The organism is Leptospira jelokensis, assembly GCF_004769635.1.
In the GTDB taxonomy this organism is placed as follows: domain Bacteria; phylum Spirochaetota; class Leptospiria; order Leptospirales; family Leptospiraceae; genus Leptospira_A; species Leptospira_A jelokensis.
The window spans coordinates 288,357-749,729 of sequence record NZ_RQGH01000026.1 but is presented as its reverse complement, the minus strand read 5'-3'; the positions used below and the strand labels follow the sequence as shown (position 1 = coordinate 749,729).

At 39.0% G+C, this 461,373-nt stretch carries 439 protein-coding genes, 5 tRNA genes, 1 other RNA gene and 2 pseudogenes (2 of these 447 running past the window's edge); 216 read left to right on the top strand and 231 right to left on the bottom strand.

Going from position 1 to position 461,373, the window contains the following annotated elements; all coding sequences use genetic code 11:
* The 4 genes from EHQ62_RS13510 to EHQ62_RS13495 all read right to left on the bottom strand — a co-directional run.
* On the bottom strand, nucleotides 1-1,218 hold the 5' portion of the coding sequence (locus tag EHQ62_RS13510; protein ID WP_135643565.1) for a hypothetical protein. Its footprint begins 579 nt before the window's first position; only the first 1,218 of its 1,797 coding nucleotides appear in the window; it begins with the start codon at nucleotides 1,216-1,218; its stop codon lies beyond the left edge, outside the window.
* 160 nt (nucleotides 1,219-1,378) lie between these two features.
* On the bottom strand, nucleotides 1,379-1,636 hold the full coding sequence (locus tag EHQ62_RS13505) for a hypothetical protein (RefSeq protein ID WP_135643563.1): 258 nt from the start codon (nucleotides 1,634-1,636) through the stop codon (nucleotides 1,379-1,381).
* 54 nt (nucleotides 1,637-1,690) lie between these two features.
* Nucleotides 1,691-2,713 (bottom strand): endolytic transglycosylase MltG, encoded by a 1,023-nt coding sequence (gene mltG, locus EHQ62_RS13500; RefSeq protein WP_135643561.1) that lies wholly within the window; start codon nucleotides 2,711-2,713, stop codon nucleotides 1,691-1,693.
* A 45-nt stretch (nucleotides 2,714-2,758) separates the two neighbouring features.
* Nucleotides 2,759-3,853 carry a UDP-N-acetylmuramate dehydrogenase gene (locus EHQ62_RS13495; protein WP_135643559.1) on the bottom strand — a complete coding sequence of 365 codons (1,095 nt, stop codon included), beginning with the start codon at nucleotides 3,851-3,853 and terminating at the stop codon, nucleotides 2,759-2,761.
* A gap of 50 nt (nucleotides 3,854-3,903) precedes the next feature.
* Here EHQ62_RS13495 and EHQ62_RS13490 point away from each other — a divergent pair, with 50 nt between their 5' ends.
* Nucleotides 3,904-4,263, top strand: coding sequence for a Spx/MgsR family RNA polymerase-binding regulatory protein (locus EHQ62_RS13490; protein ID WP_135643557.1), 360 nt, complete (start codon nucleotides 3,904-3,906; stop codon nucleotides 4,261-4,263).
* Between the two features lie 139 nt (nucleotides 4,264-4,402).
* On the opposite strand, the gene EHQ62_RS13485 is transcribed toward EHQ62_RS13490, so the two are convergent.
* The 15 genes from EHQ62_RS13485 to EHQ62_RS13415 form a co-directional block, all read right to left on the bottom strand.
* Nucleotides 4,403-5,284, bottom strand: coding sequence for a transglutaminase family protein (locus EHQ62_RS13485; protein WP_135643555.1), 882 nt, complete (start codon nucleotides 5,282-5,284; stop codon nucleotides 4,403-4,405).
* Nucleotides 5,277-7,811 carry a circularly permuted type 2 ATP-grasp protein gene (locus tag EHQ62_RS13480; RefSeq protein WP_135643553.1) on the bottom strand — a complete coding sequence of 845 codons (2,535 nt, stop codon included), beginning with the start codon at nucleotides 7,809-7,811 and terminating at the stop codon, nucleotides 5,277-5,279. The genes EHQ62_RS13485 and EHQ62_RS13480 overlap by 8 nt, the downstream gene beginning before the upstream one ends.
* A complete protein-coding gene (locus EHQ62_RS13475; protein WP_135643551.1) occupies nucleotides 7,811-11,068 on the bottom strand; it encodes a transglutaminase family protein in 3,258 nt (1,085 codons plus the stop codon). The genes EHQ62_RS13480 and EHQ62_RS13475 overlap by 1 nt, the downstream gene beginning before the upstream one ends.
* Before the next feature lie 2 nt (nucleotides 11,069-11,070).
* A complete protein-coding gene (locus EHQ62_RS13470; protein WP_135643549.1) occupies nucleotides 11,071-12,039 on the bottom strand; it encodes an alpha-E domain-containing protein in 969 nt (322 codons plus the stop codon).
* 9 nt (nucleotides 12,040-12,048) lie between these two features.
* Entirely contained in the window at nucleotides 12,049-13,473 is a 1,425-nt protein-coding gene (locus tag EHQ62_RS13465; RefSeq protein ID WP_135643547.1) for a circularly permuted type 2 ATP-grasp protein, read from the bottom strand.
* A 177-nt stretch (nucleotides 13,474-13,650) separates the two neighbouring features.
* Nucleotides 13,651-14,400: an SDR family NAD(P)-dependent oxidoreductase gene (locus EHQ62_RS13460; protein WP_135643545.1), complete on the bottom strand. Its 750-nt coding sequence runs from the start codon at nucleotides 14,398-14,400 to the stop codon at nucleotides 13,651-13,653.
* Between the two features lie 20 nt (nucleotides 14,401-14,420).
* The gene (locus EHQ62_RS13455; RefSeq protein WP_208720696.1) at nucleotides 14,421-14,978 is read right to left on the bottom strand and encodes a YqgE/AlgH family protein; all 558 of its coding nucleotides are present in this window, start codon (nucleotides 14,976-14,978) and stop codon (nucleotides 14,421-14,423) included.
* Nucleotides 14,979-14,986: 8 nt separating this feature from the next.
* The gene (locus EHQ62_RS13450) at nucleotides 14,987-15,949 is read right to left on the bottom strand and encodes a Gfo/Idh/MocA family protein (protein ID WP_015677590.1); all 963 of its coding nucleotides are present in this window, start codon (nucleotides 15,947-15,949) and stop codon (nucleotides 14,987-14,989) included.
* Between the two features lie 24 nt (nucleotides 15,950-15,973).
* Nucleotides 15,974-17,101, bottom strand: a complete 1,128-nt coding sequence (gene dnaJ / locus EHQ62_RS13445; protein WP_135643541.1) for a molecular chaperone DnaJ — start codon at nucleotides 17,099-17,101, stop codon at nucleotides 15,974-15,976.
* A gap of 22 nt (nucleotides 17,102-17,123) precedes the next feature.
* The gene (gene dnaK / locus EHQ62_RS13440) at nucleotides 17,124-19,058 is read right to left on the bottom strand and encodes a molecular chaperone DnaK (protein ID WP_135643539.1); all 1,935 of its coding nucleotides are present in this window, start codon (nucleotides 19,056-19,058) and stop codon (nucleotides 17,124-17,126) included.
* 23 nt (nucleotides 19,059-19,081) lie between these two features.
* Nucleotides 19,082-19,654: a nucleotide exchange factor GrpE gene (gene grpE / locus EHQ62_RS13435; RefSeq protein WP_015677279.1), complete on the bottom strand. Its 573-nt coding sequence runs from the start codon at nucleotides 19,652-19,654 to the stop codon at nucleotides 19,082-19,084.
* Between the two features lie 11 nt (nucleotides 19,655-19,665).
* Nucleotides 19,666-20,697 (bottom strand): heat-inducible transcriptional repressor HrcA, encoded by a 1,032-nt coding sequence (gene hrcA / locus EHQ62_RS13430; RefSeq protein WP_135643537.1) that lies wholly within the window; start codon nucleotides 20,695-20,697, stop codon nucleotides 19,666-19,668.
* A gap of 145 nt (nucleotides 20,698-20,842) precedes the next feature.
* Nucleotides 20,843-21,760, bottom strand: coding sequence for a sensor domain-containing diguanylate cyclase (locus tag EHQ62_RS13425; protein ID WP_135643536.1), 918 nt, complete (start codon nucleotides 21,758-21,760; stop codon nucleotides 20,843-20,845).
* Entirely contained in the window at nucleotides 21,753-22,913 is a 1,161-nt protein-coding gene (locus EHQ62_RS13420) for a glycoside hydrolase family 172 protein (RefSeq protein WP_425269539.1), read from the bottom strand. Before EHQ62_RS13420 ends, EHQ62_RS13425 begins: the two co-directional genes overlap by 8 nt.
* Nucleotides 22,914-23,076: 163 nt before the next feature.
* Nucleotides 23,077-23,559 carry a hypothetical protein gene (locus EHQ62_RS13415; RefSeq protein ID WP_135643534.1) on the bottom strand — a complete coding sequence of 161 codons (483 nt, stop codon included), beginning with the start codon at nucleotides 23,557-23,559 and terminating at the stop codon, nucleotides 23,077-23,079.
* 30 nt (nucleotides 23,560-23,589) lie between these two features.
* On the opposite strand from EHQ62_RS13415, the gene EHQ62_RS13410 reads away from it, so the two are divergent.
* Together EHQ62_RS13410 and EHQ62_RS13405 are read left to right on the top strand one after the other, a co-directional pair.
* Nucleotides 23,590-26,142 (top strand): [protein-PII] uridylyltransferase family protein, encoded by a 2,553-nt coding sequence (locus EHQ62_RS13410; RefSeq protein WP_135643532.1) that lies wholly within the window; start codon nucleotides 23,590-23,592, stop codon nucleotides 26,140-26,142.
* A gap of 1 nt (nucleotide 26,143) precedes the next feature.
* Nucleotides 26,144-27,772: a glycoside hydrolase family 13 protein gene (locus tag EHQ62_RS13405; protein WP_135643530.1), complete on the top strand. Its 1,629-nt coding sequence runs from the start codon at nucleotides 26,144-26,146 to the stop codon at nucleotides 27,770-27,772.
* An 87-nt stretch (nucleotides 27,773-27,859) separates the two neighbouring features.
* Here the strand turns inward: EHQ62_RS13405 and EHQ62_RS13400 are convergent, their stop codons facing one another.
* Nucleotides 27,860-29,623 carry a hypothetical protein gene (locus EHQ62_RS13400; protein ID WP_135643528.1) on the bottom strand — a complete coding sequence of 588 codons (1,764 nt, stop codon included), beginning with the start codon at nucleotides 29,621-29,623 and terminating at the stop codon, nucleotides 27,860-27,862.
* A gap of 441 nt (nucleotides 29,624-30,064) precedes the next feature.
* Here EHQ62_RS13400 and EHQ62_RS13395 point away from each other — a divergent pair, with 441 nt between their 5' ends.
* The 4 genes from EHQ62_RS13395 (at nucleotide 30,065) to EHQ62_RS13380 (ending at nucleotide 36,278) form a co-directional block, all read left to right on the top strand.
* Nucleotides 30,065-30,427, top strand: coding sequence for a hypothetical protein (locus EHQ62_RS13395; protein ID WP_135643526.1), 363 nt, complete (start codon nucleotides 30,065-30,067; stop codon nucleotides 30,425-30,427).
* A gap of 216 nt (nucleotides 30,428-30,643) precedes the next feature.
* Entirely contained in the window at nucleotides 30,644-31,633 is a 990-nt protein-coding gene (locus EHQ62_RS13390) for an efflux RND transporter periplasmic adaptor subunit (protein ID WP_244241774.1), read from the top strand.
* Nucleotides 31,634-31,644: 11 nt separating this feature from the next.
* On the top strand, nucleotides 31,645-34,854 hold the full coding sequence (locus tag EHQ62_RS13385; protein ID WP_135643522.1) for an efflux RND transporter permease subunit: 3,210 nt from the start codon (nucleotides 31,645-31,647) through the stop codon (nucleotides 34,852-34,854).
* Complete coding sequence (locus EHQ62_RS13380) at nucleotides 34,851-36,278, top strand: TolC family protein (protein WP_135643520.1); 1,428 nt, start codon at nucleotides 34,851-34,853, stop codon at nucleotides 36,276-36,278. The genes EHQ62_RS13385 and EHQ62_RS13380 overlap by 4 nt, the downstream gene beginning before the upstream one ends.
* Nucleotides 36,279-36,334: 56 nt before the next feature.
* On the opposite strand, the gene EHQ62_RS13375 is transcribed toward EHQ62_RS13380, so the two are convergent.
* The 12 genes from EHQ62_RS13375 to aroC all read right to left on the bottom strand — a co-directional run bounded on the left by EHQ62_RS13375 (nucleotide 36,335) and on the right by aroC (nucleotide 46,839).
* Nucleotides 36,335-36,757 (bottom strand): acyl-CoA thioesterase, encoded by a 423-nt coding sequence (locus EHQ62_RS13375; protein ID WP_135643518.1) that lies wholly within the window; start codon nucleotides 36,755-36,757, stop codon nucleotides 36,335-36,337.
* 78 nt (nucleotides 36,758-36,835) lie between these two features.
* A complete protein-coding gene (locus EHQ62_RS13370; protein ID WP_135643516.1) occupies nucleotides 36,836-37,294 on the bottom strand; it encodes a hypothetical protein in 459 nt (152 codons plus the stop codon).
* Nucleotides 37,295-37,297: 3 nt separating this feature from the next.
* Complete coding sequence (locus EHQ62_RS13365) at nucleotides 37,298-37,633, bottom strand: Zn-ribbon domain-containing OB-fold protein (RefSeq protein WP_135643514.1); 336 nt, start codon at nucleotides 37,631-37,633, stop codon at nucleotides 37,298-37,300.
* 40 nt (nucleotides 37,634-37,673) lie between these two features.
* Nucleotides 37,674-38,057 (bottom strand): nuclear transport factor 2 family protein, encoded by a 384-nt coding sequence (locus tag EHQ62_RS13360; RefSeq protein ID WP_135643512.1) that lies wholly within the window; start codon nucleotides 38,055-38,057, stop codon nucleotides 37,674-37,676.
* Between the two features lie 59 nt (nucleotides 38,058-38,116).
* The gene (locus EHQ62_RS13355; RefSeq protein ID WP_135643510.1) at nucleotides 38,117-39,310 is read right to left on the bottom strand and encodes an SH3 domain-containing protein; all 1,194 of its coding nucleotides are present in this window, start codon (nucleotides 39,308-39,310) and stop codon (nucleotides 38,117-38,119) included.
* Nucleotides 39,311-39,559: 249 nt separating this feature from the next.
* The gene (locus tag EHQ62_RS13350; protein ID WP_135643508.1) at nucleotides 39,560-40,111 is read right to left on the bottom strand and encodes a TPM domain-containing protein; all 552 of its coding nucleotides are present in this window, start codon (nucleotides 40,109-40,111) and stop codon (nucleotides 39,560-39,562) included.
* A gap of 406 nt (nucleotides 40,112-40,517) precedes the next feature.
* Nucleotides 40,518-41,732, bottom strand: a complete 1,215-nt coding sequence (locus tag EHQ62_RS13345; RefSeq protein ID WP_135643506.1) for an acetyl-CoA C-acetyltransferase — start codon at nucleotides 41,730-41,732, stop codon at nucleotides 40,518-40,520.
* A gap of 71 nt (nucleotides 41,733-41,803) precedes the next feature.
* A complete protein-coding gene (locus EHQ62_RS13340) occupies nucleotides 41,804-42,790 on the bottom strand; it encodes a hypothetical protein (protein ID WP_244241773.1) in 987 nt (328 codons plus the stop codon).
* Between the two features lie 139 nt (nucleotides 42,791-42,929).
* Nucleotides 42,930-43,457 (bottom strand): NuoI/complex I 23 kDa subunit family protein, encoded by a 528-nt coding sequence (locus tag EHQ62_RS13335; protein ID WP_135643504.1) that lies wholly within the window; start codon nucleotides 43,455-43,457, stop codon nucleotides 42,930-42,932.
* Nucleotides 43,444-44,892, bottom strand: coding sequence for an NADH-quinone oxidoreductase subunit G (locus tag EHQ62_RS13330; RefSeq protein WP_135643502.1), 1,449 nt, complete (start codon nucleotides 44,890-44,892; stop codon nucleotides 43,444-43,446). The genes EHQ62_RS13335 and EHQ62_RS13330 overlap by 14 nt, the downstream gene beginning before the upstream one ends.
* 54 nt (nucleotides 44,893-44,946) lie before the next feature.
* The gene (locus EHQ62_RS13325; RefSeq protein ID WP_135643500.1) at nucleotides 44,947-45,687 is read right to left on the bottom strand and encodes a response regulator; all 741 of its coding nucleotides are present in this window, start codon (nucleotides 45,685-45,687) and stop codon (nucleotides 44,947-44,949) included.
* 15 nt (nucleotides 45,688-45,702) lie between these two features.
* Nucleotides 45,703-46,839 (bottom strand): chorismate synthase, encoded by a 1,137-nt coding sequence (gene aroC, locus EHQ62_RS13320; protein ID WP_135643499.1) that lies wholly within the window; start codon nucleotides 46,837-46,839, stop codon nucleotides 45,703-45,705.
* Here aroC and EHQ62_RS13315 point away from each other — a divergent pair.
* From EHQ62_RS13315 to EHQ62_RS13300, 4 genes are read left to right on the top strand one after another with little or no spacing between them, the layout of a single operon-like run.
* On the top strand, nucleotides 46,833-47,396 hold the full coding sequence (locus tag EHQ62_RS13315; RefSeq protein WP_135643497.1) for an LIC_10042 family TonB-like protein: 564 nt from the start codon (nucleotides 46,833-46,835) through the stop codon (nucleotides 47,394-47,396). The two genes, aroC and EHQ62_RS13315, sit on opposite strands and share 7 nt — an antisense overlap.
* Nucleotides 47,383-47,922 carry a UpxY family transcription antiterminator gene (locus tag EHQ62_RS13310; protein WP_135643496.1) on the top strand — a complete coding sequence of 180 codons (540 nt, stop codon included), beginning with the start codon at nucleotides 47,383-47,385 and terminating at the stop codon, nucleotides 47,920-47,922. Before EHQ62_RS13315 ends, EHQ62_RS13310 begins: the two co-directional genes overlap by 14 nt.
* A complete protein-coding gene (locus tag EHQ62_RS13305) occupies nucleotides 47,919-48,893 on the top strand; it encodes a KpsF/GutQ family sugar-phosphate isomerase (protein ID WP_135643494.1) in 975 nt (324 codons plus the stop codon). The genes EHQ62_RS13310 and EHQ62_RS13305 overlap by 4 nt, the downstream gene beginning before the upstream one ends.
* Before the next feature lie 5 nt (nucleotides 48,894-48,898).
* On the top strand, nucleotides 48,899-49,615 hold the full coding sequence (locus EHQ62_RS13300; protein WP_135643492.1) for a type I 3-dehydroquinate dehydratase: 717 nt from the start codon (nucleotides 48,899-48,901) through the stop codon (nucleotides 49,613-49,615).
* 136 nt (nucleotides 49,616-49,751) lie between these two features.
* Here the strand turns inward: EHQ62_RS13300 and EHQ62_RS13295 are convergent, their stop codons facing one another.
* From EHQ62_RS13295 to EHQ62_RS13285, 3 genes are read right to left on the bottom strand one after another with little or no spacing between them, the layout of a single operon-like run.
* On the bottom strand, nucleotides 49,752-51,335 hold the full coding sequence (locus tag EHQ62_RS13295; protein ID WP_135643490.1) for a tetratricopeptide repeat protein: 1,584 nt from the start codon (nucleotides 51,333-51,335) through the stop codon (nucleotides 49,752-49,754).
* 44 nt (nucleotides 51,336-51,379) lie between these two features.
* A complete protein-coding gene (locus EHQ62_RS13290) occupies nucleotides 51,380-52,987 on the bottom strand; it encodes a GMC family oxidoreductase (protein ID WP_135643488.1) in 1,608 nt (535 codons plus the stop codon).
* Between the two features lie 10 nt (nucleotides 52,988-52,997).
* Entirely contained in the window at nucleotides 52,998-53,504 is a 507-nt protein-coding gene (locus tag EHQ62_RS13285; protein ID WP_208720680.1) for a hypothetical protein, read from the bottom strand.
* On the opposite strand from EHQ62_RS13285, the gene EHQ62_RS13280 reads away from it, so the two are divergent.
* The 4 genes from EHQ62_RS13280 to EHQ62_RS13265 are packed head-to-tail and all read left to right on the top strand — an operon-like array spanning nucleotide 53,446 to nucleotide 58,203.
* The gene (locus EHQ62_RS13280) at nucleotides 53,446-54,870 is read left to right on the top strand and encodes a peptidoglycan recognition protein family protein (RefSeq protein WP_135643484.1); all 1,425 of its coding nucleotides are present in this window, start codon (nucleotides 53,446-53,448) and stop codon (nucleotides 54,868-54,870) included. The two genes, EHQ62_RS13285 and EHQ62_RS13280, sit on opposite strands and share 59 nt — an antisense overlap.
* 13 nt (nucleotides 54,871-54,883) lie before the next feature.
* Nucleotides 54,884-57,526 (top strand): aminopeptidase N, encoded by a 2,643-nt coding sequence (pepN, locus tag EHQ62_RS13275; RefSeq protein ID WP_135643482.1) that lies wholly within the window; start codon nucleotides 54,884-54,886, stop codon nucleotides 57,524-57,526.
* Nucleotides 57,527-57,532: 6 nt separating this feature from the next.
* The gene (locus EHQ62_RS18745) at nucleotides 57,533-57,862 is read left to right on the top strand and encodes a TRL-like family protein (RefSeq protein ID WP_341866977.1); all 330 of its coding nucleotides are present in this window, start codon (nucleotides 57,533-57,535) and stop codon (nucleotides 57,860-57,862) included.
* On the top strand, nucleotides 57,859-58,203 hold the full coding sequence (locus EHQ62_RS13265; RefSeq protein ID WP_135643477.1) for a TRL domain-containing protein: 345 nt from the start codon (nucleotides 57,859-57,861) through the stop codon (nucleotides 58,201-58,203). Before EHQ62_RS18745 ends, EHQ62_RS13265 begins: the two co-directional genes overlap by 4 nt.
* On the opposite strand, the gene EHQ62_RS13260 is transcribed toward EHQ62_RS13265, so the two are convergent.
* Nucleotides 58,200-59,156, bottom strand: a complete 957-nt coding sequence (locus EHQ62_RS13260) for a glycerophosphodiester phosphodiesterase (protein ID WP_208720679.1) — start codon at nucleotides 59,154-59,156, stop codon at nucleotides 58,200-58,202. The two genes, EHQ62_RS13265 and EHQ62_RS13260, sit on opposite strands and share 4 nt — an antisense overlap.
* A gap of 362 nt (nucleotides 59,157-59,518) precedes the next feature.
* Between EHQ62_RS13260 and EHQ62_RS13255 the strand changes: the two genes are divergently transcribed.
* On the top strand, nucleotides 59,519-60,007 hold the full coding sequence (locus EHQ62_RS13255) for a helix-turn-helix domain-containing protein (RefSeq protein ID WP_135643473.1): 489 nt from the start codon (nucleotides 59,519-59,521) through the stop codon (nucleotides 60,005-60,007).
* A 14-nt stretch (nucleotides 60,008-60,021) separates the two neighbouring features.
* On the opposite strand, the gene fliG is transcribed toward EHQ62_RS13255, so the two are convergent.
* Nucleotides 60,022-61,035 carry a flagellar motor switch protein FliG gene (gene fliG / locus EHQ62_RS13250; RefSeq protein ID WP_004785217.1) on the bottom strand — a complete coding sequence of 338 codons (1,014 nt, stop codon included), beginning with the start codon at nucleotides 61,033-61,035 and terminating at the stop codon, nucleotides 60,022-60,024.
* 258 nt (nucleotides 61,036-61,293) lie between these two features.
* Here fliG and EHQ62_RS13245 point away from each other — a divergent pair, with 258 nt between their 5' ends.
* Complete coding sequence (locus EHQ62_RS13245; RefSeq protein ID WP_135643471.1) at nucleotides 61,294-61,869, top strand: TetR/AcrR family transcriptional regulator; 576 nt, start codon at nucleotides 61,294-61,296, stop codon at nucleotides 61,867-61,869.
* Nucleotides 61,870-61,882: 13 nt separating this feature from the next.
* On the top strand, nucleotides 61,883-62,938 hold the full coding sequence (locus EHQ62_RS13240; protein WP_135643469.1) for an MBL fold metallo-hydrolase: 1,056 nt from the start codon (nucleotides 61,883-61,885) through the stop codon (nucleotides 62,936-62,938).
* 12 nt (nucleotides 62,939-62,950) lie between these two features.
* On the opposite strand, the gene EHQ62_RS13235 is transcribed toward EHQ62_RS13240, so the two are convergent.
* Nucleotides 62,951-63,583, bottom strand: a complete 633-nt coding sequence (locus EHQ62_RS13235; protein WP_135643467.1) for a hypothetical protein — start codon at nucleotides 63,581-63,583, stop codon at nucleotides 62,951-62,953.
* On the opposite strand from EHQ62_RS13235, the gene EHQ62_RS13230 reads away from it, so the two are divergent.
* Nucleotides 63,582-64,628, top strand: a complete 1,047-nt coding sequence (locus tag EHQ62_RS13230) for a YIP1 family protein (RefSeq protein WP_135643465.1) — start codon at nucleotides 63,582-63,584, stop codon at nucleotides 64,626-64,628. The two genes, EHQ62_RS13235 and EHQ62_RS13230, sit on opposite strands and share 2 nt — an antisense overlap.
* Here the strand turns inward: EHQ62_RS13230 and EHQ62_RS13225 are convergent.
* Together EHQ62_RS13225 and EHQ62_RS13220 are read right to left on the bottom strand one after the other, a co-directional pair.
* Complete coding sequence (locus EHQ62_RS13225) at nucleotides 64,602-65,576, bottom strand: M23 family metallopeptidase (RefSeq protein WP_135643463.1); 975 nt, start codon at nucleotides 65,574-65,576, stop codon at nucleotides 64,602-64,604. The two genes, EHQ62_RS13230 and EHQ62_RS13225, sit on opposite strands and share 27 nt — an antisense overlap.
* A gap of 12 nt (nucleotides 65,577-65,588) precedes the next feature.
* Nucleotides 65,589-68,045, bottom strand: coding sequence for a sensor domain-containing protein (locus EHQ62_RS13220; protein ID WP_135643461.1), 2,457 nt, complete (start codon nucleotides 68,043-68,045; stop codon nucleotides 65,589-65,591).
* Nucleotides 68,046-68,133: 88 nt separating this feature from the next.
* Here EHQ62_RS13220 and EHQ62_RS13215 point away from each other — a divergent pair, with 88 nt between their 5' ends.
* From EHQ62_RS13215 to EHQ62_RS13200, 4 genes are read left to right on the top strand one after another with little or no spacing between them, the layout of a single operon-like run.
* Complete coding sequence (locus EHQ62_RS13215; RefSeq protein ID WP_135643459.1) at nucleotides 68,134-68,829, top strand: LIC20153 family lipoprotein; 696 nt, start codon at nucleotides 68,134-68,136, stop codon at nucleotides 68,827-68,829.
* Nucleotides 68,830-68,835: 6 nt separating this feature from the next.
* Complete coding sequence (locus EHQ62_RS13210; RefSeq protein ID WP_244241771.1) at nucleotides 68,836-69,495, top strand: HmuY family protein; 660 nt, start codon at nucleotides 68,836-68,838, stop codon at nucleotides 69,493-69,495.
* Nucleotides 69,495-71,651 carry a TonB-dependent receptor plug domain-containing protein gene (locus tag EHQ62_RS13205; protein WP_135643457.1) on the top strand — a complete coding sequence of 719 codons (2,157 nt, stop codon included), beginning with the start codon at nucleotides 69,495-69,497 and terminating at the stop codon, nucleotides 71,649-71,651. The genes EHQ62_RS13210 and EHQ62_RS13205 overlap by 1 nt, the downstream gene beginning before the upstream one ends.
* On the top strand, nucleotides 71,626-72,270 hold the full coding sequence (locus EHQ62_RS13200; RefSeq protein ID WP_135643455.1) for a hypothetical protein: 645 nt from the start codon (nucleotides 71,626-71,628) through the stop codon (nucleotides 72,268-72,270). Before EHQ62_RS13205 ends, EHQ62_RS13200 begins: the two co-directional genes overlap by 26 nt.
* On the opposite strand, the gene EHQ62_RS13195 is transcribed toward EHQ62_RS13200, so the two are convergent.
* Nucleotides 72,267-72,791, bottom strand: a complete 525-nt coding sequence (locus EHQ62_RS13195) for a DUF3015 domain-containing protein (RefSeq protein ID WP_135643453.1) — start codon at nucleotides 72,789-72,791, stop codon at nucleotides 72,267-72,269. The genes EHQ62_RS13200 and EHQ62_RS13195 overlap by 4 nt on opposite strands.
* Before the next feature lie 13 nt (nucleotides 72,792-72,804).
* Nucleotides 72,805-73,026 (bottom strand): hypothetical protein, encoded by a 222-nt coding sequence (locus EHQ62_RS13190; RefSeq protein ID WP_135643451.1) that lies wholly within the window; start codon nucleotides 73,024-73,026, stop codon nucleotides 72,805-72,807.
* A gap of 188 nt (nucleotides 73,027-73,214) precedes the next feature.
* On the opposite strand from EHQ62_RS13190, the gene EHQ62_RS13185 reads away from it, so the two are divergent.
* Both EHQ62_RS13185 and EHQ62_RS13180 read left to right on the top strand, forming a co-directional pair.
* Nucleotides 73,215-74,138, top strand: a complete 924-nt coding sequence (locus EHQ62_RS13185; protein ID WP_135643449.1) for an FAD-binding oxidoreductase — start codon at nucleotides 73,215-73,217, stop codon at nucleotides 74,136-74,138.
* A gap of 1 nt (nucleotide 74,139) precedes the next feature.
* The gene (locus tag EHQ62_RS13180; RefSeq protein WP_015677575.1) at nucleotides 74,140-74,361 is read left to right on the top strand and encodes a transcriptional coactivator p15/PC4 family protein; all 222 of its coding nucleotides are present in this window, start codon (nucleotides 74,140-74,142) and stop codon (nucleotides 74,359-74,361) included.
* A gap of 16 nt (nucleotides 74,362-74,377) precedes the next feature.
* On the opposite strand, the gene EHQ62_RS13175 is transcribed toward EHQ62_RS13180, so the two are convergent.
* Nucleotides 74,378-76,024, bottom strand: a complete 1,647-nt coding sequence (locus EHQ62_RS13175) for a VWA domain-containing protein (protein WP_208720678.1) — start codon at nucleotides 76,022-76,024, stop codon at nucleotides 74,378-74,380.
* Between the two features lie 75 nt (nucleotides 76,025-76,099).
* Here EHQ62_RS13175 and EHQ62_RS13170 point away from each other — a divergent pair, with 75 nt between their 5' ends.
* The 9 genes from EHQ62_RS13170 (at nucleotide 76,100) to EHQ62_RS13130 (ending at nucleotide 84,075) form a co-directional block, all read left to right on the top strand.
* Complete coding sequence (locus EHQ62_RS13170; RefSeq protein ID WP_135643447.1) at nucleotides 76,100-76,810, top strand: 7-carboxy-7-deazaguanine synthase QueE; 711 nt, start codon at nucleotides 76,100-76,102, stop codon at nucleotides 76,808-76,810.
* Nucleotides 76,810-79,653, top strand: coding sequence for a DEAD/DEAH box helicase (locus EHQ62_RS13165; protein WP_135643805.1), 2,844 nt, complete (start codon nucleotides 76,810-76,812; stop codon nucleotides 79,651-79,653). Before EHQ62_RS13170 ends, EHQ62_RS13165 begins: the two co-directional genes overlap by 1 nt.
* Before the next feature lie 44 nt (nucleotides 79,654-79,697).
* Nucleotides 79,698-80,960 (top strand): dicarboxylate/amino acid:cation symporter, encoded by a 1,263-nt coding sequence (locus tag EHQ62_RS13160; protein ID WP_135643445.1) that lies wholly within the window; start codon nucleotides 79,698-79,700, stop codon nucleotides 80,958-80,960.
* Nucleotides 80,960-81,811, top strand: a complete 852-nt coding sequence (locus tag EHQ62_RS13155) for an SGNH/GDSL hydrolase family protein (protein WP_135643443.1) — start codon at nucleotides 80,960-80,962, stop codon at nucleotides 81,809-81,811. The genes EHQ62_RS13160 and EHQ62_RS13155 overlap by 1 nt, the downstream gene beginning before the upstream one ends.
* A 2-nt stretch (nucleotides 81,812-81,813) precedes the next feature.
* On the top strand, nucleotides 81,814-82,626 hold the full coding sequence (locus EHQ62_RS13150) for a hypothetical protein (protein WP_135643441.1): 813 nt from the start codon (nucleotides 81,814-81,816) through the stop codon (nucleotides 82,624-82,626).
* A gap of 18 nt (nucleotides 82,627-82,644) precedes the next feature.
* Nucleotides 82,645-82,959 carry a TRL-like family protein gene (locus EHQ62_RS13145; RefSeq protein WP_244241770.1) on the top strand — a complete coding sequence of 105 codons (315 nt, stop codon included), beginning with the start codon at nucleotides 82,645-82,647 and terminating at the stop codon, nucleotides 82,957-82,959.
* Nucleotides 82,956-83,201 carry a hypothetical protein gene (locus EHQ62_RS13140; RefSeq protein WP_135643437.1) on the top strand — a complete coding sequence of 82 codons (246 nt, stop codon included), beginning with the start codon at nucleotides 82,956-82,958 and terminating at the stop codon, nucleotides 83,199-83,201. Before EHQ62_RS13145 ends, EHQ62_RS13140 begins: the two co-directional genes overlap by 4 nt.
* Before the next feature lie 85 nt (nucleotides 83,202-83,286).
* Nucleotides 83,287-83,631: a TRL-like family protein gene (locus tag EHQ62_RS13135; RefSeq protein ID WP_135643435.1), complete on the top strand. Its 345-nt coding sequence runs from the start codon at nucleotides 83,287-83,289 to the stop codon at nucleotides 83,629-83,631.
* 21 nt (nucleotides 83,632-83,652) lie between these two features.
* Entirely contained in the window at nucleotides 83,653-84,075 is a 423-nt protein-coding gene (locus EHQ62_RS13130) for an Ig-like domain-containing domain (protein WP_208720677.1), read from the top strand.
* Nucleotides 84,076-84,207: 132 nt separating this feature from the next.
* On the opposite strand, the gene EHQ62_RS13125 is transcribed toward EHQ62_RS13130, so the two are convergent.
* On the bottom strand, nucleotides 84,208-86,355 hold the full coding sequence (locus EHQ62_RS13125) for a sodium-translocating pyrophosphatase (RefSeq protein WP_135643431.1): 2,148 nt from the start codon (nucleotides 86,353-86,355) through the stop codon (nucleotides 84,208-84,210).
* 209 nt (nucleotides 86,356-86,564) lie between these two features.
* Here EHQ62_RS13125 and EHQ62_RS13120 point away from each other — a divergent pair, with 209 nt between their 5' ends.
* Entirely contained in the window at nucleotides 86,565-87,596 is a 1,032-nt protein-coding gene (locus EHQ62_RS13120) for a tetratricopeptide repeat protein (protein ID WP_244241768.1), read from the top strand.
* Nucleotides 87,597-87,660: 64 nt separating this feature from the next.
* Here the strand turns inward: EHQ62_RS13120 and acs are convergent, their stop codons facing one another.
* Both acs and folE read right to left on the bottom strand, forming a co-directional pair.
* A complete protein-coding gene (gene acs, locus EHQ62_RS13115) occupies nucleotides 87,661-89,625 on the bottom strand; it encodes an acetate--CoA ligase (RefSeq protein WP_135643427.1) in 1,965 nt (654 codons plus the stop codon).
* A gap of 83 nt (nucleotides 89,626-89,708) precedes the next feature.
* Nucleotides 89,709-90,260 carry a GTP cyclohydrolase I FolE gene (gene folE, locus EHQ62_RS13110; protein ID WP_012390367.1) on the bottom strand — a complete coding sequence of 184 codons (552 nt, stop codon included), beginning with the start codon at nucleotides 90,258-90,260 and terminating at the stop codon, nucleotides 89,709-89,711.
* Between the two features lie 147 nt (nucleotides 90,261-90,407).
* Between folE and EHQ62_RS13105 the strand changes: the two genes are divergently transcribed.
* A complete protein-coding gene (locus EHQ62_RS13105) occupies nucleotides 90,408-91,511 on the top strand; it encodes a glycosyltransferase family 4 protein (RefSeq protein WP_135643425.1) in 1,104 nt (367 codons plus the stop codon).
* A gap of 22 nt (nucleotides 91,512-91,533) precedes the next feature.
* On the opposite strand, the gene EHQ62_RS13100 is transcribed toward EHQ62_RS13105, so the two are convergent.
* Entirely contained in the window at nucleotides 91,534-91,896 is a 363-nt protein-coding gene (locus EHQ62_RS13100; RefSeq protein ID WP_135643423.1) for a DoxX family protein, read from the bottom strand.
* 157 nt (nucleotides 91,897-92,053) lie between these two features.
* Here EHQ62_RS13100 and EHQ62_RS13095 point away from each other — a divergent pair, with 157 nt between their 5' ends.
* From EHQ62_RS13095 to EHQ62_RS13070, 6 genes are all read left to right on the top strand, one after another.
* The gene (locus EHQ62_RS13095; RefSeq protein ID WP_135643421.1) at nucleotides 92,054-92,434 is read left to right on the top strand and encodes a winged helix-turn-helix transcriptional regulator; all 381 of its coding nucleotides are present in this window, start codon (nucleotides 92,054-92,056) and stop codon (nucleotides 92,432-92,434) included.
* A 70-nt stretch (nucleotides 92,435-92,504) separates the two neighbouring features.
* The gene (locus EHQ62_RS13090) at nucleotides 92,505-92,696 is read left to right on the top strand and encodes a (2Fe-2S)-binding protein (protein WP_135620168.1); all 192 of its coding nucleotides are present in this window, start codon (nucleotides 92,505-92,507) and stop codon (nucleotides 92,694-92,696) included.
* A complete protein-coding gene (locus EHQ62_RS13085) occupies nucleotides 92,674-93,147 on the top strand; it encodes a WbuC family cupin fold metalloprotein (protein ID WP_135643419.1) in 474 nt (157 codons plus the stop codon). Before EHQ62_RS13090 ends, EHQ62_RS13085 begins: the two co-directional genes overlap by 23 nt.
* Nucleotides 93,148-93,188: 41 nt before the next feature.
* Nucleotides 93,189-94,163, top strand: coding sequence for a CE1 family esterase (locus EHQ62_RS13080; protein ID WP_135643798.1), 975 nt, complete (start codon nucleotides 93,189-93,191; stop codon nucleotides 94,161-94,163).
* Nucleotides 94,144-95,022 (top strand): alpha/beta fold hydrolase, encoded by an 879-nt coding sequence (locus EHQ62_RS13075; protein WP_135643417.1) that lies wholly within the window; start codon nucleotides 94,144-94,146, stop codon nucleotides 95,020-95,022. Before EHQ62_RS13080 ends, EHQ62_RS13075 begins: the two co-directional genes overlap by 20 nt.
* Before the next feature lie 43 nt (nucleotides 95,023-95,065).
* Nucleotides 95,066-95,266, top strand: a complete 201-nt coding sequence (locus tag EHQ62_RS13070; RefSeq protein ID WP_135643415.1) for a YgaP family membrane protein — start codon at nucleotides 95,066-95,068, stop codon at nucleotides 95,264-95,266.
* A gap of 59 nt (nucleotides 95,267-95,325) precedes the next feature.
* Here the strand turns inward: EHQ62_RS13070 and EHQ62_RS13065 are convergent, their stop codons facing one another.
* A complete protein-coding gene (locus EHQ62_RS13065; RefSeq protein ID WP_135643413.1) occupies nucleotides 95,326-96,456 on the bottom strand; it encodes a class I SAM-dependent RNA methyltransferase in 1,131 nt (376 codons plus the stop codon).
* A 70-nt stretch (nucleotides 96,457-96,526) separates the two neighbouring features.
* On the opposite strand from EHQ62_RS13065, the gene EHQ62_RS13060 reads away from it, so the two are divergent.
* From EHQ62_RS13060 to recR, 8 genes are all read left to right on the top strand, one after another.
* A tRNA-Ser gene (locus tag EHQ62_RS13060) sits at nucleotides 96,527-96,610 on the top strand.
* 7 nt (nucleotides 96,611-96,617) lie between these two features.
* Nucleotides 96,618-96,704, top strand: a tRNA-Ser gene (locus EHQ62_RS13055).
* A gap of 392 nt (nucleotides 96,705-97,096) precedes the next feature.
* Nucleotides 97,097-97,170 (top strand) — tRNA-Arg (locus EHQ62_RS13050).
* Between the two features lies 1 nt (nucleotide 97,171).
* Nucleotides 97,172-97,612, top strand: coding sequence for a nucleoside deaminase (locus EHQ62_RS13045; protein WP_135643411.1), 441 nt, complete (start codon nucleotides 97,172-97,174; stop codon nucleotides 97,610-97,612).
* 45 nt (nucleotides 97,613-97,657) lie between these two features.
* Nucleotides 97,658-97,744 (top strand) — tRNA-Ser (locus tag EHQ62_RS13040).
* A 130-nt stretch (nucleotides 97,745-97,874) separates the two neighbouring features.
* Entirely contained in the window at nucleotides 97,875-99,374 is a 1,500-nt protein-coding gene (gene dnaX, locus EHQ62_RS13035; RefSeq protein WP_135643409.1) for a DNA polymerase III subunit gamma/tau, read from the top strand.
* 20 nt (nucleotides 99,375-99,394) lie between these two features.
* Nucleotides 99,395-99,760, top strand: coding sequence for a YbaB/EbfC family nucleoid-associated protein (locus EHQ62_RS13030; protein WP_208720695.1), 366 nt, complete (start codon nucleotides 99,395-99,397; stop codon nucleotides 99,758-99,760).
* On the top strand, nucleotides 99,753-100,346 hold the full coding sequence (recR, locus tag EHQ62_RS13025; protein WP_167482881.1) for a recombination mediator RecR: 594 nt from the start codon (nucleotides 99,753-99,755) through the stop codon (nucleotides 100,344-100,346). The genes EHQ62_RS13030 and recR overlap by 8 nt, the downstream gene beginning before the upstream one ends.
* A gap of 22 nt (nucleotides 100,347-100,368) precedes the next feature.
* Here recR and EHQ62_RS13020 read toward each other — a convergent pair whose 3' ends face one another.
* The 6 genes from EHQ62_RS13020 to EHQ62_RS12995 all read right to left on the bottom strand — a co-directional run bounded on the left by EHQ62_RS13020 (nucleotide 100,369) and on the right by EHQ62_RS12995 (nucleotide 106,923).
* Nucleotides 100,369-100,779: an SRPBCC family protein gene (locus EHQ62_RS13020; protein ID WP_135643403.1), complete on the bottom strand. Its 411-nt coding sequence runs from the start codon at nucleotides 100,777-100,779 to the stop codon at nucleotides 100,369-100,371.
* A gap of 79 nt (nucleotides 100,780-100,858) precedes the next feature.
* Nucleotides 100,859-102,403: an alginate export family protein gene (locus EHQ62_RS13015; protein ID WP_135643402.1), complete on the bottom strand. Its 1,545-nt coding sequence runs from the start codon at nucleotides 102,401-102,403 to the stop codon at nucleotides 100,859-100,861.
* 7 nt (nucleotides 102,404-102,410) lie between these two features.
* The gene (locus EHQ62_RS13010) at nucleotides 102,411-103,265 is read right to left on the bottom strand and encodes a substrate-binding periplasmic protein (RefSeq protein ID WP_135643400.1); all 855 of its coding nucleotides are present in this window, start codon (nucleotides 103,263-103,265) and stop codon (nucleotides 102,411-102,413) included.
* Between the two features lie 42 nt (nucleotides 103,266-103,307).
* Nucleotides 103,308-104,639: an OmpA family protein gene (locus tag EHQ62_RS13005; RefSeq protein WP_244241767.1), complete on the bottom strand. Its 1,332-nt coding sequence runs from the start codon at nucleotides 104,637-104,639 to the stop codon at nucleotides 103,308-103,310.
* 225 nt (nucleotides 104,640-104,864) lie between these two features.
* A complete protein-coding gene (gene serS, locus EHQ62_RS13000; protein WP_135643398.1) occupies nucleotides 104,865-106,121 on the bottom strand; it encodes a serine--tRNA ligase in 1,257 nt (418 codons plus the stop codon).
* Nucleotides 106,114-106,923 carry a TatD family hydrolase gene (locus tag EHQ62_RS12995; RefSeq protein WP_208720676.1) on the bottom strand — a complete coding sequence of 270 codons (810 nt, stop codon included), beginning with the start codon at nucleotides 106,921-106,923 and terminating at the stop codon, nucleotides 106,114-106,116. The genes serS and EHQ62_RS12995 overlap by 8 nt, the downstream gene beginning before the upstream one ends.
* Before the next feature lie 105 nt (nucleotides 106,924-107,028).
* Here EHQ62_RS12995 and EHQ62_RS12990 point away from each other — a divergent pair, with 105 nt between their 5' ends.
* From EHQ62_RS12990 to EHQ62_RS12975, 4 genes are read left to right on the top strand one after another with little or no spacing between them, the layout of a single operon-like run.
* The gene (locus tag EHQ62_RS12990; protein WP_012390384.1) at nucleotides 107,029-108,018 is read left to right on the top strand and encodes a M23 family metallopeptidase; all 990 of its coding nucleotides are present in this window, start codon (nucleotides 107,029-107,031) and stop codon (nucleotides 108,016-108,018) included.
* Nucleotides 108,018-108,371, top strand: coding sequence for a bactofilin family protein (locus EHQ62_RS12985; RefSeq protein WP_012390385.1), 354 nt, complete (start codon nucleotides 108,018-108,020; stop codon nucleotides 108,369-108,371). The genes EHQ62_RS12990 and EHQ62_RS12985 overlap by 1 nt, the downstream gene beginning before the upstream one ends.
* A gap of 8 nt (nucleotides 108,372-108,379) precedes the next feature.
* Nucleotides 108,380-108,850: a YaaR family protein gene (locus EHQ62_RS12980; protein ID WP_135643394.1), complete on the top strand. Its 471-nt coding sequence runs from the start codon at nucleotides 108,380-108,382 to the stop codon at nucleotides 108,848-108,850.
* Nucleotides 108,851-108,854: 4 nt separating this feature from the next.
* Nucleotides 108,855-110,675, top strand: coding sequence for an ABC transporter transmembrane domain-containing protein (locus tag EHQ62_RS12975; RefSeq protein WP_135643392.1), 1,821 nt, complete (start codon nucleotides 108,855-108,857; stop codon nucleotides 110,673-110,675).
* Here EHQ62_RS12975 and EHQ62_RS12970 read toward each other — a convergent pair.
* The 3 genes from EHQ62_RS12970 to EHQ62_RS12960 are packed head-to-tail and all read right to left on the bottom strand — an operon-like array spanning nucleotide 110,649 to nucleotide 113,046.
* Nucleotides 110,649-111,545, bottom strand: a complete 897-nt coding sequence (locus EHQ62_RS12970) for a ParB/RepB/Spo0J family partition protein (RefSeq protein WP_135643391.1) — start codon at nucleotides 111,543-111,545, stop codon at nucleotides 110,649-110,651. The genes EHQ62_RS12975 and EHQ62_RS12970 overlap by 27 nt on opposite strands.
* Before the next feature lie 3 nt (nucleotides 111,546-111,548).
* On the bottom strand, nucleotides 111,549-112,310 hold the full coding sequence (locus tag EHQ62_RS12965; protein WP_135643388.1) for a ParA family protein: 762 nt from the start codon (nucleotides 112,308-112,310) through the stop codon (nucleotides 111,549-111,551).
* Nucleotides 112,303-113,046, bottom strand: a complete 744-nt coding sequence (locus tag EHQ62_RS12960) for an RsmG family class I SAM-dependent methyltransferase (RefSeq protein WP_135643387.1) — start codon at nucleotides 113,044-113,046, stop codon at nucleotides 112,303-112,305. The genes EHQ62_RS12965 and EHQ62_RS12960 overlap by 8 nt, the downstream gene beginning before the upstream one ends.
* 58 nt (nucleotides 113,047-113,104) lie before the next feature.
* Between EHQ62_RS12960 and EHQ62_RS12955 the strand changes: the two genes are divergently transcribed.
* Nucleotides 113,105-113,830, top strand: coding sequence for a hypothetical protein (locus EHQ62_RS12955; RefSeq protein WP_135643385.1), 726 nt, complete (start codon nucleotides 113,105-113,107; stop codon nucleotides 113,828-113,830).
* A gap of 351 nt (nucleotides 113,831-114,181) precedes the next feature.
* Here the strand turns inward: EHQ62_RS12955 and mnmG are convergent, their stop codons facing one another.
* The gene (gene mnmG, locus EHQ62_RS12950) at nucleotides 114,182-116,056 is read right to left on the bottom strand and encodes a tRNA uridine-5-carboxymethylaminomethyl(34) synthesis enzyme MnmG (RefSeq protein WP_135643383.1); all 1,875 of its coding nucleotides are present in this window, start codon (nucleotides 116,054-116,056) and stop codon (nucleotides 114,182-114,184) included.
* Nucleotides 116,057-116,224: 168 nt separating this feature from the next.
* On the opposite strand from mnmG, the gene EHQ62_RS12945 reads away from it, so the two are divergent.
* The 10 genes from EHQ62_RS12945 to EHQ62_RS12900 all read left to right on the top strand — a co-directional run bounded on the left by EHQ62_RS12945 (nucleotide 116,225) and on the right by EHQ62_RS12900 (nucleotide 128,456).
* A complete protein-coding gene (locus EHQ62_RS12945) occupies nucleotides 116,225-117,148 on the top strand; it encodes a branched-chain amino acid transaminase (RefSeq protein ID WP_135643381.1) in 924 nt (307 codons plus the stop codon).
* A gap of 6 nt (nucleotides 117,149-117,154) precedes the next feature.
* A complete protein-coding gene (locus EHQ62_RS12940) occupies nucleotides 117,155-118,087 on the top strand; it encodes a hypothetical protein (RefSeq protein ID WP_135643379.1) in 933 nt (310 codons plus the stop codon).
* Nucleotides 118,088-118,370: 283 nt separating this feature from the next.
* Entirely contained in the window at nucleotides 118,371-119,696 is a 1,326-nt protein-coding gene (dnaA, locus tag EHQ62_RS12935; RefSeq protein ID WP_135643377.1) for a chromosomal replication initiator protein DnaA, read from the top strand.
* A 246-nt stretch (nucleotides 119,697-119,942) separates the two neighbouring features.
* Nucleotides 119,943-121,061 (top strand): DNA polymerase III subunit beta, encoded by a 1,119-nt coding sequence (gene dnaN / locus EHQ62_RS12930; RefSeq protein WP_135643375.1) that lies wholly within the window; start codon nucleotides 119,943-119,945, stop codon nucleotides 121,059-121,061.
* Entirely contained in the window at nucleotides 121,061-122,164 is a 1,104-nt protein-coding gene (gene recF / locus EHQ62_RS12925) for a DNA replication/repair protein RecF (RefSeq protein ID WP_135643373.1), read from the top strand. Before dnaN ends, recF begins: the two co-directional genes overlap by 1 nt.
* On the top strand, nucleotides 122,161-122,484 hold the full coding sequence (locus EHQ62_RS12920) for a DciA family protein (RefSeq protein ID WP_135643371.1): 324 nt from the start codon (nucleotides 122,161-122,163) through the stop codon (nucleotides 122,482-122,484). The genes recF and EHQ62_RS12920 overlap by 4 nt, the downstream gene beginning before the upstream one ends.
* Nucleotides 122,485-122,562: 78 nt before the next feature.
* Nucleotides 122,563-124,482, top strand: a complete 1,920-nt coding sequence (gene gyrB / locus EHQ62_RS12915; protein WP_135643369.1) for a DNA topoisomerase (ATP-hydrolyzing) subunit B — start codon at nucleotides 122,563-122,565, stop codon at nucleotides 124,480-124,482.
* 19 nt (nucleotides 124,483-124,501) lie between these two features.
* Entirely contained in the window at nucleotides 124,502-127,033 is a 2,532-nt protein-coding gene (gene gyrA / locus EHQ62_RS12910; RefSeq protein ID WP_135643367.1) for a DNA gyrase subunit A, read from the top strand.
* A gap of 15 nt (nucleotides 127,034-127,048) precedes the next feature.
* Entirely contained in the window at nucleotides 127,049-128,062 is a 1,014-nt protein-coding gene (locus EHQ62_RS12905) for a tRNA dihydrouridine synthase (RefSeq protein ID WP_135643365.1), read from the top strand.
* A 10-nt stretch (nucleotides 128,063-128,072) separates the two neighbouring features.
* Complete coding sequence (locus EHQ62_RS12900) at nucleotides 128,073-128,456, top strand: PilZ domain-containing protein (protein WP_135643363.1); 384 nt, start codon at nucleotides 128,073-128,075, stop codon at nucleotides 128,454-128,456.
* A gap of 118 nt (nucleotides 128,457-128,574) precedes the next feature.
* Here EHQ62_RS12900 and EHQ62_RS12895 read toward each other — a convergent pair whose 3' ends face one another.
* On the bottom strand, nucleotides 128,575-129,156 hold the full coding sequence (locus EHQ62_RS12895) for a lipoprotein LipL21 (RefSeq protein ID WP_015677091.1): 582 nt from the start codon (nucleotides 129,154-129,156) through the stop codon (nucleotides 128,575-128,577).
* 129 nt (nucleotides 129,157-129,285) lie between these two features.
* On the opposite strand from EHQ62_RS12895, the gene EHQ62_RS12890 reads away from it, so the two are divergent.
* Together EHQ62_RS12890 and EHQ62_RS12885 are read left to right on the top strand one after the other, a co-directional pair.
* Complete coding sequence (locus EHQ62_RS12890) at nucleotides 129,286-130,863, top strand: LIC10012 family protein (RefSeq protein WP_135643361.1); 1,578 nt, start codon at nucleotides 129,286-129,288, stop codon at nucleotides 130,861-130,863.
* A complete protein-coding gene (locus EHQ62_RS12885; RefSeq protein ID WP_135643360.1) occupies nucleotides 130,844-131,731 on the top strand; it encodes a helix-turn-helix domain-containing protein in 888 nt (295 codons plus the stop codon). The genes EHQ62_RS12890 and EHQ62_RS12885 overlap by 20 nt, the downstream gene beginning before the upstream one ends.
* On the opposite strand, the gene EHQ62_RS12880 is transcribed toward EHQ62_RS12885, so the two are convergent.
* Complete coding sequence (locus tag EHQ62_RS12880) at nucleotides 131,710-132,819, bottom strand: DNA polymerase III subunit delta (protein WP_135643358.1); 1,110 nt, start codon at nucleotides 132,817-132,819, stop codon at nucleotides 131,710-131,712. The genes EHQ62_RS12885 and EHQ62_RS12880 overlap by 22 nt on opposite strands.
* 51 nt (nucleotides 132,820-132,870) lie before the next feature.
* On the opposite strand from EHQ62_RS12880, the gene EHQ62_RS12875 reads away from it, so the two are divergent.
* Nucleotides 132,871-133,101, top strand: coding sequence for a hypothetical protein (locus tag EHQ62_RS12875; protein WP_135643356.1), 231 nt, complete (start codon nucleotides 132,871-132,873; stop codon nucleotides 133,099-133,101).
* On the opposite strand, the gene EHQ62_RS12870 is transcribed toward EHQ62_RS12875, so the two are convergent.
* A complete protein-coding gene (locus EHQ62_RS12870) occupies nucleotides 133,085-133,660 on the bottom strand; it encodes a Maf family protein (RefSeq protein WP_135643354.1) in 576 nt (191 codons plus the stop codon). The two genes, EHQ62_RS12875 and EHQ62_RS12870, sit on opposite strands and share 17 nt — an antisense overlap.
* A 39-nt stretch (nucleotides 133,661-133,699) precedes the next feature.
* Here EHQ62_RS12870 and EHQ62_RS12865 point away from each other — a divergent pair, with 39 nt between their 5' ends.
* Genes EHQ62_RS12865 through EHQ62_RS12855 form a run of 3 tightly spaced genes read left to right on the top strand, consistent with a single transcriptional unit; the run spans nucleotide 133,700 to nucleotide 135,319 of the window.
* Nucleotides 133,700-133,942 (top strand): hypothetical protein, encoded by a 243-nt coding sequence (locus tag EHQ62_RS12865; protein WP_135643352.1) that lies wholly within the window; start codon nucleotides 133,700-133,702, stop codon nucleotides 133,940-133,942.
* Nucleotides 133,939-134,676 carry an SDR family NAD(P)-dependent oxidoreductase gene (locus EHQ62_RS12860; protein WP_135643350.1) on the top strand — a complete coding sequence of 246 codons (738 nt, stop codon included), beginning with the start codon at nucleotides 133,939-133,941 and terminating at the stop codon, nucleotides 134,674-134,676. The genes EHQ62_RS12865 and EHQ62_RS12860 overlap by 4 nt, the downstream gene beginning before the upstream one ends.
* 10 nt (nucleotides 134,677-134,686) lie before the next feature.
* Nucleotides 134,687-135,319 carry an L-threonylcarbamoyladenylate synthase gene (locus EHQ62_RS12855; protein WP_135643348.1) on the top strand — a complete coding sequence of 211 codons (633 nt, stop codon included), beginning with the start codon at nucleotides 134,687-134,689 and terminating at the stop codon, nucleotides 135,317-135,319.
* Here EHQ62_RS12855 and EHQ62_RS12850 read toward each other — a convergent pair.
* The gene (locus EHQ62_RS12850) at nucleotides 135,311-136,432 is read right to left on the bottom strand and encodes a CapA family protein (RefSeq protein WP_167482876.1); all 1,122 of its coding nucleotides are present in this window, start codon (nucleotides 136,430-136,432) and stop codon (nucleotides 135,311-135,313) included. The two genes, EHQ62_RS12855 and EHQ62_RS12850, sit on opposite strands and share 9 nt — an antisense overlap.
* Between EHQ62_RS12850 and EHQ62_RS12845 the strand changes: the two genes are divergently transcribed.
* Nucleotides 136,386-138,080, top strand: a complete 1,695-nt coding sequence (locus EHQ62_RS12845) for an alkaline phosphatase family protein (protein WP_208720675.1) — start codon at nucleotides 136,386-136,388, stop codon at nucleotides 138,078-138,080. The two genes, EHQ62_RS12850 and EHQ62_RS12845, sit on opposite strands and share 47 nt — an antisense overlap.
* A 20-nt stretch (nucleotides 138,081-138,100) precedes the next feature.
* On the opposite strand, the gene EHQ62_RS12840 is transcribed toward EHQ62_RS12845, so the two are convergent.
* From EHQ62_RS12840 to EHQ62_RS12825, 4 genes are read right to left on the bottom strand one after another with little or no spacing between them, the layout of a single operon-like run.
* Nucleotides 138,101-140,293, bottom strand: coding sequence for a ribonuclease R family protein (locus EHQ62_RS12840; RefSeq protein WP_135643345.1), 2,193 nt, complete (start codon nucleotides 140,291-140,293; stop codon nucleotides 138,101-138,103).
* 4 nt (nucleotides 140,294-140,297) lie between these two features.
* The gene (tsaB, locus tag EHQ62_RS12835; protein ID WP_135643344.1) at nucleotides 140,298-140,993 is read right to left on the bottom strand and encodes a tRNA (adenosine(37)-N6)-threonylcarbamoyltransferase complex dimerization subunit type 1 TsaB; all 696 of its coding nucleotides are present in this window, start codon (nucleotides 140,991-140,993) and stop codon (nucleotides 140,298-140,300) included.
* Nucleotides 140,990-141,448: a tRNA (adenosine(37)-N6)-threonylcarbamoyltransferase complex ATPase subunit type 1 TsaE gene (gene tsaE, locus EHQ62_RS12830; protein WP_135643342.1), complete on the bottom strand. Its 459-nt coding sequence runs from the start codon at nucleotides 141,446-141,448 to the stop codon at nucleotides 140,990-140,992. The genes tsaB and tsaE overlap by 4 nt, the downstream gene beginning before the upstream one ends.
* Entirely contained in the window at nucleotides 141,445-142,299 is an 855-nt protein-coding gene (locus EHQ62_RS12825; RefSeq protein ID WP_135643340.1) for an Hsp33 family molecular chaperone HslO, read from the bottom strand. The genes tsaE and EHQ62_RS12825 overlap by 4 nt, the downstream gene beginning before the upstream one ends.
* Nucleotides 142,300-142,374: 75 nt before the next feature.
* On the opposite strand from EHQ62_RS12825, the gene EHQ62_RS12820 reads away from it, so the two are divergent.
* The 6 genes from EHQ62_RS12820 to EHQ62_RS12795 all read left to right on the top strand — a co-directional run bounded on the left by EHQ62_RS12820 (nucleotide 142,375) and on the right by EHQ62_RS12795 (nucleotide 148,943).
* Nucleotides 142,375-144,357 (top strand): beta-galactosidase, encoded by a 1,983-nt coding sequence (locus EHQ62_RS12820; protein WP_135643338.1) that lies wholly within the window; start codon nucleotides 142,375-142,377, stop codon nucleotides 144,355-144,357.
* A 21-nt stretch (nucleotides 144,358-144,378) separates the two neighbouring features.
* On the top strand, nucleotides 144,379-145,272 hold the full coding sequence (locus EHQ62_RS12815) for an LIC_10030 family protein (protein ID WP_135643336.1): 894 nt from the start codon (nucleotides 144,379-144,381) through the stop codon (nucleotides 145,270-145,272).
* A 10-nt stretch (nucleotides 145,273-145,282) separates the two neighbouring features.
* Nucleotides 145,283-146,125 carry an inositol monophosphatase family protein gene (locus tag EHQ62_RS12810; RefSeq protein ID WP_135643334.1) on the top strand — a complete coding sequence of 281 codons (843 nt, stop codon included), beginning with the start codon at nucleotides 145,283-145,285 and terminating at the stop codon, nucleotides 146,123-146,125.
* Nucleotides 146,126-146,231: 106 nt separating this feature from the next.
* On the top strand, nucleotides 146,232-146,804 hold the full coding sequence (locus EHQ62_RS12805; RefSeq protein ID WP_135643333.1) for a superoxide dismutase: 573 nt from the start codon (nucleotides 146,232-146,234) through the stop codon (nucleotides 146,802-146,804).
* Nucleotides 146,805-146,917: 113 nt separating this feature from the next.
* Nucleotides 146,918-148,327, top strand: a complete 1,410-nt coding sequence (locus EHQ62_RS12800) for an anthranilate synthase component I family protein (protein WP_135643331.1) — start codon at nucleotides 146,918-146,920, stop codon at nucleotides 148,325-148,327.
* 10 nt (nucleotides 148,328-148,337) lie between these two features.
* Nucleotides 148,338-148,943 (top strand): anthranilate synthase component II, encoded by a 606-nt coding sequence (locus EHQ62_RS12795; protein WP_135643329.1) that lies wholly within the window; start codon nucleotides 148,338-148,340, stop codon nucleotides 148,941-148,943.
* A 95-nt stretch (nucleotides 148,944-149,038) separates the two neighbouring features.
* On the opposite strand, the gene EHQ62_RS12790 is transcribed toward EHQ62_RS12795, so the two are convergent.
* Complete coding sequence (locus EHQ62_RS12790; protein WP_135643327.1) at nucleotides 149,039-150,262, bottom strand: LIC10025 family lipoprotein; 1,224 nt, start codon at nucleotides 150,260-150,262, stop codon at nucleotides 149,039-149,041.
* Nucleotides 150,237-150,716, bottom strand: a complete 480-nt coding sequence (locus tag EHQ62_RS12785) for a TlpA family protein disulfide reductase (RefSeq protein WP_135643325.1) — start codon at nucleotides 150,714-150,716, stop codon at nucleotides 150,237-150,239. The genes EHQ62_RS12790 and EHQ62_RS12785 overlap by 26 nt, the downstream gene beginning before the upstream one ends.
* Between EHQ62_RS12785 and EHQ62_RS12780 the strand changes: the two genes are divergently transcribed.
* Complete coding sequence (locus tag EHQ62_RS12780) at nucleotides 150,715-151,581, top strand: DMAP1-binding domain-containing protein (protein ID WP_244241763.1); 867 nt, start codon at nucleotides 150,715-150,717, stop codon at nucleotides 151,579-151,581. The two genes, EHQ62_RS12785 and EHQ62_RS12780, sit on opposite strands and share 2 nt — an antisense overlap.
* Here EHQ62_RS12780 and cysE read toward each other — a convergent pair.
* Nucleotides 151,578-152,297: a serine O-acetyltransferase gene (gene cysE, locus EHQ62_RS12775; protein ID WP_135643323.1), complete on the bottom strand. Its 720-nt coding sequence runs from the start codon at nucleotides 152,295-152,297 to the stop codon at nucleotides 151,578-151,580. The genes EHQ62_RS12780 and cysE overlap by 4 nt on opposite strands.
* A 282-nt stretch (nucleotides 152,298-152,579) precedes the next feature.
* Here cysE and EHQ62_RS12770 point away from each other — a divergent pair, with 282 nt between their 5' ends.
* Genes EHQ62_RS12770 through EHQ62_RS12760 form a run of 3 tightly spaced genes read left to right on the top strand, consistent with a single transcriptional unit; the run spans nucleotide 152,580 to nucleotide 155,672 of the window.
* Nucleotides 152,580-153,509, top strand: coding sequence for a site-2 protease family protein (locus EHQ62_RS12770; RefSeq protein WP_135643321.1), 930 nt, complete (start codon nucleotides 152,580-152,582; stop codon nucleotides 153,507-153,509).
* On the top strand, nucleotides 153,506-154,903 hold the full coding sequence (locus EHQ62_RS12765; RefSeq protein ID WP_135643319.1) for an NHL repeat-containing protein: 1,398 nt from the start codon (nucleotides 153,506-153,508) through the stop codon (nucleotides 154,901-154,903). The genes EHQ62_RS12770 and EHQ62_RS12765 overlap by 4 nt, the downstream gene beginning before the upstream one ends.
* Nucleotides 154,904-154,937: 34 nt before the next feature.
* Nucleotides 154,938-155,672 carry a hypothetical protein gene (locus EHQ62_RS12760; RefSeq protein ID WP_244241762.1) on the top strand — a complete coding sequence of 245 codons (735 nt, stop codon included), beginning with the start codon at nucleotides 154,938-154,940 and terminating at the stop codon, nucleotides 155,670-155,672.
* A 30-nt stretch (nucleotides 155,673-155,702) separates the two neighbouring features.
* Here the strand turns inward: EHQ62_RS12760 and EHQ62_RS12755 are convergent, their stop codons facing one another.
* Nucleotides 155,703-156,896: a DegT/DnrJ/EryC1/StrS family aminotransferase gene (locus tag EHQ62_RS12755; RefSeq protein WP_135643317.1), complete on the bottom strand. Its 1,194-nt coding sequence runs from the start codon at nucleotides 156,894-156,896 to the stop codon at nucleotides 155,703-155,705.
* Between the two features lie 156 nt (nucleotides 156,897-157,052).
* Between EHQ62_RS12755 and add the strand changes: the two genes are divergently transcribed.
* Nucleotides 157,053-158,405 (top strand): adenosine deaminase, encoded by a 1,353-nt coding sequence (add, locus tag EHQ62_RS12750; protein ID WP_135643315.1) that lies wholly within the window; start codon nucleotides 157,053-157,055, stop codon nucleotides 158,403-158,405.
* Between the two features lie 9 nt (nucleotides 158,406-158,414).
* Here the strand turns inward: add and EHQ62_RS12745 are convergent, their stop codons facing one another.
* Genes EHQ62_RS12745 through EHQ62_RS12735 form a run of 3 tightly spaced genes read right to left on the bottom strand, consistent with a single transcriptional unit; the run spans nucleotide 158,415 to nucleotide 159,921 of the window.
* On the bottom strand, nucleotides 158,415-158,927 hold the full coding sequence (locus tag EHQ62_RS12745; RefSeq protein ID WP_135643313.1) for a VOC family protein: 513 nt from the start codon (nucleotides 158,925-158,927) through the stop codon (nucleotides 158,415-158,417).
* A gap of 19 nt (nucleotides 158,928-158,946) precedes the next feature.
* Nucleotides 158,947-159,453, bottom strand: coding sequence for a hypothetical protein (locus EHQ62_RS12740; protein WP_135643311.1), 507 nt, complete (start codon nucleotides 159,451-159,453; stop codon nucleotides 158,947-158,949).
* Nucleotides 159,454-159,492: 39 nt separating this feature from the next.
* Nucleotides 159,493-159,921 carry an ester cyclase gene (locus EHQ62_RS12735; RefSeq protein ID WP_135643309.1) on the bottom strand — a complete coding sequence of 143 codons (429 nt, stop codon included), beginning with the start codon at nucleotides 159,919-159,921 and terminating at the stop codon, nucleotides 159,493-159,495.
* A gap of 212 nt (nucleotides 159,922-160,133) precedes the next feature.
* Between EHQ62_RS12735 and ygiD the strand changes: the two genes are divergently transcribed.
* Complete coding sequence (gene ygiD, locus EHQ62_RS12730) at nucleotides 160,134-160,976, top strand: 4,5-DOPA-extradiol-dioxygenase (RefSeq protein ID WP_135643308.1); 843 nt, start codon at nucleotides 160,134-160,136, stop codon at nucleotides 160,974-160,976.
* A gap of 43 nt (nucleotides 160,977-161,019) precedes the next feature.
* On the top strand, nucleotides 161,020-161,670 hold the full coding sequence (locus EHQ62_RS12725) for an alpha/beta hydrolase (protein WP_135643306.1): 651 nt from the start codon (nucleotides 161,020-161,022) through the stop codon (nucleotides 161,668-161,670).
* Nucleotides 161,671-161,682: 12 nt separating this feature from the next.
* Here the strand turns inward: EHQ62_RS12725 and EHQ62_RS12720 are convergent, their stop codons facing one another.
* On the bottom strand, nucleotides 161,683-162,420 hold the full coding sequence (locus EHQ62_RS12720; protein ID WP_135643304.1) for a class I SAM-dependent methyltransferase: 738 nt from the start codon (nucleotides 162,418-162,420) through the stop codon (nucleotides 161,683-161,685).
* Nucleotides 162,421-163,012: 592 nt separating this feature from the next.
* Here EHQ62_RS12720 and EHQ62_RS12715 point away from each other — a divergent pair.
* Entirely contained in the window at nucleotides 163,013-163,327 is a 315-nt protein-coding gene (locus tag EHQ62_RS12715) for a nucleotidyltransferase family protein (protein WP_135643302.1), read from the top strand.
* Nucleotides 163,317-163,667 (top strand): annotated as a pseudogene (locus EHQ62_RS12710) (HepT-like ribonuclease domain-containing protein). Before EHQ62_RS12715 ends, EHQ62_RS12710 begins: the two are co-directional and overlap by 11 nt.
* Before the next feature lie 132 nt (nucleotides 163,668-163,799).
* Here the strand turns inward: EHQ62_RS12710 and purB are convergent.
* Nucleotides 163,800-165,104 carry an adenylosuccinate lyase gene (purB, locus tag EHQ62_RS12705; protein ID WP_135643299.1) on the bottom strand — a complete coding sequence of 435 codons (1,305 nt, stop codon included), beginning with the start codon at nucleotides 165,102-165,104 and terminating at the stop codon, nucleotides 163,800-163,802.
* 108 nt (nucleotides 165,105-165,212) lie between these two features.
* Between purB and EHQ62_RS12700 the strand changes: the two genes are divergently transcribed.
* Nucleotides 165,213-165,980, top strand: a complete 768-nt coding sequence (locus EHQ62_RS12700; protein ID WP_108960322.1) for a glucose 1-dehydrogenase — start codon at nucleotides 165,213-165,215, stop codon at nucleotides 165,978-165,980.
* On the opposite strand, the gene EHQ62_RS12695 is transcribed toward EHQ62_RS12700, so the two are convergent.
* The 4 genes from EHQ62_RS12695 to EHQ62_RS12680 form a co-directional block, all read right to left on the bottom strand.
* Nucleotides 165,967-167,931 carry a M23 family metallopeptidase gene (locus tag EHQ62_RS12695; protein WP_135643297.1) on the bottom strand — a complete coding sequence of 655 codons (1,965 nt, stop codon included), beginning with the start codon at nucleotides 167,929-167,931 and terminating at the stop codon, nucleotides 165,967-165,969. The genes EHQ62_RS12700 and EHQ62_RS12695 overlap by 14 nt on opposite strands.
* Before the next feature lie 94 nt (nucleotides 167,932-168,025).
* Complete coding sequence (locus EHQ62_RS12690) at nucleotides 168,026-168,808, bottom strand: enoyl-CoA hydratase/isomerase family protein (protein ID WP_135643295.1); 783 nt, start codon at nucleotides 168,806-168,808, stop codon at nucleotides 168,026-168,028.
* A gap of 92 nt (nucleotides 168,809-168,900) precedes the next feature.
* Entirely contained in the window at nucleotides 168,901-169,878 is a 978-nt protein-coding gene (locus tag EHQ62_RS12685) for a response regulator (protein ID WP_135643293.1), read from the bottom strand.
* Between the two features lie 18 nt (nucleotides 169,879-169,896).
* Nucleotides 169,897-171,246 (bottom strand): EAL domain-containing protein, encoded by a 1,350-nt coding sequence (locus EHQ62_RS12680; RefSeq protein ID WP_135643291.1) that lies wholly within the window; start codon nucleotides 171,244-171,246, stop codon nucleotides 169,897-169,899.
* Between the two features lie 88 nt (nucleotides 171,247-171,334).
* Here EHQ62_RS12680 and EHQ62_RS12675 point away from each other — a divergent pair, with 88 nt between their 5' ends.
* On the top strand, nucleotides 171,335-171,580 hold the full coding sequence (locus tag EHQ62_RS12675; protein ID WP_135643289.1) for a GlsB/YeaQ/YmgE family stress response membrane protein: 246 nt from the start codon (nucleotides 171,335-171,337) through the stop codon (nucleotides 171,578-171,580).
* Nucleotides 171,581-171,696: 116 nt separating this feature from the next.
* Here the strand turns inward: EHQ62_RS12675 and EHQ62_RS12670 are convergent, their stop codons facing one another.
* The gene (locus EHQ62_RS12670) at nucleotides 171,697-172,440 is read right to left on the bottom strand and encodes a YebC/PmpR family DNA-binding transcriptional regulator (RefSeq protein ID WP_135643287.1); all 744 of its coding nucleotides are present in this window, start codon (nucleotides 172,438-172,440) and stop codon (nucleotides 171,697-171,699) included.
* A 123-nt stretch (nucleotides 172,441-172,563) separates the two neighbouring features.
* On the opposite strand from EHQ62_RS12670, the gene EHQ62_RS12665 reads away from it, so the two are divergent.
* From EHQ62_RS12665 to EHQ62_RS12650, 4 genes are read left to right on the top strand one after another with little or no spacing between them, the layout of a single operon-like run.
* Nucleotides 172,564-173,730 carry an acyl-CoA dehydrogenase family protein gene (locus EHQ62_RS12665; protein WP_015677329.1) on the top strand — a complete coding sequence of 389 codons (1,167 nt, stop codon included), beginning with the start codon at nucleotides 172,564-172,566 and terminating at the stop codon, nucleotides 173,728-173,730.
* 56 nt (nucleotides 173,731-173,786) lie between these two features.
* Nucleotides 173,787-174,356, top strand: a complete 570-nt coding sequence (locus EHQ62_RS12660; protein ID WP_135643285.1) for an anthranilate synthase component II — start codon at nucleotides 173,787-173,789, stop codon at nucleotides 174,354-174,356.
* Nucleotides 174,353-176,248, top strand: coding sequence for an ABC transporter ATP-binding protein (locus EHQ62_RS12655; RefSeq protein WP_135643283.1), 1,896 nt, complete (start codon nucleotides 174,353-174,355; stop codon nucleotides 176,246-176,248). Before EHQ62_RS12660 ends, EHQ62_RS12655 begins: the two co-directional genes overlap by 4 nt.
* Complete coding sequence (locus tag EHQ62_RS12650) at nucleotides 176,245-176,646, top strand: response regulator (protein ID WP_135643281.1); 402 nt, start codon at nucleotides 176,245-176,247, stop codon at nucleotides 176,644-176,646. Before EHQ62_RS12655 ends, EHQ62_RS12650 begins: the two co-directional genes overlap by 4 nt.
* Here the strand turns inward: EHQ62_RS12650 and EHQ62_RS12645 are convergent.
* Nucleotides 176,633-178,507 carry a HEAT repeat domain-containing protein gene (locus EHQ62_RS12645; RefSeq protein ID WP_135643279.1) on the bottom strand — a complete coding sequence of 625 codons (1,875 nt, stop codon included), beginning with the start codon at nucleotides 178,505-178,507 and terminating at the stop codon, nucleotides 176,633-176,635. The two genes, EHQ62_RS12650 and EHQ62_RS12645, sit on opposite strands and share 14 nt — an antisense overlap.
* Nucleotides 178,508-178,650: 143 nt before the next feature.
* On the opposite strand from EHQ62_RS12645, the gene hflX reads away from it, so the two are divergent.
* A complete protein-coding gene (hflX, locus tag EHQ62_RS12640) occupies nucleotides 178,651-180,207 on the top strand; it encodes a GTPase HflX (protein WP_135643277.1) in 1,557 nt (518 codons plus the stop codon).
* On the opposite strand, the gene EHQ62_RS12635 is transcribed toward hflX, so the two are convergent.
* On the bottom strand, nucleotides 180,194-180,565 hold the full coding sequence (locus EHQ62_RS12635; protein ID WP_135643275.1) for an STAS domain-containing protein: 372 nt from the start codon (nucleotides 180,563-180,565) through the stop codon (nucleotides 180,194-180,196). The two genes, hflX and EHQ62_RS12635, sit on opposite strands and share 14 nt — an antisense overlap.
* A gap of 4 nt (nucleotides 180,566-180,569) precedes the next feature.
* Nucleotides 180,570-181,853, bottom strand: coding sequence for a homoserine dehydrogenase (locus tag EHQ62_RS12630; protein WP_135643273.1), 1,284 nt, complete (start codon nucleotides 181,851-181,853; stop codon nucleotides 180,570-180,572).
* Between the two features lie 144 nt (nucleotides 181,854-181,997).
* On the opposite strand from EHQ62_RS12630, the gene EHQ62_RS12625 reads away from it, so the two are divergent.
* Entirely contained in the window at nucleotides 181,998-182,657 is a 660-nt protein-coding gene (locus tag EHQ62_RS12625) for a hypothetical protein (protein WP_135643271.1), read from the top strand.
* A gap of 3 nt (nucleotides 182,658-182,660) precedes the next feature.
* Here EHQ62_RS12625 and EHQ62_RS12620 read toward each other — a convergent pair whose 3' ends face one another.
* Nucleotides 182,661-183,272, bottom strand: coding sequence for a hypothetical protein (locus EHQ62_RS12620; protein ID WP_135643269.1), 612 nt, complete (start codon nucleotides 183,270-183,272; stop codon nucleotides 182,661-182,663).
* 94 nt (nucleotides 183,273-183,366) lie between these two features.
* Here EHQ62_RS12620 and EHQ62_RS12615 point away from each other — a divergent pair, with 94 nt between their 5' ends.
* Nucleotides 183,367-184,635 (top strand): formylglycine-generating enzyme family protein, encoded by a 1,269-nt coding sequence (locus EHQ62_RS12615; protein WP_135643267.1) that lies wholly within the window; start codon nucleotides 183,367-183,369, stop codon nucleotides 184,633-184,635.
* Between the two features lie 8 nt (nucleotides 184,636-184,643).
* On the opposite strand, the gene EHQ62_RS12610 is transcribed toward EHQ62_RS12615, so the two are convergent.
* From EHQ62_RS12610 to EHQ62_RS12600, 3 genes are read right to left on the bottom strand one after another with little or no spacing between them, the layout of a single operon-like run.
* Nucleotides 184,644-185,105: a MarR family winged helix-turn-helix transcriptional regulator gene (locus EHQ62_RS12610; protein ID WP_135643265.1), complete on the bottom strand. Its 462-nt coding sequence runs from the start codon at nucleotides 185,103-185,105 to the stop codon at nucleotides 184,644-184,646.
* A 37-nt stretch (nucleotides 185,106-185,142) separates the two neighbouring features.
* Nucleotides 185,143-186,729, bottom strand: coding sequence for a phytoene desaturase family protein (locus tag EHQ62_RS12605; protein ID WP_135643263.1), 1,587 nt, complete (start codon nucleotides 186,727-186,729; stop codon nucleotides 185,143-185,145).
* 2 nt (nucleotides 186,730-186,731) lie between these two features.
* Nucleotides 186,732-188,162 (bottom strand): DUF4139 domain-containing protein, encoded by a 1,431-nt coding sequence (locus EHQ62_RS12600; RefSeq protein ID WP_135643261.1) that lies wholly within the window; start codon nucleotides 188,160-188,162, stop codon nucleotides 186,732-186,734.
* Between the two features lie 92 nt (nucleotides 188,163-188,254).
* On the opposite strand from EHQ62_RS12600, the gene mtnP reads away from it, so the two are divergent.
* Nucleotides 188,255-189,118 carry an S-methyl-5'-thioadenosine phosphorylase gene (mtnP, locus tag EHQ62_RS12595; RefSeq protein WP_135643259.1) on the top strand — a complete coding sequence of 288 codons (864 nt, stop codon included), beginning with the start codon at nucleotides 188,255-188,257 and terminating at the stop codon, nucleotides 189,116-189,118.
* On the opposite strand, the gene EHQ62_RS12590 is transcribed toward mtnP, so the two are convergent.
* A complete protein-coding gene (locus EHQ62_RS12590; protein ID WP_135643257.1) occupies nucleotides 189,115-189,507 on the bottom strand; it encodes an STAS domain-containing protein in 393 nt (130 codons plus the stop codon). The two genes, mtnP and EHQ62_RS12590, sit on opposite strands and share 4 nt — an antisense overlap.
* A complete protein-coding gene (gene galK / locus EHQ62_RS12585; RefSeq protein ID WP_135643255.1) occupies nucleotides 189,504-190,673 on the bottom strand; it encodes a galactokinase in 1,170 nt (389 codons plus the stop codon). The genes EHQ62_RS12590 and galK overlap by 4 nt, the downstream gene beginning before the upstream one ends.
* 44 nt (nucleotides 190,674-190,717) lie before the next feature.
* Between galK and EHQ62_RS12580 the strand changes: the two genes are divergently transcribed.
* Nucleotides 190,718-192,070 (top strand): glucose-6-phosphate isomerase, encoded by a 1,353-nt coding sequence (locus EHQ62_RS12580; RefSeq protein ID WP_135643253.1) that lies wholly within the window; start codon nucleotides 190,718-190,720, stop codon nucleotides 192,068-192,070.
* Here the strand turns inward: EHQ62_RS12580 and EHQ62_RS12575 are convergent.
* From EHQ62_RS12575 to EHQ62_RS12560, 4 genes are read right to left on the bottom strand one after another with little or no spacing between them, the layout of a single operon-like run.
* Nucleotides 192,047-192,766, bottom strand: a complete 720-nt coding sequence (locus EHQ62_RS12575; RefSeq protein ID WP_135643252.1) for a nucleotidyltransferase family protein — start codon at nucleotides 192,764-192,766, stop codon at nucleotides 192,047-192,049. The genes EHQ62_RS12580 and EHQ62_RS12575 overlap by 24 nt on opposite strands.
* Nucleotides 192,763-193,749: a phosphotransferase gene (locus tag EHQ62_RS12570; protein WP_135643251.1), complete on the bottom strand. Its 987-nt coding sequence runs from the start codon at nucleotides 193,747-193,749 to the stop codon at nucleotides 192,763-192,765. Before EHQ62_RS12570 ends, EHQ62_RS12575 begins: the two co-directional genes overlap by 4 nt.
* 8 nt (nucleotides 193,750-193,757) lie before the next feature.
* Complete coding sequence (locus EHQ62_RS12565) at nucleotides 193,758-195,269, bottom strand: hybrid sensor histidine kinase/response regulator (protein ID WP_135643250.1); 1,512 nt, start codon at nucleotides 195,267-195,269, stop codon at nucleotides 193,758-193,760.
* Nucleotides 195,262-197,055, bottom strand: a complete 1,794-nt coding sequence (locus tag EHQ62_RS12560) for an ATP-binding protein (protein ID WP_135643249.1) — start codon at nucleotides 197,053-197,055, stop codon at nucleotides 195,262-195,264. The genes EHQ62_RS12565 and EHQ62_RS12560 overlap by 8 nt, the downstream gene beginning before the upstream one ends.
* Nucleotides 197,056-197,125: 70 nt before the next feature.
* Here EHQ62_RS12560 and EHQ62_RS12555 point away from each other — a divergent pair, with 70 nt between their 5' ends.
* Complete coding sequence (locus tag EHQ62_RS12555; protein WP_244241761.1) at nucleotides 197,126-197,926, top strand: alpha/beta fold hydrolase; 801 nt, start codon at nucleotides 197,126-197,128, stop codon at nucleotides 197,924-197,926.
* Here EHQ62_RS12555 and EHQ62_RS12550 read toward each other — a convergent pair whose 3' ends face one another.
* A complete protein-coding gene (locus EHQ62_RS12550; RefSeq protein WP_135643247.1) occupies nucleotides 197,927-198,160 on the bottom strand; it encodes a ferredoxin in 234 nt (77 codons plus the stop codon). It abuts the gene before it with no gap.
* Between the two features lie 49 nt (nucleotides 198,161-198,209).
* Here EHQ62_RS12550 and EHQ62_RS12545 point away from each other — a divergent pair, with 49 nt between their 5' ends.
* Complete coding sequence (locus EHQ62_RS12545) at nucleotides 198,210-198,575, top strand: response regulator (protein WP_135643246.1); 366 nt, start codon at nucleotides 198,210-198,212, stop codon at nucleotides 198,573-198,575.
* Here EHQ62_RS12545 and EHQ62_RS12540 read toward each other — a convergent pair.
* Genes EHQ62_RS12540 through EHQ62_RS12515 form a run of 6 tightly spaced genes read right to left on the bottom strand, consistent with a single transcriptional unit; the run spans nucleotide 198,565 to nucleotide 204,577 of the window.
* Nucleotides 198,565-199,344 (bottom strand): TlyA family RNA methyltransferase, encoded by a 780-nt coding sequence (locus tag EHQ62_RS12540; protein WP_135643245.1) that lies wholly within the window; start codon nucleotides 199,342-199,344, stop codon nucleotides 198,565-198,567. The genes EHQ62_RS12545 and EHQ62_RS12540 overlap by 11 nt on opposite strands.
* On the bottom strand, nucleotides 199,325-200,251 hold the full coding sequence (locus tag EHQ62_RS12535) for a polyprenyl synthetase family protein (protein ID WP_208720693.1): 927 nt from the start codon (nucleotides 200,249-200,251) through the stop codon (nucleotides 199,325-199,327). Before EHQ62_RS12535 ends, EHQ62_RS12540 begins: the two co-directional genes overlap by 20 nt.
* A 50-nt stretch (nucleotides 200,252-200,301) precedes the next feature.
* Nucleotides 200,302-200,715 (bottom strand): nucleoside-diphosphate kinase, encoded by a 414-nt coding sequence (locus EHQ62_RS12530; protein WP_012387121.1) that lies wholly within the window; start codon nucleotides 200,713-200,715, stop codon nucleotides 200,302-200,304.
* 42 nt (nucleotides 200,716-200,757) lie between these two features.
* On the bottom strand, nucleotides 200,758-202,866 hold the full coding sequence (locus EHQ62_RS12525) for a cation:proton antiporter domain-containing protein (RefSeq protein WP_135643243.1): 2,109 nt from the start codon (nucleotides 202,864-202,866) through the stop codon (nucleotides 200,758-200,760).
* A gap of 18 nt (nucleotides 202,867-202,884) precedes the next feature.
* The gene (coaD, locus tag EHQ62_RS12520; RefSeq protein WP_015677103.1) at nucleotides 202,885-203,367 is read right to left on the bottom strand and encodes a pantetheine-phosphate adenylyltransferase; all 483 of its coding nucleotides are present in this window, start codon (nucleotides 203,365-203,367) and stop codon (nucleotides 202,885-202,887) included.
* 1 nt (nucleotide 203,368) lies between these two features.
* The gene (locus EHQ62_RS12515) at nucleotides 203,369-204,577 is read right to left on the bottom strand and encodes an argininosuccinate synthase (protein WP_135643242.1); all 1,209 of its coding nucleotides are present in this window, start codon (nucleotides 204,575-204,577) and stop codon (nucleotides 203,369-203,371) included.
* A gap of 81 nt (nucleotides 204,578-204,658) precedes the next feature.
* Here EHQ62_RS12515 and EHQ62_RS12510 point away from each other — a divergent pair, with 81 nt between their 5' ends.
* Genes EHQ62_RS12510 through EHQ62_RS12500 form a run of 3 tightly spaced genes read left to right on the top strand, consistent with a single transcriptional unit; the run spans nucleotide 204,659 to nucleotide 207,876 of the window.
* On the top strand, nucleotides 204,659-205,807 hold the full coding sequence (locus EHQ62_RS12510; protein ID WP_135643241.1) for a nitrilase-related carbon-nitrogen hydrolase: 1,149 nt from the start codon (nucleotides 204,659-204,661) through the stop codon (nucleotides 205,805-205,807).
* Nucleotides 205,791-206,318 carry a hypothetical protein gene (locus tag EHQ62_RS12505; protein ID WP_135643240.1) on the top strand — a complete coding sequence of 176 codons (528 nt, stop codon included), beginning with the start codon at nucleotides 205,791-205,793 and terminating at the stop codon, nucleotides 206,316-206,318. The genes EHQ62_RS12510 and EHQ62_RS12505 overlap by 17 nt, the downstream gene beginning before the upstream one ends.
* Nucleotide 206,319: 1 nt before the next feature.
* Nucleotides 206,320-207,876, top strand: coding sequence for an FAD-dependent oxidoreductase (locus EHQ62_RS12500; protein WP_135643239.1), 1,557 nt, complete (start codon nucleotides 206,320-206,322; stop codon nucleotides 207,874-207,876).
* On the opposite strand, the gene rlmD is transcribed toward EHQ62_RS12500, so the two are convergent.
* The gene (gene rlmD / locus EHQ62_RS12495; protein WP_135643238.1) at nucleotides 207,869-209,068 is read right to left on the bottom strand and encodes a 23S rRNA (uracil(1939)-C(5))-methyltransferase RlmD; all 1,200 of its coding nucleotides are present in this window, start codon (nucleotides 209,066-209,068) and stop codon (nucleotides 207,869-207,871) included. The two genes, EHQ62_RS12500 and rlmD, sit on opposite strands and share 8 nt — an antisense overlap.
* A complete protein-coding gene (locus EHQ62_RS12490; protein WP_135643237.1) occupies nucleotides 209,065-210,138 on the bottom strand; it encodes a quinone-dependent dihydroorotate dehydrogenase in 1,074 nt (357 codons plus the stop codon). Before EHQ62_RS12490 ends, rlmD begins: the two co-directional genes overlap by 4 nt.
* Before the next feature lie 100 nt (nucleotides 210,139-210,238).
* Here EHQ62_RS12490 and EHQ62_RS12485 point away from each other — a divergent pair, with 100 nt between their 5' ends.
* Both EHQ62_RS12485 and EHQ62_RS12480 read left to right on the top strand, forming a co-directional pair.
* Nucleotides 210,239-211,855 carry a sensor histidine kinase gene (locus EHQ62_RS12485; protein ID WP_135643236.1) on the top strand — a complete coding sequence of 539 codons (1,617 nt, stop codon included), beginning with the start codon at nucleotides 210,239-210,241 and terminating at the stop codon, nucleotides 211,853-211,855.
* Entirely contained in the window at nucleotides 211,852-212,781 is a 930-nt protein-coding gene (locus tag EHQ62_RS12480) for a response regulator (protein WP_135643235.1), read from the top strand. The genes EHQ62_RS12485 and EHQ62_RS12480 overlap by 4 nt, the downstream gene beginning before the upstream one ends.
* A gap of 2 nt (nucleotides 212,782-212,783) precedes the next feature.
* On the opposite strand, the gene EHQ62_RS12475 is transcribed toward EHQ62_RS12480, so the two are convergent.
* Genes EHQ62_RS12475 through EHQ62_RS12460 form a run of 4 tightly spaced genes read right to left on the bottom strand, consistent with a single transcriptional unit; the run spans nucleotide 212,784 to nucleotide 216,628 of the window.
* The gene (locus EHQ62_RS12475) at nucleotides 212,784-213,425 is read right to left on the bottom strand and encodes an HAD family hydrolase (RefSeq protein ID WP_135643234.1); all 642 of its coding nucleotides are present in this window, start codon (nucleotides 213,423-213,425) and stop codon (nucleotides 212,784-212,786) included.
* Nucleotides 213,415-214,134, bottom strand: a complete 720-nt coding sequence (locus EHQ62_RS12470) for an RluA family pseudouridine synthase (protein WP_135643233.1) — start codon at nucleotides 214,132-214,134, stop codon at nucleotides 213,415-213,417. The genes EHQ62_RS12475 and EHQ62_RS12470 overlap by 11 nt, the downstream gene beginning before the upstream one ends.
* On the bottom strand, nucleotides 214,131-215,306 hold the full coding sequence (locus tag EHQ62_RS12465; RefSeq protein ID WP_135643231.1) for an ankyrin repeat domain-containing protein: 1,176 nt from the start codon (nucleotides 215,304-215,306) through the stop codon (nucleotides 214,131-214,133). Before EHQ62_RS12465 ends, EHQ62_RS12470 begins: the two co-directional genes overlap by 4 nt.
* Entirely contained in the window at nucleotides 215,300-216,628 is a 1,329-nt protein-coding gene (locus EHQ62_RS12460) for a hypothetical protein (RefSeq protein ID WP_135643229.1), read from the bottom strand. The genes EHQ62_RS12465 and EHQ62_RS12460 overlap by 7 nt, the downstream gene beginning before the upstream one ends.
* Before the next feature lie 145 nt (nucleotides 216,629-216,773).
* On the opposite strand from EHQ62_RS12460, the gene EHQ62_RS12455 reads away from it, so the two are divergent.
* On the top strand, nucleotides 216,774-217,979 hold the full coding sequence (locus EHQ62_RS12455) for an EAL domain-containing protein (RefSeq protein WP_135643227.1): 1,206 nt from the start codon (nucleotides 216,774-216,776) through the stop codon (nucleotides 217,977-217,979).
* A gap of 44 nt (nucleotides 217,980-218,023) precedes the next feature.
* On the opposite strand, the gene EHQ62_RS12450 is transcribed toward EHQ62_RS12455, so the two are convergent.
* The 4 genes from EHQ62_RS12450 to EHQ62_RS12435 are packed head-to-tail and all read right to left on the bottom strand — an operon-like array spanning nucleotide 218,024 to nucleotide 222,881.
* A complete protein-coding gene (locus tag EHQ62_RS12450) occupies nucleotides 218,024-219,223 on the bottom strand; it encodes an MFS transporter (protein WP_135643226.1) in 1,200 nt (399 codons plus the stop codon).
* Entirely contained in the window at nucleotides 219,220-221,031 is a 1,812-nt protein-coding gene (locus tag EHQ62_RS12445) for a Vgb family protein (RefSeq protein ID WP_208720692.1), read from the bottom strand. The genes EHQ62_RS12450 and EHQ62_RS12445 overlap by 4 nt, the downstream gene beginning before the upstream one ends.
* Nucleotides 221,012-221,986, bottom strand: a complete 975-nt coding sequence (locus EHQ62_RS12440) for an NAD-dependent epimerase/dehydratase family protein (RefSeq protein WP_135643224.1) — start codon at nucleotides 221,984-221,986, stop codon at nucleotides 221,012-221,014. Before EHQ62_RS12440 ends, EHQ62_RS12445 begins: the two co-directional genes overlap by 20 nt.
* 1 nt (nucleotide 221,987) lies before the next feature.
* A complete protein-coding gene (locus tag EHQ62_RS12435) occupies nucleotides 221,988-222,881 on the bottom strand; it encodes a bile acid:sodium symporter family protein (protein ID WP_135643222.1) in 894 nt (297 codons plus the stop codon).
* A gap of 439 nt (nucleotides 222,882-223,320) precedes the next feature.
* On the opposite strand from EHQ62_RS12435, the gene EHQ62_RS12430 reads away from it, so the two are divergent.
* Nucleotides 223,321-224,895, top strand: a complete 1,575-nt coding sequence (locus EHQ62_RS12430; protein WP_135643220.1) for a methyl-accepting chemotaxis protein — start codon at nucleotides 223,321-223,323, stop codon at nucleotides 224,893-224,895.
* A 58-nt stretch (nucleotides 224,896-224,953) separates the two neighbouring features.
* On the opposite strand, the gene EHQ62_RS12425 is transcribed toward EHQ62_RS12430, so the two are convergent.
* From EHQ62_RS12425 to yiaA, 4 genes are all read right to left on the bottom strand, one after another.
* The gene (locus tag EHQ62_RS12425) at nucleotides 224,954-225,820 is read right to left on the bottom strand and encodes an alpha/beta hydrolase (protein ID WP_135643218.1); all 867 of its coding nucleotides are present in this window, start codon (nucleotides 225,818-225,820) and stop codon (nucleotides 224,954-224,956) included.
* 50 nt (nucleotides 225,821-225,870) lie between these two features.
* A complete protein-coding gene (locus EHQ62_RS12420; protein WP_135643216.1) occupies nucleotides 225,871-226,464 on the bottom strand; it encodes a TetR/AcrR family transcriptional regulator in 594 nt (197 codons plus the stop codon).
* Between the two features lie 76 nt (nucleotides 226,465-226,540).
* The gene (locus EHQ62_RS12415; protein ID WP_135643214.1) at nucleotides 226,541-227,092 is read right to left on the bottom strand and encodes a dihydrofolate reductase family protein; all 552 of its coding nucleotides are present in this window, start codon (nucleotides 227,090-227,092) and stop codon (nucleotides 226,541-226,543) included.
* A gap of 43 nt (nucleotides 227,093-227,135) precedes the next feature.
* Nucleotides 227,136-227,609: an inner membrane protein YiaA gene (gene yiaA, locus EHQ62_RS12410; RefSeq protein ID WP_244241760.1), complete on the bottom strand. Its 474-nt coding sequence runs from the start codon at nucleotides 227,607-227,609 to the stop codon at nucleotides 227,136-227,138.
* Between the two features lie 326 nt (nucleotides 227,610-227,935).
* On the opposite strand from yiaA, the gene EHQ62_RS12405 reads away from it, so the two are divergent.
* Nucleotides 227,936-230,977 (top strand): chitobiase/beta-hexosaminidase C-terminal domain-containing protein, encoded by a 3,042-nt coding sequence (locus EHQ62_RS12405; protein WP_135643212.1) that lies wholly within the window; start codon nucleotides 227,936-227,938, stop codon nucleotides 230,975-230,977.
* 104 nt (nucleotides 230,978-231,081) lie between these two features.
* Here the strand turns inward: EHQ62_RS12405 and EHQ62_RS12400 are convergent, their stop codons facing one another.
* Together EHQ62_RS12400 and EHQ62_RS12395 are read right to left on the bottom strand one after the other, a co-directional pair.
* Nucleotides 231,082-232,491 carry a lactonase family protein gene (locus EHQ62_RS12400; RefSeq protein ID WP_135643210.1) on the bottom strand — a complete coding sequence of 470 codons (1,410 nt, stop codon included), beginning with the start codon at nucleotides 232,489-232,491 and terminating at the stop codon, nucleotides 231,082-231,084.
* A 241-nt stretch (nucleotides 232,492-232,732) separates the two neighbouring features.
* The gene (locus tag EHQ62_RS12395; protein ID WP_135643208.1) at nucleotides 232,733-233,290 is read right to left on the bottom strand and encodes a hypothetical protein; all 558 of its coding nucleotides are present in this window, start codon (nucleotides 233,288-233,290) and stop codon (nucleotides 232,733-232,735) included.
* A gap of 335 nt (nucleotides 233,291-233,625) precedes the next feature.
* Between EHQ62_RS12395 and EHQ62_RS12390 the strand changes: the two genes are divergently transcribed.
* Nucleotides 233,626-234,297 (top strand): DUF1554 domain-containing protein, encoded by a 672-nt coding sequence (locus tag EHQ62_RS12390; RefSeq protein WP_135643206.1) that lies wholly within the window; start codon nucleotides 233,626-233,628, stop codon nucleotides 234,295-234,297.
* 29 nt (nucleotides 234,298-234,326) lie between these two features.
* Here EHQ62_RS12390 and EHQ62_RS12385 read toward each other — a convergent pair whose 3' ends face one another.
* The 5 genes from EHQ62_RS12385 to EHQ62_RS12365 form a co-directional block, all read right to left on the bottom strand.
* A complete protein-coding gene (locus EHQ62_RS12385) occupies nucleotides 234,327-235,163 on the bottom strand; it encodes a pirin family protein (RefSeq protein ID WP_135643204.1) in 837 nt (278 codons plus the stop codon).
* 519 nt (nucleotides 235,164-235,682) lie between these two features.
* Nucleotides 235,683-236,675, bottom strand: coding sequence for an SRPBCC family protein (locus EHQ62_RS12380; protein ID WP_135643202.1), 993 nt, complete (start codon nucleotides 236,673-236,675; stop codon nucleotides 235,683-235,685).
* Nucleotides 236,676-236,713: 38 nt separating this feature from the next.
* Nucleotides 236,714-237,421: a metallophosphoesterase gene (locus EHQ62_RS12375; protein WP_135643200.1), complete on the bottom strand. Its 708-nt coding sequence runs from the start codon at nucleotides 237,419-237,421 to the stop codon at nucleotides 236,714-236,716.
* Complete coding sequence (locus tag EHQ62_RS12370) at nucleotides 237,399-237,878, bottom strand: hypothetical protein (protein ID WP_135643198.1); 480 nt, start codon at nucleotides 237,876-237,878, stop codon at nucleotides 237,399-237,401. Before EHQ62_RS12370 ends, EHQ62_RS12375 begins: the two co-directional genes overlap by 23 nt.
* Before the next feature lie 47 nt (nucleotides 237,879-237,925).
* On the bottom strand, nucleotides 237,926-238,546 hold the full coding sequence (locus tag EHQ62_RS12365; RefSeq protein WP_208720673.1) for a hypothetical protein: 621 nt from the start codon (nucleotides 238,544-238,546) through the stop codon (nucleotides 237,926-237,928).
* Nucleotides 238,547-239,014: 468 nt separating this feature from the next.
* Between EHQ62_RS12365 and EHQ62_RS12355 the strand changes: the two genes are divergently transcribed.
* From EHQ62_RS12355 to EHQ62_RS12345, 3 genes are all read left to right on the top strand, one after another.
* Nucleotides 239,015-239,869 (top strand): SH3 domain-containing protein, encoded by an 855-nt coding sequence (locus tag EHQ62_RS12355; protein WP_135643197.1) that lies wholly within the window; start codon nucleotides 239,015-239,017, stop codon nucleotides 239,867-239,869.
* 283 nt (nucleotides 239,870-240,152) lie between these two features.
* Nucleotides 240,153-240,527, top strand: coding sequence for a hypothetical protein (locus tag EHQ62_RS12350; RefSeq protein ID WP_135643195.1), 375 nt, complete (start codon nucleotides 240,153-240,155; stop codon nucleotides 240,525-240,527).
* 42 nt (nucleotides 240,528-240,569) lie between these two features.
* A complete protein-coding gene (locus tag EHQ62_RS12345) occupies nucleotides 240,570-241,721 on the top strand; it encodes a serine hydrolase domain-containing protein (RefSeq protein WP_167482875.1) in 1,152 nt (383 codons plus the stop codon).
* A 776-nt stretch (nucleotides 241,722-242,497) separates the two neighbouring features.
* Here EHQ62_RS12345 and ssrA read toward each other — a convergent pair.
* Nucleotides 242,498-242,847: a transfer-messenger RNA gene (ssrA, locus tag EHQ62_RS12340) on the bottom strand.
* Nucleotides 242,848-242,943: 96 nt separating this feature from the next.
* Here ssrA and EHQ62_RS12335 point away from each other — a divergent pair.
* From EHQ62_RS12335 to EHQ62_RS12320, 4 genes are all read left to right on the top strand, one after another.
* Nucleotides 242,944-244,086, top strand: coding sequence for an LIC13341 family surface-exposed protein (locus tag EHQ62_RS12335; protein WP_135643191.1), 1,143 nt, complete (start codon nucleotides 242,944-242,946; stop codon nucleotides 244,084-244,086).
* Nucleotides 244,087-244,182: 96 nt separating this feature from the next.
* Nucleotides 244,183-244,836 carry an FFLEELY motif protein gene (locus EHQ62_RS12330; RefSeq protein ID WP_135643189.1) on the top strand — a complete coding sequence of 218 codons (654 nt, stop codon included), beginning with the start codon at nucleotides 244,183-244,185 and terminating at the stop codon, nucleotides 244,834-244,836.
* A complete protein-coding gene (locus EHQ62_RS12325; protein ID WP_135643187.1) occupies nucleotides 244,833-245,570 on the top strand; it encodes an OmpA/MotB family protein in 738 nt (245 codons plus the stop codon). The genes EHQ62_RS12330 and EHQ62_RS12325 overlap by 4 nt, the downstream gene beginning before the upstream one ends.
* Nucleotides 245,571-245,689: 119 nt before the next feature.
* Nucleotides 245,690-246,076 (top strand): LA_2478/LA_2722/LA_4182 family protein, encoded by a 387-nt coding sequence (locus tag EHQ62_RS12320; protein WP_244241759.1) that lies wholly within the window; start codon nucleotides 245,690-245,692, stop codon nucleotides 246,074-246,076.
* 86 nt (nucleotides 246,077-246,162) lie between these two features.
* On the opposite strand, the gene EHQ62_RS12315 is transcribed toward EHQ62_RS12320, so the two are convergent.
* The 4 genes from EHQ62_RS12315 to EHQ62_RS12300 form a co-directional block, all read right to left on the bottom strand.
* A complete protein-coding gene (locus tag EHQ62_RS12315; RefSeq protein ID WP_135643185.1) occupies nucleotides 246,163-246,885 on the bottom strand; it encodes a hypothetical protein in 723 nt (240 codons plus the stop codon).
* 304 nt (nucleotides 246,886-247,189) lie between these two features.
* A complete protein-coding gene (locus EHQ62_RS12310) occupies nucleotides 247,190-248,053 on the bottom strand; it encodes a DUF2167 domain-containing protein (protein WP_135643183.1) in 864 nt (287 codons plus the stop codon).
* Nucleotides 248,054-248,241: 188 nt separating this feature from the next.
* Nucleotides 248,242-249,015 (bottom strand): hypothetical protein, encoded by a 774-nt coding sequence (locus EHQ62_RS12305; RefSeq protein WP_135643181.1) that lies wholly within the window; start codon nucleotides 249,013-249,015, stop codon nucleotides 248,242-248,244.
* A gap of 87 nt (nucleotides 249,016-249,102) precedes the next feature.
* Nucleotides 249,103-249,816: an MIP/aquaporin family protein gene (locus EHQ62_RS12300; RefSeq protein WP_135643179.1), complete on the bottom strand. Its 714-nt coding sequence runs from the start codon at nucleotides 249,814-249,816 to the stop codon at nucleotides 249,103-249,105.
* Between the two features lie 134 nt (nucleotides 249,817-249,950).
* On the opposite strand from EHQ62_RS12300, the gene EHQ62_RS12295 reads away from it, so the two are divergent.
* The 3 genes from EHQ62_RS12295 to EHQ62_RS12285 all read left to right on the top strand — a co-directional run bounded on the left by EHQ62_RS12295 (nucleotide 249,951) and on the right by EHQ62_RS12285 (nucleotide 252,784).
* Nucleotides 249,951-251,252: a malic enzyme-like NAD(P)-binding protein gene (locus tag EHQ62_RS12295; protein ID WP_135643177.1), complete on the top strand. Its 1,302-nt coding sequence runs from the start codon at nucleotides 249,951-249,953 to the stop codon at nucleotides 251,250-251,252.
* A 143-nt stretch (nucleotides 251,253-251,395) separates the two neighbouring features.
* Nucleotides 251,396-251,767 (top strand): phasin-related domain-containing protein, encoded by a 372-nt coding sequence (locus tag EHQ62_RS12290; RefSeq protein ID WP_015677288.1) that lies wholly within the window; start codon nucleotides 251,396-251,398, stop codon nucleotides 251,765-251,767.
* Between the two features lie 171 nt (nucleotides 251,768-251,938).
* Nucleotides 251,939-252,784: an LBF_0142 family lipoprotein gene (locus tag EHQ62_RS12285; protein ID WP_135643753.1), complete on the top strand. Its 846-nt coding sequence runs from the start codon at nucleotides 251,939-251,941 to the stop codon at nucleotides 252,782-252,784.
* 113 nt (nucleotides 252,785-252,897) lie between these two features.
* On the opposite strand, the gene EHQ62_RS12280 is transcribed toward EHQ62_RS12285, so the two are convergent.
* The 9 genes from EHQ62_RS12280 to EHQ62_RS12240 form a co-directional block, all read right to left on the bottom strand.
* Nucleotides 252,898-253,494 (bottom strand): energy transducer TonB, encoded by a 597-nt coding sequence (locus EHQ62_RS12280; protein ID WP_135643175.1) that lies wholly within the window; start codon nucleotides 253,492-253,494, stop codon nucleotides 252,898-252,900.
* Between the two features lies 1 nt (nucleotide 253,495).
* A complete protein-coding gene (locus EHQ62_RS12275; protein ID WP_015677138.1) occupies nucleotides 253,496-253,918 on the bottom strand; it encodes an ExbD/TolR family protein in 423 nt (140 codons plus the stop codon).
* Between the two features lies 1 nt (nucleotide 253,919).
* Nucleotides 253,920-254,339 (bottom strand): ExbD/TolR family protein, encoded by a 420-nt coding sequence (locus tag EHQ62_RS12270; RefSeq protein ID WP_015676438.1) that lies wholly within the window; start codon nucleotides 254,337-254,339, stop codon nucleotides 253,920-253,922.
* Nucleotides 254,340-254,361: 22 nt separating this feature from the next.
* On the bottom strand, nucleotides 254,362-255,210 hold the full coding sequence (locus EHQ62_RS12265; protein WP_135643173.1) for a MotA/TolQ/ExbB proton channel family protein: 849 nt from the start codon (nucleotides 255,208-255,210) through the stop codon (nucleotides 254,362-254,364).
* An 85-nt stretch (nucleotides 255,211-255,295) separates the two neighbouring features.
* On the bottom strand, nucleotides 255,296-256,072 hold the full coding sequence (locus EHQ62_RS12260; RefSeq protein WP_135643172.1) for a cobalamin-binding protein: 777 nt from the start codon (nucleotides 256,070-256,072) through the stop codon (nucleotides 255,296-255,298).
* Between the two features lie 5 nt (nucleotides 256,073-256,077).
* The gene (locus EHQ62_RS12255; protein WP_135643170.1) at nucleotides 256,078-256,773 is read right to left on the bottom strand and encodes a potassium channel family protein; all 696 of its coding nucleotides are present in this window, start codon (nucleotides 256,771-256,773) and stop codon (nucleotides 256,078-256,080) included.
* Nucleotides 256,774-256,778: 5 nt separating this feature from the next.
* Nucleotides 256,779-258,542: a TrkH family potassium uptake protein gene (locus EHQ62_RS12250; protein ID WP_244241758.1), complete on the bottom strand. Its 1,764-nt coding sequence runs from the start codon at nucleotides 258,540-258,542 to the stop codon at nucleotides 256,779-256,781.
* 50 nt (nucleotides 258,543-258,592) lie between these two features.
* Nucleotides 258,593-259,282, bottom strand: a complete 690-nt coding sequence (locus tag EHQ62_RS12245) for a hypothetical protein (protein ID WP_135643166.1) — start codon at nucleotides 259,280-259,282, stop codon at nucleotides 258,593-258,595.
* A 30-nt stretch (nucleotides 259,283-259,312) separates the two neighbouring features.
* Complete coding sequence (locus tag EHQ62_RS12240) at nucleotides 259,313-260,623, bottom strand: amidohydrolase family protein (protein ID WP_135643164.1); 1,311 nt, start codon at nucleotides 260,621-260,623, stop codon at nucleotides 259,313-259,315.
* Nucleotides 260,624-260,664: 41 nt separating this feature from the next.
* Here EHQ62_RS12240 and EHQ62_RS12235 point away from each other — a divergent pair, with 41 nt between their 5' ends.
* From EHQ62_RS12235 to EHQ62_RS18735, 4 genes are all read left to right on the top strand, one after another.
* Complete coding sequence (locus EHQ62_RS12235) at nucleotides 260,665-261,996, top strand: MATE family efflux transporter (protein ID WP_244241757.1); 1,332 nt, start codon at nucleotides 260,665-260,667, stop codon at nucleotides 261,994-261,996.
* 15 nt (nucleotides 261,997-262,011) lie between these two features.
* Nucleotides 262,012-263,763, top strand: a complete 1,752-nt coding sequence (locus tag EHQ62_RS12230) for a patatin-like phospholipase family protein (RefSeq protein ID WP_135643160.1) — start codon at nucleotides 262,012-262,014, stop codon at nucleotides 263,761-263,763.
* 64 nt (nucleotides 263,764-263,827) lie between these two features.
* A complete protein-coding gene (locus EHQ62_RS18740; protein WP_135643158.1) occupies nucleotides 263,828-264,112 on the top strand; it encodes a type II toxin-antitoxin system RelE/ParE family toxin in 285 nt (94 codons plus the stop codon).
* A 9-nt stretch (nucleotides 264,113-264,121) separates the two neighbouring features.
* Nucleotides 264,122-264,427, top strand: a complete 306-nt coding sequence (locus EHQ62_RS18735) for a HigA family addiction module antitoxin (protein WP_135643156.1) — start codon at nucleotides 264,122-264,124, stop codon at nucleotides 264,425-264,427.
* A 109-nt stretch (nucleotides 264,428-264,536) separates the two neighbouring features.
* On the opposite strand, the gene EHQ62_RS12215 is transcribed toward EHQ62_RS18735, so the two are convergent.
* Genes EHQ62_RS12215 through EHQ62_RS12205 form a run of 3 tightly spaced genes read right to left on the bottom strand, consistent with a single transcriptional unit; the run spans nucleotide 264,537 to nucleotide 267,159 of the window.
* Nucleotides 264,537-265,541 (bottom strand): SPFH domain-containing protein, encoded by a 1,005-nt coding sequence (locus EHQ62_RS12215; protein ID WP_135643154.1) that lies wholly within the window; start codon nucleotides 265,539-265,541, stop codon nucleotides 264,537-264,539.
* A gap of 15 nt (nucleotides 265,542-265,556) precedes the next feature.
* On the bottom strand, nucleotides 265,557-266,087 hold the full coding sequence (locus EHQ62_RS12210) for an LIMLP_15305 family protein (RefSeq protein WP_135643152.1): 531 nt from the start codon (nucleotides 266,085-266,087) through the stop codon (nucleotides 265,557-265,559).
* A 1-nt stretch (nucleotide 266,088) separates the two neighbouring features.
* Nucleotides 266,089-267,159: a zinc ribbon domain-containing protein gene (locus EHQ62_RS12205; RefSeq protein WP_135643150.1), complete on the bottom strand. Its 1,071-nt coding sequence runs from the start codon at nucleotides 267,157-267,159 to the stop codon at nucleotides 266,089-266,091.
* A gap of 76 nt (nucleotides 267,160-267,235) precedes the next feature.
* Between EHQ62_RS12205 and EHQ62_RS12200 the strand changes: the two genes are divergently transcribed.
* Both EHQ62_RS12200 and EHQ62_RS12195 read left to right on the top strand, forming a co-directional pair.
* The gene (locus EHQ62_RS12200; protein WP_135643148.1) at nucleotides 267,236-269,071 is read left to right on the top strand and encodes a DUF1553 domain-containing protein; all 1,836 of its coding nucleotides are present in this window, start codon (nucleotides 267,236-267,238) and stop codon (nucleotides 269,069-269,071) included.
* A 9-nt stretch (nucleotides 269,072-269,080) separates the two neighbouring features.
* The gene (locus tag EHQ62_RS12195) at nucleotides 269,081-270,376 is read left to right on the top strand and encodes a DUF1501 domain-containing protein (RefSeq protein WP_135643146.1); all 1,296 of its coding nucleotides are present in this window, start codon (nucleotides 269,081-269,083) and stop codon (nucleotides 270,374-270,376) included.
* Nucleotides 270,377-270,520: 144 nt separating this feature from the next.
* Here EHQ62_RS12195 and EHQ62_RS12190 read toward each other — a convergent pair whose 3' ends face one another.
* Both EHQ62_RS12190 and EHQ62_RS12185 read right to left on the bottom strand, forming a co-directional pair.
* On the bottom strand, nucleotides 270,521-271,045 hold the full coding sequence (locus EHQ62_RS12190) for a hypothetical protein (RefSeq protein ID WP_135643144.1): 525 nt from the start codon (nucleotides 271,043-271,045) through the stop codon (nucleotides 270,521-270,523).
* 1 nt (nucleotide 271,046) lies between these two features.
* Nucleotides 271,047-272,405 carry a porin gene (locus tag EHQ62_RS12185; RefSeq protein WP_135643143.1) on the bottom strand — a complete coding sequence of 453 codons (1,359 nt, stop codon included), beginning with the start codon at nucleotides 272,403-272,405 and terminating at the stop codon, nucleotides 271,047-271,049.
* Between the two features lie 145 nt (nucleotides 272,406-272,550).
* On the opposite strand from EHQ62_RS12185, the gene gmd reads away from it, so the two are divergent.
* Nucleotides 272,551-273,567, top strand: coding sequence for a GDP-mannose 4,6-dehydratase (gmd, locus tag EHQ62_RS12180; protein ID WP_015676887.1), 1,017 nt, complete (start codon nucleotides 272,551-272,553; stop codon nucleotides 273,565-273,567).
* On the opposite strand, the gene EHQ62_RS12175 is transcribed toward gmd, so the two are convergent.
* The 7 genes from EHQ62_RS12175 to EHQ62_RS12145 all read right to left on the bottom strand — a co-directional run bounded on the left by EHQ62_RS12175 (nucleotide 273,564) and on the right by EHQ62_RS12145 (nucleotide 280,255).
* Nucleotides 273,564-274,904: an adenylate/guanylate cyclase domain-containing protein gene (locus EHQ62_RS12175; protein ID WP_135643141.1), complete on the bottom strand. Its 1,341-nt coding sequence runs from the start codon at nucleotides 274,902-274,904 to the stop codon at nucleotides 273,564-273,566. The genes gmd and EHQ62_RS12175 overlap by 4 nt on opposite strands.
* A 164-nt stretch (nucleotides 274,905-275,068) precedes the next feature.
* Nucleotides 275,069-275,374 carry an STAS domain-containing protein gene (locus EHQ62_RS12170; protein WP_135620745.1) on the bottom strand — a complete coding sequence of 102 codons (306 nt, stop codon included), beginning with the start codon at nucleotides 275,372-275,374 and terminating at the stop codon, nucleotides 275,069-275,071.
* A gap of 48 nt (nucleotides 275,375-275,422) precedes the next feature.
* Nucleotides 275,423-276,634: a Crp/Fnr family transcriptional regulator gene (locus tag EHQ62_RS12165; protein ID WP_135620743.1), complete on the bottom strand. Its 1,212-nt coding sequence runs from the start codon at nucleotides 276,632-276,634 to the stop codon at nucleotides 275,423-275,425.
* A 78-nt stretch (nucleotides 276,635-276,712) separates the two neighbouring features.
* The gene (locus tag EHQ62_RS12160) at nucleotides 276,713-277,240 is read right to left on the bottom strand and encodes a tetratricopeptide repeat protein (RefSeq protein ID WP_135643139.1); all 528 of its coding nucleotides are present in this window, start codon (nucleotides 277,238-277,240) and stop codon (nucleotides 276,713-276,715) included.
* Nucleotides 277,240-278,319 carry a vWA domain-containing protein gene (locus tag EHQ62_RS12155; protein ID WP_425269536.1) on the bottom strand — a complete coding sequence of 360 codons (1,080 nt, stop codon included), beginning with the start codon at nucleotides 278,317-278,319 and terminating at the stop codon, nucleotides 277,240-277,242. Before EHQ62_RS12155 ends, EHQ62_RS12160 begins: the two co-directional genes overlap by 1 nt.
* A gap of 89 nt (nucleotides 278,320-278,408) precedes the next feature.
* Nucleotides 278,409-279,035, bottom strand: a complete 627-nt coding sequence (locus tag EHQ62_RS12150; protein WP_135643135.1) for an NUDIX hydrolase — start codon at nucleotides 279,033-279,035, stop codon at nucleotides 278,409-278,411.
* Nucleotides 279,035-280,255, bottom strand: coding sequence for a ribonuclease D (locus EHQ62_RS12145; protein WP_135643134.1), 1,221 nt, complete (start codon nucleotides 280,253-280,255; stop codon nucleotides 279,035-279,037). Before EHQ62_RS12145 ends, EHQ62_RS12150 begins: the two co-directional genes overlap by 1 nt.
* 41 nt (nucleotides 280,256-280,296) lie before the next feature.
* Between EHQ62_RS12145 and purF the strand changes: the two genes are divergently transcribed.
* The 5 genes from purF to EHQ62_RS12120 all read left to right on the top strand — a co-directional run bounded on the left by purF (nucleotide 280,297) and on the right by EHQ62_RS12120 (nucleotide 285,274).
* Entirely contained in the window at nucleotides 280,297-281,724 is a 1,428-nt protein-coding gene (purF, locus tag EHQ62_RS12140) for an amidophosphoribosyltransferase (protein ID WP_135643132.1), read from the top strand.
* On the top strand, nucleotides 281,724-282,098 hold the full coding sequence (queD, locus tag EHQ62_RS12135) for a 6-carboxytetrahydropterin synthase QueD (RefSeq protein ID WP_012387208.1): 375 nt from the start codon (nucleotides 281,724-281,726) through the stop codon (nucleotides 282,096-282,098). Before purF ends, queD begins: the two co-directional genes overlap by 1 nt.
* Nucleotides 282,099-282,851, top strand: a complete 753-nt coding sequence (gene queC, locus EHQ62_RS12130; protein ID WP_135643130.1) for a 7-cyano-7-deazaguanine synthase QueC — start codon at nucleotides 282,099-282,101, stop codon at nucleotides 282,849-282,851.
* 48 nt (nucleotides 282,852-282,899) lie between these two features.
* Entirely contained in the window at nucleotides 282,900-284,345 is a 1,446-nt protein-coding gene (locus EHQ62_RS12125; RefSeq protein ID WP_425269535.1) for an SBBP repeat-containing protein, read from the top strand.
* Between the two features lie 146 nt (nucleotides 284,346-284,491).
* Complete coding sequence (locus EHQ62_RS12120) at nucleotides 284,492-285,274, top strand: PA domain-containing protein (RefSeq protein WP_135643129.1); 783 nt, start codon at nucleotides 284,492-284,494, stop codon at nucleotides 285,272-285,274.
* 39 nt (nucleotides 285,275-285,313) lie between these two features.
* On the opposite strand, the gene EHQ62_RS12115 is transcribed toward EHQ62_RS12120, so the two are convergent.
* Together EHQ62_RS12115 and EHQ62_RS18580 are read right to left on the bottom strand one after the other, a co-directional pair.
* Complete coding sequence (locus EHQ62_RS12115) at nucleotides 285,314-287,017, bottom strand: hypothetical protein (RefSeq protein WP_135643127.1); 1,704 nt, start codon at nucleotides 287,015-287,017, stop codon at nucleotides 285,314-285,316.
* Nucleotides 287,018-287,229: 212 nt separating this feature from the next.
* The gene (locus EHQ62_RS18580; RefSeq protein WP_167482874.1) at nucleotides 287,230-287,382 is read right to left on the bottom strand and encodes a hypothetical protein; all 153 of its coding nucleotides are present in this window, start codon (nucleotides 287,380-287,382) and stop codon (nucleotides 287,230-287,232) included.
* Nucleotides 287,383-287,406: 24 nt separating this feature from the next.
* Between EHQ62_RS18580 and EHQ62_RS12110 the strand changes: the two genes are divergently transcribed.
* Genes EHQ62_RS12110 through EHQ62_RS12100 form a run of 3 tightly spaced genes read left to right on the top strand, consistent with a single transcriptional unit; the run spans nucleotide 287,407 to nucleotide 289,777 of the window.
* Entirely contained in the window at nucleotides 287,407-287,697 is a 291-nt protein-coding gene (locus tag EHQ62_RS12110) for an NAD(P) transhydrogenase subunit alpha part 2 (protein ID WP_035983036.1), read from the top strand.
* Entirely contained in the window at nucleotides 287,697-289,094 is a 1,398-nt protein-coding gene (locus EHQ62_RS12105) for an NAD(P)(+) transhydrogenase (Re/Si-specific) subunit beta (protein ID WP_135643125.1), read from the top strand. The genes EHQ62_RS12110 and EHQ62_RS12105 overlap by 1 nt, the downstream gene beginning before the upstream one ends.
* A gap of 11 nt (nucleotides 289,095-289,105) precedes the next feature.
* Nucleotides 289,106-289,777 carry a response regulator transcription factor gene (locus EHQ62_RS12100; protein WP_015677348.1) on the top strand — a complete coding sequence of 224 codons (672 nt, stop codon included), beginning with the start codon at nucleotides 289,106-289,108 and terminating at the stop codon, nucleotides 289,775-289,777.
* A 180-nt stretch (nucleotides 289,778-289,957) separates the two neighbouring features.
* On the opposite strand, the gene EHQ62_RS12095 is transcribed toward EHQ62_RS12100, so the two are convergent.
* The 5 genes from EHQ62_RS12095 to EHQ62_RS12075 are packed head-to-tail and all read right to left on the bottom strand — an operon-like array spanning nucleotide 289,958 to nucleotide 296,423.
* Complete coding sequence (locus EHQ62_RS12095; protein ID WP_135643123.1) at nucleotides 289,958-290,971, bottom strand: tetratricopeptide repeat protein; 1,014 nt, start codon at nucleotides 290,969-290,971, stop codon at nucleotides 289,958-289,960.
* A 4-nt stretch (nucleotides 290,972-290,975) separates the two neighbouring features.
* Nucleotides 290,976-292,622: a cytidylyltransferase domain-containing protein gene (locus tag EHQ62_RS12090; protein ID WP_135643121.1), complete on the bottom strand. Its 1,647-nt coding sequence runs from the start codon at nucleotides 292,620-292,622 to the stop codon at nucleotides 290,976-290,978.
* Nucleotides 292,597-294,147: a spiro-SPASM protein gene (locus tag EHQ62_RS12085; RefSeq protein ID WP_135643119.1), complete on the bottom strand. Its 1,551-nt coding sequence runs from the start codon at nucleotides 294,145-294,147 to the stop codon at nucleotides 292,597-292,599. The genes EHQ62_RS12090 and EHQ62_RS12085 overlap by 26 nt, the downstream gene beginning before the upstream one ends.
* On the bottom strand, nucleotides 294,147-295,196 hold the full coding sequence (locus tag EHQ62_RS12080; RefSeq protein ID WP_135643117.1) for a putative peptidyl-prolyl cis-trans isomerase: 1,050 nt from the start codon (nucleotides 295,194-295,196) through the stop codon (nucleotides 294,147-294,149). The genes EHQ62_RS12085 and EHQ62_RS12080 overlap by 1 nt, the downstream gene beginning before the upstream one ends.
* 12 nt (nucleotides 295,197-295,208) lie before the next feature.
* Nucleotides 295,209-296,423: an aspartate kinase gene (locus EHQ62_RS12075; protein ID WP_135643115.1), complete on the bottom strand. Its 1,215-nt coding sequence runs from the start codon at nucleotides 296,421-296,423 to the stop codon at nucleotides 295,209-295,211.
* A gap of 102 nt (nucleotides 296,424-296,525) precedes the next feature.
* On the opposite strand from EHQ62_RS12075, the gene EHQ62_RS12070 reads away from it, so the two are divergent.
* Nucleotides 296,526-297,464: an acyl-CoA desaturase gene (locus EHQ62_RS12070; RefSeq protein WP_135643114.1), complete on the top strand. Its 939-nt coding sequence runs from the start codon at nucleotides 296,526-296,528 to the stop codon at nucleotides 297,462-297,464.
* Between the two features lie 9 nt (nucleotides 297,465-297,473).
* On the opposite strand, the gene EHQ62_RS12065 is transcribed toward EHQ62_RS12070, so the two are convergent.
* Genes EHQ62_RS12065 through EHQ62_RS12050 form a run of 4 tightly spaced genes read right to left on the bottom strand, consistent with a single transcriptional unit; the run spans nucleotide 297,474 to nucleotide 299,833 of the window.
* A complete protein-coding gene (locus EHQ62_RS12065) occupies nucleotides 297,474-297,983 on the bottom strand; it encodes a hypothetical protein (RefSeq protein ID WP_135643112.1) in 510 nt (169 codons plus the stop codon).
* 2 nt (nucleotides 297,984-297,985) lie between these two features.
* On the bottom strand, nucleotides 297,986-298,312 hold the full coding sequence (locus tag EHQ62_RS12060; RefSeq protein ID WP_244241754.1) for an LIC13255 family lipoprotein: 327 nt from the start codon (nucleotides 298,310-298,312) through the stop codon (nucleotides 297,986-297,988).
* Complete coding sequence (locus EHQ62_RS12055; protein WP_135643110.1) at nucleotides 298,309-298,845, bottom strand: LEA/WHy family protein; 537 nt, start codon at nucleotides 298,843-298,845, stop codon at nucleotides 298,309-298,311. The genes EHQ62_RS12060 and EHQ62_RS12055 overlap by 4 nt, the downstream gene beginning before the upstream one ends.
* Nucleotides 298,835-299,833: a zinc-binding dehydrogenase gene (locus EHQ62_RS12050; protein ID WP_135643108.1), complete on the bottom strand. Its 999-nt coding sequence runs from the start codon at nucleotides 299,831-299,833 to the stop codon at nucleotides 298,835-298,837. Before EHQ62_RS12050 ends, EHQ62_RS12055 begins: the two co-directional genes overlap by 11 nt.
* Nucleotides 299,834-299,886: 53 nt before the next feature.
* Between EHQ62_RS12050 and EHQ62_RS12045 the strand changes: the two genes are divergently transcribed.
* The 7 genes from EHQ62_RS12045 to kdsB are packed head-to-tail and all read left to right on the top strand — an operon-like array spanning nucleotide 299,887 to nucleotide 304,900.
* Nucleotides 299,887-300,681, top strand: a complete 795-nt coding sequence (locus tag EHQ62_RS12045; RefSeq protein ID WP_135643106.1) for an MlaD family protein — start codon at nucleotides 299,887-299,889, stop codon at nucleotides 300,679-300,681.
* Complete coding sequence (locus EHQ62_RS12040; protein WP_135643104.1) at nucleotides 300,681-301,760, top strand: glycosyltransferase; 1,080 nt, start codon at nucleotides 300,681-300,683, stop codon at nucleotides 301,758-301,760. Before EHQ62_RS12045 ends, EHQ62_RS12040 begins: the two co-directional genes overlap by 1 nt.
* Nucleotides 301,761-301,781: 21 nt before the next feature.
* Nucleotides 301,782-302,000 (top strand): flagellar FlbD family protein, encoded by a 219-nt coding sequence (locus EHQ62_RS12035; protein WP_135643102.1) that lies wholly within the window; start codon nucleotides 301,782-301,784, stop codon nucleotides 301,998-302,000.
* Between the two features lie 3 nt (nucleotides 302,001-302,003).
* Entirely contained in the window at nucleotides 302,004-302,786 is a 783-nt protein-coding gene (locus tag EHQ62_RS12030; protein ID WP_015676774.1) for a motility protein A, read from the top strand.
* A gap of 9 nt (nucleotides 302,787-302,795) precedes the next feature.
* Nucleotides 302,796-303,626: a flagellar motor protein MotB gene (motB, locus tag EHQ62_RS12025; protein ID WP_135643100.1), complete on the top strand. Its 831-nt coding sequence runs from the start codon at nucleotides 302,796-302,798 to the stop codon at nucleotides 303,624-303,626.
* 1 nt (nucleotide 303,627) lies between these two features.
* Nucleotides 303,628-304,155, top strand: a complete 528-nt coding sequence (locus EHQ62_RS12020) for a flagellar basal body-associated FliL family protein (protein WP_002972703.1) — start codon at nucleotides 303,628-303,630, stop codon at nucleotides 304,153-304,155.
* Nucleotides 304,156-304,159: 4 nt separating this feature from the next.
* Complete coding sequence (gene kdsB / locus EHQ62_RS12015) at nucleotides 304,160-304,900, top strand: 3-deoxy-manno-octulosonate cytidylyltransferase (protein ID WP_135643098.1); 741 nt, start codon at nucleotides 304,160-304,162, stop codon at nucleotides 304,898-304,900.
* A 99-nt stretch (nucleotides 304,901-304,999) separates the two neighbouring features.
* Here the strand turns inward: kdsB and EHQ62_RS12010 are convergent, their stop codons facing one another.
* The 4 genes from EHQ62_RS12010 to EHQ62_RS11995 form a co-directional block, all read right to left on the bottom strand.
* On the bottom strand, nucleotides 305,000-306,706 hold the full coding sequence (locus EHQ62_RS12010) for a cation:proton antiporter (RefSeq protein ID WP_135643096.1): 1,707 nt from the start codon (nucleotides 306,704-306,706) through the stop codon (nucleotides 305,000-305,002).
* 77 nt (nucleotides 306,707-306,783) lie between these two features.
* Nucleotides 306,784-308,280 carry a TolC family protein gene (locus EHQ62_RS12005; RefSeq protein ID WP_135643094.1) on the bottom strand — a complete coding sequence of 499 codons (1,497 nt, stop codon included), beginning with the start codon at nucleotides 308,278-308,280 and terminating at the stop codon, nucleotides 306,784-306,786.
* Entirely contained in the window at nucleotides 308,277-309,626 is a 1,350-nt protein-coding gene (locus tag EHQ62_RS12000) for an HlyD family secretion protein (protein ID WP_135643093.1), read from the bottom strand. The genes EHQ62_RS12005 and EHQ62_RS12000 overlap by 4 nt, the downstream gene beginning before the upstream one ends.
* Before the next feature lie 5 nt (nucleotides 309,627-309,631).
* Complete coding sequence (locus EHQ62_RS11995; protein WP_135643091.1) at nucleotides 309,632-311,860, bottom strand: ABC transporter transmembrane domain-containing protein; 2,229 nt, start codon at nucleotides 311,858-311,860, stop codon at nucleotides 309,632-309,634.
* A gap of 77 nt (nucleotides 311,861-311,937) precedes the next feature.
* Between EHQ62_RS11995 and EHQ62_RS11990 the strand changes: the two genes are divergently transcribed.
* The 8 genes from EHQ62_RS11990 to EHQ62_RS11955 all read left to right on the top strand — a co-directional run bounded on the left by EHQ62_RS11990 (nucleotide 311,938) and on the right by EHQ62_RS11955 (nucleotide 317,144).
* Nucleotides 311,938-312,543 carry a YceI family protein gene (locus EHQ62_RS11990; RefSeq protein WP_135643089.1) on the top strand — a complete coding sequence of 202 codons (606 nt, stop codon included), beginning with the start codon at nucleotides 311,938-311,940 and terminating at the stop codon, nucleotides 312,541-312,543.
* Nucleotides 312,544-312,611: 68 nt separating this feature from the next.
* Nucleotides 312,612-313,001, top strand: a complete 390-nt coding sequence (locus EHQ62_RS11985; protein ID WP_135643087.1) for a DUF1801 domain-containing protein — start codon at nucleotides 312,612-312,614, stop codon at nucleotides 312,999-313,001.
* A 72-nt stretch (nucleotides 313,002-313,073) separates the two neighbouring features.
* Nucleotides 313,074-313,526 (top strand): GNAT family N-acetyltransferase, encoded by a 453-nt coding sequence (locus EHQ62_RS11980; protein ID WP_135643085.1) that lies wholly within the window; start codon nucleotides 313,074-313,076, stop codon nucleotides 313,524-313,526.
* Nucleotides 313,527-313,553: 27 nt separating this feature from the next.
* The gene (locus EHQ62_RS11975; protein ID WP_135643083.1) at nucleotides 313,554-314,414 is read left to right on the top strand and encodes an ankyrin repeat domain-containing protein; all 861 of its coding nucleotides are present in this window, start codon (nucleotides 313,554-313,556) and stop codon (nucleotides 314,412-314,414) included.
* A 44-nt stretch (nucleotides 314,415-314,458) separates the two neighbouring features.
* On the top strand, nucleotides 314,459-314,890 hold the full coding sequence (locus EHQ62_RS11970; RefSeq protein WP_135643081.1) for a hypothetical protein: 432 nt from the start codon (nucleotides 314,459-314,461) through the stop codon (nucleotides 314,888-314,890).
* 11 nt (nucleotides 314,891-314,901) lie between these two features.
* Entirely contained in the window at nucleotides 314,902-315,333 is a 432-nt protein-coding gene (locus EHQ62_RS11965; protein WP_015677426.1) for a hypothetical protein, read from the top strand.
* Nucleotides 315,334-315,344: 11 nt separating this feature from the next.
* Nucleotides 315,345-315,836 carry a L,D-transpeptidase family protein gene (locus EHQ62_RS11960; RefSeq protein ID WP_135643079.1) on the top strand — a complete coding sequence of 164 codons (492 nt, stop codon included), beginning with the start codon at nucleotides 315,345-315,347 and terminating at the stop codon, nucleotides 315,834-315,836.
* Nucleotides 315,837-315,872: 36 nt separating this feature from the next.
* On the top strand, nucleotides 315,873-317,144 hold the full coding sequence (locus EHQ62_RS11955; protein ID WP_135643077.1) for an SH3 domain-containing protein: 1,272 nt from the start codon (nucleotides 315,873-315,875) through the stop codon (nucleotides 317,142-317,144).
* 43 nt (nucleotides 317,145-317,187) lie between these two features.
* Here EHQ62_RS11955 and EHQ62_RS11950 read toward each other — a convergent pair whose 3' ends face one another.
* Nucleotides 317,188-317,820, bottom strand: coding sequence for a TetR/AcrR family transcriptional regulator (locus EHQ62_RS11950; protein ID WP_135643075.1), 633 nt, complete (start codon nucleotides 317,818-317,820; stop codon nucleotides 317,188-317,190).
* 202 nt (nucleotides 317,821-318,022) lie between these two features.
* On the opposite strand from EHQ62_RS11950, the gene EHQ62_RS11945 reads away from it, so the two are divergent.
* A complete protein-coding gene (locus tag EHQ62_RS11945) occupies nucleotides 318,023-318,790 on the top strand; it encodes an SDR family NAD(P)-dependent oxidoreductase (protein WP_135643074.1) in 768 nt (255 codons plus the stop codon).
* Nucleotides 318,791-318,883: 93 nt separating this feature from the next.
* On the opposite strand, the gene EHQ62_RS11940 is transcribed toward EHQ62_RS11945, so the two are convergent.
* The 4 genes from EHQ62_RS11940 to EHQ62_RS11925 form a co-directional block, all read right to left on the bottom strand.
* Complete coding sequence (locus EHQ62_RS11940; protein WP_135643072.1) at nucleotides 318,884-319,534, bottom strand: CAP domain-containing protein; 651 nt, start codon at nucleotides 319,532-319,534, stop codon at nucleotides 318,884-318,886.
* A gap of 97 nt (nucleotides 319,535-319,631) precedes the next feature.
* Nucleotides 319,632-320,387 carry a hypothetical protein gene (locus EHQ62_RS11935; protein ID WP_135643070.1) on the bottom strand — a complete coding sequence of 252 codons (756 nt, stop codon included), beginning with the start codon at nucleotides 320,385-320,387 and terminating at the stop codon, nucleotides 319,632-319,634.
* 74 nt (nucleotides 320,388-320,461) lie between these two features.
* Nucleotides 320,462-320,929: an SRPBCC family protein gene (locus EHQ62_RS11930; protein ID WP_135643068.1), complete on the bottom strand. Its 468-nt coding sequence runs from the start codon at nucleotides 320,927-320,929 to the stop codon at nucleotides 320,462-320,464.
* Entirely contained in the window at nucleotides 320,916-321,260 is a 345-nt protein-coding gene (locus tag EHQ62_RS11925) for an ArsR/SmtB family transcription factor (protein ID WP_135643066.1), read from the bottom strand. The genes EHQ62_RS11930 and EHQ62_RS11925 overlap by 14 nt, the downstream gene beginning before the upstream one ends.
* Nucleotides 321,261-321,568: 308 nt before the next feature.
* Between EHQ62_RS11925 and EHQ62_RS11920 the strand changes: the two genes are divergently transcribed.
* A complete protein-coding gene (locus tag EHQ62_RS11920; protein WP_135643064.1) occupies nucleotides 321,569-322,060 on the top strand; it encodes a DUF7738 domain-containing protein in 492 nt (163 codons plus the stop codon).
* Between the two features lie 738 nt (nucleotides 322,061-322,798).
* Here the strand turns inward: EHQ62_RS11920 and ligA are convergent.
* Together ligA and EHQ62_RS11905 are read right to left on the bottom strand one after the other, a co-directional pair.
* A complete protein-coding gene (gene ligA, locus EHQ62_RS11910) occupies nucleotides 322,799-324,814 on the bottom strand; it encodes an NAD-dependent DNA ligase LigA (RefSeq protein WP_135643062.1) in 2,016 nt (671 codons plus the stop codon).
* Entirely contained in the window at nucleotides 324,815-325,828 is a 1,014-nt protein-coding gene (locus EHQ62_RS11905; RefSeq protein ID WP_135643060.1) for a M23 family metallopeptidase, read from the bottom strand.
* Here EHQ62_RS11905 and EHQ62_RS11900 point away from each other — a divergent pair.
* Nucleotides 325,827-326,564, top strand: coding sequence for a SanA/YdcF family protein (locus EHQ62_RS11900; RefSeq protein ID WP_135643058.1), 738 nt, complete (start codon nucleotides 325,827-325,829; stop codon nucleotides 326,562-326,564). The two genes, EHQ62_RS11905 and EHQ62_RS11900, sit on opposite strands and share 2 nt — an antisense overlap.
* Nucleotides 326,565-326,704: 140 nt before the next feature.
* Nucleotides 326,705-327,259: a YceI family protein gene (locus EHQ62_RS11895; RefSeq protein ID WP_135643056.1), complete on the top strand. Its 555-nt coding sequence runs from the start codon at nucleotides 326,705-326,707 to the stop codon at nucleotides 327,257-327,259.
* A gap of 51 nt (nucleotides 327,260-327,310) precedes the next feature.
* Here the strand turns inward: EHQ62_RS11895 and EHQ62_RS11890 are convergent, their stop codons facing one another.
* Nucleotides 327,311-328,186, bottom strand: coding sequence for a molecular chaperone DnaJ (locus EHQ62_RS11890; RefSeq protein WP_135643054.1), 876 nt, complete (start codon nucleotides 328,184-328,186; stop codon nucleotides 327,311-327,313).
* Between the two features lie 78 nt (nucleotides 328,187-328,264).
* Between EHQ62_RS11890 and EHQ62_RS11885 the strand changes: the two genes are divergently transcribed.
* Genes EHQ62_RS11885 through EHQ62_RS11870 form a run of 4 tightly spaced genes read left to right on the top strand, consistent with a single transcriptional unit; the run spans nucleotide 328,265 to nucleotide 332,260 of the window.
* Nucleotides 328,265-329,980, top strand: coding sequence for an acyl-CoA dehydrogenase family protein (locus EHQ62_RS11885; RefSeq protein ID WP_135643052.1), 1,716 nt, complete (start codon nucleotides 328,265-328,267; stop codon nucleotides 329,978-329,980).
* A gap of 2 nt (nucleotides 329,981-329,982) precedes the next feature.
* Nucleotides 329,983-330,891 carry an AEC family transporter gene (locus EHQ62_RS11880; protein WP_135643050.1) on the top strand — a complete coding sequence of 303 codons (909 nt, stop codon included), beginning with the start codon at nucleotides 329,983-329,985 and terminating at the stop codon, nucleotides 330,889-330,891.
* Nucleotides 330,888-331,778, top strand: a complete 891-nt coding sequence (locus tag EHQ62_RS11875; RefSeq protein WP_135643049.1) for a DMT family transporter — start codon at nucleotides 330,888-330,890, stop codon at nucleotides 331,776-331,778. The genes EHQ62_RS11880 and EHQ62_RS11875 overlap by 4 nt, the downstream gene beginning before the upstream one ends.
* A 2-nt stretch (nucleotides 331,779-331,780) precedes the next feature.
* Complete coding sequence (locus EHQ62_RS11870) at nucleotides 331,781-332,260, top strand: DUF4442 domain-containing protein (RefSeq protein ID WP_135643047.1); 480 nt, start codon at nucleotides 331,781-331,783, stop codon at nucleotides 332,258-332,260.
* Nucleotides 332,261-332,326: 66 nt separating this feature from the next.
* Here EHQ62_RS11870 and EHQ62_RS11865 read toward each other — a convergent pair whose 3' ends face one another.
* Entirely contained in the window at nucleotides 332,327-334,747 is a 2,421-nt protein-coding gene (locus tag EHQ62_RS11865; RefSeq protein ID WP_135643045.1) for a 1-acyl-sn-glycerol-3-phosphate acyltransferase, read from the bottom strand.
* A 108-nt stretch (nucleotides 334,748-334,855) separates the two neighbouring features.
* On the opposite strand from EHQ62_RS11865, the gene EHQ62_RS11860 reads away from it, so the two are divergent.
* The 3 genes from EHQ62_RS11860 to EHQ62_RS11850 all read left to right on the top strand — a co-directional run bounded on the left by EHQ62_RS11860 (nucleotide 334,856) and on the right by EHQ62_RS11850 (nucleotide 337,749).
* Nucleotides 334,856-336,241, top strand: a complete 1,386-nt coding sequence (locus EHQ62_RS11860; RefSeq protein ID WP_135643747.1) for an SLC13 family permease — start codon at nucleotides 334,856-334,858, stop codon at nucleotides 336,239-336,241.
* Nucleotides 336,242-336,289: 48 nt separating this feature from the next.
* A complete protein-coding gene (locus tag EHQ62_RS11855) occupies nucleotides 336,290-336,862 on the top strand; it encodes a hypothetical protein (protein ID WP_208720672.1) in 573 nt (190 codons plus the stop codon).
* Nucleotides 336,863-336,927: 65 nt separating this feature from the next.
* Entirely contained in the window at nucleotides 336,928-337,749 is an 822-nt protein-coding gene (locus EHQ62_RS11850) for a CAP domain-containing protein (protein WP_341866979.1), read from the top strand.
* 5 nt (nucleotides 337,750-337,754) lie between these two features.
* On the opposite strand, the gene EHQ62_RS11845 is transcribed toward EHQ62_RS11850, so the two are convergent.
* The 11 genes from EHQ62_RS11845 to EHQ62_RS18575 all read right to left on the bottom strand — a co-directional run bounded on the left by EHQ62_RS11845 (nucleotide 337,755) and on the right by EHQ62_RS18575 (nucleotide 346,562).
* A complete protein-coding gene (locus EHQ62_RS11845; protein WP_135643041.1) occupies nucleotides 337,755-338,222 on the bottom strand; it encodes an EVE domain-containing protein in 468 nt (155 codons plus the stop codon).
* The gene (gene ftsH, locus EHQ62_RS11840) at nucleotides 338,222-340,174 is read right to left on the bottom strand and encodes an ATP-dependent zinc metalloprotease FtsH (RefSeq protein WP_135643039.1); all 1,953 of its coding nucleotides are present in this window, start codon (nucleotides 340,172-340,174) and stop codon (nucleotides 338,222-338,224) included. Before ftsH ends, EHQ62_RS11845 begins: the two co-directional genes overlap by 1 nt.
* A 27-nt stretch (nucleotides 340,175-340,201) precedes the next feature.
* Nucleotides 340,202-340,765, bottom strand: a complete 564-nt coding sequence (gene pth, locus EHQ62_RS11835; protein ID WP_015676796.1) for an aminoacyl-tRNA hydrolase — start codon at nucleotides 340,763-340,765, stop codon at nucleotides 340,202-340,204.
* Nucleotides 340,766-340,784: 19 nt separating this feature from the next.
* Nucleotides 340,785-341,420, bottom strand: coding sequence for a 50S ribosomal protein L25/general stress protein Ctc (locus tag EHQ62_RS11830; protein ID WP_015677375.1), 636 nt, complete (start codon nucleotides 341,418-341,420; stop codon nucleotides 340,785-340,787).
* 17 nt (nucleotides 341,421-341,437) lie between these two features.
* Complete coding sequence (locus EHQ62_RS11825; RefSeq protein ID WP_135643037.1) at nucleotides 341,438-342,379, bottom strand: ribose-phosphate pyrophosphokinase; 942 nt, start codon at nucleotides 342,377-342,379, stop codon at nucleotides 341,438-341,440.
* Entirely contained in the window at nucleotides 342,376-343,137 is a 762-nt protein-coding gene (locus EHQ62_RS11820; protein WP_135643035.1) for a sugar phosphate nucleotidyltransferase, read from the bottom strand. Before EHQ62_RS11820 ends, EHQ62_RS11825 begins: the two co-directional genes overlap by 4 nt.
* Before the next feature lie 27 nt (nucleotides 343,138-343,164).
* A tRNA-Gln gene (locus tag EHQ62_RS11815) sits at nucleotides 343,165-343,240 on the bottom strand.
* A gap of 4 nt (nucleotides 343,241-343,244) precedes the next feature.
* Entirely contained in the window at nucleotides 343,245-344,171 is a 927-nt protein-coding gene (locus EHQ62_RS11810; protein ID WP_135643033.1) for a 4-(cytidine 5'-diphospho)-2-C-methyl-D-erythritol kinase, read from the bottom strand.
* Nucleotide 344,172: 1 nt separating this feature from the next.
* Nucleotides 344,173-345,129: a helix-turn-helix transcriptional regulator gene (locus EHQ62_RS11805; RefSeq protein ID WP_135643031.1), complete on the bottom strand. Its 957-nt coding sequence runs from the start codon at nucleotides 345,127-345,129 to the stop codon at nucleotides 344,173-344,175.
* Nucleotides 345,129-346,301, bottom strand: coding sequence for an ACP S-malonyltransferase (locus EHQ62_RS11800; protein ID WP_135643029.1), 1,173 nt, complete (start codon nucleotides 346,299-346,301; stop codon nucleotides 345,129-345,131). The genes EHQ62_RS11805 and EHQ62_RS11800 overlap by 1 nt, the downstream gene beginning before the upstream one ends.
* 117 nt (nucleotides 346,302-346,418) lie before the next feature.
* On the bottom strand, nucleotides 346,419-346,562 hold the full coding sequence (locus tag EHQ62_RS18575; RefSeq protein ID WP_015677411.1) for a hypothetical protein: 144 nt from the start codon (nucleotides 346,560-346,562) through the stop codon (nucleotides 346,419-346,421).
* A 119-nt stretch (nucleotides 346,563-346,681) separates the two neighbouring features.
* Here EHQ62_RS18575 and EHQ62_RS11795 point away from each other — a divergent pair, with 119 nt between their 5' ends.
* Entirely contained in the window at nucleotides 346,682-348,340 is a 1,659-nt protein-coding gene (locus EHQ62_RS11795) for a sodium:solute symporter family protein (RefSeq protein ID WP_244241752.1), read from the top strand.
* Nucleotides 348,341-348,420: 80 nt separating this feature from the next.
* Nucleotides 348,421-348,732: a hypothetical protein gene (locus EHQ62_RS11790; RefSeq protein ID WP_135643027.1), complete on the top strand. Its 312-nt coding sequence runs from the start codon at nucleotides 348,421-348,423 to the stop codon at nucleotides 348,730-348,732.
* Between the two features lie 86 nt (nucleotides 348,733-348,818).
* On the opposite strand, the gene EHQ62_RS11785 is transcribed toward EHQ62_RS11790, so the two are convergent.
* The 7 genes from EHQ62_RS11785 to EHQ62_RS18570 form a co-directional block, all read right to left on the bottom strand.
* A complete protein-coding gene (locus EHQ62_RS11785) occupies nucleotides 348,819-349,586 on the bottom strand; it encodes a M23 family metallopeptidase (RefSeq protein WP_135643025.1) in 768 nt (255 codons plus the stop codon).
* A complete protein-coding gene (locus tag EHQ62_RS11780; RefSeq protein ID WP_244241780.1) occupies nucleotides 349,543-350,964 on the bottom strand; it encodes a flavin-containing monooxygenase in 1,422 nt (473 codons plus the stop codon). The genes EHQ62_RS11785 and EHQ62_RS11780 overlap by 44 nt, the downstream gene beginning before the upstream one ends.
* A 359-nt stretch (nucleotides 350,965-351,323) precedes the next feature.
* The gene (locus EHQ62_RS11775) at nucleotides 351,324-352,151 is read right to left on the bottom strand and encodes a metallophosphoesterase (RefSeq protein WP_135643021.1); all 828 of its coding nucleotides are present in this window, start codon (nucleotides 352,149-352,151) and stop codon (nucleotides 351,324-351,326) included.
* Nucleotides 352,135-352,626 (bottom strand): GNAT family N-acetyltransferase, encoded by a 492-nt coding sequence (locus tag EHQ62_RS11770; protein ID WP_167482873.1) that lies wholly within the window; start codon nucleotides 352,624-352,626, stop codon nucleotides 352,135-352,137. Before EHQ62_RS11770 ends, EHQ62_RS11775 begins: the two co-directional genes overlap by 17 nt.
* Complete coding sequence (locus EHQ62_RS11765; protein ID WP_135643017.1) at nucleotides 352,623-353,159, bottom strand: hypothetical protein; 537 nt, start codon at nucleotides 353,157-353,159, stop codon at nucleotides 352,623-352,625. Before EHQ62_RS11765 ends, EHQ62_RS11770 begins: the two co-directional genes overlap by 4 nt.
* A gap of 46 nt (nucleotides 353,160-353,205) precedes the next feature.
* A complete protein-coding gene (locus EHQ62_RS11760; protein WP_135643016.1) occupies nucleotides 353,206-353,652 on the bottom strand; it encodes a thioredoxin family protein in 447 nt (148 codons plus the stop codon).
* A gap of 29 nt (nucleotides 353,653-353,681) precedes the next feature.
* Nucleotides 353,682-353,831, bottom strand: coding sequence for a hypothetical protein (locus tag EHQ62_RS18570; RefSeq protein WP_012387282.1), 150 nt, complete (start codon nucleotides 353,829-353,831; stop codon nucleotides 353,682-353,684).
* A 118-nt stretch (nucleotides 353,832-353,949) separates the two neighbouring features.
* On the opposite strand from EHQ62_RS18570, the gene EHQ62_RS11755 reads away from it, so the two are divergent.
* The 6 genes from EHQ62_RS11755 (at nucleotide 353,950) to EHQ62_RS11730 (ending at nucleotide 362,523) form a co-directional block, all read left to right on the top strand.
* On the top strand, nucleotides 353,950-356,634 hold the full coding sequence (locus EHQ62_RS11755) for a valine--tRNA ligase (RefSeq protein WP_135643013.1): 2,685 nt from the start codon (nucleotides 353,950-353,952) through the stop codon (nucleotides 356,632-356,634).
* On the top strand, nucleotides 356,624-357,901 hold the full coding sequence (purD, locus tag EHQ62_RS11750; protein ID WP_135643011.1) for a phosphoribosylamine--glycine ligase: 1,278 nt from the start codon (nucleotides 356,624-356,626) through the stop codon (nucleotides 357,899-357,901). The genes EHQ62_RS11755 and purD overlap by 11 nt, the downstream gene beginning before the upstream one ends.
* On the top strand, nucleotides 357,902-358,741 hold the full coding sequence (locus EHQ62_RS11745) for a hypothetical protein (protein WP_135643009.1): 840 nt from the start codon (nucleotides 357,902-357,904) through the stop codon (nucleotides 358,739-358,741).
* A gap of 23 nt (nucleotides 358,742-358,764) precedes the next feature.
* Nucleotides 358,765-359,892 (top strand): peptide chain release factor 2, encoded by a 1,128-nt coding sequence (prfB, locus tag EHQ62_RS11740; RefSeq protein ID WP_135643007.1) that lies wholly within the window; start codon nucleotides 358,765-358,767, stop codon nucleotides 359,890-359,892.
* Between the two features lie 4 nt (nucleotides 359,893-359,896).
* A complete protein-coding gene (locus EHQ62_RS11735; protein ID WP_135643005.1) occupies nucleotides 359,897-361,393 on the top strand; it encodes a sigma 54-interacting transcriptional regulator in 1,497 nt (498 codons plus the stop codon).
* Nucleotides 361,394-361,455: 62 nt separating this feature from the next.
* Nucleotides 361,456-362,523 carry an OmpA family protein gene (locus tag EHQ62_RS11730; protein WP_135643003.1) on the top strand — a complete coding sequence of 356 codons (1,068 nt, stop codon included), beginning with the start codon at nucleotides 361,456-361,458 and terminating at the stop codon, nucleotides 362,521-362,523.
* On the opposite strand, the gene EHQ62_RS11725 is transcribed toward EHQ62_RS11730, so the two are convergent.
* The 3 genes from EHQ62_RS11725 to lepB are packed head-to-tail and all read right to left on the bottom strand — an operon-like array spanning nucleotide 362,492 to nucleotide 366,813.
* The gene (locus EHQ62_RS11725) at nucleotides 362,492-364,399 is read right to left on the bottom strand and encodes a motility associated factor glycosyltransferase family protein (protein ID WP_135643001.1); all 1,908 of its coding nucleotides are present in this window, start codon (nucleotides 364,397-364,399) and stop codon (nucleotides 362,492-362,494) included. The genes EHQ62_RS11730 and EHQ62_RS11725 overlap by 32 nt on opposite strands.
* Nucleotides 364,400-366,211 carry a penicillin-binding protein gene (locus EHQ62_RS11720; RefSeq protein WP_135642999.1) on the bottom strand — a complete coding sequence of 604 codons (1,812 nt, stop codon included), beginning with the start codon at nucleotides 366,209-366,211 and terminating at the stop codon, nucleotides 364,400-364,402.
* A gap of 2 nt (nucleotides 366,212-366,213) precedes the next feature.
* Nucleotides 366,214-366,813: a signal peptidase I gene (gene lepB, locus EHQ62_RS11715; protein ID WP_244241751.1), complete on the bottom strand. Its 600-nt coding sequence runs from the start codon at nucleotides 366,811-366,813 to the stop codon at nucleotides 366,214-366,216.
* A gap of 95 nt (nucleotides 366,814-366,908) precedes the next feature.
* On the opposite strand from lepB, the gene thrC reads away from it, so the two are divergent.
* The 4 genes from thrC to EHQ62_RS11695 all read left to right on the top strand — a co-directional run bounded on the left by thrC (nucleotide 366,909) and on the right by EHQ62_RS11695 (nucleotide 370,725).
* Nucleotides 366,909-368,258, top strand: a complete 1,350-nt coding sequence (gene thrC, locus EHQ62_RS11710) for a threonine synthase (protein ID WP_135642997.1) — start codon at nucleotides 366,909-366,911, stop codon at nucleotides 368,256-368,258.
* 50 nt (nucleotides 368,259-368,308) lie between these two features.
* Entirely contained in the window at nucleotides 368,309-369,019 is a 711-nt protein-coding gene (locus tag EHQ62_RS11705; protein WP_135642995.1) for a hypothetical protein, read from the top strand.
* Nucleotides 369,019-370,179 carry an LIC10486 family protein gene (locus EHQ62_RS11700; protein WP_135642993.1) on the top strand — a complete coding sequence of 387 codons (1,161 nt, stop codon included), beginning with the start codon at nucleotides 369,019-369,021 and terminating at the stop codon, nucleotides 370,177-370,179. The genes EHQ62_RS11705 and EHQ62_RS11700 overlap by 1 nt, the downstream gene beginning before the upstream one ends.
* A gap of 69 nt (nucleotides 370,180-370,248) precedes the next feature.
* Nucleotides 370,249-370,725: a hypothetical protein gene (locus tag EHQ62_RS11695; RefSeq protein ID WP_135642991.1), complete on the top strand. Its 477-nt coding sequence runs from the start codon at nucleotides 370,249-370,251 to the stop codon at nucleotides 370,723-370,725.
* 134 nt (nucleotides 370,726-370,859) lie between these two features.
* Here EHQ62_RS11695 and leuS read toward each other — a convergent pair whose 3' ends face one another.
* Nucleotides 370,860-373,463: a leucine--tRNA ligase gene (leuS, locus tag EHQ62_RS11690; protein ID WP_135642989.1), complete on the bottom strand. Its 2,604-nt coding sequence runs from the start codon at nucleotides 373,461-373,463 to the stop codon at nucleotides 370,860-370,862.
* 555 nt (nucleotides 373,464-374,018) lie between these two features.
* Between leuS and EHQ62_RS11685 the strand changes: the two genes are divergently transcribed.
* Together EHQ62_RS11685 and EHQ62_RS11680 are read left to right on the top strand one after the other, a co-directional pair.
* Nucleotides 374,019-374,816 (top strand): ABC transporter ATP-binding protein, encoded by a 798-nt coding sequence (locus EHQ62_RS11685; RefSeq protein WP_135642987.1) that lies wholly within the window; start codon nucleotides 374,019-374,021, stop codon nucleotides 374,814-374,816.
* On the top strand, nucleotides 374,813-377,359 hold the full coding sequence (locus tag EHQ62_RS11680) for an ABC transporter permease (protein WP_135642985.1): 2,547 nt from the start codon (nucleotides 374,813-374,815) through the stop codon (nucleotides 377,357-377,359). Before EHQ62_RS11685 ends, EHQ62_RS11680 begins: the two co-directional genes overlap by 4 nt.
* A 157-nt stretch (nucleotides 377,360-377,516) precedes the next feature.
* On the opposite strand, the gene fcpA is transcribed toward EHQ62_RS11680, so the two are convergent.
* Nucleotides 377,517-378,419, bottom strand: coding sequence for a flagellar coiling protein FcpA (fcpA, locus tag EHQ62_RS11675; RefSeq protein WP_039928323.1), 903 nt, complete (start codon nucleotides 378,417-378,419; stop codon nucleotides 377,517-377,519).
* A gap of 233 nt (nucleotides 378,420-378,652) precedes the next feature.
* Here fcpA and EHQ62_RS11670 point away from each other — a divergent pair, with 233 nt between their 5' ends.
* Genes EHQ62_RS11670 through panB form a run of 3 tightly spaced genes read left to right on the top strand, consistent with a single transcriptional unit; the run spans nucleotide 378,653 to nucleotide 380,775 of the window.
* Nucleotides 378,653-379,516 (top strand): ATP-binding protein, encoded by an 864-nt coding sequence (locus EHQ62_RS11670; protein ID WP_167482872.1) that lies wholly within the window; start codon nucleotides 378,653-378,655, stop codon nucleotides 379,514-379,516.
* 4 nt (nucleotides 379,517-379,520) lie between these two features.
* Nucleotides 379,521-379,994, top strand: coding sequence for a 2-amino-4-hydroxy-6-hydroxymethyldihydropteridine diphosphokinase (gene folK, locus EHQ62_RS11665; protein WP_012387302.1), 474 nt, complete (start codon nucleotides 379,521-379,523; stop codon nucleotides 379,992-379,994).
* Nucleotides 379,969-380,775, top strand: a complete 807-nt coding sequence (gene panB / locus EHQ62_RS11660) for a 3-methyl-2-oxobutanoate hydroxymethyltransferase (protein WP_135642981.1) — start codon at nucleotides 379,969-379,971, stop codon at nucleotides 380,773-380,775. Before folK ends, panB begins: the two co-directional genes overlap by 26 nt.
* A 113-nt stretch (nucleotides 380,776-380,888) precedes the next feature.
* On the opposite strand, the gene EHQ62_RS11655 is transcribed toward panB, so the two are convergent.
* From EHQ62_RS11655 to EHQ62_RS18565, 4 genes are read right to left on the bottom strand one after another with little or no spacing between them, the layout of a single operon-like run.
* On the bottom strand, nucleotides 380,889-381,938 hold the full coding sequence (locus EHQ62_RS11655) for a 3-deoxy-7-phosphoheptulonate synthase (protein ID WP_135642980.1): 1,050 nt from the start codon (nucleotides 381,936-381,938) through the stop codon (nucleotides 380,889-380,891).
* 2 nt (nucleotides 381,939-381,940) lie between these two features.
* Nucleotides 381,941-382,282, bottom strand: coding sequence for a rhodanese-like domain-containing protein (locus tag EHQ62_RS11650; protein WP_135642978.1), 342 nt, complete (start codon nucleotides 382,280-382,282; stop codon nucleotides 381,941-381,943).
* A complete protein-coding gene (locus EHQ62_RS11645; RefSeq protein ID WP_135642976.1) occupies nucleotides 382,282-384,225 on the bottom strand; it encodes an ABC-F family ATP-binding cassette domain-containing protein in 1,944 nt (647 codons plus the stop codon). Before EHQ62_RS11645 ends, EHQ62_RS11650 begins: the two co-directional genes overlap by 1 nt.
* Nucleotides 384,226-384,276: 51 nt before the next feature.
* Entirely contained in the window at nucleotides 384,277-384,438 is a 162-nt protein-coding gene (locus EHQ62_RS18565; protein WP_012387307.1) for a hypothetical protein, read from the bottom strand.
* Nucleotides 384,439-384,548: 110 nt separating this feature from the next.
* Here EHQ62_RS18565 and EHQ62_RS11640 point away from each other — a divergent pair, with 110 nt between their 5' ends.
* Nucleotides 384,549-385,385, top strand: coding sequence for a YihY/virulence factor BrkB family protein (locus tag EHQ62_RS11640; protein ID WP_135642974.1), 837 nt, complete (start codon nucleotides 384,549-384,551; stop codon nucleotides 385,383-385,385).
* On the opposite strand, the gene EHQ62_RS11635 is transcribed toward EHQ62_RS11640, so the two are convergent.
* Nucleotides 385,370-385,783 (bottom strand): hypothetical protein, encoded by a 414-nt coding sequence (locus tag EHQ62_RS11635; protein ID WP_135642972.1) that lies wholly within the window; start codon nucleotides 385,781-385,783, stop codon nucleotides 385,370-385,372. The genes EHQ62_RS11640 and EHQ62_RS11635 overlap by 16 nt on opposite strands.
* A gap of 162 nt (nucleotides 385,784-385,945) precedes the next feature.
* Between EHQ62_RS11635 and EHQ62_RS11630 the strand changes: the two genes are divergently transcribed.
* Genes EHQ62_RS11630 through EHQ62_RS11615 form a run of 4 tightly spaced genes read left to right on the top strand, consistent with a single transcriptional unit; the run spans nucleotide 385,946 to nucleotide 388,792 of the window.
* Nucleotides 385,946-386,386 (top strand): hypothetical protein, encoded by a 441-nt coding sequence (locus tag EHQ62_RS11630; RefSeq protein WP_015676639.1) that lies wholly within the window; start codon nucleotides 385,946-385,948, stop codon nucleotides 386,384-386,386.
* Nucleotides 386,367-386,945, top strand: coding sequence for an LIC12231 family lipoprotein (locus tag EHQ62_RS11625; protein WP_015676816.1), 579 nt, complete (start codon nucleotides 386,367-386,369; stop codon nucleotides 386,943-386,945). Before EHQ62_RS11630 ends, EHQ62_RS11625 begins: the two co-directional genes overlap by 20 nt.
* A 5-nt stretch (nucleotides 386,946-386,950) precedes the next feature.
* A complete protein-coding gene (locus EHQ62_RS11620; protein ID WP_135642971.1) occupies nucleotides 386,951-387,928 on the top strand; it encodes a sulfite exporter TauE/SafE family protein in 978 nt (325 codons plus the stop codon).
* 57 nt (nucleotides 387,929-387,985) lie between these two features.
* A complete protein-coding gene (locus EHQ62_RS11615; RefSeq protein ID WP_208720671.1) occupies nucleotides 387,986-388,792 on the top strand; it encodes an EAL domain-containing protein in 807 nt (268 codons plus the stop codon).
* Between the two features lie 32 nt (nucleotides 388,793-388,824).
* On the opposite strand, the gene EHQ62_RS11610 is transcribed toward EHQ62_RS11615, so the two are convergent.
* Nucleotides 388,825-390,009 carry an Acg family FMN-binding oxidoreductase gene (locus tag EHQ62_RS11610; RefSeq protein WP_135642969.1) on the bottom strand — a complete coding sequence of 395 codons (1,185 nt, stop codon included), beginning with the start codon at nucleotides 390,007-390,009 and terminating at the stop codon, nucleotides 388,825-388,827.
* Nucleotides 390,010-390,061: 52 nt separating this feature from the next.
* On the opposite strand from EHQ62_RS11610, the gene EHQ62_RS11605 reads away from it, so the two are divergent.
* Nucleotides 390,062-390,736 (top strand): DsbA family oxidoreductase, encoded by a 675-nt coding sequence (locus tag EHQ62_RS11605; protein WP_135633667.1) that lies wholly within the window; start codon nucleotides 390,062-390,064, stop codon nucleotides 390,734-390,736.
* A gap of 62 nt (nucleotides 390,737-390,798) precedes the next feature.
* Nucleotides 390,799-393,885, top strand: coding sequence for an efflux RND transporter permease subunit (locus EHQ62_RS11600; RefSeq protein WP_135642966.1), 3,087 nt, complete (start codon nucleotides 390,799-390,801; stop codon nucleotides 393,883-393,885).
* 92 nt (nucleotides 393,886-393,977) lie between these two features.
* On the opposite strand, the gene EHQ62_RS11595 is transcribed toward EHQ62_RS11600, so the two are convergent.
* Entirely contained in the window at nucleotides 393,978-395,009 is a 1,032-nt protein-coding gene (locus EHQ62_RS11595; protein WP_135642965.1) for a DUF2804 domain-containing protein, read from the bottom strand.
* 131 nt (nucleotides 395,010-395,140) lie between these two features.
* Between EHQ62_RS11595 and EHQ62_RS11590 the strand changes: the two genes are divergently transcribed.
* Entirely contained in the window at nucleotides 395,141-396,889 is a 1,749-nt protein-coding gene (locus tag EHQ62_RS11590; RefSeq protein ID WP_135642963.1) for a GMC oxidoreductase, read from the top strand.
* Nucleotides 396,890-396,894: 5 nt separating this feature from the next.
* The gene (locus tag EHQ62_RS11585; RefSeq protein WP_135642961.1) at nucleotides 396,895-397,806 is read left to right on the top strand and encodes an ankyrin repeat domain-containing protein; all 912 of its coding nucleotides are present in this window, start codon (nucleotides 396,895-396,897) and stop codon (nucleotides 397,804-397,806) included.
* A 42-nt stretch (nucleotides 397,807-397,848) separates the two neighbouring features.
* Here EHQ62_RS11585 and EHQ62_RS11580 read toward each other — a convergent pair whose 3' ends face one another.
* The 8 genes and pseudogenes from EHQ62_RS11580 to rpmH all read right to left on the bottom strand — a co-directional run bounded on the left by EHQ62_RS11580 (nucleotide 397,849) and on the right by rpmH (nucleotide 404,715).
* A complete protein-coding gene (locus EHQ62_RS11580) occupies nucleotides 397,849-399,504 on the bottom strand; it encodes a hypothetical protein (protein ID WP_135642959.1) in 1,656 nt (551 codons plus the stop codon).
* Nucleotides 399,505-399,575: 71 nt separating this feature from the next.
* Nucleotides 399,576-399,830, bottom strand: a complete 255-nt coding sequence (locus EHQ62_RS11575) for a hypothetical protein (protein ID WP_015677234.1) — start codon at nucleotides 399,828-399,830, stop codon at nucleotides 399,576-399,578.
* A 79-nt stretch (nucleotides 399,831-399,909) separates the two neighbouring features.
* Nucleotides 399,910-401,295: a tRNA uridine-5-carboxymethylaminomethyl(34) synthesis GTPase MnmE gene (mnmE, locus tag EHQ62_RS11570; protein ID WP_135642957.1), complete on the bottom strand. Its 1,386-nt coding sequence runs from the start codon at nucleotides 401,293-401,295 to the stop codon at nucleotides 399,910-399,912.
* A complete protein-coding gene (gene jag, locus EHQ62_RS11565) occupies nucleotides 401,288-402,019 on the bottom strand; it encodes an RNA-binding cell elongation regulator Jag/EloR (RefSeq protein WP_015677384.1) in 732 nt (243 codons plus the stop codon). Before jag ends, mnmE begins: the two co-directional genes overlap by 8 nt.
* A gap of 28 nt (nucleotides 402,020-402,047) precedes the next feature.
* Nucleotides 402,048-403,994: a membrane protein insertase YidC gene (gene yidC / locus EHQ62_RS11560; RefSeq protein ID WP_208720670.1), complete on the bottom strand. Its 1,947-nt coding sequence runs from the start codon at nucleotides 403,992-403,994 to the stop codon at nucleotides 402,048-402,050.
* A 3-nt stretch (nucleotides 403,995-403,997) separates the two neighbouring features.
* Nucleotides 403,998-404,225: a membrane protein insertion efficiency factor YidD gene (gene yidD / locus EHQ62_RS11555; RefSeq protein ID WP_015676762.1), complete on the bottom strand. Its 228-nt coding sequence runs from the start codon at nucleotides 404,223-404,225 to the stop codon at nucleotides 403,998-404,000.
* Nucleotides 404,222-404,527 (bottom strand): annotated as a pseudogene (locus EHQ62_RS11550) (ribonuclease P protein component); the annotation flags it as partial. The pseudogene EHQ62_RS11550 and the gene yidD, both read right to left, overlap by 4 nt.
* A gap of 26 nt (nucleotides 404,528-404,553) precedes the next feature.
* Nucleotides 404,554-404,715, bottom strand: coding sequence for a 50S ribosomal protein L34 (gene rpmH, locus EHQ62_RS11545; protein WP_004785725.1), 162 nt, complete (start codon nucleotides 404,713-404,715; stop codon nucleotides 404,554-404,556).
* A gap of 212 nt (nucleotides 404,716-404,927) precedes the next feature.
* Between rpmH and EHQ62_RS11535 the strand changes: the two genes are divergently transcribed.
* Nucleotides 404,928-406,064 carry an MltA domain-containing protein gene (locus EHQ62_RS11535; RefSeq protein ID WP_244241750.1) on the top strand — a complete coding sequence of 379 codons (1,137 nt, stop codon included), beginning with the start codon at nucleotides 404,928-404,930 and terminating at the stop codon, nucleotides 406,062-406,064.
* Between the two features lie 56 nt (nucleotides 406,065-406,120).
* Here EHQ62_RS11535 and EHQ62_RS11530 read toward each other — a convergent pair whose 3' ends face one another.
* From EHQ62_RS11530 to EHQ62_RS11520, 3 genes are all read right to left on the bottom strand, one after another.
* Nucleotides 406,121-406,501 carry a VOC family protein gene (locus EHQ62_RS11530; RefSeq protein WP_135642952.1) on the bottom strand — a complete coding sequence of 127 codons (381 nt, stop codon included), beginning with the start codon at nucleotides 406,499-406,501 and terminating at the stop codon, nucleotides 406,121-406,123.
* Between the two features lie 80 nt (nucleotides 406,502-406,581).
* Entirely contained in the window at nucleotides 406,582-407,325 is a 744-nt protein-coding gene (locus EHQ62_RS11525) for a helix-turn-helix domain-containing protein (protein ID WP_135642950.1), read from the bottom strand.
* A 64-nt stretch (nucleotides 407,326-407,389) separates the two neighbouring features.
* Nucleotides 407,390-408,040 carry a TetR/AcrR family transcriptional regulator gene (locus EHQ62_RS11520; RefSeq protein ID WP_135642948.1) on the bottom strand — a complete coding sequence of 217 codons (651 nt, stop codon included), beginning with the start codon at nucleotides 408,038-408,040 and terminating at the stop codon, nucleotides 407,390-407,392.
* A gap of 127 nt (nucleotides 408,041-408,167) precedes the next feature.
* On the opposite strand from EHQ62_RS11520, the gene EHQ62_RS11515 reads away from it, so the two are divergent.
* Nucleotides 408,168-408,824: a DAPG hydrolase family protein gene (locus EHQ62_RS11515; RefSeq protein ID WP_135642946.1), complete on the top strand. Its 657-nt coding sequence runs from the start codon at nucleotides 408,168-408,170 to the stop codon at nucleotides 408,822-408,824.
* Nucleotides 408,808-409,410, top strand: coding sequence for a glutathione S-transferase family protein (locus EHQ62_RS11510; RefSeq protein WP_135642944.1), 603 nt, complete (start codon nucleotides 408,808-408,810; stop codon nucleotides 409,408-409,410). Before EHQ62_RS11515 ends, EHQ62_RS11510 begins: the two co-directional genes overlap by 17 nt.
* Here EHQ62_RS11510 and EHQ62_RS11505 read toward each other — a convergent pair.
* Together EHQ62_RS11505 and EHQ62_RS11500 are read right to left on the bottom strand one after the other, a co-directional pair.
* A complete protein-coding gene (locus EHQ62_RS11505) occupies nucleotides 409,402-410,325 on the bottom strand; it encodes a cation diffusion facilitator family transporter (protein ID WP_135642942.1) in 924 nt (307 codons plus the stop codon). The genes EHQ62_RS11510 and EHQ62_RS11505 overlap by 9 nt on opposite strands.
* 124 nt (nucleotides 410,326-410,449) lie before the next feature.
* A complete protein-coding gene (locus EHQ62_RS11500; protein WP_135642940.1) occupies nucleotides 410,450-412,348 on the bottom strand; it encodes a putative bifunctional diguanylate cyclase/phosphodiesterase in 1,899 nt (632 codons plus the stop codon).
* Nucleotides 412,349-412,435: 87 nt separating this feature from the next.
* Between EHQ62_RS11500 and EHQ62_RS11495 the strand changes: the two genes are divergently transcribed.
* On the top strand, nucleotides 412,436-412,945 hold the full coding sequence (locus EHQ62_RS11495) for an acyl-CoA thioesterase (RefSeq protein ID WP_135642938.1): 510 nt from the start codon (nucleotides 412,436-412,438) through the stop codon (nucleotides 412,943-412,945).
* Here EHQ62_RS11495 and EHQ62_RS11490 read toward each other — a convergent pair.
* The 9 genes from EHQ62_RS11490 to EHQ62_RS11450 all read right to left on the bottom strand — a co-directional run bounded on the left by EHQ62_RS11490 (nucleotide 412,942) and on the right by EHQ62_RS11450 (nucleotide 425,563).
* Nucleotides 412,942-413,265 carry a DUF1330 domain-containing protein gene (locus EHQ62_RS11490; RefSeq protein ID WP_135642937.1) on the bottom strand — a complete coding sequence of 108 codons (324 nt, stop codon included), beginning with the start codon at nucleotides 413,263-413,265 and terminating at the stop codon, nucleotides 412,942-412,944. The genes EHQ62_RS11495 and EHQ62_RS11490 overlap by 4 nt on opposite strands.
* Nucleotides 413,266-413,287: 22 nt before the next feature.
* Nucleotides 413,288-413,902 (bottom strand): class I SAM-dependent methyltransferase, encoded by a 615-nt coding sequence (locus EHQ62_RS11485; protein WP_135642935.1) that lies wholly within the window; start codon nucleotides 413,900-413,902, stop codon nucleotides 413,288-413,290.
* Nucleotides 413,892-415,118: an MFS transporter gene (locus EHQ62_RS11480; protein WP_135642933.1), complete on the bottom strand. Its 1,227-nt coding sequence runs from the start codon at nucleotides 415,116-415,118 to the stop codon at nucleotides 413,892-413,894. The genes EHQ62_RS11485 and EHQ62_RS11480 overlap by 11 nt, the downstream gene beginning before the upstream one ends.
* Nucleotides 415,119-415,201: 83 nt before the next feature.
* Nucleotides 415,202-415,774, bottom strand: a complete 573-nt coding sequence (locus tag EHQ62_RS11475) for a gamma carbonic anhydrase family protein (RefSeq protein WP_135642931.1) — start codon at nucleotides 415,772-415,774, stop codon at nucleotides 415,202-415,204.
* A gap of 9 nt (nucleotides 415,775-415,783) precedes the next feature.
* Entirely contained in the window at nucleotides 415,784-417,745 is a 1,962-nt protein-coding gene (locus tag EHQ62_RS11470; RefSeq protein ID WP_135642929.1) for a 7TM diverse intracellular signaling domain-containing protein, read from the bottom strand.
* Nucleotides 417,746-417,792: 47 nt separating this feature from the next.
* Entirely contained in the window at nucleotides 417,793-420,192 is a 2,400-nt protein-coding gene (gene pheT / locus EHQ62_RS11465) for a phenylalanine--tRNA ligase subunit beta (RefSeq protein ID WP_135642927.1), read from the bottom strand.
* A 42-nt stretch (nucleotides 420,193-420,234) separates the two neighbouring features.
* Nucleotides 420,235-422,319 (bottom strand): bifunctional diguanylate cyclase/phosphodiesterase, encoded by a 2,085-nt coding sequence (locus EHQ62_RS11460; protein ID WP_135642925.1) that lies wholly within the window; start codon nucleotides 422,317-422,319, stop codon nucleotides 420,235-420,237.
* Complete coding sequence (locus EHQ62_RS11455) at nucleotides 422,309-423,556, bottom strand: amidohydrolase family protein (RefSeq protein WP_208720690.1); 1,248 nt, start codon at nucleotides 423,554-423,556, stop codon at nucleotides 422,309-422,311. The genes EHQ62_RS11460 and EHQ62_RS11455 overlap by 11 nt, the downstream gene beginning before the upstream one ends.
* 144 nt (nucleotides 423,557-423,700) lie before the next feature.
* Nucleotides 423,701-425,563 carry a RecQ family ATP-dependent DNA helicase gene (locus EHQ62_RS11450; protein ID WP_135642921.1) on the bottom strand — a complete coding sequence of 621 codons (1,863 nt, stop codon included), beginning with the start codon at nucleotides 425,561-425,563 and terminating at the stop codon, nucleotides 423,701-423,703.
* A gap of 113 nt (nucleotides 425,564-425,676) precedes the next feature.
* Between EHQ62_RS11450 and EHQ62_RS11445 the strand changes: the two genes are divergently transcribed.
* The 7 genes from EHQ62_RS11445 to ftsZ all read left to right on the top strand — a co-directional run bounded on the left by EHQ62_RS11445 (nucleotide 425,677) and on the right by ftsZ (nucleotide 434,346).
* Nucleotides 425,677-427,233, top strand: coding sequence for an MBOAT family O-acyltransferase (locus EHQ62_RS11445; RefSeq protein ID WP_135642919.1), 1,557 nt, complete (start codon nucleotides 425,677-425,679; stop codon nucleotides 427,231-427,233).
* Nucleotides 427,223-428,500 (top strand): DUF1574 family protein, encoded by a 1,278-nt coding sequence (locus EHQ62_RS11440; RefSeq protein ID WP_135642917.1) that lies wholly within the window; start codon nucleotides 427,223-427,225, stop codon nucleotides 428,498-428,500. The genes EHQ62_RS11445 and EHQ62_RS11440 overlap by 11 nt, the downstream gene beginning before the upstream one ends.
* A 56-nt stretch (nucleotides 428,501-428,556) precedes the next feature.
* On the top strand, nucleotides 428,557-430,266 hold the full coding sequence (locus EHQ62_RS11435; RefSeq protein ID WP_425269538.1) for a caspase family protein: 1,710 nt from the start codon (nucleotides 428,557-428,559) through the stop codon (nucleotides 430,264-430,266).
* A 428-nt stretch (nucleotides 430,267-430,694) separates the two neighbouring features.
* Nucleotides 430,695-431,060, top strand: a complete 366-nt coding sequence (locus EHQ62_RS11430; protein ID WP_135642913.1) for an LIC_10421 family protein — start codon at nucleotides 430,695-430,697, stop codon at nucleotides 431,058-431,060.
* A gap of 113 nt (nucleotides 431,061-431,173) precedes the next feature.
* The gene (locus tag EHQ62_RS11425) at nucleotides 431,174-431,905 is read left to right on the top strand and encodes a cell division protein FtsQ/DivIB (protein ID WP_135642910.1); all 732 of its coding nucleotides are present in this window, start codon (nucleotides 431,174-431,176) and stop codon (nucleotides 431,903-431,905) included.
* A 1-nt stretch (nucleotide 431,906) separates the two neighbouring features.
* Nucleotides 431,907-433,145 carry a cell division protein FtsA gene (gene ftsA / locus EHQ62_RS11420; RefSeq protein ID WP_135642908.1) on the top strand — a complete coding sequence of 413 codons (1,239 nt, stop codon included), beginning with the start codon at nucleotides 431,907-431,909 and terminating at the stop codon, nucleotides 433,143-433,145.
* Nucleotides 433,146-433,155: 10 nt separating this feature from the next.
* The gene (gene ftsZ / locus EHQ62_RS11415; RefSeq protein WP_135642906.1) at nucleotides 433,156-434,346 is read left to right on the top strand and encodes a cell division protein FtsZ; all 1,191 of its coding nucleotides are present in this window, start codon (nucleotides 433,156-433,158) and stop codon (nucleotides 434,344-434,346) included.
* Nucleotides 434,347-434,365: 19 nt separating this feature from the next.
* Here the strand turns inward: ftsZ and EHQ62_RS11410 are convergent, their stop codons facing one another.
* The 3 genes from EHQ62_RS11410 to EHQ62_RS11400 are packed head-to-tail and all read right to left on the bottom strand — an operon-like array spanning nucleotide 434,366 to nucleotide 437,161.
* The gene (locus tag EHQ62_RS11410) at nucleotides 434,366-435,772 is read right to left on the bottom strand and encodes a COG3014 family protein (RefSeq protein WP_135642904.1); all 1,407 of its coding nucleotides are present in this window, start codon (nucleotides 435,770-435,772) and stop codon (nucleotides 434,366-434,368) included.
* A gap of 16 nt (nucleotides 435,773-435,788) precedes the next feature.
* The gene (locus EHQ62_RS11405) at nucleotides 435,789-436,367 is read right to left on the bottom strand and encodes a hypothetical protein (protein ID WP_015676553.1); all 579 of its coding nucleotides are present in this window, start codon (nucleotides 436,365-436,367) and stop codon (nucleotides 435,789-435,791) included.
* A 35-nt stretch (nucleotides 436,368-436,402) separates the two neighbouring features.
* Nucleotides 436,403-437,161 carry a magnesium transporter gene (locus EHQ62_RS11400; protein WP_135642902.1) on the bottom strand — a complete coding sequence of 253 codons (759 nt, stop codon included), beginning with the start codon at nucleotides 437,159-437,161 and terminating at the stop codon, nucleotides 436,403-436,405.
* Here EHQ62_RS11400 and EHQ62_RS11395 point away from each other — a divergent pair.
* From EHQ62_RS11395 to ispF, 3 genes are read left to right on the top strand one after another with little or no spacing between them, the layout of a single operon-like run.
* The gene (locus EHQ62_RS11395; RefSeq protein ID WP_135642900.1) at nucleotides 437,121-437,636 is read left to right on the top strand and encodes a hypothetical protein; all 516 of its coding nucleotides are present in this window, start codon (nucleotides 437,121-437,123) and stop codon (nucleotides 437,634-437,636) included. The two genes, EHQ62_RS11400 and EHQ62_RS11395, sit on opposite strands and share 41 nt — an antisense overlap.
* Nucleotides 437,637-437,655: 19 nt before the next feature.
* The gene (gene nadA / locus EHQ62_RS11390) at nucleotides 437,656-438,642 is read left to right on the top strand and encodes a quinolinate synthase NadA (protein ID WP_015677556.1); all 987 of its coding nucleotides are present in this window, start codon (nucleotides 437,656-437,658) and stop codon (nucleotides 438,640-438,642) included.
* A 1-nt stretch (nucleotide 438,643) separates the two neighbouring features.
* On the top strand, nucleotides 438,644-439,138 hold the full coding sequence (gene ispF, locus EHQ62_RS11385) for a 2-C-methyl-D-erythritol 2,4-cyclodiphosphate synthase (protein WP_135642898.1): 495 nt from the start codon (nucleotides 438,644-438,646) through the stop codon (nucleotides 439,136-439,138).
* Here the strand turns inward: ispF and EHQ62_RS11380 are convergent.
* Complete coding sequence (locus EHQ62_RS11380) at nucleotides 439,135-439,590, bottom strand: hypothetical protein (protein WP_135642896.1); 456 nt, start codon at nucleotides 439,588-439,590, stop codon at nucleotides 439,135-439,137. The two genes, ispF and EHQ62_RS11380, sit on opposite strands and share 4 nt — an antisense overlap.
* 281 nt (nucleotides 439,591-439,871) lie before the next feature.
* Here EHQ62_RS11380 and EHQ62_RS11375 point away from each other — a divergent pair, with 281 nt between their 5' ends.
* Genes EHQ62_RS11375 through EHQ62_RS11345 form a run of 7 tightly spaced genes read left to right on the top strand, consistent with a single transcriptional unit; the run spans nucleotide 439,872 to nucleotide 448,910 of the window.
* The gene (locus EHQ62_RS11375) at nucleotides 439,872-441,713 is read left to right on the top strand and encodes a SpoIIE family protein phosphatase (RefSeq protein WP_244241749.1); all 1,842 of its coding nucleotides are present in this window, start codon (nucleotides 439,872-439,874) and stop codon (nucleotides 441,711-441,713) included.
* Complete coding sequence (locus EHQ62_RS11370; protein WP_135642892.1) at nucleotides 441,700-442,746, top strand: carotenoid 1,2-hydratase; 1,047 nt, start codon at nucleotides 441,700-441,702, stop codon at nucleotides 442,744-442,746. The genes EHQ62_RS11375 and EHQ62_RS11370 overlap by 14 nt, the downstream gene beginning before the upstream one ends.
* Nucleotides 442,747-442,749: 3 nt before the next feature.
* Nucleotides 442,750-443,760 carry an ABC transporter permease subunit gene (locus tag EHQ62_RS11365; RefSeq protein ID WP_135642891.1) on the top strand — a complete coding sequence of 337 codons (1,011 nt, stop codon included), beginning with the start codon at nucleotides 442,750-442,752 and terminating at the stop codon, nucleotides 443,758-443,760.
* The gene (locus tag EHQ62_RS11360) at nucleotides 443,757-444,806 is read left to right on the top strand and encodes an ABC transporter permease (RefSeq protein WP_135642889.1); all 1,050 of its coding nucleotides are present in this window, start codon (nucleotides 443,757-443,759) and stop codon (nucleotides 444,804-444,806) included. The genes EHQ62_RS11365 and EHQ62_RS11360 overlap by 4 nt, the downstream gene beginning before the upstream one ends.
* Nucleotides 444,803-445,792: an ABC transporter ATP-binding protein gene (locus EHQ62_RS11355; RefSeq protein WP_135642887.1), complete on the top strand. Its 990-nt coding sequence runs from the start codon at nucleotides 444,803-444,805 to the stop codon at nucleotides 445,790-445,792. The genes EHQ62_RS11360 and EHQ62_RS11355 overlap by 4 nt, the downstream gene beginning before the upstream one ends.
* Nucleotides 445,785-446,741 (top strand): ABC transporter ATP-binding protein, encoded by a 957-nt coding sequence (locus EHQ62_RS11350; protein ID WP_135642885.1) that lies wholly within the window; start codon nucleotides 445,785-445,787, stop codon nucleotides 446,739-446,741. Before EHQ62_RS11355 ends, EHQ62_RS11350 begins: the two co-directional genes overlap by 8 nt.
* A 6-nt stretch (nucleotides 446,742-446,747) precedes the next feature.
* The gene (locus EHQ62_RS11345; RefSeq protein WP_135642883.1) at nucleotides 446,748-448,910 is read left to right on the top strand and encodes an AsmA family protein; all 2,163 of its coding nucleotides are present in this window, start codon (nucleotides 446,748-446,750) and stop codon (nucleotides 448,908-448,910) included.
* Nucleotides 448,911-448,942: 32 nt separating this feature from the next.
* On the opposite strand, the gene EHQ62_RS11340 is transcribed toward EHQ62_RS11345, so the two are convergent.
* Complete coding sequence (locus tag EHQ62_RS11340) at nucleotides 448,943-450,634, bottom strand: hypothetical protein (protein WP_135642881.1); 1,692 nt, start codon at nucleotides 450,632-450,634, stop codon at nucleotides 448,943-448,945.
* A gap of 9 nt (nucleotides 450,635-450,643) precedes the next feature.
* Nucleotides 450,644-451,684 carry a HEAT repeat domain-containing protein gene (locus EHQ62_RS11335; protein WP_135642880.1) on the bottom strand — a complete coding sequence of 347 codons (1,041 nt, stop codon included), beginning with the start codon at nucleotides 451,682-451,684 and terminating at the stop codon, nucleotides 450,644-450,646.
* A 324-nt stretch (nucleotides 451,685-452,008) separates the two neighbouring features.
* Here EHQ62_RS11335 and EHQ62_RS11330 point away from each other — a divergent pair, with 324 nt between their 5' ends.
* Nucleotides 452,009-453,508, top strand: a complete 1,500-nt coding sequence (locus tag EHQ62_RS11330; protein WP_135642878.1) for a hypothetical protein — start codon at nucleotides 452,009-452,011, stop codon at nucleotides 453,506-453,508.
* Between the two features lie 18 nt (nucleotides 453,509-453,526).
* Here the strand turns inward: EHQ62_RS11330 and EHQ62_RS11325 are convergent, their stop codons facing one another.
* Nucleotides 453,527-455,194: a MutS-related protein gene (locus EHQ62_RS11325; protein ID WP_208720669.1), complete on the bottom strand. Its 1,668-nt coding sequence runs from the start codon at nucleotides 455,192-455,194 to the stop codon at nucleotides 453,527-453,529.
* An 85-nt stretch (nucleotides 455,195-455,279) separates the two neighbouring features.
* Nucleotides 455,280-455,510, bottom strand: a complete 231-nt coding sequence (locus EHQ62_RS11320) for a hypothetical protein (RefSeq protein ID WP_015677063.1) — start codon at nucleotides 455,508-455,510, stop codon at nucleotides 455,280-455,282.
* Nucleotides 455,511-455,674: 164 nt separating this feature from the next.
* Here EHQ62_RS11320 and EHQ62_RS11315 point away from each other — a divergent pair, with 164 nt between their 5' ends.
* From EHQ62_RS11315 to EHQ62_RS11285, 7 genes are all read left to right on the top strand, one after another.
* Nucleotides 455,675-455,887 carry a hypothetical protein gene (locus EHQ62_RS11315; protein WP_425256014.1) on the top strand — a complete coding sequence of 71 codons (213 nt, stop codon included), beginning with the start codon at nucleotides 455,675-455,677 and terminating at the stop codon, nucleotides 455,885-455,887.
* Nucleotides 455,888-455,955: 68 nt separating this feature from the next.
* Nucleotides 455,956-458,004, top strand: coding sequence for an AMP-dependent synthetase/ligase (locus EHQ62_RS11310; protein WP_135642876.1), 2,049 nt, complete (start codon nucleotides 455,956-455,958; stop codon nucleotides 458,002-458,004).
* Nucleotide 458,005: 1 nt separating this feature from the next.
* Nucleotides 458,006-458,782: an enoyl-CoA hydratase/isomerase family protein gene (locus EHQ62_RS11305; RefSeq protein WP_135642874.1), complete on the top strand. Its 777-nt coding sequence runs from the start codon at nucleotides 458,006-458,008 to the stop codon at nucleotides 458,780-458,782.
* A gap of 259 nt (nucleotides 458,783-459,041) precedes the next feature.
* Complete coding sequence (locus EHQ62_RS11300; RefSeq protein ID WP_015676644.1) at nucleotides 459,042-459,380, top strand: arsenosugar biosynthesis-associated peroxidase-like protein; 339 nt, start codon at nucleotides 459,042-459,044, stop codon at nucleotides 459,378-459,380.
* A gap of 3 nt (nucleotides 459,381-459,383) precedes the next feature.
* Nucleotides 459,384-460,358 (top strand): arsenosugar biosynthesis radical SAM (seleno)protein ArsS, encoded by a 975-nt coding sequence (gene arsS, locus EHQ62_RS11295; RefSeq protein ID WP_135642872.1) that lies wholly within the window; start codon nucleotides 459,384-459,386, stop codon nucleotides 460,356-460,358.
* The gene (gene map, locus EHQ62_RS11290; protein WP_135642870.1) at nucleotides 460,359-461,114 is read left to right on the top strand and encodes a type I methionyl aminopeptidase; all 756 of its coding nucleotides are present in this window, start codon (nucleotides 460,359-460,361) and stop codon (nucleotides 461,112-461,114) included. It begins immediately after the preceding gene.
* 136 nt (nucleotides 461,115-461,250) lie between these two features.
* Nucleotides 461,251-461,373, top strand: the beginning of a protein-coding gene (locus tag EHQ62_RS11285; protein WP_135642869.1) for an alpha/beta fold hydrolase. 675 nt of this gene lie beyond the right edge of the window; the window shows 123 of its 798 coding nt (coding positions 1-123); its start codon is at nucleotides 461,251-461,253; its stop codon lies off the right edge, out of view.

Genomic DNA, 461,373 nt, shown 5'->3' with positions numbered 1-461,373 from the left:
TTCATCTAAATCTAAATCGTCGTCCAAACCACCTGTTGCCAAGATATTAGACCAAGCACCAGTTCCACCCCAAGCTTCAAACTGGTCATCGAGACCTCGGTGTGCTTGCACATGATTTAATGTAGTGTTTGAGGCATACATACTTAAGTTGTTCAATTCATCTCCTGGGGCTACCTCATTTCCACCAAATTCGATGATAGTATAAGACATTTCTAGATTGCTAGTTCCTGGCAAACTTCCCGTCCCACCGTATCCTTGAGGAGTGGTTCCTTCAGTGTTGGACGCTCGAGTTGCTCCACTGTCACCTATGGTTACAATACCTCCCCAATCTCCAGGAAACCTAGATCCAAGTGAGCTTGCGGAAGACCAACAAATAGGATCGGCTGCAGTTCCATTTGAAACCAATTTAGAACCTCGTTTGAAAAAGATAGAAGATCCTCGCTGGCCAAACACGGCAGTCCCTGGAGTGACTGTAATCGTTGCACCGGACTCAACGAAAACTGTTCCTTGTAATAAAATACCACCTGACCAGGTTTCAGAACTTGAAATGGAACCTGATTTAATGACTGGACTACCAGTCAACCTACCACCATCACAAACGTTTTCTCCAACGGTTGGACTCTGCAGTGTATATTCACCTTTAACAAAAACGCTGATAGATTTCACCGTGATGGAATACCCAGTGTTTCCGCTTAAAGAAACTTGACTTGTATTACTTCGATCATTTAGATCTAGGTTTACAGCTAACTGACCTGTTGGACCTGTTACATTCGTAAAATCGCTTGCAGCTAATCCAGTTATCGTGGAACAAGAGGAAGCATTTGTTGCAGACGCAGCATCATTAGGAGTGAAATCCAATACTCCGCTTAATGATGGAGTTTTAAAAAGTAACGTAAACTCTCCGTCTGCAGTTCCATTTGCTGGAGGCGCCCCGGCCGTTACACAAGTGGTAAAATCAGATATCGTACCTTGACCACCTGTCAGAAAACCTCCGCCAGCAACATCAGCAATCGTAACTTTTCCATCTTTCATCGGAAGGTTATCTGCACCTCGCAATGTTCCAGTTAAGATAACAGTGTATTCTGGTTGGTTAAGTAAGAATAATCCAGCCAATAGCAGAGCCGTATTATCGTCTTTCTTTCCTGGGCAATTCACAGTTGTGAATCCCATGAGCGCGATGGATAAAACCACCAGGCTTTTTTTGAATGAATTTTTCATTGTATCCTCTTTCGAAATAATTCGAATTTGTTTTGCTAGCGGGTCTTCCCGATAGGGATTCGTTAAAATTCTCCCTCTAGCTATGAAAACTATGTTCTTTATTTGTTACAGAGGGATGACAAGCTAGTGAAGGTTTGGTAAAGGTTTCGTTAAAAGAAAATTAAACCTGCAAACGGTTTAGAATTTTTACAAGGTTACTTTTGATTCGGCGGATCTGGTCAGGCGTTAATTGCAATTCGCCTGACTCTGCTTTTTCAATGACTTTTTCGGCTTTTGTCACAAAGGTGATGGCTTCCTCATCGATTGCTTCTTTGCGTTTTTGTTTTTCGCGGTAGGCATCCAAAGCCTTTTGTACATCCAAAAGTTCTTTGGAGATCCCACCAATTGCAATGTTGAGTTCGACAATATTTTCGTTCATTTTTAATTCCCGTTGTGATTACCTGCTAACTATACATTCATTTTTGAATGGAATTTATTGGTATAAAACATCGATGAATTTCTTTTTTGCTTCTAAATGTTCTTTGAATGTTGAAGAAAAGTAATGAGAGCCATCGGGTTTCAAAAGAAAAAACAACTTATCGGATTTCATTGGTCGAAACGAAGCTTCTAAAGCTGGTAAACCTGGATTTGAGATAGGGCCAGGAGGCCAACCTCCGTTGATGTATGTGTTATACGGTGACACAATTTTCAAATCGGATTCAAATAATCGCTTTTTTGGTTTATCGAATAAATATTGTATGGTGGCACAGGATTCTAAATTGATATTCTTTTCGATACGTGTCAGAAAAACTCCTGCCATCATAGGCCTTTCTTCTTTTCTGACTGCTTCTCTTTCTACAATAGAAGCAAGCACAACACGAAAGTGTAAATCAGCTGGTTTGATATCTTTTGCTTCTGAAATGGTTTCTAGTTTTTTATAAAAACGTTTGATCATCATTTCTGTGATACGTTCTAAAGGATAATTTAACGGAACAGAATATGTCTCTGGAAATAAATACCCTTCTAAGGTTTTTGCTGGGATATTGTATTTGGTGAGTAATGCAGGGCTTTGTGCCACTTTTAAAAATTCTTCTCTCGATGGGGAAAGTTTTTTTGTAACTAATAGATCACCAATCTGTCGATTGTTGTATCCTTCAGGAACCGTAAATGTAACAAGTTTTACTTTCCCTGAAATGATCACATCCAGGATTTTTCTGGAACTCATTCCATCATTGATGTCGTAGACACCTTGTTTGATTTTATTTCCCGCTCTTGTAAACTTGATCAGGTAATTAAAATAAACACTGGATTTGATCATCCCAGCAGCAGCTAACTCGCGTACGACACTTGAAGAGGGTTCACCTGGATCGATGATGAGTTCGTATTTATTTTGGCCATCACCGACTGCTCCACCTTTGATTTCATCAACTACAAAAAAACTGATGAGCGCCAATACAAATAACAGCGTTACCGCCAATCCTGAAAGTATCAGGTATTTTTTTACTTTTGAGTTCATTCCATCCCCATCCTTCCCAATCTATCGACAATTACCAAATCTTTTTTATGGTCTGATCACAGGTTCTATTTCCAATTGGATCGAAAATGTTTCGTAAACACGTTTCTGGATCGATTCTGCCATTGCCAATAATGCGCTCGTAGTTCCCTTTATATTCATTAGACCCAAACAATGGTTCGTAGAGATACCCACACCACCAGGATAAATGTCCCCTTTTTTGATTCCAGAATGTTCGATAAGCCAAGCGGCAGAAAGTTTCTTCATACCATTTTTTTCATCAAAGATCGGTGGGTTCGGCAAATTCAACTTTTGAGTCAAAGAGAGAAAGGTATCCGTTTCTTGTTTTGAAATGATGGGGTTTGTAAAAAAAGATCCAGCGGAACGTGTGTTGGGATCGTTTTCATCAAGCACCATCGATTTTTTTTTCCTCAGTCCAATTATCAGTTCACGGAGGGAATTGATTTGAAACGTTCGGTCTTCGAATTGTGTTTGTGCATTTGTCTGTGATTGAGGATTACCCATTGTTATCGAATTCCAAATTTTTTTCACTTCCGGATATTCTAAACAAGGCTCTAAAATTTTGGACAGGCGAAACGTAACTGATGTTACAATAGATTGTTTCAATTTTCCTGACTTAAATTCACTATTTCGATAAGTAAAATTACATTCCTGATTTGATATCGTGTTTAAATTGCCTTGGTCATCTAAACATTGCACACTGATTATGGAATCTTTGATTTCTTGCCCATAAGCACCAATGTTCTGAATCGGTGAGGCACCAACAGATCCTGGGATTCCTGAGAGACATTCAATTCCAGTTAATCCTTGTTTTACGGTATATTCCACAAATTGATCCCAAGTGACACCTGCACCCACTTCATAAATGACTTCGTTTTCATTGGCGTTTATACATCTTATCCCTGGGATCTGTATTAAAAACACTACTCCATCAAATCCTGTGTCTCTAAAAATAGTATTGGATCCACCACCAAGAATGAGGAAGGGATGTGATTCCGTTTGGCAAAATTGAATCGCATTTTTTAAGTCTTCTATGGTTTTGATTGCGATCAAAAATTTTGCCTCCCCTCCCAAACGAAAGGAGGTGAGCGGCGCCAATGGGACATTGTTTTGGACCAACATAGTTCCAATAAAAAGTTTCCGCAAAAATCGTAAGTAAGAAAATCAGTCGTATGAGCCGATCCAAACTGAAAGTTTACGAATATTCTGGCTGTAGCACCTGCCGAAATGCACTCAAATATTTAAAGTCAAAAAAAGTAGAATTCGAACAACTCCCAATTCGAGAGACTCCACCCTCAGTTGCTGAGCTTAAAAAAGCCAAACAATACTTAGGTGATATTAAAAGACTCTTTAATACTTCTGGAAAGGATTACCGAGAGGGAAATTGGAAAGAAAAATTAGGTAAACTTAGCGAAGACCAAATTTATAAGGAACTTTCGGCAAACGGGAATTTGGTGAAAAGACCCTTTGTGGTGGGTGATGGTTGGTTTTTGGTGGGTTTTAAAGAAGAGGAATGGGGGGAGAGGGTTTAGGGGGTACACGATGGGTATTTGTATCCCCACCCGATTGAGGGTGGGGAACTAGACCCGCCACCCAATACATTCCACTTATCACAACTCACTCCCTTTTGCATCTCCTTTCCGAAAATCGTGGAATTTATTTTTCAAAAGTTCATATTTGCTCGCGGATCACATCCACTTCTACTTTTAATTTGTGTTTACCTCCACCAAACAAAATTCCTTTTAATGGAGAAACATCTGAATAATCACGACCAATGGCAGTGATGATGTATTCTTCAGTAATGAGTTTTCCATTTGTTGGATCAAAATCAAACCAACCCAATGTAGAACAATAAACTGAGACCCAAGCATGAGTAGCATCACTCCCTTGTAATTTAGGTGTGCCAGGTGGAGGAAAGGTTTCTAAATAGCCACTTACATAACGTGATGGAATATTTAACGATCGTAAAGCGGCTATCATCAGATGAGAAAAATCTTGGCAAACCCCTTTCTTCTCAAATAACACTTGTTCTAGTGGTGTATTAATATTTGTGGCTTTCGGGTCATACTTGAAATTTTCAAATATAAATTTTGTTAATTCCAGTGCACCAAGCAAAACTGGTTTATTTTCCGTGAAAATAAATTTTACAAAATCAAAATACAATTGTTTTGAAGGAATAAAAGGAGATGGTTGAAGGAACTCGATCGCTTGTAAATCAGCATCCAGGGAAGATTCGTGAATTAAATTTTGAATATTTTCCCAAGGTGTCGATTTGCTTAAGTCAAAATCAAAACTTTGATGTGTTCTCACTGTTGATTCTACAACAACTTCAAGAAAACGATGGGGGTCCTCAACTGAAAATAGAAAAACTTGGTTACCGAAGTAGTCTCTTCGAAATGAGGAAACTACAGGTTTAGGATTCACTGTTACATGAGTTCGATAACAATCTTGATGATTGGTAGTGAGTGGGTACATGTGTGCCATATTGTGACAATAAGCGACCATATCATCATAACTATACTTGGTTTTATGAATCACTCGAAAATCAGCCATTTGTATCACCAATACGAGTTTGTTCTTCCGTATAATTGAAATAACGACTTGAAAGTGCATCAGACAATAATCTCAAGTATCCATGTAATTCTTCTAACCAAACAGACACAGACGTTAGAGGAGATTCGGATTCAAAGAAAATAGAAATATCTTTCATTTTAAAATGAGTGTATAATTGGAGTGCTGCTCGGTCTTCTGAGTATACAATCTTTTTATCTTTGCCAGGTAGATATTGTAAATCTGAATTGATTTGTTCTAATTGATAAGCCAAAGATCTAGGATTGGTAATATCAAATAACAAAATATCTAACACTGATTCTTGGTCTATTTTACCGGAATATCGCCTATTGTAAGTGATTCGAATGTCGCTGATTCGTAAAAATGTTTCAAAAGAAGATTTATCTTCAAAACTTTTCCATTGGATCATCCCTTGTAACATCAGAATCATGTTGATAGAACGTTCAATCCTTCTGCCTAAGTTTAAGAAATACCAACCAGCTTCACGGCTCATATTTTCAAAAGAGAGTCCCGTTAACGAAGACAAATTAACAATGATTTTTTGCAGGTAATCAATGATTTGGTCATAAGAATCAATTCCATGATTCGATTGGTCTTCTAAGTGAAGTAAAATCTTTTTCATATCATCAGAAAGTCTATCACGGACAGATTTAGATGCTAAAACCAAACTTCGAAGATGAAAACCTAAGCTTCCTACAATATTCTTATCTACGGTAAGTCGTTGTAATTCAGGGAATGGATTGGCAAAAAGTTCTCCAGAATCATCACCCAAAAATCCAGGAAAACTATTCGTTACATGAGTTACTAATTTTAGGATATTTTCAAGTGATTCCTTTTCATACCCATCTTCTACTTGTAATATTTTAAAAATTGCTTCACGTATAACTCTAGTTTGATTTTCTGATCGTTCTAAGTATCTCGCTAACCAAAATAGATTATCAGCAACACGACTCGGTACACCGGAGCTTTTTCGAGAGATCAAAATTTGATCTGATTTAGGAACAAGTAAAGATTCTTCTTTTTGGGTTTCAGTTGATAATACCCATAAGTCTTTACTCCATGCACCACGTTGGCTTGTGATAAAAAATTCATCAAGTGAAGGTGACACCCTAACGAGCCCACCAGCCATCGTTTGGTAACCAGATCCTGAGGAAGAAACAAAAGTTCGCATAATTGCCCTTCCAGGTCGAAAGCCACTTTCACCTAATACCGGTACGGTTGCCGATTCTATCATTTCCTGAGCAATGAATCGTTTTGGAGCAGAATACAGTTTTTCTAAGAATATGTCCTTTCGTTGGCCACTCAATTCTACAAACGTAACTGGTGTTTCTTCATCGGTACGAGAAACCGTTTTAAATACATACTTTTCTGGATTTTGGATGACCAATTGATAATGTTCATTGTTACCCAACCAATAGGTTGGTGCCATAGGCAATATCAAATCTTCGCCTAAATAGAATCTGCATAACTCTGAGTAAAATGGTAACAAAGCACGATTTTCTAAAAATCCCGTTCCAATTGGATTGGCAATTTTTACATTTCCAGAACGAACCGATTCTAATAACCCAGGTACTCCCAACAAAGAATCCCCTCTAAGTTCAAGTGGATCCATAAAATCATCATCCACTCGGCGTAAAATCAAGTCCACCTGTTGCAATCCTTCCACAGTCTTCATATAAACTTTATTTTTACGAACGGTTAAGTCTTCTCCTTGCACTAGGGTGTAACCTAAATAACCAGCAAGATATGCATGTTCAAAATAGGTTTCATTAGAAGGACCTGGAGTTAATAAGACAATGACAGGATCTCTTCCACTAACACCCGATAGCTGTGTGAGTGATTTTCGAAGAGAGCGAAAGTATACCGCAACACGATGGACCATCGCGTCGCGGTACATACTAGGAAAAATTCTAGAGAGAACAATTCTATTTTCTAATGAATAACCTGAACCTGAAGGAGCTTGAACACGATCGTTAAGAACGTAAAAATTTCCATCTGCTGCTCTGATCAAATCACAAACGAAAAATAATAACGCAGGATTTTTTGCTAAAAAGTGATTGGATTCGTACATCCCATCACATGCACGTAAAAAAGAGGATTCATTGAATAAAATCTCAGGAGGAATTTTTTTTTCGAATAAGAGTCTACGTTTTGAATATACATCTCGGATGAGTGCATCCAAAAGATCTGCCCTTTGGTTTAACCCACGTTCTAAAACTCGCCACTCTTCACTTTCCATTACCAAGGGAAAGAGATCCAATTCCCAAGGTCTTTCTTTGGCTTCCCTTTGTTCCGACTGGTATAAGTTATACGTTACTCCATTTTCACGTAAAATTCGATCCGTATCACGCCTACGATTGATTAGTTCTGCGGGTCCTAATTCTTGGAAGGATTTCACTAAAAATTTATATTTGTTACGAATCTGTCCTTCGGCATCATACAATTCATCGTACACACCTGGAATGGTTTTGTAATTGTCAATGAGATGATATGGATCTTTTGTCATCATTACTTAGAAGTAACCATTCTCAAATCCAATGTACATGGAAAGGCTTTATTTTCCAATCGGATTGGAGGTAAACTTTTTCCTATTTTGTGACCATGGGTCCAAAAACGAGAAATCCTTCTCGATTCTGCCTCATACCCATTGATGGGAATGGTTTGGTAGGAAAGCCCACCTGGATGGGAAACATGGTATGTGCATCCTCCAAGCGAACGATGATTCCAAGTATCATAAACATCAAAAACTAACGATTGCTGAGCTGGTAATTGTGGGTGAAGCGTAAAAACTGGATTCCAAGCTTTAAATCGAACTCCAGCAACAAATTCATTTTGAATAGAAGTTGCTTGTAGTGGAACTTCATAACCATTACAACTTAATTTGTAACGTTCCGGATGAAAACCTTTGATTTTTACTTGCACACGTTCTGTTGCAGAATCAACACCTCTAGATGTACCTTGCGAAGTATTTTCTTCACCTAACACATTCCATGGTTCTAACGCCATTCTCAATTCGATTTCCATTCCATCTAAATAACATATCCCATATTGTGGAAAACGAAACTCAAAAAATGGATCAAAATCTTTGGATAAAAATGAAAAACCTTGGTTTTGTAAGTCAACAATCACTTCTTTAAAATCGCGATACACAAAGTATGGCAACATAAATCGATCATGTAACTCAGTATTCCAATTGATTGGATTTCCATAATAGGGCTCCTCCCAAAACTTACAAATGATCGCCATCATAAACGCTTGTTGTACAATGCTCATTTGGTAATGGGGTGGCATTTCAAATGCTCGCATTTCTATCAAACCAAGCCGACCAGTGGGAGATCCTGGATCAAATAACTTATCGATCGATATTTCTGTTCTATGTGTATTGCCTGTAACATCAATTAAGATATTGCGTAACAATCGATCCAATAGCCAAGGAGGTGTAGTTCGACTCGAATCAATTTGTTGGAAGGCAATTTTTAATTCATGTAAACAATCACTTCTTGCTTCGTCAATCCTTGGTGACTGAGACGTTGGTCCAATGAACATTCCAGAAAATAGATAAGAAAGCCCTGGATGGTTTTGCCAATATGAAACTAAACTTCGAAGTAATGATGGTTTGCGTAAAAATGGACTATCTCCTACAGATTCACCACCTAACGTAATATGGTTTCCACCTCCAGTACCGGAATGCCTTCCATCAATCAAAAATTTTTCAGCTGTCAATTTGAGTTGGTAAGCTTCATCATAAAGGATTTTTGTTTTTTCAACAATTTCTTCAAACTGACTCGAAGGATGAAAATTCACTTCAATTACACCTGGATCTGGGGTAATTTTAAATCGATTCAATCGTGGATCATTTGGTGCTTCATAACCTTCGATGACAATGGGTAAATCAGTTTCCATTGCCGTTTGTTCAATGGCATAAATCAAATGTAACCAACCTTCTAAGGATTGAATGGGTGGTAAAAATACTCGTAAGTTCCCGTTCCTAGGTTCAACACAGAGGGCCGTCCGAGTATGAATTCCTCCCCACGAATAACTTACATTGGCCATGGACAATGGATATTGGCTTAATTCCTTAACTTTTGGTAGAGCAGGTTTTGGTGAATAAGGATCTTCTGGATTTGTATAATAGGATTTTCCACCTAACGATTGCAATGGAAGTCTTAATCCAATGGGTGAATCACCAGGAATCAAATACATCTTTCCCCTACGAAATTTCCATTCATCAGAAATCCAATTCTTTTGGAATGGATCAAAATCTAGAGGAAGTGCATAACCGACTTCCCGATGAAGACCTTGGTCTAAAATTTTTATGATTCGTTTTCTTTCTAATTCATCATAGGTATTTAAATTTTCTAATAAAGATTCGGTTTCTTCAGGTAAATTTGATTCCTGCCAAAGATAATACAAATTGTCTTCATAGGCAGGTAATACGGTATGCGAAGGTACTTTTAAATGTTGAACCAAACAGGAAATGAACTTTCGAGCGTCATCTGTATTTGCTGATCCAGTATAACGATCATCAGCCAATAAATGAGGATTAGTCCATATTGGTTCTTTATCTTTACGCCAATATGAGATCAATGCCCATCGTGGGATCGGTTCACCCGGATACCATTTTCCTTGTCCATATTGCAATAATCCGCCAGGTGCAAAATGTTTTCCCAATCGTTTGATGAGTTGTTCTGATTTCGAATATTTTTCAAATCCCAGTGCATCAAAATTCCATTCTGGAGCTTCTCTATTTTCAGTAGAAACAAATGTTGGTTCTCCACCTATTGTTAAACGAATATCATTTTTTTTAATTCGTTTATTGATCGTATCACCTAACTTTAATATACGATTCCAATCTTCCTCTAAATAAGGTAAGGTAACTCTTGGAGTTTCTAAAACCCTTTCCACATGCATGGAAAAGGAAAATTCCATTTTTGCTTTTTCAGCAAATCCGTAAATCGGTCCGGCTGACTCTGGTTCTGGTGTGGCCGCAAGTGGAATATGACCTTCTCCAGTGAACAAACCAGATGTTGGATCTAATCCTACCCATCCGGCTCCAGGCAAATATACTTCTGCCCAAGCATGTAGATCAGTAAAATCAACTTCTGTTCCCGAGGGACCATCTAATGGTTTTACATCCGCTTTTAGTTGGATCAAATAACCCGATACAAATCGTGCTGCAAGTCCCAAATGCCGTAAAATTTGAACGAGCAAATATGCTGAGTCACGACAAGATCCCATTCGTTTTAACAAAGTAGTTTCAGTCGATTGAACACCTGGCTCCATCCTGATCACATAACCGATGTCATGGTAAACCTTTGCATTTAGAGCAACGAGAAATTCGACAACTCGTTTTTGTTCAAATTTAATTGTTTTTAAATAGGAAGTTAATAACTTACCTGGTTTCTTAGGTTTTAAGTAAGGAGTGAGTTCTTTTTTTAAAATTTTATCGTATTGAAATGGAAAATTCTCAGCATATTCTTCTACAAAAAAATCAAATGGGTTGATTACCTTTAAATCAGTGACCAAATCCACTGCCACTTGTAAGATATTGGTTTTTTCAGGGAAAACCAAACGGGCAAGGTAATTGCCAAATGGATCCTGTTGCCAATTGAGAAATTTTTGTTCAGGCAGAATGTTTAAAGAATAAGATACAATATGGTTCTTTGTATGTGGTGCAGGACGTAATCGAATCACATGAGGAGAAAGTGAAATCGACTTATCATACTGATAGGTTGTAATGTGGGTTAAGGCAACTCGTATACTCATAATTAGTTGGTAAAAAATCGTTCAACTATCTTTGATCCGATTTGATTCAGTTCTATTTGTATATCATCCAGATATTCGTGTAATCCTTTGTCGAAAATGGATTTGATATTTTCAGATCGTAATCGATTTAGATATACCGTAGTCGCATCCTGCGCAGAATTGCGAGGTAATCCTTCCTTTAATCCGGAAATCTTTTCTAAAGCTTCCTGCATTTCTTGGATACAAAAGATAATTGATCTTGGAAATGTATCATTGAGAATTAAAAACTCGGCAATATCGGTTGGATCAATTTTTTTATACTTACGATTGTACATCTCATGCGCACTGGCGGACTTCAACAAAGATAACCATTGTAAGAGATCCAAAGTGGATCCAATATCATGAATGGAAGGAAGTAAGATGAAATACTTCATGTCTAAGATCCGAGTTGTTTTATCTGCTCGTTCTAAAAACCTTCCGAGTAACGCAAAATTCCAAACTTCGTCATGGGAAATTGTTGCATCCGTGCATCCGTAAAAACTTTGGCAACTTTTCCGTACCGTACTCAGAAACTCAGACAAATCCATGGATAAAGTATCTCCATGTTCTCCCATAGATTCCATATAAAGTTTACGATAGTTTTTTACATAAAGATAAAATTCATTTAATACTTCCCACATGGAAGTAGAGATGTTTTCTCTGATAGTTCGTGCATTTTCACGTGCTTTAGACAAACATTGAAAAATAGAATTCGGATTCTCTTCATCAAAAGTCATAAAGCGAATCACATTGACTGGAGTTGGTTCAGAATATTTTTTAGCAAATAATTCATAATCGCCAGTGGTATGCACTAATGGCAACCACTGGTTTGGAACTTCTTCATTCAAATCCAAAGACAACTGATGGTTAACATCGATAAAACGGGAATAGTTTTCCGCCCTTTCAATGTACCGATTCATCCAAAAAACAGATTCGGCAACTCGGCTTAACATAAATACACCTTATCCTAAAACCCAGGTGTCTTTTGAACCGCCTCCCTGGGATGAATTCACAACGAGAGATCCTTTTCTTAACGCAACACGTGTCAAACCGCCTGGCATTACATAGATATCCTTACCGTACAAAATGAACGGCCTTAAATCCACGTGCCTAGATTCTATTTTATCAGAAATCAAAGTAGGTACTGTTGAAAGATTTAAAACTGGTTGGGCAATGTAGTTTCTAGGATCTGCTTTGACGAGTTCCTTAAAATCTTCTTGTTCTTGTTTGGAAGATTTTGGACCAATGATCATTCCATACCCTCCTGCACCATTGGCAGCTTTGACAACCAGGTTATGGATATTTTCTAACACATATTTTAAATCTGCTTCTTCTGAACAGAGATAGGTGGGAACATTTGGAATGATGGAATCTTCACCTAAGTAGTATTTGATAATCTTTGGCACATACGAATAAATTACCTTATCATCAGCAACTCCTGTTCCAGGAGCATTCGCAAGAGCCACATTACCTCTTTTGTATGCTTCAAATATCCCTTTGACTCCAAGTAAAGAATCTTCACGGAAACTTGAAGGATCCATAAATGTATCATCAATCCTACGATAAACCACATCTACTTTGCGTAGTCCTTTTGTGGTTTTCATATAAACTTTGTGATTTTCTACAATTAGGTCGGTTCCTTCTACTAAATAAACTCCCATCTTTTGTGCGAGAAAACTATGTTCATAATAAGCCGAATTGTAAACACCGGGAGTCCAAACAGCAATCACTGGATCACTTACATCTGTTAAATTTTCTAACATCGATCTTAGGTGGTAAGGATAATCATATACTTGTCTGATATTTAATTTTTCGAATAACTCAGGAAAGGTTCGTTTCATCACTTCCCGATTTTCTAATACATAGGAAACCCCCGATGGGCACCGTAAATTATCTTCTAACACATGAAAGGCGCCAGCGCCATCTCGAACCAAATCAGTTCCTGTGATATGAATCCAAATATCCTTTGGTGGTTTTAAACCAATACATTGTTTTAAATACCCAGTGCTTGACTGAATGATATCCAAAGGAATGATTTTATCCTTTAGAATTTTTTGTTCTCCATAAATATCGTTTAAAAATAAATTTAGAGCAAGGATCCTTTGTTTTAATCCTTTTTCGATATTGCTCCATTCTTCGCTGGGCACAATTCGTGGAATCACATCGAAAGGCATGATTCTTTCTTGTTCACCACCATCACCATACAAAGTAAAGGTGATACCAAGTGACATTAATGCACGTTCGGCGGAACTACTTCGTTTCAAAAGTTCTAATCCACCTAAACTTTCCATTTTTGTTTTCACAAAATCATAACTTTTACGTGGGAATCCTTCATTGGAAAACATCTCGTCATAGATATTTTTTGCGCTATAGTCTGCGATAAACATGGTTTGGCCTCTGCTAACTTAAATAGCAATATTTGTACCAAATGGAAAATCTGTTGGGAAACCAGGACTTTCGTGCCGATCCGACATAAGTTGGCTATCGATCGATTTAGTTCTGCTTAACTTTTAAGCAGGCAGTTCTAGGCTGGCGAATGGGTGTATAAATAAACTACAGATTGATTAAACTTCGTTGGTTTGTGGAGCCGAAGCCTGGGAAATTTTCTTCCTTTTTTCCAGTTTTAATCGAAAACCGTAGGAAATGGTTCGGAAAAAATAAGAAAATGGAAGGATTTGCAAAAAATAATTCCGTAGGCCCAAGGAAAAACTTTCATTTCGAGATCGTTTTGGGTGCAGGATCGATTTGAGGATTTTTTTTGCGAGTTTGGATGGGTTTGATTTCCCAGGAACTTCTGAAACAACACGAGAGAATTGAAACTGTTTTCCCGTTTGGTATCGATACGAATCCCAAAAATACGCAAACGCTCGTTTGGAAGAACCATACAATCCATATCCTGGTGTTGGGTACTTGATGATATCAGAACTAACAGTAATAATGTGGAGTCCAACCGTAATTAAATTTGTTAATTTTTGAATGGCAAAAATAGGAGCGAGTGAGTTTGTTTGGAATAGGTATTTGAGATCTGCCCAATTTTCCTTTTCATCCTCTGCATAAGAAAACTTTTCCGCATTCAGGATAAACACATCAATTTTATCCAAAGTTTCAATTGCTGATTCAATCAATCGTTCCATTTGGTCAGGTTTGGATGGATCAATTTTATACTTTTGCAAATTTACATGATTTGGAATTTCTTCAGGTCTTGTATCACCAACAACAACCAGCGCACCTTCTCCAAGTAACACCGATAAAAGTTCTTTCCCTAATTCAGAAGAACAATCGGTCAAAACAATTTTTTTCGAAGCAAGTTTCATATAAAATTGGTTGGTTTTTGTTAGTTGAGAGAAGGGTCCTTTGTGTGATCAACAAAGTATTTATAAATCCCACCTTTACTCCGAAGTGCATCCCGCCAAATCACTTCTGAATCATCTTCCCTGAAAACAACGGTATCATCGACTAAATCCGATACCACCCAAGACAATCTGTCAAATTCGCTTTCCAATTGTCCTGACGACCAACCTGCATACCCTTGTAATACTCTGAATTGGATATTGTCTGAAGATAACACTTCTAACATGGTATCAAAACTACGTGCCATATAGATTCCAGGAACCACTTCCACTCCTGGGTCGGCCGTTTGTTTTCCATTATGCAAAATGGAAACAAACAGATTGTCTACAGGTCCACCAGCATACACTGGTTTGTTGGAATGAACTGTGTCTGGAAGATTTTTGATGAGTGATTCCATGGTTTGGTCTGTTGGTTTATTTAAAACCAAACCAAAGGCTCCGTCATCATCATGGTCAACCATAAGGACAACGGATTTATGAAAAAAATCCTGAATCACACTAGAATTGGAAATGAGTAACTTCCCTCGCGTTGAATCAGGAATTTCTGTCATTATTTTTTGCCGTGAATTTCTTCTAAGATACGATAGGCCACTTCTAATGTTTTGATGTCTGAGTCACCTTTCACCATTGGCTCAGATTCACCTTTAATACATTTTACGAAGTGTTCATGTTCTTGTTTGAGTGGGTTATCTTTATGAACAAAGATTTTTTCCACAATGGATTCTTGTCTGTATTTGATTTCTCCACTTCCAAGTTGTGTGGTTGAACTTGCTTGTCTGTGTAATTCAATCTCTTGGTTGGTAAAATCTAAAAATACGTATGAATCTTTTTGGGAAATGTTAAGAGTTCTAATTTTTGCTTGGGAAGAACGTGAAGCGTTGAGCGAAGCCACACAACCATTGGCAAATTTTAAAACAACTGTCGCAACATCCTCATGATTGGACACAATGGATGAGCCAACTGCTTTCACTTCTGTGACTTCAGATTTCACAAGATTGAGAACGATGTCGATATCGTGGATCATCATATCCAGAACCACACCAACATCCGTGATACGGCTGTTGTATGGAGCAATCCTTCTTGATTCGATGAGGATTGGGTGCTCGGCAATTTTACCAAGTTCTAAAACAGCACCATTGAATCGTTCCACATGGCCCACTTGCAAAATCAAATTGTTTTGTTTTGCTAAGTTTACCAGTTCTTTGGCTTCTTCCACTGTTTGGGAAATTGGTTTTTCAACCAATACATGTTTCTTTTCAGTTAGCGCCTGTTTTGCGATTTTATGATGTAAGAAAGTTGGTGCAGCAATGATGATTGCATCCGTTACTTTCAATAATTCTTCAATCGTTCCAAATGCTTTTGTTTTATGTTTTTCAGCAATTTGTGTGGCACGTTCCGCATTGGCATCGAATATACCGACGAGTTCTGCATCGGTTAATTGTTTGGCAACGTTTACGTGGTACTGGCCCATATGGCCCGTACCAATGACTCCGAGTCGGACTTTTTTATCCATAGATGCTCTCAATATTTTAAAGGATCAGCGGAAAAACAACTTCGATTTTCCCCCGCTGCCGACCTTTTCGCCAGACTCACGGGCAAATTCTTCCATCAGTTCTCTCTGTTTTTTCGAAAGTTTTTTAGGAATTTCGACTTTGATGATGACGTGTTGGTCACCCTTGCCATATGAACCAAGGTATGGGATTCCATGCCCTTTTAAGCGGAAGATTTGTCCACTTTCCGTGCCCTCTGGGATTTTTAATTGGATGGTTTTTCCATCAATCGATGGCACTTCAATTTCGCCACCAAGACATGCCATGGACAAGGAAATCGCTTTTTGAACAATTAAATCATTACCTTGGCGTTCAAAGGTTGGGTGTTTTTTAATATGGGTTACCACATACAAATCACCACTTGGTCCACCATTTGGACCCGATTCCCCTTCACCGGAAACTTTGAGTCGGCTTCCCGACTCCACACCGGCAGGAATTTTTATATGAATGGTTCGCCTTTTCTCTGTTAGGCCTTCACCTTTACATGTTTTGCAAGGATTGGAAATGACTTTCCCTTTTCCCTTACAACGTGGACAAGTCGTCGTAACACTAAAAAATCCTTGTGTCCTTCTCACTTGGCCTGTTCCAGAACAATCTGGACAAACTGTTGGTGACGATCCTTTGGACGCACCAGACCCACTACAGTCCACACAAGTTTCGAGTCGTGGGATTTCGATTTTGTACTCTTTTCCAAGAGCAGCATCTTCTAAACTAACTTCTAAATTATAACGGAGATCTGATCCCCTTTGAGGACCAGACCTTCTTCCACCACCGCGGCTACCGCCACCACCACCGCCTCCGAAAAATTCACTGAAGATATCACCGAAGTCTCCAAAGATATCGGAGAAGTCAGTATAAGCACCGGCTCCATACCCTCCTCCTGCACCCGCGTTCACACCAGCTTTCCCAAATTGGTCATATGCTTGGCGTTTTTGCGGATCGCGTAACACTTCGTAGGCTTCAGTAGCCTCTTTGAATTTTTCTTCCGCTTCTTTATCACCCTTATTTTTGTCAGGGTGATATTTGATGGCTAACTTACGATAGGCGCTCTTGATCTCATCATCAGAGGCACCTTTCGAAACGCCTAATACTTCGTAGTAACCACGGTCGCTCATTGTTTTACTTCTTTATCTCTATTTATTTTTTGTCTTCATCCACGACAGTGTAATCAGCATCGACTACCTTCTCGCCACTTGCGTTGGAACCACTTGCACCTTGGCTCGCACCGGCACCAGCTTCTGCACCAGGAGCTCCTTGTTCAGGACCTGCTTGGCTATAGATTTTTTGTCCAATTTGCATTGCAACTTGTTGGATAGAGTCTCTGGATGCTTTCATACGTTCGAGGTCACCAGATTCCATTGCTTCACGGCCGCGTTTGATTTCGTCCTGAGCTCTTTGTTTTTCTGATTCGTCGAGTTTGTCTGCTGATTCTCCAATGGTTTTTTCCAATTGGTAAACAATGGCTTCCAATTCGTTTTTGGTGTCAGCCGCTTCACGAAGTTTTTTATCTTCTTCTGCGTGAGCTTCTGCATCTTTCACCATCTTTTTGATTTCTTCTTCAGATAATCCGGACGATGATTCAATACGAATTTTTTGCTCTTTACCTGTTCCCAAATCTTTTGCAGACACGTGAACGATACCGTTTGCATCAATATCAAATGTCACTTCGATTTGAGGTACACCTCTTGGAGCTGATGGAATTCCCACTAAGTCAAAACGACCAAGAGTTCGGTTGGCACTTGCCATTTCTCGTTCCCCTTGTAACACATGAACCGAAACAGTTGTTTGGTTGTCTGCCGCAGTGGAGAACACTTGAGACTTTCTTGTAGGGATGGTTGTATTCCTTTCGATGAGTTTTGTCATCACTCCACCAAGAGTTTCGATTCCAAGTGAAAGTGGAGTGACATCCAATAACAATACATCGGTTACATCACCTGCAAGGACTCCCCCTTGGATCGCAGCTCCAATTGCTACCACTTCATCAGGGTTTACTGATTTGTTTGGTTCTTTTGCAAAAATTTCTTTTACAAGAGCTTGTACTGCCGGAATACGAGTGGATCCACCCACAAGGATGACTTCATCGATTTCACTTGCAGACAAACCTGCATCTTTTAGTGCATTTTGGCAAGGGATACGAGTTCTTTCTACAAGAGATCTTGTGATTTCGTCAAACTTTGCTTTGGTGAGTGTCATGTCCAAGTGTTTTGGACCAGACGCATCAGCAGTGATGAACGGAAGGTTGATTTGAGTGGAAGATGTTCCAGACAACTCGATTTTCGCTTTTTCAGCAGCTTCCTTCAAACGTTGTACAGTGTTTTTATCTCCAGAAATATCAATTCCAGTTTGTTTTTTGAATTCATCGATCATCCATTGCATGACCACGTTATCAAAGTCGTCACCACCTAGGTGAGTGTCACCATTCGTAGATTTTACTTCGAACACTCCGTCACCAAGCTCAAGGATCGAAACGTCAAACGTTCCACCACCTAAGTCATATACGGCGATTTTTGCATTGGTTTTTTTCTTATCAAAACCGTATGCAAGAGCCGCTGCCGTTGGTTCATTGATGATACGTTCTACCTCAAGTCCAGCAATGCGGCCTGCATCTTTTGTTGCTTGTCTTTGTTCGTCATTGAAATAAGCGGGAACAGTTACGACTGCCTTTTTTACTTCATGGCCAAGAAAGTCTTCTGCCGTTTTTTTCATTTTTTGAAGTACACGAGCCGCAATTTCTTGTGGAGTGAACTCACCAGAAACGGTTTCAAATTTTACACCGTCATTTCCAGCACGGATCACTTTGTAGGATACCATCTTTGCTTCGTCACCAGCTTCGTTAAAACGACGACCGATGAATCGTTTTGCCGAACGAATTGTATTCACAGCATTTGTGATCGCTTGGTTTTTTGCAAACTGACCCACAATGGTTTCACCCTTTGCTGTAAAAGCAACGATCGAAGGAGTCGTTCTTGCCCCTTCAGAGTTTTGAATGACAACTGGATCACCACCTTCCATAACCGCTACACAAGAGTTAGTGGTTCCTAAATCGATACCTATGATTTTTTCCTTAGACATAGTCTTTCTCCTTCTTACTTATATTAACTTTGTGGTTTTCCCACTTTCACTCGTGCAGGACGAATCGATTGTTTGTTTTCACCTTCTTCATGGTAATAACCAGCTTGGTAGGTTTCCACTACAGTCTCTTCCGTATACTCAGCACTTTCCTCGGAAGCAATTGCTTCCATTAACATTGGGTCAAACGGCATTCCCTTTGGGTCCAAACGTTTGATTCCTTCCTTTTCCAAAACGGAATAAAATTCCTTTTGTACCATCTTGATCCCTTCAACAAAGGCGACCACTTCCGGTGTTTGGTTTGGAACATTGGATACACGTTCCAAGTTGTCCAAAGCACTTGTGAGTCCTTCTGCAAACTTTTTGATGGATTCTTTCCTAGCGTTTAACAAGTCGTTAGCGGTTCTTCGTTTGTAGTTTTGGAACTCCGCACGTTCTCTTAACCAAGAGTCTTTTAAAGTCTCGATTTCCTTTTTGGCGTTATCGAGTTCTTTTTCAGCTCCCTCTACCGCTTGTTCAATGGCTTCATCAGAAATGGTTTGCCCCTCTTCGACTTGCACATTTTGATCTTCTAGGGATTGGTTCGTTTCTTCTGCCATTTCGCCTCCTACTACCTGCTCAATTTCGTTATCATTTCTGAAACTAACTTTGAAGTGAATTCAATCAAAGGTAACGCTTTGTTGTAATTCATCCTCTGAGGACCAATGATTCCCATGGAACCGATCCTCTTTTCACCCATACGGTAATTTGTTGTAATGATGGTAACACCACCTAACTTCTCATTGCCGTCTTTTCCGATAATTGTGTAAACACCATCCATCGGAACATACTCACTAAAAAAATCTTTGAGGAACTGTTTTTCATCAAATAGATGCAGGATGTTTTCTAATTGTTCCTCTTCATCCTTAAAGTTTTCGTATAAATTTTTCAACCCGTCGATATACAAGTTATCAACTGATTGGCTATCTGTCCCCATTGCCCTCGCAATGGATGGAGCGAACAAAGAAAAACTTTCTGGTCCTTCTTTTTTCAACATCATCTGAGGGATCAGATTACTTTGAATTTCATGAACATCAAATCCCTTGACGTTATCATTCAAATACCTTGAAATTTGGTACAAACTCTCTTGCGAGATGTGAAAATCGAAAAAGATATTCCGATTGAGCACAGTGCCCGACCGCATCACAAGGATCATCAGAACTTCACCACCATTCACATGGATGAGTTCTATATGTTTGAGTGTATCAAGTGATCCTTCCGGACCAAGTACCACACTCGCTGATTGCGAAAGAGAAGCTAACACCTTGGAAGTAGCAATGAGAACTTGGTCCAATCGAAATTGCATCCGTAGATACTCTTCCTGGATCCTTTGTTTCTCACGCATCGTGAGCTCAAAGAGAGTCACAAGGCTATCCACATACAACCGATACCCACGTTCCGTTGGCACACGGCCACCAGAGGTATGACGGGCTACAATGAAACCCATGTCCTCTAGTTCCGCAAGGCAAGAACGTATGGTGGCTGGTGAAAGGCCGATATCGTATTTTTCCGACAAGGTTTTGGAGCCAACAGGTTTGTTGTCTGAAACAAACTCCTCTACCAATGCTTTCAAAATGGAACGATGTCTAGGGGAAAGGTCCATAGCCTCCAAGCACTTCCTTTAGCACTCTGATGATTAGAGTGCTAATCTATGCTTAAAGTTTACGGATTTCCGTTTTTTTCGTCAAGCAAGATGTCGCCCAGAGTTGCGAAATTTAGCAGACTTTCTAGGAAACTGCCAATTTTTTTCAAACAGGGTAGACTTGGATCCGGTTTCTGCCGTGGTTTTTTGCCTGGTAAAGGGCAATGTCAGCAAATTTCAGGACCTCTTCTGGTTTTTGGATGGGGTGGACCTTGGTGTAACCAATGCTCAGGGTGATATTCAAATAAAAATTATCAAAGATGAAAAACCGATGGGTTTCCACCGATTCACGGAGGCGGTCAAGGACGATGGTAGCACCTTCTGTGGTGGTATCCGGCAAGATACAGCCAAACTCTTCCCCACCAAGCCTACCAACCGTGTCTTCTTCCCGCAGACAATCCACAAAGATATTGGCCATTTTTTTCAGGACTAGGTCCCCAATGTCATGGCCGTAGGTGTCGTTGATCACTTTGAAATGGTCAATGTCCATCACAGCAAGCACCGATTCTCGGTTACGGCGTTTCACTGTGGCGATGGTTTTTTGTAGGGTATCGGCAAACGAACGACGGTTTGGCAACATCGTCAATTCGTCCATAAAGGCCAATCGTTTCAAACTATTGATGAGGACATTCTTTTGTTCCTCTAATCGCCTACGTTCCCTTACATCACGGATGATGGCAGCATAGTATTCAATGTTTTCTTTTTGGATCGTAAACGCACGAATTTCCACAGGAATCGTACCTTTTGGTTTGGTGATGAGTTCTAATTCTTTTAAAAAACCTGCAATGTAATGTGCATCATTTGAACTCACGAAGGCTTCAATCGAAGTTTGTTCACCTTTTTCATTGGGTGGGAACAAAAAAGAAAACGATTTTCCAATCAATTCACTTTCCGAATATCCAGTTAACGTTTGTAAGGCTAAATTACTAAATATAATCTTTTGGTTTGTATCTAAAACGACAATCGAATCAATCGATTGGGAAACTATTTCCTTTGACAGAACATCTGTTTTAAAATCATTCATTTCCCCAAATTTCCCCATTTCCTTTTTCACTTCGGAATGAATCCCGCCATTTGTGAATATGACGAAAATTGATCTCAGGTTGGTTCACCCTGAATTCTTTTTTCGGCAAAACCTTCATTGGTTTTGGATTCAGACTCTGATACCAATAAGCAACAGAGATCAAATCTAAGGTCAAGGAATTTGCGTGACCATGTTCGAGTAAGAATAGGAAATTTTTTTCAAAACGGATAGGGGATTCTACCCAAAAACGATACAAATGGGTTCTACCCAACCAACCAATCGAATCAGACACTCTCGGATAACCAAAATAAGGGTGCATAAACACTTCTTTTGGTGACCAAGCTGTATTAAATACATCTTCGGTTCCTGTTCCTTTTAGTGTAGCGGTTGTTTGGTTGCCATCAATGAAAATCAAATCATCTCCTTCGCCATACCACAAGGGTGTAGGAGAATCCACATATAAATTCAGGCCAATGAATTGGCCTTTTCCTTCCGTTTCGAGGACAGTGAAATAATTTTCTTTTTTGAATTTTGTTTTTTCCATTTCGCCAAGGAGTGACCATTCGTTTTCCCTTTGGTTCGAAGTGTTTGGTTTAGTGATGCTCCGATTCCACTCGGCATGGAATCGTAAGGGAGATTCAAGTGGTGATTTCCATTCTTCATAATCAATGTAAAAATAAAAATTGCTAATATCTTCCTCAGATTCGTTTTCAATTTGAATTTTGGCACCTGATTCAAAGGGCATCGGAAAATAGGAATTCATTGACTTACCTTTTTTTGGGGCCGCAACCAGTGGCAAAGAATTGAAAATGTACTCTTCCCCCCAACCTTGTCCAAAAAATTCACCTAACGGAACAACAACGGAAGCATGTGGGTGGTTGTCCCAAATCATACGGATCACTGCATTTTTACGTGCCATTGGGTCTTTACTTGCCAAAGTCATCCAAATGTGTTTGATCACACCTCGGCCTTTGATTTCAGCAATCGTAACCGTTTCCTTTTTGGGAATTTTGATAAAATCATCATTCCCATTCGTTGGATCGGCACTTGAGATCCTTCTATTGGTGTATGTTTTTTCTTTCCAAATAGAAGATTCCCATCCATCGGCTACGGTTGGTAAGGTGACACAAACAAAAAGAACACTTACAATCATCAATTTGGATAAAGATGGTATTTCTGAAAAAAAATTAGAAATAGGATGTATGTTTAATTTTCTTTTGGTGAACGATTCCAGTTTCCATTCGATTTTGTTTTGCTGTTTCATATGCTTTTGTTTTTGGTCCAAACGATCATTTTTCGAGAGATGATGTCCAACCCTACTTTTGCCCTGATGCCCTTCTCACAAACCATAGAAACACTCCTGCTTGCACCAATGACTGTAAAAAGATTTCAAATAATACATAGAAATGGATGGAAAGTGTAACTTCAGAAATCATAAAGACCATCCCTTCCAAACTCCCCACAGCAGGTGAGATGGCCGCAAGTCCTCCAAGCACGGTTCGCATCCAAACCAGTACAAACATTTGTTTGCCGTAACTTTGCATCTGGAACCAATCCCAAATGGTATGGATAAAACCCACCATTAAGAAGGCTTGGAAAACTAACGCTGGCAAAAGCCAAGTCATTGCCCTTGACCAAGCAGCCCCGTCATTTTCAGTCACTAAAAAGAGAGGGAAGACAGCAGATTCACCTTCGTAATACCCTTTCATCACCAATTGGAAGTAAGGGATTGAAACAAAAAGATAAGCCAAAAGATGACTGAAAATAAACTGAATTGTGATTTTAATCTTCGGATTCATGTTAAAGTTGTCCAATAGGGTTATCTTTACATGTTGAAATCAGAACTCAAGGCAAAACTGCAACGTACCTTTCCAAAAGCAAAAACTGTATCTTCTGGAAGGTTGTTTACCCGTCAGTTGAGTAACCTTGTGGACGATTCCTTACGACAAGTTTTTATGGAAGTGTCCAATGGAATCCCCATAAAAGACCACCTTTGCCTCATTGCCGTAGGAGGTTATGGAAGACGGGAACTTGCCCCCTATTCTGATATCGATTTATTGTACCTTCATGATGGAAAACTTTCTGACAAAGTTTTAAGCGAAATCATCTCCAAAATCAATACCTTTCTCTATAACAATGATAAGGAAGTGGGGCATAGTTGTCGCACGATCAAAGAATCATTTTTGTATTTAAACCAAATTGAAACTTACCATGCGGTACTTGATGCTCGATTTTTAGTTGGTTCTGAAATTCTCTTCCAAAAATTTAAAAACGATTTTCTTGGAAAAATTCCTGAAAAATTCATTAAGGAATACAATGAATGGAAACTTTCTTATCTCAGAGAAAGGATCATTAACTCTTACAATCCAATTCTTTTGTCAGAACCCAATATCAAAAACGATCCTTTGGGCCTACGTGACATCCAACAGATGTATTGGATTGAAAAAACAAATCCACTCGCTGACAGTGCCGATGGTGGGATTTTTGATTTTTATTTGATCGGTGATAGTTTAACCCTTCTTTCGGCTTATGATTTTTTACTCCTGACAAGATCCGCCTTACACATCATAAGCGGTCGAAAAAATGATCGGTTGGATTTGGGATTACAGGCAGAAGTGGCGGAGTTCTTAGGATTTGGTCCAAAAAACGAAATTAAAACATTAGAACGATTTATGAGCCAATTTTATAAGGCACAAAAGGATGTGTACTTTTATATTGGAACCTATTTGGATGAAAAAACGAATCTCAACAAAAAACGGATTCATAAAGAACTTTCCAATCCTGATACTCTTTATGATGACATCATCCAATTTTTTGCAGAATCCCAAAAGAATGAGGAAGAACCATCGCGGATTGATTTAAACGAAATTCGTTTTGCTTCTCATTTTTTGGATGATGATTTCAAAAATCAAAAATCGGTACTCGATTGTTTTTTAGGAATGCTTCGCCACAAAAAAAGAATTGGGCATACCCTCACCCTCATGCATGAATGCAATGTATTAGGGAAACTCATTCCAGAATTTGGAGCCTGTACAAACTTTCCTTTATTTAGTTACCACCACCAGTACACAGTCGACGAACATACCTTACTCATCTTACGAGAATTAGATGTATTGATTGCTGATTTATGGGAAGACCCACAAGTACAAGAAGTATTCAACGTCTGTGAAAAAATTGAAATTCTGGCTCTTGCCATCCTTATCCATGATGCGGGAAAAGTGAAAGAAGGGGACCATTCCCAATACGGAGCAGAACTTGCCTTAATCATTGCAGAAAGATTTCGGTTGTCAGAAGAAGATACAGAACTCTTACGATTTTTAGTCGCAGAACATATCATCATGTCGGAACTTTCCTCCAAACGAGATATCTATGACCCAAACCTCATCTCATCCTTTGCAAAACAATTTTCCAATCAAAACACCTTGCGATTGTTATATGTTCTAACCATCATCGATACAAAATCCGTTGGCCAATCTGTTCTCACCAATTGGAAAAAAGAAATTTTACATTTTCTGTTTACCTCAACTCTCGCTTACTTACAAAACAAATCGAATGTATCTGATACCCAAGAAAGGATCGAAACAACTTTAGAAACTTACTTAGTTGAAAAAGAAGGGCTCACATCCGAACAATCGGAACAAATCGTAAACTTTGGGATGCAAATTCGACCCAGTTCTTACTTAAATTACAATACACCACGTAGAGTGTACCAACATTTTATTTTGTTACACGAATGGATTCAGTCAGGCTCACCGTTCCGATTGTTATCAGAAAAAGAACCTGCTTTTGTCACTTTGTCGATATTTGCAAATGCCGACAAACGGATGTTATTGTATTTATCAGGAATTATTTCTTCACTCGGACTCAGTTTAGTGGGACTTAGGCTTTTTCGCACAAACAACGAACATTTGATTTTGCAGGCACAAATCACGGATGAGTTTGGAAGTGGAGAAATCGCCGAACAACAGATCATCGAAATTGAATCCACTCTTGGCCAATGCATCGAAGGAGTTGTGAACATTGAAGACTTGGCCTCAACAACCAATATCTGGAAAACATTACCACAAATTCCAGATGGAATGGTGGAAGAATTGGTTAAGTTTGCAAATGATGTATCGGATACGTATTCTGTTTTAGAAGTAAGAGTTCCCGACTCAATCGGGTTAGTGTATCGTATTCTAAAAACCTTAATTGATTTTGAATTGGAAGTAATCTTTGTTAGAATCTCAACCAGTGCTGATTTTGCATATGACTCCTTTCATATCCAAACCAAAAATGGTAAAAAAATAGAAGATACAGGCCTACTCCTCTCGATCAAAGAAAAAATTCTCTCGGTGGCAAGGGTCAAAGAAAACCAAGGTATCATGGAGATTAGTTTTTAATATGGCATGGTGGAAAGAAGCAGTCATCTATCAAATTTATCCACGTAGTTTCCAAGATTCCAATGGCGATGGAATCGGTGATTTAGATGGAATCACGGAACGATTGGATTATTTAGCAGGTTCCAAAGATTCCCTTGGCATTGATGCGATTTGGTTATCACCTGTTTATCCCTCGCCTATGTTTGATTTTGGGTATGATATTTCTGACTACGAAGAAATAGATCCCGTATTCGGAGACATTCAATCCTTTAAACGCCTGTTAAAGGAAGCGCACAAACGTGGAATCCGAATTATTATGGATTTGGTGGTAAACCATACATCTCATCTCCACCCTTGGTTCATTGAATCCAGATCTTCTGTCAACAGTCCCAAACGTGATTGGTACATTTGGAAAGAACCTAGCCATAATGGTCCACCGAATAATTGGTTAGGAGCTTTTGGAGGTTCAGGATGGGAATATGACAAACGAACTGGTGAGTATTATTTCCACTCCTTTTTAAAAGAACAACCTGACCTCAATTGGCGTAACCCAGATGTGGAGGACGCAATCTTTCGGATGATGAAATACTGGCTCGATATGGGTGTGGATGGATTTCGTTTGGATGTGGTGAATCTTTATGTAAAAGATGAATTCTTTCGGAACAATGCTTCTTATTTTATGAAAGGCCCAAGGCCTTACGACAAACAAGTACATACTTATGATCGGGACCGCCCAGAAATGCATGGCATTCTACGTCGCATGCGAAAACTTCTAGACTCTTATTCCGAAAAACGCATGTTTGTTGGTGAAATCATGCAAGATTTCCCTGGAAATGTTTTGTTACCAGCTACATATTGTGGCCGAAATGATGAACTCCACCTTGCATTCAATTTTATGTTTTTATTTTCCTCTTGGAAAGCAGAACGTTTTTTCCAAATTGTGAAAGATTTTGAATCTGCTCTTGGGGAAGACAACTGGCCTAATTATACATTGTCCAATCATGATTTCCCTCGTCACATCACTCGTTATGAAAAAGGGGAACATACATTGGATCGAGCAAGGCTTGCCGCCTGTATGATGTTAACCTTACGAGGAACACCATTTCTGTACTACGGTGAAGAAATTGGAATGAAACGCCAAAAAGTCCCGTTTAACAAAATCCAAGACCCTGTTGGAAAGCGGTATTGGCCATTCCATCCAGGCCGTGATCCAGAACGAATCCCGATGCCTTGGGACGGATCCGAATCCACTGGATTCACAACTGGAAAACCTTGGTTACCCCTTTACGCAGAGGCGAACACAGTTAATGTGGAAGCGCAAAAACAAGATCCGAATTCTCTTTTTTATACATATAAAAAACTAATCCAAATCCGAAAAGATCGCAAATCCCTCCGAAAGGGAAAACTAAAGATTTTACTCAGTTCCGATAAACAAGTGCTATACTATAGAAGGAGAGAAGGAAAAGAAGAAACTTATATCTTTTTGAACTTTTCTTCCAAACCTGTTAGTGTTTCTTACCCAAGGAAATGGACACTGAATCAAATTTTATTCAGTTCCAAAAATCGAAGTGCATCTTTTGAACTAGAAAAAGAGTTGGATACAGGTGATTTGGTCCTACTTCCCAATGAAGCGGTGATTTTTGGGAAGTAGTATCCTTACACTACAAAGAAAGTTTTGGTATCACAACTTCCTGTGCAAATTTATGGGTTTCTTCATAACAAAAAGTATGGAATCCAATCATTCACCACCACTCTCAGCTTGGTATTTTTTTGAAACGAATACCAATCGGTTGATGTATTGGCATACGGAAGATTCATTTTGAAGGTCTATGTCAATCCTTGGTTTATCAGATCGTAAGTCCGAGGCAGGAAAGGTGATGTAAATCGCATCAGGACCCAATTCCTCAAAACACAACTCTTCTTCCCTTTTCGGAGTTTCTCCACTTTCCCCATTGCATCCAGCATATACCCCCGATACATAAAACTGACCTTTCGGTTGTCTCCACTGGAAATCATTAAAACAAGTTCCGTCACTTGCACTTCCATAACTTGTTACAAAAGAACCACTGGATTCTTTATCACGTTTGATATTGGGATGAGAACGAACAATTTCATAAATCATCCAATAACGATCTGAAGTCGACAACCGATATTGCATTTCACCAATCTCTTCATTGAACCCACCTTCACCGAATTTTGCGGCAACGAGAACAACTGCCTTTTCATAGGCATTCGTTTTGAAAATTTCTTTGTAATCTTTTGGAATTGTTGCTAAAAATTCTTTGAAACCTTGTCCCGAAGTGAGAAGGTAATCCGTAGTGGCAAGAGGTGTGAGAATCACTTCACCTGATTTTAACTTGATGCGAAACCCAATGGATCCTCCGGATTCTTCTGCGACTATAGAAAGAACTTCTATTGTTTCATCCGAACCTAAATTGCCTGATCCATCCATCTGTGTGATGTGCATAAACACACCTTCGTTTTCTTTAAACTCTAGTTTTCCATTGGCAACAACAGACAATGGATCAAAGTTTGTTTGGAATTTTTTCACAATGTCTAATGCAGTTTGTGATGAACTTGAAAGTGAAAAGTATTGGAATGGCAAACCCTTTGCCGAATAAGCCCCATCTTTTGCAATCAATTGAAAAATCATCTCTGGGACTAAATAGTGATTTTTAAATTTATTAAATTGGACGACGAGTCCCTTATACGAATTTGCTCTCACAGAAAATTCAGAATACAGTTGTTTTTCAATAACCTCTTTTTGGAGTTTCCAATTTTCCACTAGAGAACTTGATTGACCTTCTGGTAAAACCAATCCCGATCCTTCCTTTCCAGTTTCGCGTAAAACCGCATAACGTTTCACAATGGCGGCAAGTCTCAAATCTTTAGGTGTATCTTGGCCTACTAAATTTGGCAATAAAACCAATTCGTTCAAAACTTTTAGTCGATCATCTGGTTTTGGAAATTCTAAAGCCAGAGCAATGTTAAAAATATCCACATTTACTTTTGAAAGATCAATGGATTTGATTTTCTCGGGATTCACCAACCACTGTCTCAATGCATTGATCACTCCATAATCATTTTTACCGACGATCGTTCCGACTGCTTTTTCAGGTAAAAAAGCATTTCCCATATCGAGTAACCTTGTTACATAATCCGCACTCAGTTTTGAAGTGCTAAGAAAATAAGCCTTACCTTCATCACACTGTGCTTTCAATCTTTCGGGACAAATTACTTCAAAATATGTAATGGTTTTATCTTTTTCTGTCACCTCAACGTAAGCTGTAACTTCAACGTTATCTTTGGCATTCACCTTTCCGATTGCAATACCTGGTAACTTTGTTTCTTTGATGAGTTCCAAATCTTGATTGGATTGGAAAAAGTAAAAACGCATGGCTGGTTCCAATGGTTTTACTTTTCGTTTTGAACAATTTGAAAATGCCATCACGAGAATGGCACTCGTTATAAGTGATCGCAAGAAAATGGAAGCAAGGTTCATAGGAAAATCCTTTGAGTGATAAGTTTGTCACGAATCTTAATCAGAAATAAATTGACAAGTCAAATCAAAAACGATTTTTGAACAATTTGTCCATTATACCAGATAGTAGATAAATTATTTCTATTGGATTCATTTGAATTTTTAAATATATATTAAATTAGTATGGAATCATGAATCTGGACGATTTGTTTTTGTGGGGCGCCTCGCAATGGATCTTTAACACTGAATACAATTTCAAAACGACCCCGCTTTCCGCTGCAATCTTTCCTCTCTTTTCTTATCATCGCTCTCATGCGGAGAAGAAAATTTTCCCATCCAAATGGAACCTGAAAAGAGTCCATAGGAATGGGAAACGGTTTCGTAAATGGTTACTTGAATGAGACTAAGTACTATTTATATTAACTGTTGACAATTCACGATTGGGGAATTCGCTGGCAATAGATGCGCACGTTGGTGGTAAATACATTTGTCTATCGATTTGCAGTATTGTTACTTTCGATCGTTTTCGTCAGTACAAATACTGAAGGTTACGCATCCAATCTCGAACCATACCAAAAGCATACCTCTTATAAACACAGTAGTTTATGCGATTTTTCTTATACCATTCAAGAAGTCAGTGAATCGAATGAGGAAGAATCGGAAATCAATGCACATCGCTATCAGATCACCAATCATTCCTTTGTTTCAATGGTTCAAATTACAATTCAATTTGAATCTGAACTAATACAAATCCCATTCTTTTTTCAAACTGCATCTTTTTTCGCTAACAACCTCAAAGGCCGGGCTCCACCCATCTCCGCTTAACATAAATTTTTATCCACGGAAAATCGCTTTTTAGAACGCGATTGATGGTATTTAAAAATTTGGCTAACTTTCGTTAGCTAAAGTGGGGACACAATGGATCTTTTTTTAAAGGGCAGACACGTTTTTTCAACTAAACTATTTATTTCGGCATTTTTCATTCCATTCTTTCTATTATTGAATTGCCATGGGAAAAACCATGAAGACAAAAATTCATTAATGGCTACTTATCCTTGGAAACAGGATGTAACGATCGATAAAAACTATGTTGCACAAGTAAAGGCAATCCAACGCATCGAAGTAAGAGCCTTTGAAAAAGGATATCTAACCCATATCTTTATGGATGAAGGTAAAGTTGTCAAAAAAGGTCAGAAGTTATTCCAAGTAATGCCTATGCTTGTCAATGCTCAATATGACAAAGCCAAAGCAGAATACGAATCTACTTTAATCGAATTTGAGAACACAGAGAAATTATTTAAAGAAAATGTTGTTTCTCAAACAGAACTTTCACTCATCAAAGCGCGATTAAAGAAAAATAAAGCCGCTATGGAATTAGCCCAAGTCCATTTAAACTTGGCAACAGTTACGGCACCTTTTACAGGAATCACAGATCGATTCCAAGTTCGACTTGGTAGTTTAGTCGAAGAAGGGACTTTATTAACTACGATTTCCGACATATCCAAACTATGGGTGTATTTCAATGTTTCGGAAAAAGATTATTTAAACTTTTCGAATGCCAGAAGATCAGGTGACAAACCGTTAAAAGTAAAATTTTTGATGGCGAATGGTGAATACTTCAATCATGAAGGAATCGCTGACACAATTGAAGGTGAATTCGATAGCGAAACTGGAACCATTCCTTTTAGGGCAACATTTCCTAATCCAAATAGATTATTACGTCATGGAGAAACGGGAAATGTCGTGATAAAAGAAAATTTAAAAGACGCACTCCTCATTCCTCAAAAAGCGACTTTTGAAGTATTAGATAAACATTATGTATATACGATTTCTAGTAAGGGAAAATTAAAAACGAGAGAAATTAAAATTTCGAATGAAATCCCACACTTATTTGTTGTCGAATCTGGAATCACTGACAATGACATCGTATTATTAGAAGGACTTGGAAAAGTACATGAAGGTGATACTGTAAAATTTAACATCGAAACTCGTGAAAACATTATGAAAAGTTTCGAGTTATCGGCTCATTAGGAGATTATTGTATGTTTACAAAATTTCTCCAAAGACCAGTCCTCGCGATTGTTATTTCCGTATTAGTTGTGTTTGTTGGGTTAATATCCATCAAAAACATTCCAGTTTCACAATTTCCTGAAATTGCTCCGCCTCGCGTCACGATAACATTATCATTCCCAGGTGCTAGTGCTCAAGTTTTAGTCCAATCAACCATAACTACATTGGAACAAGCAATCAATGGTGTAGCTGGAATGCGATATATGATCTCTTCCTCAACGAGTTCAGGAGATGCCATCATACAAGTATTATTCGATCCAGGAACAAATCCAAATGATGCTCTAGTACAAGTAAAAACTCGTGTGGACCAAATGATGTATCGCGTTCCTGAATTAGTTCGTTTGGAAGGAATCTTTGTCCAACCTGTCCAACCGAGTATGCTTTTGTACGTAAACTTATATAGCAAAGATCCAAATGCGAGCGAGAAATTTTTATACAATTATGCAACTGTGTTTCTATTACCTGAGTTAAAAAGAATTCATGGCATTGGACAAGCGAAGATTTTAGGAACAAGGCAATATGCGATGCGTGTTTGGTTAAATCCTGACAGGATGCGTGCTTATAATGTAACAACATCCGAAGTCATGAAAGCAATTGAAAACCAAAGTATTATTGCAAGACCTGGTCGCCTTGGCCAAAGTTCGGGAAAACAAGCTCAATCATTAGAATATACCTTAACCTATGAAGGTTGGTACAATGAACCTGGGCAATACGAGAATATTATCATTCGTGCCAAAAATGGAGGAGAATTACTCTATCTCAAAGATATCTCAAAAGTAGAACTCGATAGTGAGTTTTATAATATTTATTCAGATGTAGATGGACACCCGGCCGCTGCCATCATGTTTAAACAAACCGAAGGGAGTAATGCAAAAGTCGTCATCGAAGATATCAAAGCAAAGTTAGAAGAACTCAAACAAACATTCCCACCTGAAATGGATTACAAATTAAGTTATGATGTTTCAAACTTTATTGATGCCGCCATTGAAAAAGTGATCCATACTTTGGTAGAAGCCTTTGTTCTCGTTGCAATTGTTGTTTTTATCTTTCTTGGTGATTGGCGCTCAACACTCATTCCCATCATTGCTGTACCTGTTTCTTTAATAGGTGCCTTTTCATTTATGATGGCATTGGGCCTGACTATCAATTTAATTACTCTCTTTGCGATGGTGTTAGCTATTGGTATTGTTGTTGATGATGCAATTGTAGTGGTTGAAGCCGTTCACGCCAAAATGGCCGAAGACCATCTAAGTGTTTATTTATCTGTTAAAGCAGTATTAGGAGAGATAAGTGGAGCAGTGATTGCGATCACACTTCTCATGACAGCAGTGTTTGTCCCTGTCACTTTTTTACCAGGCCCTGTGGGAGTTTTTTACAGACAATTTGCAATTACCATGGCAACGTCTATCGTACTTTCTGGTTTAGTTGCTTTGACATTAACACCAGTCCTTACGGCTATGATTCTGAAACCGCATAGCCATAACAAAAAAACTCACAATCCAATAGATCTTTTCTTAGAAAAATTTAATTTTTATTTTGAGATTGTAACTGATCAATATGTGCAATTAATGAATCGATTTTCTGGTTCAAAAGTATTTATCGTTTCACTCTTACTCTTTTTCTCATTAGGATTCGTTTTATTATCACAATTTGTTCCATCAGGTTTTGTTCCAGGGGAAGACCAAGGGATGATCTATGCAGTGATCCAAACACCACCTGGATCTACGATCGAAAAAACCAATGATGTCGCAAGAAAACTGCAAGAGATTGCATTGAAAATCGAAGGTGTTGACTCCGTTGCTTCACTTGCGGGTTATGAAATCCTTACGGAAGGAGAAGGATCGAATGCAGGAACTTGTCTTATCAGTTTAAAAGATTGGTCCGATAGAAAAAATTCTGTCCACGACGTATTGGAAGAATTGGAACACAAAACCAAAAATTTTGGAGCCATCATAGAATTCTTTGAACCACCTGCTGTTCCTGGTTTTGGTGCGGCAGGCGGCGTTATGTTTCGTTTGCTCGATAAAACCAATAGCGGAGACTACACAGCTTTCGACAAAGTACATGAAGAGTTTATGGCTGAATTGAAAAAAAGAGAGGAGTTGACTGGGTTATTTTCTTTTTACTCAGCAAAGTTTCCACAACTTGAAGTAAAGTTAGATCGAAAACTCGCGATGCAAAAAGGAGTCAACATTGGGGAAGCAATGGATAACCTAGATATCCTCGTTGGCAGTACCTACGAACAAGGATTCATTCGATTCAATCAATTCTTTAAGGTGTATGTTCAGTCATCTCCGGAATTCAGAAGGTTACCTTCCGATATTCTTGGGTTATTCACACCGAATGACAAAGGTGAGATGGTTCCTTACTCCTCCTTTATGTCATTGGAACAAAGACAAGGAGCCAATGAAATTACCAGATACAATGCTTACACTTCCTCCGTGATCAATGTATTGCCCAGTGATGGTTATACAACAGGGGATGCTATACAAGCCATTCGAGAAGTTTCCAAAACACTACCAAAAGGATTTGAAGTTGGATGGGAAGGTTTATCCTACGATGAAGCCTCTCGAGGGAATGAAGCGATCTACATCTTCATCGTCGTAATCGTCTTCGTATATTTAGTGTTATCTGCCCAGTATGAGAGTTTTATCATTCCATTTTCCGTTATTTTCTCACTCCCACCTGGTATCTTTGGTTCTTTTTTCTTACTACGTTTGCTCGGACTAGCCAACGATATTTATGCCCAGATTGGTATGATTATGTTAATCGGACTACTGGGCAAAAATGCGGTTCTGATAGTCGAATTTGCAAGGCAAAGGCAAGAAGCTGGCCTTAGTATCATAGATGCAGCACTGGAAGGAGCGAAAGCAAGGTTTCGACCAATTTTAATGACCTCTTTTGCCTTTATAGCAGGACTTTTTCCACTCATCGTTGCAACGGGACCTGGCGCCATTGCAAATCATACCATCGGAGCCTGTGCATTAGGTGGAATGTTGTTTGGAACCATTTTTGGAGTGATCGTAGTGCCTGGCCTCTACATCATTTTTGCCAACATTGCAAAAGGAAAAAGCCTCATCTACCATGAAGATCATATGCCACTTTCGGAATCGGATGCAAGTTACCGTTTTTCTGAAATCGAACGCAAAAAAAATAGAAAAACAAGGAAGGAAATCAAATGAAACGGTTTATCATCATATTCATAGTTTTATGGAATATTTCATGTATTCCTGCACTTTATGTAAGAGATAAAGAAGATCTACAACTTCCTGAACAATTTCAAAATTGGGAGTCCTCTGAAAAAGCGATCAAGTTACAAACAGAAATATGGAACCAGTTCTTTAATGAACCCCAATTGATATCATTGATTGAGATTGCCATCAAAAATAACCAGGAACTTGAAGTTTTAGAACAAGAAATCAGTATCGCAAACAACGAAGTTTTTGCAAGGCAAGGGGAATACTTACCCAAATTATCACTCCAAGCGGACGCAGGAAGCGAACAAAAAGAAAGATTTAGTACACCTAATGCGAATTCACCGACATTGTTTGCTCACGGTGGACTCGTTATGAGTTGGGAAATCGACATTTGGAAAAAACTAAGGAATGCAACAAAATCTGCTTACCTAAGGTATTTAGCAAGTATTGAAGGAAAAAGATTTGTTGTTACCAACTTAGTTGCAGAAATTTCAGATACTTACTTTGAATTGAAGGCACTCGACAACCAACTCACTCTCATTCAAAACTATATTGAGGTATTGTCCAAGGTAAAGGAAATCGTCGTATTACAAAGGGAAGCTGGTAGAACAACTTCCCTTGCAGTAAAACGATTCGAAGCCGAGGTATCCAAAAATTTAGCGCGTAAATATGATATCGTGCAAAGAATAGCAATCACTGAAAATCGACTCAATTTCCTATTAGGAAGATTCCCAGAAAAAATCAATCGTACCTCAGACAATTTTTTAGAAATTGCCCTCCCTGAAATTCAAAAATCAGTTCCAGTTGATCTCCTTGAAAATCGACCTGATATCAAACAAGCTACACTGATTTTAGAATCTAGAAAACTAGACATCGAGGTGGCTAGAGCAAAATTTTATCCCTCCCTGTCCATTGACGGAAACATTGGTTATGAAGTTTTTAATTCCAAACATTTTAAAGGAACACCAGTATCACTCGCTTATGGAATAGGTGGAGGGATCATTGCACCGCTCATCAACAGAAAAGCGATAGAAGCCAATTATGCAACAGCAAACAACTTACAAATCCAAGCCATTTATAATTATGAAGTCTCACTCCTAAAAGCATTTACCGAAGTGACGAATCAAATTGTAAAAATCAAAAATCTCACTCAGAAATTTGAAGCAAAGAATAAACAAGTGCAGAATTTAAAAGAATCAGTTGAGATTTCCAATATCCTATTTAAAGCCGGAAGGATTGATTATATCGATGTTTTGTTTAGTCAAAGGGATTTTTTGGAAGCGCAAGTAGAAGCCTTTGAATTGAAGTATAGTTTACTTGAATCTAATATTGGTTTGTACAAGGCACTGGGTGGTGGATGGCGAGGCCAATTCGAATCTGATAGCGAAAGGAAAAATGGAAGTTTTTAGAGCCTAACTTTAAACTAGTTAGACGGAACAATATTTGAAATGATAAATTCCAATCTCTAAGGATTTTTCTTTTTCAATTGCAACAACTGGACCACTGCCTCAGGCAATGTAACAATTTTTTTGGTTACATGGCTTACAGTAATATAAGTGAGTGACCCTGAACAAATTCGTTTCCCATTTGTCTGCATTTGGAATTGCCAAAATACTTTCGAAGATTGGTAACTTGGTTCTAGTTGCACTTCGATCACTTCATCAAACTTTGCAGCATTACGATAATCAATGAGTGATTGGATGACATGAAAATCCAATTGGTATGTATCGACAAATTCAGCGTAGGAAATCCCTTTTGCTCGGAAATACTCAGTGATGGCCACATCCAAATAATGGAGATAATTCGCGTTGAATACTATCCCTTGCGAATCCACTTCTGCATAACGAACTCGTATTGAAAAAGTAAAACTGTTTTTTTCTGTACGCATTTCGTGTATTTCCTTTTACCGGAAAAGTTGATTTTTTGCATAACAACTCTTTAAACTCAATCAGAATTTAAATAAAAACTATAATTCTCGTTTATGATATAACAATGCTTTCTTTAAACAGAGAGTAAGTTTGGTTTTGGGTAATTTTTGATTGATTGGAAAAAATAGAGCCCTTTTTCCATCACAATTGAATTCCGGAAATTCCATCGCTATCTCCTTTGCAATGGTCGTTTTACAATTAAAGTAAAGAGCAAATGTATTATCATTTACTTTTGCCATTCGAATGGTAGAACCTGATTTGGTAATTGGTGTTAGAAAACTTGGTTCACCCCATTTCAAACACTCCTGAATCATTCCAATTCGATTGTCAGATTTCGATAATTCATAAATCCAAACTCGAATTTCCATTAACTTATCTAACATTGCAGGAGATAAATTAAAATAGTATTCCAAAACTTCATCAGAAGCAATTGGATACTGACTTATCCATTTTTTAATGTTAAATGATTTGCCGATTGTTTCTTTTCGGGATTTCATAGTTTAGTATTGAAATAATGGACCGATCTCTTCATCGTTCGTTTTAAATCGAACTTTATCACCAATTTTAACAGAATTAAAATCAACTACGCCATCTATCACTGTTGTGAGTTTAACATTTTCTTCTGTTTGAACGATAGCAAGTATGTAAGGAGCTCTTTTTGCCATATGTCCAAATCCAACATGCACAATTGTAAATGAAACAATAGTTCCTGTTTGTTTCAGTTCTACAGTTTCGATTGATTCACTACCACAAGAAGGGCAACCATCTAACACTTCTGCTACTTTGTATTGGCATTTGTGGCAGAAAATGCCAGTTAAAGTTTCGGTTAGGCTCATAAGTCATTACTCTTCATTTGGAAAAATTTATGCAATCTGTTTATTTTGGCATTTGAGTTTCGATTTGTATACAACTACCTGCGATGATCTGATAACCGCTAGGCATGAGTTTCCAAACCCTCAAATAGCGAAAGTTTCCTTCGATCGGGTTGCCTAACATCTTTCCCTTCGTTTGATAAACGATGACAACAATGGCAGTATCATTGATGATTTTGATCTCTTCTAATTTTGATTCAATGGATTCTACAACCATAGTTTTATTACGATGGGAATCTAAATCCATTTGTTTGGTAACGATCATTCCATTTGGTGCTATGAATTGAAGGTCGTCATTTAAAATTCCTTGCAAAAACGAAACATTACTTGTTTTGATTGCTTCGATCAAATTCATTTCTAATTTTTGTATTTCTTCTTTTTGAATCATAAAAGTTTAGTTAATTTTTTCCTCGATTGTAAAAGCATATTCAAGACGTTAGACGGATTTTATTGAGAATCCGTATTCGATTCTTCCCAAAGTGTTTTGAATTGTTTGGGTATTCCTTCGTTCTTATACACTTCCACTTCCAAGGTTTTACCATATTTACTATAAACAAAATATTCGTTAGAAATTTTAGGAGGGATTATGGTAACTTCAGAGTCAATATCGTGATTTGAATTGAAAAATTCATAACAATCTGGCGTTCTCACGTACTTCAAATTCTCTTGGTTCTTTGTGAATTTATTTTTAATTTCATAGCTGAATGAAGTTTCGCCATAAACATAGGAACAACTCATTGTGCTATCATTTAAGAAAGAATTAATTTTTATAGGAACTTTGCCCAAATGGATAATACTGTCACTTGCACTCGGACAACAACATCCGCAATGTTCCTCTCTCACTAAAATTGCATTTGTAAATGGATAGTTTTCCTGTCTGATCGAAATGGAAAATGATTCCGATTTATAAATAAAATCTTCTTTTTTATTGTAGATGAAAAGTTTATCCCCCTCAATGCATTCTTCCATTTCAGTTTGGTTTTTTCGTCTCGCAAGAATGAGTTCATAACCATTCACCGATGTTGTCTCTTTCACATCGTAATCCATTAATTCAGTTTGTAAATCAGACAGATTGCTACTTAATTCTTCTGGTTCCAAATTGATCCTATCTGCCCAACTTAAGCTAACTTCGCTTCTAGAAGTAATTGTATAACCAGAAAATATCCAACCATTCAAACCATTATATGCAATTTGAAACCAATATCCTTTAATTCCATCAATGGTAACAAGTTTAGGATCGATGGATAAAATAGATGATACATAACCATTCGGAATTTTTTCCAAAACATCCGAATCCTTATTCGGTTTTGAACGCAAACGAAGGCGAGAGTTTACATTCACTCTCATATACAACTCTGGTTCATTCACAGAAAAATCAGATTCCTTTCCATAATAATCCTTTCCTTCATATGAAAAATGAATGATATTTGTAGAATCTTTGTTTTGAATGATCTCCCTGATTGTAACTTTCGTTTTCCAAGGAATCAATAACGTTACCTTTTTTAAAGCACTGGAATCAAATACCTCTGTCGCCGGAATCTGTGTAACAAATCGATGGATTGGTCCTTGCTCCGTTTCATTTTTTTTATCGGAACAGACAAAAAGAAAAAATAAAATGGTTAAATATAGTTTTGATTTCATGGATGACTCACCTAGTGATGGCATACAAATATTAATGTAAATTCATCCTAAAAATTTCCATCCATATTTGTGTTCTATCGTTTGCGGTTTTGGTTTTAAATTCTATTACGATTTTGTCAGTAGGAATTTCTAAGAACGGAAAGAATTTGATTTTATATGCAGAGCGAATGTCAGACGGGGAATTTGACGGACGCCGTGCGAGGGCATTGTGTTGAAGATTAGCGGTAAGTCGCTGTTATGCGTAGTGCTTTATTTCTTAATATGATTTTTTATTTTATCCCAACGAGAATTAATTCCCTCTTGATCCCCGATCAAATCTGAATTATTTTCTATAAATTTAATCAAATCTTCTACAGCAATTTTAATAGCTGGAAAGAATTCTCCATTTTTAAAACGAGGAATCATTTTTTCTTTTATAATTCTAGCGGCAATTTCATCTTTAATTATTTTTTCTAATCCATATCCAACTTCTATTCTTACTTTTTTATCATCAATAGCGAGTAGTATCAGTAATCCATCATTGTAAAATTCCCTCCCAATTTTCCATTTTTCAAAATATTCCAGAGAATATTCTTCAATAGATTTATTTTTTGTCGTTTCAATGATTAGAATGGCAATTTCTGATCCATATTTTTTTTTAAAATTTAAAATTAGATCGGCTAATTCTTCTTTTTCTTTGTTCGAGAATAGGTTAATTTCATCTCGAATTGGAATGAATTGAGCCTCTGTTGTTTTTTCACTACAATTTGTTAAAAAAAGTATGCTAGCGAATAAACTAATAATTAATATTATTTTTTTCATTTTCTCTCTTTTAATTGAATTTGTTTTGGCTATTTGAAAAAGGATATAGGTAAATTTTGGTATTTCAATTTATTAAATTTTATCTATGAATGTTTGAATATAAATTTCGTTTAAAGCATTACGCATAACACAAGAATCTCAGTTTCACGTTTATCACCTCATTCACGATGATATGCGATTCCTATTGCTCACCCCAGTTTCAAGATAGGATTCGCAGGAACATTCCCACTCATTTGCAAAAGGTTGTTTCAATGTAATGCCTTCGCCACAATCAGATGCAGTGGTCAAAACTGAAAAATCGTTCCATTTGTATTAGATTGTATCAATTGAATTGAAAGAGATTAGAACCAAGTTTAAACCCCAATGGAATTGGGGCCTAAACTTGAATGTTTTAGTAAATTTGGTTTTACTTCAATCGTTCGATGATTGTTGCAATACCCATACCACCACCAATGCAAAGGGTGATGAGGCCGTAACGAAGGTCTCTTCTTTCCAACTCGTCAAGTACGGTTCCAGTAAGGATCGCACCTGTTGCTCCGAGTGGGTGTCCAAGCGCAATCGCTCCACCATTTACATTGATTTTGGATTCATCAATTCCAAGTGTTTTCTTTACGTATAACACAACAGATGCGAAAGCTTCATTGATTTCCCAAAGGTCGATGTCTTTTACGCTGAGTCCTGCTTGTTTCAAAGCTTTTTGAGAAGCAGAAACTGGACCAGTTAACATGATGGTTGGGTCTTCACCAGTTGCTACTGTTGCGAGGATTTTTGCACGAGGTTTCAAACCGTATTTTTTCAATCCATCATCATTGGTTACTAAAATCGCCGCAGCACCATCCACGATACCAGAAGAGTTTCCTAGTGTATGGATGTGATTGATTTTTTTCACTTCTGGGTATGAACGAAGTGCAATCGCATCGAGTTCTTTTTCACCAATCGTTTTGAAAACAGGACCAAGACTTGAAAGGAATGCATAATCAGATTCGATCCTTGGATTTTCTTCTTCTGTTACAACTGTTCCATCATCCAAAGTGATTGGGATCACAGATTTTTTGAAGTGGCCATTTTGAATGGCAGCATGCGCTTTTTGTTGAGAAGATTCCGCAAAACGATCTGCTTCCTCACGAGAAATATCATACTTCGTTGCGATTAAATCAGCAGAGATCCCTTGTGGAACTAAATTGTAATGAGCAGCAATTTTATCGTTCCCAACGTTAAAATCACGACCGATCATATCATCACCCATTTTCACTCGGCTCATAGATTCAACTCCTCCACCGATTCCAAGTTCCATCGCACCAGATCCAACATGGTTTGCTACGTTGTTTAGAGCTTGTAATCCAGATCCGCAGAAACGGTTTACTGTGTAACCAGGAACATCTTTTGGCCAATGAGCAGCCATTACCGCATAACGTGCGATACATGCAGCTTGGTCAGCGACTTGGGATACACAACCCATTACAACTTCTTCTACCGTTTTTGGATCGATTCCTGTACGGGATTGGATGGCTTTTAATGTGGCAGCAGCTAATTCTTGTGGGTGGACGGATGCAAGTGTCCCGCGTTTTTTGCCCTTTCCTCTCGGAGTTCGGACAGCATCAATAATATAGGAATTCCCCATGGGTTTACCTCTCTCTGGGTGTTCTAGGAAAAACGTACAGAGTTCGCCTCACAAGAAAAGTAAAAAAATCATCATTTCGTCATAGTTTTTGTGAATTTGTGACGGTAGTACTTCATTTTCGCTTGGATTTGGCAAGAATAGCCCGCAATCATCGCATCAAGCCGGTCGGCTTTGCTTTCATTCCGTTCGTCGGCAATGCGGATGTATCGAAAATTGGGATCAATTGCCTCGGCAAAATCCCGTTTGTTCCAGTCCACATACCGCCAGGCACTGAAACTATGGTTGACGCCCACCTTTTCGTCGATGGTTCCAATCAGTTGGAACTTGGATTCGCAAGGGGTACGGAAAAAAATGTATCGGTTGAAAAAATACAGAATCGTTCGGTGCGGATTGGCATCCAAAACAGAGCGGAAATGTTCCTTCATTTCTTCGACGGTATAAAATAAGTCAGGACCAGAGTTAGTGCTCCGAAAGATCACTGGCGAAAATTCGTTCGGTGTATATAGATTTGTTAAGATACGAATGTAAGAAGGATCGTCCAGTCGATACGGAATTTCATTGAAGGCAAAGGGAAAGGGATCTCGTTCTGTGAGGTGGATTTCGATGTAACGAGTGTGATCGTATTCGGGATCATTGATATCGGTTGCGACAATTTTTTTGATGTAACGAGAAAGGAATTGGTCTTCGTACAAATCACGGACTGTGACTGCCCCTTCTTCATAAAGAATGGCACTACCAAAATCTATAAAACTAGCACCATCTAACAGGCGTCCGATTGAACCATACTGATGGTGTAAGATGCGATTCCGAAAGATCGAACGTAAGATCAAATTATGATCATACAATCGTTTACGGCCTGACCTTTGTTCGACGACAGTATTTTTTGTTTTTTTGACCTTGTAATAGTGGATGTGATTCGCGAGTCCAAAGCGTAATTTTTCAAACGCATGGTTTTCCAAAACACGTTTTTCATCTTCTTCATTTTCAATGATGGTGGTTTCAGCAACCAAAGGAGATACAAGCCCAATCACGTTTCCAAAGAAACAAAGTAAGATCATAAAATTGATCCAAACTCGTTTCTTTATGTGAGGGAAAAATTGAGAAAGCACAGTGCTAGATTGAAATACTTAAGTCAAACACCCGGATGTATTTTGAAAATACAAACCCGGGTCATAAATTCGCTGAAAGGTTAGAATTTTAATTCCTTTGGCCGAGGATGGGACCACCTGTTTTTTCCATCATCCTTTCTTTGGTTAAAAACAAATCTTCCCGGTTGTCGGCTGCCATCTCACCTGTTCCATCTAAATAAATCGCACCTTTGGGACATGCCTCTTCGCATAACCCACAGAAAATGCAACGTAACAAATTGATCTCAAATTTTTTCGCAAACTTATCTTCAGGGTGAAGGTGTTGGCGTTCTGCTGGCACTTCTGCTGCTTCGATGTGAATCGCATTGGCAGGACAAATCCACATACAGCAAAAACAAGCCGTACACCTTTCTCGACCTTGTTCATCCCGTTTCATCGAGTGCATCCCGCGAAACCGAGTTGAATATTGTCGTTTTTTATCAGGGTATTCAATGGTGACTTGTTTGTTAAAAAAAGCAACTTTTACAAAATGTTTTAGAGTGATCCAAAGGCCTTTGCCGATGGACCAAAAATAAAATTTTTCATACCAAGAAAACTGGTGTTTTTTGGCTACGTTGACGACATTAACGGTTCCCAACGGATGCCTCCATTTTTTTTGCCATGGTATTTAGAATGAGTTCTACAACACCGGCAGAAGTGAACAACCCTTGGATGGGGTTCATTGACTTTTCAAAGTTTTGTTTTAATCCGTTTTTATTCGTAAAACTTCCTTCTGATTCACAGAAAATTTGAATTGGTGCCGCCAAACTTGCGTTCTTTGCAGCATCAGTCAAATTCGTATCAAAACAAATCACTTTGTTTGGATCGATTCCATCTGGAATTGATTCCTTTAGAAGGATCACCAAATCAATGGTTCCTTGTTTTACTGCAGAAACAATTCCAGAAATACCTTGGGGAGTGGTAAGACCTAAATCAATTGCTCCTTTTGTATTCGGGTGGTAGTCTTTTGTGAGTAAAAAGTCAACTTGTTCGGTTTCTTTGTTTTGTGCATCTGTTACACGAGATTCCCATTGGATGGTTTTTCCACCTAACTCACGTGAGAGAGTTTGAAGATTGTTTTTGAGAGCTTCTAAGCTTTCGTTGGATTCGTGTGCACCACCAAGAACAACGATCGACTTGGCTTCTTTCATCCGATCGATGATTTTTGATACAACCACTTGGGAAGTTGAATTTTTTCCATTTTCCAAATAACTGAGCAAACGATTTTGATTCATCCAATCCAGGTCAAACCGACCTTTGTCACAAAGAAAAAACATCCCTTGTTCAAAGTTTTCACGCACCATGTAACGATACATTTTGTTGTCTCGTACATTCGTTGTTACATTACATCCTGTAGAACATCCATGGCATACAGATTTATGTGATTTGTACCACCAAACGCGTGATTTAAACAATGTTTTATTATTGAGTAGGGCTCCTACAGGGCAAATGTCAGCAAGTGCTCCTTGGTAGTTGTGGTCAATTGGTTCGGATTTCGCAAGACCGATGATGGAATGGTTCCCTCTTTCAAATAAACCGAGGTTTGACTCACCTACTTTTTCTTCTTCAAAACGAACGCAACGGTAACAAACAATGCATCGATTGTGATTGATGATCAGATTGGTTCCAATCTCTTCTTGAGGGATATTTCGTTTTTCGAATTCAAAACGTGAATGTCCTGTTCCCGATCCAAATGCATTGTCTTGCAAACGACATTCTCCAGCTTTATCACAAACTGGACAGTCTAACGGGTGATTGGCGAGAAGGAATTCCATGGTACCAGCGCGTGCTTCTTTCACACGATCAGATTTGGTAATGATACCCATTCCCTCTTTTACAGGAGTATTACAAGCTGCTTGTAACCGAGGCACCCCTTCAATCTCAATGAGGCACATGCGGCACATACCGACAATGCTCAGAGCTGGGTGGTAACAGAAGTAAGGAATTTCGACTCCTACTTCTTTTGTTGCATCAATGAGGTTTTTCTTTTCGTCGACTTCGTATTCGACTCCGTCTATCTTTATCTTAACCAAAGAACAGACCCCCTAGGTTTGATTAGACTTAGGTCTTTTGATTTTGTCAAACCTTCATTTGGAAATTATATTTACCTCGGATAGATACGAGTAGGGTTGTAAGTCCACAACATGATTCGAAAAATATTCAGAATCCACAAATAGGGAACTGGCTCTGATATTGGTCTGTTTTAGAATTTTGGCGATCAAATCATCTAAAATCTGTAAGGCACGGACTTCATAAAAAAAAGCATTATCGAGATTGATTCTCAAATTGGTGAAGGACCCTCGCCCCGCCAAGGTCAACATAAAGCGGTCGTAAATTTCTTCGGTCGATTTTTTCCCTGGGCATCCTTTGATATCCAATTGGATTTGGGAGATCGAAAGTTCTGTCACATTCACCTGTAATGGGAATTCCTTTTTGTCGATGATGTTTTCTGGTTTGAGTTGCAGGACCTGGGCGATTTTTTCGAGAAGGGCAACATTCGCAATTGGTTTCAACAAATAAGCGGTCACATGGCTGTATGCGGCACGTTTCACTTGGTCCTTTTCACTCACAGCCGTCAACATTATGACCGGAGTGAGTTTTAACATCTCCTTTCCTTTTTCAAGAAAACTGATCCCATCCAAATATGGCATGTTCACATCACTAATCACCAAATCGTAACTATTGTTTCGAACTTTCGTAAGCCCAGACATCCCATCCACAACATGAGTCACGTCAAAATTGTATCTCTCTAAAGTATGCAATAAAAGTTTGGCGCTACTCTCATCATCTTCTAAGAGTAAAATTTTATAAACTTTGGGACGATTCATTGGATCTATATTCCTCTATTGGTTTGGAATGGCGTTTAAATTCGCATACTTCAAAAACCATTTTGGTTGAAGGGCTCTTTGGTAAAGGTAAGCGTCAACTAACACTAGATTTACGACTGCTTCCACAATGGGAACTGCCCTTGGCAATACACATGGATCATGACGACCTTTGGCTTTGAGAATGGTTTCTTTGTTTTGGTCGTTAACGGTTTTTTGCTCTTTTTTGATGGTAGAGGTTGGCTTAAATGCAGCCCGAATCACGAGATCCATTCCATTGGAGATTCCACCTTGGATCCCTCCCGAACGGTTTGTTCGTGTTTTCACTTTGCCAGTGCCTTCTTCAATATAAAATTCATCGTTATGAGTACTTCCTGTTTGGCGAGTACCTGAAAAACCAGACCCAACTTCAAATCCCTTACATGCAGAGATTGATAGAATGGCTTTTGCTAAATCTGCATCTAACTTATCGTATACGGGATCACCTAGGCCAGGAGGGAGATTTCGAACCACAACTTTCACCACACCACCAACCGAATCTCCTTCATCTCGGAGTTTGCGGATAAGAGTTTCCATTTCGTCATTGGCGGATGGTTTTGGGCAACGTGTGGGAAATTGGTCTACGATGTCCCTTGAGATTGGGTATTCATCTTCTGTGAGATTCGAATCAATTGGTCCAATCGAGTCTACAAATCCTACCGTTGAGATTCCCAATTCATTTTCTAAAATCACTCGTGCAAGGCCGGCTGCTGCAACACGTCCAATGGTTTCGCGAACCGAAGATCGTCCCCCACCCACATGGGCTCTGTGGCCATATTTTTCAGAATATGTATAATCTGCATGTGAAGGTCGGAATACATGGGCCATCTCATCATAATCACTGCCAATGGTATTTTGGTTGTTCACCTTCATTAAAATGGGGCTACCAGTGGTTTTGCCTTCAAACACACCAGACTCCACGACCATTCGGTCCTTTTCGTCTCGTGGAGTTGTGAGGTCATTTTGGCCTGGCCTACGGCGTGTAAGATCTTTTTGGATTTCTTCTTCCGGAAATGGAAGCCCTGCTGGCACTCCATCCACTACAACTCCAACGGATGTTCCGTGAGACTCTCCATAGGTCGATACTCTAAAAATTTTTCCCCAACTTGATGGCATATACGGACAATGAAAATGGAGATTGCATTCTCTCCAATAAAGTTTTTCATGAACTTGGAATGCACTCCCTCTTCAATGGACCCAAATATAAGGCAATTGGCTTTAGCATCGGGATCCACCTTTTGTTCTTATTGCTTACCTTGGCAAATCTCTACAAAAGTGACATAGATCCTTCACTTGTCCAACTGCGGAAAGGTGGGAGTATTTCTTCCTTCCAGTTGCATCTGTCAGTGGGAATGGGCGAAAAAAAAGAATCCCTCTCCCAAACCAATTCACCAAGTGAAGGAACCAAAACCACAAAGGATGAAATCTCCGAATTCCAAAATTGCCTCAGTTACCCTAGTTTGGCATTAGAACAAAAATTAGAGGATGATTGTGTTTACAGGCTCTCAGTAAAAGAAGATGGTTCTTTAGAAAAAATTGCAGTGGTCACAGCATGTAGGTATGCGGTTTTTGATCAACAGGTGCGACGCCAACTCGCTGAATGGCAATTTTCGTATTCCAAAGGCAAAGAATTTGTACTTCCAATTAGGTTCCGTTTAGATGTCCGAGACTAATCCACAATCCGAAGAAAGGGAATGGTACATTGTTTATACCAAACCGCGTGCGGAAAAAAAACTCAGTGAACTCCTTCGAAAGTACAATATTGAGAACTACTTACCCATCCGCAAAGAAAGGAAAAAATGGACAGATCGTTTTAAGTGGATCCAAGTTCCCATCTTACCTTCGTATATTTTTGTGAAGATTGTGTTTTGGAGGGATAAAAATAAAGTCCTCCAACTCCCAGGTTCCCTACATTTTGTTTTCCATAAAGGGCAACCTGCAATCGTGGAACAAAACGATTTGGATGTTTTAGAACAAGGCCTAAAAGACTATGCGGAGTCACTCAAAATGAACCCTGAATTATTATTCCAAAAAGGCAAAGTGGTTAAAATCATCGATGGACCTTTTACTGGCAAAACCATGGAAATCGTCAAAGTAAAAAACAAAACATTAGTCGTTTGTAGAATTCCAGGTGTGGAGACAATATTTTCTTATGAAATCAATATGGATCATATGGCCTGGGAGGAATTGATTCAATGAAAGCAAAAGATACATTAACGATAGTCAAGCAAGCATTAGATGACGAAATTTCATCCCTCATCCATTTTAGAGAAAACTTAGATCCTTCCGTCAAAGAATGTGTTGAGTTAATCCTGAAATCAAAAGGGAAAGTGATTGTGACTGGTGTTGGAAAGTCTGGTGATATTGCCAAAAAAATCTCCCATACACTTTCCTCCACAGGTACTTCCGCTTATTTTTTACATCCGACAGACGCCTCCCATGGAGATTCTGGTATTGTAGGACCTGACGATGTTGTGCTTGCCATCGGGAAAAGTGGTGAATCAGAAGAACTCAATTATATTTTACCAACCCTTCGTAAAATTGGAGCAAAAATTGTTGGTATCACCGCAAACAACAAATCGAAGTTAGCGGAACTTTCCGATATTGTCATCATCACTCCCGTACTAAAAGAAGCTTGTCCATTGGACCTTGCACCTACTTCCAGCACAACCATTGCTCTTGTTTTGGGTGATGCCATTGCCGTTGCTCTTATGGAATTAAAAGAATTCAAAGCAGATGACTTTGCATTGTACCACCCGGCGGGTCGACTGGGAAAAAGGCTTTCGTTGTATTTATCAGATGTCATGCGAAAGGGAGACCGAAATGCTTCCATTCCCACCCATGCCAACCTTGAAGTGATCTTAAAAGAAATCACGGAAAAAGGCATTGGAGCAACAGGAGTTGTGGACGGTAAAGGCAATTTGGTTGGCCTTATCACAGATTATGATATCAGAAAATACCTCACCAAACACACATTATCTCCTAACGTGACAGCTAAAGAAATGATGAATCCAAATCCCAATAGTTTCCAACCAAATGAAAAAGCATATGATGTTCTCATCAAAATGGAAGGACGCGAAAGACCAATTTCTGTGGCTCCAGTAGTCGATGAAAATGGGGTTTTTGTTGGGATGATTTCCCTCCATGATTTATTACAAAAAGGATTATAAAGACAATGCCAGATTCCTATAAAATTGTTGCTTCTGTAGGTGAAGACGAACTACGCCATTTACAAAAAAAAGATGTAAAAGATGTAGATGTGATTGAAGTCCGATTGGATTTATTTTCTAGAAATTACATCCAAAAAGAGATGAAAAAAAAGATCAAGGCACTCGGTCTTCCTGTCCTTTTCACTTACCGGCGAGCAGAAGATAGCAGTGTTCGCTCTTACGTGAAACTTTTCCCAGAGGATGTGGAAGGGATCATCAAAGATTTTAATGACAATGCAAATTATTTGGATATTGAACTTAATCGTGAAGATACAATTTTTCGAAATTACGAAACTTTGAACTACCGAATCATTTATTCTTATCATTCGTTTAAAAAATCAATTTTAGCTAATGAAATGAACCAATTCATTGCTAAGTCAAAACCCGTTAAGAAAAAAAATCCGATTTATAAATTTGCCATCACTCCAGAAAACATCGAGGAAACTGCTGATTTTTTAAACGATATCAAACTTCTTTCCAAAACACATACTATGATTGGAATTTGTATGGGAGAGCTTGGAATCATTTCCCGTGTGTTTGGCGACAAATTCAATTCGTCATTCACTTATATGACTCTCGGTGAACCAAAAGCCCCTGGTCAAATTTCGGTGGATACGTTTAAAAAAATGCGAGCAGACCTTTTCAAAAGTCCACAATCGGCCAAAGAATCGAAAGAAGATTGATCGGGAGAGTGGTTAAAAATCCGAAAAAAGGCAGAGTTGAAACCATTGTCTCTAACGAAAAATTTCTCTGCCAAAATTTGAAATCATACATCTTGTAAAGAGTTATCTCAGTACTATCGTTACAAGAATTTTGAACCTAAGGAACTTTCCCTGCTTTTGTTCTCAAAAATTCTTGGAAGGAAATGTCTTTCCAAACTTCTTTAAAATCTTTTTCTAAACTCGCAGAAGTCCAGTATTCAGGTTTTAATTCGGCCGCCAATTGGAACTCTTCTTTCGTTTTGGTGATGTCATTTTTTTTCGCATAACAACGGGCAAGTAGGTAATGAGCTGCAGAGGACCCAGTTGTTTTTTGCAAATATGGAATGGCCAAATCAATTTTTCCACCATAGAAATAATTTCTTCCTCGATAGAACAAATACTCACGACCCGTGGAAATGGTTTGGTCTTTTTCTAAAACTGCAAAGTAGGAATCGGCCATATCGAAGGCATTGTTTTCGGTATATTTGCGGGCTAATTTTAAAAATCCAACCTGAAACTTTTCGGGAGTTTGTGTTGGGTCTGGGAATTTGGTTTTGATGAATTCGGAATATTTGGCAAAACTCGATTCAAATTTTTTAGTTTTGTTTCCAGCCTCAAACATACAAACAAAACGAAACATATGGGATTCCACTTGGTTTGGATTGAAGGAAAGGGCTTTGTCAGAAGACTGAATGCATTTTTCCCAATCCGATTTTTGTTCATACAATCGTGCTAAGGCAAGGAGTGGTGTGTCCTTTTGGACTTGTTTGAATGCTTCTTGGAAGGATGATTCCGCTTTGTCAATTTCTGCTAATTTTTGGTAAGCAATTCCCTCATTCAAATAAACATAATACAAAAACACATTTGTATCCTTTGAAAATGGATTTTTTTTCGCTCTTTCAAAAGATTCAATGGCCGCCTTAGGTTCATCTAACCTAAGTTTAATGATTCCCATTTTGTAATGGTATCTGGATCGTGTTGGATTTTTTTCAATGAGAAGGTTTAAATTCGATTCTGCTTTATCGTATTTTTTTTCATCAAAAAGTGCGAGAACATAATCCCAACGTACATCTTCCAAATTGGGTTGGTTTGCCAATATTTGTTCGTAAGACTCACTTGGTTTTGTGGTCTCTTTGTCTTCTCCAGGTTCGTCCACTTTTTTGATTGGATCTTTTTTGGAATCAGTTTGCTTCGAATCTGTTTGTTTTGTCTCGTGTTTCGGTTCTATTTTTGTTGGTTGAGAATATGTTTGAGTTGTAGAAGAAGGGTTTCCTTTGTTTCCTACAGCTCGGTTATAAATTTTTTGTACTTCTTCGTTTTTAGGATCATACTTTAAATAACGAGAAGCATATGTAGCAGATAAATTCCAATCTTGGTGGTAATTAAAAAATAACGCCAACTTCAATAAAACAGTTTTCCTTTGGTCTTTATCTAAGTCCAAATCGGCAGCTCTACGAAAATTTTGAATGGATTTTGGATAATCTTTTTTGTATTCGTAGATATACCCCAAATACATATATGCCTCACCGTCTTGCGGGTGTGAGTCGGCGTGTTTCATAAATTTTTTAATGGCTTCGCCGTATGCTTTTTTAGAAAAAGCCTTTTTTCCTTCTTTCATTGCATCGCTATCGATAGCGAAGGCTGTAGTATGAAAGATGACAAAAGTGAATAGAAAGGAAAGATATTTCCGCACGGATTCCAAACTAGTTGGAACCCATGGGAATGAAAGGGATTTTTGGAAAAAAGTTAGACCTTCGTTCTTTCTTCTTTCTGTGCCGCTAAATTACGCGATGCTCTGAGAACGATACTCATCGTCGTTATTTGTGGGTTCACCGAAAGTCCTGTAGGGTAAACTGAGGCATCCATGACAAATATGTTTTTATGACCATAAATTTCCAAATTTAAATCAACTGCTCCCTTCTCAGGATCATTTGCTGACTGGATGGAACCATGCGGGTGGGCCGATCCCACTGATAGATCTCCGGGCCTTGTGCTTTCTTTTAAGATCCAATCAAAGTTATCGTTCCCTGTAACCTTGTATGGTTCTGTAAACCGAGTGAAAGGGAATATCAATTCTTTGGCACCTGCTGCAACGGTTACTTCCGCCAAAGCCTTTAATCCTTTTAGCATATTCATTCCATCTGTTGGGGTGAGCTCAAAGTAAACCTTTCGTCTTCCAAGACTGTACTTCACACTGGCGTTTGCTTCGCCATCCGCACCATCCCGAACGAGAACAATGCCTGCATTGTATTTGGTATAATCCTTCATGACATCAAACTGTTGTTTGCCGTAAAAGGGAACCAATGAGGAAGCAAGTGTTGGTCTATAAGGAGCCGCTTCTAACCAATACCCATAACCAGTTCCATTTTGGTTATGTCCATCTTTGATCACAATGGACTGTGGTGGTCCTTGGAACATTTTGATTTCGGAATCAAACTTACCAAAGATGGTCGAAGTTGGATGGACTTTTAAATTCCTTCCCACCCAACCATTCCCAATCCCACTCCTTTGCAAAAGGGCAGGACCTTCAATGGCACCAGCACTCACAATGACAACTGGTGCTTTGATCTCCATTGTTTCTATGATTTCGTTTGGTGCCTTTTCATAAGCATCTGGAGTAAACTCCGCAACAACCGTTTTGATTTTTCCATCACGGATTTTTACTGCCCGCATATTGGAAACAACGGTTGCACCTGCTTCAATGGCATCGGGGATCCAAGTAAGGAATGTGGATTGTTTTGCATTGATCGGACATCCGAGTCCGCAACGACCAAGACCAATGCATCCCCGATTATTGTTACGTAAAACTTGTGGTGTGAGTCCAATTTTTTTCCCACCCACACGTAATACATTATTGTTCGCATTGATTAAGTTATCTGGAACTTCGTGCACTCCCAATCTTTCGTGAACTTCGGAAACATAGGGATCCATTTCTTCTCTTGAATACCCTTGCCATCCAAATCGTTCACTCCACTCATTGGTCACATAATCAGGTGGGTACAAAGATGTTTGCCAATTGACTGTGGTCGAACCACCAATTGACTTCCCTTGTAAAATCGATAACGTTTGTTCTTCGGTAACAATGAACCCAGCGTCTCGGTAAAGCCTTGCTTGCGACAAAAATTCGTCTGAACTAAATTGTGCAGGAGTGAAATAACTCCCTTCTTCGATTAAGACTACCCTCCATCCATTGGATGCAAGTTCTCTAGCCGCTACGGCACCGCCAGCACCAGATCCTATGATCACAACATCAGCTGTGAGTTCCCATTTTCCATTTTTGATTTGGTGGGTTTTGATCGTGTCTGCGTGTTTTTTTGGAGTGATGATTTTTTCGTTAAATGTAGGAATTCCCATGTTGTCCGCCTTATAGGGTATAACCGACAAATTTTTGGTACTCTTTGTCGGAACTGAGAAGGAAAAATGAAATTTGTCTTAAGATGGCATACACACCACGTTTGATTCCAAGTGAAGAATGTTTCCATTCGTGTAATCGTTTGATACGTTCTTCTGGTGGAAGTTTGACTATCGGTGTGAAGGAAAAATCAAGAGCTATCGCAGCCAAGATTGAGGAAGGCACACTGGCTAACAGCTGTATAACGCTCTCTGTTTCAATCGGATAGGGATGACCATATACATAATTATCTAAGGCAAGTCCCAAATCAAAATTGGGAATGGGATTGTCATGTAAGAAGACTTCTTGCAAACTGCGAAAACTATGGTATTGTTCTGGAGAAATTCCCCGAAGAGTGGGAGTGTTCACTCCTGGACCACAATTCACTCCCTGTATGGATACAGCAGTTAAGGCAAAACATTTGAGCGAAAATTTTAAGAAACGATTTCGTGAAAGTAGGAATGGTGTGTGCGGCTCCAAATCTCATTTCCTTCGGTTAGATTTGAACCCATTGTGTCAGAATCTTGTAAAAATATCACTCATTTTCCTTATTTTCACAGGATGTACTCGTTTTTTTGTAAGGACTCCAAACTATGCGAAGATCCAAGTTCCCAATTTAATTCCTTTTAGCGAAGTAGAAGGGATACGACAGATCCAATGGCAAAAAATAGCGAAACCAAGAGACCCAAAGTCCATCTCTGCCATCATCCTCCACAATTCTGGCAAACGGAAGTTTGCAGATTTCTTTCGTTTATCGGTGGAGAACCAATTTCTATTTCATATTTATATCGATAGCAATGGAACCATTTATGGTGATCCCAATTTTTTAACAAGGGAATGGACGGCTGCACCAGGAATTGATACGGAAGCCATCCACATTGTTTACGAAGGGACTCAAGAGACTCTCTACAATCAAAAAAAACAAACAGAAGTTTTGCAAAATACCATCGATGCATTGGCCGAAGACCTCTACATTCCCAAAACCAATTATGATATCATTTCCAAAAAAGGAATTTTCACTCACAACCAAGCAAAACGTAGGTTTGGTGGGTTTGTCGATTTTTCTTCTTGTGGAAGTGAGCTAACACTCAACCAAATCCTTTCGAACATTGGTGGAAAGTTTTATGAAGAAGATGATTGGAAAGACAGGTTTGTCACAGGTTGGGTTTTAAAAAAAGAAAACAAAGACTTACTTAAGGATTCATTCCATCCAACAAATGGTCGTGGCATCACCAAAGCGGAAAAAGTGATCTTCAATCATTTGGAAAAAACAGAGAAAGGTTTCACTCCAGAAGATTACCGAGTGAAGTACACCTTCCGTGGGAAAATCAAACCTAGTTGTGTGGTCCTCCACTACACCGCTATCTCTGAATACTTTAAATCACTTCGCACCTTGGAAGCAAGGAATCTTACTGCTTCCATCATGATTGATTCCAATGGAAAAGCCTACCAACTCGTAGATGTGATCGAAGACCGCGCGGCCGCTGCTACAGGTACCAATGACAATTGTATCCAAATCGAAATTGTAGCAAAAGACACGGAAGAATTATTAAAACAACCAGAACAAATCCAAAAAGTAAAAGACTTAGTCCTAGAACTGACAACCAAATACAAAATACCTTTGTCCAATGAAAAGTTGGAAGACTTAAGTGGAGTTTTCAGTCATACCCAAGCCAAAAAAAAATGGGGTGGATCAATCTTTCTCAATGCAAAGGATTTTGATCCTGGGGAAGAATATATGGAACTCATTTTAAATTCGATTGGTGGAAAATACTTTCCCGAACCAGAATGGAAAAATCGAAGGACCATGGACTGGGCCATATTGTACCGCAATTTTCAACCATAATTAGGAAGATTTTATGAAACAAACACTCACCATTCTCACAATAGGATTCTTAATTTTATTCCAACACTGTCAATTGACAAAGCCCAAGTACCACTTAACATTACAAGAAGCAGAATCCCGTTACGAAACAATCGAAAACATAAAATACAATTTAGATATTCAATTGACGACTAAGGAAAGTTTTAAGGGAAAAGTAGACATACATTTTGTTGGCAAAAGGATTCGTGACCTACGTTTGGATTATTTCCAAGGAGAAATAAAATCCATCGTGATGAATGATGAAGTCCTTTCCGGGTTCGAGTATAAAAATGGACACATCCAATTGCCTTCTGACAAACTGATGATTGGAAACAACAAAGTATCTGTGCTGTTTGAAACTCCTTATGCGAAAACAGGCAATGGATTACACAAATTCATCGACCCCGATGACAAAGAAACGTATCTCTATTCGCAATTTGAAGCTTTCCATGCGAATAAAATGTTTCCTTGTTTTGACCAACCCGATCTAAAAGCAACGTTCCAACTCCAAGTAAGAGCACCAAAGAATTGGAAAGTCATCTCCACTACCCTTGCCTCATTACAAAGTAAAACAGAAAATCCAGAGGAAATCTTACACCAATTTCCTGAATCCAAAAAGATTTCAACCTATGTGTTTTCATTACATGCAGGCCCTTACCAAGTATGGGAAGACAAGTTTGAGTCCATTCCCCTTCGTTTGTTTGTTCGTAAATCGCTCGCTAAGTATGTTGATCCGAAAGACTGGTTTACATTCACAAAAGAAGGTTTTGTATTTTTTAATGCCTATTTTGGAATTCCTTATCCATTTGAAAAATACGACCAAATCATTGTACCCGAATTTAATTTTGGTGCCATGGAAAACGTAGCAGCTGTTACATTTTCAGAACGATTTGTGTCCCGTTCACCAATGACTCGTTCCCAAAGAGAAAATCTGTCGGATGTTGTTTTACATGAAATGGCTCATATGTGGTTTGGAAACCTTGTCACAATGAAATGGTGGAATGGTCTTTGGCTTAACGAAAGTTTTGCGACCTATATGGCAAGTTTGGCCCAATCAAAAAATTCTGAATTCCAAGAAACTTGGATTAGTTTTTTTGAAAAAATGAAACAATGGGCCTACGAAGAGGATAGTTTTAGCACAAACCATCCTGTCGAAGCAAAAGTAAACGATACAGAAGAAGCCTTTACTCAATTTGATGGGATCACATACGGAAAAGGTGCTTCTGTTTTAAAACAGTTGGTGTTTTTTATCGGTGAGGACAGTTTCCAAAAAGGAGTTCAAAATTATTTACGTAAGTATTCTTACTCCAATTCAACACTCGCCGATTTTTTAAAGGAACTCGAATTTGTAAGTGGTTTCTCCATGAAAAAATGGTCAAAGGATTGGTTGGAAACAAAAGGTACAAACCAAATCGAACTCACAACCATTTGTGCAGACAACCACCTTTACGGAAAAATCATCCAATCAGCACCAGGACCCGAAAATAAATTCCGAGACCACAAAACAAATTTAGGAATTTATTTTTTTGATAAAACCAATCTTTCCTTACGTTTTGAAGAGTTTCCAGTTGTTTACTCTGGTCGTTCTAGTGAAGCCATCATTCCCTTAACCACTTGCCCTGACTTTGCTTTTATCAATTCGGATGACCATGACTTTGCCATTTGGAAATGGACGAATACAAATTTAGAAAATTTGGAATATGTATTGGAACATGATAAAGTTCCAATGCGAAAACTCATTTTGTGGACTGACTATTTCAGACAGGTTACTTTAGCAAATCTAACATTCGATGATTTTAAAAACAGTGCTGTTCGATTGTACAAAACTGAAACGGATACAAAAATCAAACGATGGATATTATCTCGGCTCACAAGCGATACCGGTGCATCTTATTTCACCAGCCGGTTTTGGTTTCCCGAAACCAAACGAAACGAAGGCATCGACTCCCTGCAAAGCTTTTTATTGGAAGAATTATCAAAAGTAAAACCTGGATCTGACGAACAAAGGTATTTGGTTTTATCCCTTATCGATTCAACGTTTACGGATCCAAGTCAAAAACGATTGTACGATGTATTAGAAAACAAACTTAGTTTCCCAGGATTCAAAGTAGACCAAGATCTTCGATGGAATATGATCACAAAACTAAGCTCACTGGAAAAAGACCGAAACAAAATCCAAACCATCATCGATCGTGAAAAAAAATTAGATCCTTCGAGCCGAGGTGTGAACGCTAGTTTGGCGGCAGAAGCGGCAGAACCAAATGCTAAGGTAAAGGAAAAGTGGATTCAAGTTTTACTGAATCCAAAAGCAAGTGAGTACTCCACTTCTACATTACGAGTGGTCTCTTATTCACTTTTTCCAGAATACCAAAAAGACATCCAACTCCAATTTTTGGATTTGTATTTTAATGCTTTGGATCAGTTCCAACACACGGATGACGAAAACTATTTGGATGCATTTGCAAAAAGTATGGCTCCTGACTTTTGTACCGATGAAACACTTCTCATTCTAAAGAAATTCACAGGCAACCATCCAAAACTTCCTGCACCTGTGAAAAAAACCCTCTTCAAACAAATTGATTTAGAAGGTAAGTGCATCCAAATGAAACAAAAACACAAACAAATCATGGGGATGTAAAGGTTATTGGATTTGTCGCAATTCAAAAATCTCCATTTCCGTTTGTTGATCCTATCATTCCTACTCTTTGGAACTTGCGCATCCCCTGGGTTTGGACCAAGAGGGCTAATCTTCACCAAAACAAAAATTGGTATGTATGGCACGGGGGAAACTTCCAAAAGGAGGGTGACTTCTTGTGCACACTCTATCCTTGGATTCATATCCTACGGAGATGCATCCTTTGAATTTCTAAAATCTAGGTCCAAAATCCAAACAGTAACTGAAACCAATTGGACTACTTTCGCAGTTCTTGGACTTTATGCAAATTTATGTGTCGAAATTTCAGGCAACGAATGAAACCGTTAGTAGACAAATTCCAATTTTATTGTGCGATTTTCTTTCTAATTCTTTTTCTTAGTTCCTGTGCTAATTTTGGACAACCCCAAGGCATTGGACCAACTGGACTGTTTTATGCTTCTTATACTCTTGCAGTTTCGGAAAGACCTCTCCCCAAACAACCGTTAAAAGTTGGAAAATCTTGTCTCAAACGAATTGGTTTTTTCTATGTGACAGGTGATGCCAGTATATCTGCTGCTGCAAGTGTTGGAAACATCCAGGAAGTATTTCGGATAGAAAAAGAGGCAACAAATTACCTCTCTCTCTATTCTACTTTATGTACAGTGGTCGGAGGGATTTAGTTTTTTCTAACGACCACTTTATCTAACAGATCAGGATAATCTGAAATGATCCCATCCACCCCACAAGAAACCAATCGATTCATTTCTTTTTCTGCATTCACAGTCCAAGGGATCACCAAAAGCCCTTTATCATGTGATGATTTCACAAACTTGGGTGTTACATATAAAAAATAAGGGGATATGATATCCGCTTGTTTGTCTTTTGCTTTTGTAATGATGGATTCGCGATACCCATTCCCAAATCCAATGGTCATTAGAAATCCTTGGAAATAGGTAGGAACAAAAAGAGCGCTGGTTTTGATTTTTGGATTTTTTTGTTTCGAAACAGAAAGCGTTCGTAAATCAAAGGATTGGATTGTTGAACGATCTACCACTTTGAATTTCTCGATGATCTGAATTAATTTTTCCGTATGTTCTTTTACCAAACCGTCAGAGGCAGATCCATCATCTGGAAATTTAGTTTCGATATTAAATTCATACACTTCTTTGGATTTTTTTTCGTGTTTTTGGACCAATTCAAAAAATTCCTCTAAGGACAATAACTTGGTTCCGGGAACTGGAACTTGTTTTGGAAAATTAGGATTTTGTTTGGAACCACAGTCTAACGCTTGCAATTCGGCAAGAGTAAGTTCATATAATGATTTTTTTTGGATCTCTGATCCATCTGCATTTTGGCAAATGACAGGGTTTGTTTCAGAATCATGATGGATGACGATACGTTTGTCTTTTGTCAAAACGGTATCCAATTCCAAAGTCACCATTTTATATTTGATGGCTTCTTCAAAAGCAGGCCATGTATTTTCAGGTTTTAAACCACGTGCCCCGCGGTGGCCTTGTAAGTCGATGTCCTTACGCAAACGATTGGGAGTTTCGACACTGGCACAATTCACAAACAACAAACTCATCAAACCTACAAAGATGTAGATTGGAGACAACGAACGGATCAATTTCATCAAAGTTACCCTACTTGGGCAAAATTCCACCTTACGATTTTATTGCATCAAGTAAGAAAAAAGATTCGATTTTAGAAAAAAAATGGAAGGGGATGGGTTTCGGCGAATGGGGAACTTCCCTTTCTTTTTATCTGCTTTTGCCACCTTCTGATTAGAAAAGGATGGAAAAAACGAGCACACCACCTACGGTAACATCGGTGGTGGCTCCAGAAAGGAAATTTAGCGTAATTTCAGCCTAACGCAGATTTCCCAATCTAAGTCAACCTTATCCATGCGAATCTTATTCTTCCAAACCGTTGGGAACGTTTTTGGAGCCTTTTTAGAACGTTATTAACGGTTTTTTTAAAATTTTTTTGGAGCACATGGAAAAAGTTAACCATTTCAGAAATTATAGAGAACGTCGAAACCTCACACGCATTCAATTATCAGAAAAATTGAATATTCCAAGATCAGCCATTGAGTTATTGGAAACCGAAGATTGGATGCGATCCAAATTTGATTATGTCGTTTTGGTAGCGAAGGAACTCGGACTTTCACTCATTGATTTGATCCGGAACGAATTTGATTACGATTTAGAAAGAGAGTTCTTTAATGAGGAAGAATTTGAAGAGATCGTGGCAAGGTATGCCAATGCCCGGGTGACCCTCATCCTTTCCGAATTAAAATTATTCTGCCGGAATGCAAAGGTGAGGTTGGATGATTTTGATGTGACCGAACTTTCCTTTTCCATGGGAAGTTTGCACAAACTCATTACCCTAAACCAAAAATTGGAACGTGGGGAAATTAACCCCAAAGATGCACTTGTCGAATTCCCACCAAAATGGGGAAAGTTTAGCAACCGTAATAGTTAAAAACCCCTTGTGGCCTATACCACAAGTTCGTCTTCTCCCGCACGTGCCACAACGATCTCTCCCGCTTCTTCCAGTTTACGGATGATGTTTACAATTTTTTGTTGGGCATCTTCCACGTCTTTCAAACGGACTGGACCCATAAAGTCCATATCTTCTCGGAGAAGGTTTGCGGCACGTTTTGACATGTTTTTGAAAATTTTATCTTGTACTTCCGAATCTACTGACTTTAACGCTTTCGCCAAATCAGTGTTATCCACTTCACGCATTACCTTTTGGATCGCACGGTCATCCAGTAAAACGATATCTTCGAAGACGAACATCCGTTTTTTGATCTCTTCGGCAAGTTCTGGGTCTTCCTCTTCCAAGGCTTCGATGATGGTTTTCTCTGTTCCCCGGTCGACTAGGTTCAAAATTTCTACCACGGAATCAATACCCCCAGCAGAGGTGTAATCTTCAGAAGCAAGTGTGGAGAGTTTTCGTTCTAACACCCGTTCTACCTCGCGGAGTACGTCTGGTGACACACGGTCCATGGTGGCGATTCGTTTGGCAACTTCCGCTTGGATTTGGTGTGGTAAGTTAGATAAGATATTGGATGCTTTTTGTGGATCCAAATACGATAAAATAAGGGCGATGGTTTGAGGGTGTTCCCCCTGGATAAAGTTGAGGAGGTGGGCCGGGTCTGTTCTTCGAATGAAGTCAAAGGGCCTTACCTGTAACGAGGAAGTAAGGCGGTTGATGATATCGATGGCTTTCTGGTTACCGAGAGCTTTTTCGAGAAGTCCTCGAGCAAAGTCGATACCACCATTGGTGATAAATTCCTGTGCCATCATGAGTTCGTTGAACTCAACAAGCACCTTCTCTTTATCTTCCGGAGTGATTTTATCTAATCGAGCAATTTCGAACGTGATTTGTTCGATCTCGTCTTCACGAAGGTGTTTGAAAATTTCGGAGGCCACTTCGTTTCCAACCGCAACCAAAAAGATGGCGGCCTTTTGTCTACCTGTGAGCGATGGCTTCTTATTGATCATACTTCGTCCCGAAATCCGTACTACTTACTGTATCGGCCTAGTCTCAAAAAAACAATGAGATTTATTCGAACTGAAAAGTAGATTCTGAATGCCTATGAATTGCATTCTTACGAAACCCTAATTTTCTACCCGTTCCCAACCCTTGGTTTGGTCGCTTGGTCTCTTTTTTGGAATCCTAATCGACCTCAGCTCCTCTAGAAATTCGATGGGTCCATTTTTTATGTTGACCGGTCTATTATTTATTTAGACATAGGTTTTGTGGGCAAAAAAGGATTTGATACCAAACAAAAGATGATCGAAGTGATGGCTTCACTTTTGGAAGGTTCTGGGTATGAAGCAACTGGTCTAACGGAACTTGGGAAAGAAACAGGAACACCGAAAGGTTCTCTTTATTTCCACTTCCCAGGAGGGAAGGAGGAACTCACAAGCCTTGCAATTGAATATTCTGGAACACAGTTAAATCAATTTTTCCTTTCAGTCTTTGCAAACAGTGGAAATCCATCGAATGCCATTAAACAAGTATTTCATGCTCTGGAAGAAAGGATTGTTTCCAGTGATTACAAAAAAGGTTGTCCCATTGCAACCACTGCCATGGAAACAGCCGGCAAATCAATCATCGTTGCCAAAGCCTGCCAGGAAGTTTACAACCTTTGGTTGAAAACGTTTGAAACCTATTTGGTATCCAATGGTTACAGTACACGGGTGGCAAAAAACCTTTCGCTTTCCATCCTCTCTTTATGGGAAGGAGCGTTATTGCTTTCCAAATTACAAAGATCGCCGGAACCGTTGCGAATGGCAGAGAAAACAGCAGAAAGTTTGTTAAAACAAAATTAAAGGGTAAAAAAACATGAAAACAATCTCAAAATCAAAAATCGTCACTTTATTGGTATTTGGTGCAATTACCAGTTTTATTGTATACTTTTTGGGATATCCGAATGAAAAAATCCAATCCAATCCAATAAAAACTTCTCAATCAGAAGAAAATCTAACAAAAAACAAAGACGGTCGTAACCAATCGGACCAATCGAAACCTAACAAAGATTCCAATCTGATTCCCAAACCAAAAACAAATTCTAATTTGGTTTTTTCCATTTTGAAAACAGGGGAAGCAAAGACCTTAGAGGCCTTTGTCATCGAAGGAGGATCGGTTATTAAACTTGTGACGGTCAACCATTCAGCATTTTTCATCCAACACCCAAAAGGGAATTTTTTATTTGATACAGGACTTGGAACCCAAATCAAAGATCAGTTTGCTATGTTTCCCTTTTATCTAAAAGTTTTGATGGAATACAAACTCATCGAAACAGCAAAGTCACAATTAGAATCCAATGGAAATGATCCCGAAACCATTCGCGATGTATTTTTTTCTCATTTGCATTGGGACCATGCTAGTGGATTAAAAGACTTTCCAAATGCCAAGATCCATAGTGGAAAAGATGAGTTGAATCATGCAAAAATTGAACTTGGTTACATTCCATCACAGTATGATGGAAAGGCAGTGAAATGGGATCACCTTCAATTCAGCGATACACCTTATGCTACTTATGCGAAAAGTTTAGATTGGTTTGGTGATGGAACGGCCGTCTTTGTGCCAATGAAAGGCCATAGTGAAAGTTCCGTTGGTTTGTTTTTACACACAGAAAATGGTGAAGTGTTTTTTTTAACAGGCGATATCGTCTGGAGAAAAGAAGGGTTTGTAGAACTTAAACACAAACCAAGAGGCGCAAGATGGATTGTGGATTATGATGTGAAAGAACTGGGAACAGAAATTGCCCGGGTGCATGAACTGCTGAACGTAAATCCGAATCTAAAGGTGATCCCTGCTCATGATCATGATACACAATTCCCATTTGGATTCTTTCCTAAAGTAATTGGTGGAAAGAATTTAATGACGATGGATTGATTGGGAATTTTATTAGGAGGTACCTTTTGGTACCTCGTTTTGGTACTCCGCTTGGTCATCCAATAATTGTTTTTTGTTTAACAAGGATTTGATCCCTTGTAAGGAGGATTCCAATTGTTGGATGTCTTTTCCAATCGATTCATGATTTTCGTGGATTGAGTTGTGAAATCCATGTAGCTTTCCCATCAGTTGGTGGTAATCCGATGAAACTTGGTGGAGGGCCGAATCCCAAGTTTTGGGTGAAATCCTTCTTTTTTTCCAATAGATTTTTTTGCCAAAACCATAAAGCCACATGCTGACACCAACAGCATGCAGTGGCACAAGGATGTACAACGAAGCAATGATTACCTTACCATAGGAAACTTCTTTGGAAAACAAACCCCAAAAATAAACCCAAAGGAATGCGAGGAATACGACTGCCAGAGTCAAATTGGCCTTTGGTGTACTCGGAGAGATGGAGTTAAAAATAGAAAGGAGGATGACAGAAAAGATAAGTAAAAGGAGAACTTCCCAAGGGACTAAAGTAAAAAACAAATCCCAAAACTTTTGAAAATTCTCCCAACTCGTTTTGATCTGGTTGATGGTTGTTTGGATTTCAACAATTTGGTTTTGGATTTTTTGAAAGAAGTCTGTAATCGCCGACATGAACCAAATACTAAGCAAAATCAAAAATCAGGCAAGTGGTTTCTTCACTCAATTTTTCTCACCTAGCACCACTAGAAATCTGCTCCTCCTTTACACCGTGCTTGTGGTCCCATTTTTTATTTACCACGAATCTCACCTTCCTTGGCATTATATCTTTGTTTTGTGTCTCATATCCCTTGTTGTAGGACTTTTGATTACCTACTTTAGTTTGTATTTGATCCAATTGTATTGGAAGGAAACCTTTCACCCTTTCATTGAAATCGGTGTTTTAGTCCTTTTTATTTTTGCATTATGGCTAACAGAAATTTTAGCTTTTGAAGCAGGAACGGTATTTTTATTTTTATTCATCACTATCGCTTTTTTTATCCGCATCCTCCAACTTACCGAATATGCAAGATTGTTGTTAGCATTTTGTCTCGTGGCAAGTAATGCTCTCATATCCTTTAAGTCATTACAAGGTGCTGAAATATACTCAGCCTATCTTTTATTCAAAAACAAATACCATATTGAAGAAAAAGATTTAAACAAATGGGAAGTCACAGAGAACAACAATTATTGGAATGAAGAACTTCAAATTGGTTTTACTTTACCGGAAGGAATGTTTTTTTACAAACCGGAAGATCTCAGTATGGAAAACAAAACGGGAGTTGGTCAAATCGCTGGATTACTTTCTTTTAGTGATCATGATGCAGAAAGGTATCCTTTTGTTAGGATTTTTTATTTTCCAGATTATGTTGGATTCCAAAAAGAACAAGCTTTCCAAGAGTTTTCAGAATTTTTACAGATCCAAGTGAGTAAAGGTGACATCGAAGACTTACAAGAGATCCAACAAAAAGAAATTCAGGATTTTATCTTATTTTCTAAGTTTTGGACATTTTATGATTTAATGAGACCACGGTATTCCAAAACGGGATTTATGATTTTCGAAAACGCAAGTCACGACAAACTTTTATTACACATTACTGAAAACCTAGAGAAAGGTGAAATTCACGAACAAGTCATCCGTGAATTTTTGAGTTCAATTCGATTCCGAAATCGACTGTAATGCAATGAGGGAAAGCGGATCAACTAACACTCCGTTGATCTTTGCTCCCAAGTGCAAATGTGGTCCGGTTGACATCCCTGTTGATCCAACGGTTCCAATTTGTTGGCCTTGTTTCACTACATCTCCGGCCTTCACTTTGATTTCATCTTGGTGCATATAAAACGTGAATATTTTATTTCCATGATCAATGATTGTAAAATTTCCTTCGTAATATGTTTTTTGGGCCAAAACAACTGTTCCATCTTGGATTGCATAAATGGGTGTTCCCGTTTTTCCCCGAAAATCCACACCTCCATGGGGCCTACCTTGTTTATTATTGTAGTCTCGCCTAACATAAAATTTACTAGTGATAAAAATTGATTCTAACGGATTTTTAAAATTCTTTTGGAATTGTAACGGACTTGATTTAGCAAACGCTAATTCTTTTGCATTTTTACATTCTTGGATAAAATCTAAAATTTCTTTTGGAAGTTCCTTTGTAACAAATTTTTCATCCACTTTGATTTGTTGGTTTTTTTTGATCACTTGGAATTTTGTGGGTTCTAAAATGATTTGGTATTGTTTTTGCCCACGTTTCACAAAAAAGATTTTTGATACAATTTCTAAGGTCATGGCACCAGCTGGTGTATCAGGTGAAATTGGTAAAAAAGCGATCATACTACTTTCGCGTTTGGTAAGAATTACATCTTTCCCTAACCAGCTGACCTTGTATGATTCATTGATCCATTTTTTATCTTTTGGAGTGAGTCGTAAAAAAATAACTTCACCTCGAGTGAAACGACGGGCTTCCATCAATAAGGAAAAGTTTTTTTCTTCCTTTTTAACGAAGTAATTCCCTTGTGATGTTACCTGTTTCGGTGATTTCTTTTTGACTTCACGAGATTCCGCAGGGACAGCTTGGACAAAAAATAGGATAAATGATAAGATCGAAATTGTACGGACCATCATCCTAAATTTCGGCTATTTTGTTTTTGTGGATTCGTTAAATTTTTTTACAAAGGCAACAAATTCTTCTGCAGGCAGAGGTTTGCTATAAAGGTAACCTTGGATCATATGGCATCCCAAATCATGCAACAAATCCCTTTGTGCTGCATTTTCGACACCTTCTGCAATCACTTCTAAACCAAGAGAATGGGCCATATTGATAATGGCCTTACAAATCGCTCTGTCATCTTCATTGAGTTCTAAATCTACAACGAAAGACCTATCAATTTTAATTACATCAGCATCAATTTTTTTTAAGTAACTCAGTGAACTATAACCAGTACCAAAATCATCAATCGAAACTTTGATTCCTAACTCAGAAAGGTATTCAAATGCCTCTATACTTTTTTCAGGATTTTCCATGATGGAACTTTCCGTGAGTTCCAATTCGATTTCTTCTGGATTGATTCCATATTGTAAGATGGTAGCTTGCACACGGTGTGACCAATTGGATCTTGCTAATTGTTTACCACTCACATTGACGCTTAATGGAAAACTTGGTAACTTCATCTCACACCATTCTTTTTTCAAACGGCATGCCTCTTCCAAAACCCAATCCCCAATCCTTTCGATGATCCCTGAGTCTTCTGCTACGGGAATAAACTCAATCGGTGGAACCCAACCTCGTTCTGGGTGTTTCCATCGAATGAGGGCTTCTGCTCCACAAACTTGATTTGTGATCGTAGAAATTTTTGGTTGGAAGAATAAAATTAATTCTTCGTTTTGGATCGCTTTTCGTAGTGAGTTTTCAATGTACAAACGTTTTTCAGAACGTAAAATGAGTTCGTTGGTGTAAAATTTATAATTATTACGACCAAGTTCTTTTGCTTTGTACATGGCCATATCGGAGTTTTTTAATAATTCAGCTGAGGTGATGCCATCATTTGGAGAGAGGGCAATTCCCATACTGATCGTCGTAAACAAGTCACGACCCATGATATGAAAGGGTTGGCTTAAGATATCTAATATTTTTTGTGCAAACTCTGCGGCGGCACTTTTATTTGGAACATCAACCTTTAAAATGGCAAACTCATCCCCACCAAAGCGAGCTACAGTATCCACTTCTGTCATCACTCGTTTGAGCCTTGCTCCAACCATTTGTAAAAGAATGTCACCCTTTGTATGGCCTAAACTATCATTGATGAATTTAAAGTTATCGATATCGAAAAAATAAAACGCTAAAAGGGTTTCTGTAGATTTATGATTTTTTAAAGCTTGGTTGGCATGATCGATAAACAAAGTACGATTGGACAAACCTGTCAATGCATCGTAATACGCAAGATAGGTGATCCTTTCTTCGGAAAGTTTTCGTTCTGTGATGTCTACGCCAAAACTAATGAATCGTTTTTGCGTTGTATCCGAATCATCAATTGGAATGTACTTTCTGAGTAAATAGGTTACTTTGTCATTGTGATCTTGGATGAGTTCTTCAAACTCAACAATCTCATTTTCTTTCGCTGCAACCTCTAAATATTTTCTTCTCGTTTCGTAAAATTCAGGTGATAAATCTAATTTTTCAGCAAGGTCTGCATCAGTTTTTTTGTACAACCACTTACGAATTTCTTTGTTGGTTAAAAATACTGGGTTTGTGTATTCATATTCGAAATTTGAATTTAATACGGCGATGTCGGAATCCAAATTATCCAAAATAAATTCATAAAAAGCCTTTTGGTTTTTCACTTGTTCTTGGCTACGTTTTCGTTCGGTAATATCACGAAAGGTTGCCCAAATCGCCATCTTCCCATTTACAGGAAAAAGTCGAAACGATGACTCTGTTGGGATCAACCTTCCCGATTTGGAACGAAGTGCCGTACTTTCAATTAAATTTCCTTGGAACTCTGCATCCTCATCGATTTCCACCGGGGGCATAAAAAAGGAAAACTCTTTGCCTATAATTTCATCCAACGCATATTCCAACACAACAACCGCTTGTTTGTTTGCATTGATGATTTGTTTGGTAGTAGGATCAATTTGCATTAGAATGTCTAAAGATTCTTCAAATACGTTTTCTAAAACCACTACCTTTTCGCGAATTTTATCGTAGGCGATCGAACGATTCATGTCCTCTATCAAACGTTCTGCGAAGTTCAATACTAAGTCCAAATTCCCAACAGAATATGTTGGTTCTGCCAAATGCAAAAACGTTGGGTGTGCTACTTGTGAAAGTGTTTCAGGAGACAAACTAACGGTTGATAGGATGACATAGGGAGACTCTGGGAAATGTTCAAAAATAAATTTTTGTTTTTCCATTGCCTTTGTATCATTCCAAAAGAGGAAAACCGCAGACTCCTGGATGGATCCAGGTTTGATTTTTAAGATAGAGGGGAAACTATGCACATGGCATGTTTCAATGTTTGTTATGTCACGAAGCAGTCGGTTGTAGAAATCATTCTCTGATTCTTCAATGTAGATAGTGATCTGCTTGAGTGACATGACCTAGGCATAGTAGACGAAAAATCCTTTTCCTTACAATAGATTTTTTACACCATACGCGTATGAGAGTGCCGTCTTACCAGATTCGTTGGATCATAAAGAAATTGACCAACGGTTTTGTACGAATGCTCCTCTTGTCACAGAAATGTCAGCCATTGAAAAAAAGGACAATTCCATTAAAATGAAATTGATTCTCAATAACAGTACGGAAGTTTGGATAAAAAAGACCGAGGTTCTTATGAATTCCCTTGAAAAAAAGATTAGATTGTTCGCCCTACTGGCGATTTTGGGTGCCGTTACCCTCCAGTGTGAAAAAAAAGAAGAGAATAAAGACCTAGAAAACCTTCTCACCCTTTCGATCATTGCCAGTGCCCAAGGTGATTGCACTGTAAATGCGCCTCCGAGAGCAAGTATCAATACCTTTCAAAATGTTGTGACGGCCAATGGTGCTGGAACGATCACAAAAACCGGTTCGGTAGCCATTGTGGGACACCAGACTGCTGCATTAAAATTAACTGCGAAAAATGGAACGAACGTTGCTCTGACTGGAAACTCCTTCGTGATTGTTTACCAATCCTCTTCTTGTCCATTGACAACTTCGACAAGGACTGGTTTTACTCCATCGTCACTCACTGATTCCAATAGCGAGTTTACCAATTCTTACCAACTCTCAGGGTCTGGATCGATCGCTTTCACAACCGCAGGAGATTATTACATCTTCTTCTACGCAATTCCTTCGAGAGGGCAAGCAGCAGCTGTTTCTTATACCGTAACTGGATTATAAACAACATTGAAGTACATCGTCATTGGGATCCTGATTGGTTTTAGTTTTTGCGCTCGGCAGAAGCCAGCGCTGACTGACCAAGATTTGTATGTGAACCAACTCATCACAAATATAGTCAATGCCAGTAATCCCAATGCTTTGGATAAAATTGTTTTCTCTCGCTCCAATGGGGATGGGAGTTTTACGACTCGGTTCAATGCGACCAATTTAGATTTTTACATCTTTTTTCATTTTGAAACAAACAAACAAGTTCCATTATCCCAAAAAGATACACTCACTTGGGATATAGCGTTTAATCGTTATAAGGTGGCAACAAATTCTGGTGACACAAATCGGTTTGGATTGGGTGGGGCTTGTCTTGTCAATAGTTCAAATTTTGATGAAGTTAGTTCTAGACCTTCCTCTTCTCCCGGTTGCAGTCCTTTTGTCACGGATACCTCTGCTACAACACAAGGAATCGGTGGTGCAGGAGCTGTTTACATTGGCAACGCACTTGTTACCGAATGGTATGATTATACGATTGGTTTTTTAACCCCAACAGCAAATAAAATCTTTCTGATAAAATCTGGAACGGGTTCATCTATTTATGCAGTCAAAATTGAAAATTATTATAGTGATGCTGGAACCTCTGGTTACCCAACCATCCGTTGGAAAAAACTTCCCTAATGTCATCCCAATTATTTCGTTCTACTTTCTATCTTTGTTTTTTCTTTTTGATTTGGAGTAACCTCCATTCCCAATCGAAACCCAATGGCAAACAATCAAAGCCAAATGGAAAAACAGAAATCCCTACACAAACACAAACCACCACTGGGGATCCAAATGTAGAAACAAATCAAGCCGAAAGTACCAATCCTCCTGAAGGTAATAAACCAGAAGAAGTGAGTGAGGATGATCGCTTCAAAGATTTGGATCACAAAAATGGAATTGTGGTGACTGGATCTCGTGGGGAACGCAGGCTCAAAGATTCTGCCGTTGCAACGGAAGTGATTTCTCGCAAACGGATTGAACAAACGGGAGCGCGTAACTTAGGCGAGGTGCTTGATACACAACTTGGAATCAACGTCACACCATTTTTTGGTGGTTCCCAAGTACAAATGTTAGGTCTTGATTCCAAATATGTTTTATTTTTAGTTGATGGACAGAGAGTTGCCGGAAGACTCAACAACACAATTGATTTGACTCGTTTCAAAGTCCAAAACATCGAACGGATTGAAATTGTAAAAGGCAGTAGTTCTTCTTTGTACGGAGCTGATGCCATCGGTGGTGTGATCAATATCATCACCAAACAAGCGGAAAAACCAGAACACTACCAATTCCGCACATCCTATGGAAATGGACGACAAATGAACTTTGGATCACAAGGCGAAAAAAATATGATCGCCGATGTTGGGTTTAAAAATGATTTTGTGGCAACCAATTTCTTTGGTGGGTTTAACCAATCGGCAGCATACGATTTAGATCCTAAAACTCCGGCGACTACTGGGAACTCTTTCCAAGACAATAACCTTGGTGGGAATATGACGTTCAATCCAGACGGGCAATTCAAAGTCAAAACAGGCATCAATTATTTAAATCGAAACCAAGCAGGGGTTGATTCAAGGGCCACTGGTGGCGTATTTGATCGCACCAATATGACAAACGACTTTTTGGCGTTAGGTGCCCTAGAGTATACTTATGGAAAACGAAATATGGTTTCCCTACGTGGGAATTTTTCTCGTTGGGAAAACCATTACAAACTAGACCAACGAAATTCAAACGAACTTGATGTAAAAGAAATCACAAACGAATTTTCTTCACAAGGGGTCGCTCAGATTGATCACGAAGTCCATAAGGACCATATGATCACGGCGGGTGTGGAATCTTTTTCTGAGGAATTACAAACGGACCGATTGGCAAGACGAAATGCATACCGAACAAGAAGGGCTGCCTTCATCCAAGATGAATGGGTGATTTGGCGGCAAGGCTTTGTTTGGCGGCTTGTGCCTGGAGTTAGGCATGATGTGGATTCCCAATTTGGTGGACAAACCACTCCAAAAATTGCGACAAAAATTGACATCACAAGTGATTTGGTTTTTCGAGCCAGTTATGGAAAAGGATTTCGTCCACCTTCCTTTCGCGAATTGTACTTACGATTTGAAAACCCTGGTGTTGGGTATACAGTTGAAGGTAACGACAAACTAAGGCCTGAAAAATCCACAACAGTGAATGCCGATCTCGAATACACTCCATTCAAATTCTGGACTTTGTCTCTCAGTGTGTTTCGAAATGATATCACTGATCTCATCCAATACAGTTTTGGAACAAGGACGAGTGAATTTGCAACCTTCCAATTGAAAAACGTACAACGAGCTTACACAAGGGGAGTGGAAGCAGGGTCTCGTGTTCGTTTTTTAAAGTATTTTGCCTTAGAACTTGGATACAACCAAACTGACACAAGGGACCTAACAACGGATAGACCTCTGGAAGGGCGTGCCCTCCACCAAGGTACAATGAATTTTTTTGTGAACGCCCCTGGAGGTTGGGAATTTGCACTTCGTGCCAAACGTTTAGACAAACGTCCCTTTTATAGTACAACCAATGATTTCACTGCAGGTACGAGTACTGCACTCATTGACCAACAAACTCGCACTCCAGAAGAGAACAATAAAGTGGTGTATGGCAAACCGTTCACCCTCCTCAACGTGCGTTTAGAGAAAAAATTTTTTGAAGGAAGGATGTCCTTATTTTTCGGAGTAGACAACCTCTTGGACCAATACGAGCTTACTTACAATCCTATTCGTCCAAGGTTTTACTATGGCGGACTCCAAGCCACATTCTAAATTTAATGTTCAAAAACTGTTTTTGTTTGGATGTTTGATTTTCTTTTTTGAACCAAACTCAGTTCATTCCGATGAATCAAAGTTAACTGCCAAACAATCCAAAACATTAAAAGAAACTTTTTTGTATTTGGAATCATTAGAACCTAAAAAAATTCGAATTGATAAGTCCACCTACAACCGCCATTCACAATTCGAGTCGTTTTTTAAATTTCCTTTTTCTGGGAAAAAAATATCACGTTGGATCCAAAGCCGCATCAAAAAGTACAATTTTGGAGCCACAGGAGACTACGTGGCCATGTACCGTGAAGGAGAAGTGTTACTTGGGCGTGGATTCTTTACACTCAATCGTTTGGACCGAGTTTTAGTTTTATTACATGAAGCAAGGCATGCCGATGGAAAAATGTACGGGCACGTACTTTGTCCGGATGACTTTCCTTATTTGAATACTCGTGATTGGAAGATCCACCCAGCCGGAAAAAAGGGATGTGACTCGGTGCCAGATGGAGGGTATGGAATCACAGCATCTTTTCTTTTTGAATTAGGTGCGTATGGGTATTTAAGCCAAACAGAAGCGGCCTATCGGTATAATTCTGAAATCTCTCGAGTGATACGAGATTAATGTAAACAAACCAATCTTAAATTTGTATCGGTTGCGATTTGTGTTTTCAATCGTGTGAGAATTTCTTTCGGACGAGTTTCCAAACTAGAATTCGATTTTTCGAAAAGAAAGGAATGGTTATCTTTCATCAATTTACCAAGTTCCACTGCATGTTTTGGACAACCTAACAAAGATGCTACGGCACGAATTCGTTCCCCATTCCCAATGGCCGTTTCTAATTCTAATGGTTCTTCGTTATAAGCAATGAAAACCTCTTGCGCAATTTCCCTTTTGACAAGTCCATCAGTGGTGCAATTGGAAGTACCTGATGTGATACCAAAGGTTTGTGAAGAAAAACTTCCGTTCGTAGTTGCAGCTAGGATTTGACCAATATCATTTTTCCAAACGGGGACCATGGAACCCAAACCACAGCCTGCCATTCCATAAGGTTCTGCGGAAATAGTTCTTAGATTTGTTACAAATATTAAACTAATTATTGTTATGTGAAAAGAAAATAAAATCGATCGTTTGTTTGTGAACATAAAAAATCCTAAATTAAAGTGAAAATAGGGAATCGGAACTTGGGTCTATGTGGGGGTGTTTGGAACCATGAGCCAATACTTCACCCTTCATCGTGATGACAGCCCAAGTGGTCTCGTGTTTAGGCTGGTTTTCCAGAGAAGCAAGCATGGTGTTCGTAAAACTTTCCAATTTTTGGTGAAGGACGGAGTTCGGAAATGGATAGGACTTCTTTTCTTGTACTTCTGTCGATCTCATGTAACTTGTTTCCCTTATGGTTTAAGGATCGGCGGGAGGGCCGGAATGACTAAAGTTTAAAAAATCCAAATTCTGAGTCAAGGAAGAGACATAATTCTCGGGACGAAAAATGAAAGATCCAAGTTCTCCTTTTCCCGAAGCCCAACCTTGCGAAACTTGACGTAAAACCACCCGTTACGAGGACGACTTTGCTTACCCCTCAGATCAATTTATTCAAAAAATCCAACCCCATCCAAGCCCAAGTCCTAGCAAACACCCGTTTGACTCCGGAACTCGGTAAGGGAAAACGCCAAACAAAGGAAGGTGACGCAGCAGTCCACCGCATCACGATCGCCATCGACCATTCGGTTTATCCGTATATGATTGGGCAAAGTGCTGGGATCATCCCACCAGGAATTGACCCAGAAAAACAAGCAAAAGGACTCGCTGACGCCAGTTATACGGTTCGCCTCTATTCGATAGCCTCTCCTTCTTATAGTTTTGGCCAAACCAAAGACACAATTGAATTTGTTGTGAAACGAGACAATGTGTATGATGAAAATGGAAATCTCCTGCACAAAGGGGTATGTTCTAACTACATTTGTGATTTAAAACCGGGGGATATTGTCACGATGACGGGTCCTGCAGGAAAAAAATTCCTTTTGCCCCAAACTGATTTTTCTGGTGATCTCTTCTTTTTTGCAACTGGAACCGGAATCAGTCCATTTTTTGGGATGGTGGAAGAACTTCTCGTGCAAAAATTGATCCAGTTCCAAGGGAATTTATGGCTCGTTTACGGTGCACCCTATTCCGATGAAATTGTCCTTAGAGATTATTTTGAGGGTAAGGCCAAGGAACACTCTAACTTCCATTTCATTACAGCAATTAGCCGTGAGGAGAAAAATCGTTTTGATGGGGGTAAGATGTACATCACCCACCGTGCAAAAGAAAATGCCGAAGCCATTAAAAATGCTGTGAATGGAAATGGTAAGTTTTATATTTGTGGCGGTCCGAAGGGAATGGAAAAAGGAGTGATACAAGAAATCATGTCCGCTTGTGGTACAGATTTAACGTATGAAGCCTTCAAAAAAGACCTGGAAGAAAAAGAACAATTATTTGTAGAGACGTACTAACATGGCAAAAACTGGGATCATCCGAGACATTGACAAAGGAAGAGGAGAAGTCATCCGCGTGGAGATTTCCGAATACAAAGGGCAAACCTTTTTTAACATCCGAGTCTGGTACACAGATCCGAATGGGGAACTCAAACCCACCCAAAAAGGGATCGCGATTGCACCAACTCTTGTGAGCGACTTAAAAGAGGCCATTGAAGAAGCAGAACGTTGGTTAGCCTAACGATACAATTTGTATCTTAGTTGATTTCGTCTCCTTCCTTAGTATAAACAATCCTCTGTAATACTTCGTTTGCAGAGGATAAATTTTCTGCCACTCGGATGTGGTTGTACAACCGAGTGATTTCAAAAATCTTTTTCACTGAGTCTCGGATATTAGCGACCACAAGTTCTCCACCCCTCCTTCGCAACCAACCGACAATTTGAATCACCATCCCGATCGCTGAAGAATCGATATGAGAAGTATGAGAAAAATCAAATATCATATAGCGGTACCCTTCCGACATTTTTTGTTCCATCAATTGTTTGATTTCTGGGCATTTGTACAAATCAATATCCCCAACCGTATGGTATTCAAATATTTTGTTGTGAACAACTACGTCCTTTAAATCAATTTTTTCAGGCCCTTTTGACAACATTTGTGAATTCATAAAAAGATGTTTGTGTAAATCTTCAGATTTTGTATCCATTTTTGATTCTAATGCCTGTAACCGGCCAAGTAGTGAGCCTAAAGCATTGGGAGCAAAGTGTACATTATTTCGAATGTCTTGGATGAGACCATATAACATCGTTTTGGCGTCTTCCTTTTGGCCTTTTTTTACAAATTCGGTGATTTCTCTCATCCCAACCGTAGCATTTGCAATCAGAATTTCTACAAGCACATCTGGGTCTTGTTTCCCTCGGTTGTTTCCCCTTTCAAAAGAAAAAGATTCTTTTACGGATTCTAATACATTTTGTTTTAACAAATTATAATAAGAAACATTCACTTCACAAAAAGGAGTATTTGTTTGGTGGACACGGTCATCTATTTCTAGTCGTAACACCAAACTGCGAAGGTCATCAGCTCGTAAGTCTCCTAATTGCAGATTGATTTTTTGACGAGATATGGTTTTGGCATCACCTAAAAATTCATCAAACTCTTCCAACACTTGGTGCGAAGTTTCCGATAACACTTGTTTCAGGCGTACTCCAGGTGCCATTTGTAGTTCAACATCAATGGCCTGTGCATACAGTGCCCCAATGTCTCCAAACTCTTCAAAAAATATATCTGATGCATTTTCAGGGTTATCAATGTAATAAAAATTCCCACCTCCTGCTTTTGCGATTCCAACTAACATCTCTTCGTTGAAATCATTACCAACTCCAATCGTTGTGGTAGAGATTCCCATCGCCAAATGGTCACTTGCAATCGTCACCAATGCATCCTTTTCTTTGATCCCGAGAGTGGGATTGCCATCTGTTAATAAGATCACTCGTTTATAGGCATTTGGGATTTTGGATTGACTAAGACTTTTGAGTGCTGATAACCATCCTCCACTCAAATTAGTTGAAGTTGCCACTTGGATATTACGAATTTTATCCGTCACAGAAACTTTTTCTGTTAGGTGGGTGACAGGTTGGATGAGTTGTACGTCAGAAGAGTAGGCAACGATGGATACAGCATCATGTCTTGTTAACCAATTGACGAGTGCACAAGATGCATCAATGACAGCCTCCATCTTTTCTCCTTTCATCGACCAACTTTTGTCGATGGCAAGACCAATCACAAGGGGTTTGCGTTCTTCCACCTTTGGATTGGCTGGAGTTCGAAATCGTAACAATAGATGGTTTTCTTGGATTTCCTTCTCATGGATGATCGGGTATTCCAATTTTGCTTCTAAAAACATGACCCTAAAAGCAAATTCCGAATTAATGTTTTCGCAAGAACAATTTCAATTATACTGACAGGAAGGCAAATTACCATGTTTGGAAAAATTCATGAAATCTATTCTTCTATTTCTGGTGAAGGAATTTCACAAGGGATCCCTACTGTATTTGTTCGCTTTGCCGGATGTTCTCTCCGCTGTGGAAAAACAGAAACAAAATCCCTTTGGTGTGATACTCCCTATGCACTTGGGCCAAACCAAGGGGAAACAAAAACTCTCCCCGCCATCTTGGATGAAATCAAAGCCTTAGACAAAGACCATGGGTTCCAAATTTTATTAACTGGGGGAGAACCACTCGAGGGAGAAAACCGTACCCTATCCATTTCGATCGCCGAATCCATCTATTCCTTTCGCAAGGAACACAATCAACCTTACCCCGCATCCCGAGTGGAAACCAATGGCAGTGAAAAAATCACTATGGATCCATTTTTTATTTTTACCATGGATTACAAACTCCCAGGCTCCGGAATGGAAAACCGAATGGACCTAGAAAATTTCCAGATATTAGAAAAGAGACATAATTCACTTGACGAAATTAAGTTCGTTGTGCGAGATAGAATCGACTTTGAAAGAAGTGTCGAAGTCATTCGCGAACAAAAAATACAGACAAATATATTGTATTCGCCAGTCCACGGTGAAGTGGATGCCAAAGAACTAGTTGAATGGATTAAAATAGACAACCCACCTAAGAGTCGTTTGTCGCTTCAAATTCATAAAGTGCTTTGGGGAAATCAGAAAGGAGTTTGATGGATATCCCTACTCAGTTAAGTTTAGATTTTGAAACTACAGTTGAACCAAAACAATCAATAGAGTATGGGTTTCTAGTCGACGAACCTGAGTTAGGTCTCGCAAAAATTGCAAAAGAAACATCTACGTCTGTTGAATTATTCTTTGAATCCAAAGAAATTTTTAGAACAGTTAACAAATCGAATCGTAATTTACATTTTTTAAACCAATACCCTGAATCTCTTAAAGTTTGGGAAGAATTCCCAAAGGCAATGGAACTTGCACTCACTGCAAGCCAACTCAAACTCACATATAATTTTAATAAACTTTCTTCGCTTTCTAATTCCCGGACTCGTTTATTACCTCACCAAATTGAATCTACATTCATTGTGGCCAATAGTTTAAAACCACGATTTATTTTGGCTGATGAAGTTGGTCTTGGAAAAACAATCGAAGCGGGTCTTGCTGTTAAAGAATTGATGTTTCGCCGTGGACTCAAACGAGTGTTGGTTGTTGCTCCATCACCACTCCTTGTGCAATGGCAACAAGAGATGAAAAACAAATTCAATGAGGAATTTGCAATTGTTCGTCGCCGGAATTTCGTAACCAATGGTCCCGATCATTGGAGGAATTTTAACAAAATCATTACTTCCATCGATTTCATTAAGAATCCAAGGTATGCAGAAGAAATTTTAGGAACCAAATGGGATATCGTTGTATTTGATGAAGCGCATAGGCTTCGTCGTGATTATTCGAAAATCACACGTGGTTATCTATTTGCAGAAAAAATTGCTCGTAAAACTGAATGTTTACTCCTACTCACTGCCACACCATTCAGAGGGAAGTTAGAGGAACTTTTTTACCTTATGCATTTAGTTGATCCCAATATTTTGGGACCATACCATACCTTTATCAATGACTATGTAGTAGGCCAAAAAGGGGATTTAAAAGAGAAAATCTCAAAAGTATTACTCCGTCGACGTAAAGTCGAAGTAGGCGGTTTTACCAAACGTTTTGCAAAAACAGTACGAATTGATTTATCACCCATTGAACGTGCGTTTTACGATGAAACAACTGAATATGTAAAACGCGAATACAATATGGCAATGGGAACCAAAAACCGTGCCATTGGATTTGTAATGGTAGTTTTCCAAAAACTATTGGATTCTTCGGTGATCGCATTATTATCAGCCCTTCAAAAAAGAAAGTTTATGTTGGAATCCAAATTCCACTATATGAAAGAACATGAAACCAATTTGGACGATTGGGATTTGGACGAAACAGAAGGTGTTGAAGACTTCATCACAGAACTGGAAGACGAAGAGATGTCTAGTTTCCAAAGGATCAAACGTGAGCTTTTCACACTCAATCGATTGATCCATTTGGGAAAACAAATTAAAGAAGATAAAAAAACCCAAAAATTAAAAGAAACACTTTATCGTTTGAAAAAAGAAGGTCATAAAAAATTTATCATCTTCACACAATTTCGAACCACACAAGACCACTTACAATCTGTCCTTGAACCTGACTTTAAAGTTTCTCCATTCCATGGATCACTTAGCATGGATGAAAAGGAAGTTGCGATCCAAAAGTTCAAAGAAGACTATGAAATTTTAATTTGTACAGAAGCTGGTGGCGAAGGGCGTAACTTACAATTCGCAAATATATTGTTTAACTATGATCTTCCATGGAGCCCATTAAAAATTGAACAAAGGATAGGAAGGATCCACCGGTTTGGTCAAAAAGACAATGTGTATATCTTTAACTTTGCCTCCAAAGATACAGTAGCGGAAAGAATTTTAGAAGTTTTAACAAACAAAATCAGATTGTTTGAAGAATCAATTGGTGCTTCCGATGATTTGCTTGGTACCATCGAAGAAGAATTAGATTTTAATTCTAGTTTGATGAAGTTTATCACAGGAACAAAAACTAAGGAAGAATTAGAAACTGAATTTGATTTACGGATACAGGTGGCACAAAAGGGATTTGAAAAACTAAATGCACTTGTGACTCCTAAGGTTTTAGATTTTAATTTAAAGGATTATTATGATCATACCCTCGAAGAAAGAGAGTGGAACAATAGCCATTTAGAAGAAGTGGTATCCGAAGGATCTAAGTTTTTTCAAAACCAATTGCCTGGTACCTTAACGGCCGTTAGCAAAGGTTCGTATGAATATAAAAATGCTGAAGGAAAAATCAAAAAAGCTACCTTTGATTCTGATTTAGCACTTACAAATGATTCCTTAGAATTTATGGCATTTGGCCATCCCTTTGTCGAAAAGGTAACAGAGTTACTTACACAAAGTAATGTGGGTCGTAAGAAAAAATATTTATACTCTGAAGAATTAGGACAAAAAATCCTTTTTGTTTTCCAAGTAGAGTTTGAATTTTCCCTAAAACGGAAAGACTTATTTTTTATCGAATATGACGTAAAGAAAAAGAAAACCGTATTACTCACAGATAAACCCAAAGAATGGATGGAAGGAAAAACTTACGTTCCTGAGAGAGAAATCCCACTCTCAAAACTAGAAGAAGCCTTTATCCAATGTTATCCAATAGTGGAAAAGGAAGCGGAAAACAAAAAAGAAATTTTAAGAAAGGAAACTCTCTCCATTTTCCAAAAGGAAGAATACAAAGTAGAACTTTCCCACCAAAAAACCATCCGCCAATTAGAAGAAAAACTGATGAGACAAGAAGCTGCTTATAAATGGGACAACCGACCTGAAAAAAAAGCAGTCCTTCACAAAACGATGAAAGAAATCCAAAGAGCAAAAGACGAGTATACCGTAGAGATGCGTAAAATCAAAAATGGTGCAAAAATCTTTCACAAAATCCAACTCTTCCAGACTTACATCAGCATTTAATTAAATTTCATTTACATAGATTTTCCAAATTCCAATATTTGGGAATGTCTTTACCCAAAATTGCCTTTTGGATACAAATCCTCATCGCTTTAGTGTTAGGTTTGTGTTTCGGAATCACACTCAATCCTGAATTTGGTTTGGTTTCTTCTGAATCAATCAAACCTTACTTAGTCTGGTTCAAATTGCCGGGGGATGTTTTTTTAAATCTTTTGCAGATGATTATGATTCCACTCGTAATCGTATCCATTGCATTAGGTGTCTCAAGTTTGAAGAATCTAAAAGACCTTTGGAGTTTAGGGAGTAAAACATTACTTTATTTTATATTTACAACCATTGTTTCTGTAAGCATTGGCATTTTATTAACAACAACCACAAAACCTGGATTACAAATCCAAACAAAAATCCAAAATCAAACTTCGGAAAGCTCTGACACGTCTACCTTAGAAAAAAAAGAAAAAGAGGAATCTATCCCAGAAATCATCGCAAACATCATTCCAAAAAATATTGTAAACGTATGGTCCAAACAACAAATGTTATCCATTGTTTTTTTGGGAATGATCCTGGGTGTCTTTTTTTTGACATCCAGAGAATCGGGAACCGCACTAAAAGCCTTTTGCCATTCCTTAGAAAGTTTTTGTTTATGGGTTGTTGCTTTGGCCATGAAACTGGCACCTCTTGCCGTACTTGGTCTGATGAGTTATGCAATGGTGCAAATTGGATTTTCTTTGGTATTCGGACTTTTCACCTATATCGTAACCGTGTTAGGTGGACTTTTTCTCATTTTAGTTTTTTATAGTTTGATGATTTTATTTTTTACCAGAGAAAATCCCCTCCGATTTCTCAGCCAAATCAGAGAAATTCCAATCCTTGGATTTTCCACTTCCAGTTCGAGTTCAGTCCTCCCTTATTCCTTAAAAGTGGCGAAAGAAAAATTAAAACTAAAAGAAACAGTTTCCGATTTTGTTTTGCCACTCGGAGCAACAATCAATATGGATGGGACTGCCCTCTACCAAGCTGTGGCCACAGTTTTTCTCAGCCAAGTTTACCAAATTGAACTGAGTACAGTAGATTTATTTTTGTTAGTTGGAACTGTGACCGCAGCTTCCATTGGTACCGCTGCCACACCTGGTGTTGGGCTCGTCATCCTCTCGTCCATCCTGTATACCTTTCACATTCCCGTTGAAGGTATCGCAATTCTTTTTGGTGTTGACCGGTTTTTGGATATGTGTAGAACTTCAGTAAATCTGACCGGCGATCTATCGTGCGCTTATATCATGAACCATATCTGGAAGGAAGAAAACAAATAATGAAAACGTTAAAAATATTTCTGACAATCGGAATCAGTTTCGTACTCATCCACTGTGATACCAAAAAAGATCCCCTCGCTGACTTCGAGTCTAATTTACTTTGTACTTCCTTTGCTGTTTGTAATGGGGAGACTCCTGCAAGAACCGGTATCATTGGGGATAGCTGGACCGATCTTTTATTTGGATATCCATTTGTGGAAACACTTAGGCCTCAGTTGGAAAATCGATTCCAATACAAATTTGTAGGTGCTACCCTTGGCGGAAAAACGCTCCAACAAGTTGTAAGCCAAGGCCTACAGTTCCAAGTCATCGACCAAGGCGGGGCTGATATGAAAGTTATATTACTTTCGTTAGGCGGAAATGACATCCAAGCCAATTTGGCCGAATACATTGGAAACGTTGATGCTGTTCAAGCCCAAAGATTTGCAACCATCAAAGCTAATTTAAAACAACTCATCATCACAGGAAATGCTTATAAAATTTCTAAATTTGGTGGTGCACCTTTGAAATGGATCATTCATGGGTATGATTATCCAAATCCATTTATGACACCTGTGATCGCTAGCTCCGATGAAGGTTGTAAATCAAAATTTGATCGAGTGGGACTTGTTTTACCAGATGCAGCTGCCTTTACTTCTACGCAACTTGATGCATTTAATAATTTGTTAGTCGATATCACAAGAGAAGAACCAAATTTGATTTATGTAGACCTACGTAATACCTTGGGTGGAAAACCTAGTTCCCGCCCTGAGTTTATGTTAGATTGTATCCATGCAAATAACTTAGGTTATACTCTACTGACTGACAAATTTGCAAGAGCCATTTACCCAATCACAAATGTAGGTTTTTAATCATGAAACAGACTTATTTATTCATCACGATTTTTTTCACATCCATAACGGCAGTCCTTGCGCAACACAATCAAAACGGGTTCGCACATCCTTTGCAAGTAGAGCCTGTCGCCGTTTATTCTAAAATCAGAGGCAATATTGGTTATTGGGATAAAAATTTTAATTCAGTCAAAGAGATTAATAAAAACGTAAGTGTAGAAGGTGAATACAAATTTAGTGATTCATTTTCCGTCATCTCATCTCTCGGACGTACAGAATATTCGCAGACCGATACTGCCAAAGAAGTCACTTGGGACAGATACAATGTTGGACTCAAATATGGAAAGGTATTCGAATCAGGTAGTTCTCAATTTTTAATTGGTGGTGGACTTCGAGTTTATGATAAAAAAAGAAATTCCCTATTTCGAGAATATGAAAATCCAGAGTATTACTTGATCCGTCCAAATTTTGGTTTGGGTTACAAGTCGGGTATTTTCCAAATCATGACTGAATTCCGTTTCCAAACAGAAACCAATCGCCATGGTAGAGAATCAAAATTAGAGGAATTCAAACGATATTACCAAGTAGGAATTGCACCGTCCTTTGGCATCTCTGACTCGGTTCGAATATTTACAGAGTTGGAATATAGAGAGCCTTTCGATAAAACCGCAGATAAAAACCTACGGTACTTTAATTTTTATCCGGGGATTTCAATGAATACTGAAAGTTTTGGAACCTTTAGTTTCAGTTTCTCATTTGGAGTTTTGCCAAAGGCAGACAATGCGATCGATCGAGGGATTCGATTCTCCTATTTTTACTTTTTTGATACCAACTAATTTGGGATGAAATGTCTTTTGCCTTTTGTTTTGTTTGGTTGGATTCTCTTTTTTGGCACTTGCATCAGCATCCAAGTGGGGAATCCTTCCATCACAATTTTGCAAAACAAAGGACAATCTGGTTGGCATTCGCCGGGAAAAATTCCAATTCCCGGTGATACCTTTGTGGAATCATGTACAACAAACTATTTTGGACTTGTGAGCATTGGGAATGCCAGTTATGATTGGATGCCTAAAAATTCTCGATTCAAAGAAATTCATAGTGTAGATCATTTTTATAAAAACCAATATTTTTTTTTCCAAGAACTTTGTTTACGAGTGACTGGCAAATGAACCAAAACATTGAATCATTAAAAGAGTTTTCAAAAAAATTGAAGAGTGGTTTGATCTATGAAGAGATTGAATCAAAACTCAAAGATTTTCATTCCAAAAAAACAAACAAACCGAATAAGTCTTTGGATGCCTTAACTGACAAAATTCGAAAAAAAGAAGAACAAATTGAAAAACTCTATGATGATATCATCCTATTGCAAAACAAACTTTCCAATCTTTTGGACAAAGAACTCCAAAAATAATCCATACCATCAAATTCATTCCGTGTTCCTACTATCCATTGCGATGTTCAAATTCAATTCAATGCGAACCTTTGGCTTATTCCTTATGAATCAAAAACTCCGCCTCGCAACATCCCATTCCTTGTGGTTTCGGATTCTAAGTTTGGTCACCTTCACTTTTATTGTTCAAAATTGTGCAAGTTCTGGATTTGGTACCCAAGGCCTTCTGTATGAAAACCAGAGGATCTCACTGATGGAGACTGGCAATTTGGCCACAAAGGAAGGTTTTGCCTGTGCAAAATCGTATCTTGGTCTCATTTCCATTGGTGACGCATCTGTCGAAGGAGCCCAAAAACAAGGAAACTTAAAGGAAATTACGTCCATTGAATTAGAAACCTATAATTTCCTCGGGATTTACGCAAAACTATGTACGGTAACCAAGGGAAATTAGTCGAAACTAAGAATAGAGCCAATGGTCATGCGGAAAAAAATCACAATCCTATTTGTATTTCTTTTTCTTAACATGCACTGTGTTCCAAAACCTTCACCCTCAATTCTTGGTATTTTTGTTTTACCACTTGTCACTCAGACTTCAGAAACATTCACGATTGAATCCACAATCCCTTCCAATGGAGCCACTGGTGTCAGTGTATCCCCAACCATTACCATCGTGATGACACAGGCCATCGAACCAACCTCGCTGAACACCAATATCACCTGTTCCCCTTCCTGCCCAAGCCTTACGGGCGGTTCTTCCAATCGAACCATCACGCTCACACCCACGAGTGCCCTCACCTCTGGGGTCACCTACACAATCACACTGAACCAAAACATCCAATCCATCTTTGGCCTCACGCTTGGGACCAATACAAGTTTTAGTTTTACGACACTATAAAATAAAGAAGCCGACGTTACCGCCGGCTTCTCTTACTTAAATGTTCCAAACTCTAAAGACTTCATTCATCTTTTAGAATTGCGTTGGGCTTTCAATTTAGAAAGCACCAACCTGTTGGGATCAATTTCATTCTTATTTGAAGAAATTTAAAATGATTCCACCTTTTGTCACAAAAAACTCAGCAAACACGAGTGAGGTGATTGCCATCAGTTTGATGAGAATATTGATCGCAGGACCAGATGTATCTTTGAACGGATCCCCAACTGTATCACCAACCACTGCTGCTTTGTGTTTTTCAGAACCTTTTCCACCAGCAGTTTTTTCAATGTACTTTTTCGCATTGTCCCATGCTCCACCAGAGTTAGCGGAAGAAATTGCAAGCACCACTCCAGACACAAGAGCTCCAGCAAGAAGGCCTGCAAGGGACTTCACACCAAACAAGTATCCCACAACAATTGGGCTAAGGAGGACGAGAAGTCCTGGAGGGATCATTTCACGAAGAGCTGCAGAAGTAGAGATATCCACACATTTTGCATACTCAGGTTTTGCTTTCCCTTCCATAAGACCAGGGATCTCTTTGAATTGGCGACGCACTTCTTTTACCATGTCAAGTGCCGCTTTTCCCACCGACTTCATGGTCATGGCAGAGAAGATAAAAGGAAGCATAGCACCAAAAAGAAGACCACCAAATACCAATGGATCAAGAAGTTCGATCGAAGTTAAATCAATCGCACCTTCTCCCATTTCCTTGGAAGCATTTTGTGTTCTTGTGATAAAGGCAGCAAAAAGTGCCAAGGATGTAAGGGCCGCAGATCCGATTGCAAATCCTTTTCCAACGGCCGCAGTTGTGTTCCCTGCTGCATCCAAGTTGTCAGTTCGATCGCGTACTTCTTTTCCAAGTTCTGCCATCTCTGCAATCCCACCTGCGTTATCAGACACGGGACCGTAAGCATCAATGGTCAGACCAATTGCGATGGTAGAGATCATACCAATGGCTGCGATCGCAATTCCATACATACCAGCCAGGATATTGGAAATTACAATCACGATCACAAGTAAGATCACAGGAACTACGGTAGACTTATAACCAAGTGCCAAACCGTAAATGATGTTGGTAGCCGCACCTGTATCACAAGCATCAGCGACTTCACGTACTGGTTTGTAAGAATGAGACGTATAAATCTCTGTGATCCAACCGATAAACATACCAGCAAACAAACCTAATGCGACTGAAGTGTACACATTCCATTTTGTAATGGTTTTGTCTCCAATTTGGAAACTATCAATCATAAAGAGGTCAGTTGCAAAGTAAAGTGCACCTGCTACGATGAAAGTGGAAATCCAAAGTTGGAGTTTGAGAGCCTTTTCAACATTTCCACCTTCTTTCACTCGGGCAAAAAAAGTAGTGATGAGAGACGCTGGGATTCCAATTGCAGAAATTAAAAGTGGATAGAGAAGTGCAGAGTTATTGTCAGCAAGAGCAGATGCGGTAGCACCAATCACAAGAGCCGCACAAGTTGCTTCGGCAGCGGAACCAAAAAGGTCAGCACCCATACCTGCGATATCACCCACGTTGTCTCCTACGTTATCAGCAATCGTTGCTGGGTTACGAGGGTCATCTTCTGGGATTCCTTTTTCTACCTTTCCAACAAGGTCAGCACCAACGTCTGCGGCTTTTGTATAAATACCACCACCCACACGACCAAAGAGTGCTACTGAAGATCCACCAAGACCAAACCCAGCGAGAGACTCCATAAGGATGTGTTTTGCGACAGTTGTGTTTGCTCCGATGAAGAGAAGGAAAAGACCAATCATCCCAAGGACAGCAAGTCCGATAAGACCAAAGCCCATTACCGCTCCAGAGTCAAATGCCACGCGGAATGCTTTGGAAAGGGAAGTTTTTGCCGCTTGGGCCGTTCTTACGTTCCCGGCAGTCGCAATTTTCATCCCAATAAATCCAGAAAGGCAGGAAATCAGGGCACCTGAGACAAAAGCGATCGAAGTGTAAATTCCTTCGTTGAACTCTGTATTTGGGTTATCCAATAAAAGGTAAATGAGTACCGTCATGAAGCTGATAAAAAGCAGAATGACTCGGTATTCTCTGAGCAGGAAGGCCATAGCCCCTTCTGCGATCGCGGCGGAGATTTCTTTTAATTTGGCGGTTTCTTTTTCGTTGCCACCATCTGCGCCTACTTGGATACGAACGACCCTAGCGGCGTAGAAAATCGCCGTGGCAATGGAAACGAGCGCCATGACGATAATGATTAACTCTACATTCATGAGATCCTCTTTTGAGATTGTTTATTTGTATTTCTAAGATATTTTAGAAGATGACCGATGAGAATCCATAGATGATACTTCGGTCTAGGAGAATATGGCAATTTAGTGTTCTGGTAACAAGTCTATTTCTGTCCTTGTACCCAATTTTAGCGGAACCAGAAGTGATCAATCCCGTTAAAGCATTCTACAGCTACGAGGACCTTCTCCGAATGGCTGAGGACAAAATCGTCCAAGAAACACCCGCCAAAGCCTTCGATTTTCTCATCAAAGCCAAGGAACTTAACCCAGACCCTGATTACCGGTACTACAATTTGTCTGCCCAGGCCCACATGAAACTCGGCCAGTTATTTGATGGGATCCATGCCTACGAAGAATCCGTCAAACGTAAGAATGACCAATTGGATTTGGTTTTGTACATAGCCGATTTCTACGAAAAAGAGAAAAAACCAAGGGAAGCCCTTTATTATACAAAATTATACCTAGAACAAAAACCAAAGGCAAAGTACAGACTGTATCTTGCCGCCATCCTATCTAGGCAATTGGGTTTGGAAAGTGAATACGAATCCTACATGAACCTCTTGGAATCCGATAAAACCTTTGTTTCGGAAAAGGACGCCCTGCAAACAAGCCTTCTGAAAAACATTAAAAACAGGAAATGGAAGGAAGCGGATGATTTAAGCCTTCGATACCTTGTTTATTTTCCAAGAGAAGAAGGTATGTATGAAACATTAATCCTTGCAAGGCGGGGTCGTAATTCAGAATTACTGGAGCAAGCTTATATTTGGACTACCACTGTGTTTTTAAAGGAAACACGTTACTTCACTCGTTATGGAGTTTTCCTACAAGAAAAACAAAGGTATTTAGAGGCATTAAGCCTTTTCCGTAGGGGATTTTATAATCTACTCAAGTATGATCCTAACTCCGATGCAAAAGAAATTTTATTTCTCATCCGCCAAAGTTATGCGAACCTTGGGAAAGACCGAGATACATTGGCAATTGACTCTCTAGTCAAAGATTTCATAAACCAAAAAAATCTCACGGCGACGGAACTTGAAAACCATATAGCAACCTATCGTAAAAACAGAGAGTATTTGCTTTTTTCGATCCATTGGTTTTCAACCCGTGATGAAAACAAAACACATGAGTATAGAAAGCGGCTCAGAGCAAGGGATTTGGAATTTGAAGAAACAGAATTCCTGCGAGTGATGGGACCCTTTGCCGCTCTCCCGCAGGAATTGTAGTCAAACGATTACCCTTCAAAACTTTTTCAAGTTTGAAGGAGATTGTGATTCAAAGCTAAATTTACTAACTATGGTATTTTTTCTTATCGTCAATTAAAGATTGAACAACCGATGGATCCGCAAGTGTGCTAATGTCACCTAACGTATCAAATTCGTTATTGGCAATCTTTCGTAAAATCCTACGCATGATCTTTCCAGAACGAGTTTTGGGTAGGCCTGGTGCCCAGTGGATCACATCGGGCCTTGCAATTTTCCCAATTACCTTTTCCACCATGGCTATGAGTTCTTTTTTCAATTGGTCATTTGTTACAACCCCTTGTTTCACTGTCACATAGGCATAAATCCCTTGGCCTTTGATGTCATGTGGGAATCCTACAACGGCAGCTTCTGCTACTGATTTGTGTTCCACAAGAGCACTTTCCACTTCCGCAGAACCAATGCGGTGTCCCGAAACATTGAGGACATCATCCACTCTTCCTGTGATGCGAAAGTATCCTTCCTTGTCACGGTTTGCCCCATCACCGGTAAAATAATAACCTTTGAATTGCGAAAAGTAGGTATCAAAAAATCGTTTTGGATCTCCGTACACGCCGCGCATCATAGAGGGCCATGGTTTTGCGATGCAAAGATTTCCTGAAATCTCTCCTTTGTCTTTGATCTCTACTCCTTCGTTGTCTACGAGCACCGGTTGGATGCCATAAAAGGGCCAACTTGCCGAACCAGGTTTTTGTGGGATGGCACCTGGGATCCCTGAGATCATGATGGATCCAGTTTCTGTTTGCCACCAAGTATCAACAATTGGGCATTTGGATTTGCCGATATTGGCATAGTACCATTCCCATGCTTCTGGGTTGATCGGCTCTCCGACAGACCCAAGTAACCGCAGTGATGCGAGCGAACGTTTTTTGATAGGTTCAAGTCCTTCCCGCATAAGAGCACGGATCGCCGTTGGTGCTGTATAAAACACAGTAACCTTGTATTTATCAATCACATCCCAAAAACGCCCCATGTCTGGGTAACTTGGCACCCCTTCAAACATTAGGGATGTAGCTCCATTGGAAAGTGGTCCATACAAAATATAACTATGGCCTGTGATCCAACCAATGTCTGCGGTGCACCAATAGGTGTCCGTATCTTTGTAATCAAAAATAGTCGCAAAGGTAAGATTGGCACCTAACAAATACCCTGCGGTTGTATGCAAAACACCTTTTGGTTTTCCAGTCGAACCAGAAGTATAAAGGATAAAAAGTGGGTCTTCCGAATCCATCGCGACGGCCGGACATTCCTTTTTCACTTCAGGATCCTTCATCAAATAATGGTACCAGTGGTCACGGCCTTCGATCCAATTGAGATTCCCTTCATCACCAGTGCGTTTGACAACGATGACATCATTCACTTTTGATTTTGTTTCTGCGAGGGCCGCATCCACATTTTTTTTCAGTTCTATCGGTTTGCCACCACGGTAACCACCATCAGCAGTGATCACAAGAGTTGGTTTGCAGTCTTCAATGCGGCCAAGCAGTGCTTCCGGTGAAAACCCACCAAACACAACGGAGTGAACAGCACCAATGCGAGTGCAGGCAAGAGTGGCGATGGCAAGTTCAGGGATCATGGGAAGGTAAATGAGAACCCGGTCTCCCTTTTTAACCTTAAACTTCTTTAGAACATTGGCGAAGTGATTCACTTCTCGGTGTAAGTCGTGATAAGTGAGGACCTTGGATTCGTCTGGATTGTCACCCTCCCAAATCAGAGCGGCTTTGTTTTTGAGAGGAGAATCGAGATGGCGGTCTAAACAATTATAAGAAACATTCAGTTTGCCACCGACAAACCATTCAACTTTTGCTTTCGCAAAGTCATGTTTCAAAACTTTGTTCCATTTTTTAAACCATGTTAGGCGTTTTGCTTGTTCGGCCCAAAATTTTTCTGGTTTTTCGATGGATTCTTTGTATTTGGTTTTGTATTCTTTTAAGCTAACGTTTGCAAGTTTGGCGAATTCTTTGGATGGTGCCACGATTCTTTCTTTCGGCATTGTGTCCCTCTAGAGGAAAAAGACTGAACTTTTTTAAAAAAAAGTCCAGCATGAATCAGAAAAAAAGAATTTAAAAATTGAACTTAATGTGAGCCGGTTCGGATCAGATCTAAAAATTCGCTACGAGTGGTTGGATCGGTTTTAAACAAACCAAGCAAACTAGAAGTGAATAATTCAGAGTTTTGTTTTTCGACACCACGCATCATCATACATAAATGTTTTGCCTTGATGACAACGCCCACGCCTAATGGGTCCAAAGTTTCTTGGATGGCCTGTGCAATTTGGTCGGTCAGGCGTTCCTGCACTTGGAGTCTTCGTGCAAACACATCCACAATCCTTGGAATTTTACTGATCCCAATGATTTTTTTATTAGGAATGTAGGCAACATGTGCCCTTCCATAAAAGGGAAGTAAGTGGTGTTCACATAAGGAATACATTTCAATATCACGAACAAGGACCATACCTGTCGTGTTTTCTTCAAAAATCGCACCATTTACCAATTGGTTGATGTCCGCCTTGTACCCACTGGTTAAAAAATCATAAGCTTTTTTGACACGATTTGGAGTTTTAACAAGACCTTCTCGATTTGGATCTTCACCAATTTGTTTTAGGATTTCTTCGATTAAGTTTTCCATCCGATTCCTTTTTGAAAGTAAGTTCCTTGTGATCCTGCTTTTCAAAATTTGAATGCAGAATATTCACTACTTATTTGACTAGACTTGAGTTCTTAGGAAAAGATACATTTCCTTTTTTTGATTCGAAAGGACATAATCAACATTCAAATGCAAAAAAAAATTGGATATGATGCAAGGATGATCGAAAATTCTGGGATCGGAATTCGCATCCAACATATTTTAAAATTTTGGTCCTTAAAGAATAAAGATGCAAAATTGTTTATCTTTGGTGATCCAATTCTTTTAAAAAAATACGATCTTCCAAAACATGCGGAAATCGTTCCCTATTTAACAAAGATTTATTCCCCTAAAGAATTTTTGGGCCATCCGAAAATGGCGGAAATGGATGTGTTAGACATACCACATTTCAATGTTCCACTGCGTTACCTTCGCAAATGCATTGTTACGATTCATGATTTGATCCCTTACCATTTCAAAGAAACCCATGCATCGATTGCCAAACGACTTTACTTACAAATTGTTCTAAGGTCAATCAAGTGGTTTGCAAAATCCATCATCGCTGTTTCAAAGTACACGAAAGACGATCTTGTCAAAAGTTTTGGTTATCGTAGTGAAACAATCTCAGTAGTTTATAACGGAATTGATTTAGGAAATTTTGCAAAACGCCCACAAACAAAGGTTCATTCCTTCATAAAAACCTATCATTTGCCAAAACAATATCTCTTTACTGTTGGGATTGGAAAAACACATAAAAACTTTCCCTTCCTTTTGTCTACTCTGGAGTCATTATGGAAGGACGGTTCCCTAAAACTTCCTCTCGTGATAGGTGGGATCAGCAAAGAAATTCCAACGGAATTATTGGATTTCCAGAAACAAAATCCAAATCGAATTTTATTTTTGGAACATCTCCCTTATGACCAATTGCCTCTTGCTTACCAAGGGGCAACCATGTTTGTATATCCTTCTCTCTTTGAAGGGTTTGGGTTTCCTGTCCTCGAAGCACAAAGTGTCGGTTGTGTTGTTTTGTCTTCCGATGCAAGTGTCCTACCAGAGGTTCTGATGGACTCGGCTGTCTTTTTTGACCCAAAAGATGAAGAGAGTCTGCGACGAACACTACTGACCCTCCTTTCCAATCAAAAATTGCAGAAAGAGACCCAAAAGAAGGGCCTTCTCAATGCAAATCGTTTCCTTTGGAAAAAAGTTTTACAACCATACTACAAACTGTACCATTCAATTCTGATTGAAACCTAATTCCTGTTATGTTATTTGTTTTTTAGACTTTTGTTTTTTGGTACAAAACATAAGAGGAAACCAAAATTCCAAAGATCACAACGGGTGCGATGACCATTCCAATTGGATCTCCACTTTGGGAATGTGCAACAGCGGCAGAAATGAATGTGATTCCAAATCCAGCATAAGCCCATTCTTTGATTCGTGATGGAATGATTGGAACGATTAATACGATCGCACCTAAGATTTTTGCAATCCCAAGTTCCACCCGAAAGTAATCGGGAAACCCTAAATGTTGAAAGCCCGCGACCACTTCTGGATTTGTAAAGTAAGTGACAGCACTAAATGCCATTAGAAGCGAAATGGCCACCGTGGTGACCCAATAGAAAATAGTTTTTAGATTCATTTGATTCTCCTTGAATTTACATTCAATAGTAACTATCTTTTATATAGCTACTATTCTTTAGATAGATTTTATGGGGATTCGGAGAAAAAAAATCTTTAAATTTCTGATCTTTCCTTCAGTTGACGGTCAAGCTAGGGAGAAAGAAGTTAGAAGCAGAGTGCCAAAAGGGAAAACTACAGACTGCCCGCCAGACCATACGGAGTGCGCCAATCTCATCCTACCTTTGCGAGATGCTTTGGAAATTTTGAGTGGAAAATGGAAACTCCCTATCATCATGTCCCTTTCCTTCGGAAACAAACGATTTAAGGAAATTGGCGAAGAAATCCCTGGCATCACGGACAAAATGTTGTCAAAAGAACTGAAGGAACTAGAGAAAATCCAGCTGATTGACCGAAAGGTCATCGACTCCTTCCCACCTGGGGTGGAATACTCGATCACGGCCCATGGCAAATCGTTGGAGAAAGTCATCATGGAACTCACCCAATGGGCGGTCGTCCACGCGCAAAAAAACCAAGCTCCCAAAAAAACGAAGAAGTAAAAATCTCCTTTTTTCTCCCCAAAAGTACTTGTCAGTTTTTTTGAGAACTTCGAGACTGATTCTCAGAACCATGATCAAGTGTCACTGTGCAGAAGTTTTCTTTGAAACTATCTTAAATGTTGTCAAAGAAACGAACCGCCCCATACTAGAAGTCGCCCGTGAGATGGGAGCGGCTGATACGTGTACGGCATGTGTTCCGGATATGTTAGCCTTCATCGAGCAGGAATTGGAAGGTCAACTTGCAGGAAATACAAATCATTGATTCCGATTTAATCGGATCCCTCGTCACAAAAGCAAAACACGCAGAACGAAAACGAACAAACCACAACTTCCACAATCAAGAGGAAGTGTACCAAAGGTTTCTCAACGTATTATCAAAAGACACATATATCCCACCTCACAGACATTTATCGGATCCAAAACCAGAAACCTTTGTTGTACTCGAAGGTGAAATCGGTTTTTTGATCTTTCGGGAAAATGGAGAGATCCAAGAATACCATAAACTTTCTTCCAAAGGCCCAAAACGAGGCATTGATTTACAACCAGGTGTTTGGCATAGTTTGGTTTGTTTATCTGAAACGGCAGTTTGTTTCGAAGGGAAGTCCGGACCTTATGACCCAACGGTTGACAAAGAATTCCACGCCAAATACCCGTTAGAGGGAAATGAAAAAGTACAAGAAACCATCAAGTATTTTGAGTCTCTATTTGTATGACTCTGGTGTTACAGAAAATTTTTCGTTTCACACAGATTCTTATGTTTACGATTCCCTTTACTTTTTTTTGTAAATCCTTACCCTCCGTGGTACCAGTGAAAGACCATACATTGGAATCCATTGTTTCCGATGGGATCATTCGTACTTTCCGTTATTACATTCCGAAAAATAAATCCAACTCGCGACTGCCCATTGTATTTATTTTACATGGTGGTGGTGGGAGTGGAGAAGGGATGATTTATTTATCTCGAATGTCGGAAAAGGCAGAAGAATACGGCTTTATTGCCGTATACCCAGATGGATTTGCAAACAGGTGGAATGACGGAAGGAATATCCCCCACTCGTTAACAGACAAACGGAATACAAAAGATGTATTATTTTTTCGGGATATGGTACAGTTTTTGGACAAACAGATTCCAGTTGATTACAGTCGCATCCATGCAGTTGGAATTTCCAATGGTGGATTTATGACACAGCGTCTGTTATGCGAAGCACAAGATTTATTTCGATCTGGGTATTCAGTGGCCGCCGTAACGTCAAAAGGAATTGTGGATATTTGCCCAACTCCACCTACAAAATCCATTGGTTTTATCATGGGAACAGCAGACGATGTGATCCCCATTCATGGAGGAACCGTTTCCATTCCAAAAGATATGACGCCGAATGCAGACCGTATCCCTGCCGGTGAGGTTTTGTCTTTTGCCGATTCTCTAAAATTTTGGAGTAAAGGTTTTTCCTGTAAAACAGAGGCAAAAGGCAAAAAAAGGCATCTCAACCAATTTTGGAAACGAGATATCGAATACACAAAATTGACCGATTGTATGCACGAAGAAGTCGTAGAAGGGTATTTGATCCCAGGTGGCGGTCATATTTGGCCAAATGGCTTTTACTACCAAAATGAAAAACAATACGGTTATTTGAGTAAGGACTTGGATGCTAGAGAGATTGTGATACAATTTTTCCGAAAGGCCGAATCTAAAGAAAAGTTGGTTAACAATGCACCATTCGGAAATTAGAAATTCTTCTACTGTTTTTACCACATTGGAAACTGGATCTGGGGATCCTGTTCTCTTTTTACACGGCTTTCCGGATAACCACAAAACTTTTTCACCCATAATGGAAACCATTGGGAAAAAAGGATTCCAGTGCATTGCGCCCGTTATGCGAGGTTACGAAGCCTCCACAATATCCCATGCTAACAAACTCCATGTTGTGGATTTGGTGAATGACATCCTTGGATGGATGGAAGACCGTCGTTTTGATTCCGTCCATTTAGTAGGCCACAATTGGGGAGCAATCATTGCCTATGCTGCTGGGATGTACTACCCCAATCGAATCAAATCCATCACAAGTTTGGGAGTTCCACTTCTCAAAACGTTCCAAGACTCTTTTTTATGGGCACCACTCCAAACCATCCATTCTTGGTATGTGGCACTCTTCCAAATTCCATACATTGCTGAGTTAACGATCAGATCCAATCAATTTGCATTGGTTGATTTTTTGTGGAAAGACTGGTCGCCGGGTTTCACTCCGAACCAAGACCACTTGGCAGAAATCAAAGCCAATTTCCAAAACCCAGGGATCCTTTCTTCTGCCCTTGCCTATTATCGAAACCTGAATGATTTGTTCACAGAATCAGGAAGAGAAAGTATTGTTGGGATTTTTGACACCCATGTGACGGTTCCAACCCAAGTCCTTTATGGTTTGAACGATGGTTGTTTCCATAAAAATTTATTCGAACACCTTCTGGATGAAACCGATTTCCCAAGGGGATTTCGTAAAATTGGGTTTGATCATGCCGGCCATTTCCTCCATTGGGAAAAACGGGAAGAAGTCACCAAACTCATCTTAGAGTGGTTAGAAAAAAATAAATAGAATTTCTGTAATCCTTTCGTCTGATTGGGAAAGGAGATTGGTTATGTTTCAAAATATGGGATTGTATGATCGAATCATTCGAGTTGTTGTAGGACTTGTGTTAGGTGGGTTGTACCTAGGTGGAGTTGTTGAAGGAACCACAGCCATCGTTTTATTTATCATTGGACTTGTGATGATTGCCACATCTGCCATTGGATTTTGTCCCGCTTATTTACCTTTCAAAATTTCCACAAAAGGAAAATAAGAGAGAGAAGCATTTCAATTCACTTTCACCAACTCACCTTTTCGATGTGAGTTGGTTGTTTATTTTTGTAACCTCACAAGAACTTCATAATGATTGGTCCTTGGAAAAAAATCAAATAAGTACAAACTGTCCATCTTGTATCCAAGCTCCTCTAAAGACGTGATGTCCCTACGCAGAGTGCTCGGGTTACAACTGGAATAAACAAAGGTTTTGGGTTGCAAATGGGATATACTTTCCATCAGTCCTTTCGAAAGACCTGCCCTTGGAGGATTGACAAGCCATGTGGAATACCTGTCCAAATTTTTGGGCAAAGGTTTTAAATACAAATCCATCACATCATAAACGAACGAATTGACTCCATTGGCTTTCGCATTTTGTTTTGCATACTGTATACTTTTGTCATGGGATTCGATCCCATAAAGGGATTTGATTTGATCACGGAGGGCAATGCCAATTGTCCCACAGCCACAAAAGAGTTCCAAAACATCTGCATCGATCGGAAGGAGTTTCTGGATGGTTTGGATCCATGATTCCAATAAAAACTGATTGATTTGGAAAAATCCTTTTTTAGGAACCGTTAACTTTGTATTCAAAAAATGAATCTTTGTCTCTTCTACATCATACAAAACCACTTTGTCTTGCGATAAACGTAAAGAAATTTGTTTTTGATTCCATTTCGATCTTGGAGCTTGATTTTCCTTCCAAAATCCATTGTATTTATCAATTAACAAACGTTTGTCTACGTTTTTACAAAGACTTGCGGAACTAGGAATGATTCTGTGGGAATTTTTTGCAAAAAATCCTATTTGGTTCCCTTCCACCTGCCATTGCACATTATTCCGATAACCTTCACTGGGACCAAAAGAAACTTCTATCTTTCCTTTTACGTTGGGAAACATAAACTCGAGGAGTGAGGTTTTGATTTTTAACTCTTCCTCATAAGGAATTTGGCGGTAACTGCAACCTCCACATTCTAAATACACGGGACAATCAGATGGAATCCGTAAGGGGGAAGGATCAATCACTGTTGTGACAATTCCAAACCATTCTTTTTTCCCTTGTTTGGACAGGGTTATGTCTACCGTCTCTCCTGGGATCCCACCTTCAACAAACACAGCATGCCCATCATGGTGGGCGAGGCAGTAACCTCCATTCACCCACTTTTCTAATTTTATCCGCAACTTTTCCATTCTCTTGAACCATTCAATGAATATTCATTTGACACTGCACTCGCATTTAACATAACGGATAGGTACTCTTGGAGAAGTGGCTGAGTGGTCTAAAGCAGCGGTCTTGAAAACCGTCGTGGTAATCCCACCGTGGGTTCGAATCCTACCTTCTCCGAGTCGCTGGAGACGTGCCTGAGTGGCCGAAAGGAGCGGTTTGCTAAACCGTCGTACGAGCAATCGTACCCAGGGTTCGAATCCCTGCGTCTCCGATGTAACCGCCATGAAAATCACCCAGTTCAAAGAAACATTACAAACCCTAAAAGCTTACCTTCTGACCGATGAAGCGGCTAAAATTTTTGCGGCGTTGCCTTTGTATTTCTCCTGGGTTCCCATTTTCACTTGGAAACGCCAATTCCCTGAATTTGTAACCCTATCCTTGTACTCTGCAATTAATACTTGTTTGTTTTTATTGGGAATTTTACTCGCTCAGGTCCTGTCTCTACTTCCTTTTGTGGGCCTTTACTTCGCTGCTACCATCCACCTGCTTTCCATTCTACTTTATCTAGGAATTGCGGGATTTTTGATTTACTCCATCCGCTTGCAAAAAACCATAGTGATACCCGTTCTTTCGGACTGGGTAAAAATGCTCCAAGCATTCATTGCGCCCATAGCTCAACTGGATAGAGTATCTGACTACGGATCAGAAGGTTAGAGGTTCAAATCCTCTTGGGCGCGCGTGTTTCTCTATGAATCGTTTTTAGAACGATACTCCAAAGAAATTTCAAAATACCAAAACGAAATTCCCTCTTATTCGGAAATTATGACGAAAGATGGAAGTTTAGTTTCCTCTTCCTTTAATTCCGTAGAACAAACATTAAATCCTACAAAACATAGCGAAATCTTAGCCATTGAAATGGCACTTGGTAAAATTGAAGGTAGGTACCTTACCGAACACATTTTGATCACAGCTTTGGAACCATGTTTGCTTTGTGCAGGAGCCATCCTCCGAGTGAAACTACCAGAAGTCGTTTATTTTGTGCCGGCAAAACCTGGAGAGGGGATTTCCTCTTATACTACCGAATCCATTTACCTTATGAACCATTTTCCGAAATGCACACTCATCCCTAAGTCTCACATAAAATTTGAATTTCTGAGTTTTTTCAAAGAGAAAAGGTAGAATTCTAAAGACCGTTTCTTTTTATGGAAGGCAGTAGAAATCACTGGAGAGATGTCAGAGTGGTCTATTGTGCATGCTTGGAAAGCATGTGTGCCAAAAGCACCCCGGGTTCGAATCCCGGTCTCTCCGCCACTTTTTCTCGCTTCAATCCGAGCAAAACCCTCACCTTTGGAAATTATTTCATTGCTTCTAGGCCATGAATTTTCATACTCAAGGGGAAATCTAAAATTCGAATCTTTCTGAAAGTTGAATGTAGAATCACATGAGCGAAAACCACCAAGTACTCTTTCGAAAATACCGACCACAATTCTTTCGAGATGTGATTTACCAAGACCTAGCTGTCGGCTCATTACAAAACGCATTTAAATCCAAAAAAATAGGCCACGCCTATATCTTCATTGGACCACGTGGTGTGGGAAAAACAACGATTGCACGAATCCTCGCCAAAAGGCTTAACTGCGAAAATCCTGATGGCGTTGAACCTTGTAACGAGTGTACATCTTGTTTGGAGATTACAAAAGGAAATTCCAATGACGTTTTTGAAATTGATGCTGCTTCCAATAGCGGTGTCGATAACATCCGTGAACTTAGAGAAAACGTAAAATTCAATGCAATGGGTGGCAAATACCGAGTCTACATCTTGGATGAGGTGCATATGCTGAGTGGTGCCGCATTCAATGCACTTCTCAAAACTCTCGAAGAACCACCAGCACATGTTGTTTTTATTTTAGCGACTACCGAATACCATAAAATACCAGAAACCATTTTATCTCGTTGTCAGGATTTCCACTTCCGAAAGGTACCGGTTACTGTTTTACAGAACTATATTGAAACCCTTTGCACTAAAGAAGGTTTGAAATACGATACGGAAGGACTGTTTTGGATTGCAAAAAAAGGGGATGGATCTGTTAGAGATACTCTTTCTTTTATGGAACAAGCTGTCATCTTTACAGATGGTAATTTAACTGGTGTTAAATTACGTAAAATGATTGGGTATCATGGGATTGATACCTTTACCGATTTTTTCAACCAATTGATTGATTCTTCTCAGAGTGCTCAGATTTTTGAAACCTTGGAAAATTTATTCCAAGCAGGTATCGATTTAGGAAAATTCATTTGGGATTTCATTGAATTTTTAAATTCATTATTACTCATCAAAGATAATTTAGCTGACCGAGAATCAATCAACATTCCCCAAGAAGACCTCCAAAAACTAAAACAAAACTATCGGGAACTTGATCGCGAAATATTGGTTTTACTTGCGGAACGAATTTTTTCAATCCACGAAAAATTGAATTTAATGAAACTTCGTAGCTCTTACGAGATGAAAGTATATTTAGAAATTCAATTTCGTAAATTGATTTTGGACCGAGAAAAACCAAGTGTATCTGGCCTTTTAGCTAAAATTTCTGAACTCACCAAACTGGTCCAAGGTGACATTAGTGCCCTTCCAGACAATGTGGAACAGGTTAAAAAACAAATACCATCCCAAACAGCTTCCATAAGTACCAATCAAAAAGATCCAAAACTGGCAGGCTCACAAACAACAAACGAAACACAAGTAAGCGCAAAACAAAAGGTAGAATCGCAATCAAATGTGAATGGAAATTTAGAAACGAATGCCATGACCCAAAAAACATTAGAGTCAAACAAAGCACAACCTAGTGCCAATCCAACATCTTCAGAAGAAGAAATGGAAAAACTTTTAAAAGAAAAATTCTCTGGGATGGAAGTGGATCCAAACCAATTTAAAAATTTATAAGTCCAAAGGTAAGTATGGGAATTTTTGACCAAATGAAACAAATGCGAGAAGCTTTTTCGCAACTTGGAAATCTAAAGGAAAAACAAGAAGAATTGCAAAAGCGGCTCGCACAGATCCGTGTGACCGCCTCTGCTGGTGCCGGTATGGTGGAGGTGACTGCTTCCGCAGATGGAACCCTAACCAATTTGAATATCAACCCTATCATGTTCAATGCAGATGATAAAAAAATGTTAGAAGATTTAATTTTATCTGCCTCCAATGAAGTTCAACGAAAAGCAAAAGAAGCCATGTCACATGAAATGAAAAATGTTTTAGGTTTCAATCCAAGTGACTTCGAAGGTGTATTCAACCAAATGCAAAAAGACGGGGGATTTCCATCTGTCTGATCCTCAATTCCAAAAGCTCATCCAATCATTTTCAAGTTTACCAGGCATTGGAAAAAAAAGTGCAACTCGCATCGGATTTCATATCCTACGAATGGATCCAACTTCTTTCCAATCATGGTTGGACAATATCGAAGAGGCAAAAACCAAACTTAGATTTTGTAATGAGTGTGGCGGATTAACAGAAGAACCAGTATGTTCGATATGTTTATCTGACAGACGCGAAAATGGAATCCTATGCGTTGTAGAACAACCAGAAGACATTTTTTTTATCGAAAACACAAAGGAATATTCTGGAAAATACCACGTCCTCAATGGTGCCATATCCCCTTTAGATGGGATTGGTCCGGAACAATTACGGATCAAACAATTGATGAACCGATTGGATTCTGGTGCAATCAACGAGGTATTGATTGCTACAAATCCGACTCTTGAAGGGGATGCTACGGCTTCTTATTTGTCCACAGTGATCAAACCTATGGAAATCAAAATCACAAGGATTGCTCATGGGATCACAATTGGGGGAACCTTAGAATACTCAGACCAGTATACTTTGGGGAAGGCAATTAAATCAAGACTCACTCTTTAATTGAAATCAAACAAAAGTTATATTAACTTTCTGCTAATTCTTTTATTTTAATTTTGGCCGTATTCAACCATTCAATTGTACTTTCATAGTAATCGTTGGAATTCGGTAGTGATGAAAAATCACCAATTTCGAATTTTAAAACAACACCTGCATCATAAATTATGGTATAACAATAACTGACATCATATTCTGAAGGATTTAATTTAAGCTTTGGTAAAAACAATTTAAGTTTTAAAGTTTTTAGTTCTTCAAATTCGGTCACTACCATCTTGGCATGACCTTCCCATTCAATAACAGAATTCAATCTTAAAGACCCTTCTGTATAATTTTCGGGAATATCATCCCATTCTTTGATGAACTTCGGATTTGTAAGTATTTCCCATACCTTTTGGACAGATGCATTGATGGAAATCTGATCAGAGACTTTTAACATTATTTTCTCCCTCACTTAACAAAAACTGTTTTGGTATGAATGTTTTGACAAACCATTCTTACACAGTGTAAACTGGAATTCAGAATCGATGTTCAAATACAATAAAAGCTTCTCGCAACACTCGACCATATTTTGAATCTAACAAAACAAATAATGCATCACCGGCTACAAAATAACCAGAACGAAAGATGATTTGGAAATCCGAAGTCACGTTGTAACGAATGTTAAAGTTGTATTCCATACCCATATATGTGGAAGTTCGATACCCATTCCTTTCACTAAATTCCCGATTGATTCGGATCTCAGGAGATTTTGTTGCCCAAAGTTGGTAATAACCGAGTGTAAACTGATACGGACCGAAGGCAATAATGTTGGAATAGAGTCCGTATTCATTCAAACCAGAAAAACTAGAACCATTGAACAATGCATAACCACCTGTAAAGTCTGTTGCTATATTTGAAATGGAAAATCCTGGCGCAAGTGTTCGGTAACCATTTCCTTTTAAATTGGCTTCTTGTCCATTTTCATCATAACCTGGACGACCAGTGGTTCCTAAAGCAATTAAGTTAAAGTTTAAAGATTCATTCCATCGGTATGTAAACTGAAAATCATACATACCTCCTTTGATAGAATGACGCCTCGTTGTATTATAAACCGTTACATCATTTGTATCGTTTACCGCATTCAATTTCTTCACAATACCAGTATTGAGGATACCATGTACAATGAAGGAAAATTTTTGGAAATTGAATTCGTTATGAAGTCCATACCATGCAAGTCTTGCCGTTTCATTATCTGTTTTATCGTTATCATCTAAAAAATATGCATACACTTCATTACGAATGTTGCGAAAGTATTCAAACTTTAATCGGTTATAATAGATATTTGAACTTTGGTAATTTTTATCTGCGAAACCATTTTTATCAACATCCAAAAAACTTTGGTCACGCGCTCGTAAAACTCCACCTTCCAAGGACAAACGTAAAAATTGGAAATTTTTTAAAATACTCACGCCTGTTCCAGTCGAAAACAAAACACGTCCTTGCGCAGAACTAAATAATTGTTGTCCAACTTTGATAAAGAGACCTGATTCGGGGATTCGAAAGTTTAAATACAAAAAGTTAGTTTGGACGTTCACTGCAGAAGTCCTTCCTCTCTCACCACCAGAGCCAGGTCCAACGATTCCAGGATCGAAACCATCAGGCCCAGTTGCCCTAAGCCCTCTACCACCAAATGGAATATCCCCGACCTGCATGCCCCAAATTCCCTCTACATATTTGTTTGCGGAAAAACTCATATTGTAGAGGAATCTGGAATCATAATAGCTCACATCTTCTTTACGGCGAGTGATCTGACTTGGTAAACCTTGTTGCCGTCTTTCTAAATCAGATTGGATGGTTTGTTGTTCTGCTTCAGATCGTTCAGCATTTTCTTTTTCTAAATTGGTAATCGGTGTTACTGGAGTCCTTCTTTCCAATAAAACATCTCGTCCAACATTGGTGGCTCTAACTCGAAAAGAGCCATTAAAATTCATAATGGTTCTTTGTGATTCTTCTTCTTGCGAATACAAAAACCCAAATGGTAGAAGGAAAAATAAACAAACAGTTGTAAAACGAGTTAACATTATAAATTTATTCTTTTTTGACCCATTGATTGGATTTAAAATATTTGTTAATCAGCTGTTGGATTTTTCCGGTTCGCTTTAATTCTTTGATAAAAAAATTGAGATGGTAAAGGAATTCAATGTCCCTTTTTCCTACTGCCATACTGATATGATCCTCTTGGACAACACCTAAAATTGGTAGGTAGTTTGCTCTTAGCGAAGAATCTTTTTGTAATAAGGCTTGGATATAAAATGAATCAGCAACGAAAGCATTCACATTATTTTTCTTTAATTCACTCAAAGCAGCTTCATTGGTAAAATAAGAAAATACTTGTGCTTTTGGAAAGGCATCACGTAAAAACTGATGGTTTGAGCTATTTGCAAGTACGGAATAAGAAATCCCAGTAATGTTTGTTAAATCATTTAAGTTCCGAAATAACTGAACTGTCACAATTTGACCTTCTGGTTCCGGAGGAAGTGCAGTTCTGTTTACAAGGGCCGCAGGTGTGGAAATGAGATAAGGATCTGTGAAATAAACATCTCGAAATCGATTGATCGAAGAAGAAATACCTGCCATCGCAACTTGTGTGTCCCCTTTTTCCAACATACGCGCGTGTTGGTCGAAGGTTCGGAGTGGAATGATTTTTAAATCCACATCTAAAAACTTTGCATATTCATTTGCCAGTTCCACATCAAGACCCGGATAAAATTCATTAGGATTTTCTATGTAAAACGGGTCATAAAATTCATTTACCGAAACGGTGAGAGTTTTGGTTTTTCTAATTTTCTCTAACGTCGGACTTGTTTGCCCCAATAGATAGGATGGGACAACCCAAATCAGGAAAACTGTTTTCCAAACGAAAAGACGGAAAATAGGGAACATCCCATTAACCTTCTTTTTCGAAATGGAATCGGCAAGGAAAAATTAGGGATTTAGCAGGACAAATTCCGTTCTACGATTTTTTTTAGATGAAACTTCGTCCGTTCCCTGCACTACCGGTTGTGTTGGTCCTTTGCCTTCCGTCACCAAACGATTCGAATCAATTCCTTTAGAGACTAAATATTGTTTAACGGAATCCGCCCTTTCTTTTGATAATACCATATTATCTTCAAACGTTCCAGTTAAGTCCGTATGACCAATGATTTTCATTTTTTTTTCTGCGTTTTCATGTAAGTAGTCAACAATCGCATCAAGGGGAACAGAAGACTCAGGTTTCAAAACGGAGGAAGCCCTTTCGAAATATACAGAATCCAAAGAGATTTTCTTTGTTTCCTCTAATTTCTTTTGCACGATATTCTCTTGTTTTGGAAGGGAAGCCGTAAAGATATCAAATGATTTTCCCTCGACCCTTCGACAGAATAAAAATGTTTTTTTCACTTGTTGGAAGACGATATAGGCCTCATCTTCCGAAGAATTAATGGGGGCACCTAAATTTTCAACGTCAGTAAAGTTATCTCCCTCGATCTTTGCCATGTACAAATCGAAACCACCGTACCCACCTGGCCTATTCGATGCAAAAAATAGAATTTTTCCATCATCATTAAATGCAGCCGCAATCGTCGCATAATTATCATTAATTGGATTTGGAAGTAACTTAGGTTTTGTCCACTCATTGTTTTTGAATTGGGTATAATATACTTTTGCTAAGTTTGGTTTTCCAAATGGATATCTTGTAAATAAAAGTGTATCACCTAATAGATGTGGATTCTCTTCTATCTCTTCCGTATTGATTACCGATGGCAAGGCTGTTGGGGTGGACCATTCCTTTCCATTCCAATTGGATACATACAAATCTCTTGAAATTCCTACTTTTCCATCTGGTAAAACAACCTCAACAGATCCATCCCGATTGGAAGAAAGTAAGAGGGTTTTACCATCGCGCGAGATAAAGGGACTTTGGTCATCAAATGGTGAATTTAAATTGTTAACTTCTTCTGGAAAATCCCAGGTTCCGTCTTTTTTACGATCCGATTTGAAAATCTCCGTATAACCTCGATTTGATCTTTTGGAATAAAAATACAATGTTTTTGCATCTGGTGTCATTGTAGGGCCAAATTCTTGGAATTCAGTATTGATCGGTCCTTGGATTGGTCCCACGATTAAAGTTTCTTCCTTATCTACGGATTGGCTTGAAACAGAGAAGATCAATGAGAGATAAAGGATTAGAAATTGAGGTAAAATTTTTAAGGATCTGAAATTTTTAAATCCATTTCGCATATCATCCACTATCTCGATGTTAAACGAAATTCGATTCATTAATAATATTGTGTTTTTATGCGATTTTCTTTTATCATCCACTAATCTGGTTTTAACTGAATTTCGCTTATTAACAAATTTCCAGTTTATAAACCTATCCTTTGGGTTCATAAAATATAAATGAAGTTTTATGAATTTACAGCCAATAACTTTAAAAAAATTACCTTTGCATCTTAAAAATTGAATATTGGGCATTTGACACCTCGGCCATCTGCCCAATAATTCTTATCGAATGTAAGGTTTTAATACATCCGGAATTTGGAAAGTTCCATCTTCTGATTGGTAATTTTCAATCACTGCTGCCAGTGTTCGACCGATCGCAAGACCAGAACCATTCAGAGTATGGACGAGCAGGTTTTTTCCTTCCTTTGACTTGTATCGAATTTTTCCGCGCCTTGCTTGATAGTCTTTGAAGTTAGAAACCGAAGAAATTTCCATAAATCGACCAAGTCCTGGCATCCAAACTTCGATATCATAGGTTTTCGAAGACGCACTCGACATATCTTTACTGCAAAGTAACATCACTCGGTAAGGGAGTTTTAATTTTTGCAAAATGGATTCTGCATCTTTTAACATCTTTTCATGTTCTTCCTGCGACTTCTCCGGTTCTACGAACTTTACAAGTTCCACTTTTTGAAACTGGTGAACCCGCACGAGACCTCTTGTGTCTCGGCCATACGAACCAGCTTCCCTGCGAAAACAGGAAGTGTGAGCACATACAGAAATTGGTAATTCTTTTTCTTGGATGATTTCATCCCGATAGTAATTGGTTAAAGGAACTTCCGCCGTTGGGATGAGGTTGAGTCCATCTTTTTCCAAACGATAAAAATCTTCTGCAAATTTGGGAAGTTGTCCTGTTGCCGTCATTGATTCATCATTCACTAGCACTGGAACCCACATCTCTTCGTAACCATTTTCTGACGTATGGGTATCAAGCATTAAATTCATCAATGCTCGTTCCAATTTTGCACCTAATCCCCTATAGGTGTAAAAGCGAGCACCTGATAATTTCACTCCACGTTCAAAGTCAAAAATACCTAATTTTTCGCCGATATCGAAATGTGTTTTGGCTTCAAAACTAAGTTTTGGAAGTTCACCCCAGTTGCGAACCAGTACATTGTCTTCCTCTGATTTTCCTTCAGGGACTGATGGATCCAGTAAGTTGGGTAACCCCAAATTCAATTCATGTAAGGATTCTTCTTCTTTTGTCAGTTCCTCTTCGATTGCCTTGATGCGATCTCCCACCCCTTTCATCGAATTGGAAATTTCAGTGATGTCCTTTCCTTGAGACTTTTGGATTCCAATTTCTTTGGAGACGCGGTTTCGTTCTGCACGAAGTTCTTCCACTTCCAATTTTAGTTTTCTTTGTTTTTCAGATACGGTTTTGATTTTAGCTTCAATGTCAGTAGAAACGACACCACGTTTTTGTAAGGTGGAGAGTAATTCTTCTGGGTTCTGAACGATACGATTGATATCAAGCATGGTGATAGGCCTTTCTTTCTGTAAATTTTATTGAATTCTGATAGATACGATCTGCTACTTCTGCATTAGGTTCTGTGCGAAGACTAAACATTTTTTCTAACACATAAGGCAAATGCGAAGAATCATTTCGTTTCCCTCTATGTGGCATCGGTGACAAAAAAGGTGCATCTGTTTCGATTAACATTGATTCGAGTGGAATTTTTTTGGCCGCTTCTTGAATATCGGTAGCTGATTTAAAAGTCACAATGCCTGAAAACGAAATATAATACCCAAGATCTACGAATTGTTTTGCCGCTTCATAATCATACGTAAAACAATGGATCACTCCAAATGCTTTGGTTTTGAATTCTTTTAATGCTTCATAAGTATCTGCAAATGCATCACGAGAATGGATGACAACGGGAAGTTTGTATTCAGAAGAGAATTGTAAAAACTTTCGCAATACATCGTTTTGTTGGAAACGTGTGCTTGCATCATGATACAAATCCACACCGATTTCCCCTATGGCTGCAAATTTTGGATCATACATTCGGGATTTTGCTAAATCTAAAATTTGGTCCGCGTTTGGAAATTCATGTGTCTCGGTTGGGTGGCAACCAATGGAATACGATATTTGTAATTCATCTGTAGAATGAGTTTCTGAAATTCGAACTGCTTCCATCGAACTAGGCAAATCAATCCCAATTTGAACCAGTCGGTCTACTCCAACCTTTCGGGATTTCTCCAGGGTTTCTTCGATGCTTTGTCCTTGTTCTCGGATTATGTCTAAGTGGCAATGTGTGTCTATGGTCGAATATCCCATAAATAGCAAGATTTGTAATTTCCACTGGATGAAAATGAAAATTCAATCGAAAGATATAGTGGGTAGATTAACTTTTGTTTAAATCATCGTAGGTCTATAACGAACGTGGAAGTAAAACAAAGATTACATTTAATTTTTTACCGACTTCGGTATAAAGTCCAGGAATGGAAGCTTAAGTTATCCCAACGTTATGAGGATTTGGACAAAAAAGGCCGCGAAAAGTTGACCATCATGGTCATTCCTCACACGGACCGCAAAACCATTAACTTCGTTATCTCTTACAAAGCCATTTCCATCTTCATTGGAATCATGGTGGTCCTACTAGTCATCAGTGCCGTGAACGTTTTATCTCATAGTGGATCCATCCACCAACTCACTGAGCTCAATCTTACAAACAAAGACTTTATCAGACAATCTTCCAAAATGAAGGAAGAGGTGAACTCTCTTCACGAAACAATCCAATACTATTATGAAAGGATTTCGAATCTCTATATCAAACTCGGTGGAGATCCTTCTCGTGTTTCTAAAGGGATGGGTGGACAAGCAGGTCAGTTCCTTGCACTGCAAGGTACACCACAAACCGACATCACAGATGAATCCTTTCGCATCAAAGAAGACATTCACAATCTAAAATTATCATCTGAACTTTCTGAAGAGATCATCAAACTCATCAAAAAAAGAAAAAGTATCATCAAAAACACACCATCGATTTGGCCGACAAAAGGGTATGTGTTATTTCCTTTTGGAAAGTACATCTCTCCCATCACGGGAAAAGAAGAAATCAACCGAGGATTGGATATTGGATCCTTTCCTGGAGCAGAAGTCATTGCAACGGCACCAGGTTTAGTCTTTGATACAGGGTATTCACCTGCCACTGGTTATTATGTAAAAATTTCCCACAGATTTGGTTGGAAAACTATCTATTCCAATTTGGATCGTATCCGAGTGAAGAAAAACGAAAAACTTTCCAAGGGTGACATTCTTGGTTATGTTGGAAAATCTCCTGAAAATCCGATTTACCACCTTCATTATGAAGTACATGTTGGTACCCAGGCGTTGAATCCGTTTTCGTTTCTCAACCAAATCCAAGAATAATGTCGAACCCATCTACAGAAGAAGAATTTTTAGTTAATAGCATCATTGGAGAAGGGGCTGAGTTCACTGGTGAATTCAAGTTTCCTGGCCTCATACGAATCGATGGAAAATTCCGTGGAGTTTTAGAAACCACAGGAAAGGTCCTTATCGGAAAATCAGGAATCGTCGATACAGATATCAAAGCACGTGTGGTGGTTGCCGGCGGAGAAATTCGTGGCAACATTTATGCAACAGAACGTGTGACATTACTTTCCAGTTGCCGCCTCGAAGGAGACATTGTCACTCCAAGGCTCATCGTTGAGGAAGGTGTAGTGTTCCATGGAAAGTGTACAATTAACCCCACTCGTCATTAGGCGGGTTTATGATCATCCAAAACAACAACCCTAAGTCTGTATCCACTCAGACAAAAAAAGGTTCTAAAGACAAACTCTCTTCACCTTCAGCTCCCATTGATGAATCCAAACAAAGTTTTTTGGAAATTTTAGAATCCATTGTTCCAGCAGGAAAAGAAGAAACAAGAGAACTGAATGAACTTTGGAAAGATTTACCCGATTTAGAAAAAGATCTTATCAAAGACCCAAATCATAAAAACCTTGAGTCTTACAAAAAACACATCAAACAAATCGCTGAATTGATTTTGAAAAAAAATTATAAAGTCATGCAAGCGCCACAACGCGGTCGTAATGACCAAAAAGATGTTCGGTATGTAAAGGTAGTTGATGAAAAATTGGACTTATTGGCGAAAACCATGTTTTCACCGAATAACAGTGCCTTTGTTATTTTGAAACAATTAGATGAAATTAGGGGTCTACTGATTGATCTAAAAGGATAATTCTTTGCAAACACCAGACCGACCTAAGTCAAAAAATCTTCGGATTCTCTCCAAAACCTTTTCTTATCTCAAACCTTACCGATTCCAAATGATCCTTTCTTCCTTTGCCCTCTTGTTCACAGCAGGGGTCACCTTAGGACTAGGACAAGGTTTACGGCATTTGGTGGATGCTGGATTTTCTGCAAAATCCAAACAGGAATTAGGTTATGCTTTGGTATTTATCATCTTTGTAGGGATCCTACTCGCTGTTGGTACATACATTCGTCATTATACCGTTTCTTGGATTGGGGAACGTGTCGCCTCCGATATTAGAAAAGATGTGTACCAACATATCATCTTCATCCATCCTAGTTTTTTTGAAACCAATTCCCCTGGGGAAATCCAATCTCGGATCACAACCGATACCACTCTCATCCAAACGGTAATTGGTTCCTCTGCCTCCATTGCGCTTCGCAATATTTTAATGTTTGTTGGAGGCATCATTTTTCTTTTTATTACGAATGCGAAACTGACAATGATTGTGCTCTTTAGTGTTCCTTTCATTGTATTTCCCATTCTGATTTATGGAAAACGTGTTCGAAACCTTTCCCGCAATACTCAGGATAAAATTGCAAACATCGGAACCTATGTCAGTGAATCCCTTCTCAATATTAAAATCTTACAATCCTTTCACCACCAAAACGTAGACATCCAGAAATTTTCAGAAACCGTAGAAGATGCATTTTCTGTGGCTGTCGCAAGGATCCGGCAACGATCACTGCTCATTGGAACAGTGATTCTTTTCATTCTCACAGGGATAAGTTTTATGTTATGGATCGGGGGAACCGATGTCCTCGAGGGAAAAATCACTGGTGGGGAACTCATCGCTTTTTCATTTTATGCCATCATGGTAGCCAATAGTGTGGGTGCGGTTTCAGAAGTACTCGGTGATTTGCAAAGAGCCGCTGGTGCAACAGAACGACTCATGGAATTGTTATTATCTGAATCAGAAATCAAAGATCCAAAGTTTCCAAAACCGATTGCTGAATTTTTTCAATCCATCGATACAGAGAGAAACAACAATGGATCCAAAAAACAAAATGGCCTTAGCATCCACTTACAAGAATTGGAATTTTCTTATCCATCAAGACCAGAACACAAGGCCATCAAAGGAATCAACTTAGAAATCCCTGCTAACAAAACAACGGCGCTCGTTGGTCCCTCGGGAGGTGGCAAAAGTACCTTATTTGAACTCATCCTACGTTTTTACGATCCGACATCTGGTGCCATCACCATCAGTGGAACAAATACCAAAGAATTCAAATTAGAAGACTTACGTTCCCTCATTGGATTTGTACCCCAACAACCCATTCTTTTTAGTGGGACACTTCGTGAGAACATTGCGTATGGGAAACCAAATGCAAGTTTTGAAGAAGTTAAATTCGCAGCTGAAAGTGCTTACGTATCCGAATTTTTAAACCAACTCCCACAAGGTTACGATACGAATTTAGGTCATCTAGGGACAAGACTCTCTGGTGGCCAAAAACAACGAATCGCCATTGCAAGAGCAATCCTTCGAAATCCACGTATACTTTTGTTAGATGAAGCGACTTCTGCCCTTGATTCGGAATCCGAACAGATGATCCAAAGGGCTCTCGACCATTTAGTCAAAGAGAGGACTACGATCATGATTGCCCATAGACTTTCGACTGTTGTCAAATCAGATCAGATTGTAGTGATCAGAGAAGGAGAGATTGAGTCCGTGGGAACACATGACGAACTCTTAAAAAGAAGTGAGTTGTATGAACGATTGGCGAAATTACAATTTCACACCGAGTTGCTCTAAGATTCTCTCCATATCCGATAAGTTTGCATAGGAAAAAACAATCTTTCCTTTTCCGTTCGTTTCGTTATGCGACACTTCTACTTTCGAACTAAATTTGTTCCTAAGTTTTGTTTCCAATTTCACAATGCTTGCATCTCGTTTGTCAGGACCACTGGGAGAAGAATTCGATTTTTTATCTGGGTTCAATAGATTGGAAACATAGTTTTCCACTTCACGAACATTCCAACCTTCACTGATTACTTTTTGCGCGACTTCGAATTGTTTTTTTGCATCCGGGATCGAAAGGAGTGGGCGGGCTTGCCCTTCCGATAATTTTCCTTCCTTCACCCAGTCTTGTAATGGTTTGGGCAAGGAAAGTAGGCGTATCAAATTGGAAATGGTGGCTCGGTTTTTACCAACACGAGTGGCAAGGTCAGTTACCTTTAACCCTCGTTTGTCGATGATGGCTTGGTAGGCATAGGCTTCATCCATCGGATTTAAATTTTCCCTTTGGATATTCTCAATGAGTGCAAGTTCCATCATATCTGCTTCCGACAAGTCACGGACGATGGCTGGTATTTTTGCAAAACCGGCAAGTTTACAAGCACGTAGCCTTCTTTCACCGGCAACCAAAATGAAACCCGAACCAGATGGATTCTTTTGTACAACGATGGGTTGGATCACACCATGTTCAACAATCGTATTCGATAACTCTTGGATGGATGCATCTGAAAATTGTTTTCTTGGTTGGTGAGGGTTCGGTGCGATTTCGGAAACTTTGATTTCGCGGAGTCCCGATTGTTCTTCTTTCGAAATCTCAACATTGTTTTCGTTCACTGGGATTAAGTTCCCAAGTCCTCTTCCTAAAACTTTTCCTTTTCCGAGTGCCATAACTTATGCCCTCCCTACAATTTCTTCCGCTAAACTTTTATAACTTTTTGCACCGACCCCATCAGGATCATAGTAGTTGATTGGTTTTCCAAACGAAGGTGCTTCAGAGAGTTTTATGTTTCTTGGAATCACTGTCTCATATACTTTCTCTTTAAAATAATTTCTTACATCGTCTGCGACTTGGTTTGCTAAGTTCGTTCTTTTGTCATACATCGTGAGGAGTACACCTTCCAATGCGAGGGATGGATTCCATTGTGATTGAACGAGAGATATAATTCGCATGAGTTGCGAAAGTCCTTCGAGAGCAAAGTATTCAGTTTGCAATGTGATCATCACAGATTGAGAAGCACAAAGAGCATTGATCGTGAGAACACCGAGAGAAGGTGGGCAATCGATTAAAATATAATCATAAGATTCTTTGATAGAAGCAAGTGCATCTTTGAGTTTGAATTCTTTTTTCTCAATGCCAAGAAAGTCTACCTCAAGCCCTGATAGGTTGATGTTAGAAGGAATGATATCCAAACTGGTGATAAAAGTTTTTTGGATCGCTTCTCTAGCTGACAACTCTCCAATCATCACTTCATAAGTTGTTTTACTGAGAGACTGCACTTCGAGTCCAAGTCCTGATCCAGAGTTCCCTTGTGGGTCAATATCAAGGAGTAAAACTTTTTTACCCAAATCAACAAGATTGGATGCTAAGTTGATCGCAGTGGTTGTTTTGCCAACGCCACCTTTTTGGTTACTGATCGAAACGATTTTACCCATTCTTGTTTTTTGTCTCCTTTACGATTTCTTTCCATTCGCGGGGGTATCCCTTTTTCGGAAGTGAATTCTTTTGCAGTATTTTGATATGTCTCTTTCCAACAAACTCTAATTCAGGAATGGGAATTTCTTTTTTCATTACGAAACCATTATTGCTAAGAACTTCCATTTCCTTATCCAAATCTTGGTAAGGTTGTGCTAGAAAGGGACATAAGATTCCTTTTTGTTTCACCATTCGTGTTGTCACTTCCGCAATGTAGGGGTAGGGAACCATCGCCCTTGAGGTAACCACATCAAAATTGGAATTGATCTCTTCTGTTCTCGCATAAATGAACTCCACTCGTTTTGAAACTTTGGATAAACTCCCAGAAGTTACCTCAGTTTCCAACAATGCAAGTTTTCGTTTTTGAGAATCCACGAGGAAGACATGCGGAGCTTTTTTCAAAACCGCAAACAGGAATCCTGGGAGGCCTGGCCCTGTTCCAACATCTGCAATATTTGTTTCACGTGAAACATACCCGGCTGTTTTCATTTTCCAAACAAAGATGAGTGATTCCAGAATATGTCTCTCTAAGATTTTTTCAGAGTCGTTTTTGGAAAAGAAACCTCCTTTCTCATTATCACGTTTTAAAAACTCATAAAAGTTTTTCACAAGCTCCCAATCAAATTCAGGTTCAAGGACAGGGAATAATTCAGGTATGATTGATTGGATTTCTTCTTGGATCGTTTTTTCTGACATAATCGTATTATCGTTTTATAGATTTTCGCCGATGTCTCCTGTAGGAGAAATCATTTCCATGTTCCGAACATTTATTTTTTTCATCATCTTATCCTTGCCCATCTTAGGTTACACTCCAGGCAAATGGTCCCATAAAGATGCTTATCTTTTCAAAAAAGTAAAAAAGGTTCCAACCAAAGAGATCGTTCGGAATGCAGAAGGACAGGTGGTTTATGTCGCAGAATATGAATACAACTCTGATGGGAAATTGATCACGGAAACATACTCTGACAAAGAAGGGAAAGGTGACGGTAAAACTACGTTTCGATACACGGAAGGTTTGTTAACAAGCGAAGAAGTGTATGACAATGGAGGTCACCTGGTAGAGCGCAAAGACTTTCAATTCAAAGGCCGTGCTTTGAAAAAGATGAACGTAAAAGACCGCGAAGGAAAACTAGTGATGGTGTATTCAATTGAGAGTGATGGTGAAGGAAATGTATTTGCCGCAGAGGGAAAGAATATGGAAACCAAAGACAATGAATCTTTCCGATTCCAAATCGATCCCAAAAGACCAAACGTACAAATTCAATATCTCACTGATGACAAAAAGAAAGAACTGGGAGAGATTCACTATAAGTTTGATAGCAAAGGTAACTTAGTAGAGAGAGAATTTTTCCAAGGGGAAAACCGTCGTGTTCACAAATTAAAATACAAAGCGGATGGTAGTTTGGAGTCACACTCGTTTCACGTGAAACAAGGGGACAATTGGATCTTGGAAAAAACCCATGTCCTTGTTTATGATTAACAAATACCAAACAATCCCTTATCTGAAACAGATCCATTCCCTGACCTCTTCGTAATGAATCATTTCATTCACTTCTCTCGATTGCAAACTGTAACCAAGCGATGGAGCAATCGAATGTTTTCAAAAAGGTTGGCTACGACGGCTGATCGGGTTGGATATACACTTTGGATTTTTGGTAGATCGTATGGCTCTACGCTTTTACTCTAAGAATCATTTGGCTACTTTCGATTTGCTAAAATGAAATTCGAAAGATTCTGATAAAAAAAAACCAACCAAGAAGAGAACCCTCTCGGTTGGTGATTTTGTTTTTCGAAAGCTGGAAGTATCCTTTAGTGGACTACGTTCTTTTGATTATCGTCTATCGACCAAATGATAAAGGAGTAGGTCCACATCGGAAGGATCTACACCCGAAATGTGTAGCGCTGTTTCCAAATTGAGTGGGCGGTGTTTTTCTAATTTCACGATGGCTTCTGTTTTCAAACCTTTCACACTTGCGTAATCAAAGTCAGAAGGAATCTGGAAGTTCAAAAACTTCTTACGGTATTCGATTGTTTCGAGTTCCCGTTTTAAATAGCCTTCATACTTCACTTCCATTTCCAAAACTGCTTTTTCATCCTCATTCAAAATCGAAAGTTCTGAAACGATTGGTTCTAAGTCTTGAATTTTGATATCAGATCGTTTGAGAAAGGAAGCAAGCGAGTGGCCAAACTTATAATTCGTGATCTGTTTCTCTTCTAAAACTTTTGTGAGTTCCTCGGAAGGTTTCATTGCGGATACAAAGAGATGTGATTTGATCTTTTCGATCCTTGCATAACGATCTTTCATTTCTTTGTATAAGGATTCTTCCACAAGACCCATCTCGTATCCGTACTGCATGAGTCTTTGGTCGGCATTGTCTTGTCGAAGGAGTAGGCGGTACTCAGCACGACTTGTGAACATTCGATATGGATCCTCTACACCTTTGTAAACCAGATCATCCACAAGGACACCGATGTAAGATTCACTTCGTTTGAATACAATTGGTTCTTCATTTCGGACTGAACGAATCACATTGTAAGCGGCAACAAGTCCCTGTGCCGCAGCTTCTTCATAACCAGTTGTTCCATTGATTTGTCCTGCATGATACAAACCCTTTACCTTTTTGGTTTCAAGAGTTGGATTCAGTTCTGTTGGATCCACATAATCATATTCAATCGCATACCCAGGACGCATCAGTTCCACTTGTTCTAGTCCTTTGATACTACGAAGGAACTTCCATTGCACTTCTTCCGGTAAACTTGTGGAGACACCATTGAGATACATCTCGTTTGTTTCATAACCTTCTGGTTCGATAAAGATTTGGTGTCTGTCTCTTTCGGCAAAACGAACCACTTTATCTTCTATCGAAGGACAATACCTGGGGCCAACACTTTTGATCTGACCAGAATACATCGGCGAGTACTCTAAGTTTTGTTTGATCAGTTCATGTGTTGTGTCATTTGTATAAGTGATGTAACAAGGGATTTGTTTTCGATCGATCTTCTTTGTGGAAAAAGAAAAGGGACGAGGGTTCTCATCACCATCTTGGATTTCAAGTCCATCAAAGTTGATGGAGTTCTTGTGAACCCGTGCAGGGGTTCCTGTTTTCAATCGACCGAGTCGTAATTCAAAACGGGCAAGTGTATGGGAAAGACCTTTCGTTGTTGGTTCCCCAATACGACCTGATTCTTTTTGGTAAGTTCCAATATGGATCACACTCGATAAAAAAGTTCCAGTGGTTAGGATCACATGTTTTGTATAAAATGTAAACCCACGACCAGTGATGACACCAGTCACTTGGTTTCCTTCTACAATCAAATCTTCAACCGTATCTTGTCTGATCGATAGCTGTTGCAATTTTTCCAACTGGTGTTTCACCATAAGTTGGTATTGTTTTTTCTCAGCTTGTGCACGAGGGGCCCAAACGGAAGGACCTTTGGATGTGTTTAACATTTTAAATTGGATCCCCGTTTGGTCAATCACCTGACCCATCAGGCCACCGAGGGCATCCACTTCACGAACCATATGCCCTTTTGCAATCCCACCAATCGCTGGGTTACAACTCATCTGACCAATGGTATCTAAGTTCATGGTGATGAGTAAAGTTTTGAGTCCCGCTTTCGCAGAAATATAAGCGGCTTCTGTTCCGGCATGACCGGCACCAACAACGATACAATCAAATTGGTTGGGATAAAACGATGGATTCATATTATGTCTTCTTAGTGTAACGATTCTTATGTCTTATGAAAATAAAGGAGAGTTAAGACTACTCTCTAGAACGATATCAAAACCATCGGCCTATGCTTCGAGAGAAAAAAAGATAAAATTCATTTTCTAATTTCGAAACTCCTGAAGTTTGGAAGGATAGGAATCTCAATGGCTCAGAATTCATTCCCTTATACATACTTTGAAGGTAAAATTGTTCCTTCCGAAGACGCAAAAGTCAGTGTCCAAACCCACGCCTTACAATATGGAACAGGTGTCTTTGGTGGTATCAGAGGTTACTACAACGAAGCGAAACAAAATCTATATGTGTTTCGATTGCCTGAACATTGCAAACGTCTTGTGAACTCCACAAAGATCATGCAACTCCAAATCAAAATCACACCAGAAGAAATCCAAAACATCATTTTGGATTTACTTCGCAAAAATGAAGCCAAACAAAATGTGTACTTAAGACCTTTTATCTATACTTCAGCCTTACAACTCTCACCAAGATTCCATGATGTGAAAGCAGACATCACTGTGTATGCTTTGAAACTCGATGACTACCTCGATACACAGAATGGACTCACAACCATGGTATCTTCTTGGCAAAGATTTTCTGATAACCAAATCCCAACTCTTTCCAAAGTGAGTGGTGGGTATGTCAACTCAGCACTTGCAAAATCGGAAGCCGTACAAAACGGAATGGATGAAGCCATCTTCTTAGATGCAAGAGGGTTTGTATCAGAAGGGTCTGCCGAAAATCTTTTTATCGTTCGTGATGGAGTGATCCATACACCAACAATCCCATCTTCTATCTTAGAAGGGATCACAAGAAGGAGTATCATTCAAATTGCAAAAGACCTTGGTTACCAGGTAATCGAAAGAGACATTGCTAGATCGGAACTCTACATTGCTGATGAATTATTTTTTTCAGGAACAGGTGTGCAAGTCGCTTGGGTGAAAGAAGTCGACAGAAGGGTGATTGGAAATGGGTCCATCGGTCCGATCACAAAAAAAATCCAATCCATCTTTTTTGAAACTGTACGTGGTGACGAATCTAAGTACATGAATTGGCTCACACCGGTTTACTAAAACGCAATGGTCGATACTTTGTTTTCATTCGAGCAGGTGTCTGGCCAAGAAGTCGCACTTACGTATTTAAATTCTTTTTTAAAGGATCGTTCCAGAATACCTGGGTCTCTTATTTTTTATGGGCCTGATGGAGTTGGGAAGTGGCTTGCTGCCGAAAGGTTTGCGCGCCATATTTTATGTTTGAATGGAACATCTTGTGGGAATTGTGATTCCTGCAGACAATTTATGAAAGGAGTCCATCCCGACTTCATTCAGTTTCCCAGACGAAAGAACATTGCCATTGGAAAAGAAAAAGATCCTGAAGAGTTGACGATTCGATGGTTACTATCTACAAGAATTCCTTACAAACCTCATACATCTGAATATCGGATTGTCCTCTTTCCAGAGGCGAACCGAATCAATAATGAAGCGGAAACTACTTTATTAAAAACTTTGGAAGAGCCACCACCTCACACAAAGTTCATTTTAATTGTCAATGACCTTCATAACTTAAAACCCACCATCGTATCTCGTTCTGTTTGCATTCCCTTCCATTACCTGCCACAATCAGAAATTAAAAAAATCAGAAGGGAAGAATTCACAGAATCAAAATTATATTATGGAGGTTCTCTCAATCCATTTGAAATTGCTGATGAATATTTAGAAGAATGGCATGAAAATGTGAGGGAACATTGTCATGATTCCATTTTATTATTTAAATTAGAAAACTGGGTGAGAGACCAATTAGCTGAATTTCGATCCAACAAAGAAGGACTAACAGGAATCGATTTTTTAGAAATCATTTGTTTGTTATTACTGTTTGAATATAGACAAAAAAACTTTGAAGCCAATGTGGGAAGGATTGAAGCCATCCTAGATTTTAAAATGAAACTCCATTTCGAAATTCCAGCTCTTGAATATGTTCTTTTATCACAACTATTCTTACGACTTGCAACGTAAGAAAACAAACATAAGATACCACAACTTTTGCAAACGTTTCGTTTTACTGTTTCATCCCTTCGGCTTCACACATATTTTTAGAAAGATTTCGATCAAACAAAACCTATGCGAACACCAGCTAACAAACATAAGATATTTTTCTCTGTCAAATAGATTAAGTGACATAATTTTTTTATTCGGTTCGACTATTTTTCGGAGTTTGGAACGTTTTCCGATTTTTCATTTGAATTCTACCTACTTGCTAAAAGTATAGTACCCGATTTCACATTTAGGGCGGGGAAGCTTGGACATACGTTGGGAAGAAATTTTAGAAGAAATATCGAAACAGATACCTCCCAAGTACTTTTCCAATTTCATTGCTCCACTTCGCTTTGAGAAGTGGGAGAACCAAGTGGTTCACTTAATGGCACCATCTAGTGGAATCAAACGCCATGTGGAGACAAAATACATTAGTTTCATCGAAGATGCGGTTTACCAAATCATCGGCGACAGATTCAAAGTTTCCATCCTAACAGAATCAGAAACATCTTCACATCTTTTAAAAGAAGTGATCCAATCTAAATTTGATGATTCTGATTCAGACTTAAATCCTGAGTACCTCTTTCAAAATTATATCACTTCGGATTCTAACCGAATTGCTTATACTGCTGCCAAAACTGTGGTAGAACAACCTGGGAAATACAATCCTCTGTATCTATTTGGACCTGTCGGAGTAGGAAAAACACATTTACTCCATGCCATTGGCAATGAGATCAAAAAAAAGGATCCATGGAAAACCGTTCGTTACGTAAATAGCACGTCATTTTTAAACGAGTTTATTTTTACTGTTCGCCAAAACAATCGAGAGTCTCTTGAATCGTTTAAGATTCGATACCAATCTTATAATGTTTTATTATTTGATGACATTCAATTTTTGAATGGCGGTGCTGAAAAAACCCAAGAAGAGTTCTTTGCACTTTTTAATTTTTTATACGATCGCAAACGACAAATTGTCATCGCATCCGATAGACCGAGTTACGAACTCCCACTCCATGAAAGACTCAAATCTCGGTTTGTACACGGTTTACAAGCCGATATCAAATCGCACGACTTAGAATTACGAAAGTCATTACTCAAAAATAGTTTTTCTGAATTCAACATACCTGCGAGCGAAAACTTACTCCTTTGGCTCGCCGAACGATTAGAAGGCGACTCAAGAGCTCTCATTGGGATCGTAAATGATTTGGTGATGTACAAAAAAGCGTATGAGTATTTTTTACTCACCGAAGACAAAATCAAAGAAATTGCGGAAGTTCGATTCCTTACCAATAAAAAACGAATTGGATTCAGTCCAGACATGGTCATCGACTTGGTATGCGAACGCACAAACGTCGCAAGAAAGGATTTACTTGGAAAAAGCCGAAAGGCAGATTTTATCCCGCCGAGACACCTTTGTATGCTCCTCCTCCACGATGTTCTGCATGTGCCAAAAGCCCAAATTGGTCGGATTTTTTCCACAACCCATTCTACCGTCATCCATGGAATCGACAAATTTAAGGAACGCATGAAGTCTGAGCCCCAATGGGAAGACCTTTTCCATACCATCAAACACAAGATTAGCTTCCAATAAACTGTCACTAATAAGATGATAGACTGTCTATAAACTGTTTATAGGACATAGTCACGGCTTATGGTTCCAAATTTGTCGCTTGGACTGTTCAAAGGGACATAAATATTCACACTTGCCAAATGGAAAAAAACTGACATAATTCAATAAAAATTGAACTTTCCAGGCTTTATCGACATACTGACAGAACCAACGGAAACGACATAATATATATAAAGATATATAATATAAATAAGAAGAAGAGGAAAAATGAAATTCACTGTCAATACTACAGAATTCCTAAAAGCAATTAACTCAGTGGATGGAGTGATCTCAGTTCGTGAGATCAAGTCGGCTCTTTCCAATTTAAAAATCCAAACTGGAGAAAACGAAGTGTATCTTTCCGCGACTGATTTAGAGATCGCAATCAAAACTTCTGTTCCTTCCACAATTGGTGAAAAAGGAACGGCATCACTTCCAGCAAAACAACTCTCTAGCATTTTCAAAAATTTAAACTTTGATACAAGTTTATTAACCACAACAGAACAATCTGAAAATTCAGAGACAACCATCACTGATGCGTCTGGAAAAATGGATACTAAGTTCAAAGTCAATGGAATTGATTCTGAAGATATCAAAACGATCCCAAAAGTGGATGAGGCAAGTGTAGTTGAATTTCCTTGCCAAACGATTCGTGAAATGTTTCGTAAAACTTCCTATGCCATGGCTATTGAAGAAACTCGATTTGTATTCAATGGATTGTTTTTAAAACCAGATAACACTGATTTAATTGTAGTTGGAACAGATGGACGGCGCCTTTCTAAAATCGTTCGTAAGTTTCCAAAACAATTCCCATTTAAAAATGGAGTCATCATCCCTCACAAAGCCGTACGCGAAATGTTAAAGATGATGGAAGGGAAAGAAACTGCAAAGATTGGATTTGTGGAAGAACAAATTTACGTTTCTTCTGGAAACGTTGAACTACTGTTCAAACTCATTGATGGAAACTTTCCTGATTACGAACAAGTAATTCCAAAACAAACAACTGAATCCGTTCGTCTTGTAAAAGCTGATTTTCTTACCTTTTTGAAACAAGCTTTGATATCAGCGGAAGAACCATCAAAACAAATCCGTTTGGCTTTCAGTAAAGGAAATGTGAATATTAGTTCTTCGAATCCAGGAACGATGATGTTCGATCACAATATGCCAATTGAATACAATGGAGAAACAATCACCATCGCATTTAAAGGAGATTATCTGAGTGACGTTGTGAAAGCAGTGGATGACCCTGAAGTGATTTTAGAATTCACCACTTCGAGTGCTCCTGTTTTATTTAAGGATCCTTCTGACAGCGATTTTGTTTCTGTCATTATGCCTATGAAACTTTAATGTTTCTTAAGAAAATATACATCAAAAATTTTCGTAATCACGAAGAAACCCAACTCACATTCAAATCACGTCTTGTCTTCTTCATTGGTAACAATGGAGAAGGGAAGACCAATTTACTTGAATCCATTTCACTTTTATCGTATTTAAAAAGTTTTCGTGAATCTGACCAAAACCAACTTTTGCGTTGGGATACATCGGATACATTTATCCGTGCGGAATTTGAATCAGAAGGGAATGAATATTTATTTGAATATGGGATCGAACATTCTCAAAACAAACGAAAAAAATTAAAAGTAAATGGAGAAGAGTTTAAAAAAATATCCGACTATGTAGGATACTTTCGATCAATCGTTATGAGTCCTCCTGATATCCTTATCATCGAAGACGGCAACATAGAACGACGCAGATTTTTAGATGCGTTCATTTCCTCTACCAATCGTTATTATTTAAAACAGCTGATCGAATATGAAAGGTTAATCAAACAAAGGAATGCAGCATTAAAAAAAGAAAATGCAAGTGAAAGGGAAATTGGAATTTGGGACGAACCGATCATCGAACATGATGCTGAAATTCGAGAAATTCGAACGAAAACCATCCAAAGTCTTGCAGGATATTTCCACCAAAACCTATTACAACTAAGTTCTGGAAAAGACCCATTTCACTTAACTTACAAACCTAATATTGGATCTAAAGAAGAACATAAACAACGATTGTTTGACAACTTACGAAAAGATAGAGCCATCGGTTATACAAGTTGTGGAAACCACAGAGATACACTTCCCATCGGATTTGATGATAAAGATTTAAGTGGTTTTGGATCCCAAGGCCAAAAACGAAGTGCTGTCATTGCTTTGAAAACTGCTTGTTTCCAAATGATCCGAGATACAACGGGGGAAGCACCTGTCCTTCTCATAGATGATATCATACGCGAACTCGATGTAAAACGAAGGGAATACTTTGTGAATCTAATCTCTGAGTGTGGTCAGGCATTTTTCACCACCACAGATTTAGAGGGGATCAATGAGTATGTTGGAAACCTAACAGTTGATAAAGAGATCTACCAAATAGAATCAGGAAAAGTAAAGGTTTTTACTGCCACATGAAAAAAGTAGAACTCACAGAACTTTTCCAAAGCCTAGAAAAAATGGGTCTAGATCGAGAATCGGTTTTCCAAGACCAAATCCTAAAGAAACTTCGTTTACAATGGAATGAGATCGTTGGGGAAGTATTCGGAAAACAAAGTTTTCCAAAATCTCTAGATGGTAAAAAACTAACAGTTATTTGCCGACACTCTATGGTTTCTCAGGAATTAGAGTTCCAAAAAACGGAATTGTTACAAAAAATCAACCGCATCGCAAACCCAATTTCCTTAGAAAAAATCCATTTTAAAACGGGTAATGAATTCCAAAATCCAAGGTCCTAAACCTTCTGTTTGACCCCGATTTCACTTGCCCTTCGAGGGTCTTTTTAGGATACTTCCTATAGGGTATCTTAAAATTCTATGTCCAACCAAACCGATCAAAACGCCTATTCAGCCTCAAAAATCAAGATCCTAGAGGGTCTAGAGGCGGTCCGGAAACGGCCCGGAATGTACATCGGGACCCAAGATGAATCCGGCCTCCATAAGATGGTTTATGAGGTTGTAGACAACTCAGTGGATGAGGCGATGGCTGGCCACTGTACTGAAATTGATGTTCGCATCTTACCTGAAAATATCATCGAAGTTCGGGATAATGGGCGAGGGATTCCCACAGGGATCCATCCAGACAAAGGTAAGTCAACCATCGAAGTTGTACTCACCATCCTCCATGCCGGAGGAAAATTTGAAAATGATGCATATAAAGTATCGGGTGGACTCCATGGGGTAGGAGTTTCCGTGGTAAATGCACTATCCACTTATTTGGAAGTGGAAGTACACCAAGATGGGAAACTCCACTACCAGAAATACCAAGCTGGTGTCCCTATCGAGGATGTAAAAATCATTGGGGAAACAAATCACCGTGGAACAGTTGTTCGATTTAAACCTGATGATACAATATTTACAACTGTTGACTTCTCTTTTGATACACTTTCCGCGCGGTTTCGTGAAATTGCTTTTTTAAACAAAGGCCTTCTCATCAGGATTGAAGACCACAGGAAAGAAGAAATCGCCAAACACGAATTTAAGTTTGATGGTGGGATTGTTTCCTTTGTGGAATACATCACTGAATCGAAACATCCCCTTCATAAAGTTTTACACTTTGTGGGAGAAAAAGAAAATGTTTGGGCAGAGATTGCCCTTCAATATTGCGATACTTATAGTGAAAATATTTTTTGTTTCACCAATGCGATTAACAACAATTTAGGTGGAACCCACTTAGAAGGTTTTCGAACCGCTCTGACAAGAACTCTGAATGACCATCTAAAAAAAGACCAAACCTTGTTTAAAAAACAACCCAATGGTTTGCAAGGGGATGACATTAAGGAAGGGCTTTGTGCAGTCATTTCGATAAAAATACCACAACCTCAATTTAACTCTCAAACAAAAGAGAAGTTAGTGAATGCGGAAGTGAAAGGTCTTATGCAGACCATCACCGGCGAAGGACTCAATCGATACTTCGAAGAGAACCCTGCCATCATTAAAAAAATATTAGAGAAAGGAATCCTTGCGTCAAAAGCAAGAGAAGCGGCAAGGCGTGCAAGAGATCTCACTCGTCGTAAAACAGTATTAGAAGGTGGTGGCCTTCCTGGAAAACTTGCCGATTGTTCTGAGAAAGATCCAGAACACTGTGAACTCTTCCTTGTCGAGGGGGATTCAGCGGGTGGTTCTGCCAAACAAGGGCGTGATCGGAATACACAAGCCATCCTTCCATTAAAAGGTAAAATTCTAAACGTTGAAAAAGCGCGTTTGGATAAAATTTTATCGAATGAAGAAATAAGGACACTCATCACTGTTATGGGAACAGGAATCGGTGATGATGAGTTTAATGTAGATAAATTACGTTACCGAAAGATCATCATCATGACAGATGCCGATGTGGATGGTTCACACATTCGCACTCTACTTTTAACTTTTTTCTTTCGTTATATGAAACCAGTGATCGAACGTGGTTCCCTTTATGTTGCCCAACCTCCATTGTATTTACTTAAGTTTGGGAAAGAAGCAGTGTATGTTTACTCTGATCGTGAAAAAGATGAAATTCTAAAATCCAGACCAAACGATAAAGTTGTGATCCAGCGATACAAGGGACTCGGGGAGATGAACCCAGAGCAACTTTGGGATACCACAATGGATCCAAAAGAACGAGTGATGTTACAAGTGAAACTACAAGACTTTGTAGAAGCGGAAGATACATTCAACATCTTAATGGGTGATGAAGTTTCTCCTCGTCGTCGTTTCATTGAAGCAAACTCTTACAAAGTCGCAAATTTAGATCTTTAATCGGAATTAGGAAAATCAAATGACCGAACAAAACGGCCAAGAAAACGAATCAAACAAAACCTTAGCACTCAATTTATCCGGTAGACCAGACGTAGCCGGTGCCTTAAAAGCTGGTGTCAGGGTCATTCCGGTTGAAATCGAAGACCAAATGAAGGAAGCTTACCTCGATTATGCGATGAGTGTCATCGTTGGTCGTGCCCTTCCAGATGTTCGTGATGGACTAAAACCTGTCCATAGACGTGTATTACATGCGATGAATGAAAGGGCATGGCGTTCCGACAGACCTTATGTGAAATCAGCGAAGATTGTTGGGGAAGTGATTGGTAACTACCACCCACATGGAGACTCAGCTGTTTACGAAACCATGGTTCGTATGGCGCAAACCTTTTCCATGCGCGAAACTTTGATTGATGGCCAAGGAAACTTTGGTTCCGTCGATGGGGACAATGCCGCGGCCTATCGTTATACGGAAGCGCGTCTCACAAAACTTGCTGAAGAACTTCTTAAAGACATTGAAAAAAATACGGTAAGTTTCTCACCAAACTTTGATGATACGAGACAACAACCCGATGTTTTACCAGCCAATTTCCCAAATATTTTAGTTAACGGTTCTACAGGAATTGCAGTGGGGATGGCGACTAATATCCCTCCACATAACCTAAAAGAAGCAGTTAATGCTGTTATTGCCATGATCCAAAATCCGGAAATAACACTTCCGGAACTTATGAAAATATTACCTGGTCCAGATTTTCCAACAGGTGGGATCATCATCGGTGGCGAAGGTTTGTACCAAGCCTATGCAACTGGAAAAGGATCGATTCGCATTCGTTCCAAAGTAGAAATCATCGAAAACAACAAAGGTCGAGAGATCATTGTCATTCATGAAATCCCATACCAAGTCAACAAAAAGAACCTGCTTGAAAAAATCGGAGATTTGGTGAATGAAAAACTCATCGAAGGTATCTCTGAAATTTTAGATCTATCAGATCGTAAGGGAATTCGTGTTGAAATCCATGTAAAAAAAGATGCAAACGCACAAGTGATTTTAAACCAACTTTTCAAACTCACCCAATTACAAGTGAGTTATGGAATCACCATGCTTGCCATTTTGGACAACCGTCCCAAAATTTTTTCGCTAAAAGAAATATTAAAATCTTATGCCGAACATAGACGAGAAGTTGTAGTCAAACGAACTGAGTTTGATTTAGACAAAGCCCAAAAAAGAGCTCATATCTTAGAAGGGTTAAGGATCGCTCTTGAAAATATCGACGAAGTCATCCGCATCATTCGTGCCTCAAAAGATGTAAAAGAAGCGCAAAGTTCACTTATGGCAACGTTTGCATTATCTGAATTACAAGCTGATGCAATCCTTGAAATGCGCTTACAAAGACTAACGTCTTTAGAAGTACAAAAAATCATTGATGAATTAGAGCAAGTGAGACTTCTCATTGCTGATTTAGAAGACATTTTGGCTAAACCAGAAAGAGTGAAGTCGATCATCTGCGATGAACTTGGAAAAGTATCCCAATCCTTTGGAAATACTCGCACAACAGAAATTAGCTTAGAATCACTTGAATCATCTACATTTAATGCAGAAGATTTGATTGCTGACGAAGAAGTGGTTGTGCAACTTTCCGAAGATATGTTCATCAAACGACTTCCTATGGATACTTTTCGCCGTCAAAAACGAGGTGGGAAAGGTGTTCAAGGGATCTCGACCAAAAGAGAAGACTTTGTCAAAAAACTAAGTAGCGCTATGACTCATGACAATTTAATGCTTTTTTCCAATAAGGGAAGAGCATTCCTAATGAAAGTGTATGAGTTACCGATTGCAACAAAAGAAGCGCGTGGCAAATCTCTCAAAGCAGTCATCAACCTAAACGATGATGAGATCATCACTTCCTTATTTACCTTCCGAAACTTTGATGATTCTTACCTTCTAATGGTAACCAAAGAAGGGTTCGTGAAAAAAATCCAATTGGATGAATTCACAAACACTAAAAAATCAGGAATCATTGCGATTGGACTTCGCGATGGTGATGAACTCATCGATGTAATTGCAAATCCTAATAACTATGATGTTTTTATCGGTAGTAAAAATGGACTCGCAATTCGTATGAATTTGAATGAACTAAGGTCCCAAGGTAGAACTGCTTCCGGTGTGACTGCTATGAAATTGGAAGATGATGATGCGATTGCCGGTATCACAAAAGTAGAACCTAACACATATCTATTTTGCATTTCAGAAAATGGATTTGGAAAACGTACTGACTTTGAAGAATTTTCTACCAAAGGTCGAGGTGGTAAGGGTATGACCTATCTCAAGATTGGTGAAAAAAATGGAAGAGCAGTTGGAATTTCCTCTGTGAAGGAAGAAGATGAACTTCTTGTGATCACACAATCAGGTATGGCAATTCGAGTAGAAGTGAAAACGATTTCGATGGTGGGTAGATCTGCTATGGGTGTCAAAGTTGTGAATACAAAAGATGAAGATTTCGTAAAAGACTTTGCTGTCGTTCGTGAATCGGATTCTGATCAAGTGGAATCTTAGTCGGGTACTTCTTAGATGGTAAGGATAGGGAATGTAACAATCGAAGGTGATGTCGCATTGTCACCAATGGCAGGGATTTCGGATAGTCCTTACCGTCAGATCACAAAACGATTTGGTTCTGCATTTTCTTATACGGAATTTGTTTCGACAGAACAATTGAAACTTGGAAATACAAAGTCATTAGATATGTTTCGCTTTGTAGAATCAGAGAGACCTATTGTTTTCCAAATCTTTGGCTCTGATTTAAATACGGTTGTCCATGCTTCAGAGATTGCAGCAGAACGAAAGCCAGACATCATCGATTTAAATATGGGCTGTTCTGTTTCCAAGGTATCCCATCATGGATCCGGTGCAGGACTTCTCAAAAACATTCGTTTGGCAGGGCAAATGATTGAAGGGATTCGAAAAAAAACCGGTCTTCCTGTGACTGCAAAAATCCGTTTGGGTTGGGATTCTGATTCTCTCAATTATTTAGAAACAGTCAAAGTTTTAGAAGGTTCTGGAGTATCCGCTATTTCTGTTCATGGTAGGACAAAGGCAATGGCTTATACTGGTGTTGCCGATTGGAATGCCATAGGAGAAATCAAATCACGAGCAAATGTCCCAATATATGGGAACGGAGATGTACAAACGTACCAAGAAGCAATGAAGAAAAAACAACAGTTTGGTGTTGATTTGGTTCTCATTGGTAGAAAGGCGATTGGAAACCCATGGGTATTTGGAAAAGTACCAAAAGAGTTGGTTTCTTGGTTTGAAATCAAGTCAATCATTTTGGAACATTTAGATCTTATGTTGGATTTTTATCCATCAGACGATGATTATGCGTTAATTTTATTTCGAAAACATTTTATCAAATATATAGAAAATACAGGATTCCCTGAAGAACAAAAAAGAAAATTACTGATGTTAACTTCTGTGGATGAATTTAAAGATACTTTAGAATCTATAAAAATGGATTCTAACTTTTTGGAAACAAGCGAAATCAATAACGAGAATATAAACTGTGAAACGTTTGTAAGTCTTGTATAAGGAAACTGAAATGGCAGATTCAAAACAATCGATATTCTCTGATAGTTATAGCAAGTATGGTGGGGCCAAACAAAAACGAAAAGATGCCCGAGTGAAATTGGATGTGCCATGCACCGTGGAATTGGTTAAATCCAAAACGGGACCTGTGACAGGGCATCTTTCTGATTTGGGAACGGGTGGACTTGCCTTCCAAACAACTGCGATTTTTTATGAAGGGGATCATGTGAGAATCCAATTTTCTTTGAACCAAAATCCCTTAGAAATATTAGGAACTGTGCATAGATCTTCTGGCAAAACTACGTCAGTGGTATTCAAACCACTCGGTGCGAGTGAACACAAAGTAGTACAAGAATTCATCCACAAACATTACTTTGATCCAAAAGTTAAAAAATAAATTTGATTCTAGGAGATTGGAAAGCTGAAGGTTTTCCACTTTCTCTGCTGATTGATTTTGGGTAAAAAAAAAGCCTCCTGGAAGGGAGGCTTTTTCGTAACAAAACTCTACTACTAAATTACTGAGCAGCAGTTGCTTTTGCTTCGAGAGCTTTTTGTCCACCTGCATATCTGAGGTATCCAACACACTGGCATTCTTCCCAAGTCTCAGGTTCTCCTACGTTTGCACAGATACCTGTTTCGTTGTTAAGTGAGCAGCAGTCATAAACCCCAACTCCTTTGATCGTTCCTTTCGATTCAGATACGATTACAGAACCAGTAGATTGACCATCGGATACACCAGAAGCTTGTTCTAAGTATTCACCTAAGATTTTTTTCAAACCATCACCTGCAACTTGTAAACGAGCTGCTTCACGGCAAGTGGATTGTTTCATCGCCACTGAATTTGCTTTGATCGCTTTGTCAGATGCACGTGCAGAAAATTTCATGTAAAGATAATCGAATTCTTTTTCTTTTCCTTTGCAGTACTCAGCAGGGCTTTGACCACGTTTTGCAGCCGCCGCATCTGGGGCACAAGCCCAACCTTCAAAAATCCAACCATTTTTACCTACGGTCGTAGCGTCTCTTCTGCCTCCATCGTTGGATCCGCAAGATACAACAAATGCGATTAGAGAGGCACATACGATAAGTGATTTCTTCATAAAGAATCTACTCCTTTTCCGAAGAATTTGATCTGATTCAAAACCGTTGTCAATCTTTTATCAAAGAAAACGAAACTGTCTTGTAGGATAAAGATTTACATTTTCGCTTCATAGACCGATTCTAATTTTATGTCTCGATTCCTGCCTTCACATGTTATTGCATTGTTGCTTATTTTTTTTGCGTTCTTCCCTAAAAATGTTTCTGCGAAAGAAATTTCTATCCTACCTGCATACATTTCAGGTGAAGTACCACCTGTTCTTGGGACAAAACGTGAGGCAGGTTTTGAATTGTCCCGTCTTTCGCGACATTATCTAAAAAGAAATTTTTTTACTGAAATTACCGATCCAAAAATCATTGAAACGTATCTGTCAGAAACGGAGTGGAACGAGGAAGCGGATCTCAAAGACCAAGATTTTACAAGTTATTGCCACGAATGGGATTCTCATTTTGTCGTGCAGGACCAAATTGATTTCGGAAATCCCATTTTAGTAAAAACAAATATCTTCAATTGTAAAAATTTAAGTAAACAGGTCATCCAATCGAAATTGATTTCTAACTTTGTGATGGCGTATGAAAAACATACAGAAAAAAGTTTTCGTTTTTTGCCCCCTCGGTTTTACGAAAAGAAAAGTAAAACTCCTGTTTATTATGAAATCAATTTATTTTTTGATATCCATTCCTCTTATGCCTATTACAAAAAAGACATCTTAAAAAGTTTAACTTCGATGTATGACCAAGACGGATTGTACCTCGGAATCACTTTAGTAAAAAAAGACAAAACTCTAACGGTCCCACCAACAAAAGACCACGCTGAAATCAAAAAAATCATGGAAGAAACAGGTTGGCAAGGTTCCAACCAATCGGAATCAATCGTTTCTGCTTTGCAAGGAATGAAATCAAAACTATCTTCAGGCAAAAAGGAATCTCGAAAGCTATTTTTGTTACTTTCCTCTAGTGTGAAGGACAAATCAGGTTCCATCATCATGGCTTTAAATGACCTAAGGCATATGGAAATTGAAACCATCATTTTAGTTCCCAACCATTCTGATTTGAGTACGATTCGAGAAATCCAAAGGATCGGGAAGGCAAGCAATTCACGAGTTGTAGGAATCACTGATTATCAAAAAATTGGAACCCAAGATGGATATGAATATTTGTATTTAAATCAGTTCAATGTGTATTCATCCGTAGAGGAATTACAATATCCATTCCAATGGAACCAAACAAATATTAAAAAATTTGATGCTTCTCTTGTGAGGGCTGCTGTCGATGTTATTTCACCTTACAATCTTTATATGGCATATGAAAAAATTGCCGAAAAACGAGTTCTTGAGAAAGAAGAAGTGAAAACAGATTTGGAATATATTTTAAGAACAGAATCCAATTCTGAGTTAATCGAAAAAGATCGATACCAATCTGTTCTTGTGGAATCAAAGGGTGAAGCCATCTGGATCCAATTGCCATATGATGTTCAAGTAACAAAGGGAAAGGAATATTTGATCCAAACTACTTTCGTAATAGATCCGTTGTCCACATGGGGGATCAAAAATGTTGCCCAAGAAACAAATCTACTGAAAACAAATTACACTTATCCCAAAACATTAATGGTGAAACCATCTCAGGCAAAAAAGTTTTTAGATCTCAATAAAATCAGAGAATTTAATGGTTATCTGCAAGGTACAGTGAGTGTCATTAAAAAAAGGTAACGGTTTCGGGGAATGGATCACCAAAGGGTCGGACATTGAAAAAATAAAAAATCAATGGATCGAGATTTCTAATTCTTCGTTACCCATTCTCATTGTGGGCGAAAGGGGAGTTGGAAAATCGTTTTGGATCCAAAAGAGTTTAGAAAAAAGAAATATCTCCGAATCATCCATTGTCCATTTGGATTTTTCATTTACAAATTCTATTGAAGAGAAATTGGGAAAACTCAAATCTGCAAAAAGTAATCCAACTCTTATGATCGATTGGATCACGAAAGCAAAAAAAGAAGATATGATTTCCTTACAACAATGGTGGAAATCTGAAAAATACAACGAAAAATCCAAACTCTACCTTTATTGGGAAATCCATTCCGAAGAGATGGATACTTTCACACAGAAAAACATATACGCTGAGTTTTATGAACAGTTTAAATCATTTCGATTTGAGTTGCCAAATCTGAAAAAAAGAATTTCAGAATTACCAATTTTTGTTCATATTTTTTTGGAGGAAGCAAACCAAACTTTAAGTAAAAAAATCAATTCGTTAGATGAAGATTTTTATATTTTTCTAAAAAACAAAATTTTTAACCGCAATTATGCAGAGTTAAAAGATTTCATTTTTGCTTTGGTTGGTTTTTCTTCAGGTAAACATTTGCAATGGAAACAAATTCCTTCCCATTTTTTTGAAAATGCATTATCAGAATTGGACATCCAACCTGGCATTAGTTTGGAACAATATGAAAAAGAAATCATCAAAGCGAATTTAATTTATACGAAAGGGAATCGCGAAAAAGCAGCTAAATTGTTGGGAATTTCTGAAAGAAATTTGTATCGAAAGTTACATGAATTTCATTTAGAAGACTTATCTTGAAGCAAAGCAAATAAATGCATGATTTTTTGGATGAAATAGTTTTTCCCTTCTTCATCTCGAAGTCCTGATTTGAATTTAATATTCATCTCAATCACTTGGTCATAAAAAAGATCCAAAATTTTATCGGTAAAATTTGCTGAGTCGGACACAAGTTGCCTTCGCACAAAGTTTTTACGTGCCTCTGAAAAACTTCCGGTTTTTAACAAGTCATCCATGATAGGAATGGGAACTTCACCATTATGCCTTGCGCGAATCACTTTAATTTTTCGAATTTCATCTAATTTGTAAGTAAGTCTTGTTAAAAAATTGAGAATTTCAGAATTTTGATCCCCAAATTTTGTAAATTCTTTGAAGAAATCAACTTTTCGTTTTTGTACAAGAGATTCTACGAGAACATTTGTATTCAGTTCATTTTGGCTGAAAAGAACAGAATTAACATCCTCTAAAGTAAATTTAGAACGATGTAAGTATTGTTTTAATTTTTTTACACTTTTGATGTAAGCTCCAACATTTGCCGGAGTGCGGTGGATGAATTCATCCATTGCATTATTTTCGAAGTGCACTTGTTCTTGGTCACATACTTCCTTAAAGATTTTTGGATAGTCATTTGGATAAAAAACTTTGGTTTTGAAATGGCTTAGAGTGCCTTGGAATAATTCACTGAGAGACTTGGGAATGTCCTTTCCATCGTAATGGATGAGAGCAAATATTTCATCAGAAACCGAAGTGATATTTTTACGAAACCCAGATGCATAGTCTTTCCATTCATTTGCTGCTTTTGTATCTAAAATGGGTTTAAAGAGAGCTGTTGCGTTTTTGATGATGATGAGTTTACGCGGATAAAACATATCGGGTGTGAACAGTTCGGCAAATAATTTGGTTTGGTCTCCCGATTCAGGAACAATCAAAATAACTTCAAAGGCTCCCAAAGCTTTTTGTAAAACTTCTCGGTAGTGTTCTACAATCAGCTCAAATTCATAGGAATCTTCCCCGGCATACGCAAAGAATTGGGGGATTTGGCTGACAGGGGTTTTGAAAAGTTGAAAAAGTGAGTTATATTCCCTGGCTTGTGATTTTTTTGTTTCCATTTTCTTAAATCAGGTCTAATTTTACAACTGGACTGAGGCGATAATCATAGTATGGAAATCTCAAGTAATGTGGCAAGAGTTTCAGGATTAGGGGAACCGTATATGTATGTTTCTCCCACATACAATACACAAGCGGTAGAGCAAGTGGAAGCGATCCAGGCTCGTTCCTACCAGCCAAAATACCCAAGTTCCGAAACAAAAAACCAAGTTCAGGAAATCCAATCCACACCAGAAGCGAAGGCCTCTTACAAACCTGGCAACCTCGTCAATCTTTACGCGTAATCGCTTCTAACCACGAACCGATCCATATTTCGTGGTGACTAAAAAAACTTCGTAACGGAAATCCCATCACATTTGTATAAGACCCAAACCATTCTTTGACGGGTCCTTCTGTATCCTGGATTCCATAAGAACCAGCTTTATCAAAGGGCAAACACCGATTGATATAATTTCGGATCTGTGACTCATTCCATTGATGGAAGAGAATGGATGTTTCTTCAAAAAAAAATTCAGTTTTCGTTTCCTTCCTTAAGGCTGCCCCAGAATAGACAGAGTGTTTTTTTCCGTTAAGAGTGTTTAAGATCCGAAACGCATCCGCTTCATCCGTTGGTTTGTGTTGGATTTGATTTTCGTACACAACGATTGTATCTGCTGATAGATAAACATGATTTGGTCGTAAATCGGATCCAAGTTTCGAGTGAACCATTCGTTCTAAATATTGGAGTGGGGTTTCGTTTTCCCTTTGAGATTCATCGATATGTTCTGGTTCGATTTGGAAAGTAAAACCCAAGTCGGAAAGGATTTGTTTTCTTCTGGGGGATGCTGACTTTAATACAAACAAATTCTTGCTATTCCTTACGGGATATTGTTTTCTTAGTTCATGGTGAGTCCAAGATTTTTTACGATTCTTATATGGGTATTCGTTCTACTCATTGGCTGCAAACGAGGGTATTCCGAAGACATCCAAGATTGTAATCCAATTGCTGATTATTACGAAAAAGGTACCCACTATATCCGAAGGGATTTGGTAAAAGATGACAATACTCTCGATTATAAAAAATTAATGGAAGATACAAAACCGCAGGCTAGCGAATGTTATCCGTCCAATCATGAGGTAAAATGAATTTATTCGATGTAAAAGGTAAAACTGTACTCATTACGGGAGCAAGCCGTGGGATTGGAAAATCTTTAGCGATTGGATTTAGAGATGCAGGTGCGATTGTGTATGGTGCTGGTTCAAAACCAGAATCAATCCATTGGATGGAAAAAGAAGGCATCCATGGTGTTGTTTTAGATGTAAGGAGTGAAGGAAGTGCCTATGAAATCATTGGGCAAATCAAATCCAAACACGGACGAGTGGATACCCTCATCAACAATGCGGGAATCGCTACCAATACACCCGCATCAGGTTTTAAAGAAGATGAACTACAAAATATTGTTCAAACCAATTATGTAGGTGTCTTTCGAAATTGCCAAGCCTACTACAAACACCATAAAAAAGAAGGAGGCAATATTATCAATGTTGCATCTGTTTTGGGTATGGTTGGTAGCAAACTAGCGTCTGTGTATTCGGGAACTAAGGGTGCCGTCATCACTCTCTCCAAAGCACTCGCCATTGAGTGGTGTAATAATGGTTACCGCGTCAATGTCATTTGCCCAGGGCTTATCGATACAGATATGACCGATATGATCAAAGATAAAGAATTTATCATGAAACAAGTACTTGCTGGCATTCCAATGGGAAGACTAGGGAAACCAGAAGATATATTGGGCGCTGCCATTTATCTAGCTTCCGATTCCTCAGCGTATATGACAGGACAATGCATTGTTCTTGATGGCGGACTGACAGCTCAGTAAAAGAAAAATTATGATCATCTACCTCCATCCAGAAAATCCAGAAATCCGGAAATTAAAACAAATTTCGGAACGATTGAAGGATGGAGCCATCTATATTTTCCCAACTGACACAGTTTATGCGATCATTGCAGATGCTAACTCCAAAACGGCAGTCGAAAAAATATACTCAATCAAAAAATTACCCAAAGACAAACCGCTTTCGCTTCTTTGCAAAGACATTTCGATGGCGTCCCATTTTATCGAATACCTTCCTAATTCCGCCTATCGGTTTATGAAACGAGTGACACCTGGACCGTTTACCTTTGTACTTAAGGCAAATAAAAATCTACCAAAACCTTCGATCGCACACCACAAAGACAAACAAATTGGCATTCGTATCCCTGACCATATCTATCTAAAAGAACTATTAAACATTCATGATTCTCCCCTGACTTCAACTTCTGCATTCAGTAATGACGAATTCATCATCGATATAGATGACCTAGAAACGATTTATGGACATCTTGTAGATGGGATAGTAGACGGTGGTATTGTAAAAACCGAGTTATCAACGATGATTCAAATTCACGATGATTCCATCGAACTCATCCGCGAAGGCAAAGGTTACGAACTCATCCAAAACGAGATCCAACAATTAGAATAAACTTCCACCAATTCCTGGAATTTTTATCAAATACGATTCGTATTCGAACATCCGCTTTTCCAAATGTTTTGGCAATTGGATGGGGAATTCCCGTTGTTTGTAGTTTTGGATGGGTATGATCATATAGTTTCTTGGATCCACCCAAACAGATTTTGTTTGGACCTTTTCAATCTTTTTAACCAACTCTTTACCCAGCTCCAATGTGAGTGTAAAGGAAAGGATCACACCTCCATCCGTAAACTTTCTATTCTGTGCTGATAAAAAATTTCCTAAAGAATAGGCAACTAATCGTTGTTCGTTAGAATTTTGATCTTTATAAAAATCTAGTTTTTGGACTACATGTGGATGGCCACCAATGATGATATCGGCTCCTGAATTAATTCCAAGATTTACCCATTTGGTTTGCGATTGGTCTGGTTTTTCAGAATATTCCGTACCATAGTGGTACCAAAGAATGATAAAATGTGCTCCATTTGCCTTTGCAAAATCGATATCATTTTTGATTTGATCCTCATTTAACAAACGTACGATGCGTCCCTCTCGAACCGGTATTCCATTCGTGGAATAAGTATAATTATAAATTGCTATTTTGATTCCATTTATATCTTGGATAAAATCTTTTCGATTTTGGTAATCTTCATAAGATGCATAGGAACCAATCGGAATCATGCCATTCTCGGAAACTGCACGAATTGTGGTATCGATGCCTTTTGGTCCAGTGTCAGCGGAATGATTATTGGCAGTTGATAGAATATTGAATCCGGCCTTTTTTAAACCATGCACATAACCAACGGGACTTGCAAATCTAGGATAACCAGAAAACTCACTTGGGTTATCTGATATGGTTGTTTCTAAATTTCCTAAAGTCAAATTTGCATTTTGTAAAATTTCTGAAACGTATTCGAAACTTTTAAAGGAATTATATGTTTTGGTTTTGGAATCAAAATAGGAGGAAATTTGAGAAGAATGGCACATTAGATCTCCGACAAATTGAATTCTCACTTGCCTAGTGGGAGTGAAATCAGGGAGAGTGTAACACGAAAGGGATGTGATTGTGAACAATAGAATGAAAGATAAACTTTTTATCGTATTTGCCGTTGGTATTGTTTTCATTCTATTAAATTGTAAATGGGAAAAAGATTATAAACGCGCTGCATTTCTTTCCATGCAACCTGACACCGATTTGATCCTTGCTCCCTATCCATTTTATATTTTTGATCGAGAGGCGCGGGATGCAATCACTCTTTCACATTATTCAAAAGAAGAGATCAAAAATATACTAGAAGAACACGAACTTTCTTGGGATACACTGAGTGAACAATGGAAATTGGAATTAGAAGAGGAAAATTTTACAAAGGAAGTCAATTATACTTCGCACTATACGCAATACTCGTATGATACAGAAATACCAATTTGGATTTATGGTCCTAAATGGTTTCAATACGGAATTTACTCTGATGAAATTTTCCAACAACACATTCCTTCGATTTATTCAAAAATATTACAATTTGATTTTTCAAACAAACTCAGTTTAGATGCGTATCAAAAAATTTTTAGAGAACAAAACGAAAAACCAGAAATCATAGTTACCATTGTCGTCGACCAAGGTGGTAGGCAACTTTATAAAGCACATAAAGGTGCTTATCCGTTTCTAGAGTCCCTCTCTTCCAACTCCGTCTATTTTAAAAAGGCAAAAGTGGCCCACCTTGAATCACATACTGCTGTTGGCCATATGGCGATTGGGACAGGAGCGTTTCCGAAAGATGCAAGGGTATTTTCCAATGAAATTTATACCTACTCAGAAGGAAAAGTGAAACACCGCCCTGTTTACCAAGGAACCAACAATTCACTTGACTTAAGTGAACTAAATTCTGCAAGTTTTGCTGATGAGTGGGATTTGTTTCTAAATAATGAACCTGTAATCATTAGCCAATGTTATGCGAATCGGGCAGCTGTAGGTATGGCAGGCCACGGAAAAGAATTCCAACTTAAACAAAATAAAACAAATCCAATCCAACCAGATGCCGATTTCGTTTACTGGCAAGATGTTAAAAATTTAAATTGGTCAACGTATTCCAGTGCCTTTGATAAACCTTTGGCAACCGGGAAATATAATTTATATCCATTTTACCTAGCGAATCAGGCAAATATCAAAACCCACTTTGAGGTGAATAACCCAATCGAATTTCTTTCCAAAATACACCATTTCCAAGGGTCAGAATTCCAAGTCAGAATGGATGGTGCTTTATTCAGAGATACGATTGAAGAAACAATACTCAAAAAAAATAAACATAAAGATGGGAAAACGGATTTAGCGTATCTTACATTAAAAGCTACTGATGCGGTGGGGCATCTTTATGGATGGGAAACAAAAGAAGCAAAACAAGTTTTGCAGGCAACTGATGACGAAATCAAAAGAATATATGATTTCTTAAAAACTCACTATGAAGATAATTTTATTTTGCTCGTAACGGCTGATCATGGAGCTGCACCGATGCCAGAGATTTCCAATGGTTTATTCTTAACTCATGAAACATTTTTTAAATCTGTGAATGAATTACTTCCCGAGTCAGAAAGAAACAAATCTTCCCTTGTAAAGTGGGTGACCCATTCCCAGTTGTCTCTAAACAAAGATTTGATGAAAGAGCATCACATCAGTGAAGAAGAAGTGATTCAGAAAATATTATCGATTGAAGTGAACCATAGAAAGTTTTTTAGGAAAATTTGGAAACGAGATGAAATACCGAATGCATCATTCTAAAATACTTTCGGTTTAATGGATTACTTTTTCTTAAGAGAGGTTTCTTCTTTTTTAAAATCTTTCAATTTCAAAAACACTTTGATTTCTTCAAAATCGATTCGATCCAAACTCACTGTCACTGGATCGCCAATAAAAAAGATTTTTGAATATTTTTTGGAATAAAAAGAAAAATCATTTTTAATCATCACTTCAAATTCATCCGTGAATTCGGATTTGTCGAGAACACCTTCTAAATTTGAGATATCAAGTTCCACAAAAATTTGGGAAGGTCGAATCCCCACGATAAACCCTTTGAATTCTTTGATTCCTGTTGATTCTAAATAACGAAAGGATTTGATTTTAACGATGTCCCGTTCTGCATCGGCTGCCCTTCGTTCTTCTTCGGAGCAGTGGAGTCCCATTACCGCAATTTCATTCTCAGAGTATTCTTTCTCCGCTTCCAATAGTGTTGCATGTAAAACTCTGTGGACAATTAAATCCGGATAACGTCTGATAGGAGATGTGAAATGACAATAGTCTTTAAAACCTAGACCCCAGTGGCCGAGTGGATCGGCACCATAATATGCCTGCATAAAACTTCTCAGGAGTAAATAATTGAATATTTTTCCAACGGAATTGTCTTGGATTTCTTTTACGGCCTTCATAATCTCAGGATAACTTGTGTCGTGGATTTGTACATTGTAACCATTGAGTTGGAGGAAGTGGTTTAGAGTTTCTAATTTTTCTTCATCCATTGGTTCGTGGATGCGGTGAAGGGTTGGAATCTTTTTTTTACGCAGGAATTCATCAACTTTCAAATTAGCAGATAACATCAACTCTTCTATGAGAATATGACTGGTAAGGCGTTCACGATTTTCAATTCCAATTGGTTCTTTTCTTTCGTTCCAAGTGATCGTTGTTTCACGTAAGTTTAAGTCGATACGACCCGTTTTCATCCTATGTTTCCGAAGTGCATCCGTGAATAGAGAGACTTGGTACATCCAATTGTTTGGGTCCTGCGCCTTTATTTCTTCTTCTGCCATTTCATAGGTATAACGTTTCTTCACTTTGATGATGGATTTATAAAATTTAGCCTTATAAATTTCGCCAGTCTTACTTGCTTCCATCTCTACCGTAAATGCCAATCGATTGGTATTTGCAACAAGACTGCATAGGTCTTCTGAAAGTATTGGTGGTAACATAGGAACCACACGATTTGCTAAGTATACAGAAGTTGCTCTTTCATAGGCTTCTTTGTCTAAAGCTGAACCTTTTTCTACGTAGTAAGATACATCTGCAATATGGATCCAAACCCGAAGCCGATTCCCTTCGTCCAGAAAACTGATGGCATCATCAAAATCCTTTGCAGTAATCCCATCAATCGTAACAGCATACAAGTCACGTAAATCAGTTCTACTATTCCAATCAGAAACTGTTTTTTCGGAAACTTCTTCAGGAAAATCTAAAGGGATAAAATCAGGATGGACTGGATCATAATTGTATTTCATTAAAATCCGTTGTAAGTCTGAGTCTTCTTTCGTGTCAGATTCAAATCGAATGAAACTTACATCATACAAATTGTCTTGAGGTTCAGCCCCTTCTTTTAATTTCACGATAAGAACATCGTCGACGTTAATTGCATCAAAACTATCCTTTAGAATAGACTTTACATGAAGGACTCCTTCTTTTCCGTCGCCTAACATATCTAAGAAATTTCCAAATACAAATTTATTTGTTTTTTCTTTGACTTTCATGCGGTAGAGGATACGGCCTCGTTTGAGGACCTTTGTGACTTCTGCCTCCAAACGATCTTTTTTGCCGATCCCTAATGGAATCACTTCTACTTTGTCTCCACTGATCGCCGTATTTGTGAGCGGGCCTGGAACAAAAATTTCATTTTTTGAAGGTAATGAAATAAAGCCATCGCCCCTTCTTGATATCGAAATTCTACCAGTCAATCGAAAGGGACTAGCAACTGTAAGGTATTTTTTGTTCGGGATTAATAACCCTTCGATTTCGAGTAAATTGCAAAGTTGGTCTATTAGAAATTCGATTTCTTTTCTTGGTACTTTTTCTTTACGTTTAAAGGATTTTACTTTTTTAGATTTTGGGTCGGGTCGTTTGAACTCACTCGATTCAGTGAATTTTTTTTTGATCTCTTGTCTTGTGATATCTTTACCAGCTTTTTGGTCTAGATATTCGATGATTTTTCTTTGTATTTTATAGGTATCCATAAATTCATTTTTGATCTACATAGGTCCCACGGATGTAATTGGGTAGGAGAGATAAATAGTCGTAATTTTTTAGATCGTATTGTTTGATTTTTTCCAAACTATACTGCAGTATAGACGATAAATTTAAGTTTGTCGCTTCAATTTTTATCGCATCTTTTGGATAAAAATCAGGCAAATTTCCCGTATAGTACCAATTGTTAGGTGTGAAACCAATTGCATCAAGTGATTGTATGATTTCGCTAGGTGTTTGGTCTTTCGTTTCCGAGATATTGGATCCATTCAAAAACTTCGTATAGTATTTTCCCTGTTTTCCATCCAAACAGATCAATGCGGCTGTTTGAATTTGTCCTTCTGGAAAATTGACACCCAAATTGTTCGTTTCCATCCCGGCTAAGTATAACATGGTACTTTCAAATCCAACCACAGGGATTTTCCATAATTGTCCCAAATCTCTTGCTGTAGTCACCGTTATGCGAATGCCTGTAAAAGAACCAGGACCATTTGGGACAACAATACAATCTGGTTTCTTTGTATTGGAACTCTCAAGTGCAGTTTGGATCATTGAAACCAAACGATAAGAGGCCTCTTTCGGCGATGTTTCAATGAGTTTTGCAGGCAAATGGAATCCATTCTCCTCCTCAACAGAAGCTATCAGGACATGTATCCAATCTTGGGTTGTATCAAAATAAAGAAGTTTCATATAACTTCCCCTTCCAACCATTCGATCGTATAGGAGCGATTTTCAATGTCCTCTGAAGTAATGGTGATATAAATCCGATTTTCTTTTGGAAGGATGGAGTCCGCTTTTTGCCACCATTCAATGGCTGAGACATCTTCTTTTCCCCAGATTTCTTCAAATCCCAGGTTTTCCAGTTCGCCTAGGGATTGGATTCGGTAAAGGTCAAAATGCACCAAACGAAACTTATGCGAATCATAAATATTGTATAAAGAAAAAGTGGGGGAATTGATGGAACTTTTTGTTCCAAAACGGGAAAACCATTCTCGGATAAAGGTTGTTTTACCGGCACCCATTTCCCCGGTGAAAAGCAGTATGGGTTTTTTGTTTGAAAAAAGATAAGATGAGACGATTGAATCCAAACTTGAGAAAACTGGTTGTAATTCTGTTTCTCTCAGCGAGAGAAAATTGGCTTTCATTGTTTGAAAAATTTCTCCACATCGAAGGAATCAAATTGGTATGCGGTGCGACAAAATTCGCAAGTGATTTCGATTTTTCCCATCTCATCAATGATCGAGTTTGCCTCTTGTTCCCCAAGAGAGGCGATGATGTCTGCTACTTTGTGACGGGAGCAATCACATAGAAACTCAGGCGATTCCTTACTTAAAACTTCCAAGGGAGAACCAATTTCTTTTTCAAGTGTTTCCAAAATTTGATCAATGTTTAAAGTCCAAAAGGATTCCTTTGTGATGAGGGAATTGATTTTGGATCGTAAAAATATAAAACTTTCTTCTGTAGCTTCTGGCAATGCTTCAAAAAAGATACCTTTGGCTGAAAAATCATTCCCAGGAAAATCAAATGGAACCACATCCATTCCGACCATGGCCCTGATTTGTTCTGATTCAGTGAGGTATTTGATAAAATTTGCTTCGAATGTATCTTCTATTAAATTTGTATAGGATTGGTACGTATCTGATTCATAATCCCAACGGATTACTTTCATAATCCCTTGTCCCAGGATAAATTCATTTCGAATGTCTCCCTCTTCATGGTTTGCAGAATACGCAACCGATTTCATTTTTCCATAGCGATCACTATAAGCTAATGCTTGTTTATTGGATTCATCCTTCCATTGGATGCTGACTTTTTGTTGGTTCTTTGTCATTTCCGCAAGGAAAAGTGCACCCATCATCGTTTTGGATAAAAAAACAGACATTTCTTTGTTCAGAGAGTGAAGGAACATAGGTTCCTTAGCAGTTTCAGTAAGATTCACAATGGTAAATCGGTAGTGATGAGTGTTTGAGATTCCTAAAATAACTTGGTCAGACATTATTTGATTGAAAGAGGTGTTTTCTGATTCAGTCTGTGTCACAAGATAGATTCTGCAATCGCAAAAAGGAAAAATATGATCTTTGGAGCCTGTTATTACCCAGAACAATGGAACCCTAAGGACTGGGATGAAGACCTTAAAATCATGAAAGATATGGGCCTTTCATCTGTTCGGCTTGCAGAATTTGCATGGGGACTCATGGAGCCAAAAGAAGGGAAATTTGATTTCTCCCTTTTTGATGCAGTTTTAGAAAAAGTGCAAAATCATGGAATGACAGCAATCCTTGGAACTCCTACCGCAACCTTTCCTCCTTGGTTGTACCAAAAATTTCCGGAAATTGTCCAGGTTTCAAAAAACGGAATCATCCGCGGGATTGGAACCAGACGCCAGGCTTGTTTTTCATCCCCTGCTTATAAAAAGGCTACGGAACGAATTGTTACAGCAATGGCAAAACACTTCGGAAACCATCCCGCTGTGGTTGGTTGGCAAATTGATAATGAACCAGGGCATGAAGGTTCTGATGTTGACTATTCTCCCCTTGCCGAAAAGAATTTTAGAGTTTGGTTAAAACAAAAATACAAAACATTAGATTCGCTTAACAAACGTTGGGGGAATATTTTTTGGGGAGTGATCTATTCTGATTGGAATCAAATCCCTCTCCCAGGCGCACATGTGGCGAGTAATTATAATCCGGCAATGATCCAAGATTATTACCGTTTCCAATCGGATGAATTGGTGTCTTACATTCACTTCCAAGCAGAGATCATAAGGAAGTATAGTAAAGGAAAACCTCTCACTACAAATTTATATCCATCTCCATTTTTACCCGTAACGGATATGTATGAAATGTTCAAAAAATTGGACTATGTATCTTGGGACAATTATCCGGTTTGGGGGAACCAACAAGAACCTTACCCACACCCGCTCGTCACAGCCACCCAACAGTACTCTCGTGGTTTAAAAAACAAACCATACACTGTGATGGAACAATTTTCCGGTGTCCAAGGGCATGATACCTTAGGTTACCTTCCCCCACCTGGACAAATTGGACTTTGGCTGACCCAAGCCATTGTCAATGGTGCCAACCAAATTTATTTTTTTCGTTACCGAACGGCTAGGTTTGGCCAAGAACAACTTTGTTATGGAATCTTGGACCATGGCAAAAGGAAAACTTCCAAATACTACGAACTCAAAAAAACAATCGAAGGCATAAGAGAATTTGCGGAGGACATAGCCGATGCACCTTACCCAGCTCCAGTAGCAATCCTTCACGATATCGAAAATGCAAGGAATTATAAACACCAACCGCTAAGTGATGGGCTACGGTTTGCACCAGTTCCATTTGCGGAAGTGGGTTATGATATCGAACTTGCGACCTGGTTTGCTGGGACAAATGTCTTAAATGTAAACGCTCACTCATTGCCGATCCATGCAGACGGAGACTGGTCTCAGTACAAAGTACTCACTGTTCCATTGTATACAATGTTTGCACCTGAGACAGTAGAGAAGTTGAAAACCTATGTGGAAAATGGTGGAACCTTGGTGCTTGGGTACCGGTCTGGGATTAAGGATAAAGACCATTGGATGGTGGAAGATCCTGTTCCTGGTGTATTCTCCAAAATGGCTGGAGTGGAGGTGTTCCAATTTGAAGCACCTGCTACGGATAAGGTGGGGATTCGAATGGGATTTTGGCCTCTGAAAGGTTCCAAATTTTGTGAAATCCTAGAACCTACGACTGCGAAAGTAATCGCCCGTTACCGTGATCGAAAGAAATTCTATTCGGGAAAACCAGCCATCACAGTAAATTCTTTTGGTAAGGGAAAAGTCTATTACGTAGGTACATCGCTCACTCCTGAAAGTTTTGTTTTGCTTTACCGCAAAATCCTAAAGGGAGCGGGGGTAAGTTTTGGTTTCTTAGGTGCAACCATTGAAAGGCATACCCGAGAAGGAAAACATTACAATTATGAGATAACGATGAACCATTCCAATCAATACAAATTGGCTGGCTTCTCAATATTAAAACCGTTTGGGTATAAAATCAAACGTACTCAAAAATGAAACCTGAATTGAAAACAAAAAATGAAAATACAAGATTATAGAACCATCAATCGAATTTTAGGCGATGTTTCTGACAAAAACAAGGTGGGGGAATTGTTTGTTGATAATTTACATTCTCCTTACATACAATTTTCAGAACGTTTTACAATCCATGGAACATCGATCACGCAACCAGAGTTCGGTGATATTAAAGACTTTGTCCATACCCTAATTAAGTTTTTGCCTGAGGCAGTTGATGGGACTAGTTTGTTACCAGAACCAAGACCAAAACGAGAAACCGGTAAATTATTTTTTGTTCGGCCCATGATGTTTGGCCCCTTTCAATTTTTGTATGTCTTCTCTGTTGATATGTTGTATTTGGGTGGAGCCAAATCAGAAGAAATCAAAAGACCTGGTTCGCAAAACATGACTCCTACGATCATCACCGATCGATTGTATTTCCAAGTGAAGGTTATACCCATCAAAACCCTAAAAGAAGACGGAGAAAATGTAATCGATTTTGAAGCGAAACGTTTCCAAGGAGGAGAATTTCGTGTTGAGTCAGAGCGAGATGAAAACAAACCCATACGAAAGTTTTCTGAAATTTTTGATGAAATTGATTTTTCTGATACAGAAACTAAAATCAGAGAAGAACTGGGGATCACTTCTGAAATTTGGAAGTTAGGTAGAATTTACAGTCCTATTGGAATTGATTATCTGTCTTTATCCCTTCGTTTTTTGGAACCAAGCCTTCCCAAAACCATACATCATTTTAAAAAGTTTTACCAAATTCTAGAAAATACCAACCAAACGATTCCCGAAGGAACATTGAAAATGTTTCACGAATATCTGGCTTCTTTTGAAGTTGAGAGAACGGTTTCCAAGTCTGGGAATATTTTATGGAAAGTACATCAGAAATTAACCGATAATGGATAAGTAAATCAATATGGGCATCTCTTCACCAACTATCAATTTTCCTGTCGATGAAACCATCAAACGCATCGAATATGTCAAAGCCAATGCAATGGGTATCATCCATGAGGCTAAAAAAATACAAAGAGAAGTTTCGGCCATTCGGTCAGACACTGATGCTGATGAAAAAGAAAGGATTGATGCCGCCGATGGTAAGTTAGGTGATATCCTCATTAGATTTTTGCAAAAGTCTTTTCCAAAAGATGGAATTCTTTGTGAAGACAAACCTCCGATTGATGGAGGGGAATTCAAATGGGTTCTGGATCCAGTGGATGGGTCAATGAACTTTGTTAGAGGACTCCCTCTTTATGCCATATCCTTCGGTTTGGAACATAGGGAAACGCCAGTTGGTGGTGTGGTCATTGTCCCACCACAAGAATCCGTTTATTCGGCTGTGATGGGGGAAGGGGCATATAAAAATGGGGAACAAATTGTAACTTCCAGAGTATCTGAACTCAACAGAGCCATCTTTTCACCAAACCTTCCGACAAAACGGGCGCACATGATCCAAGAAATCATGGCAGACCTGTCTGGATTTCTGACGTATGCACGTTCCTTTCGTCGTACAGGGTCATTTGTTTTGGATTCCTGTTTCATTGCTGAAGGTGTGATGGATGCGATTTGGGAAAAAACTGTAAAACATTGGGATGTTTCCGCCATTTCTGTGATTTTATCAGAGGCAGGTGGGAAATTAACTGACTTAAATGGAGTCCATTACTATACAGGACTTCCTGAGTTAGTAGCTTCCAATGGAGTTTTACACTCAGAAATTTTAAAATTATTGAAGACAGTTCGTTCTACCGTCAGTCGAAATTGATAGAGGGAATGATTAGAATCATTCTACTTTTTTAGTTTACGATTTGCTTTTGTGAATGAGACTAGAGACAAAATACAAATACACTTGAATCCATCAGGAGACCACCATGGAACATAAACTCCCAGAACTACCTTATGCAAAGGATGCACTCGCTCCCCATATTTCTGCTGAAACGTTAGAGTTTCACTATGGAAAACACCACCAAACTTACATTACAAACCTCAACAATCTCATCAAAGGGACTGAATTTGAAAGTGCAAGTTTAGAAGACATCGTAAAAAAATCTTCTGGTGGTATTTTCAATAATGCAGCGCAAGTTTGGAACCACACTTTCTACTGGCATTCTCTTTCTCCAAATGGTGGGGGAGCTCCAAAAGGTGCAGTAGCGGACCTCATCACAAAATCCTTTGGTTCGTTTGATTCCTTCAAAGAAAAATTCACACAATCTGCAGTCACAAACTTTGGATCCGGTTGGACATGGCTTGTGAAAAAAGAAGACGGACTCGAAATCGTGAACACAAGTAATGCAGGTAGCCCATTAAAGGATGGTCTGCAAGCGCTTCTCACGATTGATGTTTGGGAACATGCTTACTACATTGACTTCCGCAATGCTCGTCCAAAATACGTGGAAGCATTCTGGAATTTAGTGAATTGGGATTTCGCAAATAAAAATCTCTAAAAATCGGATTCTAATCTGAAACAAGAAAAGGCAGGTTCCGGAATCCGGCTCCTGCCTTTTTTATTTCTAAATTTGATTCGAAATGAATCTTGGTAACAAACATTGAGTACATTATGAGCCAATCACTTCCGAAAATCTCCATTCCTAAAAAACCCAATTACACTTCCTTAAATTTACCGGAAGGGATCGAGTTTTGGGAACTCTTTCGGGTGATGGAAGAGAAATATGAAACCTGTTTCCTTTTAGAATCCGCTGGCGATAACCAATACGATTCGCGTTACTCTGTCATAGGTTTTGATCCATCCCATATCATTACTGGGGAACCAGGTGTTCTTGAAATTGATGGGAAACCATTCAAAGTGGAAAATCCATACTTTGCACTCCGTCAAATCACTGATTATAATTCGCTAAGTATCAGTTATGCGGGTGGACTCGTTGGATACTTGGGTTACCAAAGTATGCAGTTTTTTGAACCAAAATTAAAATTAACCCCCCACCCAGATTTCCCTGCGATGGTCTTTGGCATGTACTTAGATGGACTGATTTACGATAAATTTACGGGGGAATTGATTTACTTTGATAATGGAACGAACCGAATTGAAGTTGTAAAGTCTATCCTGAGTTCTCTTAACCCTTCCGTTTCCAAAAAACCTAAAGTAAAAGTGAAACTTTTAAAAGAAGGTTTATCCAAAGAAGTCCATAAAGAAATGGTGGAAGAGGCTTTGGAAGAAGTAAAAGCAGGCAATACCTTCCAATGCCAAATCGGCTTTGAAGAAACATACACTGTAGAAGGCAATCCACTTGCCATTTATGAAACCTTACGTGAAATCAATCCTTCACCTCACATGTATTATGTGAAATTTGGAAAACGAGTCATCCTTGGGGCAAGCCCTGAACTGCTTTTCCGTTTGAGACAAGGGGAAATGGAATCCTTTCCACTAGCAGGTACTACGAAACGAGGGAAGGACGCAAAAGAAGATACAACCTTAGCTCGTAAACTCCTAACAGATCCAAAAGAAATCGCGGAACACAATATGCTCATCGACTTACACCGAAATGACGTTGGTCGGGTTGCGAAATTCGGAACCGTGAAAGTTAGGCGAAGATTTGATATCAAACGTTTTTCCCATGTGCAACATATTTCGAGTGAAGTGGTTGGGATTCTTTCTTCAAAGGAAGATATGTTTTCTGGCTTGGCATCCTCTTTCCCTGCAGGAACTCTCTCCGGTGCTCCCAAAATTGAATCGATGAAAATCATTGAACGGATCGAAAAATCGCCCCGTGGTCCCTACGGAGGAGCCGTTGGAAGTTTTGGTCTGAATGGAGATTGTACATTTGCGATACCCATTCGAAGTTTTTTTGTTCATGATGGAAAGGGTTTTGTCCGCGCTTCAGGTGGTATTGTTTATGATTCGAAACCAGAAGACGAATACTTAGAAATCATCAATAAGATGGCATCCGTCCGAAAGGCATTGGATCTACACAAAGATCCTTCAGACAAGAAAGAAAAGGCAAAAGGATAGGGATGCAAATATGAAAGTTCTCATTTTAGATAATTATGATTCCTTTACTTATAATTTGTACCAAATCATCGGAGAGATTTTAGAAGAAAAGGAAACTCCATTTCGATTGGATGTGATCCGAAACGATGAAAAATCATTTTCGGAAATCAAAGAAGCTAACTACGATAAAATTATCATTTCTCCGGGTCCAGGCCACCCAGCAGACCCATCCTATTTTGGAGTCAGTGCTGACATTTTAAAAGAATTAGGAAAAACAACCCCAGTTTTAGGAATCTGTCTTGGCATGCAAGGAATGGCCACAGTGTTTGGTGGCGAAGTTGTGCGAGCTCAAGTTGCGATGCATGGAAAACTTTCACCGATTGAACACGACGGAAAAGGTGTATTCTTTGGATTAACACAAAATATCGAAATCATGCGATACCATTCACTTGTTGCAAAAGAAGATTCCTTACCAAATGAATTGGAAGTGACGGCTCGTGTCTCAGCGGGAGAAGGCAAAGGGGAAATTATGGGCCTTCGCCATAAATCCTTTAAAATAGAAGGGGTTCAATTCCATCCTGAATCATTTGGTTCCGAAGAAGGCAAAGAATTACTTCGTAATTTTATTTACCGTTAACCTATTGAATCGAATGGAGATGATTGGAAGAAAGCTCTTCCATCATTTTTTACGGCAAAAATATAACTTTTTGAATCGATATTTCAAATATGATTTTATTTCAAATCACCTAACATTGCTTCTTCCCAAGCGGCAAAAAAATCAAAGTCATTACTTGCTTTTTGAGAATCATCGTTCCCAAACAAAGAGAATTTTTTCCTTTTGATTTCATTATAGGTAGAAATTGTATTCACTTGACCTTGTTTTGTTTTTTGAAATTTTGCATGGATTTGGGAACCACCTCGGCCTTGTGTTCCATGGATGAGTAAAGTAAAAAAATCTTCAAAGTATTCATCCATGTTTCCTGGGATAAAGAAATTTACAAATCCTTGTGGGATTACATAGAAGAAGTTACCGTTGATTTCCTTTTTCCCAATCCTTACAAAATTTCCATGAAGTGTATCAGTATCTTTTTCCAAAATCGTTTTTAATCGGTATTCTAAATTTTCAATTTTCAATGTGATTCCAAACGATTTGATTTCGATATCTCCCAAAAAATGGATTTCTTTAGGGGAAAGAAAATAATCTTTCGGTGGATTTACAGGGAAATGGAAAATCAAAGTTTTACCATTGTTGGAGATTTTTAATTTATGAGATGGATTGGATTTATCCCATATTGTGATGTTCAGTTTGGATTTTTCCAAACGAGAGCCTGACCTTTGGTAAAATCCTGGAAACTTAGCTTTCGTTGTTTCATTGATGGTGAATTCTAATGTGTGCCATTCTGCAGTTTCTGTGACATGGCAATACATGACACTGCACAAGAATTGTAAATTTTTAGAATTGGATTTTAAATCTTGGTAGGCATTGTGATCATTGACAACGATTGCAAATTCGTTTAACCATTGGAAAAAATCCTTTGGTTGGAAACCGTTTAGTTTATGAATGATCCTACGTTCTACTGAATAAATTTCTTTTTCATCCCATGATTTTGGAGTGAACGTAACGTTCGCATAATAGTCGTATTGTTTTGGTTCTACTTCATACCAACGCATTGACCAGTTTTGATTTTGGTCCTTACGTCCCGTTAGGGTGACCATTGGGTATCCATCTGAATTTTTTAGTAGTTGGGATTCTGTATCCTCTGACAAGGAACCTGCTAATGCGGCCAAATGGACTTCGTTTTTAGCTGTTGATTTGATTGACTTTTGTAAATGGTCATACCCTGTCCAAAATTGGTATTGGTTTATATTTTGATGCATACATTGGTAAGAACCCAATGTAATCAAAATCAGAAGTAAAATAAAATGGATTTTAGATTTCTTTTTTGAGAATTTCATAAACTTCTTGGATGAGTGATTCCTCAATCTCTGATTTGTAAGTGGAGGATAATAGTTTGCCTGATTTGTTATAAATTCGGATGAAAACTTCTCCTTTCGATAAACCATTTGCCAATTGCCCTTTGCGATCTAATAATATGTTTTCGTATTGTTTGTGTTTAGACTCTTCTATATAGTCTTCTACCAATTTGTTTGATTCTTTTAGATCTAAGTACATCAAAAAATGGACTTTGTTACTATCTTTCCATAATAAATTTTGCATTTTCCAATAGAGTTTACGACCTTGTTTTCGGCAAACTTCTACATCGCGTAAAAAACATCCCATCAAAACAATGGGTTTTCCCTTTACGGAACTATCAGAATACGATTGCCCATATTGGTCCTTCATTTGAAATTGTGGAATGGAATCGGCTTCAAGTTTTGCGGAAAAACAAAAAAATGTTATTGCTACCATGAAAAAAATTCGAAGCACGAGAAAAAATATCTTCATCAATTCATTAACGGCAAGTTCAAAAATAACTTTTGTTTTGTTTTTTCTTTTTTATCTAATCAGTTGCCATCACTTCCAACAAAAAATTAAGTTGGTTGATTCCACTAGTTCCATTGCTTTTTTTGAAGTAGAAGAAGGAGATTGGAAAGAACTTTTTCCTCAATCTATATTACAATCAGAACCCAGTATGGAGCACTTAGGAGATTTGCCTAAAATTTTATCATCCATACAATACAAACGTGGTGTCCTTGCATATGAAGATTGGGACCAATTGGTTCCCGATTCCTATGTAACGGAAATTGATAAATTCGTTCAAAAAATTAAAAACCAACCAGAGAATAAGGTTTATCTTTGTAGTTATAAAATTGATGATCTTCTCTCACCAAATGTCAAAATTCTAAAAACAAGTTTTTATATTTTGGGAACAAAACATGGATTGGTCATTTTATTCCAAGAGATCAATACGAACATTAGTTTTCCGACGCAGTATGCATTCGAAGATTGGATTATTATCAAACCTACGAAAATCAAACCAATTTATAAACCTGAACTTTGGATCAAAAATAAAGATTCTATCAGTTTGTATAAGGAAAAAAATGAATCCAAAACATTGGTTTATGGAAATGTAATTGTTTATAAAGATTTCAATCTTTTACCAAATCCACCTCTGTATCGTTATCCGAAAGAGGAGGATGATTTACCAAAAGATTTGGAACAATGGAAGACGGTTCCAGAAAAATTGAAGGTATTGGAAGAAATGCGTAAAAATAAATTAATCACCGATGAAGAATACCAAAAGAAAAAAACTGAGTTGTTAAAAGAGTTTTAAATTCCATCCCCATGGATGAATTCCTGTAAAAACAAATCATCTTCTGGAGGTCCCCCCGTGTTGGATTTTTCCAATAATTGTTGTTTTTCGTACAATTTGTTGATGAGTTGTTGTTGGGTTTCAACCTTTTCTAATAAAACAGAAAATACTTTTGCAATTGGATCTGGCATTTGGTTGTGATCTAACATTTGTTCCATGCTATCAGAAGTTCCATCTCCTGCTTTTACCACCTTTCCAGGAATTCCAACTACCGTACAACCTGCTGGAACGTTTCGCATAACAACCGATCCAGCCCCTACCCTCACATGGTCTTCCACGGTGATGTTTCCTAAAATTTTTGCGCCTGCACCGATCACAACATTTTTACCGATTGTTGGGTGTCGTTTGCCAGACTCTTTCCCTGTTCCCCCTAAAGTGACACCTTGGAAAATGAGTGACCCTGTTCCAACGATGGCAGTCTCTCCGATGACGACACCCGCACCGTGGTCAATAAACACTCCAGGGGCAATTTTTGCTCCAGGATGGATGTCAATGCCTGTGAGGAACCGGCTTACATAGTTAAATAGTCTGGGAATGATGGGCAATCGAAGTCGGTAGAGGAGATGGGCTAATTTATGTAACCAAAGAGCGTGTAATCCTGGGTAACAGAGGATGATTTCTAAGTAGGATTTTGCCGCTGGGTCAAATTTTTTAATGATTTTTATATTTTCAAACATCGATTTGTTGGGAAAAGGATCTATCCTTAGACAGTTCTATGGCTCCTGAATGCTAGTGGAACTATATTTTTAATGGAACAAACAGCTAATGTGTTCCTTTGGTTATTTTCGTTCCGGATTCCAATCAATTTAGGAATCATGAGACGTAAATTTACAAAATTTTGAAACTTCCAGTCACCTTCCTTCCAATCCAAGAAAGGAAACTTGGATTTAGAATCTAATTGATTCTTTTCCATATTTTGATCAAATGAATCATAAAATTATTTTCTAGGTTGTATGACTTTGGAATCCAATAAAACGACACATATATTGTTATTCTTTTTCACATTTTTAACGCTTACATATTCAGATATTTTTTTAAATCCAGAAGTACCTCAAACATTAGAGAATTATAAATTATATTTCTTTGAAAATTGGCCCTATTCAGTATCCCTTTTATTCATTTTATTGGCACACGAAATGGGACATTACCTTCCTGCACGTTATTATGGAGTGAGGGCATCTCTACCATACTTCATTCCATTACCTTTTGGTCCTATTGGAACGATGGGTGCTGTCATTAAAATCAAAGACCAGATTCCAGATAAAAAAGTTTTGTTTGATATAGGAATAGGAGGGCCAGCTGCCAGTTTGGTATTGTCAGTAATTGCATGGACGATTGGAATTTCACTCTCAAAGGTAATTGAGATCCCAAGTAATTTTGATCGTTCTGGTTTCTTATTTTTTGGAGATAGTACTTTCACTTACCTTTCCACTCAATGGATCCTTGGACCGATTGATTTTATGTCGATGGATATCCAAGCGCATCCATTAGCAAAAGCAGGTTGGGTGGGATTACTCATCACAGCGATTAATTTATTACCATTTGGCCAATTAGATGGTGGCCATGTTATTTATTCTATGTTTGGCGAATCATATCGAAAATGGATTCATATTTTATTTGGTCTATTTTTGATTTTTACCTTAATCCATTTCACTTGGTTGATTTGGGGGTTTTTGATTTATTATGTATTACGAGTGGAACATCCTTTTATCCGAGATGCTGTGAATGGAATTGGTAGGACTCGATTTTTGTTTGGAATTTTGATATTAGTATCTTTCCTAATTATTTTTGTTCCAAAACCAATCATCCTTGGATCTGAATTGGATAATCCTACTTTACTCGATGATGTCTTTCGTCTGATAGTAAAGACAGTAGGATTAAGCGAATGAAACGATTTTTGATTTTAATATTGCTATTTACATGTTCGATATTGGCACAAGAGAGTAAGGAATACAAACTTTCGGATAAAGCATACGGGCTTGCTTGGGATGGCGTAAACTTCTGGTACATCGATACAAACCGTCGAGCAATCATTAAAATTAACGAAATTGGAGAACAAGAAATCTATAATCTTGGATTGGCGAACTTACGAGGAATTAGTTTTGATTCGCGTGAAGGGAAAATTTTAGTAGTGGCTCCAAAACAAATTTTGAAATTAGATCCAAATTCAGGTGGGATTACCGATAAAATTTCAATTCCTTTAGCGAACGTTGCAGGTATTGCGAGCGTTGGAAACTACTATTACATCTTAGATCTAGATTCTGGAAAAGTGCAAATTTATGACCAATCCACCTCACTTTTGATAGGTGGTTTTTTTACAGATAGAACGAGACCTCGAGATATTTGTTATGGTAGAGACTCCCTTTGGATTTCAGATTCTGCTGATAACAGCATATACCGTTATGATACAAAAACGGGAAAAATCACAGGATCAATTAAAACGAATTTACGTTCGGTAAGAGGAGTACTTTTAAGTGGGTCCAAACTTTGGGTTGTAGACCGAGAAAATAAAGAAATCAAAAACATTCCCTTCATCGAAACAGAACGATTCATTGCATCTGGTGAAGAAGAATTTAACTTAGAAGTGACTTTGAAATTTAAATTGGATTCCGTTTCCTTGTCTAAAGCACAAATTGCGATTTTGCACCCACCTTCGAATGAACAACAAAGGATTCGTGGAGTAAAGTTTACTGATACTTCCTACTCACCTTCCTTTATCCAGAGGAATCGAGTTCATTTAAAAAAATTATCAATTGAAGATTTGCCAGGGGAACAAGTTGTAAAATATAAATTTTCCTCCAAAAACCAATTCATCAAATATTACGTAACCGATGATTATTTGGACAAAGAAGCGGCTTATCCAAATGATGTTGTTTCATTTTATGAAAAACCTAAAGAAGATATCAAGTTAACAGCGAGGGACTATTTAGATTTAATTTACCAAGCAAGACAAACTAGTATTAGTTTTTCAGATTTTAAAGAAAATATGAAAACAAATGGTATTCCCGTACAATCCTTTCGTATGATTCGATTTGAAAAAGGAAAACCAAAATCAATTGTTGATTCTTTGTCTGTATTTTTATTGGGTTATGGTTGGATACCCATCGCGGATTTGGGTTTAGGTAGTAATACCGACAAACGTTACTTTGAAAAAAAAGAAACAGATCTTATTTTATACCAAAGTTTGAATTTAAAAAATTCAATTTCACCAGTTTACTTTCGTAAAGATGCGAATTCGGAATGGGAGAATTTGCCTGCAGAAATTACTTATAAAATTAAGTAAATTTTTCTTACTGTTATTCCTTTCGTGTTCGGGATTGCAACCTTCGTTTCAATTTCTGACGAAAGGAAAAATAGCAGAAAGGGAAGAACGATTTAAATCTCTTGTGGAATCAACTTGGATCCAATTTCCAAAAATTGGTTTGTACTGTGAAAAGGAGGTTTCTTATCATAAACTATTTTGTAAGTTACAAACTGTAATCAGCTTACCTAAACTTGCAGAATATCTTGGAATACCTATCTTTATTTCTGGTCCCCATTCCAAGTATTATTTGGAACGTAATGACCAATCTGATTTTGGCCATTACAATCCAGAATTTCCTAAGAAATTAAGGGATTATTTACTTCCAGCAAAACAGAACCCAAAGTTATTACAAATTACAAAACCTATTTATGAAGAGTGGATCAAACAAACTGCACGGGATTTTTTTATCATCTATCAAAAATTAGATTCAAATCCTAATTTTTTTCGAAAAGAAGCAGATCGTTATATAATGTTAGTGGAAGAAGGGAGACTTGATCCATTTTACTTTGATCGATTCATTTTATTTTTATACCCCGCATATACTGACAACGAAGATCCAGAAGAGTCTTCCAAATTTAAGGTATTTGGTGGCGATGAAGTGATGGATGCTCAAATTGTCAAAGAATTGGTGGGCTTTTGGATCCGAAGAAAAGCGGATGGCACAGATCTGGAATTTATTTCAGGTCTTGTTGCATTGCTAAATTTATATGATCCGGAATTTTTGGAATTCCGAACCAATAGTAAATAAAGATTCTACATTTAAGCTAAGTAATGACCGTTATGCGAGTAGTTCCTTCATTGCATCAATGACATCTTTTTCATCTGTTTTAGTCATTCCTGCAAATAAAGGTAGCGAAACAGATCTGTCATACATCAAACAAGCATTTGGATAATCTTTTCTGTTGAAGCCGTAAGTCTTTTTATAATAGGGGTGTTCAAAAATCGGAATGAAGTGTAAACTAGTTCCAATGTTTCGTTCTTTTAATTCTTCTACCAAGGTATCACGGCCAATTTTTGCAATTTTTGGATCAATTTCTATCCGATACAAATGCCAACTATGAATTCCATTTGCATCTTCTTTGGGTAGTTTGACTCCCTTTAAACCAGAAAATTCGACATTATAATGTTTGGCGATTTCTGTCCTTCTTTCCCAAAAGCCATGTGATTCTTTTAGTTGGACCACTCCAAGTGCTGCCGCAATGTCCGTCATATTGTACTTATAACCTGCATCCACCACTTCATAATACCAACCTGGTCGATTGAATGCATCGCGGTTGATTCCATGGAGGCGCATCCTACGAATGCGATCCGCAAATTCTTTATGAGAGGTTGTGATCATTCCCCCTTCACCTGTCGTGATGCCTTTGGTTGCATAAAAACTAAATACTGTAAAATCTCCCCAAGTCCCAATCATTTTGTTTTTGTGAACTGCGGGGAAGGCGTGGGCTGCATCTTCAATTACATAGAGGTTGTATTTTTTTGCAATGCTGAGAATGGCTTCCATATCACAGGTATAACCAGCGAGGTGGACAGGTAGGATAGCCTTGATTTGTTTTCCAGTTTTTTTACTGGTGAGTTCTTTTCCGTTCCATTTGCATTTTCCACTGATGGTTGCTTCTAATGTTTCCGGAGTCATGAGGTTGTGGATGGGGTCAACATCCGTAAGAATTGGTTCGGCACCGAAGTAACAAATCACTTCCGCTGTGGCAGTAAAGGTGATGGCACTTGTGATTGCTGCATCGTTTGCAGTCAATCCAATCGCTTCCAAGGCTAAATGTAGGCCTGCGGTTGCAGAATTTACAGCAATGGTTTCTTTACTTCCGACAAAGTCACCAAACTCCATCTCAAACTGTTTTACTTTTGGACCTGAGGTCACCCAACCTGATCGGAGGACTTGGGCCACTTCTTCTATTGCATCTTCCGAAATCGAAGGAAGGGCAAACGGTAGGAAAGTTTTTCGAGATGTGAGCATATTCATTTATACGACATAATTCGGAAAAAATTTCCAGTCTTTTCCGCTCCCAAACTTCCTATCGACGGGATTTTTCAAAGCTAAATAGGGATTTTCACCTAAGGTTTAAAAATCTACTTGTAGGCACCCATCAAATTCGGCATTCTTTCCTGGAACATGGAAGTTCCTTTTTCTGAAATCCTAAGCCGAATTGCTGTCATTGACCGTGACATTGCGGAATTAAACCGACTCAAAAGTCGATTGCCAGCTGACAGACCCTATTCGCCGACCATCCAGCTAACCTTTGATAAACAAATCAACACCCTCTTAAATGAAAGGGTTTCACTGATGGAATTGCCTATCCTCCATCCACCACTTTGGTTATTGCCAAAAGAGGGAGAGGAAAGTTCAGAACAAGTTTCTATACTGAAAGAGAGAAAGTCATTACTTGCAGGAGATCTTTCTCTTGCCCATCCAAACGAACAGGATGTAATCAATTTTATCCGTGAAATTCCAAAAACAGAAGTCCATTTACACTTAGAAGCTTGTGTGAATAAGGAAACTTTGAAGTTTTTGTACAAAAAAAATGGAATCGAAGTCACAGACCAAGAATTCGAAGATAAGTATAATTTTAAGGACCTAAATGGTTTCATCCAAGTTTTCTTTTTTGTGCAAGGATCTGTTAAAGAAGCATCCGACTTGGGATACTTTATTGATAGTTTAGCAGACTATTTGCGATCCAATCACATTGTCTATTGTGAAGCCTTCTTTGCTCCATCAAAGTTCATCCAAAATGGATTGGATTTTGATGAAATGGTTGAAGTGATGGTGAATCGCATTCGCCAAATCGAAGTGAAAGATGGAATCTCAATACGATTGCTTGTCGACGTTTCTAGGTCATTTGGTCCTGAAAACGCTATGAATAACCTAAAACGAGTATTAGGTTTAAAACACAAAGAAGTGATTGGTATTGGACTTGGTGGGGCTGAACTTATGGGTCCTGCAAAAGATTACGCTGAAGTTTTTAAAATTGCACGTGAATCTGGATTAAGATGTGTTGCTCACTCCGGAGAAGATGATGGACCTTGGGCAATATGGGATGCAGTGAACTTATGTAAGGCGGAACGAATCGGGCATGGAACTTCTGCGATCCAAGACCCTGAACTGGTTCGTTATATGAAGGAAAATAAAATTCCGATCGAAATCTGTGTCACATCGAATGTTTTCACAGGAAAGTATGTTCGAAAAGAACAAAACCATCCTGTTCGATACTACTATGACCAAGGATTGATGCTTTGTATCAATACAGATGATCCGGATATTTTTAATGTAAATTTAACATACGAATATTTTAAATTGTATCGATTCTTAGATTTTTCCATCGATGAGATCATTGATTTGGTTAGACAAGGTGTGCTTTGTACCTTCCATCCAGAAAAAGAATCTCTTTGGAAATCCATGGAAGAAAAAATCGATCAAATCAAAGTGAAATACAATTTAAATACAGAAAAACAAGTGGCTCCAGTTTAATCGCTGGTGTTACTTGATAGCTTCTTTCAACACATTGATTTCAATCTTACGCATTTTTAACATGGCTTGTGTTGCCTTCTCACGTTTGATTGGATCCTTGTGAGAGATCAGCTCTAATAAAAGATTTGGTGTGATTTGCCAAACCATACCAAATTTATCTTCTAGCCAACCACACATCAATTCTTTGCCACCCGCGGACAATGCATTCCAATAGTGATCTACTTCTTTTTGAGTTTCTACATGGATCATAAAGGATACACCCCAAGAAAATTTAAATTCAGGACCACCGTTGTATGCAGAAAATCTTTGTCCATTCAATTCAAACTCAGCTTGCATGGGATTCACTGAAATGATTTTACATTGTTTGAAAACACTTGCATAAAATTTGGTCACTTCTTCCAAGTTTGTATTGAACATTAAAAAGGGTGTGATGGGATTTGAATTTTTTGATACTGAAGTTACTTTGTTGTTTGGTGACTTCTTTTTTGCGATTGTTTTGTTTTTCTTTTTGGGTGCTACCATCGGGTTTTCCTTCTATTGTTTAATCTTCGTTCTCTTCATCTTGTTTTGGTAAGTAATCAGCAAATGGTGATTTGTATTTTTTCACATCTTTGCATATAAGTGTTGCGACAAAGATGCCAAAATTGGATTCACTTACCATTCTAGCGCGAAAGTGATCACAGTTAAAATATTCAATATCTTTGGAACAACGATCAATATCTTCCGATTTGTATTGATAATCCATACTAAAAACTTCAAAACGAGAAATGAGGTGGACCATGAGAAACAAAGCGTTGTTTGTTTCTGTCGAAAGGCTCCTACGCCATGGATCAGGATTGGTATCCCTTTCATTGTAAGTGTAATTGAGTGATCCACAACTATTGAGTTTGGCAAGAATTCTACTCGTGACCCTTTTGTTGGCTTCAGTCCCAGAAATAAATTCTGAACCGATGGCTAAATAGTTACAACTTATATTTCCAATTCCCATCCACAGGAGTAAAATTCTAATAAAGAAATATTTAATATGTTGCACGTGAGATGAATTCAATGTGTTTTTCCTTTAAGATTTTGGTTAAAAAAAAATCTTTCATTTTTGTTGTGATCGAAGTGATGATTTCTTTTTAGTTTTTGGAAGTAATGCTCCCAAAAATTCACTTGAAATCCATTCTTCCTCAATTTTTGATCCATTAAATTTGGATACGATCATTTCTTCCCATTTGATTGATTTTCCCACATTTTGATTTTGAAGGGCAGAAGATTTTATTTTTCCTTTTAAAGTGCGTTTCCATACGACTGTATCATCTGTTTCATGTATGAATTCCAAATTTACGATTTTTAAATCGGACAAAAATGAATTTAAATTTTGAATCCATTGGCTTACGATCTTAAGGCCGTTATAGGTTTTGTTAGAAGTGTGAGCGATATACCTAGAAGAAAAATATTCAGGAATCACTTTCGTTTTTGGATTGGATAAAAGTTCATGTAAGATCGCAGTAATCCGTTGTTTATGATCCATATTTTACCGTTTCCAAAAAATCAATCTTAGGTGAACAAAATGTAACCCGAATACAATGTAAAAATAGATACATTGGATTTCGATTTGGAAATCAGAAAAAGAAGAAATTGGGAAAATTTGTTTTCCAAAGACCAAATTAGATTGACAATAAATAGTTTGATATTAAACTATATCCAAGAGGAGAGATTGGGCATTTCTGCCTGAGAAGCCATATGAACCAAAATGAATTGAATATAGAAAGGAACGAAAATGGCGGAAAACGAGTGTATCCATCCCTTTTTTTGGGACATGGTAGCCCTATGAATGCCATCGAGGAAAATGAATTTGTTGAGGGCCTTCGTTCCTTAAATAAAACAATTCCTATACCAAAGGCTATCCTCGCGATTTCAGCACATTGGCTAACAAACGGAACTTTTGTAACGGCTATGGAGCATCCTCCCACCATACATGACTTTGGTGGATTTCCAAAGGCATTATTTGAAGTCCAATACCCTGCGCCTGGATCTCCTTCGTTAGCGAAAGAAATCCAAACATTAGTTAAATCACAATCGGTTCAGTTGGATTACGAATGGGGTCTTGACCATGGAACCTGGAGTGTTTTAAAACATATTTATCCGGAAGCAGACATACCTGTTGTACAATTGAGTATGGATTACAAACTTCCTCCAGAAAAACATTTGGAAATTGCAAGGGAACTTTTGCCTTTAAGAGAACAAGGCATTCTCATCATAGGAAGTGGTAATATTGTTCACAATTTAGGAATGGTGGCTTGGGACAGATTGAATGAAATCTATGGTTTTGACTGGGCTATGAAGGTTAACCAAAAGGTGAAGGATTGGATTATGAAAGGTGATACAGAATCATTAGTTCAGATCAGAACAAAAGGAAAGGAATTTCAATGGGCAATACCGACATCAGAACACTACCTTCCACTCTTATATACGATAGGGACTCAAATGGAAACAGATTCCATTTCGTTTTTCAATGACAAACCAGTTGCTGGTGCATTAACAATGACTTCGGTTCTTTTGGATCCGCAACCAATCTTTTCTTGAACAGAACTTTAAATTTCAATACAAAGGTATCAAAAGATTCAATATGAATTCACCCTTACTCTATTTGATTCGAAAACCAAAAGTAACGATCGACAATCCTCCTCTTTTGATTTTATTACATGGCGTAGGGAGTAATGAAAACGATTTATTTAGTCTTTCAGATTTTTTACCTGATTCTTTCATGATAGTATCTGTTAGGGGGCCGATCACTCTCGGTCGGGACAGATACGGTTGGTATGAAATTTCATTTTTAGGTGGAATTCCAAAAATTGATTCCGAACAACAAAAATCGAGTCATCAAATCATTTTAAAATTTATAGATTACCTAAAAACTAATTACCAATTCAATACCAAACAAATTTGGATCGGAGGATTCAGCCAAGGTGCCGTGATGTCTTATTCCGTTGGATTAGAACATCCCGATCTCATCAAAGGGATCATTGCCCTCAGTAGTCGGCTTTTGGACGAAACAAAAAATAATATTGTGATGGACCAGGAATCCAAAGGACAACGAATCTATATTGCCCATGGAACAAACGATACTGTGATTCCAGTCACATCTGCGAGGGCCTCAAAAGATTTTTTAGACAAAGTGGGATTTGTACCGATTTACAAAGAATATACGGAAGGGCATACCATCAGTAGAGAAATGTTAAAAGATTTAGTAGGTTGGTTAGAAAAGGAATTGGAATAACAAAAAATTTTTTTAAGTGACGTAGCCCATTCGTAACAATAGCGGAAAGGAAACTTTTATCTCTTTTTGATTTTCCCAAAATGGTTTGATCATTGATTGTAATTTGTATACTGGATTGATACCATTCTGTTTCGTGTAATGTTTCACTGCTGACCATGTATTAATATAACCAATCAATTGTTCTTCTGTCCAATTCATTTCGAATGAAAAATCAGGTGTTTTGATTTCCTCAAAGGGAAAAGGTATCATTTTATACTTTTCGTCGATGTACCTTCTTTCCTTGTCCCAAAAGCTTCCGATTGTATGTTGATAAAAATGATCAATGATATGATCCATGTCTTTTGAAGTTTCGATTCTACCGTATCCGATAGCAGCAATCACTGCATTCTTTTTTGCCGTTCTCTTCACTTCTTTATAAAACAATTCAAAATCAAACCAATGGATTGCTTGTGCAATTGTGATACAATCGAAGCTGTTTTCCGCAAAATTGGTTCTTTCGGCTGGTTGTAAAGAATACTCAATGTTCTCCAATTGGAATGCATGTTTTAATTGGGCATCACTGATGTCCGTTGCATAAACTTTCGTAAACATTTTTGAAAGTTGGTAAGCAACTTGTCCATTACCTGTTCCACAGTCCCATGCTATATTTTTACTTGTTAAAGTTGAATCTAAAAATTTGAAAAAATCATTTGGGTAATGAGGTCTATACTTGGCATAGAGTTCAGATTGGGATGAGAAATTATCTTTCATAACTCAAACATTTAATATCAAAAAAGAAAATCTTCAATTCGAAAATATTGCAAACTTATCAAGGATTTACGATTCGCGACCAGTGAGTAAATTCGTATTCATACAGTTATGTCTCGGAGAAGCAAATTGGATCATTAAAACAATCGATTTAAAACATTGGAATTGGTTTTGCTTAAAAATTAAAATGCATCTATTTCCAAGAGTTTTCAAATGAATTTCAATCAACTATTTATATTTGTCAAAAGTTCGAATGTGAAAATAATTTCTATACGCATAACATCCCTGAAGTAAGTCACGATTATAATTGCATTGTCATTATAATCAGAAGCACGTAAATTTATTTGTATTGTTTATCTTAAATTGTATTTCCAGCGGAATTGACATGGATTGATTACCGAACTACAGATATTATCCAAGATAGTAATTGAGATAATAAACGAATTACGTATGTTGTCCGAGCTATACGTAATCGCTTAGAACTATATCTCAAAAAATGAGGAATAGATTAACACTCCGGGAATATCAAAAAAAACAATAAAAATAGTCATTTTCAATTGCTTGACTTTTATAGAAAATTGCCAAAATTTGAGATATGACGACCGTCAATTTCTTAGATGCTAATTCGATTCAAAACTCCTTAAAAAAATGCAAACAGGAGCTCGATTTACTAGGTGTTGAAACAATCCACCTTTTTGGATCAGTCGCTAGAAATCAAGCAAAGCTAAATAGTGATATTGACTTCCTTGTAAAGTTTAAACCTGGGATGAAAAATTTTGATAATTACATTAATCTAATATTTCTACTAGAAGATCTTTTTAAGGTAAAAGTTGATCTAATGACTGCTGACTCTATTTCGGGGTCAATCAAAAACTCTGTTGAAAGTGAGTCAGTTTTAATTGAAGTCTGATATTGATGATATTAAACATATTTATAACGAAATTTTGTTTATTAAAGATGAATTAGCAAAAACTGACGAAGCCTTATTTCTTAACAATAATGTGTTAAAAAGGGCCTTTATTAGAAGTATCGAAATTATCGGCGAAGCCTCTAACAAACTTTCCGATTCTTTTAAGAAAAAATATAATGAACCCGAATGGAGAAAATTCTCAGCCACTAGAAACCATTTAATCCATGGTTATTTTATTGTTGATTATGATATTGTTTGGGATCTCGTTAAAAATTAAATTCCAGTTCTGGGCATTCAAATTAAAGAAATCCTACAAAAAGAAAAAACGCTTTTCGATTAGATGCGTGACTACGCATAATAGCGTCTCGAAAATTTTGGGACGGTTTTGCAATCGTAAATGAAAAAGGGTTAGGTTTGAATTAAATCCAAAACCCAACCCTCAACATTATTTTAAAATATTTGAAGGAATATTTTAATCAGTGATTCCCAATCGTTTGAAGATGAGTGGGATTCTTTCTAAATAAGGTTTGATTTGGAAGATTTCATCCAAGTCAGAATCCATTAGGATCGCAGAACAACGTGGGTCTTGTTTCAAAAGGTCTCTAAGATTTTTGGATTGGTCTGCCCAAACTGCCATTGCATTTTCTTGGACGATTAGGTATGCATCTTCACGAGTGATACCACCTTTTTCGATTAGCCACAACAATACTTTCTGAGAGAAGATTAGACCTCGCGTTACATTTAACGTACGTTCAGTAGCATCAGGATATACGTGAAGTCCTTTTAAAACAAAATTCATTTTTTCTAAAATGTAATCGAGTGCAATCGTAGAATCAGGCAAAACGATTCGTTCCGCAGAGGAATGGGAGATATCCCGTTCGTGCCAAAGTCCGACGTTTTGTAATCCGACATTCACATTGGAGCGAATCACACGAGAGATACCCGAAATTCTTTCACAAACAACAGGGTTACGTTTATGCGGCATCGCAGATGAACCCTTTTGGCCCTTTGCGAATGGTTCTTCTACTTCGCGACCTTCTGTTTTTTGTAACAAACGAATTTCGGTTGCCATTCTGTCTAAGCTAGCCGCAACCACACCCAGTACTGACATATAATAAGCATGTCTGTCTCTGGAAATTACTTGTGTTGCAATTGGATCTACCGTTAATCCAAGTTTGGTTAATACATACTCTTCAATTTCTAAATCAATATTGGAATACGTTCCAACTGCTCCTGAAAGTTTTCCAACAGCAACTTGAGCGCGGGCATCTTTCATTCGTTCTAAGTTACGAGTCATCTCTGCGTAAAAAAGTGCAAATTTAAGACCAAGTGTCATCGGCTCGGCATGGATCCCATGTGATCTTCCAATACAAGGAAGGTCTTTGTACTCTTTTGCTTTTTGTTTCGTCGTCTCTAAAAGAGTTTCTGTTCGTTGGATGAGAAGGTCCATCGCTTGCACCATCTGCACACAAAGGGCAGTATCACCCACGTCACTAGAAGTAAGGCCGAAGTGAACATGACGGCCAGCTGGTCCTATATAAGAATTCAAATTGGTTAAATAAGCAATGACATCATGGTGCACTTTGGATTCGATTTCCAAAATTTCATCCACATTGAATTTTGCTTTTTGTTTGATGGTTTCGAGGTCTTCTTTTGGGACTTCTCCTCGATTGGCGCGAGCTTCACAGGCATAAATTTCAATATCTGTCCAAATTTTAAATTTGTTCTCTAATTCCCAAATGGCGGAAATTTCTGGATGGCTATAACGATCGATCATAAGGGCAGTCTTTCAGTGCAAACTTCTGCTTCAACTGGGAATTTTACGATTGCCGAACGATGTTCGAGTTTCAAGTTTAGAATCTAGTAATAAATCCTAGGGGGGCATATGTCCAAAGAATTCGAAGGAAAAGTAGCACTGGTAACGGGAGCTGCCTCTCCCATTGGTTTGGGAAGAGCTATCGCAAACCGAATCGCATCGCATGGTGCAAGTTTGGTGCTTGTTGATTTGAATCAGGAAAAAATTGAAGAAGCTGCAAGAGAAGTTGAAGCAAAATTTGGTGTGAAGGCAATCGGAGTTGCATGTAACGTAACAAAACCCGAAGATTGCGATGCAGCAATCAGCAAAACGAAAGAAGTTTTTGGAAAACTTGACTTTCTTGTGAACAATGCTGGCGTTTTGAAAGACAACCTTCTCATTCGTATGTCAGAACAAGAATACGACTTTGTTATGGATGTTAACTGCAAGGGTGTTTTCCTTATGACTAAGTCAGCAAGTAAACTCATCCTCAAATCTGATTCAGGAAGAATTGTGAATATCTCTTCTGTTTCAGGATTAACTGGGCAACCTGGACAAGCAAACTACTCCACTTCTAAAGCGGGAGTGATTGCTCTTACAAAAGTATCTGCCCGTGAATTTTCTGGTAGGAACGTACTCGTAAATGCAGTATGCCCAGGATATGTACAAACAGAAATGACAGGCACACTTTCCAAGGAAGTGCAAGAAAAGTTAACGGATCCTGCAGTCATCCCACTCAAACGTCCGGGAAAACAAGAAGAGATCGCATCTGCTGTTAAGTTTTTCTTAAGTAACGATGCATCCTACATTACTGGAACATACCTCCGCGTTGACGGTGGTGCGGCTATCGGGATGTAGACTTTTTATCCTTTGCCTTAGGTGCGATCGTGATGGGTTTTACCGCCTTTTGTACCTTAGGCGAAGATTGTTTTGATTTGGTTTCTTTTGCCGATTTTTTTTCATTCGGAGTTTCGATCACCTTTGTTTCGGTGACAATTTTTTTCTTCTCTTCTACAACCGGTGGTGCCTGAATTTCATAATCGTATCTAACTGTAGAACTCCAATTCCCAGCATAATCCCTTACACTTGCAAGAACAGTGTGTTTACCGGGTTCGTATAAAATTTCTGGTTCAAAAATTTCAAGGCGGCCGTCTTTTGGAAAAAATTCAGCCTTACCTGGAATTCCATCCACTGTGATATCAAATCCATCTGGCATAATCCCTGATCCAACATCAACAGCCTTGAGATACAAAGCAAAGTCCTCTCTTGGATAAACCGTTTTGTTCATCAATTCATGCAAATAAATGTTTGGTGGGGTTTGGTCAGATAATACCACAAACAATCCCGTTTTGCGCAGACGTACTTTGAAGAATTGGCCCCACGAACTAAAGGAAGATCCGTTGATTTTTTTTACATTCCCATCTGGTAAAACTTCATACAAGTCAGCCGAATTAATATCCTTTGTTTTTGGAACTTTGACATAAAGGTCATAACCTAAATTAAAATCTTTAAAATCGGGACCAATTTTATATACACTAGATAGTTGGTTCAGTCCTTGCGTGTTGATTTTGATTTGTTCTTGGGCTTCTATTTCAAAGAAAGCTTTTGAATACACTGCATTCACAGGAAAAAATAGTTCCACTTTCGTATCCTTTGATTTGAAAGTAGTATATCGATCATAATACACATTGTACTTCCATTCTTTGGTGACAATGTGGCTGTAATCCCCTTGGTCTTTTAAAACATAAAAGGAAGCGAGTGACATTTGTCCACCCATACCAGTGGCACGAATGGTTACTTCTTTAGGTTCACCCATTTTCATTTGTTCGCTATCCAATAGGCCTTGCTCACGACCATTACTCCGCATTCCAAGTAAATCATTTCCATCTCTTGTATGTAAATAATACGAAAAAGGATTTCCGTTTGGTTTACTGACGGAACTGTCATACAATAAAACATTTTTTCTTGTATGTTCTTTTAGGATCTTTGAAAGTTGGAAGCCTTGTAAAACATTATCACCAATTAACATATCTAAGGTGAATATACCTAAACGATTATTATTTGATTTTTGATGGATCGCAATCTGAATGCCAACTTTTCCTTGGATAAAAAGTGTTGGAGATTCTGATAATTCAAATCGATTACCGCTGGTTTCATAAAATGGTATTTCAATTGTTTCGTTTCGACCATTGATAAAGGTTCGTGGAGTTTGTGGTGTGATTCGCAAAGTATTAAATACAATTGGCTCTGCCGCATTGTATCCCAAACCAAAATGCATGGGATTATAGTAAATATTGTCTTTGAATAATTCAAAGTGTAAGTGAGGCGGACCAACACCAGTGTCTCCCGAGAAAGCGATTGTTTCCCCTGCATCCACTTCCACAGGTTCGGGAAGTGCAATGTCAAAATCGGTTCTGTCCTTAAACCTTCTTGCTTGTTTTGATTTTAAAATTTGTTTGACTACTTTTGGTGCAAATTTATGTAAATGCCCATAACGTGATGTCATACCATCATCATGTTGTAAAAATAACGCATAACCAATGCTAGTCCATCTTCGTTGGACTCGTGTAACTTTTCCTTTTGCCACTGCAAGGATGGGAACACCAATTTTTCCCCCAGTGGAAAAATCCTGACCCATGTGAAAATGACCTGTTCTGAATTCGCCAAAAGCTCCCGTAATGGAATCATGTCCTTTCACGGGCCATGTGTATGGATTTTTTAAAACAAATCCGGGTGGATAATCAGTGGATGATATTGCAAGGAGAGTGAAAAAACTAGGAATGAGGACTAATACGAGAAAACGCAACATCAGATTTCACTATAATTTTCGGCAAGTATGGTGAAAAGACTTATAAGAAATCAGGAGACAGAATTCTAGTCTCCTGACTTTCATTGAAGAACAGTTATTGGAAAACAGGTCTCCTTTTTTCTTTGAGTGCTGTCATTGCTTCCAGTAAATTTTCCACAACACCTGGCTGTTCAAATGATTTGGTTGTGTCAATTTTGTATTGTTCCAAGTTACGCAAAAGATTTGCATTCAATGTGTTTTTTGTCGCGCGGTAAGCAGAAGATGGTACTTTCGCAAGTGACTCTAATTTTTTCAAAGCAAGTTTTCTTACTTCTTCTGGAGTTGGAGCAATTTCATCGATAAGTCCAATTTTTTTCGCTTCAGGTGCTTTATAAATCGTTCCTTCCAAACAAACCTCAGCCCAGTACCTTGGTTCTACACACATCTTAATTCGATCAATAAAACTTGCAGGAAGTGGTAAACCAACATTCACTTCTGTAAATCCAATTCGACATTTACCATCTAACATGTATTTGAAATCGGAAGCCACTGTGATCACTGCACCTCCTCCCATTGCATATCCTGTCACTTCTGTGATGAGAGGTTTATCGAATTTCACAAGTTCTCCAAAAAGGAGAACGATGCCACCTACTTCGTCGATCAGTTTGTCTTTCGGTGTAGATAAAAGATTTTCCGCATCAAGTCCATTGCAGAAAAATTTTGGATTGTCTGTTGCAAAGATCACTCCTCTTTTTTTAGGATCTGCTTTAATTTCTTTTAAAATCTCACCTAGGTCTCTCATGTTGTGGCCTGTAAGTGAGTTTTGTTCATTCATTTGGAAGCGAATGATTTCAGCCTTTCCATTTGGTACATCAATTTCTTCTCTTTTATAGTTCATATATCTCTTCTTTTATCTTAAAATTCTTTAGGTTTGTTTACTATTTTCCGCATTGTTGGAATCTTGATTCGCTTTTGTGTTAAAGTTTATGGTTATTTTGATCCTTCTATAGGATTTGTATCTTGAAGATTGTTTTTTGTTTCGGAAGCAGAGGTTTGAGATGTTTCTGTTTGTTTCTCATCAGTGACTGGCGTGGGACTCAAACCAGCTGGATTGATTTCTACTTTGACATCTCCTAAATTGGTTGGAGGAACAGAAGGACTCTGCGCTGGTTCTTTATTGGAATCCTTTGCAAACTTCTCTTTTTTTTCTTTTTTTCTTTGTTCCTCTTTTTTTAACTCTTCCATTTTTACATATTCATCAAATTCGTTTGGTGCCATAAACACTAACATTCGTTCGTCGTCTTTTGCATGTTCAATAAAAGCACCCATATGTCGACCAGCAATAAAAATGATTTTATCGTGATTCTGAAATATTTTCATCACACGTTCGAAAACTTCTACTTCTTCTTTTCCTAGTTCCGGAACAACCCTGACATCAAAGCAGATCCTTTCTGCTTGGATCGATTTTAAAAAGTTGATCGTAAAAATCTTTTTAAATTCAGGGAAAACATATCGTTTCAAATTGGCACGGCATTGGAATAACACCCGGCCATGACCTCGGTCCACAACGACAAATGACACATTATCTCTTGTTTTGGAAGATTCGCTAAACTTATATTCTTCAATGTGAGAATGGATTCGATCTAGTAATGTCTGTTTAGCGAGTGGCTTAATCATGTAATCTGTAAAACCAAGTTTTTTATGATTAGCAATGAAGTTACTATCTTCTTTGGGTATCATTGCCAAAATTGGGATATTGTGAGTGATCACATCTCGGCGGAGTTCTAATATAAATTCTAGTTCCTTTTTGTCTTTAAAGGTTAAACCCATTAAGATGATATCAGGATTGGAAGATTTAACATACTCTTGTACTGTCTGTGAAAACTTGGTAATGACAACACGTTGGCGTAATCCCAAAAATATATTTTCCAAATCTTGTGAGGAATTTGGATCATTTTCGATAGCCATGATAAAATGCATAAAATTCTAAATGAGTCCTTCTTCAGATGCTACGAGGAACAAGTTCCCAACTTTCTTTTGTTTTTCCGATAAAATTTTGTCAGACAGGACTTCTTTCACAACATCTTCGTGAATGGAATGGAGTAAATCAAAATCCCTTTTGTAATCGGTAACCGTCATTTTTCCAAATAAGATATTGGCTTGGAATTGATAAATTTGGTGTTCCATTAGGAAATTTAAAGTATCAAAATCTTCAACAGCCTCGGCAGTGATGACCGCTTCTCGGTTGTCTGCCAAACGTTTGCAATAATCGATGAAAGCTAAATTGTCCAAAAATTTAATTTGGTCCTCTTCGATTTTAAATTTAAAACTGATAGGATCTAATTTGAATTCTTTGATCATAATTCCCAGGTCGAGTACAATCTGATGAGACTGACTTTTGACTCCAAAGTCATCAGCCGCGAAACTCATTCCGTGAGAATAAAATGCATGGCACACGTCTTTTAAATGGAATTTTGATTCGTCATATGGTTTTTCCACGAGTTCAAAACGAACATTCTCGGGAGATAGGTCTTTGCTTAGGATGAGTTTTTTTAATCGGTCAACTCTGTCGTTTTGAGAAAAAGTATCTATCAGTGATTGAGGCGAAATATTAAATTTTAAAAGTCCAGGTGCGCCTTCACAAGCAATGATGAGTTTTTCTAAAATCAATAGTTCAATGCGATTGATATCTTGGTCAGAAGGAATGTCATTGATTAAATCTTTATAACCAATATAAGCCCCCCCTCCCAAAAACACTTCCCCACCTTTTACCGAATAGGTTTTGTCTTTTGGATTGAAGATCACGGTTGGTTGGATCATGGCTTCATGTACGGAGCCAGATATGTATGTATTGGCCTTATTGTAATAGGTCCAACTCCAACGGACTAAGTTATCGTTTAGATTTTTTTCTGATGACTTAAAGAGTTCAGTAAAAATCTCTTCGTTATCAGAGATAAAGTTAGATTGAGTTCGGGAAACACCAAAGTGAAAGGAAACAATTTTATTCTGCAAGCATTGTTGTTGGAATTTCCCTACTGAGTTTTCAATATTGGGAAATTTTTCAATGTCCCATTCAAATAATGGTGAGATCCCCATTAACAAGATGTTTTGTTTTTCCAAGTAATGGAACCCAAAACAAATATCTTCCAAGTCCAAACAGGAATAAAATTCAGTGCGTAATAAATCTAAAAATTCGGTTAATTCTATGCCAGTGATATTTTCGAATCGGATGAGAAAGAGTGGTTTTCCTTTATTTTCTTCGATGAAATGTTTTTTAAACACTTCCAAGTCTTTCATTCCAAAATAATAGGGACCTGTTAATAGTTGATTTTTCAAATGTTACCTTCGTATATGAATTGATTCTTTAACGACGTCTTGTAATTTTATGAGAATTCAATAGAAAAGGCAACAAGGATAGTCACTTATGTTTAGTTTTATTTGGTTTTTACTCATCGGACTTGCGGCAGGTTGGCTTGCAGGTCGAATCCTTAGAGGGAAAGGTTTTGGAATCATTGCCAATTTAGTGATTGGTGTGGTGGGTTCGTTTTTAGGAGGAATCGTGTTTGGTTTACTTGGTTTCCGTTCTTATGGAATCATTGCCGAACTCATTGTCGCCGTTATCGGAGCGATCCTTTTGATTTTCATCGCAGGGATCATCAAGAAAAAATAAACCAAAGAGAAGGAACCAATTCGTTCCTTGTAGCGAAGTTTAGGAACTGGTGATGGTTCTGACAGGGAGACATAAATCCCTGTCTATCGGTTGATTTTGTAAGGTTAGTCACAGCATCAATCGAGTTCGATACCTTCACCTAACTCAAAATTGGAACTCACACCTTGCACATCATCGTTTGCTTCCAAGTTCTCAATCAATTTCATTACTTTTTCAGCAGTCTCTTTATCGTTCACTTCCACGGTAGTCATCGGGATGTATTTGATTTCCGATTCTTCCATGTTCAAACCTTTTGTCGAAAGGGCTGACTGAACTGCTTCGTAATCGGCAGGTGATGTAAGCACCACATACATCCCATCGTTCACTTGGATGTCTTCCGCTCCAGCACCGAGCGCCAAATCAAATAACGCTTCTTCCGAAATTTGGTCCGCTTTGAGAGTGAGTTGGCCTTTTCTTTCGAACAAACGAGAAACAGCCCCCGCATTGGCTAGGGAACCTCCAAGTTTTGTTAAAATACTTTTGATTTCGGGAGTTGTACGGGATTTTTTATCGGTGAGGACATCCACCATGATGGCAACTCCACCGGGTGCATAACATTCATAGAGACACTCTTCATACACCATGCCTTCCAATCCACCCGTTCCCTTTTTGATGGCACGTTCGATATTGTCTTTCGGCATATTCGCGGCTTTTGCTTTTGTCACCGCTAATCGGAGTCGTGGGTTTCCTTCTTGGTCCCCTCCACCTTCTTTGGCCGCCACAGAAATTTCTTTGGCTATCCTTGTAAAGATGGCGCCTCTTTTGGCGTCAATGGCTCCCTTTTTTCTCCGAATCGTCGCCCATTTCGAGTGTCCTGACATTGTTGTCTCCCATGGCTAGGATTTTGGATTCAAAAGATTTTTCAACAGATTTAAGTCGCCCTAGTTTCTTGACTCATAGAGAAAATTCCAAAGTACTGTAAAAAAACATCCATAAGGCAACCCATGATCGACTTTTCAATCACCGATGAACAAAAAGCCCTCCGCGATTTAGCCAGAGATTTCGCAAAAAATGAAATGATTCCGAAAGCGGAACACCATGACCACACTGGTGAGTACCCGAAAGAAATTTTGAAAAAAGCATTCGATGTGGGACTCATGAATATGCACATCCCTGCCGAATACGGTGGAGCAGGACTTGGGGTTTTAGACGAACTCATCGCTTCCGAAGAATTATTTTATGGATGTTCTGGGATGGCGACTGCAATCCTTGCAAACAATCTCGCACTCGCACCCGTGTTACTTGGTGCTGATGATTACGTGATGAAAAAATTCATCCAACCAATGTCTGAAAACTTTACACTTGCTGCGTATGCTGTAACAGAGCCAGGTGCTGGTTCCGATGTTGCTGGTATCCGCACAACTGCAAAACGTGTGGGAGATGAATACATCATCAATGGATCCAAAATGTGGATCACAAACGCAGGTCATGCTGATTGGTTTTTTGTATTAGCAAAAACTGATCCAAATGCAGGACACAAAGGGATGACTGGATTTATCGTGGATGCCAAAACTCCTGGAATCATCATCGGCAAAAAAGAAAAGAATATGGGACAACGTTGTTCCGACACTCGCGGTGTTACCTTTGAAGATGTAAAAGTTCCAAAAGAAAATATGATCGGTAAGGAAGGGGAAGGTTTCAAAATTGCAATGGGTGCTTTTGACCAAACTCGACCAGCCGTTGCGATCGGTGCCGTTGGAGTGGCTCGTGCGGCACTCGACCATTCCATTCGTTATGCAAACACTCGTAATGCGTTCGGAAAACCAATTTCCGTAAACCAAGGTGTTAGCTTTATGATCGCTGAGATGGCTCGCGACATCGAAGCAGGCCGTTTGCTTTGCTGGCAATCTGCTTGGCTCATCGACAATGGATTCCGTAACACATACCAAGCTTCGATTGCAAAAGTTTTCTGTGCTGATATGGCGATGCGAGTCACAACGGATGCAGTTCAAATTTTTGGTGGATACGGATTCAACGAAGAATACCCAGTTGAGAAATTGATGCGTGATGCAAAAATTTTCCAAATCTACGAAGGAACTTCACAAATCCAAAGAGTGATCATTTCGAAATTCCTCAACGACGGAGTTGGGATCGAAACTCCAAACGCTTAAAAGTTGGAATTGGGATCGGTGGATTAGAATTTCAGCTCCACTGGTCCTATCCTAGTATGTTTTTGCTCATCGATAACTACGATTCATTCACCTATATTTTATACCAATACCTCAACAAAATCGCACCTACAACCGTTATGCGAAATAATGAAACTCTCCCATTGGATTTGGAACAAAAATTTAAAGCAGTTGTATTATCTCCGGGACCTGGTTTGCCAAAAACATCAGGGAAATTAGTTTCACATTTTAATCATTTGTATCCCAAGTTACCTGTACTCGGAATTTGTCTCGGGCATCAAACCATTGCGGAAACCTTCGGCGCAAAATTGGAACAAACAAAAGACATCCATCATGGAAGGCCTTCTCCCATTGAACATTCGGGAGAGGGACTTTTTAAAAAAATTCCCAATCGATTTTTAGCAAATCGTTACCATTCCTGGGCTGTGTCAAAACTGAATTTTCCCGAGGAATTGGAAGTGACAGCAGAAACAAAAGATGGTGTGATCATGGGAATTCGTCACAGAAAATGGAAAAAGGTTTTTGGGGTTCAATTCCATCCTGAATCCATCCTCACGGAACATGGTGAGACCTTACTTCGTAACTTCTATGAGGAAGTTCAAACATGAAATATTTTTTAAGATTACTGAGTTATAGCGTACATTATAGACAAAGATTTGTATTAGGACTCATCTTTGCTTTGTTAACTGCTGTCCTCAATGGAATCTCTCTTACTGCTTTAATTCCCCTCTTTGATTCTCTTGGAAGTGATAAAAACAATAGGTTTCACTTAGATCTCACCCTACCAGAAAAAACCATTTTGGTACAAGAAGTGTTACTTGGTGAAGATAGCCTTGATGGACTCGAACGTATTAAAAGAGTGATCATCTCTTTTAAACTCCAAGTTAACGATTACACCAAAGACATGGAACCCAAAGAAGTGGTTTGGGCTGTATGCATTGCAGTATTTCCATTTTATCTATTGAAACTTGGAACCTATTTATTATCCGTATATTGTATTGCAACGGCAGGTTATAAAGCTGTCCGTGATATAAGGCAAGAACTATTCCAAAAAGTGCAGAAACTACCGCTCACCTACTTTTATAAAGAAAAAACAGGGTTAATCATGAGCCGTGTTATCAACGATGCAGAAATTGTTGCCGCAGTGATTTCAAGTAACTTACGTGATGCGGTCATTAATTTCTTTTATGTTTTAACACATTTGGTCATTTTAATTTATTTAAATTCGGAACTATTGATTTTAGCATGTTTGACAGTGCCTGTTGTGATTTTACCAGTCACACTTTTCACTCGAAAAATTTCCTCTTCCACAGCAAGGTTCCAAGAAAAAATAGCAGATCTAAACGGCCATATCCAGGAGTTTATTTCCGGTATCAAAGTCATCCGTACGTTTCGGCAAGAAACCCAAGACCTCAAAAAATTTGATAACATCAACCAAAAGGTATATCGCCGTACGTTTAAAGGCCAATTTTACTTACAAATGGCGCCGAGCCTTGTAGAATTGACTTCTTCCATTGTGGTACTCGGTTATTTTGCGTTAGGTGCCAAATTTATATATTCAGGTAAATTCACGCAAGGTGAGTTTATGGCATTCCTTTTGACTTTATTATTTTTAATGCGGCCACTCACTCAACTTTCCCAAATGGTTGGTAAAATTACCCAAGCCAATTCCGCGGGAAAACGAATTTTTGAAATCATCGATCGTGACCCAGAAGTCATCGAACATGGTGATGAAACTGTATTGGAAAAAATCACCGATGGGATCAAGTTTGAAGACATCCATTTTTCGTATCCTGGAACAAACCAAGAAGTTCTGAGAGGGATCAATTTAGATATCAAACTTGGTGAAACCTATGCCTTTGTCGGAACTAGTGGATCTGGTAAATCAACGATGATGGATTTGATTCCACGATTTTTTGATCCAACTTCGGGGAAAATTACAATCGATGGAATCGATATCAAACAATACTCCCTTAAGTCTTTGCGTAAGAAAATTGGAATTGTGACACAAGAAATTTTTCTCTTCCATGGAACTGTTGCAGAAAACATCGCTTATGGAACCGGTGCGGCGACAAGAAAGGAAGTGGTGAGAGCCGCTCGTTTGGCCAATGCCCATGACTTCATTACCAAAATGGAACATGGTTACGATACCATGATTGGAGTCCGTGGTTTGGATTTGAGTGGCGGCCAAAGGCAACGTTTAGTCATTGCTCGTGCTTTGTTACGAAATGCAGAGATTATGATTTTAGATGAAGCAACAAGTGCATTGGACGCTGAATCAGAACGACTGGTGAGCCGCGCATTAGAACGACTCTTCCAAAATCGTACTACATTTATCATTGCCCATAGATTATCTACCGTTAGGCGAATCAAAAACATAGTTGTGATCGAAGAAGGTGAAATTAAGGAACAAGGAGACCATGATTCCTTACTCCAACGGAATGGAATTTATAAGAAGTTATATGATAGCCAATTTGCGGATGCGGAGATCCAAATATGAAAAAAGTATTAATTGTCGATGATAACGACCGCTATGCGAATAATTTAAAATTGTATTTTGACCAAAAAAATATCCAATCAGATCGTGCTGTCGATGCCAAAGAAGGTTGGGATCTGTTTCAAAAATCTCCAAATTATGATATGATTGTTTCCGATGTCACCATGGAAACCCAAACCTCAGGTCTGTGGATGATGCGTAATATCTACAAATCAGGGTACAAGGGAGTGATGGTCATTGCATCCACTGGGTTTGATGTTTGGGGTGTGATGCCTTTTTCAGCTTATTTTTTAACTTGGTTTTGTGGTTTGCATTGGATGATTCCAAAGGTTCCACTCAAACAAGGGACGGTGGAGTGGGTGCCCACCATCCTTTCGAAAGGAAAAATCAATCCTTTTTAGGGAGTTTCACTTCCTTTTCTGGATTGAATAGATTTTTGTGTTTTCCTTTTTTTAACTGAGAATACTTACCAGAATTCCCATCACTTCCTAATTGTTTCACTTCAATGATGTCAATTTTTGGATAAAACACCCAACCGGAAACAAAGGCACTCCTCGCACCGGGTAAGGTAGATTCCATTTTTACTTGGATGTATTTGTCGGTGACAATGTTTTCACCCATACGAACCGCAAATTCCTTTTTGGTTTCTGATAAAATGAGGCCAATTTCCTTTTCTTTGATATAGGAAATTGGTTTGGACCTTTCGTTAGCTTCAGCCCTTAGGTAATCATCTTCTACTAAGATGATTGCATATTTCCCAAATGCTTTTCTTTGTAACAGTGACTCACCAATTCGTTTTGTAAATTTTTCATCTGTTAACGATTCATTCAATCGAATCAAAGCAAATGTTGCCGATAAGGAAGGATTCTTTGTGATTTCGTCAATGGCCAATAAAGCGAGTGTTGGATCTTCAGTTGCGACTCGCTCTAAGATTCGTAAACTTTCGCGGCTTCCGTGAATGGCAAGGGCTTCGATCGCTGCTTCTTTGATTTCTGGTTCTTGGGATTTCAAAAAACGATCAAAAATTTCAACATCCGCATCTAATTTATGGTAGGCGAGTCCTCTTAGAGCACCAGAAACAATGACAACATATTCAGAAGCAATCCCTTGTGTTAAAATCAATTCACGGCCGGCTGGGTCTTTTGTTTTGCCAAGGCCTTCAAAGCTAACGGAGATCACTTCTGGGTCTTCTGCTTTGGTTCCTGCGATAAAATAGGATAAAGATCGTTTGTCGCCTAAATCGGATAATGCTTTGTAAGCCGCAGGTCTCACTTGGTAGCCGTCTTTGTTAATGGCTGTTTGTAAGGCAACTCTCCCTGCTTTTAATCGACCAAGAGCGAGGGCCGCTGCGGAACGAACCCTTGGAATGGGATGGGTTGCTAAAATTTTCTCTAGGTATTTTGGTTTTCTATAGTATTCCCAACGAAATACCTGCACAAGACCATTTCGGATTTGTTCCGTGTATTCCTTGTCTTTTTTTTCTTCATCAGAAAGGACTTCTTCCTCTTCCTTTTTCACCATTTCATCAATTTGTTCGGTGGCTTTTCCAGTAACTTTTGTTTTGCGATTCAAACGTTTGATGGAAATTTTTTTGGAAGGGTCTTCCTTTTTCACTGAAACTTTTTCAGGTTTTTTTTGGGTTTCAGAATCTGACTCGATGAGGATTGGATCAGCTGTTTCAGGTTTCACATCCATTTCTGCGATGTCACGGCCCTGATTGTAGTTACTGGAATCAGCTCTAAGATTACGGATCGCATTTTGGATCCCAATGGCCTTTGGGCTATATTGTTGTAAGGATTCTAAGATTGTCCCTAATTCCCGAGTCACTCTTCCAATTGTGGGTCCGTCAAAATCATTGGGAGTGCTATCAATCAGTGATTGGTTGGTTTGGATGAGTTCCGGAAGTCGCGTGATGACAGAAGGTAAATCTTCTTCCAAATAAGCCGCTGCTTGCATTTCCTTTTCAACTGGTTCCCCTACAGTTTTTTTGCTATCGGCTCGTAATGCAATATTTTCGCCAAATTCCAATAAGGCGATCGTTTTATGGGCTTCTTCAATAAAGGTATCATATTTACGATTTTTTGTAACGGGGATGATTACATTTTTTGATTTATGAGGATCGAGTTCACTGCCTTGGTATTCGCGATACTTTGGTGAAACATCTGTTAACTGAAAGGGTTTGGTGCTGGTACATCCAACGAAAAGGAATAAGACCACCCATAAACTGCCTTTCCAAATTATGTCTTGACCCTTTTGAAACATATGATAGCCTACTTCCATACTTTGAATATCGGATACGTACTATAAGTAAAATTAGCGGCAACCTCGCCGGTCTCAAGCCAAACCAACTAAAAAAGTTAAAATCTCTCTCGGAAAGGCGACTTCGGGAGGATTCGATCATCTCCATGGAGCTTGCACGCCTTGTTGGAGAGATTTCTGTCGAAATTGGTAGGCAGGTTGGACTTCTCATTGAGAGGACTGGTTATGTCACTCATCTCATTGTCGGCAATGACCACTCCATCGAAATTCCCCATTTGGATCGTTACCGTGTTGCCCACTCACGCCTTCGCGGCCTACGTCTCTTTCATACTCATCTCAAAGAACAGCCGTTAAATCAAGAAGATTTGATGGACTTAGTGCTGAACCGATTTGATTCCATTACGGCGGCTTGCGTGGACAAAGAGGGGATTCCTAAATTCTTTTTTTCCGCCTTTATCAATCCAGATCCAGATGCAAAAGAACCATGGATCCTATCTCCCAAACAATACCCTGGCCAAATTAAGTATGGATATTCGGAACAAGTAGAAGCACTAGAATCCGAATTCACCAAAAAAACATCCAACCTCAAAGAATCTCAAGAAGAAAACAGAGCCTTCCTTGTGGGTGTGTATGATGTGAGGAAGATGAAACGTTCTCCTGAACACTCCATGGATGAGTTAAAAGAACTCTGTCGTACTGCCGGAATTCATGTGGTTGATACTTATGTACAAAAAAGAGACCCAGACCCACGCACAGTTGTGGGAAAAGGTAAGTTACAAGAAATCATTTTAACATCCGTTCACAAAGACATTGAACATTTGATTTTTGATTTGGAACTCACTCCTTCCCAAGCCAAAAAAATTTCCGATGCCAGTGATCTAAAGATCATTGATCGTACCCAACTCATTTTGGATATTTTTTCTAAAAATGCAAAATCGAGGGATGGAAAACTACAAGTAGAACTTGCCCAGCTGAAGTATCTTAAAAATCGATTGTCCGAACTGGATGACAATATGAGCCGCCTAACGGGTGGAATCGGTGGTAGGGGACCTGGGGAAACCAAATTAGAAATTGGAAACAGACGTGTGGAAGAAAAAATCAATCGTTTGGAAAACGAATTGAAAGATCTCAAACGAAGAAGGGAACTCAATCGTAAGTCTCGTTCTCGTAACGAAATTCCCATTGTGGGGATTGTGGGTTACACCAATGCAGGAAAATCAACCCTTCTCAATGCCCTAACCAATTCGACTGTCATTGCAGAAGATAAACTCTTTGCAACCTTAGACCCAACAACACGAAGGATTCGGTTTCCCGAAGAAAGAGAAATCATCATCTCCGATACTGTTGGATTTATCCATGATCTGCCTCCCGATTTATCGCAGGCCTTCAAGGCCACATTGGAAGAATTAGGTGATGCTGATTTACTATTACATGTAGTTGATGTCACAAACCCAAATTACTCAGAACAAATGGATGCTGTTGATACAATTCTCAATTCCTTACAATTGAATGAGATCCCAAGAATGGTGGTATTTAACAAAGCAGATGGTTTGGATGAGGAAACTCGCGAAAACTTACAAAAAAACGGATCCTTACTTGTGTCCGCTGTGACGAGAGAAGGCCTTTCTCGCCTATTAGATTTGATTGAATATGAAATTTGGAGGAAACAGGAACAAAAACAATTAGAAGTTACGTCCAGTTGAGGATGGCTTCTTCTTTGGAATGGTGGATATGCACTTTTTTGGGTAGGTCCATGAGTTGGATCACATTCTCTAGAAAATGATTTAGGCCCCCAATCCGAATTTTCCCATTTTGATTTTCCACTGTTTTGATGATTCCAATAAGTGTTGCGACCCCAATGCTATTGATGTACTCCAATTTCTTTAGGTCCAAAATGATTTGGTAAATCCCACCTTCGAATACCGAAGAAATACTCCGATTGATTTCGTAAGCATTGGTGTTTGTGATTTGACCAATAAAGGAAACAACCTGCACTGTTTCCCCTTTGATTGGAATGGATTCCGTTTCAATTGTGAGTGAAGGGAATGTAAACGTAGCCATAGGTTTAGAGGTTCTCCAATAACCGAATCGCTACCGTCTTCTGTTTGATGATGTTTGTCATAGTATCAATTTCCAGTAACGATTTTTGGAATTCTCCTTCGGTTGCAGCATGAGTGACAACAATCACAGAAACGGGTTCCGAAGAGGATTCCTTTTGTTGGACGGAGGCAATGGAAATATTATGACGCCCTAAAATTTGCGAAATTTCAGCAAGCACTCCTGGTTTGTCGACTGTCGAGAAACGAAGGTAATACCGTACTAAATTTTCTGGTTCTGGGAAACGTTTCCCTTCTGGAAATAAATTATTCTCTTTTGCGATGTCCTTACTACCAAGTCTTGATGCATAGTAAATGATATCTGAGAGGACTGCACTTGCGGTTGGCATCCCACCAGCACCCTTTCCAGTCATCATCCCTGAATCTGCTTCTTTTGTTTTATAAAACACAGCATTGGATTCGTTCATTACGTTGGCAAGGGGGTGGTCGAGCGGAACAAGAGTTGGGTGCACTTTCGTTAAAATTCCCGCCGAACTTCGTTTAGAGATACCTAAAAGTTTGATTCGGTAACCAAGTGAAAGTGCCGCCTGGATGTCCATAGATTGTAATTCAGAAATCCCTTTGACCGATACAGATTCGAAGGATACAAATTCGCGAAACGCAAGGCTTGCTAACAAACTGATTTTATGACCGGCATCAATCCCTTCGACATCGAAGGTTGGATCCGCTTCTGCAAATCCAAGTTCTTGTGCTTTTTTTAATGCCGTTGCATAATCCCAAGATTCTTGTTCCATCTTGGTTAAAATAAAATTGGTAGTTCCATTCAGAATCCCACAAATCACTTCAAATTCACACGAGGCGAGCCCATCTCGTAAGGTTCGAATGATGGGAATGGAGCCTGCAACCGCCGCTTCGTATCCTATTTCCACTTCTGATTTTTCAGCGATTGCGTAGAGTTCTCGGCCTTTTTCGGATAACAATGCCTTGTTTGCGGTGATGACTGATTTGCCATTTTCCAATGCGGAGCGAACGGCTTGGTAAGCGGTGTCTGTTCCGCCTATCAATTCAACAATCATATCAATATCCGAACGTTTTGTAACGGAAAGCACATCTTCAGTCACAGGGATGTTCGTTTTTCCTTGGAGTTTTCCCGGGCTACGGGTCGCAATGGCTGTTAGTTGTAAGTTGATTCCATAATGACGTTGGATTTTTTCTCGGTTTTTGTCCAAGAGTTGGAGTAGACTTGTGCCGACAACTCCGGCACCCAATAGACCAATGCGAACTTCTTTCATCTAGGATCATGATTTCTTAGGAGAAACGGAAACACACTTAAAAAAATTTTAAAAAAAAACAAAATTGAGAAGAAGTTCTTCAGCTTTTTTTGATTTTATGTGATAACTATAATTAGAATTGTCTCGGCAATAAGGATTATCATTATGGCAACGAAAAAATCATCATCTGCCGCTAAGAAGAAGGCTGTTAAAAAAGCGGCCAAGAAAACAAATACGGTTAAGAAACAATCTACAAGAAATGAGAGTGCATCACTCTTCGGAAATGACGAGTCGGCGCAAGCTTCTCTACAATCGCCTGTTTCCCATTCCGAAAGTTCTGATCATGGAACAAAAGAATCTGGAAATGGTGTGTATCTATTTTTAGTATTAGCGGGAATTATCGCGATCGGATACCTCGGGTATGTCAAATACCTCAAACCAAAGACCCCTACAGCGACCACACAAGTAGAAACATCCAAAACTCCGGCGGATGCCCAAACAAAACCAGTTGCTGATGCAGCTGAGAAAAAAGTGGAAGAAGCTCCAAAAGAAGTATCAACTGCTGGTTTCCTCACCGACAAAATTGCTTCCAAAAAGTTCACAGAAGCAGCTGCGTATTGCAAATCAGTTGGTGGAGTGGTTCCTTCTAAAGATGATTTGGTGAAATTTGCACAAACAGCGCCAAATGAAATCAAAACAAGCGAAGACAAGTTTTGGACAAAAACTGAAGTGGATAAGAAGTCTGGTTTGGCTTACCGTTTTTCCAATGGAAAGGCGCCAAAAGTTGACAAGGCAACTTCCCTTAAGGTTCTCTGTAAAAACTAATCTCTAACGAGAGTTTGATTGGATCGGGGCAAGGATTTCTCTTCTGATTTTGAGAGCAAGGTCAGTGGAAGCAAACATCTGCCCCGAACCATCTGTTAAATAAAAACTATCTTTCGCCCTTCCTGTTTCAAAATCCGTTTCAATGGTTGCACTTAAGATATTGATTTGGTTTTGCATTAGGATTCTCGAAACATAATACAACAAACCTCTACCCGCACTACTTTCTAGGTACATGCAGGTTTGTTTTTTTTCAGGTAAGTCTGAAAAAATAAACTCTGGTGTTTCCTTAAAAAAAGTCGCAATGGCTGGTTCTTGGATTTGCAATTTCTCTAAGATTTCTTCAAATTTCGCATTTTTCGAGAAAACAGAGTCCATCATCATTCCCAATTGGAAAGCGGCTTTCGTTGTGTCACCATCATCTGCCTGTAAAATAAACGAATCGATCGTATATTCATTTCCTTGTTCAATGACTGTGCTGAGTTCACCCGAAAGGATGTCCATTTTGAGCGCATAAATGATGGTCGCAATCCTATGAAAGGTTCCAATTTGTGTGGAATCTGTTTTTAAGGAAATGAGGATGTTTTCTTTTTCCCGTTTGTATTGAAACTCAATCAATGTGGCATTTCCTTTTCCCACTGATTGTATACAGGCACAAGAAATTTCAATCAAAAGGTTTCGGCGAAATCGGCCGATGATGATAAAAGACAGTATGAAAAAATTACTATTGGTTCTATTCGTTTTGGGGATTTTCTTCACACCCCTTGTTTCCGAAGAAGAAACGTCGGAAGAATCACCCTTCGCTACGACAAAAAAGAAAGTCCAACTCTGGAAAGGGGAAGTGGTTGGTGTTTACAAAAATCGACTTTGGATCAAAGTTCGGATTTATCGAAATCAAAAGATATCCAAGTATTCCGTCTCTGAATTAAAATCTCTTTTTAGCGAAACGAAAGAGTTTCCAGTTTACCAAAAACTTACCCAACTCAAACAAGGACTTCTCATTGTTAGGGATACAATTTGGGAAGAAAAAAATATCAATCAAAACAATAAATTCATTGAAGTTGTGTTAGTTGGAGATTATAAACCAGATCCTACTTCCAAGATGAAGGAAATCACAACGGATGCCTACATCTCAAGTTATGTGGAAGAAGATTTTTTTACAGAACCAGATGCCTTTTTTAAAGGAAGGTATACTTCCCCCAGGAAAACAGTTTTCCATCCCAAAGACAGAAAGGAGATGGTCTTAGTTTCCAGAGGATTATTTTTGTACGGCCAAGGAACAGACCCTTCTTCTGATAGTTTCAATCCTTATTTTTTAGAACCAAAAGCATCCAATCTAAAAGAGATCCCATCGTTTTACATTGATAAGTATGAAGTCACAAATGCGGAATATGATTTCTTTTTAAAACAAACGAATACAAAGGCACCGCCCCATTGGATTGGAGGGAGATACCCTGACGGAGAAGGTGAACATCCAGTGGTCCATCTTACCTACCGCGAAGTCGAACGTTATGCGTCGTGGGCTGGCAAACGAATTCCCACAGAATGGGAATGGGAAAAGGCAGCAAGGGGTCCAGGAGTCGTAGAATATACAAACCGAGATGAAACATTAGGATACCAAATCACGGCCACCAAATACCCTTTTGGTGATGAATATGATTCCCTTTATTGTAATACAAGAGAATCAAAATTGGGAAAAACACAATCGGTAATGGAACTTTCAACAGAAGGGGCAAGTCCTTATGGAGCGATCGGTATGTGTGGGAATGCGCCAGAGTGGACTTCGAGTGACTACCAATTGTATCCAGGGCATCATATCAAAAACTTTTCCTTTGGGAAAATTTACAAAGTGGTGAGAGGTGGTTCGTATTCGGACTCTGCAAAAAATGCAACAGCTAGTGCAAGGTCCTATGGAGGGATTCCAAACCTAAGCGAAGATAGGCGAGCAGGATTTCGATTGGTTATGGATTACAGAGATTAAGTTCCTACTTATTTAGAAGTGGGTTCCGTTTTTTTACCGAGTTTTTTACAGATTTTTCCCAGCGCATCCTGTTCTTCAGGTGATAAAACAGAAAATTCGGAAGTGATCCTTTTGACATGATCAGGGAAAATCTGTTCAATTAACTTTTTTCCTTCACTTGTTAGGTGGACAGATATAAACCTTCTGTCTTCCACACCTCGCACTCGTTCCACCAAATTTCGTTTTTCTAAGTTATCGATGACAAGAGTGATGTTGCCTGTACTTTTTAGGATCTTATCACCCAAATCCTTTTGGCAAAGGGGACCTAAATGGTACAAAGTTTCGAGGACTCCAAACTGACTTTCTGAAATATTCCATTTCGAGAATTCAGAAATGAGGCGGGAAGACAAGGATTCTGAGGCTCGTTTGAGTTTGATGAACGAGTCTAGGGCTTGTACTTCTTTTTTAGATCCTTTGAATTTTGTTCCCATTGGTTTAATATCAAACTATCAAACTTTAAATCATTTGTCAAACGGTTTCTTGGCTCTTTTGGAAAAGTTCCTTCATAAGCCGCAAAGTCCCCGTAAGACCTAATACAACCGAAGCTGTGGCAACACCACCCATCAGTGCTCCAGCAACACCTGGAGAACAGGCATCGGCTCCTGTCAGGTAAAGTTGATTGATAGTAGTCCTTACTCCTAACCATTCTTGGCGAAAGCGTTCTGGTGTACAGGAAAGACCGTAAATGGAACCTTCTTTATGTCCAGTGAAGGTTTCTGTTGTGATGGGAGTTGAAAGTTCAGTGAACTCAATCAAATCTCGAAATCCAGGGAAACGTTTTTCCAAAAACTGCAACATCCCTTCGGTAATGGTAGCTTTCAGTTCGTTGTAATCTTCCCCGCGTTTTTTCCAGGGTTCTCCCTTCCATTTTGCAAAATTAGAATAATCGGCGAAACTAATTGCCTCGGCCGTATGACCTTCTGCCTCTGGATTTTTTAAAGAAGGGAAGGACAAATACATCATGGGAGGGTTTCCATGGATGAGGTCATTTCGTTTCGCATAACTTTCGTCATGGTTTACATGTGGGAAAATCCAATGGTTTTCTCCATGGAATCCCAATTTTGCCGGAGATTCTTTAAAACCAATGTAAAGTGTGATGGATGTTGTCCCTTGTGTACTCAGTGATTCCAAAGGAGTTTGGAAATCTTTTGAAAATTCTTTTGGTAACAGTTTGTTGTAAGTGGTGTACGCACCCGCATCCGAGATGATTACATCCGCAAAAAAACTTTGTTCTGAAATGGTTTTTCCTTTTTGGACATCCACCTTCACACCAATGGCCTTGTCTCCGTCCAAAATGATTTCCTTCACTGTATGGAGGATTTTCATTGCACCACCATTTTTTTCCACGATCGGTTCAATTGACTCTACAATTTTACTGGATCCTCCAATTGGGAAATAACCTCCGTTAAAGTAATGGGTTACTATCATCGAATGGATGGAAAAGGAGGAATCTTTTGGTGGCAGTCCATAATCCCCCCACTGGGAACAAAGCAGTGCTTTTAGGCTCTCCTCTTTGAAATGAGTATCCATATATTCTTTTGTGGTAAGGTAAGGAGAGGGGATATGACCAAGCCCAAGTAATTTGGCAGCCTTTTCAAAAAAAGCAGGTAAGGCTTTTAGAGTGAAATGCCTACCAAACCATTGTGTGAAAGTTTCCACATCTTTGAAGTATTGGTCGATGGCGACGGATTCATCCGGAAATTTTGATTTTAAATCGTTTCGGAACCTTTCTTTTTCTCCATAAACAGGGAAACTGAAGTTTGGATAGTCGAAGACTTCAAATGGTTCTTCCATTTTTTTCCATTGGACACCACGTTTCGTAATCGAATCAAAAAGGGTTCGTAACATCGATCCCTCTGCCAAATCGCCAATATAATGGATTCCCACGTCCCATTCAAATTTTCCCAATCGTTTGAATGTATGCGTAAAGCCACCTAACTTAAAATGGCGTTCTAAAACTAAAACTTTTTTGCCCGCAACTTGTGACAAAATGGAAGCGACGGTTAATCCGCCGATTCCCGATCCAATGATGATCGCATCATACTTTGTTTCCATGTTTAGTATTTGGTTTCAACCGTGTATTCTAATGTGACCACTTCGTTTGCTTTGAGTGGGACATCGGCATAGGTTTTGGTCGATGATTCTTTGATAAATTTATGAGATGACTTTGTGATGCTCCAATCTCCCCATAAACTTGCATAAAATCGAATTTCGATAGGTTCTTTTTTTCTGTTTCGAATCTCAACAGAGTAAGAAGATTTATCACCCCGAGAGAGTTTGAATACTTCATAGGAGAGTCGTTTTCCATTGGCAACCACATCAAAGGCTTGGCCAGTTTTGATTTTTACGTCTTCATTTTCTGGAGTGTGATCAATTGTATCTTCTCCAAGTAATTGTTGTCTGCCTTTGGAATCAGCTTTGAAAACACGGATGGTCCCTTGCGGAAGTGGCCTTCCTAAATTATTCTTTTTAGCATTTTTAAAAATGTATTTAATGGTGGCGTTGTTAAAATTTTTCTCATTCCCCTCATACATGGGCAGGTTTTCGAAAACAAAATATTTTTTGATTTCTATCCCTTCCGACTGGAAGAGTTGCACTTGTTTGGTTTGGTTGTAACCGATATTTGTGGGTTGGTCCAAAGTATACAAATAATACTCAGAAAGATTTTCTTGGCTAAATTCTGGAGCCGCATCAGATTCTTCGTATTCTTTTACCATTGTTTTTTTCGCATAACGAGGTTGCGGTGAGTATGCTGGGCGATTGGAAAGTAAATTCACTTTTCCTGCCACTAATTGCAAAACTGCATTTTTGAATTCTGCACCTGAGTTGTTATTTAACGTAACCCAAGAATTGAGACCACATTCATTTTCGTCTTTATCTAATACAAGGATGTAATCGGCAGACCAACCAAGTCCATTGGTTTGGTAAGAAACTTCGAGAGCCTGTTCTTTGTCGCTATCGTTTTTTAATTTCCAAACTAACGTTGGTTTAGCGAATAAGTTCTCAGGGATGGTTGGGACAGTGACTCGACCATTGTATCCAAGAGAAACCTCGTTCCCAATTTGGTAAACGGGACTTCCATTATTGGCGATGAGTTTTGCTTTGACTGAAGTTGTTTTTTCCTTTCCGTCTTGGTACAGGGTCACTTCTTTGCCAATGTATTTGTCCATCAAACGTTCTGGAGAAATGAGATCATATTCATAGTTTTGTTCGAAGACAGTGAGTTTTTTTGGATCTTCGCCTTTCACACGAACGGTTTGTGGGATGATTTGGGAAGGGACATCTTCAAAGCGAAGGGTTCGGATTCCTTTCGCTAGGCTCAAAACACGTGTTTCTCTGACAAGGCCGATACCTCCATTATAGATCGTGACGCTCACCGATTTACGATCGGAATCAGTGGATAAATCAAAGGAACTATCAGATGTGATGCTGGCAGTGATAAAAAAAAGAAATGTGATACTTGTGATGGAAACGATTTTGGATTTCATGTATTCTCCCATGAGCATTCTACAGTCTGGAAACTTAAAAAACGAATGCAACCAAAATCGTTAGGGGAAAACTGCACTTTAAGAGGATTCATATGGCAAATGTAGTGAAAATCGGGGTGATTGGCGGAACAGGTTTGTATTCGATTGATGGGATGGAAATTCTAAAAGAAATCCATCCGGATACACCGTGGGGGAAACCTTCTGATACGATCACCATTGGTCGATTTAAAGGGAAAGAAATTGCCTTTTTACCAAGGCATGGAAAGGGTCATTTTTTAAACCCTAGTGAGGTCCCTGCTCGTGCCAATATCGCCGCATTAAAACAGTTAGGCGTTGAAGAAATCATTGCCTTTAGTTCCGTTGGAAGTCTCCGACAAGAAATTGCCCCACGTGATTTTGTAATCCCTTCACAAATCATCGATCGAACCAAATTTAGACATGCAACTTTTTTTGAAAACGGAATGGTGGCGCATGCTCCATTTGCTGATCCGTTTTCGGAAGGACTTGCCAAAAAAGTGGAAGCAGCGGCAAAACAAATCAACCTCCCAATCCATACCAATAAAACATTGATTTGTATGGAAGGACCATTATTTTCCACGCGAGCCGAATCCCATATGTACCGGTCATGGGGTGCAGATATCATCAATATGACAGTGTTACCAGAAGCAAAACTAGCAAGGGAAGCTGAGATTTTATACCAAATGGTTTGTATGTCCACAGACTATGACTGTTGGAAAGAAGACGAAGCCCATGTGACATTGGAGATGGTCCTTGCGAACCTAAGTACCAATGCAGAAACTGCCAAAAAACTTTTGTCTACGTTGATTGATTTATTGGGTAAATCGGATGATACGAGTTTGGTGGGGAGTACAAAGTTTTCACTTGTGACGGCTCCCGAGAAACGAAATCCAGAACAAATTGCTAAATTAAAATTTTTGTTCCCAACCTATTTTTAACTGTGGGAGACGGCCTGCTCCAAGGTAGGAAAAATTTGGAGTAGGCTTTTGAGTTTTGTAAGTTCTAAAACATAACGCACTTTTTCCGAAGGGGATACAATTCGTATGTATCCTTGTTGTTTGACAAGTCTGGAATGGATCCCTAAACAAACACCGAGTCCAGAGCTATCGATGTAACTCACCTGTTCAAAATTTAAAAAGATATGGTGGATGCCTTTTGAAATCAAAATTTCTAAGTTTTCTTTCATTACTTGTGAATTGTATAAATTGATTTCGCCAGATAACTCGAAATAGACGGCAGAATCAGGGAGTGGGACAAATTTTTGTTGTAGGACTTCCATTTTGAAGTCTCCACTTTCGACAGTATACTCATCCCAATTTTCGATCATATAGAAATTTCCTTCACCCCATCCGAGATTTGAAACTTGTAGAAGTCTAACGCAAGGTTAAATTTTTGTTGATAACTTTTTTTCATTTCTTCATTTATTTTAGCAAAATGATCTTTTTTGTCTAGTACGAGTACGCACCCACCAAACCCACCTCCGATCATCCTAGCACCGATGGCTCCCAATCCTTTTAAGGTCGAAACAATAAAGTCAGTTTCGTCACAAGACACTTCGAAATTTTTTGACAGAGATTCATGAGTTGCAAACAAAGCATTTCCAACTTCTAAGAACTGGTTTTTTTCCAAACCAAAGATGACTTGTTTTGTCCTTTCTCTTTCTGAAGTGACATGATGGGTGCGTTTCAGTTCTTCTGGCGTCAGGCCGCAAGCCAACAATTCCTCTTCCGACAAATTCACATCATAAAGTTGCTTAAACTTTGGGAACATTTTTTGTATCTTTCCCAAAGCTGATTCACACTCTAACCTTCGTTGGTTATAAGCACTATCTTTGAGGTTGTGTTTTACATTTGAATTGATGAGATAAAATTCATGGTCATTTAAATCGAAATGGTGGTAGGAGTAAGACAGTGTTTCTGTGTTAAGCGAAATACAATCGTTTTCTTTGCCGACTGCAATGATGAACTGATCCATAATTCCACATTTTGTACCAACAAAGTTGTTTTCTGCCTTTTGACCGATGACAGCAATGGTTTCCTTTTTGATTCCCAATCCAAAGGATTCGGAAATCGCAAATCCAGTGACCACTTCTAATGCCGCCGAAGAGGATAGGCCTGAGCCTTGTGGGATATTTCCATCCACTAAGAGATCAAAACCAGGTACTGAAAACCCCATTGCTTCGATTTCGACGATGACCCCCGTGATATAATCAGTCCATGGAGAAGTAGGGTGAGGTTGAAAGGGTTTTTCGATTTTGATGGTTTCGTTGTAGGTAATGGAATGGAATTGATAAATGGATGAATGGTTCGGACGAAGTAATACTTGTACTGAAAAATTGATCGCTGCGGGTAATACGATACCACCTAAATAGTCTACATGTTCCCCTATGATATTGATCCTTGCTGGTGCAACAAACAATCGTGGATGGGAATTTGTTTTTCCAAATATACGTTCAAATTGATTCAAATTTTCTTTACTTCTCAATGAATCCACATCATCTTCCTTTCGATGCTATACTTTATTTTAGGACAGGTGTTATGTCGAATCTAAAAATTTCTGATCGCTTTGTGAAACCTTTTCTTTCTCAAGCCAATTTGGAAGTCGAATTGGAAAGAGCAGAAAAAGCCCGTCAAACGGTCCTCAATCGATCGGGATTAGGCAAAGAGTTTTTAGGATGGGTAAACCTTCCAAGCCAAACCAAAGCAGAAGATTTACAATCCATACGAAAGGCAGCTGAATTGATTCAGTCCCATTCACAATACCTTGTGGTAGTGGGTATCGGAGGGAGTTACCTTGGAGCACGCGCCGTCATTGAAGCACTCACACCTGAGTTTAGCACTCCAGAAACACAAAAGAAAACTGTTAAAATTTTATATGCAGGCCATCATTTAGATGCAGATTACCACTTTCGACTGCTCGCTTTTTTGGAAAATAAAGAGTTTTCAGTGAATGTGATCTCTAAGTCAGGCACAACCACAGAACCTGCTATCGCCTTTCGATTGTTACTTTCCTTATTAGAAAGGAAATATGGCAAAGAGAATATTAAAAATCGCGTTTTTGCTACAACGGACAAGTCCAAAGGGGCACTCAAAAATTTGGCCGATGAATATGGGTTTCCATCTTTTGTCATTCCAGATGATGTCGGAGGCAGGTACTCAGTGTTTACACCTGTCGGTTTACTTCCTATCGCAGCCGCTGGTTTTAGCATCAACAAACTGATAGACGGCGCAAAACAAATGGAAACAGAACTCCATGCGACTCCTTCTCAGGATGGAAATTTGGCATGTATGTATGCATCGATTCGCAACGGTTTGTATGCACTCGGTAAAACAACTGAAATTTTTGTCTCTTACAATCCTTCTTTAGGGTATGTATCAGAATGGTGGAAACAGCTGTTTGGCGAAAGTGAAGGAAAATCTGGAAAGGGAATTTTTCCCGCATCGGTACAGTTCACAACCGATTTACATTCTATGGGCCAGTACATCCAGGATGGAGAACGTAAACTAATGGAAACTGTCCTCAAAGTTGAAACTCCAAAACAAGATGTTTACCTAACAGAAAAAACAGATGATAACGATGGATTAAATTATTTGGCTGGGAAAAAACTTTCCGAAGTCAATCAAAGTGCAATGCTTGGGACATTGATCGCACATAAGGATGGGGGAGTCCCTTGTTTAGAAATCAACGTGCCTTCCATCACGGAAGAAACATTAGGTGAATTATTGTACTTTTATGAATTTGCGTGCGCTATTTCTGGTTATATGTTGGGTGTTAACCCCTTTGACCAACCAGGAGTTGAAGATTACAAAAACAATATGTTTGCCTTGTTAGGAAAAAAAGGTTTCGAAACTCGAAAAAAAGAAATTTTAAGTCATCTTGAAACGATTTAAAAACTCTTGGATCATTGGGAGTTTGTTACCAAAAACATCTTTTGATTGGTAACTCTCCCATAAATCTTTTGTGCCTAAATCCAAAACTTCCCCTTGGAAAATTTCACCCGTAATTTCACCTTTTTTTGCACATTCTTTAAAGGTATCTGACAAATCGTAATAACGATTTTTTTCTAAATGACGCAAACAAATTGGATCTAAAACCGAGAGTCCTATATAATAAAAATTACCTTCACCAAATGTTAACGTTTGGTCATTGGATATTGAAATTTTGGTATAAGTTTGACCATCTGGAATTGGTAACAAATATAAATGGATTTTACTCTGATTCGGTAAACGATACTTAGGCGAAAAGTCTGAGTTTGGAAAAAATAAAGTATCCGGATTGATGAGTAAAATGGGATCGGTCTCATCATCTGGTAAAGCGGTACGAATCCCACCAGCTGTTCCTAAAATCTCATTTGATTCATGAGAGACCGTCAAGGAAAGACCAGAGAACTTTTTAAGATGGTTTGAAATCTTTTGCCCTAAATAATGTGTGTTGATCCAAATGTTTTTGATTTTCCAACTATGCAAAAGATACAAAGCATAATCCAAAACTGTGATGGATTGAATTTTTAAAAGAGGTTTTGGAGTATTTTCTGTGAGAGAACCCATTCGTTTTCCAAACCCAGCTGCGAGAACAAATCCATTCATATATTGAATTGACGAAAGTCCTTATGTAAGTTTAATTCATCCCTTAAACTTCTGACAAAAATATAGAGGGAATCCGAAAACATTCCTAATTGAATGATTTCTTCCAATTGGTTGAGACAAGACAGGATAGAAGGTTTGAATTTGTCTTTATTTTGATCAACTACCATACGAAAATATGTTCCTAAGGCTTTGAAAGAACGTTGTAAAGCCTGAAGGTAAAAAGTATCTTTAAACTTTTTCGATTGGTCTACGTTCTTTTCTTGGAAGTATTTGAGCATTTTCATTCGAAATTCTCTGGGAAGTGGGTAGTAGGCATCGTATAAAATCGATGCCAAATCATATTGAGGTACGCCCATCCTTGCATCTTGAAAATCAATTAACACATAATCTGAGTTTGATGATCTTAATAAATTGCGACAATGGAAATCGCGGTGAGTGAAAACATTGATTTGATAGTGATCCAAATATGCTACAGTCTCTTCTAAAAATGCAATTGCTTCATTTGAAATAGAAGTTTTGATTTTGTAAAGTTCCTTAAACGTTTGAAATTTTCCAAGGGTGAGGTTTGTTTCAAACATTAGTTTTTCTGTATCAAACCTTCTATTTTTCACAAAACTAGGTGGATCAAGCGTCTGTAATTTTAAAATTAAATCAATCAATTTGGGAAATTGGATTTGGTAGTCATTCAATTGGTAGGAACTAAAATCCAACTCTCCTTCAAAGGACATACAAAGAATTCCAAGTGAATCGTTTCGTTCAAATATTTTTGGAACCGGTATGCCTTTTGTGTTTAGAAATTCTGAAAGTAAAACAAAGTCTTCGTTAATCGATTCATCAATACAAACCACTTCTTCCAGATCAGAATCGGTGATACGAAAGTATCGCCTGGTTGATGCTTCCTCTTGTAATGGGATGAGATTACAGTTTTTACCGTAACGAGATCGGATAAATTCTAATTGGGATTCGTTGGTTCCAGAAATCACGATACCAACTAGGTTTCGGGAACCTCTGGAAAAATAAAATGAAATTTAGATCCTTTTCCCGGGGTTGAATCAATTTCTAATTCAATTTCGAAATTATCCACAATCTGCTTTACAACAAACATTCCAAGACCCGTTCCTTTTCCCAATTCCTTTGTCGTGAAGTATGGTTCGTAAATTTTTTCTAAGGTTTCCTGTGACATTCCTTCCCCATCATCTGTAACGATTAGGTGGGCTTTTCCACCTTGAAGGTATGATTTGATTTCGATAGTTCCTATATTATTTGTGGCATCGGCAGCATTTAACAAAATATTAGAAAGTAAAAGTGCAAATTGATCCGAATTCATTCGGAAAGGAATGTTTTCTTCTGACTCACTTCGTTTGATCTGGCAGTATTTTAATTTAGCAGTTTCCTTAAACACATGTAAGACGGAAGTTATTTCAGAATTTAAATTTAAAATTTCTGATTTTTCATTCGTGGATTTCACTGATTTGCCAAGTTGCAATAAGTTGGAAGTAAGTGCCCTTAATTTTTCTGTTTGATTTAAAGTGACTTTGAGGGCACGATCTTTTAACATCAAATCGGCGTTTTCTCGAGATGCCATTTCCACAAAACCTTGGATGGCCGTAAGGGAATTATTGATTTCGTGGCCGATACTTGCTGCAACCACTGATAAAAATGCCCTTCGTTCTGAGTGAATCAGTTGTTCTACCATCAATTTTTTTTGTGTCACATCACGGATCACACCAGTGTAATAAGAATCCCCATCCAAACTATAAGAACAAATAGCAATGTCTGCAAGAAATGTTGAGGAATCGGACCGTTGTAAAGTCACATCAGAAAGTTGTAAGGTAGATTTATTAGGTTCCTGACTCAATACATTGGAAACTTGGTTCATGTACTTTTGCATCTTGTTTTCGGTAAATAACAATCGTACATTCTGTCCAATCAGATCCAATGGAGTATCATATCGAAACATCTCGAAACTTGATTTGTTTGCTGAAACAATCACTAATTTGTGATTGATGGTGATGACTGCATCGGATGTTGCATTTAAGATCGCAGCGTTTTGTCTGTTTAAATCTAAATTTTGAGTTCGAAGTGCTTTTTCTAATTTTTCAGACAACATTAATTTTTCAAGGTCTGAATCTTTTTGGTTTTTTACTTCTAATGCTCGTTTTACGACAGATAATAGTTGAGTTCGATCAACTGGTTTTGAGATGTATTCATAAGCGTGATAACGAATGGCAGCTTCTGCAGAAGATAAGTTAGGATTACCTGTAATGAGAATGACTGGTAAATTGATTTTTTTATCTGCTATGAATTTCGTAAAATCGATGCCTGACATTCCAGACATGAGGATATCGGAGATGACGATGGAAAATGTTTCGCCAGATTCAATTCGATTAACTGCCTCTGTTGCTGATTCGGATAATTCGATTTGGTATCCTTCCCGTGATAAAACACGTTTTAAAGCAATCCGAATGTCTTCTTCATCATCGATAATTAATATCTTATCCATTTTCGTCTAAATGAGCTGGAAGAAAAATTTCAACTTTCGTTCCAACTCCTTCCTTGGTTTTCATATAAATTTCACCACCATGTTCAGCGATGATCTTTTTTGAGATAGATAGTCCTAATCCCGTACCTTGTTTATTCCTTCTCGTTGTAAACAAAGGTAAAAACACCTTTTCTAATGTCTCATCATCAATCCCTGGGCCATTATCTTCTACCGAAAAAACAACCCAGTCCTTCTTTTGACTCTTAACAAAATCAATTCCCAACTCGATTTTAGGATTCTCTCGCGGAATTTCCATTTCCGAAAGGGCATTGATGGCGTTCACGACACAATTGATCAACACTTGTTCGATTTCCTGCCAGCGTACAAAAATTCCGGGTAAATTGGGACCTGCATGGCGAGAGAACTGAATGTTTTTTTTCCGACAACTGACTTCCACCAATTCGCTCGTTCTCACCAAAATATAATAAGGTGATACAAAATCTCGATTGGGGCTTTCCATCCTTCCTAAATCCAACAAAGCTTTTACCAAGTCGCGGATCCTTAAGTTAGCCGATTCAATTTTTTTGAGAATATCCCTCCTTTCAATGGGATCGGTTTCATCCACGGTGATGAGGTCTTCTAAATACAAAAGTGCACTTTGTAGTGGGTTATTGATTTCATGAGCAAGACCTGCTGCGATTTCACCTATACTTGCAAATTTCATGGATTCGATGAGTTGGCGATCCAAACGTTTGGCTTCTGTGATATCTGAAAATACTAACATCACTTTTTTATCATTTGGATTCAAACGTCTGACAGGGATGTATTTGATCTCAAAAGTTTTTTCTTCGCCTAACAAAAGAAAATCAAATTCGGCCACCTGGATGGTTTGTGATTGGATGGATTCTAACAGTACAGATGTTAGTTTTGTTTTCAGTTCTAAGTCAAAATAGTGAAATATATTTTCCCCAACTTCGAAGGCTAATAATTGGAATAATAAAAACTTAAAAATAGGGGCAACTTCTAAAATGATTGCCTCTTGGTTTACGATCACAAATCCATTATTGATGGTGGCAAAAAATGTTCTAAGTTTATCTTCACCATATTTAATCGTTTGTTCAGCATTTTGAATGATGGAAAGATCTAATAATAAAATCGTGATTTCTTGGTTTGTTGGATTTTTTTGATTGGTGATAAAACTTTGGAGTTGGAATTTTTGTTTTTCGCCAAAACCTGATTGGATTTCTAAATTTTCTTTTATGTTTTCTTTTAATAAATTTTGTTTTGCCCCTTCGGTAAGGGATAAAATTTCAAAAACTGATTTTTTTCGTATTTGGTCAATGGTGAGTGAAAAAAAATCCAAAAATCTTGGATTCGCATACAAGATATTCCCAAACGAATCGGTTTTTAAGAATGGAATTTCAAATTCATCAGTTTGTTTGAATGGATTTGTTTCTGTGATCGTTTTCCAATCAACATACAAAACATAAATTTCTGTCGTTCCTTCAAAAAATTCCTGTGCCGAGGAAAAGCGAACATTTCCTTGAATTTTTTCCTCATTGGCTTTTCTGAAACTTACCAAGGAAGGATAAATTCCATTCTGATTTTTTTTTATGAAAGAGAGCAAATCATCAGTTTGGTCAGCGAGAAGATTGATGGGAAAGGGAAAAGTTTGATTGGTATCCAAAAGTTCTTTCAAATCATCATGACAATACAAAACATTCTGGGATTTAAGATCGACGAAAAGAAATCCATTTGCGGAATGGGAAAGTAGCTGCGATAGCTTTAGAATTTTTGTTTCCAACATTATGATTAAACTTTTTTACCGAAGCCTTTATCGAAATTATCAGTCCCAGAGACGTAAATCAATGAAAAATATGGGTGGAATTCCCTCTTATGTCAATCTGGGAGGACATAAAATTTTTTATTGGAAATTTGGAAATGGGAACAAAAAACCGATTGTATTCTTTCATGGTTTACTTGATGAAAGTTTTGGTTTTCGTCGAGTCGTTAAAGAATTGTTAAATGATGGGTATCCGCTTTATGTTTTTGATTTACCTGGATATGGAAAAAGTAAATTACCTCTCATCAAATACCTTTTCCAAATTGATGTTTGGGCCAACTTACTTTTGGAATGTCTTGAAAAATTAAATTTAACTGATGTGTGTCTTGTTGGACATTCCATGGGTGGACTCATTTCCCAACACCTTGTAATATCCGATCCGAACAAACGTGTGGAAAAATTAATCCTACTTGCACCAGGTGGTATTCCTCATCCTGAACGTGAGAAAATGCGTAAAATATTATTTCCCAAAACAGAAAGACAAGTGGTTTTACTTTTGCGTTATTTATATGGAGAAGAATTCCCCGAACCTGGGTATTTATTTCGCCATACGCTTGTTACCATTTGGAATGATAAACCAAATGAATACTTACAAGAGAATACCTTACGTAGGGAAGATGAGATTTTTTTTGGTGAAAAAATGAAAGAAATTCGAATCCCAACCCTGATCTTAGCAGGTGCGGAAGACCAAATCACTCCTCCTTTTATGATGGAAAAAATGAAATCTTATATCAGAAAAAGTAAACTGGTATGGATTCCCAAAATTCGTCATGCCATCCACTTGGAAAAACCGGATGTGGTGGCCGCAAATATTAGGTCCTTTTATAAACGGTAATCACTCCCCATCATCCCCAATTGCATCCACTGGGCACACTGCCATGGCAGCCTTTGCCTGTTTTTCTTCTATTGGGTTCGTTGGTTGTTTTTTAAAAAAAATGTGCGTTTCGTCCGCATTGTATTCCAATAGATTGGGTGCTTCTTTGACACAGTCGTTACACGGAACACATGTCTGGTCGACATAGTATTTTCCTGGTACATTTTCGGGTTGTTTGATACTTTTATCTGCCATAGAGTATTTTTACTTTTTAACAGACCCCCCCTTATAAAATAAAGCATATATGACGAAAAAGAACATCCTCATCGTCGAGGATGAACCATTCCTCGGACTCAATATCAAACAGAAAATCGAATCCTTCGGTTTTCATGTGATTGCAGTTGTACCATCAGGGGATGAGGCGTTTCAAATCGTTTCAGAGAAAGTGCCTGATCTCATTCTCATGGATATCAACTTAGAAGGATCCTTGGATGGGATTGAAACTGCGGAATCTTTACGGGATCAGTTTTCAGTACCGGTATTGTTTTTGACAGGTTTCCTGGATGAAACATCCAAACACCGAATCAACCAAAATCCTTCTTATGCGTATTTGATGAAACCTTTCTCCACTGACCAATTGAAAGAAGCCGTTTCAGGTTTTATGGCCTAACCACTTTCTTTATTTCCCAATAAATCAAAAATTCACGATTCCCATCTGCTCCTTGGATAGGAGATTCTTTTAAACCTTTCAATCGAATATTTGGATTTATAGCTTTTATATTTCTCCAAACCGATCTAATCGTATAACCTATATCATGCGAATTTTTCAAAATCCCTTTTTCAAGTTTAGAAGGGTGGACTTCAAATTGAGGTTTGAGTAGTGTGATGCCTTTCCAATGGACATGGGGAAATTTTTGAAACAAAGGCAATAAATGCCCAAATACTGGTACAAGAGAGATAAAACTTAAGTCCATTGTGATCCAAGTTTCCTCTGAGAGTGGTTCTAATGGAAGAGTTGGTAGCTCCTTCAAATGGGTTCGGTCAAAAACCACTACCTTGGGATCATTGGCAATTTTTTGGGCCAACTGCCCATATCCCACATCCACAGCAAATACCTTTGCTGCTCCTTTTTCCAAAAGGACCTGACAGAATCCTCCCGTTGAGGCCCCCAAATCTATACAAGTTTTCCCTTCGATTTGGATCTTTTTCCAACTCTCAAAGGCTCCAAGAAGTTTATAGGCACCCCGAGAAACGTAGGTTTTGATTTTTTCTTTTGTGCGAACTTTGTCTTTGATTGTGACGAGGCTTCCCACTTTGGAGACTATTGTATCATTGATAAGGACTGAACCTGAAAGAATTAGAGATTGGGCAAATTTGATATCCTTCGCATAACCTTCGCGAACGAGGAATTCATCGAGTCTAATTTTTTCTTTCTGCAATGTACTTTGGTAATCCTAAAAAGAATTCATGGTTCAAAGAAGGAAGTTGTTCTGCTAACGAAATTGCTTTGTCTACAGATTCTTTACGAAGTGATTTCGCTTTTTCCATTCCGAATAAACTTGGATAGGTCAATTTACCAGCCTTGGCATCTTTTCCTGGAGTTTTGCCAAGTTCTTCAAAATTTCCTTCAACATCTAAGATATCATCGGTGATTTGGAATAAAAGTCCAATTTCTTTCGCATAACTAGAAAGTACGGATTTTCTCTCCTTCCAGTCGAGGCGCAATCGGTTCCCTAATAAAAAACTAGATTCAATCAGAGCACCTGTTTTTTTCTCATGGATGGAGTGGAGTTTGGATTCTCTATTGGTAAGGCTTGGATTTTTTTCTTCTTCGATGTCTTCCATCTGCCCTTGGATCATCCCTGCCATGCCTGCACCTTTGTGTAGGGTTTGGATGGAGTCTCGTATGAGATGGGGATCATTTGTATCCATGAGTGAGAGTAGATAAAAACTGAGAGAATTAAGTGTGTCACCTGCAAGGATGGCTGTTGCTTCATCAAATTGTTTGTGGCAAGTTGGTTTTCCTCGGCGAGTGTCATCGTTGTCCATGGCAGGCAAATCGTCGTGAATGAGGGAGTAGGTATGGATGCATTCGACCGCTAAGGAAGCAAGGAATACTGAATGATTGCTAACTTCGGAAATCGAATTTGGCAATTCGTTCGAATCATAAAAGGAATTGATGACAAATATCGGTCTTACTCTTTTTCCACCTGCTTCTAAACTATACAAGCATGCGTCTGTTATGCGAGTTCTAGGAGAAAAAAGGTTTGGTGTGTAGGAAGTAAAAAAAGAATCAAAAAGTTGTTTGGAGTTTTGTAAGATGTCAGTAAAAGAATTTGGCACGATCTGTGAGACCGGTTCTTTTAATCGAACCGATCTTTAGTTTTGTTGGATGCTTAGTTTAGTTCGTAACCTTTGAAGAAAAACGCAATCTCTTGTAATGCGTTCGCAACAGAGTCAGAACCGTGAACAGCATTTGCTTCTTTACTTTCTGCAAAAAGAGCGCGGATGGTTCCTGCTTTTGCTTCTTTTGGATCAGTAGCACCAATCACATCTCTCCAGTGCGCAACAGCATTGTCACGTTCCAAAGCACAAGCAACGATTGGACCTGATGCCATGTAAGTGCAAAGGTCATTGTAAAAAGGACGAGCCGCATGGACTGCGTAAAATTGTTTTGCGTCTTCAAGGCTCAGTTTTAGGAATTTCATTCCTAGGATTTTAAATCCTTCTTTTTCGATTCTTTGAAGGATGTCCCCGATGTGTTTGTTTTTCACTGCATCGGGTTTAAGCATGATAAAAGTTCTTTCCATATCTCCAGTTGCTTGGAGAAACCGAAAAAAGCAATCGAATCTTTAAGTGGTTAAAAAACGTACCAACAGGAAAGAGGTGGGGAGGAGGTCCATTTTTTCAAATCCCAATTCTTCCCAAACATTCAGATCGATCAGAATGAGGGAGTACCCAGTGATTTGGCTTACGGCAATGGGGTAAGGATTGAGATCTGTTTCTGGTTGGATGAGGTTCTCCACCTTAATTTTGTTTGATTTCATTCCCTTTAAGGAAGTGAGTTTCTGTGCAAAACCAAGGATGGGATCTTTATCCCCCTTGTAAAGAATGCCCACTCTTTCAATGGTTTCGAGTCCATTGTCAATGAGAACACCCACAGTTGCCGGACAATAATTCAGAATCCCTTTGATTTTCCCACCAGTGTAACTGCGAGAAAACAGAGGTTTTGCAGCTCCAATCAGTAGGATGTCTGAATGTTTGATTTTGGCAAAGTTGACAATCTCGTAAGTGACATTGTCTGTGATACGGTATTCGGTTTGGACTTGGGTTCCTAAACTTGCTCCTGTTTGGCGAATCGCTTCGAAGCTCGCATCACGATACTTTCGAATTTCCTCGTTCGACAGGGAATCGTTAGGCGAAATATGTAAGGCAATGATTTCTAAATTTTTCTTTTGGTTTCCGGAAAGGGAAAAGGCAAATCGAACCAAACTTTTTCCCATTTTTTCTTGGGCAAAAGCGACAAGGACTCGGAGTTTGCTATCAGATGGTTTTTCTGGATAACTGGTAGCAGCCGTTTTTGAAAAAAACTTTTGGATTCCATCAAGGAGTGGGCCCGTAGAAAGTGTGGTCACGAGGGCCATTAGGACAAAGACGGCAAAGATTTCTGGACTGAGGATTCCGAGGTCATAGCCAATATTAAGAACGACAAGTTCCATAAGGCCACGCGTATTCATAAGTGCCCCAATGGAAAGTGAGTCTTCCCAATTGGAACCCGCAACCCTTGCAGCAAACGCACTTCCTAAAAATTTTCCAACCACTGCAACGAGTAAAACCAAACCGAACACAAGCCAAAGGTGTGAGCCATTCAAAAGGGTCACTTCGGTTCTGAGACCAGTGATGACAAAAAAAATCGGAAGGAATAGAATCACAGCAATGTCTTCAATTTTTTCTGCGATGAGTTTTTTTAAGTTCCCTTCTGCAGGCATGATCACTCCCGCAAGGAAGGCACCAAACAAGGCATGGATGCCAATGACTTCGGTTGTTAAGGATGATAAAAATAAAATCATCAAAATGAGGGCAACGGCTGTTCTTGTGAGGTTTTCACGGGAGATATAAATAGAACCCAGCCGTTTGAGAAAGGGTGCCACAAGATAAATCATGGTGAGTATGTAAGCAAAGGAAAGTCCAATCGTGAATAATGCCGTGTTCAGGTTTCCCGCTTTGGAAATTGTCACAATGATCGCAAGTAGGATCCAAGCGGTGATATCATCTGCAGCGGCACAAGTCAGGACCATAGCACCAAGCGGAGTTCTTGTGAGGTTCCGTTCTTGTAAAATTCTTGCGAGAACGGGAAAAGCCGTGATACTCATCGCAATTCCCATAAAAAGAGAAAAGGATAAAAATCCTACATTCTCTGGTGCATAATCTGTATAAAAATAATACGCCAACATCATTCCCAAAAAGAAGGGAAAAATGATACTCGCATGACTGATGATAATCGCTGAATGGGCTTTGTTTTTAAGAACCGAAAGGTCTAACTCCATCCCAATGATGAACATAAACAAAACGAGGCCAATTTGGCTTAAGGTGCCAAGAGTGGGAAGACTTGCTTGGGGGAATAAGAATCCCATGGTTTCCGGGAAGTAATACCCAAGAAGCGATGGCCCAAGTAAAATCCCTGCCACAATTTCTCCCATCACGGAAGGTTGTTTTAGTTTTCTTGTGAAAAGGTATCCGACAAAACGAGCAGACCCGCAAACCACAATGATTTGGATGAAGAGTAATGCGAGAGGATGGTGGAAACGATTGAAAAAATTTTCTGTGTCTAAGTGTTCACTCGCTGTGACTGTTAGATTTTTTGCAGTTTCCAAAACACTGCCAGCTTGGAGTAAAAAATACCCCAAGGATCCAAACAAAAGCAATGTGAAACCGTAAAATGCAGAAGAACGAGTTTTCATAGACCCTCAAGGTTCCGATCAAACGGAAAATTTTTTCACAAGTGCTTCGCCGACCACATCGGGGACTTGGTTGGATACTGCTCTACCATGCCTTGCTACTTCTTTGACGATTGTAGAGGACACAAAAGAATACTCATTGTCGGCCATTAAGAAATAAGTTTCAATTTCGGGGGCTAATTTTTTGTTCATGAGTGATATCGCATATTCATAATCAAAATCGGTGACGGCGCGAAGCCCACGAAGGATGACTCTTGAATTTTTTTCCTTACAGTAATCCACGGTAAGGCCTTCAAACGAATCAATTTTGATTTTGTCCCAACCATGAAAGACCTTCCCGATCATCTCCACTCGTTCTTCAGGAGAAAAAAGAGATGTCTTTTTGGAATTGATGGCAACAGCGATGATGATCTCTTCAAAAAGAGGGTGGGCTCGCCGTATGATGTCTAAATGCCCATTCGTAAATGGATCAAATGAACCTGGGTATACGGCGATATTTTTCATCTTAATGGTTCACCCTAGCCCATTCTTTCATTGGTAGACCGTACAAGTTGATAAACCCTTCGGCATCATATTGGTTGTACAATTCTTCCTTTTCAAAAGTAGAAAGACCTGCGTTATACAATGATTTGTTGGATTTTCTTCCCACAACCGTACAACTTCCTTTGTACAATTTGATACGAACGGTTCCATTCACATACTTTTGTGTGTAATCCATATAAGCGCGAAGGGCATTCATTTGGTTGGAATACCATTGGCCATTGTAAATGTAACGAGCAAACTCTTGTGATAGTTCGTCTTTTTTGTGTTGGGTATCACGGTCAAGAGTGATGGATTCGAGGTCACGGTGAGCAATGTGAAGGATGGTTCCACCTGGGGTTTCATACACTCCGCGAGACTTGATGCCCACCAATCTGTTTTCAACAATGTCCACTCGTCCCACTCCGTTTTTTCCACCTAAATCATTTAAGGTTTCCATCACTTCCAGTGGGTTCATTTTTTTACCATCAATGGCAACACAGTCACCATTTTCAAAATCCAATTCCAAATAGGTTGGTTTGTCAGGTGCTTTTTCTGGAGATACAGTGAGGATAAACATATCTTCCTTCGGTTCATTGAAAGGGTCTTCTAAAATTCCACCTTCAAAGGATAGATGCATGAGGTTTCTGTCCATGCTGTATGGTTTAGCAGCCGTTACAGGAACAGGAATTCCTTTTTTCTTAGCATATTCAATGAGATCTGCTCGGCCACCAAAATTCCATGTCCTCCATGGAGCAATGATTTGTAAGTTAGGCGAAAGTGCTTTGAAGGTGAGTTCGAAACGAACTTGGTCGTTTCCTTTTCCTGTGGCACCATGGGAGAAAGCATCTGCTCCTTCTGTTTTGGCAACCTCAGCCATTGCCTTTGCAATGAGAGGGCGTGCTAGTGAGGTTCCAAGTAAGTATCGCATTTCATAAATGGCATTCCCTCTGATTGCAGGGAAAATAAAATCGCGAGCAAATTCCAAACGTAGGTCTTGGATGTAAACCTTGGAAGCTCCTGTATTTTTTCCTTTTTCTTCTAGGCCTGTTAGTTCTTCTTTTTGGCCTACGTCGGCGCAAAAAGCGATGACTTCACAACCATAGGTATCTTTCAACCAAGCAAGGATGACGGAGGTGTCGAGTCCACCTGAGTAAGCGAGAACGATTTTTTTGGGAGCAGGTTTCTCTTTCATAGAATAAGGTCAAAATAAAAGAAAAAACTAAGAACACAATTAAATATTGTCTGAAACGAAGTTGTGTAGTAGATTTGGTGGATGCGTTTTTTTGTCTCTTTTTCTGTTTTTCTAAGCCTAACGATTTTGACACTCCAATGCAAAAAACAACCCCTAGATCACACGGCTCTTTTGGTGAAACTTCCGAAACCAAATCTCTACCTGCAAAGTGAAGGGAAAGGAAAACGAGGCACAGTCATTGGGATCGAACCCTATCTGAACAAATACAGTTACGCCACAGAAGAAAGTTTTTATACAAGTGTAAGAGAATACTTCCAAAAGGCAAAAGAAAACGAAAACATCTTTGTCGACCGAACCATCATTGTTTTACCCGAATACATCGGCACATGGCTTGTGGTAACAACGGAAGACAAATCCATTTTTGAAAAAGAAACCATCACTGAAGCCATGGAAGAATTGGTGAAACAAAACATTGGTTCCTTCCTTTGGCATTATGTGTTTAGCCCCTCTTATTCTACTGATCACCTAAAAGAAACTCTCTTTCGGATGAAGGCTTGGCAAATGACCGATCGTTACCAGACGATTTTTTCACGTCTTGCTCGTGAATACCGAGTGGCAATTGTCGCAGGCTCAATTGTTTTGCCCCATCCCAAAGTGGTGGAAGGAAAGATCACACCAACCGATGGACCCCTTGAAAATGTGAGTTTTTATTTTCATCCTGATGGTCGTGTGGATGAACAAATTGTTCGTAAACTTTTTCCCATTGCAGAAGAAAAACAATTTTTAAGTGAAGGGAAGTTAGATGAAAATCCTGTCTTCAGAACACCACTTGGGAAATTGTACACAATGGTATGTGCTGATTCTTGGTTTCCGGAAGTTTACAAAGAGCTAACACAATCAGAGGCTGAATTATTGGCCGTCCCTTCTTTTGTCGCACCAAAAGAAGTTTGGTCGGAAAAATGGAATGGTTACAATGGTTATGCGAATCCAAAAGATGTGAATCCCAAAGACATTGGAACGATCACAGAAAAGTTGGCGTGGAAAAAATATGCAATGCTTGGACGTCTCAAAATCCCAAATGTTAAATTGGGCATGAATGTATTTTTTCGCGGAGAGATTTGGGATATGACCGCTTCAGGTGATGCCTTTTTACAATATTTGGGAAAACCATTGAACAATTTGGTAAAAGAAGAAAAGGTCCAAGGAAGGTTGTATGTATTCTATCTCTAGAAAGTCTTTTCTCGCACTCTTATTATTTTGCGCTGGAATCAAATCCAAAATCAAATATTTTTATTTTAGTGATTCAGAAATCAAAACGGTTACTAAATTTTCGGAAGTAGTGTTACCCATCGAAGAACCAGGGATGCCTAACTTAGAAGAAGCAAGTGTTATGCGAAGATTGGATGAGGAATTGTATTTTGTGGCTGATGAGATCCAAGAAGATTTCCATTCCGCAGTCATGGTTTTGGAATACCTACCTTTCTTTTATGGGAAATTTCGGTGTTTTTCCAATTTGGAGAAAGCTGAAAGGATTCAATTTTTGGAATCGATTTCAGAAACGGAATCAGATACCGTGCGGGCGGTTGTGGGCAATCTAAAACTTTTGGTGTTTCTCGTTTACTATGGCCATAAGTCCACTTGGGATTCGATTTCCTACCCAGGTCCTTTTGCCAATCCTCCAGAAAAATGGAGTGAAGCCCGCCTCCATTACCAACACTTACGAAAAGGGGATTCGGTATAAGATGAAAAAAACAGGGATCTATCGGGATTATAAAAGTTACGAACCGGGGGAAGTGATCCAAGTTGATGTTGTTGTGATTGGGTCCGGTTGTGGTGGGGCAACGATGGCCTATGAACTATCAAAGAAGGGATTTAAGGTCGCATTACTCGAACAAGGTGGGAATTACCATACTGGTACTTTTGATAATCATGAATTGAATATGGCAGGAAAAGTTTCTGCGGAAAGGAATTTCCATACAACGAGTGATGGTGGGATCAATCTTGTGTATGGAAATAATTTAGGTGGGGCATCAGTCCACTACTGGGCTGATAGTTATAGAACACCTGAAGACCGACTCCTTTTGTGGAATCGAAAGTATGGGATCGAACACCATCTTCCTGAAGAACTAAATCCCTATTGGAATGAATTGGAAACTGACTTACATGTATCTCCTGCCACAGAAGAATACTTCAATCCTATGAATCGATTGTTTCGGAACGCATCAAAGCGATTGGGTTGGGAAGGGCATGCCGTACCACAAGCCAGGAAAAATTGCCAAAAGTCAGGCCACTGCATGCAAGGTTGCCTTTTTGGTGCCAAACAGTCCCAACTCATCACTCATATCCCAAGTGCCGTTCGATTGGGAACCGATGTGTACACGGATTTGCGAGCGGAACGATTGGAAATCCTGGGAAACCAAGTAAAGGGACTTGTTGCAGTTGCCATCGACAGAAGAACCTTAAGACCAACCCAAACCAAACTTCGGTTTTTATCGAAAGCGGTTTGTGTTTCGGCAGGAGGGTTTGGGAGTAGTAAGTTTCTGTTAAAGAATGGTTTAAAAAAAAGATTACCTGCCCTCGGTGAATTTTTAGCAATCAATCCTTCTCCCATGGTACACGCGTTATATGAAGAGCCGATTGTCCAGTGGCGGAATATCCCTGCGGCCTATGGTGTGGAGGGTTTCCGTTTGGCAAAATTCCAAAATGGATCCTACAAAGAAGGTGGCTACATGCTCATGCCAAACCAATTGCAACCAGCAACCCTTGCCGCTTTGTTGCCAAGTTTTGGCAAAGACCATTTCCATTATATGAAACAATTGGAGCATCTAGGTGGGACCATCGGTTGGATTGATGATGTGGAAGGAGAACTTGGTTCGATACAAGTGGACTTTTTTGGAAAAACGAAAGTAAACTATCCCTTTGGGAAAACCACCAAACAGATATTCAGCGATCTTACTTACAAACAGATGAAACTTAATTTTGAAGCGGGTGCCAAAGAGGTATTCCTTGCTGGGATGAAACTTAGAAAATTTTCGAAGTTACCTAAAAAAGAGGAAATTGATTCTCTGGCTTGGAGGCCAGCAGAATTTCCAATGGCAGCCCCACACCCAGCGGGAGGTTGCCGGATGGGAAAATCATCGGAACACTCTGTGGTCAATTCCAAACACCAAGTCCACGGATTTCAAAATCTGTTTGTGGCCGATTCCTCTGTGTTTCCCACGGGAGTGAGTGTGGATCCCAGTTTTACCATTATGGCATTTAGCAAAAAGGCATCCGAATTTGTAGCAGACGTTATGTGAGATTTTTGTTCCGAAAAACGGCAACGGTTTCCACATGGTCAGTTCTTGGAAACATATCAACGGGTTGTAAGGAATTTAAAAAATACTGTTTTGTGAGTAATATGGAATCTTCCCTGAGACTCAATGGATCACAAGATACATAAACTATTTTTTTGAAACCCATACCAAGGATGGATTCGATCACATCTTGGCCGAGGCCAGTTCTTGGAGGGTCGAGGACGATGGTGTCGTAATTTTTTCCAAAAAGGGTTGGTAATACTTCTGCAACTCTGCCTTTTCGAAACCGAACATTATGTACTTTGTTGTATTTTAAAGATTCGAGTGCTGTTCTGTGAGAATTTGGATTTTCTTCGATTCCAAGAACTTCTTTCGATTGGTTTGCGATCCAAAACGAAATTGTTCCGATTCCAGAATAGGCATCAATCACCCGCGAATCCTTCTCGATTTCATCTAATACCAAATTGTACAAACTAGGTGTTTGGATGGGGTTTACTTGTAAAAAAGTGGAAAGTCCTACACGGAACTTATGTTTTCCAAAATGTTCGTGGATGTACGGCCTACCCCATAACAGATGTTCTTCGCGTCCAAGTGCCATGGTGGTGTGTTTGGTATTGATGTTGTGAATGATACCTACTAGTTTTCCAAACTTACCTGTTTTCCCAATTCGATTTTGGATGGCAGTGTGAAGTCTTTTGGATGCATCCTTTGCATGGGGAAGGTCTTCTTTGGCGGTAACAATTCCTAAAATGATTTCCCCTGTGGAAATTGATTTTCTTGCCACAAGGTATTTCATCATCCCACGTTTGGATTTTTCGTTATAAGGTAACAAACCTTCTCGCCTAGCCCATTGTTTGACGGCAAGTGCCACTTCTGTGAGCCCTGGGTCTTGGATTTGGCATTCTGTTTGGTCGAGCACAAAGGATGCTTCTTTATTAAAAAGTCCAAGTGTGAGTAAGGTTTTGTTTCCTACATTACGACGGCCAAAGGGAAGTTGGATTTTGTGACGGTAGTACTCAGGGGAAGGACTGGGAACAATGGTTTTAAATTCTACGTGGCGGTATGTTTTAAACAGTTCTTTGATGTTTTGTTCTTTTTTACGAAGTTCTTTTGTGTAATCGATATCCAGGTAATTGCAACCACCACAAGTTCCAAAATGAGTACAAATTGAATTGTTAGGTTTTGTTGTCGTCATATGCGATTTCCTAAACCAACTAGTTGGCTGATATTTTGGTATCCTCGGTCTTTCACCGCTTTGTCTAGGTAAGAACAAATTTGGTAAGGCAAAAAGGGACCTTCATAGATATAACCAGTATAAATTTGGATGAGGTTGGCACCGGCTTCCATCATCTGAAGTGCTTTTTCTCCTGTGTCGATCCCACCAACGCCAATGATTGGAATTTTTCCCTGTAAGGTTTTATAAGCTAGGGAAACAAAACGAAGTGATTTTTCGAATAGTGGTCCACCAGACAATCCACCTTCTGGAGGATTGTCTTCACCTAGGCTTTGTTTGTCGAGTGTGGTATTCGTGAGGATCACTCCACTAATTTTGTAATCCAAACATACTTTGAGATTTTCAATGAGTTCTTCTTCCGTTAAGTCGGGAGCAAATTTTAAATACAGTGGAATAGGAAATGAGTTTTGGAATTCCTTTTGGATGCCTTGGATGAGATCGATCAAACTTTGTTTGGATTGTAAAGAACGTAAACCTGGCGTGTTGGGTGAACTGATGTTGATCACCGCATAATCCCCATAAGGGATCAGTTTTTTTAATGTATAAACATAATCACTCACTGCATCTTCCAAAGCCGTGACTTTGGACTTTCCAGCATTGATCCCTCGTACTCCCAACTTTTGTTGGTTCTTTAAATTGATTTCGGTTTGGTCTGCGCCTGGATTATTGAAACCCATTCGATTCACGAGTGCTTTGGCATTTGGAAAACGGAAGAGCCTTGGTTTTTCATTCCCTGGTTGTGCTTTGGCTGTGATGGTTCCTACTTCGATAAACCCAAAACCCATATGGATCATGGTAGGAAAGAGTTCCGTTGTTTTATCGAAACCAGCTGCAAGTCCCACTGGATTAGGAAATCGAATGCCATGGATGGTTTGTTCCAATCGGCTGGAAGGATACTGAAAGATGGCAGAGAGTGTTTTATGGAAAAAGGGAATTTTTTTGGATAAAGAAAGAAAGGTAGCGACTAAATGGTGTGCTGATTCAGGGTCTAAATGGAATAATATGGGTTTGATCAGGTGATGGTAAAACAAGGGAAAAATCCTTACGTTGATTCTTTTTTCCCTACGATTTCTTACAATTTCTTTCCGAAAAAGACAATGTTTCCTAGATTCTTCCTTAGGACAATAATGGATGCCCTCTAATTCTCCCATATCACGTATTTGGCAAAACCCGTCCGCTTTCCCACATGAAGAGGTGCTCCGGGAATTAGAAAATTTACTCCGATCCAATCCAGACTTTTGGCTGAAAATCAACCGTGAAGGGATCATCGTTGATTATAAAACATCACGTTTTGTAAACATTGGGGAGAAACCAGAACTCCTACTTGGGCAACACATCAGCGTCGGCCTTCCACCGTATTTGAGAGAAATTACTTCCGAAGCACTCGCATACCTTACTGAGAAAAAAAGTTTAGTATTCTGGAAAGAGTACTCTTATGGAGAGGAACCAAACATTCGTCATGTGGAAGTTCGGTTTGTTGTACTTTACGATGGTTATATCATGTCCAACCATCGTGATATCACGGAACGAAAACGTTTGGAGAACGCTTTTTTAGAAAGTGAATCCAGGTTTCTTTCCATGGCACAAAATGCAGCTGATTCCATTGTGATCATCAATGACGAAGGGATCATTCAGTTTTTTAATAAAACCGCAGAAAATACATTTGGTTACAAACAAGAAGAAGTCATTGGAAAAAATGTAACCATCATCATTCCTCCAGAGTACAAAGATAAACATGACGGATTTTTGCGACGTTATAAAGAAACTGGAGAATCTCATATCATTGGAGTGGGAAGGGAAGTATTCGCACAACGGAAGTCAGGTGAAATTTTCCCCTGTGAACTTTCTGTTGGAGAGTTTAAGGCAAAAACGGGTAAAATGTTTACTGGAATTCTCAGAGACATTAGCCAACGGAAACTCCAAGAGGAAGAACTTTACCAATATAGAAACCATTTAGAAGACTTGGTAGAAAGCCAAACCATGGACTTAAAGATGTCCAAAAATATTGCTGAAGAAGCATCTTATATGAAATCTCTTTTTCTTGCGAATATTTCTCATGAGTTAAAAACACCCATCCATGCCATTTTAAGTTATGCAGAACTTGGCGCGGAAAAGTCAGCAAGTGTGACTCCAGAAAAAATTAAGGAATACTTTCAAATCATTGATTCTTCGGGCAAACGACTGCTTTCTCTTTTGGAAAACTTACTCGATATTGCCAAACTTGAATCAGGAAAGATGCGGTATTTGTTCGAAAAGAACTGTTTAAAAGAAACAACCAAGTTTGTGATCAATGAAATGCGAGCGATTTTGGAAAAAAGAGGAATCACAGTTGTTTTACTTGATAAGGAAGAACGTTGGGAAGCGGAATTTGATTATGAGCGTATCCAACAAGTGATCAGAAATATCATCTCCAATGCATTAAAATTCATTCCAAATGATACTAATATAGAGATCAGTTTGATAAAAAGAGAATTTATTCCTAGAAAATCTCAGTCCTATGTCAGAGGGATTGGCATACAGATTCGAGATTTTGGTCCAGGAATCCCACCTGAGGATCTTGATAAAATCTTTGAAAAGTTCATCCAATCGAAACAAGTGAAAGCAGGAACAAAAGGAACAGGACTGGGTTTGTCGATTTCAAGAGAAATTGTAAATGATCATAATGGACTTTTGTATGCAGAAAATCATGAAGATAAGGGAGCAGTTTTTACAATGTTAATACCATGTTCTCGTGAAGGAATCCGATGATCAATTTACTTGCCGTTGATGATGAAATGATCAATTTGATGATCATCGAAGAATCTTTGTCAGACAAGGGATTTACAGTTGTCAAAGCGAAAGATGGAGAGGAAGCGTTTCAAATTTTAAATTCGGGTTCGATGTTATTTCATGCAATCATATTGGATCGATTGATGCCAAAGATGGATGGGATCGAACTTTTAAAAAAAATCAAACGTTCTGAAAAGTATAGAGATATTCCAGTCATCTTCCAAACAGCAATGAGTTCTATCACAGATATGACGGAAGGACTTGATGCTGGTGCCTTTTATTATCTAACCAAACCTTATTCCCGTGCACTTCTCGTTCGGATTGTCCAAACGGCAGTGGAACATTTTATCAAATTACAAAGGGCCAAAGAAGACCTACACAAAGGAATGGGAGCTCTCCGCCATATGATCACAGGTGAATTTCGGATCCGTTCGATCCGTGAATCACATGAACTGGCACCCTTACTGGCCAATGCATGCCCTGATCCGGAACGTGTGTTAACTGGGATTATGGAAATTCTAAACAATGCGATTGAACATGGAAATTTAGGAATTTCATACCAAGAAAAATCCGAACTCCATGACAACGATAAGCTGATGGAAGAAATCTTCCGAAGACTTGATACACCTGAATACAAAGACAAATTTGTAAAGGTTAGTTTTGAACGAAATGAGGAACGGATAGAAATTCGTATCAGTGACCAAGGAAAGGGTTTTGATTGGAAACGGTATTTGTCAATTGAAGCCATGACCAAAAATGCTTTCAAAACACATGGCCGTGGAATCTTTATGGCGAAAAAATTATCCTTTGATGACCTAACTTATATTGATGAAGGAAGGACTGCAATCATACGGATTGACCTAACAAGTAAAACCAGTAATTTGCTCACTGATTTTCAGGAATAAAATTATAAAGTAAACACAAGTGGATCGGTAAAATCAGAAATGATTTGGTTCACATGGGGTTTTAATTCGTCTATTGTGTGTGAGGTGGCAACTCCCATAATGGAACAACCTGCTGCTTTTCCTGAAAGCAACCCAGCGATAGAGTCTTCAAACACCACACAATCCTTTGGATCTAAGCCCAAACCCTTTGCACATAGTGTATACACTTCTGGATTCGGTTTGCCATGTTTGACCATGGAACCATCGATGATTACATCAAAATAAGATCGTATGCCTAAATTGTCTAAAGTGAAATTAACATTCATCGTGGGGGCAGATGTTCCAAGTGCAATTTTCACTTGGTTTGACTTTAAATGTTGGAAGAAAGTTAGAATCCCATGATGGGGTTTCATTTCCTTACCATATAAGTTTTGGTACAAATTTTCTTTTTCTGCACCATAGTTTTGAATCTCTTCTGCACTGACATTCCCGAAGATCATTTGGAACAAATCTGCATTTGTTTTTCCATTATAAGTATCTCGATAGATTTGTGCATTGAGAGGGAATTTGTATTTTTTTGCGAACTCCATCCATGCTTGGAAATGGAATTTGTGGTTGTCGACAACCACACCATCCATATCAAAAATAAAACCTTTATGTTGCATTTTCTATCCTTTCTATTTCATAACCACCGACAAGGCCTGTCATAAAATTGGGAATTTTGGTCGTAAAAGAGAATATTTGTTTCTGAAAAGGGTGAGTTAACGTGATAGAAAGGGAATGGAGTGCCATACGAGGATAGGATTTAGTTTGGTTGCCATACTTCGTATCACCAACGATGGGGTGGCCTTTTTCTGCAAAATGCACTCGGATTTGATTTTTGCGACCTGTGATCAGATCAATTTCCAATAGAGAATATGAATTGGATTCTTTTAACACTTTGTATTTTGTTTCGGAGTATTTTCCTTCTTTTGGATCCTCTACGGAATAGACACGGTGGGCTTTTGATTCCGTGAGATAGGATTTGATGGTACCTTGTTTTACTTTCCAATGCCCGTGAGTGACAGCAACGTAAGTTTTTTTGGTGTTTTCCCAATTTTCTTGTAACGTTTGTTTTGCGATTTCCGTTTTGGCAAATACAAGGATGCCTGAAGTATCTCTGTCCAACCTATGAACAATGAAGATACGATGTTTGGACCTTTCACTTCCCTTTTTCACATAATCCATCAGAGAAGCATAGGCAGTTTTTGATTTTTCTGATTCTGTAGCGATGGTCAAAAGGCCTGCTGGTTTATCCACAACAAGCAAATCTCGGTCTTCAAAAATGATCTGTAAACCTTTTGGTAAAAACCGAGTGTTTGTTTTTTGTTTCATTCTTTCAATAGGAGTTTTAAAACTTTGGGATTGTTTTGCCGTTCTGCAAATTCAATCGCTGTTTTGCCCCATTTATCTTTTTTTTGCGGATCGGCTCCTGCGTCTAGTAGTAGTTGGATGAGTTCGTATTTTTCATTTAAGATGGCGCTGTGTAGTTTTGTGGAACCGTATTTGTCTAGTCCATCGATATCCTTTTCGATGGTTAAGAGGATTTTGGTGGCTTGCCAATTTTCATTGATGATTGCTTGATCGAGTGCTGTGACTCCTTTGTTATTTTTGATACTGGAATCCACATTTTGTTGGGAAAGGATTGTGAGTATTTCTAAAGAATTACCGATCACGCTGAGGTGTAAAGCAGTAGAACCCTCAAAATTTTTGTGGTTCACATTTGCTTTTGCATCCAGTAACATTTGGAATAACTTTGGTTTTTCTAGGTGGTCATTGCCCATATTGATCATGGCAAGAAGCGCTGTGTTTCCTTCCGAAGTTTCTAACTCCAAATTGGCACCGCGACGGATCAATTCTTCCACCAAAACAAAATTTCTAGAGAAAATCGAATTCATTAATGCTGTGACTCCAAATTTTGTTTGTGCATTGGTGTTTGCGCCTGCATCGAGTAATGCTTTGGTATGATCGATGAATTTAAATTCGGAAGATGCTAAAGTGATGAGTGGAGTTTCTGTGAACGAATCTTTCGTTTCTAAATTGGCGCCTTTTGTTAAAAATAAGGCGAACAAAGAAGGATCAAATTTCCGAACTTTTGTCATAAAATAATGGAAATGGGTGCGGTTGTAGTTTTTTTCGCCTAACGCATAATTTGGGTCAACACCTTGCTCTAATAATAACCGAATGATCTCGTTTTTACTAAAACTGATGGCAATTGCGAGTGGGGTATTTCCATCCTTCATGGGAACATTCAAACTTGCTCCCTTCGCAATTAAAAACTTTGTTAGATCTACATTTCCCAGTTCTGCCGCATAATGGAGGAGTGTATACCCATCTTCACTTCGTTTTGTATTGACATCGAATCCTTTGTTTACTTTTTCTTTGATGGTTTTGGGATCACGCATCTGGGAAAGATTGAGATCATTCGCATCCATTCGGTTTGTTTGCAGTAATAAAAAAAGAATTAGGTTTGTGATCGTAATGATACGAATGGATGGGATTACCATGGAGAGGACCCTCCTTGTGGGCGAAGGATGACAATTTGATTGCCAGTGGAAAGACCTAAAACTTCTTTTTGTTTTGGATGGACTGCGAGCAAATTGGGGTGTATATAACTTTCATCATCGTTTGAAACAAATAAGAGTTCACCTAATTTGGTATCGACGATGTACACCTTCCCTGTGGAGTAGAGTCCACCGATGATCAATATTTGATTGGAAGGTGCATAGATTTCGCCCGCGTCAAAGAATGAAGACCGCAACATTTCTTTTTTTGTGGTTAAATTGTATCCATACAATTGGATGAACCCTGTTTCCACTCCTGCTGAACAAAACAAATGGTTACCATCTGGAGTGATGGCAACAGATCGAATCGTTTGACGGTCTTTTGTTTCTATATCTTCCGAATCACTTCGAGGTATATATACAATTGGACCTGCTGGTTTTTCTTCTACGATTTCAATACTCATATTTTGATTCATGACAGATGGAGTGATTTCATGGATTCTGCCATGTGCATTTCCATAAAGAATGGAATTACGTTTTTGAATGTATTGGAAAGGTAATTGGAGGTGGGCAATTTCAAACCCAGCCGGTTGTGTCCAATCAGCACTGTTCGGATCTGCTGTTAATTGAAAGTCATTCAATTTATTTCCTGTTGCTGTATCATAGATCATAAACCTTCTATCATAAAAATTGGGACCTTCCATATTATGTTTATAGGATACTAAAATCTTTTTTCCATTTTCGATGAATTTTGCATTGTCGATGGTGAGGATCCAGTTGGGTGAAAGACCTGCTTCTTCCCTGTTTGTTTTACTTTCATCACCAGGGTAGCGATAGTCGATGTCAGCGGTCACAGAATAAAAAAGTGAGTTTTCCGCTGGAAAGGATTTCGTAATACTTCCGTTAGCTGATGATCGAATCACTAGATACCGTTCGGAAGACTGAGAATTAGGATCTGTTTGTCCAAAACTTAAAAAGAATTGTCCATCTGGCGAAACATCAAAAATTTTTGGACCATCAAATTCTTTTTGGTACTGCATTTTTGCTTCTATTTTCCAAATCAAACTGCCATCCACCAAACTGATCCGATAGAGATAAAAATCAGTTGTTCCAATGAGAGCGGATTTGCCATCACTGTGGTAACGGATGCTAAAAATATTTTGCCCATCAATGGAAGGAGTGATGCGAGTTTGGATTTGCCAAGAGAGATTGGGGTTTGTGACGGATGCCCCTTCGTTTTGGACCTTCGGGAAAATGGCCACCGATTGGGAATGAACCGACATGATGGGAAATAAGAATAAAACAAAGAGGAGGGGGTATCTCATGCGCGAGAGTCTAAGGGATGGGAAAAAGAGGTCAAGACTTCCGTGGAATTGCGAATTTCAATCGGATATGTCCTTTTTACTCGAACGAAATGTTTAATTTATTGAATTTATTTCTGTTAAAACAGATAAGGAAAAAGAGGATCCGATGGTAAGCGCTTTGGAAGTGACCAAACAAAAACAATATGTCCCCTTACTCCAGCCCATCTTTTCTGTGGAAGAACAGAATGTGGTGGCGTACGAATCCCTAGGTCGTGTCCGGGATGGGAGTGGGCAATTGGCACTGGTTCCCGAATTTTCTGAACCGAATGTGACTCCACTCCGGATGTCAGTGATCGATCGAGAGTTACTTAGTATCTCCTTAGAAAAAATCAAAAACACGAATGACCAACTCTTTGTCAATATGTCTCCCGACCAGGTGATTTTAGAATATGAAGAATGTAAGGGGAATGTCCTTCCCATCACGGAAATTGTCAAACACCACGGGGTATCATTAAATCGAATTGTCATCGAGATCACAGAAAAATCTGGTAGTTTTGGAACGGATGTACTCGCAGCAGGTGTTGAACTTCTCAAAGAACAAGGATTTGGGATTGCATTAGATGACGTTGGATCGGAATCATCCAACTTAGAAAGGTTAGGTGCAATTAAACCTGATATCATCAAAATTGATTTGAATCTTCTAAAAAAATCCATCGAAAAACGAGAATACCAATCGATCCTTGAATACCTAAAACAAATTTCGTTAAGCATTGGCTCTCAATTATTATTTGAAGGGATTGAATCAGAAGAAGAGTTATACCAAGCCGTGAATTCTGGTGCAAGTTTACTGCAAGGTTATTATTTGGGAAGGCCAGCTGAATACAATGAAGAGAAACAAAGTATTTGTGATGTAGTTGTCCCTCGTTTGCAAATTTATCATGAGAATAAACGTAAGGAAGTCGCAAAGGAAATTGAATTTGAAAAATTAATCAAAACGAAATTAATGTCTTTGCAATTAAAAACAATTAAATTGGACAATCGTGTGATCATTGATCCACAAAGTTTTTTTAAATTAGATCCAATGATACAAAGGGTATATGTAACCGATTGGCAAGGGACACAAGTTTCACCTTATTATGAGAGAACGAGTGATTCTGGATTTATTGAAAATATGTCATTTTTACAGAAAAACTGGTCGTATATGCCATTTTTTTATAAACACGTGAAACAAGTGTTTCGCGATTCTGAGTCTTGGCAAGTCAGTGACCCGTATTGGGATAAAACTTTAAAAAAGAAAGTGATCGTATACTCACGAGTGAATGAGATGGGTTATTCATTTTTCGTAGATTTAGTTCTGGATGAATCCAAGTGAATGTGTGTTCGGTTTTGCAGAACAAATGTACCAACAATGGTAATCTATACATGATAATTTCTTAATGTTTGTAATCTGATTGTGGTGATGATCACAATCAGAGTTAAGATCACTCCTGCAGAAAGAACTGCTGTTGCAATGGATACCTTAACAAGGATGAGACCCGACAATAAACCAGCAAAAGCAGGGACCACTTGGCTTGTGATGGTATACAAACTCATTAACCTTCCTCGATACTCAGGACTCACTTCTGATTGCAAGATTGCTACGAGCAAACTGATACTAGCTCCTGCTCCAAAACCACTCACAAGTAATAAGGCAATGGAAATCCATAAATAATGACTGAGTCCAATTCCAAGAAGACCAAGACCACAAACCAATCCAGAAGTGAGAATCAATTTTCCATATCCAAAATGTTTTGCCAATTTTAAGGAAGTGCCTCCCCCAAGGAGGAGTGCCAATGCAAGTGCCCCTAAAAAGAAACCACGCTCTAACTCACCTAACTGAAGAACTCCTTTTGCATACCTAGGCATCATCACTTGTACAGGTCCCATAGAACAATAAATCACAATTGAAAAAAGTAATGTTTGTTTTAATAGTTCATGGTTTTTGGCGTAGGATACACCTCGTAAGATTCGATCCCAAGCGGAAGAAGATTTTCCCTGACCTTCTGTTTTGATTCCAACCAATAATCCCATTGCGATTAAAAATAAGATCACACCTGTTATATGAACAAATTTCCATGAACCAATGCTCCTGCAAAACGCCAAAATAGGAGGTGCTGATCCGAAACCTAACATCACCAATACGTTAAAAATGACAGCCATCTTTTTCTGTTTTTCACCTGCCAATCTTCCGAGTAAGGACATTCTTGCTGGTGCAAGGATTGACCATCCTACGCCCACAAAAAAAGCACCTAACAAAAAGAGTGTTACAGATGGAGCACCAACCATCTGTGATGATAGATTGAGTAATCCAAGGGCAATTAAAAAGGAACTATGCGCCAGTTGTGCTAGAATTTGAGGAGAATGGGAATCACACCAAGCTCCTGCAAACCAACCAAGAAAAAGAGGAACTCCAAAACACAACCCAAATCCAATACCAGCCAATGCATCTTGGTTCCAGACATCTTGTGCATATAAAATCACACTATAGTTTGTGAGATGGCCTGCTAAAAATCCTAGAAAGGAAGCGGATAAAAATCGAAACATGTGCCCTTGGTGGTAAACATTGCTTTGGTTCATTTTGATTGTGTAACCTCCATTAAAGTTGGTTGCCCATCTTCAATATGCCAACTTGGAAATGCTCCATTAGAAGAATAGGCCTTTCCATCTGCTGAAAATTCGATATCACGAGTGAAGGTAACCTTACGACTCATTGGATACACTTTCCAAGTTTCGGTTTTGATATCCATCACCATTAGGTTGTCAGACGAAGTTCCAGTCACCCATACGAGATTGGATTTTCGGTCTACATTGAGAGAGTATGGTGTTTCCACTCCATCAACGGCAGTGGGAAGGGGATAAAGTTTGAATTTTCCATCTTCCGGTGTGTACTTAGCAATGGAGCCTTCTGGAAACACAGAAATCCAAACATGGTTGTCACGATCCACACGTAACCTACGTGGCCCTTGGAAAGGAGTCGAAATCAATTGAAACGAATCATCTTTGGGATCGATTTTACCTATGGTATCTGCATGGAGTCTTGTAAACCAAACAGTTCCATTCGGAGCCACATCGATCCCGTATGGAAGAGGCATACCACTGACACGTTCATCCACGGGCAATAAATGCATTGGGAAACCCCAATTCATAAGTTTGATAATGAATCCACTGATCCATAAACTAAAACTTTCTTTTTTGGTCCTAGCTGGTAAATCATAGGTATGGAAACTTTGATCTTTACGATTGAACATACCCACTTGATTCGAAAGTGCTAATGTAAACCAAACACGATCTTCTTCATCTATACGAATTGTGTGAGGGTACAAACCATCATTGAACAAATGGTCTTTAAATTTTTTTGTTTTTGGATCAAATTCTGTGATTCGTTTTTGTAAGGAAGGAGTGATGAAAATATTCCCATCAACCGGTGATTCGGCAAGAGAATGCAAACCAACATAGGTTTCATGTTTTTGGAACGAACGTAACCTTCCTGGAAGGAGTCCGCCCAATTCATCTTCAGGTTGTTTGGGAACCTTATAGACAACCGTTTTACCAGTGTTAGGGTTAATTTCCCATAAACGATCTTGGATGTTATCTCCTACATAAACGAATCCAGTTTTTTTATGGTACAATAGATCATGCATCTGGGAAAAACTATCTCCCATCGGCCATTCCCGAATGATCGCTCCATACAATTCTTTTCCCCAGGCTCTCCCAGGTTTCACTCGTTCTGGGTGTTTTAATAAATCGAAATATGCATTCGATAAAATACCAGGAAGTTTTTTTTTGGCTTTCCCATGAGGTCTTGCACCATAACCCATCATTCGATTGATGATCTCTTCCCAATCCCCTTCCGAAAAAGCACGTCTCATAAAAAAACTACCTTGTTGGTGGCAAAAACCACATTGTTCTAAATAGGTTTTTTTAAGATCTTTCTCTTCACCAAAATCAAGAGCTGCGACCCAACTATTCGATGGGTATTGGCCTACCAAATAACCTAAATCGGTCACTTTTTCCATCCGAAAGGAAACAGAACTCAAATTTGAATAGGGCCTTACATTGATATCCTTATACCCAATTTTACGAAGTCGAATGGTCACCTGTGGAGCATATGGAAATGAAATATTTACTTTTCCATTTGGGTTTGTGAACATCGTCACTTCTGGTGTGATAAAAAATTCTAATCCTTCTGGTGGATACCCATGGTCATCACGTGGTGGGACTTGTGGTTTTTCTGCTTTGATTGTCACCATCACCAGATCTAAACTTTTTCCCTCGCTGTCTTTGACATCGACTTGTATGGCAGATAACGAAGTATAGGTGAAAAAGAAACAAAGAATCAATACGATTTGAAGAATAACTCTAAGCTTAAAACGATTCGATTTCATCATAGGGAACTCCTTTGGCATTTAAATAAGCAATGAACGTTTCTTTGGAAGTGTACTTGGGAATGTATCCGAATACAGATTTGAGTTGTTTGTTGGAAAGAACAGGCCGGTATCGCAAAAAATCAATTTGATCGGGACCATACTGTGTGAGTCGGAATCGTCTTAAGATCCAAAGGATCGACTGTAATAAAAAAGCTGGTATGGGTAGGTAAGGTTTCCGAATCATACGACTGATTTCTTTTAAACTAAGTGCACCATCCCCCGCCAAATTAAAGATTCCTTCTTTTTTCTCTGCAATCCCTTTTGCGATGATCCCAATGACATCTTCATCCCAAATGAAAACAAATGGACTTTTATGCCCAAGGATCCCCATCACAAATGGTTTTTGGAACATATCAGTGATTAGGTTATTCACATTTTTCCCCAATATGGTTCCCGGGCGTAATACCAATTGTTTGAGATCCGGAGAATTGGTTCGGTATTCATTTAGAATCTCTTCTACTTCTCGTTTGTGTTTGGAATATACAAATGCAGAATGGCCACGGATCGGATCTGTTTCTTCGATCCATTCTTTGTTTTCTTTATGATAACCGTATGCGGCCCCAGAGCTTGTAATGATGACTTGTTCCGTTTTTGCATAGACTGCACCATCTAACACATTCTTTGTTCCGTGGACATCAATTTTCCATTGTGTTTCTTCACTCATCCCTGGTGGTGGATTCAGAATGGATGCTAAATGAACAATCGAATTTGGTTGCCAAGTTTGGATCAAATCAATCACAGCATTTCGATCACTGATCTCTAAAAGTTGGAATTCTAAATTTGGAAAATTTTGGAATCCTAACATTGGTTTGATATCTGTTGCCAAAAGTTTCCAATTAGGATAGGTTTGTAACAAATGTTGGATTAAGGTAGAGCCAATGTAACCTGCTCCACCTGTGATGAGCACTTTCAATTCAATTGCCTTCTTGTGGAGAATTCCGTTTCCAAAACATCACTAAAATCAATCCAGAAATAATATGCCATATCCCCCAAAAGGCTGCCACCAAAGCCATGTTTGGTTCCCCTTGGAATTGGGTTAAAATAAGTCCCAAAGCAAGGCCTGAGTTTTGCATTCCCACTTCAATGGTGATGGCACGTTTGTTCCCTTCGTTTTGACGAAAGAGTCTAGCGATCAAATTTCCGATCGTGAGTGCTATTAAATTGTGAAAGACAACTATGATAAAAACAAATCCGAGATGATCTAAAAAGATTTTCCAATTCCCTCCAACTGCAAATGCAACAAAAACTATAAATGCAATGGATGATATACGTTTGAAAAACGGAGTGATTTTGTGTGCAAATCCTGTAAAAAAATTCCCAATGACCATTCCTAATAATAAAGGAACCAAAAGTAAAACAATCATACTTTTGATGATCATCAAACTATCAATTTTTAGTTCTCCTGAACCAGAAATCATCGCATGAGTGATTGGATTTAGGTTGGCCGTTAAAGTAAAGTTAAGTGGTAATGTGATGATCGCAAAAAAACTTGAAACCGCAGTCATACTCACTGAAAGCGCAGTGTTTCCTTTTGCAAGATGTGTGATGATATTGGATAAGTTTCCGCCGGGACTTGCGGCAACCAATAACATTCCCAATTCGATACCCGCAGGTAAGTCTAACATAAGAGTGATGAGTAAAGTCACCCATGGCAAAAAGATCACTTGTCCAATGAGACCTGCAAGCGCTGCAACGGGTCTTTGTAACACTCCTTTAAACGCAATGAATCGTAGTTCGAGTGCTACACCGAAAATCATCAGTGCCAAAACCAAACCTAAAACGATCTGATAATCATTGTTATAATTCATAATTGGATCTTCCTACTAAAACATCACAACCAAACACAAACCAGTTGGGTAATGAATGAATGTTCATCGGACTAACATTTTAATCATGAAAGATTCGATTCTATCTTTTTTTATGATCGAAAGAATCAGATCGTAAGTTATTTCTGAACAGTTTGTATTTTTTTGGGGCGGATCCGCGTGGCGCGGACCGGGCTTTTCGCTCCAATCTTTCCTGCCGGAAAGGATTTCCGCTACAATCCCTTCCGCATGGTATTTCCACGTCAGACAAGACCTGCCCCTAAAGGCCCTTCCGCCTCGTCGGAAAATTTTGGAATTAGGGCAAAAAATTCAAAGTCGACAGTCGGAATGCTTTCATTTTTTTAGTAGACTATTGTCGAGAAATGAAAATGGGATCAATTTTCGTCAGATTGGAAAGACCATAGGGTATTTGAGGTAAAAAGTGTTAACAATTGCAGACCTTTGGAAACAAGGAAAAATCATCATCAACCGAATTCGTTTTGGTTTAGTTCTTTTATTTTTACTCGCGATGATAGGTGCCAAAGATGAATTCCAACCCAAGATGTTCCTCATTCATATGATTGGAACCTGTATCATGGGATTCTATTGTGCGATTGCATATTTTTTAGAAAGAAAATCAAACCCTCCCACTTGGTTTCACAAAATCCTGATCCTAATGGACACACTTGTTTTGTCTTTCACCATCATTTTAGATTGTTCCTTGAGTTTACAAGAAGCGGAAGCGGCACTGGCAAACGCTGTTGTGTATTTTATTTTTTTCTTTAATGCCATTTACTCCGGATTTTTAGGAGATCGAAAGTTTGTTTTGATCAACTCATTACTCGGTTCCATTTTAGTTGCGGTTGCCTTGGTTGTTGCCGTGAAAATCGGAGGTGTACAACTTTCTGTTGATCCTGAACAATCCAGACAGATTGGTTACGTAGGCCTTGCCGGTGAAGTGATGAAACCAATCTTCATCATGATCGCAGGATACATTGTCAGTTTACTTGTGCAGTTATTAACCAAAATTAGTTCTCTTGCTGAAATCAAAGCAGAGGAAGCGGAAATGCTTTTAGGGCAAACGAAGGAAAGGAACAAAGTTTCTGCCAATGCAGCGATCAAACTTGAAAGTTCGATCATTAATTTTAGTAAATTTGTTTCAGATACATCATTAAAATTAGAATCGCAAGCAGCCTCATTGGAAGAAATCACAGCAGTTATCTCTGAACTTTCTAGTTCCTTTGAATCCAATGGTGCCTCCATCGAAGAACAAAATACTAAAGTGCAAAGAATGGTTTCCGATACAGTGGAATTAAAAGAAACCGTGGACCAAATTTTGATCCAAAGTGAACAACTTGTGGAAATTGCCGAGATGAACAAAAAGGAAAGTATGTCGGTAACGGAAGTGGCAGACCAAACCGCAACACATTTGGAATCCATCCAAGCCTCTTTTGACCAAGTAAACGAAATCAATAATATAGTCGCGGAAATCGGAGAAAAGACAAACTTACTTGCGTTAAACGCATCAATTGAAGCGGCTCGTGCTGGAGATGTTGGAAAAGGTTTTGCTGTGGTTGCAAATGAAGTGAGTAAACTTGCAGAATTTACAAAAAATAACGTAAAACGAATCGCAACAGTAGTGAAAAGTTCAAAGGAAATTATTTCCAATGCACGATATGCTTCCCAAAGTACTGGTGAACTTGCCAAGTCTCAAATTGATCGGCTCAACCAAACGTTAATGCAAATCCAAAACATGAACCAATTGTATGTGGAACAAAGGAATACTTTGTCTTCAATTCTTTCGGAACTCTCTCAAATCCGTGAACTTTCCAATCAAATTGCAGGTTCTACAAAAGAACAGTTATTAGGTCAAAAAGAAGCATCCAAAGGGATCATCCAATTGGAGATGGAAGTCAATGAAATTAGCCGAGCTTCCAAAGACTTAGAGGAACACATCCAAATGATCAAAGAGGAAGCCAATATTTTAGCTTCCATGGGATCAAATGAATCCAAATGAATGCAGGATAGAATCCGATAATCGGTTTGGAACTTTCATCCCTTTCGATAGGACCTTTCTAGGAAGTTAAAAACCCTAAGATTTTTTCCCTCACAAGGTCGGAACGTAAAATCATCTTATGACCCAAACCTTCTGTGGAAAAAAGTGTTCCACGTTTCCATGCTTTGCTTACGGCCTCTCCCATTTCGTAAGGAATTTCAAAATCACCGCGATCATGGATCACAAGCAATTCATTCTCTAATTTGGGACCAATTGTTTCTAAGTCGATACTTGCCATGGTTCGTTTTACTTTTTTTTCTAAAACAGTACGCATGTTTTGGATTTCCTCATCTCGTAACTCAAGGTACCGGCTAAAGTCTTGGATCAAAAGTTCCAATTTGGAAGGTGGGGCTATATAAATCAGTTTTTCTGTTTTGACACCTAACTCTTGTGCAACTGATGCAACGGCTCCGCCAAAGGAATGAGTGATGATCACATTGGGATTTCCAATTTGATCGGTAAGCGCCTTCACGATGTTTGCTGATAAAACAATATTTGAATAACGCCCTGAAGAAACACCGTGACCTGGCAAGTCAATGCCTACCACTCTGACCCCTCTTTCGACCAAAGAAGGAATGATCCTTGCAAAATTTCCTGTTTGTCCATTCCATCCATGTACAAGTAAAATCATTTCGTTTGTATCGACTGATTCATTCCAAACATAGTATTGGATTTTGTGTTCTCTCACTTGTAACCAGTATCTGTTGGCTTTATCCAATACTTCCAATTCCTTTCTCGAGGGACTTTGTTTATCCGTTTTCAAAAACCTTTGGACCGTCACATAACCAAACCATTTCGAGTTTTGTTTCCCATACTCCCATTTTTTTTCCATAGGGATGGGGTAAGTTCCATTTAGTGAACGAACGATCGTGCTATTTATACTCATAAAATCTCCTAGTGACTCTCATCAATTTTCATTATTTCGCATACGTTTGATTAAGGATTAGAATTCCGTTTGATTAAATCGTTAAAACATTGTTTGGTGCGTTTTTCAGAAGATTTGTCTTCTAATAAACGATTGTAAAAATGATAGGACAACACAAGGCCCCAGATCTCTTGTACCATTTGTTCCACATTGGTTTTTGAATCCAGTTCTCCCATTTGTTTTGCTTCTTCTACAAATTGTTTTAGGGAAGAATGCCAAGAGAGTTGGATTTTTCGAAGGTGGTCTCGCACAATCCCAGGTTTATCATCAAATTCAGAACTAGAAGCTAGGAATAAACAACCTCCGGGCAATGAGGATTTTTCTGACCACTCAAGCCAATTGGTGAATGCATTTCGAATGCGAGTGATGCCTGGTTTTGTTTTTAATGTTGGGTACAATACGAAACGACGGAAAAATTCACTGCCTTTTCGCAAAACATCGATTTGGAGGTTTTCTTTGGAGGAAAACTTGGCAAAAAGTCCACTTTTGGACATTCCTAATTCGTCAGCCAGACTGCCAATGGTAAGCCCTTCTAATCCTTGGACACTGGCAATTTGCACGGCACGGTCCAAAATCATCGACTTTGTGTTTTCCCCTTTGCCCATAATATTAGTACGATCGTTCGTTTTAAATTGTAAAGCACTTTTTTAGCTTTCGGAGGTGTAAGGAAAGATTTTTGCCCTATTTGCTGTAACGAAGGATGACTCCACCAGTGGAAAGCGGAGTTGTTTCGATGAGTTTTAGGTTTTGGTTTGGAATTCCTTCCTTGAAAAGTCGATTTCCTTTTCCTAAAAATACGGGAGCAACACAAATACGGAATTCATCAAAGAGATTTGCTTCCATCAAAGATGCAGAAAGAGAAGCACTTCCAAAAACAAACATATCTCGGTTCCCTTTTTGTTTTAATGAGGAAATTTCGGAGACGGCATCTTTCGTGATGTTGGTATGATTCCAATTGGCTTGGCCCAGTGTTGTGGAACAGGCAAGTTTTGGAATTTCGTTCATGTATTTGGCCACTTCGCCTTCTTCTTCTTTGGCACTGGTCCAATAATCTGCCATACCTTGGTAGGTTTTGGCACCAAACACAAGCATGTCGGCGGAACGTAGTTGGGTGAGGCTAAACTCTTCCAGTTCTTTCCCCCAAACGAGACCGTGAAAACTTAAGTCCCAAGGTTTTTCACCTTCAAAGTATCCATCCAAGGTGACCACATTCCACATAATTAACTTTCGCATATTATTCCTCCACTGTGTTAACTTACCAAAGAAGTATCACAAATTAGTTTTTGTCTTTTGGAGATACTTCAGGTTTGGTATCACCTTCTGCTAATCGCAAATCACGGACATTTTTTTGGACGGCGACAGCTGCAAATAAACTTAACACAAATGAGATTCCGAAAAATCCTTTTTCACTTAAGTTTAACGTGGCATTCCATAACCCGATTGTGAGTAATAACAAAGTCAATGCGACTGAAAACCAACATAATCCGATATAAATTCCTGTGACAAATAACCCTTCTAATTGATCCCTTACCGTTTTTTGTAAGGAAACAGCTGAGAACAATCCATACATCAGAATTGTGATATAAAATCCCTTTTCATTTAACATCATATCAGAATTCCAAATTCCAATGATAAACGTAAACATACCAATCAGTAATGATAACCAAGAAGCACCGATAAAGGCAGCAGAAGGTTTTTGAGGTTGTGCGATCATTCCAAAAGGATGATGGAATTCTAGCTTTTTCGTCAAGTAGATTGTAGGATCCAAAAATTCAATGAAACAGCGTTAAGGATACGCAGGGCTTGGTCACCTGCCTTCGTTAGATGGTAGGTGACGGGAGCGTCAGCGCACCCCGGAGTAGCCTGGCCCTTGCGGAAATTGGGTTCCAAATCAAGATGATTGGGGAACGCCCCGTCATCCTTTCCATTACAGTTTTGGAAACGATTTTGCAGACATTTGGGCGAGTGCGGAGGCCGAACACGGAAATCACCTAACAATTCCATTGACAAATATTCGGAAATTCGGATGAATGAGCCCCACATGCGATGCATGTGATTTGAAAAAAGGATCTGAAAATGAATTCAAAACTACTGGTCGTTCTACTTTTAGGGTTATCCTCCTATAATTGCATTGGTTTTTTACTCCCCAAGGACAAACAAAACCAATCTTCATTTTTACAGTCCTTTTTGGGTTTGTTTATGGGCAGTTCCTCCGATCTGCGCTCTGTTTCGGCTGAGGTCGGACCAAGTGGGGGAACGTTAACTGCCTCAGACGGAAGTTTCTCGTTTGAAATCCCTGCGGGAGCACTTTCCGAAACAAAAGTCATTACCGTCTCAAGGAATGTGAGTCCCAATGGTTCCATTCCGACGGAATACGGATCCACAAGCCCTATCTTTAAATTTGAACCAGAAGGTTTGAAGTTTTTAAAACCTGCTTATCTCACCATCAATTACGAACAAGGCAGAATGCCAGAAACTGGGATCGAAGAACGTAGTGTTGGTATGTACTATGTAAAAGACGATTCCACTCTAGAAAAAATGAAAAAAGTTTCCGTGGACTATTCAGCTAACACGATGAAAGTGGAGGTTGTTCATTTTTCTTTTGGTGTGGCGTTGAACATCCAAATCTGGTTGGTTTCTAGTGGAATCATTACCAATCCAAATCCTGTTTCGAATATTGCCGACCGAGTGATTGAAGAGTTAGCAAATTATGCTGACTACGGTTATGCGAGTCCCGATGAATACTTCCAGGCAAATGCTGGGATCCTTGGACCATTTATCAACGAACTTGTGGATGTGTTAGGAACAGATCCAGTCACAGCAGCGTTTCCGAATGCGGATTTTGACGGTGATGGGGCACCTAACTTTGAAGATCCGATGGTCCCTTCCCTTGGACCGGTGATCACTGTGAATTCGATTTCTGCTCCTTTTGTGAGTACGGTATCAGGTTCCATACTTTCGACAGAAATCCAATGGAGGTCTTCCAAAACAGGGACCTATTCCATACGCAAAAATGCGACTGATTGTAATTCAGGAACCACTCTGTATTCAGGGAGTGTGACCGCGAATGTAAACCAAACCTCTGGAACCATCCTTGCATCCTCTCTCAATTTGGGAACCAATGCCTTACGCATCTGTGTGACGAGTAGTGGTGTGACTGGCTTTGGTGTGGCAAATGTCACTCGAGATGACACCGCTCCCGGTGTGACCATCCTCCCATCAGGTGGGAATTATGGTGTCATCCAATCTGTTGTGATGAATTGTTCTGACGCGGGTGGGGCAGGTTGTTCCAAGGTAATTTACACAACGAATGGAACCACACCATCCTTTGGTGCCAATTGTTCGGTGGGTGTAGGAACAGAATATACGTCATCGGTCCCAACACCAAACCAAACAACTACGACCTTTAGAGTAAGGACTTGTGACCGTGCCGGAAACCAATCCGTTGTCTTTAGCGAATCATACACAGTGGATACCATCGTTCCAACCATCACCATCAATAGTGTATTGCCATCTACGTATTTAAAAAATGACCAAGTCGCAACGATTAGTTGGAAATCAGATAAAGCAGGGAATTACCATTTGAAATTAGGAGCCACATGTGCTTCCGGTTCGGCTCTTTCTGGCACAAACGTAACAGGAACAGTTGCCGCGAACGAAACGGTTGTATCCGAAATCCCTGTGGCTTCCTTTGGCTCGGAAGGAAATAAAACGGTTGTGGTTTGTGTGGCAAATCTTGTGGGCACCAATGGATCTTCTTCTGTCAATTATACAGTTGATCTTTCAAGTCCAATCATCACTGCATCTGTTGACAGCGGAACCTATACAGTTCCGCAAACTCTCTCCATCAATTGTGAAGACCTATATTCCGGTTGCCATGAAGTGATTTACACAGTGAATGGAACGTCCCCATCCTTCGATGCCAATGGTAGCATCCAAAATGGACAATTGGTTACTGGTTCCATCATCACACCTAACAATGCGGTATTGCAATATCGATTTTTGGCAAAAGACCATGCAGGGAATGTTTCCACAGAACTTGTAAGGAATTTTACAATTGGGGAATTGATCCCAAGGTTTACGTCGTTTGATGTGCCGGAATTTGGTACGAAAGGGATCATTGATGATGTGAATAAGACGATCATTGTGAATATTTATAGGGCTAAAAACCCAACGTATACTCCAATTTATACTACTGAAAATACTTCAATGGTTGTTGTAACTTACCATTTGCCATCGTTATTCAATTTTGAATTAGTTAAGAGTGATTATTTAAGGGTTTCTGGATACTCCGATATGCCTGCATTGTCTGGCGAATTGACTTTAATAAGTCCGACTGGATATCAAGTGAATTACAAAATCTATACTTTTGAGATGGGTACTGATAATAGTCCGCAAAATCTTGGTCTGTCTTCTCAATATCAATTCTTCCTGACAGGTATATTTAGTTCTCAGGTACAATTTCATTTTGAAACTATACATGGCAATATTCCAGTGTTGTGCTCAAAAAATCCGGGAAACCATTACTACAATTGCAATTTTTCACCTTTTCAAACAGAATCAGGTTATAGTATGGATTTGATCATTACAGATGTGGCACCATATTCTACATTTCGGTTCCCAGCTAAGTATATTATGGCAGGAATAAGAAATGGACTAGGATTCGAAAACGGAGAAATACCTTATTGTATTTTACATTATCCGACAACCATGAGCCTGAGCCGATCTCAACAAATGGAAACAGATTGGATATACGCTAGAGTTTACTATCCTAATGTAACGAACAATTTAATCGATAATACATTGATCAAAGGCGAAATTGGATATGGACCTTCTGGAACTGATCCAAGATCGATAGCTGGATGGAGATTTATTTCTGCAAAATTTAATCCTACTAATTTCATTGATAATACAAATAATTCTGAATATGCAGGAAAATTCTATCTCCCAAGTGATGGTACGCATTCTTATACTGCCAGATTTTCGATCGATGGTGGTTTGAATTATACCTATTGTGATACCAATGGAAATGGTTCTGACTATTTCACATATGGACATATTTATCCGGAATTACAGTTCAGTCCTAATTTACTTGGCACATTGAATGTGACTCCTTAAAAAAGTTAGATTTTAAGACACTCAGTTTCCATTATTTTGAGAGCCATCAGCTGATTTGAGTTGGTGGATCATTACACTGGAAAGGTTTATAGTTTCTTACTTGGTTATTGTGCAATCCGAAATGGTTCAGGAACATTTGGGGTTGCACTAGCAGAGTAAGGATTTCCTGAATTCAGAAGAGAAGGAACCCCTGTGGTACCATCCACTTTAAACTGATAAAAATTATTGCCTGCAGTATTGTTAACGAAGCCATAGGCTCCCGTTGGATCCAATGTTACAAATTGTAAATTGGATCCAAAACTTAAAATGGAATTCGCCGAAGATAAAGAACCATCTGAAGGATTGATATCATGTTTTGCTAGTTGCGCTCCGGCAATATTCACTGTATACAAATACTTGCCCGAAGGGTGCATGACGGCGCGAAAATTATTAAATGTTCCAGTAAATGGACTTCCAGCGATTCCAGACAGGTTTCCTGTGGTTGGATTGATTTCCATTCCGATGATCACTCCACCTGATCCAGAGGCAACCGAATAGATAAATTTTGAATTAACCTCTGTTAGTAAAGCTTCCATATTGGTGATTCCAGTTGTAAAAGGAGAGCCAGAAATGTTTGATAATGAACCTGTGAATTGGTCAATGATGTAACCAAATATCTGTTCAGGTGAACCATTTCCGTTTACATACAAAAATTTACCATCTGGAGTGATTGCTAAATGGTTCAACGTACAAGTGCACGGTTGTGAAAACTCACCAATTTTACCTAAAATGCCAGTATTTTCATCGAGTTGAAAAGCAGATACTGATGCTCCATTGATGTTTGAAACATATAGAAATCGATTGGAAGGATGGAAGGCGAAGAAAACTGGATTGGATGTGGTTGTACCAGCATTAGCCGAAAGCGACGACAATACTCCATTCAGTGAATTAACAGAATAACTTGAAATGTAAGAAATTCCAAATCCACCAGAATAGGCAAACCTCCCATTGTTAGTAAACTTTGCGTTGTTAGATGCAAATGCAAATGGGGAAAGAGAGTTAGAAACGAGTTCACCCGTGACCATATTAAGTGAATAGAGTTCCGTATTTGACCCTGCTGAAAAACTTATGAAATAACGATAAACAGTGAATCGATCAGGACTTTGTGTCATTCCAAATTGGTTTTGGATGGTGATTCTGCCTGATTTTGCTCCAAAAGGAACCTTGATAGCCAACCTAGAGCCAGAAGCTTCAATGATTTCAGCAGGCAATGAATCTGCAAAAAACACTTTGTTTTCATTGATATCAGATGAAAAATTTGCACCCTCGATTACAATCACCTCTCCCTCGACACCAGACGATGCTGAGAGATTCCAAATCCTAGGTTGGATGAGAAAGAAGATGGTCGAATACTGTACGATTTGTTTTGAATGAGTATGATTGTCTGGAAAAAAATACGGTTTCCACAGGGGATGATAAAAGCAGGAGCTAAAACAAAATGAGAAATACGTCAAAGACAAATAAAATTGATTCATGGTCATTTCTCATTCATCACTCATTAAATGCTAAATGAGAATTTGATGCAATAAATTATTTCATAATAATCCTATTTATCTGATCCATTTGAATGCAGTTTTCTGAGAAAAAAGACGGAATATACGAATCGATTGAATCTCTGTCTTTTTTAGATCCATTTCATAAAGAGTTAAGATAAGGAATTTAAACTCTAACTGTATATTGGAAGTAATTTAACATCTATTAAAGATTAAAAATCTTTCACACCATCGGCGGCCATACACTACTTTTGTCAGGGTCATTTGGCATATAAACAACCCAAAGTTGATCACCCACTTTTTTGGTAAGGTGGACTTGGTCATAGATATTGCCAACGTTTCCTTTGTGTTGGATTCCATTCACTTCAAAGACAAATTCAACAACTGAGGGAGACTCGCCATTTAAAGATTGGGTATAATCTTTGCGGATGTCTGTGATTTCGCCAACTGTTGCTTTCCCTTCTTCTAAGGGAAGCAGTTCATCATTTGCCGTTTTTAAACCCTTTCGCCAACAGAAAATTCCTATGATGGGAAAGAGGATCGTCCAGAAAAAGGGAATCGTAAAAATGATGCCGATCATAGTCATCACATTGCCCGTGTATTTGATCCGTCTTTTGAATTTTGCAGGAAGGACTCTTGGGGCAGTCGGCGGTTCCGAACCAAGTTCATCCGAAGTGAATGAATATTCGAGTGTTCCTCCACAATTGGTGCAGTTGGTAGCATTTGTGTTTGGGTAATTCGTTTTACACCAAGGGCATTGGATTGTGGTTTCAAATGGCATAGAGTTTCCTCACCTTCATTTGGTTTACAAGTTTACCGATTGTCAATAGAAGCAAAAGAAAATGGAAAAAAACATAACATAAGGAAAAGCTTAGGTTTGTAGCTCTCACTTTTTGATGTGAAAATGATTTTTTCTGTTGTATCTTTATGATCCTATCACATAACAAACATTAGTGATTGAACGGTGATCAACTGTAAATTGTAAACGTATGTTCGTTTATTTCCTCTGATGATTTAGAACGAACGTAATACCCGCGATTTTGATTTTTTAAAAAATGAATTGATCCGAATCGATTTCTTGGTTGCTAAGGATCTTGAAAGGATTATCATCAAGGAATGCGTTTTCTCTTTTCTGTATTCTTATTTCTCTGTTTCCAATGTGCAAAGCCAACACTCAATAACCCACGTGATTTTGAATCTGATTCATTTCGAGAAAACGAAACACTTCTTTGTCTCACAGGGCAAAGTTCTTTCTGCCAAGCGGCGATTCCTGTTTGTACCACGTGTCGTTTTTTTTCCACAAGTATTACTTATAATGGAGCTCGCGGTGGGATCGCTGGAGCCGATGCCAAATGTATGAGTGATTCGAAAAAACCAACGGAGCCAGCAAGAGCCGTCTTCAAAGCCTTTCTTGTGGACGATGTGAACCGCATTGCCTGCACGACAGATAATTGTTTAACTGGAGGTGCATCGGAACATGTGGATTGGATTTTAAAGCCCAATACAACGTACGTGAGGGCAGTGGATGGAGCGACGATTGCTACCACAAATAATGTAGGAATCTTTACCAGCCAAACAGGTGATGCGGAAAGTCCTTCAGTTTCTACTATTTTTACAGGTATAGATACTTTCGGTTGGGATACGCGGTTAAATAATCATTGCAGCAGGTGGACGGATGCATCGGATGGTGCACTAGTAGGAGTCGCATCCAATAGTAATAGTTTGTTTTTTTCAACAGGTGGAACCGATTGTGATACCCAGTCCGTTATCCTGTGTGTGGAACAGTAGATATGCATAATTTGAATCTTCCACTGGTTCTAAAACGAAGAAGATAAATACCCCAATTGCCCTGTTCTTAATTTGGAAACTGTCTCTTGCATCCGAATCGAATCTGAAAGACATAAGGATCCATTCCATACATAGTCTTCTTCTAACTTGGGAGCAGATAAAAACAAAAAATTACAACCTTCTTCGAAGGTGTTCAGCATTAATTTTTTTGTCTGATCCTTCAGAATTAAAATTTCATTGGAAGAAATCATTTCATCGGCATCAGATTTGATCTTTCCTTGGATACAGACCACAAGTTGGATTCTATCAGCATTTAAATCCAATTCGATATCTGCATTTGGATCCATTTGCACATTCAAAAACTGAAAAGAAGGCTTTAACCCTTCGATCTCATTGGTAACGCCACCAAAACTACCCAATATAACAAGAACAGAACTTCCTTTCGCTTGGACTTTCGGAATGTCCTTCGGTGAAACGTGAAACGCCTTACCTTCTAACAGTTCAAATTGTTTTGGTAATTTCACAAACATTTGTAATCCAAAACAATTTACTCCTGGTTTTGTGGGGATCTCTTCATGGAACATTCCTTCTCCGGCTTGGGTCCAATGTAAGCCACCAGCTTCAATGATGGAAGTATCTCCTTTGCTATCTCGGTTTTGGAAAACTCCCTCCGAAGTAGGGAAAAGATAGGTCACTGCAGAAAATCCTGCATGGGGATGAGGAGGGAATGTGGGCATCGACATATGAAATAGATCTAAATTTAAAAATGGATTGATGGATTTGGGACAACGGAATCCGTGAGTTGAAAACGATTCGGTGTGTTTGTGTGATACCATTTCTACTTTGAATCGATTGACTATTTCCATTTTAGTTGCCCTCAATGATTTTTGGACTGAATTGGTTAGCGTGAGGGAAATAATTAATTTATCATACTAGCAAAAATAAAATCAAATCCAAGAATCCTAAAATTCAATCGGTGTATAAAATGACATCTCAACTGTGGTGAATGAAATTTTATACCCATTTTGGTTATAAAATGGACCTCCGAACCCGAGTCTCCAATTGATGGCACCGATCGGTATTTCCCAAAATACATAAAAACTTTTTGCTTGGTTGGTTTTGGTGCATACGGAACAAACGTTGTATTGTTTTGGAATTGGATTTTGAGTTTTTCATTCACATCATTGCTAATATTTGCATTGGGTTGCCTTAATTGCCTTTGGGGAGGTGACTCTTGAGCCAAGATCGGTTGAAAATAAACAACAATAGATACAAAACTAAAAATAAATTGAAATACGAACCCCACTAACGCCTGTTTCAATATAATTCAAAAAATGCTATAATTTTTTTGTGAAATAACCCATCTTCATTTTCTAATTTAAAATTTATTTTACAAAGGTTCTATTTGTTTTCGTTCGATTTTCGATGAGATTGATTTGGCTTTGTAAAATATCTCGCATCAAATACTCCGACCATATCCCTGCATACCAATTGAAAGGTGTATTGATATAAAAATGACTACTCAATGTCAGTCGTGTCGTTTCGTCAGATAATTTTTGTAATTGGTAAACATCTTGTAAAATGTCCACATGTTTCCCACCAAGTACAATGTGTTCATCCATTACTTTCACTGGAATGGCCTTGGGGTCGATATTGATATTGAGTACAAGCAATTTGTCTTTTTCAAATTTCTCAATTGTTTCATGGAATATTAGTCCTTTCTCATAGGTTGCAATCCTTCGCCCACCTAATTCCATTTTCTCGATAGTTGTGCTTAGGTGTTTCGGGAATCCTAAAAAAGTGGAAAAGTCGAATTTTTGTTCTTCAGGGAAAATTTCGTTTATGTTTGTAAGTTCTTTCCAGACGGCCTCTGGTGAAGCTTGGATTGTAACGGATCTTGCGATGTAAAAATCCTTTCTCGTTAAGGTATTGTCTCCTTCTATAAAGCCAATCACAAGTGGCAAACAGAGAATGAAGGAACCATACATGGTATTTCGATCCTTCTCTGATTTTTCCATTGAATTCTTATCAATGCTTTTGCGAATTTGAAAGGCTAAAATTCCCCCTAAACTTGCCGTAAAAGCAAATAAAGGAAAAATCATGATCCAACAAATGGTGCCTTCGATATTAAGTGCAATGGTGACACACATCAAAATCAAACAAGGTATAAATGGTTTAAAGATTGCGTTTACCATTCGATTTGATTGTTCTTTCGGGAGAAGGTAAACCGTAATAAATCCGATGGTAAGTGGCGCTAGCATAACAAAACTAATGCTAACGATTCCCCCTAAGAATTCGCTGAGTAAATCATGTAATATTCTTAATAATAAGCCATACACCGTAGCTGTTAAAATTGCCAAATTTGTTGTTTTTTCCATGTTACGATTCCTGGATGAAATTTTAGAAATAGATCTATTTATTTACCGATTACCTGAAGGAAAATCATATCCCTTTTGCAATTAAATCTGACAGGCAACGTATCTCCCAATCCTTTGCTGATAAAGTAATGACAATGGGCATAAATCCCTTTGAGAACGTTCCACTTATAAAATAACTTTCCGGGATAAAGACCATTTCTTTTTTCCCAAAATACAAATTGGCAACCGTGAAGGTGTCCCGCAAAAATAATGTCATGGTGTACGTTTATTTTATCAATGGAGTTTGGATTGTGCAAAACCAAAATAGAAATATCAGCGTTTTTCTCGACATGTTTTTGAAGGTCTCCAAAAATTTCAATTTTTGTTCCATTGATTTGTAATTCCATTGATTGTGTTTCGAGCCAGACTACTTGATTGGATTCCATCACTCTTTTTATTTTTCCAATCCCAAAAAAATGATCATGATTGCCTGCAATTGCAAATAGATTTTGTCTATGCGATATTGATTGAAGTAAACAATCGAGTTGTAAAAGTCCTTGGTTTGTATCTACATAATCTCCACCAAACAAAATGATTGTGGGATTTAATTCTTCGATTTTTTGGATGATTGAATTGGTTTTTGGTTTTGTAAAATGGTTTAAATGTAAATCAGAAAGGAATAAAATCGAAAAATCATCCTTACCATTGTAAGTTAGTGTTTCGAATCTGACTTCAAAAGGAAAATTATAGCCGATCTCTAATTTCATCTTTGTACCAAATCAAAATGGCTACACAGCCAATGAGCCAATTCCGGAAAGGGTTTTTAAAGTGGAACAAACCTAAGATCATAAAAATGGCAATCGGAATCACATTGGTTATGAGATGGATGATTCCAAGTTGGTATGTGTAACGAAGGCTTGTGATCAATGGATTTCTTTTTCCATCAAATAGAATAGGAAAAAGAAATAAAAAGTGCACTTCGATTGTATAAAATACAATCACAATTAATGGTAAAAGGATTACGTTGTTGTAATAAAAGTAAATTAGAAAAAGAATTGTGATAGCGATAGAAAGACCATATTTAAAAATTCCATATCCAAAATAATTGATGTTTCGATCATAATACCTCGAAGGATTTGGAATGATTTCATTCATCCTATCAAACATCCATTTTGAACCAAAATCAAATGCATATACGTCGGAGAGTCGATCATTGTTGTTCATAGAATGCTTTATGAAATCATTCGCTTGTCTTAACAATGTATAAAATTTCATTTAACGTAAATAAAGTGAAACCACAATAACCAAGTAATCCCATTCCCGAATACCAACATTTTGTGATATCGGTTTTCTACTTCTTCACATCTTTTTTTGTGAAAAACAAATTCATCATAACAAATCAATGTGACTGTAAAGATTAGTACAACAATGATTGGAATTAAAAAATCATTTGGATTTTCGCTTACCATTGCAAGCCACATAAGTAAAAACATGGGTAACCCACCGAATCCTAGTGCCACTGCTTCTACAATCCTTTCTTTTTTGGAGACTTTCATTTGAAGTGTTTTGCGATGGAATCTCCAATCTAAAAAACCTCCGATGGTAGCAATCGATCCTGTAATCATCATGACGATCAATTGCCAAGGCAAATAGGGAAAGTTGATTTGAATCGGAAGCCTCTGATTGTCATAATCAAGAATCATTAAAAATACGAACATCAAAACAGGTGCAAACAACAATAGAAGTGAAATGTAATTATGAAGTGGTTTGGATAGAGACAAAAAATCAAATTTCCTTTCTTTTGGATGTTCTTGAATGGGTAACATTAAGGTAAGAGGAATTTGATAACTTTCTGTATAGATTGTAAAGATAAATGAAACTAATGAAAGCAAAAATGCCTGGAATCAATGGAGGTTTGATTTTAAGAGGGAGGACTTCACTTGGAATTGAGGCTTGCATGTATACATAGATGGCGACAAACATAATCAATACCAATCCTATAGAGGCAACACCTAACAAGAAACTTACATTATTGAAAGAAATTTTAAATTTTTTACCCAAAAAAGGAACTATGAATGCCAAACCAACCAGGATTTCCGAAAAAATACCTAACCAATAGGATTCTTTTGGCATTCCGCTCAGTATTATTTGAGAGGAGTACCATTCCTGGAAAGGATTTACAAATTTCAATATTCCAAATAGAAAAATAGAAATCCCAAGAAAAATCGAAACTATTTTCAGTTGCTGATCATAGGAAGGCTTATGCATAATCTTCTCCTTCTAAGTATAGATTTTGCTATACAATCAGTAGGACAGTTCATAATCAAATCATAATTAGATTCCCAACTTAGAGTTATCATATGGTCCAGTCCAAAGGTATTTTTCATTTTTTTATCTGTGCTGCTTTCGTAGCCTGTAATTCCTCTAAGAATATTTATATAAATGGTTCTAAAGCAACTTTACATGAAAGACCAAATGAGAAATCTAAAATCATTCGTAAGTTAACTGGCAATACAAAAGCATTGATCCTCGAAGAAGTTACAAATGATAACAGCGATTTTCGGCATTGGTTCAAAGTTCGATTGCAGAATCGCTTAGAAGGATATGTTTATTCAGACTTCAGCTATTTTGAATCTCAAAATCCATTCACAAATTCGTTATCTCTTCCAAAACTGAAATTTGAACTGCATGATGGAAAGTTAAAAATATTAGAAAAGAATACTTCAAAACTTTTGGATACAATCGATGTTGGAAATCGGTTTAATAAGGTTTTCAAAACAAAACAAATCAGACAGTTTTTGTTAATTGTGATTGGATATGAAAATGAAAGAGAGGATGAATATGAAGGTGTGGTTTATGATTTAAAGAAAAACCGGGTCATCGTTAGAAATTTAAGTAAGCAGATTCTCATGCATATTTGTTACTTTGAATCAGTTTCTCCTGATGATCAATTTTTGGTATTTGATTCTGGTACTTCTAGCATAAGAGATAAATTCGTATATGATATTTCGACATCTAAATTCCACCTATTTGAAAGCATGAGTTTGGAACTGAAGTGGATAGCTCCAAAAACATTTATCTATTATGACAGAATGCAAGAAAACGAAACCAATTTACCGATTCGTAAAGGCGATTATGTATTGGAAGAAAAAAGAATTTGGAGGAATGGAACCATTTATCGAACAAACACTACCAGATATACGTACCAAGATTAATTGGTATGAATTTCTAGGAAAGGCTTTGTTAGGAAAGGTTAATGTTTGCTTTCAGCACTCTATGTGATCCGGATAATCATCCAACTTAGTCCTTCCTTATTTTGCGTTACTAACATCTACTTACACTGATTTACCTTTCTTTAGTTCAAAATTATTTCGGACTCGGACAGCCTTTTGGCTCAGATCCGAAATTGTAAAAAAAATAATAAAAAAGTTCTACTTAGTTTATTGATTTTTATAATTCCCACTTGCAAGTTTCCATCAGATTCTTAAATTTTACCCCATGTCTTCCTCGCCAAAACATTCTTTATTCCGTTGGTTTTTAGGTTTTTATTTTCGCCTGCTTTGTATATTAGCAGTTGATTTGGTTGTCACATTGATCAACGGACAAGTATTGGGATTAGCAAGCAAATATGAAAAACCGATAGCAACCCTGATTGGAATGGGTGTTGTTCTCATTCTATTTTTCTTCTTGTTCTCAATTATTGATAGGCTAACAAAATTTGTTTTGAAAATGACCGTGGATATTGGAAATTTCTTGGTCTTTCGTAAATCGGCCATCCTTCTTATCTTATGTGGGATTTCATATGGTATCTATATGTTATATTATCATACTTGGTTTGGTGTTTGGCCAAAGGTTAATTTTGCATTACGTTGACAAACTTTCATTTCACTGTTTTTATACAAGATGGGATCAATTATGAACAATCAGATATCAATTTTTATTTTGTTACTTTCAATGGCTGCAATTGTTCAATGTTCTGTGCCGAAAACCAAGGAAGAAAGGACAAAAAGTTTTTTGTCTGAATTTGAATCTCTCTTGGAAGGAAAAACTGATTTTAAGGGAGGACAATTTTTAGTTTCGATAGGCCCAGAGGAGCATTTCGGATCTTACGGTCAATCCTCTCCAAAAGATGCATTTCACTCAGCGAGTGTCGGAAAACTTTTTACGATGGTTTTAATCCGAAAATTGTCGGAAAAAGGTAAAATTAGCCTAAACGATCCCATTCATAAATATCTAAACAAAGAATTGCTGAAAGATTTATTTGTTTATGAAGGCATTGATTATGCTAGTGAAGTTACAGTTGAACAATTGTTATCTCATACTTCAGGTGTTAATGATTACTTTGAAAGTAAGGGTATCGATGGAATCGATTTTATTCAAATCATCCAAACAAAACCAAACATAAAATTTGAACCTGTTGATTTAATTTCCTACACACAAAAAAATCAAAAGGCTTCTTTTCCACCTGGCAAAGGTTTTCTATATTCGGATACAGGTTATATTCTACTTGGATTGATAATTGAAAGTATCACCAAACAAAAATTTGAAAATGTTCTGACCAAAGAAATTCTAAAGCCACTCGATATGTTGGATACATATATGTACAAACGTTCAACTCCGCTATCAGGTAAATTACTGCCCATATCTCCTATTTACCTTGGGACAGTTGAGGTCACCAACTTTGATAGTGTAACAGCGGATTGGGCAGGGGGAGGATTGATTACAACGACGAATGATTTATTGAAATTTCAAAAGGCAGTTTGGAATGGAAAATTACTTAGTAACTCCAAACCTTTGGATTGGATTGGTAACCACAGTTTTCATACTGGAATTTTGTATGGATCTGGGTTTATGACAATTGACTATGGAGAAATATTTTTTTTGTTACGTGGAACTCCTAAAATGTACGGACATTCAGGAATCTTAGGAACATTATTGTTTTATAATCCCGAATTAGATCTCCATGTAGTCGCTAATTTTGGAGGTTCTAATCAATTAGAATCCAGTTTTCGATGGATGTTACATGTTGTTCGCATTGCCAAAGAAATAAATATTTCTCATGAGTAGCAATTCTGTTCCTAGGTAATTTGGATGATCCATAGCTTGCAATTGGAATCATTTCTGAAACAATGATTCAGAATTTAAATTTTATGTTTAGGTTTCTACTTCGACTTCGTCATATGTCTCTGTTATACGACTTTTAGAAGATTAAGCAAGCCAGTTTTCTATTTTAAATTCATTAATACTTTTGAATTTTTATAAACTTTTTCAGGTTTTTTATTAATGATATAGATACCAATAATTGTATCTAAACAATATTGATTCAGATACTGAATGCAATATAATATCTGTTACATGGTGATATTAAGAAATACCAAACCAAACATCTATATACTTTAGCTTAGTACCCATAGTGGACGTGTTTGCTTCGAAAAGCACCCAAGGATGGGTGCGGGCGCGAAATCTGGCCATGGATGGCCAGTTGAGCGCGAGAAGCGAATGCCGAAACTTGGAGACGCCGGGAGTCGGCTTCCACGGTTCTCCCATCCAGGTCGAACACGTTCCAGCCCGTCCCGCTCGAGGTCTCAGGCATCCTGCCTTCGACAGAAACAGCTTCACGCTCCCTATGGGTCGCTACTGTTTCTGACTCTCGCGGTCGTTCGACTCCCGTCGTAATGCTGTTGTTATATGAAGTTCTTAAGAAATACCAAACCAAACATCAATATACTTTAGCTTAGTACACATAGTGAGGGTGTTTATTGCGAAAAGCACCCAGGGATGGGTGCGGGCGGGAGCTCTGGCCATGGATGGCCAGGCGAACGCGAGCAATGAATATCCGAACTTTGGAGACGCCGGGAGTCGAACCCGGGTCCTATCGTCCTCAAATGCAGCTTCTACACGTTTAGTTTGCAAATGAATTTCGGAAAGACTTACCCTACAAACGGGGGACTAATTCCTATCCTACTTAGAGTTCAATCCGGTTCGAAGCGGGCGACAAATCCGGAAGGTCCTTAGAGAGGTGTCGGTTTCTTGGCCACCTAAGGAAACAGCCAATGAAACCGTAGAGCTTAAAATTAAGCTGCTAGAGCAAATTCGTTATTTGCAGTTATTGTTTTGAAGGTTTTTAAGAGGTCCCTCACCCCTACGTGCCACTGAATCCAAGCCAACAACAGTCGAAACCAATGTCGTCCCCTATTCTTACTACTTAGACGATGATAATCGTTCGAATTGTTACGAAAAGCAAAAAAGGTTGAATTGGGGTTTTGTTGTGCTGGAATGTTTGTATTCCATGAATTTTTACTCTTACAGAATCATTTTCCTGATTTTTACCCTTTTCCTCTTTGGATTCTTTCCTTCATGTTCTCAAAAAGAACACCCATCTGAGAAAGAAATCCGGGTTTTCGTGTACGGCAAAGAAGAAGGCGATCCCATCCGTATCCTTGGACAAAAACAAATCAATTTGGATGAATCTCCAGAAATGGAAACCTTGGTTCTCTTCCAATCTGGCCAAAGCGAAGTGTTGTCGGCATTTCGCAAAGAAGGTTCCTCTTGGGCATTCTTATGGAAGTTAGAATTTTTCCAAAAAAATCTGGGGCCGATGCATTATGACGGAAAACAAAATGCATGGATTCCGGGTTCAGTAGCCGGCGCAGAAAAATTAACCTTTTCTGGGGATTGTTTGAGGAGAGTGGTTCTTGCTGAACTTCCTGGTGATAATTTTAATTCCGTCTTTGTAGAAGTACTTTCCGAAGAACCACCGTTAGGTCTATTTTCTGTTCCTATGGGTTATCGCAAAGGAAAAAAGATTTGGGATGGATTCCAACTCAAAGAACATGAAGAATTAAAACGAAGTAAACGAGTAGAATTCGAGTACAACGCCAAAGAGAAATCGTTTCGTATCTTTCCAACAAATCCAAATTATTCGCAAGAATTTGTATTTAATGGTTGGGAGATGATTGCAAACCTTCCTATGCAACCGGTACCTTCATTTGTTTCCCTTGAGATGGAACCAATATTTGAAAAAGGAAAAGAATCGTTAGTCACTTTGCAACTTAAAAACAGAGGTAATTATGTTAGTTTAACGTATCTGTCTCTATCATTGCCAGATGCAGGTTCAATTCGATTGGCTAATGAAACCCAAGGAGTTCGTTTGTATAAAAAAGGGGATATCGTTTACAATATAATCCAAAATAAAAAAATCCCAGCCGAATACCCTCTCTTAGAAGTAACAAAGGAAGGATGGGCAAATAACTTCCGTTATGGAATCAAATTTTATTACACACCAATAACGACTGACAACCCTCGAATTTTATTTCGATCAACTTATAAATTTTACCAGGAAATCATTTCAATTCCAAACCAATACTCAATTGCTCCGTATGAAAGAGACCAACAAGGTTTTCCATCCTACATATTGAATCAAGTGAAGTAATGATGGAAATGATTTCAAAAACATTCGAAATAACAAAAGAATTTGAAAACTTATTTTGTTTAGTCTTTATCGTTATGGAATTAATTTAACGCATCCATGAATCAAAAATTATCAGAAGAAATCTTAGTGGCAAGGCGTGAAATTGTACGTGCGCAAGTAGAACGATTCCATTTGTTTTACTATGATTTTTTTCATCGGGCAGAAACCATTGGAATGGCTAAATTTTTCTTTGAAACTGTTTACAATTTGGATGGCAAAGAAGAATGGGAGGCATTGGCCTTCCAAACTTATGACAAAGTGAAAAACATGTTAAAAGAGGGAACTCGGGAAAGTATTGAACGATTGATGGAATTAAATTCAATAACCGATGCACTCGATATTGAAATGGCAAAATTATTAATTTCCAAAGGTTGGGTGTTTGGAAACGAAATCAACCAAGAAGAATACTTTCAATTGTTTTGCGAATTGGATAAACGAGATGTTCGTAAAAAACAATTAGAAGTTGTACTCTTTAACTTAAAAAAGTTTTATGAATTGGCTCACAAACCTGTAAGTGCTTATATCATCAAACCCGCTGCGATGATGTCGAGGTTGCTAGGCGTTTATCCATTGTTTAAAAAAGTAGAACAAGGTTACTATGCTACGTTACCGGTGAACCAAACACTATTCGAAGAGTTTTATGATTTAGTCAAAGTGAAAGAATGGGATTTTTTATATAAGGCTTTCCCCACTTTAAAAGAGGAAAAATGAGAAAACGTTCTCGATTTGTATCAAAAGAAGAAGAACAGGTAGAATCACAGGATCGCTGGTTGCTAACCTATGCTGATATGATCACACTTCTTTTGGGACTATTCATTATCTTATATGCTGTCAGCAAAGTAGACTCAAAAAGATTAACTGAGGTGGCAAAAGATATCAAACGTGGATTTGGACTCAATGTAAGTTCCGTCGGTGCTTTGTTAGATGGAGGCTCGGGGATTTTGGAAGACGATACAATGGTTCCCAAATCGGAAGTTTTTCGGCTTTGGGAAAGGATTGGATTTGCGTTAAAAACATTAAAAGAAAAAGCAAAGTTAAAACTTGGTTTGGCAGAAACGGAAGAATTAAAATTGACGTTTGTTGGTTCCGATTTAGCTTCCGATGACATATTAAAATCAGATCCTGATCTTAAATTTGCCTTTGAACAATTAGCAGTTTTATCCAAGGGGATGGATATTGATATTGTCGTCCGAGTTCACATCCCTTACGAATCGCAAATCGACAAGTCAAAATTCCAAAACTCTTGGGACTACCATTCCAATCGCGCATCACTACTTGCAGAAAAACTTGTAAATGAATATGGAATTCCCAAAGAACAAGTTTCTGTCCAAGGTTATGCGATGTTTCAAAAATCCAAAACTTCAGATACTCCTGAAAAAAAAGCAAGTGAAGAGAGAATTGAAATTCTGATTCGGAAAAAAGAAACAGCAGAAACAACCAAGTAGAGTATTTAAATTTACGAATTGCATTTTTTTTAAGATTTCCATTTATGAAGTTATTAAGGCCATTTCCCATGAATTCTTTTTTCAACCGATCCAAGTTCAAAAGATATCCAAATAGATCTTTGGTTCTTATCATTCTCCTGATTTTATTTAGCCAAATGTTTTCTTGCAAAAAAGAGAAAGGAACCAATCAAATCGAATGGCAAAATGAATCTTTGAGTTTGACATCAGAAATTTGTAAAAAATTCCGTGAGTGCGCTGATACCGAATGGAAAACCATTCCAGAGAATTTGAAAAAATTTACCGAGGGTCGTTTGGAAGAAACCAATTGTCAAAAACGATTTCGTGAAAGTAATGCATACAAACTCATCGGTGGTGATCCTAACCAGATCCAAACACACTACAAAGAATGCCACAAATCAATTCTATCAATGAGTTGTGGTGATTTACAATTAGGGAAAATGAATCAGATTCCCGCATGTGTTTCGTTCCAGAAGATTCAAAATTAAAATACTTTTTAAAATCTTAAACTTTAAGGTCTTCAAGTTTGGGAATGCAAAGTATCTTGATGGAAACGATCTATTGATTTACCGAATCATTCTTCAAAATCAGCCAAAAACGAATTGATGTCTGTGGAATGTTTACCTTTATTTTTAATGCAAAATTCAAATACTTTTTTATGATTTTGCGCAATTGACTTAAATGACCACCTAGCCGCTGAATATATTAATATTTCATCGATTGATTTCTTTTTGGTTTCAGTAGCTAACAAAAGTTTATCTAAAAACGTAACATCTCCTGTGGCAAAGAAAGAATTCCATAACATATCTAAATAAACTGGTTTTGTTAAAGGTACGGCTCTAAGATCGATTGGTTTTCGATCACTCGATAGTTTTGTAAATACTTGTTTGAGTTCTTCGTTTTCAGTCGATTGTAAATATTTTAGAATTTCCTTTTTGCCATTCTCGCCTTGCGAAAGAAACATTGCATGAGCAAAAATAAACTTATCATCATCTGATAAGTGAATCTGGTCTCCAAACCAAACTGGTATTTTGTCATCATGAAATTTAAAGATTTGTGCGAAAAATGGTACAATATGCCTTTCATTCTCTTTATCTGCATTTAAATTTTTCTCTAAAATGAAATTGATGGCACTTGGAATCAATTCTACTTTCGGATTTGTGTAATAATAACTCATAAATGCATTTAGATCTGAGTGTGTTGCAATTTTAGTTAGTGAATTGTATTTGGATTCTTGTGCATCCAATGAAATAAAACAAAAACAGAAGAAAATGAGAAATAAGAATGATTTTTTCATATAGAACCATAACCCATGTTTTTCAGAATAGAAAGTATGTTAAACGAAGTTCGACTCACATACAAATGGAATTTTTTAATCAATTTTTGGTTTGAATGATTTTTTGACTAAAAGTTCATGTTTTTGCAGAATGAAAGGTTTTCGATTTTGAGAGAGGTGATTCGCTCGATTAAAATTTACCTTCGATTGGTAGTGATGATTTTCCATTTGGATCGAAACTCTGGTTGGGGATGGATCCAAACCAGGTTTCGAACACTAATAAACTTCTATTGTGACAAATCCATATAAAGTGGTAAAACTACCGTTATACGGAACTATTATCTGCTTTTTTGGTAAGAATTTTCTTTAAAAAACCTAAGGCTGCTACGGCACCTAAGGCAATCACCTTCCAAAATTTTAGTAACAAAGCAAAAAATCCTGCTTTGGCCAAAACCTTTCCTGCAATCAGTCCACCAATTCCATACGCTGCCATTTTATCAATGCCAGGGGAATAATCGGAATACTTTTCACCATCGTTAAACTCAGTGGATGCAAGGATAGCAGGGATATCGTTTTGAACCAATTTAAGTTTCTCAATGTCGGAAATTGCATTTAATTCCAAAATTCCTTTTCTGCCTAAAATTCGAATATTGTAATTGAGTGTATTGACGGTATCACCTTCAAATTTGAGTTCTTTTGCCCAATGGAGTTTCTTTGAAGAAGAGTCATAAAATGGTTTATTTGCCCAACCAACCAGTTCCATTGTCGGATAACCTTCTTGTTTTCTTGCATCATTCCCTTCAGAAATATCTTCTTTCATGGATTTTAGAAGATCATCATAATTGATTTCGTTAGCATCTGAATCGCTGACATAACCGTCTTCTGAAAATGAATAACTAAGGGCATATGTAAAATTATCACTAATAGGTGATTGGTCTGATTTAAATAACATTCCGAGGATACCTTCGTTCAAAGGATTGCCCCAAACTTCATGTAGAACAAATTGACTTTGTTTCGCATCTAAAAACTTAAATCCCTTTGGCACTTTGATGGTCGCCAGTTTGTCACCAATGGTGACACTGCCCGTTTGGTATTTGAGATTGTTTACTTTTTTGAGAATATCATCTTCTGCAAAAAGGGTGGATGTTAATAGAAACAATCCTACTAGAATTGTTGTCAAATGTCTCATACTGTTACTCCGTTAGATTCTAATTCAAATTTGAAATTTCAAGTTTTGACATTTTAACGTTTGTTTGTATCTCGTTGCAAGAAACAAAATATTGATTTAAAGAATAAATTCAATAATGACTGCAATTTCTGACGAATTGATGTCATTATTTCTTTGTTTTACTGAGTTTAGCAATCCTTTGGATGGATTTAATTTGAAGTAAAATTGATTTCCTGCGATAAAGAAATCATAAATGTATCATTGCCTTTAAAATTGAGGTTGTAACTAGTTGGACCAAATTCCAACCAAAGGTATTTTCTCATGACCGTAAATGAAATTTCTGTTGTACCATAATAGAAACCAAGCCCGGTGAAGGGGCTAACAGAATAAGCAGTACACGCCTCTCTGATTGTACACTTTCCCAAACCAAAATCGATTCCAATTGTAGGTTTGAAAAATCCAAAAAATTCTTTTTGGTATCGTGCTCCTAAATCAATAAGATTTGCTTCAAAATTGACACCACTTTTTAATTCTCTACTCTCGAATTCAGGAACTAATAAAAAAACGGAATACACAAAAAATCTTTGGATCAGATTGATTTGTTCAAGGTTTGGGTTAAAATTATCAAAGAAAAATTTTGCATCCAATGCTAAAAGATAAGGACTCGATTTAAGTTTCGTATTAGTAAATCCAACACGTAAAAAAATATTTTCGTCATATTGGTTATCTTCGTATCCAACTGTTGTATATTCAGTTCTATATTTGATGTTTCGTTCAAATGCAACTGGTAATAATTGTAATTGTTTTTCCGAAAATGCTGGTTGGGATGCAATCGTTGCTAAACCAACACCAGGTGATATGATCGGTGCGGTTCCATTGATACTCCCACTTCCGTATTGAGCATAAATGCGTTTTGTTTCGGCAGATAGAGAATGTGAAAATAAAAAGATGAGAATAAAAGAATATTTTAGTTTTTTAAACATAAATTTAACATTGGGTGCTCTGAAAAAGTAACACCCATTAAGTTATGATGATGATTCGTATCCGGGACGTAAATTCTTTTTCGTTTTTTAGATCACAAAACGAATCAAAGCTGCGGCAAGTCCGCCACCCACTAACGGAATGACTACGGGTAACCATGCATACTTCCAACCAGATTTTCCTTTATTGGGTATTGGAACGATTGAATGGATGATCCTTGGGCCAAGGTCACGAGCAGGGTTAATGGCATAGCCAGTGGTTCCTCCCATTGAAAGTCCAATGGCCCAAACAAGGAGTGCCACAAAGCCAGTGCCAGCAATCCCCGGAGCACCACCATTTAACGGAGAAAAAATGGCGTGGATCCCTAGAATGAGAAGGAAGGTTCCAAACCCTTCACTGATCACATTGGAGAGTGTGTGTTTGATGGCAGGTTCTGTGGAAAAAACGGCCAATATTTTCCCTGGGTCCTTGGTTTCTTTCCAATGGGGTAGGTAGTGTAAGTACACCAAAAAAGCTCCGAGGCTTGCGCCAGAAACTTGTGCGATCGCATATGGAAAAAAGATCGAATAGTCTCCTGATTGGATGCAAACGGAAAGGGTGACAGCGGGGTTGAGATGCGCACCAGGGCTACCAAGTGCCTTTGCGACAAGCACACCAAAACAGACAGCAAGAGCCCATGCTGTGGTGATGGTGATCCAACCAGCATCCTTTGCTTTGGATTTTTCTAATAAAACTCCTGCGACAACTCCATCGCCTAAAAGGATCAGCACAGCCGTTCCAAAAAATTCGCCAACCAGTTCCAAAATGCCCTCCTTGGGACTTCGATGAGGACTTTATCTAAAGGGACATAGAACCTATGACAACCTTTTTTGGACGTCCTTCTATCCAATTTATTCTAGGATTTTCCATCGAATCAGAAATCATGGGAAAATAGACCATGAAAAATCACGCGCTTGAGTATCACTCTAGGTTTCCAAAAGGAAAAACCAAAGTAGTCCCGACAAAACCTACGGAGAACAGTTATGACCTGTCACTAGCTTACTCACCTGGTGTCGCATACCCTTGCCTTGAAATTGAAAAACAACCTGATCTCGTTTATGAGTATACCAACCGAGGGAACTTGGTGGGGATCATCACCAATGGAACTGCCATTTTGGGTCTAGGCAACATTGGAGCTTCCGCTGGAAAACCAGTAATGGAAGGAAAAGCAGTTTTATTTAAAAAGTTTGCAGGCATCGATGTGTTTGATATTGAAATCAACGAAACAGATCCTGAAAAATTCATCACCATTGTAAAAGCCCTCGAACCAACGTTTGGTGGTATTAACTTAGAAGATATCCGTGCTCCAGAATGTTTTCATATTGAAAAAACATTAGACCAAAGTATGAAAATTCCTGTTTTCCATGATGACCAACATGGAACGGCAATCATCTCGACAGCGGCACTTCTCAATTCTCTTGAACTCACTGGTAAAAAAGCAGAAAACTTAAAAGTAGTGATCAATGGAGCAGGTGCTGCTGCTATTTCCATTGCCGAGATGTTAACTCATATTGGAGTGAAACACGAATCCATTTTTATGTTGGATTCTCGCGGTGTCATCAACCACAAACGGACCAACCTACACGAATCCAAACTTCCTTTTGTTCGTAATACGGATGCAGAAACCTTAGAAGATATCTTTCCTGGTACTGACCTATTCATTGGCGTTTCTGTTGCCAATGTGGTGACAGAAGCAATGGTAAAGACAATGGCTGAGAAACCAATCATGTTTGCCCTTGCCAATCCAGACCCTGAAATCCCTTATCCTGATGCAAAACGAGCGAGACCAGACCTGATCATGGCAACGGGGCGAAGTGACTATCCAAACCAAGTGAATAACGTACTCGGATTTCCGTTTATCTTCCGTGGGGCACTTGATGTCCGTGCAAAAGTGGTGAACATGGAGATGAAACTGGCAGCGGCCTATGCTTTAAGTGAACTCACAAAGATCCCTGTTCCAACAGAAGTATGCCAAGCGTACAACGAAATTGAAATCCGATTTGGGGAAGACTACATCATTCCAAAACCACTTGATGAACGCGTGTTATACCATGTTGCCCCTGCGGTGGCAGAAGCGGCTGTGAAAACGGGTGTGAACCAGGTTGCATACCCTGGGCGAGACGCGTATGTGAAGTTTTTGGAATCGATCATGGCACAACAAAAAGAACCGATCAGTGCTTTGGAAATCGAAACCGATTGAAATAGGGTCCCATTCCCTTGGCGTAACTTCAAAAAAATTTTAAAAAAACTGATCCATCCTAGAAAAAGTACTTGTTTAATTTTGTGCAACGCACATAACTGTGTTGTGCGTTGCACAAATAGGTGAAAACCAGGAGCTAAATTATGGAAAAACAAATCATGGACATTCTTAACGCTGGAATCGGTCTTTTTCAATCTGGAAAAGAAGGTTTAGAAAAAGCAAAAACACAATTGGAATCTACTTACAATGAGTTAGTTTCTAAAGGTGCTTTGGACAATACTGAAGAATCAGTAAAGATCCGCCAATCTGTGGACAAAATCCTAACAGACATTAAAGAATTCTCTAGTGTTGCTGGAAAGAACTACGATGAAACTCGTTCTAAAATCGTAGAAAACTACAACAAAATTGCTGAAGAAATCAAAGCAAAAATGCCTGAAGGAAAAATTGAATCCGTAAAAGCAAAAATCAATGAAGTAGCGGAATCAATCAAAAAAACAGGTGCTGCAAAAGCATAATCATCATTTAAGAAAGAGAGGGTCGGGTTTCCGACCTTTTCTCTCTCCTTTCCATCTTCCTTCCGTTTTCTTTTTTAACCAAAGCCAAGCAAATCGTTTCCGAATGATTTGAGTTTATCGCAATTACTTTCCCTATTGACAGGCATTTGTTTGGGTTCCAGTTTGGAAGCAATGTTACGTTTTCCATTCATCATCATTCCTTTCTTTTTACTATTTTTCTCGTGTTCTATTGCTGATTTACGTCCACCGAGTTTATCTTCAGACCGTGTGGATCCAGAATTAAAGAAAAAAGGGCTAACGTTTGTTACAAGTCCAACAATCAAAGAGTTAACACCGGGTGACTGGAAGGATTACAAACAAGTTCAATTTGTTGTAAAGGATGTTTGGCATTCCAAATTTGTTCGTTTTTTTACACCCATTAAAGAATCGGAGCAAAGGATGCGTGTGTATTTGGATTTCGAAGCCAATGCAATGCAGGTGGAGTTCCTTGGTGGTGAAAAAAAGGGACTGATTTACGGATTAGATAAAAAGGAAACTTATTACATAGCAGCTGACACTGGTAAGGTGTTTATGGGGGATGATGAGGTCAGGATTTATTTGGAATCACTTCGTTTGTATTTAACACTTCCTTGGCGTCTAAAAGAATACCCCATCATCCAATATGCAGGTCCCACTAAGAAATTAAACCAAAACTATGAAGTTGTTTATTTTACGTCGGTGCAATTAAACGCAAATCCAGATACCGATCAGTATGTGGGTTATTTTGAAACCACAAGTGGTGCTTTAGAATGGATGGAATTCACGTATCGTGAACTATTTAGTTTTTATAGAGGTGTTTTGAAATACGGGTTTTATGAATCTTGGAATGGAAAACAATACCCAAGAAGGATCACGATTTTAGATACATTTGAAGACCCTGACTTTGTCCATGAAATCCGAATCGAAAAAATCGAAATCCCAGAAAAACCAATGGAAGAAGTGGATAAGGTTTTGGAATTACAAGATCCAGGGAAATGAGTTAGGCAGTTTTCCTGCGAAAGGGATCGTAGCGGAAATCCTGCATTCCATGCAGATTGGAGCGGAGAGCCCGGTCCACCACTGCCAAGGTGGTGGATTCGCCAAAATGGGTTTTAGTTCAATGTGAATCGAATGGGAACAAGCACTTTTACAGTGATTGGTTTTCCTTCTAAGATGGAAGGAGAAAATCGTTTTCTGCGATACACTTTGATAGCTTCCTCTTCTAACCCACCACCTAACTGTTTACCAACGGAGCGAACACGTAACACTTCTCCAGTGTTTGAGATCACAACTTCTAAGGTCATGGTTCCTGTGACACCCAAGGCTTTTGCATCGGATGTATATTCTGGACGAACATTAGGTGATAAATCGACCGGAGAAGTGGCACCTGAAACAATAGGGTCAGAGGCTCCAGCAATCCGTGGGTCTTCCTTTTTTTCTTCCTTCTCTTTGTCGGTTAAATCAAAGTCACCGTCAGTTGGTTTGGAATCCGTAGTTGGTTCTTGGATTTGAACGTTATCGATAAAGGCAACTTCTTCTACAAGGTCATCCAAACTATCTGTTTCCAAATGAGGAGTGAACCAAAAAAGGATGATTAACGCCTGTATAACGGCAGATATTCCAAGACCCGTTTCCATTCGGTAACGATCAATGAATCTGTGGATTCTTTCTCGTTTGGATCTTTTTTGTGTAACAACTGTTCCGCTCACGTTACTTACCTTTTAATCCGCCACCTTGGGTGGTCTTGGTAACAAGAGAAACCTTTAAGGCACCAATCTCTCGGAGCGTTTCAAAAACATTGTCTAGTTCTTCATACGTAAGGTCTTGGTCAGCGTGGATCAAAACTTTAAGATCAGGTGTTGTGGAAATTTTGGCTCTGATTTCACTCATCGCTTCGTTCAGTTCCATTTTCACCGAGTTGAAATAAACAGTTCTTTTTTCGTCTGCAGTCAGGTAAAGATTGGCGATCTTTTTGTTTAACTGCTCTCCGCCGGGAACATCTGGTAAATTGATGGGAAGGTCAGGATCGGAATCCAATACGGAGGTTACCATAAAGAACACGAGGAGTAAGAAGGCAATGTCTGCCATCGAACTCACTGGAACTGAAGGTGCGACTCTCTTTCTTCGTAACATATTATTTCTTCTTTCTCACTGAGATTTTTTCAAATCCGCGAAGTTGCACTGCTGATAAAGCATCCAACATCTTTGCATATTTGGTATCACCGGTTGTAACAATGAGTGCTAGTTTGTTTTTGAGGTCAGGGATTTCCATTTGGTTTAGGTCATCGCGAAACTCTTTTAAACTAACATATTCTTTGGTTCCGAAAGCAGGGTTACGCATCTTGTAACGATCTTGTGTGACCAAAATTTCATATACATTTTTGCGTAAAAACGGCTGTGGTTCGGATTGTTTGCGTGGAAGGGAGATATTCAAACCTTCCTTTACAAAGAATACTGCTGTTACCATAAAAAATACCAAGAGTAGAAAGGCAATGTCCGACATTGACGCTGCCGAAATTTCCTCTAGTTCTTGTTTTTTCTTTAACTTAATCATGGTTTGTTTCTTACCGTTTGCGTTATGCTTTTTTTCCGGCTTTGAGTTTTAAGTATTCTTTGTAGATCTTGTTTGCTGCTTCTTCTACTTCAGATGTAAAAAAACCAACGCGGCCTTGTAAGTATTGGTAAAAAGTCATCGCAGGGATCGCAACAATCAAACCAGCAGCAGTTGTGATCAAAGCTTCTTTGATACCACCAGCAACTACTTTCGCATTCACTTGGTCAGCGTTTGCAATCGCATCAAATGCGTTGATCATACCGGATACGGTTCCAAGGAATCCAACGAGAGGAGCAATGGTCGATACTGCAGAAAGAACAGTAAGTCCTTTTTCGAGAAGTGTCATCACCTCACCAGCTTCTCTTTCGATACCAGCGGCAAAAATTTCTGGATCGTTTTGGGAAACTTCCATTCCATTTTTTAATACGTCAGTGATACGTTGGCCTTCATTTGCTTTTAAGAATTCATCAACACCTTGCATTCCAGAAGCATCGATGGCATCTTGTAAGTCTTGGTTGTAACCTTTTCTCACAAGTTTTGCAGTGAAGAAAAAGTACATCCTTTCCAGGATCACGCCAAACCCAACGATGGAAGAAAGTAAGAGTGGCCACATCGACCATCCACCAGTCACAAATAATTTTACGAGTCCGATTTCAGAATCTTGCGAGGGAGCTTCTGGTTGCGCTTCGGCAGCAGGTGCAGGAGTTTCTGTTTGTGTCTCTGCATTTTGAGTGGTTTCCGCTGCAGGTGCCGCAGTTGTTGTTGGGGTAGATTGTGCTTCGATTTTTCCTGCAATTGCAAAAACTGTGATCACCGCGATCACAATCGACAAAGTGATATTCTTCTTTGTCAGGTTACATGAAACGTTCATGAATGTCTCCATATCTGATTGATATGTTTCAAATCTAGAATATCTCTGTTACAATTAGATGACAGCCGGATGACAAAGAGGGTAATTACGTTGTCATAAAGAGCTCTCTCAGTTTGGGAATGCCTTCTAAAAACAAGGCAGGACCTGGTTGTAATATAATGCTTGGGTCCATTTCAAAAATTCGGTTTGTTTGGATGAATCCTGTGGATTGCCATTCGGGTTTGTTTCGCACCCAGTCCCAGTCCATCGCTTTCCCACACCAGGATCCGACGTAGATATCGGGGTTGGCATCCCGGACATCTTCTGCTTGGATGATGCGGTCTTTGGCAAGTTTACGTTCTTTTAGGTGGGAAAAACAATCGATCCCACCAGCAAGGGAGATGGCTTCGCTCACCCACTGGATCCCCGTGATGATAGGTTCGTCCCATTCTTGGAAAAACACCTTCGGTTTTCGTTGTAAGGTTTCATTTTCCTGTTTCCAGCTTTGGATTTGTTGTTTCCAACCTTTTGTCAGGGACATCGCCTTTTCCGATTGTCCGACAAGGTTACCGATGAGTAACATATTGGAAATGATTTCGGTTATGGAACGTTGGTTGAAGATGATCACATTTAACCCTCGTTCAATGAGATCTTTGGCGAGTTGTCCTTGGATATCGGAAAATCCAATGACCAGGTCTGGCTCCAAGGATAGAATTTTTTTGATATTGCCACTAATGAAGGCAGAAACTTTGGTTTTTTCTTCTTTGGCACGAGTTGGTCTTTCTGTATAAACTGAAATTCCTACAATCCGTTTTTCTTCACCTAACAGATAAATCATTTCGGTAGGTTCTTCTGTTAAACAAACAATTCTTTCTGGGCCCATGGATTTTATGTTTCTAGAAATTTAGAGAGATCCGATTGGGACCCAAATAAGACAACCACATCTTCTTCTTTTAAAACGGTATTGCCATGTGGAATCCCAAGGATTTTTTCAGATTTGGAATCCGAAGCTCGTTTAGATTCTTTGTTTGTGAGGGGGCGTTTGATGGTGATAACATTGATATTGTATTTATGTCGTAAGTCAGCTTCGGCAATGGTTTTGTTGATGTAGCGTTTAGGAACTGTGACTTCCACCACACTGTATTCATCTGATAACAAAAAGCTAGAACGCATCCCGGTAAAAGAAAATATCTCCGCCATACTCCTTGCCGCTTTTTCTTCTGGATTGAATAAGTCTCTGATTCCGAGTAATTCTAATACTTTTTTTTGCAGTTCGGTTTGGTATCTGGCATAAATTTGTTTTACACCTGATTTTTTTAAACTATCGGCACAGATGATGGAAGTTTCAAAATCATCGGCAAGAGCGATCACTGCAAAATCCACATCTCCTATCCCTTGTGAACGTAATGCATGTTCATCGGTAGCATCGAGTGCCACCGCTACGGTTACATAGTCCTTTATGGTATCAATGATCACAGGATCTTTGTCGATCGCAATCACTTCGTGCCCATCTTCAAAAAGGTAACGCACAAATAGTTTTCCGAAACTTCCAATACCAATGACTGCGATTTTTTTTCTTTGCATAGTGATTAACCTACAACTACATATTCTTTGGGATATTCGTAAGCGGTATGATCCGCTTTTTTAGATAGTGCGATGAGTAAGGTAAGGATCCCAACTCGTCCCACAAACATAACAATACAAATCAAAATTTTACCAAAGTCAGTTAAATGAGGAGTGAGCCCTCTTGACAAACCAGTTGTGCTAAACGCAGAAACAACTTCAAAACATAAATCGATAAAATGAGCATTTTCTGTGAGTAACAAACAAAAGATGGAAACAAAGATCACAAATAAAGATAAAACAATGGTGGCACTCGCCCTCGCAATCGTTGAGTCAGCAATGGTTCTATGGTCTATTTCCATACGATCTTTCCCACGAATTTGATTGATGATGTTTAAAAGGGAGATGGCAAAGGTAGTCGTTTTGATTCCTCCTCCTGTGGAAACCGGAGAACCACCAACCCACATCAGAAAAAATGTAATAAAAGTCATTGGATGGCCCATCAGACCTAAATCAAAGGTATGGAGTCCACCGGATCGTGTGGTAACAGAATAAAACAGCGAATGGAATATCTTTTCTCCCACCGAAAATCCTTTTAAACTGATATTCCATTCCAAAAACAAATGAGAGATCCATCCAAATATTAATAACAAAGCGGACATTCGAAAGACTAATTTTGAAGTGAGTGACCAACGAAATTTATGGTCTTTGGGATGGAAGATACGAGTCCGAATTTGGTAAAGGACAGGAAAACCCAAAGATCCAAATACAATCAAAAACATAAGTATGGTTAAAAACCCTTCCGCATCTCTAAATGCTTCCGTCGCCATCCCATTAGGCATCAAACTAAAACCAGCATTACAAAATGCAGAGATGGAATGGAATACTGAGTAATAAATTTTTTCAGGAAACGATACAGGAAAGTTTTTTGGAAAATTATAAAAGAGTAATATTGCACCCACAAATTCAATGATTAATGTTTGTAAGGTGATTTGTTTTAAGGTTTCTTTTGCTCGCCCCATTGTTTCTTGCGATAAAAGGTCTTTTACCATTAATGTATCACTGACAGAACCTTTTCCTGTTAGAAAAATAGAAAAAAAGCTCGTGAGAGTCATAAGTCCAAGCCCACCCACTTGGATGAGGAGTAATATCACGAGTTGTCCTGTTAAAGTGAATTGTGTGCCAATGTCTATGGTTGATAATCCTGTCACACATGTGGCACTGATGGTTGTAAATACGATATCAATGGTGTTTACAGTTCCAAAACTAGATTTTGGAAAATGTAAAAAACAAACTCCTAATGAAATGATAAATGCAAAGGAACCAACAAAGACAATCGAAGGGTTTAGTTTTTTAGATTCTCTTTTTTTTGATAAACGAAAGAAGTGGGCTAAGTTAGAAAATAAAAACAAAATCTGATTTGCAGATAAAAAGATAAGGGTCGTGTCTTCTCCTGAAATATGATAAGACTTTAAAATAGAGATGATATTTTTTTCATAAACCACTTCAAGGCCCAACATCAAAAGGATGATGAGTTCGATTTTATGTAATTTGAGGTAATCTCTCCATTTTTTCTCTGTAAAGAGGATGTGAAGGGTTTCATAACCGATAAAAAAGCCAACCAAAATTCGGATGGAAAGTGTTACAGATCCTTTCCATTCTTCTGGATAAAAAAAACCAAAATCTAAAATTAAAATGGCAACGGATAAAAATCCAAAAAAAATATAAAACATCCTTCCGATAAATCGTAGGTGTTCCATATAGAGCTTACGGATTTCAAATCGTTTCAATTGAAAGAATTCGAAAATGCGGAATAAAAAAACGAAAAATCGTTTGATTTTCAAGGTTTAACGTCTGCTAATTGCTTTTTCTTTTCGCGGTATTCTTCGAGTCTTTGTTGGTCTACATAGACATTGGCTCCAGATAAACCAGTAGAACCTCCAATGATGATAATGCTACCAACCATCGTTTTTTCGACTAAAAAGGCGGAGGCAACGGCAGTTGATCCAATTAACGCAAAAGGCAGTGTCAAAAAAAAGATGATGTACCCCCGTCTGAATTTGGTTTCTTCATACACGGCCTCTTCATCAAATTCTTCTTTTTGTTTTTTCTTTAACTCTCGTTTGGTTCTACTTTTTTGCAATTGGTTTTGGAGGGCTTGTTCGTTGATTTCCCCCGTTAACGGATTAATGACTGAATTTTGAACATTGCTCAAACTATAAGGATTGTTTTGGTTTTGGCCTGAGGTCGTAGAAGACGGCCTTGAATTCATAAGTGCGCCAGCACCTGGAATGGAATCGATGCCACTGTATTGGGTTTTCACATTTTTAGGTGTTGCAAGAACAGGTGTTTCAAATTTGGGAGGAAGGGTGACATCTTGTAATACATTGGATTCAGGATCGGAACTAGGAATGTTTCTTAAATCATAATTATTGGTGTCATAAAATCCTTCTTTCGTTTGGCCAAGGAGTGGCCCCATTGCCAAAGTAAAAATGATCACACTCTGAAAGATTTGGGAAATTACCCGCATACATTCCAGTTTACCTAATCCCTACCAGGGTCAATCCAATTCACGTCCCGAAAGTTTGGTGGAACGGTAGTCCAATGAGACAGAACGTATGGATTCTAAGTCTTTATCGGAAACACCCGCTGTATGGGCATGTTGGTATTCCTCAGCCATCGTGGTTCCAAAAAGACCAGGGTCATCGGACCCTATGGTAATCTTAACATCATTTTGTAAAAACCGTGTGATGGGATGGTCGATGTGGGATTCCAACATTCCAATGTATAAATTGGAAGAAGGACAACATTCGATCACAACATTTGTTTTTGCAATTTTTGCCATCGCATAATTTTGGAATGTATGTAAGTATTGTGACTCGGTTTCATCAAATGGAATTGTTAAAATTTCATTGTCTGGTTTTGTTTTGTATTCTTTCCGTTTTTCTTCTAAGTCCTCTTTCGCATAAAACGGACCATAGGTGGTGATTTCATCATAATACATCAATTCATGTTCGATTTGGTCTTTTGCTTCTGAAACAAGTTCGGTTCGTTCCTCACCTAAAAAATAATCCGAATCAATTCCAAGTGCCAGTGCATGACCCAAACGATGGGCCCCATACTCCGCAGATTCTAAAATCCAACGAACAGCGGAGAAGGGAGTTTTGTCCCGAAAACTTTCGCCAACATGATACAAAATAGAAAGTGCCGTATTTGGTTCAGCTTTGTTATCTTTGTGAACCGCTTGGAAAAACGATTGTTTGTCTTTCGGAGGAAATCCTTCTTCAATATGACAAAAATCGATTCCAACAAGCCCTTCACGGATGAGTGATTCTTTTTCCATCCAGTTTTTCATCCAATCATAATGGCGTTCAAAATTGAGATCTCTGTGGAGTGACATCACAAGTTTTCCTTGGATGGGTTTACCTGCTTTTTTAGCAGACTCTTCTCCTTTTTTGAGGCCTTCCAAAGAAGCCATAAGTTTTGTATAAAAACTTTCTTTTGGTTCTTCTTTTCCAAACATCAAACGGTATTCCGCATAACTGATGTCCATCAAACTGTTAGAGAAAACAACATCATGTGAAACTTCAGAAATTTCTGTTTCGTCAAACTTCACGAGTGCGATGATGAGATTGAACTTTGCTTGGAAATGAAGGAAAGGTGCTTTTTCTCTAAAATGGTATAACTGTGAGAACTCTTTTATGTCTGCATAATCTTCAAAGAAAGTGGAAGGGCGAATTTTTTTCCCGTATGCTTTTTCATAAGAATCCAAATAGAGATGCCATCTCGGGTTAGGATTTTTTTTTCCAATGCGAAACAAAGTTTCAGGGGGTAAACATCCATAAAGGTGGTTGTGTAGATCGATATACATATAAAAATGACAAAACTATGCTTCACAAAATTAGACGCATCTTGCAGCCAACTCGACTCAATCAGAAAATTCTTGGTTTAGCAATCCCAGTTTTTTTTGGAATGATCAGTTATACTGCCATTATGGTAGCGGATACTGCTATGGTAGGAAAGTTAGGGGAGGTTCCTCTCGCCGCTGTTGGATTTGGCGGTATGGTGTATTTTTGCATTTTCGCATTCCTGATGGGTGGCTCGATGGCGGTTCAAATCATCGTAGCACGACGATTTGGTGAAAAAAATGAAAGAGGGGTCGGCATCACACTTGTGAATTCGATTTATCTATCTTTCGTACTTGGTTCTTTGTTGTCTTATTTTGGTTACCTTTATGCCCCAAACCTTATGGCTTGGATCGGTGACGATCCAGAAGTGATCGAAGTTGCAGGGGTGTATTTATCCTATCGATTTCTCGGAACGGTTTTGTTTTTTGTTGGGTTCGCCTTACGTGGATTTTTCGATGGAATTGGGCTTGTCCAAGTGGGTATGATTTCATCCATGTTAGCTGCTGCGACAAATATCTTTTTTAACTGGTTGTTGATATTTGGAAATTGGGGTTTCCCTGCCATGGGTGTCAAAGGGGCAGCCTTAGCATCGAGTCTCAGTTCAGTGCCGGCCTTACTCATTGTTTTGTTTTATTTTTTTCGTAAGGACGTAATCAAATTCTTTCGCTACGAAATTTTTGCCCCTAACTTTGAAATCATCAAAGAACTTTGCCTGGTCGGATTTGCCCCTGCACTCGAAGGGACACTTGTGAATTTTGCTTTTTCTGGGTTCTACAAAATTGCAGGTATGATTAGCACCACAACTCTAGCATCCGCAAGCGTTGTGCTAACATGTCTTAGTTTATCTTTTATGCCTGGTTTTTCTTTTGGGATTGCGGCCACAACGATCCTTGGACAAGCAATGGGCCAAGGGAAAATTCGTTTGGCCTATGAAGGCACCATGCGTTCGGCAACGTTTTCAGCGATCGTGATGGGCAGTATGGGACTCTTTTTTATCATAGGTGGTCCTTGGCTCATCAGTTTGTTTACCGATGTTCCATCAGTCATGAAAGAAGCCTATCCTGCTCTTTGTATTGTGGCTCTCATCCAAGTGGGAGATGCATACCATATGGTAGTGGGTTCTGCACTACGGAGTGCTGGTATGATGTATTACGTGATGTATGTGTATTTGATCGTTTCGTTTCTCATCATGTTGCCACTTGCCTATCTCTTCGGGATAGTACTAAAATGGGGGACCATTGGGATCTGGTCTGCGTTTTTTATTTGGATTTTACTCATGGCAGTGCTTTTTGTCGGAAAATTTCGTAGGAAGGAGTGGGTGAACATACGAATTTAATAAAGTGAGGGAAGAATGAAACGAACAGAATTAGAACGACAAGCGATACAGAAATTTTTAAAGTCTGTGGAGCTTTTCAAAAAACTTCCCCCATCTGTTCTCACAAGGCTTGCGAACAATGTCCAAGAAAAACTCATCCGAAGCCATGAGGCTCTCTATTACAAAGGAGAGTCCTCTGAATCGATTTACATTGTCAGGTACGGTGAAATCCTTTTAGAAAATGTAGGTGGCCAGTCTCATGTTTATGTGGGTTCAGGCCAAGTCCTTGCCGAAAATTCACTCATCTCCAGTTCCAACCATTCCACGTCTGCCATCGCTGTCATTGACACACTTGTGTACGTCTTAAATGGAAAGTTGTTTTTACAATTAGCATCCCAAGAAAAAATCTTTGCGCAAAACATCATCCAAATGATGGGAACAAGGATGAGGGAAAATTTAGATCGTTCCAATCATAAAGATAAGTTTACAGGCTTACGAAGGTTATGTGTTCATATTCCCTTGGAACCAGAATACCATTTCGGTGAAAAGGTAAAAGCCTTCTTGGAAGAATATGGTGAAGCTACAAAAAAACTTTCCTCGGCCATTCCCATTTCAACTTTCAAAGGAATGGACCCCACTCAAATTTCTGAGTATCTCACCAACCTTCGCAATAAAACCCCCTTACTTCATATTTATTTTGATGAAACCACCTCTAGAGTCGACTTACACTACTTAGTCGTCCAATCTGACTTTTTGGTTTTTTGGGAAGATGAACCCGAAAAGTTTTACAAGGAAAAAGAAGAAATCATTCAATTTTGGAAAAGTAGAATCCGCAACTTTGAAGGCCGTGCGATTCGAATGATGGAAAGTGGAGTGAGAAAAAGTTACCTCCCACAAGACCAAAGCCTCAAAACCTTTTACCAAAAAGACACACTTGCTCGTTATCTAGTCTCTAAGACCAGAGGACTTTCGTTAGGTGGCGGTGGTGCCAGAGCCCTTGCCCATGTGGGCCTTCTCAAAGTATTACACCGTGAAGGCATCCATTTTGATTTTGTTTCGGGTGCATCCATGGGAGCTGTGATTGCGGCCTTATATGCAAGAAAAAATAGCCCTGAAGAAATCGAAGAGATGATCAAAAAATTCTTCGGCGGACTTGAAAGTGCATTTGATCCTACACTACCAGTAGTCGCCTTTTTTAAGGGCAAACGAATGAAACGGATGTTAAAAAAAGGATTTGGTGACCAAAGGATTGAAGAACTCCCGTTACCGTTTGCAACATCCGCTGTTGATTTGCAAACGGGAAAAGAACATATCTTTGACCAAGGACCGATCACAGAAGCACTCACCAGTGCGATGAGTTTGCCAGGTGCCTTCCCTCCTTACCGACTCGGCGAAAAGTTGTTAGTCGATGGGGGAATGATCAACAATGTTCCTGAGAATCTCATCCGTTCCAAAGGTGCCGATGTAGTGATGGGAATCAACGTATCTCCCTTACAAGAAATTGTGCCAGTAAAACTATTTGAAGACCGTAATACCACCGAAAAGGGATTCTTTCGTTACATTTGGGACACACTCAAATACCCTCCCATCTTACAAATCATGACAAGGACCATCACCTTGGAAGGAAGGGAAATCACGCGCCTCAAACGACCGAAGATGGATTTATTCGTTCATTTCCATTTGGAAGAATTCCAGTTATTTGATTTTGCCAGATACCAAGAGATCATCGATAAAGGGGAAAGGGAAGCAGAAGCAAATTTAGCGGAGATCAAACAGTTGTTTTCGTAAAGTCTTTACTTTTTGTTGAATAATATCGATTGACAATAGTATCTTTGGGCGTTAGTATTGGGCAATGATTCTCAGTTTTGTGGACAAACGAACTGAAAGAGTTTGGAAAGGTGAGTTTTCTAGAGATTTACCAAAAGAGGTTCAGCTCCAAGGTAGAAAAAAACTTAGAATGATAAACAATGCGCAAAACATTGAAGACCTAAAAGTTCCACCAGGTAATCGATTGGAGTTATTGAAAGGTGATAGAAAAGGTCTCTATAGCATCAGAATCAATGATCAATGGCGAATTTGTTTTAACTGGAATGGAAACAATGCCGAATTGTTAGAAATTGTTGATTATCATCAATAAGGAGTTTATATGAAACGCTTACCGAATATCCACCCAGGTCAAATTCTCTCAGAAGAGTTTCTAATTCCTTTAAAGATCACAGCGTATCGACTTTCCAAAGAAACAGGAATTCCACAGACAAGAATTAGTCAGATTCTTTTGCAAAAACGGTCTATATCTGCCGATACTGCGATTCGATTTTCCAAATTCTTCGGAACGACACCGCAATTTTGGCTAGGTTTACAAAACGATTATGATCTTGAAGAGGAAATTTTAAAGAAACAAAAAGAATTTAATGGAATTCAGAATTACAAAGACTTAGCAAAAGCATCTTAATTATTATTAATTTTGACTCAATATTTTCTTAAGCCCAATCCCATCTAACGGAAACCATATGGTAAGTTTGATAGGATTGGAAAGCTGAAGTTAGGAGAATTTCATCACTCTAAAGTGACGAAAGGATCTCCTTTTTCTTTGCTTCAAATTCTTCAGCACTGATAAGCCCTTGGTCAAGGAGTCCTTTCAGTTTGGCAATCCTTGCTGCAGGGTCATTGGCCGCAGGAGCGGCACCACCGGTTTGGTTTTGCCCTCCACCTTGGTTCATCATATTGCCCATCATCTGAGCCATATTCATCCCCATTCCCATTCCCATCCCAGCACCCATGGCACCACCACCTTGGCCTTCGTTTTCGGCAGCGGCTTGGCCAATATCGAACATTTTTTTCTGTTGGTATTTATCACCTAACATATCGATTTCAAATTTATCGGTGATGATTTTTTGGATCCTTTGGTAGTTTGGATCGTTTTGGTCGAAGTTAACGGAAGATACGTTAAATTCGGTTAGGTCGATTCCATACTTTTCAAATTCAGGAGCTAATTTAACCCGGCCCGCAGTGGAACTTTCATCTCTGTATTTATTGATCTCAACAACAGAAGTATTGTTATTTAAGATGACTTCAGAAATAAAATCACCAATCCCACGAACAATATTTGGTTTTAAAAATTCATCAATCGCTTCGTTTGTGGTGCGGTTTCCCCCTTTCACTACGTTGAGTAAAAAGGATCGTGAATCTTTGATTCTAAATTTGTAATCACCAAACGCTCGTATATTGAGAACAATTTTATACTTCGGGTCTTCGAGTGGGATGGGAGTCGTAGTTCCCCATTTCAAAGCCATAATCGATTTGTTAACGTAATACACTTCCGCAGTAAACGGGGTTTTGCCACCAAAGGGAAGGTTGACGAGTGCCTCTAAAATCGGAATGTTGCCTGTCTTTAGCGTGTGGGTACCTGGGCCAAATGTATCCAAAGCTTTTCCTTCTTTGAAAAAGATCGCTTCTAGATTTTCATCCACGACCAACTGTCCAGCGGTGCTGATTTCATCGGATGGGTATTTCCAAACGATTTCACTTGGGTTTCCTTCAAATTTGATTCTGTCTATTAGTGCCATATTGTTTTCCTTTGGTTATGTTTTTAAAAAGATCGAGTTTCTTGCTTCAAACTGTGTTTCAAAATCTAAAAGCAATTTGTTCACTGCTTCTATTGCAGCTTCTGGATTGTTAGCAAACGATGTGGGTAGGGTTTCCAAAATTTCTTTTTGTAAACTTCCTACTTTTTCCAACATCGAAAAATCATGGTTCAAAACCTTTTCAATTTCTTCAGACGTTGCTTTGACCCCTGTACCTAAGCCATTCAGTCCATAACCAGCCGATGTCACTTTCATGATGATCCGATCCAGGAGTGTGGTTGCCGAATTGGTTTTCCCGATGTTTTGGATTTGTGCTTTTTGTACGAACCCTTCTTCGAGTTTTCGAAAACTTTCTTTGAATGTAGTGAGGATACCACCAAGTTCTTTGCGAATGAGTAAATCGGTTTTTTCAAACTCTTGGTTGGCAAGTGCCTCTTCAAATAATTTTGTTTCTTTTAAAAATTTACGAACGGGGTCTTGTTCATTTTTAAACCGTTCTAATGTGGTTTTTAACCAAGTTTGGTCCATTTTATTCCTCTGCTCCATTTCCATCTAACATTTGTATGCTGTCACAAGTGATATATTTGAAAATGACACTTTTTTCTGATTGGTATTGCGCCTTTGGTAAAAAGGATTTCCACTTTGCCATATCGAACTCACAATCATGTTTTTCCCCTTTGGTTTCTCCACTCGATTCAGTGAAGTGTACCAAATACTTCTCTTCTTTCGGCCCAAGCCTTTCACATCCAATTGCGGTGCTTGTGCACTCACGGATTTGTGGGGTAGGCCAATACGGTTCTTGTGTAGTGCCAAAACCTTTTGCCACAGCGTTTCGATCAAATGCCCATTTATCAATGCGGTAACTACAATGGTCATCATAAACTGGTTCTTTGCGGTATTTGGTTGTACAACTTTCACTTTCGGAAAAAGTACCATCCCCTCTGTCCGAACGAACTGTACGGCAATCTTGGCCATCAGGGATGCTATCATAACTGCGGATTTGCCGGCTTCTGGAAACACTGTATGCACCCATTGGCATGGAATCACACCAATCGGACTCCGAGACAGGTTTGAATTGGTCAATGGCAATGGTACGAGACCATTCGTGGTGGGTGACTTGGAGTTCTACTTTTTCGGTCCATAAAACTCCTAAACAAACGAAACCAATCCCCCCAAATACAACCGATCCAAGTAACCAAAGCACCCACTTCGGAGTTTTGGGATGGGGTTTTATGAATTCGGAATTTTGAAAGGCGAGGTCTTCTTTTGCTTTTTGGACAGAATCTTCTGTGACTCCATCATGTTCTGAACGAAGTTTGACTGACTGTGCTCCATCTAATGATCCACCACAATTCCCACAAAAGGTTGCCTTGGCGCCGTTTGCGGTTTGGCAAAAGGGACAGGTTTTATCGGCTCCATAATAAATATGGTCCTGAACGGCCACTTTGTCTTCGTCTTTCGGAAAATACCGGCGGCTCGGGTCTTGGGTGGCACCACAATTAGGACAGTGCCTATGTGTTTTTCCGAGTAATTTTTTGGAGCCACAAAATTCGCAGTCCCAAAGCATTTCATAGATTTTTTCTTCTGCCATCGCAACCAAGGTTTATCCGGAAAAAATTGACTTTTGCAAGAAAAATATTTTCAATTCGCAAAATCCAACATAGAATCTTCGGGATATGAGAATGGTCTCCTTTCCAATGCGTAGAAGTTTGTTTTTCATCCTTTCCGTTTTGCTTTTATTCGGATCTCTGGGTTATGTAACATCCCGTTCAAAACAGAATGCAGTTCATCCCCTTGACATTTTGTATCGTAAAATATCACCTAACATAGAATTAGCGGACAAAAAAACCACCTTCCGTCGATTGTCCTTACATTTACGAGGGACGATTCCAAATGTACAGGAATGGAAAGAATTAGAAAATTCGAATGAAGAGAATTATGAATCCTTCGTTGTCAATTTTTTGAAACAACCTGAATTTGCTGAATATTGGGGCACAAAATTGGGCTCCATGTTACGAGACAAATCCAAGGGAAAAAAAATTCCTACAGGGAGTTTCTTTCAATACTTGGCAAGTTCCCTTCACGCAAACAAACCATATGACGTTTTGGTAACAGAGATGATCACATCCACGGGCACTGTGAAAGAATCACCACAAACCATGTTTTACATTAGAGATGGGGCCGACCCTTTGCAAACCGCTGAGTATGTCGGTAGGTTGTTCTATGCAAAACGTGTAGCGTGTGCTAGGTGCCATGACCATCCCTATATTTCTGATTTTACGCGTAGGGATTATTATGCACTCGCTGCCTTTTTTAGCCAACAGTACTTTCGGGATGGGAGTTGGGAACCATATCGTTACGGAAAAACATTCAGTTATGTACCAAGAGAATTGGAAGTCCATTTGCCAATGGAAGACCAAAAAAACCTCCAAGATAAAAACAATGAATGGAATAGGGAAAACTGGAACAAGTGGACCGACGAACAAAGAAAGGAGTACCAAAAAAAACATGAATTGGAATTTGCTACTTTGTATTATGAACCAAAACTAGGACTCCGGTTTCCTCATACAGATGACGCTCCAGGTGGTGATTTGGTGAGGCCTAAGTTTTTGGATGGAAAAGAAGCCAAACTGAAACCAGGTGAGGACCGCAGGAAAGTTTTTGCCGTTTGGCTCACTGACAAATCCAATGATCGCTTCCGAAAGGTCATCATCAACCGAGTTTGGACGGAACTTATGGGGTGGAGTTTTTTTACACCTCTCGATGATTGGAATGAAGATACAGTGGTGCAAGGAGAAGAAATCCTTAACCATTTGGATTCTTATTTTTTAGCCAACAAATTGAAACTGAAAGAACTCATTTTGTATATTGTCACATCCAATGCGTACAAACGTTCTGTCACAACCCAGTTAGGAAAAGAGGATTCGATTCAGTTTTTTCCCCCGCAAAGATTGGATAGTGACCAACTTTTAAACTCACTGATTAGAGTTTCCGACTTACAAAAGTTAGGTAACATTAGGGAACGAAACCTTTCTTTTTTTACCAATTTAATGGGGCAAAAACCATATGACCTAACAGGAACGGGAAAGGTGCGGATTCCTTTGGACAATCTGAAAGAATTCACAAATGCCGTTGAAGTAGAGCGACCTGCACCATACCATTCTTTACTCGCTGTGTTTGGTTCTGGGCAACGTGTGGATATTTCAGACGACATTTCAGAATTAACCATTGAACAAATGTTAACTCTCATGAACGGTCGGGTGGTTGGTAAACTTGTTTGGGATTTTGGCAGTAACCAATCGCTAGTAAAAGCCGAATTTGATGAAAAAAAATCGATGAACCAAGTAGTCCAAAATTTATACTTTCGTCTGCTGGGTCGGTTTCCCACGAAGGGAGAATGGGAAAAAATCAAATCCTACCAAGTAAAACCAGACAACGTTTTTGATAAAGACCTGTTACAGGATATCTTTTGGGCACTCTTAAATAGCCAAGAGTTCCAACACATCAATTAAGGAATCATCATGCACCGCAAAGAATTTTTACAAAAATCAATGTTAAGCCTTGGAATGGGATCGTTTTTATTTTCCCAAAATCCTTTTATTACCCTTCGCGCAGAGGAAGATGAAAAGGAACAAGAATCCATTTCCCTTCCATCCAAAGTGAAGTCTCTCATTTTCATCGAAATGATGGGAGGGATGAGCCATGTGGACACACTGGATCCAAAACCCAATAGTGCCTTTTCTAAAGTGAGCTCGGGTATTTCTGGGCTTTCCGTTCTCGAACCTTTTTCACTTACCGCCAAACAACTGCATTCGATTGGGATCATTCGATCCACTTGGAGTGAAGAAGGTGACCATGGGTTTGCGCAGATGTTACTGGGAACTGGGTATCGAATGACGGAAGCCATGGGGTTTCCTGACATCCCTCATTTTGGATCCGTCATCGCTTATGCGAAAAAATCCAAAGCCAAAACATCGTATTTTCCAAGTTATGTGACAATTGGTGGTCGTGGTGGTAAAAATGGAAATTCTGGATTTTTAGGAATCAATTATTCGGGTTATCATGTGGGCAATGTGGATGAACCCATCCAACATTTAAATCCATCCCATGGTAAGTTTTCAGAAGAACGAATCCTCCGAAGAAAGGATTTGGTTTCGTTTATGAACGATGAATTTTCCAAATCATTTCCAACCAAGGAAGCAATGCATTGGAAAAAAATGTTAACCGCTGCCGAAGAATTTCGGAATTCAAAAGACATCGATAGTTTTCGGATCAGTTTGGAAGATGAAAAAACAAGAGCCCGATATGGCACTACTTGGCAGGGTAAAGCTATGTTACTTGCCAAACGCCTCGCCAAACAAGAAGTACCTTTCATTCATATCTCGATTGGGGGTTGGGACACTCACACAGGCAACAAAGCACAAATCACAAAGATTATGAAAGAAACGGATATGGGCATTGCAGCTCTTTTAGAAGACTTAAACCAATCTGGTCTCATTAAACAAACGTTATTTGTTCTAACCAGTGAATTTGGAAGGACACCTGATGTTGGTTCTCGTGATGGCCGTGACCACCATCCCAAAGTTTGGTCCACACTCATTGGGGGAGGTCCTTTCCAAAAGGGATTTGTTTGGGGTGAAACAGACGAACTAGGAGCCAAGGCAACAAAACCAAATGAAGCGGTGCATGTTCGGGACCTTGTTGCTACGATTTACAAGGCAAGTGGTGTGGACCCCGATGGAGAAATCATCAATTCCTTTGGTCGGCCTTTTTTACTCACCACTAAAAAAGCAAAGGTCATCGAAGGATTGTTATAAGTGGTTATGCGAAAAGGCAAATGTTTGGATTCTATTATCAATCAAGTATAGGTTGCAGCAAAAATCTACAATTGACTTAATGAAATAAAAAAATGGAAAACGTGAAAGAATGCCATATTCTTCCCGTTTCCATAGGTTTGTTCTTTAATTCTTTTGTGCCCGGTCGACACAGAGATATCCATTGGTTAGAATGGTATCCAAGGATGTAGTTCGGTCTGTTGGATTAAAATATGTTTCAGTGAAAATGGAACCGGCCGCTATGTTTTGGCAGTCTGTCATGGCAAACTCTTTGGTATCATTGGGTTTTACATAGACTATTGTATTTACTTTTGTGGTATCACCATTGGGTTGGTATCGACAAACACCGACTAGGTTTTGTGTCGAACATTTGGCACTGGATTTTGTATACCCTGGAAGACAGGTAAGTTCTTCTCGCGTAACTGCATAGGATTCGATACAAGATGGACTATAATTAGAGGATCCGGAACAAGATCCTAAAAATTGGAAACTCCCACTAAAACCAGTGCGACCCGCATTCAAACTCGCTACATACATCGTTTGCAAACATTGGTTTTGTGTTTCTTTGATTTTATCTTCTCGTTGTGCTTGGCAATGGAAGAGATTGGTGATGAGAAAGAATAATGAGGAAAAAAGAATCAATCGTTTCATATTAATAAAATACCTGTATTTGAGTTCGGACAACATGATCCCCTTCGGCTGCAGTAGGAGTTCCGGTATAATAAAAATAGTCAGTTTGCCATTTGAGGTTATGCTCGGCAAAATAATAGGATAAGGCTCCTCCCACTTCTCGAGAGTATTTCATTGTGGGATCGGTTTCTCCTAACGGACGAAACTCTCCAAATCGAAATACCAATTCATATTGGCTTGTGAAAAGATACCCAAGTTGCACAAAATGGCCTTGTCCACTTCTGGAATACTCTCTGGATAATGCAGAACTAACGGTCCTTTCTACATATGCCGTATTGGCTCTTCGCCACAACCATTCGTATTGGAAGGAAAATCCCATCCATTTGAAATAGATATCACCGGCCGCATGGCTATAGTTAAATTTTGCAAAACTATATTCCGTACCATGTGTACTCAAGGAACGATCTGAGTTTTTGTTATAAGCACCAGAAACTCCAAAGGATATTTTTGGTTCTTTGTATCTTGCAAAATCAACTTCAGACAACCAATCGTTATCCGAGCCCGACTTTGACATGCCACCAAAAGGAGAAAAGATAAAACGTGCTACAGTTAAGACACCTGGAGTTTGCCTTTCCACTCGGTTACGGCCTTGTCCACCAAATACTCCCAAATAATAAGCAAACATTCGTTTGTTGCCAAATAGGTCTTCTGAAAATAGATAGGCTCCCACATCACGGTCTAAATTGAATTCCGAGTTTACAGATGACCTGTCCACAGTTTGTAAGGCACTGGATGAGTTCCAACGTTGCCTGCTAAAAGGCACTTTCATTTGTCCAAAGGCAACCTTTACATCGCGGTATTGGTTGTAGATGATATTGGCATCCCGTAGGGTATTCCTCCTTTGGCTCTCCATATCTCGCTCAGCAAAACCCAATTGTAGGTTCACAAGCCATGTATCATTGAAAAGTCCCGCACGTAAAGCAAGCCTTGTCCGCCTAACAAGGAAGTTGGTTGTGTCTTGGGAGGGGTCCAATTGGAAGGTTTGGTTCCCTTGCATTTGGGAACGGAACCGGAGTTGGATGTTGTGTTTGCCATCATTTGAAGTAGCTCGAATCCCTTTGCCAAGACCTGTTTCCCAATTGGACTTGTTTTCCGTTGGAGCTGCAATCGTTCCCGCATTGGCCTGGGATTGGGATCGATTTGTATTATCTGGCTCTTTTCCTGAAGGAGGAGTGGGAGTTTCTTTTTTCTCTTCTCCCAATTGGGGTGTTTGGTCTTTGGCCCCCTCGGGTTTCTCTTGGGAAATGGCGGGAAATGTGAAAACGATCAGGGCAAAAGCCAGGGTCAGGGGAAACGATAGGGTAGGCTTACGTTGTAACATGTTTGCAATAATTGTAATAATTGCCAAACTGTTGAGGAATCGGGAAAAGGCAAAGGGATTTCGGTGGGAAATTCAGGATTATTCATCCAAGGGATGCATTTTTCCTTTTCATTCGAAAGATTCTTGAAAAACTGTTCTCTGATCTATGAAAAAAGCACTCATTACGGGGATCACAGGCCAAGATGGTTCCTACTTAGCAGAACTCCTCCTCCAAAAAGGATATGAAGTCCATGGTATCGTTCGTAGGACGAGTTTATTCAACCGCAATCGGATTGAACACTTACACGGAAATCCAAAACTCTTTTTACACTATGGAGATTTAACGGATTCCTCCAACCTCAACCGCATTTTAGAAAAAATCCAACCCTCCGAAATTTACAACCTTGCAGCTCAGTCCCATGTTCAGGTTTCCTTTGAGGTCCCTGAATATACGGCTGAGGTGGATGCGGTAGGAACCTTACGAATTTTGGATGCCATCAAACAAACAGGCATTAACTCAAGGTTTTACCAAGCTTCCACTTCAGAATTGTACGGCCTTGTACAAGAAGTACCACAAACAGAAAAAACTCCGTTTTACCCACGTTCGCCCTATGCCGTTGCAAAACTCTATGCCTATTGGGCGGTTGTGAACTACCGAGAAGCGTACAATTTGCACGCATCCAATGGAATTTTGTTCAACCATGAATCGCCAAGACGTGGTGAAACCTTTGTGACTCGTAAGATCACACTTGGTGTTTCCGCAGTCAAAGCGGGTAAACTTCCTTTTATCACAATGGGAAACATAGATTCAAAACGAGATTGGGGATATGCTCCCGACTATGTTGAGATGATGTGGATGATGTTACAAAAAGACCAACCAGATGATTATGTAGTGGCAACCAATGAAACTCATACTGTCCGTGAGTTCATTGAAGAGTCTTATAAAATCGCTGGTTATGAAGTGGTTTGGGAAGGCAAAGAAGACAATGAAATTGGTAAGGACAAAAAAACCGGCCAAGTCCTTGTGAAAATTGACCCAAAATACTATAGACCAACAGAAGTAGAACTTCTCATCGGAAATCCTGAAAAAGCAAAACGTCAGTTAGGTTGGGAACCAAAAGTGAAGTTCAAAGAACTAGTCAAAATTATGATGGAAGCTGATTTAAAAGCCCAAGGGTTTTAAGCCGAACCACTGAGGGCTTTGTAACGATTCACAAACTCTTGGTTGGGAACCTTTGGATGTCCTTCTCGGTGTAATCCGGGAAGGAGTCCTTCCACAAAATACATTTTGATTTTCCCTTTGTGTTTGGCTGAAACCTCACCTCTATATTCACAATGGAAAAAATCTTTTACAAGTTCATAAGTATTCGATGAAATATTGATTTTTCCCGTTTCCCCTGATGATTCACAACGACTTGCAGTATTGACTGTATCACTCCAAACATCATACGCAAATTTTTTATCACCAATCACACCTGCAATTAACTCTCCCGAATGGATCCCAAGCCTTAGTTGCCAATACGGTAGGCCTTGTCCTTCTTTGATTTCTTTCATTTGGTTCATAAAGGCTTGGATTTCAAGAGCTGCGAGTACGGAATCCACCGCATGCGTTTTGTTGGATTTGGGAATGCCACCCACAAACATATAACTATCACCGATGGTTTTCAATTTTTCTAAATTGTGTCGCTCCATAAGGCTATCAAAATAGGAAAAACAACGATCCAATTCATCCACAAGTTCTCCAGGAGTCATTGTTTCTGCAATTTTGGTAAACCCTTCAAAGTCGGTAAAACATACAGTTGCTGAAGGAAAGTGTTTGGGTTTACTGACTCCATTTTGTTTCAATTCTCTCGCAACTTCTATTGGTAAAATATTTAACAATAAACTCTCTGACTTTTGGTGTTCTGCATTGAGTTTGTCCTCTGCACGGTTCACAGCTTTGACAAATTGATTGATTAGGATGATGAAAAATATAAGCACAAGTATGAGTGGAGGCATTAGATAGTCTGCAGGAACGATCCATTTTGGAGGGCCGTACAATCCTTCTCCACCCATCACTCGGTAATAAAATTGAGAAACCAAAAATAAAATCGAAGATAAACTAACAAAAAACCAGCGAAGGACCATGTTTTTTCTTGGTAACATCAAAAAAGGAATGATTGAAAACAATAAAAAGCCAAGGGGAGCAGGGTCGTCTGCTTGGAAATAGGTAAGGGCTCCAATATGGAAATTGCTAGCTAAGAGAGCAAAAAACGCACTGACCGCATAACTCCCCTTATATAACAAATAACGAGAATATCCCAAAGGAAAAATTAGTAACAGATAGGATATAAATGATGTGACATGTGTTTCTTCTGGCTCAGTAAAAAAGATAACAGGCAAAAGAATCGTGGGTAACATAAACATAATGAATTGAAAGCTTGCATTCACTCGCAATGCGCGTGCATTTTCATCACTCAATCCTTTGGTGAGATGTAGAAGTTGTATCCGATTGAGAAGTTTATCGATGCGTTTTGGCATAAAGAAGAAAGAAATCTTCTTTGTTGGGAATTGCAATTCAAATTGTGAGGAGAGGGGATTCCCTTTTGGGAATCAATTTCCCCATTGTGGATTCACAAACCTAAGGGTTGGTTTGCCATCACAAACGGGGAATCAAAAGCAAATGGAAACGTTAAAACCTTGGGTTAGATTCCAAAAAATTGGTCTAACATCAATTTTTTTAGAGTTTCTTTGAGTTTGTCTTGGATGTTGACAATCTTTACGGTCATTTTCTTTTCATCCGCTTTGTTTTTAAACGAAAGCAAACGAGAGATCCCAAGGGAACTCACGATCACAACCTTTTCCAAATCCAAATAGATCTCTTGGACATTTTTTTCCAATATTTCAGCGAGGATTTCACGTAACTCTGGCGCGTTTCCATCTAGGATTTGGTCCATAAAACGAACGCGGATCGTGTTTCCTTTTTCTTCAACTAGTATCTTATCACTCATATTTCTTTGGCCTCTAACATTAGTCAGGAGAAAAAAGTTGGCAAGTAGTTATTTCAACTTCTTGAGCTTATTCTCCATATTAGCCTTTTTATGATAGAATTGGACGAGTTTTTCTAACTCTGCCATGTCGGAACAAACAATTTTTCCCATGTCCATTCGAATAAATTTATTATTTTTCATGATATCGGAAATGATTAGTTCGTCTTTTGGATCGGTGAGACCAACCATTTTCAGTAAGTCCTTGGTTCCAATTTCAAAATTGTAAGCTTGTTTTGGTGCAACTTTGATTCGATTTTTTTCGGCCAAGGTCATCAGTGTATCAACGATACGACCTTGTGGGTCTTTCAAAAGAAGGTTTGCCAATTGTTTGTAAGCAATCCAAATCCTCTCGGATAAAAGTGTGATGAGACGAGTGGCCAGTTGGGGTTGGGCTTTCACCATCCCCTCAAAGTTTGCTTTGTTGATGGCAAGGAGTTCCACATCACCTGCCGCCACTGCTGAAGCAGAACGAGGTTTGTTATCAAGGATGGCCATCTCTCCAAAAATGTCGCCTGCTTGGAGGACTGCGAGCATCACTTCGTTTTGGTTTACGATTTTAGAAATTTTTACCTTTCCACTTTGTAAAATAAAAAGTTCCTTACCTGGTTCGTGTTCACAAAAGATCATCTCATTGTCTTTGTAATTTCGATTGAACTTGGTGTAATCAATGGGAGCCGATTGGAATGGTTGGTTGATCGTTTGCAAACGCAGTTTTGCCTGCGGAACAAATTGGCCATTTGGTAAATGTTTTAAATAACTTTGGTAGGCAAACGTTGCATGAGACGTGTTTTGTTGTTGGAAGTAGTATTCACCAATCTTAAAGAGTTCGTTTGGATCTTCTTCCACCGCATTCCGAAAGGATAATCGTGTGATTGTGGTATCAAATTGTCGTAACTTCATCGAGAAGAAACGAATGATATTCATGGCAACTGCTGTTGACTTTTGGATGAGGGTTCCAAATTGGTCGTAACTAACAGAGATTAACGATACATTGGTAAGGGAGGTGGCAGATTCAATTTGAGGGTGTTGGCTCATAGCAGCAACCACACCAAAAAAGTCACCAGGTCCTAATACTTGATTGGGATCCTCACCGACTACAGCTGTCTCACGGGTGACACGTACCTTCCCCTCACGGATGATATAGAAATTGTTCGCATCCTTTTTCCCCTCCACAATGATGTAGGAGTTCGCTGGGAAAGTAACCATTTGAAAAAACGACATTCTTAAATCTCTGGACCCTTTTTGCTCAACGTGCCTAGTTTATTATCGGAGATCCCTAGGGCAATATTTTCGTAAAAATTACTTATTTTTACTCTCTCCCAAAATTTCCATCTGAGTCAGTTCTAATTCTGCTTCTTGTGCAATTTTACTTGAATACGTATTTTTAATAATGTCCTGAAAAATCTGATAAGCCTTGTCTTCTCGGCCCATTCTTACATAAGCTTTTCCAGAAATTAAGTACGATTCAAGGCCTTCTTCGGTATTGGGAAATTCTTTGTAGAGTTTCAGTTCGTTTTCTGCGAGTGCCAAAATATCACCGGTCATCCGGTAATTGGCACTTAAGATTTTCCGAACTTCTCTAGTTTTGGGATGCCCTGGGTAGAGGATTAAAAAACTTTTGCAGGTCTCAACGGATTGGTAATGGTTTCGGTCTTCTAAAAATTCTTTTGCTTTTTGGGAGAGAAGTTCCCCTTGTCTGTCCCTTTCCTTCGCAAACACCGCTTGGGTATTGCCGAGGGCTGATATGGAAAAAAAGGATCCTAAAATCAAAATCGTCAGTACGAAAGTCTGGATCGAACCTCGCCATAATTTAGAATTCTGTCTCATTACCTTTCACTTCGGTCGGAATTGGTTTTATCGTGAATGGGTTTTTCTTCGGAAAGGGCAATAATTTTCGGAATCCCTGTCATATCCCAAAGTTCAACAGACGACTTCATTCGTTTCCCAGGAGGGAAGGGGATGACGAACCTACCTTTTCCCTCTTTTCCGCGTTTCAATTCAATGCGATGCCCCACCAAATCACCCATCCTTCGTTCTCTCTGAGGGGGAATGGGGAAACTACGGTGTTTTTCTTCTGCAGGATAGAGATACAATTGGATCATATAGTCTGTGGGAAGGTTGGCAGAATATTCATAATTTAAGATATAGCCATTTTCTGATCCTTCTTCATAGGGCAGGACATTGACAATTTGGATATTACCCGCATTTGCTCCATTTCGTTGGGGTGAGGGCACGATGGGTGGAATGGGAACACTCACGGTTTCGGAATGGATGTCTTCTTTTGTTTGCAAATGGGAAAAAATCTTTTGGAACGACTTGTCATAGTCACCTGGGGCTTTCAACGGAAAATAATTCCCATCTCCTAATATGGAAAGTCGTTTTAGGTCTTCTTCTCCTTTTGGATCAATGTCTATGCCTAAGATCTGGAGGCGAAATTTTTTTCCTGATTGCCGCAAGTTGTATAATACTGATTTGGGATCCCCCTCACAACTTTCGACTCCATCGGAGATGAAGATAATTTCAGTTTCCACTTGGTCATTCAAAAGGTATTCCCCCACCACCTCCAAGGTTTGGGCAATGGGTGTGGAACCGGCTGGCACTAAGTTTGTCAGTTTTTGGCTCACGATAGAAGCACCTCCCCTTTGGATGGGATGGTAGAGCCTTGCCGATTGGCAACCAGCGATCCGATTGCCATAAGCAACAAGACCAACACTGGCATCTTTTGGAAGACCACCTAATACCTGTATGAGTTTTTCTTTTGCCACAGCCATTCTGGTTTTGCCATCCCATTTTTCGGTCATGGACCCACTGGCATCTAAGATAAAAACATAGCGTTTGTTAGATGTACTTTGCGAACGAATCGATTGGATTGCAGAAAAATTTAAAGATGATAGCAAAACTAACAAAATTCCCCAATGGAAATTTGTACCTAGTTTCTGAACCGTTCTCTCTTGTTTTCGCACCTGTACAAGATCGGCTAAAACTGCTTTTCCCCTTAGAGGGATTTGGGATCTAAAAAAGGGGGTTTTGTTAGGTTTGGTTTTACGATTTTTGGCAAACGGTCAAAATGAGTGTGGTCTTTTAGGAAACGTAAAACCATTTCACAGGTGGCTCCCCACAAAAGTCCATCCGGCAAATCAAAATAATAGGCAAAATGTTTTGGTTCTCTGTTTGGGATTTCAATTGCATAAAAAGGTTTGGTCCAAAGTTCCGCAAACGGTAATAAAATGATTTGTTCCACCTCTTCTTTGTTATGAGAAAAGGAAAAATCCCCATTGTACTTCGCTAAAAATGGTGTGATGTGAAACCCAGTGCGTGTGTGTAACCCTTCCAATTTGCCAAGTACTTCGAGTGAATTTCGACCAACACCCATCTCTTCTTCCCATTCTCTGAGGGCAGTCACCAGCAGATTGGGATCTGTTTTTTCCATCACACCACCAGGGAAAGAAATTTGCCCAGGGTGACTTTTTAAGTGTTTGGCACGTTCTGTGAGGATGATCCCTTCTGCCGTTGTCTGTGAACCAAACAAGGGAAAGATGACACCGGATTTTGTTTCCGATGTCTCTGGGATGGAATTGAAGTCCCTTGAAAGTTGATTTACAAAGGACTGGTAGGGTAACATCAACCCTCGTCTTTCGAGTTTTGGTTTTGTTTTTTCCTACGTTTGGCAACAAAGGCTTCTTTGGATCGAATCGCCACCAAACGGTTGATCATCGAATCAAAGGGAAGTCCTTGGATGGCAGCAAGTAAACTAGGACCATAATTTTGTACTTTCCAATCGGAAAACACATGTAAGGCTTTTAGTTCTTCTAAGTTTTTAGGAGCTGCTTTTAATATTGTGATGAGTTGTTTATTGGATGGAAGTAATGAATGTTCCATTCGTCTAGCGCGCATAATGCGAAGTCGCCATTTTTTAGCATTTTCGAACTTATGGTTTTCTTCTTCGTTTAGATCTTCACCATGTCGCTTTGAAAGTTCGGAAGTATCAATGGGATCGTTGTATTCGGAAGTCAATAGTTTGAAAATTTCGGTTCCGTCTTTTTTCCCAAACCATTCGACACATTTCTCTTCGTTTGGATGTCCCTTAACGGCTTGTGACAACCTGTCATTATTGAACACACGAAAACTTGCTTTGTTGATTCGTTTGGCTTTTTCATCACGGTAACGAAGTAGTTCTAAAATTTTCCTACGTTCTAAGGGCGTGAAATTGAGGATGTCTGGAAACTTTCCAAGAGAAAAACCTTCCCCTTCTTTCGCTACGTAATCTTCAGAGGCAATGAATTCAAATTCTGATTTGGCTTCTTCATACAAAGACCTTCGTTTTAGTTCTTCTTCCATTTTCAGCCAAATGGATTCGAGGTATGCGGTGTCGAGAGCTGCGTATTTGAGTTGTTGTTTTTGAAGTGGGCGGATTTCCCAATTGGACTTTTGTTCCACTTTGGAAAGGGTCACTTTGTGGTAGTGTTCCACTACAAATGACAGAGAACTTTGTTCTAAAGACAATAAACGAGAACTGATCATTGTGTCTGCCGTGTTCACAAATTTAAACCCAAAGTCACGTTTGAGTGCTTTGATGTCATCTTGGGCAGAATGGAAGATTTTCAGAATATTGGGATCTTCAAACAAAGGACCCAAAGCTGACAAATTTGTGATCTTGAGTGGGTCAATTAAGTAGTTTTTGCCATTGGAATTGATCTGAATGAGACAAACTTTGGGGTAATATGTGTAATAACCCGAGGACTCTGTGTCAATCGACAAGATTTTAGACTGTCTCAGATTGATCAGGGCCAAATCCAAAGCTTTTGCTGTATCGACGAGAATATAGTTGGAATTGATTTGCATCTAATTGGGATTTTGGAAATACTGCAATTGTCATTCTAACAATGATTCTCCAATCTGACAAACCAAAAGAAGAATGTGCCATATTCGGCATCTACAATAGCAAGGAAGCTGCTAATTTTACCTACCTAGGTTTGTACTCGATGCAACACCGTGGCCAGGAGTCCAGTGGGATCGTATCCACCGATGGTTCCCACTTATACCGGTATGCCAATATGGGCCTTGTGGCAAATATCTTCACCCAACCGAAGATCAAAGAGCTCATTGGGGATGCGGCCATTGGCCACAACCGGTATTCCACAACGGGAGCGAGTTTTCTAAGGAATGCCCAGCCCATCCGCGTGGAATCTCACTTAGGTCCTGTGGCACTTGCCCACAACGGAAACCTCGTGAACTCGTGGGACATCCGCAATAAACTCGAACGAGACGGATCCATTTTCCAAACCACAATCGATTCCGAAGTCATTGTCCACTTAATGGCCAAAAGCCATAAATCAGATTTACTCGAAGCACTCTGTGAATCCCTCGCCCAAGTGAGAGGTGCCTATTCCCTGTTAGTGTTAACGCCAAGATACCTAATTGCTGTTCGGGATCCGAATGGATTTCGTCCCCTTGTGATGGGAAAACGTTCGGATGGAGCAATTGTGTTCGCTTCCGAAACTTGTGCCTTTGATATCACGGAAACAGAATACGTAAGGGACGTGGAACCAGGTGAGATGGTTGTGATTGACCATACAGGAATGCGTTCCCTCTACCCGTTCCCAAAAGCAAAACCAAGCCTTTGCATTTTTGAATACATCTACTTTGCAAGACCTGATTCTTATATCTTTGAAGAATCTGTTTACAAAGTGAGAAAATCTCTTGGTCGCCAACTAGCGCGCGTTATGCCAGTTGAAGCCGATGTGATCATCCCCGTTCCCGATTCGGCAAACATTGCCGCACTTGGTTATAGCGAAGAGTCAGGGATCCCTTACCAAAGTGGTCTTGTAAGGTCTCATTATATTGGTCGTACTTTCATTGAACCAGACCAAAAGATCCGAGACTTCGGTGCCAAAATCAAATACAATGTCGTAAAAGAAGTAGTGAATGGAAAACGTGTGGTCATCATCGATGACTCAGTGATGCGTGGGACCACAAGCCGTAAGATCATCAAGATGATCCGAAATGCGGGGGCCAAAGAAATCCATTTCCGAGTATCAGCACCACCAACAGTGGCTCCTTGTTACTATGGAATCGACATTCCCACACATAAGGAACTCATAGCCTCAACTCATACCATTGAAGAAATTCAAAAATACCTTCGTGTGGATTCTCTCGCCTATCTAACGTTAGATACAATGCACAAGGCTGTAGAAGGGCATAAAGGTGGTGGGTTCTGTGATGCTTGTTTTACATCGAACTATCCAGTCGAATTCCAAGACCATGCGGGAAACCAAAAGTCACTATTTACGGAATACGCAACGGAAGAGTGATGGAAGAGATCGAACTTTCCAAAACCTTTGGTTTTGAAGCCGCCCATTTTTTACCAAATGTTCCTGAAGGCCATAAATGCAAACGGATGCACGGGCATAGTTTTCGTTTTGCTGTGTATTTAAAGGGTGAAATTGACCCTCACACGGGTTGGATCATGGATTTTGGTGAACTAAAATCCATCGTAAAACCTATCTTAGATGAACATTTGGACCATTACGTACTAAATGATGTGCCAGGTTTAGAAAACCCTACCAGTGAAAACATAGCGGTTTGGCTTTGGAACCAACTCAAACCAAAACTACCTCTTCTGGATAAAATCACATTGTATGAAACTTGCACAAGTTCCTGTGTGTACAGAGGGCCAAAAAAGTAAATGGTTTCCGCTTCGGATTCCAACCAAACATCACAATCTAATAAAAAAGGTGCCGTCGTACTTCTGTCAGGCGGCCTAGATTCTACCACTTGTCTTTACGTTGCAGCCAAAGAATTTGGCTATCCCAAAAATAAAAAATTACCTCTGCTTGCTCTTTCCTTTGATTATTCCCAAAAGCACAAAATCGAACTTACCAAAAGTAAAAAAATCGCAAAAACTTTAGGAATCAAACATGTGATCCAAAAATTGGATCCAGGATTTTTTTTGGGAAGTTCTCTCACCGAATCAAAAATTAAGGTAAGAAAAAACGCCAAATCATTGTTTAGTGGCGATGAAAAAGAAATTCCGAATACGTATGTACCAGGAAGGAATATTCTTTTTTTATCTTTTGCTCTTTCTCTTGCAGAGGGGCATGGTTATGACTCAATTTACATCGGAGTGAATGCCCTTGATTATTCAGGTTATCCTGATTGCCGGCCTGAGTTTATCGAATCCTTCCAAAAGATGGCAAACCTGGGGACCAAAAAAGGAGTGAGTGGAAATGGGGATTCCATCCAAATCAAAACTCCACTCCTGCATCTCGGGAAAAAAGAAATCATAGAACTCGGAATGTCTGTGGGAGCACCACTACAGCTTACACATTCTTGTTATGATCCGATCAAAGGAAAAGCTTGTGGCAAATGTGATTCTTGTCTCTTGCGAGCCAAAGGTTTTTTGGAACTTGGGTTGGAAGATCCTGCGTTAAACAGTTGATATACTTAAATTCCTTTTCCATTCCATGCTCAAATTAAAATCACGAAAATGAAATGCAGTCTACCATCTGAGATGATACGAAGGATCGAATTTGTTTTCTTCATCACTTTGACTCAATTTCTGTTCTCTCTTTGTTATCCTTTATCATTGAACAACCCATCCGATTTCCAGTCGAAGGCATATGCGGAAACCCAAATTCTCAAATGTATGTTAAACGATTGGGATTGCATTGAATTTCCTCAAGATAACCAGGGTATAAAACAATGGTCGAAAACCATCGGACAATCGGGTGCATTTGAAAGTTATGGAAATTCAACAGCGGTGGATCGTAAAGGAAATGTGTATATGATTGGTACGACAACTGGTTCTGTGTTGGATCAGATCAAAATTTCACCTACCGACTATAGTGATATTTTTCTCATCAAGTTTCAATCTGATGGCCAGCTGGTTTGGGCAAAGCACATGGGAAGTCCTGTAATTACTTCAACTTATGCTGAGTTCATTCATATTGATTCGTTTGGAAATTTGTATTTAATAGGGGCATCTAACTCCCCATTTAATGAACTCGGAGCCATTGGCAGTGGTGCCCTTTTGATCAAATTAGGAAATGATGGCACTACTTTATGGACAAGAATTGTACCGACTGCTGGCGAAACCTTAGGTTATGGTGTTACAACGGATCCAATTGGGAATGTATATATAACAGGAAATACAGAAGAACAAACATTAAACGGTCAATCTGCAACTGGAGGAAGGAATACATTTCTTTTAAAATACGATATTCATGGAAATCTACTTTGGACAAAGTTATTCGATAGTAGTGGAATTGCTTCCTATGGTCAATCTGTCCAATATGAACCTACTAGTAATTCATTAATATTATCTGGACAGTTAGTTGGAAGTGGTACTTTCTTTTCAAACACAACACCAGGAGATTCTACTGATTCTTATATCCTTTCCTTCGATTTGAATGGAAATTTCCAATGGGTTCAATTTTTAGGTGGCATCGGTATTTCGACACAAATACGAGCCATGTCTTTGGATAAAAAAGGATCAATTTATGTATCCGGTGACACCAATGGGAATATAGAAGGGCAAACCAATGAGGGATCCATTGTACAATTTTTGACTAAGATAAGTTCCAATGGAGATAAAATTTGGACAAAACTATTAGGTGGAGGTGGATCTAGTTCTACCTATGCAAACGCAATTTATGCTGATAACACGGGGCATATATACACATATGGCGGGACCAATGGAAATTTGCCAGGAGTCAATCGAATCGGTACGAACGATGCACATCTAACTAAATACGATGCAAGTGGCAACCTCATCTGGATTCGTTTGTCTGGCAACACTGGGATAAGTCTCACAGGGCGAGGTTTATCTTCTGATCGTTATGGAACTCTGTATGCAACAGGATTCACTTCAGGTGGATTTGATGGAGAGAGTAAATTCGGTTCTATTGATGCATTTTTGATCCAATATAAGTGAGATAAAAAAAATTCAAAAAAACCGCTAAAAACGTTCTAAAATGAGCCTAAAAACAGATTTAATGTTTTGGTTAAGCTGCATTTAACCTAATAATTATTGCTAATTTAACCTTTATTTTCATTTTTCAATGCTAGGTGGAAATATGTATGAAATCTGTGATTCTAATTTTATTCTCTTCATTCTTTCTTTTGGTAAATTGTGAAACTGCAAACAAAGAGAATGTAGGTGCTGTATTAGCTTTATTGAATCCGCCAACTTCTTCCAATCCAGAAACAGTAGTAGAAGATAATCAGGTGACTGTAAATTTTTCATACACGGTGGTCGATTTAGGTGCAGGAATCCCCGTCTCAATCACCTCATCTGGTGTAACACCATCGACTGGACTAACTTTTTCTGTTTCTCCAAGTTTACCAGCAGGATTAAGCTTAAACTCATCAACTGGAGAGATTTCAGGTACACCGAGTCTTTATGTTGCAAAAACTGATTACGATATTACCGGTCAAATCAATCAAAGTTCAAAAACAGTAAGAATAAATTTTGGAATTAGCCGGTTAACAAATGATCGACTCAGTGAAACCATTCCATCTAGACCTATTGGATTGAATTTGACCTACAACGTGACAGGACAATTGATTGAAGCGAACCCAAATGACGGATGTTCAGCGATTACGAATAATATCTCGGGAAAAGTCGCGTTAATCAGACGTGGAACTTGTGCATTCCATGACAAGGTGATAAATGCACAAAATGCAGGAGCCATTGCGGTTATCCATTATGATAATAATATTTCTGACACAGTGCCTGTCGTAAATCCCTATCCGAATCCAAGTTTAATAACGATCCCGACCACCGTCATTTCAGGTAATGCAGGAACAAACTTGGTAAATAGTCTAGCAACATTTAATACAAATGCTACGCTGCGTAGATGAAGTTCGTGCTCTTTCATTTGATTCGAAAACCAACTCTTTTTACCTACGCCATTTGCTTGGTCTGGAAAAATTTTTAGTCCGGCTGGGTTTGAAGTGAAACCGTGATCGATTGATTTTCGGTGCATTGAAGCGCGCACTATTAAACTTAAACCGACCAGGTTTGATATCCAATTTACCTTTTGGAATATAGGTTCGTTCTTTTAAAATGGAAATGAGTCCACCCAAATCGACTTCGCCACCCGAGCTAAATCCACCGGCTAATTCTTCTTCCTCTTCCTCACCTTCTTCATCATCATAGTCCTCCTCTTCACCATCTTCTTCATCTGATTTTGATTTTTGGCCATTCATGCTGACCTCTAAATCCAATGGTTTCGGTTCTATATATTTAGAATGAAAATTAACCTTCGAATAAAAATCGATGATTTCTGTTTCGGCCAACTGAGGAGAAATGGTTTCGTTGTATTCTTTTTGGAATGTTTTCGAGAGAATAAAAATCTGACTTTGTGATTTAAAACAGGAAAATATATAATATTCTTTTTTAAAACTTTCTAAATTTGTTTCTGGTTTAGCGACTTCTAATAGAAAAGTGTATGTACCATCCCTGTAATCTGTTGAAAAAGTCTCAAAGACGATATTTGATTTTGGGTATTTTTTTTGAATCACATCAACTAACTTAGTTTTTATGAAATTTTTCAATGTAGGTTCAATACCGTTTGAAATAATATCTGAATTGATCTTTTGTGTGACATTGATGGCTTGAATTTTATAAAGGCCGTGAATTGGATCATAAAAACTTACTTTTGTTTTGCCGTCGTTTAACACTGCATATCTGGCATCTACGGGAATTTTGGTTTCGAATAACCCTGAATCTGAAATGTAAGTATGGTCTTTGATGTCGCCATACACTGGATTTAGGTATTTAATGGGTAGAGGTTGGCTATTTTTATTTTCTAAGGAATTAAGAAATTGGTCTTTTGTATGATCAGAAAATCGATAGTCTTGGTTATACAATCTAACTTCATTGAAAATATTAAAAGTAGGTAAAAGTAATAAACTAATCAGACGTCTATATCCATATTTGTAAGTAAAACTATTAAATTCATTTTTAAGAGTTTTCCGGCTGTATACGGCATAATAATGGTTTTCATAATTAACAGTGGGTAATATTCCTAAAGACAAAAAAAACAAGGCAAGATTGTGATGGTCCTTTTCTTTCTTTTGGTATACAATGTGATAATATTGGGAACAATTTTCATACTCACGATATAAACTGAATAAACCGTCGTTTTGAAGGAAATAGGTATTTTCATCTGTTAATTCAGCTAACTTCAGTAAGGTTTCTTTTTCTTTTTCATCAATTGGCAATGATTGAATTTGTTTGAACCGATTGAAATTTTGGGAACTTCTGAAAGATGCAAATAATTCAAAATGCGGCCAATTTTCCGGGATACGAACCACTTCTTTGATGTGTTTGGTTGGAATTCCTTTGAGATTTAAATTGGTTCTAAGATTTTCTATGAATTGAACGTCCATCATCGATTGGGAATTCATGAAATTGATTGGATTTTTTGCAGCGGAAGCGTATGGGATCGTGGAAATGAAACAGGCAGTTCCGTTTCCGTTCAAAACGGTTTCTCCTTCCGAGATTGGGATTTCGTTCCCTTTGTTTTTTGAAACCCGGGTGTGGTACCAACTGATTTGGCAATTGAATAGAAAGACAATGAGGAGATAAAAAGATTTCATATGGGGAACCAAGAGGAAATTAACGATAGCCAACGATTTGTCAAAACAATTCGTATCGGTAACAATACCGAAAAAAATTGAGATGAAACTGATCTTTAGCGCTTGTTAAGTGTATTTAAATGATTAGGACCAAAACGTTTTGTTTACTTTTCCTGGAAGTATTGCATTTTCCCATTTTTGCACTTCGCATACGATGATTCTGCACGTTCTGTTCAGGAACCCTTGGATTGTGGCAATGGAATGGAACGAATTTCGATTTTGAAACACCATTCTAGGTTGGTTTTGGCATACAATCCCATTACTTTTGCCCATTCAGGCCGACTCTTACGTAAAATTCCTGAAAATTTTGTTTCCAAAATGGCCATTTTTTCCATAACTACTACTAGTTTATGGAAATATTTGTTACAGCCGTCACGATTTTCGTCCTCGCGATCTTCGTGGGATTTGAAATCATCACAAAAATCCCTCCCATCCTCCACACCCCTCTTATGTCGGGTTCCAACGCCATTTCCGGCATTACCCTCATTGGGGCACTCTATGCTGCCGGGATCCAAGAAAGTAACATCACCAAAATTTTGGGATTACTCTCTGTCATTTTTGCCACGATCAACGTAGTGGGTGGATTTCTTGTCACACACAGAATGCTTGGCATGTTCAAGAAAAAGGATGCACCGAAATAATGGAACTCGTCAGCATTTTAAACCTAGCATATCTCGTCGCTTCCATCCTTTTCATTGTTGGGATCAAACAATTAGCGCATCCAAAGACTGCCACCAGAGGAAACTTCCTTGGTGCCTTAGGGATGCTCATTGCGGTGGTCGCAACTCTATTTGACAGAGAAATCCTTTCTTATGAATGGATTGCAGTCGGAGTTCTCATCGGTTCTGTCATTGGAATCATCCTTGCGATCAAAATCCAAATGACGGCCATGCCACAACTTGTGGCTGTGTTAAACGGTTTCGGTGGTATTGCTTCCGTATTTGTAGCGGGTGCTGCATTACAACTTTCCATTCCTAAGTATCAATTTGCAGTCAATTACCAAGAAGTGGTATCGATCGTATTTTCTGCTATCGTTGGTGGGATTACGTTCTCTGGAAGTTTCATCGCCTTCGGAAAGTTACAGGGTTTTATCACAGAAAAAGCAGTTCGTTACCCTGGCGACCAACTCGTTAAAATCCTTGTGGGACTCACTGCGGTGGGACTTGGTGTTTACGGTTGTATGGTGCCAACGGATGAATCGATTTATTGGATTCTCAGCGGTGTGAGTTTACTCCTTGGAATCTTTCTTGTGATTCCAATTGGTGGAGCTGACATGCCTGTTGTGATTTCACTTCTGAACTCGTATTCAGGGATTGCTGCATCAGCTACAGGATTTGTTCTCAATAACAACGTGTTAATCATTTCTGGATCCTTAGTCGGAGCATCTGGAATCATTCTAACTCAAATCATGTGTAAGGCAATGAACCGAAGTTTGACGAATGTGTTATTTGGTGGATTCGGGGCTGTCGCTACAGAAATGAAAGATGATGGCGATTTTTACTCTGGTAAAGTGAAATCGACAAGTGCTGAAGAAGTAGCAATGTTACTTGATGTAGCAAGGAGTGTTGTAATTGTTCCAGGTTATGGAATGGCTGTAGCACAAGCGCAGCATACAGTTCGAGATTTATACCAACTTTTGACTGCTCGTGGAATTGATGTTACTTTTGCGATCCATCCTGTTGCTGGTCGTATGCCTGGTCACATGAACGTTTTACTTGCAGAAGCAGATATTCCTTATGATCGTTTGAAAGAGATGGACGAGATCAATAGTACTTTCGAAAATGTTGATGTTGTGATTGTTAACGGCGCAAATGACGTTACAAACCCACTTGCAAAAACAGATCCAAAATCACCGATTGCTGGTATGCCGATTTTGGATGTGGGAAATGCTAAAACAGTTGTTGTGATCAAACGAAGTTTGAGTGCAGGATTTGCGGGAGTTCCCAATCCACTGTTCATTGCTGACAACTGTTTGATGTTGTTTGGTGATGGTAAAAAAGCAACGCAAGAAATGATCGCAGCTTTAAAAGAATCATAGAGTCGGAAGTTATGAAAAAACAAGTCTATATCGTTGATGACCACCCTCTTGTAGTTGATGCACTACAAAACCTAATCGCTAAATCGGAAGATTTAGAATGTATAGGAAGTGCAGACAATATTGAAAAAGCATTTAACGATATAGAACAGATGCAACCAACACTGGTTTTGATTGATATCCAACTCAAACAAAACCAAAACGGTTTGCAACTTCTGAAACGCCTTAGGACAACATTTCCAAATATCGCCGTCATCATCATCAGTATGTTGACGGATGATACATTTGTGGATCGTGCATTCAAACTTGGTGCGATGGGTTATGTATTCAAAGAAGACACAACCACTCAAATTGTAGAAGCCATTCATACAGTTCTTAAAGGTGATTATTTTGTGAGTTCTTCCCAAGCGACTCGTTTACTTGGGCATTTGTATCGTGCTTCCCAGAAAGATGAAAAAGATCCTATCGACAGATTGTCGAACCGTGAATTAGAAGTATTCCTGATGATTGGGGAAGGAATGCCAGTGAAAGAAATCGCAGCCAATATGGGCCTTGCTCCATCTACCATTGAAACCTTACGATCGCGAATCAAAGCCAAACTGAGTATCACGGAAAACGAAAAACTAATTCGTGTTGCGGTTGAGTGGAAATACACCCAAGCCAAAACGGATATCGTCGTATCTTAAATTTAAATCCAATTCATTTTAGAACATAAATATGTTTTTTTATCTTCTACATTGAATTGGTATTGGATTTTCAATTTAACTGAAAACGAATTGAATCCACTAAACTTTGCCATCCAAAAGCCAAACCATCATTTCGATGTGATGTTGTAAAGGTGCTAAACAATTCAGTTTGGCATTCGATTAGTATCTCAGTTTAAAGTAATGGTACAATAAATCTTTTCCCTCACGTGAGGAGAGTAACATCCGATACGCTTCCGCAATTTTGGATTCATTTTGGGATTGTTTTTGAATGAAATGAAAAAAGTCATTGGCCCTTTCATCAAAGCCTAAATTGAGAAGTAAGTTTAAATAAAAACTTTGATCGTATTCGTCAGCAAATGGAGAGTAGGCGATAGGTCTTAACAAATTCTCTGCTTCTCGCCATTTTCTCATTTCAAAATAACAACGGGCATAAACTTTTTTTTCTCTCCATCCGAGTGCTCGTGGATTTTTTAGATAAGTGAGTGATTTTTTTGGATCTTTGTCCATAAGATAAATGACTCGGCCCATCAAATGGGAAGCTTGCATGTGTTTCGGATCTTGTTCTAAGATAGATGATAATTCAATTTTAGCTTTGTCTACTTGGCCTAGTTCCAAATAGGTTTTTGCAAGGATCAACTTTGCTTCATTATAATTTGCCTTATACTCCAAGGATTTGTTTAAGGAGATAATTGCATTCGGATAATCTTTTAAAATAAAATAGGCAAGGCCTAAGTTGTAATGGTAAAAAGGATTGTAAGGAGAAATTTGATTGGTTTCGATCCATGTTTCCTTTGCCTCTGACCAACTATCTTCTTGGGCATAAATCATACCGAGAAGGAAACTTGCAGCTTCATGGTTTGGTTCTTTTTTTAATGTTCGATTTAAACTTTCTTTTGCTTCTTGCCATTCCATTCGGGAATACAACAAACTTCCATTCAGATAATCATATTCAGCAAAGGATTTGTAAACATCAGATTGGATTTTTTTCCATTCTGCATCCGCCAAGCCAAACCGACCATAACGAAGCGCATTGATGATATTACGACTCACCTTTTCGATTTCAATTTTTGCGTTGAGTTCCATTGATTCTTGGTCGTCTGCATCCGCAAAAACGGGTTGGAGGGAAACAACTAACAATAGTAAGGAATGGAGAAGGGTCTTTTTAAGTTTCATATATTTAGGAAGTGATGGAATTTAACCAGTTTAAAATTGGTGTATGTGCATCGCGAACATATTTGATTTGGTTTGAGATGGTTTTGTCTGGAAAACTATGGACAGAGTTAAGTTCTTTTAATGTTCCTAAATAAGGTATTCCCAATTCAGATGCAGCATATTGTCCAAGTTTGGAATGGATTTCGGAAATCCCAAGTAAACTTACTTTTTTCCCTTTGGCAGCTGCTTCCATCATCGTTTGTCCAAAATAAGTGCAAATCCATTCCGAGGAATCCATTTCTCGCAAAAATTCTGGATAGGATATCCTTTTTAGGTATTGGATTTTCGGACCCTTTGGTTCTTTGCCACCGATCCGAAGTATGGATTGGAAAACTGGAGTTTCACCCTCATTTCCTTCATGATAAAAACGTAATAAGAAAGTATCGATCTCTATTGATTGGATTTCATCCAATTGACCCGCATACACTAAAATTTTTCCAGGAATGGTTTTTGTCCTACAACCAACTTCCGATAGAGGTGAACTATAATAGGATAACTTTTTAAAAGAAGAATCTTCCATTAGAGTTTCAGAAATTGGGAAGGATGGATGCGGGAGAAAAAAACACGCATTTTTATTGTTAGGTGGATGATTTAGGTTGTCGATAAAATAGGAATTTTTTACAAAAAATTCTTTTTCTCGGATATCAAAGATATGGGGAATGTTTTTTTCTGAATCATCAAACGATGTGATGAGTTTTACTTCATATCCGTACAATTGTAAATAAATTGATAATGATTTACATCGTTCGAAGTGCCCAAATCCGTATTCGTTTGGGTTACCATAGAGAATGTTCACTTTTCTTTTTGGTGTTTGTACATTAGGTAAAACAAAGGCAACTTGTGCCACCTCTGCATTGGTCTCAAATAATTTCGGATTGGATTTGTATAACGAAAGTATTTCTTTTACACCAAAATAAGGATTGGATGTTTCCAAAATTTTTGCGATTTCACAAATCAATTGGTAATCTTTCTCTTCATCAACAGTAATTCTAAGTTTTGAATGGAGTACATTCGTTTGTTCCAAAAACGGTTGGAATTCTTGTAAGTGGGGGGGTGATAAGCGGTATTGTTTATGAATCTCGGGAAATTCTTTGATGTGTAAGGATACATGTTCCTTATGTCTTTCTAAATCGGTGCCTTCTTCTTGGTAATACAATGATTCCGCTGAAAAACATTCCACTCCCATTCCCAATGGCAAACCTGTCATCGACAAACTATAATATTTTTCTTTGATTTCTAAGATTGCTTCATATAAATAGCGAATCGAATCTATGTCAATAAATGGATTATCTGCAGTTAGGCGAAAAATATGTTTGGCACCAAAATGTTTTGCAGCTTTGCGAAACCTATCCCTTACATCCAATTCGGATCCAAGAAAGTATTGGTAACCGCGTGATTTCAGAAATTGGATGGACTCCTCGTCCGTTTCGGGAATCAAAAATACGATTTGGGACTCATCAAATATGGTTTTTAGCCTGCGGTGGATATGATCCAAAAAAGTGAAATCAGATCCTTCAGGAATGGGTTTTAAAATTTTTTTAGGAAAACGTGTTGAACCTAGTCTTGCCTGAATGAAGGCAAAACTTTCATGCGTTGAAAGTGTACCACTCATCACAATTCAAACAAGGGGCAGGTATTTTATCATGGTTTCCATTGAAACTATCTTGGAAAAATATTAATCCACTTTGCCAAACTGATTCAAAACCATCGGTTTCCAAATTTCCAATGATTTTTGTTTGGTTTTGTTTGCAAATCGAAACGTCACCGTTGGCATTTAAATAAATATCGCGTGTTAAGTGCCAGCAAAAGTCTCGATGAATCGGTGTGAGGTCACTTACCCTTCTTTCTGGTAATTTTTCTGCAAATCGATTGTACTTTTGAAGGATCACATTGATTCCCTTTTTTTCAAAGTTTGTAAAGTAAGGGTCAATCTCTTCTTCTACTTCTTTCATTTTGATCATTTGGACATACAATGAATTTTGTGGTAAGATTTTAGAAAGAGAATCAATGGTTTCCAAAACTTTTGTTAAAACATTTTTTCCATACAAGGATTTGTAAGTATCTTCTTTGAGAGTAGAAACGTTTGCAATGATACAAAGTTTTTCTTTATGTTTCTGATCTAATTCTTGGATTAAGGAAACCAAAACATCCACGTTTTTGTACAATGCGGTTTCAATGATGAGTTCTTCTAAAGAACTCAATTTTAATATTTCTTTTACGATCAATGGAAATTCGGGGTGTAACAGTGGTTCCCCATTGCCTGATAAACTAATTGTGATAGGAGACGTTAACCCTTGTTCTAATTGTTTTGTAATATTAGAAACAGAGGTAAGAGAGATAGCCGTTCCATCATTCGATTTGTCGATGAATTCTCTTGGACAAAATACACAAGAAAGTTCACACCCTTTATAAATTTCCCATTCCAAATAAGAAGGAGAACTACGATAGAGTATTGGATTTTCTTTGAGAATGTTTTGTAAATTTTGATAAGGAATTTCTTCGGAGATCGCAAGTAATCCTTTGATGAGGACCTTGGAACGCGTTGCATTGTATCGAAAATCCAATCTGAGTTGGCGTAAATCAGGAGATTGGAAAAAAATATCAACATCGCATTGGTTGATATTTTTTAGAAAAAACGAATGGATATCGGTCGTGAGTGTGTCAGGTAAGGAACTTAAAAATTCTCGTGAAATGACAGTGGGAATAAGGCCTGGTGGTAAATTTTCTGAATAGGAATATTGGCAAAAAAAGTTTTTGTGGCGATTCCAAATTTTTTCCGTTAGAGTTGGATCTAAAAGAGGAGAGATTCCAGTAAAATATAAAAAACAAACCTCATCCCATTCTGGATCTTTGAAAATGGATTCTGGAAGTTTACTTCCAATTTGTTTTATGAATTCGATTTCGGAAGGAATTGACTGGTACAATTCAAAGAATTTTGAAACTTCAGTTCCATTGAATTGAAATTCTATGGAATTGGAAACATTCATATGAATGTTTAACTTTGGAAAAACTTTGTGTAGTTTTTTTACGAAAGATTCTAGGAGGGAAATCTCAAAATTGGATTCTAAAAAGTTTAGAGATTGGTTGTCTAAATAAACAACCGCAAAACTAGGATTATATTCCTTACGGTTTACCATTAATCTGAATTGTACTTTTCTTCTGGATTGCTGATATTATGTTCTTTGATGTAAATTGGATCAAAGATTGTGATGGAGGTACTTTTTCTAGTCGCAGCAACCCATTCTTCAAAGGATGTTTGTTCTTTTTCGCGGAATAAAAAACCTTGGATCCCCTTACGTACTGCATCGAGTGGTGTTGGGCGCATCCCTTCAATGTAAACTATACAATATCGTTTACGATCATCCCGAAATACTTCAGAAAATTTTCCTTGTCCCCCAACTTGTGCGAGAACCGATGCTGTCATTGGTTGGGATTTGTACAATTCAAATGTAGGTACCCAGTTGACTAATCCACCATTTAGTTTGTATCTAGATTCATTTCTAGGTCCCGAAGCTACAAGTTTGAAAAATGAGGGATCTTGTACGGATTTATTTCTGATTTCTGTAAGTTCGTTGAACAATCGAGATTCTTCTTCAATGGATGCGTTGGCAGGTGAAATCACCAATTCACGAAACTTAAATTCATTTCCCACCTTCGCCTTGTTTTTGTTATACCAAGATTGCACTTCTTGTTCAGACGGAAGAGGTGGACTCACTTTAATTTGTAACAATTGGCCTTTTTTGATTTGGTAGGGGAGGTCTTCTAACCAAACATCATAAGGAAGGTTAAATTGTGTTTGGACTGATTTTTTAAATTGTTCCAAATCGCTGATGCCTTGGGCTTCCATTCGTTTTTGAATTTCTGCTTCGATTCGTTTTTCATTGACTTGGATGGATTCTTCATCGGCAGCATTGTCAACAACTGCACGGTCGATGAGGAAATCGATCACTTGTGAATGTAGGGATCCTTTTTTGCGATAAGAAGGAAAAAATCGAGATAGGTTTTTATAACGTTCTACCCCTTCTTCGTAATCCAAAGTGGATATCGATTTGGGACCAACGATGGCAAGGACAGCGTTTAACGACTCATAGGAGCCGAGCGGTTTTGTGGGAACGGTTAGGAAAAGACAAACAACCGCAGCAAAAATGAAAACGAAGTGACGTTTGAGTCGTGGTCTTTTTTGCATACGGTCAAAAGTTTACCCGATAAAGGTAGTATGTAAAGCCTTTACTGCATCTTCCGCTTGGTTTTGTTTGATGACACAGGAAATTTTGATCTCAGAAGTCGAAATCATTTCGATGTTGATATTTTTTTCAGCAAGGGATTGGAACATTTTAGCGGCCACTCCCACGTGTGATTTCATACCCACACCCACAGCCGAAACGATGGAAATATTTTCATCAATCTCTGCCTTTCCATTTCCATGTTCTTTTGCATACGCCTCAATGATAGGTTTTGCAGCATTGATGTCTTTTTTGGCAATGGTGAAGGAAATCGTATTGATACCGTCTCTTGGAGAAGACTGAACGATCACGTCAACGATGACATCTTTGTTAGATAATTGAGTGAATAGGTCGGCAGCAATTCCTGGTTTGTCTTTAACGTCTGCAATGGTAACACGTGCTTGGTCCCCTTTTGCAGTCACTCCACTCACTTTCATTTTTTCCATAATTTTATCCTCACTCATTACTAACGTTCCCGGTTTGTCGTGGAAACTAGATCGTACGTGGATGACCACATTGTAGTTCATCCCTAATTCAACACTTCTGGAATGTAGGACTCCGGCACCAAGGCTTGCCAACTCCAACATTTCTTCGTAAGTGATTTGTTTGTGCATTTTTGCCGTAGGAATTTTTCTAGGGTCAGCAGTATACACCCCATCTACATCTGTATAAATTTCACATTCGTCAGCGCCAAGGGCCGCGGCAAGGGCAACAGCGGAAGTATCACTACCACCTCGTCCCAAGGTGACAATGTTTTCATCTTTGTCGATTCCTTGAAAACCAGCAACGATGACCACCTTTCCTTTGTTAAACGCATCATCAATTCTAGAGCGATCAATCATTTCAATTTTTCCGTTGGAAAAATTTCCATCCGTCAAAATTTTTAATTGGGAACCAGTGAAGGACTGCGCCGGAACTCCTAACTCGTTCAGAGCAATGGCAAGTAACGCGATGGAAACTTGTTCACCCGTTGAGAGTAACATGTCCATTTCCCGTTTGGGTGGGTTTTTAGAAATTTGGTCAGCAAGGTCGACGAGTTCGTCTGTAGTATGTCCCATTGCAGAAACGACAACGGCTACTTTTTGGCCTTCATCGTGGTAACGTTTGATACGTTTGGCCACATTTTTAATTTTGGTGGTGTCACCAACTGAGGTTCCACCGTATTTTTGGACAACGATTTTCGATGACATGGGTTTATGGACAGGCTAGGAGAGGCAAATCGGGAATCAAGTAGAATGAATTTTTTTGCAACCAATCGAATTGAAAAGACTCCAATAAGTATAGGTTATTGAATGAATTCTGCATCTCCTTCCGTTGAACCTGTTGTCAAAGAACAGGCTCCTTTACTTTTCCTCATTTTGTTTTTTCTTGTCCAAGCGACTGTCTTAACTGTTTTCACTGTTCCATTTTCCTGGACTCTCGTTTGGGTTGCTGTGGGTTCTTACTTCCTGCGCATGTTTGGAATCACTGCCGCCTACCATCGTTATTTTTCCCATGCCTCCTTTAAAACTTCGAGGGTTTTCCAATTTGTATTGGCTTGGATTGGATCGATGGCGATGCAAAAAGGGGTATTGTGGTGGGCAGCTCACCACAGAAACCATCACAAATATTCGGATACCGAAAAAGACATCCATTCCCCTAGCCGGAAAGGTTTTTGGTATTCTCATATGTTTTGGTTTTTGCGGGATGACTACAACGACTACGAAGCAAAACTCATTCCCGATTTTTACAAATACCCAGAGTTACGATGGTTGGATCGAAACCACTGGATCCCACCTCTTTCCTATGCGATTCTTTTGTATGCTGTTGGTGGTTGGGGATGGTTAGTGTACGGATATGCCGTGTCCACGTTTGTTTTAGGGCATGCCACCTGGACAATCAATTCGCTTTCCCATGTCTATGGTTCGGTTCGATTTGATTCACGAGACACAAGTAAAAACAATGTTTGGTTAGCACTCCTCACGATGGGAGAGGGTTGGCACAATAATCACCATTACTACTGTTCTTCGGCAAACCAAGGATTTTATTGGTATGAAATCGATATCAGTTATTATATCTTAAAGTTTCTAAGCCTCTTTGGAATTGTTTGGGATTTGAAAAAACCTCCACAAAAGGTATTGGATGAAGGGATGAACCGAGACCGAGCGAAAAAATTAGAAAAGAGTGAGGCACGGAAAAAAAGGTCCGAGGTAAAATCCAAAAAGAAAGTGGAAGTGTTATCAGCTTCCTAAAGTAAAACGTTAAACACCCAATCGTTTGCGAATGTCTGCCGGGATACTTTGGATCGAATCGTATCTTTTTTTCTTTCCACCTGGCAGAGATACATAATAAAATCCGTTGATCATTTCTAAAAAATAATCTTCCCCTTTTTCACCTAAAGATCGATTGTCGAGTTCCTTTACCATTTTTTGGTATTTGGTAGGTAAAAGATTCCAATTCATATAATTGGTCACAACACCTTGGTCGTTGACGGTATACGCACCATCTTGGTGCAGGATTTTTGTACCATTATAATCAAAGATTTCCATCACCTTCAGATTGTTATCTTTTTGTGATTTGGAATCCTTTTTAGATTTACCATCATTACTTTTATTGGAATCATCTGATGATGAACCAGATTTTGATTTTTTGTTTTCGGATTTTTCTTTTTTTCTTAATTTTCCAAAGATGAGTAAAAATAAGCCAGCGAGTCCAAGTGCAGCAAATAAAAAAATTTCGGCTGTGGATAAGTCAAATAGGTAACGTAACATATCTAACGAAAGCTGGTTCCTATCGCCTTACAAGTGTCAGGAAGGTATCCATCCGTATTCCAAGTATTACAGTCCACAAGTTCTATGGCACGGATACAAATTTTTAAATCATCAATTTTTACCCTGTGAATAAATAGAGTGCCAGGTAGTTTTTCTTTTCCACAGGCTGAGTTTTTCAGTGCGTAAGCCTCAAAGGTTTTTTGGTTTCCTTCAATGGGAGAATAAAATAAGTCATCTCTGTTTTGGATACAAGATCCAAAACTAAAAGTACTCACAAGGACCAAAAACAAAACAGACAATAAGGAATTTGTGGGGAAAAACCACATCATTTTTTCAATTTGATCCGCGAGATTTCACGAACAGGAATGGGAAGTTTCCCAAACACTGTGTCCACATGTACGGTTCCATAAATCTCAAATTCTGCTTCTTCCCCTTTTCTTGCGGCGGTACCTAACGTTTCGGCGAGGACCAAAAGTTTTGGAAGGATGGATCCTTTTTGTTCAGGAACTAATTTTAATTCCACAACTGATTCTTGGTTTGGTTCTACTTCGATTGGTGAACTATTGGTGAGTTTCCCAATGTATTCCTTTCCTTTGGCTGTTACGAGTTCGATTTCTAAATCAAATTGGTAAATGTTGACCTTTGTGGAATTGGGATTTGCCACAGATACTTGCGGGTACAAATCCAAAAGTGGAATGAGTGGAAAACTTGGATTTGGTTTTAGTTCCACACGAACGTCCACCAAATCAAACTTACACGCCTTTAGGCTTTCTAAATTTTGTTTTGCACCACTGACACAATGTGAAAATCCAAGGATGGAAATGCATTGGATCGATAAAAGTAAGAGATAGTTACGGACCAAACACTACCTTCCCTTCGGTCATGTGTTGTTTGTAAAATTCCAATCCTTCTTTAAAATCTTCGAATTTAAAACGTTTGTTGATTTTGGTTTGGAATACGGTTTTTAAGTATTTTTGTGCTTCCTTTGCTTGTTTTTGAAATTCTTCTAATCCTATTTCATAGATCCAAGACGACAACCAAAAGCCCTCGATTTTTTTGTTTTGGAAAAGGATGATCCCTGAATTCACTGCAAATGGTTTTTCAGATAAAGCCCCATAACAAACTAGTTTCGAGCCGTAAGGCATACATTCCACAAGAGACTGAGCGGTATCTCCTGCAACCGCATCGATTGCATAAGTAGCGTTTAATTTTTTAGAAAGTTTGAATAAGTCTTTTTGGTAATTGGGTGAAGTGGAGTTGAGAATGTGTTCCGCACCAATTTCTGCCAAACTATCTTCTTGTTCTTTTTTTCGCACAACATTGATTAAAGGGATACCCTTTTCTTTACAAAGGCGAACTACCATTTTGCCCAGAGCACTCGCGGCTGCAGTTTGGACCATTGCTTGGTGTCCTTCTTTTTGGCAACGAGAGACCATTGCCCAAGCTGTCATTGGGTTCACAAAAAAACTAGAACCTTCGTCAAGTGTGACACCATCCACTAACGGCAAACAGTTGTCTTCTGTTGTGATCATGTACTCGGCCCATGACCCATCATTTTGTGGGGCAACACAGGAAACAGCCATTCCCAGTTTGAGGGTTTTGATCCCACTCCCAACGGCATCCACAATCCCACTGGCTTCAAATCCGGCAGAGACGGGAGCCTTTTTTTTGAAACCATACAAACCACGGATGAACATCAGATCGGATGGATTGATCGGAGAAAGGTGGATTTTGATCCTAACTTCGTTTTCTTTTGGTGTTGGAATTTCTTTTTCTCTGAGTTCCAATTGTGGTTCGGATTCATCATATTTGAGGATGGTGACTGCTTTCATCTCATCCCATTCACTCATGGAAAATCTGCTTGCCAACTCTTTCTTTTCGAGGAAAGTACTTTGAGTCCCCCGTGAAATCAAAAAAATTAAACAACGAAACCATCACTGGTATCATTTTTTTTTCCCTTTTGGTTTTTGCATTTTTTACGACTGTCATTGAGCCTGATAAACCCACTAAAAAATATCCTTACCGACTTTCCTTATTCTATTCGCGCATTGATGGGATCAAGGAAGGGACCGAAGTTCGAATTTTAGGAATCCAAAAAGGATATGTGGCCCATATTGATTCTAGACCACTTATGGATGTTCCTGACCGCAGGTTTCTCGACCATAACATGGATCATGCGATCGAACTTCATATTGCTTTGGAAGATCCGTTAACCCTTTGGGACAATTATGAAGTGGATTTCCAAACGATCACATTATTTTCAGGAAGGATCATCAATATCAATCCCGGAAGTTCCGATGGGAAACGACCTTTTTTCAAACCTACCTTTCGAGAAGGGGAAAAAACTCCTGACTACTTACCCTCTGCCAGGTATTTTGATGATTTTTTTAAGGCCACATCTGCCACGATGGAAGAAAACAGAGCAGACCTCAGGCAAATCACATTGGATTTTCGTTCCATCTCCGATAAATTAAATCAAACAGAAGGTACAATTCCTAAAATCATAGGAAGTACCGAGATGTATGATGAGTTACTTGCGACCATCAAAGACGCAGAAGCCATTGGAAAAGAAGGAAGAAGGTATATGGAAAGTTCTAGAAATTTAGAAAATACCATGCCAATTCCGTTTTTAATCACAGCATCGTATTACGGCCGTACAACGCCAATCACTGGAAGAAGGATAGGACCACAGGATTAATGAAAGTTGCAATTATACATGATTGGCTCACGGGAATGCGTGGGGGAGAAGTTGTCCTTGATAGTATGTTAAAAGCATACCCAGAAGCTGATTTGTTTTCTCTTTTTTATTCCAAAGGCAAACTCAATGCAAGGATTGAAGATCGTAAGATCACCACGGCATTTACAAACAACCTTCCCTTTAAAGAAAAATACTATCGGTATTATTTGCCCCTTTTTCCCACAGCCATTGAAACCTTGGATCTGAAAGGTTATGATGTTGTCATCAGCTCTTCCCATTGTGTTGCCAAAGGGGTCATCCCACACCCGGATACCTTTCACTTAAGTTATGTGCATAGCCCTATGCGTTATGTTTGGGATATGTATTACGATTATTTTCCAAACCGGAAAGGATTTAAATTTTTCCTTTTACAATCCATTGCCAATTACCTACGGACTTGGGATGCAGCTTCTGCAAACCGAGTGGATTATTTTACGTGTAACTCTCATTTTGTGGGAAGGCGGATCCAAAAGTACTACAGACGTGATTATAAAATCATTTATCCACCTTGTTTGCCACAAGACTTTCGTGTGCATGATAACTCAAAAGACGACTATTATCTTTTGGTGTCTGCATTTGCTCCCTATAAAAAAATTGACCTGGCCATCGAGGCTTTCCGTGAAAATGGAAAACCACTCATCCTTGTGGGTGGTGGCCAGGAAGAAGGAAAACTCGTCAAAAATCTCCCGAAAAATATCCTTTGGAAAAAGGGACTGCCTCGCACAGAAGTGATCGAACTCTATAAAAAGGCACGGGGGTTTATCTTTCCTGGGATGGAAGACTTTGGGATCACTCCTGTAGAATCCCAAGCCTATGCCACTCCTGTCATCGCCTATGGGAAGGGTGGTGCCCTAGAATCAGTCAAAGAAGGGAAAACTGGGGTATTTTTCCAGGAACAGACGGTCAAATCCTTAAATGACGCCATCAAACGGGCCGAAAAAATCCAATTCAAACGTTGGGATTTCCAAAATTCCATCAACCGGTTCACGGAAGAAAAATTCGTAAGCGAAATTCGAAAGGTAGTCGATAGACATAAATAGAAATCTCTGAAGGGGGATCTCTTGGTCATTTTACATCGACTCAAAGGTGCGGAATTTGTTCTCAATGCAGATTTGATTGAGACCATTGAAGCAAATCCAGATACGATCATCACTCTTGTGAATGAGAAGAAATTCATTGTACAAGAGACGGTTACGGACGTTGTGGAAAGGGTAATCGCTTACCAAACGAGAATCCACAACCTACCTCGAGTGAGTGAAAGAAGGCCTGAGGAAACATAAGAAATGGATATAGCTACAGTCATTGGTTTGGCCTTAGGATTGGCCTTGATGTTACTTGGGGTTGTTTCGGGGGGGCTTGCGCTCACCGACCTCATTGATATTCCATCCGTCATGATTACATTCGGTGGGGCGGCAGCCGCTACCATCATCTCATTCCCATGGACATCAACGATCGGTGTGGGAGCCGTCACAAAAAAAGCCTTCCAAAATCCTCCCTCAGATTTACCAGGCCTCATTACGACACTTGTTAGTTTCTCTGAAAAAGCTCGCCGTGAAGGTTTACTTGCCTTAGAAGATGATATCAACGAATTACCGGAAGAATTTTTAAAGAAGGGAATCCAACTCGTTGTGGATGGAACAGACCCTGAACTTGTTCGTAACATTATGGAAACCGAAATTGGAAACACAGCTGCACGGCATGCCTATGGACGTGGTTGGTGGGATGCTTACGCTGGTTTTGCGCCAGGGTTCGGAATGCTTGGGACCCTTGTGGGTCTTGTAGGGATGTTAAAGAACTTAGGTGGTGGGGATGCGAGTGCGATTGGACAAGGTATGGCGACAGCCCTGATCACAACATTATACGGATCACTCGCACAGAACTTATTTGCAGCACCTGTTGTTAGAAAATTAACACGTAGGTCGGAAGATGAACTTGTAATCAAACAAGTGATGGTGGAAGGAACTTTATCGATCCAATCGGGAGACAACCCAAGGATTGTAAAAGAGAAACTAGCGAGTTTCTTAACACCTGCAGAACGTGTTGCTTTGAAGGATGATGGAGATTAATCCTTAAGTATGGCGAAAAAAGAAAAATGCCCTGAGTGTATCCAAAAAGTTCCCGAGTTCATGGCAACTTACGGGGACATGGTGACACTCCTCCTTTGTTTCTTTATCCTTTTGTACACTACGGGGAAAACAGATGCAAAGGAGATGCAAATCATTCTTTCGGCATTTAAGTCCACCACCGGTTTTTTCACGGGTGGACAAACTTTATCCAAAGGTTCCTTGGAAGAGATGGGGATGCAAATTGAATCCCTGCCATCACAAGTAGTAGGACGAAACCTATCCAAATCGAAAAAAGATGCCCAGGAAGTATTCAAACCAGAAGTAGAAGCAGGAAAGGTTCGGATTTCGGAAAACGAAAGGGGACTTGTGATCTCTCTTGTCGGAGCAGATTATTTTTATCCAGGTTCAGCTATCCTAACACCTGCTATCCGAGAAACTTTACGGAAAGCGGCAGGACTAATCAAAGGTCTTGAACGTTTTGTTCGAGTGGAAGGGCATAGCGATGATGATGCTGTGAATCCTGTGAGTCGTCCTGGTCGTGAAGAACGAGAATATATCAATAACTGGGATTTGGCGGGAGCGAGGGCAGTGAACGCCACTGTTTTTATGATCAATGCTGAAGAAATTGAGCCAAGTTGGTTCCAAGCGGTTAGTTTTGGATCCTACAGACCTCTTGTATTGGAAAATGAAGGTACACCAGAAGCGAAGGCTTTTAACAGACGAGTGGACATCATCATTTTAACAGAGAAGTCTACCAAACGAGCACCAGGTGAAAGTAAATACGGACTACCTGACACTCGTTTGCCGAACACTGAAACAAATGTAGAAGGAGAATTTTAACATGGGCGACCGTGAAGTAGATGAAGAAGAAGGTGGGTTAGCCGAAGGTAGTTCCGCCTCTGCTGGGATGTCCCCCATTGTCAAATGGTTATTGTACATCGCTGCGGCCATTTTTGGAATTATCATTGTAACCGTTATATCGATGTTTGTTGCTCAAAAAACGGCAACAAGTGTGTTCAAACAACAAAAGAATATCTCACTTGTGAAAGCTCCACCTCCTTTGGAAGTTTACACATTCCAAGAAGAGTTTAGAGTGAATACGTCCGATGTTGGTGAATCACACTTTGTGAAGTTAAAGATGTCTTTAGGATTTGAATCTGGCCAACCTGCACTTTCTGCAGAACTTGCGGCACGTGTGGCTCAAATGCAAAACATCATTAACCTTGTCATTGCACGAAAAACAAAAGACGATTTAAAATCCATTACCAACCAATTGGATTTACGTGAGGAAATTAAGGCCCACTTAAATCATATTTTGACCAATGGAAAAATCAAAGAGGTTTACTTTACCGAGTTCTTGGTAAACTAGGACTATGTCCGACCAAATCCTCGGTGTGATCCCTGCTCGTTACGCGAGCACACGATTTCCAGGAAAACCACTGGCCCTCATTGGTACAAAACCAATGATCCAGTGGACCTACCACCACGCTTCCCTTTCTAAGTCTTTCCACCGTTTGGTGGTCGCAACAGACGACAAACGAATCCATGATGTCGTTTTGGGTTTTGGGGGAGAGTCCATTCTCACAAGCCCTGACCATCCCACAGGCACGGATCGTATCATCGAAGTGGCAAACAAATACCCGAACTATGGAATCATCGTGAACATCCAAGGTGACGAACCAGGGATGGAAACCTCACTCATCGATGGTGTGGTGGGTTTAAAAACCAAACACCGCGATTGGGAGATGACAACCGCAGCAGTTCCCTTCACTACCGATGAAGATCCTAAAGATCCTAACAAAGTAAAGGTGGTCTTTGGCAAACAGGGACGAGCCAATTATTTTTCTCGTTCTCCGATCCCTGCATCTTTTAAAGGAGAAGCCAAGTACCACAGACATTTAGGAATCTATGCGTATGAGCGGGATTTTTTACTGTCTTATCACGAACTCCCAACTTCTGATTGGGAAACGGTGGAGTCACTCGAACAACTTCGTGCCTTACAAAATGGAGCTACCATCGGAGTTTATCTCTCCGACAAAGCCAATTTAGGTGTAGATTCCCCTGCCGATTTAGAGGTGGTGACGAGAGAGTTTCAAAAGATGGGTTTGATTTAAAGAAAACCAATAAAAGGTAACGATTGTTAAGCTAATTTGCCTTTTTTCCAAACAATGACCGAACCAAACATTCGGAAAAAAGACAATATGAAAAAACGATCACTCGTTATTTCTCATCCCGCGAGAAATGTATTCATACAAAAATTCACCGGTGATGACCCCTGGGATGATCACTTTTTGTGCTCCATCGGCCACTAATTTTTTAGCCTCACCTGGTTCATCACTTGTTAGAATGATTTTGGCATTCGGGGCTAGTTTACTGAGAGTCGAAAGCAAACGGTTGTTATTTGTTCCTTTGAGAAAAGAATCTGAGATGGTACAAATTACCATGGATGCATCATGAAGCCCGATATGGGATAAGGAATCAGGATGGGCAAGGTCAGCGTAGGCCCACTGGAATCCTTTATTAGTGAGTTCCTCTTTGAAAGCCGGATTGTAATCGGCAATGATGATCCGTTTGATGAGGGAAGGAGATAAGTCTTCCAAATATTCCACAAAGGCACGGGCAATTCGGAAGTACCCAAGGACTATGATGTCACGCACCATTCCATCGCCGTGGCTACCATGCCCTCCATGACCTCCTTGGCCTTGATCCGTCTTTCCCGTTTCGTCTGTTTGGTCGGAGATCCCCACGCGTGCCAATAATCGTTCAAAGGTAGCCGCAATGTTATGATTGAACATAATGATGTATGTCGATAAGACAGATGCGATGATGGTAGAGGTCAAAATCACTGCTTGCAATTTGGGAGTGATGTGTTCAAACCCAGCACCTAATGCGAGGATGACGAGTGAGAATTCTGAGATCTGAGCAAGGTTAAGTGCTGTGAGAAATCCATTTCGAACACCTTTGTTCAGTTTGATGATGACAGGAGCGATGGTAATCATCCTGACAAATAACATAAGGGCAATGATGGCAGTGGAAAGTCCGATGACTTCTAAACTAGGAAGTGGAACCTTAAGACCGAGAGCCACAAAGAAAAGGGTAACAAAGAAGTCTCGAATTCCAATGAGTTTGGAAATGACATCTGCTCCATAAGGGAAGGCGGCAATGCTCATACCTGCAACGAGAGCACCCATCTCTTTGGAAAGTCCTGCTTCTCCTGCAATCCCACAAACTAAAAAGCACCACATAATTGATGTTAGAAGGATGAGTTCTGGGCTACTGGCACATGCTTTGTATAATTTTGCGAGGACATAACGACTGACACTAAAACTAAAGGCAATGAGTAATACAATGATCCCAACAGAAGTGAGGATTTTTAAGATTTCTGGGTTGTTTAGGTTCGGTTGTACCCCCATAAACAAAATCGCCCAAATGTCTTGGAATACCAAAACCCCTACTGTAAGTTTCCCAGATAAAGTATTAATCTCCACTTTGTCCTGAAGTAATTTAACAACGATTAAAGTAGAACTAAGTGATAAGGCAACCGCAATGTACAGAAGGTCGAATTTTTCGGAACCAATCGAAAGTCCAAAAAAAGGAAACACAGAATAAACGAAGGCAACGGAAAGTGTGAATTGTAAAATACCGAGCGTGAACATCGCCTTTCCCATTTTTGCGAGTTCGGCAAGATTGATTTCTAAACCAATGATGAAGAGTAAAAGGATGAGTCCAATTTCCGAAATGAGTTCGATACTTGCTTCGTTTGTGACAAGTTCAAAGCCCATCTCTTTTCCGAGCATCGCGCCGCCAATAATGTAACCTAAGATTAACGGTTGTTTGAGAACGCGAGCAATGTGGCTTAAAACTGTAGCAAATATAATACTGAGACCAATGTCTTGTAAAAGTGACTCTTCCCCGTGCATAGATACCTTCTTTAGGGAAAAGTTTAGGAATTCAGTGAGATGTGAAAGTCGTTTTTTTTTCTACAAAAGAATTACGACTAGGGAGTGGGAGAATTTTGCAGAAAACTTGCAGTGGATGCTTGGAAGTGGGCCACTGCGACATGATGATCGTACAATGCCTTAATTTCACGCACTGCTGCTTCGGCACTTGTTTGTTCCCGAATATTCACAAATAAAAGAGTGGAATCACCTAAAGAAAATCGTTCCCGTTCCATCACTTCCAATTTTCTGGCAAGTTCCACTTCACTTTGCGTAACAATGACTCGTTTTGCCGAAGCAATCACTTCTGAAATCGAGTCTTGCACTTCTGTTTTGATTTTATCTTTTGAGAATTGGAGTTCTTGGTCGAGTTGTGCAATTTTTGCTTCGGCCGCTCCAATCATGCCTCGTGGCCTTCGGGTTTGCATTGGCAAATTGAGAACAAGAGAAGCCTCGAGTTCTGGTTTTGCCCTCGTGACAGAACCTGGGCCAAAGTCTTGGGATCCGGCGACTACCAAATCAACTTGGGGTTTCAGGGCATTGTAGCCCATGTCTTGGTCCACACGTGCCTTCTCCCGTTTGAATTCATAGTCTTGGATTTCTGGTCGAAACTTCCATGCAATTTTAATGCTTTTTTCGAGTTCCAATTCCTTGTAGTCGATGGGTTTGGGAAATCCAATGGGCAATCTGTCAGTTGTGGGTAGGATTAAGTTCCCATCAGCAGCTCGTAGGAATAAAGACAAATCGATCGCAGCTTTCTGCATCTCACGTTCCGCAGAGACAAATTGTGATTCCCTTTGTAAAATGGCCCGGTCATTTTCGGTACCTTCCATTTTCGGAATGTCACCTAACTTGATTCGCTGCGTAATCTGTTGTTGTCTATTTTTTGCAATCTCTAACAGGTCTTTGTTGACTAGGTATTCTTGGCCACTTGCCACCCATTTCCAATACCGTTTGGTTGCTTCCTTGATGACTTCGATTTTTAATTTTTGAATGGATAACTCGGCAAGTTTACGATCAATGTCAGCTTTTCGTAAATCCGCTCTGTTTTTGTCGATCTCGCGGTTTCGCATAAGTGGGACAATGGCACCTGCCCTCACTTCCCCATAATCGTTGGTTTGCCTTCTACCATCATACACAGGAAAGGTTCCGCGACCTATACGGTAACCGGCAAAAAAGGATGTCCCCCCGAGAGGGGTTGGTTTTTCGAACACATTGTCCGCTGCATTATTTGTATAGTAACCCATAGGTTTTGTTGTACCCATGGATTTGAATTGCAGGTCAAATGCTCCTTCCGCTGCTAAATAATTGTATTCTGTTTCCGTTAACAGTTTTTCTGCGGCAAGGACAAGTGGATAAGATTTTTCCACAGACTTCAAAAGTTCTGCAAGTGTCAGGACTCCTGGTTGTTGGTTCAAATAATCTTGTGAATAGATATTGGGACCATGTAAGGATTCGAAGGGATCCTTTGTCGGATCTGCTTCTAATAAAAAAGAAAAAAACATGCCAAAGGGGCATAATAACGCAAATAAAAATGAATTTAGATGCGGTTTCATTTTCCTTTGTCTCCTCCTCCATTTTCGTCTAACAACGATTTCATCTCAGGGTCATCCATTGGTAAATTCGGTGGGAAGTCATTAAACCTTCTCCATAATTCATACCCAACACTCACACGATTGAGAAAAATCCAACCCTTGGCACGAACACCTTGTCGTAAGTAACGACTGGAAGGCCACTGGCGGTCATCACGGTCAGGGATGACAAGCACACGAAAATTTCCCGATCCATTGTCTGTGATATCAACCAACTTCACAACACCACCAAAGGTACCAACGGCAGTCTCAGGCCATCCACTGATTTGTAAAACTGGATAACCCTGGAATTGCAAACGAACCTTTCGTCCTTCACCCACGAGTGGGATGTCATTTCCTGAAATGAATAGTTCCACCGCTTTGTCTTCGGCATCAGGGACTAGGATGGCAACTCCATCCCCTTCCTTTACTTGTTGGGTGTCCGGATTGACCAAAATTCGCATAATGGTTCCATCACGAGGGGCAAATACTTCCTGGTTTTCTTGTCTGGATAATCTGGCTTCTAGTTTGGGTAGGTCTTCCAACACTCTTGCCACTTCGGACTGGGCTGAGGCGAGGGAAGCCTTCGCATCATTGATGGAAGCCTCTGCATCTTGTTGGACTTTTCCTGTATCACTATTTAACGCACGTTCTTCTTTGACGGCTGCATCATAAGCGGCTTTTGCACGGTCAAGACCCGTTTCGGCATTGGTATGGTCCAGTTCTGCAAGTTCTAACGTTCGTTTGGAGGTTAGGCCTTTTTCCCATAATTGTTTTTGTCGGTCCAAGTTGAGGTTTGCTGTTTTGAGGGCGGCCTTGGCAGCGTCTACTGCTTGTTCGCTGGCACGGACTCGGTCTTTTGCCATCATCCTTCTAGAATCAGCAGCACTCACAGCACTTCCCATGGAAGAACGCAAACTTAAGATCCTGGAACGGATATTATCTTCCCTTGATCTCGCCGCTTCCAACCGTTGTAAGAGGGCATTCCTTTCTTCACGAATCCTAGAGATAAAATTGGGATCATTGTCCGAAATATCAATGATGGGATCTCCCTTTTTGACACGTGTCCCTTCATGCACATGCCATTTGACAACACGTCCACTGATGGGGGATTCTATGACTTGTTGGCGGTCAAGAGGAGCATAGGCAACCACTCGGCCAAAACCCATGGTGGTTTGTTGCCAAGGCACATAGAGTAGGATGAGGACACTTAAGAAAAAAATAACTGTGAGGATGTAGGCTAAACTTTGCGCCGGAAGTGCAGTTTGCACCAACCGATACGAAGGCAGGTTTTTACGAAGTTTCCATTTGGGTGACAGATTTGTTTTCATAGAGTTTATGAATTCACCTTTAATGAATGAGTATCATCTTCCAATTTAAGGATTTGGTCCATTTCTGAAAGAACCGCTGGAGATTTGGACACAATGACCAAAGTCCATTCCCGATTTTTTTGTAATAAGAATTTTAAACAAGAAGTTAACAAGGGAGGTGGCAATTGGTCAAGGATTCCATCGATGAGAACCAGTTTTGGATTTCCGATTAAGGCTCTTGTTAAGGCCAAAATGGTTGTTTGGACATTGTCAAAAGGGTGGCCAAAGGTTAACAGCTGTGTGTGGATTCCATTTGGTAAGGATTGGATGACCTTCCAAAGACCTAAATGATCCAAATAATCGCGGATGGTAATGAGAGAAATTTCTTCCCGTCCCACTCGTATGTTTTCCAAAATCGTTCCTTCAAAAATTTCGTTTCCTCTCACCAACACGGCATAAGATTGGATTTGTTCTTTTGAAACTTCATGGATGTTTTGGTGGTTGTATTCGACAATCCCAGAGTTTGGTTCGCGGAGTCCACTCATCAAATCAAGTAAGATGTGTGCATCATATGGAGTGTTCGATGTAACACCTAACGCTTTTCCTGCTTGGACTTTTAAATTGAATTGTGTAAAAATTTTGTGACCATTACTTAAGGAATAATCAATACCTGAAAGTTGGACTTGGATGGGTCCTTTTGAATTTTCAAACGGAACCGTTTTAGCAGTGAGAGTTGGAAGGTGGAAAACGGAATTGATTTTGTCAACGGCAGCAATCAAACTATAAAAACTATCGAGTTGTTTTCCAAATTTAGAGATATCACTCAGAACTTTTGCAATCACAAGTTCTGCCGCAACAAGTTGTCCAATGGTCAATTGCCGATGGATCACCAAATACCCACCGATTCCTAAAACGATGGCACTGGCTAGGGCCTGTATACCGACAAGTCCAATGATTTGTTTGATATAAACCGAAAAGTATTTTTTACGAGCAAAGAGATAATCTCGGATGAGGGAATCGGCTCGTTCGATGGCAAAATGAGAGCCAAATGTTGAGTGGAATAAAGCAGAGTGCCGTGAAACTTCTTCAAGCCATGCGGCTACTTTGTATTTTTCTTTTGAGATCTTAATATAATTTTCGGAGGCAGGTCTACCAAGTTGGTAGATCACAAGATACCCTCCCACAAATAAAATAAATAAAGAAAACACAATAAAGATGGGATGGTAAAAGGAAATGAGGACAAAACCAATCACGGTTGTTAATACCACCGCTAGTCCATCCACTAACAAAGAGTGAATGGATTTTTGAATGGTCATGGTATCAAAAAAACGATTCACAAGTTCAGGGTTGTGGTGTTTGTCTAAGGCATCTTGGCGAATTCTCGGGAAACGAATCGCAAATTCAGTGGCAATGCGGACAAACACTCGTCGTTGTAAAATCTCTACCACATAAATTTGGATGGTTTGCATGGCACCTGCAAATCCCAAGAAAAATACAACTAACAACGTCAAGATGATGACTGGTTGTAAGAGCACACCAAAGGCGACAATATTGACTAGGGAAGAGGTTGCTACTGGAACAACGAGAGATAAGATTCCAATCCCAATACCGTAAATAAATACGATCCATACATCTTTTGATTCGATGCGGATGAGATGGTAAATTTGTTTTACCGCATTTTTTAATGCGGATGAAGTAGAACTAATTTCTTTGGGAGAAGAGAAGGCAAATGTAGGTTCTGCCACAATCCAATCTACAACATCCTTTGCGGATTTGATTTCAAATAATTTGAGTAAGGCTTTCTCCGATACCCATTCTTCTTCAGAGATATGATTGTGAAGTGGTTTGATTAGGTATGCGGATGCGTGGTAACCAAGGACAGCATACATTTCCGGAAGTCCAAAATCCTTACTTTTCAGTTGGAATAAAAAGGGAGCTTCTCTTGTGATATAACTTCTGATTTCGACTATTGATTTCCGAACAAAATTGAGTTTGATTTGGTATTGGTGTGAAGCGGCGATGAGGTAGTCCAAAAACTCCAATTTCGATTCATGAGGGAACTTACTTCGTAGAGAACGAAACCCTTCAATGATTTGGCTTGGAATGGATTGGATGCTTAATGATTCGGATAAATAGTCTAAAATCGACTGCGCCAGGGATTCTCCTGTCGAAAGTCGTATGGGGAGTTCCGTCTCCTTTGCTTTGAAGAGTTGGTATCGGAAATGGCGCACCAACATTTGTAATAATTTTAACATGTGAATTTTATTTCGTGCTTTAGACTCCTCTTGACAAAACTTTGTTTTTGATTTTCCATCATTCAGCAGAGGTTTCTATGAAAATTTTTTATTCTATTTTAGCACTATTCATTGTCGGCACCTTCGGGTCAATTGAAGCAGAAGAAAATTGTAATTACGAATACGATCCTACCAAAACAAACCTAGAATGGACGGCGTTCAAATTTACAGAAAAAACAGGTGTTAAAGGTAAGTTTGATTCGATTCGAGTAGTAGGAAAAACAAAAGACAAATCGAAGTTTGGTGTAGCAGAGAAAATTCGATTCCAAATAGACACTTCGTCCGTAAATTCTGCAAACCCAGACCGTGACCTTAAAATCAAAAAGTTTTTCTTTGGGTCGGTGAAAGGGAACCAAACGTTAATGGGAAATTTTTCTGAAATCACAAAAGGGGAAACGGGAACTGCGAAACTCAACCTCCAGTTTGGAAAATCCAAAACAACCATCCCTGTGAACTTTGTATGGAAAGAAGACACTGTAGAAGTCACAGGAACTGTGGATGTGGCATCGCTCGGTTTATTGCAAGGGTTGGGTAAATTGAATGCAGAGTGTAACGACTTACATAAAGGTTCAGATGGTGTGAGTAAACTTTGGCCAACAGTTGATGTAAAAGTTGTTTCTACCCTAAAAAAAGTTTGTAAGTAAAAATTGGTTTTGTTAATTAGACGCATAATTGTAATTAGCTGGCAATAAGTGCTATACAGGGTTAAAGGATGGAAAAGGAAATTCAGGCCTACCATCGGTCTCTTCCTCCGGCCGATTTCGAAATTTGTAATGTTTTGTACGAGGTGATTTGCAAAAACCTTCCCAAGGCAGAAAGGAAAATTTGGCATGCCCATCCAGTTTGGTTTTTGGATGGGAATCCAATTGTTGGTTATAGTAAGTTAAAGACTTGTACTCGCCTTCTCTTTTGGAGTGGGCAAAGTTTTGGTGCCGAAGGTCTCACCCCGGAAGGAAGTTTTAAAGCCGCTGAAGTTCGTTATACGGATGTTACACAAATCAAAAAAAAGGATTTAAAACTTTGGTTAACAAAGGCAAAAAATATCCAATGGGATTATAAAAACATCGTAAAACGAAAAGGTGTATTGGAACGAATCAAGTAAAATCCTCATTTTTTATGATTCACTGTATTTGGAAACTTTGCGGAAAAAAAGATTAAGGCTTAAGGAACACAAATGATCAATACTGAAATCAAAAAATTATCTTCCGCTGATTTGTCACAATTCATTGAACTCATAGGTGTATTCGAAGATGTATTTGAAATGAAACCTTTTCCATTGCCCAATCGAAAGTACTTACAATCCCTTTTGGATCGGGATGATTTTTTTGTTTTTGTGTCTATTTTGGATGGAAAGGTAGTGGCTGGTCTTACCGCTTACTTGTTACGACAATACTATTCAGAGAGACCACTCGTTTATATTTACGATTTAGCTGTAAAAACACATCTTCAAAGGAAAGGCATTGGGAAATCACTGATTGCTTCTATCAATAGGTATTGCAAAGAGAAGGGGATCGAAGAGGTGTTTGTCCAAGCAGATTTGGCAGATGATTATGCTTTGGATTTTTATCGATCAACAGGTGGTCGTGCAGAAGATGTGGTGCATTTTTATTATCCACTCGCTGAGTGAATACAATTATAAGCGAAGATACTTGTTATGAAATCTTTTCAATTTTTCTTTTTATTTACATTGTTTTTGATCCAATGTAGGTCCACCAATTCGTCAAGTCGATCTGCTCAAAATTTTCAATACCTAAAAACTTGTAATGCATCAAATGCAAAAATCTTATTTCCGGATGCAAACCTTATTAATGAGAAGGTTGATAACGGCCAACCCATCCTATCGTATTTTGCAAGAACAGGGAATATTGATTGTGCCAAACGATTGTTAAGTTTAAAAGCAAATCCCAATCAGCGCGATGCTCGAGGGTTTACACCACTAATCTTTTCCGTTTATTCCAATCTAAAGATGATGGATTTATTATTGGAAAATGGAGCAGAATTAAATTCCGAAACTCCGGATGCTGGGAATGCACTCATCCTTGCTGCAGAAATCGGAAATTTAGAAGCAGTTCAGTATTTGATTGGAAAAGGGATGAATGTCAATCATCTCACGAAAAATAGAGGAACCCCATTGATGCATGCGTCAATTCGAGGGCATGACCAGGTAGTTTCTCATCTCCTAAAAAAAGGTGCAGATCCAAATCTAGCGGATATCTTGAACATAACACCGATTATGCATGCGGCTTCTAATGGACATCTGGTAACCGTTTCGTTATTAATCCAATACAAAGCGGATATTCATAAAAAAGATTACAAAGGGTATTCAGTCATCTTTGCCCCATCTGATGCAAGAAATCCAAACGAAAATCATTTGGAGATACTTGACTTACTCATGAAAGCTGGTGCCAATATACACGATCGTAATGATGATGGTGATACTCCACTAAGCATTGCAAAAAAAAGAAAACTTTCATTTTTAATCGATAAACTGGAATCACTTGGTGCGAAAGAGTGAGATCGGAATTTGTAAAAAATCTTTAAGGTTAAGAGAATATTTTCATGAAACACGAATGGATTTGTCCAAGTTGCCAAACAAAAGTTAGTTTTTTGAAACTAATGTCCTATGTCCCACCCTTTACGATGAAGTGTAACAATTGTAAGGAAAGGATGCAGGTGGAAAAAAGTCCTGTCGTTAGTTTTGTTATTTTGTTCACCTATTTGATGTCGGTTTTGGTTTATTTTACTTTAGGGATAAGGGAGCAATTCCATTGGTTCCCAGGTTTTGACCCTTCCCTTGTTTCCGTAACCTTGGTCGTGATCATCGTCATCGTAACAGAAGGTATCATTTATTTTTTATACCAAACCTATAAAATACAGTTAGTCAAAGAGAACTCATTTCTTTCCAATCATTATCTTTGGACATTGATTGTACCGATCATGATTTTATTATTTTTCATGAAAGGTTGTCGTTTTTTTCCCGTATTACCATAGTTCGACTTTCTGTGCAAACTCCATTCAATATCTATTTTCATCCAAACGAATTAGAAGGTACTGCCTATATCGAATTTTTACCTGGTAATTACTTAGGCAAATGTTGGAATGAGAATTCGATTTTTCTGGATGAAAACACATTTTCTATTTTTGAAGATGTATTCGAAGAGATCATCGAAAGTTATGACCATTATGCATTCCAGGAACTTTCGGAATCAAAATTTGATGTTTTACTGCAATCTTTAGGAATACGATTGGAAGAAATCAGAAACGATTCCCTTTTTTCTAAATCAGGCAAAACACTTTCACTACCAGAAAAAGAGCTGATTCAAAAAGAGATACAATCAAACAAAGAAGGCGCAATTGAAGTTTTAGAAAGGTTTACATTATGGATTCAAGAGTTAAAAAAACAAAATATAGCTTTATCCATTTTAGGAATTTAAATACCAATTTTATGTTTCGAAATCCATTTATACCTTTACTCATGTTTTGTGTGCTTTGGGTTGGTAGCTTAGATGCAGACACCGACACTACCGTAAATGTGAAGAAATCAGAGAAAATTTTAACAGTAATCAAATCAGGCAAAACCATTTTAACAATTCCGATCTCCCTAGGTTTTGAACCAAAAGGTGCTAAAAACGAGGAAGGAGATGGAAAAACTCCCGAAGGCAAGTATACCATTGATTACCAAATTCCGGAATGGGCTTATTATAAAGCCTTACACATCTCTTATCCCAACAAATCTCAATTGGAAGAAGCAAAAAAGAGAAAGGTAAAGGTTGGGGGAGGGATTCTCATTCATGGAATGAAGAAACATTGGAATTGGTTTGGACACCTACATACCTATTTCAATTGGACCCATGGTTGTATCGCTGTGACAAATGAAGAGATGGATCGATTGTTCCAAATGGTTCCGATTGGATCAGTGATTATCATTGAACCGTAAACGAAACGTATCAAAGACTATAAAAAGGAAAACCAAATGAAGCAATGTGTAACAAAATCTGTGTTCGTATTGATCTTACTATCATTGTCCCTTACTAACTGTTTGTGGAAACAAATTGGGAATGGATATACAACAAAATCGAAAATTCAAGTGTATTCCAAACCAGATGACACGAGTTCAGTATTGTTTGAAATTCCCAAAAATGCAAACTTTGTGATTTTAGAAAAAATTTCAAAAAAAGACTTAAAACAATCAAACGATTGGTGGAAGATTAAAAAGGACAATCAAGTAGGTTACCTCAAAGACCAATCTCGTGATTCAAATCTGATTTTTTTAAGTGTGTTAAATCCTCACTTTGGGTTAGTTGCAGCGACTTCCTTATTTTTAAGAAGTGAACCCAATGTTGAAAGCAAAGCGATCGAAAAATTAAAAACAAAAGATATAGTTGAAATATTAGAAGAAAGCCATTCTCCCATTTCTGTAAATGGAAAACAGGGAAATTGGATGAAGGTAAAATCAAAATCGCAAAGTATCGGATATGTTTTTTCACCTTATATTGTGATCGGAGATACAGAAGAAATTTTAGCGACACTATCCGATTTTGAAACGAAAGAATCAGGATGGGTCTATGTAAAAAATAAACCAAGTTTTGTGCACCAACTCTATAACAGAAAACTCATCAAAATTAATAATGAGCAAGTAGAAGAAGATCAATTTTACTTTGTGAAATCAAGATATGTCACAAATGAAGGAAAGGTTTTTTTTCGAGTCTTAAAACAAAAATCAAGACAAGAGGATTGGTATTCAGATATTGAAACGACTGTAATAACCGATTGTTATTTACCTGCCGAATCTCTTGTATTATCAAATCAATATGCATCATTATATGCAAGGATACGTTTGTTTGAACCAACTGAGAAAAAAATCTTCGATTTTTTGAGCAAAGAAATAAGTTATGATATTGACCCTAATCAAACTTCGATTAAATCATTTCAGTCAAAAAAAGATCGATACTTCATTGTAACAACAACAGCAAGAGATGAAAATGATGAATGTATTGGTTGTTTTTTACCAGAACTTGAAAATATCGTATATGTATTAAAGGAAAAAGCCAATACTTTTGAAATTATTTTTTATGAGTCAGGCAGTAGAAGTGCCATCATTGATACCTATGCTATTTCACCAAAAATTATCATACGAACCAGCCCTCTGCCTGAGGGTGATGAAAGTCCGAGTAAGATTTACTCAAACGAATATGAATTTCGAGGTGAAAAGTTTGTCCTTATAAAATCGGAAACGACAGAATAAAAATTGTTTTTGGATCAAAGGTATTAACGAAAACTAATAACACCTAACCTGGATTTTTTAAAGCTGGCATCACTATTTGGTCGATGATTGCAATGAAAAGATTTTTATCAGGCGGTTTTCTTTCGATTAACGCACGATAGGTTGCCATTGAGTTTAACACTTTACAAACAAGTTCAATGTTTGCCTTTTTAGAAATTTCTCCTCGTTCCATGGCTCTTTGGATGAGGGTTCGGTTCACTTCTGTCCAAGGTCCAAAAATTTCAGTGATCCCCTTTTTTTCAATTTCTTCATCTAACCAAAATGTGCCAAGGCCTCCGAGGACTCTCAGTTTTGCATTGGATTCTTCCATTGAATGCGGTTTGAGCACTGACAGAAAATCATTTCGGAGTGAACCTGTGTCTGGAATTTTTTCAAGTTCTAATTGATTTCGATTCATCCAAACCAATGCATCTTTTACGAGTTTAACTTTCGAAGGCCAACGTCGGTAACAGGCTGCTTTTCCTGTTCCTACCTTCGCTGCAATCTGATCCATCGTCATTCCATCAAAACCTTCTTCCGCTAATATCTCAATGGTTGCATTTAAGATTGCTAGATCAAGGGAAGCGTCTCTTTTTCTGCCCATCACAGTTGGTTGTACGTTTTTTTTTGGAGGTAGGCCTTTCTTTTTTTTGTCCATTCGAATTTGATTATAACATACAAAATCATTTTGTAAGTAAAGGGAACTCCCTTTTTTGAAAATTTTCTAATTGACCGAAGAAAGCCAGATTTAAAATGTCCAATTACGAAACTGAATAGTTCCGAAACTATTTGGTTCCGTAAAAGTAGTGAACCAAATGGAGTTGGGACTTCAGACAAGATTCGATTAGGAGAAGGGAAATATGGATTTGGAGAAAAAAAGTATTGTTCTGATCACGGGAGCGAACCAAGGAATAGGGTTTCAGGTAGCCAAAGAATTAGCCAAGAATGGGAGAATCGTCCTCTTAGGTTCCCGAGATAAAAAACGGGGAGAAGAAGCGGCAAAGGAAATTGGAGATGAATGTGTCGCAATACAATTGGATGTAACGGATCGTCAATCGGTTCAAAATGCGAGTGAGTTTATCCGAAGTGAATATGGGCGCCTCGATGTATTGGTCAACAATGCGGGGATTTCCAATACGAGGATGCAAAAATTAGGATTATCCATGCATGAATATATGGCATCTACTCGAGCAAGTTTAGCTTCAATTGATGAAATGCGTGTTGTTTGGGATACGAATGTGTTTGGTGTCCTTGCAGTGTACCAAGCGATGTTGCCATTACTTCGGGAATCCAAAGAAGCTAGGATTGTGAATGTATCCAGTACATTAGGATCTCTCAACTTGAACTCAGACCCTAACTCAAGTTATAGTTCCTTTTATAATCCAGTGTATGCGGTATCAAAAACGGCACTGAATGGAATCACTCTGGCAATGATGTTGGAATTGAAAGACACACCGATCAAGGTAAATTTGGTATCACCCGGTTTTACAAAATCAGCTTTGACCAATTTTGAAGGGTATGAAAGCCTGGAGGATGGTGCAAGGGAAGTTGTGAGAGTTTGTTTGTATGGGCCAGAAGGACCTAGTGGAACTTTTACGACTTGGAATGATGTGTCTGTTCCTTGGTAGGAAATAACGAGAATCATAAAGGAAACTAACATCTAACATCGGGTGTTAGTTTCCAAAGAAAATCTATCAGGATTGATTTATAAAGATTCATTTTTATCGGATTGTGGCAAAAACATTGGTCCAGTAGTGCGAATAACTTGCGTTCGCATTGATGGTTTCGCGGGCCGTATAACCGATCCCTACATGAGTGTAATTGCAATTTTCCATATTTGTCCGGTGTCCAGAAGAATTCCACCACTGGTCAAACGTCCCTTCAGCACTCGATACACCTGCCGCAATATTTTCACCAGCTCCCACATCTAATCCTTCTGCTTTTACTCGGCTACTCGGTGTGGAACCGTCTTGTCCTGTGTGAGAAAAAAAATTGAACCTTACCATGTTGTCGTTGTGTTTTTGTGCGGCAAGGTTGAGTGCAGGGTGATTTCGTGTGGAACCAGAACAGTTTGATGCATTTAAAAACGTTCGAGTGGTGCCATTTGAGAGGGTATAAGATCCATTCCTTCTGTAGGATTCCAGAATATTGTAAAATTCTAAGGCTTTACCGGATAAAGTACCGGAAGGATTCCATGATATTGCCGCGATCGCAAGTAGGTTTATTTGGTTCTCTTCGATTTTCTTGATTTGGCTTTCACATTCTGATTTTAAAGTTAAGGTGTCCATCGGGCATTCTGCAAGATTTTGGATGCAACCGGATAATGCGAAAAGGAAAAGTAATGCCGTGATGAGGAATAAAAATGGCTTCATGTTTACAATGTAAAAAGCGGATATAGAAAAGTCACCTCACAATGTTTCTGAAACTGAAATTGTGAAATTTATTTCCTTCTCTTGAATGAGCAATTTGTCATTTGATATAAATAAAATATAAACCATTTTGTGATTTATCTCGATCATTGGGATCACTGATTTGAACAAGAATCGGGAATTTATTTTTACCATTTTTAGTAGAAAATATATGAGTATGTGCCCAATATCGGAATGGAAATCGCCAGATCGTTTTACGGGCGTTTGCTCGAAATTCAACGACTTGCTCGTTGATTTGAAACCGAAAGATTCCGATTCCAACAATTTGATTGGGTATTAGATTGATTAAAAAGGCATACGGACTCCAATCATTATCGAAATATTGTCCATAAAATTTTGAGAGGATCAAGTTTTCATTTTTATCCTTCCAATCAACGGTACCCCAATCATATTGGATCTTCCTATGGCTGGTAAAAACATAGGGTTCCTTTTCTTTTTTTAGAAATTTGATGACTGCATCTAATTTTTCTGGATCCATATTCTTTTTTTCGAATTGGTATTGTTCCAGATTCGCATATTCCCATTTTGGTTTTGAATCTGAATACTGCTCTTTGTAGCTTTGTATTCCTTTGATTAAATCTTCTTGCGTATATACCATTCTTTCCTCTCCACCAACAGTTTGGTAATGGCTGAATCGTATTTGTTCGGCGATTTTTATAATTTGAATGGATTGGTTATGGGATTTTTCATCGAGACGAGGAATATCACCTTGGTATTTCGATAACATACAATGAACAAAGAAAAATAAAATGATAGGGTATTGTCGATTCCATTTTGTTAATCTAACTTGATTCATGGGATGATACCCTACCTATTTTAGTTAGGTGATCAACTATATTCTGAATGTTTCAGAATATAGTTACAATTTTTCTATTTGATATGACCCGCAAGTGTCAAACCAGATTCCAAGTAGGTTTTGAGGTTGGACAGAACACTTGGCCAGCCAGCAGAAATTCCTTTGTACATTTGTGAATCTAGGTCTACGTGAGTGACAGCCAGACGAACCAGTCCATTCGCATAGGCTTCTATCTCAAAACTAACACGAGAATGTTTCGTGGGATCATTGATTTCCTCTGGCCTTGACCAGGAAATCACAAGTTTGTTAGGTGGATTCACTTCTAAAACTTGTCCTAAAAGATCCACCGTTTTTTCATCATCCATTCTTACATGTTTCCATTCAGATCCAACTTTCCATTCTGAAACATTGATATGGGATGGATTTTTTGACAATGGGTCCGACCAATATTTTTTTGTTATCTCTGGATTGGTGATGGCATCCCATACCTTTTCTGTTGTACTAAGAATGTAAGTCACATATACAAAGTTATGTGGTTCCATGATTGTCTCCTTCCAATTGCACTTTTAAATCGTGTAAAAAACCCAATCGATTTGCTTCAAATTTGCGTACCCATCGTTCATACACCTCGTAAATCGGAACAGGGTTGATGAAATGTAATTTTTCACGTCCTTTCCAAACAACCGATATGAGGTTGGCATTGATCAAAATCTCAATGTGTTGGGTTGCTGATTGCCTCTGCATCTCAAGTTCTTCACATAATTGGCTTAGCGTTTGTCCATTTTGAGAAAATAGGAGATCCAGAACTTTCCTTCGATTCGGGTCGGCCATGGCCTTAAATACTAGATCTGTTCCTTTTCCTTCTTTGGGCACGGAATTAAATATGCAGGTAAAAACCTGCATGTCAAGAAAGAAACACAGTCTCAACGGGAAAATGTTGCGGACCAGAGGAGAATTCGTTCGAAAGGGTGCTGGGATTAGGTGATAGGGTAGGTTGAAAATGACTCATCGTATCCATTGGTTTGGTGGGGAAAGGTAGAGTGTATCAATCACAGATGGCTTCGGATCATTTAAATACTACCAATCGAAACCGTATCTTTTAATACATAAACTTGAATATTCTTACTTGCTCGTTGAGGATTTAAAAATCAAATAGGAAGATAATAAGTTTAGGAATTTTAATGAATCAAAATAAATTACAATCTTTGGTGTTATCCGTCTTTTTAATTACAAATTTTTCTCTTTATCCCGTAACTCCAGAAACCATACATATCATCATCTCGGAAGACAAAATCATGTTATCGAATTGGGAAATACCTGAGGAGCTTACCTTAGATACTTTAGAGAGTAAGATCGGTAAACATGATAGAACCAACGACACGGAAGACAGTATAAAGTATATTTGGGATCATTTAGGGATCGTTGCAAAATTTAGCAAAAAATCAAAATTTTTAAATAAACTAACAGTTTTTTATGCAACAACTTTAAAGAATGAGGAACCAAAACAAAGTTTCAAAGGGAAAATGAACTTTTCTAGTTCGGATCCAAATCAAAAAGTAGAAGCTACCTATAAAGGTTGGATTTGCCGATTTAAACTTGGAAATAGAAGTTTATATGGTATCTGCAAAGGTGAAAATAGAAATTTAGAACAAATCGATATTCTTTCGAAATAAAATTCACTTTCAAATTATTACTATCATCTTAAAAATATGTCCCGATAAAATTTTACGGTGAATATTCCATAAATGATTGAATATACAAGGAATGATGTAATGAACCCATATAACAAAGCGTTGATGCAATTAAAAGCCAGGTAGAGGGAGTAACTTTCAGTTCGTTAGGATTGGCATCAAATATCCAAATCGATGCAATTTGTAAAGAATAGAAAATTAGGAAATAAAATAGAGAGAAAAGGTTTGCGATGAAGAGTAAGATTTTGAAAAAGAAGATTGAATTCAAAAGGTGCCTCTCTTGGACGATGATGATTTTTTGTAGTGTCATGAACAAGTATTCTGATCTTGTAAAACAGGATTTAAAGGATTAGAAACGCATTGTGCACGGAATGGATATAAAACTATATTTAGTGTGACGAATCCGATATACAAAGGGGAATCCAGAATGCAATTTTGAGCATGGAAGACAAAAGGTCGAAAGCGAGAGTATGTTTAACTTGAAATACTTAAATTTTACAAAACGAGTCTTTTAGCGGATAAGGATATTTATCTTGCAGATAATGTTGATTCCGATGGAACGACAACAGAACTTACCTATCAGATAAAAATAGGAAATGCAAGTGGAAGTATCATTTTTTTGATTCCAGATTCAGAACGTTTGATTGGGATTCCAATTTGCTTCAAAAATTAAAAATCAAAAATACAAAGAAGCGATATACCAATGTTTGCACTCCTCCGCTAACCAAACGTTATCCCTTCTTTTTTCAATAGGTCCAAAAACTCTGATTCGGAAACAAGTTTCACACCAAGTTCGGTGGCTTTCTCTAACTTCGAACCAGCTCCAGGGCCGTAGAGTAGGTGTGTTGTCTTTGACGAAACACCCGTTACTTTTTTTCCACCGTGTTTTGTGATAAGGTCCATGGCAAGGTCACGGGGTTGGAAGTTTTCAAAACTACCTGTGACACACCAACTTTGTCCAACAAATGGTTGTAAGTCGCTTTTTTCAGTTTCGTCAGCTTGGAATTTTAGTCCTAGTTTGATAAGAGAACTTACGAGTTTTAGTGTTTCTTTGTCTTTTAAATGGCCAAGTAAGGCTTCGATGGTCCGTGGGCCTATCCCATGGATGGCTTTCAAGTCTTCACTTGCCGTTTTGGATTTGGACAGGGTGAGGAGTTTTTCCCAAGAATCGAATCCATTTTCAATGAGAATTTCTGTTACTTTGGGACCCACTTCATTTAAGCCGATGGAGGGAAGTGTGAATCGAAAGTCTTTTTCTTTGGATTTTTGGATCGCATCAAAAATGATTTTGACAGATTTTTCTCCAAATCCATCTAACTCGAGTAAGGTTGGTTTGTACTTTTCTAATGTGTACAAATCAGGAATGTCCTTCACCCAACCTTTTTCAAAGAAAATTTGGATTTGTCTTTCCCCAAGGCCTTCAATGTTCATTTGTTTTTTACTGCAAAAGAAAATGAGTTGGTTTAATTTTCGTTCTGGGCAGTGTCTGTTTGTACAAAAAAGATCTACTGAATCATCAACTTTCGTCAATTTTGTGTTACACGATGGGCATTGGTTGGGTAAAACAAATATTGTTTTTGGAGGGACGGTAACTTTTTCCACTGCGGGAATGATTTCTCCACGTTTGGAGATCAGTACCTTTGCACCAATGCCAGCACCCAATTGGTTGATGTAGTCTTGGTTGTGTAAGGTGGCATAAGTGACAGTCGTTCCCGCAAGTGAGATGGGAGTAACTTTTGCTCGTGGTGTGACTTTTCCTGTGCGTCCAATGGCAAAATCTATTTCTTCGATTGTGGTTTCTTTCAGCAGGGCATCAAATTTAAAGGCTCTTGCCCAACGAGGGGAATGGCTTGTTTCTCCTAAATTTTCTCGTAAGTTTAAGGAATCCAATTTGATGACAAGTCCATCAACGGGGAATGGCATTTTGTCTTTTTTTTTGCGAAAGGATTCGATTTCTTTGGTTAACTTGTTTCCAGGTAGAATGATTGAATCAGGTGCCAGTGGGAACTTTTCTTTTTTTAATAAACTTAATATATCTTTATGGGTATTAATCCCTTTTCTAGAGCTTGAAAAATAAACGTCATACACAAATATTCTTAACGGACGTTTGGCGACTTCCATTGGGTCTTTTTGTTTAATAGAACCTGCGGCCAAATTCCTTGGATTGGCAAACTTTCCGCCATACTCTTCGTTGAATTCTTCAAAATCAGCGAAAGTCATAAAAATTTCACCTCGGACTGTGAGATTCAAAGGTTCCGATAGTGAATGTGGAATGGACGAAATGGTTTTTACGTTTTCTGTTACAATATCTCCGATTCCACCAGAACCTCTTGTCACACACTGGGTGAGCTTTCCATTTTCATAGTATAACAAGATTGAGGCGCCATCGATTTTCCATTCCAAAGAATAGTTTTCTTCGATCCCTGTTTTTTCTAACCATTCCGAAAGTTCGGTTTCGTTATATGTGTTCTCTAAGGATAATACAGGTACTTTGTGTTTGAATTTGCTAAATTGAGGGCTTAAGTCGGAGCCCACTTGTGATGTTGGAGAGGAAACGTCGGCAAGGTTTGGATTTTCTTTTTCGAGTTTTTGGAGTTCTTTTACGAGTAAATCAAATTCTTTGTCCGTGATGACTGGAGAGTTGTCTTTGTAATACAAATCATTATGGCGATTGATTTCTTTACGAAGTTCTAAGATTCGTTTTTTCGGATCATCTTCTTTTGTTTTTTTAGGCAACTAATAAACTCCAGCTTGCATGTACTGTTCGGGATCGGTTTTTCCTTCTTCCGAAATGAAAATTTCATAGTGTAAGTGAGGCCCTGTTACGTTTCCGGTGGCTCCTACTTCTGCAATTTGTTCACCAGCTTTTACTTCTTGCCCTGACCTTACATAAATTCTAGAGCAGTGACCGTATAACGTGCTAAAGCCGAAGTCATGTTGGATGATGACATGGTGTCCATACCCAACGTTGGAATAAGTAACTCGGACCACGCGACCTGGTGCGGATGCATAAATAGGTGTACCTGTAGCATTTGCCATATCCAATCCATCATGGTATTCCCAGTAACCAGTGGTAGGTGACTTTCGCATTCCAAATGGAGAAGTTAGGTTGTAAGAATACATTGGATTGAATAAAGGTGATCTTGATAGAATATCAGATCGTTGGTATAAAAATTGAAAGTTTGCTTCCACCAAACGTTGGTAATTGTCCATTCGGTGTTTTAGTTGTCTAAGTTCATAAATCTCACTTAAGTATTTACGGCCAACATCCAATTGTTTGTCTTCTTTTTCTTCCTTTTGGAGTGAGTCAATGGCAGATGATTCAATCCAATCTTCTGTTGGAATTTTTAGCAATTCTTCATCTTGTCCATCGATCAAAGTGAAAAGTTCCAACATGTTTTCGTTCAATTTAGAATACTCTTCTTTCATTTCTTCTAATTGGTTCGCATGTGTGATATAAGTATCAAAATAGGTTCCGTAGATTTTTGAAAGTTGGTTGATCTGAGTTTGTGTATTATTGGAGCGAACAATTCCAAAAATTGCTAAACTCAATAGACCTAAAGTAAGGCCTAAAAAAAATAGGATGGTAAAATGGGAAATTTGGAAGTGGAAAGAACTATCATACCCATGTGGGATGACTAGAATGGTCATCCGTTGGTGACCTTTTTCTTTCACCTTATCAATCTGTTTCTTGATTTTCGGATTGTCTTGTGAAAAAACAGACGTAATCTCTTTAATTTTTTTCTTCATGACGAACCACGATTCCTACATAAATAAGACGCTCCGATTCCTTTCCAGGGTCAAGTGGAAATCCCTGTTTCTGGGTTTCATCTTCTGTTTTGGTATCCTTTGTTTTGTCACATTGGCTTCCAATTTGGGATTTTGGATTGTCTACCGGAACTCACTTCATACGAATAACCCTTCGGAAATCCCTGAAGCAGAAGTAGCCATTGTGCCGGGAGCAGCTGTGTATGGAAAAACTCCTTCCCCCATCCTCATGGACCGTTTGGTCTGCGGTTTGGAACTGTACAAACAAGGCAAAGTGAAAAAAATCTTACTCTCTGGTGACAATGGCAAATCAGATTACAATGAACTCCGGCCAATGCTTGAGTACATGTTGTCCCAAGAAGTCAAACCAGATGATATCTTTGTCGACCATGCTGGTTTTCGTACATTGGATACTTTGATTCGGGCAAAAGAAGTATTTTTGGTGAACAAAGCAATTTTTGTAAGCCAATCGTTTTTTTTACCACGTGCCATGTATTTAGGAAAAGAACTGGAACTAGAGTTATACGGTTACGAATGCAATTTGCGAACCTATAAAAAGGAAACCTATTATTTGTTTCGAGAATTCTCTGCTAGGATGCTTGCTTGGTGGGACATCCAATGGGACACTCCACCAAAGTATTTAGGAAAACCATATCCCATTGAAGGGAGTGGGATGAGCACTTGGAAAGGTTCCATTCCTGTGACCATTCCAAAATAAAATGAAAACTTAATTTAGTCTAAAGACTGGAATCAATCGTTCCTTTTATTTTCCATTTTTGTAAACTTCCGTTCGTCGTATGTTCATATAAGTTTGTCTGATTGAATTGTGAATGGTTTAAGATAGGTAGGAATCGAATCATGTTGAAAAAAATACTGATCGTATTTGTGTTTGTTTGCAGTGGAATCCCGTTATTGGCGGTAGAAGTATCGCATAAACAAATCGAATTTTTTGTCGAACATACGGCTAAAAATGTAACTGGAGTTTGCAATGAAATGCAAATGGAAAATCCGAACATACAATTTGTTGCTGGCCAGTATCGTTTAACATCTCCTTTCGAAATCATAATCCCTATTTTAAAACTCACTTCCGGTGATTCTGGACGTGATTCCCATATCCACGAAATTTTAGGTTCACCAGAGTTCCAGGTGATACAAGTCAAAGTAGGATCTATCCAACAATCCAAAACAAATCTTCAAAAATATACCATCAAAGGAAAATTGACGATCCGCGGTAACAGTAAAGACTTTGTTTCCGATGCCAAGGTGAAAGTTTTGGATCTTGGTATGTTAGAAGTGGAGGGAAAATTGGTTGTCAGGTTTTCAGAATATAATTTGGAAAATCCAACATTACTTTTTATGAAAGCAAAAGATGAAATCTTAGTAAAATATCTATTTGAATTACGAATGAAATAATTAGGACGTTTTTATATTAAAATATAATAAGGACAAATGGAATAGAAGAATTTACGTCCCGATCAATTCCACCAAACGATTGTATTTTAGGATGATACGTTTTGTCATCTCTTCCCCTTTTTTATTGATGTCCGGATGGTATTTTTTCAAAAGCTCTTTGAATTTCTTTTTTACATCCGTAATATTGGCGCCTGGTTCCAAATCAAAAAAAGCAAGTAAGTCTTTTACTTCGTCTGAGACTGTTTGTACTAGTTTTTTCTTCTTTTTCTTTTTGGTCTCTCTAAATCTGCCATATAACTCATAGTAGGTGCGATCTCGGAATTCTCTAGTGATATCTCGGAAATTTAAGATTTTGGTGGGGATTAGGCTTTTTAGGTATTCGTATAAAAATTCTTCTGCTCCAAATTCAGGGTGGATTTCAAATTTTTCCAAAAATTGATGGATGGACCTTCTCACAAAAAAATCAATTTCAAATTTATCCATAAGATAAGAATCCACAGCATCATCAAAATCAATTGTGGCAGCTGTCAGTAGGAGGATTAACTCTTGGTCTAATTTATGGTTCGCGATCGTTTTTTGGATCAGAGATTTGTATGATTCTCGAAGTTCATATAACGGGCGTTCGCTAAAAAATATACCACCTTTTAAAAATTCTTCTGCAACTTCATCTAATTCTAAAATCCAAGCCAAAAAATCAACGAGAAGGTCACCATCAACCTCATGGAATCCCCCAGACAAAGTCATCTGTGGTTTGGCTGCCTTAAATTGGTAAACTTTGCGTAGGCACTCTTCTTTTCGAATTTCTATAAGTTCCGAGAGACGGTCATAGGAAAGAAACCATTGCATGGATTCGGAAACGTTTTGCAGTTCAAAAATGACATCATGCAAAATCTGTTTGGCCTTTTTTGTTTCCGTTTTTTGGACCATAATCTATCTCTTAAACCAATTTCAAATCGGGCCGACTTTTTTGCTAGTGAATCCTATTCCTTTTTTTGAACTGGAGATATGAGTCACCATATTTCTGAACATCCATCTTTACAACCGTTTGATATTTCCGAATACAAAGGCCTACGAGGTAAAAATTTCTACGATATGGATCCTGCCTTACAACGAATGGTGGATCGTTATTCGGCGGAATACGAACCAGCTCACAAACAAGCAATGGTCGATCACATCCGAAAGTATGGGGAACTTGTGGGAGGGATTTTGGATGAACTCACAGAAGAGTGTCATAAGGAAGGGAAATACGGCGAAGTTGTCAAATATGACCGCACTGGTAAACGTATTGATTTTATCAAATACTCAGAAGAACAAAAATTGGCACGAAAAATTTCTTATGATCATGGTGTGGTCAATTTAGACTTTCATCCTGAATGGAAATTTGATTTCACACATATCCATCGTTATGCGCTTACTTACTTGATGAATTTAAACGGCGAGGGGGGAGTTGCCTGTCCATTGGCCATGACAGATGGAATGATCCTTGCCTTAAAAAAAATTGGAACAGAAGAACAGAAGAATAAATATCTCCCTCTCGTTGCAGGAAAAGGCAGTGTTTCTCATTTTATGGCGGGCCAATATGTTACGGAACGTGTGGGCGGAAGTAATGTGTCAGCCAACAGAACCATTGCTAAAAAACTTCCAAACGGCAAATGGGAGTTAACCGGTGAAAAATGGTTTTGTTCGAACCCTGGAGATTTATGGGTAACCACGGCGAAGATGGAAGGAACAAATACGGTAGGAATGTTTTTAGTTCCAAGGATCAAAGAAAATGGTGAACTGAACGGCCACCACATCCTTCGCAAAAAAGACATCATTGGATCTCGTGGTAAAATTACAGTTGAGATCATTTATGACAAAGTGGAAGCGGAAGAATTTGGCCGGCCTGGTCATGGGCTTGTGAATTTAATTCGCTATATCATCAAAACGTCAAGGTTACATGTGGGCCTTGGTTCTTGTGGAAATGCAAGAAGGTCTGTGATGGAAGCATCAGAGTATGCAAAGTACAGAACAGCGTATGGGAAAAAAATCTTAGAATTTCCTTCTTTTGTGAAAACACTTGCGGAGATGCAAATTTTACAAACGGCAAATTGTTTTGCCAATTTCCGATCAGTTGCCCTTGCTGAGAGAGGTGATGAAGCTGCCGAAATCACAGTTCCACTTTTAAAATACAAATCTTCTTCTCAGGCAAGTTACATCACACAAAAAGCGATCCTTACGTTAGGTGGAAATGGGATCATCGGAGATTTTTCTCCCCTCCCAAGATTACACAATGATTCTATTATCAATGAAACTTGGGAAGGAACCCATTTGATCATCACAGACCATTGTTTGCATGCCTTACAAAAACCAAAAGTTTATACTGCTTTCCAAACATTATTGGATGAACTCACATCCGAAGTAAAAGGCATTTCTGAATTAGAAACTGTGTATTCTCTTTTCCAAACCAAACGAAAAGAATTGGAAACGTGTTTAAAAGAAGAATCCAAAGAATGGAAGGATATGAATCGAGTTTACATCGCCGATCTCACATACAATGTATTGGTGTTGGCAGAACTACTGGAACAAACTGTTCACGATATAAAGAAAAAACTACCAACCAAGTATTTGTATTTTGCAAAAGGTTATGCCGAAATGGTTCGAGATGGATTAGAAGCACCTAGACAAAAAGAGGGTGTGTTCTTTGATCCAAATGCACTTGCTACCTTTCTCTCGTTTTAGGTATGGAAAATTTTTTATTACTCGGAATCTGTTTTGGACTGGGGTTACTGTTTCGTAGGATCCCCCAGTTTCCAGAAAACACCCCAAAGGTTCTCAATGGATTTATCCTCTTTGTTTCATTGCCATCACTTGTTTTGTACCATGTGCATGAATTACAAATTACGGTTACTGCAATTATGCCAACTTCTATGCCATGGTTAGTGTTTGGATTTGCGATCCTATTTTTCTTTGTTTTTTATAAGCTAAAATTTATGTCGTTTCCAACTATGGTATGTTTGGCGTTAACCGCAGGTCTTGGCAATACATCATTTGTTGGGTTTCCTCTACTGGAAACCTACTTGGGGAAAGAGTCCCTTGGGTATGGTATCTTGTCAGACCAACTCGGAACCTTTATGGTATTGAGTTTTCCTGGGATCATTCTCGCGTCCATTGCCATGGATGGAAAATGGGATTTTTTGACTTTGGTGAAGCGAGTCCTTGGATTTGCACCCATTTATGCTTTGTTATTTGCCATCCTTACAAGGCAATGGGAGTATCCAAGTGCACTCAAAATCGTTTTATTGCGGTTAGGAGATACATTGACTCCGCTGGCTCTAGTTTCTGTTGGGTATATGTTGGATTTAAGGACAATTGCTGGTCACGGAAGGTATTTAATTTTGGGACTTGGATTCAAACTCGTTTTGGCACCAATCCTTGTGTATTTTGTTTATTCTCCTTTAAAAGATGAAACATTATTATTCCAAACAATTTTATTTGAATCCGCAATGGCACCTATGGTTACGTCCACAGTCATCACAATTGAAAAAAACATTTCACCTCATTTAGCAAGCCTTATGTTAGGAATTGGTATCCCAATCTCCTTTTTGACAACCTATTGTTTGAATTTGCTCATCAAAGGAAACTACATTTGAACATTAAATTTTTAATCCTCTTAATCTTGGCGATGGTCTCTTGGGGAATCTCGTGGCCAATTGCAAAAATGATCGCAGGTTTGGTGCCAGTGCCTGTCCTTGTGTTTTGGAGATTCCTTGCTACATTTCTCTCTGTAATCCCAATTTTGTATGGTTTGCGACTTCCCATCCGGTTGAATTCAGGAAAAGACTATTGGAGTGTTTTGGTAGGTGGTATCATTTATACCTTATACAACCAATTTTTCTTTTTAGGTTTGAAAAACGGATTACCTGGCGCAGGTGGAGTTCTTGTCACCACGCTCAATCCAATTGTCACATTCTTTATCGTTTTTCTAATCCAAAAAAAATCGATCTCCAAAAGACAAGTCCTCGGTCTTTTTTTCGGATTCATTGGTGGGCTTGTGATTCTGCAAGTTTGGAAAATTAGTATCGACTATCTTTTGTTATCTGGAAATCTATTCTTTTTACTTTGTTCGTTTGTTTGGGCAACCCTTTCTCTGAATAGCCAGAGAACTGGTAAATCCATGTCTCCTATCACCTATAGTTTTTATGTTTATGGAGTTGGATCTATTTTGGAACTTCTCTTTTGTTGGAATGATCCCAATTTTTGGAAGGTATGGGAATTTGGACCATCCTTTTGGTTTGCAATATTTTACCTCACGGTGATTTCTACCACATTTGGAACGACTGTTTATTTTTATGCGGCAACTAGGCTTGGTTCTGAAATTGCGAGTAGTTTTATTTTTATTGTTCCACTTTCCGCTTATTTAAGTAGTTATCTGATTTTAGATGAGGTCATTCAAGTTCCTGTCATTATCGGTGGCGCCTTGGCGATGTTAGCTGTGTACCTAATCAATTCCAAACATAAAAAGAAGGAACTAAAATAAGTATGAATCATATTTCTTGGAAAAAAAGATTCAAAATTTGGTTATATAATTTTTATCCACCTTACATTGGTGCAGGAATTCGTATCAAAAAAATAGCAAAGGATTTATCATTTTTCCAAGTAGAAATGAACCTTCGATTTTATAACAAAAACTATGTTGGTGTTCACTTTGGTGGATCTTTGTATTCGATGTGTGATCCATTTTTTATGTTAATCCTTTTGGAACAATTGGGATCTGATTTTATTGTTTGGGATAAAGTAGGATCCATGACCTTTGTTAAACCTGGAAAAGGTAAGGTGACGGCGACATTTGCGATTCCAGAATCTGAAATCCAAAGGATCAAAACAGAAGTGGAAACAAAACGAAAAGGGGAATATCACTTCACCACAAATGTATTTGATGAAGGAAATGATATCGTTGCCACGTTAGAGAAAACTATTTATATCCGCAAACGGGGAAGGCTTCCCGTTCAAAATGTATAAATTTTCTGAAGTTAAATCAAATTGATTTAACTCATATTATCCTTTGAACATTCTCTGCTATTTATATTAGTACTTTTTATCTTCGTCTTCAGGTATCATATTCGCATAGTATTGGAGTAAGGCATCGTTTTTCGAATGAATCATTCGATTGGCTTCTTCAATCATCTTACGTTTTTCTAAGATCTTTTTTCCTTTTTCCCAAATTTCTTCCGGATCCCTTGTCAGGTAATTGCCTTCATGGCGGGAAATAAAGTCCTCAACTAACATCGTACTTTGTGAGACTTCAATGGAATAATCATTTTCCACTAAAATTTTGGAAACAATTTGGTTTGGTAATAATTTATGATATTGTTTCCACCCTTTTGTGATTCGGTAACTCAGTTCGATTGTAGGGTCTTCTGTATGAGCATATTCTGATATTGGGATTGGATCACAAAATTCAACATAGACATTGGATCGTTTTGCTAAAAATCCTGCCATGCCCAATTCTTCTGGTACATTACAAAACTGATTGTCTTCCGGAACTGTTTCATAAGAAACCGAAATGGGTACAATGACTATCTCTGTTCCCGAACTTCGGAATGCATTCACTGCGGTTGTGAGTAGTCCTGTTTTCACTGGAACAATGGCACCCGTTCTTGATCTAGTACCTTCTGGATACACAAGAGAGGGAATCCCTTGTTCGAGCATCACTTGTGAATATAAAGTAAGGCATTCTAAATACAAACTGTTCCTTGTCCGCTCACGATCAACAGCATAGGCACCCAGAGATTTTAACATCCACTCCCAAAATGGATTAGACATTAAGTTGATACCGGCCGCATAACGGGGCACAGGCAAACCTAAATGGAAAAGAGAATAGGCAACCTCAACTGAATCCAAATGAGATCTATGTGTGGGTGCGTACAACAAATTGTATTTGGAAGAAAGTGCTTTGACCACTTCCGTTTTTCCCCCGACATGCGGGATCATCGAACCTTTTAAAAATCCACCTGAAAACAAACGAATTGGTGCCACAAATCGTAAAACCGATTCACGAACAGTAGGGCTGTAATTGTCGGCAATTTCATTTACATAAAATCGAACGAGTTCTTTGATCGAAGTGAGTTCCTCATCTTTTTGGCAATTCTGAAATCGTTGCCAAATTTCTACTTCCGATTCAAACTTTGTTTCTTCGAGTTTTTGTTTTTTTCGTTTAGCTTTGGTTAGGCGTTTTTGTGTAGATTCAATCACGGCAGAGGATTGTTTTTTCACACGGCTGATTGTTCCTGGCACATTGCTAATTTGTTTTAGAATTCGGTCGACGAGTAAGTTTTGAAAGTCAATCCCAGATGTTAAATTGAGACCAACTTTTTTCTGAACCACAAGGGGTATATTTTTGGCTTCGGTTTTTTTGCCACAGATAAGATCAATGAGTGCACCTGGTGGTTGTTTACGTGTTAAAACATCAAAGAGAGTTCGATGTAAGGTGAATGGAAGGCGAATTTCATTTGCAAGTTCGATGAGAATGCTTAGGGCGTAGGTTCCTTCTACGTTATCGTGCCATTTGGTAGATTCACGTTCGATAAAAGAACGAGGTGCAAAAAAGATTTCTATTCTATCTTTGATACTCAGTTTTTCGCCACCTGACAACAGTTCGCCTACGATCTTTTGGCCAAACCCTCTGTTTCTACTTTTGTTACTAGTTGCGGTTGTGATAAAATCTGCGAGACCAGACCTTCCCATAACCGTGTCAGGCCTTGCTCCATAACGCATGGCAAGGTCTCTTACCTCTTGGAAACCAACGGATAAAATTTCACCGAGTAAATTGGATCCATACCTTGGAAGTAAGGAAACAATCCCACTTGCAATCGCCATTGGATTTTTAGCAACACCCACGATTTCCATTCCAATCACATCATCAGTGATGGATGTATGCATAAAATGTGAGGAATACACTTCTGCTAAATAATCAGCTGTTGGTTTTTCGGTAGAACCGATATTAAAAAAACTAAACTTTTCTTCTAAAATTTCGCCGAGTAAAGAGGGTCCATTGACGACGGCAACAGATGCGTTATTAAAATTGCGTTCGATTAAATAATTTTGTAAGTATTGTGAGTAAGTGATAAAACCTGTTTTTTTACGATTTTTGGAATCCAAAATTCCCTTTGTCAAAAAGGAAAAAACATAATTATTAAAAGGTTCAAGGACCTCGATCAAACTATGCACACTATCCAAAAATGACCTTGAAGGCACTGCAACATGAAAGGCCCAATCATCCCTGCCAAAGGAATCCAAACTTGAGACAATTTCAATATGATCGGGAAGTTCGATGGTTTTTCCCATAATTTCTGTTTGGCGGCGTTTCTTTAGGAGTTCTACAAATTCTTTGTCAGGAATCCATAAGGTGATAGAATCATACTTTTCTGCCAGCATGGAAGCGATAATGATACCCATTGGGCCACTACCCAAAACTGCTTGTTTTAAGTCGTTATAGGATATTTGCATAAAAAATGAACATTTAGAAATTTCAGGAAAGTCTCATTGTATTTGTTTGCTTGAAACGAATTGAGTCTATCGAAAAAGTATCAGGTGAGTGTAAATCGTCAAGTCACAATGATTCGAGCAGGCCTTCTATTTTCAATACTTTCCATTTTTCCTGCAATCTTCGGATGGTACCAAAATTGGCTTGGACTCACCCCCGCCCAGGAAATCAATTTAGCAATTGCACTCCTTGTTTCCTTCCTATGGATCACAGAACTCATCCCACTCTATGTCACAGGATTTTTGGTTCTTTTTTTAGAACTCATTTGGTTAATTCCTGGTTGGGGTCCTGGAGCCCCAAAAACGATTACTTTTTTGTCTTGTTACTTTTCTGAGACCATCTTACTGTTCTTAGGTGGCTTTGTGATTTCCAGTGCCATTAGTTTTTACGGATTGGATTCCACTATTGCTTCATTTGTGATCAAAAAAACCAAAGGTTCAGCATATTTGCTAGTGCTTTCCTTAGGAATGGCCACAGCCTTCCTTTCTTGTTTTATGAATAACACTGCCACTGCCGCCATGATGCTCGGCCTCGTCTCTTCGATGATGAAATCCTTAGAGGAAGGAAGTCCCCTTCGCAAATCGATTTTATTTATGGTTCCGTTTTCAGCCAATTTGGGGGGAATTGGGACTCCTGTTGGAACACTCCCGAATGTGATTGGAATTGCCTATTTACAAGAAAAAGGCTTTCCGATTGGATTTTTAGAATGGATGGCATTTGCCTTTCCAGTGTTTCTCGTCTCTGTTTTTGCTTTGTCAGGAATATTGTACATAGTGTACCTTAAAAAAGAAAAAGGAAATTCTTCCCTTCACTTAATTGGAATCCAAGATTCCACAAACAGCTTTCCGAAAAACAAAAGAAACCTATCCATTTTTGTCATCCTCGTCACAATCCTCGGTTGGATCTCATCCGATTGGCATGGAATCTCAAATGGAACCGTTGCACTTTTTCCTGTGATCGTATTTTTTGGATTTTCCTTATTGGATTTAAAAGAGTTTCGCAATTTGTCTTGGGACGTCCTCATCCTTATGGGTGGTGGGATCGCACTTGGAAAAGCATTTGAAGAAACGGGTCTTGCCAAACACTTTGTCAGTCTCTTTCTGTTAGGTGAATCAAGTCAGCTTTCTTTGTTTTTGTTTTTTTCGATTTTGTCCCTTTTGCTTTCTTGTTTTTTAAGTAATACCAGTGTAGCCAATTTGATTTTGCCAATTACCATGGGGCTTCCCGGTGATCTTATTTTACCTGCCGCCATTGGTGCCACCATCGGTGCTTCCCTTGCCATGCCACTTCCAGTTTCGACTCCACCAAATGCTCTGGCCTTCAGTTACGGTGGGATACGAAGCATCGAAATGGTCAAAATTGGAGGTTCCATTTCCATTGTGGCCTGGATTGTATTTACTTTCCTCGGTGGCTTCCTTTTACACCATTTGCAAATTGTCGATTTTTCTCAGTTTTAAAAAAAAGGCTTTTCCTTCTTTTCTACATTGATAGCCTTCTCACGGACTATGATTCAATTTCGAAATTTTACAATTCTTGTTTTATGTTCCCTTATGTTTTTGCAATCTTGTTATAATTATATCAGTGAGGATGTGCCCATCGTTTCTCGTCCCACTCTCAAACAACAAATTCCACTGCTAACCATCCAAGTCTCTACACCCGAAAACAATCGAAACAAACGAGAGATCACAGCAATTTATACAAAGTACCTAACTGAAACAGGTTATTTTGGTCGAGTGTTGTCAGATGGAGTGCGTGCCACACACCACATCGATTTGTATACAAGTGAAGTGAACGAATATGAACACTTTTGGGTATCTTCCATCTCTACTATTTTTATGATTGGAACTGCTGGATTATTACCATCCATTTATTCTAAAGAAAGAGTCCTTCAAGCTGATTTTTATTTAAATGATAAGTGGATTGGTCGTGAAAAATACAGACAAAAACATTCCACTTTATTTGGAATTCCGTTTATGTTCATTTGGGAATCTGGAATCAAAGAAGCGAAAACCATACAGTACAACAAAGAACGAAATCTCATTCACAATGTTGTGCAAGATTACAACCGGTATTTATAGGAGATCATATGAATTTTCAAACCAAAGAAAACCAAATCCAAGATAGGAATCAAAACCTTTTGGAAATGCAAGGTACGTTAAGAAACATTCTTTTGGCATTTGCAGTTTTATCTTTATTCACGTTTACACTCTGCAAAACCCCAGAAGTCAAAAAAACTCCTGTGGTCGTTGTTGAAGAACCTAAAAAAGTGGAACAAGTTGTCGAAAAACAAGAACCTAAGTTGGCTTTTTTAGAAAGTATCGAAGATGGAAGGGAACTTCCCGATTCTGATAAATGGAAAGTGGAACAATACGATGCATTTAACGAAGAAACTTTCCCAACCTATGGTCCCGCAAATGCGACGATTGATTTTAATAAAGTTGATTACCCTTTGTTAAATGCGGCTATTTTTTATGTTACATCCAAAGAAAGAAAACAGTTGGGAATGCGACCTTTTAAGTATTCCGAACGATGTGAACAAGCCGCGTTTGGTCATGCACAAGATATGGTTACCTACGATTTTTATTCGCATAACAGCACTGTGAATGGAAAAGAAACTCTTAAGGATCGATTGGATCTCGTAGGAATCTCGGAAACCTATTCGGCAGAAAACATCATCAATGCTTTTGGAATCCAATACCAAAGTGGAAGGCCTGTTTTTACACCTGTCCAGAATGGTGGTCCATTTTTTAGTTATACCAAAGCGGGAACACCGATTCCAAACCATACCTATTTAAGTTTGGCAAAAGCTGTTGTAGAAGTTTGGTTCAATTCACCCGGGCACAGAAAAAACATTCTAAACCCTGAATTCAATTATATGGGAGCAGGTGCTTACTTTTATAAAGACAAAAAGTTTTTTGATGTCGATAAGGTAAAGGCTGTGCAGGTATTTACAGCAAAACCGTAATCAGTTTATGGAATCTTAACACCCGCTAGTTTTGTTACGATTTCAAATTCTTTTTTGGTGACCGGTTGGATCGATAGTCTCGATCCTTTTTGTGTCACCACCATCTTTTCCAATCCTTTTGTTTTTTTTAAAAGGTCAAGGGAAATCATTTCAAGAAACTTCGTGTGAGGTTTGAGATGCACACCAAACCATCTTGGTTCTGTGCCCTTTAATTTTGGATCAAAGTATTTGTGATTGGGATCAAATTGGTAGGGGTCAGGGCTCGCTTCTTTTGCTACTTCGGCAATGCCTACAACACCTGGTGGTTCCAAACGACTATGGTAAAAAAGAACTAAGTCACCTAACTTTACTTCGTCCCGTAAGTAATTGCGTGCTTGGTAATTTCTGACACCTTCCCAATACGAGAGTTTTTCTCGTATTAGGTCGTCTATGGAAAATACGTCTGGTTCTGTTTTAAAGAGCCAATACTTCATTAAGCCGAATAAGCTGGTTTTGTAGCGGAAGTGCCTTTTCCTTTTTTAGAACCAACTCCTGGTTTGTTATCCGAAAATTTATCAAACGTAGGTTGGACAATGTCCATGAGTTCCTGTGCATCGATGGTTTCTTTTGCAAGAAGGGCTTTCGCAATCGCATCCAATTTCTTTTGGTTTTTCTTCACCAAATCACGACCTTTGTCGAGGCAAGTTTGGATGATACGTTTCACTTCCTGGTCAATCATCGCAGCAAATTCTTCCGAGTAAGGTTTACTCGCGTGACCATAGTCCCTGCCCATAAATGGAGAAGACTCACCGGATCCGTAGTGGATGGTTCCGAGTTTTTCCGACATCCCCCATTCACAAACCATACGGCGAGCGATGTTTGTTGCTTGTTGGATGTCATTGGAAGATCCATTCGATGGATCACCAAAGATGAGTTCTTCGGCGATGTATCCACCCATCGACATCACAATCCGATCCAAACAATAGTTTTTACGATAGGAATGTCTGTCTTCCACTGGGAGGGATTGTGTGAGCCCGAGGGCTCGCCCACGAGGAATGATGGTTACTTTATGAACTGGTTCGGTATACGGAAGTAAGGTGCCAAGCAGTGCGTGCCCTGCTTCATGGTAAGCTGTCATCTCTTTCTCCTTCTCAGAGATGAACATCGACTTACGTTCTGGTCCCATCATCACTTTATCACGAGCTTCTTCCAATTCTTCTTGGGTGACTCGTTTTTTGTTACGACGTGCCGCAAGTAGGGCTGCTTCGTTGATGAGGTTGGCAAGATCAGCTCCTGTAAAACCAGGAGTTCCGCGTGCAATGGAGTTAAGAGAAATATCAGAAACCAAAGGAACTTTTTTCGCGTGAACAGCTAAAATCTCTTCACGGCCTTTTAAGTCAGGAAGGTCGACGATCACTTGTCTGTCAAAACGGCCAGGGCGAAGGAGGGCCGGGTCAAGGACATCAGCACGGTTTGTTGCCGCCATGACAATGACACCTTCGTTCATTTCAAACCCGTCCATCTCGACTAACATCTGATTGAGGGTTTGTTCCCTTTCGTCATGCCCACCACCAAGTCCTGCACCACGGAGGCGTCCCACTGCATCAATCTCATCAATGAAGATGATACAAGGAGCATTCTTTTTCCCTTGGTCAAAAAGATCACGGACACGAGATGCTCCCACACCCACAAACATCTCTACGAAGTCAGAGCCAGAGATGGAAAAAAATGGAACCCCTGCTTCACCAGCAACTGCCTTCGCAAGTAAGGTTTTACCAGTTCCTGGAGGACCAACAAGAAGAACTCCTTTCGGAATCCTTGCCCCAATGGCTTGGAATTTTTTTGGGTCTTTTAAAAATTCGATGATCTCAAGTAGTTCTACTTTTGCTTCTTCACAACCTGCCACGTCGTTAAACGTAACTTTTACTTTAGGGTCTACATTCATCTTGGCACGAGACTTACCAAAGGTAAATGCCTTGTTGCCCGAAGCTTGGAGTTGGCGCATCATGATAAACCAGATGATACCAAGGATGAATAACCAAGGGATGATGCCTGAAACCACACTCCAAAATTTATTTTCTTCCGTGGATTTTGCTGTAAAACTAAGGCGTGACTTACGAAGTTTCGTCACCAAATCATCGTTCACTTGTGCGACATTGGTTTTGAATGGTTTTGGTTTGTTGTCCTTACTATTTTCAGGGATGTACCAACCTTCGATGAGTTCTTTATCGATGATGATTTGTTGTTTCGTAGAAATGTCTTTTCCATCTTTGGAAGTGATTTTCCCAATGGGTTTTTTTCCCTCAATGGGTTCGACCATATTCAAAAAATCGGAGTAACTGATTTCGTCGGGTTTACCGGCAAAGTCTTGGCCCTTATAAACCGTTGCCAAAATGACAAGGAATACGAGTAAAAATAGGAATACGGTTTTGATGTTTTTATTCATGTAAGACTTCCGATGATTAGACTGAAATCAAAGGTGATATTTCTGAATCACTTCGTCAATATCCCCCATGGATATGGAACGAATCGCCGCTTCGGCGTCATTGATGATCTGTATCAAACTCAGGTTCTCTAATGGCTCAAAATCTTCACGTAAAAAATCTTCTCTTTTTTTCGGATTGTAGCTGGAATTGAGAATTCCGATCCGGATCCGGATGAAGTTGGGGGAACGTAATGAGACAGAAATCGAGTTTACACCTTGGTTTGTGTCATTTTCCCCACCTTTTGTGACGACGATTTGGCCAAGTTCCAGTCCCACATCTTCGTGGATGACAACGATGTCTTTGACTTGGATTTTGAGAAAGGAGGCAATGTAGAGGACTGACTCACCAGAGAGTTCGCTGAAGGTCTGCGGTTTGAGTAAAACCACTTCATCACCTTCAAAGTCACCTCGTCCAATGAGCGATTTTTTCTTTTTAGTTTTGATTTCGATGCCAATGTTATTGGCAATGACATCGAGAATCTTAAAACCAATGTTAGATCGATTGTTGTTATATCTATCGCCAGGATTTCCTAGCCCTACAATTAACTTCATTGGTTCTTAAAAGTAATTCTTACTTCTTAGCCGCTTTTTTAGCTGCTGGTTTGCCTTTTGCTGCATCCGCTTCTGCTTTTTCAGCGCGTTCTGCCGCTAGGATCGCTTTCGTTTTGTTACATGATGCAACAATTGGATCACCATTCACTAAGATATCCCAAGATTTTGGATGAGGAAGTTCAGAAACTTTAATCATCATTCCAATATCAAGACCAGTCACATCAATTGTGATTACGTCAGTAAGATCTTCTGGAGTAGACTTCACTTTGATCTCGTGAACGAGGTGTTCAAATTGTCCACCAGCTTTCGATCCTTTTGCAACACCTGTTGTTTTGATCGCAACAGTGGTTTGGATTTTTTTGCCTGGAGTCACTTTGTAAAAGTCAATATGACGAATTTGCCCTGTGTGTGGGAATCTTTGGATTTCCTTTACGAACACTCTTTCCGATTTACCGTCGAGTTCCAGGTCGATGAGAGTTGCCTTACGAATTCCAGAGTCGATGAGTTTTTGGATTTCTTTTTCGACAACACTTGCCGATTTTGCCTCACCGCTTCCGATGATGTTAGCCGGTACTAAACCTTCCACACGCATTCTTCTGGCAGGACCTTTTCCTGTTGCAGTTCTTGGTTGTGCTTTGATAGTGATTTTTTCCATGATTATGTTCCTTAAAGTTATGAAAACAGACTAGAGATTGATTCTTCGTTATGAATCCGCTCGATGGCTTTTGCAAAGAGTGGGGCGATGGAGAGCGTTTTCAAGTGATTTATTTTTTTGCTCTCGGGAATGACGATGGAATTGGAGAGGACAATTTGTTTAAAATTAGCCTCATTGAGCTTGGAAGGTGCTTCTCCTGAGAGAACTCCGTGAGAGGCACAACAAAGAACGGTTTTGGCACCGTTTTCGTAAAGGGCAGTCGCTGCTTTTGCAATCGTTCCACCAGTATCGATCATATCATCGAGTAACAAACAGTTTTTGTCTTTGATGTCACCAATCACATGCATCACAACTGACTCGTTTGCTTTGGGTCTACGTTTGTCGATGATGGCAAGGGATCCGTTTACTTTTTTTCCAAAATTACGAGCGCGCTCTGCTCCACCAGAATCAGGAGAAACAATGACAAGATCATCCATTTTAAGTGAGTTGATGTATTCAGCAAGGACGGGTGAAAAATACAAATGGTCGACTGGAATGCGAAAGAATCCTTGGATTTGGTCCGCATGTAGGTCCATGGTGAGAACTCGGTCAGGTCCAACCGTTTCGATTAGGTCAGCGACCATACGAGCAGAAATCGGAACCCGTGGTTCTACCTTTCTATCTTGTCGGCCATACCCATAATAAGGAATAACAGCAGTAATTCGGCGAGCAGAAGCCCTTCTTGCTGCATCAATGATGAGTAGAAGTTCCATTAAACTGTCGTTAGCAGGATAACTAATGGATTGGACAACAAATACATCACGACCCCGAACATTTTCTTCGATTTTGACAGAACTTTCTCCATCTGAAAATCTTTTGACCGAAATTTGGCCATTCGGAATGCCTAAGTTTTTGCAGATTTCTTCTGCTAAAGGTCTATTCGCATTACCAGAAAATACTACGACTTCGCTAGGATTCATACTCCAACCAACCCATTATCTATATATTGTTTCGCTAGTGCCAGATCATCAGGAGAATTGATTCCATGGCTTTCTAATGCATTGGTTAAAGTTTGTGCTCCAACCTTCTTTCCTTCATTTCTGAAAATCTTAATCACATCAGTGAGGTAATATTCTTTTTGTGCGTTATTATTACCAATTTGTTTGAGAGCACCAAAAAGATCTTCTGTATTAAAACAATAGGTGCCCGTATTCACTTCGTTTACGGTCTTTTCTTCTGGATTTGCGTCCTTTTCTTCCACAATGCGAAGTAGGCTTCCATCATCAGAAGAACGAATGATCCGACCATACCCAGTTGGGTTTTCCATTTTGGCAGAAAGGACAGTTGCCACATAACCATTGGATTTATGGTGTTCGATAAGATTAGCGAAGGATGATGCCGAAATTAATGGTGCATCTCCGCAAGCAACGATCGTATAGCCAGTGTATGGTGCGAGTTGGTTCTCTGCTGAAATCACAGCGTGCCCAGTGCCAAGTTGTTCTGTTTGCTCGGCAAACTCAACACCCGGGAAAGATTTTGCAATGTCTGTGACGATGTCTTTGCGGTAACCGACAACCACAACTTTTCGGCCAATGCCGGCTGATTCGATATTACGGAGAACGTGGAGTAAAAGTGGTGAATCGTTTAGTACAACCGCAACCTTGGGAAGCTCACTCTTCATTCGAGTTCCTTTCCCCGCCGCCAAAATAACAGCAGTTACAGTATTATGTAGGTTCATCGTTCGTTCTATCGGATCTTTTAAAACTGGCTGGCCTGCTAGGATTCGAACCTAGGGAATGGCGATACCAAAAACCGCTGCCTTACCGCTTGGCTACAGGCCAGTTTCTAAAAAGAGAACGTTCGAAATTCCATTTCGGGGAATTTGAGAGAAACATTGGGAAGGGCCTCGTTTCGTTTCCCTTCTGTCTTGTAAATGCCATAGAGACAAGAACCAGAACCTGAAAGAGAAGCAAAATCTGCTCCCGACTCAAAGAACCCTAATTTCAATTCCTTTAGTAAGGGTTGGGTCTGGAAAGCGATTTTTTCAAACTCGTTCTCTAACCTGTTTTGCAGGTAAGCCCAATCCCCGACGTGAAGACTTCGAATTAAATCCTCTGCCAGAGATTTCCATACTTCGGAACCATAGGGTTTTTGTAAACTTTTTTGAAGGCCTGCGTACATAGATCCGGTAGATAATCCAAAGGGAGGGATGGCCATGATCCCAAATCCTTTGGCAATGGAGATGGGTTCTAAGATTTCCCCGATCCCACTCACAAAACAAGCGGAGTCTTGGAGGAAAAAAGGTACATCGGCACCGATCGATTTGGCAAAAAGGATCTGTTCTGGTCCGGATAAATTCGTATGAGGCAGAATTTGTCGTAAAAACACACCCGCATTGCTACTGCCACCACCAATCCCACCTTCAGGAGGGAGGAATTTCTTCAAGACGACATGAATTTCTAGGGGTTTGGTTAGGCTTGGTTTTAAAGCGGCAAAGGTTTTGGTAAGGATGTTTTTCGTAAGGTCCCCTCGTTCTGAAACTGCTTCAAATAAAGAGTGACGGTATCCTGTTAAATGGTTTTCGGACTGGAAAACAAATCGCGAATCCATTCCGTTCCCATTGGGAAGGGTTTGGATTTGGATTTCCATGGGATCACCGAAGTCAATCGGAACAAAAACACTTCGGATTTCATGGAGGCCATCTTCCCTTTTGTAAGGGATCACCAATCCAATGTTAATCTTTGCGTGGGCAGTCGTTTGCAAAAGAACCAACTTATGTTTCGATCGATTGGTTTTGTTTGGAAAGGGAAATGGATTCTAAATGGAGTTTTATGGATTCTTTGATTTCTTTTGGTTCTTTTACGAGAATGGAAGTTCCATAACCAAGGATGGTTTGGATGAGCCAATTTTTATCTCGCATGGGAGTTTGGAATTCACGGTAGGTTGTGTTTTGGATTTGTTTTACATTTCCAGTTTCATTTAAGGGGAGCTTCAATCCCAAATGGTAAGAAGCTCCGTCTGTCACCCATAAAGTCACATTCGTTTCCTGATTATTCTCTGTTTCAAATTTTTGTTTGAACCCTTGTAAAAACTCAGAAGCCGTTTCCGGTATGTTGGGGTATTCCATATCTGAGATTGTTATCTCTAAAATATAGTCCAATCGGAAGGACCGAAATCCCTTTTTGTCTAAGTCATACGCAAGAAGGTAAGCATCATTTTCTTCGAGTAATAACCAAGGGGCAAGAGTTCGTGTTTCTTTTTCTTTTGTATTCCGTTTCCAATAAACAATGGTTAGTATTTTTTTAGAGTGAATGGCATTTTGTACCATTTCCTTTGTTTTTTGGTGTGGTGACCAGTCCCCGGAAGGCAAAACAGAATCAATTTTTTTTAGGATGGATTGCCTAACGGAAACATCGTTTGTGTTTTGGTTTGTCAGTAATAACGATCGTAATGCGGCCCATTCTTTGGGAGAAAGGGGAAGTGCCGAATCCACAGCAATGGGGAGTCTGATTTTTACTTTGTCCCCATCAAAATCCAAATCCACAGCATCAGTTGGTGAATAGGGATACATCTCTATCATATACAACTCTCCCAAATCTTTTTTGAGAGAGGAGATGGATTTGTGCCCGGTCACTCCTTGGATTTCTTCTAATGATAAACCTTCTGGGTGTGAAGCCAGAAGGCGGATTAAATTGAGTTTAGAAGCGGCCCGAGCGGTAGAAGGGTTCATTAAACTTCGAGAATCACCTTTAATTCTTTTGCGTTAGATGCACATAAAGATTGTTTTTCGATGTTTTTTGCTTTGAGGTGGCCACCTGTTAGTCTTTGGCTCACAACACTTGGTCCAAAGTCAATGATGGTGTTGATTGCACTGTCGTTAAAAATAGGAGCAATCGCCAAATCCCAGTAAAGAGGTTCAATGAGTACCATTTTGAATAGGATGTCACGAAGGTTTCCATCTTTTTGTAAGTTGTGGCCATCAAAGATACTGTATACAGGAACTTTTAAATCAGCACCAGTGTATGGGAATGGAACCACAGAGGCATCTTCCGCATTGAATTTATCAAGTGAAGTTTCCATAAATGGACAGTGGAAAGGCGCTGTTGTCTTTAAATACACAAACTTAAATTTCTTTTCGTCCATCTCTGCTTTCCATTGTTTACGGAAGGCAAGTAAGGAAGAAGGAAGGGCCGACAGAATCATCGAATCAGGTGTGTTATAAAGAGAAATGAACACAGTGTCTTGGCCTTTGAGCCCAAGAGAATCGTTTGTTTTTTTCACACGGTCTTCGAGTTCGTCTTTTGTGTAACCAATCACGGCTACCATCGGAGCTGGGTTTTTGTCACCGTTTGCTTCGTTTTCTTTGACGATGTCTTCCGATACTTGGAAGTTCGGGTACACTTTTTGTCCGTTGAACCCAAGATAAAAAACAAATTTCAAAAAGTCAGAGTAAGCTTTGAGGAATTCTGCACCTTCTTTTCCAAGGCCCACAAGAGCAGAGGCAATCACCCCTTGGCTATGTCCACTCACAGCACCCGTTGCTTTGATGAGATCTGCTGTTGGGTAACCACGTTTGGATACCAAAACATAATTTGCGATTTGGGTCATAAAAATCCCAGGAACAGAGATGGGTGCACGAGCAAGGTAATCTTCGTTTGGTGCCGCATCCGGATTTTCAATCCAAGATTTGAAATCGAGACCTTCGTTTAAAAGTGGGTTTTTTCCGTCACGAGCAGCGATTTCACCAAGAGTTTTGAAACTGGTTTCGAAAAATTCTTTTAATTCTGGTTCTGCATACAATTTTACGAGTTCTTTGAGGTAAGGGGAACCCTGTCCTCCAAATTGAAGGAAAAATTTCTGTGAATTTTGAAGGGTACCGGTAAGGAGTTTTGCCGAAGTCATTGGATCTTCCTGAGAAATGATTTTTCTGTTACCGTACAGAGAGGACTTCTCAGAACAAGGAGAAAATTCCTGGAAGGACTGGCGAAACCTCCCAGGATTTGGATGCGTACAGACCGTCTAGGCGGCTTTGCTTTGTTCTAAATTGGATTTGATGCGTTCGTGGTCGAGGGCAAGGAGGACCGTATTTTCAAAATAGGTCGCAAAATCAATTCTCCCAGAAGCATAATCTTCATGGAGAAGGGCTAAGAGAAGGTAGAACATAGATCCTCCTGGTGGTTCCGAATCTATCAATGTGACATAATTCGAAAAGTCTTTTTCGAAGAAAGTGTTACTCAGTTTGTCGGCGCCTTTGGAAAATTTTTAAGGAAAATATTAGTTGGGTGTCGGGTTTAGATCCTTCGATTTCCACTTTACAAACATTTTTTCTCGGTTTCCCTTACAAACCTATGTTTGTTGCCCTAAACCCCATCGATTATCTCATCATCCTGATTTTTGTCGTATTTATGGTGGTGATTGGGGTGCTTTTGAAGCGATCCATGAACCATTCTACTGATTTTCTACTGGCAGGGAGGAAAATCCCCAGTTGGATCACAGGGATTGCCTTCATTTCGGCCAATATTTCCGCCTTAGAATTGTTAGGGATGAGTGCCAGTGGGGCGGAATATGGGTTTTTGACATTTCATTTTTATTACTTAGGTGCCATTCCCGGAATGATCTTTCTCGGCATTTTTATGATGCCATTTTATTATTCTTCTAAGATACGAAGTGTACCTGAATACTTACGGTATCGATTCAATAGAGAAGCCCACCTTGTCAATTCCCTCATCACCTTGTTGTCACTTGCCCTTGGTTCTGGGATTTATTTGTATTCCTTGTCCCTTGTGTTTGAAACCTTATTTGGTTGGAACCCACACCTTTCCATTTTGTTCAGTGCTCTCATTGTTTTGGTTTATACTTACTTTGGAGGGCTTAGCTCTTCCATTTATACAGAGGTGATGCAGTTTTTTTTGACTGTGTTTGGGTTATTTCCATTAGTGATTGTCGGTTTAACGAGGTTAGGTGGCTGGGATGGCCTCATGCAAAAAATCCCAGAGTCTCACAAACATATGTGGGTGGGACTCGCTGGTGGACAAAATGAACTTGGTTGGGATGTTCTCAGTGTGACTGTTGGGCTTGGATTTGTTTTGTCGTTTTCGTATTGGACTTGTGGTTTTGCAGAAGTGCAAAGGGCGATGGCAGCAAAAGACTTTCGTGCAGCGAGGAGAACTCCACTCATCGGTGCCATGTTCAAATTGTTTTTACCCTTTCTTACGGTGATCCCTGGCCTTATCGCTCTTGCCGAATACTCTTCTGAAATGAAAGGAGAGTATAACAAAAGTTTTCTGATACTTCTAAAAAACTTTTATCCATCAGGGATGTTAGGACTTGGGACAACAGCACTCCTTGCTGCATTTATGGCGGGGATGTCAAGTTCCATCACAGCAATGAATACGATTTTTACGTATGATATTTACCAAACCTATATCAATCACAAAGAAGATGACAAAACCTATTTAAAAATTGGAAAACAAAGTACGATGGTAGCCGTTGTATTTGCGATTTTTACATCCTACATTGCCATGCAATTTGAAAACATCATGAATTACATCCAGTTACTATTTTCCTTTTTTAATGCCCCGCTGATCTCAATTTTTTTACTTGGTATGTTTTGGAAAAAAGCATCGAAGTGGAGTGCCTTCTATGGGATGTTAGTGGGTACGGCAAGTGGACTTATCCATTATTTTTTATATGTGAATGGATATTTGTATTACAAATCGGATATGGTATCCAATTTTTATGGAGCTATTTATTCGGGCATGTTTTGTTTTTTGGTGATGGTAGTTGTGAGTTTGATTGAATCAGAAGATCCAAGTCGCGACTTACACGGATTAGTGTATGAGGATAGAGACAGGACCAATGAATTTTGGGACCCAAGGATTCTCGCCTGGGGTGTGATTTTAATTGTCCTCCTTGCTGGGTTTAATATCGTTTTTGCGTAAAGATTTATACAACCGTAATAAAATAGTAATTGAATGCATGTATTCTCAATTCTATGTTTGTTACAGTATTTGCAAAGACCATGAAACCAAATCATTATACCGAAATCCCTGCAACCTTTGAAGTTCAATTGGAATTATTGAAGGATTATGATTCGAAAAAACATATCAGTGCCAGAGGGATTAAGTTTTTCCATCCTTATGACATTGAAGTGCCTTCGATATTAAAAATATCTTTAAAAATGATTTCGATGACAGGATCAATCGATTTCCTTGTGAAGACATTGAAGTCGGAGAGAGTGGATCAGGAAGGCCTATACGAAATCCATTGTAATTTTTATGACACAAATGCTGAAAAAGAAGACGAAGTGTTGGAGTTCATCAAAAGTTTTTAAGCGTTAGTCACGTTGGTTCTGTATTAGGAAATTGAAAACCGATTACGGAAAAGTACGACCATTTGGTTTAAAATGGAAGGGAACAATTATAAAGTTCCGTTTTTTTCACCGATCCATTGGAAGGTTTCTTCGTTAAATGATTTTTCTTTAGGACCGTATGTCATAAGCCACCTCGTGGGTGGTAAAAATCCATCCGTTGTCAGTCCATACCCTCCACCTAACGGTGCACCTACTGTTGATCTTAGTTCAAAGTGAAGGTGGGCTGGGTAACTCCCCCCTGCATCTCCGATGGTTCCGATCCACTCAGTTTTTTTGACAAGTTGGCCTGGTTCCACATCGATGGTATGAAGGTGGGCATACACAGTTTCTAAATGATAAAAATTCCCATTTGCTAAGTTCTGGTGGTGCACAATGCGAACTACCTTCCCCCATCCCCCACCATAATCGGCAATCTCTGAGACCACACCATTTCCAAACGCATACACAGGGGCTGCAAAATCAGAGTCACCACCAGTAAGGGCATTCCAATCTTCTCCTAAATGTTTTCTGCCACCAAACTTTGCATTTTCGGATCCAAATTTTTGCGCTAAGTAATAGCCATCGGCATATTTTCCACCAACGGGAAATTCAAAGTCTATCGCATGGAATGAGGGGTAACGTTTGAGAATGGGAAATGGGTCCGTAGTGCGAACCTCTCCCGATGACTCCATCCATCCAAAGAGAGGGTTCCCTTGGTAAGAATACCCTTTGGACACACAACCAGTTCCGAGTAGGAGGGAACAGATTGTGTGGATTAGAAATCCAATTGTTTTACTTGGAAACCAATTGTTTTTGTTTGCGCGACGGAGAAACATGACGGCTCTCTGAATGGTACATGGCACGTGCTTCAATTGGCAAATGGTTTCCTTCTTTCATTGCCTTTTTTTTGCCTCGTTCCATTTCCTTTTTCATCTCATACAAAAAGCTATCATAATCCACTTGGATGGTGTGCCTTGTGCTACTGACATACCGTTTTTTCATCGCCCTCTCATCTTTTTGGATGGAGGCCTCCATTTCTTCCTTGGAAGGTAAAACGTAATTTCCTGTTAGGTACTGAGCGATCCATTTTCCTTGGCATTCTGCAAGAGGCATGATGGCACCTAACGGTTGCATAAGGCCTACAAAAAACAAATTATTGATCCCTGGTTTGATCATTTTATAATAGAGTGGGATGTAGTTGTTTGGTGCTGAGAGAAAATCTTCATCAAAGAAAGGGAACTTGATATTATAACCTGTGCAGTAGATGAGGACATCCGCTTCTTCTTCTGTTCCATCGGCAAAGGCAATTTTTTTTCCACGGAGTTCAGTGATCACAGGTTTTGGTTTGATATCCCCTCGGCCAAGTCTCACGAGTAAGTCTTGTGAAATGGTTGGGTGGGCAGAACCAAATTTATGATCTGGTTTGGGTAAACCAAAATCTTCCATCTTTCCCACACCAAATCGAATCAGTAAGTGAGCGAGTGTTTGTTGGATAAAAAAGGGAACCCAATGGGGTGTGTATTCTGTGAGTTTGTCTAATGGTTTTCCAAACAAATAGTTTGGGATGACGTAGGCACCTCTCCTGGCAGATAAAAAAACTTTTTTGGCAACACCGGGCCTAGACAATTCAACAGAGATGTCCATGGCACTATTTCCCATACCAAGCACCACAACGTTTTTTCCTTCGCAGTTAACCGGTGTTTTTGGGTCAACGTAAGAATGGGAGTGGATGGTTTGGCCAGAGAATTTTCCAGGAAAAGCTGGGTCCGGCCATCGTTCACTCCAATGGTGTCCATTCGCAACGACTAACACATCATAGATTTGGGTTGGTCCTTTTTCCGGTGTGATTTTCCAAAGTCCATCTTCCGTCCGTTCTGCTTTTTTCACTCCATTTTTAAATTGGATGTGTTTGCGAAGTCCAAAGTGGTCAACATAGGATAAAAAGTATTGTTGGATCGGTTCGTGATTCGGATAATCGGGGTAGTTTGTTGGCATCGGGAAATCACGGTATTCCATACGATCTCGATGCGTGTTGATGTGTAAGGATTTATAAATATTACTGAGGCCATTATCATTTTTGTACCGCCAGTTGCCACCAACATCACTTCCCTTTTCATAACAATCAAAGGGGATGCCATGTTCCTTTAAGGATTTGATGACGGTGATTCCAGACGAACCAGCTCCAATTACACAGACTTTCGGAAGTGCCATAATGGTTTCTCTCTCATTTAGATCAGATTAACGTTTGGAAAAGAGTTATAGAATCGCGAACATCGTTTTCAAGTAGATTTTGAAGTTTTGTGGAAAAAAAGTGTGATATCTAACTTTTTTGGAAGATAGGAAGGGAGATGGAGTGGTTGAAAAAAGATACCAACCGACCTGACAGAATCCAGTGAATTTGGGCTTTGGAATTTGTAGGTCTGTTTCATTTAATGAATGTTAGCTTAAATTTAAAATCAGTTTTCCATTGTAGTTAAATTATAAAAAAAGATCAGCCAAAGGATAACCTCAGGCGTAGTTCGAAATGAAAAAGAGTGTAAAAGATCCAAAGGTCTTAAACTAGAACATTAGATTCATTTATCAGCTTTGTGGCGTAAGATGAGGATGGGCACTTCGGATGGACAGTTGAACCGAAGGGGTAAAATAGACCAACCAATCCCTGCAGAAATAAAAACCATTTCGTTAAACAAGGAATTTTTAATCCCAACATCATAGGTCTTATTGTTAACTGGTAAAATTGGTGAAAGCTGAAAAAAAGGAATCCTTACTTGTCCACCATGGGTATGACCAGTGATGAAAAGATCAATGGATTCTAAATGAGGTGTATCAGCAGATTCTGGATTATGGGCAATTGCGATTCGAAATTGTTTTGGATCCGTGTGTTGGAAGACCTGATCAATTGGAAGGTGGTCTTCCCAAAAATCACCTAACCCACCTAAGATGATTTTTTCATTGCCTCTATGAATTTCAATGGTTCGATTTCTAATGGATTTTCTACTTTCTTCTAATAACCGAAGGGAAAGTGAATGATTGGCCCAATGGTCATGATTTCCATTGACAAACACTTCCTTATCTTTGCCTTTTAAAAGTGGAAGTAACTTCCAAACAGAAACCAACTCTTCATCAAAATTTCTTTTTTTTACATAATCTCCTAGCCCAACAATTAAATCGGGATTTTTTTCATTGATGGACTCTATGACATAGCGAATCCAAAATTCAGGGTTTAGAAAACCATAATGTAAGTCAGATACCACTGCGATTGTGTAACCATCAAAACTTTTGGGTATTTTTGTGGATTCGATTTCATAGATGGGAAAACGAACGTAATATCGTTCCAAAACAAAAGAGTTTAAAAAGAGGATTGTTAGAGAGAAGAGTATGAATTTAAATATTTTTTTCAAAGGTATAATTCTTAAACTCTACATCATCTCTTTTGATTATATTTTCACGTAACAATACAAAACCAAGGGATTCAAAAAAAGGTTTTGCAGTGATACTCACATGGGAAATCAGTTTTTTAACCTTTCTCTCCTTTGCATCTTTTTCCAATCGGAGGTAAATTTGTTTTGCGATACCTAATCGTAAATGTTTTGAACTTACATATAGTAAATCTATACAGTTTTGTGGGTCCAAAGTACCAAAACCAATAATCGTTTGGTTAAATTCTGCTATTATGACCAATTGTTGACTGATGATTTCTTGCCAGCGTTTTCCATCCCTCGATCCCAAAGTCCATTTTTTAAGTTGTTCTTCTGTATAATCATTGCTACATACATTGAGAATGGATTCTACAAATAGTTCCTGTAATTGGAAGAGATCCTCTTTATTTCCATTACGATAAAAAACATCATCCAATGGTTTTGTTATACTACTCAATTCCCTTCCAGAAAAGATTTCACTTCTGTTTCCACATTCGAAATTTGGATTTTTGTAACCTTCCCATCTTTCAAAAGGATCATAGTCACCGAACCTTTTGTCCTTGGGAAGGGATCGGCTATCATTTCTTCTCTCACCAAACGAAGGGTATATGGATAGGATTTCATTTTGGGAAGTGCCACAAACTTAGTGATGAGAGATGGCATTCTGTGGATATCAGAAATGAGAATACTATGTTTGGATTCCAAATACCCTTTTCCTTCCTTCTCTAAAATCGGGTGAATGATTTTACTTGCATCCATATCGGAAATGAATAAAACTTTTTTGGTTTCTTTTGGGATGGGGCTTGGTTCATCCCATTGGTTGGTATAATTGATTTCAGGAAGAGAGTCACCAATCTTTAATGTGGGAGGTGAGAGATCTTCTGCTGTTAGGCGAAAGGAATGTGATAGGAGTAAAACCAAACAAAATAGACCAAATCGAATTGGTTTCCGTAATAAAGGATTGATGGGGGAATTAGTTTGTGGTTTCATATTGATTCCTTTTGTGAACACTCGCATAAATAAGTTGTTACCTATGTTATAATCGGTACAAATACTCTAACACTTGTTCTTTTGTCATGTGACTTGCATTCGAAAATTCACCACCTTTTGTGGAAGTGATGATTTCACCATCGGGAGAGACAACAACCAAAGCCGGGATCCCATTTTGGATGGGATCTCCTAGTTTTGCATTTAGACTTAAGTTTTGGTCGAAACGTCCAACGTCTACCTTCATCACCACAAATTGGGAATCCAAAATGGATTTGGTTTCGGGGTCTCTAAAAATCACATCTAAGGCACGGCAATCGGGGCACCAACTTGCCCCAAAGACCACAATGAGTTTGCGGTTTTTTTCGTGCGCTTGGGAAAGAGATCCCTCATACTGAGTTAGAATTATGTCACTTTGCTTGGAGCAATGTAAGAGGGTGGTGAGTGTAAGCAGTAAAAAAAGAGAAGTGAGAAACGTTTGGAATCGGTGTTCCATAAAACTGCGGAAGGAACCTTCCGCTTAGATTATTTCTTTGCGATTTCTTTTAGGATTTCTTGTCTTTTTTTGTCTTTCTCGATGTGAGATAGAGACAACCAATCACGTTTCAATTGTTTCTCTGAAACACCTTTGAAGGTCGCATATTTGCCGAGGATTTTTGCTGTTTTTGCGTTCATGCAAACCAGATTCTTTTAGACCAGCTTTCTGTCAATGCGAACCTATGGGACTTTGTTTCATCCTTGACCCCTAAACTCATCACGAAACATAGTAAAGTCCAAGAAATCGATCGACCCTATGAAATCACATCTACCCGACCGTTATGATCCTGAATCTGTAGAACCAAAGTGGAACCAAATCTGGGAAGAAAAACAATCCTTTGCACCTGACACATCGCGCAAAGAAACATTTTCCATTGTCATCCCACCACCGAATGTCACAGGGAATTTACACATTGGCCATGCTCTCAATCATACCATCCAAGACATCATCATTCGCATCGAACGTAAAAAAGGGAAAAACGTGGTATGGGTACCTGGTATGGACCATGCTGGGATTGCCACTCAAGTAGTCGTTGAACGGGAGTTAGCAAAGGAAGGTAAATCGAGAACCGATTACACTCGCGAACAATTCATTGAAAAAGTTTGGGAATGGAAAAAACATTCAGGTGGAATGATTGCCAAACAACAACGGTTACTCGGTGAATCTGTTGATTGGTCAAAGGAACGATTTACCTTTGATGATGGTCTTTCCAAAGCTGTGATCAAGGTGTTTCGAACTCTTTTTGATGAAGGATTGATCTACCGTGGGGAACGAATCATCAATTGGTGCCCTGTTACTAAAACTGCCATTTCTGATATCGAAGTGGAGTACAAAGAAAAACAAGGGAAACTTTACCATATTAAATACCCGAAGGCTGAATTCAAAACCAAAGATCCAAAATCATTAAAGCCTGGCGAATACATTGTAGTCGCAACCACAAGACCAGAAACCATGTTTGGTGACGTTGCCGTTTGTGCTCATCCAGATGACAAACGTTATTCGGACTTAAAAGATAAGTTTGTATTTTTACCAATTGCTGAAAAAGAAATTCCAGTGTTATTTGATTCCTTTGTGGACAAAGAATTTGGATCTGGACTTGTGAAAATCACCCCAGCTCACGACCCAAATGACTATGAAGCTGGATTAAGGCTCAATTTAACCCCAATCAACATTATGAATTTGGATGGAACTCTGAATTCATTTGCAGGGAAATACAATGGACTCGACCGCTTTGAAGCACGCAAACGTGTGGTGGAAGAGTTGGAATCCAAAGGTTATATTGAAAAAATTGAAACACATGTTCACAGTGTAGGTCACAACCAACGTGGTGGAGCTGTCATCGAACCTTTGTTATCCACACAATGGTTTGTGAAAATTGAATCCCTCGCCAAACCTGCGATTGAAGTAGTGAAATCGGGAAAGGTTCAGTTCCAACCAAAGATGTGGGAAAAAACCTATTTTGAATGGATGGAAAATATCCGCGATTGGTGTATCTCCCGCCAGCTGTGGTGGGGGCATAGAATCCCTGCCTACTATGCACCAAACGGTGATATGGTGGTGGCAGAATCATTGGAAGAAGCCATTTCTCTATTTGAGAAAAAAGGAATTTCTGTAACCAAAGATACGATCAAACAAGACGAAGACGTTTTGGATACTTGGTTTTCTTCTGGGCTTTGGCCATTTTCTGTTTTTGGTTGGCCCGAACAAACAGAAGAACTGAAACAATACTACCCAACTTCTGTTCTCGTGACAGGTTTTGATATCATCTTCTTTTGGGTCGCTCGGATGATCATGAATGGTCTTAAATTTATGGGTGATATTCCGTTCCAAAAGGTTCTCATCCATGGACTTGTTCGTGATAAAGATGGAAAGAAGTTTAGTAAGTCACTTGGCAATGTTGTGGATCCACTAGACATGATGTCCAAATACGGAACCGATAGTTTTCGGTTCTTTTTGGCAGCCGTTTTACCGGAAGGAAAGGATATTCTTTTCGACGAATCTAGGTTAGATGGTTATCGTTCATTTTGTAATAAGATTTGGAATTCTAGTCGGTTCATATTTATGAATTTACCGGAAGATTTTTCTCCCAAAGAACCTGACTTAGATACATTGGAAGACACGGACCTTTGGATTTTGAATGAATTTGACCAAATGTTTGCAAGGTATGAAAAAGCATATTCTGGATATCTGTTCTTTGAAATGGCGAATGCAATTTACGATTTCGTATGGGGATCGTTTTGTGATTGGTACTTGGAATTAACCAAAGCTCGTGTGTATGGTAACGTCACTCCCGAGTCTGGGGAAAAAGCACGCCAAGTCCTTGTGAGTCTTTTAAAAAAATCACTTGGACTTTTGCATCCCTTTATGCCATTTATCACAGAAGAAATCCATTCTCTTCTCGATACAAAAGAGTTAGCAAAAACTGAATTTCCAAAAGCTTACGGAGTCTCTGCGTCATCACCAGCTGTCGTCCGAATGGAACTTGTGCGCGAGATCATTACGAAAATTCGAAATATGCGTGCTGAACTTGGTGTCAAACCCGAGAAAAAATGTAAGGTGATTCTAAAGTGCGCAAATAAAGAATTAAAAGAAATGATGGAACGCGAAAGTAAATCCATTCTGCAATTATCGAAAGCAGAGACTTTGGAATTTTTAGACACTTATGAATTAAAAAATACCGATTCGGTAGGTGCGTTTTCAATCGGTGAAATCATATTACCATTAGAAGGGATTTTTGATTTTGAAAAAGAAAAACAAAGATTGGAAAAAGAAAAAAAACAAATCCAATCCGAAATGGAAAAATTAGAAAACAAAATCAATAATCCTTCCTTTTTGGAAAAAGCAAAACCAGATGTTGTGGAAAAAGAAAGGGAAAAATACAACACTTGGAAAGAGAAATTAGAAAGTACAGTTAGGGCGTTGGAAAAAATTGGAAAATAAATATAAAGTTTTATTATTAGGAAGTGGCGGAAGGGAACATGCGTTAGCGGATGCAGTTTCCAAATCAAATTCTTTGGAATCATTAAAAGTATTCCCAGGGAACGGAGGATTTACCTCTGATGTTTTACTAACTCCAAATGAGATTTCCATCACCGACAAATCAAAGTTTTTTGAATACTTAAAATCATCGAAAACAAACCTAGTTTTGGTGGGTCCTGAAGATCCACTTGTGAATGGAATTGCGGATTGGTGTGATGAAATTGGAATCCCATGTTTTGGGCCATCCGCCTATTGTGCGCAAGTGGAAGGTAGTAAACATTTCGCAAAAGAAATGATGAAACGCGCAAAAGTTCCCACTGCTTCGTTTGCAGTTTTCACCGACCATGAATCTGCTTGGAGTTATGCACAAAAAGAATTGTTACCATTGGTTGTGAAAGCAGATGGCCTTGCGGCAGGAAAAGGTGTAACTGTTGCATTTGAATTAAAAGAAGTCAAACGTGCCTTAGATGAAATCTTTTTAGAATCCAAATTTGGTCAAAGTGGCAACAAAGTTGTCATTGAATCCTTTTTGGAAGGGGAAGAAGCTTCTCTTTTTGTGATTACTGATGGGGAAAGGTACATGTGTTTGCCTGCAGCCCAAGACCACAAACGTGCGTATGATGGAGACATCGGGCCAAACACTGGTGGAATGGGTGCTTATGCACCGGCTCCCATCGTAACTGATTCAGTTCTTTCAAAAGTCAAATCGCAAATCATTGAACCTATGTTAGATGATTTTAAGAGGTCTGGTCACCCATACAAAGGCCTTCTTTATGTTGGACTTATGATCACAAAAGAAGGAGAACCAAATGTAGTTGAGTTCAATTGTCGATTTGGTGACCCTGAAACACAATGTGTATTGCGACTTCTCGATGAGGATATTTTGCCAATTTTTTATGCCTCTGCCACCGGAAATCTACCAGAACGAAACCTAAAGTTAAAACAAGGTTCTTCTGCTGTAGTTGTGCTTGCGGCCAAGGGGTATCCTGATTCACCAGAAAAAGGAATGACTTTGGAAATACCACCAAACGAAGGAAATGTGGTTGTGTATCATGCAGGAACAAAAAAAGAAAACTCTTCGATTCTTGCGAATGGCGGGCGTATCCTTGGCATTACTTCTTTTGGGAATAGTTTAAAAAATGCGATTGATGAGTGTTACCTTTTCTTAGGAAAAATAAAAGCTCCGAATACATTTTACAGAAAAGATATAGGTAGGAGAGCCCTTTAAGTGCCATTTAGTCTCTCAGGAAATTTTAAGTCTTGCGAACGATCAAAACTTCGCAATTTTGAAAAACACCTAGGGATTATTTTATCCGAAAATCAAACCCAACTCCAACAACATTTAATGATTCGCAGAGCCCTTCAAAATTTAAGTGGTTCTGTGAGTGTCTTATCAAGCCTTAGTCGCCAAGAACTTTTATCCTTTATCTTCATCTTGACTCAGTTTGGTGATATCATCCGTACGGAAACTCCGCCAGAGTATCTTCAATTGGAATCTATTCCTTACGTGATTGAATGGTCAAAAGGCCATTATATGATCCCACTTGAAATTTTAGAACACCTTGCACATGAAAGGATTTTTAAAGACCAAGGGTATTTATTTGCCCTCATCCCTGCGTTACCAATCAAAGAAAAAAAATCATGGATCCGTTGGATTGGCGTAGATTTTGAGAAAGGTGGGGATAGGGATTTAAATTTTGAAATTTATTTCCAATGCCGTGTATTACAAAAACCATTTTTAGGTAAGTCACTCGTACAAGAATCAGAGATTCGATTGGAACAAATTTGGCCACGTGGCAAAAGTGAATACATCGATTGGTTTTATAAAGGATTATCTACTTTTTATTATGCAATGGAAGAGATGAGTCGTAAGGAAAAAGATCCATTTTTACTACATGTGATCGATCTCATCAAATCAGGAAAATTCATTCTAAAAAAACTACCTGAAACATATGGGAAAGAAACGAGTTATTCCCTAGTAGGAACCGTGGAAGGTAACACACCTCAACTTCGTGAAACAACATTCCAATGGGAAGTAGAACGATTACGCAAAGATTCTTTGTTTTAATATATACTTCGGATTAATGCATTATGGATAGACCACTAAAAGAATTAAAAAAACAAACTACTGAAATGATTGAATCATTTCAAACGTATTGGACAGCACAAAATTTCCAAGAAGACTATGATCGTTTATTATCATTGATTGAGAAAGCAAATGACCCAAAGTTATGGGACTCTCCTGAACAAGCGAAAAATGTAGCACAAAAACGCAATGAACTTCAGATGAAGTTAGATCCTTGGTTGGACTTAAAAAAAGAACTTTTGGATTTCCCTGATTTGATTGAACTCACATCTGAAGAGATGGGAGAGACTGGTTTAAAATCATTAAACGATGATTTTGATCGAATGTTTGAAGTATTTGAAAACTTGCAGATGTTAGATGCTCTTTCTGGGAAAGATGATGGGAAGGCTGCTTTTATCAACATTCATCCAGGTGCCGGCGGAACAGAATCACAAGATTGGGCGGATATGTTGCTTAGAATGTACACAAGGTTTTGTGAGCAAAAAGGATACCGTGCAGAGCTTGTCGACTACCAACCGGGTGAAACAGCAGGAATAAAAAACGCCACCTTATACATACAAGGTGACCATCCTTTTGGGTATTTAAAATGTGAGTCAGGGGTTCACCGTCTTGTAAGGATTTCTCCCTTTGACTCGAACAAACGAAGGCATACTTCATTTGCATCTGTTTATGTAACACCTGAAGTGGATGATGACATACAAGTAAACATTGAAGAAAAAGATTTACGTGTGGATGTATATCGGTCCTCGGGAGCTGGGGGACAGCACGTAAACACTACCGACTCTGCGGTTCGGATCACACACATTCCCACAGGCGTTGTTGTTTCTTGCCAAATGGAACGTTCCCAAATCAAAAACCGTGATACGGCGATGAAAATGTTAAAGGCTCGACTTTACGAGATGGAAAAACAAAAAGCCGAAGAAGAAAACGCCAAAAAAGCAGGCGAAAAACGGGACATTGCTTGGGGTTCACAAATTCGAAGTTATGTGTTCCATCCATACAATATGGTAAAAGATCATAGAACCGATTTTGAAACAGGAAATGTCCACGCTGTGATGGATGGAGACCTTGAAGATTTTATCATTGCCTATTTAAAATACCTGACAAATCAGAAGGCAAACGCTAAAGTATAATCCCATGTCTGTGAAACAGGATTTTTCTGGTGCATTAAGGAAAATCCAAAAAGAAATCCAACAACTTCCGAATATTACGGATCGTTTAAATTTCATTTTGGAAATGACACTTACACTTTTTGGTGCCTCGACGGGGAGTATTTCGATTATGGACCAAGAAGAAAAGGTCCTTACCATTGTTGCTGCCAAAGGCATGGACTGGGAGAAAAAAATTGCTGCAAAACTTCCGTTTAACTTTGGTGTTACGGGACGTGCGGCATCCACAAGAGAAATCACTTATGTTCCCGATGTAACCCTAGATAAAGATTATGTAAAACTTATTGAAACTGTTAGATCTGAACTAGCGATACCCTTACTTACCCGAGACTCTGTTGTAGGAGTCCTTAACTTAGAATCTGACAAAGTAAACTTTTTTTCCCCTGACATCATCAACCAAGCTACTCTTTTTGCTTCACAGCTAACAATCGTAATCTTAGAAGAAAGGATTGCAAAGGAAGCGTTTGAAAAATCCAAACGGGAAGAAGATCCTGTTGAAGAAATTTTGGGTTATGATCCAAGTATACTATTTTTAAAACACAGGATCCGTCAAGTGGGTCCTTCCGATATTTCGGTGATGATCATTGGAGAAGAGGGAGCAGGCAAAAAATTAGTAGCAAAGGCCCTTCATTTTATCTCGCAAAGGAAAAATGCTCCTTTTCACACTGTAGACTGTTCTGGTTTGAGTTATGAACTTTTGGAAGCAGAACTTTTTGGAAGTTTCAGTGGAAAAATTTTTAATCAAGGGAAATTAGAACAAAGTAATGGTGGATCCTTATACATCGAATCCATAGGAGACTTACCTTCAAATTTACAAAACAAACTCTTCCAAACTTTACGAGATAAATCGATACCCAATCCCAATGCGAAAAAAAAAGAAGAAGTATTAAATATACGAATCTTTACCGGAAGCAAACGAGATCTTTTGGAAGACATCCAAAAAGAAACGTTTTCGATGGATTTGTATTACCGCCTAGCAGAAGTTCCACTACGTGTACCTCCCTTACGTGAAAGAAGAGGAGACATTCCACTCCTTGCGCATCATTATTTATACCTTTACAATAAACAATATGGAAAAAACAAATCCTTCTCAACTGAGGCACTAAGAGCTCTCACTGGAATGCCCTGGAGTGGGAATGTGCGCCAACTCCAATCTGTCATCCAATACGCAGTCCTTGTCCCGCAAGAAACAGTTCTGGAACCATATTCTTTCCAACAAGATGGAAAACGGGAAGAAGAACTACGTGGCAAAACTTCTGGATTTGGAGACGGAACAAATGTTCTTACACCTAGCGAGAACTTATCCTTAAACTTAGCGATTGAAAAATTGGAGGCAATTTGGATCAAAGAGGCCTTCCAAAGAGCTTCCACACAAGAAGAAGCCGCAAAACTTTTAGGGATCAGCCGTGGTTCCTTGCAATATAAACTCAAAAATAACCAATTTCTGGGTGGTTTCAGCACCTAATCCCAAGAAAAGAATGGATCGAACGGCCAACTTGGTCGATAGTAAAAGAAAGGAGCTTCGAAGTGGCAGAAAGTTATTACCGAACCATCAGTGGTAAACAATATGACAATGAATTGTTAGAAATCGCAGAGAAGGCCACCAAACGCAGCAAAGCTCCTATTGGCAAAAATGTAGCCAAAACACTATTTGATGCCATCAAAGATGGTGGTGATTATACTGATGTTGAAAAACGCACTGTCAAATACATCCGAGATAATTTTAAATTTTCACCTGATGCCGACGAATACCTAAGATCTGAAATCCGTAAATGGGCAGCCAAGATCTCGGTTCCTGCTGCTAAGAAAAAAACACAATCTAAATCAGCTAACACAAAAGAATCATCAAACAAATCCAAATCTTCACGTTCTAAAAAAACATCGATCACTGTCGATGAATCGGAATCATCCTATATGGAGATTTATGATTCTAGAGAAGAATCCAACTACGAAGTTGCTCCCACACCGGAATACAATGAACTCGTTGCGTTAAATAAATTCCAAATCACACCAAAACAAAACCAGTTCGGAAAGTACATTCTTATTGGCCTTATTGTTTTGTTTTTGATTGTACTATTATTTTTTGGTGTGCGTAGTTGTAATCGCAATACACAATCGATTGGTACCAACAAAGAAAATGGATCAAACCAAGGATTGGAAACAAGTTCTCGTTCCTTAGAAAGAGTTAATTTGGAAACCGGAAAGGTATCAAACAAATTTGATTCTAGGGCCAAGGCAATTCGTTTTATCAATGACCTTCAAATTCGTTTTATCAAACAGAGTATGGCTACTGAAGATTTGGCAGCGGATAAAATTGCAACGCTTGCTGATGCACTTAAGTCATACCCAGGGATCAAAGTTCGTGTGAAAGGCCATACTTGTTTCATTGGTGAGATGGACGAAAATAAAATTTTGTCTGATGAAAGAGCTAAGTTTATTTATGATGAACTGATTAAAAATGGTGTGAACCCGGGACAACTCGAATACCGAGGTTTTGGTGAAACAGCAGAAATTGATACCAACCAAACAGAAGTTGGTCGTATCAAAAATAGAAGGGTAGATTTCACCGTTCTATCCGTAAATCCTGCAGATTAGTTTGTAAACGATACAAAGATTTTGTGAGCATCCGTTTGGTAGACCGAACGGATTCAAATAATCCTTCGTACAATAACAAAGATTTTTTTGCCACTCCGAGCCTTGGATCTTCTTTTTCTTCCAAACTCAGATGTTCATCATAACCTTCGGTGATCGTTAAAATCACTCGTTGGATTCCTAAACTTAGAATTTCATTTAAACCTTTTTTTTGTGATACTTCTTCGTCAATCCGATCCATTTGTTTGATATCTTCAGAAAATGTTTTGGGATTGATTTGGTTTTTTTTTATTTGGTTGTAAATCCTTTGCGAAACACTAAGACCTTGTTTCACTAATACCACAAATTCATTTAACTGCGTAATGGTATTTTGTAGGTCTTTTGTAAGTATAGATTGGTCAAAAAAGGATGGGTTGTGCATTAGTTTGGATTGGATCAAATCCTTTGCATTTTGAACCGACTCTTTTTCTTTTTCTGAATCATTGTTCACATTCAAAAATTCTCTTTCAAAACTAGAATGTTCCATCCCTTCTAATTTAGCACCAAACTTGGTTAAGTTGGTCCACGGATTTTCTTTTGTGTGATCTTCAAACCATTTTTTAAAAATTAACATCTTTTCGTTTGTGATGTAAGTTTCATTTGAATTCCCGAGGACTTGTTTCTGTGGAAGGGCAAAGAGTTGTTTATAATTATGTTTTTCTCTCCGAAACTTTCTTGATTCTAAGTAATTGAGCCTTTCCTCTAAGACTGCTCCTTTGGAGTGGGCAAGGCCTTTCGTAAAACTCAAATCTTGCCCCACTAAATACACTTTCTCGGCACCCATTAGAGTGCCAAGGCTTGCGGCATTTGTAGAAACGGATCCACCGAATGGAACAGAGCCAATTTCTCCAGAAGAAGTTTTTTCTAATAATTGGATGAGAGGGAATGGAGAAGAAGTCACAAATCCTTTTTTTGGTCCTTTGTCCAATCGCAAACTGATATAAGTCGATGTAGGATCAAAAATTAAAATCCCTTCGCCTTTATAATCTTCTAGGTATTGGCTATTCAAAGCTTGTGGATCAACCGAATAAATCAGATCTGGGTCCACTCCAAAAGAAGTTAAGATGGGAACTGCTGTGTCAACTGCAAGCAATAAGAATTGGTTTCTATACTTACGGAGTTCTGGGATGGATTCGGATAAACTTGGTCCGGCACAGGCGATGACTATTTTTAATCCGTTCGCTATCCCAAACAAATCAGAGACAGGGCGAAACTTTGAAAGTTCGGGAAGATTATAACAAATGTTTTTTACCCAAATTTTTTCAAATCGAGTGAGTGTCGCAAGGTTCACATCTTTTTTGTGAAACATTTGTTCGGCGATGTGCTTCAATCGTACATAGTCAGATTCTTTCCATTGCCAGGACCCGCGGTGAGGTACAAAACTAATCGGATGGGTTCCCTTTCCTTTGACAGCTTCTGAAAGTTGGTCTTCTAAATGTTCTCCAGTGATGAGGACAAGTTTACCCGACAAAAAAGCTTCCGAAAAATCAAATTTGCGAAATGCTTCGAATATCAGAAAGGGAAAAGGTTCCATCCACAGGATAGTAACTTTAGGTCTTTCTAATAAATAGGGAATGATGTAACCAATACCAGCACCAAACAATAGATAAATCCGTTCCGTTCCATCATGTGGAAGTTCGGTAACAAATCGTAAGGCTTCTTTTTTCGGATCAAATTGGCTATGGATCCAGACCCCATCTATGACTAAAGTATCATCTCCTGTTTTGGATAACACTCGTCTGTAATTTGTTCCCTCTACCATGGTGTTCTCAGTTTGGATCCATTCCGAAACAGCAGAAGGTAAACTCGCTAAATTTTTGGAAAGAAACGAATCGTTCACTTACGGTTCCAATACGATTTTTACATTCATGTTAGGTGAAATTGAGGCATTTGGTTTTGGTTCTTGCGTTTTAACAAAACCAGATCCTTCAAGAGTGTAAGTAACTTTTAATTGTTTTAACACTTGCAGAACTTCGGAAGCGGTGAGTCCTGTGAGGTCTGGCATTTGTTTAGGATCTACTTTAAATATTTTGTTTTTTTGGTTTTGCAATCTGTAAACCAAGGCCTTTTCACTTCGTTCCACGATCGGAATGATACTTTCCACGACTTCACGAAAAACAGGAGCAGCAATCCCTCCACCTGTATGTGACTCCCCACCAGGTTCATCAAAAACAATCAGACCAACATACTTTGGTTTGTCGGCAGGAAAAAATCCAAGAAAACTTGCTGTAAAAAGTCCTGCCTGGTACCCAGCCCCTGCTTTTGCTTTTTGAGAGGTACCGGTTTTTCCTGCGATGAAGTAGTTTTCCAAATAAGCTTTTTTCCCTGTTCCCTGTGAAACTGCTTTTCCCATCGCATTTAATGTTTTTGCGGCGGCTCCAGGTTTAATCCCAAGTAATTCTGATTTGTTGGAAAATTCATGTACCAATTCCCCATAAGAATTTGTAATTTGGGATACAACCGACGGTTCAAATAAAATCCCACCATTCACAACGGCTGCAGCAGCTGTTATGAGTTGGATGGGTGTAACGGAAACCCCTTGCCCAATGGAGAGGAAGTAGGGAGTACTTTTATTCCATTTGTTTTGAGGGGCGAGGTATCCTTTTGCTTCGTGTATAGAAAAATTAGTGCGTTTTCCAAATTTAAAATTGTCCAGATAACGATAATATGTTGCCTCATCAATTTTTTGTGCGGCCTTAATGATTCCAACATTACAAGAATATTGTAATATTTCATCCAAGTTAACATGGCCATGGTTATCCGTACAACGGATGGTTGTTTTGCCAATTTCAATGTAACCTGGACAATGGAATCGTTCTCCTGGTAAAATTTTACCCTCGTTTAAAAGCATGAGTGCGATAAAAATTTTCATCGTGGATCCTGGTTCATACACATGTCGGATCGACCAATTGGTATGAGATTCCACTGGGAAATCTTGGAAATGATTGGGATCAAAACTTGGAAAGGATGCCATGGCCAAAATTTTTCCAGTTTCTGTATCCATAATCATCCCGATCCCACGTTTGGATGCAGTTTGTTGGAAGGCTTTTTGTAAGGACTTTTCCAAACGATATTGAATGATACTGTCAATTGTTAGGTGAACATTATTTCCTTTAGATGACTCTGCATCCGCTGTGGACAAAAGTTCCAAATTGTACAACATCTCAAGGCCCGATAAGGCTTTGTCATCATCATAACCAGTGAACCCAAGCAAACTGGCCGCAAGGCTTCCTTGTGGGTAAATCCGTTTGTATTCTTTTTCAACACGGACACCTGGAAGGGAAAGTGTTTTGATTTTTTCTGCTTTGCTTAAATCAATTTCACGTTTTAACAAAAAATAATTTTGTTTGTCGCGAATGGTTTCCATCAATTTGTTTGTTGGAATTCCAAGAACAGGGCCTAACTCTTGTGCGGTGAGTTCTGGATCGTAGATATTGGAGGGATCTATCCCAACAGTTGCAGATTCTCTTGAGATTGCCAGTTCGATCCCTCGGCGATCGTAAATTGTTCCCCTTTGCACATATTTGTTTGCTTTTAGGTTGATGATGTTTTCGTTGAAGTAGGTGAGATACACCACACGGAAAATTAAAACGACGAATAACGAGAGGATAAAATAAAAAATATACTTAAAACGAAGTTTGTATTCTGTCATTGTTAAAAATAAAAGACTACCTTTCCTTTGATTTTTTCAACAGGCACAAGACCGAATGACCTCGAATCAGTAGAATACTGACGATTGTCACCGAGTAACAAATAATAACCGGGCGGAATCCTCCCTTGTTTGTCCATCGCTAAGAATGGGGAATGATGGCGATTTAAAAATACAGATGTGGAAGGTTCACTTGTGTAAGTTCCTTTGGGAAGGTAATTTTCTAAAAGTTCCATGGAATCAATCAGCACTCGACCTGACTCAATGGAATAAAATTCCCCTGGAAGACCGATCACACGTTTTACCACAAGTTCATCTTCTTGGCTGACAAATAAAACCAAATCTAATTTGTCGATACTCGGTTCTGTATATAAAATCTCTGTTCCAAAAAATTTGGCGGAAATGGCAAATCCACCTTTCCAGACAAAGACAACGGATCCGTGTTCCAAGGTTGGGTACATGGAATTTCCCTGGACGGAGTAAATTTGGAATAAAAAGATGCGGACAAAGAGTAAGAAACAGAGAAATAAGAGGATGAAGAGGCTCCTCCTCAAGTAACGTTTGCATTTGAGCCACCATTTGGGGCCTTTTGTTTCTGTTTCCATATCCATCAAAAAACGATAAAAATCATTCGTGCATTTTTCCCCTTTCCAAAGAATGGAAAAGGAAGTTTCCGTAAATCTGAAGCCTAGAGAAGTCTATGTCACTTACAAAATATCAATTCCGAGCACAGTTTCGCTGCACGAACGAGGCCTGTCGTAAAACCTACCCACTCCACCAAGTGATATACTCTTGTTCCAGTTGTGGAGAACTTCTGAATGTCGAACACGATTTAGACAGCCTAAAGAAAATCCCTGCAAACGAGTGGAAGTCTACTTTCGAATCTCGTTTCCGTTCCAGCCAATTTCCAAATGCATCTGGGGTTTGGGGGAAAAAGGAATGGGTTCTTCCGGAAATCAACGATCAAAACATCATCACCTCAGGGGAAGGGACAACCCATCTCTACGACGCTTCCCGATTTGCCAAAGACCTGGGCTTAAAAAGCCTACATGTAAAACAATGCGGAGTTTCTCACACAGGTTCCTTCAAAGATTTGGGCATGACCGTCCTTGTGAGCCAAGTGAACCAAATGATCGCGGATGGCGTTCCCATAAAAGCGGTTGCTTGCGCGTCCACCGGTGATACTTCAGCAGCACTCGCATCCTATGCAGCAAAAGCTGGAATCCCTGCCATCATCTTACTACCAGCTAACAAAGTTTCAACGGCACAACTCATCCAACCGGTCTCCAATGGTGCCATTGTATTGGCACTCGAAACGGATTTTGATGGTTGTATGGCAGTAGTGAAAGAACTCACACAAGAAAAGTCAATTTACCTAGCAAATTCCATGAATTCCCTTCGCATTGAAGGCCAAAAATCGATTTCCATTGAAATCACCCAACAACTGGGTTGGAAAGTGCCGGATTGGGTTGTGATCCCTGGTGGGAATTTAGGGAATGTGTCTGCCCTAGGAATGGGTTTTGAAATGATGTTCGAACTTGGTCTGATTGACAAATTGCCAAGGATCATCTTAGCCCAAGCAAAAAATGCGAGTCCCTTGTATGATTCGTTTAAGAAAGGTTTTGCGGAGTTCTCACCAGTCACTGCTGAAAAAACCTTAGCTTCGGCGATCCAAATTGGTGATCCTGTTTCCGTGAAAAAAGCGATCCGTGTTCTCAAAAAATTCAATGGGATAGTGGAAGTGGCAACGGAAGAAGAATTAGCAAACGCGGCGGCAAAAGGGGATTTGTACGGATTGTATAACGACCCTCATACGGGCGTGGCACTTGCGGCACTTTTGAAATCCATTCAGTCTGGTGAAGTCAAACCAAATGAGTCAGTGGTTGTCATTTCTACTGCAAACGGCCTTAAATTCACTGAATTCAAACTGGCCTTCCATGAAGGGAAAATTCCAAAAGTGGAGGAAGCTCTAAAGAATGTGATTTTGCCGTGCAAACCAACTCTTTCGGGTGTGATGGAAATCCTAGGCAAACATTTGAAGAAAACATAAATCGCTAGACAAATCCAGAATCTACTGGCAAATTTTTGAAGTTTACCGGTATGTCCCAAGAGATTTCTCTCAGTCCCGATTTTTGTCATACAGTCGACAAGGCAGTTTTGGCTGGGAAAAAAATTTCCATGATCACCTATGTGATGGGAGACATAGGTGAGTCCAAACTCAAATACATTTTACTCAAAATATTGAGTTCTGTCGGGAGGGAAGACCTGATGGAGCTTTTTTACACTGCCGCAAAAGAACTCATTGTCAATTCGACAAAGGCCGCGATCAAACGCATCATTTTCGAAGAACTAAGACTCAATATCCAAAACTTAGAAGATTATGAAGAAGGAATGAAGCTCTTCAAATCGAGTTTGAATGAACGCAAATTTCCGACCTACAAACGAAAGATGAGAGAGTCGGGGCTTTTTGTCAAAATCACTTGTATTTACAAAAAAAACAAAATCGATTTAGAAATTCGAAATAATTTTCCACTTTTGCCAATTGAGGCAGAAAGGGTAAAAGAAAAGTTTATTAATGCTAAAAAGTATGATAATCTATTCGAGTTCTTCATGGAACATGGCGACAGTACAGAAGGTGCGGGTATGGGTATCACGATGGTAGAAATATTATTGTCTCAATCTGGATTTGATCGTCGTTTATTTTCAATCTATTCTTCAGAAAGGAAAAAGGAAACAGTAGCGCGTGTAGAAGTTCCATTGGATGACATACCAAAATCGAATGGAATTCCTGAACAACTGTTTGTAGAATAATGTCAGAACTAAGCTCAAAAGCAGACCAATTAAAAAGACAAGCAGACCTCCTTGGTTTGACAAGAGAGGCCGTGTTTACTGATGAACAGGCCAAAGAAGTGTTACAAGGCAAAATCACTGATGGTTACCTTGTAAAAGTCAAAATTGATTTGGACAGTTTGAACGGTATGGTGCTCATTTTGGTTTCATCCATCCGTAAACACATTATGGAGTTGTATGCAGTTGTGGGAACCTCTCCGACATTTCGCCGCATCCGAACCTTCGCTGACCATGTTCAAATTTCTACAGACTTAGGTGATATCGGTAAAACAGGTGGATATGATCCTGCTATTTCAGAAAATATTGGCCGTGCGGTTCACCGCACCTTCACCAAAGAGAAGTTAGAGGAACTCCTTCCACTTTGGCAAAAAAAAGATCCATCGCACATTGCAGAAATTTTAGAGAATCCAATTCTTATGGCAACCAAAGGGAGGAATATCAAACTCCAAGCAGAAGTTGATAAAATTTCCACTGCTAAGTTTCGGTATGAAAATCCGATGAAGGGTGTCATCCTTCCCATCCCAAAACCAGAAGATGAAGCACCAAATGCACAAGATGCATCAATTCCCTCGGTCTCCACCGAACCGACAAAAGGTGAAGGATCTGCATTAGAAAGGCAAATCGCGGGCTTCCGAGTTGGTTTTCCAAAAGAACTCAATATGAAAACTGTCATCTCTCCGATCAATGGTGTGGAATTTGACAACCTCATAGAAGGGATGGAAATTTTATTCAGAGTTCCTACAGAAACTCCTGAAGGGATGACCAATGCACAAATCCTTGGTCTTATCGATGAAGAAGGAAAAATTAAAAAGGAACCGGTTGTTGGAAAATTTTTAGGAATCGCAAGCAACAAAACCGAATACCATATTTTCGCTGAAGGTCCAAATCAGTATTTATTGCATTCAGTAGAAGAACATCCCGTTAAAGTTGCAATTCCAAAACCAACTGTTATGGCTGGCGCTGGAAACAAAGTGGGAGCTGGTCAAACACAAAAGAAAAAAGGTGGCCAAGGCCAAACCCAGGAACCAAAATCATCTGGTGCCAACTTATTTATGTTAATGGGTGCCTTTATCACAATCGTTCTCATTGGTGTTTTGATTTTTGTGATGGTGATTTTGTAAAAAGAATGAGTTTTTAGCAAAGAAGCTGACGCAATTTCTGTTTCACTTTTACGATGAATGAAAATTGGAATGGATTTTTTTAGATCAATTGACAAAACAAATTTAATTCAAAGTTTTTTGCAGTCGTTCTTACTGGCCATTTCGTTTTATATGGGAATGATCATTTCGGGATTGGGTATGAACCCCTTTGCCTATCACGGACTGGTTGCATTCCTTCCCAATTTAATTGGTCTGATATGCCTTTCTTTGTTATCGAATCTTTCTATTAAGTTCAAGTCTGCCGCAACCTCTTCCTCCTATATTTGTTCGTTTATCATCCTATTGTATTGGTTCGGGAATCTAATTTTTTCCAATTCTCTTTTGCCTATTCACTTACGATGGACTTGTGGAATCTTCATCGTGTTAACCATCTTCTTCAGATTATTAAAATCAGAAAAAAACAAAATGATTCCGAACAGGATGTTAAGTTGGGGAGGAACGGTGGTTGTCAGTCTGGTAATGTTACTCTTTTCATTTTTACCAAATCCAAGTTTGTCAATGCTTTGATCACAATGCACTGCCATCACTAAACATAACAATTTCTTTCAAAGTATGGTTGGCTCATTCCAATCAAATCCAAGAATATTTAGATTTAAATTTGAATTTCGAAAATCGTAACGAAGGGAATCTATAGATACGATTTACCCCGCCACAACAATGTTGACGAGTTTGCCTTTCACATAGATTTCTTTTTTGATTTCTTTTCCCACCCAGAATGGTTTTGCTTTTTCCACTTCTTTGGCAAGGGACAAAGCTTCTTTTTCTTCGATGTCTCTTGGTGCTAAAAATTCACCACGCATTTTGCCGTTCACTTGGACAACAATGGTGATATTGGCATCAATTAAATACCTTTCATCCCATTTTGGATAAGGATGGTAAGCAAGGGATTCTTTATGACCGAGTTTTGCCCATAGTTCTTCTGCTAGGTGGGGAGCAAATGGGCTAAGTGCTAAGACAAATGGTTCTAACACTTTTTTTGGTTTTCTAGGATTACTTGTGAATTCATTGATGAAGATCATCATTTGAGACACTGCTGTGTTAAACGAAAATCCATCGATATCGTCTTTTACTTTTTTAATCGTACGATGGAGGGTTTTGAGTTCTGCTTCATTTGGTTCGATATCTTCCACAAAGAAAGATTCATTCTCGCCAGTGTGAAAGAGGCGCCAAACACGATTTAAAAATCGGAACACTCCATCGACTCCATTTTTACTCCACGGTTTGGACATCTCAAATGGACCCATAAACATTTCAAACAGACGAAGGGTATCAGCACCATATTCAGAAACAACATCATCTGGATTGACAACATTGCCCCGAGACTTTGACATTTTTCCTTTGTCTTCACCTAGGATCAGACCTTGGTGGACTAACTTTTTAAAAGGTTCTGGTGTAGAAACAAACCCCAAATCAAAAAGGATTTTATGCCAAAATCTGGAGTATAATAAGTGCAATACGGCGTGTTCTGCCCCACCTACATACACTTCTACTGGCATCCACATCTTCTCAAGTTCAGGATCAATGAGTTTGTCGTTGTTTCTGGGATCAATGTAACGCAGGTAATAATAACAAGACCCAGCCCACTGTGGCATGGTATTTGTTTCTCGTTTTCCAATTTCCCCAGTCTCCGGGTCTTTGTAAACTAACCAATCTTTGGCGAGAGCAAGAGGGGATTCTCCTGTTCCAGAAGGTTTGAATTCTTCCAAGTCTGGTAATACTAAGGGTAGTTCTTTTTCGGATAATGCTTTTGGTGTTCCATCTTCAAAGTGAACGAGTGGAATGGGTTCACCCCAATACCTTTGTCTTGCAAAAAGCCAATCTCTCAGTTTGAATTGGATTTTTTTACGACCAATTCCTTTTTTTTCAGCCCAATTGGACATGGTTTGGAAGGCGTCTTTGTATGACTTACCATCTAACTGCACTTCTGTGGAAGAAGAGTTGATGCATACTGATTCTTTGGAATCAAAGGCAAGGTTTGCTTCCATTTTTCCATCAATGACTTGTTTGATGGGCAATTGAAACTTCACTGCAAAGTCATAGTCTCTTTGGTCGTGGGCAGGAACCGCCATAATGGCACCCGTTCCATAAGAGATTAATACATAATCAGAAATATAGATTGGAACCTTTACGGTTGCATCAGTCGGTAACTGAGCATAAGAACCAGTGAACACACCTGTTTTGTCTTTATTCAGTTCGGTTCGTTCCAAATCACTTTTTAAGGAACAATCTTTTTGGTAAGTTTCCACAGCCAACTTTTGTTCTGGAGTTGTCAGTTCTGCGACAAGAGGATGTTCCGGCGCTAGAACCAGGTAGGTCGCTCCAAAAATGGTATCGGGACGTGTGGTATAAACAGTGATGTCTTTCTGTACACTTGGAACATGGAAACTGAGTTCTAAACCTTCTGATTTTCCAATCCAATTGCGTTGCATTTCAAGAGTGGATGGTGGCCATTCGCAAAGCGAAAGATCATTTAACAACCGTTCTGCGTAAGAAGTGATCCGCATCATGTACTGGCGCATGGGTTTTCGTTCGACAGAATACCCTTTTGAGGTCCATTCTTCTACTTCTTCATTGGCAAGTACGGTTCCGAGAGCCTCACACCAATTCACAGGGATATTCGCTTCATACACCAAGCGGAAATGGGACAAAATGTCCTCTTTTTCTTTCCGAGATTTGGATTTCCAATCGGCAGCCGAGAATTGGATCCCTTTGGGGAGTTCTATCCCTTCAAAAGCCCGAGAACCTTCCGTTTCCAAGGTTTTGATCAGTTGGGTGATGGGAACCGCTTTGTTTTGCTTTCGGTCAAAGTAAGAATTGTAAATTTGTAAAAAAATCCATTGGGTCCAACGGTAATAGTCTGGGTGGGTAGTGGAGATTTCCCTTTCCCAATCATACGATAACCCAAGGCTTTTGATTTGGCGGCGGAAGGTATCAATATTGTTTTTCGTAGTCGTTCGTGGATGGATGCCCGTTGTCATGGCATAACGTTCTGCAGGCAGTCCAAAGGCATCCCAACCCATGGGGTGTAAAACCTCGTATCCTTCCATACGTTTGAGTCTTGAGATGATGTCTGTCGCCGTGTATCCTTCTGGATGGCCAACGTGAAGGCCTGCACCACTTGGGTAAGGAAACATGTCTAAACAATAGTATTTAGGTTTGGATGAGTGTGCGTTTGTGCGAAAGGTCTGGTGGTCGTCCCAGTATTTTTGCCATTTTTGTTCAATATCTTGGAATGGATAATTCATCGACTAACGTAGAGAAAGTGTAGTTAATTCTACTTTCTCACGGAGTCGATGATTTTTACAAGCTTTTTGAAACTCTTGGACAAACAAACTTTGCAAAGATTGTACTGATAAAGGGTAGTGACGGAGCCACATTCCGCACAAGGTTTAAGATTGTTAATTTTCACATTCATAAAGTCTGCAGTATTTATCTTTGTATTGCATTCGAGCATTTTATATTTACCTGTATGAGTCCGCTTATCGACAGTGCTGTTCATAACTTCCCAAAAATCCCCCAAAAACGGGAGAGGGGAAACACTACGATGAAGTTACTTTATATGAAACCCACCCTTTGGGGTCAAAAAAAATTAGGATGTACACACAAAAAGATAAGGAATTTTTTCTAAGTTTTTTTTTGCCGAGGTGCAATAGAATTGGAACGAAAATGATAATTAAAAAAAAGATAACTGTAATCAAAAAAATTGAAAAATCGATGTTAGGTGGCATTTTATTGAATAAATGCCCGTTATTAGTCATACGTTATGTGTTAGTTGGTAATTAGTTTGGGGGAAAAACCTAGTGTTAGAATTTAAAAATGTGTTCAAATCATTTCACAATGAAGAAGAAACGATTGATGTGTTGAAAAATATTTCATTTCGTATGGAAACTGGTGAATTTGTAGCGATTATCGGCCCTTCTGGATCTGGTAAATCCACTTTACTTGGTGTTGCCGCAGGCCTTGACAAACCAGATACGGGCATTGTCTCCCTGGACGGAATTGATTTAACCAAACAAAATGAATCGATCCTTGCGGATATTCGGGCTGACCAAATCGGATTTATCTTCCAAAACTTCCAATTATTGCCTGGTCTCAACGCAATAGAAAATGTTGGGATCCCTTTGTATTTAAAATCATCGTTATCTGAAAAAGAAATTTTACAAAAAGCTGAAAAAATTTTGGAATCGGTAGCAATGTCACACCGTGCGACACACTTCCCAAAACAACTGTCAGGTGGTGAGGAGCAAAGGATTGCCATCGCAAGGAGTTTTGTGAATGATCCAAAAATTATTTTTGCAGATGAACCGACGGCAAACTTAGATTATAAAAATAGTAAAACGATTTTAGACCTTTTGTTATATCGAAACAAAAAACAAGGTACCACTCTTGTGGTGGTGACCCATGACCCTGATGTGGCAAAACTAGCGGATCGTGTTTTAGAAATGAAAGAGGGCGAGATCATTTCTGATTCAAAGAATGGTTCGAAAAATAATCTCAAACCTAATCCTTCCAAAACAAAAAAAAACAATTCTCTTCCCTCTAATCGATCCACCAAACAGAAAAAAACGAAAAATCAAACAAAGAAGGTGAGTCGATGAAAGGATCTCTCTTTCGTTTTTACTTAAAAAGAGAATTGTTTTCTCGTTTTCGCTATTCTCTCCTCATCGTTGTCTCGATCACACTTGGTGTGGGTTCCGTGATTGGCATCCATTCCTATAAGGACAACACAGCAAATGCCATTAAAAAAGAGGCAAAATCGATCATGGGAGCGGATTTAGCCTTACAATCCCCCCAGGAAATCACCGATTCTGCAAAGGAATTGCTGAAAACCCACCTTCCAGAAGGTGCTAAAACCAGTAGTTCCATCCAATTTTTATCCATGATTTCCAATGAATCCGGCTCTGAAAATTCTCTCAGTTTTGTGAAAGGGATTGAAACAAGTTATCCGTTTTATGGGGAAATGAAAACAGAACCAGAGAACGCGTATCGAAATTTAAAACCGAATCAGGTATTACTCGATGCAAGCCTTGTGGAAAATCTCAAATTAAAACGTGGTGACCGCATTCGGTTAGGTGATAGCCTTCTTGTGCTCGCTGGTGTTGTGTTAAAGGAACCTGGTGCCGTTGGATCTTTTGTGGGTTCTGCTCCAGGGTCTATCATTCGGAAAGAGACTGCGATCCAAACAGGACTAGTGCAAAGAGGCAGTCGCATCCGTTATACGATTTATTTACAATTCCCTGATACGATTGATAGTTTGGAATGGAAGGACAAAGAGTTTGCATCCTTTATCAAAGAAGACTTAACGATCTATCACAATACAGAAGTCAATTCGGGTTCACAACAGTTCATCAAAAACACATTTGATTATATGGCGCTCCTGGCTCTCGCTGGATTTTTTCTCGGAGCCATCTCTGTTTATACAGCGGTTCGCACAAGGTTACTAGAAAAACGAAATGAAATTGCCATCTTGATGTGCCTTGGTGCCAAACCAAACGTTATCCTTCTATTAGTATTTTCGGAAATACTCATCCTCTCCCTTTTGGGGACGAGCTTCGGATTAGGCCTTGGGTATGCCATCCAATCAGTATTGCCAGATATCAGTGGGCTTTTGGCAGTTGGTGTTGGGACAGGTTTCTTTGGATTATCGGCATCGTCTCTCCTTTGGAGTTTGGTGCTCGGTGTGGTATTGCCTCTTCTCATCTCGATTCCATTGGTTTTAGAAACAAGGTCAGTCAAACCATTGGCTGCTTTAAAAGAAGTGGAATCACAAACCAGTGGGAATTTAGCAACATCCTATTGGCAATTTGGTTCCTTCGTTTTGATTTATATCCTGTTTACAACCCTTGCCATCTTAGAAACAGAAAGTATCTTCAAAGGCATTCTCTTTACACTTGTACTTTTAACCTTACCACTCCTTGTGTACGGATTGTACATCCTCTTTGGATCTTTTCTACAGAAAATTTCAAAACTTGGTTGGTTATCCAAAGAGTGGAGCCTTGTGACAAAAAAAGTCACTCGTAAATCGGGAGCCCTAAGGCTTTCCATCATTGGCCTTGGGTCTGCACTCTTTATCTTAACACTTTCTCTCATCTTACAAGAAAGTTTACTTGAGTTGAGTGGAGCAAGGGAAATTGAACGTAGACCAAACATGTTCCTCCTCGACATTCGGGAGACTCAGAAAAACGACCTGCTATCATCGATTTCCTCTTTTCCAGTGGAAAAACAATATGTGGCTCCAGTCATTGGAGCAAGGTTATCTAAAGTCAATGGCGAACCTGTCAAAAAAGAAGACACCATCAAAAATGCAATGGATCGCAATTGGCGAGCCACAGCAAGGACGAGAGAGTATTTTTTATCCTATCGGGATGAGTTGTATGATACAGAAAAGGTGACTAAAGGCAGTTGGTGGGGCCAGTCGAGCCAAAATGAAATCTCCGTCGAAAGGGATTTTGCAGGTTATTTACAAGCGGGAATTGGGGATGAGCTCACATTCAACGTACAAGGTAGGGAAGTATCTGGCAAAATCACAAACCTTCGTTCGGTGAACTGGGCAGATATGAAACCAAACTTTGTGGTGTTGTTCTCCAGAGGGATTTTGGAAAAAGCACCTCGGTTTTATATTGTTTCCTTACTCATTGATTCCAGTGAAAACAGATACCAATTACAAAAACTGATTGTAAACCAATTCCCAAATATCACCGTCATCGACACAGAAAAAACCATCCAAGCCTTTATGGGGATTTTGGAGAAGGTAACCCAGATGATGGCTCTTATGACAGCCTTTATCTTGGCGGCATCATTTGTCCTTGTGTTCACTACCCTTTATGCCAGCCAATCGGAAAGAAAACGTGAGTTTGCTCTTTTACGGGTGATTGGGGCAAACAGTCGTTTTATGGGAAAACATTTCCTTAGAGAAGCCTTACTTGTGTCTGTGATTTCGTTTTTACTTGGGCTTGTATATTCTGTCGTTTCCAACGAAGTATTAAACCGGTCTGTACTTGAATTACGAAGTGTGTATCCTTATGGACAACTTACGTTAGTGTTTGTAGGAATTTGTTTTGTGACAGTGACTTTGTATGCGATTGGTTTGGTAAGTTTCTTTCGCATGCCAACAAAGACAGTATTAAAAGAAATTAAATGATTCGAAGATTCTGTTTGAGAACTAGAATTTTTGAATATGAGTTCTTTTAAAATGCAATGAGGGTAACTCAAGTTTAGAAATGTTTTTTATTTGTTAAAAAACAAAAAAGCCCGGGGTTTGAAACCGGGCTTTCTCATTGAAAGAGATGTATTCGGGATTATTGTGCTACCGAAATAACCTCATCTCGGTTGATTACGTTAACAATATGTTTGTATTCAGGAGAATCCTTTCCATATTTTAACTCAGTGGCACGTAATAAGTGAACGTTCTTTTTGTAACGATACTTGAAGAGCATATCATCTGGACCTTTTGTCTTTTTGATCATGTTCTCTTCGAAGCTATATGCACTTGCAAGATACTTGTGAGCAGGGTATTCTTTCTCGTTGTCATCGATTTCGATGTAAAGTTCTAGGATCGGGATACACTGAGGAAGGTTTTGTAGGTCATACTCAGCCATAATCCAAGAACGATAAACGTCAGAAAGAAGTCTTTTGAACTCAGGTCTTTCTCTTAAGTCAGGGTTTTTGATTTCATCTAAGTGATTGATCGATTTAGAGAAGTAGTTAAGAGCATCTTGTTTCGCTTTCATTTTTTCGCGGTAAACAACGCGTTCTTCTCTTGCTTTACGATCAACTTTTTGCCAGTACCATTTTTCATCTAAGCGCTTTTTCTCAGCTTCTTCTTTGCGGTACTGCTCTACCCAATCTCTATTTTTCATAATGGTGTTCACACCAGATTGGTAGTTGGAAAGAGCCAAACGGAATTGGTTGTTTGCAAAAGTTTTAGAAAGTTGGTGTAACTCTTGGAACGTTTTGTTATACCCTTTGAAATCAGGGTTCTTCCAAAGAGATTCCTGTTCCATAATTTCTTTCTTTCTTTTCTTTTGGTCCTCAGTGAGTTCCGCATCGTCATTCTCAGGAACGAGTTCGCCTTTGAGAAGTTCGTCGACTTGGTCTTTAGCCGCTTGGCTTTCTTGAGCGTTCGCAGGCTGAGTTTGTGCGAATAGCACACTGAAGCCGGACACCAGTTGGAGAATAAGGAGATACTTAATAATCTTCATAGTCGTGTGACCCTTTTGTCTCTTTCAATATTTTGAACAAATAGGTTTATCTATTTCTTCAATGAAAGTATCGGTTTGGGAAGAGTCAATAATAACGAATTAAAGAGGAAAAAAACCTAAATGTGAACTTTTTCTTCGCAAACCCTTGGTTTTAAAGGGACATAAGTCGTTCCAGACCTAAAATATCTCATTCCTTGACAGCTTAGTGAACTAAGGAAGATTGCTCATTGGAGATGAATTTATCCGAAATTACTTCAATCCGTGATGGAAATCCGCAGTGTAAAACCTGTGGTGGAGTGGGCATTACCTTGGCAGAACATGTAAGGGGATCTCGGTCCGGTGCCCTTGTTTTATGCCATTGTATCGGCAGTGAATGTAACACATGTGAGGCGAAGGGGCAACCTCCCTTTATGTCTTTCGACAGAAAATTGGACAAAATGCTCCCATGTGTTTGCCATAATGCACGGTTTTCCCTTCGTAACTTAGAAACTTTGGTGGAAAAAGCCAATATCCCTCCTCGGTACCGCTTCCAATTTTTATCCACCATTGACATTGGGGATACAGCAAATGACCCTGATATGTCCTTTATCATTGCTCATGACTGGGCAAATGAACTCGTTCATAAATTTAAAAATCCTGATTTTACCCCACAAGGGTTTTACCTTTGGGGAGGAACAGGATCTGGGAAAACTTTACTCGCTTGTGTGATCCTAAACGAACTTATTTTTCGTCACGGGATCACTTGTAAGTATGCAAAGGTAAACAAAGACTTTTTGTCAGCCATCCGAGATACTTACCAATCCGATAGCGAAACTCATGGACAAGAACGTTCCATAGAAAGGGAATTTGCAAACGTCGATGTCCTTGTGATTGATGACTTTGGAGTCCAAAAAGAATCTGAATTCAACAATCGTAAGTTATACGATCTCATCGATAGTCGTTATGAACAAGAAAAACTCACCCTGCTCACATCCAATCACTCACTCGTAGAATGGAGAGACAGAGGCCAAGGTCGGATTTACTCACGGCTTATGGAAATGACAAAAGAAATCGAATTAAAATGCCCTGATTATCGTACGAAGTTTGTGAAGAGGTAAGACCATGAAGTATTCCAATATTGCCTTTTTGTCCTTAGGATCCAATATCGGTGACAGACACCATTTTATGGACCAGGCAATTTGGGAAATTTCCACCTTACCTGAGTTACAGATTCTGAAACAATCTGAGAGATTGGAAACAGCTCCACTTGAAAATACAAACCAACCTTATTTTTTAAACCAAATTCTAAAAGTTATGGTTTCTTCTGCATTTACTCTGCCATGCCTTTTGGATTCGCTGCAAGGGATCGAAGACAAACTAGGGCGCAAACGTAGGTCATGGAAAGGACCACGCGAAATTGATATTGATATCCTTACCTATGAAGCCGTGGTGATGAAAACAGATTTTTTACATTTACCACACCATTCCCTTTATTCCAGACCATTCATCAAGCAGTTGTTAACTGATATGGGTGAGATTGGTGTTTATGCCCTTTATACGGAACTCAACCATGAAAAACATTATTCTACAGTATAAAAAAAAATACGTTGCAGGAGAACCCATCTCCGTCATCACTTGTTATGATTATACCTTTGCCACTTTATTCAATCGTACGGACGTAGACTGCCTCCTCGTTGGTGATTCACTTGGGATGGTGATCCAGGGAAACCAGTCCACACTTCCTGTGACTCTCGATGAAATCATTTACCATACAAAGGCTGTTTGTAAGGGTGCACCCGACAAAACCATCATCGCTGATTTGCCGTTTTTATCTTACCAAACCTCCATAGAAGATGGGATTCGTTCCGCAGGCCGTGTTCTGAAAGAAACCAATGCTTCTTGTGTCAAACTCGAAGGAGATTCTGATTTTATCATCGAACTCACGAAACGGATGACAGAATCAGGGATCCCTGTGTTTGCCCATTTAGGTCTCACTCCTCAATCGGTACACACTCTCGGTGGTCACCGTGTCCAAGGGAAAACGGAAGCCGCTCGGAACAAAATGATCCGCAAATCTAAGGAAATTTCTGAAGCAGGTGCTTTTGCTTTGTTACTTGAGATGGTTCCCGAATCCTTAGGAAAAGAAATCACGGAATCCATCCGTATCCCCACCATCGGGATTGGTGCAGGGAAGTACACTTCGGGCCAAGTCCTTGTGATGCAAGACCTACTCGGACTCAACGAAGACTTCCATCCTAAGTTTTTAAAGAAATTTGGGAACTTAAGTGGTGCGGTAAAAGATGCAGTGAATGCGTATCACAAGGAAGTGACAAAAAGGGAATATCCTTCCGAAGCCCATGTGTTCTTAGACACTTGATGGATGGAAAGAATCAGTTTTTGGAATTCTTGTAAAGGAAAAGAGGGTTTTTACAACCCTCCAGTGGAAGAAAACGGAGAGACTGGGATCCAAAGGATCCTAGCTCAGATTTGTTACTTTCTTTTGTTTGCGGCCTCGGCTAGTTTTTCGAGCATAGGCACCGTTGTTTCCCAAGACACACATGCATCTGTGATGGATTGACCATAGGTCAATGGTTTGGCATCAATGGATTGGTTTCCTTCTTTTAGATGGCTTTCAATCATCACACCCAAGATGTATTTGCTTCCTTTGGCAAATTGTTCTGCCACAGAGTCCACTACACTTGGTTGTTTGCGAAAATCTTTTTGGCTATTGCCATGCGAACAATCCACCATCACTTTGGGCGAGAGACCTGCTTTTTCGATTTGAGCTCCGACTTCATTTACGGACGCCTCATCAAAGTTAGGTCCTTTGTTCCCACCGCGTAAGATCACATGGGTGTCTTTGTTTCCAGCTGTTTTGAAAATCGCACTGCTGCCTTGGTTTGTGACGGAAAGGAAATGGTGGCTTGAACTTGCCGATCGGATTGCATCCACTGCAATTTGAACATTCCCATCGGTTCCATTTTTGAAACCGATCGGAGCGGAAAGTCCTGAAGCAAGTTCCCTATGCACTTGGCTTTCTGTTGTCCTTGCCCCAATCGCACCCCAGGCGACTAGGTCTGCGATGTACTGCGGTGAAATCACATCCAAAAATTCGGTTCCGCAAGGGATTCCCATTTTGTTGAGATCGAGCAAAAGTTTCCGTGCAAGTTGTAAGCCTTTGTTGATATGGAATGATCCATCTAAGTCGGGATCGTTGATAAGACCTTTCCAACCCACAGTGGTTCTTGGTTTTTCAAAGTAAACTCTCATGACAATGAGAAGTTCTTTTTCAAACTCTTTGATTTTTGGTTTCAATTTTTCGGCGTATTCCATTACGGCACCGATGTCGTGAACAGAACACGGCCCAACGACAACTAACATGCGCTTGTCGTCTTTTCCGTGGATGATGTCAGAAATTTGACTTCTGGTTCTCACCACTACATCGGAAGCTTCGTCGGTAAGCGGAAGTTCTTCAATGATGACGGATGGAGGGATAAGGCTATGTTGTTCTAAAATTCTTAAATTTGCTGTTGGTTTCATAATTAATACTTTTGCATGTTTGGGTCTACTAAATCGGAATACGCTAAGGTTCCACCAGCGACGTTTTTGAAAGATTTAAATCCAGCTTGTGCCAAAATCCCACATGCCATACCAGACCTTCCACCAGACCGACAATACACCAAAATTTCTTTGTCAATTTGGCTTTTGATTTCATCGATACGTGCAGCAAGTTCGCTTACAGGAATGAGTTTGTCTGTACCAGGTACGAGTGCGATTTGTTGTTCGTTAGGATTTCGTACATCCAAAACAAAAAAATCATCTTTTCCTTCTCTTCTTGCATCCAGACGTTTTTTAAAACTGACTACATCGATTTCCGGTACCATTATGTAACTCCGCCCATTTCCTCTAATTCTATTGTCGCATCTTCCCAACGTTTTGTCAGGAGTGTGATTTCTCTTTTAATATCGTTATAAGTGTCCATTTCCAACTGAAAACTTCTGTTTTTAAAGAACTCTGGGTCTTGTAAAAGTTCCTCTTTGTCCTTTTTATTTTTTTCCAGTCTCTCTATTTGGACTTCCAAATCGGAAATTTCTTTTTCTAATTTTTTCCGTTTGTTTTTGCTCGCTTGGGGATTGGGCTTTTTTTCATCCGATTTTGGCTTTTGGGAGGTTTGGTCCTTCGCGTTTGTCCCCAATTCGTCTTCTTTGTGGAATTTCAGGTAATCGTCAAAACTGCAATTGAGGTTTTTTAATTCCCCACCAGAAAGTTGGAAAGTGCGGTTACAAAGCCCCTTCATAAAATCGGGGTCGTGGCTGATGATGAGTAAACTTCCTGGAAAATCAATCAGGGCTCGTTTGATGGCTTCTCGTATCACAATGTCCAAGTGGTTTGTGGGTTCGTCTAGGAACAAACAATTGGATGGGTGGTTTACCAGTAACGCCAATCGGAGTCTACTTTGTTCCCCACCTGACAAATGTTTTACGGATTTAAACACTCCGTCACCGGGGAAAGCAAAATGCCCAAGTAGGGTCCTTGCCTTTTCTTCATTGAGTTCTGGGTATTTTTTTAATACTGTTTCGACAAGATTTAAGGATTCATCCAAATCTTCCCCATGTGTTTGCGAAAAATAACCAAGTTTGGTTTTGGGGCCGTAATATAATTTTCCCGTATCGAGTTTGTGTTGTTCTAACAGACAACGCATGAGGGTTGATTTTCCTGCACCATTGGGTCCAACGAGCGCAACTTTGTCACCAGCGGAAATTTCAATTTCTGCATTTTCAAAGATGGTTTTTTTCTCACCAGTATTACGATCAGGGTAAGAAAAGGATGCATGTTCTAAACGAAGGATGATATTACTCGAAGGAACAAATTGGAATTGGTAATCTGGTTTTTGGTTCCAAAAACTATCTTCTGGATTTTCAACTTTATCCCTTTTTTCCAATCGTTTGATCACAGATTGGACTTGTCTTGCTTTGGTTGCTTGGGCGCGGAATCGTTCCACCCATTCCATTCTTGTTTTTAAATAGGTTTCTTCTTTTTCGAATTGGACTTTTAGTTTTTCTTGGATTTCATTTTTGGCTTCAAAAAATTCTTCCAAACTCCCTTGGAATTCAAAGGTTCCATGCGGATTGATTTCGATGATCGTGTCTACTGTTTGGTTTAAAAATTCAGGATCATGTGTGACAAGGACAAAGGCTTGGTTTTGAGAAACCAAAAAGTCAGCTAACCAAGATTTGGTTTTGTCATCCAAATGGTTTGTTGGTTCATCCAGAAGTAATAAGTTATGTGGATTGAGTAGGGCAATTGCTAGGCCAATCCTATGGTGGTAACCGGGTGAAAATTCTTTTGTTTTGCGTGAGAAATCTGCTGTGGAAAAACCTAAACCAGAAAGGATTTTTTTGGCACGAGCTTCAAGACCGTGTAAGTCGTGTAAGTGGGCAAATTCTTCCAACTCACTTTGCTCATGTAACAAAGTTTCAAATGCCGGATCTTCGTGGTCTGTGGTTTCAAATTTGGATTCGATAATTTTGCGTTTGGAATCGTATTCGGCATACAATTTGTTTTCGTCGAGTACGGTTTCAATCACCGAAGTCTCTGGATTGAATTCTGGAATTTGTTGGAATAGGGAAAGGACTGTGTGTTTGGAACGAATCACTTCCCCCGATTCGGGTTTCAGTTTGCCTGCGGCCATTTGGAAGAGAGTCGTTTTTCCAGAACCGTTTGGTCCCACAAGGGCGACTCGGCAACCTGGTTTGATATGCCAGCTGAATCCCTCAAAGAGGACTTTGGGGCCGAAGTGTTGGTGGATTTGGATGAATTGGATCAAGGCGTTTGCGAAAACCCGCCGTTTCGGCGGGGAATTTAGGAGGGACTAACCTTATTTCTTGGCTAGGAGTTCCGCCTTTCTTTCGCGAAGGTGTTTCACATAAAGGCTTGATTCGCCGTTCATGGTTTCAACCGACTTTTTAATGGCTGAGTCAATTTCCTCGACCGTCATTTTCGCGATTTTTTTGTTCTTCTTTTCTTTTTCTTCTGACATGGAAGTTTTCCCCTTTTAGGTACGTCACTGAGATTCTTCCAGGGTTTCCTCTCGGATCGAGACGGCAAGAAAAATAAGACAAAAATACGGACAAGTGGCAAACTGACCGCATGAAACGGATCCGTCGATTTTTCAGCGAAGTGTATTTGTACGATGTCCATGGCCTTGCCTCAGAACTTTCGTTTACCTTCCTTTTGACCCTATTCCCACTCCTTGTTGTGTTTGTGACCCTACTTGGGCTTTTGCAAGATCCAAAAACCATCAATTTGATGACGGACCAAATTGGGAAATTTTTACCAGCACCGATTTTCCAACCCATCGACAAAAGTGTAGAAAATCTAACCAAAGTTAAAAGTTACAATGTGATCGCCATAAGCATTGCCATTTCTTTTGTTTCGAGTCTTACCATTTTTGGAACCATTTCCAAAGCCCTTCGATTCATTTCAAGGGACGAAACAAAAGTTGGTTTTATCGCATCACAGTGGATCAACTTTCGTTTGTTAGTCATATCCCTTGTGTTGCTTGTTTTGTATTTTTATTTAACCTATGGTATTGTTTCTCTTGAAAGAATGTTATTTAAATCGTTTCGATTTTCGTTTTTTCGAAACAACCCTTACCTCTCTGTCTCACTTATCATTCTACCCTATAGCATAGGTTTATTTACTTTTTATTATGCTTATATCACAAAAGCAAAAACCACTTTAAAAGAAAATTTACCAGGTGCGATCTTTGCATCATTACTTGTTCTTGCGATGAGTTTTGGGTTTCAGTTTTATCTAAAAATGAAAAACGTAGGTGTGAACTATTCGTTAGCATATGATTTAATTTCGAAGATGGTGGTGTTGATGTTGTATACTTACATCAACTCCACGTTTTTTATCTGGGGATTTTTGTGGAACCAAGTGCTTGCGGATGACCGTGGTAAAAAATCTCAATCCAAAAAATAATCAGGTTCTAAAATCCTTGGGCAAAATGAGATGATGATGCCAAAGTAATGTCTGGCAAGTGAGTGGAATAACCATTCACCACCGGAGGATAAAATATCATCGGCATCTAAGTCTGTGTATCCTCTTTTATGGAACAATTGGTCAAGGCTCCAATTTTCTTCCCCGGGGATCACTTGGACTTTTAGGTGTGCATAAAATTTATTTTCTAGGTGGTGGTAACGAAAGACAATGGCTCTACCACCTAACGGATTTCTGATGGTGAATGTCAACCAAGATGGAAAATCATTGTCTGGTTCAGAACTTAAATGGTATAATTCCCAACCAATGTCTTTCGCATTTCCAAAAAATTCTTGGAAACTGGAAGTGAAGGCAGATTGGTATTCAGCGGTAATTCCCATGCCTAAATGAATTCATTTTACAATCCCATTTTTTAGGCAAACCCTATCTCTTTTTTTTGCTTTGGGATCGGATTCCTAAGAATCATTTTTACTCAATTCAAAACAAATTCAGGTTTCCTAAACAAGGGAAGTCCTTATGATGGGAACTCGAGGTTCGCCGCCATGATCGAAACCATCAACATCAATTGGCCAAGTGGTGCCATCGACCCAACCATCCATTGCCCCGCCTGCGGGAGTATGGTGCTCAGTCCTTTGGAAGAAGAGGGGCCTGGTTGCCATCACATTCAATTCATCATTGATAGCGAATCAGGTGAATTTAACTACATCACTGAATCATTTGATGAAATCCTAAAGGAATTTCGAAAACCAGATGTGGAAGAATTTGATGAATGGGATGCTACAGAAAGTTTTTTAGAAGAAGCCGAATCCAATACATTCTATGTGATGAATCTCATTTTACCAAGTAATGTTTCTATGGAAGATGATCCCGTTTGTTTACGGATCGGATATGAATTATTTTTTACGGAAGACCAAGAAGAATTATATGAGGAATTGGAAAGAAGACATGACGAGGAGGGTTTGCATGACCATAGCCAAAATTAAACAAAAGAAATCTTTATTCACGGGAGTGCTTTTGGCATTTTTGTTTTTGACCAATTGTCTCATTGGTTACAAAGACTATCCAAAAATTTTACCACTTCCTTCCGAAGAAAAAACTTTAGACACAAATTTTGTGTATGTACTTCCTACGTTCCCTCAGTTGAATTTGGGTGGAAGAGAAGCTCTTAAAAATTACTTTGAAAACAAAACTAGATTCAAAAAAACAACGGAAGGGGTTGATGTTCCTAAGACTGGTTATTTGGTGAACGTGAAGGTGAACTATCGTTCTCCTACTCCCATTGCCACAGCATTTTTAGGAGTTTCTACTCTCACAGCAACATTTTTACCTGCTTGGTCGACACAAGATGGATATGATGTTCAATACATTCTCTACAAGGATGGCAAAAAAGTAGGAACGTATGATTACCATATCTTTCGTAACTATGCCCAATGGATATTCTTCATCCCTATCTCTTGGTACAATTTTGAAACTGCGACTGAAAAAGAAGTATTTGAGCGTATGACCTTAAAATTCTTTGAGGATGCAAAAGAACATTTTTAAATCATTTGGAACACTCATTTCAAATCTTCCATGAATTTGTTTGGGGTTTTTGGCCCGGTGTATTCATTGTATTTGGAGTGGGTTTTTTTGTTGGTTACTTAGCTTCCTTCCTCGGGCTCGGGGGAGGATTTATATATACTCCCTTTTTTCATAGTTTTTTTCATTTAACCGCTGTTCAAGCTGTTGCTGTCTCCCTCGCTCAAATGCCTGTGTCTGCTCTGTCAGGACTCTATGTGTATTATCAAAATAACAAAATCCGTTGGAAACAAGGGTTTTTGTTACTTGTCACATCCATTCCAGCAGCACAGTATACGGCCTTTGCTTTTGGAAGGTTTGAAGATACCACTTTCGGCAAACAATTGTACTACGGAATTCCACTTTCAGAATTTGTATATTTGTTTGTGTTTACGATTTTTTTGGGAATTTTAGCAGTTTATAATTTGATCACATCACTCAAAAAACGCAAACGTTACTATGAATCATTGCCTATCCCCCATTCTGAACAAAACAGAAAACAACAGGACTCTGAAAAAACAACGAATTGGGTTGGTCCTAATCCTGAGGGAATCAGCACAAAGGGCGAAAACGATGGAGCACTGTTTCGTTTTTCTAAAAAATCGATTTCCATCGTTTTACTTGTAGGAGTTTTTTTTGGGACGTTCTCCTCTCTATTTGGAATCGGTGGTGGTTTTTTAGCAGTTCCATTATTTGTTTATTATTTTCGCATGAGTCCTGTAGAGGCAGTTGCTACATCGTTTTTAGGTATCTTCTTAACTTCGTTTGGAACAACAGTACAGTTTCTATTGTTAGGAAAATTACATTGGGAACTTGCTCTTGTTGGAAGTTTTGGAGGAATTTTTGGTGCGAGGATTGGTTCCCTCAAGGCAGTGAATGCAAAACCTTATACCATTTTACTTGTTACCTCCTTTTTCCAATTCTTAGTTGTGGTTTGGTATTTAGTCGCTAAACTACCAAAATTTTAATTTTGAAAACAAAGTTGCAATCTTTGACCGATCGTCTAAACTGGGTAACCGAAAAACATGAAGCCAAGTTTTCCTGATGCACAGTTAGTAGATACACCCAATGGAAAAGTGCCAAAGTTGTATAGTTGTGCCGAATGTCGTAGTGGTGCTGGTTTGGATTTTTCTTTTTCCATGGCTTTCCAACCCATTGTCGATTGGAACCAAAAGACAATTTACTCTCATGAAGCATTGGTAAGAGGAACCCAAGGGGAATCAGCATATTCCATTCTTTCCAAGGTAAACCAAAACAATCGTTACCAATTTGACCAGTCTTGTCGGATCAAAGCCATCCAACTCGCAAGCCAAATCCAAATTCCCTCTTTACTCAATATTAATTTTTTACCAAATGCAGTTTACCAACCTGAAACATGCATCCGCACGACTTTAGAGGCAAGTAGGGAATACAATTTTCCTTTGAACCGCTTGGTCTTCGAGCTTACCGAAGGGGAAGAAGTCCAAGACCACAATCACATCATCAATATTTTTAAAGCTTACCAAAAGTATGGGTTTTTGACTGCCATTGATGATTTTGGTTCTGGTTACTCAGGTCTCAACTTACTTGCAAAATTCCAACCTGACATCATCAAGTTGGATATGGAACTCATTCGAAATATCCATACCAATTCTGTAGCACAAAAATTAACCAATGCGATAGCAGGTGTTTGCCGAGAGATTGGCATTGCCGTGATTGCGGAAGGTGTAGAAACAGTGGAAGAACTGAAAGTCCTTGTGGACATGGGTATCAATTTGTACCAAGGTTATTTGTTTTCCAAACCTGCGTTTGAGTCTGCAGGGGAACTCCATTTCCCAGTTCTGAGTCCTTAATACGAAATTTTACTTAATCCAAACCAGAGGATTTAAACAAAAAAACTTTTGAGATCCCTTCGATACGAATCAAATTGGTAAGAACTTTGACCAAGCCTTGCGATCAGTTGGATTTCTTGGTTGGGTTTTAGTTTTAGGATTTTTTTTAATTCTTTGGTAAACACACGACTTTCTGGATAATCTTCCACTGCTTGGTTCATGGTATGGAAGGCAACCTGTTTCACTGCACAAGAAAGAGTGTACCTCATAAAGTCTCGACCTGTCTCGATCCAAGTGGTTTCCTCATCCTTACCTTCAGAGAGAAAAAAGACCAAGGCTTTGGATGAATGCACTTGCGATGAAAACATACCAATCGCCGCCTGTTTAGAATCTTCTGAATGCCAAACCTCTTTTGATAGATCCACAAAAAACTTTTTGGCAAACCATAGTTTAATTCCAGACAATCCATTGGCTTCTAAGGTCAAACCATCTCGGTGTTCTAACATTGATGTTTCAGTCAAACGAAACCATTTCCGATTGAGCTCGTTGGAAACAAATCGATTGGTTTCCATGGCAAATGCAGATTCTAACACTGGTAAGATGGAACCAAGTTCGTTTGGATCATTTGTCCAATGGATTTGGTTTCGAAAGGGACGTGCCAAAGAATGTATCGCTTCAAGTTCTTCGTTCGTGACTGGCTCACTGGAATACACAGAGCGATTCATCCTTCTTTGGCTCACACCTGAAAATAAAAAATCATGAACACATTTTGTTTTGGGTGTTAGATAAACTTTTGCAATAGGAAATTTTGAAAATGTTTTTGAGGATGGTTTTCCATTGGGGAAAAGTTTGATTGTTGTATCAAACATCAGTGAATCTGCAGTTAGGTGGCATAATTCTAAAAAACAACCTTGGGTATGGTAAAATTGGCGATTGATCGGATCAATTTCTGGAAGTTGTTTCTCGCCATCACCAAAAAGATAAAACTCAGAATCAGATATTTTTTTGAATTTCCATGGTTGGCTATTATGAGAGTTCGGAGCAAGGATGCCAGTAAGCAAAATTTGGTCGATTGGGTTTGTGTAACCAAGTGATTCTGCATAAGCGATTGGGTTTTCCCTGTGCTTTTTGTTCTCTTCACTACCAAAAGCATAGAGATTTTGTTGCAACGAGGTGAATGAAATGAGGCTACCAAACGCCAAACTTTTTTTTAAAAAACTTTCTCTACTATATTTCATCTTTTTCCTGGTAATTCAAACAATCTCTTAATGAATCGGAGTCTAATTTCAAATGTCAACCAACTCTGAAGTATTTCCCATCGATATCGTTTCCGATGTAGCCTGTCCCTGGTGTTATGTTGGAAAAAAGAAACTAGAAAAAGCTTTGTCACAGGTTGGCAATTCCATCACACCTGAGGTCCGATGGCGACCCTTCCAACTTTCTCCAGAGATTCCAGAGGAAGGGATCGATTACAAATTGCACCTAACACAAAAATTTGGAAGTTTGGATCGCTTGGATGGGGCTTGGAAACGACTGACGGAAATCGGAAAAGAGATTGGGATCAACTTCCAATTCCAAAACATACCGAAAGCCACAAATACATTGGTATTACATGCACTTGTAGCGGCCCTTCCCACATTGGAAGAACAACAAAATTTGGTGGAACGATTTTTTGCAGCCAACTTCGAAAACGGTTTGGACCTAACAGACAAAGAAGTGGTTTGGAATGTGACAGAACCGGTTTATAAAGACAGAGTTAGGTTTGAAACCATTTACAATGATGGCAATTTAAAACGGGAAATCCAACAAGAGATCCAATATTACCATCAAAATGGAATTAGTGGGGTTCCTTATTTTATCATTGGTGGCAAATATGCTGTGAGTGGTGCGCAGGACACATCTGTTTTTGTTGAAGTCATTGAGACTGTCATAAAAGAACGAGAATCCGAAAATAAGAGTCAATAAATTTTCGAAACATCTTGACTCACCAGTCAAGATTCTAAATTCTTAGAATCCGAAGTCATCTTATGAGAAAAGTCATCCATTTTTTTGTTTATAAACCACTGGTTGCCAACCTAGTGTTTATCTTTTTATTCCTAGCAGGGATCATCTCCGTACTTTCCATGAAACGAGAAGCTTTCCCTCGTGTGAATTTCCGCCAAGTGAGAGTTCTTACGGTGTATCCTGGCGCGAGTCCTGTGGATGTGGAAAAAAAAGTAACAATTCCCATCGAAGAGAAGTTACGCGAAGTCGAGGGACTTGATTCCGTTCGTTCGATTTCTAGAAACTCTGAATCCGATATCATTATCAAAATTGATTTGGAACACAGTAATCCGGATGGAGTTGTGAATGATATCCGTCGTGCGGTGGACCGAGTGACGAATTTACCTTCTCAGGTAAAAGACAGACCCATTGTAACAGAACAAAAAAGTTCCAACTTCCCGGTTTTGGAAATCGCCATCCATGGTGCCATGGATGAGATGGAATTACAAGAGATGGGGCGTTTCATCGAAGATGAAATGCGTAAGGTTTCTGGTGTTTCGCGTGTAGATGCATTTGGAAAACGAAAAGAAGAATGGCGCATCCGTGTGGACCCCGACCTCAAAAAAAGATACACCATTGGATTTGCCGACATCATCAATGCCATCTCCAAACGAAATATCAGTGTTCCCGCTGGATCATTTTTAAGACCTATCACACAAGACATCCGTGTGACAGGAGAGATCAACGAAATCAATGATATCAAAAATATCCCGATCCGTTCCAATGAAACAGGGAATACAATTTTATTATCCCAAGTTGCCAATGTAAAAGATACATATGAACGGCCGAGAGTTCTAGCTGTTGTCAATGGGGAACCTGCGTATGTGCTGCAAATCATCAAAAAAGACAGTGCTGACATCATTCGGACTGTGGAAGCTGTGCAAGGTCGAATTGCTGAACTAAAAAAACAAATTCCAGCGAACATCCAATTTACGGAATTAAACAACGAAGGGGCAAGGGCTCTCAAACGTTTGGATGTAGTGATCACAAACTCGTTACAGGGTTTGTTTTTGGTTGTTGTGGTTCTGATTCTATTTTTTAGTTTTAAAGATTCACTTTTAACCAGTATCTCTTTGCCACTTACTTTATTTGCGGCAACCATTGCATTCCCAATCTTTGATGTATCCTTTAACTTGGTTTCCATGCTTGGAATCATCATCTCACTTGGGATGCTTGTGGACAATAGCATCATCATTTCGGAAAATATCTATAAGTATCGATCCAAAAATTATGATCCAAAAGAAGCAGCTGTACTTGGTGCCAGTGAACTATTTGTTCCTATCATTGGATCTTATTTAACCACTGTTGCCGCGTTTTTACCGATGGCATTTATGACTGGGATTATGGGGAAATTTATCTGGCAAATTCCCTTTATGGTGATCGTGGCCCTTACTTTATCACTTTTTGAATCTTTTTTATTGTTACCAGTGCGTTATGCACAGTTCACATCCAATGAAACCAAAAAAAGATCCAAACATAGAGAAAGGTTACGTTCTGCCTTAGAAAATGGATTTGAATCTTTAAAAACAAAATTTACAAACTTCATCACAAAGGTGGTAGGAAGGCCATTCCTTGCACTTGGTTGTATCCTCATCGTGTTTTTGTCTTCCTGTGGACTTGTTGGGCTTATGAATTTTAATTTATTCCCGAAAGAAGGGATTGATTATGTATTGGTGAGAGCAGAATTCCCACCAGATTTTTCTGCCCAAGAAACCGCAAAACAACTGCAATACTTCCAACCGATTTTAGATAAAATTCCAAAATCAGAAGTCCAAAGTGTGATCTTAAAAATTGGAATCCAACAAACTGACCCAACAGATCCACTCACAAGGATTGGGGAACAGTTAGGAATGGCACAAATCATCCTGATTCCTGAAACAGAACGAAATCGCACGGCCCAAGAAATTTTTGGAGAACTGGAACCCGAACTGAAAAAATTACCAAATGCAATTTCTGTTATGGTGGATTTGGTTGTGAATGGCCCGCCGATTGGTGCGGCAGTAACCGTTGCCATTGAAGGACGTGATTACAAAACTTTAAAGCTCATCTCAAATGAGATGCAAGATTTTTTAAGAAAACAAGAAGGTGTCATCAATATCAATGATGATTACAAACCTGGAAGAGAAGAGATCCAAATCCGTGTGAAAGACACGGCCTCTGCCATCACAGGGATTGATACTGAAATCACTGCCTATTATGTGAGAACCGCTATGGAAGGATTGGAAGCATCCAACCTTCGGAAAGGAAAAGATGAAGTGAGGATCATCATCCAAAACGATGATCGATTCCGAGATGGGATAGAAGATTTAGATTCCATTCGGATCTCAAATAAATTTGGTCTCCTAACACCGATTACAGCTGTCACAACAAAAACAACCGTACAGGGTATCGAAGCATTGTATCATAATGATTACGAAAAAGCGATCACTGTCCTTGCGGATGTGAATGAAGCCACCACCAGTTCTTCGATCGTCAATGGTAAAATCGAAGATGAGTTTGGCAGTATAGGTAAAAAATACCCTGGTTACAAAATCAAATTTCGTGGGGAACAAGAAGAAACGGCCAAATCCATGATCTCTTTGTTAGTTGCAGGAGTGTTGGCTTTCTTTGGAATATTTGCAATTTTAGCCATCATCTTTAACAGCATTAAAAAACCAGTGTTGATCATTCTTTCAATTCCACTTGGATTTGTGGGTGTGGTGTTTGGATTTTTGATTTCAGGAAAAGCTCTTAGTTTTCTTGCAATGATTGGAATCATCGGACTTGCTGGTGTGATTGTAAACGCTTCAATCGTGTTAGTTGATACGATCGAAGAATTCCAGGCAAGGGGAGAGGGGCTTCTGGAATCTCTCATCACAGCATCTTCCGAAAGATTTCGTCCTATCCTTGTGACAACGATGACAACCATGGCAGGGATGATTCCAACAGCTTATGCGATAGGTGGTTCGGATCCACTCCTCATACCAATGACATTGTCTCTTGCATGGGGGCTAGGTTTTGGAACCTTCGGTTCTTTGATTTTTATCCCAGCAAGTTTTTCTGCGTATTACAAACTCAGAAAACGGGTGTAATGAATTGATTTGTTTTTGATGGAAAAACTTTGGATCTGTTTTTAGATCCTAAGTTTTTTTATCCTCAATTCAAATTGAAGGCTTTGAATCCCTTAGTAATGATTGAGGACGTCTTCGGCAAACCCAAGTACGTTCTCAAGTTTGATTTTTTTCCCATCATCTAAAACGACAGTTCCATTAAAAGATCCAAACACTTGGTGTTGGACGGATTTGATGATGAAAAAATTCATATAAGAATTTCGGTCTACGATTGGTTTGAAATCCAATTCCAAACGATTGTCATTCGATTGGAATTTCCAAGGAGCCATGTAATCCTTTGTATTGATGATGAATTTTACTTCGTCTAGTTTATGGATTTTGCCATCATATAAAATCACATTTTCAGAAGCTGGTGTGCGATCCGAAAACCCATACCCTAAGTTGAGTCCAAATGGTTTTCCGCCAATCCAAGCGGATACAGAACTCCAATACCAACGATTTTTGTAAGTCCAAACCCCTCTCCCCCAATCTAACGCACCAAAGTCGGTCTTTGCATCGAACTGGTACTTAGTATTTCCAACAGTGACTTGTCCCTCTGCTGGCATACAATTGATTTTTGTATTATAATAGAAGGCCTTTCGGTTTTCTTTCCAAGAAGTGGCAATGTTCATCGTATCCATCTTTGGTTCTTTTAGTTCAATGGTTCCATTTATCCCTTTGGAGCCATCGGGAGCTAAGAATTGGTCCGATCCGAATTCCAATCTACGTTTGCCATCCTTCATTTCAAAACGTAGGTGTAATTTTTTGTCTTGGAAAGAGACAACTCCGAGATCATTCACCCTTGGGAAACCAGTTTTTCCCAAAGGAAGGACTGACAAAGTATCAATTTGTTGAAAAGACCCTTTTTTAAAATCCAAAAAACAAATTGCAAATAGTCCCGCATAACCTAGATCAGATGCCGTTAAGGTGATTCCAAATTCTTTTGTTGGAGAGAGGATCGAATAATAGTCCCATTCTTTGATCCTTAGTTTGGATGCGGCAATATTTTCTCGGTTATAAGTCCAAAGTGGTGAACGTGCCCAACCTTCTTCTGTAATGGTTCCATCTGCGTTTAATAAAGGGATTTGTTTTTTGATCTCAGGCATGAACCGATTCAAAACCAATCATAACTTTCGACCAGAAGTTTTTTCAGATTTCCTAAGAGCGAATTGACAGAAAATGAATTCGATCAAAGAATCGGATTCGCTCATTCTCCACAAACAAGGAAAAACGAACCATGAACCAAACCATTCCAAAAGAACAAAAATTTGATTTCGACGTGATCATCGTTGGGTCAGGCTTTGGTGGTTCAGTTTCAGCCTATCGCCTTTCACAAAAAGGTTACAAAGTTTTAGTCATCGAATCTGGTAAACGTTGGAAGGCGTCTGACTTTCCAAAAACCAATTGGAGTTTACGGAAGTATTTATGGATGCCCAAACTTGGATTTTACGGAATCCAAAGGATCAACTTACTCAATGATTTTTTACTTGTGAGTGGATCAGGTGTTGGTGGTGGATCACTTGTATATGCGTGTACCTTGTATGTTCCTTCTTCCAAGGTGTTGAACTCACCACTGTATTCCAAAATGGGTGGGGAAAAGGCGTTGTTACCATATTATGAGGTAGCAAAGCATATGTTAGGTGTAACGGAGAACCCACAATTATGGGAACCAGACCATTTATTATTAGAAACAGCAAAAACGTTTGGTAAGGAAGATACATTCCGAAGAACCCCTGTTGGGATTTATTTTGGAAACAAAAAAGATCCAAAGGATCCTTTTTTTGACGGAGAAGGTCCTGACCGTGATCCTTGCAATTACTGTGGTGGTTGTATGGTTGGTTGCCGCCACAATGCAAAAAATACATTAGATAAAAACTATTTATATTTAGCAGAAAAATTAGGTGCTGTGATTTTACCAGAAACAAAGGTAACGTCACTCATTCCACTCAATGCAAAAGGAATCCCTGATCCAGAGGCGAGTGGAGAATTTGGATATGAATTAGAAACAAATAGTACTACGGGATGGTTTGGGTATCCAAAACGTAAATTTAGATCAAACCAGGTGGTTCTTTCAGCAGGGGTAATGGGTACGGTTGGTTTACTTCTTAAGATGCAACAAGAAAACAAAATGATCCGTTTGTCAGAGAAGTTAGGTGATACGGTTCGGACGAACAGTGAAACTGTGTTACCTGTTACGGTGCCTGCAAGTCATAAGGCAGACTATTCAAGAGGGATTGCGATCACCTCTTCTGTACATCCCGATGAAAACACCCATATCGAACCAGTAAGGTATTCCAAAGGATCAGATTTTTTTGGAGTGATGGCAAGTGTGATGACAGACGGTGGTGGGAAATTTCCAAGACCATTAAAATTTTTTTGGACCATGATCCGCCACCCTCTCTATTTTTTAAAAGCTCACAATCCTTTTGGTTTCGCAAAAAACTCTATCATCTTACTTGTGATGCAAACTGTTGACAATAGCGTACGACTGGTTCGAAAGAGACGGTTCATTTGGCCTTTCCAAAGGAGCTTAACATCGACACTTTCCACTGGTGAACCAACACCAACTTATATACCGATAGCCAATGCCTTCACTCGCAAGTTGGCAGAAATTGTTGGTGGAATCCCGCGTAGTTCCTTAAATGAAACATTATTATCTGCTCCTGTCACGGGTCACATTATGGGTGGTTGCATTGTGGCTGAATCTCCAGAGAAGGGTGTGATCGATTTAGAAAACAAAGTGTTTGGTTATGAGAATCTAAGGGTTTGCGATGCATCTATGTTAACTGTGAATTTAGGTGTGAATCCAAGCCTTACCATCACTGCTTTGTCGGAACGTGCCATGAGCCTTATCCCACCAAAGGAATCAAATGAAATTCAATTTTTAAAATTTGAAGTGAAACGTGGATTCGATAAAACGATAGGTACCAAACAATCAAAACGAGCCGTTAAAAAATCGACAACAAAGCAGAAACAATTATCGTAACAGGAATGGATGTCTTTGAGGTAGCAAAATCGGGAATCATACAAGAATGGGATGAATGTCTGAAAGGTGGGGCAAATCCGAATGAATTGGATACGTATGGCACCAATGCACTCTCTTGGATGTTAAAAATGGATCATGTTGGATTATTCCAACATGCGATCACAACTGGTGCCGATCCAAATTTACCCTATCGTACTCCAGGCAATGTGATCTTCGATGCAATCAGCCAAAACCGCACCCAGTTTATCGAAGCGTTGATCGCAACGGCATCCTATTGGAAATCTTCACCTAACTTACAGACACGCGATAAAGAAGGAAATACTATTTTTCATATCGCACTCCTCGAATCGGCAGAGAATCTTTGGGATACCATCCATCCTTGGATCTCCACTGAAATCATCTCCCAACGGAATGAATTAGGACGTTCCATTTTTTTAGAAGCAGTTGTGGAAAATCGAATTGAAATCGTTTCCTATTTGTTAAAAACATTTCCAGATGTTGTAAACCACACCGATCGTGAAGGGAAAAATGCACTCCATTTGGCTTCCGAAAGGAATTTAGATGAAGTTTGTTCTATTTTATTAGAAGATGGAAATTTTTCGTTAGAATCAAAAGATAACTTTGGTAATACGGCATTATTTTTGTCGGCATCCGCCGATGGCGTTGAATCGATGAAAGAACTTTTGTATGTTGGTGCAAATCCATTTGTTTGGGGAGAAAATGAAGAATCCATCACAAGGTTGCTGGATCGGGAAAAATATGGTCACTGCCTAAAAACATGGAAGGATTTTGTAATCCAAAAAGCGATCTTAGGAGATGTATATCCTTTTAGAAAAGAAATGATCCAATACATCAAAATAGAGAAACCATTCAAACCAGAAGAACTCGCCAAAGCAAAGTTAGTAGAGTTAATCTAATTTGTTTGAAATTAGATTAACAAAAATATTTGAATACGTTTGTTATTTTTGAGGAGTAGAATCATCTCCTAAAAATTTTGGACCATAATTTCCTTCTCTATCAGTATGATTGCGTTCGCTTTGTGGTCGTTCAAAGGTATAATGTTGTTCAATATTGGTTTTGAAAGGTGCATTTTCTGGTGATTCCCCATACTGCTTCAGCTCATTGATTTTTAAGACTGTCCTTGGGTGTTTGCCAAGCCTACCTTGGAACTGAAAAAAAGTTGCCACTGTTTTGTCTACTTGATGGTTTCCATCTGGGTCTTCGACAGCTTTTTGGTTCACCCAACCCGGTTCTTCCCACATCACAAGTTTCTCGATCCTTTGTTTCACCATCCTTCTGGCATCCACAAATTGTGTAGGAGTTTGGTTCACTTGTTCTCCTTCAACTTCGGAATGATGCGATCCTTTTTGATCAATCATATCTGTTTTGACCTTGGGGTGAGATGTACCAGGTCCTATTTTTACAGCCATTAAATCATTCTCTGATAGATCCGCAGGTAAGATGAGAATGGATTCCTTTGGATCAAAACTTGGGAACACATCCCATGGATCAGAAATATAATTGAATAAAAAATTCCCTGCATTGAGTTTTACCGTATAACCACCATACGCTGAGGTTGGATTCCCACCATCGGATCCCATATTCCCTTTTGCAACATATAAGATAGGATGATTTTTTACGGAATTGATATTATGGAAATTTGTATCGAGTAATATATGATTGTGACCTGTAAGTAAAATGCGTTTCGGTTTGCCATCTTTGGATACAAGCAGGGCATACGATTCCAAATCCCCTTGGTGTACGTTTCCAAATTTGGTGGGACCTTCATTCCAATCATACCAAATCCAATAGGACACAACCATATCACCATTCCCAACTTCGTACCAATAATTGGCATCATCTCGAAAGCCTGGTAGTGCTTCTTTTTGGGTTCCTGAAACCGTTGTTTCTGCATACCGTACATGGTAATACAAATGAGTTGGGTTCTTGGTAGGAATAAATTCTGGAAAGGAAACATAGTTCCAAGTTGTTTGCCCTTTTGTTTTCCTTCGAAGATCCTTGTCGGGCAATTGGTATTCTTGGGACACGAAGAATTGGGAATACTTTTCTATGTTAGACGGTAAATGCTTTTTATCTTTATGAAAAACAAGGATCGGTGCAAATTGATTAGCAATCCTTTCTTGGATACGATTTGGAATTTTGTTTTCTTGGCTCACAAATCGAAATTCTTTTGTGAAATTTCCACCTAATTTAAGTATGTCGTCCGGTGAATACCAAAATGGATTGTGGCCAGGGGAAAACTTGCCATGAACCTTATCAATGCCTAAAATGCGAATCGCCATATGTGTCCAATTGTTTGGAAGTGTTTGGTTCAGTTTCAAACTGGCAACATTGGAATTTATTTTTCCTAACTCATATCGATTTTCTAAAATGGGAACATAACAGTTTTTAGATGTAGGTTCTGGGCATAAAAAAAATTGTAGTGAGTAGGATATGGATTCTCCAAAAAGTTCCTTTGGGATCGCAGAGAGTTTCAATTGGAGAGAGAGGGAGTTTGGGAGACTCGTTGGGTTTGACGACTGTTCCGCCGATTTGCATTGGTAGGTGAAAAAAAGAATGAAAAGGGATGTGAGAAGGAAGTGGGTCTGTTTCATAAAATTAAAGTTTGTTTAGAAATAAAAAAACCCCTGAGGCCAGGGGTTTTTCAAACAAATGGAAAAAAGAATTACTCAGCGTCTTTCTTTGCTTTTTTTTCTTTTTTGGCTTTCTTCGCTTTTTTAGCCTTTTTATCGCCGTTTTTGTTATTCTTTTTCTCTTTTTTCTCACCGTCTTTGTTGTTCATTTTATCTTTTTTAGGTTTAACGGTTTCTGAAGCTTCTTCAGTTTGCATTGTTGGTTCTTCGTCTGCTTCTGCTGTTTGAGCAAACAAACCAAAACTGCTAAAAGAGAAAAGAGTTAGAATCACAAGAAATTTTTTCATTTTTTACCTCGTATCGAATGTGCGACCAATTAGATACTACTTCCTCGATTATACAAGATTAAATTTGGAACGAACTTGTTTATTTTCCGACACAAAATTTGCTAAAAATTCGACCCAGAATTTCCTCATTTTCGACAGTTCCATTCACTTGCCCAATCTCTTGTAATGCGACATTGATTTCTTGGATGTAAATTTCCGCTGGAGCACCGTTTTCCATCAGTTGGATGGCTTCTGACAAACAAGATTCAATTTTTTGAATGTGATACCTTTGGCGGTCTTCCAGTAAGACCAAATCCTCAGTATCATCCTTCGAGGTAAGTTTTGACTTTAATAATTCTAATAATTCGGGGATTCCTTGTTTTGTTTTGCAAGAAATTTCTGAAATCGTGAGTTGGAATTCCTCTTTGAAATCTTGAACCGATTCCATTTGCCAAGATGGATGTTTGGTATCGATTTTGTTGGCTACGATGAGAGAACCTAACAAACGATCTTTGTGTTTTTCGATGAATGTCTTTTTTTCAAATGGAAGGGATGTATCGATGAGAAATAATTTAACATTCGCACTATCTGCTTCCCGTTTGCTTCGCTCAATTCCCATTCGTTCGATAGTATCATTTGTATCTCTGATGCCGGCTGTATCAACAAGTCGAATGGGAATTCCGTCTAAACTTAATTCTTCCGCAATGTAATCCCTTGTTGTGCCAGGAACATCAGAAATAATTGATCGATCTTTTCCTATCAAAACATTCATAAGGCTCGATTTACCCGTGTTAGGTTCACCGTATAAAACTACTGTTGATTGTAAGATAAAGGATTCTGCTCTTTCAGAATCTTTGATTAGTTTAGAACATAAATTTTTGAGGGCCACCATTCGGTTTTTCCGTTCTTCTAAACTTTCAAAGGTAAGGTCTTCAGTGGAAAAGTCAATTTCAGCCTCACATTCCGCTTTGAGAGAGATCAAATCACTTCGAATTTTTGAACTTAATTTTGTGATCTCACCAAATACGTTTTTTTGTGCGAGTTCCAATTCATATTTTGACCTTGCTTCAATCAACCGACTGATGGCTTCCGCACCTGACAAATTGATTTTTCCATTCAGATAAGCACGTTTTGTAAATTCACCTTTGTCAGCAGGGCGAGCTCCTTTTTCCAAAAGCACATGAAGTGCTCGTTTTAATAAAATGGGATTTCCATGTAAGTGGAATTCAGCTAGATCTTCACCTGTATATGAGTTAGGTGCTGGGAAATAGAGAAATACAATTTGGTCTAATGGTTTCCCTTTTTCCACGAAGTCGCAGAAGATTGCAGATCGTTTTTGGTTTTGTATGAATGATTCTGTGAGGGGAGTTCCGTTTTTTTCTAAAACGGCAAGGGAAATGGGCAATACCAGTGATCCCGAGACCCGGAGGATACCAATCGCTCCTGGGCCTTGGGCAGTGGACAATGCCGCTATGGTATCAATCAAGATCTTCTTGGTCTACTCCATCTGCAAAATCTTCAACAGGTAAACCTTTTTTTGACGGATCTTCTAAGTCTTTGTATTTGTGTTTTTCTTTCGCAGAGATCACACGAACACGTTTGAAAGTTCCGTTTCCTTCAGATCTTGTGAAAACCCTTTCGTCTTCTTGGATTGCCATGTGGACAATCCTTCTTTCAAAAGGATTCATTGGATCAAGTAGTTTTGATCTTCCTGATTTAATCACAGAAGCAGCTACTGATTTTGCCAAGCGGATTAGCGATAACTCGCGTTTGTCGCGGTATGATTCGATATCCAGAACAATTTTACGATTGTGACGGATTTTTGGATCCACCATAAGATTGAGCAGGAACTGGAGTGAATCCAAAGTGCCTCCACGTTTTCCAATGATGAGTCCCGATTCTTTACTGGTTAGTTCCACATAAATTTTTCCGTCTACATCACCCATACCCACAACTTCAGCTGGGATTCCCATTTTTTTCAAAATGGTGATGATCACCCCATGAATGATTTTTTCTGATGGGATGTCCGTGTTTGCAACAAACGCGCGTACAACGGCAGGTTTTTTTTGTGTGATTCCTAAAAAGCCTGACTTTCCGGAATCAACTACTTCGAAACGTAAATCGCCTGCTTGGAGACGAAGGGTTTCGAGAGTGTAATCTTCTGCTTCCCCTTTCGTTTTTCCTTCGGCTTCGAAAATGTAATTATTCATCTGTGATCTTCCTTGTTAAACAATGATTTCATTTCTTCTTTTTGTTTTGGTTTCTAAAACCAGGTCTTGCTACTGCTTGTGCGTTGTTCGCAGGAGCCGGTCCACCGTTTGTCGGTTTTTTGTCATCAGACTTACCAAACTTGTTGGTATACACTTGTTGTGCGATAGACAAAATGTTTTGCATTGTCCAATACATGGTAACCCCTGCAGGCATTGACCAAAAGAAGTATAACATGATGACAGGCATCATGTACATCATCATCTTTTGGTTTGGATCTGTGGACACTGTTGTCATTTTGGATTGGACCACTTGTGTCGCTACCATGATGAGTGGGAGGATGTTGATGGCAAGAGCACCGATGAAAGCTAATTTCGGTGTTGTGAATACAGTATCTGGTTCACTTAGGTCTTTGATCCAAAGGAAAGGGGAATTCCAAAGGTCAACGGTATCCGAGAATGCCGTATAAAGAGCGATAAAAATTGGAATTTGGATGAGCATAGGAAGGCAACCCGCCATAGGATTGGTTCCATTCTTTTTATAGAGTTCGATTGTTTTTTCTTGTTTGAGTTTTGGATCATCCGCATACTTCTCATTGATGAGTTTGATTTGCGGAGATAACTCTTGCATTTTTTTCATCGACTCCGCTTGTTTTTTGTTAAGCGGATAAAATGCTAATTTGAATAGAATGGCAAAGATAACAATCGCCCAACCGTAGTTAGGTATCACTAAATAAATTTTCTTTAAAATCCAAACAATCCCATTGCGAAGAGGAGTTGTGATCCCTTGGTTGAATGATTTATCCAGAGATTCACTGAGTCCCGCAAATACAGAGTCTTTGTTGATTTTTGGATCGAGTTTGCTATCACGGAAAGCCGTTCCATCAAGTTCCCGAACTCCCACGTAAGCCGCATAATCTAAGTTCACTTCTTCGCCGGGGCCAAGTTTCCAATTGTCATAAACAAGGAGGACTCCAGTTTCATTGCCTTTTCGGTTATCCAGGAGAACCCCTGCTGGTTTGTCATCGAGTGGATCGATCACACCAATGAAATAACGACTCCCTGTCCCAACAAAGTCAACTTTGTCATTTGAACCTTTTTTGATTTCGTAACGAGTGTCTTTTCCTTCGTTCGATCCAAATAAATTGTCAAAGAAACCTTGGGTAGTGGTTCCATCGATATGGTCTTTAAAACTTCCATCTAGATAGTAGTAACGGAAGTAGTGAGCATTGTCTCGGTCGTTAAAGTCTTCTTTTTTCTTTAAGATTGGTCCAAGGGAACTAAAGGAACGAAAGTAAACATCTGACTTCGTGGGAGAAATGTGGATCGTTTCACCTGTTCGATTTTTCAGTGTTAAGTGGAATTTAAAATAATTTTCAGAAGGGAAAAATTGGAATTTTTTCTGGATCGTGAATTTACCATCGAGGGATGGTGCTTCGAAGATCACAGTTTTTGTATCAGCATTGTAACTAGAGCTAAAGTTCACTAAGTTATAAGCAGAAAAAGGGATCGTGTCTTTGTCTTCAATGATGTTGAAGTCAAACCCTTGCCCTCTTGTAAGTTCTACCGCTTTTTCTGTTTGGCCATCAAAATCAATTTGGAACTTAGGGTCTTTTGCGATCACAAATTCAGAACCATCTGGTTCTTTATGATCTTTGATATAATATTCAGTGATCCTTCCACCCATACTCGAAAACCGAACTAAAAACGAATCGGTTTTTAAGGAAAAAGTTTTAATGTCTTCTGGTTTGACTGGATTTAATTTTGCCGATTCAGTTGTTACTTTTTTGATCTCAGCTTTTGGATCAGCGGTTGTTTTTTCCTTTTCTGTGCCTTCTGTTTTTGAGGCCTCATCAACTGCTTTTGGTTTTGGAGGTTGTGGTGGAAAAAAGATATAATTGATCCCCATCCATACTGCTAAACTTAAAAATAAAGCGAGGAATAAGCGACCTTGTCTGTTAGTGGAATCGTTTTGCATAATTTAACTCTTGTTATAAGATTTCGGTAAAGGGTCATGCCCACCTTCATGATAGGGGTGGCATTTTGAAATTCGAATGATACTTAAAACAAACGCTTTGTACCAAGGATAGGTTTCAAACGCTTGTTTGGCGTATTCAGAACAGCTAGGAGTGAATCGACATGACGGAGGTAATAGGGGAGAGAGCAGTTTTTTGTAGAGGAAAATAAGAAACAAAAACAGCCGATTCATGGGAATTGTTTTAGTGCCGAAAGGAATAAAACCTCTCGGTCTTCCTTAGATAATTTCGCAAATCCAACCTGCACAAGTAGCGCACAATCGAATCCTACTGGGATCAGAGAAAGATTTTTCCGAACCAACTCTCTTAGAATTCGTTTCGAACGGTTGCGTAGAACGGCAGTTTTGTGAGTTTTATCGGGGCAAAATAAAAAACTGGCAAAAGGTTGGCCGTTTTTCCGAACAAGCCAACGAAGTGGAGGCTTGCCCATTTTTCGATTCTGACGAAAGAGTTCCTGGATCCTAGTTTGGTCGCGAAGGGTCTCCGAAGGAAGCTCCTAAATTAGAACTTTCTCCCGATTTTTTCGTCGGAAACAGTCAATTTATAACGTCCCTTTCTTCTTCTAGAAGCTATCACATTTCTTCCGCCTGGGGTAGCCATTCTGGCTCGGAATCCGTGAGTTCTCACGCGTTTAATTTTACTCGGTTGGAATGTACGTTTCATGAAACACCTAATTTATCTATATATGATCGCAAAAATATGAGGTCTTTTGAAAGGTTTTTGGTACCCTCATGGAAGTCAAGGGGAATTGGGAAAAATGATTGGACAGCAGAGATCTTATGTGACATAAGACCCATTCCATCAGTTCCTTCCAGGCAAAACCCTTCTTGCTTTCCCACCTTCCCTTGTCGATGGTTACAACGGAAGGGGAAACAATGAAACAATTGGTTTATGCTTTGTTTTGGTTTTTCCCTGTTCTATTGATTTGCATCCAGGGATTGGGTGCCAACCCAAAGAAAGTCATACCGTCTCAAAAATTGCGGGATCCAAAGCTTTTCAGCTTACAAATCGCCATCCAAGAGTCCATCCTCTACTTACAAAAACTCCCACAAGATACAAAGTTTTTGTTCCGCGGGGAAACATATTCACCGAATGAAATTTTACACCCTCTGCAAAAGATTCAAAAACAAATCCACCTCTATGAGACTGCGGAACTCCTCACTGAAGTGAAAAAACTTTTCCAAGAAGTGGAATTAAAAATAGGGAATGATCTCCCACTGATCACTGGGTATTATGAAGTGCGGGTCCAAGGAAAAACCAAACCAGAAGGGCACTATGCTCACCCGGCACTTGTCCCACCCAAACGAGGAAACGTAGACGCAAAAGTTGTCTCCTTTCCACGAGAGTATTGGAAAGAAGAATCCCATTGGAAATCCCATTCGCAAGCAATCGTTTTCCTTCGTTTGACGGATCTCCACTTGGCGCAATTGGAAGGATCAGCGATCGTACAAACGGAAACAAAGGAAGTCTTTCGGATCAATTATTCTTCTGACAATGGGTTGGATTATGTCAGCCCATCTGTTCATTTAACTGGTGTTTGTCCAAGTTTGAAGCCATACCATCTTACGAATTGTATGGAAACCAAACCAAAAGAAGTAACAGACGCCATTTGGAAAAATCCAAGGTATATCTTTTTTGAAAAAGAAAAAATTAACAATCGTAAATCCAGTTCGTTTCCCATCGGACCAATGGGAAGTGGTGGCATACGGCTTGTAGAGGGACGATCGGTGGCTATGGACAAACAAATCCCACTTGGATTTCCAGTCCTTTTGAGTTTTCCTTCCACCAAACAGACATATCATGACCATCTGGCATTTGTTCATGATCGAGGGAACGCCATCCAAGGAGAAGGAAGGGTGGATTTTTATTTAGGGAATGAGTTTGGGGTGGACGAGGTTGCAAACGAACTGTTAACCAAAGGAAAAGTGGTGTTACTAGTTCCACGAAAAAAAAACTGCCAAACTGTTTCACCAAAAGAATGTAACCGTCGGCAATCAAAATCAATGGAATGATTCTAATAAAAAAATCTTAGTCTAAATGATTTTTAAATTTAAGGATCCTATTGTACTCATTTCATAGAACTGAGTCCAATTTGGTTTCCTTCAGAATCTTCACAAATGGATACAAATCCAAACTTGCCGATTGAAAACTTTTGCCGAATTAATTTTCCACCAAACGATTTTAATTTTTTTTCATCCAATAAACAGTCTTCAACACTAAAATAAACCATAGTACCACCTAATCCAGGTTTTTGGTACTTTGATTCCACAAGGGCACCAGAAGAACCATAAATAGCCATATCTGAAGAAAAAACTTTCATTTTTGTTTCACCAGTTGGGTCGATTAGATCTTCTAAGGTTTGTTGGCATATCGTTTCATAAAATTTTGTGGCTCTATCCAGTTGATTCACGTAGAGATCAAACCAACCAATTGCATTTGTTTTTGTCATATCATTATCCTCCATCATGAAAGGATTTGTTTTCATGATGATTGACTCTACTTCAAAACTGAAAGTTAGGATTGTATAAATCAGACATCGAAGTGTTTGAAATATTCTTTTGGTGTGTAACCTGTGATTTTACGAAAGGAGTGTATGAAGTGAGATTGGTCTGTATAAAAATCGAGATAATGGCCTTTTAATGCCTTTTGTAATCTTAATATTTTTAAAAAATCGTGTGGAGAGAATCCTGTTGCCTCTTTGAGTTTTCGTTGTAACTGTCTAGGAGATAAGTTTCCATATACTGCCATATCTTCCACCGACTCAATCTCATCCAAATTTTCTAAGATTAAACTTACTAATTCATTTTTCTTTACGATTCCATCTTTTATTAATGTTTGCACAAGTTCTGAAAAAATATCAGAAAAATTTTCAAACTCTAAATTTGTCAGACGATTTGCCGTAGCCACAAGAGGTAAGTTTCCTATGTAAGCTTGGTCCACAAATCCAGAAACGATTTCTTTTGGATTCCCTTGCCACATTCCCGGCAAAAATTGAATCCCTGTATAATGAAATGTTTTACCTAAGTTGAGAGTTACATATTCCGTTTTTCTCATCGTGACTGCGGCAATTTTTGTATCCAACAAATTAAGAAGTACATTCACACAGGCATCCGGAATCACATGAAGGATAAAATCTTCCTCTAAGATTTGAACAGTTTTCATTTCCCAGTAAGAATGGACAATGGATTGCAATTCGTTCGGTACTTGGGTTACCTTGAAGGAAACAGCATGAAACTTTTTATGGATGCCATCGTTGATTGGATCGTACTTCACAAAAGATTTTCCTTTTTATTTCCTGTTTCATTGGATTGAAACATTAGTGATGATCCATTCATTTTTAATTTGAGATGCCTTTGTAAAAAATTGAGAATATAGATTCGATTTCGGCATTTACTTCGATCGGAAATTTGGGAGCTAATACAAATTTAGTAATCAAAAAACTGGCACCCAAACTGAACGATGCACGTACGATTTGGTTTGGATCTAAGTTTTTGCGAATATCACCTTTTTCCTGAAAATATCGAAAGGCTTCCAAGGAAGTATCATACAAATTCATTTTCCACAATTGGCCAAATATCTCTGCAAATTCTTTGGAAAATAAAAGGGCCCCGAGTAAGAGTTTCAGTTTTTGAGGTTCCTTGGCAACAGCATCATACCTTGCTTTTAAGATCCCAGTATACCAATCTTTAAAATTTGGATTCAAAGTTTGGAGTCTTAGTTTTAAATCAGACATATGTCCAGGTAAAATTGTCTCAAAAAGCAAACCAGATAACACTCGTTTGTATAAATCATTTTTTGTAGGGAAATATTTAAACAAAGTGCGTTCTGTAACCCCTGCTTGTTTTGCTAGTTCTGCGGTTGTGGCACCACTGAATCCTTGTTCTGCAAAAACATCTTCTGCTGCATCCACGATGTCTTTTTCTTTCTCCGATCGTGGGTTTTGATAGGCTTCAAATTCATTTTGTAGCAGTTTTAAGGTAAGTTTCATGTATATTTTCTAACTCGTTATCTATCATTTTTTTCCAATGCCTATTTTTTTCGATTGATTTTTTGTATAGTATTCACTTTACAATGGATTTTGTAGGTATAGTGAATACTATACATTGGAGGTCGTTGTGAAACGAGTCAAATTAGGATTGTTGCCCAAACTTGAAATTGAGTGGCTCCGTAAATCTGTAGATTCAGCCAAATCGGGTAGAGAAATTTTACCGGATGGGAGAGTGAAGTATTGGATCCGACATGAAATTCTAGAAGGAGTTGTTCCTAAAATGTTGGTTTGGTGGTTTCAAAATTTAGAAGGAGAGATGGAATACCATGGAAAACATTACAATCGATACCATGTATGGCATCCGGAAGACCATGTTCATGTGAGTTACCAAAAACGAAAAGAAGATGGTTCGATCGGACCTGGTGCCGTACTACGAATCGTCGAATACCTGGGCCGACAAAAAAAATACATAGTCAATGTAACGAGTCCAATTGAAAAATTGGATGAGGATGGATTCATTCACAACCCCCGTCTGTACGGGTTATTACCTTTAGCAAGAATGGAATATCGTTTCCAACAAACAGATCGAGGAACATTTTATGAAAATTGTCTTATTGTTGGTTGGAAGGGTTTGTCTTTCCGTTTGTTAAGACCAATTTTTGAATTTCTATTCTTTGACAAAAAACATGGATATGCTTGGATCAAACATAATATCGAAGAGGTAGGTCAGTTCCAAAAATTTTTGCCTGATCTTTATAGGAAAGAAAATGAAAATTTACGGTGATAGCCAATCGGGAAATTGTTATAAATTACAGTTACTTGCCTCTATTTTAAAGATAACATATGAATGGATTGAATTGGATATCAAAAATGGTGATACGAAAACCGAGTCATTTCTCAAATTAAATCCAAATGGGAAAATTCCCATCCTTGTGTTAGATGATGGTAGGGTTTTATCTGAATCAAATGCGATTTTGAATTTTTTGGCTGAAGGTAGTGATTTAATACCTAATGATCCATTTGAAAGAGCCAAGGTCTTACAATGGCAGTTTTTTGAACAATACAGTCATGAGCCATACATTGCTGTTGCAAGATTCATCCAACATTACTTAGGAATTCCTGCTGATCGAAAAGTGGAATATGAATCAAAACAATCTGGGGGTCATAAAGCCCTTCGGGTAATGGAAATCCAATTGGAAAAAACACCGTATTTGGTCGGTGATTCGATGACTCTAGCAGACATTAGTTTATTTGCTTATACTCATGTTGCCCATGAGGGTGGATTTGATTTATCAGAATACCCAAAAATTAAAGAATGGATTCGAAGGATTCAGGATCAAAAACATTATTTGCCAATGAAATCAAGATAATTGGAGGTTACAAACTTCCTCATCCGTTTCTATTTCTATCGTCGTGTGTACAATTTCAAATTGAATTGCAACCTTTCTGATTTGTTCCTTGATACTTTGGTATTGGTTTGGTTTCAATTTCTGATCAATCAATACATGAAGGGAGGACACATGTTGATTTCCATCCAAACTCCAAATTTTGATGTCGTGAACTGACTTTACACCTTTAATTTGTTCCCATTTTTGGATCAATTCTTTGCGATTGAGTGTAACAGGAACCGCTTGCAAAAAAATCCGCATCACTTGTTTGGTATTGGTATAGGCATTGTACAAAATCCAAATGGCGATCCCTAAGGATAACATCGGATCAATCCAAGGTACATCCCAAAAATACATAAGTACACTTCCCACAAGTACGGCGATCCATCCTAATATATCCTCCAAAAAATGTAAAAAGACAGCCTTCTCGGAAAAACTTGATCCATGTTTCAATCGAGACATGGCAATTCCATTTACGACTACTCCAACAATGGCAAGGGCAAACATGACATCCGCTTTCGATTCCATTGGTGATAGGAATCGTTTAACGGATTCGATGATCATAAAAATTGAACCAACTGATAATAAAACGGATATGATAAGAGCACCTAAAATTGAAAAACGTTTGTATCCATAATCAAAATGCCGATCAATCGGTTTCGTAGAAACCTTTTGTAAATACCATACAAAGGCAAGAGATAGGGCATCTCCAAAATCGTGGAATGCATCGGAGATGATGGCAATGCTATTGGAATAAATCCCACCGAGTAATTCAAAAATAGAAAAAAATAAATTTAATACAAATGCCCACGCTAGGTTTTTAGATGCGGAATTATGATGGTGCGAATGGTTATGATGTTTCGATTCGTGGTTTGAATGATCGTGGCCATGTCCCATTAGGATAAAATAATTAACAAATCAAAAGAATGCAACTAGGAAAGAAAACCTTTGGATGGAGGTTTGGTTTTTGAATGATGCAATTTGATATCATTCCAATCAATATTCGGAGATCCACTGCCATTCAGTCTCTATCAAATAAGATGATGGGTTTTGAATAGAGATAACCTTGTACGATATGACAGGAGGTTTTTTTCAAATGTTGGATTTGTTCGTCTCTTTCGATTCCTTCTGCAATGGTTTTTAATCCAAGGGAATCCGCAAGGTGGCAGATTGATTCCAATAACAAAAAATTCCGATTGGAGATAGCAATGTCATCTAAAAACGATTTATCAATTTTTAATTCATCAAATTGAATTTTTTGCATATAGTGTAAGGAAGAATAACCTTTTCCAAAATCATCCAATGAAACAGAAATTCCATGGGACCGAAGTGAGTTCACAATTTTTTCAATGGTTTCAACTTCATCGAGGAAAACATCTTCAGTGATTTCAAAAATTAAAATTTTAGGATCAATGGATTTTTCTTTTAAATAACCAATGATATAATCATTAAAGTTTGGATATAAAAAGAAGATAGGTGAAATATTAATCGAAATTTTAATTTGATTCCCATATTTGCTGAGTAAGTTTGGAATTTGTTGGATCACTTTTTGGAAAATATTTTTACCAAAAGGAACAATCAAATCTGACTTGGTGATGATGCGAATGAATTCTTCTGGGGAAATTTCTCCAAATTCTTTCACACTCCACCTTGCAAGTGCTTCAAGGCCTACAACAGTTTGAGTTTTAATATCTACTTTTTCTTGGTATGCAATTTTAAATTCATTTGAATCGATTGCTTTCTCTAATTGGTTTTTTAATTTTTGTTCCCTTTCGATTTTTTTTTCCATTTCTGGATCAAACCAAACAAGGGAACTAATGGAATTTTCCCTTGCTACATTCATCGCAATGGAAAGTTTTCGGATCACTTCATCTAAAGTATTTGCTTCTTCTGGGAATTGAATTCCGGATACTCGGTATTGCAATCTATGCCCCAATCGGTCTGGCGTTAAGGTTTGGTTGTTATTTAAATCAAATTTAACGATGGCATCTTCTATCCGTTCCCTAGAAGAGTTTTCGATCCAAAGGATGAATTCATCTCCACCTAAACTGGCAACGATGGTATTTGGTCTTTCCGCTGTGTATTCTTTTAATACATTTCCAATCAATGTTAGAATTTGATCACCAAATCCAATTCCATGTAAGGCATTGATGACCTTGATTCCTTTGATATTGATGAGCAAAACAAATGTATCTTTTTGGCCTAAGGAGATTCGTTTTTGAATAGATGTTTCAAATGAATAACGATTGGGTAACTGAGTGAGAGTATCGAAAAACGCAAGTTTATCGATGTATTTGTTTGATTTGAGGATTTTTGCTCTCGATTCTTTTAAATAAACAATATTTTTGATTAATTTAGCACGTAACCTTTGGATTAAAAATCCAGAAAGGATGGAGAAAATGACCAAACTAATGGTTTTAAAATACCATTCTCTTGGACTTTGGTTTCGGATGCCTAACTCTTCTGGAAATACGAGGAGGGAATAATAAACAAAAATTCCAAAAATCGAAGGTATGACGGAGATCAAAAGGGCTGATACTAAACTTGGAATTGGAGGTAAAAAAACGAAAAACGATATGATGATAAAGGCAAGTGACATCTCACCTGTTCCAAGTAAACCACTCCTAAAAAATGACAAAACAGAAATAAAAATCGCAGATCCGATGAGCGTCAGTATGCGAAAGAGGAGTGGAACTTTGTTTTTGAGTAAATATTCAAGAAAAAATAAAAAGGAAACTCCGATGTCTACGAATAGAAATACATAATCAACCTCACCAATCTTTGTGAAGAATGGGATGAGATGCAAACTTGCCGCTACCAAAAATAGAATGGAAGTAGTGATTAAAAATCTTCTGAGCAATGGTCCCGTATCTTTACGGAATTTGAGCCAGTAGACGTAATTTCGTTTGGTTATACTCATTTTGTCCTACAGTTTGGTATTGTCTAAAGGCGGCAGGTTTAAAAAAGTCTTTTCGAAACAAAACGTCAAGACTAACTTATCCTCATTGTGTCCTCTCCTAATGAATTATCTCCAAAGTCACCGCAAGAATCTGCTGTAGAAACCCGTCATATCGTTTTGCCTAATGATGCCAATCACTATGGAACTGCGTTTGGTGGTGCCATCATGAGTTGGATTGACTTAATTGCAGCGATGTCGGCACAGAGGCATTCTGGTCGCGAAGCAGTTACCGTTAGTATCGATCGGATCAATTTTATCACACCCATTCAAATTGGAGACCATGTCAATTTGAAAGCAATGGTCAATTATGTAGGAACTACGTCTATGGAAGTGGGTGTCCAAGTAAACCGTGAAAATCCTTATACGGGGGAAATGGTTCGGGCAACGACCGCCTACCTATCGTTTGTTGCATTGGATGAAACTAAAAAACCTGCTCCTGTTCCTCCATTGAAGTTAGAAACAGAATTAGAAAAACGTCGTTTTGCGGAAGGAAAGATGCGGATCGAAATGGCAAAAGAATTTGCCGCCAAAATCAAAGCGAGTCGTAAGATCTCTTAATTTAAAAAACGCTCGTATTCCGCAATTTGAGTGGTACTTTCTACAGATGGAACAAAGTATTTTTCGCGGATTTTTTTGTATTCGGGATCTGCAAAAAAACTCTGCTTTCTTTCTTTGTTTTTGAAATAAATGAGAAACACTCGATTGATCGGATTTTTTGTTTCTGATTTTAATGTTTCTTGGATTTTAAAATCATAACGAAATCCACCTTCATATTGTTCCAAAATATCTTTCATTGCATTTCGATATTCTGCATATAGACTCTCATCGATTACTTGCAAACCAACAATTGTTTCGAATGATGAATTTTCTTTTTCCATGGATAATCTCATATAATTTAAGTTAAATTTGCTTTTTGAATCTTCCAAATACAAAATTTTGTACGGTACCAAATGGCGTATGGTGGTCTTCTCTTTGGAATTCTATGGGGATAAATTCTGGTGAAAAGGTTTCCGTTAATGTATCTTCTGTATATTGTTTGATTTCGAGCCCACTGCATTTTTTGGGACCATCGTTGCTAAAGGTTCCTATGATGAGCTCCCCATCATTGTTTAATGCATGAACTAAATTGTTTTTGTAAAAAGCGATAGACTCTGGATCTGTCAAAAAATGAAACACGGCGCGGTCATGCCAGATATCGTATTTTGTATTAGCATGAAATTTTGTGATGTCTGTGACAATCCACTCAATGTTCTTATTTTTTTCACCTAATCTTTGTTTGCATCTATTTAAGGCATTTTCGCTAATATCGAGCACGGATAAATTTTCGTAACCATTCATTAGCAAATGGTCGACAAGGTTTGACTCTCCACCACCTATATCGATCAATTTTGCCAATTTGGATTTGTTTGCATTTTCGATCAACTGTAAGGAAAGAGAAGGTTTTTCTTGTGTCCAACTTACTTCGTTTGGTTGTTTTTCTGTATAAATGGTTTCCCAATGTGTTTTATGATCCATGAGAGAGCCCCATTCCTTTTCTTTTTTGAATGTAATAAAAAGTAACAATGGAAACAAACACCAAAAATGGGATACTCACTAAATTGAGTGATAACCAACCAATTTTATGTTCGAGATACCCTGCGCTATAAGTAGAAAGAATCGCAAAGGAATATACAATGGTATCGTTCGTTGCTTGGATTGTATTTTTTTCGGAAGGATGGTATTGTTCTACAAGTAAGTTTGTACCACCCACATACATAAAATTCCAACCAATACCGAGGAGGATGAGTGCCACAGCAAAAGGCAAAAACTCAGTTCCTTGTAAGGCGGAAATACATTCGAGTCCCATCACAAAGACACCTAATAAGATCAAATAAGGTGCTGTCATTTTACGAACTAAAAATCCAGAGAAAAAAGAAGGAATGTACATCCCGAGCACATGCCATTGCAACACTAGCGTGGACGCATGCATGGCATGGCCATGTGATTTCATGGCAACGGGAACTGCTGTCATTAACATTGCCATAAGCCCAAAACTAAATGCGGTGGCAAGAATCGAAACCCAAAGTCCCAAGTTTTTGATATGAAAGGATAGGGGACGTGTTTGATCTCTCGGTGATATTGGTTCAGAGGGTGATTCATCGATTATGTTTCTTTTGTTAGGTGAAGGTAATAAAGTGATCAATGCAAATTGTAATGATAAAGAAACCACCAAAATCAAATAACATCCTAAAAACATAGAGGAAGGGAAGAGGTCTTTGCCTTGTAAACCAGCAAGTGGTCCTAAAAAGGCAGCTGGGATGCCTGCAATCAAAATCCAAGAAAGGGCACTTGCTCGGTCATGTGTGGGAACAGACTCCATTGCCACAAAACGAAGGTATTGGATAAAAGATTGGTGAAGACCAAATAACAAGTGTGCTATGGTAAATAAAACAAAACTTTTTTCCCACATCGCATAAGTCGCAAGTAAGGCTCCTAAAATTCCAATGATCGTACCAAGGAGTAAACCATATTTACTACCTTGCCATTTCATAAATTTAGAAGCTGGCACAAGTCCCAAGAGAGTTCCCAAAATCACAAAGGATACAGGAAGAGAGGCAGATTCGGGAGAAGGAGCAATGGTTTGCCCAGCAAGGGCTGAAACCGCCATGATCATCACCGTTCCAATTTGGAAGACGGTTTGGGTGATGGAAAAAATTCCAAGGACTTTCACTTTATTTAGAAAATGGTTCATAGAATAGATATTTGTATCCGAGTGTTTATCGTCTTTCTGTGTTGGTGTTGTGAATTAGACAGGCATGATGGGATCGAGATTGCCTAAATGCCAAGTTTACCTATGATTTCTTTTGCTTGTGTGACAAAATGTACTTCTTCTTCTTTTTGGAAGGGAATAAAGACATTTTGTGCAAAACGTACGGAGAGATGGGCATATTCGATGCAACCGGCTACCGTGAGTTCTGGTTTCGCTTTCCCTGGAAAAATTTTAATATCTGATCCGTTTGGAACAACAAGAGATCTTGGTGGGATTTTTTTTCCACCACGGATCATACAACCTGCCGCAATTTGAGATCCATCACCAATCTCTGCATTGTCTAGGACTATGGACCCAATGCCAACAAGCACTGCTTTACCAATTTTACAACCATGGATCATTACATTATGACCAACTAACGTCCATTCACCGATTGAGATTGGACTTGTAGAGTCAGTATGCAATGTGGAATTGTCTTGGATATTGACAAAATCACCCAATTTGATTTGGTTCATATCAGCCCGAACCACAGCTCCTGGCCAAATGGATACTGAGGTTCCAAATTCAATCATTCCAAAGGCAGTCGCATTTGGATGGATGAATGGTTTTTCAAAATGAGGAATTTCTTGGTAAGACATGGTTCAAAGTCAACCAAGACTTTGAATTTCGCAACCGATAAATGTAATGTCGTCTTGTTTTGCATGGCCATCAGTGAACAAAGAGAGTTCACTTAACACTTTTGCCATCGTATGGTCCAAACTAAGTTTTAAATTTTCTTTTAAAATTTCATACAACCTGTCTTCGCCAAAAAGTTCTTTTTCTTCATTAAATTGTTCAAAGATCCCATCGGTGAATAAAAATATACGATCACCTTCTTCAATTTGGTGTTCGATGAGTCGGTATTGTGTATGGTCCATAAGGCCAATGATTTTGCCAGTTCTAGGCAAAAGTTTGATGTCATGAATCCGTTGGTGGATTTGATCGGGATGGCCGGCTGATGCATAGAACAACTGTTTGTTTTTTAAATCAATGTCACAAACAGAACATGTAAAAATGGTTTGGATGTTGCTATATTTATTGATAAAAATTTGGTTCATATGGAAAACCAAATCATCTGGATGGTCATAAATCATTTTGAGTGATTCGTATTCTGCCTTAATTGCCATTGTGATGAGTGCCGCTTGGATCCCGTGGCCTGTGGCATCGGCTACAAAGATTCTGTAATAATCGGCTTTCACTTGAGTGAGGTCGTAAAAGTCACCTCCCACTTCCGACATGGATTGGTAATAGGAATGGAAGTGGATCCTTGGATCACTGGTTTTGATATCCGAAAATAAAGTTTTTTGGATTTTTTTGGCAACATTCAGATCTTTTTTGATAAGGTTTAATGATTCATCTAATGTTTTGGTACGTTCTCTTACTTTCTCTTCTAAAGTGACGAGTGCTTCGGCTTGTGTGTTTGCTTTTTCTTCTTTCAGTTCATTGATTTTGTTGGCAAGAGCAAGTGATAAAATTCCAGCTTCTAATGTGGAGCCAATTTGATTTCCGTACAATGTGAATACATTGACTGGTAGGATTCCATTTTGCATCAAAGTGTACATTAGGATTCCAAAGAGTAGAGTAATCCAACCAAACAAAAACAACCGAGCTTGTTTGTTCCCACTGCTGTAGTTCACAAGTGCCACAACTAAAACAGAAACAACAAATAATTGAGCAATGAAATTACCAATCCGTACGGCAATGTCAATTGGCAAGTACGCATAAGGAATCAAAATATAAAAAAGGACTATGAATTTTAATGATTGAAGGAGTCTATGTGACCAGAGATTGAAATCTCGTAAGTTTAATGTTTGTTGGGCAAATGTCCATCCTGTGATCGCAGAACAAGTGACAATGATACTTCCGATTCGGTTATGAATTTCTGGATGGTCTAATGTAAAAACCTGGTTCAAAATACCATTCAGATACATTTGTAATAATAAATTACAAAAAATGGAAACTGAATAGGTGATGTAGGCTTTTTCTTTTAAGATAAAATAAATGAACAAATTGTAGATCACCATAATGAAAATGGTGCCGTAAAAAAAACCAAGGATTGTGTTTTCCAAATTTTCTTTTAGATAAAAAGTTTCTTTGGAATAAAATCGTATCAAGTAACTAATATTAGATGATGATTTTGTTTCTAAGATGATTGTTTTTGTTTCACCTACTGGCCAATTCAGCTCAAACGCAATCGATTTAGAAAAAGCATCCCAATGGGAATGGGCAATAAAATCTCCGCCTTCTTTGATGGGCTCTGGTGTACCTTCTTCGTACACTCGAATGAAATCCAAATGAGGGTTTCCTAAATCTAAAATGAGTTTGGGAACCGAGGTGTGGTTTGTTGCTTTGATTTTTAAATATACATGATCGGATTGGAAACCCAAACTCAAATTGTTTTTGAAAATAGGAGTCCAACGCAGTTTAGGCGAATCGATATCGGATCCAGAGTGGATCACATAATCGATTTTTTCTGGGACAAAACTTTCGTCACTGAATGACTTTTGGATCTCCCACCGGGAACAGGAAAACAAAGTTCCCGATAAAATGAAGAGATAAAGGATCCGCATAAACTCGAACGATTTCCCAATAAAAATTGGGTTTTGTCAAAGCAAATTTATCGTAAGGTATAACCGTTGTCTTTCGCTGCCGTCACCAAACTATCGGAGAGTTCCTTAAAACGGTCTTGGGTAAAGGTTTTATCATAGGACATAAGTCGAAACCGATACGTAACTGATTTTTTCCCTTCGCCAACTGATTCCCCTTGGAAAATGGTTTGGACAAAAACTGATTCCAATTCAGGGATATTTAATGTTTTTACCAAGTTCGCAAATGGTTCTGTTGGATCTGATTCGTTCATGAGTAAGGATAAATCCAATTGACCTTGTGGGAAATGAGAAGGTGGGATGAAATGAGAATTCCTTCCGTGATTTTCCCATATTTCGACCAATACTTCCATATTGATTTTTGCGAGAATGACCCGACGTTTCACATCATAGAGATCACTAAAACGTGTGTGTAAGATCCCAAGTTCTGCCACTTCTTTTCCATCGTAATGGAGGGCCAAACTGGCGTTTGGATGGAAATGGGAACGGGTTTGTTTGGACCACAAAAATTTTGGTAAGTTGAGATAGAAAAAAAGTTCTGATAGGGTTTCTCGTAAACCTAAGAATTCTTGTTCAATTGATGTTAGATCCGTTGGTTTTTGTTTGGATAATGAGAGAATGGAAAGCCAACGTTTTTCTTCCGCTAACTCCGAACCTTTGCCTTCTTTGTGGTAGGTTCTACCCAACTCAAACAATTTCACAGAATCAAAACGATCTTGGTTTAACTTGGCTTGTTTGATGAGTCCGGGATACAAACTGGTACGGAGCAAGGCATGGTCTTCTGGCATTTCATTTGCGATTTTTAAGGAAGACTCTGTGTAAGCCACTTCAAGTTTCGCATCTGAAGCGGAAGCAAACGAATAATTGTATACTTCGTTGAATCCAACTTCTAATGCTAAAAATTGTTTTACCCTTCGTTCCAATTCACGCAGTGGGTTTCGGATTGGAGTTTCCACGGCCATTGAAAGTGCTTCTGTTCGGATGGAAGCATACCCGATGGTCCTTCCAATCTCTTCTACAAGGTCTTCTGGTATGGTCACATCATAATTTTGTCTGTACTTCGGAACAACAACAGATAAAGTTTCGTCCTGTGTTGTGACAATAAAACCTAATCGTTGTAAGATGTCAGTTACTTCTTGCAGACTTATCTTTTTCCCAAGTTTATGACGAAGGAAACTTAAATTGGTGTTGATTGTGACGGCTTTCGATTCGGTATGATTAAACCCTTGGGGTTCAAAAACCTTTACATTGGGATTTCCATTTTCGATCAGTAGTTGTACTGCTCGTTTGATCACCGGCAAACAAGTGTAAGAATCCAACCCCTTTTCATAACGAACTGCTGATTCTGTCCGAATATTGGTTTTTCGAATGGTATAACGTACATCTTCTCTTTTGAAAACTGCGGATTCCATGACAATCTCTTTTGTGGAATCAGTGACTGCTGAATCCTTTCCACCCATAACTCCTGCTAATGCAACAGGAGTGTTTCCATTTTGGATGAGTATAATATTTTCTGGAAGTGAAGGAGAGGTATCGTCTAGAAGCGCAAAACTTGTTCCTTCTTTGGATTTGGATACAATAAACGAAGTGGCTTCTAATTTGGAACGATCAAAAAAATGAGTGGGTTGGCCCAGTTCTAACAACAAATAGTTGGATACATCCACCACATTATTGATGGAACGTATCCCACATTTTTCCAATCGGGATTTGATTTTGGGGATTGAATTTGTGATATTTACATTTTGGATCGCACAAACATAATATGCATGAGCATGTTCTGATGTTTTAACCGTTAAACCTTGGTTGCCCGATTCCCATTTTGTATCTGATTCGAGTGGAAAGGAATTGAGAGGGATTTTGAGTTGGCTTGCAAGTTCTCTTGCAAAACCAAAATGGTTCCAAAGGTCAGGTCTATGTGTGATGGATTTATTGTCGATCGTGAGGATGGTATCTTCCCATAAAAAGAGTTTGCGAACAGAAATCCCAAGTGTTGTTTCCTTTGGAAGGATGAGGACTCCAGAAGATTCTAATGCCATTCCCAGTTCTTTTTCGGAACAATACATCCCTTGGGAACGAACCCCTCGGAGTTCGGAATCTAAGATTTCTTTCCCATCCAATTTGGTGCCTGGGAGTGCCAATGGAACAATGTCACCAACATTCACATTGGTGGCCGCTGTGACAATTTGGTAGTCTTTGTTTCCATCCGTTGCAATGGTTGTTTGCAATTTTTCAGCGTTGGGGTGTTTTTCAAGGGATTTGATTTTGACGGTGATAACGGATGATAGGTGGGATTTAAATTCTTCCACGTCGTCTATCTCACAGATGGACGTATTAATTTTTTCCAGAACGGTTTCGAACGGAATCTGGGAGAGCGGGGTAAAATCGTTTAGCCAATCAACTGAAAGTTTCAAGTGAAATCCTTAATTGTTAAAAACGGCGGGAAAGCGAACGGGTCAATCGGAAATTCCAAGTTCTGTTTTTAGAAAATGCAGGCAATCCTCGGAAGTCATCGGTTTGGCAAAATAAAAACCCTGGATTTGGTCCACACCACTTTCGGCAAGTAACTGCACCTGTGCTTCGGTTTCCGCTCCCTCCGCCACAACACTCAAACCAAGGTTATGTGCGAGGTTAGAAACAGCGTGGATGATGGTTTTGGAATCTTTGTCGGTTGTGATTTCAGAAACAAAGGAACGGTCAATTTTTAACGACGAAATAGGAAGTTTTTTTAAGTACCCCAAACTACTGTAACCCGTTCCAAAATCATCGATGGCGATTTTGGCTCCCAGTTTACGGATCTCTTGCATGGTGCGAACAGCAGCATCCGCATTTTCCATCACTGAACTTTCTGTGAGTTCCACTTCTAAATCATGTGGGTCCACTTTGAATAATTTTAGATTTTCGGCGATTGTTGAAATGAGTCTTTCGTGTTTGAACTGTTTGGTGGAAATATTCACAGCCATAGACACATCTTTGATCCCGGCATCTTTCCAAATACGCATCGTGATGATGGCAGACTTAATCACCCATTCTCCAATCGCAAGGATCATCCCTGTTTCTTCCGAAATTGGAATGAAAACATTGGGTGAAATCAGGCCTCGTTCCGGATGGCGCCAACGGATGAGTGCTTCTACGCCAACAGGTTTTCTCGTATACAAATCAATTTTCGGTTGGTACATCAAAGTGAATTGGTTTTCAATGATGGCAATCCTCATTCGATTTTCAATTTCCAATCGTTCCGCAACCACGGTTTGGAGTTCTTCCGTAAAGAACACATAACAGTTTTTGCCTTGTGATTTGGCTAAATTGAGTGCACTGTCTGCGTTTTTAAGAAGTGTATTCGAATCTTTTCCGTCTGTTGGGTATAAGGCGATCCCAATCGAAATATTGACAAAAATCCTTTCACCGTCGATGACAAAAGGATGGGTCATTGCATCTAATATGGATTCTGAAATCACGGCCGCATCACGTTCGTTCGATAGATCAGGAAGTACTACATTAAACTCATCTCCCCCTTGTCTGCTAATCAAATCATACACTCGGATGCTTTCCCGGATGCGGTAGGCAACCAGTTTGATGATTTTGTCACCGAAGTCATGTCCACGGGAATCATTGATGATTTTAAAATTATCCAAATCAATTGCAAGGATTCCAACCAAATTTCCATGACGCCTCGCTTCTTCAAAAATAGGAAACAATTTGTCGATGAGGGAATTTCGATTCGGAAGGTTTGTGAGTTGGTCAAAAAAAGCCATATAGGCAATTTTTTCTTCCGCATGCCTTCGTTGGGTGATGTCAAGGAAGGCAACCGCTAGGCCAAAATTTTCAATGGGAATGGGGGTTGCTAGAATATCAAACCAAGTGATTTTGTCTTCTTTGATCATTCCAATTTCCAGATTGCGGATCACTTCTTTGTGCCGAAGGGCCCGCATCAAACTGGATTTCCGTGGATAAATTTTGGTTCCATTGGGTTGGATGAGAGTGTACTTACGAATGTTTAATGTGCGATTGAGAAGTTCCCCATCTTGGATGTCGAAATAAGTCCTTGCCGTTTTATTGGTTTCAATGATCTTTCCTTTTTCATCGGTGATGGCGATCCCCATGGGAAGGTTATCAAAGATAGACTTGTACTTTTGTTGTTGTAATAAAAACTCAAAAGAGATGTCTTTTTGGATGGTGACATCTCGGTCAAAGCCCAAAATGATTTTGGATTCACGAAGAGGGATGAGTAACCAAATGATCCAAACCTCTTCTTTGGATTTTGTCACAAGGCGATTTTCGAAATTTACAATATTCGGATTTTCACCCAAACTTTGGAATGTATTTTCTGTATTCTCTTTGTCATCTTCTTGTGTGAACGTAAGGATGGATTGTCCTACCAAGTCTTTGGGTTCAAATTCTAAAAACCGAGCAAACCGATCTGTGACGGAAATAAAATGGCCTTCCCAATCCAAAACTTGGAAACTATTTGGGTATTCGGTCAGTAGGGATTTAACAGTGAGACCAGAGAGAATTTTGCTGCCTAAAGGCTCATTTCGCATGTATTTCTTTGCCTAAATAATAGACCGCTTCGATGGATCCTGGGAATTGGAACCCTTCGAATGGCGACCATCCGGACTTACTTTTAATCATGGATTTTTTAAATTCAACTGGTTTTTTTAAATTTAGGATAGAAAAATTTGCCGCATAACCTTCGTTAATGATTCCAAACCCTTTGCCAAATTGTTTTGGTAAATAGGGCGCTACAAATTCACCAGGATTTTTGGAACAAATTTTAGCAATGAGGGTCATCGGAATGTTTAATTTTAGTATCATATATGTGACAAAAAGACCATAGGTATCCAATTGGGAAATCCCACTTGTACCTTTTTGTTTTTCTTCGATGGAATGAGGTGCATGGTCGGTCGCTAAATAATCAATGTGCCCATCAAGTATCCCTTTTACCATCGCTTCCCTATCTTCACGGCCACGAAGTGGAGGGTTCATTTGGAACCATTTGTGATTGGTTTCTGTTAGCATATCGGTATCAAACATCAAATGGGTAGGTGTCACTTCGCATGTGACCTTTACACCCCGTTGTTTTGCCGCGATAATCTTGGAAAGACCGTCTTTTGTAGAATAATGACAAAGTTTCCCTCTCAGATTGTACTTTTCGATGAGATATAAAGCAAAATCTGTTGCAACCGTTTCTGCTTCCTTGGGTCGCCTTGTTTCATGTGTGGGTTGGTCTTTATTGGCAATGAGGATCTCTGGGTCTTCACAATGAAAACTCACATCTTGGCCTTGGTAGTGTTGGATCACTTCTTCGAGTGACGGGTTGTCGTGGAAAAAAAGTTCTCCAATGGAAGGGCCCATAAATACTTTGTATGGAACTTTTTTGGTTAGAGGTTTTGTATGAGGTCCAATTCCAGCATACAATGTGATATGAATGGGGGCTTTTTTGGTTAGCGCTTGTTTTGTGGTGTAAGTTTCATCATCAATCGGCGGAACAGGATTGTTTGGCATATCGGCTACATGGATCACACCACCATTGATGGCAGCTGCACTTGCCGATTCAAAATCTTCCTTGTAAGTATGTTTACCCGTTACATCTTCTCTTGCATGGATGTGGATGTCTCCAAACCCAGGAAAAATCACACAATCATCTGAGAATTGGCGAGCATCTGGATCCAAACCTTCCTTCACGTATGTGATGAGGCCTGAGTTTGGATCAAATCCAATTGTACCTAAAAATTCTCTTTCATGGGTAACGATTTTCCCTGCAATTCTTTCCATAATGACCCTTTGATTCAGCAGATTCTATTAGGGAAGGAAAGTTTCAAGGGAATTTACAAGGGATTCTCATCAGATATCTGGATGGGACCAATCGTTCCCAGTTGGATATCTTCAATCGACATTTGTTGATCGAAAGTTGGGTTCTCCTTACGATTCGTCCCACTTTGCCAAAATTTCGATGATATCATTCCCAAATCGTTCCACTTTCGCAGGGCCCACACCCTTTGTGGCTTCGAGTTCCGAGAGGTTTTTCGGTTTTCGTTCGGCAATTCGTTTGAGGACTGGATTTTGGAACACCATAAACTTTTTCCATTTGAGTTGCCTTGCTTTCCGATCCCGATAGTTCATCAGTTCTCGTAAGATTTGTGAATGTAAGGTTGGAACTTTTTTGGGTTTGAGGTTTTTACTTTCCACATCTCCTTTGTTAGTTGACGGAGAAAGTTTTGTTTTTGTTTTGGAAAAATTCGGTAAGTACAATTTGGGATACTTCGCACCCGCTACCAAAACTTTTTTTTCTTCCACCCATGTTTCCAATTTGGCAACCACTGCCTCTTCTGGGATCCCTTCCAACTTTCCGTGGAAAGGATTTCGTTCCATACGGTACCTTAGGACATCTTTGGTTCGTTTGCCCACCAAGGTTTTTGCGATGATGTTTTTGCCAAAAACAGCAGGGTGTTCCTTTAAAAAGTTTTGAATGGTTTCTTCTTCCCATTCGGAAAGAGGGTATTCTCTTTTTTCATTTTTCTTTTGGAGTTTTACTTTTTCCGATTCTAAAAACTTGGAACGGTGAACACTAACACCTGTCTCTGTGCAGATATCACAGGTTCCACAGGGAGGAATGGTTTCACCAAAATAGGAACAAAGTTGCACCTGCCTACAAACTTCAAGATTCGCATATTCCTTGATGTATTTGAGTAAGGTATCTCCACCCTTGTAGTTGGTTTCCTTGGACAACATAAACATCTGTGTGGCAACATCACCTGCTTTGTAAAACAACACACATTCTGATGGTAAGTTGTCTCGGCCTGCACGACCTGCTTCTTGGTAATATGCTTCGAGTGAGGCGGGGACTTGGTAGTGGACCACCAAACGAACGTCAGGTTGATCCATCCCCATTCCAAATGCATTTGTGGCAACAAGGATCGGAACTTTTCCCGATGTGTAAGCATTTTGAGTGCGTTCCCGGATTCCGTCTGTGCGACCTGCATGGTACTTCCCAACAGAGAATCCAAAGTCTTTCAAAAGATCGTACACTTCGTCCGTTTTTTTCCTAGTCGCGCAATAAACAATGGCTCGTCCAGGAAACTTCCTACCATCTTTCCACGGTTCGAGTAATTCCATGAGTCGGTCCGCTTTGTCCCTCTCTTGGTTTGGGTATTCCACACTGAATTTGAGATTCGGACGAAAAAATGTGGAGAGTACCACTTTTGGAGAACGCATCCCAAGGGAAACCTGCACATCGGTTTGTACTTTTTCTGTGGCTGTGGCAGTGAGTGCTAAAATTGGAAATTTTGGATTCGGATGCCTTTCTCGCAAAATATGGATTTGGCGGTATTCAGGTCGAAAATCGTGGCCCCATTGTGAGACACAATGGGCTTCGTCCACCACAAGGGAAAATAAATCCATCTCACGAAAGATTCTTAAAAAACCATTGGATAATGCTCGTTCTGGGGAAACAAGTAACACCCTCAGTTCTCCACGGACTGCTTTTGCGAGAATGGTCATTTGTTCCACTTCGTCTTGCGTGGAATTACAAAATGCGGCAGGGATCCCTTTGGCAAGTAAACTCTCTGTTTGGTCTTTCATCAGAGCAATGAGAGGTGATATAACTAGCGTTAGTTTGTTTTTTTGGATGGCAGCAGGCAGTTGGTAAATGAGGGACTTACCGGCTCCCGTCGGTAAAATGGCAAGGGTATCCTGACCCAAAAGAACGGATTCGATGGCTTCCCTTTGTCCAAGGCGAAATTCTGAAAAACCGAATTTGGTTTTGAGTTCCGAAAGTAGATCCAAGCTAACTCTTAGATTTTTGGGAAACAAGAACGGGTCAATGATAAGATTCTCACTTTTTGCCTCATTTTTGAATTTTACAGAAACCGATGACCTTGGAATTGTAACGAAGACCGATGCTTTTTAATACGTTTGTTTTCTTATTATTCTTTCTCATTGTGTATTCGGTTTTCTTGTGTTTTGGTTGGTTTGCCAAAAAAGAGAAATGGGCCTACCGCGCACAAAATCTTTGGTTACTCTTCGCTTCCTATGTATTTTACGGGTGGTGGGAATGGTTTTTTCTCTTTTTAATTCTCATTAGTACCACAATCGATTACGTCGCGGCAAATCTCATCGAATCTTCCAACCACCAAGGGCGAAGGAAACTTTACCTATCAGTTTCCATTTTTGCCAATTTGGGCCTTCTTTTTACCATGAAGTACTATGATTTTTTTGCTGTGAATCTGATTGATTCCTGGAACCAAATCGCCATTTGGCTTGGAGGGAGTGCGGCTACAGATTCGAGTACCTATCTTTTGAAAAACATAGTCCTTCCTGTAGGGATTAGTTTTTACACCTTCCAAACCATGTCGTACACGATTGATGTGTACAGAAAACAAATCCCTGCTGAAAAAGATTTTTTTGATTTTGCATTGTTTGTGAATTTTTTCCCTCAACTAGTGGCAGGACCCATTGAACGCGCACAAGATTTACTCCCACAGTTAAAACAACCGAAGTTCCCCACGATGGATGGTGTCCAAAAAGGTTTGTATGACATCTTACTTGGTTATTTTATGAAAGTGTATGTTGCTGATAATTTAGCAACCTATGTGGACCAAGTTTTTTTTGCAGCAAAGTCCATGTACACCCAAAATCCTGAGATCATCCATTCCATGGACGGCTCACAAGTGTTTGCTGGTGGATTTTTATTTTTAACTCAAATTTATTGTGACTTTGCGGGGTATTCTTTTATTGCACTTGGGATTTCCAGATTACTTGGTGTGACCCTCACCGTAAATTTTGAAACACCAGAATTTGCGAAAACCCCCACAGAATTTTGGAACCGTTGGCATGTAACACTGAATCGATGGTTTCGAGATTACATCTATATCTCTCTTGGTGGGAGTAAGTATGGAAAATTTGCCCAGTACCGCAATTTATGCATCATCTTTTTTCTCTCTGGGCTTTGGCATGGTGCGAACTGGACCTTTATCACATGGGGTTGTTTGCAAGGTGTATACACTCTGATTTACCTTGTCGCCTTTTCCAAGAAGAAAGAAGATTTGGGAGACCAAACGACCGAAACTTCTCGATCTATTTCCACTACGCTTTCCGAAATTCTTAAGGGAACGTTTAGCCGAGTTTTGGTATTCTCACTTGTTGCATTTAGTGCCGTTGCATTTCGTTCCTATGATGCGAAAATGATGTTTGTTTACTTACAAAAATTTTTAAGTGTTTGGACATGGGACCTTTCTCCAAATGGTAACGTGAAAAATATGTTTGGACTTTGGGAAGAATACTTTAAAATATTCTTCCCTCTCCTCATCATCGATGGCATTTCTTATTTCAAAAAAGAAAGGTATTGGATCTTTTTAACCCATCCACTCATCCAAGCATTTGTTTTATCGTTTATGGCATTTCTCATCCTCACAAGAGGAGTTTTTGGAAAAGAGGTAATTTACTTTGCGTTCTAAATTCTTAGGCATTGGTTTGGCCCTTTTGTTTTTTGTGATTTTGGAAATCACAGTTCGTGTGACAGGAATCCATTATTTAGAACAACCTGAAATCTTTTTTGTAAATCTCAAAAAAAACTTTGTGGAATCTGGAAAAGGTGACGCCGATATAATCGTGTTAGGTGATTCGCGCTCTATGGCCCTTGCCGGATATGCAAAAGATGAAAACACTGAATACTCTGTTTACAACCATAGTTTGCCTGCCATGGGCCCAAGGTACTACCGATTCTTTTTGGACAAATACCTTAGGAAAGGGAACAAAAAACCCAAAATGGTTCTCTTTGCCGCCTCGCCGAAGTTATACGCTACAGGTTATGGCCCACCTTTGTATGATCCAGATGCGAAAGTGGTAACAAACAATGAATCCATTTCAGAATATACCAAACGAAGATGGAACGAAGGATTTGAAAAAAACTTTTTTAGAACTCCCACAAAATCCAATGTAATCAGTTACAGTGGCAAACAGGAAGACATGAACCAAATCCTTTGGGAATTCTTCGGCCACAGATACCTCCACCAATTTACCTTTTCTGAGCTGGCTGAAAATTATTCCGGGGTGGAACGCCTTTTCATTTTATCCAAAGCAGCTCCTCTTCTTTATGAATCCTATCGGTTTCATGGAGCGATCCGAAATGCCTTAAGCCAATCCAATTGGAAGGTGGACAAACAATACAAAGAAAAATCTTTATTTTGTGAATCTTGTGAAAACATTGAAGCGGGACTTTGTAAACCTTCTCCTTCTCAACTCGAAGACAATTTGACCATCGAAGACCAAATCAATCGTCATTATGGTAAATATAATATTTCCAACCGATTGAAACCTGAACTGGTTGTATTCTCAAAAGCCCTAGTGCAAAAGGAATTGGCAGAGGAACTCAAAAATCCAACCCCATTCCTTTACCAAAAACCTGACTTCCAAGTCTTAAAAGACCTAATCGAATTCACAAAAAAAGAAGGAATCCCCTTTGGACTTGTGTACATGCCATGGCTTAAGGAAAGACAAGAAACAAAGGAATCACTTGCCCTTCTTTCTGACCTGAAAGAATTTTTTTCCAAAAATCCAGAAGCAAAACTCTTTTTCTTTCCCGAATCTTCCTACCCTTCCGAGCGATTTGTAGATAATATCCATTACGATTGCCGAGGAGAAAAACGGGTAAACGCAGAATTTCGGGAATTTGTGCTGCCTCAAGTCTTTCGTTTTTTGTCATCCAAACAAAAATCCAATTGATTTCCGATTTCGAGTGATGGAGAATGAGGCACTCCATCCGGATAAGAGGAAACCCAATCATGTTTTCGTTACGAAACATATTTGTTTGTATTCTATCTGCCTATCTCATCGGATTACCGGTGTTTGCGCAGAACCGTTATGCGTTGTTCATAGGAACGAACTACAAAGGGAACAAGGCAAAAATCCCTGAGTTAAATCTCTGTGAAGCCGATGCGAATTTTTTAAAAGAGAAAATCCAAAAAAAAGGAAACTTTAAGGATATCAAAGTCCTGTTAGGTTCCATGGTGACTCGTGAGAATGTGAAAAACGCAATCAGCCAACTTGGAAAAGTAGTTGGGAAAGAAGATTCCGTATTTTTGTATTTCTCTGGCCACGGGATGTACATGAAAGATGCGAAGGCAAAAAATGGAATGCGTAACTACCTCATTTGTTACGATCGTCCGCATATTTCGGATGAAGAACTCAATGAATTTTTAACTGAAATCAAATCACCGAAAACTGTCCTTGTGATGGACTGTTGTTATTCTGGTGGGATTGCCAAAAAAGGAAAAAACACTCGTGGTGCTGCCGAGATTCCGATTGCCCAAGGCAATGATGGGGTAGTCCGCCAAAATGCTGAGGATTATTTTTTCCAAGACAAGGCCGTGATCTCTTCCTCAGACGATGACCAAACTTCGATTGAAGTGGGGGGGACCATCAACCACGGGATCTTCACTTACAATTTTGGAAATGCATTGGAAAAGGCTGACCTGAACAAAGATAGCGTGGTGACAGCCCTCGAAGCGTTTTTTGTGGCAAAGGAAGAAACAATCAAGATGGCACGTCAGTTCAGCCATGAACAGACCCCACAAGTTTCTGGGAATGCAGCTGGTATCTTTTTAACGGGATCACCGACCCCGCAAACTCCTCCACCAAAACCACCAAATGTTGTTGTGAATGTTCCCATCACTCCTGTGGAGACCACCACTCCAAACAACCAAACCACAACAACGCCTGTGGCACCGGAACCAGAACCTGCACCAGCGAACGAAACCACAGTTGTCATCCCTCCGATCATTGAAGTGGAACCACCTGCTCCTCCTTCTGTCTCAACAGGGAACATCCTCATTCGCACTTCCATCATCAAAGACAAAACCTATGGAGGAGCGGCCACAAAGTCTCCTTATGACCTCCTCAACAAACAAGGAAAACTGAAATCCTCCCCTCCAGAAGAAAAGGTGAGGGCCATCAAAGTCCTTGTGGATGACCAGGAATACAAAGCCCAAGTCACTACGGAAAAATCCAAAATTTGGGGATCGATCACTCGGAATGGAACCCTAATCCCTGGTGATATCTACAATGTAAAAATTGACAATTTACCAGCCGGGGTCCACCAAATCGAAGTCCGTGCTGACAACTATCCGATCTACAAAACAGCAACAGCTGTGATCCCAAAACAAACGGTGACAGTGGATGCGATGAGTTCGATGGATGGATTTGGAGCGATCCGGGGCCGTGTGTTCTTCAAAACCTTGGACAACCCAATCGAAAAACACCCCATTTATATGCCAACGGTTGTCGCCACAAACCAAATCTTTAAGGTCACAACGGACAAAGATGGATACTTTTGGTTCACCAACCTAAAACCAGGAAAGTATGAAATCAGAGCTAGTTTTATGGAAGAAATGAAACTCGAAAACTCTGAGATTGTTGTGAAACCAGGAGAAGTGACGACGGTTGAGATCATCCTCAATAAAAAATTGAGTTATACCAAAACCAAATACTGACCGAAAGGTCCAAAAACCTCCGCACCCTCGCAAATCTGCTGGGTGACGGAATCTAAAAAAGGCCCTTACAACAAGGGTCTTTTTTTTTCTTCTCAAATCTCCCGAATCCCGTTTGCCGAGGCCCAAGGAACCCGGTGGACGAAAAAAACTTACCGCGTAAACCCTGTGGATCCTTTCTGTTCCCACACCCGTGAGAGTGTTCTCACCTCCCAATCGCTGTTTTTAGGTTGGAAAAGGGCCCAAATGATTAAATTTAATCTAATAAAGATTAAATTTAATCCAGGATGCAATAAATTTCGTGTTTTTTGGTGAAAACGAAGTTTTTTTCCTCTTTTTACGATTGAATTTAATCCCCTTTTTCAGAATCCTATAGTCATAAAAGAAAAAGGGAATCGAGAAAAGAGTTTCCCAGATCTAGAGAGGATCACATGAAAACAACAAAAATAATCGCAACAGGGATCTTGGCCATGGGACTTGCAACTGCAAACCTACATGCTTTGGACACAAACGAGAGATTAGAGCTTTTGGAAACTGCTATGATTGAACAAGCAAGCACTCCAGCGCAAAAGTCTGCCGTTTCTGAATACCTTGCGAACGTTGCAAAAGAAAAAACAGAGTTGGCCCAAGCACTCCGTGAGAGAGCGGGAGCACCTCGTGGTGGTAAAATTCTTAGCCAAATGAACGAGAAGAAGGAACTCCTTCGCCGTGCAGATGCTCTTGAAAAAGAAGCTAAGAAATACAAAAACGTGTCTATGGACCTTCGCTCAGAGTCCAAACAAGTAGCACAAAACTAAGCCACTCAAACTCGGTTTGAGTTTAGCGAGAAAGGTCAGGTTCGCCTGGCCTTTTTTTATGCCCTCTTGATAAATGCTTTCCAAACAACCTAACTATGTGACATAATCAATATATGGTTGACACCCCCCAAGAAATCAAAGAAAAACGATTTGGGCGTGTGGTTCCGATCCTTTTAGTCCTTTCTGGGCTATTGGCTCTTGGATTACTCTTCCGTTGGGGAAGGCCAGTGAAACCCGTGGAACGTTTGCAGTGGGAAGGTTTACAATACCTATCTCCACCAGATGTTTTGGCTTTTATTGGGGAAGAAGTCGGGTCACCAAACACCTATGAGTGGAAGGATTGGGAAAAAAAAATTTCCAATCACCCTAGGATCAAAAAAGTTCGAATCACAAGGGATCCTGATGGATTTTTATTGATTCAGATAGAGGAGAAAGTCGCAGAATTTGTCATACATGTAGGTAGTTCTCTATATGAAGTGGATGAAACATTAGAAATTTTATCCAAAGATGCAGTTTTGAATACTCACTTAATCGTGATTAGTGGGCCTTTTTCAATTGGGGAACAAAAACTAGAAGGAAGACAGATTTTTGATATCACCAAAGAAATGCGATATGCCCTTTCCCTTTACCCAGCACTTTCCACTAGGATTTCTGAACTTGTCGCAGAACGTGACGGAAATTATACTATGTACTTAAAATCACCAAAACCAATGAAAGTGTTTTTAGGTGATAAATTAGAACTCAATTTATTTCGTAAATTATACGCCTCACTTGCTTATATGGAAGCTGAGTCCATCAAAGCCATTTCTATTGATTTAAGGGGAGAAGACGCAGTTTACCATTAATATGATCGAAGATGATTCCCCCATCATAACGGCATTGGATTTAGGTTCTTCTCTTATCAAGGTTGTCATTGGACGACTGATGGGAGACCATGAAATCGAAATCATTGGAACAGGTGTATACCCATCTTCTGGAATCAAAAATGGTTCCATCGTCAATATCGAAACCACTACCAAATCCATTATAGAAGCGTTTGGTGATGCCGAACTGATGGCAGGCCAAGAGATCACTTCCGTTGTTGTGAATGTCTCTGGTAAATCGGTTCATGGGTTCAACGAAAAAGGAATCATAGCCGTTACCAACCGCGAACGGATTGTTTCGGAAATGGATATCATGCGTGTTGTGGAAGCGGCACAGGCCGTACATGTTCCGAATGACCAACAAGTCATCCATGTCCTTACCAAAGAATTCAAAGTAGATGACCAAGTGAATATCAAAGACCCAATTGGGATGACAGGTGTTCGCTTAGAAGCAGAAGTACACATTGTATCTTGTGGCAACACAGCATTGAATAATATTGATCGTTGTGTCGAACAAGCAGGCCTTTTGCAAATGGATAAAATACTTTCAAGCCTAGCCTCTTCCGAAGCGATTTTAACAGCGGGAGAAAAAGACTTAGGAACTGCTGTCATTGATATTGGAGCTGGCATTTGTGATATCATCATTTATGTGGATGGAGGAATTGCTTTTTCCTCAGTGGTTCCGTTTGGTGGATTCCATATCACAAGCGATATTTCCATAGGCCTTAAAACCACAGTGGAGACCGCGGAAGTCATCAAAAAACGATATGGCCACACAAGGATTGATATGGTAGATCCAACTGAAAAATTTGAGATCCCATCCATTTCTGGAAGGCCAGCAAGGTCCGTGTTTCGCCAAGAACTAGTGGAAATTTTAGAGCCAAGGGTTCGTGAAATTTTAGAAATGATCGATCATGAACTGATTCGGTCAGGGTATAAGTCAAGTTTGGCGGGAGGTGTCATCTTAACCGGTGGAACTTCTTTGTTACAAGGCATTGAAGCGACTGCCGAAGAAGTATTACGATTGTCAGTAGGTCGTGCAAAACCTGCGGGGCTCAGTGGCCTTGTGGAACGAATCGCAAGTCCCGAATATGCGACAGCCGTTGGCCTTATCAAATACAGTTCCAAAATACAAAATTTAGAACAAAGAAACATGCATTCCGTATCGGATGGTGAAGGATGGATGAAGAAGGTTCGTCGTTGGATGGAGAACAATCTCTAAGGAAAAATGAATGTTATACCTAGAAGAAGAAAAAACTAGCCCAGCCATTATCAAAGTCATTGGAGTTGGTGGTGGTGGAATGAATGCCGTCACTCGAATGGTGAATTCTAAAATGACAGGTGTAGACTTCATTGTGATGAACACCGACGAACAAGTATTACTCAAATCTCCTGTCGAAGTCAAAATCCAACTTGGTAACAAAGTGACACGTGGAATGGGTGCTGGCGGTGATCCAGAACTCGGGCAAAAAGCAGCCATCGAAGATAAGGAGAGGATTGTGTCGGCACTCAAAGGTGCGGATATGGTTTTTGTCACCGCTGGTATGGGTGGTGGAACAGGAACTGGGGCAGCTCCCATCATAGCTGCCATCGCAAAAGAACTCAAATGTTTGGTTGTGGGTGTGGTAACGGTTCCCTTTTCTTTTGAAGGCAAACGCCGTGCGGAACTTGCCAAACAAGGTATCGACCAACTCCGTGCCAATGTGGACACTCTCATTACGATTCGAAACGATTCTATTTTCCAAGTGGTAGACAAAAACACACCTTTTGATATGGCGTTTCGTGTGATCGACGATATCTTGTTAAACGGTGTTCGTGGGATCAGTGATATCATCAATCATCCAGGTATCATCAATGTGGATTTCGCCGATGTAAAAACCATTATGAAAGACACAGGGGATGCCATTTTAGGAGTGGGTGAGGGACGAGGTGAGGCACGTGTGAGTGAAGCTGTAGAACAAGCCATCAACAACACTTTGTTGGAAGATTCCAGTATCCAAGGTGCCCAGTCCCTTCTCATCAATGTGACTGGTGGGAGTGACCTCACCATCCATGAATGGAATGAAGTTTCTCAAATCATTACGGCACAAGCGGACCCAAATGCCAACATCATCATTGGACTGAATGAAGACCCAAACCTTACCGACCAAATCCGAGTGACAGTGATTGCCACTGGTTTCGCCAAAAAAGGAAAACAATACCAAAGGGAACAAAAGGTTGTGGGTTCAGAAGAGTCCATCTCCCCAATGGTTTACTTAAAAAAACCTGAGGAAAAAGAAGCAGGGTTTACTAGAGAAGTTGATTTGAACAAAGGGATCCGGCAAAACCAAAGGAGTTTTGGTGGACAAAAACAATCCTCTCCGTTCCAAAAGTATGGAGAGGATTATGATATCCCTACGTTTTTAAGAAAGAAAAACGATTAAAAAACTAACAAACTTTCTGTTAGTTGGTGTAAGAACGAACCGAAACAAATAAAGGTTTTCCTTCTTCCACAATCAATTTCTTCGGAGCGTTTGTCACCACAGAACCAGGTGAGTCCACTTTAAAGTCGTATTCTCCTGGCGCGAGTAAAACACGTTTCACTTGGAAGTTGGAAGGAATGGTCCTCCAACAACGTAAGTCAGGTGCGATCGTTTGTGAAACTGCAATTCCAGCTGCCGCTCCCGCTGCCACACGGATGAGGCTCGAAACCAAGTCATTGTTTTTCCCTCGTCCACCAGACTCTATGGCCCGTGCCATGGCTTCGGAAGCGATCACCGCTGCTACCACTTTGACGGCAAGAGAAGTTAAGTTTTTTGTGATGAGAGCTTTGTAGTTTTCATTAAAATTATTCATCGCTGTTTCAGAATAATTGTTCATGATATCAGAATACCCAACATCCACACCATTGATGTAGTACTTTTTCGGAAGGGAACCTTTTGGATCCCTTTCTTTGTAAATTGGGATTGGGTTTTCAGCAACGGATAATGCTGTAATTGCGCCAGCAAGCGATGCGCCTGCCCCTTTCACAGCAAGTCCCTTTTCGACAGCACCACGTAAGGCGGCCGCAAAGTATTCATCTTGGATGAGTTTTCCCCGAGACATCTTAATCGCAGATTTACCCGCTTCGTGGATGATGATCACTTCCGAGAGTTTTTCGTTTTCGGGAGAGGTCCTTTGCATCGAACTGTTGTAAGCTTGTAAACTAGAGCGACCGGCACCGTATTTGGATTTGTCTCCAGAATCACCCTCTTTGGCGGCTAACAAATACCTGTCGGCAATTAGATTTTGGCTTTTGCCAATGAGTTGTTCCATGTTTTTGTATTGGACACGGGCATCATTATAACGGCCAAGAGATTCCGAAACATATGCATCGATGAGCCTCGCTGCATTGTTTTGGCGGTACTCGGCCGCCAAAAAACGCATTTCTTTTAACTCAAAGTCCAAACGCCTAAAATAAATTTTCGCGTTATTTGTGTCACCTTGCAGAAGGTAATTGTTCGCGATGTAGAACTTAATCATTACCCTTTCAAAATCTTCCCCAGTGTAATTGGATTCGTTATCAGAAAGGATGAACGAAAGTCCAGACCGCGTCATACTGACTTTGATATTGTCTGCTATGTCTTCTGCTTCTTTGAAAACTTTGTTGGAAGTGACGTAATCCCCTTTGGTATGAAAGATCATACCCGCTTCCATCAAAAAAAGAAGTTTGTCCTTATTGGAAGAACCTTCGTACAGTTCTCGAATTTTAGGAATGGCAGAGTCATAGTTTTGCCCGTAGTATGCCGATTCGGTTGCTTCGATGATTTTGTTGTAATCACTGGCACAACCGAGAAAAAGAAGAGAGAAAAAGAGAAATGTTTTTTTCATGTAATGGCGGAAGGGATTACCAACTAACCCCTTTGTTTCCTCTAACGGCTAGTTTTCGATAGGACACCTTTTCTGACCAAACAGCAATCGTAGTTTCCACTTCGACAAGTTCAATGTTGATCGATTGTTCTACGATTTTTTCTCCGTCGGAAGTGAACATGTTTTCGTTGATTTCGCAACGAACAAAGAAGTTTGGCGATTTGAGTTTTCCAATGGAAAGCCTGTTGGAAGTAAGACCAGACAAACTGAATTGGATTTCGTTAAGAGACTGTTCTCTTGTTTTTGTACGAACTGTGTAAATTTTGTTTTTGATGAGTTTAGAAACAAACGCGTTGTCAAAAAGTTCGGTTTGGATTTGTTCGGATGTATCGTTACGTGTAGGGAAGTGTGCCACAAAGACACCTTCTTCATGTGGGTTTTCTTTGAAATACTCCCCAATTTGACCGGCTAATTTTTCGGCCGCTTTGACCAATTCTTGGCTTGTGAGTCCACCTGAGTCGGAGATATAATCATCAGCATTGTCGAGCCTTTTTGGGCTGGAACTGCATTGGAATAAGAATCCTACTAAGAGAAAGGAGAAGAGAATTTGTTTCATAACCCCATTTATATGGGGGATGGAAACAAGTCTTGTCAATTCCAAAAATCCGATTTCAATTCCTCGATTTTAGAACTCCGATAAAAAGTTTTTTCCTCTTCGGTCATTTCCTTCATTTCCCTTTCATAAATGAGGTTCACCACTTGGCGGTAAAAATTTGGGCTTTCCCAAGATTGGATGTCCCATTTTTCAGTTTGGTAAAGTTCTTCTTTTTTTCGAAGGAAAATTCGTTTTCGTTCTCTAGAATAACTATAGGGATTTCTCTGAATGTAATCTTCCAAGTAGGAAACCAATATGGATGGAGGGGTCGTTGGGTGTTTGGGAAAAATCAACTCATCCAATACACCAGGGAATATTTCTCCTTTCAATCGGTTTATGGCTGTTAGCTTTTCGTAACTGGTAAGGGAAATTTGGGATTCAATTTCATCCGATTTTTCTTTCCAATTCATATATGCTACATAAACTGCATAGAGGACATGGCCTCTTTCGTCGGGATATTCTGTTAACAGGAAATCATATGTTTTGTCCCTTTCGCCGTTCCATTGGTACGATTCTTTTCCCCGTAAGGTTTCTAAAAAATCCCGTAAATCAGTTGGATACCCTGGACCCTTTAGGACCTCTGGGCGATTTTGTAACCTATTCCAATAGATCTCGGAACGTGAATCAAAGGAAGATTCCTTTGGATCCAACTTCGTTTTTTTCAGAAAAAGGATATAGACAAGACTACCAAGTAAGAAGGAGAGTAGAATCGAGATGACTAGGATGAGGGCAATTTTCTTTTTGTTGGTTGGCATTCTCATTTTGGACTTTTCCTGCACGAAACAATCAAATCAAGATTCCAATGCAGAACTATTAAGTGCATTACTCTCTCAAGGGAGTCCTGTCCAATCCGCCTGTCAAAGATTTATTCTGACGGAAGCCAATTGTGTCGCCGTACCTGATACGAGTACAACCGTTTGCCCAAGTCTGGTTTCAAAATTGAAAGACCAAATTCTACCGAGAGAATTGAGTACGGATGCGGTAGCCATTTTGTATTTTGATTGTTTTTCTAAAATTAATTTGGCATATAATAGTGCTAAGGCTTGTAACCAAAATTCATTTGCTTCCAATGCAGAATATAGGAGAGTCCAACGTACAGGTACGTCTCCTGCTGAGACTTCTTGGCAAGAAGCGATGAACCAATGTGGTTCATTAGAAAATTCCGTTCCCCCCGCTGATTCGGGCCTGCAGGAAACAGACACCATCCTTGGTTCTGATCCTTTCCAATGATTGTTATTAGGAGAAAATCATGTCACTTGTCACAAGAGACCAATTGGTCCAAAAACTAAATCCCATTTACCTACCTCATGAAATTGAAGAACGGATCCTGCCACTTGCAGAAGAGATCAACCGTCTCAAAAAAGAAAAAAATGCCGTGATCCTTGGGCACAATTATATGACACCCGATGTATTTTGGGGAGTATCTGATATCATTGGAGATTCATTGTATCTCTCCAAAATGGCAAAGGAAACCACTGCCGATCTCATTTTGTTTAATGGGGTTCACTTTATGGCGGAGACTGCTAAAATTTTATCCCCTGAAAAAAAGGTTCTCATAGCCGATCCAAAAGCAGGTTGTTCCCTTGCGGAATCCATCACAAGGGAAGATGTCAAAGCTTTAAAAGCAAAATACCCCGGTGTTCCCGTTGTGACGTATGTCAACTGTTCGGCGGAAGTCAAAGCCGAAACGGATGTCTGTTGTACTTCTGCCAATGCGGTACAAATTGTCAACGCGGTAGAAGGGGATACTGTGATCTTTTTGCCAGATGAATACTTGGCAGGTAATGTTCGGAACCAAACGACAAAAACCATCATCTCACACCCAGGACGATGTATGGTCCATGAGATGTACACTCCAGAAGACATTCGTTCCACAAAACGGTTGTTTCCTGGTGGAGTGACTGTGATTACACATCCTGAATGCCATGAAGATGTAGTCAAAGAAGCAGATTTTTCGGGTTCAACTTCACAAATGGTAGATTTTATCCGAAAGAGCAAAACGGACAAAATTATGCTTGTGACGGAGTGTTCGATGGGTGATAATTTACGTGCTGAATTCCCAGAAAAAGAATTTGTGTCCACTTGTCAGACTTGCCCTCACATGAAAAAAATTACTTTGGAAAAAGTAAGGGATGCACTTTTAAAAGAACAATTTGAAATCTTTTTGGATGAAGAAGTGATCAGGCTTGCCCAAAAATCTGTGAATCGTATGTTAGAATTGAGTTATAAAAAATAATATGTTTAGAATTGGAAACGGAATCGATTTTCACAAACTCATCCACGAACCATTTCGTCCGTTAGTGCTTGCGGGTGTTGAGGTAAAATCAGAATTTGCATTTCTCGGTCATAGTGATGCCGATGTGATCTTGCATGCGGTCGCCGATGCGATGTTAGGTGCACTTGCCCTAGGTGATATTGGAGTCCATTTCCCTGACACCGACCCACAATACAAAAACATGAAGTCCACTCGCATCATTGAAAAATGTCTGGAACTTGTGGCAGAAAAAAATTTTAAACTTGTGAATGTAGACTGCACATATGTGGGAGATCATCCCAAAATAAATCCAATCCGTGCCGAACTCAATGCTTCTTTGGCAAGTATCACCAAACTTCCGTTAGATTGTGTTTCGATCAAAGCCACCACTTCCGAAGGTATGGGAGCTTTGGGTAGGAGCGAAGGTGTGATGGTGATGGCGACTGTGCTTATGGAAAGCACAAAGAAACACCATTAAAATCGTTTTTCTTTTGAAGAGGCGATTAGGTTTAAATCCGCATCGCTAAAGAATAAAAATAAAAGTTTGGATGTGAAATTGGGAACAGGCTCGATTTCCCATTTTGCCAAGATACGAACGCCGTTCTCAGTTGCATCGAGTTGGTAGGTCTCTTTTAGCATTTGGTAATGTTTGAATCCTTCCGTTTGGATTTGGAAAGAAATTGTCGGTGTATTTGTGACAGCTATGGTCTTACACTTTACTGTTTCCCCTAAGGTTTTGGATTCCCATTCTTCCCCCACTGTTGGGGGCCGATAGGATTTCGGTTGGAAGGATTCGTATAAGATCTTTTGTGTTTGGTCAGGTTTTAATTTTACCTCCCATGTTCGCTCCAAACGACTTTCCTTTTGGCCAATGACAGCGAAAAAAAACACAAAAACAAAAATGCCAAAAACGCGAAGATACCAAATCATATCTCCATAGAAAAATCTATTGCCTAGGGATCGATTGAAATTTATTTTTCTCCTACCGAAGGAGAATCTTCGGGAGGGTTTAGCAACTGCATTCTGCAAGAGAAATATCATCCAAACGAGTATCTGGCCTCATCCAAGTTTATGAGCGGGAAAACAATCTCACAGCCCACACCAATCCTTTTCCTGAAATTTTAGATGATAACACCTACACTCGCATCTTAAAAGATCCAAATTATTGGATTTCGCAAGCCCTAGAAGATAAAATCATCCAACAAATCGCCATGTCTTTGGACATTTCGGGGATTTTGTACCATGTGGGCACAGAAGCTCTTATCACCAATGCGTATGATTTGTTACCATTGGATGATACAAGAATTGATATGGTGGAAATGATCCAACGTCTTCCCATTTTGATTGGTCGCCTAACAAGAGTAGTTTATCTTAATGTAAAACCATTATCTGAAAATCATTTTAAATTTGTTTTCGTATATCTCCCAGAATACCAAGAGAAATGGTATGATGCCGTTTTTTTCCAAGGTATGTTGAATGGTCTCGCTGTACTATTTGAACTCAAAGAATTCAAAATCAGAATGACGAAAACAAAACTTTTTGGCATTCACGTTTCTCACAAAGAACTGGGTGAAGAGATTCAATTTGGTTCGGATGCAAACGAATACGAATTGGAATGGAAAGATGATGTTTTGTATTTGTCTAGGTCTCACCTAACAAAAGATAACGTAACATCTCGCCATCGGGTGATGGTGACTTCCCGATCAGAAACAGAATTAGAAGAAATGTCGATTGTGGATGTTCGGGATGTTGTGGGCAAATCACGTGAACTAGCCATTGAAAACCGTGATTTGGAAGCGGCAGTTGAAGTTTTAAAGTCTTTCAAACAAGAGTTGGAAAAAAAACAACTTTCTATGGCGAAAGACTTACGATTGGCAAAGAACATCCAAAAGGGTCTCATCCCAGAAATTATACCAGACTGGAATGGAATTCAATTTTGGACTGGTTTTAGTCCCATGCAAGAAGTGAGTGGGGACTATTATGATTATTTTCCTTATCATACAGATAAGTTAGGTGTCGCTGTCTGTGATGTTTCAGGGCACGGTGTGCCTGCAGCATTTATCACAGCATTATCGAAAATGTTGTTTTCGAATTTTAAGAAACCAAAACCTTCCGAAACATTCAAACTCATCAATCGGGAGTTACTTGACCTTGTCAAACAACAGGGTTACACAACCTGTGTTTATTTACTCATCCATTCTGATTACAAAGTAGTGTATTCAATTGCTGGCCATCCAAGGCCTATTTTATTTCGGCATAAAACAGGAAAGGCAGAGATTTGTGATGGTGAAGGAACCTTTCTTGGAATGTTTCCGGATGCTGGTGATACTTACCGCGATTTACACCTCCAATTAGAGCCAGGTGATAAACTCTTTTTGTATACTGACGGTCTAACAGAAGCAGAGAACGATCATGGACTTGCGTTTGGTGAAACAAAACTCATGCATCTCATAGAAGAAAATGCAAATGCATCAATCCAAGAAACAGTGGAACTCATCATGAACCACCACCGTGAATTCACAATGGGAACTGATGCGATGGATGACATCACCTTACTCGGATTACAGTTATCTCCCAAATTAGAAGACTTTCGTGTTTTACAATCGAAAGGAGATCAGGTTTACCAAAAAAAAGATTATAAACAGGCAACTTTGTATTACAAAGAAGCTCACAAAATTTTACCGAGAGAACTTAATACACAACTTGCATATGGGAAAGCTCTTGCCTATAGCGGTGATTACGAAAATGCCGTTGTTATGTTAGAGTCCTATAACAAATTCAAAACCAATCACTTTAAATCTCATGCGATCTTAGGTTATTGTTATTTCCGTTTGGGCTTGTATGAAAAAGCAGAAGTGGAATGGAAAAAAGCCTACTCCATCAATGATTCTAATTTATCAAACCTATACAATTTGGCCCAACTTTACCGTAAGTTAAACCAAAAACAAAAAATGAAAGATGTCATCGATAAGATGAAACACATTGAAGACACCTACTTACACATCCTTCCACTGGAAAAAAAGTGGGAATTGTTGCCAGATGAATCGATTTAAACTGTTACTACTTTCAATTTGTTTTTTTCATTTTAGTTTTCCCAAAGACCATAGTTTTCATTCCGATTATGGATTAGAATGGTGTTATTTTGTTGGGCACATCAAAGCAGAGTCGGGAAATCTATATGGATATGAACTTTCTTTTTTTCGATTAAAATTTAGTGATGGAAAAGATTGGAATCCAGAAGTTTTTCCTGTGCATTTTGCCATATCCGATTTGAAACAAAAACGCCATGAAACAAGCCAAACTATCAAACGAAGCCTAGGGGACCTTGCTGGCTATCAAACGAATAAAATTTATAGTGGCGAATATGAATTTCAAATTCTTTCAAAAGATCAATTTTTGATCAAAGCAAATCCAAAATCCAAAACAATTGCTTTGGAACTATTGTTGAATGGAAATGGAAACATCCTTTCCCACGGTAAAGATGGGATTTCAATTAAATCCAAACGGAATCCAAATATTTTTTCGTATTACTATAGTTATCCGAGATTGGTTACCACTGGAAGTTTATGGTTCCAAGGTAAAAAAGAAACCATACTTTCTGGCGAATCATGGATGGATCATGAGTGGAGTGAAAAATCTTCTAAGTCTATCCCTACTCTGGCAACAGGAGAGTCAGGTTGGGATTGGATTTGTTTGATGGACAATCATGGTGGGGATTATGTATTCTTTCGGTTCCGAGCCTCCAAAAATTCAGCTCCAGAAATATTTGGTACCTATCGTGATCCCAAAGGCAAGGTGACTTATTGGAAAGAAGGGGTAGAAATCCAAATGGATCCCGTTGGTGAGTTTTGGAAGAGTAACAAAACCAAAATAGTTTATCCCTTACATTGGAAAATCAAATACCCAGGAGGTGAATGGGAAGTAGAACCCATTTTCAATGAACAAGAGTTTGATGGAAGTGATTCCACCCAAACCATCTATTGGGAAGGAGCCGTTTTGGCCAAAGATCCAAATCAAAAAAAGTCTGCGAAAGGATATTTAGAATTGAAAGGTTATCAAAAATCGAAAGACTGGTGGGAGTTCTAAACCATGTGGAAATACTTTTTAAAGCGGTTTTTATTGATTTTTCCAACCCTACTTGGAATCACATTTTTGGTTTTTTTAATTTCTCATTTTGCCCCTGGTGGCCCACTCAATAGCGAAATTGCAAAATTAAAAGGTGCGGGGAATTTGGCAGGTGCTTCCACCAAACAAATTTCCCAAGAAGAAATTGATCTTATTAAAAAAAGATTACATTTAGACAAACCGGCCCCAGTTGCTTATCTCTATTGGCTCAAACAAATCGTACAGTTTGACCTCGGTGAATCGAGATTACATTCAAAAAAGGTATCAGAACTCATTGTGGAAAAACTACCAGTTTCCCTTTTCTTTGGATTATCAGGATTCTTTTTAACATATTTGATTTGTATACCATTGGGAATCCAAAAAGCGTTAAAAGAAGGAAGTCGGTTTGATTTCATCACGAGTTTCATCATCTTTTTTACATATTCTCTCCCAGTATTCGCCTTTGCGATGTTACTCTTGTATTTATTTGCTTCTGGAGAAGTGTTTTCATTTTTTCCATTAGGCCACGAAGTTTCTGATTTTTATGAAGACTTAAGTTTTGTTGGGAAAGTAAAAGATCGATTGGCTCATATGTTTTTACCGGTGATCTGTTATGTGGTTGGTAGTTTTGCTGTATTAACCTTACTTATGAAAAATAGTTTGCTTGACCAAATTGCAAAGGAATATGTGCGAACTGCCATTTCCAAAGGGCTAAGTTTTTCAGATTCTATTTTTAAACATGCATTCCGAAATTCACTCATTCCAATTGCAACAGGATTTGGCAGTAACTTAACATTGATTTTCTCAGGATCCCTTTTTATCGAATTGGTTTTTAACATCGATGGAATGGGACTACTTAGTTTTGAAGCAGTTAGAGAAAGAGATACCGATTTGATGATGGGTTTACTTTTGGCCCAAAGTTTTTTAGGTTTAATCGGAAAAATTGTCTCAGACTTTTGTTACATCTTAATTGACCCGAGGATTGATTTCGAATGAAATTTATATCAAACCCGGCAAACGTCCGTAAGTGGGAAAAATTCAAAAAGAATAAAAGGGCTTATTATTCTTTAATGATACTCTTTTATTCTTACATTTTATCTTTGTTTGCGCCAATTTTAATCAATAACAAACCTTTGTTTGTTTTGTATGAAGGGTCAGTTTCTTTCCCAATTTTTCAGTTTTACCCTGAAACTAAATATGGAGGGACCAATCTCACAGAACCCAATTATAAAAAATTGAATCGTGAGTCTAGGTTTCAAGATTCTGGAAATCATATGGTATTCCCACCAATCCCATTTGGAGTGAACGAAGACAATTTGGAAAGTTTAGAAGAAGGAACCAATCCTCCATCGAAACCAACGTTACGCCATTGGATGGGAACCGATGATAGAGGAAGAGATGTTTTCACAAGGATCATCTATGGGTATCGACTTGCCATGACATTTAGTTTGATCCTTATCGTTGTAGAAATTTTACTCGCTTCCTTTATCGGTGGGATTCAAGGGTATTTCGTAGGTCGATTGGATTTGTTTTTACAACGGTTAATCGAAATTTTATCAGCAATTCCTTTTCTCTATTTGATATTGATCATGGGATCATTTTTTGGCAGGGGATTTATGGTTCTCATTGTAACCTATGGTTCCTTAAGTTGGATAGGACTCAGTTATTATATGCGAGGTGAATTTTTGAAGCTCCGCAAACAACAGTTTGTTGATGCTGCAAAAACTTTGGGTGCTTCGTCTTACTCCATCATCATGCGACATCTTTTGCCGAATTCACTCACACCTCTTGTTACCTTTTTACCTTTTATTTTGATATCGGCGATTTCGGTTTTATCAGCTTTGGACTTTTTGGGATACGGGATCCCAGCACCCAATCCTTCCTGGGGAGAACTCATTGGCCAAGGAAGGGAGAGGCTCACTGCTTGGTGGCTCATCACCTTTCCATCAGTGGCTCTTTTTTTGACGATTTTATTTTCTGCTTTTGTGGGTGAGGGCCTTCGGGATGCCTTTGATCCAAAAGACAAGGTGGTTTACGAATGACAACAAGTTCCAAAACCATTTCCGTAAACAACCTCTCTATCGAAATCAATACTGACGATGGCATCTTACCCATTGTTAGTGGGATCAGCTTTGATTTAAACAAAGGCGAAACGTTAGCACTTGTTGGAGAGTCGGGTTGTGGGAAATCCATCACCAGTTTAGCGTTAACAAAACTTTTGCCTTCCAATACAACCATGTATCCAACAGGTTCCATTCTATTGAATGGCAAAAATTTATTAGAAGCTGATGCAAATACCCTTCGATCGATACGTGGAAAAGAAATCACTTATGTTTTCCAGGAACCTTTTACTGCCCTAAACCCTTTACAAAAAATTGGAAATCAATTGGTTGAGGGTTTTTTATTACATGGATTGGGTTCAAAAGAAGAAGCAGAAAAGAAAGCAATTTATCTTTTGGAACGAGTTGGGATTACAGACGCCAAACATCGATTAGAGCAATATCCGAATCAGTTTTCGGGAGGAATGTTACAAAGAGTTTGTATCGCTATGGCACTTATGTGTGATCCAAAAATATTGATCGCAGATGAACCAACGAGTGCCATCGATGTAACAATCCAACTTCAGTTGATCGAATTATTAAAAGAGTTAAAAAAAGAACATGGGATGGCAGTTTTGTTTATCTCACATGATATTGGTCTGGTAAGTCATATTGCCGATCGAATTGCAGTCATGTATGCGGGAAAAATAGTGGAACAAGGGAACGTTGATTTGGTGATCGATTCACCAAAACATCCTTATACAAAGGCATTAATTTCTGCGTATCCAAATCATGAAAATATCGGAAAAAAATTAGTAACCATTGATGGTATTGTTCCATCACCAAAATCATACCCTCTTGGTTGTCGTTTTCACACTCGCTGTAACGAAAAAATGGAGATTTGTGCAACTAAGATTCCAAGTCCAACGAAAGTGACTGATTCACAAATAGTAGAGTGTTTTTTGTTTGGAGGAAAAGAAAGTGCTTAATGTAGAAAACTTAGTTGTTTCTTATAAACAATCACAATCTCTTTCTTTTTCGACAAAACGATTGGTGGCCGTTGATGGAGTAAATTTTTCGATTCCCAAAGGCAAAATATTAGGCCTTGTCGGCGAATCAGGTTGTGGTAAATCCACAATTGGTCGAGCCATCTTATCATTATTACCTTTTGACCAAGGGAACATTTCGTTTGAAGGACAAGAAATAGGGAAAGTTTCCAAAGAAAATCAAAAACTTTTAAAAAGAAAAATACAGGTTGTTTTCCAAGATCCATATTCATCGTTAAACCCGCGTTTTACGATCGAAGAAATTGTCACTGAAGGATTACAAATCCATTTCCCCAATCTTAGTCCTCTGGAAAAAAAAGAGAAAGCAATCCAAGCTTTGTCGGAAGTGAATTTACCATCAGACATTTTACATAGATACCCGCATGAGTTCAGTGGTGGCCAAAGACAAAGGATTGCGATCGCACGTGCCCTAATTTTGGATCCTAGTTTAGTAGTTTGTGATGAAGCCGTTTCTGCATTGGATATTTCCACACAAGCGCAAGTGATCAATAATCTATTATTACTTAGAGAAAAGTACGGATTGTCCTATTTGTTCATTTCGCATGACTTAAATATTGTAAAACATGTGTCCGACAGAATTGCGGTTATGTATTTAGGGCAAATCGTGGAAGAGGGTAGTCGGGATGAAATCAGCCAAAGACCACGCCATCCTTATACACAAGCTTTGTTTTCTGCAAGTTTTGATTTAAAAGATCGAAACAAAACGGCAAAACCGTTGGTTGGGGAAATCCCAAGTATTCTCAACCAACCCAAAGGTTGTAAATTTCATACACGTTGTCCCATTGCAAAAGAGATTTGCAAATCAGAAGAGCCAAAGGAAATTTATCCTTCGGATGCGCATCGAGTGAAATGCCATTTTCCACTACAGTAAAAGTTTGTGAAGTTATCGCTACGTGATACAATCAAGGGTGTAATTGGAAAAATCCTTTTAACCGGAATTTTTGTCATCTCTATGACAATGTTTTTTATATTGTATCCGCTGTTAGCTGATCCTGACTATTATAAAAATTTGATCCTTGAAACGACTTATAAAATCACAGAACTCAATGTGAATTATAAAAGTTCTGAACCTGTGTTTTTCCCATTTCCTGGAATTGAGTTGAATGATGTAACGGTTTCCAAATTTGATGATGAACTCATTCACGTGCAGAAACTTCGGATTGAGGTGTATTACGGCGTATTTGTTGGAAAACCATTAGAAATTAGAAAAGTTTATTTAAACACGGGCACAGTTGAGATCACCCGTGAAAAAGATGAATCCTTTCCTCTTTTTGATAGGCTCACAACCAAACCAAGCATAGATACAAATTTAAATTCCAATCCATTGGGAAACGCAAACACAGAATCCGTTTCCAAAAACAAAAATCAGAAGGGAACAAATCCTTACGATGTAAGTGAAGATGATATAGGTAAACCTACCGAATTCTATTTTTCCAAAACATTTGCAAACTCGGTCAATCAAATCGAAATCAAAAATATTACGATCTTATTTGAAGACAAATTGTATTCTAGGAAAATTAATTTATACCTTTGGGGTACAACCTTCCATTTGGATCGAGACCTTCGTAACTTAGATCTCTATATTTATGGAAAACTAAATAACGAACCAATTTCATTAAGTACTGATATTTTATTTTCTGAAGATAAAATGACGTATGAATCCTTACGAATAGAAGGTGAGTTTACTTTCCAAAACTTGAAAGGAATTGATTTACACGATATTTTAATTATTTTTACAAGAGGTGATTTGCGATTTGCAAAAACTTCTGGCACAATCCCATTTTACAAACGTGATGCGGCAAAAATATATGCTGTAGTCGATCGAATGCATATCCAAGATCTAGCATTAAAAGACGGAAAAACCTTTGCCGATGGCCATGTTTCCACTCTGATGCACTATGATATGAATGAGGACAAACTTTCCTTTGCGAATATTATCGTGGAATGGAAGGGTAAGTCAAAATTATACGGTTCTGGATTTGTCAATTTTCTAAAACCACCACTCTCTCCAACGATTTCCTTTGAAGGAAGTTCTGATTACTTAGATGTACCAAGTATCATCAAGGTGATCAAAATTTGGGTAGATCCAGATTTTGAAAAATCAATTTTAACCCGAGATATTCCAAGCACTGGTTATGCGAATCGGATGAACGTACATTTGAATTTTCAGTTACGAAATTTGACAGTGGTGGATTTTAAAGCCGATTCATTGAAATTAAATGTGCATTATGCAAAGAGAAAATTAAACATCAATCGTTATGAATTGAGAGCTTATAATGGTCTCGCGGTAGGGAATGGAAGTTTTAGCTGGGTAAATCCAGTTGGATTGACGCTTAAAGGTGAAATCCATCATGCTGCCATTGCTCCACTACTTTCTGATATTTTTCAAATATCACCAATCACAGGTAATTTAGATTCTGAATTCATTCTCTCCTCTCCTTCGGATACGGAAGAAGGATTATTGTCTAATTTACAGATAACAGGAAATATCAACGCCAAAAATGGTGAATTACTTAGTTATACAAATATTTTGAAACCAATTAGTTCCATAGGTAGTATCATCAATTTAAAGAAAATTGATTTTAGCCGAGCAACACCTTATAACGAACTTAAATTTGATTTTTTATATGCGAAAGAAAACATCGATGTTCGAAACTTTGTTTTGAAAGCAGATGGAATTGCAGGTTCTGGTGGTGGAAAGATTGCATTCAACAAATCAATTGATATGAAGTTTACTATTGCATTCCCTGGTGTTGCTGGTAAGGCTTTAAAACTTCCGATTATCTACCGTGGAACTTATGGGGTATCCACTCCTTTCATCGATCCGATATGGTTGGGTTCCGTTTATGCAGGGACAATTTTTTTAGCAAGCCCCGCTGGGGCAGCTGTGGGTGGGATTGCAGGATCTGCAATGTCTGAGTATGTAAATAAGGCAGTAGACAATGTAACAACTGGTGTTCAAAAAAGTTGGAGTGGCATTAAATATTTGTTTGGTGGAAAAGAAGAAGAAGAGAAAAAAGAAGAAAAAACCAACGAATGATTCCATTGATTTTTCCTCCTAAATAGCTGTTGTTATTGCATTATGTATTGGATGGCTTCACAAACCCCAAAATCATCATACTTAAAATCCACTTTGGGTTTGTCAGATCGTAACTCTGAAGGTGAAAACTCGATTTGGAAGTATTTGGAACCACCTTCATAAAAACATAATTTTTCAGATGCTTCTATCTGTTCTTCGTATTCAGAGTAACAACTCCTTTCGATTCCAGTAATGTATAACTCACCTTTTGGTTGTCTCCATTTGCTAGTGGAGATACAATTGCTTTCATCAATGGAAAAGGAGGTATCCAGTGTACCTTCATAATCTCGATTCCGTTTCACATTTGGATTGAATCGAAATAAGTCCAACATCATCCAATACCGATTGTTAGAAGATAAAATGTAGACCATCTTTCCTAATTTTTCATCAAAGCCACCTTCACCAAACTTAACTGCGATTAACATTTTGGCTTTTTCATAGTCATTGTTTTTGATGATATCTTTGTAATCACTAGGAATGGCTTTTACATATTCTTTGAATCCTTGGCCTGCAATCAGCAAATTGGGAGTAGTTTCCAATGGAGACAAAATAAAATCTTGTTTATCCGTTTTGACTTTGAATCCCAACGAATTTCCAGATTCTTCTGCCGAAAAGGAAATAATCGATTGTATTTCCTCTTTTGATACGTTACCCATTCCATCCAAAATTTGTAATTTGATCCTGAAATTGGTTCCTGAGTCTTGCAAAATTTCAAAGGTTGCAACTGATTTGGATGGATCTAAATTTGGTTCCAATTTCTTTACTTTTTCTAAAGCAAGAGGACTGGAATCAGATTGAACCAAATACTGACTTTCGAATCCAGAAACAGAATAAACCCCTTCTTTAGACAAATACTCAAAAACTTTTTCAGAAAGGTATGGATAATTTTTAAGTTTATTAAACTGGCCAACTAACCCTTTGAAGGTGGATGCCCGTAGAGGAAATCCAGCTATAAATGAATTGATCAGTTCGTTTCGTTGTTCTGATAATTTTTGATCAAAATCGTTATTGGTCTTCACCGACGAGATGGCACCTGCTTCGTCTACTTGCGAAAGAATCGGATACTTCTTTTTAAGAGCCGTTACATATTGGTCTTCTCTGGAAGGGTTTTCAACGAGTTTTACAATTTGGTAAAGTTCTTCTATTTTTTGGAGTTGGTCATCAGGTGACGAAACCAGTGATTGTAACAAAAATTGAAAGATCGTGAAATTGTTTAAATCAATGGAATCCTTAACTGATTTGGGATCAAGGATGAGTTTTTTGATTCCATTACTTTCACGGTATTCCTCTTCTGATACAATGATCATCTTTTTTTTAACAGATGCATTGGAAGATGATTTTAAGAAATCGTTTCCAGCCACATCAAATTCTTTAATGTAACCAAATTCTGTTTTACACTTATGTTTGATGGATGTTGGGCATTTGATTTGGTATGTTTTGTATACCATATCATTTTTTTCATAAGAGATTAACGATAGGATCTTAACGGCATCCGAATCACCAATCGTCCCAACTTTTTCAGCCAAAGGTTCTTCTGATTGGAGTACATCAATTGTATCTTTTAAATCGACGAAGAAGATTTTTTTGGGAACCGTATAATTCTCTACTTTTTTTTTGCTGCAGTTCAAAAGAACTACAGCAGATAAAAGGATCAATGTACAAGTAATAGGATTGGTTCGTTTCATTTGAGTCCCTTAGTAACTATCCACAACATGGATGTATTCACCGAACAAATATCCTTTTTTACCGTCACTTGTTTTCACTTGGTACCAAAAGTCTTCCATCTCTTCCCCTTTGCTATTGGTGATGATGTACTTTCGTGGTTCTCTTGAAACAATTTCCACAACTGCATTTCCAGGTAGACCTGTGATGACTTCAGAACGTTCGTTCGCTTTGGAGCGTAAATTCAAACGATCGGAAACATTGATGATCGCATATTGTTTTGCTGCTTTTAATTTTTTTAAGTTAGAGCTCAAATCTGACAAATTTGGGTGATTTGGGTTGGATTTTTTAAATCGAATCAAAGTAGGAATGACTTGTGCTGGTTTAAAGTTTGAGATGGCATCAAACGCTTCTTTGCTGATCTCTGTATCAGGGCTTGGAAGCAGAGCTTCGATTGCTGCCAAAGATTCATCAGTTTTAAATTTTCCAGCACTATACAAACAAGCCATAACAAAGTCTTTGTCCGCGTTTGAACAAAATGGTTTTACGTACTTCCATTCGTCCCAGGCATTGATATTTCCAAGTCCACGAATGGCAGCGAGTTGTGTTGGTTTGTCTTTCCATTCGATCGCATTACGGAAGATAGGTGCGTTCCCACTCCTTCCTACCTTTGATAACCCTTGGACGCTATAAAAACGAATCTTTTCGTTTTTATCTTTGGCTCCTTTTTCAAAGTAGGATTGGGATTTTGTATTTCCAATTTTTGCTAAGGCCTCAATGGATGCTTCTCTTACGTAAACATCATCGTTATCATAAGCTTTTTGTAATTCGTTGATTCCAGCTTTGAGGTCTCCGAGAGCGGTAGCAGCTTGGGCTCGGATTTTACTCGATTCCCCTTTTTCCAATTGTTCCGTCACTGGTTTTACGTACTTTGCTTCACCAGATTTTCCCATTTCAGCTAAAATCGAAATTTTGTCAGCGTCACTACTTGCTGATTTGAGTTCGTCTTTTAGATCACCTGCATACAGTTGGAAACCGAAAACTAAAATTAAAAATGTGAATCCTTTCTTCACGTAACACTCCGATCGTTGGCAGTCGCCAGAATTCACCAACTGTTCTAGAATTTTCCATCTTTGTCAAGGATTCATTCATAAGAAATATTGACCGAAGCTTGCGTGGGACCTGTGCCTGATATGGGCCTAACCCAGTCAAATTGCTTATCTCTAGGGCAAATTTTATTTCTCATATTCCGAACCAACGACGAAACATCTGCATTTGTTTTTACTAAGTTAATAAAAAATTTCCTTGTAATGCTTATTTTTTAAATCAAGATCAGTTCTATCATGAATGGGGACCAGACCTTTCGGAATCAATTTGTTCGCTTTGTAGCAAAAATAATGGCTTTTGAAACCAAACACCAAAACCGTCTTTCTCTTTTATTGGTTATCTCTACATTCTCTGTTTCCCTTTGCAAACCTTTAACCCTCAACAACCCATCAGATCCTAACTCTCGCAGTTACTTTGAGAATGCAGTTGTAAATTGTTTACTCGGAGTTTATGAAGCGTGTACTTCTTGCAAACCAGCACCTGGACCCTGGGATAGTTTTGTAGGTACGGCCTCAAGTGGCACCACTTTAGGATTTGGGATCAAAATCGATTCAAATTACAACAGTTATTCGATTGCGCAATCCCAATTCAATTTTCCAGGTGGTGGTGTTGGTTTTATAGGAACTCCTGGTTCTGAGATCAATTTTTTTATCACAAAAAAAAATGCAAATGGCCAGTTAGACTGGCTTAACTACGTCGGAAATCGTACGGATGGACGTTTTGATATTTTGTATCGTGAAAATGATGGTATTTACTTTTTTCTTAGAACGAGTGCCCTTTTACAATTCGTTAAACACCCATTTGCTGGTGCAATTGGTACCGATGGCAATTCGGTTGTCGGAAAACTCAATCAAAACGGTGAGTTTATTTGGACAACTTATATCAACAATTCTGTGAATGGCCCCGATACAGAGTTAGGATCAGTCATCGACAGTCAAGATGGTTCTGGACTTTACCTTTTTGGAAACACGGTAGATGGTCTAACCGATAATGGAACATTGAATGGAACCTATTCAGGCCAAGATTTTTTCATTCGAAAACTTTCTTATGATGGCCAAACGATTTGGACGAAAGTGTATCAAATTCCAGGCGACGTCACATTGTATCGGCCCGTTAAGATCACAGAAATTCCCAATGGGACAGGATTTTTTCTCACCACAACTGTGGGTACAAGTGCTACTGATTTGAGTGTGAGTTATCCGAACAATAAAAATTCAAAACCTGCGTTGAATACAAAACTTGTTATGAAATTGGACCAAAATTTTGATTACCAGTGGCATCGTTATGTGGGTGATGGGGCAAACCCAACCGAATTATTTTTTAATTCTGATTTAGCGTTTAACGATTCTAGTTTTGTAATGGGAACTACGTATGGAGACGCTGTTATATCGAGTGGCCTTAACCACCCAAACCCTTTAAATGGAGATGCCACTCAATTTTTTTCGTTAGATGGTTCTGGAAATGAAAACTACTCCAGCTTTATCTATAGCGGAACTGAATTTTTAACCCATGGAACAACCAGATTATTGGATCAAAACTTAGATCGTTATATCCTATCTGGTGCAAGGATACAAAGCAGTGTGTCTTCTGGTTATATTTCGGAAGTGAAGAAATCTAATTTTACTGAGTTGACACGTTATTATACAAAAGGTACTAATATTACTTCCTTCCAAAGGCATTGTGATGGATCATATACAGCATTAGGTATGAGCACAGCGGATATACCAGGTGCAATTATCCCGAAGGGAAGTGCTTCTTTGAATAGTTTTGTCACTCGATTCAAACCCTAAAAGGAGTGAATTCGAATTTCATTCCACCTCGTTCCGAATCGGAATCCCTTCTTTTTTTAAGATCTTTAATGCATTTGTGGAAGTGGACACCCCACTTCTGATTTTATAATCAAAGTCCATTTTTCCATCCAATTCGAGTTCGGTGAAATGGTAAAGTTTGGCCCATGGAATCTCTGCTAGTTTTAAGTCATGGGTAGTTAAAAATACAATGCAGTTTTTTTCACGTAACACAGACAATATTTCACGAGTTGCAATGAATCTTTCTTTGGAGTTAGTGCCTTTTAAGATTTCATCTAAAAACAAAATTGGTATTTTTTTGGAACTTTCTGCGTTTTGTATGATGGAAGATAACCTTCTTACCTCTGAATAAAAAAAGGACACTCCATCTTCCATCGAATCTTGTGAACGGATCAAAGTGTGGATTTGGAACTCAATGTGTTCAAAGTTTTTGCCAATCAATGGGGCACCAGATCCTGCGAGTAACAACGACATGGCGATGGAACGCAAATACGTTGTTTTTCCACTCATATTGGAACCAGTGACAATCATCAGATCACCAGGTTTCATTTCCGGCAAAGGGTTTGAAACTCGATTGGTTTCGGGAAGCATTGGATGTGCTAAAGATTCAGCATTTAGATGTGTTTGTTCCGATTCGATTGGGAAATAGGCATCTGTGTGGATGTAACCAAAATTAACCAAAGGGAGGACAGAGTCCAATCCAATGATTTGGTTTTGTAACAAGTTCCAATGTTCGCAAAATCTGAGTTTCCATTTGAGTAAGGATTGGATTTTCCAAAGGTCCCATAAAAAAAGTAAATTCAAAACCAAATGGGGGAGTGGTGATACCAAAAGTTCTGAAGAGTCACCTAAATTTGTAATTTTTGTTAACATTTGTTTGGTGAATTTTCGGTTTTTGGATAAAAACAAAAATGTTTTTTGGAATCGGTCTGATGTTGTACTGAGTGATCTGATTTCCTTCCAATACAATAAGGACTCTTTTCTGTAACTCAAAAACAACAGTCCATTGATGAGAAAAAGGAATGGTATGAGTGGTAAATCAAACAACAAACCAACGGCCATGTACAAGGGTGAAAACACTCCCCAAATGGGAAAAAACCATCGTAACCAATTTCGTTTCTCCCAAAAAGGAGAACTCTGGTTCACTTGGGGCAAACTGAATTTTTCATTCGGTTCACCGTCCAAAACCAAAAATTTCCGCATCAACTGAAAGGGATAATTTTTTTGTTTTAAGATTTGTTCCACGATCCCTTGATTCGGTTTAGGATCTCCCACCAATCCATTTGGTTCTTGTAAAAAACGATACAAATAGTGATGGAATCCAGATTCTGTGATGGTAATATCAAAAACTCCCAAAAATCCTTGTTTGGTGCAAAGATCCAAATCAATGGAGAGTGGATGGTTTCTCACAGGAACCGGGTATTCCCAGATTTCCCTTGTTTTTAGTTTTTTAAACTCACCCGTGAGCCTATGGATTTCTTCTTCGATGAATTGAAGTGTTTTTTTGGCAAATTGGAGTTGTAATTTCTTTTGGGCATACAATCGAACGAGATAAATGAATGGCAATAATGGAAAAAGAGAAATCAAATATTCTAACCAAGAAAGTTTTGCCAAATAACAAACGCTAAGAGCGGAGACAAAAACCAAAAATGTAAAAAGTCGAATCAAACTAACGATCCGAAGTCGTTTGGATAAAAATTGGATTTTAGATTTGTATTTTTTTTTCCTAAGAGTTAGGAAAGTATACCTGGGATTAGTGGAAAAGTGGTCGTTCGTAATTTTCTTCTTCCCTTCGAGAAATCTCAGTATCAAGGACTCGGATGAGACTTCCTAAGTCATTTAATCTCCATTTGTCGATGAGACGCCCTTTTCCTCGACCAGAAAACTTATTTAAGTAGAGAGTACCAAATAGGTCTTCTCCATACTCATAAGCAACGAAGCGCCCACTTCGTCTTCCTGTAGAATTTTCCAATCGAATTGTCATGAACGAATACCAAAAATCAGAGAAAAAAAAATAGTACAAGCAAAATTTTTTGCTTCAGGATATTCATTTTTCGGCGATACATATATCGGGGGAAGGCTACTTACCACGGATGGTGGGCCCTTCAAATAGAGAAACCCCGCAAACCGGAAAGCACGGAGGCTTGTATGGATTTCTATCCTGATATGAATTTGGAGTTTAAAAGCTCCTTCGTTAAAACCAACCAGTTTTTTGCCAATACACAAGACGAATCCCTTCTCCCTCAAAAGGGACTTGCGGCTCGTAACCTACTCAACCTCGCACAAATGACCAAACTCCGCGAAATTCGCAAACGCCATTTGAAAAAAGGACACCAACGCGAAGGGTTCCACTGGGACTAATTGCCTAAATTTCTCTTGACCATCTGAAAGTAGGGTCTATCATAAAGACCGCTTTTAGATGGAGAGATATGGCAAATAACCTAGCAGAAGTTTATAAGGAATCCGCAGAAAAATTTGGTCCAAGACCAGCATTTTGGTATAAGAATGCGCAAAAGGATTACCAAGCCCTAACCTATAAACAACTTTACGAAGATGGTATCGCACTTGCAGAAGCCCTCATTGATTTGGGTGTGAAAGCAAGGGAACATGTTGGCGTTCTTGCTGACAACCGAGTGGAATGGATCATTGCCGATTGTGCCGTGTTAACTGCTGGAGCGGCAAACGTTCCTCGTGGTTCGGACATCACTGATTCGGAGATTGTTTACATTTTAAATCACTCAGAAGCCAAAGTTGTTTTTTTAGAAAACGATAAAGTTTACGAAAAATACAAAAATAACAAGTCCCAAGTGAAATCGGTAAAAACCGTCATCATCATGGACAAAGACACCAAATTAAAGTCAGGTGCTGGCATTTTACACTTTTACGATCTTTTGGAAAAAGGAAGGGAACTTCGCTCCAAAGGAAAACGAGAAGCGGAAAAGCGGATGTCTGGAATCAAACCAGATGATTTGTACACTCTCATTTACACTTCTGGAACCACTGGTATGCCCAAAGGTGTGATGCTCATGCATTCCAACATGATCCACCAAATGCATTATGTTGTGCCACGTGTTGCGAAAGTAACACCTGATGATCGTATGTTATCCATCCTACCTGTATGGCATATTTTCGAACGGGTTGTGGAATACTTTGCCATCATCAATGGTGGTTCTACTTATTACACAAAGGTCACTGAACTTCGTAACGACATCCAAAAAGCAAGACCAACTTTTATGGCCTCTGCTCCGAGGGTTTGGGAAAGCATTTACAACGGGATTTACACTCGTATCAATGATCCCAAACAAACTCCTCCCGTCAGAAGGTTTTTGTTTAAAGTCGCTTACTTTTTTTCAAAACACTACCATGCAGCAATTCGATTTCTCAAAGGTTGGGAAGTGGATTACGAAGGACGTAATGTTTTACAATCCTTGGCTTTGTCCCTCATATCAATTGTGAAATTGTTGTTCACTGGCCCTTTCACTGTGACCATCCTTTCTCTCATTGCTTCACAGTTTTTGGTTCCAGAAGAAAGTCCTTTGAAAACACCTTTGTATGTGCTCGCTGGACTTGGTGTTTTGTTTAATAGCTTTACATTGGATCGCATTGTACTTTCCAAAATCAGACAAGCAACGGGTGGCCATTTACGGGCTACATTGTCTGGTGGTGGGGCCTTACAAAAACACGTTGATGCCTTCTTTATGGACATTGGGATCACAGTACTAGAAGGGTATGGGATGACAGAAACTGGACCTGTGATCTCAGCTCGGACGTTTGATCGCCCCATTATGGGTTCTGTAGGTGATATTGTACCACTTAGCCAAGTGCAGATCCGAGACGATGCGGGGAATGTACTTTGTCATATTGACGACAAAAAGAATATCATCTTTGGAAAGTTAGGTGTGAAAGGTGTGGTTCATTTAAAAGGACCTCAAGTGATGAAAGGGTATTACAAAAATCCTGAAACTACGAAAAAAACCATCGTGGACAATTGGATGAACACTGGTGATATCGGGATGATCAACTTCAAAAAGACTCTAACTCTCACGGGTCGTGCGAAGGATACAATTGTACTACTCGGTGGTGAAAACGTAGAACCAGTTCCAATCGAAAACAAAATTGATGAATCACCGTTTATCAAACAATCAATGGTTGTGGGACAAGACCAAAAGGTTCTCGGTGCCATCATTGTCCCTGACTTTGATGCGCTTATCCCTTGGGCGGAAGAAAATGGAATCACAGAAAAAGCTCCTGAAAAACTCATTGCCCATCCAAAGGTTGTAGAGTTTTACAAAAAGGAAGTTCGTAATTTTAACAGTGTTAAAACTGGATTCAAAAACTTTGAACAAGTACAGTATGTGACGCTCATCACAAAACCATTTGAAGTAGGGGACGAACTCACAAACCTTATGAAGATGAAACGCCATGTGATCACAGAAAAATACAAAGACAGAATTTTGGAGCTCTACAAAAACAGTTAATATGACTCCTTTTGCAGAGATCTTTCATGGAGACCGCATCTTGGAAATCAAGATGCAGTCCAATGAAAAGAACACATTTGATTTTGAAGCTTTTGTAACATTCCAACAAATTTTAAACAAACACGCAAACAATCCAAATTTACGTGTTTTGCTTTTTACCTCCGCTCAAACACAGTTTTTTTCTAATGGCATTGAACCCACTCTGATGTATGGGAAACAGGAATCGGATGTTAGACGTTCCGTAGAACAGTTGTTACGTACGGCACAAACCTACTTTCACTTTCCTGTTCCTACGATTGCTGTGATCAATGGGCATTGTATGGCGGCAGGAGCTGTGTTTGCTCTCTTTTCGGATTACCGTTATATGGTGGACAAAGGGGGAAGGATTGGTTTTTCCGAAGCAATTGTGGGACTTAATTTTCCTTCTATCCCTACGATCGTATTGCAGGACTTAGTTGGTGTGAAAGCCGCAAGGGATTTACTGTTTACTGGCAAACAAATCAAAGGCCCTGAGGCAAAAGAAATTGGCCTAGTGGATGAACTCTATAACGCAGAAGATTTGTATCCAGAAGCGATGAAATTTGCAGAGTCCCTTTCGAAACTCACTTACAACTCGAGCCGTGGGATGAAAACTGCCTTACGAGAACCATATCGTACCCAAATGGAATCTTTATTCCAATTAGATGCAGACCTGTTTACAAAAGTGATTTTATCCCCTGATGGACAAGAAGGCTTTTTATCGCTCATCGAAAAACGTAGGCCAAAATTTTCCACATGATGTGACTTTGGAATACATTTGGAATGTATTTGTGGCATTGAAACCATTGCGATTCCAATCCAAGTGTATTGATTGGAAATCATTGGTTCTCATTGCCTACAGTCGATTGTTCTCTTAAGAAAAGAGATGAAAACCAACTCCTAAGAATTAGAAACTTTGTCTAAGATATTGACCTAACCAAACCTTTTTTGGATTTTAGAGCTTAGGCATGGCCTTGACGAATCGAGAAGGCCAAGGAACTTCATCATAGAGAGGAAATATGGCAGAAAATCATTATTATAATGCAAAAGACTTAGGAAAATTTGGTGAGATCGGACGTACAAATCCAGCTCTCGCAGATAAATTTTTTGGATACTACAATGCTGTGATGGCAGAAGGAGCCTTAACAGAAAGAGAAAAGGCACTCATCGCACTTGCAGTTGCCCATGCCCTCAAATGCCCATATTGCATTGATGCCTACACGACCACCTCACTCCAAAAAGGCGCTGATGAAGCCCAAATGAATGAAGCAGTCCATGTAGCAGCGGCAATGGCGGCAGGCATTAACTTGGTGCACAGTGTCCAAATGCAAAACAAAATAGACGAACTATCGTTTTAAAGTATGGATTTAACCGAACAACATTCCACCTTACAAGGGTATAGTGGGAAACATTTTTTTGAGACGGTTGGAAAACCCATCCAAGCCCGTTCCATCAAAGTATTCCAAATCAATGTTGGTAAGTGGTGTAACCAAGCTTGCCGGCATTGCCATGTGGATGCATCTCCCATCCGAACGGAAATGATGGATGAAAATACGGCAAAACTTTGTATCGAACTCATTTCTAAAATTCCAGAAATTGAAACAGTTGACATCACAGGTGGTGCTCCAGAAGGGAATCCATATTTTAAGATGCTCGTAACAGAAGCTAGGCGACTTGGGAAACGAGTGATGGATCGGTGTAACCTTACCATTTTGGAAGAACCTGGATATGAATGGTTGTATGAGTTTTTAAAAGAAAACCAAGTAGAAATAGTCTCTTCCTTACCTTCTGTATTGGAAAATGTCACCGACAACCAAAGAGGGAAAGGTGTTTACCAAAAGTCCATCACCGCCTTAAAAAAGTTAAATGCAATCGGGTATGGGACCTCACTTCCAATCCACTTGGTTTATAACCCCAATGGACTATTTTTAAGTTCTGGTCAGGTGCAATTGGAAAAAGAATACAAAGACCATTTGTATAAAAAATATGGAATCGTGTTCAACCAGTTGTTTTGTATCAACAACTTGCCCATCGATCGATTTTTAGGATCTTTAGTGCGTGCAGGAAAATTTGAAATGTATATGGAAACTTTGGTGAATGCCTACAATCCAGCTACAGTGAATGGACTTATGTGTTTGGACCAAATTTCTGTAGGGTATGATGGCTCTGTGTATGATTGTGATTTTAACCAAATGTTGGAACTAAAATCAAAAGGAGTGAAACACATCCAAGATTTCGATTTGCCTACATTCCTTGGACGGGAAATCGTAGTTGCAAACCATTGTTATGGATGTACGGCTGGTGCAGGTTCTAGTTGTGGTGGGGAGATTGTTTAGATGTCGATTCAAAATGAAAAAGACCTACAAGGGATTTTAAAAGCCGGTAAGTTTGTTGCAAAAGTCAGAGAGTTATTAAAACTTTTGGCAAAACCTGGAGTGTCTACCTTAGAACTTGATTTGGCCGCCAAACAAGAGTTTGAAGCTGCAGGCGCATTTTCTGCTCCCAAATTTGATTACAAATTCCCTGGATTTACTTGTATTAGTACCAATTTTGAAATTGCCCATGGTATCCCGAAAAAAGAAACCATTCTAAAAGATGGGGATTTGGTGAACGTAGATGTTTCTGCAAAGTTAGATGGGTACTATGCTGATACGGGAATTTCATTTATCGTTGGAAACTCAAACGAAACCCTGCAAAAACTTTGTGATACAGCCATTGAAGGGACAATGCGGGCCACAAAACAAGCGTTTACTGGAAATTACCTACGCCATATAGGGAAAGCAATCCATTCGGCCGCCAAAGAAAATGGATTCACTGTGATCAAAAACTTAGCAGGCCATGGCACTGGGAAAAAACTACATGAAGAGCCACAAGTCCTAGTCTATGAAGACAAACGTGACCATAGAAAATTAAACCAAGGTCTTGTCCTTGCGATTGAATCCTTTATCTCCACTGGGAGCCAAACTGCATTCGAAGAATCCGATGGATGGACTTTAGTAGCAGGGAACAGGCAAGGACACTTAAGTTATGTGGCGCAATGCGAACACACAGTCATCGTTCAGAATGGCAAACCCATTATCGCAACTTTATAGAAATTTGTATTTGGATTCGAACACCAAGTCGGTTACAATTTGATACTATCATCACCCATGTTGTTAAGTCGATCTGCCAAAGACAGCAAATCCTTGTCAGCTGGGGCAAAACAAAAATAGGAAACTTTATTTCAGAATGGCATCATTAGAAGTCATCGAGTCAGGTGTTCCTTCGGCAGAGGCAAAGGGAATTTTAATCCTATGGCCAAGTACCGGTGGAAATTCTAGGTCATTTCGGATCCGAGATTCGGAACTCGTT

Bases quoted from the DNA above. Each gene is read 5' to 3' on its own strand.
- EHQ62_RS13505 (WP_135643563.1), bottom strand. From the start codon at position 1,636: ATGAACGAAAATATTGTCGAACTCAACATTGCAATTGGTGGGATCTCC.
- mltG (WP_135643561.1), bottom strand. From the start codon at position 2,713: ATGAACTCAAAAGTAAAAAAATACCTGATACTTTCAGGATTGGCGGTA.
- EHQ62_RS13495 (WP_135643559.1), bottom strand. From the start codon at position 3,853: ATGTTGGTCCAAAACAATGTCCCATTGGCGCCGCTCACCTCCTTTCGT.
- EHQ62_RS13490 (WP_135643557.1), top strand. From the start codon at position 3,904: ATGAGCCGATCCAAACTGAAAGTTTACGAATATTCTGGCTGTAGCACC.
- EHQ62_RS13485 (WP_135643555.1), bottom strand. From the start codon at position 5,284: ATGGCTGATTTTCGAGTGATTCATAAAACCAAGTATAGTTATGATGAT.
- EHQ62_RS13480 (WP_135643553.1), bottom strand. From the start codon at position 7,811: ATGATGACAAAAGATCCATATCATCTCATTGACAATTACAAAACCATT.
- EHQ62_RS13475 (WP_135643551.1), bottom strand. From the start codon at position 11,068: ATGAGTATACGAGTTGCCTTAACCCACATTACAACCTATCAGTATGAT.
- EHQ62_RS13470 (WP_135643549.1), bottom strand. From the start codon at position 12,039: ATGTTAAGCCGAGTTGCCGAATCTGTTTTTTGGATGAATCGGTACATT.
- EHQ62_RS13465 (WP_135643547.1), bottom strand. From the start codon at position 13,473: ATGTTTATCGCAGACTATAGCGCAAAAAATATCTATGACGAGATGTTT.
- EHQ62_RS13460 (WP_135643545.1), bottom strand. From the start codon at position 14,400: ATGAAACTTGCTTCGAAAAAAATTGTTTTGACCGATTGTTCTTCTGAA.
- EHQ62_RS13450 (WP_015677590.1), bottom strand. From the start codon at position 15,949: ATGGATAAAAAAGTCCGACTCGGAGTCATTGGTACGGGCCATATGGGC.
- dnaJ (WP_135643541.1), bottom strand. From the start codon at position 17,101: ATGAGCGACCGTGGTTACTACGAAGTATTAGGCGTTTCGAAAGGTGCC.
- dnaK (WP_135643539.1), bottom strand. From the start codon at position 19,058: ATGTCTAAGGAAAAAATCATAGGTATCGATTTAGGAACCACTAACTCT.
- grpE (WP_015677279.1), bottom strand. From the start codon at position 19,654: ATGGCAGAAGAAACGAACCAATCCCTAGAAGATCAAAATGTGCAAGTC.
- hrcA (WP_135643537.1), bottom strand. From the start codon at position 20,697: ATGGACCTTTCCCCTAGACATCGTTCCATTTTGAAAGCATTGGTAGAG.
- EHQ62_RS13425 (WP_135643536.1), bottom strand. From the start codon at position 21,760: ATGAATGATTTTAAAACAGATGTTCTGTCAAAGGAAATAGTTTCCCAA.
- EHQ62_RS13420 (WP_425269539.1), bottom strand. From the start codon at position 22,913: ATGATTGTAAGTGTTCTTTTTGTTTGTGTCACCTTACCAACCGTAGCC.
- EHQ62_RS13415 (WP_135643534.1), bottom strand. From the start codon at position 23,559: ATGAATCCGAAGATTAAAATCACAATTCAGTTTATTTTCAGTCATCTT.
- EHQ62_RS13410 (WP_135643532.1), top strand. From the start codon at position 23,590: ATGTTGAAATCAGAACTCAAGGCAAAACTGCAACGTACCTTTCCAAAA.
- EHQ62_RS13405 (WP_135643530.1), top strand. From the start codon at position 26,144: ATGGCATGGTGGAAAGAAGCAGTCATCTATCAAATTTATCCACGTAGT.
- EHQ62_RS13400 (WP_135643528.1), bottom strand. From the start codon at position 29,623: ATGAACCTTGCTTCCATTTTCTTGCGATCACTTATAACGAGTGCCATT.
- EHQ62_RS13395 (WP_135643526.1), top strand. From the start codon at position 30,065: ATGCGCACGTTGGTGGTAAATACATTTGTCTATCGATTTGCAGTATTG.
- EHQ62_RS13390 (WP_244241774.1), top strand. From the start codon at position 30,644: ATGGCTACTTATCCTTGGAAACAGGATGTAACGATCGATAAAAACTAT.
- EHQ62_RS13385 (WP_135643522.1), top strand. From the start codon at position 31,645: ATGTTTACAAAATTTCTCCAAAGACCAGTCCTCGCGATTGTTATTTCC.
- EHQ62_RS13380 (WP_135643520.1), top strand. From the start codon at position 34,851: ATGAAACGGTTTATCATCATATTCATAGTTTTATGGAATATTTCATGT.
- EHQ62_RS13375 (WP_135643518.1), bottom strand. From the start codon at position 36,757: ATGCGTACAGAAAAAAACAGTTTTACTTTTTCAATACGAGTTCGTTAT.
- EHQ62_RS13370 (WP_135643516.1), bottom strand. From the start codon at position 37,294: ATGAAATCCCGAAAAGAAACAATCGGCAAATCATTTAACATTAAAAAA.
- EHQ62_RS13365 (WP_135643514.1), bottom strand. From the start codon at position 37,633: ATGAGCCTAACCGAAACTTTAACTGGCATTTTCTGCCACAAATGCCAA.
- EHQ62_RS13360 (WP_135643512.1), bottom strand. From the start codon at position 38,057: ATGATTCAAAAAGAAGAAATACAAAAATTAGAAATGAATTTGATCGAA.
- EHQ62_RS13355 (WP_135643510.1), bottom strand. From the start codon at position 39,310: ATGAAATCAAAACTATATTTAACCATTTTATTTTTTCTTTTTGTCTGT.
- EHQ62_RS13350 (WP_135643508.1), bottom strand. From the start codon at position 40,111: ATGAAAAAAATAATATTAATTATTAGTTTATTCGCTAGCATACTTTTT.
- EHQ62_RS13345 (WP_135643506.1), bottom strand. From the start codon at position 41,732: ATGGGGAATTCCTATATTATTGATGCTGTCCGAACTCCGAGAGGAAAG.
- EHQ62_RS13340 (WP_244241773.1), bottom strand. From the start codon at position 42,790: ATGATCTTACTTTGTTTCTTTGGAAACGTGATTGGGCTTGTATCTCCT.
- EHQ62_RS13325 (WP_135643500.1), bottom strand. From the start codon at position 45,687: ATGAATCGTCCCAAAGTTTATAAAATTTTACTCTTAGAAGATGATGAG.
- EHQ62_RS13315 (WP_135643497.1), top strand. From the start codon at position 46,833: ATGGCATATACGGACAATGAAAATGGAGATTGCATTCTCTCCAATAAA.
- aroC (WP_135643499.1), bottom strand. From the start codon at position 46,839: ATGCCATCAAGTTGGGGAAAAATTTTTAGAGTATCGACCTATGGAGAG.
- EHQ62_RS13310 (WP_135643496.1), top strand. From the start codon at position 47,383: ATGTCCGAGACTAATCCACAATCCGAAGAAAGGGAATGGTACATTGTT.
- EHQ62_RS13305 (WP_135643494.1), top strand. From the start codon at position 47,919: ATGAAAGCAAAAGATACATTAACGATAGTCAAGCAAGCATTAGATGAC.
- EHQ62_RS13300 (WP_135643492.1), top strand. From the start codon at position 48,899: ATGCCAGATTCCTATAAAATTGTTGCTTCTGTAGGTGAAGACGAACTA.
- EHQ62_RS13290 (WP_135643488.1), bottom strand. From the start codon at position 52,987: ATGGGAATTCCTACATTTAACGAAAAAATCATCACTCCAAAAAAACAC.
- pepN (WP_135643482.1), top strand. From the start codon at position 54,884: ATGAAACAAACACTCACCATTCTCACAATAGGATTCTTAATTTTATTC.
- EHQ62_RS13265 (WP_135643477.1), top strand. From the start codon at position 57,859: ATGAAACCGTTAGTAGACAAATTCCAATTTTATTGTGCGATTTTCTTT.
- EHQ62_RS13260 (WP_208720679.1), bottom strand. From the start codon at position 59,156: ATGAAATTGATCCGTTCGTTGTCTCCAATCTACATCTTTGTAGGTTTG.
- EHQ62_RS13255 (WP_135643473.1), top strand. From the start codon at position 59,519: ATGGAAAAAGTTAACCATTTCAGAAATTATAGAGAACGTCGAAACCTC.
- fliG (WP_004785217.1), bottom strand. From the start codon at position 61,035: ATGATCAATAAGAAGCCATCGCTCACAGGTAGACAAAAGGCCGCCATC.
- EHQ62_RS13240 (WP_135643469.1), top strand. From the start codon at position 61,883: ATGAAAACAATCTCAAAATCAAAAATCGTCACTTTATTGGTATTTGGT.
- EHQ62_RS13230 (WP_135643465.1), top strand. From the start codon at position 63,582: ATGAACCAAATACTAAGCAAAATCAAAAATCAGGCAAGTGGTTTCTTC.
- EHQ62_RS13235 (WP_135643467.1), bottom strand. From the start codon at position 63,583: ATGTCGGCGATTACAGACTTCTTTCAAAAAATCCAAAACCAAATTGTT.
- EHQ62_RS13225 (WP_135643463.1), bottom strand. From the start codon at position 65,576: ATGATGGTCCGTACAATTTCGATCTTATCATTTATCCTATTTTTTGTC.
- EHQ62_RS13220 (WP_135643461.1), bottom strand. From the start codon at position 68,045: ATGTCACTCAAGCAGATCACTATCTACATTGAAGAATCAGAGAATGAT.
- EHQ62_RS13205 (WP_135643457.1), top strand. From the start codon at position 69,495: ATGTCATCCCAATTATTTCGTTCTACTTTCTATCTTTGTTTTTTCTTT.
- EHQ62_RS13200 (WP_135643455.1), top strand. From the start codon at position 71,626: ATGGCGGACTCCAAGCCACATTCTAAATTTAATGTTCAAAAACTGTTT.
- EHQ62_RS13195 (WP_135643453.1), bottom strand. From the start codon at position 72,791: ATGTTCACAAACAAACGATCGATTTTATTTTCTTTTCACATAACAATA.
- EHQ62_RS13190 (WP_135643451.1), bottom strand. From the start codon at position 73,026: ATGAGATCGACAGAAGTACAAGAAAAGAAGTCCTATCCATTTCCGAAC.
- EHQ62_RS13180 (WP_015677575.1), top strand. From the start codon at position 74,140: ATGGCAAAAACTGGGATCATCCGAGACATTGACAAAGGAAGAGGAGAA.
- EHQ62_RS13175 (WP_208720678.1), bottom strand. From the start codon at position 76,024: ATGTTTTTAGAAGCAAAATTGGAATACCCGATCATCCATGAGAAGGAA.
- EHQ62_RS13170 (WP_135643447.1), top strand. From the start codon at position 76,100: ATGTTTGGAAAAATTCATGAAATCTATTCTTCTATTTCTGGTGAAGGA.
- EHQ62_RS13165 (WP_135643805.1), top strand. From the start codon at position 76,810: ATGGATATCCCTACTCAGTTAAGTTTAGATTTTGAAACTACAGTTGAA.
- EHQ62_RS13160 (WP_135643445.1), top strand. From the start codon at position 79,698: ATGTCTTTACCCAAAATTGCCTTTTGGATACAAATCCTCATCGCTTTA.
- EHQ62_RS13155 (WP_135643443.1), top strand. From the start codon at position 80,960: ATGAAAACGTTAAAAATATTTCTGACAATCGGAATCAGTTTCGTACTC.
- EHQ62_RS13150 (WP_135643441.1), top strand. From the start codon at position 81,814: ATGAAACAGACTTATTTATTCATCACGATTTTTTTCACATCCATAACG.
- EHQ62_RS13140 (WP_135643437.1), top strand. From the start codon at position 82,956: ATGAACCAAAACATTGAATCATTAAAAGAGTTTTCAAAAAAATTGAAG.
- EHQ62_RS13135 (WP_135643435.1), top strand. From the start codon at position 83,287: ATGAATCAAAAACTCCGCCTCGCAACATCCCATTCCTTGTGGTTTCGG.
- EHQ62_RS13130 (WP_208720677.1), top strand. From the start codon at position 83,653: ATGGTCATGCGGAAAAAAATCACAATCCTATTTGTATTTCTTTTTCTT.
- EHQ62_RS13125 (WP_135643431.1), bottom strand. From the start codon at position 86,355: ATGAATGTAGAGTTAATCATTATCGTCATGGCGCTCGTTTCCATTGCC.
- EHQ62_RS13120 (WP_244241768.1), top strand. From the start codon at position 86,565: ATGGCTGAGGACAAAATCGTCCAAGAAACACCCGCCAAAGCCTTCGAT.
- acs (WP_135643427.1), bottom strand. From the start codon at position 89,625: ATGCCGAAAGAAAGAATCGTGGCACCATCCAAAGAATTCGCCAAACTT.
- folE (WP_012390367.1), bottom strand. From the start codon at position 90,260: ATGGAAAACTTAATCGAAGAAATCCTAAAACAAATTGGTGAAGATCCA.
- EHQ62_RS13105 (WP_135643425.1), top strand. From the start codon at position 90,408: ATGCAAAAAAAAATTGGATATGATGCAAGGATGATCGAAAATTCTGGG.
- EHQ62_RS13100 (WP_135643423.1), bottom strand. From the start codon at position 91,896: ATGAATCTAAAAACTATTTTCTATTGGGTCACCACGGTGGCCATTTCG.
- EHQ62_RS13090 (WP_135620168.1), top strand. From the start codon at position 92,505: ATGATCAAGTGTCACTGTGCAGAAGTTTTCTTTGAAACTATCTTAAAT.
- EHQ62_RS13080 (WP_135643798.1), top strand. From the start codon at position 93,189: ATGTTTACGATTCCCTTTACTTTTTTTTGTAAATCCTTACCCTCCGTG.
- EHQ62_RS13075 (WP_135643417.1), top strand. From the start codon at position 94,144: ATGCACCATTCGGAAATTAGAAATTCTTCTACTGTTTTTACCACATTG.
- EHQ62_RS13070 (WP_135643415.1), top strand. From the start codon at position 95,066: ATGTTTCAAAATATGGGATTGTATGATCGAATCATTCGAGTTGTTGTA.
- EHQ62_RS13065 (WP_135643413.1), bottom strand. From the start codon at position 96,456: ATGGAAAAGTTGCGGATAAAATTAGAAAAGTGGGTGAATGGAGGTTAC.
- dnaX (WP_135643409.1), top strand. From the start codon at position 97,875: ATGAGCGAAAACCACCAAGTACTCTTTCGAAAATACCGACCACAATTC.
- EHQ62_RS13020 (WP_135643403.1), bottom strand. From the start codon at position 100,779: ATGTTAAAAGTCTCTGATCAGATTTCCATCAATGCATCTGTCCAAAAG.
- EHQ62_RS13015 (WP_135643402.1), bottom strand. From the start codon at position 102,403: ATGTTAACTCGTTTTACAACTGTTTGTTTATTTTTCCTTCTACCATTT.
- EHQ62_RS13010 (WP_135643400.1), bottom strand. From the start codon at position 103,265: ATGTTCCCTATTTTCCGTCTTTTCGTTTGGAAAACAGTTTTCCTGATT.
- EHQ62_RS13005 (WP_244241767.1), bottom strand. From the start codon at position 104,639: ATGAATCGAATTTCGTTTAACATCGAGATAGTGGATGATATGCGAAAT.
- serS (WP_135643398.1), bottom strand. From the start codon at position 106,121: ATGCTTGATATCAATCGTATCGTTCAGAACCCAGAAGAATTACTCTCC.
- EHQ62_RS12995 (WP_208720676.1), bottom strand. From the start codon at position 106,923: ATGGGATATTCGACCATAGACACACATTGCCACTTAGACATAATCCGA.
- EHQ62_RS12985 (WP_012390385.1), top strand. From the start codon at position 108,018: ATGTCGAACCCATCTACAGAAGAAGAATTTTTAGTTAATAGCATCATT.
- EHQ62_RS12980 (WP_135643394.1), top strand. From the start codon at position 108,380: ATGATCATCCAAAACAACAACCCTAAGTCTGTATCCACTCAGACAAAA.
- EHQ62_RS12970 (WP_135643391.1), bottom strand. From the start codon at position 111,545: ATGGCACTCGGAAAAGGAAAAGTTTTAGGAAGAGGACTTGGGAACTTA.
- EHQ62_RS12965 (WP_135643388.1), bottom strand. From the start codon at position 112,310: ATGGGTAAAATCGTTTCGATCAGTAACCAAAAAGGTGGCGTTGGCAAA.
- EHQ62_RS12960 (WP_135643387.1), bottom strand. From the start codon at position 113,046: ATGTCAGAAAAAACGATCCAAGAAGAAATCCAATCAATCATACCTGAA.
- EHQ62_RS12955 (WP_135643385.1), top strand. From the start codon at position 113,105: ATGTTCCGAACATTTATTTTTTTCATCATCTTATCCTTGCCCATCTTA.
- mnmG (WP_135643383.1), bottom strand. From the start codon at position 116,056: ATGAATCCATCGTTTTATCCCAACCAATTTGATTGTATCGTTGTTGGT.
- EHQ62_RS12945 (WP_135643381.1), top strand. From the start codon at position 116,225: ATGGCTCAGAATTCATTCCCTTATACATACTTTGAAGGTAAAATTGTT.
- EHQ62_RS12940 (WP_135643379.1), top strand. From the start codon at position 117,155: ATGGTCGATACTTTGTTTTCATTCGAGCAGGTGTCTGGCCAAGAAGTC.
- dnaN (WP_135643375.1), top strand. From the start codon at position 119,943: ATGAAATTCACTGTCAATACTACAGAATTCCTAAAAGCAATTAACTCA.
- recF (WP_135643373.1), top strand. From the start codon at position 121,061: ATGTTTCTTAAGAAAATATACATCAAAAATTTTCGTAATCACGAAGAA.
- EHQ62_RS12920 (WP_135643371.1), top strand. From the start codon at position 122,161: ATGAAAAAAGTAGAACTCACAGAACTTTTCCAAAGCCTAGAAAAAATG.
- gyrB (WP_135643369.1), top strand. From the start codon at position 122,563: ATGTCCAACCAAACCGATCAAAACGCCTATTCAGCCTCAAAAATCAAG.
- gyrA (WP_135643367.1), top strand. From the start codon at position 124,502: ATGACCGAACAAAACGGCCAAGAAAACGAATCAAACAAAACCTTAGCA.
- EHQ62_RS12905 (WP_135643365.1), top strand. From the start codon at position 127,049: ATGGTAAGGATAGGGAATGTAACAATCGAAGGTGATGTCGCATTGTCA.
- EHQ62_RS12900 (WP_135643363.1), top strand. From the start codon at position 128,073: ATGGCAGATTCAAAACAATCGATATTCTCTGATAGTTATAGCAAGTAT.
- EHQ62_RS12895 (WP_015677091.1), bottom strand. From the start codon at position 129,156: ATGAAGAAATCACTTATCGTATGTGCCTCTCTAATCGCATTTGTTGTA.
- EHQ62_RS12890 (WP_135643361.1), top strand. From the start codon at position 129,286: ATGTCTCGATTCCTGCCTTCACATGTTATTGCATTGTTGCTTATTTTT.
- EHQ62_RS12880 (WP_135643358.1), bottom strand. From the start codon at position 132,819: ATGGAAACAAAAAAATCACAAGCCAGGGAATATAACTCACTTTTTCAA.
- EHQ62_RS12875 (WP_135643356.1), top strand. From the start codon at position 132,871: ATGGAAATCTCAAGTAATGTGGCAAGAGTTTCAGGATTAGGGGAACCG.
- EHQ62_RS12865 (WP_135643352.1), top strand. From the start codon at position 133,700: ATGGTGAGTCCAAGATTTTTTACGATTCTTATATGGGTATTCGTTCTA.
- EHQ62_RS12860 (WP_135643350.1), top strand. From the start codon at position 133,939: ATGAATTTATTCGATGTAAAAGGTAAAACTGTACTCATTACGGGAGCA.
- EHQ62_RS12855 (WP_135643348.1), top strand. From the start codon at position 134,687: ATGATCATCTACCTCCATCCAGAAAATCCAGAAATCCGGAAATTAAAA.
- EHQ62_RS12845 (WP_208720675.1), top strand. From the start codon at position 136,386: ATGAAAGATAAACTTTTTATCGTATTTGCCGTTGGTATTGTTTTCATT.
- EHQ62_RS12850 (WP_167482876.1), bottom strand. From the start codon at position 136,432: ATGAAAACAATACCAACGGCAAATACGATAAAAAGTTTATCTTTCATT.
- EHQ62_RS12840 (WP_135643345.1), bottom strand. From the start codon at position 140,293: ATGGATACCTATAAAATACAAAGAAAAATCATCGAATATCTAGACCAA.
- tsaB (WP_135643344.1), bottom strand. From the start codon at position 140,993: ATGAAACTTCTTTATTTTGATACAACCCAAGATTGGATACATGTCCTG.
- tsaE (WP_135643342.1), bottom strand. From the start codon at position 141,448: ATGAAAGCCAATTTTCTCTCGCTGAGAGAAACAGAATTACAACCAGTT.
- EHQ62_RS12825 (WP_135643340.1), bottom strand. From the start codon at position 142,299: ATGTCTGACCAAGTTATTTTAGGAATCTCAAACACTCATCACTACCGA.
- EHQ62_RS12820 (WP_135643338.1), top strand. From the start codon at position 142,375: ATGATCTTTGGAGCCTGTTATTACCCAGAACAATGGAACCCTAAGGAC.
- EHQ62_RS12815 (WP_135643336.1), top strand. From the start codon at position 144,379: ATGAAAATACAAGATTATAGAACCATCAATCGAATTTTAGGCGATGTT.
- EHQ62_RS12810 (WP_135643334.1), top strand. From the start codon at position 145,283: ATGGGCATCTCTTCACCAACTATCAATTTTCCTGTCGATGAAACCATC.
- EHQ62_RS12805 (WP_135643333.1), top strand. From the start codon at position 146,232: ATGGAACATAAACTCCCAGAACTACCTTATGCAAAGGATGCACTCGCT.
- EHQ62_RS12800 (WP_135643331.1), top strand. From the start codon at position 146,918: ATGAGCCAATCACTTCCGAAAATCTCCATTCCTAAAAAACCCAATTAC.
- EHQ62_RS12795 (WP_135643329.1), top strand. From the start codon at position 148,338: ATGAAAGTTCTCATTTTAGATAATTATGATTCCTTTACTTATAATTTG.
- EHQ62_RS12790 (WP_135643327.1), bottom strand. From the start codon at position 150,262: ATGAAATTCTCAAAAAAGAAATCTAAAATCCATTTTATTTTACTTCTG.
- EHQ62_RS12780 (WP_244241763.1), top strand. From the start codon at position 150,715: ATGAAAAAAATTCGAAGCACGAGAAAAAATATCTTCATCAATTCATTA.
- EHQ62_RS12785 (WP_135643325.1), bottom strand. From the start codon at position 150,716: ATGGTAGCAATAACATTTTTTTGTTTTTCCGCAAAACTTGAAGCCGAT.
- cysE (WP_135643323.1), bottom strand. From the start codon at position 152,297: ATGTTTGAAAATATAAAAATCATTAAAAAATTTGACCCAGCGGCAAAA.
- EHQ62_RS12765 (WP_135643319.1), top strand. From the start codon at position 153,506: ATGAAACGATTTTTGATTTTAATATTGCTATTTACATGTTCGATATTG.
- EHQ62_RS12755 (WP_135643317.1), bottom strand. From the start codon at position 156,896: ATGCTCACATCTCGAAAAACTTTCCTACCGTTTGCCCTTCCTTCGATT.
- add (WP_135643315.1), top strand. From the start codon at position 157,053: ATGGAAGTTCCTTTTTCTGAAATCCTAAGCCGAATTGCTGTCATTGAC.
- EHQ62_RS12745 (WP_135643313.1), bottom strand. From the start codon at position 158,927: ATGGTAGCACCCAAAAAGAAAAACAAAACAATCGCAAAAAAGAAGTCA.
- EHQ62_RS12735 (WP_135643309.1), bottom strand. From the start codon at position 159,921: ATGGATCATAAACAACGGATTACTGCGATCTTACATGAACTTTTATCC.
- ygiD (WP_135643308.1), top strand. From the start codon at position 160,134: ATGAACCAAAATGAATTGAATATAGAAAGGAACGAAAATGGCGGAAAA.
- EHQ62_RS12725 (WP_135643306.1), top strand. From the start codon at position 161,020: ATGAATTCACCCTTACTCTATTTGATTCGAAAACCAAAAGTAACGATC.
- EHQ62_RS12720 (WP_135643304.1), bottom strand. From the start codon at position 162,420: ATGAAAGATAATTTCTCATCCCAATCTGAACTCTATGCCAAGTATAGA.
- EHQ62_RS12715 (WP_135643302.1), top strand. From the start codon at position 163,013: ATGACGACCGTCAATTTCTTAGATGCTAATTCGATTCAAAACTCCTTA.
- purB (WP_135643299.1), bottom strand. From the start codon at position 165,104: ATGATCGATCGTTATAGCCATCCAGAAATTTCCGCCATTTGGGAATTA.
- EHQ62_RS12700 (WP_108960322.1), top strand. From the start codon at position 165,213: ATGTCCAAAGAATTCGAAGGAAAAGTAGCACTGGTAACGGGAGCTGCC.
- EHQ62_RS12695 (WP_135643297.1), bottom strand. From the start codon at position 167,931: ATGTTGCGTTTTCTCGTATTAGTCCTCATTCCTAGTTTTTTCACTCTC.
- EHQ62_RS12690 (WP_135643295.1), bottom strand. From the start codon at position 168,808: ATGAACTATAAAAGAGAAGAAATTGATGTACCAAATGGAAAGGCTGAA.
- EHQ62_RS12685 (WP_135643293.1), bottom strand. From the start codon at position 169,878: ATGGCTATCGAAAATGATCCAAATTCCTCACAAGATTTGGAAAATATA.
- EHQ62_RS12675 (WP_135643289.1), top strand. From the start codon at position 171,335: ATGTTTAGTTTTATTTGGTTTTTACTCATCGGACTTGCGGCAGGTTGG.
- EHQ62_RS12670 (WP_135643287.1), bottom strand. From the start codon at position 172,440: ATGTCAGGACACTCGAAATGGGCGACGATTCGGAGAAAAAAGGGAGCC.
- EHQ62_RS12665 (WP_015677329.1), top strand. From the start codon at position 172,564: ATGATCGACTTTTCAATCACCGATGAACAAAAAGCCCTCCGCGATTTA.
- EHQ62_RS12660 (WP_135643285.1), top strand. From the start codon at position 173,787: ATGTTTTTGCTCATCGATAACTACGATTCATTCACCTATATTTTATAC.
- EHQ62_RS12655 (WP_135643283.1), top strand. From the start codon at position 174,353: ATGAAATATTTTTTAAGATTACTGAGTTATAGCGTACATTATAGACAA.
- EHQ62_RS12650 (WP_135643281.1), top strand. From the start codon at position 176,245: ATGAAAAAAGTATTAATTGTCGATGATAACGACCGCTATGCGAATAAT.
- EHQ62_RS12645 (WP_135643279.1), bottom strand. From the start codon at position 178,507: ATGTTTCAAAAGGGTCAAGACATAATTTGGAAAGGCAGTTTATGGGTG.
- hflX (WP_135643277.1), top strand. From the start codon at position 178,651: ATGGAGCTTGCACGCCTTGTTGGAGAGATTTCTGTCGAAATTGGTAGG.
- EHQ62_RS12635 (WP_135643275.1), bottom strand. From the start codon at position 180,565: ATGGCTACGTTTACATTCCCTTCACTCACAATTGAAACGGAATCCATT.
- EHQ62_RS12630 (WP_135643273.1), bottom strand. From the start codon at position 181,853: ATGAAAGAAGTTCGCATTGGTCTATTGGGTGCCGGAGTTGTCGGCACA.
- EHQ62_RS12625 (WP_135643271.1), top strand. From the start codon at position 181,998: ATGGCAACGAAAAAATCATCATCTGCCGCTAAGAAGAAGGCTGTTAAA.
- EHQ62_RS12615 (WP_135643267.1), top strand. From the start codon at position 183,367: ATGAAAAAATTACTATTGGTTCTATTCGTTTTGGGGATTTTCTTCACA.
- EHQ62_RS12610 (WP_135643265.1), bottom strand. From the start codon at position 185,105: ATGGGAACAAAATTCAAAGGATCTAAAAAAGAAGTACAAGCCCTAGAC.
- EHQ62_RS12605 (WP_135643263.1), bottom strand. From the start codon at position 186,729: ATGGAAACAAAGTATGATGCGATCATCATTGGATCGGGAATCGGCGGA.
- EHQ62_RS12600 (WP_135643261.1), bottom strand. From the start codon at position 188,162: ATGAAATCCAAAATCGTTTCCATCACAAGTATCACATTTCTTTTTTTT.
- mtnP (WP_135643259.1), top strand. From the start codon at position 188,255: ATGGCAAATGTAGTGAAAATCGGGGTGATTGGCGGAACAGGTTTGTAT.
- EHQ62_RS12590 (WP_135643257.1), bottom strand. From the start codon at position 189,507: ATGATCGAAAATTGGGATGAGTATACTGTCGAAAGTGGAGACTTCAAA.
- EHQ62_RS12580 (WP_135643253.1), top strand. From the start codon at position 190,718: ATGTCGAATCTAAAAATTTCTGATCGCTTTGTGAAACCTTTTCTTTCT.
- EHQ62_RS12575 (WP_135643252.1), bottom strand. From the start codon at position 192,766: ATGAATGGATTTGTTCTCGCAGCTGGGTTTGGAAAACGAATGGGTTCT.
- EHQ62_RS12565 (WP_135643250.1), bottom strand. From the start codon at position 195,269: ATGGATAAGATATTAATTATCGATGATGAAGAAGACATTCGGATTGCT.
- EHQ62_RS12560 (WP_135643249.1), bottom strand. From the start codon at position 197,055: ATGTTGGAAACAAAAATTCTAAAGCTATCGCAGCTACTTTCCCATTCC.
- EHQ62_RS12555 (WP_244241761.1), top strand. From the start codon at position 197,126: ATGGGTGGAATTCCCTCTTATGTCAATCTGGGAGGACATAAAATTTTT.
- EHQ62_RS12550 (WP_135643247.1), bottom strand. From the start codon at position 198,160: ATGGCAGATAAAAGTATCAAACAACCCGAAAATGTACCAGGAAAATAC.
- EHQ62_RS12545 (WP_135643246.1), top strand. From the start codon at position 198,210: ATGACGAAAAAGAACATCCTCATCGTCGAGGATGAACCATTCCTCGGA.
- EHQ62_RS12530 (WP_012387121.1), bottom strand. From the start codon at position 200,715: ATGGAAAGAACTTTTATCATGCTTAAACCCGATGCAGTGAAAAACAAA.
- EHQ62_RS12525 (WP_135643243.1), bottom strand. From the start codon at position 202,866: ATGAAAACTCGTTCTTCTGCATTTTACGGTTTCACATTGCTTTTGTTT.
- coaD (WP_015677103.1), bottom strand. From the start codon at position 203,367: ATGAAAAATATCGCCGTATACCCAGGTTCATTTGATCCATTTACGAAT.
- EHQ62_RS12515 (WP_135643242.1), bottom strand. From the start codon at position 204,577: ATGAAAGAGAAACCTGCTCCCAAAAAAATCGTTCTCGCTTACTCAGGT.
- EHQ62_RS12510 (WP_135643241.1), top strand. From the start codon at position 204,659: ATGCGTTTTTTTGTCTCTTTTTCTGTTTTTCTAAGCCTAACGATTTTG.
- EHQ62_RS12505 (WP_135643240.1), top strand. From the start codon at position 205,791: ATGTATTCTATCTCTAGAAAGTCTTTTCTCGCACTCTTATTATTTTGC.
- EHQ62_RS12500 (WP_135643239.1), top strand. From the start codon at position 206,320: ATGAAAAAAACAGGGATCTATCGGGATTATAAAAGTTACGAACCGGGG.
- rlmD (WP_135643238.1), bottom strand. From the start codon at position 209,068: ATGACGACAACAAAACCTAACAATTCAATTTGTACTCATTTTGGAACT.
- EHQ62_RS12485 (WP_135643236.1), top strand. From the start codon at position 210,239: ATGCCCTCTAATTCTCCCATATCACGTATTTGGCAAAACCCGTCCGCT.
- EHQ62_RS12480 (WP_135643235.1), top strand. From the start codon at position 211,852: ATGATCAATTTACTTGCCGTTGATGATGAAATGATCAATTTGATGATC.
- EHQ62_RS12475 (WP_135643234.1), bottom strand. From the start codon at position 213,425: ATGCAACATAAAGGTTTTATTTTTGATATGGATGGTGTGGTTGTCGAC.
- EHQ62_RS12470 (WP_135643233.1), bottom strand. From the start codon at position 214,134: ATGAAACAAAAAACAAACACTCGGTTTTTACCAAAAGGTTTACAGATC.
- EHQ62_RS12465 (WP_135643231.1), bottom strand. From the start codon at position 215,306: ATGGTAATCCCATCCATTCGTATCATTACGATCACAAACCTAATTCTT.
- EHQ62_RS12460 (WP_135643229.1), bottom strand. From the start codon at position 216,628: ATGAGATACCCCCTCCTCTTTGTTTTATTCTTATTTCCCATCATGTCG.
- EHQ62_RS12455 (WP_135643227.1), top strand. From the start codon at position 216,774: ATGGTAAGCGCTTTGGAAGTGACCAAACAAAAACAATATGTCCCCTTA.
- EHQ62_RS12450 (WP_135643226.1), bottom strand. From the start codon at position 219,223: ATGAACCAAAGCAATGTTTACCACCAAGGGCACATGTTTCGATTTTTA.
- EHQ62_RS12445 (WP_208720692.1), bottom strand. From the start codon at position 221,031: ATGAAATCGAATCGTTTTAAGCTTAGAGTTATTCTTCAAATCGTATTG.
- EHQ62_RS12435 (WP_135643222.1), bottom strand. From the start codon at position 222,881: ATGAATTATAACAATGATTATCAGATCGTTTTAGGTTTGGTTTTGGCA.
- EHQ62_RS12425 (WP_135643218.1), bottom strand. From the start codon at position 225,820: ATGAGTATAAATAGCACGATCGTTCGTTCACTAAATGGAACTTACCCC.
- EHQ62_RS12420 (WP_135643216.1), bottom strand. From the start codon at position 226,464: ATGGGCAAAGGGGAAAACACAAAGTCGATGATTTTGGACCGTGCCGTG.
- EHQ62_RS12415 (WP_135643214.1), bottom strand. From the start codon at position 227,092: ATGCGAAAGTTAATTATGTGGAATGTGGTCACCTTGGATGGATACTTT.
- EHQ62_RS12405 (WP_135643212.1), top strand. From the start codon at position 227,936: ATGAATTCAAAACTACTGGTCGTTCTACTTTTAGGGTTATCCTCCTAT.
- EHQ62_RS12400 (WP_135643210.1), bottom strand. From the start codon at position 232,491: ATGAATCAATTTTATTTGTCTTTGACGTATTTCTCATTTTGTTTTAGC.
- EHQ62_RS12395 (WP_135643208.1), bottom strand. From the start codon at position 233,290: ATGCCATTTGAAACCACAATCCAATGCCCTTGGTGTAAAACGAATTAC.
- EHQ62_RS12390 (WP_135643206.1), top strand. From the start codon at position 233,626: ATGCGTTTTCTCTTTTCTGTATTCTTATTTCTCTGTTTCCAATGTGCA.
- EHQ62_RS12385 (WP_135643204.1), bottom strand. From the start codon at position 235,163: ATGGAAATAGTCAATCGATTCAAAGTAGAAATGGTATCACACAAACAC.
- EHQ62_RS12380 (WP_135643202.1), bottom strand. From the start codon at position 236,675: ATGGAAAAAACAACAAATTTGGCAATTTTAACAGCTACGGTGTATGGC.
- EHQ62_RS12375 (WP_135643200.1), bottom strand. From the start codon at position 237,421: ATGAAATTAGAGATCGGCTATAATTTTCCTTTTGAAGTCAGATTCGAA.
- EHQ62_RS12370 (WP_135643198.1), bottom strand. From the start codon at position 237,878: ATGAACAACAATGATCGACTCTCCGACGTATATGCATTTGATTTTGGT.
- EHQ62_RS12355 (WP_135643197.1), top strand. From the start codon at position 239,015: ATGGTCCAGTCCAAAGGTATTTTTCATTTTTTTATCTGTGCTGCTTTC.
- EHQ62_RS12350 (WP_135643195.1), top strand. From the start codon at position 240,153: ATGTCTTCCTCGCCAAAACATTCTTTATTCCGTTGGTTTTTAGGTTTT.
- EHQ62_RS12345 (WP_167482875.1), top strand. From the start codon at position 240,570: ATGAACAATCAGATATCAATTTTTATTTTGTTACTTTCAATGGCTGCA.
- EHQ62_RS12335 (WP_135643191.1), top strand. From the start codon at position 242,944: ATGAATTTTTACTCTTACAGAATCATTTTCCTGATTTTTACCCTTTTC.
- EHQ62_RS12330 (WP_135643189.1), top strand. From the start codon at position 244,183: ATGAATCAAAAATTATCAGAAGAAATCTTAGTGGCAAGGCGTGAAATT.
- EHQ62_RS12325 (WP_135643187.1), top strand. From the start codon at position 244,833: ATGAGAAAACGTTCTCGATTTGTATCAAAAGAAGAAGAACAGGTAGAA.
- EHQ62_RS12315 (WP_135643185.1), bottom strand. From the start codon at position 246,885: ATGAAAAAATCATTCTTATTTCTCATTTTCTTCTGTTTTTGTTTTATT.
- EHQ62_RS12310 (WP_135643183.1), bottom strand. From the start codon at position 248,053: ATGAGACATTTGACAACAATTCTAGTAGGATTGTTTCTATTAACATCC.
- EHQ62_RS12305 (WP_135643181.1), bottom strand. From the start codon at position 249,015: ATGTTTAAAAAACTAAAATATTCTTTTATTCTCATCTTTTTATTTTCA.
- EHQ62_RS12295 (WP_135643177.1), top strand. From the start codon at position 249,951: ATGAAAAATCACGCGCTTGAGTATCACTCTAGGTTTCCAAAAGGAAAA.
- EHQ62_RS12290 (WP_015677288.1), top strand. From the start codon at position 251,396: ATGGAAAAACAAATCATGGACATTCTTAACGCTGGAATCGGTCTTTTT.
- EHQ62_RS12285 (WP_135643753.1), top strand. From the start codon at position 251,939: ATGTTACGTTTTCCATTCATCATCATTCCTTTCTTTTTACTATTTTTC.
- EHQ62_RS12275 (WP_015677138.1), bottom strand. From the start codon at position 253,918: ATGTTACGAAGAAAGAGAGTCGCACCTTCAGTTCCAGTGAGTTCGATG.
- EHQ62_RS12270 (WP_015676438.1), bottom strand. From the start codon at position 254,339: ATGATTAAGTTAAAGAAAAAACAAGAACTAGAGGAAATTTCGGCAGCG.
- EHQ62_RS12265 (WP_135643173.1), bottom strand. From the start codon at position 255,210: ATGAACGTTTCATGTAACCTGACAAAGAAGAATATCACTTTGTCGATT.
- EHQ62_RS12260 (WP_135643172.1), bottom strand. From the start codon at position 256,072: ATGGGCCCAGAAAGAATTGTTTGTTTAACAGAAGAACCTACCGAAATG.
- EHQ62_RS12255 (WP_135643170.1), bottom strand. From the start codon at position 256,773: ATGCAAAGAAAAAAAATCGCAGTCATTGGTATTGGAAGTTTCGGAAAA.
- EHQ62_RS12245 (WP_135643166.1), bottom strand. From the start codon at position 259,282: ATGCGGGTAATTTCCCAAATCTTTCAGAGTGTGATCATTTTTACTTTG.
- EHQ62_RS12240 (WP_135643164.1), bottom strand. From the start codon at position 260,623: ATGTATATCGATCTACACAACCACCTTTATGGATGTTTACCCCCTGAA.
- EHQ62_RS12230 (WP_135643160.1), top strand. From the start codon at position 262,012: ATGAAACGAACAGAATTAGAACGACAAGCGATACAGAAATTTTTAAAG.
- EHQ62_RS18740 (WP_135643158.1), top strand. From the start codon at position 263,828: ATGATTCTCAGTTTTGTGGACAAACGAACTGAAAGAGTTTGGAAAGGT.
- EHQ62_RS18735 (WP_135643156.1), top strand. From the start codon at position 264,122: ATGAAACGCTTACCGAATATCCACCCAGGTCAAATTCTCTCAGAAGAG.
- EHQ62_RS12215 (WP_135643154.1), bottom strand. From the start codon at position 265,541: ATGGCACTAATAGACAGAATCAAATTTGAAGGAAACCCAAGTGAAATC.
- EHQ62_RS12210 (WP_135643152.1), bottom strand. From the start codon at position 266,087: ATGGACCAAACTTGGTTAAAAACCACATTAGAACGGTTTAAAAATGAA.
- EHQ62_RS12200 (WP_135643148.1), top strand. From the start codon at position 267,236: ATGAGAATGGTCTCCTTTCCAATGCGTAGAAGTTTGTTTTTCATCCTT.
- EHQ62_RS12195 (WP_135643146.1), top strand. From the start codon at position 269,081: ATGCACCGCAAAGAATTTTTACAAAAATCAATGTTAAGCCTTGGAATG.
- EHQ62_RS12190 (WP_135643144.1), bottom strand. From the start codon at position 271,045: ATGAAACGATTGATTCTTTTTTCCTCATTATTCTTTCTCATCACCAAT.
- EHQ62_RS12185 (WP_135643143.1), bottom strand. From the start codon at position 272,405: ATGTTACAACGTAAGCCTACCCTATCGTTTCCCCTGACCCTGGCTTTT.
- gmd (WP_015676887.1), top strand. From the start codon at position 272,551: ATGAAAAAAGCACTCATTACGGGGATCACAGGCCAAGATGGTTCCTAC.
- EHQ62_RS12175 (WP_135643141.1), bottom strand. From the start codon at position 274,904: ATGCCAAAACGCATCGATAAACTTCTCAATCGGATACAACTTCTACAT.
- EHQ62_RS12170 (WP_135620745.1), bottom strand. From the start codon at position 275,374: ATGAGTGATAAGATACTAGTTGAAGAAAAAGGAAACACGATCCGCGTT.
- EHQ62_RS12165 (WP_135620743.1), bottom strand. From the start codon at position 276,634: ATGTCGTTTTTTCAAATGGTTACTTTCCCAGCGAACTCCTACATCATT.
- EHQ62_RS12160 (WP_135643139.1), bottom strand. From the start codon at position 277,240: ATGAGACAGAATTCTAAATTATGGCGAGGTTCGATCCAGACTTTCGTA.
- EHQ62_RS12150 (WP_135643135.1), bottom strand. From the start codon at position 279,035: ATGTTACCCTACCAGTCCTTTGTAAATCAACTTTCAAGGGACTTCAAT.
- EHQ62_RS12145 (WP_135643134.1), bottom strand. From the start codon at position 280,255: ATGCAAATCAATTCCAACTATATTCTCGTCGATACAGCAAAAGCTTTG.
- purF (WP_135643132.1), top strand. From the start codon at position 280,297: ATGATTCTCCAATCTGACAAACCAAAAGAAGAATGTGCCATATTCGGC.
- queD (WP_012387208.1), top strand. From the start codon at position 281,724: ATGGAAGAGATCGAACTTTCCAAAACCTTTGGTTTTGAAGCCGCCCAT.
- queC (WP_135643130.1), top strand. From the start codon at position 282,099: ATGGTTTCCGCTTCGGATTCCAACCAAACATCACAATCTAATAAAAAA.
- EHQ62_RS12125 (WP_425269535.1), top strand. From the start codon at position 282,900: ATGAAATGCAGTCTACCATCTGAGATGATACGAAGGATCGAATTTGTT.
- EHQ62_RS12120 (WP_135643129.1), top strand. From the start codon at position 284,492: ATGAAATCTGTGATTCTAATTTTATTCTCTTCATTCTTTCTTTTGGTA.
- EHQ62_RS12115 (WP_135643127.1), bottom strand. From the start codon at position 287,017: ATGAAATCTTTTTATCTCCTCATTGTCTTTCTATTCAATTGCCAAATC.
- EHQ62_RS18580 (WP_167482874.1), bottom strand. From the start codon at position 287,382: ATGGCCATTTTGGAAACAAAATTTTCAGGAATTTTACGTAAGAGTCGG.
- EHQ62_RS12110 (WP_035983036.1), top strand. From the start codon at position 287,407: ATGGAAATATTTGTTACAGCCGTCACGATTTTCGTCCTCGCGATCTTC.
- EHQ62_RS12105 (WP_135643125.1), top strand. From the start codon at position 287,697: ATGGAACTCGTCAGCATTTTAAACCTAGCATATCTCGTCGCTTCCATC.
- EHQ62_RS12100 (WP_015677348.1), top strand. From the start codon at position 289,106: ATGAAAAAACAAGTCTATATCGTTGATGACCACCCTCTTGTAGTTGAT.
- EHQ62_RS12095 (WP_135643123.1), bottom strand. From the start codon at position 290,971: ATGAAACTTAAAAAGACCCTTCTCCATTCCTTACTATTGTTAGTTGTT.
- EHQ62_RS12090 (WP_135643121.1), bottom strand. From the start codon at position 292,622: ATGAGTGGTACACTTTCAACGCATGAAAGTTTTGCCTTCATTCAGGCA.
- EHQ62_RS12085 (WP_135643119.1), bottom strand. From the start codon at position 294,147: ATGGTAAACCGTAAGGAATATAATCCTAGTTTTGCGGTTGTTTATTTA.
- EHQ62_RS12080 (WP_135643117.1), bottom strand. From the start codon at position 295,196: ATGCAAAAAAGACCACGACTCAAACGTCACTTCGTTTTCATTTTTGCT.
- EHQ62_RS12075 (WP_135643115.1), bottom strand. From the start codon at position 296,423: ATGTCATCGAAAATCGTTGTCCAAAAATACGGTGGAACCTCAGTTGGT.
- EHQ62_RS12070 (WP_135643114.1), top strand. From the start codon at position 296,526: ATGAATTCTGCATCTCCTTCCGTTGAACCTGTTGTCAAAGAACAGGCT.
- EHQ62_RS12065 (WP_135643112.1), bottom strand. From the start codon at position 297,983: ATGTTACGTTACCTATTTGACTTATCCACAGCCGAAATTTTTTTATTT.
- EHQ62_RS12060 (WP_244241754.1), bottom strand. From the start codon at position 298,312: ATGATGTGGTTTTTCCCCACAAATTCCTTATTGTCTGTTTTGTTTTTG.
- EHQ62_RS12050 (WP_135643108.1), bottom strand. From the start codon at position 299,833: ATGAGTGAATGGGATGAGATGAAAGCAGTCACCATCCTCAAATATGAT.
- EHQ62_RS12040 (WP_135643104.1), top strand. From the start codon at position 300,681: ATGAAAGTTGCAATTATACATGATTGGCTCACGGGAATGCGTGGGGGA.
- EHQ62_RS12030 (WP_015676774.1), top strand. From the start codon at position 302,004: ATGGATATAGCTACAGTCATTGGTTTGGCCTTAGGATTGGCCTTGATG.
- motB (WP_135643100.1), top strand. From the start codon at position 302,796: ATGGCGAAAAAAGAAAAATGCCCTGAGTGTATCCAAAAAGTTCCCGAG.
- EHQ62_RS12020 (WP_002972703.1), top strand. From the start codon at position 303,628: ATGGGCGACCGTGAAGTAGATGAAGAAGAAGGTGGGTTAGCCGAAGGT.
- kdsB (WP_135643098.1), top strand. From the start codon at position 304,160: ATGTCCGACCAAATCCTCGGTGTGATCCCTGCTCGTTACGCGAGCACA.
- EHQ62_RS12010 (WP_135643096.1), bottom strand. From the start codon at position 306,706: ATGCACGGGGAAGAGTCACTTTTACAAGACATTGGTCTCAGTATTATA.
- EHQ62_RS12005 (WP_135643094.1), bottom strand. From the start codon at position 308,280: ATGAAACCGCATCTAAATTCATTTTTATTTGCGTTATTATGCCCCTTT.
- EHQ62_RS12000 (WP_135643093.1), bottom strand. From the start codon at position 309,626: ATGAAAACAAATCTGTCACCCAAATGGAAACTTCGTAAAAACCTGCCT.
- EHQ62_RS11995 (WP_135643091.1), bottom strand. From the start codon at position 311,860: ATGTTAAAATTATTACAAATGTTGGTGCGCCATTTCCGATACCAACTC.
- EHQ62_RS11990 (WP_135643089.1), top strand. From the start codon at position 311,938: ATGAAAATTTTTTATTCTATTTTAGCACTATTCATTGTCGGCACCTTC.
- EHQ62_RS11985 (WP_135643087.1), top strand. From the start codon at position 312,612: ATGGAAAAGGAAATTCAGGCCTACCATCGGTCTCTTCCTCCGGCCGAT.
- EHQ62_RS11980 (WP_135643085.1), top strand. From the start codon at position 313,074: ATGATCAATACTGAAATCAAAAAATTATCTTCCGCTGATTTGTCACAA.
- EHQ62_RS11975 (WP_135643083.1), top strand. From the start codon at position 313,554: ATGAAATCTTTTCAATTTTTCTTTTTATTTACATTGTTTTTGATCCAA.
- EHQ62_RS11970 (WP_135643081.1), top strand. From the start codon at position 314,459: ATGAAACACGAATGGATTTGTCCAAGTTGCCAAACAAAAGTTAGTTTT.
- EHQ62_RS11960 (WP_135643079.1), top strand. From the start codon at position 315,345: ATGTTTCGAAATCCATTTATACCTTTACTCATGTTTTGTGTGCTTTGG.
- EHQ62_RS11955 (WP_135643077.1), top strand. From the start codon at position 315,873: ATGAAGCAATGTGTAACAAAATCTGTGTTCGTATTGATCTTACTATCA.
- EHQ62_RS11950 (WP_135643075.1), bottom strand. From the start codon at position 317,820: ATGGACAAAAAAAAGAAAGGCCTACCTCCAAAAAAAAACGTACAACCA.
- EHQ62_RS11945 (WP_135643074.1), top strand. From the start codon at position 318,023: ATGGATTTGGAGAAAAAAAGTATTGTTCTGATCACGGGAGCGAACCAA.
- EHQ62_RS11940 (WP_135643072.1), bottom strand. From the start codon at position 319,534: ATGAAGCCATTTTTATTCCTCATCACGGCATTACTTTTCCTTTTCGCA.
- EHQ62_RS11935 (WP_135643070.1), bottom strand. From the start codon at position 320,387: ATGAATCAAGTTAGATTAACAAAATGGAATCGACAATACCCTATCATT.
- EHQ62_RS11930 (WP_135643068.1), bottom strand. From the start codon at position 320,929: ATGGAACCACATAACTTTGTATATGTGACTTACATTCTTAGTACAACA.
- EHQ62_RS11920 (WP_135643064.1), top strand. From the start codon at position 321,569: ATGAATCAAAATAAATTACAATCTTTGGTGTTATCCGTCTTTTTAATT.
- EHQ62_RS11900 (WP_135643058.1), top strand. From the start codon at position 325,827: ATGACGAACCACGATTCCTACATAAATAAGACGCTCCGATTCCTTTCC.
- EHQ62_RS11905 (WP_135643060.1), bottom strand. From the start codon at position 325,828: ATGAAGAAAAAAATTAAAGAGATTACGTCTGTTTTTTCACAAGACAAT.
- EHQ62_RS11895 (WP_135643056.1), top strand. From the start codon at position 326,705: ATGTTGAAAAAAATACTGATCGTATTTGTGTTTGTTTGCAGTGGAATC.
- EHQ62_RS11890 (WP_135643054.1), bottom strand. From the start codon at position 328,186: ATGGTCCAAAAAACGGAAACAAAAAAGGCCAAACAGATTTTGCATGAT.
- EHQ62_RS11885 (WP_135643052.1), top strand. From the start codon at position 328,265: ATGAGTCACCATATTTCTGAACATCCATCTTTACAACCGTTTGATATT.
- EHQ62_RS11880 (WP_135643050.1), top strand. From the start codon at position 329,983: ATGGAAAATTTTTTATTACTCGGAATCTGTTTTGGACTGGGGTTACTG.
- EHQ62_RS11870 (WP_135643047.1), top strand. From the start codon at position 331,781: ATGAATCATATTTCTTGGAAAAAAAGATTCAAAATTTGGTTATATAAT.
- EHQ62_RS11865 (WP_135643045.1), bottom strand. From the start codon at position 334,747: ATGCAAATATCCTATAACGACTTAAAACAAGCAGTTTTGGGTAGTGGC.
- EHQ62_RS11860 (WP_135643747.1), top strand. From the start codon at position 334,856: ATGATTCGAGCAGGCCTTCTATTTTCAATACTTTCCATTTTTCCTGCA.
- EHQ62_RS11855 (WP_208720672.1), top strand. From the start codon at position 336,290: ATGATTCAATTTCGAAATTTTACAATTCTTGTTTTATGTTCCCTTATG.
- EHQ62_RS11850 (WP_341866979.1), top strand. From the start codon at position 336,928: ATGCAAGGTACGTTAAGAAACATTCTTTTGGCATTTGCAGTTTTATCT.
- EHQ62_RS11845 (WP_135643041.1), bottom strand. From the start codon at position 338,222: ATGAAGTATTGGCTCTTTAAAACAGAACCAGACGTATTTTCCATAGAC.
- ftsH (WP_135643039.1), bottom strand. From the start codon at position 340,174: ATGAATAAAAACATCAAAACCGTATTCCTATTTTTACTCGTATTCCTT.
- pth (WP_015676796.1), bottom strand. From the start codon at position 340,765: ATGAAGTTAATTGTAGGGCTAGGAAATCCTGGCGATAGATATAACAAC.
- EHQ62_RS11830 (WP_015677375.1), bottom strand. From the start codon at position 341,420: ATGGAAAAAATCACTATCAAAGCACAACCAAGAACTGCAACAGGAAAA.
- EHQ62_RS11825 (WP_135643037.1), bottom strand. From the start codon at position 342,379: ATGAATCCTAGCGAAGTCGTAGTATTTTCTGGTAATGCGAATAGACCT.
- EHQ62_RS11820 (WP_135643035.1), bottom strand. From the start codon at position 343,137: ATGAACCTACATAATACTGTAACTGCTGTTATTTTGGCGGCGGGGAAA.
- EHQ62_RS11805 (WP_135643031.1), bottom strand. From the start codon at position 345,129: ATGAACCCTTCTACCGCTCGGGCCGCTTCTAAACTCAATTTAATCCGC.
- EHQ62_RS11800 (WP_135643029.1), bottom strand. From the start codon at position 346,301: ATGACTTCGGCAAAACTCCTTACCGGTACCCTTCAAAATTCACAGAAA.
- EHQ62_RS18575 (WP_015677411.1), bottom strand. From the start codon at position 346,562: ATGTTCTACCTTCTCTTAGCCCTTCTCCATGAAGATTATGCTTCTGGG.
- EHQ62_RS11790 (WP_135643027.1), top strand. From the start codon at position 348,421: ATGAAACCAAATCATTATACCGAAATCCCTGCAACCTTTGAAGTTCAA.
- EHQ62_RS11785 (WP_135643025.1), bottom strand. From the start codon at position 349,586: ATGTTTCTCCGTCGCGCAAACAAAAACAATTGGTTTCCAAGTAAAACA.
- EHQ62_RS11765 (WP_135643017.1), bottom strand. From the start codon at position 353,159: ATGAAACCACAAACTAATTCCCCCATCAATCCTTTATTACGGAAACCA.
- EHQ62_RS11760 (WP_135643016.1), bottom strand. From the start codon at position 353,652: ATGGAACACCGATTCCAAACGTTTCTCACTTCTCTTTTTTTACTGCTT.
- EHQ62_RS18570 (WP_012387282.1), bottom strand. From the start codon at position 353,831: ATGAACGCAAAAACAGCAAAAATCCTCGGCAAATATGCGACCTTCAAA.
- EHQ62_RS11755 (WP_135643013.1), top strand. From the start codon at position 353,950: ATGAAATCACATCTACCCGACCGTTATGATCCTGAATCTGTAGAACCA.
- prfB (WP_135643007.1), top strand. From the start codon at position 358,765: ATGGATAGACCACTAAAAGAATTAAAAAAACAAACTACTGAAATGATT.
- EHQ62_RS11735 (WP_135643005.1), top strand. From the start codon at position 359,897: ATGTCTGTGAAACAGGATTTTTCTGGTGCATTAAGGAAAATCCAAAAA.
- EHQ62_RS11720 (WP_135642999.1), bottom strand. From the start codon at position 366,211: ATGACAGAATACAAACTTCGTTTTAAGTATATTTTTTATTTTATCCTC.
- lepB (WP_244241751.1), bottom strand. From the start codon at position 366,813: ATGGAAACAGAAACAAAAGGCCCCAAATGGTGGCTCAAATGCAAACGT.
- thrC (WP_135642997.1), top strand. From the start codon at position 366,909: ATGTCACTTACAAAATATCAATTCCGAGCACAGTTTCGCTGCACGAAC.
- EHQ62_RS11705 (WP_135642995.1), top strand. From the start codon at position 368,309: ATGTCCCAAGAGATTTCTCTCAGTCCCGATTTTTGTCATACAGTCGAC.
- EHQ62_RS11700 (WP_135642993.1), top strand. From the start codon at position 369,019: ATGTCAGAACTAAGCTCAAAAGCAGACCAATTAAAAAGACAAGCAGAC.
- EHQ62_RS11695 (WP_135642991.1), top strand. From the start codon at position 370,249: ATGGATTTTTTTAGATCAATTGACAAAACAAATTTAATTCAAAGTTTT.
- leuS (WP_135642989.1), bottom strand. From the start codon at position 373,463: ATGAATTATCCATTCCAAGATATTGAACAAAAATGGCAAAAATACTGG.
- EHQ62_RS11680 (WP_135642985.1), top strand. From the start codon at position 374,813: ATGAAAGGATCTCTCTTTCGTTTTTACTTAAAAAGAGAATTGTTTTCT.
- fcpA (WP_039928323.1), bottom strand. From the start codon at position 378,419: ATGAAGATTATTAAGTATCTCCTTATTCTCCAACTGGTGTCCGGCTTC.
- EHQ62_RS11670 (WP_167482872.1), top strand. From the start codon at position 378,653: ATGAATTTATCCGAAATTACTTCAATCCGTGATGGAAATCCGCAGTGT.
- folK (WP_012387302.1), top strand. From the start codon at position 379,521: ATGAAGTATTCCAATATTGCCTTTTTGTCCTTAGGATCCAATATCGGT.
- panB (WP_135642981.1), top strand. From the start codon at position 379,969: ATGAAAAACATTATTCTACAGTATAAAAAAAAATACGTTGCAGGAGAA.
- EHQ62_RS11655 (WP_135642980.1), bottom strand. From the start codon at position 381,938: ATGAAACCAACAGCAAATTTAAGAATTTTAGAACAACATAGCCTTATC.
- EHQ62_RS11650 (WP_135642978.1), bottom strand. From the start codon at position 382,282: ATGGTACCGGAAATCGATGTAGTCAGTTTTAAAAAACGTCTGGATGCA.
- EHQ62_RS18565 (WP_012387307.1), bottom strand. From the start codon at position 384,438: ATGTCAGAAGAAAAAGAAAAGAAGAACAAAAAAATCGCGAAAATGACG.
- EHQ62_RS11640 (WP_135642974.1), top strand. From the start codon at position 384,549: ATGAAACGGATCCGTCGATTTTTCAGCGAAGTGTATTTGTACGATGTC.
- EHQ62_RS11635 (WP_135642972.1), bottom strand. From the start codon at position 385,783: ATGGGAATTACCGCTGAATACCAATCTGCCTTCACTTCCAGTTTCCAA.
- EHQ62_RS11630 (WP_015676639.1), top strand. From the start codon at position 385,946: ATGATCGAAACCATCAACATCAATTGGCCAAGTGGTGCCATCGACCCA.
- EHQ62_RS11625 (WP_015676816.1), top strand. From the start codon at position 386,367: ATGACCATAGCCAAAATTAAACAAAAGAAATCTTTATTCACGGGAGTG.
- EHQ62_RS11615 (WP_208720671.1), top strand. From the start codon at position 387,986: ATGAAGCCAAGTTTTCCTGATGCACAGTTAGTAGATACACCCAATGGA.
- EHQ62_RS11610 (WP_135642969.1), bottom strand. From the start codon at position 390,009: ATGAAATATAGTAGAGAAAGTTTTTTAAAAAAAAGTTTGGCGTTTGGT.
- EHQ62_RS11605 (WP_135633667.1), top strand. From the start codon at position 390,062: ATGTCAACCAACTCTGAAGTATTTCCCATCGATATCGTTTCCGATGTA.
- EHQ62_RS11600 (WP_135642966.1), top strand. From the start codon at position 390,799: ATGAGAAAAGTCATCCATTTTTTTGTTTATAAACCACTGGTTGCCAAC.
- EHQ62_RS11595 (WP_135642965.1), bottom strand. From the start codon at position 395,009: ATGCCTGAGATCAAAAAACAAATCCCTTTATTAAACGCAGATGGAACC.
- EHQ62_RS11590 (WP_135642963.1), top strand. From the start codon at position 395,141: ATGAACCAAACCATTCCAAAAGAACAAAAATTTGATTTCGACGTGATC.
- EHQ62_RS11585 (WP_135642961.1), top strand. From the start codon at position 396,895: ATGGATGTCTTTGAGGTAGCAAAATCGGGAATCATACAAGAATGGGAT.
- EHQ62_RS11580 (WP_135642959.1), bottom strand. From the start codon at position 399,504: ATGAAACAGACCCACTTCCTTCTCACATCCCTTTTCATTCTTTTTTTC.
- EHQ62_RS11575 (WP_015677234.1), bottom strand. From the start codon at position 399,830: ATGAAAAAATTTCTTGTGATTCTAACTCTTTTCTCTTTTAGCAGTTTT.
- jag (WP_015677384.1), bottom strand. From the start codon at position 402,019: ATGAATAATTACATTTTCGAAGCCGAAGGAAAAACGAAAGGGGAAGCA.
- yidC (WP_208720670.1), bottom strand. From the start codon at position 403,994: ATGCAAAACGATTCCACTAACAGACAAGGTCGCTTATTCCTCGCTTTA.
- yidD (WP_015676762.1), bottom strand. From the start codon at position 404,225: ATGAATCGGCTGTTTTTGTTTCTTATTTTCCTCTACAAAAAACTGCTC.
- rpmH (WP_004785725.1), bottom strand. From the start codon at position 404,715: ATGAAACGTACATTCCAACCGAGTAAAATTAAACGCGTGAGAACTCAC.
- EHQ62_RS11535 (WP_244241750.1), top strand. From the start codon at position 404,928: ATGAAACAATTGGTTTATGCTTTGTTTTGGTTTTTCCCTGTTCTATTG.
- EHQ62_RS11530 (WP_135642952.1), bottom strand. From the start codon at position 406,501: ATGACAAAAACAAATGCAATTGGTTGGTTTGATCTCTACGTGAATCAA.
- EHQ62_RS11520 (WP_135642948.1), bottom strand. From the start codon at position 408,040: ATGAAACTTACCTTAAAACTGCTACAAAATGAATTTGAAGCCTATCAA.
- EHQ62_RS11510 (WP_135642944.1), top strand. From the start codon at position 408,808: ATGAAAATTTACGGTGATAGCCAATCGGGAAATTGTTATAAATTACAG.
- EHQ62_RS11505 (WP_135642942.1), bottom strand. From the start codon at position 410,325: ATGGGACATGGCCACGATCATTCAAACCACGAATCGAAACATCATAAC.
- EHQ62_RS11500 (WP_135642940.1), bottom strand. From the start codon at position 412,348: ATGAGTATAACCAAACGAAATTACGTCTACTGGCTCAAATTCCGTAAA.
- EHQ62_RS11490 (WP_135642937.1), bottom strand. From the start codon at position 413,265: ATGGAAAAAGAAAATTCATCATTCGAAACAATTGTTGGTTTGCAAGTA.
- EHQ62_RS11485 (WP_135642935.1), bottom strand. From the start codon at position 413,902: ATGGATCATAAAACACATTGGGAAACCATTTATACAGAAAAACAACCA.
- EHQ62_RS11480 (WP_135642933.1), bottom strand. From the start codon at position 415,118: ATGAACCATTTTCTAAATAAAGTGAAAGTCCTTGGAATTTTTTCCATC.
- EHQ62_RS11475 (WP_135642931.1), bottom strand. From the start codon at position 415,774: ATGTCTTACCAAGAAATTCCTCATTTTGAAAAACCATTCATCCATCCA.
- EHQ62_RS11470 (WP_135642929.1), bottom strand. From the start codon at position 417,745: ATGCGGATCCTTTATCTCTTCATTTTATCGGGAACTTTGTTTTCCTGT.
- EHQ62_RS11460 (WP_135642925.1), bottom strand. From the start codon at position 422,319: ATGCGAAATGAGCCTTTAGGCAGCAAAATTCTCTCTGGTCTCACTGTT.
- EHQ62_RS11445 (WP_135642919.1), top strand. From the start codon at position 425,677: ATGCTTTTTAATACGTTTGTTTTCTTATTATTCTTTCTCATTGTGTAT.
- EHQ62_RS11430 (WP_135642913.1), top strand. From the start codon at position 430,695: ATGAAAACAACAAAAATAATCGCAACAGGGATCTTGGCCATGGGACTT.
- EHQ62_RS11425 (WP_135642910.1), top strand. From the start codon at position 431,174: ATGGTTGACACCCCCCAAGAAATCAAAGAAAAACGATTTGGGCGTGTG.
- ftsA (WP_135642908.1), top strand. From the start codon at position 431,907: ATGATCGAAGATGATTCCCCCATCATAACGGCATTGGATTTAGGTTCT.
- ftsZ (WP_135642906.1), top strand. From the start codon at position 433,156: ATGTTATACCTAGAAGAAGAAAAAACTAGCCCAGCCATTATCAAAGTC.
- EHQ62_RS11410 (WP_135642904.1), bottom strand. From the start codon at position 435,772: ATGAAAAAAACATTTCTCTTTTTCTCTCTTCTTTTTCTCGGTTGTGCC.
- EHQ62_RS11405 (WP_015676553.1), bottom strand. From the start codon at position 436,367: ATGAAACAAATTCTCTTCTCCTTTCTCTTAGTAGGATTCTTATTCCAA.
- EHQ62_RS11395 (WP_135642900.1), top strand. From the start codon at position 437,121: ATGACTAGGATGAGGGCAATTTTCTTTTTGTTGGTTGGCATTCTCATT.
- EHQ62_RS11400 (WP_135642902.1), bottom strand. From the start codon at position 437,161: ATGCCAACCAACAAAAAGAAAATTGCCCTCATCCTAGTCATCTCGATT.
- nadA (WP_015677556.1), top strand. From the start codon at position 437,656: ATGTCACTTGTCACAAGAGACCAATTGGTCCAAAAACTAAATCCCATT.
- ispF (WP_135642898.1), top strand. From the start codon at position 438,644: ATGTTTAGAATTGGAAACGGAATCGATTTTCACAAACTCATCCACGAA.
- EHQ62_RS11380 (WP_135642896.1), bottom strand. From the start codon at position 439,590: ATGATTTGGTATCTTCGCGTTTTTGGCATTTTTGTTTTTGTGTTTTTT.
- EHQ62_RS11375 (WP_244241749.1), top strand. From the start codon at position 439,872: ATGTCTTTGGACATTTCGGGGATTTTGTACCATGTGGGCACAGAAGCT.
- EHQ62_RS11370 (WP_135642892.1), top strand. From the start codon at position 441,700: ATGAATCGATTTAAACTGTTACTACTTTCAATTTGTTTTTTTCATTTT.
- EHQ62_RS11365 (WP_135642891.1), top strand. From the start codon at position 442,750: ATGTGGAAATACTTTTTAAAGCGGTTTTTATTGATTTTTCCAACCCTA.
- EHQ62_RS11360 (WP_135642889.1), top strand. From the start codon at position 443,757: ATGAAATTTATATCAAACCCGGCAAACGTCCGTAAGTGGGAAAAATTC.
- EHQ62_RS11355 (WP_135642887.1), top strand. From the start codon at position 444,803: ATGACAACAAGTTCCAAAACCATTTCCGTAAACAACCTCTCTATCGAA.
- EHQ62_RS11340 (WP_135642881.1), bottom strand. From the start codon at position 450,634: ATGAAACGAACCAATCCTATTACTTGTACATTGATCCTTTTATCTGCT.
- EHQ62_RS11330 (WP_135642878.1), top strand. From the start codon at position 452,009: ATGGCTTTTGAAACCAAACACCAAAACCGTCTTTCTCTTTTATTGGTT.
- EHQ62_RS11320 (WP_015677063.1), bottom strand. From the start codon at position 455,510: ATGACAATTCGATTGGAAAATTCTACAGGAAGACGAAGTGGGCGCTTC.
- EHQ62_RS11315 (WP_425256014.1), top strand. From the start codon at position 455,675: ATGGATTTCTATCCTGATATGAATTTGGAGTTTAAAAGCTCCTTCGTT.
- EHQ62_RS11310 (WP_135642876.1), top strand. From the start codon at position 455,956: ATGGCAAATAACCTAGCAGAAGTTTATAAGGAATCCGCAGAAAAATTT.
- EHQ62_RS11305 (WP_135642874.1), top strand. From the start codon at position 458,006: ATGACTCCTTTTGCAGAGATCTTTCATGGAGACCGCATCTTGGAAATC.
- EHQ62_RS11300 (WP_015676644.1), top strand. From the start codon at position 459,042: ATGGCAGAAAATCATTATTATAATGCAAAAGACTTAGGAAAATTTGGT.
- arsS (WP_135642872.1), top strand. From the start codon at position 459,384: ATGGATTTAACCGAACAACATTCCACCTTACAAGGGTATAGTGGGAAA.
- map (WP_135642870.1), top strand. From the start codon at position 460,359: ATGTCGATTCAAAATGAAAAAGACCTACAAGGGATTTTAAAAGCCGGT.